The 461,373-nt window shown below is 56.8% G+C and carries 414 protein-coding genes, 6 tRNA genes, 2 other RNA genes, 29 pseudogenes and 1 other annotated feature; of the genes and pseudogenes, 182 read left to right on the top strand and 269 right to left on the bottom strand.

The features are described 5' to 3' along the window. Positions 1-193 (top strand): IS1 family transposase (locus DR88_RS28155; RefSeq protein ID WP_000718190.1); only part of this gene is annotated, 193 nt, incomplete at its 5' end. A 15-nt stretch (positions 194-208) separates the two neighbouring features. Here the strand turns inward: DR88_RS28155 and kexD are convergent. From kexD to crrC, 3 genes and pseudogenes are all read right to left on the bottom strand, one after another. After that, a pseudogene (gene kexD, locus DR88_RS13005) lies at positions 209-1,081 on the bottom strand (multidrug efflux RND transporter permease subunit KexD); the annotation flags it as partial. A gap of 37 nt (positions 1,082-1,118) precedes the next feature. Then, entirely contained in the window at positions 1,119-2,003 is an 885-nt protein-coding gene (locus DR88_RS13000; protein WP_032443899.1) for an ABC transporter six-transmembrane domain-containing protein, read from the bottom strand. Between the two features lie 229 nt (positions 2,004-2,232). Beyond that, positions 2,233-2,622 (bottom strand): colistin resistant protein CrrC, encoded by a 390-nt coding sequence (crrC, locus tag DR88_RS12995; protein ID WP_004184323.1) that lies wholly within the window; start codon positions 2,620-2,622, stop codon positions 2,233-2,235. Between the two features lie 282 nt (positions 2,623-2,904). On the opposite strand from crrC, the gene DR88_RS12990 reads away from it, so the two are divergent. Beyond that, on the top strand, positions 2,905-3,609 hold the full coding sequence (locus DR88_RS12990) for a response regulator (RefSeq protein WP_004151175.1): 705 nt from the start codon (positions 2,905-2,907) through the stop codon (positions 3,607-3,609). Then, on the top strand, positions 3,606-4,667 hold the full coding sequence (gene ccrB / locus DR88_RS12985; protein ID WP_004148635.1) for a HAMP domain-containing histidine kinase CrrB: 1,062 nt from the start codon (positions 3,606-3,608) through the stop codon (positions 4,665-4,667). Before DR88_RS12990 ends, ccrB begins: the two co-directional genes overlap by 4 nt. Here the strand turns inward: ccrB and DR88_RS12980 are convergent. The 14 genes from DR88_RS12980 to DR88_RS12915 all read right to left on the bottom strand — a co-directional run bounded on the left by DR88_RS12980 (position 4,664) and on the right by DR88_RS12915 (position 17,767). Continuing rightward, complete coding sequence (locus DR88_RS12980) at positions 4,664-5,599, bottom strand: ATP-grasp fold amidoligase family protein (protein ID WP_004148636.1); 936 nt, start codon at positions 5,597-5,599, stop codon at positions 4,664-4,666. The two genes, ccrB and DR88_RS12980, sit on opposite strands and share 4 nt — an antisense overlap. Before the next feature lie 236 nt (positions 5,600-5,835). Next, a complete protein-coding gene (locus tag DR88_RS12975; protein WP_025862228.1) occupies positions 5,836-6,873 on the bottom strand; it encodes a S66 family peptidase in 1,038 nt (345 codons plus the stop codon). A gap of 390 nt (positions 6,874-7,263) precedes the next feature. Continuing rightward, on the bottom strand, positions 7,264-8,106 hold the full coding sequence (ccmI, locus tag DR88_RS31310) for a c-type cytochrome biogenesis protein CcmI (RefSeq protein WP_025862227.1): 843 nt from the start codon (positions 8,104-8,106) through the stop codon (positions 7,264-7,266). Then, positions 8,103-8,549, bottom strand: coding sequence for a cytochrome c-type biogenesis protein (locus DR88_RS12965; RefSeq protein ID WP_072196948.1), 447 nt, complete (start codon positions 8,547-8,549; stop codon positions 8,103-8,105). Before DR88_RS12965 ends, ccmI begins: the two co-directional genes overlap by 4 nt. Before the next feature lie 11 nt (positions 8,550-8,560). Beyond that, the gene (locus tag DR88_RS12960) at positions 8,561-9,115 is read right to left on the bottom strand and encodes a DsbE family thiol:disulfide interchange protein (RefSeq protein WP_004189556.1); all 555 of its coding nucleotides are present in this window, start codon (positions 9,113-9,115) and stop codon (positions 8,561-8,563) included. Further along, positions 9,112-11,058, bottom strand: a complete 1,947-nt coding sequence (locus DR88_RS12955) for a heme lyase CcmF/NrfE family subunit (protein WP_032443900.1) — start codon at positions 11,056-11,058, stop codon at positions 9,112-9,114. Before DR88_RS12955 ends, DR88_RS12960 begins: the two co-directional genes overlap by 4 nt. After that, on the bottom strand, positions 11,055-11,513 hold the full coding sequence (ccmE, locus tag DR88_RS12950; protein ID WP_004143391.1) for a cytochrome c maturation protein CcmE: 459 nt from the start codon (positions 11,511-11,513) through the stop codon (positions 11,055-11,057). The genes DR88_RS12955 and ccmE overlap by 4 nt, the downstream gene beginning before the upstream one ends. Further along, entirely contained in the window at positions 11,497-11,727 is a 231-nt protein-coding gene (gene ccmD, locus DR88_RS12945) for a heme exporter protein CcmD (protein WP_004143390.1), read from the bottom strand. The genes ccmE and ccmD overlap by 17 nt, the downstream gene beginning before the upstream one ends. After that, entirely contained in the window at positions 11,724-12,461 is a 738-nt protein-coding gene (locus DR88_RS12940; protein WP_002908223.1) for a heme ABC transporter permease, read from the bottom strand. Before DR88_RS12940 ends, ccmD begins: the two co-directional genes overlap by 4 nt. A 49-nt stretch (positions 12,462-12,510) precedes the next feature. After that, the gene (gene ccmB, locus DR88_RS12935; RefSeq protein WP_032443901.1) at positions 12,511-13,170 is read right to left on the bottom strand and encodes a heme exporter protein CcmB; all 660 of its coding nucleotides are present in this window, start codon (positions 13,168-13,170) and stop codon (positions 12,511-12,513) included. Beyond that, complete coding sequence (gene ccmA, locus DR88_RS12930) at positions 13,167-13,790, bottom strand: cytochrome c biogenesis heme-transporting ATPase CcmA (protein WP_004184335.1); 624 nt, start codon at positions 13,788-13,790, stop codon at positions 13,167-13,169. Before ccmA ends, ccmB begins: the two co-directional genes overlap by 4 nt. Positions 13,791-13,873: 83 nt before the next feature. Then, positions 13,874-15,214: a c-type cytochrome gene (locus DR88_RS12925; protein WP_004217197.1), complete on the bottom strand. Its 1,341-nt coding sequence runs from the start codon at positions 15,212-15,214 to the stop codon at positions 13,874-13,876. Positions 15,215-15,224: 10 nt separating this feature from the next. Next, on the bottom strand, positions 15,225-17,009 hold the full coding sequence (locus tag DR88_RS12920; RefSeq protein ID WP_025862225.1) for a GMC family oxidoreductase: 1,785 nt from the start codon (positions 17,007-17,009) through the stop codon (positions 15,225-15,227). Positions 17,010-17,011: 2 nt separating this feature from the next. Further along, positions 17,012-17,767: a gluconate 2-dehydrogenase subunit 3 family protein gene (locus DR88_RS12915; protein ID WP_004217200.1), complete on the bottom strand. Its 756-nt coding sequence runs from the start codon at positions 17,765-17,767 to the stop codon at positions 17,012-17,014. A gap of 501 nt (positions 17,768-18,268) precedes the next feature. On the opposite strand from DR88_RS12915, the gene DR88_RS12910 reads away from it, so the two are divergent. Next, the gene (locus DR88_RS12910) at positions 18,269-18,640 is read left to right on the top strand and encodes a VOC family protein (RefSeq protein ID WP_002908289.1); all 372 of its coding nucleotides are present in this window, start codon (positions 18,269-18,271) and stop codon (positions 18,638-18,640) included. 7 nt (positions 18,641-18,647) lie between these two features. Here DR88_RS12910 and DR88_RS12905 read toward each other — a convergent pair whose 3' ends face one another. The 3 genes from DR88_RS12905 to DR88_RS12895 all read right to left on the bottom strand — a co-directional run bounded on the left by DR88_RS12905 (position 18,648) and on the right by DR88_RS12895 (position 22,642). Continuing rightward, entirely contained in the window at positions 18,648-19,718 is a 1,071-nt protein-coding gene (locus DR88_RS12905; protein ID WP_002908292.1) for an ABC transporter ATP-binding protein, read from the bottom strand. Then, positions 19,711-21,480, bottom strand: coding sequence for an ABC transporter permease (locus tag DR88_RS12900; protein WP_002908294.1), 1,770 nt, complete (start codon positions 21,478-21,480; stop codon positions 19,711-19,713). The genes DR88_RS12905 and DR88_RS12900 overlap by 8 nt, the downstream gene beginning before the upstream one ends. A gap of 73 nt (positions 21,481-21,553) precedes the next feature. Next, on the bottom strand, positions 21,554-22,642 hold the full coding sequence (locus DR88_RS12895) for an ABC transporter substrate-binding protein (protein ID WP_004148645.1): 1,089 nt from the start codon (positions 22,640-22,642) through the stop codon (positions 21,554-21,556). Positions 22,643-22,944: 302 nt separating this feature from the next. Here DR88_RS12895 and DR88_RS12890 point away from each other — a divergent pair, with 302 nt between their 5' ends. After that, on the top strand, positions 22,945-24,024 hold the full coding sequence (locus DR88_RS12890) for a malate/lactate/ureidoglycolate dehydrogenase (protein ID WP_004148647.1): 1,080 nt from the start codon (positions 22,945-22,947) through the stop codon (positions 24,022-24,024). Positions 24,025-24,270: 246 nt separating this feature from the next. Beyond that, positions 24,271-26,421 (top strand): formate dehydrogenase subunit alpha, encoded by a 2,151-nt coding sequence (gene fdhF, locus DR88_RS12885; RefSeq protein WP_032443902.1) that lies wholly within the window; start codon positions 24,271-24,273, stop codon positions 26,419-26,421. 42 nt (positions 26,422-26,463) lie between these two features. On the opposite strand, the gene DR88_RS12880 is transcribed toward fdhF, so the two are convergent. Then, on the bottom strand, positions 26,464-27,621 hold the full coding sequence (locus DR88_RS12880; protein ID WP_004148649.1) for a M20 aminoacylase family protein: 1,158 nt from the start codon (positions 27,619-27,621) through the stop codon (positions 26,464-26,466). Positions 27,622-27,915: 294 nt separating this feature from the next. On the opposite strand from DR88_RS12880, the gene DR88_RS12875 reads away from it, so the two are divergent. From DR88_RS12875 to DR88_RS12865, 4 genes and pseudogenes are all read left to right on the top strand, one after another. Further along, positions 27,916-29,115, top strand: coding sequence for an MFS transporter (locus DR88_RS12875; RefSeq protein WP_004148650.1), 1,200 nt, complete (start codon positions 27,916-27,918; stop codon positions 29,113-29,115). A 115-nt stretch (positions 29,116-29,230) separates the two neighbouring features. Continuing rightward, a complete protein-coding gene (locus tag DR88_RS12870) occupies positions 29,231-29,665 on the top strand; it encodes a VOC family protein (RefSeq protein WP_004184361.1) in 435 nt (144 codons plus the stop codon). A gap of 565 nt (positions 29,666-30,230) precedes the next feature. Continuing rightward, positions 30,231-31,462 (top strand): annotated as a pseudogene (locus DR88_RS0125920) (MFS transporter). 36 nt (positions 31,463-31,498) lie between these two features. Then, the gene (locus DR88_RS12865) at positions 31,499-31,891 is read left to right on the top strand and encodes a VOC family protein (RefSeq protein ID WP_002908370.1); all 393 of its coding nucleotides are present in this window, start codon (positions 31,499-31,501) and stop codon (positions 31,889-31,891) included. A gap of 128 nt (positions 31,892-32,019) precedes the next feature. Here the strand turns inward: DR88_RS12865 and DR88_RS12860 are convergent, their stop codons facing one another. Together DR88_RS12860 and DR88_RS12855 are read right to left on the bottom strand one after the other, a co-directional pair. Continuing rightward, the gene (locus tag DR88_RS12860; protein WP_025862162.1) at positions 32,020-32,607 is read right to left on the bottom strand and encodes a DUF1062 domain-containing protein; all 588 of its coding nucleotides are present in this window, start codon (positions 32,605-32,607) and stop codon (positions 32,020-32,022) included. A 299-nt stretch (positions 32,608-32,906) separates the two neighbouring features. Next, positions 32,907-33,452: pseudogene (locus DR88_RS12855) on the bottom strand (amino acid ABC transporter ATP-binding protein); the annotation flags it as partial. A gap of 983 nt (positions 33,453-34,435) precedes the next feature. Here DR88_RS12855 and DR88_RS12850 point away from each other — a divergent pair. The 11 genes from DR88_RS12850 (at position 34,436) to DR88_RS12825 (ending at position 39,980) form a co-directional block, all read left to right on the top strand. Beyond that, positions 34,436-34,834, top strand: a complete 399-nt coding sequence (locus tag DR88_RS12850; RefSeq protein WP_023313318.1) for a hypothetical protein — start codon at positions 34,436-34,438, stop codon at positions 34,832-34,834. A gap of 53 nt (positions 34,835-34,887) precedes the next feature. Next, positions 34,888-35,892: a hypothetical protein gene (locus DR88_RS12845; RefSeq protein ID WP_032443904.1), complete on the top strand. Its 1,005-nt coding sequence runs from the start codon at positions 34,888-34,890 to the stop codon at positions 35,890-35,892. A gap of 273 nt (positions 35,893-36,165) precedes the next feature. Beyond that, a complete protein-coding gene (locus DR88_RS29825; RefSeq protein ID WP_004148660.1) occupies positions 36,166-36,402 on the top strand; it encodes a hypothetical protein in 237 nt (78 codons plus the stop codon). Positions 36,403-36,662: 260 nt separating this feature from the next. Further along, a complete protein-coding gene (locus tag DR88_RS0125930) occupies positions 36,663-37,103 on the top strand; it encodes a hypothetical protein (RefSeq protein WP_004148662.1) in 441 nt (146 codons plus the stop codon). A 75-nt stretch (positions 37,104-37,178) separates the two neighbouring features. After that, positions 37,179-37,379 carry a hypothetical protein gene (locus DR88_RS30775; protein WP_153810819.1) on the top strand — a complete coding sequence of 67 codons (201 nt, stop codon included), beginning with the start codon at positions 37,179-37,181 and terminating at the stop codon, positions 37,377-37,379. A gap of 25 nt (positions 37,380-37,404) precedes the next feature. Beyond that, a complete protein-coding gene (locus DR88_RS12840; RefSeq protein WP_025862158.1) occupies positions 37,405-37,896 on the top strand; it encodes a hypothetical protein in 492 nt (163 codons plus the stop codon). Positions 37,897-37,898: 2 nt separating this feature from the next. After that, the gene (locus tag DR88_RS12835; protein ID WP_004148665.1) at positions 37,899-38,345 is read left to right on the top strand and encodes a hypothetical protein; all 447 of its coding nucleotides are present in this window, start codon (positions 37,899-37,901) and stop codon (positions 38,343-38,345) included. Next, positions 38,342-38,806 carry a cell envelope integrity protein TolA gene (tolA, locus tag DR88_RS0125940; RefSeq protein ID WP_025862157.1) on the top strand — a complete coding sequence of 155 codons (465 nt, stop codon included), beginning with the start codon at positions 38,342-38,344 and terminating at the stop codon, positions 38,804-38,806. Before DR88_RS12835 ends, tolA begins: the two co-directional genes overlap by 4 nt. 195 nt (positions 38,807-39,001) lie before the next feature. Beyond that, entirely contained in the window at positions 39,002-39,193 is a 192-nt protein-coding gene (locus DR88_RS29830; RefSeq protein ID WP_004148668.1) for a hypothetical protein, read from the top strand. Further along, positions 39,193-39,786: an HNH endonuclease signature motif containing protein gene (locus DR88_RS12830; protein ID WP_025862156.1), complete on the top strand. Its 594-nt coding sequence runs from the start codon at positions 39,193-39,195 to the stop codon at positions 39,784-39,786. The genes DR88_RS29830 and DR88_RS12830 overlap by 1 nt, the downstream gene beginning before the upstream one ends. Beyond that, on the top strand, positions 39,786-39,980 hold the full coding sequence (locus DR88_RS12825; RefSeq protein ID WP_004148670.1) for a hypothetical protein: 195 nt from the start codon (positions 39,786-39,788) through the stop codon (positions 39,978-39,980). Before DR88_RS12830 ends, DR88_RS12825 begins: the two co-directional genes overlap by 1 nt. 240 nt (positions 39,981-40,220) lie before the next feature. Here DR88_RS12825 and DR88_RS12820 read toward each other — a convergent pair whose 3' ends face one another. The 6 genes from DR88_RS12820 to DR88_RS12795 form a co-directional block, all read right to left on the bottom strand. Next, complete coding sequence (locus DR88_RS12820; protein WP_008804504.1) at positions 40,221-40,988, bottom strand: basic amino acid ABC transporter substrate-binding protein; 768 nt, start codon at positions 40,986-40,988, stop codon at positions 40,221-40,223. A 92-nt stretch (positions 40,989-41,080) separates the two neighbouring features. Continuing rightward, positions 41,081-41,983, bottom strand: a complete 903-nt coding sequence (locus DR88_RS12815; RefSeq protein ID WP_004148674.1) for a MurR/RpiR family transcriptional regulator — start codon at positions 41,981-41,983, stop codon at positions 41,081-41,083. Beyond that, positions 41,980-42,957: an ABC transporter substrate-binding protein gene (locus tag DR88_RS12810; protein ID WP_004148675.1), complete on the bottom strand. Its 978-nt coding sequence runs from the start codon at positions 42,955-42,957 to the stop codon at positions 41,980-41,982. Before DR88_RS12810 ends, DR88_RS12815 begins: the two co-directional genes overlap by 4 nt. Further along, positions 42,947-43,999 carry a FecCD family ABC transporter permease gene (locus tag DR88_RS12805; protein ID WP_004148676.1) on the bottom strand — a complete coding sequence of 351 codons (1,053 nt, stop codon included), beginning with the start codon at positions 43,997-43,999 and terminating at the stop codon, positions 42,947-42,949. The genes DR88_RS12810 and DR88_RS12805 overlap by 11 nt, the downstream gene beginning before the upstream one ends. After that, complete coding sequence (locus DR88_RS12800; RefSeq protein WP_032443907.1) at positions 43,996-45,021, bottom strand: FecCD family ABC transporter permease; 1,026 nt, start codon at positions 45,019-45,021, stop codon at positions 43,996-43,998. The genes DR88_RS12805 and DR88_RS12800 overlap by 4 nt, the downstream gene beginning before the upstream one ends. Continuing rightward, positions 45,018-45,839: an ABC transporter ATP-binding protein gene (locus tag DR88_RS12795; protein WP_032443908.1), complete on the bottom strand. Its 822-nt coding sequence runs from the start codon at positions 45,837-45,839 to the stop codon at positions 45,018-45,020. Before DR88_RS12795 ends, DR88_RS12800 begins: the two co-directional genes overlap by 4 nt. A 505-nt stretch (positions 45,840-46,344) precedes the next feature. Here DR88_RS12795 and DR88_RS12790 point away from each other — a divergent pair. Next, positions 46,345-48,417 (top strand): TonB-dependent siderophore receptor, encoded by a 2,073-nt coding sequence (locus DR88_RS12790; RefSeq protein WP_073980608.1) that lies wholly within the window; start codon positions 46,345-46,347, stop codon positions 48,415-48,417. A gap of 227 nt (positions 48,418-48,644) precedes the next feature. Here the strand turns inward: DR88_RS12790 and DR88_RS12785 are convergent, their stop codons facing one another. The 7 genes and pseudogenes from DR88_RS12785 to DR88_RS12755 all read right to left on the bottom strand — a co-directional run bounded on the left by DR88_RS12785 (position 48,645) and on the right by DR88_RS12755 (position 55,661). Next, positions 48,645-49,418 carry an ABC transporter ATP-binding protein gene (locus tag DR88_RS12785; protein ID WP_025862207.1) on the bottom strand — a complete coding sequence of 258 codons (774 nt, stop codon included), beginning with the start codon at positions 49,416-49,418 and terminating at the stop codon, positions 48,645-48,647. Further along, positions 49,412-50,407 carry an ABC transporter permease gene (locus DR88_RS12780; protein WP_004148681.1) on the bottom strand — a complete coding sequence of 332 codons (996 nt, stop codon included), beginning with the start codon at positions 50,405-50,407 and terminating at the stop codon, positions 49,412-49,414. The genes DR88_RS12785 and DR88_RS12780 overlap by 7 nt, the downstream gene beginning before the upstream one ends. Next, positions 50,388-51,425 carry an ABC transporter substrate-binding protein gene (locus DR88_RS12775; RefSeq protein WP_025862206.1) on the bottom strand — a complete coding sequence of 346 codons (1,038 nt, stop codon included), beginning with the start codon at positions 51,423-51,425 and terminating at the stop codon, positions 50,388-50,390. The genes DR88_RS12780 and DR88_RS12775 overlap by 20 nt, the downstream gene beginning before the upstream one ends. Then, complete coding sequence (locus DR88_RS12770) at positions 51,422-52,384, bottom strand: ABC transporter substrate-binding protein (RefSeq protein ID WP_004148684.1); 963 nt, start codon at positions 52,382-52,384, stop codon at positions 51,422-51,424. The genes DR88_RS12775 and DR88_RS12770 overlap by 4 nt, the downstream gene beginning before the upstream one ends. A gap of 5 nt (positions 52,385-52,389) precedes the next feature. After that, on the bottom strand, positions 52,390-53,541 hold the full coding sequence (locus DR88_RS12765) for an acyl-CoA dehydrogenase family protein (protein WP_004151831.1): 1,152 nt from the start codon (positions 53,539-53,541) through the stop codon (positions 52,390-52,392). Then, positions 53,528-54,623 (bottom strand): annotated as a pseudogene (locus tag DR88_RS12760) (LLM class flavin-dependent oxidoreductase). The gene DR88_RS12765 and the pseudogene DR88_RS12760 overlap by 14 nt, the downstream one beginning before the upstream one ends. A gap of 144 nt (positions 54,624-54,767) precedes the next feature. Next, entirely contained in the window at positions 54,768-55,661 is an 894-nt protein-coding gene (locus DR88_RS12755) for a LysR family transcriptional regulator (RefSeq protein ID WP_032443909.1), read from the bottom strand. A 106-nt stretch (positions 55,662-55,767) separates the two neighbouring features. Between DR88_RS12755 and DR88_RS12750 the strand changes: the two genes are divergently transcribed. Together DR88_RS12750 and DR88_RS12745 are read left to right on the top strand one after the other, a co-directional pair. Continuing rightward, the gene (locus DR88_RS12750; RefSeq protein WP_025862205.1) at positions 55,768-56,370 is read left to right on the top strand and encodes a cysteine dioxygenase family protein; all 603 of its coding nucleotides are present in this window, start codon (positions 55,768-55,770) and stop codon (positions 56,368-56,370) included. A 5-nt stretch (positions 56,371-56,375) separates the two neighbouring features. Beyond that, a pseudogene (locus tag DR88_RS12745) lies at positions 56,376-57,955 on the top strand (rhodanese homology domain-containing protein). Between the two features lie 12 nt (positions 57,956-57,967). Here the strand turns inward: DR88_RS12745 and DR88_RS12740 are convergent. The 8 genes from DR88_RS12740 to DR88_RS12705 form a co-directional block, all read right to left on the bottom strand. Further along, positions 57,968-58,693 (bottom strand): purine nucleoside phosphorylase YfiH/LACC1 family protein, encoded by a 726-nt coding sequence (locus DR88_RS12740; protein ID WP_025862204.1) that lies wholly within the window; start codon positions 58,691-58,693, stop codon positions 57,968-57,970. Between the two features lie 102 nt (positions 58,694-58,795). Next, the gene (gene mhpT / locus DR88_RS12735; RefSeq protein WP_004148691.1) at positions 58,796-59,992 is read right to left on the bottom strand and encodes a 3-(3-hydroxy-phenyl)propionate transporter MhpT; all 1,197 of its coding nucleotides are present in this window, start codon (positions 59,990-59,992) and stop codon (positions 58,796-58,798) included. Between the two features lie 75 nt (positions 59,993-60,067). Continuing rightward, positions 60,068-61,084, bottom strand: coding sequence for a 4-hydroxy-2-oxovalerate aldolase (gene mhpE / locus DR88_RS12730; protein ID WP_004180340.1), 1,017 nt, complete (start codon positions 61,082-61,084; stop codon positions 60,068-60,070). Continuing rightward, positions 61,081-62,031 (bottom strand): acetaldehyde dehydrogenase, encoded by a 951-nt coding sequence (mhpF, locus tag DR88_RS12725; protein WP_014907417.1) that lies wholly within the window; start codon positions 62,029-62,031, stop codon positions 61,081-61,083. The genes mhpE and mhpF overlap by 4 nt, the downstream gene beginning before the upstream one ends. Then, positions 62,024-62,830 carry a 2-keto-4-pentenoate hydratase gene (gene mhpD, locus DR88_RS12720; protein WP_032443910.1) on the bottom strand — a complete coding sequence of 269 codons (807 nt, stop codon included), beginning with the start codon at positions 62,828-62,830 and terminating at the stop codon, positions 62,024-62,026. The genes mhpF and mhpD overlap by 8 nt, the downstream gene beginning before the upstream one ends. Before the next feature lie 10 nt (positions 62,831-62,840). Next, complete coding sequence (gene mhpC, locus DR88_RS12715) at positions 62,841-63,707, bottom strand: 2-hydroxy-6-oxonona-2,4-dienedioate hydrolase (protein ID WP_004151837.1); 867 nt, start codon at positions 63,705-63,707, stop codon at positions 62,841-62,843. A 17-nt stretch (positions 63,708-63,724) separates the two neighbouring features. Further along, positions 63,725-64,669 carry a 2,3-dihydroxyphenylpropionate/2,3-dihydroxicinnamic acid 1,2-dioxygenase gene (gene mhpB / locus DR88_RS12710; protein WP_004148696.1) on the bottom strand — a complete coding sequence of 315 codons (945 nt, stop codon included), beginning with the start codon at positions 64,667-64,669 and terminating at the stop codon, positions 63,725-63,727. Position 64,670: 1 nt separating this feature from the next. After that, a complete protein-coding gene (locus tag DR88_RS12705) occupies positions 64,671-66,335 on the bottom strand; it encodes a bifunctional 3-(3-hydroxy-phenyl)propionate/3-hydroxycinnamic acid hydroxylase (protein WP_004148697.1) in 1,665 nt (554 codons plus the stop codon). Positions 66,336-66,512: 177 nt separating this feature from the next. Between DR88_RS12705 and DR88_RS12700 the strand changes: the two genes are divergently transcribed. The 4 genes and pseudogenes from DR88_RS12700 (at position 66,513) to DR88_RS12685 (ending at position 70,218) form a co-directional block, all read left to right on the top strand. Next, entirely contained in the window at positions 66,513-67,325 is an 813-nt protein-coding gene (locus tag DR88_RS12700) for a DNA-binding transcriptional regulator (protein ID WP_004200238.1), read from the top strand. A 91-nt stretch (positions 67,326-67,416) separates the two neighbouring features. After that, positions 67,417-68,475 (top strand): annotated as a pseudogene (locus DR88_RS12695) (ABC transporter substrate-binding protein). Next, the gene (locus DR88_RS12690) at positions 68,465-69,472 is read left to right on the top strand and encodes a FecCD family ABC transporter permease (protein WP_004148700.1); all 1,008 of its coding nucleotides are present in this window, start codon (positions 68,465-68,467) and stop codon (positions 69,470-69,472) included. Before DR88_RS12695 ends, DR88_RS12690 begins: the two are co-directional and overlap by 11 nt. Continuing rightward, positions 69,469-70,218 (top strand): ABC transporter ATP-binding protein, encoded by a 750-nt coding sequence (locus DR88_RS12685; protein WP_032438290.1) that lies wholly within the window; start codon positions 69,469-69,471, stop codon positions 70,216-70,218. Before DR88_RS12690 ends, DR88_RS12685 begins: the two co-directional genes overlap by 4 nt. Here the strand turns inward: DR88_RS12685 and DR88_RS12680 are convergent. From DR88_RS12680 to DR88_RS12665, 4 genes are all read right to left on the bottom strand, one after another. Next, complete coding sequence (locus DR88_RS12680; protein ID WP_025862202.1) at positions 70,202-70,945, bottom strand: substrate-binding domain-containing protein; 744 nt, start codon at positions 70,943-70,945, stop codon at positions 70,202-70,204. The two genes, DR88_RS12685 and DR88_RS12680, sit on opposite strands and share 17 nt — an antisense overlap. A gap of 56 nt (positions 70,946-71,001) precedes the next feature. Then, complete coding sequence (locus DR88_RS12675) at positions 71,002-71,838, bottom strand: shikimate dehydrogenase family protein (protein WP_032443911.1); 837 nt, start codon at positions 71,836-71,838, stop codon at positions 71,002-71,004. 15 nt (positions 71,839-71,853) lie between these two features. Beyond that, positions 71,854-73,176 carry an MFS transporter gene (locus DR88_RS12670; protein ID WP_004148701.1) on the bottom strand — a complete coding sequence of 441 codons (1,323 nt, stop codon included), beginning with the start codon at positions 73,174-73,176 and terminating at the stop codon, positions 71,854-71,856. Between the two features lie 71 nt (positions 73,177-73,247). Beyond that, entirely contained in the window at positions 73,248-75,101 is a 1,854-nt protein-coding gene (locus tag DR88_RS12665; protein WP_004148702.1) for a bifunctional sugar phosphate isomerase/epimerase/4-hydroxyphenylpyruvate dioxygenase family protein, read from the bottom strand. Between the two features lie 126 nt (positions 75,102-75,227). On the opposite strand from DR88_RS12665, the gene DR88_RS12660 reads away from it, so the two are divergent. Then, the gene (locus DR88_RS12660) at positions 75,228-75,866 is read left to right on the top strand and encodes a TetR/AcrR family transcriptional regulator (protein ID WP_002908844.1); all 639 of its coding nucleotides are present in this window, start codon (positions 75,228-75,230) and stop codon (positions 75,864-75,866) included. A gap of 17 nt (positions 75,867-75,883) precedes the next feature. Here DR88_RS12660 and fumD read toward each other — a convergent pair whose 3' ends face one another. The 3 genes from fumD to DR88_RS30780 all read right to left on the bottom strand — a co-directional run bounded on the left by fumD (position 75,884) and on the right by DR88_RS30780 (position 76,464). Beyond that, positions 75,884-76,096 carry a fumarate hydratase FumD gene (gene fumD, locus DR88_RS12655; RefSeq protein WP_004180357.1) on the bottom strand — a complete coding sequence of 71 codons (213 nt, stop codon included), beginning with the start codon at positions 76,094-76,096 and terminating at the stop codon, positions 75,884-75,886. Further along, complete coding sequence (locus tag DR88_RS0125950; protein WP_004148703.1) at positions 76,086-76,244, bottom strand: hypothetical protein; 159 nt, start codon at positions 76,242-76,244, stop codon at positions 76,086-76,088. Before DR88_RS0125950 ends, fumD begins: the two co-directional genes overlap by 11 nt. An 88-nt stretch (positions 76,245-76,332) precedes the next feature. After that, the gene (locus tag DR88_RS30780; protein WP_004217210.1) at positions 76,333-76,464 is read right to left on the bottom strand and encodes a hypothetical protein; all 132 of its coding nucleotides are present in this window, start codon (positions 76,462-76,464) and stop codon (positions 76,333-76,335) included. Between DR88_RS30780 and ynhH the strand changes: the two genes are divergently transcribed. The 3 genes from ynhH (at position 76,409) to DR88_RS12645 (ending at position 78,563) form a co-directional block, all read left to right on the top strand. After that, the gene (gene ynhH / locus DR88_RS31870; RefSeq protein WP_418133804.1) at positions 76,409-76,594 is read left to right on the top strand and encodes a protein YnhH; all 186 of its coding nucleotides are present in this window, start codon (positions 76,409-76,411) and stop codon (positions 76,592-76,594) included. The two genes, DR88_RS30780 and ynhH, sit on opposite strands and share 56 nt — an antisense overlap. 7 nt (positions 76,595-76,601) lie before the next feature. Beyond that, positions 76,602-78,014 carry a pyruvate kinase PykF gene (gene pykF / locus DR88_RS12650; protein ID WP_002908859.1) on the top strand — a complete coding sequence of 471 codons (1,413 nt, stop codon included), beginning with the start codon at positions 76,602-76,604 and terminating at the stop codon, positions 78,012-78,014. 312 nt (positions 78,015-78,326) lie between these two features. Beyond that, a complete protein-coding gene (locus DR88_RS12645; RefSeq protein WP_002908860.1) occupies positions 78,327-78,563 on the top strand; it encodes a major outer membrane lipoprotein in 237 nt (78 codons plus the stop codon). Positions 78,564-78,624: 61 nt separating this feature from the next. Here the strand turns inward: DR88_RS12645 and ldtE are convergent, their stop codons facing one another. From ldtE to DR88_RS12605, 8 genes are all read right to left on the bottom strand, one after another. Then, complete coding sequence (ldtE, locus tag DR88_RS12640; RefSeq protein ID WP_004148707.1) at positions 78,625-79,611, bottom strand: L,D-transpeptidase LdtE; 987 nt, start codon at positions 79,609-79,611, stop codon at positions 78,625-78,627. A 99-nt stretch (positions 79,612-79,710) separates the two neighbouring features. Next, positions 79,711-80,127: a cysteine desulfuration protein SufE gene (gene sufE / locus DR88_RS12635; protein ID WP_025862252.1), complete on the bottom strand. Its 417-nt coding sequence runs from the start codon at positions 80,125-80,127 to the stop codon at positions 79,711-79,713. An 11-nt stretch (positions 80,128-80,138) separates the two neighbouring features. Then, on the bottom strand, positions 80,139-81,359 hold the full coding sequence (sufS, locus tag DR88_RS12630) for a cysteine desulfurase SufS (protein ID WP_032443912.1): 1,221 nt from the start codon (positions 81,357-81,359) through the stop codon (positions 80,139-80,141). Next, the gene (gene sufD / locus DR88_RS12625; RefSeq protein ID WP_004148710.1) at positions 81,356-82,630 is read right to left on the bottom strand and encodes a Fe-S cluster assembly protein SufD; all 1,275 of its coding nucleotides are present in this window, start codon (positions 82,628-82,630) and stop codon (positions 81,356-81,358) included. The genes sufS and sufD overlap by 4 nt, the downstream gene beginning before the upstream one ends. After that, the gene (sufC, locus tag DR88_RS12620; RefSeq protein ID WP_002908876.1) at positions 82,605-83,351 is read right to left on the bottom strand and encodes a Fe-S cluster assembly ATPase SufC; all 747 of its coding nucleotides are present in this window, start codon (positions 83,349-83,351) and stop codon (positions 82,605-82,607) included. Before sufC ends, sufD begins: the two co-directional genes overlap by 26 nt. Positions 83,352-83,367: 16 nt before the next feature. After that, positions 83,368-84,855, bottom strand: a complete 1,488-nt coding sequence (gene sufB / locus DR88_RS12615) for a Fe-S cluster assembly protein SufB (RefSeq protein ID WP_032443913.1) — start codon at positions 84,853-84,855, stop codon at positions 83,368-83,370. 2 nt (positions 84,856-84,857) lie between these two features. Continuing rightward, complete coding sequence (gene sufA, locus DR88_RS12610) at positions 84,858-85,235, bottom strand: Fe-S cluster assembly scaffold SufA (RefSeq protein WP_004143232.1); 378 nt, start codon at positions 85,233-85,235, stop codon at positions 84,858-84,860. A gap of 483 nt (positions 85,236-85,718) precedes the next feature. Next, positions 85,719-85,916: a hypothetical protein gene (locus tag DR88_RS12605; protein ID WP_002908880.1), complete on the bottom strand. Its 198-nt coding sequence runs from the start codon at positions 85,914-85,916 to the stop codon at positions 85,719-85,721. 236 nt (positions 85,917-86,152) lie between these two features. Here DR88_RS12605 and DR88_RS12600 point away from each other — a divergent pair, with 236 nt between their 5' ends. The 3 genes from DR88_RS12600 (at position 86,153) to lldD (ending at position 88,616) form a co-directional block, all read left to right on the top strand. Beyond that, a complete protein-coding gene (locus DR88_RS12600) occupies positions 86,153-86,548 on the top strand; it encodes a DoxX family protein (RefSeq protein WP_004143228.1) in 396 nt (131 codons plus the stop codon). Beyond that, entirely contained in the window at positions 86,545-87,177 is a 633-nt protein-coding gene (locus DR88_RS12595) for a TetR/AcrR family transcriptional regulator (RefSeq protein WP_002908882.1), read from the top strand. The genes DR88_RS12600 and DR88_RS12595 overlap by 4 nt, the downstream gene beginning before the upstream one ends. A 254-nt stretch (positions 87,178-87,431) precedes the next feature. Further along, positions 87,432-88,616: an FMN-dependent L-lactate dehydrogenase LldD gene (gene lldD / locus DR88_RS12590; protein WP_004148714.1), complete on the top strand. Its 1,185-nt coding sequence runs from the start codon at positions 87,432-87,434 to the stop codon at positions 88,614-88,616. 55 nt (positions 88,617-88,671) lie between these two features. Here the strand turns inward: lldD and DR88_RS0125965 are convergent. From DR88_RS0125965 to DR88_RS12575, 4 genes and pseudogenes are all read right to left on the bottom strand, one after another. Beyond that, positions 88,672-91,763, bottom strand: a pseudogene (locus DR88_RS0125965) (efflux RND transporter permease subunit). Beyond that, entirely contained in the window at positions 91,760-92,869 is a 1,110-nt protein-coding gene (locus DR88_RS12585) for an efflux RND transporter periplasmic adaptor subunit (RefSeq protein WP_004148717.1), read from the bottom strand. The pseudogene DR88_RS0125965 and the gene DR88_RS12585 overlap by 4 nt, the downstream one beginning before the upstream one ends. A 74-nt stretch (positions 92,870-92,943) precedes the next feature. Continuing rightward, positions 92,944-93,558, bottom strand: coding sequence for a TetR/AcrR family transcriptional regulator (locus tag DR88_RS12580; protein ID WP_004143215.1), 615 nt, complete (start codon positions 93,556-93,558; stop codon positions 92,944-92,946). A 95-nt stretch (positions 93,559-93,653) separates the two neighbouring features. Then, positions 93,654-94,649, bottom strand: a complete 996-nt coding sequence (locus DR88_RS12575) for an NAD-dependent epimerase/dehydratase family protein (protein WP_023301051.1) — start codon at positions 94,647-94,649, stop codon at positions 93,654-93,656. Positions 94,650-94,745: 96 nt separating this feature from the next. Between DR88_RS12575 and DR88_RS12570 the strand changes: the two genes are divergently transcribed. The 5 genes and pseudogenes from DR88_RS12570 (at position 94,746) to eitD (ending at position 99,855) form a co-directional block, all read left to right on the top strand. Next, entirely contained in the window at positions 94,746-95,657 is a 912-nt protein-coding gene (locus tag DR88_RS12570; protein WP_004180365.1) for a LysR family transcriptional regulator, read from the top strand. 158 nt (positions 95,658-95,815) lie between these two features. Then, complete coding sequence (gene eitA, locus DR88_RS12565) at positions 95,816-96,814, top strand: siderophore ABC transporter substrate-binding protein EitA (protein WP_004148720.1); 999 nt, start codon at positions 95,816-95,818, stop codon at positions 96,812-96,814. After that, positions 96,814-97,851, top strand: coding sequence for a FecCD family ABC transporter permease (locus DR88_RS12560; protein ID WP_004148722.1), 1,038 nt, complete (start codon positions 96,814-96,816; stop codon positions 97,849-97,851). The genes eitA and DR88_RS12560 overlap by 1 nt, the downstream gene beginning before the upstream one ends. Then, complete coding sequence (gene eitC / locus DR88_RS12555; protein WP_023313339.1) at positions 97,851-98,612, top strand: siderophore ABC transporter ATP-binding protein EitC; 762 nt, start codon at positions 97,851-97,853, stop codon at positions 98,610-98,612. The genes DR88_RS12560 and eitC overlap by 1 nt, the downstream gene beginning before the upstream one ends. Positions 98,613-98,623: 11 nt before the next feature. After that, positions 98,624-99,855 (top strand): annotated as a pseudogene (eitD, locus tag DR88_RS0125970) (MFS transporter EitD). Between the two features lie 82 nt (positions 99,856-99,937). On the opposite strand, the gene DR88_RS12550 reads toward eitD, so the two are convergent. Together DR88_RS12550 and DR88_RS12545 are read right to left on the bottom strand one after the other, a co-directional pair. Then, positions 99,938-100,969, bottom strand: a complete 1,032-nt coding sequence (locus tag DR88_RS12550) for a methionine synthase (protein ID WP_002909005.1) — start codon at positions 100,967-100,969, stop codon at positions 99,938-99,940. Positions 100,970-100,992: 23 nt separating this feature from the next. Then, positions 100,993-101,973: a DUF1852 domain-containing protein gene (locus DR88_RS12545; RefSeq protein ID WP_004148725.1), complete on the bottom strand. Its 981-nt coding sequence runs from the start codon at positions 101,971-101,973 to the stop codon at positions 100,993-100,995. Between the two features lie 598 nt (positions 101,974-102,571). Here DR88_RS12545 and DR88_RS12540 point away from each other — a divergent pair. Beyond that, positions 102,572-102,892: a hypothetical protein gene (locus tag DR88_RS12540; protein ID WP_025862142.1), complete on the top strand. Its 321-nt coding sequence runs from the start codon at positions 102,572-102,574 to the stop codon at positions 102,890-102,892. Between the two features lie 97 nt (positions 102,893-102,989). Here DR88_RS12540 and DR88_RS12535 read toward each other — a convergent pair whose 3' ends face one another. The 3 genes from DR88_RS12535 to ydiJ form a co-directional block, all read right to left on the bottom strand. After that, the gene (locus DR88_RS12535) at positions 102,990-103,238 is read right to left on the bottom strand and encodes a GlsB/YeaQ/YmgE family stress response membrane protein (RefSeq protein ID WP_002909014.1); all 249 of its coding nucleotides are present in this window, start codon (positions 103,236-103,238) and stop codon (positions 102,990-102,992) included. A 204-nt stretch (positions 103,239-103,442) separates the two neighbouring features. Next, the gene (gene menI / locus DR88_RS12530; RefSeq protein ID WP_002909015.1) at positions 103,443-103,853 is read right to left on the bottom strand and encodes a 1,4-dihydroxy-2-naphthoyl-CoA hydrolase; all 411 of its coding nucleotides are present in this window, start codon (positions 103,851-103,853) and stop codon (positions 103,443-103,445) included. Then, the gene (ydiJ, locus tag DR88_RS12525; protein ID WP_004148727.1) at positions 103,850-106,906 is read right to left on the bottom strand and encodes a D-2-hydroxyglutarate dehydrogenase YdiJ; all 3,057 of its coding nucleotides are present in this window, start codon (positions 106,904-106,906) and stop codon (positions 103,850-103,852) included. The genes menI and ydiJ overlap by 4 nt, the downstream gene beginning before the upstream one ends. Positions 106,907-107,124: 218 nt before the next feature. Between ydiJ and ydiK the strand changes: the two genes are divergently transcribed. Together ydiK and rprA are read left to right on the top strand one after the other, a co-directional pair. Next, positions 107,125-108,237 (top strand): AI-2E family transporter YdiK, encoded by a 1,113-nt coding sequence (gene ydiK / locus DR88_RS12520; RefSeq protein ID WP_004148729.1) that lies wholly within the window; start codon positions 107,125-107,127, stop codon positions 108,235-108,237. A gap of 188 nt (positions 108,238-108,425) precedes the next feature. After that, positions 108,426-108,533, top strand: an RNA gene (gene rprA, locus DR88_RS27395) — antisense sRNA RprA. Between the two features lie 86 nt (positions 108,534-108,619). Here rprA and ppsA read toward each other — a convergent pair. After that, a complete protein-coding gene (gene ppsA / locus DR88_RS12515; RefSeq protein WP_002909055.1) occupies positions 108,620-110,998 on the bottom strand; it encodes a phosphoenolpyruvate synthase in 2,379 nt (792 codons plus the stop codon). 75 nt (positions 110,999-111,073) lie between these two features. Between ppsA and DR88_RS30790 the strand changes: the two genes are divergently transcribed. The 4 genes from DR88_RS30790 to hemP all read left to right on the top strand — a co-directional run bounded on the left by DR88_RS30790 (position 111,074) and on the right by hemP (position 113,707). After that, positions 111,074-111,193 carry a hypothetical protein gene (locus tag DR88_RS30790; RefSeq protein WP_002909058.1) on the top strand — a complete coding sequence of 40 codons (120 nt, stop codon included), beginning with the start codon at positions 111,074-111,076 and terminating at the stop codon, positions 111,191-111,193. A 144-nt stretch (positions 111,194-111,337) separates the two neighbouring features. Then, positions 111,338-112,171: a posphoenolpyruvate synthetase regulatory kinase/phosphorylase PpsR gene (gene ppsR / locus DR88_RS12510; protein WP_002909061.1), complete on the top strand. Its 834-nt coding sequence runs from the start codon at positions 111,338-111,340 to the stop codon at positions 112,169-112,171. Between the two features lie 154 nt (positions 112,172-112,325). Continuing rightward, on the top strand, positions 112,326-113,372 hold the full coding sequence (aroH, locus tag DR88_RS12505) for a 3-deoxy-7-phosphoheptulonate synthase AroH (protein WP_004180369.1): 1,047 nt from the start codon (positions 112,326-112,328) through the stop codon (positions 113,370-113,372). A 155-nt stretch (positions 113,373-113,527) separates the two neighbouring features. Next, a complete protein-coding gene (gene hemP, locus DR88_RS12500) occupies positions 113,528-113,707 on the top strand; it encodes a hemin uptake protein HemP (RefSeq protein ID WP_230871207.1) in 180 nt (59 codons plus the stop codon). A gap of 29 nt (positions 113,708-113,736) precedes the next feature. Here the strand turns inward: hemP and selO are convergent, their stop codons facing one another. From selO to DR88_RS12480, 4 genes are all read right to left on the bottom strand, one after another. Beyond that, complete coding sequence (gene selO / locus DR88_RS12495; protein WP_004148735.1) at positions 113,737-115,179, bottom strand: protein adenylyltransferase SelO; 1,443 nt, start codon at positions 115,177-115,179, stop codon at positions 113,737-113,739. A gap of 113 nt (positions 115,180-115,292) precedes the next feature. Beyond that, complete coding sequence (locus tag DR88_RS12490; RefSeq protein WP_002909082.1) at positions 115,293-115,757, bottom strand: NlpC/P60 family protein; 465 nt, start codon at positions 115,755-115,757, stop codon at positions 115,293-115,295. A 79-nt stretch (positions 115,758-115,836) separates the two neighbouring features. Beyond that, positions 115,837-116,586: a vitamin B12 ABC transporter ATP-binding protein BtuD gene (gene btuD / locus DR88_RS12485; RefSeq protein ID WP_009485707.1), complete on the bottom strand. Its 750-nt coding sequence runs from the start codon at positions 116,584-116,586 to the stop codon at positions 115,837-115,839. Continuing rightward, a complete protein-coding gene (locus DR88_RS12480) occupies positions 116,586-117,137 on the bottom strand; it encodes a glutathione peroxidase (protein WP_004898898.1) in 552 nt (183 codons plus the stop codon). Before DR88_RS12480 ends, btuD begins: the two co-directional genes overlap by 1 nt. Before the next feature lie 236 nt (positions 117,138-117,373). Here DR88_RS12480 and DR88_RS12475 point away from each other — a divergent pair, with 236 nt between their 5' ends. Next, positions 117,374-118,174, top strand: a complete 801-nt coding sequence (locus DR88_RS12475) for a MetQ/NlpA family ABC transporter substrate-binding protein (protein WP_002909085.1) — start codon at positions 117,374-117,376, stop codon at positions 118,172-118,174. 36 nt (positions 118,175-118,210) lie between these two features. On the opposite strand, the gene btuC is transcribed toward DR88_RS12475, so the two are convergent. Next, positions 118,211-119,197 carry a vitamin B12 ABC transporter permease BtuC gene (gene btuC, locus DR88_RS12470; protein ID WP_004151850.1) on the bottom strand — a complete coding sequence of 329 codons (987 nt, stop codon included), beginning with the start codon at positions 119,195-119,197 and terminating at the stop codon, positions 118,211-118,213. A 123-nt stretch (positions 119,198-119,320) separates the two neighbouring features. Continuing rightward, positions 119,321-120,754: a gluconate:proton symporter gene (locus tag DR88_RS12465; protein ID WP_004148738.1), complete on the bottom strand. Its 1,434-nt coding sequence runs from the start codon at positions 120,752-120,754 to the stop codon at positions 119,321-119,323. A gap of 280 nt (positions 120,755-121,034) precedes the next feature. On the opposite strand from DR88_RS12465, the gene admX reads away from it, so the two are divergent. Genes admX through DR88_RS12450 form a run of 3 tightly spaced genes read left to right on the top strand, consistent with a single transcriptional unit; the run spans position 121,035 to position 123,602 of the window. Next, positions 121,035-121,949 carry an HTH-type transcriptional regulator AdmX gene (gene admX / locus DR88_RS12460; RefSeq protein WP_032443914.1) on the top strand — a complete coding sequence of 305 codons (915 nt, stop codon included), beginning with the start codon at positions 121,035-121,037 and terminating at the stop codon, positions 121,947-121,949. 37 nt (positions 121,950-121,986) lie between these two features. Then, positions 121,987-123,252: a D-amino acid dehydrogenase gene (locus DR88_RS12455; RefSeq protein WP_323128184.1), complete on the top strand. Its 1,266-nt coding sequence runs from the start codon at positions 121,987-121,989 to the stop codon at positions 123,250-123,252. Next, positions 123,249-123,602 carry a RidA family protein gene (locus tag DR88_RS12450; RefSeq protein WP_002909094.1) on the top strand — a complete coding sequence of 118 codons (354 nt, stop codon included), beginning with the start codon at positions 123,249-123,251 and terminating at the stop codon, positions 123,600-123,602. Before DR88_RS12455 ends, DR88_RS12450 begins: the two co-directional genes overlap by 4 nt. A gap of 53 nt (positions 123,603-123,655) precedes the next feature. On the opposite strand, the gene ihfA is transcribed toward DR88_RS12450, so the two are convergent. From ihfA to DR88_RS12410, 10 genes are all read right to left on the bottom strand, one after another. Continuing rightward, positions 123,656-123,955, bottom strand: a complete 300-nt coding sequence (ihfA, locus tag DR88_RS12445; RefSeq protein WP_002909098.1) for an integration host factor subunit alpha — start codon at positions 123,953-123,955, stop codon at positions 123,656-123,658. A gap of 4 nt (positions 123,956-123,959) precedes the next feature. Then, positions 123,960-126,347 carry a phenylalanine--tRNA ligase subunit beta gene (gene pheT, locus DR88_RS12440; protein WP_002909101.1) on the bottom strand — a complete coding sequence of 796 codons (2,388 nt, stop codon included), beginning with the start codon at positions 126,345-126,347 and terminating at the stop codon, positions 123,960-123,962. A 15-nt stretch (positions 126,348-126,362) separates the two neighbouring features. Further along, complete coding sequence (gene pheS, locus DR88_RS12435) at positions 126,363-127,346, bottom strand: phenylalanine--tRNA ligase subunit alpha (protein ID WP_002909105.1); 984 nt, start codon at positions 127,344-127,346, stop codon at positions 126,363-126,365. Positions 127,347-127,409: 63 nt separating this feature from the next. Then, positions 127,410-127,534: a sequence feature (Phe leader region), on the bottom strand. Beyond that, a complete protein-coding gene (gene pheM / locus DR88_RS30795; protein ID WP_001386830.1) occupies positions 127,485-127,529 on the bottom strand; it encodes a pheST operon leader peptide PheM in 45 nt (14 codons plus the stop codon). (Overlaps the previous feature by 45 nt.) A 118-nt stretch (positions 127,535-127,652) precedes the next feature. Then, on the bottom strand, positions 127,653-128,009 hold the full coding sequence (gene rplT / locus DR88_RS12430; protein WP_000124850.1) for a 50S ribosomal protein L20: 357 nt from the start codon (positions 128,007-128,009) through the stop codon (positions 127,653-127,655). 50 nt (positions 128,010-128,059) lie between these two features. Next, positions 128,060-128,257 (bottom strand): 50S ribosomal protein L35, encoded by a 198-nt coding sequence (rpmI, locus tag DR88_RS12425; RefSeq protein WP_001124225.1) that lies wholly within the window; start codon positions 128,255-128,257, stop codon positions 128,060-128,062. 92 nt (positions 128,258-128,349) lie between these two features. After that, positions 128,350-128,892, bottom strand: a complete 543-nt coding sequence (gene infC / locus DR88_RS0125980) for a translation initiation factor IF-3 (protein ID WP_004189469.1) — start codon at positions 128,890-128,892, stop codon at positions 128,350-128,352. Positions 128,893-128,895: 3 nt separating this feature from the next. Continuing rightward, positions 128,896-130,824, bottom strand: coding sequence for a threonine--tRNA ligase (gene thrS / locus DR88_RS12420; protein WP_002910026.1), 1,929 nt, complete (start codon positions 130,822-130,824; stop codon positions 128,896-128,898). 431 nt (positions 130,825-131,255) lie between these two features. Further along, on the bottom strand, positions 131,256-131,489 hold the full coding sequence (locus DR88_RS12415; protein WP_002910028.1) for a YdgH/BhsA/McbA family protein: 234 nt from the start codon (positions 131,487-131,489) through the stop codon (positions 131,256-131,258). Between the two features lie 271 nt (positions 131,490-131,760). After that, the gene (locus DR88_RS12410) at positions 131,761-132,519 is read right to left on the bottom strand and encodes a DUF481 domain-containing protein (protein ID WP_032443915.1); all 759 of its coding nucleotides are present in this window, start codon (positions 132,517-132,519) and stop codon (positions 131,761-131,763) included. Between the two features lie 355 nt (positions 132,520-132,874). Between DR88_RS12410 and pfkB the strand changes: the two genes are divergently transcribed. The 3 genes from pfkB to DR88_RS12395 all read left to right on the top strand — a co-directional run bounded on the left by pfkB (position 132,875) and on the right by DR88_RS12395 (position 135,164). Beyond that, positions 132,875-133,807, top strand: coding sequence for a 6-phosphofructokinase II (gene pfkB, locus DR88_RS12405; protein ID WP_004145382.1), 933 nt, complete (start codon positions 132,875-132,877; stop codon positions 133,805-133,807). A 94-nt stretch (positions 133,808-133,901) separates the two neighbouring features. After that, entirely contained in the window at positions 133,902-134,186 is a 285-nt protein-coding gene (gene ghoS / locus DR88_RS12400) for a type V toxin-antitoxin system endoribonuclease antitoxin GhoS (protein ID WP_025861277.1), read from the top strand. Positions 134,187-134,291: 105 nt separating this feature from the next. Further along, positions 134,292-135,164, top strand: a complete 873-nt coding sequence (locus DR88_RS12395; RefSeq protein ID WP_032443916.1) for a fructosamine kinase family protein — start codon at positions 134,292-134,294, stop codon at positions 135,162-135,164. Positions 135,165-135,207: 43 nt separating this feature from the next. On the opposite strand, the gene tonB is transcribed toward DR88_RS12395, so the two are convergent. Continuing rightward, complete coding sequence (gene tonB, locus DR88_RS12390; RefSeq protein ID WP_025861279.1) at positions 135,208-135,942, bottom strand: TonB system transport protein TonB; 735 nt, start codon at positions 135,940-135,942, stop codon at positions 135,208-135,210. 210 nt (positions 135,943-136,152) lie between these two features. Between tonB and DR88_RS12385 the strand changes: the two genes are divergently transcribed. From DR88_RS12385 to DR88_RS12380, 3 genes and pseudogenes are all read left to right on the top strand, one after another. Beyond that, positions 136,153-136,449, top strand: coding sequence for a YciI family protein (locus DR88_RS12385; protein WP_002910042.1), 297 nt, complete (start codon positions 136,153-136,155; stop codon positions 136,447-136,449). Positions 136,450-136,561: 112 nt separating this feature from the next. After that, positions 136,562-136,703: pseudogene (locus DR88_RS30800) on the top strand (hypothetical protein). 428 nt (positions 136,704-137,131) lie between these two features. Continuing rightward, positions 137,132-137,779, top strand: a complete 648-nt coding sequence (locus DR88_RS12380; RefSeq protein ID WP_004148751.1) for a YceI family protein — start codon at positions 137,132-137,134, stop codon at positions 137,777-137,779. Between the two features lie 503 nt (positions 137,780-138,282). On the opposite strand, the gene DR88_RS29845 is transcribed toward DR88_RS12380, so the two are convergent. Further along, entirely contained in the window at positions 138,283-138,456 is a 174-nt protein-coding gene (locus DR88_RS29845) for a YciY family protein (RefSeq protein WP_004194006.1), read from the bottom strand. 143 nt (positions 138,457-138,599) lie between these two features. On the opposite strand from DR88_RS29845, the gene cls reads away from it, so the two are divergent. Further along, positions 138,600-140,060: a cardiolipin synthase gene (gene cls / locus DR88_RS12375; protein WP_002910077.1), complete on the top strand. Its 1,461-nt coding sequence runs from the start codon at positions 138,600-138,602 to the stop codon at positions 140,058-140,060. A 34-nt stretch (positions 140,061-140,094) separates the two neighbouring features. Next, positions 140,095-140,424: an HI1450 family dsDNA-mimic protein gene (locus tag DR88_RS12370; RefSeq protein WP_002910079.1), complete on the top strand. Its 330-nt coding sequence runs from the start codon at positions 140,095-140,097 to the stop codon at positions 140,422-140,424. Positions 140,425-140,487: 63 nt separating this feature from the next. Here DR88_RS12370 and DR88_RS12365 read toward each other — a convergent pair whose 3' ends face one another. From DR88_RS12365 to DR88_RS0126005, 8 genes are all read right to left on the bottom strand, one after another. After that, on the bottom strand, positions 140,488-141,315 hold the full coding sequence (locus DR88_RS12365) for an ion transporter (RefSeq protein ID WP_002910080.1): 828 nt from the start codon (positions 141,313-141,315) through the stop codon (positions 140,488-140,490). Between the two features lie 54 nt (positions 141,316-141,369). Next, positions 141,370-142,374 carry a murein tripeptide/oligopeptide ABC transporter ATP-binding protein OppF gene (gene oppF, locus DR88_RS12360; RefSeq protein WP_004148752.1) on the bottom strand — a complete coding sequence of 335 codons (1,005 nt, stop codon included), beginning with the start codon at positions 142,372-142,374 and terminating at the stop codon, positions 141,370-141,372. Then, positions 142,371-143,384, bottom strand: coding sequence for an ABC transporter ATP-binding protein (locus DR88_RS12355; protein WP_004148753.1), 1,014 nt, complete (start codon positions 143,382-143,384; stop codon positions 142,371-142,373). Before DR88_RS12355 ends, oppF begins: the two co-directional genes overlap by 4 nt. 11 nt (positions 143,385-143,395) lie before the next feature. Beyond that, positions 143,396-144,304: an oligopeptide ABC transporter permease OppC gene (gene oppC, locus DR88_RS12350; RefSeq protein WP_004145396.1), complete on the bottom strand. Its 909-nt coding sequence runs from the start codon at positions 144,302-144,304 to the stop codon at positions 143,396-143,398. Positions 144,305-144,318: 14 nt separating this feature from the next. Continuing rightward, the gene (oppB, locus tag DR88_RS12345; protein ID WP_002910089.1) at positions 144,319-145,239 is read right to left on the bottom strand and encodes an oligopeptide ABC transporter permease OppB; all 921 of its coding nucleotides are present in this window, start codon (positions 145,237-145,239) and stop codon (positions 144,319-144,321) included. A gap of 85 nt (positions 145,240-145,324) precedes the next feature. Beyond that, on the bottom strand, positions 145,325-146,959 hold the full coding sequence (oppA, locus tag DR88_RS12340) for an oligopeptide ABC transporter substrate-binding protein OppA (protein WP_004148754.1): 1,635 nt from the start codon (positions 146,957-146,959) through the stop codon (positions 145,325-145,327). Positions 146,960-147,696: 737 nt separating this feature from the next. Then, a complete protein-coding gene (locus DR88_RS12335; RefSeq protein ID WP_032443917.1) occupies positions 147,697-148,344 on the bottom strand; it encodes a YchE family NAAT transporter in 648 nt (215 codons plus the stop codon). Between the two features lie 183 nt (positions 148,345-148,527). Further along, a complete protein-coding gene (locus DR88_RS0126005; RefSeq protein ID WP_004145398.1) occupies positions 148,528-148,743 on the bottom strand; it encodes a hypothetical protein in 216 nt (71 codons plus the stop codon). 77 nt (positions 148,744-148,820) lie between these two features. Here DR88_RS0126005 and adhE point away from each other — a divergent pair, with 77 nt between their 5' ends. Then, the gene (gene adhE / locus DR88_RS12330) at positions 148,821-151,496 is read left to right on the top strand and encodes a bifunctional acetaldehyde-CoA/alcohol dehydrogenase (protein WP_004148758.1); all 2,676 of its coding nucleotides are present in this window, start codon (positions 148,821-148,823) and stop codon (positions 151,494-151,496) included. Between the two features lie 147 nt (positions 151,497-151,643). Here adhE and tdk read toward each other — a convergent pair whose 3' ends face one another. Continuing rightward, a complete protein-coding gene (gene tdk, locus DR88_RS12325) occupies positions 151,644-152,261 on the bottom strand; it encodes a thymidine kinase (RefSeq protein ID WP_002910100.1) in 618 nt (205 codons plus the stop codon). Positions 152,262-152,268: 7 nt separating this feature from the next. On the opposite strand from tdk, the gene DR88_RS30815 reads away from it, so the two are divergent. Both DR88_RS30815 and hns read left to right on the top strand, forming a co-directional pair. Continuing rightward, positions 152,269-152,400, top strand: a complete 132-nt coding sequence (locus tag DR88_RS30815) for a hypothetical protein (RefSeq protein ID WP_032434749.1) — start codon at positions 152,269-152,271, stop codon at positions 152,398-152,400. A gap of 422 nt (positions 152,401-152,822) precedes the next feature. Continuing rightward, on the top strand, positions 152,823-153,230 hold the full coding sequence (gene hns / locus DR88_RS12320; protein WP_002910103.1) for a histone-like nucleoid-structuring protein H-NS: 408 nt from the start codon (positions 152,823-152,825) through the stop codon (positions 153,228-153,230). 118 nt (positions 153,231-153,348) lie between these two features. Here the strand turns inward: hns and galU are convergent, their stop codons facing one another. The 3 genes from galU to rssA form a co-directional block, all read right to left on the bottom strand. Further along, positions 153,349-154,251 carry a UTP--glucose-1-phosphate uridylyltransferase GalU gene (galU, locus tag DR88_RS12315; protein ID WP_004148760.1) on the bottom strand — a complete coding sequence of 301 codons (903 nt, stop codon included), beginning with the start codon at positions 154,249-154,251 and terminating at the stop codon, positions 153,349-153,351. 197 nt (positions 154,252-154,448) lie between these two features. Then, on the bottom strand, positions 154,449-155,462 hold the full coding sequence (gene rssB, locus DR88_RS12310; protein ID WP_002910107.1) for a two-component system response regulator RssB: 1,014 nt from the start codon (positions 155,460-155,462) through the stop codon (positions 154,449-154,451). Positions 155,463-155,551: 89 nt separating this feature from the next. After that, complete coding sequence (gene rssA, locus DR88_RS12305) at positions 155,552-156,454, bottom strand: patatin-like phospholipase RssA (RefSeq protein ID WP_002910108.1); 903 nt, start codon at positions 156,452-156,454, stop codon at positions 155,552-155,554. 112 nt (positions 156,455-156,566) lie between these two features. Here rssA and DR88_RS12300 point away from each other — a divergent pair, with 112 nt between their 5' ends. The 4 genes from DR88_RS12300 to DR88_RS27400 all read left to right on the top strand — a co-directional run bounded on the left by DR88_RS12300 (position 156,567) and on the right by DR88_RS27400 (position 158,330). Continuing rightward, positions 156,567-157,025, top strand: a complete 459-nt coding sequence (locus tag DR88_RS12300) for a YchJ family protein (RefSeq protein ID WP_023287747.1) — start codon at positions 156,567-156,569, stop codon at positions 157,023-157,025. A gap of 42 nt (positions 157,026-157,067) precedes the next feature. Beyond that, positions 157,068-157,910: a formyltetrahydrofolate deformylase gene (gene purU / locus DR88_RS12295; RefSeq protein WP_004151854.1), complete on the top strand. Its 843-nt coding sequence runs from the start codon at positions 157,068-157,070 to the stop codon at positions 157,908-157,910. 159 nt (positions 157,911-158,069) lie between these two features. Beyond that, positions 158,070-158,154, top strand: a tRNA-Tyr gene (locus DR88_RS12290). A gap of 43 nt (positions 158,155-158,197) precedes the next feature. Beyond that, positions 158,198-158,330, top strand: a non-coding RNA gene (locus tag DR88_RS27400) — RtT sRNA. A 114-nt stretch (positions 158,331-158,444) separates the two neighbouring features. Here the strand turns inward: DR88_RS27400 and DR88_RS12285 are convergent. Then, positions 158,445-158,888, bottom strand: coding sequence for an Lrp/AsnC family transcriptional regulator (locus DR88_RS12285; RefSeq protein ID WP_004211128.1), 444 nt, complete (start codon positions 158,886-158,888; stop codon positions 158,445-158,447). 107 nt (positions 158,889-158,995) lie between these two features. Here DR88_RS12285 and DR88_RS12280 point away from each other — a divergent pair, with 107 nt between their 5' ends. Beyond that, positions 158,996-159,892: a DMT family transporter gene (locus DR88_RS12280; protein WP_004180381.1), complete on the top strand. Its 897-nt coding sequence runs from the start codon at positions 158,996-158,998 to the stop codon at positions 159,890-159,892. On the opposite strand, the gene narI is transcribed toward DR88_RS12280, so the two are convergent. The 6 genes from narI to DR88_RS12255 all read right to left on the bottom strand — a co-directional run bounded on the left by narI (position 159,889) and on the right by DR88_RS12255 (position 168,342). Further along, complete coding sequence (gene narI / locus DR88_RS12275) at positions 159,889-160,566, bottom strand: respiratory nitrate reductase subunit gamma (protein WP_002910189.1); 678 nt, start codon at positions 160,564-160,566, stop codon at positions 159,889-159,891. The two genes, DR88_RS12280 and narI, sit on opposite strands and share 4 nt — an antisense overlap. Then, a complete protein-coding gene (gene narJ / locus DR88_RS12270; RefSeq protein WP_002910191.1) occupies positions 160,566-161,276 on the bottom strand; it encodes a nitrate reductase molybdenum cofactor assembly chaperone in 711 nt (236 codons plus the stop codon). Before narJ ends, narI begins: the two co-directional genes overlap by 1 nt. Beyond that, complete coding sequence (gene narH / locus DR88_RS12265) at positions 161,273-162,808, bottom strand: nitrate reductase subunit beta (RefSeq protein ID WP_004148762.1); 1,536 nt, start codon at positions 162,806-162,808, stop codon at positions 161,273-161,275. The genes narJ and narH overlap by 4 nt, the downstream gene beginning before the upstream one ends. Continuing rightward, positions 162,805-166,548, bottom strand: coding sequence for a nitrate reductase subunit alpha (locus DR88_RS12260; RefSeq protein WP_032443918.1), 3,744 nt, complete (start codon positions 166,546-166,548; stop codon positions 162,805-162,807). The genes narH and DR88_RS12260 overlap by 4 nt, the downstream gene beginning before the upstream one ends. A 166-nt stretch (positions 166,549-166,714) precedes the next feature. After that, positions 166,715-166,828 carry a hypothetical protein gene (locus tag DR88_RS30820; protein WP_004148764.1) on the bottom strand — a complete coding sequence of 38 codons (114 nt, stop codon included), beginning with the start codon at positions 166,826-166,828 and terminating at the stop codon, positions 166,715-166,717. A gap of 125 nt (positions 166,829-166,953) precedes the next feature. Next, positions 166,954-168,342, bottom strand: coding sequence for a NarK family nitrate/nitrite MFS transporter (locus DR88_RS12255; protein WP_004148765.1), 1,389 nt, complete (start codon positions 168,340-168,342; stop codon positions 166,954-166,956). A 311-nt stretch (positions 168,343-168,653) separates the two neighbouring features. On the opposite strand from DR88_RS12255, the gene narX reads away from it, so the two are divergent. Then, entirely contained in the window at positions 168,654-170,432 is a 1,779-nt protein-coding gene (gene narX, locus DR88_RS12250; RefSeq protein WP_025861288.1) for a nitrate/nitrite two-component system sensor histidine kinase NarX, read from the top strand. Positions 170,433-170,442: 10 nt separating this feature from the next. After that, positions 170,443-171,093 carry a two-component system response regulator NarL gene (narL, locus tag DR88_RS12245; protein ID WP_002910198.1) on the top strand — a complete coding sequence of 217 codons (651 nt, stop codon included), beginning with the start codon at positions 170,443-170,445 and terminating at the stop codon, positions 171,091-171,093. Here the strand turns inward: narL and DR88_RS12240 are convergent. The 6 genes from DR88_RS12240 to DR88_RS12220 all read right to left on the bottom strand — a co-directional run bounded on the left by DR88_RS12240 (position 171,090) and on the right by DR88_RS12220 (position 182,206). Beyond that, the gene (locus DR88_RS12240; RefSeq protein ID WP_002910201.1) at positions 171,090-172,472 is read right to left on the bottom strand and encodes a YchO/YchP family invasin; all 1,383 of its coding nucleotides are present in this window, start codon (positions 172,470-172,472) and stop codon (positions 171,090-171,092) included. The genes narL and DR88_RS12240 overlap by 4 nt on opposite strands. A 151-nt stretch (positions 172,473-172,623) precedes the next feature. Continuing rightward, positions 172,624-175,224, bottom strand: coding sequence for a nitrate reductase (locus tag DR88_RS12235; protein ID WP_032443919.1), 2,601 nt, complete (start codon positions 175,222-175,224; stop codon positions 172,624-172,626). Next, entirely contained in the window at positions 175,224-179,291 is a 4,068-nt protein-coding gene (nirB, locus tag DR88_RS0126020) for a nitrite reductase large subunit NirB (protein ID WP_077260960.1), read from the bottom strand. Before nirB ends, DR88_RS12235 begins: the two co-directional genes overlap by 1 nt. A gap of 10 nt (positions 179,292-179,301) precedes the next feature. Further along, positions 179,302-180,090, bottom strand: a complete 789-nt coding sequence (locus DR88_RS12230) for an ABC transporter ATP-binding protein (RefSeq protein WP_004200289.1) — start codon at positions 180,088-180,090, stop codon at positions 179,302-179,304. A gap of 9 nt (positions 180,091-180,099) precedes the next feature. Further along, complete coding sequence (ntrB, locus tag DR88_RS12225; protein ID WP_004148772.1) at positions 180,100-180,984, bottom strand: nitrate ABC transporter permease; 885 nt, start codon at positions 180,982-180,984, stop codon at positions 180,100-180,102. Between the two features lies 1 nt (position 180,985). Next, on the bottom strand, positions 180,986-182,206 hold the full coding sequence (locus DR88_RS12220; RefSeq protein ID WP_073980569.1) for a CmpA/NrtA family ABC transporter substrate-binding protein: 1,221 nt from the start codon (positions 182,204-182,206) through the stop codon (positions 180,986-180,988). Between the two features lie 257 nt (positions 182,207-182,463). Here DR88_RS12220 and DR88_RS12215 point away from each other — a divergent pair, with 257 nt between their 5' ends. Further along, on the top strand, positions 182,464-182,706 hold the full coding sequence (locus tag DR88_RS12215; protein WP_002910387.1) for a DUF1883 domain-containing protein: 243 nt from the start codon (positions 182,464-182,466) through the stop codon (positions 182,704-182,706). Positions 182,707-182,923: 217 nt separating this feature from the next. Here the strand turns inward: DR88_RS12215 and DR88_RS0126025 are convergent. Both DR88_RS0126025 and chaB read right to left on the bottom strand, forming a co-directional pair. Further along, a pseudogene (locus DR88_RS0126025) lies at positions 182,924-183,600 on the bottom strand (gamma-glutamylcyclotransferase). Positions 183,601-183,736: 136 nt separating this feature from the next. Beyond that, a complete protein-coding gene (chaB, locus tag DR88_RS12210; RefSeq protein ID WP_002910389.1) occupies positions 183,737-183,967 on the bottom strand; it encodes a putative cation transport regulator ChaB in 231 nt (76 codons plus the stop codon). 263 nt (positions 183,968-184,230) lie between these two features. Between chaB and chaA the strand changes: the two genes are divergently transcribed. Next, the gene (gene chaA / locus DR88_RS12205; protein WP_002910392.1) at positions 184,231-185,331 is read left to right on the top strand and encodes a sodium-potassium/proton antiporter ChaA; all 1,101 of its coding nucleotides are present in this window, start codon (positions 184,231-184,233) and stop codon (positions 185,329-185,331) included. Between the two features lie 86 nt (positions 185,332-185,417). On the opposite strand, the gene kdsA is transcribed toward chaA, so the two are convergent. The 6 genes from kdsA to hemA are packed head-to-tail and all read right to left on the bottom strand — an operon-like array spanning position 185,418 to position 190,749. Then, a complete protein-coding gene (gene kdsA, locus DR88_RS12200; protein WP_002910393.1) occupies positions 185,418-186,272 on the bottom strand; it encodes a 3-deoxy-8-phosphooctulonate synthase in 855 nt (284 codons plus the stop codon). A 39-nt stretch (positions 186,273-186,311) separates the two neighbouring features. Continuing rightward, the gene (sirB1, locus tag DR88_RS12195; RefSeq protein ID WP_025861296.1) at positions 186,312-187,124 is read right to left on the bottom strand and encodes an invasion regulator SirB1; all 813 of its coding nucleotides are present in this window, start codon (positions 187,122-187,124) and stop codon (positions 186,312-186,314) included. Positions 187,125-187,127: 3 nt separating this feature from the next. Beyond that, positions 187,128-187,520, bottom strand: a complete 393-nt coding sequence (sirB2, locus tag DR88_RS12190; protein ID WP_004145428.1) for an invasion regulator SirB2 — start codon at positions 187,518-187,520, stop codon at positions 187,128-187,130. After that, entirely contained in the window at positions 187,520-188,368 is an 849-nt protein-coding gene (gene prmC, locus DR88_RS12185) for a peptide chain release factor N(5)-glutamine methyltransferase (RefSeq protein WP_004180387.1), read from the bottom strand. Before prmC ends, sirB2 begins: the two co-directional genes overlap by 1 nt. Then, positions 188,368-189,450, bottom strand: a complete 1,083-nt coding sequence (gene prfA, locus DR88_RS12180) for a peptide chain release factor 1 (protein WP_002910403.1) — start codon at positions 189,448-189,450, stop codon at positions 188,368-188,370. Before prfA ends, prmC begins: the two co-directional genes overlap by 1 nt. A 42-nt stretch (positions 189,451-189,492) precedes the next feature. After that, positions 189,493-190,749 (bottom strand): glutamyl-tRNA reductase, encoded by a 1,257-nt coding sequence (gene hemA / locus DR88_RS12175; RefSeq protein ID WP_002910404.1) that lies wholly within the window; start codon positions 190,747-190,749, stop codon positions 189,493-189,495. Between the two features lie 270 nt (positions 190,750-191,019). Here hemA and lolB point away from each other — a divergent pair, with 270 nt between their 5' ends. The 4 genes from lolB to dauA all read left to right on the top strand — a co-directional run bounded on the left by lolB (position 191,020) and on the right by dauA (position 195,414). Further along, positions 191,020-191,631 carry a lipoprotein insertase outer membrane protein LolB gene (lolB, locus tag DR88_RS12170; protein ID WP_032443920.1) on the top strand — a complete coding sequence of 204 codons (612 nt, stop codon included), beginning with the start codon at positions 191,020-191,022 and terminating at the stop codon, positions 191,629-191,631. Further along, on the top strand, positions 191,631-192,479 hold the full coding sequence (ispE, locus tag DR88_RS12165) for a 4-(cytidine 5'-diphospho)-2-C-methyl-D-erythritol kinase (protein WP_014343188.1): 849 nt from the start codon (positions 191,631-191,633) through the stop codon (positions 192,477-192,479). The genes lolB and ispE overlap by 1 nt, the downstream gene beginning before the upstream one ends. 183 nt (positions 192,480-192,662) lie before the next feature. Next, on the top strand, positions 192,663-193,610 hold the full coding sequence (gene prs / locus DR88_RS12160) for a ribose-phosphate diphosphokinase (RefSeq protein ID WP_002910407.1): 948 nt from the start codon (positions 192,663-192,665) through the stop codon (positions 193,608-193,610). A 124-nt stretch (positions 193,611-193,734) separates the two neighbouring features. Beyond that, on the top strand, positions 193,735-195,414 hold the full coding sequence (dauA, locus tag DR88_RS12155; protein WP_004148777.1) for a C4-dicarboxylic acid transporter DauA: 1,680 nt from the start codon (positions 193,735-193,737) through the stop codon (positions 195,412-195,414). On the opposite strand, the gene DR88_RS12150 is transcribed toward dauA, so the two are convergent. Then, complete coding sequence (locus DR88_RS12150; RefSeq protein WP_002910436.1) at positions 195,415-196,461, bottom strand: MerR family transcriptional regulator; 1,047 nt, start codon at positions 196,459-196,461, stop codon at positions 195,415-195,417. It lies immediately after the preceding gene. Between the two features lie 221 nt (positions 196,462-196,682). Continuing rightward, positions 196,683-196,958, bottom strand: coding sequence for a stress-induced protein YchH (gene ychH / locus DR88_RS12145; protein WP_002910437.1), 276 nt, complete (start codon positions 196,956-196,958; stop codon positions 196,683-196,685). Between the two features lie 272 nt (positions 196,959-197,230). Between ychH and pth the strand changes: the two genes are divergently transcribed. Next, a complete protein-coding gene (gene pth / locus DR88_RS12140) occupies positions 197,231-197,815 on the top strand; it encodes an aminoacyl-tRNA hydrolase (RefSeq protein ID WP_004180389.1) in 585 nt (194 codons plus the stop codon). Positions 197,816-197,932: 117 nt separating this feature from the next. Further along, positions 197,933-199,024 carry a redox-regulated ATPase YchF gene (gene ychF / locus DR88_RS12135; RefSeq protein ID WP_004148779.1) on the top strand — a complete coding sequence of 364 codons (1,092 nt, stop codon included), beginning with the start codon at positions 197,933-197,935 and terminating at the stop codon, positions 199,022-199,024. Positions 199,025-199,105: 81 nt separating this feature from the next. On the opposite strand, the gene DR88_RS12130 is transcribed toward ychF, so the two are convergent. From DR88_RS12130 to DR88_RS31680, 19 genes and pseudogenes are all read right to left on the bottom strand, one after another. Beyond that, positions 199,106-199,435, bottom strand: coding sequence for a hypothetical protein (locus DR88_RS12130; RefSeq protein ID WP_009485740.1), 330 nt, complete (start codon positions 199,433-199,435; stop codon positions 199,106-199,108). An 83-nt stretch (positions 199,436-199,518) separates the two neighbouring features. Continuing rightward, positions 199,519-200,433, bottom strand: a complete 915-nt coding sequence (locus tag DR88_RS12125) for a sugar ABC transporter substrate-binding protein (RefSeq protein WP_002910453.1) — start codon at positions 200,431-200,433, stop codon at positions 199,519-199,521. A gap of 131 nt (positions 200,434-200,564) precedes the next feature. Beyond that, positions 200,565-201,980, bottom strand: coding sequence for a VasL domain-containing protein (locus DR88_RS12120; protein ID WP_004148781.1), 1,416 nt, complete (start codon positions 201,978-201,980; stop codon positions 200,565-200,567). Positions 201,981-201,999: 19 nt separating this feature from the next. Further along, entirely contained in the window at positions 202,000-202,443 is a 444-nt protein-coding gene (gene tssE / locus DR88_RS12115) for a type VI secretion system baseplate subunit TssE (RefSeq protein ID WP_004175538.1), read from the bottom strand. A gap of 2 nt (positions 202,444-202,445) precedes the next feature. Further along, a complete protein-coding gene (tssJ, locus tag DR88_RS12110; protein ID WP_077260962.1) occupies positions 202,446-202,982 on the bottom strand; it encodes a type VI secretion system lipoprotein TssJ in 537 nt (178 codons plus the stop codon). Next, a complete protein-coding gene (gene tssG / locus DR88_RS12105) occupies positions 202,963-203,979 on the bottom strand; it encodes a type VI secretion system baseplate subunit TssG (RefSeq protein WP_004152910.1) in 1,017 nt (338 codons plus the stop codon). The genes tssJ and tssG overlap by 20 nt, the downstream gene beginning before the upstream one ends. Positions 203,980-204,008: 29 nt before the next feature. Beyond that, entirely contained in the window at positions 204,009-205,772 is a 1,764-nt protein-coding gene (gene tssF / locus DR88_RS12100) for a type VI secretion system baseplate subunit TssF (RefSeq protein ID WP_004148784.1), read from the bottom strand. Between the two features lie 133 nt (positions 205,773-205,905). Next, positions 205,906-209,324: pseudogene (locus DR88_RS12095) on the bottom strand (ImcF-related family protein). 220 nt (positions 209,325-209,544) lie between these two features. Then, complete coding sequence (locus DR88_RS12090; RefSeq protein WP_227499852.1) at positions 209,545-210,549, bottom strand: hypothetical protein; 1,005 nt, start codon at positions 210,547-210,549, stop codon at positions 209,545-209,547. A gap of 4 nt (positions 210,550-210,553) precedes the next feature. Next, positions 210,554-210,826 (bottom strand): PAAR domain-containing protein, encoded by a 273-nt coding sequence (locus tag DR88_RS0126030; RefSeq protein ID WP_032443923.1) that lies wholly within the window; start codon positions 210,824-210,826, stop codon positions 210,554-210,556. Between the two features lie 9 nt (positions 210,827-210,835). Then, positions 210,836-211,693: a hypothetical protein gene (locus tag DR88_RS31500; RefSeq protein ID WP_004148790.1), complete on the bottom strand. Its 858-nt coding sequence runs from the start codon at positions 211,691-211,693 to the stop codon at positions 210,836-210,838. A gap of 42 nt (positions 211,694-211,735) precedes the next feature. Next, complete coding sequence (locus DR88_RS29850; protein WP_004148791.1) at positions 211,736-212,632, bottom strand: hypothetical protein; 897 nt, start codon at positions 212,630-212,632, stop codon at positions 211,736-211,738. A 14-nt stretch (positions 212,633-212,646) separates the two neighbouring features. Then, complete coding sequence (locus tag DR88_RS28190; RefSeq protein WP_004148792.1) at positions 212,647-214,674, bottom strand: peptidoglycan DD-metalloendopeptidase family protein; 2,028 nt, start codon at positions 214,672-214,674, stop codon at positions 212,647-212,649. A 2-nt stretch (positions 214,675-214,676) separates the two neighbouring features. Then, a complete protein-coding gene (locus tag DR88_RS12085; RefSeq protein ID WP_004148793.1) occupies positions 214,677-217,304 on the bottom strand; it encodes a type VI secretion system Vgr family protein in 2,628 nt (875 codons plus the stop codon). 150 nt (positions 217,305-217,454) lie between these two features. After that, a pseudogene (locus tag DR88_RS30825) lies at positions 217,455-217,579 on the bottom strand (hypothetical protein). Positions 217,580-217,765: 186 nt separating this feature from the next. Continuing rightward, on the bottom strand, positions 217,766-219,463 hold the full coding sequence (locus DR88_RS12080) for an OmpA family protein (RefSeq protein WP_004148794.1): 1,698 nt from the start codon (positions 219,461-219,463) through the stop codon (positions 217,766-217,768). A 3-nt stretch (positions 219,464-219,466) separates the two neighbouring features. Beyond that, a pseudogene (gene tssL, locus DR88_RS12075) lies at positions 219,467-220,119 on the bottom strand (type VI secretion system protein TssL, short form). Continuing rightward, positions 220,116-221,456 (bottom strand): annotated as a pseudogene (tssK, locus tag DR88_RS0126045) (type VI secretion system baseplate subunit TssK). Before tssK ends, tssL begins: the two co-directional pseudogenes overlap by 4 nt. Before the next feature lie 237 nt (positions 221,457-221,693). Then, positions 221,694-221,912: a hypothetical protein gene (locus DR88_RS31680; protein ID WP_153582896.1), complete on the bottom strand. Its 219-nt coding sequence runs from the start codon at positions 221,910-221,912 to the stop codon at positions 221,694-221,696. A gap of 112 nt (positions 221,913-222,024) precedes the next feature. On the opposite strand from DR88_RS31680, the gene DR88_RS12070 reads away from it, so the two are divergent. Both DR88_RS12070 and DR88_RS12065 read left to right on the top strand, forming a co-directional pair. Then, a complete protein-coding gene (locus tag DR88_RS12070; RefSeq protein WP_002910650.1) occupies positions 222,025-222,354 on the top strand; it encodes a gamma-glutamylcyclotransferase family protein in 330 nt (109 codons plus the stop codon). 114 nt (positions 222,355-222,468) lie between these two features. Next, on the top strand, positions 222,469-223,008 hold the full coding sequence (locus tag DR88_RS12065; RefSeq protein WP_025862019.1) for a DUF2058 domain-containing protein: 540 nt from the start codon (positions 222,469-222,471) through the stop codon (positions 223,006-223,008). Positions 223,009-223,033: 25 nt separating this feature from the next. Here the strand turns inward: DR88_RS12065 and DR88_RS12060 are convergent, their stop codons facing one another. Beyond that, entirely contained in the window at positions 223,034-223,732 is a 699-nt protein-coding gene (locus tag DR88_RS12060) for an RluA family pseudouridine synthase (RefSeq protein WP_002910654.1), read from the bottom strand. A gap of 190 nt (positions 223,733-223,922) precedes the next feature. Between DR88_RS12060 and DR88_RS12055 the strand changes: the two genes are divergently transcribed. Together DR88_RS12055 and psrA are read left to right on the top strand one after the other, a co-directional pair. Further along, entirely contained in the window at positions 223,923-224,405 is a 483-nt protein-coding gene (locus DR88_RS12055; RefSeq protein ID WP_025862018.1) for a cold-shock protein, read from the top strand. Positions 224,406-224,514: 109 nt separating this feature from the next. After that, positions 224,515-225,414: an L-proline-binding transcription factor PsrA gene (psrA, locus tag DR88_RS12050; RefSeq protein ID WP_020801945.1), complete on the top strand. Its 900-nt coding sequence runs from the start codon at positions 224,515-224,517 to the stop codon at positions 225,412-225,414. Here the strand turns inward: psrA and DR88_RS12045 are convergent. From DR88_RS12045 to DR88_RS12035, 3 genes are all read right to left on the bottom strand, one after another. Beyond that, positions 225,389-226,198, bottom strand: coding sequence for a substrate-binding domain-containing protein (locus DR88_RS12045; RefSeq protein WP_025862017.1), 810 nt, complete (start codon positions 226,196-226,198; stop codon positions 225,389-225,391). The genes psrA and DR88_RS12045 overlap by 26 nt on opposite strands. Before the next feature lie 11 nt (positions 226,199-226,209). Next, a complete protein-coding gene (locus DR88_RS12040) occupies positions 226,210-227,505 on the bottom strand; it encodes an MFS transporter (protein ID WP_004175494.1) in 1,296 nt (431 codons plus the stop codon). Positions 227,506-227,808: 303 nt separating this feature from the next. Next, positions 227,809-228,735 (bottom strand): LysR family transcriptional regulator, encoded by a 927-nt coding sequence (locus DR88_RS12035; RefSeq protein WP_002910715.1) that lies wholly within the window; start codon positions 228,733-228,735, stop codon positions 227,809-227,811. A gap of 98 nt (positions 228,736-228,833) precedes the next feature. On the opposite strand from DR88_RS12035, the gene DR88_RS12030 reads away from it, so the two are divergent. Beyond that, on the top strand, positions 228,834-229,310 hold the full coding sequence (locus DR88_RS12030) for a GNAT family N-acetyltransferase (protein WP_025862016.1): 477 nt from the start codon (positions 228,834-228,836) through the stop codon (positions 229,308-229,310). A gap of 49 nt (positions 229,311-229,359) precedes the next feature. Here DR88_RS12030 and pckA read toward each other — a convergent pair whose 3' ends face one another. Further along, a complete protein-coding gene (gene pckA, locus DR88_RS12025; protein ID WP_004148802.1) occupies positions 229,360-231,003 on the bottom strand; it encodes a phosphoenolpyruvate carboxykinase (ATP) in 1,644 nt (547 codons plus the stop codon). A 283-nt stretch (positions 231,004-231,286) separates the two neighbouring features. On the opposite strand from pckA, the gene DR88_RS12020 reads away from it, so the two are divergent. Beyond that, the gene (locus tag DR88_RS12020; RefSeq protein WP_002910720.1) at positions 231,287-232,180 is read left to right on the top strand and encodes a LysR substrate-binding domain-containing protein; all 894 of its coding nucleotides are present in this window, start codon (positions 231,287-231,289) and stop codon (positions 232,178-232,180) included. Between the two features lie 5 nt (positions 232,181-232,185). Here DR88_RS12020 and DR88_RS12015 read toward each other — a convergent pair whose 3' ends face one another. The 5 genes from DR88_RS12015 to DR88_RS11995 form a co-directional block, all read right to left on the bottom strand. Further along, entirely contained in the window at positions 232,186-232,905 is a 720-nt protein-coding gene (locus DR88_RS12015) for an ABC transporter ATP-binding protein (RefSeq protein ID WP_004175491.1), read from the bottom strand. Next, complete coding sequence (locus DR88_RS12010) at positions 232,902-233,777, bottom strand: ABC transporter ATP-binding protein (protein ID WP_004148803.1); 876 nt, start codon at positions 233,775-233,777, stop codon at positions 232,902-232,904. Before DR88_RS12010 ends, DR88_RS12015 begins: the two co-directional genes overlap by 4 nt. After that, positions 233,774-235,060: a high-affinity branched-chain amino acid ABC transporter permease LivM gene (livM, locus tag DR88_RS12005; RefSeq protein ID WP_004148804.1), complete on the bottom strand. Its 1,287-nt coding sequence runs from the start codon at positions 235,058-235,060 to the stop codon at positions 233,774-233,776. Before livM ends, DR88_RS12010 begins: the two co-directional genes overlap by 4 nt. Positions 235,061-235,069: 9 nt before the next feature. After that, entirely contained in the window at positions 235,070-235,984 is a 915-nt protein-coding gene (locus tag DR88_RS12000; protein WP_025862014.1) for an ABC transporter permease subunit, read from the bottom strand. Between the two features lie 109 nt (positions 235,985-236,093). Then, positions 236,094-237,152: a branched-chain amino acid ABC transporter substrate-binding protein gene (locus tag DR88_RS11995; protein ID WP_164993474.1), complete on the bottom strand. Its 1,059-nt coding sequence runs from the start codon at positions 237,150-237,152 to the stop codon at positions 236,094-236,096. A 289-nt stretch (positions 237,153-237,441) separates the two neighbouring features. Between DR88_RS11995 and DR88_RS30835 the strand changes: the two genes are divergently transcribed. Further along, on the top strand, positions 237,442-237,588 hold the full coding sequence (locus DR88_RS30835; protein WP_004225356.1) for a hypothetical protein: 147 nt from the start codon (positions 237,442-237,444) through the stop codon (positions 237,586-237,588). Between the two features lie 51 nt (positions 237,589-237,639). Here the strand turns inward: DR88_RS30835 and pflB are convergent, their stop codons facing one another. From pflB to tdcA, 5 genes are all read right to left on the bottom strand, one after another. Beyond that, entirely contained in the window at positions 237,640-239,934 is a 2,295-nt protein-coding gene (gene pflB / locus DR88_RS11990; protein ID WP_004152312.1) for a formate C-acetyltransferase, read from the bottom strand. 28 nt (positions 239,935-239,962) lie between these two features. Then, the gene (gene tdcD, locus DR88_RS11985; protein ID WP_004148808.1) at positions 239,963-241,171 is read right to left on the bottom strand and encodes a propionate kinase; all 1,209 of its coding nucleotides are present in this window, start codon (positions 241,169-241,171) and stop codon (positions 239,963-239,965) included. A 27-nt stretch (positions 241,172-241,198) separates the two neighbouring features. Continuing rightward, complete coding sequence (gene tdcC / locus DR88_RS11980; protein ID WP_004148809.1) at positions 241,199-242,530, bottom strand: threonine/serine transporter TdcC; 1,332 nt, start codon at positions 242,528-242,530, stop codon at positions 241,199-241,201. Positions 242,531-242,555: 25 nt separating this feature from the next. Continuing rightward, the gene (gene tdcB, locus DR88_RS11975) at positions 242,556-243,545 is read right to left on the bottom strand and encodes a bifunctional threonine ammonia-lyase/L-serine ammonia-lyase TdcB (RefSeq protein WP_002910762.1); all 990 of its coding nucleotides are present in this window, start codon (positions 243,543-243,545) and stop codon (positions 242,556-242,558) included. A gap of 93 nt (positions 243,546-243,638) precedes the next feature. Further along, entirely contained in the window at positions 243,639-244,580 is a 942-nt protein-coding gene (gene tdcA / locus DR88_RS11970) for a transcriptional regulator TdcA (RefSeq protein WP_002910764.1), read from the bottom strand. Between the two features lie 176 nt (positions 244,581-244,756). Here tdcA and DR88_RS30840 point away from each other — a divergent pair, with 176 nt between their 5' ends. Both DR88_RS30840 and DR88_RS0126065 read left to right on the top strand, forming a co-directional pair. Then, the gene (locus tag DR88_RS30840) at positions 244,757-244,900 is read left to right on the top strand and encodes a hypothetical protein (protein ID WP_004148810.1); all 144 of its coding nucleotides are present in this window, start codon (positions 244,757-244,759) and stop codon (positions 244,898-244,900) included. Positions 244,901-245,197: 297 nt separating this feature from the next. Next, positions 245,198-245,320, top strand: a complete 123-nt coding sequence (locus DR88_RS0126065) for a nitrilotriacetate monooxygenase (RefSeq protein ID WP_004145488.1) — start codon at positions 245,198-245,200, stop codon at positions 245,318-245,320. Between the two features lie 37 nt (positions 245,321-245,357). Here DR88_RS0126065 and DR88_RS11965 read toward each other — a convergent pair. Continuing rightward, positions 245,358-245,843 (bottom strand): annotated as a pseudogene (locus tag DR88_RS11965) (phosphate/phosphite/phosphonate ABC transporter substrate-binding protein); the annotation flags it as partial. A 177-nt stretch (positions 245,844-246,020) separates the two neighbouring features. Here DR88_RS11965 and DR88_RS0126070 point away from each other — a divergent pair. Next, positions 246,021-246,989, top strand: a pseudogene (locus tag DR88_RS0126070) (IS110 family RNA-guided transposase). Between the two features lie 23 nt (positions 246,990-247,012). Here the strand turns inward: DR88_RS0126070 and DR88_RS0126075 are convergent. The 7 genes and pseudogenes from DR88_RS0126075 to DR88_RS29340 all read right to left on the bottom strand — a co-directional run. After that, positions 247,013-247,324, bottom strand: a pseudogene (locus tag DR88_RS0126075) (phosphate ABC transporter substrate-binding protein); the annotation flags it as partial. Next, complete coding sequence (locus DR88_RS11960; RefSeq protein ID WP_025860664.1) at positions 247,317-248,303, bottom strand: fatty acid desaturase; 987 nt, start codon at positions 248,301-248,303, stop codon at positions 247,317-247,319. The pseudogene DR88_RS0126075 and the gene DR88_RS11960, both read right to left, overlap by 8 nt. Positions 248,304-248,742: 439 nt before the next feature. Then, positions 248,743-249,489 (bottom strand): proteasome-type protease, encoded by a 747-nt coding sequence (locus DR88_RS11955; protein WP_025860666.1) that lies wholly within the window; start codon positions 249,487-249,489, stop codon positions 248,743-248,745. Between the two features lie 16 nt (positions 249,490-249,505). Beyond that, a complete protein-coding gene (locus tag DR88_RS11950) occupies positions 249,506-250,321 on the bottom strand; it encodes a transglutaminase family protein (RefSeq protein WP_002910832.1) in 816 nt (271 codons plus the stop codon). Next, entirely contained in the window at positions 250,318-251,247 is a 930-nt protein-coding gene (locus DR88_RS11945; RefSeq protein ID WP_002910835.1) for an alpha-E domain-containing protein, read from the bottom strand. The genes DR88_RS11950 and DR88_RS11945 overlap by 4 nt, the downstream gene beginning before the upstream one ends. Beyond that, entirely contained in the window at positions 251,241-252,680 is a 1,440-nt protein-coding gene (locus tag DR88_RS11940) for a circularly permuted type 2 ATP-grasp protein (RefSeq protein WP_004180417.1), read from the bottom strand. The genes DR88_RS11945 and DR88_RS11940 overlap by 7 nt, the downstream gene beginning before the upstream one ends. Positions 252,681-252,751: 71 nt before the next feature. Continuing rightward, a pseudogene (locus DR88_RS29340) lies at positions 252,752-252,880 on the bottom strand (biopolymer transporter TonB); the annotation flags it as partial. Positions 252,881-253,064: 184 nt separating this feature from the next. On the opposite strand from DR88_RS29340, the gene DR88_RS11935 reads away from it, so the two are divergent. Both DR88_RS11935 and DR88_RS11930 read left to right on the top strand, forming a co-directional pair. Continuing rightward, positions 253,065-254,810: an alpha,alpha-trehalase gene (locus DR88_RS11935; RefSeq protein ID WP_025860668.1), complete on the top strand. Its 1,746-nt coding sequence runs from the start codon at positions 253,065-253,067 to the stop codon at positions 254,808-254,810. Positions 254,811-255,060: 250 nt separating this feature from the next. Further along, entirely contained in the window at positions 255,061-257,181 is a 2,121-nt protein-coding gene (locus DR88_RS11930) for a TonB-dependent siderophore receptor (protein WP_004148817.1), read from the top strand. Between the two features lie 41 nt (positions 257,182-257,222). Here the strand turns inward: DR88_RS11930 and emtA are convergent, their stop codons facing one another. Further along, positions 257,223-257,834, bottom strand: a complete 612-nt coding sequence (gene emtA, locus DR88_RS11925) for a membrane-bound lytic murein transglycosylase EmtA (RefSeq protein WP_002910846.1) — start codon at positions 257,832-257,834, stop codon at positions 257,223-257,225. A gap of 175 nt (positions 257,835-258,009) precedes the next feature. On the opposite strand from emtA, the gene ldcA reads away from it, so the two are divergent. Continuing rightward, a complete protein-coding gene (ldcA, locus tag DR88_RS11920) occupies positions 258,010-258,969 on the top strand; it encodes a muramoyltetrapeptide carboxypeptidase (RefSeq protein WP_004148819.1) in 960 nt (319 codons plus the stop codon). A 47-nt stretch (positions 258,970-259,016) separates the two neighbouring features. Then, positions 259,017-260,750, top strand: coding sequence for a potassium/proton antiporter (locus DR88_RS11915; RefSeq protein ID WP_002910885.1), 1,734 nt, complete (start codon positions 259,017-259,019; stop codon positions 260,748-260,750). 16 nt (positions 260,751-260,766) lie between these two features. Here DR88_RS11915 and dadX read toward each other — a convergent pair whose 3' ends face one another. The 3 genes from dadX to DR88_RS30845 form a co-directional block, all read right to left on the bottom strand. Next, positions 260,767-261,837, bottom strand: a complete 1,071-nt coding sequence (gene dadX / locus DR88_RS11910; protein ID WP_002910887.1) for a catabolic alanine racemase DadX — start codon at positions 261,835-261,837, stop codon at positions 260,767-260,769. A gap of 9 nt (positions 261,838-261,846) precedes the next feature. Further along, a complete protein-coding gene (locus DR88_RS11905; protein WP_032443926.1) occupies positions 261,847-263,145 on the bottom strand; it encodes a D-amino acid dehydrogenase in 1,299 nt (432 codons plus the stop codon). A 98-nt stretch (positions 263,146-263,243) separates the two neighbouring features. Next, positions 263,244-263,390, bottom strand: a complete 147-nt coding sequence (locus tag DR88_RS30845; RefSeq protein WP_004145506.1) for a hypothetical protein — start codon at positions 263,388-263,390, stop codon at positions 263,244-263,246. A 76-nt stretch (positions 263,391-263,466) separates the two neighbouring features. On the opposite strand from DR88_RS30845, the gene DR88_RS11900 reads away from it, so the two are divergent. Continuing rightward, on the top strand, positions 263,467-264,999 hold the full coding sequence (locus DR88_RS11900) for a SpoVR family protein (protein ID WP_002910889.1): 1,533 nt from the start codon (positions 263,467-263,469) through the stop codon (positions 264,997-264,999). 74 nt (positions 265,000-265,073) lie between these two features. Here DR88_RS11900 and fadR read toward each other — a convergent pair whose 3' ends face one another. Both fadR and DR88_RS31625 read right to left on the bottom strand, forming a co-directional pair. Continuing rightward, positions 265,074-265,793 (bottom strand): fatty acid metabolism transcriptional regulator FadR, encoded by a 720-nt coding sequence (gene fadR / locus DR88_RS11895; RefSeq protein ID WP_002910890.1) that lies wholly within the window; start codon positions 265,791-265,793, stop codon positions 265,074-265,076. A gap of 80 nt (positions 265,794-265,873) precedes the next feature. Further along, on the bottom strand, positions 265,874-266,005 hold the full coding sequence (locus tag DR88_RS31625) for a hypothetical protein (protein WP_020480987.1): 132 nt from the start codon (positions 266,003-266,005) through the stop codon (positions 265,874-265,876). A gap of 36 nt (positions 266,006-266,041) precedes the next feature. Between DR88_RS31625 and nhaB the strand changes: the two genes are divergently transcribed. From nhaB to DR88_RS11880, 3 genes are all read left to right on the top strand, one after another. Then, positions 266,042-267,592 (top strand): sodium/proton antiporter NhaB, encoded by a 1,551-nt coding sequence (nhaB, locus tag DR88_RS11890; RefSeq protein WP_004184648.1) that lies wholly within the window; start codon positions 266,042-266,044, stop codon positions 267,590-267,592. Between the two features lie 128 nt (positions 267,593-267,720). Further along, entirely contained in the window at positions 267,721-268,251 is a 531-nt protein-coding gene (dsbB, locus tag DR88_RS11885; protein ID WP_002910894.1) for a disulfide bond formation protein DsbB, read from the top strand. 151 nt (positions 268,252-268,402) lie between these two features. Beyond that, positions 268,403-268,747, top strand: coding sequence for a TehB family protein (locus DR88_RS11880; RefSeq protein ID WP_002910895.1), 345 nt, complete (start codon positions 268,403-268,405; stop codon positions 268,745-268,747). A 6-nt stretch (positions 268,748-268,753) separates the two neighbouring features. Here DR88_RS11880 and ycgN read toward each other — a convergent pair whose 3' ends face one another. The 3 genes from ycgN to DR88_RS11865 form a co-directional block, all read right to left on the bottom strand. Next, positions 268,754-269,200 (bottom strand): cysteine cluster protein YcgN, encoded by a 447-nt coding sequence (gene ycgN / locus DR88_RS11875; protein ID WP_002910896.1) that lies wholly within the window; start codon positions 269,198-269,200, stop codon positions 268,754-268,756. A gap of 94 nt (positions 269,201-269,294) precedes the next feature. Further along, a complete protein-coding gene (locus DR88_RS11870) occupies positions 269,295-269,954 on the bottom strand; it encodes a fumarylacetoacetate hydrolase family protein (RefSeq protein ID WP_025860671.1) in 660 nt (219 codons plus the stop codon). Between the two features lie 16 nt (positions 269,955-269,970). Continuing rightward, positions 269,971-270,252 carry a YcgL domain-containing protein gene (locus DR88_RS11865; protein ID WP_002910898.1) on the bottom strand — a complete coding sequence of 94 codons (282 nt, stop codon included), beginning with the start codon at positions 270,250-270,252 and terminating at the stop codon, positions 269,971-269,973. Between the two features lie 126 nt (positions 270,253-270,378). Here DR88_RS11865 and minC point away from each other — a divergent pair, with 126 nt between their 5' ends. From minC to minE, 3 genes are read left to right on the top strand one after another with little or no spacing between them, the layout of a single operon-like run. Continuing rightward, complete coding sequence (gene minC / locus DR88_RS11860; protein ID WP_032443927.1) at positions 270,379-271,077, top strand: septum site-determining protein MinC; 699 nt, start codon at positions 270,379-270,381, stop codon at positions 271,075-271,077. A 23-nt stretch (positions 271,078-271,100) separates the two neighbouring features. Further along, positions 271,101-271,913: a septum site-determining protein MinD gene (minD, locus tag DR88_RS11855; protein WP_025860673.1), complete on the top strand. Its 813-nt coding sequence runs from the start codon at positions 271,101-271,103 to the stop codon at positions 271,911-271,913. A 3-nt stretch (positions 271,914-271,916) separates the two neighbouring features. Further along, positions 271,917-272,186: a cell division topological specificity factor MinE gene (minE, locus tag DR88_RS11850; RefSeq protein WP_002910902.1), complete on the top strand. Its 270-nt coding sequence runs from the start codon at positions 271,917-271,919 to the stop codon at positions 272,184-272,186. 77 nt (positions 272,187-272,263) lie between these two features. Here minE and rnd read toward each other — a convergent pair whose 3' ends face one another. From rnd to yoaA, 5 genes are all read right to left on the bottom strand, one after another. Continuing rightward, positions 272,264-273,379 carry a ribonuclease D gene (gene rnd, locus DR88_RS11845; protein ID WP_004148826.1) on the bottom strand — a complete coding sequence of 372 codons (1,116 nt, stop codon included), beginning with the start codon at positions 273,377-273,379 and terminating at the stop codon, positions 272,264-272,266. 81 nt (positions 273,380-273,460) lie between these two features. Further along, the gene (fadD, locus tag DR88_RS11840; RefSeq protein ID WP_032444032.1) at positions 273,461-275,146 is read right to left on the bottom strand and encodes a long-chain-fatty-acid--CoA ligase FadD; all 1,686 of its coding nucleotides are present in this window, start codon (positions 275,144-275,146) and stop codon (positions 273,461-273,463) included. Positions 275,147-275,351: 205 nt separating this feature from the next. Continuing rightward, positions 275,352-275,933: a Slp family lipoprotein gene (locus DR88_RS11835; RefSeq protein ID WP_002910905.1), complete on the bottom strand. Its 582-nt coding sequence runs from the start codon at positions 275,931-275,933 to the stop codon at positions 275,352-275,354. A 38-nt stretch (positions 275,934-275,971) separates the two neighbouring features. Next, positions 275,972-276,667 carry a tRNA (adenosine(37)-N6)-threonylcarbamoyltransferase complex dimerization subunit type 1 TsaB gene (gene tsaB / locus DR88_RS11830; RefSeq protein WP_032443928.1) on the bottom strand — a complete coding sequence of 232 codons (696 nt, stop codon included), beginning with the start codon at positions 276,665-276,667 and terminating at the stop codon, positions 275,972-275,974. A gap of 145 nt (positions 276,668-276,812) precedes the next feature. Next, positions 276,813-278,723 carry a DNA repair helicase YoaA gene (gene yoaA / locus DR88_RS11825; protein WP_004148828.1) on the bottom strand — a complete coding sequence of 637 codons (1,911 nt, stop codon included), beginning with the start codon at positions 278,721-278,723 and terminating at the stop codon, positions 276,813-276,815. A 131-nt stretch (positions 278,724-278,854) separates the two neighbouring features. Between yoaA and DR88_RS11820 the strand changes: the two genes are divergently transcribed. Further along, positions 278,855-279,199: a RidA family protein gene (locus tag DR88_RS11820; RefSeq protein WP_002910910.1), complete on the top strand. Its 345-nt coding sequence runs from the start codon at positions 278,855-278,857 to the stop codon at positions 279,197-279,199. Here the strand turns inward: DR88_RS11820 and DR88_RS11815 are convergent, their stop codons facing one another. Beyond that, positions 279,200-279,385 carry a YoaH family protein gene (locus tag DR88_RS11815; protein ID WP_004145519.1) on the bottom strand — a complete coding sequence of 62 codons (186 nt, stop codon included), beginning with the start codon at positions 279,383-279,385 and terminating at the stop codon, positions 279,200-279,202. Between the two features lie 88 nt (positions 279,386-279,473). Here DR88_RS11815 and pabB point away from each other — a divergent pair, with 88 nt between their 5' ends. The 4 genes from pabB (at position 279,474) to pdeD (ending at position 284,716) form a co-directional block, all read left to right on the top strand. Further along, positions 279,474-280,829, top strand: a complete 1,356-nt coding sequence (gene pabB / locus DR88_RS11810) for an aminodeoxychorismate synthase component 1 (RefSeq protein WP_004189289.1) — start codon at positions 279,474-279,476, stop codon at positions 280,827-280,829. A gap of 3 nt (positions 280,830-280,832) precedes the next feature. Next, positions 280,833-281,411 (top strand): CoA pyrophosphatase, encoded by a 579-nt coding sequence (locus DR88_RS11805; protein ID WP_025860678.1) that lies wholly within the window; start codon positions 280,833-280,835, stop codon positions 281,409-281,411. A gap of 162 nt (positions 281,412-281,573) precedes the next feature. Beyond that, complete coding sequence (gene sdaA, locus DR88_RS11800) at positions 281,574-282,938, top strand: L-serine ammonia-lyase (RefSeq protein ID WP_004151445.1); 1,365 nt, start codon at positions 281,574-281,576, stop codon at positions 282,936-282,938. Positions 282,939-283,120: 182 nt separating this feature from the next. Then, entirely contained in the window at positions 283,121-284,716 is a 1,596-nt protein-coding gene (gene pdeD / locus DR88_RS11795) for a cyclic di-3',5'-guanosine monophosphate phosphodiesterase PdeD (RefSeq protein ID WP_004148831.1), read from the top strand. A 33-nt stretch (positions 284,717-284,749) separates the two neighbouring features. Here the strand turns inward: pdeD and yoaE are convergent, their stop codons facing one another. Beyond that, positions 284,750-286,309 (bottom strand): CNNM family cation transport protein YoaE, encoded by a 1,560-nt coding sequence (gene yoaE / locus DR88_RS11790; protein ID WP_004145524.1) that lies wholly within the window; start codon positions 286,307-286,309, stop codon positions 284,750-284,752. A gap of 446 nt (positions 286,310-286,755) precedes the next feature. On the opposite strand from yoaE, the gene manX reads away from it, so the two are divergent. The 5 genes from manX to mntP all read left to right on the top strand — a co-directional run bounded on the left by manX (position 286,756) and on the right by mntP (position 290,954). Beyond that, a complete protein-coding gene (gene manX / locus DR88_RS11785; protein WP_002910917.1) occupies positions 286,756-287,727 on the top strand; it encodes a PTS mannose transporter subunit IIAB in 972 nt (323 codons plus the stop codon). Positions 287,728-287,783: 56 nt separating this feature from the next. Beyond that, positions 287,784-288,584 carry a PTS mannose/fructose/sorbose transporter subunit IIC gene (locus DR88_RS11780; protein ID WP_002910918.1) on the top strand — a complete coding sequence of 267 codons (801 nt, stop codon included), beginning with the start codon at positions 287,784-287,786 and terminating at the stop codon, positions 288,582-288,584. Positions 288,585-288,596: 12 nt separating this feature from the next. After that, positions 288,597-289,448 (top strand): PTS mannose transporter subunit IID, encoded by an 852-nt coding sequence (locus DR88_RS11775; protein ID WP_004145526.1) that lies wholly within the window; start codon positions 288,597-288,599, stop codon positions 289,446-289,448. Between the two features lie 62 nt (positions 289,449-289,510). After that, the gene (locus DR88_RS11770) at positions 289,511-289,969 is read left to right on the top strand and encodes a DUF986 family protein (protein WP_004215046.1); all 459 of its coding nucleotides are present in this window, start codon (positions 289,511-289,513) and stop codon (positions 289,967-289,969) included. A 418-nt stretch (positions 289,970-290,387) separates the two neighbouring features. Then, complete coding sequence (mntP, locus tag DR88_RS11765; protein WP_002910921.1) at positions 290,388-290,954, top strand: manganese efflux pump MntP; 567 nt, start codon at positions 290,388-290,390, stop codon at positions 290,952-290,954. Positions 290,955-290,957: 3 nt separating this feature from the next. Here mntP and rlmA read toward each other — a convergent pair whose 3' ends face one another. The 6 genes and pseudogenes from rlmA to mgrB form a co-directional block, all read right to left on the bottom strand. Next, entirely contained in the window at positions 290,958-291,752 is a 795-nt protein-coding gene (rlmA, locus tag DR88_RS11760) for a 23S rRNA (guanine(745)-N(1))-methyltransferase (RefSeq protein ID WP_032443929.1), read from the bottom strand. A gap of 61 nt (positions 291,753-291,813) precedes the next feature. Next, complete coding sequence (gene ftsI2 / locus DR88_RS11755; RefSeq protein WP_004148834.1) at positions 291,814-293,562, bottom strand: peptidoglycan DD-transpeptidase FtsI2/PBP3(PARA); 1,749 nt, start codon at positions 293,560-293,562, stop codon at positions 291,814-291,816. Positions 293,563-293,749: 187 nt separating this feature from the next. After that, entirely contained in the window at positions 293,750-293,959 is a 210-nt protein-coding gene (gene cspE, locus DR88_RS11750) for a transcription antiterminator/RNA stability regulator CspE (protein WP_001062678.1), read from the bottom strand. Positions 293,960-294,044: 85 nt separating this feature from the next. Beyond that, positions 294,045-294,116: pseudogene (locus DR88_RS28225) on the bottom strand (DUF2627 domain-containing protein); the annotation flags it as partial. 590 nt (positions 294,117-294,706) lie between these two features. Then, entirely contained in the window at positions 294,707-294,997 is a 291-nt protein-coding gene (locus tag DR88_RS11745) for a YebO family protein (RefSeq protein ID WP_032443930.1), read from the bottom strand. A 74-nt stretch (positions 294,998-295,071) separates the two neighbouring features. After that, a complete protein-coding gene (gene mgrB, locus DR88_RS28235) occupies positions 295,072-295,215 on the bottom strand; it encodes a PhoP/PhoQ regulatory lipoprotein MgrB (RefSeq protein WP_002911375.1) in 144 nt (47 codons plus the stop codon). A gap of 159 nt (positions 295,216-295,374) precedes the next feature. Between mgrB and DR88_RS11740 the strand changes: the two genes are divergently transcribed. After that, on the top strand, positions 295,375-295,614 hold the full coding sequence (locus DR88_RS11740) for a YobH family protein (protein WP_004145533.1): 240 nt from the start codon (positions 295,375-295,377) through the stop codon (positions 295,612-295,614). A gap of 57 nt (positions 295,615-295,671) precedes the next feature. Here the strand turns inward: DR88_RS11740 and kdgR are convergent, their stop codons facing one another. Then, on the bottom strand, positions 295,672-296,463 hold the full coding sequence (kdgR, locus tag DR88_RS11735; RefSeq protein ID WP_002911378.1) for a DNA-binding transcriptional regulator KdgR: 792 nt from the start codon (positions 296,461-296,463) through the stop codon (positions 295,672-295,674). Positions 296,464-296,640: 177 nt separating this feature from the next. Here kdgR and DR88_RS11730 point away from each other — a divergent pair, with 177 nt between their 5' ends. Then, positions 296,641-298,011, top strand: a complete 1,371-nt coding sequence (locus tag DR88_RS11730; protein ID WP_025860687.1) for an MFS transporter — start codon at positions 296,641-296,643, stop codon at positions 298,009-298,011. A 65-nt stretch (positions 298,012-298,076) separates the two neighbouring features. Here DR88_RS11730 and htpX read toward each other — a convergent pair whose 3' ends face one another. From htpX to msrC, 4 genes and pseudogenes are all read right to left on the bottom strand, one after another. Continuing rightward, the gene (gene htpX / locus DR88_RS11725) at positions 298,077-298,961 is read right to left on the bottom strand and encodes a protease HtpX (protein ID WP_002911381.1); all 885 of its coding nucleotides are present in this window, start codon (positions 298,959-298,961) and stop codon (positions 298,077-298,079) included. Positions 298,962-299,196: 235 nt separating this feature from the next. Next, the gene (prc, locus tag DR88_RS11720) at positions 299,197-301,245 is read right to left on the bottom strand and encodes a carboxy terminal-processing peptidase (RefSeq protein WP_004148842.1); all 2,049 of its coding nucleotides are present in this window, start codon (positions 301,243-301,245) and stop codon (positions 299,197-299,199) included. A gap of 19 nt (positions 301,246-301,264) precedes the next feature. Further along, complete coding sequence (gene proQ / locus DR88_RS11715) at positions 301,265-301,942, bottom strand: RNA chaperone ProQ (protein WP_002911385.1); 678 nt, start codon at positions 301,940-301,942, stop codon at positions 301,265-301,267. 81 nt (positions 301,943-302,023) lie between these two features. Beyond that, positions 302,024-302,537 (bottom strand): annotated as a pseudogene (msrC, locus tag DR88_RS11710) (free L-methionine (R)-S-oxide reductase MsrC). A 132-nt stretch (positions 302,538-302,669) separates the two neighbouring features. Between msrC and yebS the strand changes: the two are divergent. From yebS to DR88_RS11685, 5 genes are all read left to right on the top strand, one after another. After that, positions 302,670-303,953: a membrane integrity lipid transport subunit YebS gene (yebS, locus tag DR88_RS11705; protein ID WP_004148843.1), complete on the top strand. Its 1,284-nt coding sequence runs from the start codon at positions 302,670-302,672 to the stop codon at positions 303,951-303,953. After that, entirely contained in the window at positions 303,922-306,555 is a 2,634-nt protein-coding gene (locus DR88_RS11700) for a PqiB family protein (protein ID WP_004148844.1), read from the top strand. The genes yebS and DR88_RS11700 overlap by 32 nt, the downstream gene beginning before the upstream one ends. Before the next feature lie 123 nt (positions 306,556-306,678). Continuing rightward, on the top strand, positions 306,679-308,112 hold the full coding sequence (rsmF, locus tag DR88_RS11695; protein ID WP_004148845.1) for a 16S rRNA (cytosine(1407)-C(5))-methyltransferase RsmF: 1,434 nt from the start codon (positions 306,679-306,681) through the stop codon (positions 308,110-308,112). 115 nt (positions 308,113-308,227) lie between these two features. Further along, positions 308,228-308,467, top strand: a complete 240-nt coding sequence (locus tag DR88_RS11690) for a YebV family protein (protein ID WP_002911393.1) — start codon at positions 308,228-308,230, stop codon at positions 308,465-308,467. A 97-nt stretch (positions 308,468-308,564) separates the two neighbouring features. Continuing rightward, positions 308,565-308,756 carry a YdfD/YebW family protein gene (locus tag DR88_RS11685; RefSeq protein WP_025860695.1) on the top strand — a complete coding sequence of 64 codons (192 nt, stop codon included), beginning with the start codon at positions 308,565-308,567 and terminating at the stop codon, positions 308,754-308,756. Here DR88_RS11685 and pphA read toward each other — a convergent pair. Continuing rightward, positions 308,753-309,406, bottom strand: a complete 654-nt coding sequence (gene pphA / locus DR88_RS11680) for a protein-serine/threonine phosphatase (protein ID WP_032443931.1) — start codon at positions 309,404-309,406, stop codon at positions 308,753-308,755. The genes DR88_RS11685 and pphA overlap by 4 nt on opposite strands. Before the next feature lie 156 nt (positions 309,407-309,562). Between pphA and DR88_RS11675 the strand changes: the two genes are divergently transcribed. Both DR88_RS11675 and DR88_RS30855 read left to right on the top strand, forming a co-directional pair. Continuing rightward, a complete protein-coding gene (locus DR88_RS11675) occupies positions 309,563-310,531 on the top strand; it encodes a VirK/YbjX family protein (protein ID WP_073980558.1) in 969 nt (322 codons plus the stop codon). Positions 310,532-310,635: 104 nt separating this feature from the next. Next, on the top strand, positions 310,636-310,779 hold the full coding sequence (locus DR88_RS30855; protein WP_002911398.1) for an Ecr family regulatory small membrane protein: 144 nt from the start codon (positions 310,636-310,638) through the stop codon (positions 310,777-310,779). A gap of 635 nt (positions 310,780-311,414) precedes the next feature. Here the strand turns inward: DR88_RS30855 and DR88_RS11670 are convergent. The 3 genes from DR88_RS11670 to yobA are packed head-to-tail and all read right to left on the bottom strand — an operon-like array spanning position 311,415 to position 313,017. Further along, complete coding sequence (locus DR88_RS11670) at positions 311,415-311,753, bottom strand: YebY family protein (RefSeq protein ID WP_002911404.1); 339 nt, start codon at positions 311,751-311,753, stop codon at positions 311,415-311,417. 16 nt (positions 311,754-311,769) lie between these two features. After that, complete coding sequence (gene copD / locus DR88_RS11665) at positions 311,770-312,639, bottom strand: copper homeostasis membrane protein CopD (protein ID WP_025860697.1); 870 nt, start codon at positions 312,637-312,639, stop codon at positions 311,770-311,772. A 3-nt stretch (positions 312,640-312,642) separates the two neighbouring features. Beyond that, entirely contained in the window at positions 312,643-313,017 is a 375-nt protein-coding gene (gene yobA / locus DR88_RS11660; protein WP_004151448.1) for a CopC domain-containing protein YobA, read from the bottom strand. A 112-nt stretch (positions 313,018-313,129) separates the two neighbouring features. Here yobA and DR88_RS11655 point away from each other — a divergent pair, with 112 nt between their 5' ends. Both DR88_RS11655 and exoX read left to right on the top strand, forming a co-directional pair. Beyond that, on the top strand, positions 313,130-313,360 hold the full coding sequence (locus DR88_RS11655; RefSeq protein WP_025860700.1) for a DNA polymerase III subunit theta: 231 nt from the start codon (positions 313,130-313,132) through the stop codon (positions 313,358-313,360). Positions 313,361-313,438: 78 nt separating this feature from the next. Further along, positions 313,439-314,098 (top strand): exodeoxyribonuclease X, encoded by a 660-nt coding sequence (gene exoX, locus DR88_RS11650; RefSeq protein WP_021440386.1) that lies wholly within the window; start codon positions 313,439-313,441, stop codon positions 314,096-314,098. A gap of 3 nt (positions 314,099-314,101) precedes the next feature. On the opposite strand, the gene ptrB is transcribed toward exoX, so the two are convergent. The 3 genes from ptrB to DR88_RS11635 form a co-directional block, all read right to left on the bottom strand. Continuing rightward, complete coding sequence (ptrB, locus tag DR88_RS11645) at positions 314,102-316,162, bottom strand: oligopeptidase B (protein ID WP_004148850.1); 2,061 nt, start codon at positions 316,160-316,162, stop codon at positions 314,102-314,104. A gap of 120 nt (positions 316,163-316,282) precedes the next feature. Beyond that, the gene (locus DR88_RS11640; RefSeq protein ID WP_025860703.1) at positions 316,283-316,942 is read right to left on the bottom strand and encodes a tellurite resistance TerB family protein; all 660 of its coding nucleotides are present in this window, start codon (positions 316,940-316,942) and stop codon (positions 316,283-316,285) included. A 139-nt stretch (positions 316,943-317,081) separates the two neighbouring features. Next, complete coding sequence (locus tag DR88_RS11635; protein WP_004175424.1) at positions 317,082-317,429, bottom strand: YebG family protein; 348 nt, start codon at positions 317,427-317,429, stop codon at positions 317,082-317,084. Between the two features lie 144 nt (positions 317,430-317,573). On the opposite strand from DR88_RS11635, the gene purT reads away from it, so the two are divergent. Next, positions 317,574-318,752 carry a formate-dependent phosphoribosylglycinamide formyltransferase gene (purT, locus tag DR88_RS11630; RefSeq protein ID WP_025860706.1) on the top strand — a complete coding sequence of 393 codons (1,179 nt, stop codon included), beginning with the start codon at positions 317,574-317,576 and terminating at the stop codon, positions 318,750-318,752. 56 nt (positions 318,753-318,808) lie between these two features. Here the strand turns inward: purT and DR88_RS11625 are convergent, their stop codons facing one another. The 4 genes from DR88_RS11625 to DR88_RS0126110 form a co-directional block, all read right to left on the bottom strand. Continuing rightward, positions 318,809-319,450: a bifunctional 4-hydroxy-2-oxoglutarate aldolase/2-dehydro-3-deoxy-phosphogluconate aldolase gene (locus DR88_RS11625; protein ID WP_002911423.1), complete on the bottom strand. Its 642-nt coding sequence runs from the start codon at positions 319,448-319,450 to the stop codon at positions 318,809-318,811. Positions 319,451-319,488: 38 nt separating this feature from the next. Next, entirely contained in the window at positions 319,489-321,300 is a 1,812-nt protein-coding gene (edd, locus tag DR88_RS11620; protein ID WP_002911425.1) for a phosphogluconate dehydratase, read from the bottom strand. 222 nt (positions 321,301-321,522) lie between these two features. Continuing rightward, positions 321,523-322,998: a glucose-6-phosphate dehydrogenase gene (gene zwf, locus DR88_RS11615; protein WP_002911427.1), complete on the bottom strand. Its 1,476-nt coding sequence runs from the start codon at positions 322,996-322,998 to the stop codon at positions 321,523-321,525. Between the two features lie 10 nt (positions 322,999-323,008). Further along, positions 323,009-323,158: a hypothetical protein gene (locus DR88_RS0126110; RefSeq protein WP_004145554.1), complete on the bottom strand. Its 150-nt coding sequence runs from the start codon at positions 323,156-323,158 to the stop codon at positions 323,009-323,011. A 159-nt stretch (positions 323,159-323,317) separates the two neighbouring features. Here DR88_RS0126110 and DR88_RS11610 point away from each other — a divergent pair, with 159 nt between their 5' ends. Together DR88_RS11610 and pyk are read left to right on the top strand one after the other, a co-directional pair. Then, a complete protein-coding gene (locus tag DR88_RS11610) occupies positions 323,318-324,223 on the top strand; it encodes a MurR/RpiR family transcriptional regulator (RefSeq protein WP_004145555.1) in 906 nt (301 codons plus the stop codon). 125 nt (positions 324,224-324,348) lie between these two features. Beyond that, positions 324,349-325,791, top strand: a complete 1,443-nt coding sequence (gene pyk, locus DR88_RS11605; RefSeq protein ID WP_002911440.1) for a pyruvate kinase — start codon at positions 324,349-324,351, stop codon at positions 325,789-325,791. A gap of 40 nt (positions 325,792-325,831) precedes the next feature. Here pyk and lpxM read toward each other — a convergent pair whose 3' ends face one another. The 3 genes from lpxM to znuA all read right to left on the bottom strand — a co-directional run bounded on the left by lpxM (position 325,832) and on the right by znuA (position 329,203). Next, positions 325,832-326,806, bottom strand: a complete 975-nt coding sequence (gene lpxM / locus DR88_RS11600) for a lauroyl-Kdo(2)-lipid IV(A) myristoyltransferase (RefSeq protein WP_002911442.1) — start codon at positions 326,804-326,806, stop codon at positions 325,832-325,834. Positions 326,807-326,923: 117 nt separating this feature from the next. Then, on the bottom strand, positions 326,924-328,243 hold the full coding sequence (mepM, locus tag DR88_RS11595) for a murein DD-endopeptidase MepM (protein WP_004148858.1): 1,320 nt from the start codon (positions 328,241-328,243) through the stop codon (positions 326,924-326,926). 15 nt (positions 328,244-328,258) lie between these two features. Then, positions 328,259-329,203: a zinc ABC transporter substrate-binding protein ZnuA gene (znuA, locus tag DR88_RS11590; RefSeq protein ID WP_025860712.1), complete on the bottom strand. Its 945-nt coding sequence runs from the start codon at positions 329,201-329,203 to the stop codon at positions 328,259-328,261. Positions 329,204-329,314: 111 nt separating this feature from the next. Between znuA and znuC the strand changes: the two genes are divergently transcribed. Both znuC and znuB read left to right on the top strand, forming a co-directional pair. Then, positions 329,315-330,034, top strand: coding sequence for a zinc ABC transporter ATP-binding protein ZnuC (gene znuC, locus DR88_RS11585; RefSeq protein ID WP_004197828.1), 720 nt, complete (start codon positions 329,315-329,317; stop codon positions 330,032-330,034). Continuing rightward, positions 330,034-330,819 (top strand): zinc ABC transporter permease subunit ZnuB, encoded by a 786-nt coding sequence (gene znuB / locus DR88_RS11580; protein WP_025860714.1) that lies wholly within the window; start codon positions 330,034-330,036, stop codon positions 330,817-330,819. The genes znuC and znuB overlap by 1 nt, the downstream gene beginning before the upstream one ends. A 63-nt stretch (positions 330,820-330,882) precedes the next feature. Here znuB and ruvB read toward each other — a convergent pair whose 3' ends face one another. The 6 genes from ruvB to aspS all read right to left on the bottom strand — a co-directional run bounded on the left by ruvB (position 330,883) and on the right by aspS (position 336,149). Beyond that, positions 330,883-331,893, bottom strand: a complete 1,011-nt coding sequence (gene ruvB, locus DR88_RS11575) for a Holliday junction branch migration DNA helicase RuvB (RefSeq protein WP_004148860.1) — start codon at positions 331,891-331,893, stop codon at positions 330,883-330,885. An 8-nt stretch (positions 331,894-331,901) separates the two neighbouring features. Further along, positions 331,902-332,513, bottom strand: a complete 612-nt coding sequence (gene ruvA / locus DR88_RS11570) for a Holliday junction branch migration protein RuvA (protein WP_002911454.1) — start codon at positions 332,511-332,513, stop codon at positions 331,902-331,904. Between the two features lie 79 nt (positions 332,514-332,592). Continuing rightward, positions 332,593-333,114 (bottom strand): crossover junction endodeoxyribonuclease RuvC, encoded by a 522-nt coding sequence (gene ruvC / locus DR88_RS11565; protein WP_002911456.1) that lies wholly within the window; start codon positions 333,112-333,114, stop codon positions 332,593-332,595. 34 nt (positions 333,115-333,148) lie between these two features. Then, a complete protein-coding gene (locus DR88_RS11560) occupies positions 333,149-333,889 on the bottom strand; it encodes a YebC/PmpR family DNA-binding transcriptional regulator (RefSeq protein ID WP_002911459.1) in 741 nt (246 codons plus the stop codon). Positions 333,890-333,916: 27 nt separating this feature from the next. Further along, a complete protein-coding gene (gene nudB, locus DR88_RS11555; protein WP_002911477.1) occupies positions 333,917-334,360 on the bottom strand; it encodes a dihydroneopterin triphosphate diphosphatase in 444 nt (147 codons plus the stop codon). Position 334,361: 1 nt separating this feature from the next. Then, positions 334,362-336,149, bottom strand: a complete 1,788-nt coding sequence (gene aspS, locus DR88_RS11550) for an aspartate--tRNA ligase (RefSeq protein WP_002911479.1) — start codon at positions 336,147-336,149, stop codon at positions 334,362-334,364. 267 nt (positions 336,150-336,416) lie between these two features. Between aspS and DR88_RS11545 the strand changes: the two genes are divergently transcribed. Genes DR88_RS11545 through cmoB form a run of 5 tightly spaced genes read left to right on the top strand, consistent with a single transcriptional unit; the run spans position 336,417 to position 340,030 of the window. Continuing rightward, a complete protein-coding gene (locus DR88_RS11545; protein WP_002911481.1) occupies positions 336,417-336,983 on the top strand; it encodes a hydrolase in 567 nt (188 codons plus the stop codon). Continuing rightward, complete coding sequence (locus DR88_RS11540) at positions 336,980-337,798, top strand: DUF72 domain-containing protein (protein WP_032443932.1); 819 nt, start codon at positions 336,980-336,982, stop codon at positions 337,796-337,798. The genes DR88_RS11545 and DR88_RS11540 overlap by 4 nt, the downstream gene beginning before the upstream one ends. 52 nt (positions 337,799-337,850) lie before the next feature. Next, complete coding sequence (locus DR88_RS11535) at positions 337,851-338,246, top strand: MAPEG family protein (RefSeq protein WP_002911484.1); 396 nt, start codon at positions 337,851-337,853, stop codon at positions 338,244-338,246. A 39-nt stretch (positions 338,247-338,285) separates the two neighbouring features. After that, positions 338,286-339,029 (top strand): carboxy-S-adenosyl-L-methionine synthase CmoA, encoded by a 744-nt coding sequence (cmoA, locus tag DR88_RS11530; protein WP_025860715.1) that lies wholly within the window; start codon positions 338,286-338,288, stop codon positions 339,027-339,029. Then, entirely contained in the window at positions 339,026-340,030 is a 1,005-nt protein-coding gene (gene cmoB / locus DR88_RS11525; protein ID WP_004148862.1) for a tRNA 5-methoxyuridine(34)/uridine 5-oxyacetic acid(34) synthase CmoB, read from the top strand. The genes cmoA and cmoB overlap by 4 nt, the downstream gene beginning before the upstream one ends. Positions 340,031-340,111: 81 nt before the next feature. Here cmoB and cutC read toward each other — a convergent pair whose 3' ends face one another. Beyond that, positions 340,112-340,861 (bottom strand): copper homeostasis protein CutC, encoded by a 750-nt coding sequence (gene cutC, locus DR88_RS11520; protein WP_032443933.1) that lies wholly within the window; start codon positions 340,859-340,861, stop codon positions 340,112-340,114. Positions 340,862-340,937: 76 nt separating this feature from the next. Continuing rightward, entirely contained in the window at positions 340,938-341,507 is a 570-nt protein-coding gene (locus DR88_RS11515) for a VOC family protein (RefSeq protein ID WP_032443934.1), read from the bottom strand. 235 nt (positions 341,508-341,742) lie between these two features. Between DR88_RS11515 and argS the strand changes: the two genes are divergently transcribed. Then, positions 341,743-343,476 (top strand): arginine--tRNA ligase, encoded by a 1,734-nt coding sequence (argS, locus tag DR88_RS11510; protein ID WP_004148863.1) that lies wholly within the window; start codon positions 341,743-341,745, stop codon positions 343,474-343,476. A gap of 61 nt (positions 343,477-343,537) precedes the next feature. On the opposite strand, the gene bglB is transcribed toward argS, so the two are convergent. Together bglB and DR88_RS11500 are read right to left on the bottom strand one after the other, a co-directional pair. Further along, positions 343,538-344,677 carry a beta-galactosidase BglB gene (gene bglB, locus DR88_RS11505; RefSeq protein WP_004148864.1) on the bottom strand — a complete coding sequence of 380 codons (1,140 nt, stop codon included), beginning with the start codon at positions 344,675-344,677 and terminating at the stop codon, positions 343,538-343,540. Between the two features lie 4 nt (positions 344,678-344,681). Beyond that, a complete protein-coding gene (locus DR88_RS11500; protein ID WP_004148865.1) occupies positions 344,682-346,265 on the bottom strand; it encodes an MFS transporter in 1,584 nt (527 codons plus the stop codon). 352 nt (positions 346,266-346,617) lie between these two features. On the opposite strand from DR88_RS11500, the gene uspC reads away from it, so the two are divergent. Then, complete coding sequence (uspC, locus tag DR88_RS11495) at positions 346,618-347,046, top strand: universal stress protein UspC (RefSeq protein WP_002911500.1); 429 nt, start codon at positions 346,618-346,620, stop codon at positions 347,044-347,046. 23 nt (positions 347,047-347,069) lie between these two features. Here uspC and otsA read toward each other — a convergent pair whose 3' ends face one another. The 5 genes from otsA to DR88_RS11470 form a co-directional block, all read right to left on the bottom strand. After that, a complete protein-coding gene (otsA, locus tag DR88_RS11490; RefSeq protein ID WP_004175414.1) occupies positions 347,070-348,494 on the bottom strand; it encodes an alpha,alpha-trehalose-phosphate synthase in 1,425 nt (474 codons plus the stop codon). Then, the gene (gene otsB / locus DR88_RS11485) at positions 348,469-349,257 is read right to left on the bottom strand and encodes a trehalose-phosphatase (protein ID WP_002911505.1); all 789 of its coding nucleotides are present in this window, start codon (positions 349,255-349,257) and stop codon (positions 348,469-348,471) included. The genes otsA and otsB overlap by 26 nt, the downstream gene beginning before the upstream one ends. Before the next feature lie 161 nt (positions 349,258-349,418). Continuing rightward, positions 349,419-350,399, bottom strand: coding sequence for an L-arabinose ABC transporter permease AraH (araH, locus tag DR88_RS11480; RefSeq protein ID WP_002911507.1), 981 nt, complete (start codon positions 350,397-350,399; stop codon positions 349,419-349,421). A 14-nt stretch (positions 350,400-350,413) separates the two neighbouring features. Further along, positions 350,414-351,928, bottom strand: coding sequence for an L-arabinose ABC transporter ATP-binding protein AraG (araG, locus tag DR88_RS11475; protein ID WP_004148867.1), 1,515 nt, complete (start codon positions 351,926-351,928; stop codon positions 350,414-350,416). 62 nt (positions 351,929-351,990) lie between these two features. Further along, a complete protein-coding gene (locus tag DR88_RS11470; protein ID WP_002911518.1) occupies positions 351,991-352,971 on the bottom strand; it encodes an arabinose ABC transporter substrate-binding protein in 981 nt (326 codons plus the stop codon). Between the two features lie 891 nt (positions 352,972-353,862). Between DR88_RS11470 and DR88_RS11465 the strand changes: the two genes are divergently transcribed. Further along, positions 353,863-354,372 carry a non-heme ferritin-like protein gene (locus DR88_RS11465; protein WP_004175413.1) on the top strand — a complete coding sequence of 170 codons (510 nt, stop codon included), beginning with the start codon at positions 353,863-353,865 and terminating at the stop codon, positions 354,370-354,372. Between the two features lie 70 nt (positions 354,373-354,442). Here the strand turns inward: DR88_RS11465 and DR88_RS0126115 are convergent, their stop codons facing one another. Next, positions 354,443-354,601, bottom strand: coding sequence for a succinate dehydrogenase (locus DR88_RS0126115; protein ID WP_004148869.1), 159 nt, complete (start codon positions 354,599-354,601; stop codon positions 354,443-354,445). A 14-nt stretch (positions 354,602-354,615) separates the two neighbouring features. Here DR88_RS0126115 and DR88_RS0126120 point away from each other — a divergent pair. Continuing rightward, positions 354,616-356,179 (top strand): annotated as a pseudogene (locus tag DR88_RS0126120) (MFS transporter). A 37-nt stretch (positions 356,180-356,216) separates the two neighbouring features. Here DR88_RS0126120 and DR88_RS11460 read toward each other — a convergent pair. After that, the gene (locus DR88_RS11460; protein ID WP_002911524.1) at positions 356,217-356,468 is read right to left on the bottom strand and encodes a DUF2766 family protein; all 252 of its coding nucleotides are present in this window, start codon (positions 356,466-356,468) and stop codon (positions 356,217-356,219) included. A 150-nt stretch (positions 356,469-356,618) separates the two neighbouring features. On the opposite strand from DR88_RS11460, the gene DR88_RS11455 reads away from it, so the two are divergent. Beyond that, a complete protein-coding gene (locus DR88_RS11455) occupies positions 356,619-358,040 on the top strand; it encodes an MFS transporter (protein ID WP_004148871.1) in 1,422 nt (473 codons plus the stop codon). Positions 358,041-358,089: 49 nt separating this feature from the next. On the opposite strand, the gene DR88_RS11450 is transcribed toward DR88_RS11455, so the two are convergent. Continuing rightward, complete coding sequence (locus DR88_RS11450; RefSeq protein WP_002911528.1) at positions 358,090-358,728, bottom strand: RpiB/LacA/LacB family sugar-phosphate isomerase; 639 nt, start codon at positions 358,726-358,728, stop codon at positions 358,090-358,092. A gap of 170 nt (positions 358,729-358,898) precedes the next feature. Here DR88_RS11450 and DR88_RS0126125 point away from each other — a divergent pair, with 170 nt between their 5' ends. Further along, on the top strand, positions 358,899-359,078 hold the full coding sequence (locus tag DR88_RS0126125) for a hypothetical protein (protein WP_020324969.1): 180 nt from the start codon (positions 358,899-358,901) through the stop codon (positions 359,076-359,078). A gap of 57 nt (positions 359,079-359,135) precedes the next feature. Further along, positions 359,136-359,633, top strand: coding sequence for a non-heme ferritin (gene ftnA / locus DR88_RS11445; protein WP_004141101.1), 498 nt, complete (start codon positions 359,136-359,138; stop codon positions 359,631-359,633). A gap of 35 nt (positions 359,634-359,668) precedes the next feature. Here ftnA and DR88_RS11440 read toward each other — a convergent pair. Beyond that, positions 359,669-359,907: pseudogene (locus DR88_RS11440) on the bottom strand (YecH family metal-binding protein). 191 nt (positions 359,908-360,098) lie between these two features. Here DR88_RS11440 and tyrP point away from each other — a divergent pair. Further along, positions 360,099-361,310, top strand: coding sequence for a tyrosine transporter TyrP (tyrP, locus tag DR88_RS11435; RefSeq protein ID WP_004151453.1), 1,212 nt, complete (start codon positions 360,099-360,101; stop codon positions 361,308-361,310). 24 nt (positions 361,311-361,334) lie between these two features. Here tyrP and DR88_RS11430 read toward each other — a convergent pair whose 3' ends face one another. The 8 genes from DR88_RS11430 to uvrY form a co-directional block, all read right to left on the bottom strand. Then, positions 361,335-362,003: a YecA/YgfB family protein gene (locus tag DR88_RS11430; RefSeq protein WP_019705172.1), complete on the bottom strand. Its 669-nt coding sequence runs from the start codon at positions 362,001-362,003 to the stop codon at positions 361,335-361,337. A gap of 98 nt (positions 362,004-362,101) precedes the next feature. Continuing rightward, entirely contained in the window at positions 362,102-362,983 is an 882-nt protein-coding gene (locus DR88_RS11425; protein WP_032442135.1) for a dihydrodipicolinate synthase family protein, read from the bottom strand. Positions 362,984-363,210: 227 nt separating this feature from the next. Then, positions 363,211-363,297: transfer RNA gene (locus DR88_RS11420), tRNA-Leu, on the bottom strand. A gap of 13 nt (positions 363,298-363,310) precedes the next feature. Then, positions 363,311-363,384: transfer RNA gene (locus DR88_RS11415), tRNA-Cys, on the bottom strand. A 40-nt stretch (positions 363,385-363,424) separates the two neighbouring features. Then, a tRNA-Gly gene (locus tag DR88_RS11410) sits at positions 363,425-363,500 on the bottom strand. A 150-nt stretch (positions 363,501-363,650) separates the two neighbouring features. After that, positions 363,651-364,199, bottom strand: coding sequence for a CDP-diacylglycerol--glycerol-3-phosphate 3-phosphatidyltransferase (gene pgsA, locus DR88_RS11405; RefSeq protein WP_004141115.1), 549 nt, complete (start codon positions 364,197-364,199; stop codon positions 363,651-363,653). A 57-nt stretch (positions 364,200-364,256) separates the two neighbouring features. After that, on the bottom strand, positions 364,257-366,089 hold the full coding sequence (uvrC, locus tag DR88_RS11400; RefSeq protein WP_004148878.1) for an excinuclease ABC subunit UvrC: 1,833 nt from the start codon (positions 366,087-366,089) through the stop codon (positions 364,257-364,259). Beyond that, positions 366,086-366,742, bottom strand: coding sequence for a UvrY/SirA/GacA family response regulator transcription factor (gene uvrY / locus DR88_RS11395; protein ID WP_002911539.1), 657 nt, complete (start codon positions 366,740-366,742; stop codon positions 366,086-366,088). The genes uvrC and uvrY overlap by 4 nt, the downstream gene beginning before the upstream one ends. Before the next feature lie 461 nt (positions 366,743-367,203). Here uvrY and DR88_RS11390 point away from each other — a divergent pair, with 461 nt between their 5' ends. Next, positions 367,204-367,428, top strand: a complete 225-nt coding sequence (locus DR88_RS11390; protein ID WP_002911541.1) for a DUF2594 family protein — start codon at positions 367,204-367,206, stop codon at positions 367,426-367,428. Positions 367,429-367,495: 67 nt separating this feature from the next. Here the strand turns inward: DR88_RS11390 and sdiA are convergent, their stop codons facing one another. From sdiA to tcyJ, 5 genes are all read right to left on the bottom strand, one after another. Next, positions 367,496-368,218, bottom strand: coding sequence for a quorum-sensing transcriptional regulator SdiA (gene sdiA, locus DR88_RS11385; RefSeq protein WP_025860726.1), 723 nt, complete (start codon positions 368,216-368,218; stop codon positions 367,496-367,498). Between the two features lie 317 nt (positions 368,219-368,535). Continuing rightward, positions 368,536-369,288: an L-cystine ABC transporter ATP-binding protein TcyN gene (tcyN, locus tag DR88_RS11380; RefSeq protein WP_025860728.1), complete on the bottom strand. Its 753-nt coding sequence runs from the start codon at positions 369,286-369,288 to the stop codon at positions 368,536-368,538. Continuing rightward, positions 369,285-369,953 (bottom strand): cystine ABC transporter permease, encoded by a 669-nt coding sequence (tcyL, locus tag DR88_RS11375; protein ID WP_002911547.1) that lies wholly within the window; start codon positions 369,951-369,953, stop codon positions 369,285-369,287. The genes tcyN and tcyL overlap by 4 nt, the downstream gene beginning before the upstream one ends. A 15-nt stretch (positions 369,954-369,968) precedes the next feature. After that, on the bottom strand, positions 369,969-370,955 hold the full coding sequence (dcyD, locus tag DR88_RS11370; RefSeq protein ID WP_004148884.1) for a D-cysteine desulfhydrase: 987 nt from the start codon (positions 370,953-370,955) through the stop codon (positions 369,969-369,971). A gap of 95 nt (positions 370,956-371,050) precedes the next feature. Beyond that, the gene (tcyJ, locus tag DR88_RS11365) at positions 371,051-371,851 is read right to left on the bottom strand and encodes a cystine ABC transporter substrate-binding protein (RefSeq protein WP_020801900.1); all 801 of its coding nucleotides are present in this window, start codon (positions 371,849-371,851) and stop codon (positions 371,051-371,053) included. A gap of 200 nt (positions 371,852-372,051) precedes the next feature. Between tcyJ and amyA the strand changes: the two genes are divergently transcribed. Continuing rightward, complete coding sequence (gene amyA, locus DR88_RS11360) at positions 372,052-373,539, top strand: alpha-amylase (RefSeq protein ID WP_002911554.1); 1,488 nt, start codon at positions 372,052-372,054, stop codon at positions 373,537-373,539. 41 nt (positions 373,540-373,580) lie between these two features. Here amyA and yedD read toward each other — a convergent pair whose 3' ends face one another. Next, positions 373,581-374,015, bottom strand: coding sequence for a lipoprotein YedD (yedD, locus tag DR88_RS11355; RefSeq protein WP_004189223.1), 435 nt, complete (start codon positions 374,013-374,015; stop codon positions 373,581-373,583). Positions 374,016-374,387: 372 nt separating this feature from the next. Between yedD and rcsA the strand changes: the two genes are divergently transcribed. Further along, a complete protein-coding gene (rcsA, locus tag DR88_RS11350; RefSeq protein WP_002911561.1) occupies positions 374,388-375,011 on the top strand; it encodes a transcriptional regulator RcsA in 624 nt (207 codons plus the stop codon). 32 nt (positions 375,012-375,043) lie between these two features. On the opposite strand, the gene dsrB is transcribed toward rcsA, so the two are convergent. Beyond that, positions 375,044-375,235 (bottom strand): protein DsrB, encoded by a 192-nt coding sequence (dsrB, locus tag DR88_RS11345; protein ID WP_002911586.1) that lies wholly within the window; start codon positions 375,233-375,235, stop codon positions 375,044-375,046. 134 nt (positions 375,236-375,369) lie between these two features. Here dsrB and DR88_RS11340 point away from each other — a divergent pair, with 134 nt between their 5' ends. Further along, positions 375,370-375,591 (top strand): YodD family protein, encoded by a 222-nt coding sequence (locus DR88_RS11340; protein WP_002911589.1) that lies wholly within the window; start codon positions 375,370-375,372, stop codon positions 375,589-375,591. A 299-nt stretch (positions 375,592-375,890) separates the two neighbouring features. Here DR88_RS11340 and dgcQ read toward each other — a convergent pair whose 3' ends face one another. Both dgcQ and DR88_RS11330 read right to left on the bottom strand, forming a co-directional pair. Further along, positions 375,891-377,570 (bottom strand): cellulose biosynthesis regulator diguanylate cyclase DgcQ, encoded by a 1,680-nt coding sequence (gene dgcQ, locus DR88_RS11335; RefSeq protein ID WP_004148890.1) that lies wholly within the window; start codon positions 377,568-377,570, stop codon positions 375,891-375,893. A gap of 115 nt (positions 377,571-377,685) precedes the next feature. After that, entirely contained in the window at positions 377,686-378,597 is a 912-nt protein-coding gene (locus DR88_RS11330) for a DUF808 domain-containing protein (RefSeq protein WP_002911591.1), read from the bottom strand. Positions 378,598-378,780: 183 nt separating this feature from the next. Between DR88_RS11330 and yedA the strand changes: the two genes are divergently transcribed. After that, complete coding sequence (yedA, locus tag DR88_RS11325; RefSeq protein WP_025860733.1) at positions 378,781-379,692, top strand: drug/metabolite exporter YedA; 912 nt, start codon at positions 378,781-378,783, stop codon at positions 379,690-379,692. Here yedA and DR88_RS11320 read toward each other — a convergent pair. The 4 genes from DR88_RS11320 to drpB form a co-directional block, all read right to left on the bottom strand. After that, the gene (locus DR88_RS11320) at positions 379,667-380,161 is read right to left on the bottom strand and encodes a very short patch repair endonuclease (RefSeq protein WP_004200342.1); all 495 of its coding nucleotides are present in this window, start codon (positions 380,159-380,161) and stop codon (positions 379,667-379,669) included. The two genes, yedA and DR88_RS11320, sit on opposite strands and share 26 nt — an antisense overlap. Beyond that, positions 380,142-381,542, bottom strand: coding sequence for a DNA cytosine methyltransferase (locus DR88_RS11315; RefSeq protein WP_025860737.1), 1,401 nt, complete (start codon positions 381,540-381,542; stop codon positions 380,142-380,144). Before DR88_RS11315 ends, DR88_RS11320 begins: the two co-directional genes overlap by 20 nt. Before the next feature lie 76 nt (positions 381,543-381,618). Then, positions 381,619-382,326: a phosphohydrolase gene (locus tag DR88_RS11310; protein WP_002911594.1), complete on the bottom strand. Its 708-nt coding sequence runs from the start codon at positions 382,324-382,326 to the stop codon at positions 381,619-381,621. A 42-nt stretch (positions 382,327-382,368) separates the two neighbouring features. Next, positions 382,369-382,650, bottom strand: coding sequence for a cell division protein DrpB (gene drpB / locus DR88_RS11305; protein WP_004151461.1), 282 nt, complete (start codon positions 382,648-382,650; stop codon positions 382,369-382,371). Between the two features lie 538 nt (positions 382,651-383,188). On the opposite strand from drpB, the gene ompC reads away from it, so the two are divergent. Next, entirely contained in the window at positions 383,189-384,334 is a 1,146-nt protein-coding gene (ompC, locus tag DR88_RS11300; protein ID WP_004148894.1) for a porin OmpC, read from the top strand. A gap of 272 nt (positions 384,335-384,606) precedes the next feature. Here ompC and DR88_RS11295 read toward each other — a convergent pair. Continuing rightward, positions 384,607-384,696: transfer RNA gene (locus tag DR88_RS11295), tRNA-Ser, on the bottom strand. A gap of 90 nt (positions 384,697-384,786) precedes the next feature. Here DR88_RS11295 and mtfA point away from each other — a divergent pair. The 8 genes and pseudogenes from mtfA to aztD all read left to right on the top strand — a co-directional run bounded on the left by mtfA (position 384,787) and on the right by aztD (position 393,471). After that, a complete protein-coding gene (gene mtfA / locus DR88_RS11290; protein WP_004227143.1) occupies positions 384,787-385,587 on the top strand; it encodes a DgsA anti-repressor MtfA in 801 nt (266 codons plus the stop codon). A gap of 100 nt (positions 385,588-385,687) precedes the next feature. Beyond that, a tRNA-Asn gene (locus DR88_RS11285) sits at positions 385,688-385,763 on the top strand. Positions 385,764-385,924: 161 nt separating this feature from the next. After that, positions 385,925-387,181, top strand: coding sequence for a tyrosine-type recombinase/integrase (locus tag DR88_RS11280; protein WP_032443936.1), 1,257 nt, complete (start codon positions 385,925-385,927; stop codon positions 387,179-387,181). Positions 387,182-387,365: 184 nt separating this feature from the next. Continuing rightward, positions 387,366-389,339: pseudogene (locus tag DR88_RS11275) on the top strand (PhoX family protein). A 277-nt stretch (positions 389,340-389,616) separates the two neighbouring features. Beyond that, positions 389,617-390,138, top strand: coding sequence for an ATP-binding cassette domain-containing protein (locus DR88_RS28255; RefSeq protein ID WP_223367906.1), 522 nt, complete (start codon positions 389,617-389,619; stop codon positions 390,136-390,138). A 211-nt stretch (positions 390,139-390,349) separates the two neighbouring features. Next, positions 390,350-391,207 carry a zinc ABC transporter permease AztB gene (gene aztB, locus DR88_RS11270; RefSeq protein WP_001104308.1) on the top strand — a complete coding sequence of 286 codons (858 nt, stop codon included), beginning with the start codon at positions 390,350-390,352 and terminating at the stop codon, positions 391,205-391,207. A gap of 57 nt (positions 391,208-391,264) precedes the next feature. Next, complete coding sequence (gene aztC, locus DR88_RS0126130) at positions 391,265-392,182, top strand: zinc ABC transporter substrate-binding protein AztC (RefSeq protein ID WP_004150559.1); 918 nt, start codon at positions 391,265-391,267, stop codon at positions 392,180-392,182. A 38-nt stretch (positions 392,183-392,220) separates the two neighbouring features. Then, entirely contained in the window at positions 392,221-393,471 is a 1,251-nt protein-coding gene (gene aztD, locus DR88_RS11265; RefSeq protein ID WP_025862107.1) for a zinc metallochaperone AztD, read from the top strand. 223 nt (positions 393,472-393,694) lie between these two features. Here aztD and DR88_RS28260 read toward each other — a convergent pair whose 3' ends face one another. The 9 genes and pseudogenes from DR88_RS28260 to thrS (DR88_RS11235) all read right to left on the bottom strand — a co-directional run bounded on the left by DR88_RS28260 (position 393,695) and on the right by thrS (DR88_RS11235) (position 402,030). Continuing rightward, on the bottom strand, positions 393,695-393,949 hold the full coding sequence (locus DR88_RS28260) for a hypothetical protein (RefSeq protein WP_004150562.1): 255 nt from the start codon (positions 393,947-393,949) through the stop codon (positions 393,695-393,697). A gap of 418 nt (positions 393,950-394,367) precedes the next feature. Next, positions 394,368-394,869 (bottom strand): annotated as a pseudogene (locus DR88_RS31630) (IS1 family transposase). Then, a complete protein-coding gene (locus DR88_RS31635) occupies positions 394,788-395,063 on the bottom strand; it encodes an IS1-like element transposase (protein ID WP_064750609.1) in 276 nt (91 codons plus the stop codon). The pseudogene DR88_RS31630 and the gene DR88_RS31635 overlap by 82 nt, the downstream one beginning before the upstream one ends. Before the next feature lie 33 nt (positions 395,064-395,096). Continuing rightward, the gene (locus DR88_RS11255) at positions 395,097-396,272 is read right to left on the bottom strand and encodes an NAD(P)/FAD-dependent oxidoreductase (RefSeq protein WP_004150563.1); all 1,176 of its coding nucleotides are present in this window, start codon (positions 396,270-396,272) and stop codon (positions 395,097-395,099) included. 41 nt (positions 396,273-396,313) lie between these two features. After that, positions 396,314-396,649, bottom strand: coding sequence for a hypothetical protein (locus DR88_RS11250; RefSeq protein WP_016529170.1), 336 nt, complete (start codon positions 396,647-396,649; stop codon positions 396,314-396,316). A gap of 152 nt (positions 396,650-396,801) precedes the next feature. After that, positions 396,802-397,824, bottom strand: a complete 1,023-nt coding sequence (gene hemB / locus DR88_RS11245; protein ID WP_004150565.1) for a porphobilinogen synthase — start codon at positions 397,822-397,824, stop codon at positions 396,802-396,804. A 60-nt stretch (positions 397,825-397,884) separates the two neighbouring features. Continuing rightward, positions 397,885-399,231 carry a dihydroorotase gene (locus DR88_RS11240; protein ID WP_000803506.1) on the bottom strand — a complete coding sequence of 449 codons (1,347 nt, stop codon included), beginning with the start codon at positions 399,229-399,231 and terminating at the stop codon, positions 397,885-397,887. Next, positions 399,228-400,079 (bottom strand): M14 family metallopeptidase, encoded by an 852-nt coding sequence (locus DR88_RS28270; RefSeq protein WP_000595497.1) that lies wholly within the window; start codon positions 400,077-400,079, stop codon positions 399,228-399,230. Before DR88_RS28270 ends, DR88_RS11240 begins: the two co-directional genes overlap by 4 nt. Continuing rightward, positions 400,072-402,030 carry a threonine--tRNA ligase gene (thrS, locus tag DR88_RS11235; protein ID WP_004150566.1) on the bottom strand — a complete coding sequence of 653 codons (1,959 nt, stop codon included), beginning with the start codon at positions 402,028-402,030 and terminating at the stop codon, positions 400,072-400,074. The genes DR88_RS28270 and thrS (DR88_RS11235) overlap by 8 nt, the downstream gene beginning before the upstream one ends. A 252-nt stretch (positions 402,031-402,282) precedes the next feature. Here thrS (DR88_RS11235) and DR88_RS11230 point away from each other — a divergent pair, with 252 nt between their 5' ends. From DR88_RS11230 to DR88_RS11215, 5 genes and pseudogenes are all read left to right on the top strand, one after another. After that, positions 402,283-403,197: a metal ABC transporter substrate-binding protein gene (locus DR88_RS11230; RefSeq protein ID WP_000939730.1), complete on the top strand. Its 915-nt coding sequence runs from the start codon at positions 402,283-402,285 to the stop codon at positions 403,195-403,197. Positions 403,198-403,200: 3 nt separating this feature from the next. After that, positions 403,201-404,023, top strand: a pseudogene (locus DR88_RS0126140) (manganese/iron ABC transporter ATP-binding protein). Beyond that, positions 404,020-404,880 carry an iron/manganese ABC transporter permease subunit SitC gene (gene sitC, locus DR88_RS11225; protein WP_016531964.1) on the top strand — a complete coding sequence of 287 codons (861 nt, stop codon included), beginning with the start codon at positions 404,020-404,022 and terminating at the stop codon, positions 404,878-404,880. Before DR88_RS0126140 ends, sitC begins: the two are co-directional and overlap by 4 nt. Then, entirely contained in the window at positions 404,874-405,701 is an 828-nt protein-coding gene (locus DR88_RS11220; protein ID WP_004141222.1) for a metal ABC transporter permease, read from the top strand. The genes sitC and DR88_RS11220 overlap by 7 nt, the downstream gene beginning before the upstream one ends. 15 nt (positions 405,702-405,716) lie before the next feature. Continuing rightward, a complete protein-coding gene (locus DR88_RS11215; RefSeq protein WP_004150573.1) occupies positions 405,717-406,526 on the top strand; it encodes a DUF1460 domain-containing protein in 810 nt (269 codons plus the stop codon). A 16-nt stretch (positions 406,527-406,542) separates the two neighbouring features. Here DR88_RS11215 and DR88_RS11210 read toward each other — a convergent pair whose 3' ends face one another. The 5 genes from DR88_RS11210 to DR88_RS11190 form a co-directional block, all read right to left on the bottom strand. After that, on the bottom strand, positions 406,543-407,409 hold the full coding sequence (locus tag DR88_RS11210; RefSeq protein WP_151393778.1) for a tunnelling fold family protein: 867 nt from the start codon (positions 407,407-407,409) through the stop codon (positions 406,543-406,545). Between the two features lie 129 nt (positions 407,410-407,538). Beyond that, positions 407,539-408,099, bottom strand: a complete 561-nt coding sequence (locus DR88_RS11205) for an LbetaH domain-containing protein (RefSeq protein WP_025862101.1) — start codon at positions 408,097-408,099, stop codon at positions 407,539-407,541. Further along, complete coding sequence (gene folE2 / locus DR88_RS11200; RefSeq protein ID WP_000020322.1) at positions 408,089-409,024, bottom strand: GTP cyclohydrolase FolE2; 936 nt, start codon at positions 409,022-409,024, stop codon at positions 408,089-408,091. Before folE2 ends, DR88_RS11205 begins: the two co-directional genes overlap by 11 nt. Positions 409,025-409,087: 63 nt before the next feature. After that, positions 409,088-409,510 (bottom strand): RNA polymerase-binding protein DksA, encoded by a 423-nt coding sequence (gene dksA / locus DR88_RS11195; RefSeq protein WP_004150576.1) that lies wholly within the window; start codon positions 409,508-409,510, stop codon positions 409,088-409,090. A 70-nt stretch (positions 409,511-409,580) separates the two neighbouring features. Next, positions 409,581-410,780, bottom strand: a complete 1,200-nt coding sequence (locus DR88_RS11190; RefSeq protein ID WP_004150577.1) for a CobW family GTP-binding protein — start codon at positions 410,778-410,780, stop codon at positions 409,581-409,583. Positions 410,781-410,877: 97 nt separating this feature from the next. Here DR88_RS11190 and DR88_RS27410 point away from each other — a divergent pair, with 97 nt between their 5' ends. The 4 genes from DR88_RS27410 (at position 410,878) to DR88_RS11170 (ending at position 415,656) form a co-directional block, all read left to right on the top strand. Continuing rightward, positions 410,878-411,330: a Fur family transcriptional regulator gene (locus tag DR88_RS27410; RefSeq protein ID WP_000211298.1), complete on the top strand. Its 453-nt coding sequence runs from the start codon at positions 410,878-410,880 to the stop codon at positions 411,328-411,330. Between the two features lie 81 nt (positions 411,331-411,411). Further along, positions 411,412-412,794 (top strand): cysteine--tRNA ligase, encoded by a 1,383-nt coding sequence (cysS, locus tag DR88_RS11180; RefSeq protein ID WP_025862258.1) that lies wholly within the window; start codon positions 411,412-411,414, stop codon positions 412,792-412,794. A 70-nt stretch (positions 412,795-412,864) separates the two neighbouring features. Next, the gene (locus DR88_RS11175; RefSeq protein ID WP_032105442.1) at positions 412,865-413,995 is read left to right on the top strand and encodes an NAD(P)/FAD-dependent oxidoreductase; all 1,131 of its coding nucleotides are present in this window, start codon (positions 412,865-412,867) and stop codon (positions 413,993-413,995) included. 11 nt (positions 413,996-414,006) lie between these two features. Next, positions 414,007-415,656 carry a nucleoside recognition domain-containing protein gene (locus tag DR88_RS11170; RefSeq protein WP_032105444.1) on the top strand — a complete coding sequence of 550 codons (1,650 nt, stop codon included), beginning with the start codon at positions 414,007-414,009 and terminating at the stop codon, positions 415,654-415,656. A gap of 266 nt (positions 415,657-415,922) precedes the next feature. Here the strand turns inward: DR88_RS11170 and zigA are convergent, their stop codons facing one another. Both zigA and hisI read right to left on the bottom strand, forming a co-directional pair. Beyond that, entirely contained in the window at positions 415,923-417,146 is a 1,224-nt protein-coding gene (gene zigA / locus DR88_RS11160) for a zinc metallochaperone GTPase ZigA (protein WP_000005768.1), read from the bottom strand. Between the two features lie 36 nt (positions 417,147-417,182). Beyond that, positions 417,183-417,584, bottom strand: coding sequence for a phosphoribosyl-AMP cyclohydrolase (gene hisI, locus DR88_RS0126145; RefSeq protein ID WP_016530997.1), 402 nt, complete (start codon positions 417,582-417,584; stop codon positions 417,183-417,185). 150 nt (positions 417,585-417,734) lie between these two features. On the opposite strand from hisI, the gene DR88_RS28275 reads away from it, so the two are divergent. Then, positions 417,735-418,217 (top strand): Fur family transcriptional regulator, encoded by a 483-nt coding sequence (locus DR88_RS28275; protein WP_004150583.1) that lies wholly within the window; start codon positions 417,735-417,737, stop codon positions 418,215-418,217. A gap of 204 nt (positions 418,218-418,421) precedes the next feature. Here DR88_RS28275 and DR88_RS11155 read toward each other — a convergent pair whose 3' ends face one another. The 3 genes and pseudogenes from DR88_RS11155 to DR88_RS28285 form a co-directional block, all read right to left on the bottom strand. After that, positions 418,422-419,441 (bottom strand): FecCD family ABC transporter permease, encoded by a 1,020-nt coding sequence (locus DR88_RS11155; RefSeq protein WP_000930220.1) that lies wholly within the window; start codon positions 419,439-419,441, stop codon positions 418,422-418,424. Beyond that, positions 419,441-420,397, bottom strand: a pseudogene (locus tag DR88_RS11150) (ABC transporter substrate-binding protein). Before DR88_RS11150 ends, DR88_RS11155 begins: the two are co-directional and overlap by 1 nt. A 21-nt stretch (positions 420,398-420,418) precedes the next feature. Further along, positions 420,419-420,736, bottom strand: a pseudogene (locus tag DR88_RS28285) (ATP-binding cassette domain-containing protein); the annotation flags it as partial. Positions 420,737-420,909: 173 nt separating this feature from the next. On the opposite strand from DR88_RS28285, the gene DR88_RS11145 reads away from it, so the two are divergent. Beyond that, positions 420,910-422,172 carry a tyrosine-type recombinase/integrase gene (locus DR88_RS11145; RefSeq protein ID WP_004150586.1) on the top strand — a complete coding sequence of 421 codons (1,263 nt, stop codon included), beginning with the start codon at positions 420,910-420,912 and terminating at the stop codon, positions 422,170-422,172. Positions 422,173-422,365: 193 nt separating this feature from the next. On the opposite strand, the gene ybtS is transcribed toward DR88_RS11145, so the two are convergent. Genes ybtS through ybtP form a run of 4 tightly spaced genes read right to left on the bottom strand, consistent with a single transcriptional unit; the run spans position 422,366 to position 428,472 of the window. Continuing rightward, complete coding sequence (gene ybtS / locus DR88_RS11140) at positions 422,366-423,670, bottom strand: yersiniabactin biosynthesis salicylate synthase Irp9/YbtS (protein ID WP_004150588.1); 1,305 nt, start codon at positions 423,668-423,670, stop codon at positions 422,366-422,368. 27 nt (positions 423,671-423,697) lie between these two features. Further along, positions 423,698-424,978, bottom strand: coding sequence for a yersiniabactin-associated zinc MFS transporter YbtX (ybtX, locus tag DR88_RS11135; RefSeq protein WP_001286279.1), 1,281 nt, complete (start codon positions 424,976-424,978; stop codon positions 423,698-423,700). Next, entirely contained in the window at positions 424,971-426,773 is a 1,803-nt protein-coding gene (gene ybtQ / locus DR88_RS11130) for a yersiniabactin ABC transporter ATP-binding/permease protein YbtQ (RefSeq protein WP_000654459.1), read from the bottom strand. The genes ybtX and ybtQ overlap by 8 nt, the downstream gene beginning before the upstream one ends. Further along, a complete protein-coding gene (gene ybtP / locus DR88_RS11125) occupies positions 426,760-428,472 on the bottom strand; it encodes a yersiniabactin ABC transporter ATP-binding/permease protein YbtP (RefSeq protein WP_032443937.1) in 1,713 nt (570 codons plus the stop codon). Before ybtP ends, ybtQ begins: the two co-directional genes overlap by 14 nt. 256 nt (positions 428,473-428,728) lie before the next feature. Between ybtP and ybtA the strand changes: the two genes are divergently transcribed. The 20 genes and pseudogenes from ybtA to DR88_RS11050 all read left to right on the top strand — a co-directional run bounded on the left by ybtA (position 428,729) and on the right by DR88_RS11050 (position 461,339). Then, complete coding sequence (gene ybtA / locus DR88_RS11120; protein WP_000140406.1) at positions 428,729-429,688, top strand: yersiniabactin transcriptional regulator YbtA; 960 nt, start codon at positions 428,729-428,731, stop codon at positions 429,686-429,688. 190 nt (positions 429,689-429,878) lie between these two features. Further along, positions 429,879-435,986: a yersiniabactin non-ribosomal peptide synthetase HMWP2 gene (gene irp2, locus DR88_RS11115; protein ID WP_004150590.1), complete on the top strand. Its 6,108-nt coding sequence runs from the start codon at positions 429,879-429,881 to the stop codon at positions 435,984-435,986. Between the two features lie 87 nt (positions 435,987-436,073). Further along, positions 436,074-445,565 (top strand): annotated as a pseudogene (irp1, locus tag DR88_RS0126150) (yersiniabactin polyketide synthase HMWP1). Further along, on the top strand, positions 445,562-446,662 hold the full coding sequence (gene ybtU, locus DR88_RS11110) for a yersiniabactin biosynthesis oxidoreductase YbtU (RefSeq protein ID WP_016530238.1): 1,101 nt from the start codon (positions 445,562-445,564) through the stop codon (positions 446,660-446,662). Before irp1 ends, ybtU begins: the two are co-directional and overlap by 4 nt. Further along, positions 446,659-447,462 (top strand): yersiniabactin biosynthesis thioesterase YbtT, encoded by an 804-nt coding sequence (gene ybtT / locus DR88_RS11105; RefSeq protein WP_000194282.1) that lies wholly within the window; start codon positions 446,659-446,661, stop codon positions 447,460-447,462. Before ybtU ends, ybtT begins: the two co-directional genes overlap by 4 nt. Before the next feature lie 3 nt (positions 447,463-447,465). Beyond that, a complete protein-coding gene (ybtE, locus tag DR88_RS11100) occupies positions 447,466-449,043 on the top strand; it encodes a yersiniabactin biosynthesis salycil-AMP ligase YbtE (protein ID WP_004150594.1) in 1,578 nt (525 codons plus the stop codon). 130 nt (positions 449,044-449,173) lie between these two features. Then, on the top strand, positions 449,174-451,195 hold the full coding sequence (gene fyuA / locus DR88_RS11095; RefSeq protein ID WP_004150595.1) for a siderophore yersiniabactin receptor FyuA: 2,022 nt from the start codon (positions 449,174-449,176) through the stop codon (positions 451,193-451,195). Positions 451,196-452,066: 871 nt separating this feature from the next. Continuing rightward, positions 452,067-452,993 (top strand): hypothetical protein, encoded by a 927-nt coding sequence (locus tag DR88_RS30865; protein WP_025861985.1) that lies wholly within the window; start codon positions 452,067-452,069, stop codon positions 452,991-452,993. Positions 452,994-453,132: 139 nt separating this feature from the next. Continuing rightward, the gene (locus DR88_RS11085; RefSeq protein ID WP_000205185.1) at positions 453,133-453,318 is read left to right on the top strand and encodes an AlpA family transcriptional regulator; all 186 of its coding nucleotides are present in this window, start codon (positions 453,133-453,135) and stop codon (positions 453,316-453,318) included. A 21-nt stretch (positions 453,319-453,339) separates the two neighbouring features. After that, positions 453,340-453,522 (top strand): hypothetical protein, encoded by a 183-nt coding sequence (locus DR88_RS28290; protein ID WP_001513329.1) that lies wholly within the window; start codon positions 453,340-453,342, stop codon positions 453,520-453,522. Then, the gene (locus DR88_RS11080; RefSeq protein WP_000937857.1) at positions 453,507-454,088 is read left to right on the top strand and encodes a DUF2857 domain-containing protein; all 582 of its coding nucleotides are present in this window, start codon (positions 453,507-453,509) and stop codon (positions 454,086-454,088) included. The genes DR88_RS28290 and DR88_RS11080 overlap by 16 nt, the downstream gene beginning before the upstream one ends. Further along, the gene (locus DR88_RS28295) at positions 454,078-454,287 is read left to right on the top strand and encodes a TraR/DksA family transcriptional regulator (protein ID WP_001112403.1); all 210 of its coding nucleotides are present in this window, start codon (positions 454,078-454,080) and stop codon (positions 454,285-454,287) included. The genes DR88_RS11080 and DR88_RS28295 overlap by 11 nt, the downstream gene beginning before the upstream one ends. 221 nt (positions 454,288-454,508) lie before the next feature. Beyond that, positions 454,509-454,658 (top strand): annotated as a pseudogene (locus DR88_RS29365) (Hha/YmoA family nucleoid-associated regulatory protein); the annotation flags it as partial. Between the two features lie 568 nt (positions 454,659-455,226). Continuing rightward, entirely contained in the window at positions 455,227-455,460 is a 234-nt protein-coding gene (locus tag DR88_RS11075) for a hypothetical protein (protein WP_001231171.1), read from the top strand. 72 nt (positions 455,461-455,532) lie between these two features. Then, complete coding sequence (locus DR88_RS11070) at positions 455,533-456,243, top strand: lytic transglycosylase domain-containing protein (protein ID WP_001593436.1); 711 nt, start codon at positions 455,533-455,535, stop codon at positions 456,241-456,243. Beyond that, positions 456,243-456,536 carry a TrbC/VirB2 family protein gene (locus DR88_RS11065; protein ID WP_000600171.1) on the top strand — a complete coding sequence of 98 codons (294 nt, stop codon included), beginning with the start codon at positions 456,243-456,245 and terminating at the stop codon, positions 456,534-456,536. The genes DR88_RS11070 and DR88_RS11065 overlap by 1 nt, the downstream gene beginning before the upstream one ends. 12 nt (positions 456,537-456,548) lie before the next feature. After that, the gene (locus tag DR88_RS11060) at positions 456,549-459,287 is read left to right on the top strand and encodes a VirB4 family type IV secretion/conjugal transfer ATPase (RefSeq protein WP_001096398.1); all 2,739 of its coding nucleotides are present in this window, start codon (positions 456,549-456,551) and stop codon (positions 459,285-459,287) included. 17 nt (positions 459,288-459,304) lie between these two features. Further along, positions 459,305-460,012: a TrbJ/VirB5 family protein gene (locus DR88_RS11055; protein WP_000857358.1), complete on the top strand. Its 708-nt coding sequence runs from the start codon at positions 459,305-459,307 to the stop codon at positions 460,010-460,012. A gap of 7 nt (positions 460,013-460,019) precedes the next feature. Continuing rightward, on the top strand, positions 460,020-460,262 hold the full coding sequence (locus tag DR88_RS28305; RefSeq protein WP_004150600.1) for an EexN family lipoprotein: 243 nt from the start codon (positions 460,020-460,022) through the stop codon (positions 460,260-460,262). 3 nt (positions 460,263-460,265) lie between these two features. After that, positions 460,266-461,339, top strand: coding sequence for a TrbL/VirB6 family protein (locus tag DR88_RS11050; RefSeq protein ID WP_004150601.1), 1,074 nt, complete (start codon positions 460,266-460,268; stop codon positions 461,337-461,339). The last annotated feature ends 34 nt before the right edge of the window (positions 461,340-461,373 follow it).

The following is a 461,373-nucleotide window of genomic DNA, read 5'->3' on the forward strand; positions in this document are numbered from 1 at the left end:
GCTTTATGAATCACGCCTGAAGGGAAAGCTGCACGTTATCAGCAAGCGTTACACTCAGCGCATTGAGCGACATAACCTGAATCTGAGACAACATCTGGCAAGGCTGGGACGGAAGTCACTGTCGTTCTCAAAATCGGTGGAGCTGCATGACAAGGTCATCGGGCATTATCTGAACATAAAACACTATCAGTAAGTTGGAGTCATTACCAATGGCGGCAGCCGTTGCAGGCACGCCATTTTCACGGATGCCAAATGCGTAACTTTGCAACCCGGATTCCACGCGGGCAACGTCTGCCAGTGTCACCCGGGCGGCTGAGACCTGTGATTTAATCGTGATATTGCGAAATTCTTCAACCGAAGAGAGCTGCCCTTTTACCGTTATTGGATAGGTCACCTCTTGACTGCTCGTCGCGGGTTCATCTCCGGTTCTGCCCGGTGAAACAATCACGTTTTGTTGACTGATGGCGCTTAATACATCCGTAACAGAGAGCCCATAGCTGTGTAATTTCATCGGGTCCAGCCATATGCGGAGTGCCTTTTCTCCGCCAAAAAGCTGGACTTTACCTACACCAGGTACGCGACGGAGTTCATCAGTAACATTCCTTGCAAAATAATCGCTTAAGTCAGCTTCCTGATAGGCTCCGCTTGGCGATTTTAACCCCACCATCATTAAAAAACCGGAATTAGCTGCCTCAACATTTATCCCATTCTGTCTTACCGACTGCGGCAGGCGAGATTCCACAATTTTAATTTGGTTTTGCAGATCCATCTGGGCGAGTTTGATGTCGGTGCCGGGTTTGAAAGTTACCGTAATTGACGCCATCCCTGTCGTGTCACTGGAAGATTCAAAATAGAGTAAATTGTCAACACTCGAAATTTCACGCTCGATCAGAGACACGACGGATGTGTTCATCACTTCCGGGCTAGCTCCAGGGTAACTCACTGAAATGATAATACCGGGTGGCGCAACTTCAGGGTATTGCGCAACCGGTAAACGAGGTATGGACAACAGTCCCGTCAGAACAATAAACAGGGCAATAACCCATGCGAAGATGGGGCGCTCAATGAAAAAGTGCGGCATCAGGTGTACTTCCAGTCAACATACAAAGGGTAAAAGTTCAGCATGGTTTTCCTGATAAAGAGGTCTCATCGTCAGTCGAAACCCGTTTACCGATATCCCTGAGCTGGGAAAATTTCTCAAGAAGTTGTGGTGCGTCATCAAGGCTTGTTGCAAACATCCACATATAGGTCATGACGGAATAAATATGTCCGGCATTAATTCCGGATTCCATGCTCATCCTGATAATGGTCATGGAAAAGAGAGCAGAAACCAGAAGGCCTATTGATAAATATCCCCATGCCTCTCTGTCGGATAACACCACGCGCAGACGAGCAAGTGTGTCATAATGTCGCTTAAGAGCACCAAAAGACGCCTTATTAACATAATCGACCTCTTTCTCAAGGCGATTATTCAGCCGTCTGTAGAATGTCTCATTTTTGCTGGCATAGCTTGAGACAAAACACATCAGTATTGCCACGATGATCAAACAGGCTATACCTGTCCAGAATTCAATCCATAACAGCATAATTGCTGCGCCGAAAAGGGAAATGATCGAGGTGATCAATACGGGAAGGTGCAACTCGAAGAAATCTACAAATTCACGCGACAGAGTAACTCTCGCAGCAATAGTCGAGTGATTAAGTAAATATTTTCGCTGGGATAATACTACAGTCACAGCAAGACTTGCGTAGATACGTGCAAACGTTCGCGTATCGACACTACGTCTGGCGGCTCCCATGCACCACATGAACAGAACCATCAGGCCATAAAGGGCCGCATGTGACGTCTGTCCGCCCAGGATGGCATTTATCGCCATGCCCGCCAGAACGGGGTAGAGCAGGAATGCAACGTTTTCAGCAATAACCAGCATGAAAGTAATGCACAATTTCTTTCTGTGCCGCCAGGCAAGTCTCTTAAGTGAGATAGCAACCCCGGGGGCCATAGGTTTGTCGTTGCCTTTATAAATCATGATAAATTATATTAAACATCTGTGTGTAAAGGGTTCTGCAGTTGGTTTATTATGTCAGCTAAGTGAAACGAGACAGCAGAACAGAGCAGTCATAAATCCATGTGCTAAGTGTAACGTGATGATGTCAATCGTGAATGGATGTTTTATGGAGGATATGTGTACTCACTCCTGAGGTTATGTATCATATTGACATTGCATAATATCAAACCATTCTTATACATAAACATAAAGGTAGTCCGCAAAAAAAAACCATTAAAAAAAATTCATAATAAAAAACAAAATCATAGATATCTGGAAAAGTATTCAAAAGCAGATGTAATACAATGATGGTGTGTATAAACAGTAAAACCAGACCGAATGTTATTGCAATGAAGTTTTTAAAAACTCCAGGTTTTTTCTGAATAATAAATGATAATGCTGTAATGATTATCAAAACACGAATCAGTAAAGATGAGGGTAATGTTGATTCTACTTTTTCATTAATTGAATGCACAAGGTAAAGCCAGGTAGATAGCAACCCATATGAAACGATGCAAAATAAAAGTGAGGCCATCAAATTCTCGCGCCGGAAAAAACATTTAGTCAGCACCATAAAACTCCTTAGACAAAGTACATATTGCATGCACCACTTAACCTGGTTGTAGATTATCACTTAGCGATGTTGATTAATTATTTATAAAATGTGTAGTGAATATGGAGAGTGAGTCTGGTAAAATTTTAAGAAAATTTCTTGATGAACTTTTCCAAAAAGTACCTGTCAAAAGACATCAAATTGAAAAATAATGTTTGTAATTGAGTTAAAGAGCTTTAAGCATGACGATAAAAGTGCTTTCAGGGTAAAATGCATGTTGTCATCAGCACTGTGGAAGAAAATATGAACAACAACAATCTGATTATCGTCGCAGAAGACGATGATGACATCGCTGCCATACTGACAGGCTATTTACGTAAGGCAGGTATGAAAACCTTAAGAGCCGAAGACGGTGAGCAGGCAATCAATCTTACCCGTCTGAACAAGCCTGATCTCCTGCTATTAGACATCCACCTGCCCGTGTACGATGGCTGGAATGTTCTCACCACGTTAAGAAAGGAAACGAATGTACCGGTCATCATGGTGACAGCACTGGATCAAGACGTTGATAAACTGATGGGGCTACGGCTCGGGGCTGACGACTATGTGATAAAACCCTTCAATCCATCTGAGGTTATTGCCCGGGTTGAAGCTGTGCTTCGCAGAACCAGACCGGTTGCAGAGTCTACACATTCACGGCCTTTAAGAACGCCTTTTTTAACGATTTATCCTGATGAGTTTTACGTTGAAATCACTGCACAAGGTGAGGTTTCCACGCCAGTATTAACCACCACTGAGTTTAAGCTTTTAACCTATTTGGCGAGAAACCCGAGAAAAGTCTGTTCACGTGAAGAGTTACTCGATGCGTGTTTACCTGAGGGAGACTCGCTGGATCGTACTGTAGACAGTCATATGAGTAAACTTCGGAAAAAGCTTGAACATGCCGGATTGAAGGGCATTCCGGAAAGCATCCGAGGATTAGGCTACCGGTTGGGTGACAAAAAATGAACAAAGAAACGATTCTGAGCCGTCAGATTTTGACATATATGTTGTTGTTAACGTTTGTTATTATTGCCATTGCAATACTCGGTTCCTACTTATTTTATAGTTTCCTGATTTATTACCTGCCGGGTGGAATGAACGAAGGTAGTGAAGATGCTATGACATTCCTTGACTGGATGTGGATTCTGATGGCGTCCATTACCAGTCTGGTCGTTGCACTTTTCTTTACCGTAAAGCTGTCTGCAAGAATATTCAACCCACTGAATGACGTTGCATACAGCCTGAAACAAATCTCTCAGGGAAACCTTAGTGCCAGAGCATTTAACAGCAGTTCTAAGTTGGGAGAGATGAATAGGCTCGTCAATGACTTTAATGAGATGGCTGAAAAGTTACAGACGCTGGATGCGCAGCGAAATTTATGGAATGCTGCAATTGCTCATGAACTCCGGACGCCGGTGACTATCTTACGTGGGAGGCTTCAGGGACTGGTTGACGGCGTTTTCGAACCAGAACCGTCGTTATTCAGAAACCTTCTTAAACAAACTGAAGGTCTGACCAACTTAATTGATGATCTCCGCGTCGTGAGTTCTTCAGGAGGCGCAGGGTACTCCTTGATGCTGAGTGAAGTCGATCTCAAGGCCACGATTTCAAATGCGCTTGATACCTTTTGGCCGGACTTTGATAAAAAGCATTTCAAAATTGTCACTGAGGTTAACCAGCAGTATTGCGTTTGCGATCCCTTACGCATTATTCAGTGCCTCACCGTTCTTTTTGACAACGCCTTAAAATATTCCACATCACAAACGCTGTTAATAAAGAATGGTATTACAGGAAACGATAATTTTATTATCGTTCAGGACCAAGGACCTGGAATTCCTGAAGAACTCCAGAAGTCCTTATTCCAGCCTTTTCAGCGAGGAGAATACGCCAAAAATATTAATCCAGAGGGCTGTGGTTTAGGGTTGTCGGTAGTTAAAGCCATTATGTGCGCCCACGGTGGAGACGTTAGCTATAGTTTAACACCAGAAAATGGCTCACTTTTCAAACTCTCATGGCCTGTTTAAGGGCATGAATACACAGGCTCGATCGAACCCGTTTTAGCAAGAGACAGATCCCACATACTGCCGAGTTTTGCGTCCCAAATTGATGGGGTGATTTTAAGTTTGCCTCTTTTGGGGCTTAATGTTATTTCGCTGAAATAGATATCATCTCCTTTTAGCATAAGATCGACGCGGCAGTAGTCTATTTCTTTTGCTAAGTCCTGGGCGGCAATAACGGATTTATGAAATGATTCTGGTTCATCAACCGGCAATGGCGTGTTTGGGTATTCCATCTGAAAGGGTTGTAAATTCCACGCTCTGTCATAAACGTTAATGAATTCGTTTCCATCGCTGTCAGTAAAGTCGGCCTCGATAAAACATGCCACACCGTGAAAGCAATGTATTCTTATCATTTCCGGAGTTATATTCCGGTGTTTACTGGAAAATAGATCCAGATACATTTCGCATAGGATCACGGGTGGTATGTTTTTATACTGCCATTCTCGGGTCGTATAATACATATTCTTTTTAAGAGATAGTTTTAATTTGCTTTTAACCTTAGCGGGATCAATATTCGTTTTATCCGTGCATATGACCGCGCTACCACTATCATGATTGCATTTCAAAACAAACTTTGAGGGAAGTTTGTCGAAATCAATATCATCAACTCTATTATAAACACCTACTAAAGGAATAAGCTTAATTAAATTAGTCCGTTTCTCAACATACTGCCTGACCAGAAGTTTATCAGCAAGCAATGTATAAAATGGGTTGTGGATAAATAAAATGCGATGGCAAATTTTCTCATTAAGCGTTACAGGGTTGAGTAAATCCGGATATGTGCCAGATATTTCTCTTAACCTGTCTGCATGAAATGAAATGTCATTAGTCAAAATTGTTCTGCATTTTCTCAACAAATATTCAATGTATTTGATTTGATAGTTTATTTTGTTCATAACGCCTCCGGTTCAGAAAGGAAATTCTGACAGAGGTTTGTTGATTTATTTTTTGCAAATTATGGAGAGTATATGGACCGACTTGCTTCTTTATTAACAGAAATTAATCCGGACCATTGTCCGCGCCTTGCACGAATCGGAAAAGTTAACTGCACTGAAGATCCGCTCTGAACGAAGAGCGGATCTTCAGTGCAAAAGAACAGCAAGGCCCGCCTTTATTATTAATAATGCCTTATCTACAACTGCTGAGTTACCCAGCTACCATTTTCAGCGAAAAATACCGTCGCATCGGCTCCATTGCCCAGGGATATTTGAGGAGGTATGTGGCCAATATCAACATCATACAGTACGGGCACGGCAATATTCTCAAAAGCGGCTTTAAGGGCATCCAGATAATTATGTTTAGTCGGGTCGCTTACGTCGGGTGCAGCACTTCTGCCGATAAGAACACCATTTAAGTTATCAAACCAACCCTGTAATCGTAAGCTAAATAATGCGCGTGTTAATTCACAGGGAGCCATTTCCACATTTTCAAAATAGAGGATTATTCCTTGAGGGCTATTGCTCGCCTTGAACAAGGGCACATTCCCGAATGGTGTACCTGCTAACCTGGATATTATTTCGTGGCAGCCGCCGATCAGTTTCCCGCTAAATGTCAGAGAAGATGTAACACCATCAAGGCGTTTCCACTGTGTTTTTTGGGTCAGATTGAAACCTCCGTCTGACGCTGTTCCCCATTGATTTTCATCCGCTTGAAATGCTGTTGAAGAGTACTGTTTGATTACAGTTCCCCGATTCGATTCCAGAATTTCCCATACGGCCTGAGTGGTGGCATCTAACTTTTGAGCGCCAAGATCCATGAGGTTTGGCCCATGCAAAGTAGCCCAGCCCGATATCATCGTCAGTGGGAAATGAAGTGTACTCAGATCTGAAAAGCCCACAAACCATTTTGGTTTAGACCGGGACAACAGATCAAAATCAATCAAATCAAGCAATTCCATCGCCAGATCACCGCCCCAAGGTGGCATAACAGCTTTTATATCTGGGTCAGTAAGATAAGACATTAATTCTTCAACGCGGGAAAATTTAGTGGCGCTTTTATTTTTGTGCTGCGAGCGTAAGCAGCGTCCTTCGCGGACCTGGTAACCTCTTTTCTTTAGGTTTTTTATGGCGAGTTCCAGTCTGGGATGCAGATGTTCAGGTACGCCAGCAGAGGGAGCGGTTACACCAATAACATCTCCTGGAGCCAGCCTGGGTGGAAAGAGGACACTCATGGATAGATCCTTTTCAGAACATATAGAATTCCATAGCACCACGAAGCGGGAGCACAGAGTACGCTGAAGTCACGCGTGAGAAACGCTTTCCCGGGCTGAGAACCAGGAAACCGATAATAGTCTCCACCACCGCCGGCAAGAAATCAGGCTCCGTGCCCAATATGTTGCCGGGTGGCGGCTGGCGCCTTACCCAGTCTACAAAGGCTACCCGCGATTTGGCGCTCAATTCGCGCCCTTCGTAGGCCCGCGCAAGCGTAGCGCCGCCGGGCAAGGACAGCGGGCACGGAGCCGATTTTGTGCCGGGTGGCGGCTGCGCCTGACCCGGCCTACAAAACCAGGGCTGACCGTACCGCCCTCGCGGCAGACCCCACGTTCAGCGCCGCCGGGCAGTTATTGCGCCTGCTGCTGCGCCTGCGCCAGCTGGCGGACGATCGCCTCGCGCCGCGCATCCCCTTCCGGTAGCCGGGCCAGCAACGCCTGCAGGGCCGCCACGGCCTCGGGGTAATCTTCATTGCGCACCGCGCTCAGGGCCAGCATCTCCAGCACCGGCGGGCTGTTCGGCTGCCGCTGATGCAGGTCACGCAGCAGCAGCTCGCCCATCCGAACCTGACCGCTATCTCCCGCCCGCACCAGCGCGCTGGCGTAATCGAAAGCCGCCGCCGGGTCGTCCGCCGCCAGAGCATGCGCCCGGCCAAAGGCGCCGATCGCCGTCTCGCCATCGTTTAACAACAGGCCCAGCCGCCCAAGCAGCTGCCAGCCGGCGAGGTCGTTCGGAGTATCCTGCAGGTGGCTGCGCAGGCCAAGCCGCAGCTCCGCCAGCTCATCCATTCGCAGCGGCGCCGCCGTCGGGTCCTTAACCTGCTGCAACAGCGCAGGAAAATGTCGTTCAGCCTGCTGCCAGAGCAGCACCTGACCAATATCGCTGGTTTTCAGATACAGGCCCAGACTCAGGACCACCAGCAGCAGCGCGCCCGGAAGCAGCGCCCAGCGGCGTAGCGGCCGTTCGCCAGACTGTGCCTGGGGCGGAATATCCGTCAGCAGCGTGCGCTGCAGCTCGACGACCAGCGCCGGGTTGTCCTCGCCGCGCTCCTGCGCCAGCTCCTGCAGGCGCGACTGGTACAGGGCGCGGTTGAGGGCATCGCGGTCTACCGCCACTTTGCCCGACCACGGGAAGTACAGCAGCCCCAGCGCGCCAGCCAGCAGCAGCGCGACGATAACCACCAACAGGCTCATCGTTCTTTTCCTTCTTTCAATAATGCCGCCAGCCGCTGGCGCTCTTCGGCGGTGAGCGCCGCGTCAGGAATGTCGCGACGGCGGGCGCGGGCGATAATCACTCCCGCGCCCGCCAGCACGAACAACCCCGGTCCCAGCCACAGCAGCACCGTGCCCGCGGTCAGCGGCGGCTCATAGCTGACAAAATGACCGTAGCGGGCCACCATATAGTCAACGATCTGCCCTTTCGTTTTACCCTGCTGCATCAGCTCGTACACCTTCTGCCGCATATCAGCGGCAATCATCGCGTTTGAGTCGGCGATGCTGTTGTTCTGGCATTTAGGGCAGCGTAGTTGGGAGGTGATCTCGCGGAAGGCCTGCTCCTGGGCCTCATCCTTAAACTGCCAAGTATCGATGGCGGCCCACGCCTGGCCGGTCAGCATCAGCGCCAGCAGGATGACCATTACCCCTCTCATCAACCCGCCCTCCGGTTGTATTGATCCCACAGCGGCTGGAGCTCCTCGCGCCACACCCGTTCGTTCAGGTCGCCGGCGTGCCGCCAGCGGATAATGCCCTGACCGTCGATGAGAAACGTCTCCGGCGCGCCATAGACCCCGAGATCCAGGCCAAGCATGCCGTTGCCGTCGTAGAGGCTCAGCCTGTAGGGATTACCCAGGCGCTGCAGCCAGCTCATCGCCTTCTGGCGATCGTCTTTGTAGTTCATCCCCACCACCCGCACGCCCTGCTGCGCCAGGCCGTTGAGAAACTGATGCTCGGCGCGACAGGTTGGACACCAGGTGGCCCAGACGTTGAGCAGCAGCGGCTTGCCGTCAATCAGCGTCCGTCGGTCCAGCGTCTGACCGGGGGTATTCAGCGCTTCAAGGCGAAATTCCGGCAGCGGTTTGCCAATCAGCGCCGACTCGAGGGTCGTCGGGTCATCGCCCTCGGCGTTGCGCATCAGTTGCCAGAACAGCGCGGCGGCCAGCGCCAGAAACAGCACCAGCGGGATAAACAGTAGCTTCCGGTTCATGAGGCCTCCTGCAGCTTCTTACGCATCCGGTAGCGCGGATCGAGCATGCAGCACAGACCGCCGAGGGCCATCAGCACCCCGCCGTACCAGATCCAGCGAACGAACGGTTTATAGTACAGACGCACCGCCCAGCTGCCGTCGCTCAGCTCTTCCCCCAGCGCGGCGTACAGATCGCGGGTCAGCCCGCCGCTGATCGCCGCCTCGGTCATCATCATCCGGCTGGCGGTGTAAAAGCGTTTCTCGGCATACAGCGTCGCTTCCGGGCGGCCGTTGCGGGTCACGGCGATAATGCCTTCGCCGCCGGTCCAGTTGGGGCCGACGATATTGCGCACGCCGTTAAACACAAAGTGATAGCGGTAGATATCGATGCTGTCGCCGGGGCGCATCCGTACATCGCGCTCCACGCTGTAGTTCTGGCTGAAGGTGATGCCGATAACGGTCACCGCCACGCCGACGTGACCGAGCACCATCCCCCACTGGCTGCGGGTCAGCGTGCGCAGGCCGCGCCAGAAGCCGTGGCGATGGGTGGCCCGTTCGTGAACCTCCATCAGGGCGAAGATCAGCACCCACAGGGCCATCATCAGGCCTATGACCGCCATGGCGGTGATACGGTCCTGCAGCAGCCACGGCAGCGCCAGAGAAAGTGACAACGTCACCAGCAGAGCGATAATCAGGCGCTTAATCTGCCTGGCGACGTCATCGCGCCGCCAGCGGATCAGCGGTCCCAGCCCCAGCAGCAGCGCAAACGGCGCCATCAGGGCGGTGAACATGGTGTTAAAGAACGGCTCGCCGATGGAGATGCTGCCGAGGCCCAGCTCTTTATGCACCAGCGGCAGCAGCGTCCCGAGGAGCACCACCAGCATCGCGGCCATCAGCAAGATATTGTTGCCAAGCAGGAACGACTCGCGCGACCACAGCGTATGTTCCACCCGCACCCGGCCGCCCTTCAGGGCGTACAGCAGCAGCGACCCGCCGATGGCGACAATCAGCAGTACCAGAATAAACAGCCCGCGCGACGGATCCGAGGCGAAGGCATGCACCGAAACCAGCACCCCGGAGCGCACCAGGAAGGTGCCCAGCAGGCACAGGGAGAAGGCGGCGATGGCCAGCAGCACCGTCCAGGCGCGGAAGCTGCCCCGCTTCTCGGTCACCGCCAGGGAGTGCAGCAGCGCGGTTCCCACCAGCCACGGCATAAACGAGGCGTTTTCCACCGGGTCCCAGAACCACCAGCCGCCCCAGCCCAGTTCGTAGTATGCCCACGCCGAGCCCAGCACGATGCCGAGAGTGAGGAACATCCATGCCGCCTGGGTCCAGGGACGCGACCAGCGCGCCCAGGCAGTATCCAGCCGGCCCGCCAGCAGCGAGGCGATGGCGAAGGCGAAGGCCACCGAGAAGCCGACATAACCCATATAGAGGATCGGCGGATGGAAAATCATGCCGATATCCTGCAGCAGCGGATTGAGGTCGCGGCCATCAATGGGGTACTGCGGCAGGCCGCGGCTGAACGGATTGGAGGTGAAGAGGATAAACAGCAGGAAACCAAAGGCGATCATCCCCATCACCGCCAGCACCCGGGCGACGGCGTCGAGCGGCATCCGGCGGCTGAAGAGGGCGACGGCAAAGGTCCAGACGCTGAGCAGCAGAACCCACAGCAGCAGCGAACCCTCGTGCGCCCCCCAGGTCGCCGCCACCCGATACCACACCGGTAGCGCGCTGTTGGAGTTTTCCGCCACGTAGCGGACGGTAAAGTCATTGACCACAAAGGCGTGCACCAGCAGCAGGAAGGCGCCGCCGATACAGGCGAATAGCCCACAGGCCAGCGGCCGCGCCAGGGCCATCAGCCGCCGATCCTGCCGCGCCGCGCCCCACAGGGGATAGACGCTCAGGAGCAGCGCCAGCCCCGCCGCCAGACACAATAAAAAGTTGCCCAGCTCCGGCATCATGGCTGCGCCCCCGTTTTCTCCGGCGTCATGGCGTTTTTCACCTCCGGCGGCGTGTAATTTTCATCATGTTTGGCCAGCACCTGCTGGGCGGTAATATGCCGCTCGCCGTCCAGCACGCCCTGGGCCACCACGCCCTGCCCTTCACGAAACAGGTCCGGCAAAATGCCCTTATAGCTGACGTCCACCACCCCGCGGGCGTCATACAGCTTAAAGCGCACGTCGAGGGTTTGCGGGTCGCGCTGCAGGGAGCCCGGCTGAACGTAGCCCCCCACCCGCAGGCGCTGCCCGGTATGGGGTAGCGCCCGGGTTTCCGTTTTACCGTAGATAATTTCCCCCGGGGTGTAGAACAGATCGATATTGCTACTCAGGGCGTACAGCGTCAGGCTGACGGTTAGCCCGAGGCCGGCGAGCACCGCCAGCACGATATATAGCCGGGTTTTACGACGCGCTTGCATCCGCGGCCTCCTTGTCATGTTCGCGGGCGGCAGCGATCCGCCGCTCGCGCGCCTGCTGGCGTCGCACCTCATGGAACAGCGCCCGCCGCGCCCACAGGGTATGCACCGTCAGCAGGCCAAAGGCGGCGACGGTCACGGCCACCGCCAGCCAGACGTACACGGCATAGCCGCCCATATTCAGGAAGGCGGCGAAAGACGAAAAGGCGGGGCTCATCGGGCGGCTCCTTTATTCACCAGCGCCACCACCCACGGTCGACGGCGCTCCAGTTGCAGGATCAGGTTACGCAGGCGCATCAGGGTCAGGGTGACCGACAGCGTGAGGAAGGCAAAGATGCAGATCCGCAGCGGCAGACGCATGCTTGGGTCGATGGTTTGCTGCAGGTTGGTCGAGCCCTGGTGCAGGGTGTTCCACCAGTAGACCGAGTAATGAATGATGGGCAGATTGACCACCCCGACCAGCACGAGGATCCCCGCCGCGCGCCCGGCCAGCCGCCGGTCGTCAAAGGCGTGCCACAGGGCGATGACCCCGGCATACAGAAACAGCAGCACCAGCTCTGAGGTCAGGCGGGCGTCCCAGATCCACCAGGTCCCCCACATCGGCTTGCCCCATGCCGCGCCGCTGACCAGCGCCACCAGGGTGCAGACCGCCCCCACCGGCGCCAGGGCGGCGATCGCCAGATCGGCCATTTTGATCTGCCAGACCACCCCGACGAAGGCCGCGACGGCCATCGCCAGGTACAGCCCCATCGACCACATCGCCGCCGGGACGTGAAGGTACATGATCCGGTAGCTTTCCCCCTGCTGATAGTCCGCGGGGGCGAAGCCAAAGCCCCACCCCAGGCCGATGACCAGCAACAGCGCGCTCAACGCCGCCAGCCAGGGGATCCAGCATCCGCACAGGCGGTACAGCCGCTCGGGGATCGCCAGTTGATGTAACGCTTTCCACATAGACGCTTACTCACACGGTTATGATGGCCGCGCCCGCAGGCGCAGCGAGTTATCGCACGGTCAGCCGCAGCGCAGCGGCGGTGGCGAACGGACACAGGGTGGCGCTGGCGGTTAAGAACGCCGCCAGCATCGCCAGATAGCCGCTGACCGGGAGCCCGGCGGCCGCAGCCTGGCAGGCCGCGGTGGCGAAAATCAGCAGCGGCACCGCCAGCGGCAGCACCAGCAGGCTCAGCAGGACGCCGCCGCGCTTCAGGCCGACCGTCAGGCCAACCCCCACCGCGCCGAGAAAACTGAGCGTCGGGGTGCCGAGCAGCAAGGTCAGCGCCAGCACACCGGCGTCATGCAGACTCATCCCCAGCAGCAGCGCCGCCAGCGGCGAGACGATCAGCAGCGGCAGGCCGCTCATCATCCAGTGGGCAACCACCTTCACCAGCACCACCGCCACCAGCGGCGTCGGCAGGAGCATCAGTTGCTCCAGGGAACCGTCCTGCCAGTCGTCGCGAAACAACCGATCCATCACCAGCAGCGCCGCCAGCAGCGCGGCGACCCACACCACGCCCGGCGCAATCTGCGCCAGCAGCTGCGGCGCGGCGCCTACGCCGAACGGAAACAGGGTGATGACGATCAGAAAGAACCAGAGCGGATTGAGGATCTCCGCCCCGCTGCGCCACGCCAGGCGCAGTTCCCGGTCCAACAGCGCACGCATCATTGCCCGCCTCCAGCCTCGCCGCCGAGGCGCAGGGTGCGCAACGGACAGCCCAGCGGCCGCAGCGGCTGGTGGGTGGTGAGGATGGCGCATCCCCCCTGCCGGGCGTGCTGCTCCAGGCGACGGGTCAGGGTTTCCATCGCCGTGGCGTCGAGGGCGGTGAACGGCTCATCGAGGATCCACAGCGGCGCGTCGGTTAACCACAGGCGGGTGAGCGCCACCCGACGCTGCTGCCCGGCGGAGAGCTGGCTCAAGGGGAGGTCTTCATAGCCCGCCAGGCCGACGGCGGCGAGGGCGCTTTCCCGCTGCTGAAGGCGGCTGGCCGGAAAGAAGAAACGCAGGTTTTCATCGGCGGTCAGCGCCGCGTTAACGCCGGGTTTATGGCCCAGCCACAGCAGCTGACGGTGAAATGACTCCCGGACCTTCGCCAGCGGCTGGCCCTGCCAGCTCACCACCCCGCTTTCCGGGCGCGCCAGGCCGCAGAGGATCCGCAGCAGCGAGGTTTTCCCCGCGCCGTTATCACCGGCGATCTGCAGCAGCTCGCCGGCAGCGAGGGACAGCGTCAGCGCCGCAAACAGCGGTCGATCGTCAACGATGCAGGTCAGTCGCTCTGCATGCAGCATGAAGGCAAACTCCTTGATTCAGACAGTATTTTACGTCGTCGCTAAGTATGGGTTGCGCCGCGCGGGCGACGCAACCCTGACGGTTACTGTCCGGCCCCCGGCAGCTTCGAGATATCGGCGTTGCCTAACGCCTTCTCATCATGCGCCGCAGTCTCCTTACGCACCTTCGCCACATCGCTGGCGCTGACCGCCGGCGCGTTGTTGCCCCAGCTGGTGCGGATGAAATTGACCACATCCGCCACCTGCTGGTCGTCCAGGCGCCAGCCGAACGACGGCATGGTCAGGTTGGAGACCGCATCTTTCACCGCCGGCGTGGTGCTCCCGGTCAGAACGATGTGGATAAGCGAAGTGGCATCTTCCGTCTGTACCACCGGGTTGCCCTTCAGCGACGGGAAGGCGCGTTTATAGCCCGCGCCGTCGGTACGGTGGCAGGCGGCGCAGTTATCGACGTACAGCGCGGCGCCGGTTTTGCTGTCGTTACCCTTCCACAGATCTTTCGCCACGCTGTCTTCCACCGGGGCTGGGGTCTGTTTACCGCCGCGCGGCGGGAGCGATTTCAGGTAGCGGGCGATGGCGGTGATGTCGTCATCAGAGAGATACTGCAGACTATGCTCCACCACATCGCTCATGCCGCCGAAGACCACCGATTTATCGTTGCGTCCGGTTTTGAGGAACTCGGCCAGCTCGGCTTCGCTCCAGGTCCCCAGACCGTCGCGGTTTTCGCCGCGCAGGCTGGAGGCGACCCAGCCGTCAATCGGCGCATTGCTGCCCGCCAGGTAATCATCGCCTTCGCTTTCGCTGAGCGCTTTTTCCTGCATCGTCAGGCTACGCGGGGTATGACAGGCGCCGCAGTGGCCCAGGCCTTCCACCAGATAGCGGCCGCGCTCGAGCACCGGGTCAACCTGCGGGTTGGCGACAAAGTCGCTCGGCGTCGGGGCGAAGATGCCGCGCCAGAACGCCAGCGGCCAGCGCATCGACAGCGGCCATGGGATGTCGGTGTCCTTGTTGGCGACATTCACCGGCTCCACGCCGTGCATAAAGTAGGCGTACATGGCGCGCATGTCCGCTTCGCTGATCCGCGCGAACGAGGGATACGGCATCGCCGGATAGAGCGTGGAACCGTCTTTCCGCACGCCCTTGCGCACCGCGTCGTCGAACTCTTCGAAGGTGTACCCGCCGATGCCGTGTTCTTTATCCGGCGTGATATTGGTGGAGTAGATGGTGCCGATCGGCGTCTCCATCGGCAAACCGCCGGCGAAAGGTTTCCCTGCTTTGCCGTTGGTGTGGCAGGCGACACAGTCCCCCGCCCGCGCCAGATACTCCCCCTGCTTAATCAGATTGCTGTCCGCAGGCGCCTCTTCGGCAAAAGCCGCGCAGCTCAATGCCCCAAGCACCAGGGCCGATAACCATTGCATTTTCATCATCTGCCTTCCTTTATGCCTGCACCAGGGGACCCGGATTTTTCAGATACTGCTCACGGATCGCCTTCGCTGACCAGTAGGCCAGCGCGGCCACCGTGCCGGTTGGGTTGTAGCCCAGCCCCTGCGGGAACGCGGAGGCGCCGATGACGAAGACGTTATGCACGTCCCAGCTTTGCAGATAACGGTTAACGGCGCTGGTTTTCGGATCTTCCCCCATCACCGCCCCACCGTTCATATGGGTGGTCTGGTAGGTGGTGGTATCAAAGTGGCTGTTGGCGTTTTTTGGGCTGCCGAGGATATATTTCGGCTTCATCGCTTTGGCGATCGGCGCCATCTTATCGAACATAAACTGCGCCATCTTGATGTCGTTTTCCTGCCAGTCGAAGGTCATGCGCAGCAGCGGCTGGCCAAAGACGTTTTTGTAGTTCGGATCAAGATCGAGGTAGTTCTGCCGATAGGACTGGTGCGCGCCGTGGGCATCCATCGACAGGTGATGGGTGTAGGTATCGGCCACCGCCGCTTTCCACTTGCTGCCCCACGCCGGGGTGCCCGGCGGTACCGGGAAACCGGAGATGGGCTTGGTCCCGGCCTGGTTGACCCAGAATGGCGAACCGCCGACAAAGCCCGCCGCGCCGTGGTCGAAGTTGTCGGCGTTGAAGTCGTCGACGCCGACGCCGTTGCCGCCCGCGCCGATAAACGGGTTGGTATAGGTGTCTTTGTCGAAAATGGCCTTGATGGTGGTCATGTTCTGGTAGGCGAAGTTACGCCCTACCCCCCCTTCGCCGGTCTCCGGATTGTACGGTTTGCCGATCCCGGAGAGCAGCATCAGGTGCACGTTATGGAACTGGAAGGCGCCGATAATCACCAGGTCCGCCGGCTGTTCCATTTCGCGCCCCTGGCCGTCGACGTAGGTCACGCCGGTGGCGCGGGATTTGTCGTCGGTCAGGTTGACCTTCAGCACGTTGGCGTTAGTCCGCAGCTCAAAGCGTTTTTCCTGGCGCAGCGCCGGCAGAATGTTCACGTTCGGCGAGGCTTTAGAGTACATGTAGCAGGCGTAGCCGCTGCAGAAACCGCAGAAGTTGCACGGGCCCATCTGCGCGCCGTAGGGGTTGGTATAGGAGTCGGAGGTATTGGCCGACGGCAGGTTATAGGGGTGATACCCCACTTCCAGCGCCGCTTTTTCAAACAGCTGCGCCGACCAGGTGTTTTTCTGCGCCGGCAGCGGGAAGTCGTCCGAGCGGTCCGGGGCGAAGGCGTTGCCGCCGCGGCCTTTGCCGACCACCTTGCCTTTGATCGACCAGGCGGTCCCGGAAGTACCGAATACTTTTTCCGCTTTATCGAAGAATGGTTCCAGCTCGTCGTAGGTGACGCCGAAATCCTGGATGATCATATCCTGGGGGATGAAGTTTTTGCCGTAGCGTTCTTCATAGTGGCTGCGCATCCGCAGCTCAATGGGATCGACGCGGAAGTGGACGCCGGACCAGTGCAGCCCGGCGCCGCCCACGCCGGTACCCGGCAGGAAGGCCGCCAGCTGGCGATAGGGCACCGCCTGCTGGCTGGTGTTATGCCGGATGGTGACGGTGCTTTTCGACAGATCCTGGAACAGCTTGCGGCGGATGTTGTAGGTCAGCTCATCAATCACCTGCGGATAGGCGCCGTCCGGCCAGGTGTCGCGCATCGGGCCGCGCTCCAGCGCGACGACGTTGAGCCCCGCTTCGGTCAGCTCTTTGGCCATGATCGCCCCAACCCAGCCGAAGCCGACGATCGCGACATCGGTTTTTTTCAATACGGTGGCCATGATTACGCCCTCTCCCCATTAATTGATACCGGCGGGAAGGGGTAGCGTTCGCCCCGTTCAACCCAGTCCATAAAGTCGGCGCGCGCGCCGGGAAAATTAATCAGCGTCCAGCCGACCATGCCTTTATTGCCGCCATGGATCGGGTCGCTGAAGAACCCTTCGCGGGTGTTTTGCAGCAGATAGGTGAAGAACAGCGAGGCCGGCAGCTGTTTGAACTCGGCTTTACCCGATTCCCACAGGCCGAGCGCCTCGTCCTGCTGCTCGCTGCTCAGTTCAGCGAAGGTTTTATGATATTTGTCCTGACACCACGCCTCGGCGTCGGCGATCCCGAGGTTATAGATCTGTTTGGGCACCAGCGGCAGCTGATAACCCATCTCTTTCGGCACGTCGGGATTGAAGGGCCCCTGCATATACCAGATGGAGCCGGTGGCGTAAGGGGTATTGAGCTGGCGGTCGATAAACTCCGGGACGCCGGCCTCTTTGGCGCCGGGACCGAGTTCATCCGCCGGGATTAAGCGAGCGACGGCGGCGTTGATAAACGCCCACTCACGATCGTTGAAGAACTGCGGCTTCCAGTCGCTGGCCGTCGCGGTGTTCCCGGAGGCTGGCTCTGAAGCGGGGGCCGCCTGCGCGGTCGCGCTGGTGGCCACGCCAATAGCCCCTGCTCCCGCGCCGCCGATCACCACCGTCGGGATCAGCGCCATCGATTTAACCAGGAAATCACGCCTGGAATTGTTGGTTTTCTCGCTCGACATCATCACATTCCTGTCATTGAAAATTACTGTTTTTGTCGCTGACAAAACCAGTGAATGTCGTGCTGGAACCGATACCATTGCGCTTTTAAACCGCTTAGCGTCTGGCCCGGCCCGGCAAGTCGGATAAAACATCGCCAGAGGCGATATCATTTATAGGGTTATCGTTTGGATAGTAGACGATTCTCAACGAAACGCGGGAAATCGGAGAGAAATTCACCGGTCTGTCATCGTGAGAAGAGTGCTGCCATAACCTTGAGGCGGTAAACCAGCGGCATTCACACCGCGCTGAGCTTACCCATGCGCCAAAAAAGAGTGACTTGTATCACAAATGTTATTTTTTGTTTATGGTACATGGCAGATTAAACGTCTGTAAATACTCGTATTAGGAATAATTAAACATTTTGAGCTGTTAAAAAAGTTAATAACCGTTGTTAACTATCTTGTATCTATTGTCCGGCTAGCGCGTTCAGCTGGCGATATCCCGTCCACAGGAGAAGAGAAGATATGTTCGATCATGTGAAATTCGGCGTTAGCGACTATGCCGCCAGCAAAGCGTTCTTTTTGCAGGCCCTGGCCCCGCTTGGCGTAACGCTGGTCGGCGAAGGCGAACCGAGCTACGGCGCAGAGCTGGCCGGCAGCGGCGATGCTTCTCTATGCCTCTATCAAAGTGCGGAAAAACCGGCGCCGCTGCACATTGCCTTTCGCGCCGACAGCCGCGAGCAGGTCGATGCCTTCTGGCAGGCGGCGCTGGCCGCCGGAGGAAAGGACAACGGCGCGCCGGGGCTACGGCCAAACTACCACGCCAGTTACTACGCCGCGTTTGTGATTGCGCCAGACGGACACAATATTGAAGCCGTGTGCCATCTGGCGGGGTAACGGGCGGCTACCGCTGCGGAAAAATCCACACATCCTCCGCCGGGAGCGTCAGATGGCAGTGTTCGGCATCGCGCAGCGCCGTTCCGTAGGCGCGCAGCGGAAAGTCGTCGCCTTCGGTACGGAACAGGTACTCCCAGCGGTCGCCGAGGTACATGCTGGTCAGCAGCGGTAGCTGGAGGCTGTTATCCTGCGCTGCGCCGTCGAGTCGCAGGCGCTCGACGCGGATCACCGCCGTCGCCGGCTCGCCAACGCTAACCCCCTCGCCCGCTCGCCCCCACAGGCTCCAGCTGGCGCCTTCGATCCGCGCCCTGCCGTTCTCCAGCGCCATCACTTTGCCGTGCAGGCGGTTATTGCTGCCCATAAACTCAGCGGCGAACAGCGTCGCCGGGCTGCCGTACATCTCCTGCGGCGTCCCCTGTTGCTCAATGACGCCATTGTTCAGCAGCAGAATACGATCGGAGATGGCCATTGCTTCATTCTGATCGTGGGTGACCATCAGCGCCGACAGGCCCAGCTTAATGATCAGCTCGCGCAGAAACACCCGCGCCTCTTCGCGCAGCTTGGCGTCAAGGTTGGAGAGCGGTTCATCCAGCAGGATCACCGGCGGGTTGTAAACCAGCGCCCGACCGATGGCCACCCGCTGCTGCTGGCCACCGGAGAGCTGGTGCGGATGGCGGTTGCCAAGGTGCCCCAGCCCCAGCTGATCCAGCACACGCTGCACCCGCTCTTTTATCTCCCCGGCGGCCACTTTACGCAGCTTCAGCGGATAGGCCACATTGTCGAACACCGTTTTGTGCGGCCACAGGGCATAGGACTGGAACACCAGGCCGAGGTTACGCTCTTCGGCCGGGATCTCGCTGCGCGGCGTGCCGTCGTACACCGTGCGGTTGCCGATGGCGATCCGTCCGCTCGTCGGTTTTTCCAGCCCGGCCACCGCCCGCAGTAGCGTGGTTTTCCCGCTTCCCGAAGGCCCCAGCAACGACACCACCTCTCCCCGGCCAAGCGTCATGGAAACCCCCTTCAGCACCGGGTTGTCGCCATAGGTGAGATGCAGATTTTCTACCGATAACTCAATCATGTAATTTCACTCCAAAGCGCAGGGCGATACCCAGGCCAATCACCACCAGCAGAATATTGATAAAGGAGAGCGCCGCAACGATATCGATGGCCCCCGCCGCCCACAGCGACACCAGCATCGAGCCGATGGTTTCGGTACCCGGCGACAGCAGATAGACGCCGGTGGAATACTCGCGCTCAAAGATCAGGAACATCAGCAGCCAGGAGCCAATCAGCCCATAGCGCGACAGCGGAACGGTCACGTGGCGGGTGATCTGCCCCCGCGAGGCGCCGGTGCTACGCGCCGCCTCCTCCAGCTCCGGGCCCACCTGCAGCAGCGTCGAGGAGATGAGCCGCAGGCCGTAGGCCATCCACACCACGGTGTAGGCCAGCCAGACGCTGAAGATGGTGTTGCGCAGGGCGCGCAGCTGCACGATAAGGTGCTCCCGCAGCCAGTCGGCCACCGGCAGCGCCGAGAGCCAGCCGTGCTTCAGCGACTGATCGAGCCACATCGGCACAAACAGGAATACCCACAGGAAGGCCAGGCCGGCCAGCAGCCCCGGTACCGCGCGCGGGACCAGCACGCTGTAGTCGAGAAAGCGGGTGACGTTATCCGCTTTGCGGTGCATAGCGATGCCGACAAACAGATAGCAGATCACCGCCAGCGCGCCGCCGATGATGCCGATAGCCATGGAGTTGACGATCGCCCGCAGCAGGTTGGGCTGCTGCCAGATATTGTGGAACGTCGCCAGCGACAGCTCATCCCACAGCGACACGCCGACGCCCCAGTTGGAGATAAAAGCGCGCAGCGCCACGCCGAGCAGCGGTACGCCGATGGTCACCGTCAGCCAGGCCACCACCACCGCCCCGGCCACCCAGCGCCATTTGCCCAGCGGCAGCGCCCGCGCCTGGGACGCCTTGCCCTTCATGGTGACAAAGCGGTTGGCGGTGCGCATCAGCCTTCGCTGGAGCATCACCAGCGGGATGGTGATGCAGATCAGGACCACCGCCACCGCCGCCATCAGATGGTAGGAAGGGGTGCCGAGCTTGTTAGTCAGCTTGTAGAGATAGGTCGCCAGCACCATGTTGCCCTCGGGGTCGCCCAGCACCAGCATCAGACCGAAGACTTCCAGACCGAGAAAAAAGAGCAACACGCAGGCGTAAAGAATGGATGGCCGCACCATCGGCAGACTCACCGAGGTCATCACCTGCAGCGGCGTGGCGCCGACGGTGCGCGCCGCCTCTTCCACGTCGGAGCCGACGCTGCGCAGCGCCGAAGAGATATAGAGATAGGCATGCGGAACGTGAGTTAAGCCGGCGATGACCACAATGCTGAACATCGAGTAGATATTCCACGGCACAAAGCCGATCAGCTGCTGCGCCCACTGGGAAAAGAAGCCTACCGGCCCGGCGGCCACCACGTAGCCAAAGCCCAGCACCATCGGCGAGACGAAGATCGGCACCAGGATCAGCGGCTCAATGATCCGCCGGCCGGGTAAATCGGTGCGCACCATCAGAAACGCCAAAATACCGCCCAGCGGAATGGCGATAATCACCAGGCCAAAGGCCAGAATAAAACCTGACCTTAATGCCAGATAAAAATCCGGGTCGGTAAAAATAAAGGCGAAGGCTTCCAGACTCCACGATTTGGAGCGGGAAAAGAACGGTGCCGAAAGAAAACTCTGCACCACAATAAATAACAGTGGGACATAAATCACCAGCGCCGTGATGCACACCACCACGCCGCGCGGCAGCCCCTGCCACTTTCTGCGTAATACGTTCATGGTTCATCCCTTCGGTCAGGTGAATAAACCCGCCGGGTGTGAATAGGGGCATCGGCGATGCCCCAGGGGAGGATTATTTCGCGGCGGCGCTGCGCCATTGTTTAATAAACTGCAGACGTTTTTGCGGCTGTAAATAATCGAGCAGCGTTTCGTTGACCGGGATCGGTTTTAACGCTTTGCCCAGCAGCGCGGTCATGCCGTCGATATCATTTTTACCTGCAATATCGCGACGAATAGAGGGAATATCCGCCTGGCTGGCGAGGATCTGCTGGCCTTTTTCCGACAGGACATAATCCAGCCACAATTTCGCCGCATTGGGATGTTCGCTCTCCTGGCTAATAAACGAGACGCGGGAGAGCACCAGCACGTAATCTTTCGGATAGGCAATACCTAAAGAGGGATCGTTTTTCGCCCGCGCTTCGGCATAAGAGCCCAGAATGTTATAGCCGATCAGGTTTTCGCCAGAGGAGACGCGCTCCATCATCGTGCCGGTGGAAGACTGCACCGTCAGGCCGCCTTTGGCGATATTCGCCAGGTCGGCAAAATAGTTCGCGTCGGCCTGGCTGTCCTGTACCGCCAGCATAAAGCCGAGGCCCGATTTTTCGATATCGTAGGTGGTGACTTTGCCTTTAAATTTATCGGCCTGGCTGGCGATAAGTTTTGCCAGCGCGGTATGCGAATCCGGAACCTCATTCTGCGGGATCAGCCGTTTGTTATAGATAAACACCACCGGCTCATAGGTAGTGCCATAGGCTTTTTGCTGCCAGACCGCCCAGTCGGGTAATTGCTTCACCTCCGGCGAGGCATATTGTTCCGCGTATTCGGTGGCTAATTTCAGCGCGGTATCCATCGATGAGCTCCACACCACATCCCCGCTGCCGCCCCCGGCGGCCTGTTCGCTGATATAGCGGTTATACAGCTCGGTACTGTTCATGTCGTTATATTCGACTTTGACGCCCGGGTATTGCGCTTCAAATCCCTTAATTAACGGCCCGGCCGCTTTGGTATCGGTCGTGGAATAGACCACCACCTTGCCCTCTTTTACGGCGGCATCAATCGTTTTTTGATAATCCGCGGGATAGCCCGCAGGCACCTCCGCCCAGGCGGCACAGGCGAAAACGGCCGTCAGTGAAACCACTAAACCACTTATTTTCTTATACATGATACCAACCTTTAATCATCAATTAATAAACACAAATTTAACATATAGTGGTATCAGCTCCCCTTGCAACGACGGGGATGGCTTTTTTCTGGCTTTTGTGACACTGGCAGAATTTAAAAATGTGGTGTTTATGGCGTTAATTAAAACGCGATCCCGGCCCGGTTTTTTATCGTGTGTCGTATACGCAGGCGCTGGCGCAGCGGCATGTCGCCGGGAGACGCCGCCCTTGACCTTCTGCGCCGGGCGGCGCAGCATAAAACGGCAAACATAACAAAATAACAACAGACTACAGGAGAGAATCAGTGCCTACAGGACACCGCTTTCTGGCGACGGATCTGCATCAGTTTGTCGTCTCACTGTTTACCCATCTCGGCAGTACCCCAGGGGAAGCCACCCTCGTCGCGGACCATCTGATCGCCGCCAATCTTGCCGGGCATGACTCCCACGGCGTTGGGATGATCCCCAGCTACGTCAAATCCCACGCCGGTGGTTTTCTGCAGCTCAACCGCCACGCCACGGTGACCAAAGACGCCGGCGCCGTGGTCACCCTCGACGGCAACGCCGGCTTCGGCCAGGTGGTCGCCCACGAGGCGATGCAGTTAGGCATTGAAAAGGCGAAGCAGCACGGTATGGCGGCTATCGCCCTGCGCAACGCGCATCACGTCGGACGCATCGGCTACTGGGCCGAACAGTGCGCCGCCGCCGGGCTGATCTCCATTCACTTCGTCAGCGTCATCGGCGACCCGATGGTCGCCCCGTTCCGCGGGAAGGACAGCCGCTTCGGCACCAACCCGCTGTGCGTGGTGTTTCCCCGCGCGGGCCATCCGCCGCTGCTGCTGGACTACGCCACCAGCGCCATCGCCTTTGGTAAAACCCGCGTCGCTTGGCATAAAGGCGAAGCCGTGGCCCCCGGCTGCCTGATTGACGCCGAGGGTCGACCCACCACCGACCCGGCGGTGATGCAGACCTCGCCGCTGGGCGCCCTGCTCACCTTCGCCCAGCACAAAGGCTATGCCCTGGCGACGCTGTGCGAAGTGCTCGGCGGCGCGCTCTCCGGCGGGCAAACCACCCATCAGGAGAGCCTGCAGACCAGCGTCGACGCCATCTTTAACTGCATGACCACGGTGATCCTGCGCCCGGACGCGTTCGATGCCCCGGACAGCCAGGCACAGACGGAGGCCTTTATTGCATGGTGTAAGCAGTCGCCGCACGATGCCGATGCCCCGGTGCTGGCGCCCGGCGAATGGGAGGCCGCCAACCGCGAAGCGCGGCTGGCGCAGGGGATCCCACTGGATGCCGGCAGCTGGCAGGCTATCTGCGCCGCCGCGCGCGACGTCGGCCTGAGCGAATCGCACTTCGACCGCTGCCGCCCTCTCGCCTAGCCACGTGTTACCCCGCAGAGCGTCTGACGTCGGCGCTCTGCGTCATCGTCATTAGTGACGAGGTCATGCTCCCGTCATCAATCTCTTTTCATTTTTCAATACAGATCAAGAGTTTAAATTCTGGCACAAGACCTGCATAGCGCAACAGGCCTGCGTCTGCATCACCACCAGGCGATACCGCGATCGTTGCCCGTCGGGCCCGGCGCGACAGCGATCCTCAGTTCACTGTTAACAGGTCTGTTACTGATGAAAAAAATCACGAGCGTGTGCCCCTACTGCGGGGCGGGTTGCAAACTTAAACTGGTTGTCGACAACAATAAAATCATTCGCGCGGAGGCCGCCGACGGCGTCACCAACCAGAACCAGCTGTGCCTGAAAGGCTACTACGGCTGGGATTTTCTTAACGATACGCAGCTCCTGACGCCCCGTCTTAAACAACCGATGATCCGCTACCAGAAAGGCGGCGCCTTCACGCCGGTCAGCTGGCAGGAGGCGATTCGCTATACCGCCAGCAAGCTCAAGGAGATCAAAGAGAAGCATGGCCCGCGCGCCATCATGACCACCGGCTCCTCGCGCGGCACCGGCAACGAAACCAACTATGTGATGCAAAAGTTCGCCCGCGCGGTGCTGAACACCAATAACGTCGACTGCTGCGCCCGCGTCTGCCACGGCCCCTCCGTCGCCGGGCTACAGCAGGCGCTGGGCAACGGGGCGATGAGCAACTCGATTAGCGACATCGAAAACTCGAAGTGCCTGCTGGTTTTTGGCTACAACTGCGCCGACTCCCATCCCATCGTCGCCCGCCGGGTAATCAAGGCCCGGGACAACGGCGCCAAAATCATCGTCTGCGATCCGCGGCGCATTGAAACCGCGCGCATTGCCGATCGTCATCTGCAGCTCAACAACGGCAGCAACATGGCACTGGTAAATGCCTTCGGCTATGTGCTGCTGGAGGAGGAGCTGTACAACAAAACCTATGTCGAACGCTATACCGAAGGGCTGGATGCTTACCGCGAGGCGGTGAAGGATTACGCCCCGGAAGCGGTGGAAGGGATTGTCGGGGTCAGCGCGCGGGAAATCCGGGAGGCGATGCGCATGTTCGCCGCCGCCCCATCCGCCACCATTATGTGGGGCATGGGGGTCACCCAGTTTGGCCAGGCGGTGGACGTGGTGCGCGGCCTGGCAAGCCTGGCGCTGCTCACCGGCAACCTGGGACGGCCCAACGTCGGCGTGGGGCCGGTCCGCGGGCAAAACAACGTACAGGGCGCCTGCGATATGGGCGTGCTGCCGAACCTGTTCCCCGGCTATCAGGAGGTCACCGACCCCGCCGTGCGGGCGAAATTCGCCGCCGCCTGGGGCATCGACCCGGCGCTGATGGACGACCAGGTCGGCACCCGCATCACCGAGGTGCCGCATAAAGCGCTGACCGGCGAGATCAAAGCCTATTACATCATGGGCGAAGATCCGCTGCAGACCGAAGCCGACCTCGGCCTGGTGCGCAAAGGCATCGAGGCGCTGGACTTCGTGGTCGTGCAGGACATCTTCATGACCAAAACAGCGGAAATGGCCGATGTCCTGCTGCCGGCCACCTCCTGGGGCGAGCACGGCGGCGTCTTCACCTGCGCCGACCGCGGGTTCCAGCGGTTTGAACAGGCGATCCCTCCGGCGGGGAATGTGAAGCGCGACTGGGAGATCATTAGCCTGCTGGCCAGCGAAATGGGCTATCCGATGCACTATGAGAACAACCAGCAGATCTGGGACGAGATGCGCGAACTCTGCCCGCTGTTTTACGGCGTGACCTGGGAGAAAATGGGCGATATGGGCCATGTCCAGTGGCCGTGCCCAACCCTCGATCATCCCGGCACGCCGTGGCTGTATAAAGACAACCGCTTCGACACCCCCTCGGGTAAAGGGCAACTGTTCGCCACCGCCTGGCGCGCGCCGGCGGAGCGCCCGGATGACGAGTGGCCGCTGGTGCTGTGCACCGTGCGGGAAGTCGGACATTATTCCTGCCGCTCGATGACCGGCAACTGCGCCGCGCTGCAGTCGCTGGCCGACGAGCCGGGACGGGTGCAGATGAATCCCGCGGATGCGCAACGACTGGGGATCGCCGACAAACAGCTGGTGTGGGTCAGCTCCCGGCGCGGGAAGGTGATTTCCCGCGCCGACCTCAGCGATCGCATCAATCCGGGGGCGGTCTATATGACCTATCAGTGGTGGGTGGGCGCCTGCAATGAGCTGACCCAGGATAACCTCGATCCGATCTCCAAAACGCCGGAAACCAAATACTGTGCGGTGAAAGTGGAAGCGATTGCCGACCAGCAATGGGCGGAGCGCTATGCCTGGACGGCCTACAGCGACATGAAAGCGCGACTGAAAGCCGCTGCCGACGTCTGACCTCAGGGAGCGCAGCGCGCTCCCTCTGCCGCTGCCGGTGGGTTACGCCGCCGGCAGCTGTTTCTCCACCAGCCCCACCCACATGGCGACGCCGGGGCCGATCAGCGCATCGTTAAAGTCATAGCTGGCGTTATGCAGCGGCTTCGACGGGGTTTCGCCGTCGGTGCCTATCCAGAAATAGGCCCCCGGACAGGCCTCCAGCATGCAGGCAAAATCTTCGGAGGCCATCGACGGCGCCTGATTCCAGCGCACCGCTTGCGCGCCGAGAGTGGCGGCAGCCACCTCGCGCACCTGCTGCGCCTGCAGCGCATGGTTTTTGGTCACCGGATAACCCGGGAACCAGCTAATCTCGCCCTGCACATCGGACACCTGCGGCTGGGTCGCCACATAGCTTTCGATAAGCTCCCGCACGCGGGCGCGAACGCGATTGCTCAGGCAGCGGAAGGTACCGCGCAGCACCACGGTGTCCGGCAGGACGTTGATCGCCTCGCCGCCGTTTATCTGGGTGATGCTGACCACCGCGGAATCCTGCGGCGACAAGCGGCGGGAAGGAATGGTCTGCAGCGCCATTATCAGCTGCGCCGCCGCGACGATCGGATCGGCCCCGCTCTCCGGCATCGCCGCATGACAGCTCTTTCCGCGCAGGGTTATCTCGAAGGCGTCCAGCGAGGCCATCATCGCGCCATCGCTGAGCGCCACTTCGCCAAGAGGGATCCCCGGCCAGTTATGCAGCGCGTAGATGGCGTCCATCGGGAAGCGCTCAAACAACCCCTCCTCCACCATTTTGCGCGCGCCGCCGAGGTTCTCTTCCGCCGGCTGAAAGACAAAGTGGACGGTGCCGCTGAAATGGCGGGTCTGCGCCAGATGGGCGGCGGCCGCCAGCAGCATCGCGGTATGGCCATCGTGGCCGCAGGCGTGCATCACCCCGGGACGGCGTGAACGGTAGCTGACGCTCCCCAGCTCGGTGATCGGCAGGGCGTCCATATCGGCGCGCAGGCCGATAACCGGCCCGGGGCCGTTCTCCAGCGTCGCCACGACGCCGGTGCCGGCCAGCCCGCGATGCACCTGCAGCCCAAACGAGGCCAGCAGCTCCGCAACGCGGCGCGAGGTCTCCTGCTCCTGATATCCGAGCTCAGGCGCGGCGTGAAATTCACGTCGCCAGCCAACGGCTTCGGCGATCAGTGACGGCGATACGGCCATGTATTACTCCTTTCCTGCATAGCGTAATGCTGAATAATCGGTCATGCGTCGCGTTTTCCCCGTCGCTCACCGGCGTCGGGGCGCTACCGCTCCCTCCGTTATATCCTGTCGTTACCACGCTGACAACGTCATGAAATGCGGCGGCGGCGCGGCGTACAGCCCACCTGCCGCCCTGCGGCCCTTTTTTGGTAGTGATTTCAACGGTGACAACGGCCAGTCGATTAATTATTATGCAACTCAGGACGGCAATTTGCCGAAGGATCCACTACTGACCTCTCCGTCATCGGAAATAAAATGTTTAACCCAGACCAGAATCGTCTTGCCCCCACGCTGGCGATGATCATGGCCGCGTCGCTTGTGGGATTTATCACCGGCTATACGGTGCCGTTAATCAGTCTTGAGCTGGCGCAGCAGCAGATCGCGCCGCTGTACGTCGGCCTGCTGGCCGCCCTGCCGCCCGCCGGCATGATGATCTCCTCTTTCCTCTCTCCTGCGCTGTGCCGGCGCGTTGAAATGGGCGTGCTGCTGAGCGGCAGTCTGATCCTGCTGGCGCTGGCGACCATCGCCTCATGCATGACTACCGATATGACGCTGCTTTTGCTGCCGCGCCTGCTGACCGGCCTGGCCTCCGGGGTCATTATCGTACTTGGCGAAAGCTGGATCACCGGCGGCGCGGCGGGCAGCCAGCGCGCTACCCTCACCGGTCTCTACGCCTCGGCCTTTACCGGCTGCCAGCTGGCCGGGCCGCTGCTGATCTCCGTCGGCCCAGCCTGGCAGACCTCAGCGCTGATAGCGATTGTCGCGGTCACCGCCGTCTGCCTGCTGATGCTGCGCCATCTGCCCACCGGCACTCGTGAAAGCCTCGGGGAGCGCGCCAGCTGGCGCAGCCTCGGCGCCTTTCTGCCGGTACTGGCCTCCGGGGTCTTCTGCTTCGCCTTCTTTGACGCCAGCATCCTCGCCCTGCTGCCGCTGTACGGCATGGACAAAGGGCTGAATGAAGGGCTGGCGGTGCTGCTGGTCACCGTGGTGCTTACCGGAGATGCGATGTTCCAGACCCCGCTCGGCTGGCTGGCCGACCGGGTCGGGATTCGCCGCGTGCATCTGAGCTGCGCGGTGGTTTTCAGCCTGTCGCTGCTGGCCCTGCCGCTGATGCTCGGCTCGCGCATTCAGCTGATGGCCATTTGTCTGCTGCTGGGCGCCGCGGCGGGCGCACTTTATACCCTGTCGCTGGTGCGGGCGGGGAAAACCTTCAATGGGCAGAAGCTGATTATGATTAACGCCCTGTTCGGCTTTTTCTGGTCCGCCGGCAGCGTTGCCGGGCCGGTAGTCAGCGGCATGCTGATCGGCATCACTGGTTACGATGGCCTGATCGTCACCCTGGTGGCCAGCGGCGTGCTGTTCCTGTTGATTCAGTGTCTGTGCAAAAACGAGAAAACCCTGCTTGCCAGTGAGCAGGAAGATGACATGGACGAGGCGACGGAGTCCGCACGGTAGTCCTCACGGGCTGGCCTGGCGCCAGCCCTTTTTTATGGCCCTCACCGGAGGGTATCCTGTTCTTGCTGGCTCACTGCTGTTAACCATTGCCGGCCCCCAGCCGAGAGGAAATCCCATGGAAAGTAATACCTTACATCGTGGCAGATTGATCGATCATATTCTGCTGGTTGTCGAAGACTTTGAGGCAAGCAAAAACTTCTATACCGCCGTACTGTCGGCGCTGGAGATCCCGGTTATCACCACCGCCAATGAATACTTGCTGGCCGACGAACTGGTGGTGGCCTCACGCCGCAGCCCGGAGGCTGCCGGGAAACTGACTGGGCGCCACCACCTGGCATTTCAGGCCAGAGATCGTGACATGGTGGACGCTTTTTACCATGCGGCGCTGACCCATGGCGGACGTGATAACGGCGCGCCTGGCGAACGACACTATCATCCTGGTTACTATGCCGCTTTTGTGCTGGATCCACAGGGGAATAATATTGAGGCGGTGTACCATGGCAAGGCTGAGCGCAGCGCCGGGTCTGTTGCGATCAGCTTCACGCAGTAAGCGGGCGAAAGTCACATTTTCTTACCTGCGCAATTCCCATAATAAATGTGGGTGTTATCATTTCCTTAATGAATAATTCATACCCATAGCTGAGGCGTCGATGCTGGAAAACCTAATCATCTGATAATCAGACTTCCGACCATCACTGGCCGGACTGATTATCACTGCGCTGAAATCGAATGCGGACACTGGCGAGTGTTCGCCTATTTTGCCCATGATGATGACAAAGGTTTCCCGGTATGAATGTTTCCCCTCAGGAGCAAGCGACTTTATTCATTCTCGTCCCCTGCGGACAAACGCTCCACATCCACGCGATGGCAGCGAGACCCCTCCCTCGCATAAGAAACGTCACCCCCAGCCAGTTAACCCGGTGCGTTATCCCTCTGCCATGCTCGATCACTCCCTCTGCATGCCGTTGCGTTGCCTTACCCAATGACAGTCGCCAGGCGAATTTTATCTTTCGGTTTGTCATTCCGCGGCCAGCCTGTGACGACAGCCGCAAGGGATCCACATCAACCAGGCCCCGATACCAGGGAAACCGTCACCGACCAGGGAGTCTTCGCGTATGAAATTAGCGTTGGGACCGTACATCCGTTTTAGCAGAATCTTGTTATTTCCGCTGGCGATGGTTATCTATGATTTTTCTGCTTATCTGACTACCGATCTCATTCAGCCGGGTATTATCCACATCATCCGGGAATTTGAGGCTGATGTTGCGTTAGCCCCGGCCTCTGTCAGCCTCTATTTAGCCGGGGGGCTGGCATTACAGTGGCTGCTGGGGCCGCTCTCCGACCGCATTGGTCGCCGCCCCGTACTACTGACCGGAGCCATCATCTTTGCTTTGGCCTGCTTCAGCATGATCTTTGTCACGTCGATTGATCAATATCTTATCGCCCGTTTTATCCAGGGAACCAGTATCTGCTACATTTCGACAGTCGGTTATGTCTCCATCCAGGAGGCTTTTGATGAAAAAGAGTCTATCCGCATTATGGCGGCGCTGACATCCATCGTTTTGCTGGCGCCGGTAATCGGGCCCCTGGCGGGCGCTGGCCTGATGAATTTCCTGCACTGGAAGTTATTGTTTGCGATCATCGGCGCCATGAGCTTGCTGGCCTGGGCGTTACTGATTTTAACATGCCAGAAACGGTCACCTCTCAGGGCCGGGGGTTTCGTCCGGGAGAGGTATTTTCCGAGTTTGTCCGCGCCTTTAAACAGCCGGTGGTGCTCACGGGCGCGCTGGCGTTGTCATTCAGTAACCTGCCGATAATCACCTGGGTAGCACTCTCTCCGGTGATCCTGATCGATGACGGCGGGATGTCGCGCGGCGCCTATGCCTGGACCCAGGTGCCTGTCTTTGGCGGCGTTATTATTGCCAGCATCATCGTGGCCCGTTTTATCAAGGATCCGACCTCTCCCCGCTTTATCTGGCGCACTATCCCGATACAGCTGACCGGGTTGTTGGTATTACTGGCGGGAAATATTGCATGGCCCCATACCTGGTGGTGGTCCGTTTCAGGAACGAGTCTCTATGCCCTCGGAACAGGCCTGTTGTTCCCCGTATTATTCCGTTTTGCGCTTTTTTCCCACTCCCTGCCGAAAGGGACGGTTTCAGCCACCATCAACATTGTGGCGCTCAGTTTTATGGCGGCCTCGGTGGAAGTAGCGCGCTGGGTTTACTTCCAGGCTGGCGGCAGAATAGCCTTTCACTGCCTGGCGCTGATAGCGGGAATCGTCGTCATCATGCTGGTCTCGCGCTTGTTAAAACTCCGTCAACAACATCTCCTTCAGCCAGCCTGAAGGTTTAGGCCTTTTTGCCCGCAACAGGAGAACACTATGTTTTCATACATTATGCTGGGAACGAACGATCTGCCACGCGCCATCAAGTTCTATGACCCGTTAATGGCGCTGCTGGGGCACGTCAAAGCCGGCCGTAACGAACAGGGGGCGTCCTGGGGCACCTTCAACGGCAATCACACCTGCGGGCTGTGCGTGGGCGTTCCTTTTGACCAACAGCCTGCCGGGGTGGGTAATGGAACGATGGTGGCGCTTAACGCCCGCTCCGTCGCACATATTGCGGAACTGCATGCCCTCGCCCTGCAACTCGGCGGACGTGATGAAGGCGGTCCCGGTCACCGGCCGCAGTATGGCGACGGTTTTCACAGCGCCTACGTCCGCGATCCCGACGGCAATAAGCTGGCGTTTGTTTACTATGCGTCTGCAGATTGAATGGCTGCAGCGGAGGTGGCTTTTGCAGGCGGAGAAAAGGGAGTCAGGACGGCCAACTTCGCCGTCCTTATTCACCGAGGGATAAAAAAGCCAGCAGCTCAAGCGCTGCGGCTTATCTTCCCGGCAAGTTATCTACCGCAAAGTGATAACGTAATCCGACGTCGCGCATACAGCGTTTCCGCCGCCAGCTGAAAATCATATTCCATCGCCTTCAGCTTTTTCGTCTTGAGCTGTTTTAGTGAAATACCCTCGATATGCCCTGTCGCGACCAACCACCGGATTTCAGCCGTACTCAGCTTGAGCTGTTTTTTCAGTATTGATAGCAGGCTGATGCGAAATGGCTGACTGACTCTGACGCGCACCGTTATCCGCTGACATGCCATCAACGTAACCGACCATTGCTCGTGAATACGAAAATCAGGTTGCCCCGACGGCTCGGCGCGGTTGCGCTTCAGCGTCGCGAGGTCAGCGGCATAATAGTGAACCATGGCTGCATCGTTCTGCAGCAGGCGCTGAAGCAGTTCACGGTTTATCTTGCTGACGTGCAGCCTGGAAAACAGGGCGATATTCCAGGTGTAATCGCAGTGCGTGCATTTATAGATGCTCCAGATATCCAGCAGCTTCTTTTGCGAATTCACCCGGATGGCGCCGGAAGGCGCGAAGTCGCGTTTCACATTGCAGGCGGGGCAGCGTTTGGCAATGTGCTGATACCCCACGGGCGTGACCGTCCATGTAACTGTCATAACGTACCTTTTTTAACCCATACGAAACCGAGTCCGTCATTAACGGACCATGATTTTTGGCGTATGAAAAATAGTTAATCGCTATTTTTCAGTGGGTTAAAAAAAGATTTCCAACGTTATTTCCCTGGAGAAGTCCTAATCGACACCCTGAGATTAACAAAGGGGTTATCGCGGGATATATGAGTTCAGTCAATGTTTATGCTGATGATGAAAAACATCATCAATATATCTGACCACGCTCAGCGGGCTGGCCAGGTGCCAGCCCGCTCTCTTTACAGCACCTTGCTGAGGAACGCGGCGGTGCGCGGGTTGGTCGGCGCGCTAAAGATCTGCCCCGGCTTGCCCTCTTCCTGAATCACGCCCTGGTCGATGAAGATCACCCGGTCGGCCACTTCGCGGGCAAAGCCCATCTCGTGGGTTACGATCACCATGGTCATCCCCTCGCTGGCGAGGTTTTTCATCACCTCCAGCACGTCGCCCACCAGCTCCGGATCCAGCGCCGAAGTGGGCTCATCGAACAGCATTATCGACGGCTTCATCGCCAGCGCGCGGGCGATGGCTACCCGCTGCTGCTGGCCGCCGGACAGGCTCGAGGGCCAGGCGTCGCGCTTATCGCTTAAGCCCACCTTCGCCAGCAAGGCTTCCGCCAGGTCGACCGCCTGCTGGCGCGGCATATTGCGCAGATTCATCGGCGCCATGATCAGGTTTTCCAGCACCGTCATGTGCGGGAACAGGTTAAAGCGCTGGAACACCATGCCGACGCTTTCGCGCATCTTGTTGAGGTCGGTGGTCCGGTCGTGGGCGGCAAAGCCGTTAACTGATCTCCTCTCTGAAAACAGTGCCAGGCTAAAATGAAGTCTCCAGGCTTTCTTCCATCTCACAGAGAGATACATCTCATTTATTTCTATGCGTACATTACATCTCTATGAGTAATGCTCTATGTGCACTACATTACTTTCTCTGAGTGTAACCGTTAAATCCCGTTAACTTTACCGTGATGCTAATTCCATAGGTGGCATGAATATATCAGTGTAGAACTGATCGACAGGCCTGATCATAAATATGGATTCTTAATGTATTTGTGCGCATTAGATAAGAATCATCTCATTAGCAGTAGCCCTATTAGAATGTTCTTGGGATAATTCAGTTCCCGGTTTCTACGGTAGCTAACAAAGAAGAGAATAATAGAATGGCCACCATCACTAACTTTAATGCACATGCATTAATGAACAGCGCTAACGGTTATATTAAAGCTCTGCAATAAACTAAAACAACTATGGTTAAGGTTGTTACATATTGGAACATTTGCGTAGCTCAATCTGACATGATCACCTATAACTTCCCAGCAGGAAAATATAAGCACAAGGCTCATCTAATCACTGATTTTTAGCGTGTTATTGAACAACTTCATGAAATGGCCTTTGCTCCTGTAGAGACTGTAGAGACTGTAGAGACTGTAGAGACTGTAGAGACTGTAGAGACTGTAGAGACTGTAGAGACTGTAGAGACTGTAGAGACTGTAGAGACTGTAGAGACTGTAGAGACTGTAGAGACTGTAGAGACTGTAGAGAGCGTAGAAGGGATGGTACAGGATATTAAAGCAGGTGATAACGTTGTATGCCCTGTAGTCGTTAAAGACGTACAGACAGTGATTAAAGCAGATGATTACTCTTGCTACTTTAAAATCACTTTTAACGGTTCTTTGGGTACACAGACTTTTGAACGCGGTGAAACTTTATTTGTATGCAATTCAAACGATACGTAGATTAATGAAGTTTCAAATACTGAAGAGGCTGTACAAATGAATGCTATTTACTTAGCTGTATTAGATCCTGTTTTCGCTGGCAATTTCCCTAATGTTCAGCCTTATTTTGTATCACTACTTGCTGAAGTAGAAGAGCCTGAGGTATTAGGTGATGTCCTTCACAATGAAGATTTAATAATTGAAGCATGGGCGGCTTCCAAAGCATTGGTTGATTACATTGAAGATCAAGTAGATTACACTGAATGCAACTCTGCTACCAATAACCTACAGATGCTTAAACTTGTATTAGGGCTTCAGTTCTGGATCTGTGATAGTGAAGAAGTTGAAGAACTTGAGCAAATCAGTATTAAGATGCTGAAAATATGCAACGTGTTACAGGAAGAAAATATGCTCCCTGTTCACGTTCCAGCAAGTAGCCCGGTCAATCAGCGTTAATTAATAGTGCCCCGTTCAGGCGGAGCTTTAACAAGCCTTTGGGTGTGGTGAAAATGGCAGATGTAAAAGCAATCTTTGAACGTGTTGGTATTGAATTGGATGAAGGGATTTATGGTATGTCACCTTCACCGCTTCCACGTATCAAGCAACTGGTAAAACTCATGCCAGCGATTGAAGCTGGTGAATGCACCTTGAATGAGATTTATGTTTACCTGAATGAGATCCGTTTAGCGCGTATTGAAAAAGACGCTAACAGTAAGATGGCTAGCGAAAAGACGCTGCGCAAGTGTTGGAACCTGCTTAAAGAAGCTAAGCAAAAGTATCCACATCTTGAGAAATATCCTTTAGCTCAGGCTGCATATCAGATCCACAAAGGGGAGACGGTTAAGGCAGCACCTAAAGCCAAATGCTCAGAGGCTGCGTATAACTACGCTCGCCTGTTAGCTGGTGAGCCTGTGAACGGCAAGATCTTAGTAGATGATGCCAACTATCAGCTAATGCTTAAAGACTCTGAGATCTTAGGCCGTCTGCTCAGTGAAGAGACTGTAAACGGGCAGCGCTTGATTGGTGAGATTCCGTTTAACGCTCTGGAGTGGATCAAAGCCAACGATCAAAAGGCTTACGAGAAGGCCATAGAAGCCACTACAGCAGACTTGAAAGCGAAAGCTGAAGAGAAGCTACAAACGGCGTTAGCTGAGCAAGAGAAGCTACTCAGAGAACAGATTTATGCACAGCTTGGACTAACAGCACCAGAGAGCCAGGCTGATAACCCTGCTGAGCTTCCAGCGCCTGAACAGACAGCGCCAACGTTTACACCTCTAGGCGTGGCTGATGCTGTAGGTAAAGATGTTGCTGAAGAGCTTAAAGCTAAGAAGAAAAAAGAATCAGATGCTGATTTTCTGGATCGCATGAAAGCGCTTATCTGTGAGAACAAGGCAATGGATAACGCAGACTATCAGCGCCTGTTAGATCTGAAGGGTAAGAACAATGCAATGGCTACAGAGTTGGTAGAGCTTTTCGAGACTTCACCAGAAGAGCCAGAAGCGGCTAATGCGTAGCAGATTGCCTGTGGTAGAAACACGCTACAGGCGCTTTACAGAGAGGATTAGGGCATAAAACAGAAACAGCCTTTGCACTATGTTCATTTTCAGTACAATCACGTTACAGGCTTTGTAGAAGTAGAACCTAACGGCGCTATGTGGGTAATCCACGCAGGTCAAAGGATGACCTATAGCACTATGCAGGGCAAGCTAAAGCAAGTTGTTCATAGTGTTATGGTTCAATTTAATATGGTTAGCGCTTGGCGTAATTGATTTATTTCGGAAGTCTAAATGAAAAATATTTTATTAGCTGTGTTGGCTTGCTCTGTATTAGCAGGTTGTAATGATTCCGCTGAAAATACTAGCTATATTTGCAAAGATCGTGAATCAGATTATCAAATGGCGATCTCTTTAACTGGTTTCCCGGAATCACTAGAAGCAGTTGGTGTGAAATATCACCCTTTCAATTTATCGCCTATTGAATCTACTGATGATGTCACTGATGGTGTGCAATATCAGTTTGAATAGACAAAAAACACTAAAGATTATGGCATTTATTCAAGCGTGTTTATTATAACGTATAAGCACCCATATTTAGATGCAATTAAAGTGTTGACCTCAAATAAAATTAAAGCTCCTTTTGCTAAAAAATGGAAAGAAGCAAAAGATATTATATCAAGTGACATTAGAGTCACTTCAATGTTTTCTACAACTTATACTGAATCTGGTAATAGCCACAATAACGATCATTTTTGGATGAACTGCAAAACTCTTAAATAGGCTCGCAAATGAAAAAATCACTTATTGCACTTGTTTTATTATGTCCATTGGCTGCTAATGCTGCTGGAGGTGACTACACTTTAAATTGCCACATGGGGAAAGATAATAAAACCCTGACTAAATTAGATCTAATTGACACCAGCGTAATTAACTTTGCGATCTTAGGCGGTGAGGATCATCTTAAAGACGAACAAGGTTATGGAATCTTTCAGCAAGTAGGCGGAGTTAATTATAGTGGTGTTACTGTAAACGTATACGCTCACTCTACCTTTTCTCATGGTAAGGCTTTACATGTAGACGATGTGGTAGGAGTACCCGTTAATTCATGGGATTCATTCGAAGTAACTTATTCGGGCAACGGAGCTAGCCGGGAATATCGCATTATAGATGATGATGGTAATCACACATGTGATACCGGTAAATTTAGTGCTGAGGTTCAGAAGAAATGAAAACTTTATTAGCTGTCCTGCTGTTCTGTGTAGCTACTGGTGCCTTTGCTTGTCCTAAAGGTGAACATATTCACGGTGGCTACGGATCTCACCATAAAGGGGGTATTTGCTATTAATCATTATCCCCCGCTCTGGTTCGAGACTAAATATCAAATGGAACTTAATGCAGGTATTACCCTAGCGGCTAAGCTAAGCGAATGGAAAAGTAAAGACACTCAAGCGCTACTAAAAGCGCGTAGTAATTATCAGGCAAAACTTATTAAGAAAGCAATTTAATCCAATCAATAGGAATGCACTTGTAATGAAAACCAAATCTATCTGTGTGGCTCTGTCTGCCATTGTTGCCGCTATGTCACTTTCTGGCTGTGCGCTAATAGTGGACGGTAAAACACAGCCTGTAGCTATTAAAACTAATGCCCCGGCAATGTACACGATTAAAAATGGTGATGGTGAAGTAGTGAGTACAGGCGTTGCACCTACAACGGTAAACCTCAAGCGCGGTGATGCTCCCTACTCTGTGACACTCCAGCGTACAGACTCAGCCCCTATAGCCTCTGGCACAGTAACAGACAATCTGAACGGCTGGCTGTGGGGTGATCTTGCTTGCGGTTTGATTGTATGCGGTGGCGTTGATCTCATCACTGGCGCTGCGTGGGACTTAGACACAGCGGTTACTGTGAACACACAGCCAGATCCTAACAACCCTAATGGTAACGCGAACAACACAATGCATGTGGTAGCCCCTACACAGGCACCGATCACCATCAACAATACAGTGAACAATAAGGCCTGATCATGAAAAAGGTATTATTAGCTTTTCTGCCGCTTATGCTTACAGGCTGTGTTAATCCAGTTAATCAGGTTCCAGCCTATAACCCGACTCCAGTAGTTCAGCCTGAAGAAGCGCCTTTAGTCACTATCACACCTGATCAAGTGAAGAAGCTAACTAATGAATATTTAGCTTATTGTAACGTAACCCCTTACACCTTTTTGGGGAAAGAACAATTAGCCTCTGATAAAGAAGCCTGTGATAAAGAAACCAAATACAGGCTAAAGCATAAAAAACTAACAAAAGCTGAAGAGCAAAAGAATGAAAGCTATGCTAAAGAGATGGATGATTTTGATCAGAAGATAAAAGAACAGGGGCAAAAGAGCCTTAAAGCTTTAGAAGCATGTAATGAGAATCCGATTATCTGCCGTATTCATATGACAGATAAAGAGCTAGATGAAGGTGGCATGTGAAAAAGATTTTATTAGCAGCGGCATTATTAGCCGTAGCTGGCTCAGCCTTTGCTTCTGATGTAACACTAGCAGATCAGGCAAGGATTGAAAAAGCTCAAGCAGCGTTAGCGGCTGCACAGGAACAACTAGCAGCAGATAAAGCAGCAGAACAGACAGAAGCTAAGAATACCAGCTATAGCGGGGCTTCTTCAGCGGAATCTTCAGGCTATACCCGGCAAGTGATTTATGCTATTGAATCGAATATTCCCAATCTGGAGCAATGGAAAGGATCTAGCTGTGATGTACAGATAGCCATAGCCAGCGATGGGACAATAACAGGTTATCTAACTGGCGTAGGCTCAAGCGGTCTGTGCTCTGCTGTGAGCGGATCACTTGAGAAAATGGGTAAACTACCCCGCCCACCTTCACAGGGTATCTATGAACTCATGAAGAACATGAATATTAGTCTGGAAATTAAGTAAACCACATAGGCCGCATTGAGCGGCCTTTCTTATACCCTTAAAAGCTCCTGTACGCCATTCTCAGCGTGTTTTACCCCTCTACCCTTCCTACCCTACCAGATAGCCTCTAAACGTCTCTCAGATCTTCTTATTTCGTTCCAGCTAGTGGAACTAATTAGTACGTACCCACTATAGGAACTAACTAGAGAAATTGAAATGGACTATTTAGAAATTTGTAACTTAATTGATAATGAATTGATTGAAAAATATGGCTCTCTGTATAAGGCGTGTAAAGTTCTTAATCTTCCACGTACAACGGTACACCACCTAAGAGATCAGCCCTCTGTAGCTCTGGCTTTCCGTATTGCTCAGGCTGCTGGTATTGCTTTAAAAGGGGAGGTGATCTAATGGCACGTGTAAGCATGTTTAATAAATCTGAGATTGATTACATGACTGAAGAGCAAAAGCTAGCCAGATGGCCTAATGCTCTGAAACTGAAGAGGGAAATAGAACGCCGTAGGGAAGAAGAATTTAAAGGTAAATTCCCTAAATGGGTAAGTAAAAAAATTCAACCCTATACCCCCTATCATAAGCAGACTGCTTTTAAACAAGCCTATATTAATCAATCTAAAAAACTTGATCTTAGTGATTACCGACAAATTGAGATTATTAATGAAGAAATTTATCAAGTAATTCCAGCTACTGGTGAATTAGTTCTGTGTAAAATCAGTACGCCAGATGATCAAAATGTTTATCCTTCAGTTGGGTTAATGCCTTTAATTGGCTTCAATAAAAAGCGTTTACCCGCTCATAGAGTAGTAGCCGCATATTATAATGATGGGGTTATCCCTGAAGGAATGGTAGTTGATCACCGTAATGGTAATAGACAAGATTATAGAATTGACAATTTAAGGATCATCACACATGAGATGAATATGAAAAATCTCCCTGCTGATCGTCTATTAAGTAAAACTACAAATGGGATTGAAGGTAATTTCTGATGGCTTCACAGATCACGCTAAAACTGAGCAACAAGGAAGTGAGACGGCTTAAAGAGATAGCCCATGATCTAGGGTATGATGACGAGGGAGAGATGATTGTTACGGTGATCAAAATGCTCTCTACGGCATCTTGTACAGTGGATGAAGAAACAGGTGAACTATCTTTCTATCAGACGATGTTCAACAATGCATAACTATGCAAACACTAAGAGAGCTACGGCTCTCTTTTTGTGTATCTGTGCTATGGCCTCTTGTCTGTGTAGGAACAGGCGCATACAATCAACTCTCGTTTCCTACACGGGAACATCACAACATCCTGTAAGTTGTTGAATTGATTAAGCCTCATTGATTACCCAACGGAATCCCGTCATAGTCCTTCCCTAAAAAATACGGCTATCGCCTGGGCGATAGCCGTGGTCACTGAAAAAGGTGGATTATTGCGCTGGCAGCGTCGGCACGTTGTCGTCGAACCAGGTTTTATAGATTTTGGCGTAAGTCCCGTCAGCAACGATCTTTTGCAGCCCGGCGTTGATTTTGCCCAGCAGTTCGCTGTTGCCTTTCGCCACCGCAATACCGAAATACTGACGCTCAAATTTGGCATCCGGCACCAGCTTGAACTGCTTCTCCGGGTGCTGTTTGATGTAGTACTTCACCACCCCGACGTCGCCAACCGCGGCGCTGACGCCGTCCTCAAACAGCTCCTGAAGCATCAGCGGGGTATTGTCGAAACGCTTGATCGCGGTGCTGTTTTTGCCCAGCACCTCAGAAACCACGATATCGCCGGTGCTGGAGTTCACCACCCCGACCTTCTCGTTTTTCAGGGCCGCCAGCGAATCCACCTGCGAGTCCTGGGCGACGACGATAGACTGCTCGGCCGGGAAGTACGGCGCGGAGAAATCGACCATCTGTTTGCGCTTATCGGTGATGGTGATCCCGGAGATGATGATGTCGCGGTCGCCGGTGTTCAGCGTGGCGAAGATGCCTTCCCATGGGGTATTGACCAGCTTGACGTCAAAGCCTTCGGCTTTAGCGATGGCTTTGATGATGTCGATGTCGAAACCTTCCAGCTGTTTCTGGCTGTTTTCAAATTCAAACGGCCGGTAGGTGCCGCCGGAACCGACGGTATAGGTTTCCGCAGCCGCCTGTCCGGCTGCCGTCAGCGCGGCCATCATGAAACACGCCTTGAGCAAATTCTTGACCATGAGATTTCCTTTTTATGCATTTATTTTGCATAAAAATACACACACTGACTTTTATATGCAACCGGAAACCTTCCCGCTGGTGAATTATCTCTTCAACTGCCCCGTTTACCGCCGGATTTACCGATGGCCCGGTGCAGGTCGTTGATTCGTTTCAGGGATTTCACCGTTTTTTGTGGCGTGGTGGAGGCCACCGACAGGACAATCATCTCCAGACAGACCAGCACCGTGCCGTGCAGCGGCATCCGGCTGCTGTCCCCGCCGCGCGGGACGTCGATCACTACCTGCGCCTCCTGGCTGAAGCGCGAGTCCACCGCCTGGGTCAGCAGGATGGTCGGAATACCCAGCCGCTTCGCCTCGCGCAGGGTGGTCATCCCTTCGCGATGGGGGGATTTTTGTCCCATCATGATCAGCACATCGCCGCGCTGCAGGCCGATAAGCTGCTCGGCGAGGCTGAAGCCCGTGCGGTTCATCACATACGCCGGCAGGCCAATGCGGCTGAACAGCCGGGCGGTGTACTCGGCGAGGATCCCCGAGGCGCCGATGCCGAAGATCCCTACCTGGCGCGCGTCGCTGAGCAATGCCACCGCCTGGGCCACCGCCGCGCGGTTGTCGGCCCGCGACAGGACCTCGCACACCCGCTGATGGCCTTCAAGCACAAAATCAATACTGGAGTTGACGTCGCTGGAGAGCGCGGTAACCGTCGAGCGCATCTTTTCCGCCGAGGTGACCGAGGTGCCGAACCAGCGCTCCATGGTCTGCTTAAGCTCGCGCAGCCCGGCGAAGCCCAGCGCCTGGATGGCACGCACCACCGTGGCGTCGGAGGTCTGGGTCGCGGTGGCGATCTCCATCGCCGTATGCTCCAGCACCACCTCGCGGTTGTCGTTGATATAGCTGACCACCGCCCGCAGCCGGGGGGAGAGCTGGTGCGCCCGGGCGCGATAGCGTTCGCCGAACAGATCGACTTTGCCCTTCTCTTTTTTTACCGCGCTTTTCATTTGGCCTCCGCCGGGATCGGCCTGCCGGCAATATGCGACTGCACCTGGGCCACCATCAGAGACAGCGCGGCGTAGGAGTTGGAGATCACCTCTTCCCGCGGCAGTAAAATATAGTGCCCGGTGCGGCAGGCGCGCATAAAGTCGCACCAGCCGGGCATCACGCCTTCCATCGCCTGCAGCTCATCCTGCGGCTTACCGCCGGTATCCGACCGCCAGGTGGCGAAGACAAAATCAGCGTCCAGCTCCGGCAGCTGTTCCGCGCTGACGTCAATGCGCTGACCATCGGGGATCCGCTCAATCAGCGGGGGAAAACGGAACCCGGCGTCGCGCAGCACCCGGCCCAGCGCATGATACGAATGATGCACCGTGACCTTGCCGTTGTTCGCCTGGATCACTGAGACGCTGTACTGCGGTGGGTTGACCATCGCTTTCAGCTGCTTGATTTGCTCCTGATAGCGGCGCTCGAGGATCGCCAGCCGCGGCTGGGTGCCGGTCAGCTGCGCCAGCTTGCGGTAAATCTCCGGGGCGCTGCCCTGCAGATGGTCGATGCTCACCGTCGGGGCAATCTTCTCCAGTTGCTCCACTGACACGTGGCGGCTGGGCTCAGTGATGATCAGATCCGGCCTGGCTGCGGCTACCGCTTCCAGATCGATATCGGCGGTGCCAATAAAGCGGATATCGCTGTTGTCGAAATCGACGCCGGTGAGCTGGGCGCTGGATCGCAGGTAGTGGCTACCATCCGGGCGCGTCCGGCCGTGGCTGGCGATCGGCGGCGCCCCGAGCTCAATCAGCGGAATGGTAATATCGAGATCGTGCATCGAAACGATACGCTGCGGATGCAGCGGGACGGTGACCGTGCGGCCTAAATCATCGGTGAAAGTTTGAGTTTGTGGGGCGGCGGCGCTGACGGCCCCCGTCAGCAACAGCAGCAATGAGACGAACCAACGCATACTACCTTCCTGGTTAAAGGGCATCACGGCGACGCCAGAGCAAGACAACGAAGAACGGGCAGCCCACCAGGGCAATGACAATCCCCGCCGGGATCTGCAGCGGGGCAAACGCCAGCCGGCCAAGGGTATCGGTCGCCAGCACCAGCAAGGCGCCAATCAGCGCGCTGCCGCACAGCAGCGATACCTGGCCGCCGCGCAGCACGAAACGCGCCATATGCGGCGCCATCAGGCCCACAAAACCCAGGCTGCCGACGCAGGAGACGCTGGCCGAGGTCAGCAGCACCGGCGCAAAAAAGCGCAGCACCGTCAGCTGCTGCAGACGTACGCCGAGGCCGATGGCGGTCCGGTCGCCGAGCAGCGCCACGTCCGCCGCCCGGGCGGTACAGAACAGGATGATGGCCCCGGGCAGCGCCCAGCAAAAAGCCACCGCCAGCAGCGGCCAGGTGGCGGCCTGTAGGCTGCCCGCCAGCCAGATCATCGCCGTCTGCACGTCGCGTACGTCGGCGGTGGTCATAAAGATGCCGACCGCGGCCGCCAGGCTCCAGGAGACGCCGATGCCAATTAAAATAAAGCGCGGCCGCGAACAGTCGCGGGCCAGCGTCAGGACCAGCAGGGCCACCGCTATGCCGCCGACCATCCCCGCCAGCGGCCGCCAGACCAGGCCTACCGCCGGGAAAAACAGCACCAGCGCCAGGACCACGATGCTGGCCCCCTCTTTGACGCCGATCAGCCCCGGGTCGGCCAGCCCGTTACGGGTGATGCTCTGCATCGCCGCGCCGGCCAGCCCCAGCATGGCCCCGCACAGCAGCGCCATCAGGATCCGCGGCAGGCGGATATCAAACAGAATAAAGCGCGGCTGCTCGCCCATCTCCTGCGGCGCCAGCAGGGCCCGCGCCAGCGTCGACGCGGGCAGCGGATAGCTGCCGCGGCTAAGGCTGTACAGCCCCAGCGCCAGCAGCGTCAGCACTATGCTGGCGGCAATTTTTAACGCCGCAGGACGCAGCAGCAGCTGGCGGGAGGCGAAAGCCAGCGGCCGAAAACCGGCCCGGTGAACGGCGCGCGTCATTTAAAAAACCTCGCGGCGATAAAGATAAACAACGGCGCGCCCACCAGGGCGGTCATCGCTCCGGTGGCCAGCTCCTGCGGCGCGACCAGCGTCCGGGCGGCGATATCCGCCAGCACCAGCGCCAGCGCTCCCACCGGAGCGGCCAGGGGCAGCGCCAGGCAGATGTCTTCCGTCACCAGACGGCGCACCACGTGCGGCACCACCAGCCCGACGAAGCCGATCGGCCCGGCCACCGCCACCGCCGCGCCGCAGAGCAGCGCAATCGCCAGCAGGCCCAGCAGCCGGGTCTGGACGAGATTAACGCCAAGGCCCAGCGCCACCTTATCCCCCAGCGCCAGCACGTTGAGGCGTGGGGCAATGAGCAGCGCGACGCCAAGGCCGATCAGCGCCGGGACCAGCGCCGTCTGCAGCGTGCTCCAGTTCAGTCCGGCCAGGTCGCCGGCCAGCCAGGTGCGCATCGCCAGCAGCGTCTGTTCATCGAGAATTAATATCGCCGCCGTCACCGCCGACGCAAACCCTGACAGCGCCACTCCGCACAACGTGATGCGCAGCGGCGTCGCCCCGCCGCGCCCGGCAGAGGCCAGCGCCATCACGCCACCGAACAGCAGCCCCGCGCCGCAGGCGGCGGTCAGCGGGCGCCCGGCGGGGAAAGCGCCGAAGGACAGGCCCAGCGCCGAGGTCGCCACCACCGCCAGCGAGGCGCCGGCGTTGAGGCCGAGAATATGCGGCTCGCCAAGCGGGTTACGGATCACCGTCTGCAGCAGCAGCCCGGCGACGCCGAGCGCCGCGCCGGTCAGCAGCGCCGCCGCCAGCCGCACCAGACGCAGATCGATGATAATCCGCTGCTCAAAGTTGCGCGGATCGTACTCCAGCAGCGCCTGCAGCACCGTCTGCGGGGCGATCCAGCGGGCACCTAAGCCAAGATGCACCAGCGAGGCGGCGATAAGCAGCAGCGTTAGCAGAAGCAGCGCCAGCCGGGGGCGGGGGCGACGCCGCGCGGAAAGCAGGATGGCCACGCTCATTGTGCCGCTGCCTGGCGGGCGCGAAACGGCATAAAGAAGGGTTTGCCGGTTTGCGGGTTAATCGACATCTGCACGTCAACGTCAAACACGCGTTTAATCAGCTCAGGGCTACAGACATCGTTGTCGCTAATCGTGCCGGCGATGCGCCCCTGTTTAAGGAATACCAGCAGATCGGCGTAGTTCACCGCAAAGTTAAGGTCATGGAGCACTGTCACCACCGTGCGGCCATGTTCGCGGGTGAGGGTCTGGAGCAGCTCAAGGATATCGACCTGATAGCGCAGATCGAGCCAGGTGGTCGGCTCATCGAGCAGAATGGTGGCCGTTTGCTGGGCCAGCGCCATGGCGATCCAGCAGCGCTGACGCTGGCCGCCGGAGAGGCTGTCCACCGGCAGATGGGCGAATTCGGCGGTACCGGTTAAGCGCAGCGCCTCCTCTACCGCCAGCTCATCGGCCTCGGACCACTGGCGCATCAGCCCCTGCCACGGGTAGCGCCCGCGCGAGACCAGCTCGAAAACGGTCAATCCTTCCGGGGTCAACGGCGATTGCGGGAGGATGCCCAGCTGGCGCGAGACGGTCTTCGTCGGCATCTGGTGAATGGTTTGCCCGTCCAGACGCACGCAGCCGCCGAGCGGTTTCAGCATTCTGGCGATGGTCGAGAGCAGCGTGGATTTGCCGGATCCGTTCGCCCCGGCCAGCACCGTCATTTTGCCGGTGGGAATGGTCAGGTTGATATCGTCAACGATCAGGGTCTGGCCGTAGCCGGCCGACAGGGCATCCAGTACGATCCCCTGCTCTGCAGGTTTCATCCGCTGTGGCATAACTCGCTCCTGCGCCGCAGCGTTCCAGGCGATAGCTGGACATTCTGCAGTCAAATCAAAATAAATCTCATTCTCTTTTGATCATGACGGGGATGAATGTAGTAGTCAATACTCGCCATCGTCTTCAGACGGGGACGCTGACTACAGCGAGACTGTGCCAACGCAATATAATTAAAATAAAATAATATCAGATAGATAACTACAGAACATTCCCTACTGGAGGTGTTTAAAACGTCCTGTTCCTCGCCGCTGAATTTTTATCTTGCATAACGTTTACTACTACATCCCTTCATGATTGAATGATTCTCAATTACACATCTGAAGGCGCATTCAGACGCTAAACAGAGTGCTTTTATTATTCAGGGCAATGATTTTATTGGCTTAATCTGACCGCAAAGGCAGATTCGTTCACGAGAAACAGATAATGACTCAACCCCATGTCGCCTGCAGGACGTTGCCAGGGCGCGCGCTTTTTTCGCTTCTTTTTTTAGCCTCACCGGGATTAATGGCCGCCGACAATCGCGCGGCGAAAAGTACTAACGACGCGGAAGAGACCATCACCGTAGTGGCCGACGGCGCGCAGCAAAGCGCCACCAGCGGCTATCAGCCGCTCAGCTCCGCCACCGCGACGCTAACCTCGATGCCGCTGCTGGATATTCCCCAGGTGGTCAATACCGTCAGCGATCGGGTTCTCGAAGATCAGCACGCCACCTCACTCGATGAGGCGCTGTATAACGTCGCTAACGTGGTGCAGACCAACACCCTCGGCGGTACCCAGGACGCCTTTACCCGCCGCGGCTTCGGCGCCAACCGCGACGGCTCGATCATGACCAACGGCCTGCGCACCGTGCTGCCGCGCAGCTTTAACGCCGCCACCGAACGGGTGGAAGTCCTGAAGGGGCCCGCCTCGACGCTGTACGGTATCCTCGACCCCGGCGGGCTGATCAACGTCATCACTAAACGGCCGGAGCGGCAGTTCTCCGGTTCGGTTTCCGGGACCTCCACCAGCTTTGGCGGCGGCACCGGCAGCGTCGACATCACCGGCCCCATCGAAGGCACAAATCTGGCGTACCGACTGATCGGCGAATATCAGAATGAGGATTACTGGCGCAATTTCGGTAAAAACAAAAGCAGCTTTATCGCCCCTTCCCTGACCTGGTTTGGCGAGCGGGCAACGGTGACCGCGTCCTATTCGCACCGCGACTACAGCGCCCCCTTTGATCGCGGCACTATCTTCGATCTGAATACCGGCCATGCGGTTAACGTCGATCGCAAAACCCGCTTCGATGAAGCGTTTAATATTACCGATGGCTATTCCGATCTCGCTCAGCTCAACGCCGAGTATCGCCTTAACGACGCCTGGACCGCGCGCTTCGATTACAGCTACAGCCAGGATCACTATAACGATAACCAGGCGCGGGTGATGGCCTATGATTCGGCGACCGGCAACCTCACCCGCCGGGTCGATGGTACCCACGGTTCAACGCAGAAGATGCACTCCACCCGCGCCGACCTGCAGGGCAACGTGGTAGTGGGCGGCTTTTATAACGAGCTGCTGACCGGCGTCGCCTATGAGAATTACGATCTGCTGCGCACCGATATGCTGCGCTGTAAGAACGTTAAAGGCTTTAACATCTATCATCCGGTCTACGGCACTCTCGACACCTGTAATACCGTCTCCGCCTCCGACAGCGACCAGCGCATTCAGCAGGAGAGCTATGCCGCATACGTGCAGGACGCGCTGTACCTGACCGACAACTGGATCGCCGTCGCCGGCGTGCGCTACCAGTACTACACCCAGTACGCCGGTAAAGGCCGACCGTTTAACGTCAATACCGACAGCCGCGATGAGAAATGGACGCCGAAAGCCGGCCTGGTCTACAAGGTCACGCCGAACGTCTCTCTGTTCGCCAACGTCGCCCAGTCGTTTATGCCGCAGTCGTCGATCGCCAGCTATATCGGCGAGCTACCGCCGGAAGAGTCCACCTCTTACGAAGTGGGCGCCAAATTCGACCTGTTAAACGGCATTACCGCCAATATCGCGCTGTTTGATATTCACAAGCGTAACGTGCTGTACACCGAGAGCATTGGCGATGAGACGGTGGCCAAAACGGCGGGCAAAGTGCGTTCCCAGGGCGTGGAAGTGGATCTGGCCGGGTCCATCACCGATAACCTCAGCGTGATCGCCAGCTACGGCTACACCGACGCCAAAGTGCTGGAAGATCCGGATTACGCCGGGAAACCGCTGCCAAACGTACCGAAACATACCGGTTCGCTGTTCCTGACCTATGACATTCATAACGTCTATAACAACAACACCCTGACCGTCGTCGGCGGCGGCCACGCGGTCAGCAAGCGTTCCGGCACCAACGGCGCGGATTATTATCTGCAGGGGTATGCGGTGGCGGATGTGTTTGCCGCCTATAAGATGAAGCTGCAGTATCCGGTGACGCTGCAGGTGAATGTGAAGAACCTGTTTGATAAGACCTATTACACTTCCTCGATCGGCACCAATAACCTCGGCAACCAGATTGGCGACCCGCGCGAAGTGCAGTTCACGGTGAAGATGGATTTTTAAGCCGGACCATGGCGTCGCGCCGGATATTCATTGCCGGGCGGCGCTGCGCTTGCGCCGGCCTACCTTTCCGTGACATTTGTCGCAGTTCGTAGGCCCGGTAAGGCGCAGCCGCCACCGGGCAAAAACAGGCGCCTGGCGCCGGATGCCCATTGCCGGGCGGCGCTGCGCTTGCGCCGGCCTACCTTTCCGTGACATTTGTCGCAGCGCTACCGGGGAATGCGTTCAGCTTACCAGTCCGCCTCCTGGCCGAGGATGCGCAATATATCCTGACGATGCTGCAGCAGCTGCGGGTTATCACGATGACGGGGAAAAGCCAGCGGCAGCGCAAACTCGGCGATAATCCGCCCTGGACGCGGCGACATCACCAGCACCCGCTCGCACAGCAGCAGCGCCTCTTCGATATCGTGGGTCACCAGCAGGCTGGTATACCCCTGCAGCTGCCAGAGGGCGATCAGCTCCCGCTGCATACTGATGCGGGTCAGCGAATCGAGTTTGCCCAACGCCTCGTCGAGCAGCAGCAGACGCGGTTCGTTCAACAAGGCGCGCGCCAGCGCCGCACGCTGCGCCATCCCTCCGGACAGCTGCCGCGGCCACGCCTCGCTGAAGGCCTGCAGCCCGATGCGGTCAATCAACGCGTCTGCCTTCGCCTCCAGCCCCTTTTTCCCCTGCGCCTGCGGGCCCAGCAGCACGTTCTGCCGCACCGTCAGCCACGGATAGAGCGTCGGATCCTGAAACACCAGAATTCGCTCCGGCCCCGGGGCGCCGAGCGCCGCGCCGTCGATCTGCATCTGTCCGCTCTGCGGCGCTTCCAGCCCCGCCAGCAGCCGCAGCAGGGTTGATTTACCGCAGCCGGAAGGGCCCAGCAGCGCCACGCTTTCCCCCGGGCGCAGCTGCAGGCTAATATTCTCCAGCACCGGTACCGTCTGTTTGCCAAGCGTAAACGCATGATGAAGATGGCTGATGGATACCGCCGCGCCGCGCGCTATCGTCTCGGTTACCATTGCATCCCTCCTCGCTGCCAGCTCAGCAGACGGTCACGCAGCATAAATAATCCGCTTATCAGGCCGGAACATAACAAGGCCATCACCAGCAGCGCGGCATACATATTAGGATAGGCCGCCCAGCCCTGGGCCCACTGGAGGTAAAAGCCGATCCCCGACTTCACCCCGACCATTTCGGCGACAATCAGCACCGAAAACGACGCGCCGAGCCCCATAAACAGGCCGACAAAGACGTTCGGCAACGCGGCGGGGATCGCCACCCGCAGGATCAGGAAACGCTGGCTGGCGCCGAGGGTCCGCGCCACGTCGTACCACGCCTTATCAATGCCCATCACTCCGGACCAGGTCAGCACCGTGACCGGGAACCAGGTGCTCAGCGCGATCAAAAACACGCTGGCGCCGAAGCTCGAGGGAAAAATAAACAGGCACAGCGGCAGCAGCGCGGTGGACGGCACCGGCCCCAGCAGACGTAACACCGGATGCACCCAGTAGCCAATCCGTTGCGACCAGCCGATGGCCAGACCGGTGATGAACCCGCTGCTGGTACCCAGCAGCACACCGAGCCCCAGCAGCCCCAGGGAGTGCAGCAGGCTGTCGAGCAGGCGCGGCCAGTCGTCGTGCAGCACCTCGATCAGCGCCTGCGGCGGCGCGAAGAATGGTACCGGCAACACGGCAGTTTTGGCGGTCAGCCCTTCCCAGACAGCAAACAGCACCGGCAGCAGCGCCAGCCACTTGCCGGCATGCAGCACACGCGCGCCGCGCGCCCGCCAGTAGCGATAGCTCAGCGCCAGCAGCAGCAAGCCGCCGCCGAGGGTGAATTGCGCCAGCGCCCAGCCTTCGCTAAACGGCCAGCGCCGCCCGGCGTCGGGCCAGGTAAGAGTAAACAGACCGCCCAGCAGCCACAGCGCGGCGGCCAGCAGCCCTTCTCCCCACAGCGGCGCGCGGCCGGTGGGGCGCGCCAGAGCCTGCTCAGGCGAATACGTTGGCATAGATACTCTCCGCGAACTGATGGGTATCGGTACCCGGCTTGATCACCTGCACCCGCTGCAGGTCGACCGCATACTGCGTCAGCTCTTTCACGAACGCTTCGCCCACCGCGTGATGGCCGTGGCCCTGCCCGTGCAGGATGCCGCTCACCTCCGCTTCACTGGTATTCAGGGCATGGGCGAGGAAGGATTGCGCCACGCTTTCCGGATGCGCAGCGGCATAGCTGTGCGCCTCAAGGATCGCCTGGGTGAGCGCCGCGGCGGCCGGTTTATGGTCCCGCGCCAGGCTCCCGCTCACCCCCAGCACGCAGCAGCTGAGGTTGGCATAATCTCCGGTCATATTGCTGGCGATCAGCTGATACTTACCGGTCTCCAGCAGACGATAGCTAAACGGCTCGCTGCCGCTGATGGCGGCGATTTCGCGCTTGTCCAGCGCCACGCTGAGCAGATCCGCCGGGTAGACTTTCCACTGCACGTCGCCGATCGGGTCGATACCGTGGCGCTTAAGCAGAATGGCGAAGTAGTTTTTATCCGGTCCGGCCATGTCGGTGACGCCGATGGTTTGACCCTTCAGGCTCTCGAGGCCGCCGAACGGCGAGTCTTTGGCCGTCAGCAGGTTCAGACAGCCGCCGTGGGTCCCGGCGGTGAGCTTGACGTCAAAGCCCTGCTCCAGCGCCTTCAGCCAGCGCAGCGCCATCCCCACCCCGGCGTCGGCCTTACCGGTGGCGATCGCCTCCAGCAGCACATCGGTGGAGCTGCCGAAGTTAACAAACTCAACGTCGAGGTTGTATTTACTGAATATCTTCTGCTGCTCGGCGACGGCGACCGGCGCGAGGCATACCGCGCTTTTGTTGATCGCCAGCTTGATCTTGTAGGGCTGCGGCAGGCGCAGCGCCGGATGGGTATCGCCGCCGGCCATGTCCGCCATATCATGAGCCCACAGCGGCAGAGAGACCCCGGCCAGCGCCAGGCCGCCGCTGAGCTGTAAAAAACGGCGGCGGGAAAAAGGGGTTCTGGTCATGGCGTCACCTCGGCGGCGGGTACGCTAAAACGGCGGTCAAAGGTCGGCTTCACGTCCAGCCGGGTGCGGATCAGGCCGTTGGCGAGATAAAAGTCCGCCGTTGCCTGCTGTTGGGCCACTGTTTCCTCGGCCAGCGGCTGCCACTGCGACTGGCGGTTGGCAAACTGCGCGCGGGCGATCTCCGCCGGGAAGCGGATGATCTCCCCCAACGTTTTGCCGTAGCTGTCGAGATTGGCGTAGGCCCAGCGCTCGGCGCCGGCCAGGCGCTGGAGATAATCCTGCAGCGCGGCGCGTTTTTGCGGATCGTTAAGCGCGGAATCCGTTGCCGCGAGGAAGGTATTCCCCGACAGCAGCCCTTTGCCGCTCACCAGGATCTGCCCCTCGTTGGTCTTCACCATTTGGGTGGTGTAGGGCTCCCAGGTCGCCCAGGCGTCCACCGAACCGTTTAGCAACGCCACTTTGGCGTCCACCGGGCCGAGGAACACCCACTGCACCTCCTTCGGTGAAATCCCCGCCTGCTCCAGCGCTTTCAGCGCCACGAAATGACCAATCGACCCTTTACCGGTGGCGATGCGTTTGCCTTTTAAATCAGCGCCGCTTTTTAACGTGCTGCCGGGTGATACCAGCACCGCGGTCCCCGCCGGGTTGCTTTTATCCACGGCAATAGCTTTGACCGGCGCACCGTTGGCCAGGGCGAAGAGCAACGGCGCATCGCCGATGATCCCCGCGTCCACGGCGCCCGCGTTGAGGGCTTCCGCCAGCGGCGCGGCGGCCGGGAACTCGGCCCACTTAATGTCGTAAGGGAGATTTTGCAGGGCGTTGGCCGCCTCCAGCTGCGAACGCATGCCGCCTTTTTGATCGGCGATACGCAGGGTAAGCCGCTCCTGCGCTGTAGCGTAGCCGCCCAGCGCCAGCAGCATCAGCGCGGCCGCCACCCGGCCTGAAAATGATAGACGCATCGTGATTATCCTTGTGATTGAAAGACGAAGTTGCCGGCTGCCAGCCAGGCGCTGTCGCTCTGTGGGGTATGTACCCGTCCGCAGAGCACATTGCGGTAGTGGCGTTCCAGCGGGTTTTGTCGGCTGAGACCATGATTGCCGGTCAGCTCGAGCGCGATATTCACCGCCTGAATGGCGTTGTCGGTGATGGTGACTTTCGCCAGATTGGCCTCGATGGCGGAAAAGCGCAGCGCGGCGGCCTGCTCCAGCAGGCTGCGGTTGACCAGCAGCAGCCCGGCGATCTGCCCGACTTTCTCCTGCACCCGTGGCAGACGAGAGAGCGGATGGCCGAGACCGGCGGGCACCCGCCCCGCCAGCCACCTCACCAGCCAGTCGTGAGCGGCGTGGGCAATGCTGTCATAGATCGCCGCCAGCAGCGCCGTCTGCCGGTTGGCGAACAGGCGAAACGGTTCGGCCTGGGCGGCGGGTGGCGCATCGGTCGGCCAGACATCCACCGCGTGCTCTGCCGCCACCCGCACGTGGTTAAAAATAACTTCATGGCTGCCGGTGGCCCGCATCCCGGCGTGATCCCAGCTTTTCACCACGCTGATGCCCGGGCTGTCGCCAGGCACCAGCCAGGTGCCCACCAGCGGCGGGTTATCATCGCTTCTGGCCCACACCGCCAGCCAGCGCAGCCCTTCAATGCCGGTGGTATAAATTTTATGGCCGCTGATGTCCCAGCCCTCCGCGCGACGGGTCGCCACGGTGTCCGGCAGGCCGCCCCGCGCCGGGGAGCCCAGCTCCGGCTCGACGCGCAGGCTGTTGATGAGGCCACCGTGTTCGACAGCATCGTGAAAAACCTGCTGGCGCAGCGGCGCGTGCCAGGCGTCGTTTTCCGCCAGCCGCAAATGGTGGAGATACTGCATGCAGACAATCAGCGCTGTCGCCGGCTCTCCCCAGGCGATGGCGGCGATGACCTGCTGCAGCTGGGCCAGACTGGCGCCCGCGCCGCCGCAGGATGGCGGCACGGCGAGACTTAACCAGCCCCCCGCACGCAGATGGTCGATATTACGCCAGGGAAACTCGCCGCTGGCGTCAAGGCTGGCCGCCTGCTCCGCCATCTGCTGGCGAAGCGCCGTCAGCTGCCGGGCCCAGTCGTCGCGCTCAGGATGGATCACGATGCGCGCTCCGCCACTGCACGCCGGGCGGCTTTTTCCCGGGCGATCGGCAGCAGCGCCCGGCCATAGTCGGCCGCGTCGTTCAGCGGATCGAAGCCGCGGATCAGGAAGTTACGCACCCCGAGGTCGTAGTAATCGAGCAGCGCATCCGCCACCTGCTCCGGGGTGCCCACCAGCGCGGTGGAGTTATGTCCGCCGCCCACCAGCTGGGCGATGCCGGTCCACAGGCGTTTGTCCACCACTCTGCCCTGCGCCGCAGTAGCCCGCAGCCGCTGGGCGCCGATGCTCTCCGGTTTGGCTTTGAACCCGCCCCCGCGCTGCGCCGCCTGCTCGGTGGCGACGTGCAGGATATGCTCGGCTTTCTCCCAGGCTTCGGCTTCGCTGTCGGCGATAATCGGCCGGAACGAGACGCTGAAGCCGATATCACGCTGGTGTTTCGCCGCTTCGGCGCGCACCCGCTGGATGGTCTCGCCGGTTTGCGCCAGCGACTCGCCCCACAGCGCGAAGACGTCGGCATGTTTGCCGGCGACGGCGATGGCCGCTTCCGACGAGCCGCCGAAGTAGATGGGAAGATGCGGCTTTTGCAGCGGGCGAATGGCGGACCAGGCCTGCTCGGCCTGATAGAAATCGTTGTGAATATCCACCGGCTGCTCGCTGGTCCACACCTGGCGCACGGTGTCGAGGAAGGCGTCGGTGCGGGCGTAGCGCTGGTCGTGGTCGAGATAATCGCCATCCCGGCGCTGCTCGGCATCGTTGCCGCCGCTGATGATATGCACCGCCAAGCGGCCCCCCAGCAGGTGCTCAAGGGTAGCGAATTTGCGCGCGGCAAGGGTTGGGGAAACAAAACCGGGACGATGGGCCAGCAGGTACTGAATTTTCTGCGTCGACAGTCCGGCCAGGGCCGTCACCAGAAAGCCGTCGGGTTGATCGGACCAGTGGCCGACCAGCAGACGATCAAACCCGGCGGCTTCATGGGTTTGCGCAAAGCGAACGATATAGTCGCGGTCAAAGATCGGCCCCACCGGGGCAATCGTTTCGGAAGAGAGGCGGTGGCCAATCATGCCGAGAAACTGAATGCTCATGAACAACTCCTTGCGTCAGGGTAATGGAGTGGCCGCGACAGCGGCGCTGGTCATTACCCTATACAGAGCGTGTTAATGAGCAAAATGCATTTTTATTATATCTTAATATGCTTAATTAGCATTAAACAAAAATGCATAGTGCTTTCAGTCGGATACGGTCAGCTGCTGAACCACTTTGCTGGCAAAAAAGGTCAGCGGCGGCTGCAGGTTCGCCAGATACTGGGCGTGGATCAGCCACAGTGAGACCGCAGGCTGAAAATCGCTGAGGCTGAGGACCTCGACCTCGTCCCGCCACGGGCTGCTGGCCAGCGCCGCCCTCGGCACCAGACCCAGCCCCAGCCCCTGCGCCACCAACGCTATCTGCAGCTGCGCGCCCGCGCTCTCGACGTTGAGCGTCAACCGCAATCCCTGGCTCTGCAGCTCGCGAATGAGCCCGGCGCGCAGGCCACAGCCGTCGGGGTTAAGGATCCAGCCCCGTTCGGCGCACTCCCGCAGGGATGACACGCGCAAATTCAAACGCCGGCCGACGATCGGCACCACCTCCAGGGGACACAGCAGGCGCCCGCTGTAGCCCTCGGCGAAGCTTTGCTGGGCGGGCCCCATCGCCAGCATGCCGTCCAGCTCGCCGTTTTCCAGCCGGCGCTGCAGCTGTCCGCTCCAGCCGCAGGTGATCTGCGGCGACAGTCCGGGAAACTGCTGGCTCAGCGCCGACAGCGCCGCCGGCAGGGCAATCTCGCTGAGACTCTGCTGCACGCCGAGACGCAGCGCGCCGCGCGGCTCGCCTTGCGGATCCAACAGGCTGTAGAGTTTTTTCGTCTCACGCTTAATGCTCAGACACTGCTCGTACACCCGGTGTCCGGCGGCGGTCAGGGTCAGCGGGCGGGTCTGGCGCTCTAACAGCGTGACGTTCAGCTCCTGTTCCAGACGCTGCAGGCGCCGGGTGATGGCCGACTGGGTGATCCCCAGATATTCCGCGGCCTGATTGAGGGAGGAAAACTGCACCGTGGCCAGCAAAGCGTCGATATCGTCAATGCGCATAGGAACCTTATGTGATATTTGCATATTAATATATGCGTAAATTGCATTTAAATAATATTAACGCCTCTGTTAGCGTTTTGACCAGTCCCTCTGACAGGAACCGCACATGACTGCACCACGACTGGAAAAATTACGCCATTTCATTCATGAGGTAGACCGCCTGCACCGCGAACACCACCAGACCGCCCCGCTGCTTGACGCCGTGGCGCAGCGGCTGGCGGCGCTGGTGCGTTACGACGACTGGCTGCCGGAAGAGTACACCCTGCCGCATCCGCACCATTACCAGCAGTATCTGCTGCATGCCGACTCCGGGGAGCGCTTCTCGATTGTCAGCTTCGTCTGGGGACCGGGGCAAGCGACGCCGATCCATGATCACCGGGTGTGGGGGGCCATTGGGATGCTGCGCGGCGCGGAGGAAAACCAGCGCTACCAGCTGGATACCGATGGCATACCGCGCGCGCTGGGCGCCGCCACGCTTCTGGAAGCAGGCCAGGTGGAGAAAGTCTCCGCTGACGATGGCGATATTCATCGCGTCAGCAATGCGCTGGCGGATCGCGTCTCCATCAGCATTCATGTCTACGGCGGCAATATCGGCGCGGTGAAGCGCGCCGTGTATACCCCGGAAGGGCAGCAGAAACCGTTTATCTCCGGCTACTCTAACCGCCATTTACCCAATATCTGGGATTCCTCCCGCGAACATCAAGGATAACCACTATGTCCACCTACGCTTATCGCCAGGCCGCCGGGATCCGCCAGGCGCTGCTCGACCGTCGTGAACTGGCGCTGATCGACGTCCGTGAAGAGGCCGATTTCGCCACCGCTCATCCGCTGTTTGCCGTCAATCTGCCGCTCAGCAAACTGGAGCTCGAGGTCCGCCGGCGGATACCGCGCTTCACCACCCCGCTCACCGTCTACGACAACGGCGAGGGTCTGGCGGAGATCGCCGTCGAACGGCTGCGGTCCTGGGGCTATCAGGATGTGGCCCTGCTGGCCGAGGATCTCGCCGGCTGGCGCCGCAGCGGCGGCGAGCTGTTTCAGGACGTCAACTCCGCCAGTAAAGCCTTTGGCGAACTGGTGGAAAGCGTGCGTCACACACCGTCGCTCAGCGCCCAGGAGGTTCAGGCGCTCATCGACAGCCGGCAGGAGGTGGTGATCGTCGACGCCCGGCGCTTCGATGAGTACCAGACCATGAGCATCCCCGGCAGCATCAGCGTGCCCGGCGGCGAGCTGGCCCTGCGGGTAGAGAGCCTGACGCCCTCCCCGCAGACGCCGGTTATCGTCAACTGCGCCGGACGCACCCGCAGCATCATCGGCACCCAGTCGCTGATCAACGCCGGCGTGCCAAACCCGGTCCATGCCCTGCGCAATGGCACTATCGGCTGGACGCTGGCCGGCCAGACGCTGGCGCACCAGCAGCAGCGGCAATACGATCCCTCCGCCCGCGCCTCCGGCGCCCGGGCCGCTGAGGTGGCGCATCTTGCCGAACGGGCCGGGGTGGCGGTCATCGATGAGGCCACGCTGCAACGCTGGCTGCAGCAGAGCGACCGCACCACCTTCCTGTTTGATGTCCGCAGCCCCGAAGAGTACGCGGCGGGTCACTATCCCGGCAGCCTGAGCGCGCCAGGCGGCCAGCTGGTGCAGGAGACCGACCACTTCGCCAGCGTACGAGGGGCGCGCATTGTGCTGCTGGATGACGATGGCATCCGGGCGGCGATAACCGGCTCGTGGCTGGCGCAGATGGGCTGGGAGACGGCGCGGCTGAGCGCGCTGTCGACCAGCCAGTTGAGCGAACGCGGGGTGCCTGCCGCCGAGGTGCCGCCCGGCCCGCAGGCGGAGGAGATAAGCCCGACGCTGCTGGCGCAACAGCTGGAAGAACCCGGTACGGTGGTGCTCGATTTTACCACCAGCGCCAACTTTGTCGCTCGCCATATCCCCGGCGCGTGGTGGCTAACGCGCTCGCAGCTGCGCCAGGCCCTGGAAGCAATCCCTCCCGCCCAACGTTACGTGGTGACCTGCGGCAGCAGTCTGCTGGCCCGCTACGCGGTGCCGGAGGTGGCGGCCTTACCGGTAAACCGGTGCAGTTGCTTACCGGCGGGACGCTGGCGTGGATCGCCGCCGGTCTGCCGCTGGCGCATGGCGACAGCGGCCTCGCCGTCGAGCGCCGTGACCGCTATCGTCGTCCGTACGAAGGAACCGATAATTCCGCCGAGGCCATGCAGGCCTATCTGGAGTGGGAGTATGGCCTCGTGGATCAGCTGGCCCGCGACGGCACCCACGGTTTTCGGGTGCTCTAGCGCGAGCCCGCCTCAGGCTTCGCGCATGATCCACGAATACTGAAAGCTCTTCGGCGCCGGAAAATGGGTCCGGCGCCGGTAGGAGCCCAGCGACTGCGGGGTGCAGTAGGTACAACTCCCCAGCCATTCAACGCTCGCCGGCGCCACCCCCGCCTCTGCGAAGATCGCTTCGGCAAAGGCGCGCAGATCAAACCACAGATTATCGCTGCCACGCGCGGCGGCTTTGAGCGGATCGCTGACCGGGCCCGAACGGGAGAGGAACAGCCGCTGGCGATGGCGGGCCACCCGGTCACCGCCGGGCTGGTCCAGCAGTTGCTGATAGAATCCGGCGGAGACTTCGTAACAGCAGGGGTGAATATACGGCCCCACGGCGATGACCAGATCGGCCAATGCCACCCCCTGCTGGCGAAAACAGGCCAGACTGTTGTCGACAATACCGCTGACCAGCCCCTGCCAGCCGGCATGCACGCTGCAGACGTAGCGACCGTCGCGCGAGGCGATCAGCAGCGGCAGACAGTCGGCGGTCACCACCCCCACCTTTTGCCCGGCTACCGCGGTAAACACCGCGTCGGCGTGCGGGCGCGTCGGCAGCGGCTGCTGATAATGATGAACCTCATTACCATGCACCAGCTTCACCGGAGCCAGCTCGGCATAGGGAAAGGCGGCGGTTTCATGGACATCGAGAAAAGCGTGGCGGATGCCAGGGATCGCATTGAGCAAACGGGAGGTGTAAGCCATAGGGACGATAAGCGTCAGGGAATGATGTCTTACCTTAGGCCAGGGGACGCGGACAGGCAAGGCGGCGGCCCGGCATTTTTTTACCAGACCGCCGGATGCATATCAGACCATGGCCGCGCGCTGCTGGCGATGCATCAGCCAGAACACCGCCACGCCGGCCAGCACAATGCCCGGCGCCGAGGCCGCCATCACCCCGACGGTGCCGGTGCCGAGGGCCAGCATCTTGCCGGCCAGCAGCGGGCCGCTCATCGCCCCAAGACGCCCCACCGCCACGGCGGTGCCCACCCCGGTGGCGCGGATGGCCGCGGGATAAAAAAGCGGCGCCAGAGCGTAAAGCACACTTTGTCCGCCGGTGGCGAACAGCCCGGCGACAAACCCCGCCAGCAGCATGCCAGTCAGCGACGACGCGCTGCCCAGCGCCAGCAGCGACGCCAGAATGCCGCTGTAGATCAGGAGCGACATCCGCAGCGGGGTGAGCTTATCCATTAGCGCCCCCAGCAGCAGCGTGCCGCAGGCGGCGCCGATCTGCAGAGAGAACATCACCCCCGCCGCCTGGCTGGCGCGGAATCCCTGGCCCACCAGCAGCATCGGCAGCCAGTTGATCAGCATATAGACCACCAGCAGGGTGAAAAAATAACCCAGCCACAGCAGCAGCGTAGCGGCGGCCTGGCCCGGGGCAAACAGGGTGCGCAGCGGCACGCTGGCCTCCGCGCGCTGAAACGCCTGCGACTCCGGCAGCCAGCGCATCAGCAACGGGATCAGCAGCAGCGGGACCACGCCGCCAATCCAGAAAATAATCTGCCAGGCTGCGGCGAGACCGGAAAAGCCCAGCGCTGCCGCCAGCGCGGCGCCAATGGGTACGCCGCAGTACATCAGGCTTACCGCCCGGCCGCGGAAACGTGAGCCAGCGGCTTCCGAGGTTAAGGCAATCAGGTTCGGCAATGCCGCCCCGAGCCCGACGCCGGTGAGCAGGCGCGCCAGCAGCAGCGTCGGGAAGCTCCATGCCAGCGCGGTGGCCAGCGAGAACAGGCCAAACAGCAGCACCGACCCCAACAGAATGCGCTTACGCCCGTGGCGGTCCGCCAGCATACCGCCCACCAGCGCGCCGGGCAGCAGGCCGAGGATCCCAGCGCTGAAGATCCAGCCCATCTGCATTTTATCCAGCGCAAAGGCCTGCGCCATGCCGACGGCGGCGATCCCCGCCGCCTGCAGATCCAGCCCTTCCATCAGGGCCACCATAAAACAGAGCCCGATGGTGACCACCAGGCGCGAGGGGGTTGCAGTCGTTATCTTGGTCATAGGGTACCTTGGCGATAGCCGAACAAACGGAGCAGGTGACTGACGGCTGATGCTTTGTCAGCCACACGTTCTTAGTTATTTATTGCGGTTAAGCAGATCCAGCGCGACGTCGACGATCATATCCTCCTGGCCGCCGACCATCCGCCGCTTGCCCAGCTCGACGAGAATATCCACCGCGCTGAGGCCATAGCGCTTGGCCGCCGCTTCGCTGTGGCGCAGGAAGCTGGAGTAGACTCCGGCGTAGCCCAGCGCCAGCGTTTCGCGGTCGACACGCACCGGGCGATCCTGCAGCGGCCGCACCAGCTCATCGGCCGCGTTCATCAGGGCGTAGAGATCGGTGCCATGCTGCCAGCCGAGCTTGTCGGCGGCGGCAATAAACACCTCCAGCGGCGCATTGCCCGCCCCCGCCCCCATCCCGGCCAGGCTGGCGTCAATGCGATCGCACCCCTCTTCCACCGCGACGATCGAGTTCGCCACCCCGAGGCTCAGATTATGATGGGCATGCATCCCGGTGGCGGTCTCCGGCTTCAGCACCGCCTTCAGGGCGCGGAAGCGGTCGCGAATGTCGTTCATGTTCATCGCCCCGCCGGAATCCACCACATAGATACAGGTCGCGCCGTAAGATTCCATCTTCAACGCCTGCTGCGCCAGCGCCTGCGGGGAGATCATATGGCTCATCATCAGAAAACCGACGGTGTCCATTCCCAGCTCGCGGGCAAAGGCAATATGTTGCGCCGCGACGTCCGCTTCGCTGCAGTGGGTGGCGACCCGCACCACCCGCGCTCCGGCCTGATACGCCGCTTTCAGATCGTGCAGCGTGCCGATGCCCGGCAGCAGCAAGGTGGCGATTTTCGCCTGGCTCACGACATCCGCTGCCGCTTCAATCCAGGCGATGTCGCTGTGGGCGCCAAAGCCATAGTTGAAGCTGGATCCCTGCAGGCCATCGCCATGGGCCACTTCGATGGAGTCGACCCCAGCCTTATCCAGCGCGCTGGCGATCTGCTGCACCTGCGCCAGGGAATACTGGTGACGAATAGCGTGCATACCATCGCGCAGCGTCACGTCCGAGATATAAAGTTTTTTACCGTTCATGCTGTCGCTCCCGCCGCGCTGTGCATTGCCCCGGCCATTTGCTCCGCCGTCGCCAGCGCCGCCGAGGTCATAATATCGAGGTTGCCCGCGTACGCTGGCAGATAGTGCGCCGCCCCTTCCACTTCGAGGTAAACCGCGGTTTTCAGGCCGGAAAAACAGCCGACGCCGGGCAGGTTGACTGGCCTGTCCTCGGGGATAACCTCAAACTGAACCTGCTGCTTCAGCCGGTAGCCCGGGACGTAAGCCTGCACTGCCGCCGCCATTTCGGCGATCGAGGCGGCAATCGCCTCCTGCGACGCCAGCTCGCTCAGGATGTAGACGGTATCGCGCATCATCAGCGGCGGCTCCGCAGGGTTCAGTACAATAATCGCTTTGCCCTTGCCCGCCCCACCGACTTTTTCAATCGCCTGCGAGGTGGTTTCGGTGAATTCGTCAATATTGGCCCGCGTGCCCGGCCCGGCGGATTGGCTGGCGATCGAGGCCACAATCTCCGCGTAATGCACCTTCGCCACTCGCGAGACCGCGGCGACCATCGGGATGGTCGCCTGCCCGCCGCAGGTCACCATATTGACGTTACCCTGATGGAGATTGTCCGCGAGGTTGACCACCGGTACGCAGTACGGGCCAATCGCCGCCGGCGTCAGGTCGATAACGCGGATCCCCGGCTTCGCTTCGCGCAGCGCGGCATCGTTTTTGATGTGCGCCCCGGCGCTGGTGGCGTCAAAAACAAAATCGATGTCGGCAAATTCCGCCATCTGCATCAGGCCGCCCACCCCTTCGTGAGTGGTCGCAACGCCCAGGCGCCGGGCGCGGGCCAGGCCATCCGACTGCGGGTCGATGCCGACCATCACCGCCATCTCCAGATGCTGGCCGTGGCGCAGGATTTTAATCATTAAATCGGTGCCGATATTCCCGGAGCCGATAATGGCGACTTTACGTTTACGCATCACGATCTCCTTCTCCGGCGGCAACGAAGCGTGCCGCGACTGAGCCAATACCTTCGATATGGGCGACAAAGCTGTCCCCCTCGTTAATCGTCACCATCGGGCCTAACGCCCCGGTCAGCACGATATCCCCCGCCCGCAGCGGTTCGCCGAGACTCGCCAGCTTGCGCGCCAGCCAGACTGCGGCGTTCAGCGGATGCCCCAGACACTCGCTGCCGCGGCCGCTGGAGACCAGCTCCTGGTTGCGGGTCATGTGCATGGCGCACTGCTTCAGATCCAGTCCCGCCGGACGCTGCGCCGGGCCGCCAATGACGTACAGGCCGCAGGAGGCGTTATCGGCGACGGTGTCGACAAAGCCGATTGACCAGTCGCGAATGCGGCTGCCCACCACCTCCAGCGCCGGCAATACCCATTCGATGGCGTTATACAGTTCATCAAAAGTGGTATCGGCATGCGGCAGATCCTGCTTCAGCACCAGGGCGATCTCGGCCTCCACCTTGGGCTGCAGCACGCGGCCAAACGGCACCTCGGCGTTGTCGCCGTAGCACATGTCGGCAAACAGGGTGCCGAAGTCCGGCTGATTGACGCCCAGCTGCTGCTGCACTTTGGGATGGGTCAGGCCCACCTTGCGGCCCACCACCCGCCGGCCATGGGTCACATGGTGCTGGACGTTCAGGCGCTGGATGGCATAGGCGGCGTCGGCATTGTCGACGCCGAGAATATCGCGCAGCGGGGCGATCGCCTGGCCGCTCTGTTCCGCGTCGCGCAGCTGCCGGGCCAGCGCGTCAAGAGAAAAAGTCATCATTTACTCCTTAAGCCCGTGCGAGGAAATTGAGCACCAGCTGATTAAAACTGTCGGCATGTTCCCACTGCGCCCAGTGGCCGCAGTCGCGGTAAATATGCAGCTCCGAACCGGCGATCCCGGCGAGCAGGCGCAACCCGGCGTCCATCGGCACGAAGCGGTCATTGCGTCCCCAGACGATCAGAGTTGGCGCGCTGATTTCGCCCAGCCGCGGGCCAAAGTCAGGAAACTGCTTCGGGTTGGCTTCCAGGCTCTTGACGAAGTTGTCCAGATGGTCGCGGCGTGACAGCATATTGTTGAGACGCGCCTCGAACAGCGCCTCGGTGAGGTCGCGGGTGTCGAAGACGAAGATGCTCATCATCTTTTTGAGGTTTTCAATGGTCGGCTCGCGGTACAGGGCGTTCAGCAGCTTGATGCCCTCGGTCGGCATCGGCGTGAACAGGCTCATGCCGCCGGTCCCCCCGCCCATCAGCACCAGCTTAGCCACCCGCTCCGGCCAGCTCAGGGTGAAGGCCACCGCGCTATGGCCGCCCATCGAGTTGCCCAGCAGATGGACTTTATCGATCCCCAGCTGATCGACCACGCTTTTCAGAATGCGGGCGTTGAGGTCCGAACGCGAGCCGCTGTTGACGATAGCATCGCTTTTGCCCCACCCCGGACAGTCGAGGAGCAGCACGCGATAGCCCGCCTCGACCAGCGGGTCAATATTGCGGCTGAAGTTAGCCCAGCCGGTGGCCCCCGGCCCGGAGCCGTGCAGCATGACCACGGTCTCTTTCCCGTCGCCGCAGTCATTGATATGGATACGCAGCGTGCGGCCCCCCTCGTCGACATTGAGGAATCGGCTGGTGGCGGCTTCAGTTTGCGGTTGATAGCTCATGTTAGTCTCCCGGTTAATCAAATCTCGGTGGTGGCGCTCAGCGAGCCGAATCCGGCGATCCACTCGGGGATCGGCCGGTAATAGCGGCCTTCACTGCGCCAGCGGCCAAAAGCGGATAGCGCGGCAAAAGCGGCCACCCAGGTCTTAATTTCGTGCGTCGATTTCCCGGCCATCGCCGACAGCTCGTCATTGCCGATCGCGTCCAGTTCGCTCAGCCGCCCCTGCTCCAGCAGGCTCATAAAGCGGTTGTCCCAGACCGGGTTGAGGGGATGGAGCGAGTGCGGGTCTTCGGTAAACCGTCGGGCGGCGCTGATTACTCGCTGCTGGCGCCGTTCGCGTTCGTCCGGCGGCAGCTGCTTTCCGCCGCCGAGCAGGCGATCGCGCAGATGGGCGTCGGCCTTCGCCAGCTCCGGCACCGGCGGCTGGTGCGAGAGTCCGCCCGAGCCGAGGATCAGCACCCGCTTATTGAGGGTATTGAGAAAGCGGCCCATCGCCTCGCCCAGCAGCCGGGTACGTTGAAAACCCGGCAGCGGCGCGGCGACGCCGTTAATAAACACCGGCAGCACCGGCACACGGTCCAGGCCACCCAGCAGAAACTCCAGCGGCTGGGCGAAGCCATGGTCCACCTGCATGTTGTACGACACCGCCAGGTCGATACCGCTGTTGAGGATGGCGTGGGCGCAGGCTTCCGCCAGCTCGGCGGGCACCGGCAGGTCGCCGGCGGCGCTGGCGAAGTCGCCAATCGCGGTGGCGCCGATGCCGAGGCAGAACGGCGGCATCACGTCATAGAAAAAACCGTTGTAGTGATCGGGGGCGAAGAGCACCACCAGCTCTGGATCGAATTCAGCGATCCGCCGCCGGGCGTCGGCAATCACCCGGTTCACTTCATCGAGGACCGCCTGCTCCGGGTCCACGAATCCCACCAGCGGAGTGTGGGAGAGACAGTGCAAATAGGCATGCATATCAGGCCACCTTCTCTTCAGCGTGGGCGGTATCCCCGGTTGCGAGGGTCAGTTTTTCCGTCAGGGCGGTCAGCTGCGCGCCGAGGGTTTGCGGGATGGCGAGAGCGGCGACAAAGCGGTCCGGCCTGACCACGGCGATGGCGGTGTTATGCAGTGCAAACCAGCTTTTGAGGCGGTTTTGCGTATCGCCCACCCGCAGCGTGCCGGGGGCGTTATCCTGCTCGCGGTGGATCTGCACCTCCGGCACCACCTGGATAAAGCGCACGCCAATCGCGCGCCAGCGGGCGATCTGCCCGGCGTTGAGCCCCCACTGCGGGTTGCAGCCCCAGCCGATAATGGCGAAATTCGCCCCGATAACCTCGTCGAGCAGCACGCTCTCGCCGCTCTCCAGCGTCACCTGCGGTTGAATAAACATTTTGCCCACCGGCGAGGTCTTGCCGGCGCAGTCCGTCAGCAGCGCCCCCTCGCGGTACTGCGGCATCGGCTTAAAGCGCATCTCGAGGAAGTAGCGTTTCACCGGCGGCAGGTAATTCAGCAGCCAGGAGAGACCGTCGCGCACGGCCCCCTGCCAGCGCTTCGGCGGCGCCAGCACGTGGCCGGCGGTGACCGACAGATCAATCATCGCTTTCGCGTGGTCGCGGCGCTCCTGCTGGTAGCTGTCGAGCAGCGCCTCTCCCGCTTTACCGTTAACCACCAGCGCCAGCTTCCACGCCAGGTTGAAGGCGTCGCGCATGCCGCTGTTGTACCCCTGGCCCTGCCAGACCGGCATGATGTGCGCCGCATCGCCGGCCAGCAGCACCCGGTTAATGCGAAAGCGCTCGGCGAGGCGGGCGTTATGCGTATAGACCCGCTGGCGGATCAGCTCGACGCGATCCGGGTCCGGTAGCACTTTGCTCAGCAAACGGCGCATATTGTGCGGCTCGCTGAGCTGAGCTTCGGTTTCTCCGGGCATCACCATAAATTCAAAGCGGCGCACGCCGTGGGGCAGCGCGGCGGAAACGTAGGGTCGCACCGGGTCGCAGCACAGATAAACGTGCGGAGTGGCCAGCGGGTCGTTAGCGATATCGATGACGATCCACTGATTCGGCGCGGTCTTGCCTTCGAAGGGGACATTCAGCGTACGACGAATAAAGCTGGCGCCGCCGTCGCAGGCCACCAGCCAGTCCGCGCGCACCGTCTCCCGTTCGCCGTCCGGTCCTTTAAGATTTAACGTGACACTGTCACCGTTCTGGCTAAAGGCTTCCACTTCGCGGGAGAAGAGGCAGCGGACCTGAGGGAAACGCTGCAGACCGTGATACATCACCGCATCGACCTGCGGCTGAATGAAGGCGTTGCGCCGCGACCAGCCAAACTCATCGGTCATCGGCTGGATATCGGCAAAGCAGCGGCCTTTTGGGGTGAGAAAACGCATGGCGTGCCACGGCGTGGTATGCGGCAGCACGTCATTCACCAGCCCCACCGCCTGCATCGCCCGCAGGGATTCATCGTCAATGCCGATGGCCCGCGGGTAATCGATCAGTGTGGCGAGCTTTTCCACCACCAGCACGCTGATGCCCATCTGGCCAAGGTAGTTGGCCATCATCAGACCAACCGGACCGGCGCCAACGATGGCGACCTGAGCGGTATGCTGCACGGCGGGTTGAATATCGGGTGTAGATGTTGTCATTCTCAGCGACCTCACGACTCGGAAACTGCCCGGCTGACAGGCAATTTGTTAATCATGTGTAAACGTATTTTTATAATGGGCTGAGTATAGGGCGGGGGTTTTCGGCTACAATCAAAACATCATCGAATGTGCACCAGGTGCACAACACTGTTTTTAAAGCATTTTAATGGAGGATTTATGCGTGACGATGAGTCCGCAGCGTACAAAACGGTGCGCGGATTAAGCCGGGGTTTATTGTTATTAAAATTGTTAAATAAATTCGACGGCGGCGCGACGCCGGGCCTGCTGGCGGAGTTTAGCGGCCTGCATCGCACCACCGTGCGCCGGCTGCTGGAGACGCTACAGGAGGAGGGTTTTGTCCGCCGCAGCCGCTCCGATGACAGCTTCCGGTTGACCATTAACGTCCGCCAGCTGAGCGATGGATTTCGTGACGAACATTGGATTTCTGCCCTCGCCACGCCGCTGCTCGGCGAGCTGCTGCGCGAGGTGCAGTGGCCAACGGACATCACCACCCTCGACGTCGACGCCATGGTGGTGCGCGAGACTACCCACCGCTTCAGCCGACTGTCGTTTCACCGCGCGATGGTCGGACGGCGGCTGCCGCTGCTGCTCACCGCCTCCGGACTGACGTGGCTGGCCTTTGCCCCCGACGCGGAACGCGACGCCATCGTCAGCATGCTGGCCGCCCGTCCGGAAGCTGAGTATCAGTTGGCCCGCGAACCGGAACGGCTGGCGGCGATCCTCGCCCGCACCCGCCAGAACGGCTATGGCGAAAACTTCCGCGGCTGGCGGCAGGAGGAGAAAATCGCCTCGATCGCCGTGCCGGTCTGCAGTCAGCAGCGGGTTATCGGCTGCCTGAACCTGGTCTATATCGCCAGCGCAATGACCATTGAGCAGGCGGCGCAGAAGCATCTCCCTGCGCTGCAGAGGGTGGCGAGGCAGATAGAAGCCCGCATGGAAGAGGAAGAAGTGTGGTACGAAATGCCCTGATCGTGATGAGGATAAATGCGATCGCCCATTGCGCCCGGCTTCGTTATATAATTTAATACACAACGAATTTTCACGCCATTCGGGCCACACCATGTCAAAACACCCCTTACTGCTGGGCCTGACGCTGCTCAGCGCCAGCCTGTTCACCGGCCAGACCTTCGCCGACCGCACCGTCACCGACCAGCTGGGTCGCCAGGTCACCCTCCCCGACCACGTCACCCGCGTTGTGGTTCTGCAGCATCAGACGCTCAACCTGCTGGTACAACTGCATGCCGCCGAGGATATCGTCGGCGTCTTAAGCAGCTGGCAGAAACAGCTCGGGCCGCAGTTCGCCCGCTTTATGCCCGAGATCGGGCAACTGGCGACCCCGGGCGATCTCACCCAGGTCAATATTGAAAGCCTGTTGGCGCTGCGTCCGCAGGTGGTTTTCGTCGCCAACTATGCGCCGCCGGCGATGATCGCGCAGATCCAACAGGCCGGGATCCCGGTAGTGGCCATCTCGCTTCGCCACGATGCCGCCGGGGAAAAAAAAAAAATGAACCCCACCATGGCTGACGAAGAGCAAGCCTATAACGCCGGGCTGATGGAGGGGATCCGCCTTATCGGCGAGGTAGTCGAGCGCCAGCCCGAGGCCGAGGCGCTGATTCACTACACCTTCGAGGCGCGCAAGCAAGCCAATGCGCCGGTGGCCGATATTCCCCAGAACCAGCGGGTGCGGGTGTACATGGCCAACCCCGATCTGAATACCTATGGCGCTGGCAAATACACCGGGCTGATGATGGCGCACGCCGGGGCGCTTAACGTGGCGGCCGCCAGCGTAAAAGGCGCCCGGCAGGTGTCGCTTGAGCAGGTGCTGGAGTGGAACCCCCAGGTGATCTTCGTCCAGGACCGTTATCCGCAGGTGGTCAAACAGATAGAGAACGACCCGCAGTGGCAGGCGATCGATGCGGTGAAACATCACCGCGTGTAGCTGATGCCGGAGTATGCCAAAGCCTGGGGTTACCCGATGCCGGAGGCCCTGGCGCTGGGCGAGCTGTGGATGGCGAAAAAACTCTATCCTGCGCGCTACCAGAGCATCGATGTGGACAGTAAAGCCAGCGATTACTATCAGCGTTTTTACCGTGTGACGTGGACGCCAGATGCCCGCTAACCATCATCCCTGGCTGGTGCAGGGTAGCCTGGCGCTGGTGACCCTGGGGATCGCGGTCGCCTCGCTCTGTTTCGGCCAGTACCCGTTAAGCCTGAGCGCCGTTGGCCACACCCTGGTCCATCTGCCGCCAGGTGAAGGGGTGATCGGGCAGATCGTCTGGTCGGTTCGCCTGCCGCGCGTGGTGATGGCCCTGCTGGCCGGGGGCGCGCTGGGGCTGTGCGGCGCCACCTTGCAGGGCGTGTTCCAGAACCCGCTGGTGGACCCGCACATCATCGGGGTGACCGCCGGCTCCGCCTTTGGCGGCACGCTGGCGATCCTGTTGGGCGTCGGCAGTCTGCTGATGATGGCCTCGACCTTTTTCTTCGGCCTCGTCGCGCTGGGGCTGATTTACGCCCTCGCCGCCCTGCAGGGGCGGGACAGCACGCTGGGGCTGATTCTGTCCGGGATCATTCTCAGCGGCTTCTTCGCCGCGCTGGTCAGCCTGATGCAGTACCTCGCCGACAGCGAAGAGACGTTACCGAACATCGTTTTCTGGCTGCTCGGCAGCTTCGCGACCGCCAGCTGGCATAAGGTACTGCTTATGTCCCTGCCCCTGGCGGTGGCTGCCGGGGCGCTGTGGAAGCTGCGCTGGCGTATCAACCTGCTGGCCCTGGAGGAACGCGATGCCCGCAGTCTTGGCGTTCCGGTGGCCGCGCTGCGTCGCGGCGTGCTGGTTTGCTGCGCTGTGCTGGTGGCAGCCCAGGTGGCGGTCAGCGGCAGCATCGCCTGGATGGGTCTGGTGGTCCCGCACCTCGCCCGTCTGCTGGTAGGGGCTGACCATCGTCGCCTGCTGCCCACCGCCTTCTGGCTCGGCGCCGCGCTGATGCTGGTGGTGGACGATCTGGCGCGTACGCTGACCCAGGCGGAGATCCCGATCGGGATCATCACCGCCCTGCTCGGGGCGCCGCTGTTTACCGTGTTGCTGGTGCAATCCCGACGCCGGAGTACGACCCGATGAACAGCTCATTATCGCTGCAAGCGCTACGCTACGGCCACCGTCAGCCGCTCTTCGCCCCGCTCACGCTGGCCTGCCAGCCCGGTGAGATCTGGGCGGTGCTGGGCGCCAATGGCCGGGGAAAAAGTACCCTGCTGGATACCCTGACCGGCGTGCTGCCGCCGCTGGGCGGCGAGATGCAGTGCGAGGGCGGCGTGGCCCTGGTTCCGCAGTCGTTTCGTCCCGCTTTTCGCTGGCGCGTGAGCGATGTGGTGCTGATGGGCCGGGCCCGTCACGTGGATCTCTTTGCCCAGCCGGACGAGGAGGATGCCCGGCGGGTTGAGCAGGCGCTGGCGCAGCTGGGGATTGCCGCCCTGGCCGAAGATGACTTCGGCGCCCTCTCCGGCGGCCAGCAGCAGCTGGTGTTGATTGCCCGCGCGCTGGTCAGCGCCAGCCAGAATATCCTGCTGGATGAGCCATGCTCGGCGCTGGACCTTGGTAACCAGCAGGTGGTATTGCAGCTGATCGGCGACCTCGCCCACCGCCAGGCGCGCACCGTCCTGTTCACCACCCATGATCCCAACCACGCCCTACAGGTGGCCAGCCATACGCTGCTTCTGCTGCCGGAGGGCCGGTGGCTGGCGGGCGAGACCGCCGACGTGCTGAGCGAAACGCATCTCCGGCAAGCGTACGGCCTGCCGGTACGCCTGATCCGCCATGCCGCCTCCGCGTTCCCTCTGCTGGCGCCGGGGTTTACGCTGCGTCGCTGAACGGCATAAAACCCGCCTGCCGGAGATACCCCTGACCAACGTCGCCGAGGATAAAGCGATACAGGGCCAGCGCGGCGGGATCGGCCCTGAGACGCGCCAGCTGGTAATCGCAGCGAATATTCCACGGCGCCGGGATGGTCAGGGTACGCAGATCGTCGCAGGCGGCCAGCGCGGGGCCATAGTGCGCATAGCCGATAAACAGATCCGCCAGATTCTGGCGAATAAGCCACGCGCCGGCTATATCTCCCGGCGGCACGCTCAGTGAGTCTCTGCCGCCGACCAGCTGCTGCGCCCGCCCGGCCATCGCGTTGCCCAACCCTGGATAGCGTGCCTCAATTCGGGCGAACAGCTGCCAGGTATAATCTCCCGACGGATCGCAGCCCGGCGTGGAGGTCGCCAACCGCAGGCGGGGCGTGCTGAGCAGCGCCAGCCAGTCCAGGCCATCGTTGTCCGGCGACCGCCGGGCGGCCAGCATCAGCTGGTTGCTGGCAAATCCCTGGCATTCCTGCGCCAGACCCGCCTGCAGCAGCGCCTGCGGGTGCGCCGCGTTGGCGGAAGCAAAAACCGCGCACGGCGACCCGGCTTCGATCCGCTCGCGCAGCAGGCCGGCAGGGCCAAACTGCGCATCGACCGCCAGGCCAGTGTGCTGCCGAAAGTGCGCCACCAGCGGCAGGAAGGCGCTTCTCAGGCTTCCCGCCGCCAGCAGCGTGAGAGTGGTATTTGCCATAGGATATCGCTATAAACCGGATAATATAGCGCTATATTACCCGGTTTGCCGTCGCGTCAGTAGCGAATTTCTGCCAGCGCCCGCAGCTGCTCGGGGGTGGCTACCGGTAGGTCAAAAAAGCGCAGATAGGCAGGGATCATTTCAAACAGCATGTCGGTCCCGCGCTGGATGTGGCACTGTCGTGCCTGAGCGGCCCTCAGCAGCGGGGTGTACTCCTGAGTCATGACGACTTCCCCCACCCAGGCGCCAGGCGCCAGACGGTCAACGTCCAGCGGCAGCGGATCGCTGGCCTTCATCCCCAGCGGGGTGGCATTGACCACCAGCTCGTGTCCGGCAGGATCGGGCTGCATCAGGGTGATATCGAGCTGCGGATAGTGCTGATGCAGCCGCCCGGCGAGGGCGTGCGCCACCTTGGGCCGGGTATCGTACAGGGTCAGGGCGCTGACCCCCGCCGCCGCGAGGGAGGCGGCGATAGCCGATCCCACCCCGCCGCTGCCAACCACCAGCGCCCGCGTCCCCTGCGGGTTAAACCCTTTACGACGCAGGCCCAGCACAAATCCCTCGCCATCGAACATGTCTCCGCTCAGGCTACCGTCAGCCTCGCGGCGGATGGCATTGCAGTCGCCAGCGATGGCCGCCGTCGGGCTCAGGCGCTGCACCAGATCGCAGGTGGCGATTTTATGCGGCATCGTCACCAGCGCGCCGATGATGTTGGTCATCGTAAACAGCGGCGGAATAAACGCGGCGTAGTCCTCCGGCCTGACCCCCATCGGCACCACCTTCACGTCCACCTGCTGGTCAACGAACCACGGGTTGTAGATCATCGGCGCCTTAAAACTGGCGGTCGGATAGCCAAGGTGCGCTATCAGCCGCGTATGCCCACTAATCACCATGCCTTGCTCCTTTGCTTACTGCGATAACTCGATACGTTTGACGTCGCCGAGGATAAACAGATAGGCCACCACGCCCAGCAGCGCGGCGCCGCCGATGTAGATCAAGGCGTAGAAAAAATTGCCGAACCCGGCAACGATAAAGCCGATCACCAGCGGGGTGAGGATCCCCGCGAGGTTGGCGCAGAAGTTAAACAGGCCGCCGGTCAGACCGCCCAGCCCCTTCGGGGCGATATCGGAGATCAGCGTCCAGCCGAGACCCACCATCCCCTGGCCAAAAAAGGCAAACGACATCACCAGGATCACCGCCAGGTCGCTCTCCAGCCAGTTGGCGGTGATGATGCAGCTGGCCATCAGCAGACCGGCGACGATCGGCAGCTTACGGCCAAGGTTGGCCGACCCGGTAGCTTTCAGCAACTTGTCGGAGAGCCAGCCGCCAAACATCACCCCGCCGGCGGCGGCGACAAACGGCAGGATGGAGAAGAAGCCAACCTTCAGCCAGGGCATATGCCGCTCGGTGGCCAGCCAGGTGGGGAACCAGGTGAGAAAGAACACCAGCACGGTATTGCCGGCAAACTGGCCGATACTGGCGCCGATGATCTGCCGTTTGCTCAGCAGCTGGCGGACCAGCGGCCAGCTGAACGCCACCTGCTGGTCGGTCGGGGCGCTGAGGCCGCCGCCGTTTTCGATATGCTCGCGCTCCTGCTGGCTAAGGCGCGGATCTTCATGCGGTTCGCGGTAGCAGCGCCACCACACCAGGGCAAACAGAATGCCGACGGCGCCAACGCTGACGAACAGCACCCGCCAGCCGAAACCGTCCATGATCCAGAACAGCAGCGGCGCAAAGCAGGCCAGCCCGAGATACTCCCCCACGGTGTACACCGCCGTGGCCTTCGCCCGCTCCTGCTGTGGGAACCAGGCGCTGACCACCCGGCTGTTGACCGGAAAGCACGGCGCTTCGCTAATGCCCAGCCCGAAGCGGCACAGCAGCAGCGTCTTCAGTCCCACCGCCATGCCGTGGAACAGGGTAAACAGCGACCACAGGGTCAGTGACAAAAAGTAGGTCACTTTGTTGCCAAAGCGGTCGAGAAATAATCCGCCGGGTATCTGCGCCAGAGCATAGGTCCAGGCGAAGGCGGAGAAGAGGATTCCCATGATCGCCGGGTCGATCCCCAGCTCAGCGGTGAGCTTTGGGGCGGCGATCCCCAGTACGGTGCGATCGAGATAGTTGATCATGGTGCCAATGGCCAACAGCGCAAGAATGCCGATACGCCGCCGGGAGCGGCGCACGGTGACGGCTGGCTGGGCGGCAGCCGTCGGGTTAGGGCTATATGAGCTCATAGTCGGTTCCTGTCTCGGGTACAGAGGGTGTTGTTATTGTGTTTAACGCATAATGAACCATTTGATTCAGGCTAACAATACTGCATCGCCGCCAGACGGACGGCCGCATTCGCTGCGCCATAGAGCGCATAGCCAGCCCGGCGCTCGGTTAACTCAAAGAAAAAGCGGCCGGCGGTAAACGGCCGGGTGTAAAGATGCAGGAAATCTCCCCCCTGCGGATCGCGGTCATAGAGGAGCTGCTGGCGCTGAAGCTGCCCGACGTCCAGCTCGCCGCCAAAGCGCGCCAGCAGATCGTCATAATAATTGGCCGGGATCGGCAGCGTATGGCGGGCAACCTCGGCAAGCTGGTCGCAGGCGGCCGGCAGATCGCGGCAGGCAAAGGCGGCATGCTGCAGCCCCGCCCCCTGGTAGCAAGCGACGGAGCGGGCGATCTGCGTCGCCCGGCTCTGCGAAATATTCAGCGCCAGACGGATATCGCCCTGCGGGCTGCGCACCGCCAGGCTGCGCACCAGTCCATACGGGTCCGGCAGCGTCTGCTCATGCTCAAGGGAAAAACCAAACACCGTACGGAAGAACATCACCCAGTTATCGCGGCTGTCGGCCTCCATTCCCAGCGCCAGATGATCGATACCGAGATAATCCTCGCGCACCGTCACGCCATCACGCAGATGAAAATCGCGCTCGTAGATAGCCTCCCCGGCGTCGATGAGATAGATAAGGCTGCCGTCGGGGGCGCAGATCGCCGGGATCGGCGTTTCGTTCGGCCCGGCGTCGCCCTGCCAGGTGGCATACCCCAGCGCGCGGGCGCGGGCGACAAGCGACGCGCTGTGCTCGACCCGCAGCGCCATCGCGCAGAGCGATACCCCGTGGCGTTGATAAAAATGGTCGGCCCAGCTGTGCGGCTGATGGTTGATGACGATCCGCGCCCCGCCGTTGCGCCACAGCGTCACCTGTCTGGAGCGGTGGCTTCCCTCGTGCTGAAAACCCAGCGCCTGCAGATGTTGCCCCAGGCGCTGCGCCTCGGCGGCGCTGGCGGCAAACTCGATAAACTCCAGCCCGTGATAGACCGGCAGCGGCGGCGGTGAAAACAGATCGGCATCGCACGTCGGGAGCCGACGGCGGGTTTGCTCCTCCAGCCACAGCAGCGAACGATAACCATCTTTGGCCGTCGCGCCGTTCGGCGAGGCGCGAAAACCGTCATTGAAGATCTCCAGCGACCAGGGGCCGCGGTAGCCACAGCGGGTGATCTGCTCGGCAAACGCCTCCAGCGGCAGCTCCCCCTGTCCGGGAAAGCAGCGGAAGTGGCGGCTCCACTCCAGCAAATCCATTTTCATATACGGCGCATCGGCGAGCTGTACAAAGGTGATTTTCTCCACCGGCACCGACGGTAGCGCGTCCAGCGTGTCGCCGCGGGCCAGAATATGGAAGCTGTCGAGCACCAGGCCCAACGCCGGGCTGTCCACCCGCCGCACCCGCTCCCAGGCCTGCTGCCAGCGGTTCACATGGGTTCCCCAGGCCAGGGCCTCATAGCCGATAGCGATCCCCTCCTCTTCCGCCAGCGTGGCCAGCGCCCGCAGGTCCGCGACCTGCAATTCGCTATCCGCCGAGCAGTCCGGCTGTACATTGCTGCACAACAGCAGCGTCTCGCAGCCCAGCTCGCGCATCAGAGCAAACTTGCGCCGAGCGCGGGCCATATTCGCCGCAAACTGCGCCCGACTGGCGCCTTCAAAATCGCGAAAGGGTTGAAAAAGCGTGATTTTTAACCCTAAATCGGCGGCAAGCTGGCGGATTTCCGCCGGCGTCCCCGTATAATAGAGCAGATCGTTCTCGAAAATTTCCACCCCCTGATACCCCGCCGCCGCAATAGCGTGCAGCTTCTCAGGCAGGGTGCCGGAAATCGAAACGGTGGCGATAGAGCGCAGCATAAGGTCCTCGGGTCAACAGCTGACGTAAGCCTTGAATATGTATCATTTGGTTCATTTGCGCCATACCAGGTTGCTAAATTGTGATCATTATGTGTATTTTTTGTCACCCAAGAAAAAGGAGTTGCCATGACCGTCGTTGCCCATGATGAAGCACAATCCCTGAAGGCGCGGATCTTCAGCGCCGCTATCGCTGTCTTTGCTGAACACGGGCTGTCAGGCGCCCGCATGGAGCAGATCGCCACCGAGGCGCAGACCACCAAACGCATGGTGGTTTACTACTTCAAAAGCAAAGAACAGCTCTATCAGGAGGTGCTGCAGCATGTGTATGCGCGGATCCGCGAAACCGAGCAGCAGCTGGGGCTGGAGAATGTGCCGCCGGTGGAGGCGCTGGTGCGGCTGGTGCGCTGGAGCGTGCGCTATCACGCCACCCATGCGGACTATATGCGCGTCATTTGCATGGAGAATATGCAGCGCGGCAAGTGGTTAAAAAGCTCGGGTGAACTGAAGCCGCTGAATCGTACCGCCCTGTCGATACTGGAAGACATTTTACTGCGCGGCCAGCAGCAGGGCGTCTTTCAGGCGGGGCTCGACGCTCGCGATGTCCACCGGTTAATCAGCAGCTTCAGCTTTTATCAGGTGTCGAACTTCTACACCTTCAGCAGCCTGTATCTTGACGATCCGCTACCCGCCATCGACGATGAAGCGATGGTGGCTCACCATTGTGACATTGCCGTCAGGGCGGTGATCCGCTTCGTGATTTCCTGACCCGCCGGCGCAAGGGATCAGTGCCCGGAAAGCGCATGAATGACTTTCTCCATGGCCTCCACGGTGAGCGGCGAACGCTGGATTTTGCGGTTCGCCAGCGAGGTGCGCAGCACACCGGCAATGACAATGTGTTTCGGTTCCTGACCCAGGTCACGCATTTCCAGCACGACTTTACCCACCACGCGGCACATTTCCTGGTACAGGTCGTCGTCTTTCGCTTTATTTCCCATAGTATTTAGCTCGTATTTTATCATTATCAATCAAATCATTATTGTTAGATTTCCCGCACAACGCAAACCATCGCCACTTTAAAGGTTCAATGACGCATTTTACCGGCTCATGATGGCGAAATAATCCATTTCTTTTACCCTTTTTCATAGCCGCTGACGAAAAAGTGTGTTGCGTAGATTTTTGCATAACGTGCCGGTTTTGTTACGCGTTTTGTCCATAATTTGAAACGAGGTTTTTATTTTCCTTTTTGATTTCGGCAGCGTATAATGCGCTTCGATTCTTTCTTGAATGGTTTCAGCGCATTGGACTGCATGATAAAACGCATAACACCTTGCCACATTTCATGGGCTGAACCGCCAGCACACATTCTTCTGCACGCTTCAGGGTTGTCACCTATCCTTAGGGCGTGGCTTAGCAACTTTCGTAATACAGGTTTGGCTCCCCGGCAGTGCGCCCGCGGAGCGAGAATTCCATATCCTTCACAACTTAAAGACTAAAACTGTCATGAAAAAGACCAAAATTGTTTGCACCATCGGTCCGAAAACCGAATCTGAAGAGATGCTGACCAAAATGCTGGAAGCCGGCATGAATGTGATGCGTCTGAACTTCTCCCACGGTGACTATGCGGAACACGGTCAGCGCATCCAGAACCTGCGCAATGTGATGAGCAAAACCGGTAAGAAAGCCGCTATTCTGCTGGACACCAAAGGGCCGGAAATCCGTACCATCAAGCTGGAAGGCGGCAACGACGTCTCCCTGAAAGCAGGCCAGACCTTCACCTTCACTACCGATAAATCCGTCATCGGCAACAACGAAATCGTTGCGGTAACCTATGAAGGCTTCACCTCCGACCTCGCCGTCGGCAACACCGTCCTGGTGGACGATGGCCTGATCGGCATGGAAGTCACGGCTATCGAAGGCAACAAAGTTATCTGTAAAGTGCTGAACAATGGCGACCTCGGCGAGAACAAAGGCGTTAACCTGCCGGGCGTCTCCATCGCCCTGCCGGCGCTGGCTGAGAAAGACAAACAGGATCTGATCTTCGGTTGCGAACAGGGCGTGGACTTCGTCGCGGCCTCCTTCATCCGTAAACGTTCCGACGTCGTCGAGATCCGTGAGCACCTGAAAGCCCACGGCGGCGAAAACATCCAGATCATCTCCAAAATCGAAAACCAGGAAGGCCTGAACAACTTCGACGAAATCCTCGAAGCGTCTGACGGCATCATGGTTGCGCGTGGCGACATGGGCGTGGAGATCCCGGTTGAAGAAGTTATCTTCGCCCAGAAAATGATCATCGAAAAATGTATCCGCGCGCGTAAAGTGGTTATCACCGCCACCCAGATGCTGGACTCCATGATCAAGAACCCGCGTCCGACCCGCGCTGAAGCCGGCGACGTGGCTAACGCCATCCTCGACGGCACCGATGCGGTGATGCTGTCCGGCGAATCCGCGAAAGGTAAATACCCGCTGGAAGCGGTCACCATCATGGCGACCATTTGCGAACGTACCGACCGCGTGATGACCAGCCGTCTGGACTTCAACAACGACAACCGTAAACTGCGCATCACCGAAGCGGTGTGCCGCGGCGCGGTAGAAACCGCTGAGAAACTGGAAGCGCCGCTGATCGTGGTCGCCACCCAGGGCGGTAAATCCGCACGCGCTGTGCGCAAATACTTCCCGGATGCCACCATCCTGGCGCTGACCACCAACGAAACCACCGCTCGTCAGCTGGTGCTGAGCAAAGGCGTGGTACCGCAGCTGGTGGAAGAGATTGCCTCTACCGATGATTTCTATCATCTGGGCAAAGACCTGGCGCTGAAGAGCGGCCTCGCGCGTAAAGGCGACGTAGTGGTGATGGTTTCCGGCGCATTAGTGCCGAGCGGCACGACTAATACCGCTTCCGTACACGTGCTGTAATAATTTACAGGTTAATTGGTTTTTTTTAATAAAGCGCCTCGCGGGGCGCTTTTTTTTATTCATTGATTAGCTCTTCCTATTAAAAATGCAAATCGGAATTTACTATTTAATAAGGGATTATCTAAGATGAATCCGATGGAAGCGCGCTGTTTTCACTCGCCTTTTTCAGCGATTCTGAGCAATTCGATGCTTCTTTGAGCGAACGATCAAAAATAAGTGCGTTCAGGTAAAAAAAATATTCTCATCCCAAAAAACTTTGTGTAATACTTGTAACGCTACATGGAGATTAACTCAATCTAGAGGGTATTAATAATGAATCGTACTAAACTGGTACTGGGCGCGGTAATCCTGGGTTCTACTCTGCTGGCTGGTTGCTCCAGCAATGCTAAAATCGATCAGCTGTCTTCTGACGTTCAGACTCTGAACGCTAAAGTTGACCAGCTGAGCAACGACGTGAACGCAATGCGTTCCGACGTTCAGGCTGCTAAAGACGACGCAGCTCGCGCTAACCAGCGTCTGGACAACCAGGCTCACTCTTACCGTAAGTAAGAGTTCTGGTAATAAAAATGGCGCACTCTGTGCGCCATTTTTTTTGCCCTCAGCATGAGGGCTATTGGGTAAGCAGACCGTTGTCAGACGAACTATTCTGCGCCGACAGCGACGTCGCCGTGCTACCTGCCCCCGCCGACACCACCACCGGATACCCCGCCCTTCTCAACATCGCTTTTTTCAACTGCAGGTCATCCACTGCTTTATCCTCTGCGAAGGCGTGAAACGCCGCTGGCAGCGTGTAAGCGATGGTCCGGGTGTTTTCCCCTTCGGTCTGCGAAAGCGGCCTGTGGACTTCGACATAGCGTTTACCATCCGGCTCGACGGCAAACTTCACCGGCTGATTGATAATCCGTACCGGCGTCCCGGTTTTCACCTGGCTGAACAGCGCTTTGATGTCATCAGCGTTCATCCGCATACAGCCCGAGCTGACGCGCAGACCAACGCTGTCTGGGGCGTTAGTTCCGTGGATGAGATATTCACCGTTACCGTAGGCCAGACGCAGCGCATAGCGGCCCAGGGGATTGTTCGGTCCGGCCGGGACCACTGCCGGCAGCGTCACCCCTTTCTCCAGCGAGCGCGCGCGGATGCCGGCGGTAGGCGTCCAGGTAGGGTTAGGGATCTTCTGCCCCACGCGGGTGGTCATCTCCGGCGTTTCCAGACCTAACTGGCCAATGCCCAGCGGATAGACCTGCACCTGATTCTCTCCTGGCGGGAAGTAATACAGCCGCAGTTCGGCGAGGTTGACGACAATGCCCTCCCTCGGCACGTCGGGCAGCAGCATCTGAGAAGGGATAAGGACCTGAGTGCCGGGCTTCGGCTGCACCGGCGCAATCGTATCGTTGGCTTCGAGGATCAGCATCGCCGCGGTATCGAAATGGCGCGCAATCGCCTGCAGGTTGCGATCTCCCTCCTGGACCGTCCAGTACTGATTCTGACCAATCAGCCGACTGTTGGCGGGAGGAAGCGGGTAATCAACGGCCCAGGCGGCCGTGGAGGCGCCAAGGGCGCTGAGAAGGGCTAAGGTGATCATCGTTTTGCGTTTCATACTGAGATTCCTTCTTTCGCTGATAAAACGCCAGGAGACTGAACGGCGGCAGGGTCAGCGCCCTGCCGGACGTAACAGAATGAAATCTACCTGTTTATTCTAGCTAATATTTGCCGCTTTCGCGCGTATCGCGCGGATCATGGCTTCGAGGCCTTGCGAGCGGGAGGGGGTGAGATGCTGGGTGAGCGCCATTTTTTCAAACCACGGACGCACGTCGAACTCGGTGATGTCCTGAGCGGTCATCCGGTCATAGAGGATAAATACCACCGCTATCAGACCCTTGACGATCGCCGCATCGCTATCGCCGCGCAGGGTGATCACGCCTGTGGGATCCTGGTCCATCACGATCCAGACCTGGCTTTGACAGCCCTGAATAATGTTCTGCACGCTATGTTCTTCCGGGCTTAGCGGCGCCAGACGCTGGCCAAGCTCGATGATATAGAGATACTTCTCTTCCCAGTTGGCGCAACGGCTAAAGTTATGCAACAGTTTGTCTTTGTCCGGTAGTGCCGCCATTGTCCCGTCCTTTACCCTAACAGTTTGCGGATCCGCTGGAGGCCGGCCACCAGGCGGTCCACCTCTTCCGTGGTATTGTACATCGCCAGCGATGCCCGACACATAGCCGGTACCTGATACCGGGCCATCAACGGCATCGCGCAGTGGTGTCCGGTCCGCACGGCGATCCCGTAGTTATCGAGGAAGCTGCCGACGTCATAGGCGTGATGCTGACCGAGGTTGAAAGCAATTACCCCTTTACGCTGCGCCGGGCCGTAAAGGATCAGATCCGGTACCGCGCGCAGGGCATCGAGCGCGTAGCGCATCAGCGTCTGCTCATACTCGGCAATCTGCGTCAGTCCCAGCTGGCTGACGTAGGTCAGCGCCGCGCCGAGGCCGATGATCCCCCCGGTATTCGGCGTGCCGGCCTCAAAGCGCCACGGCGCCTGATTCCAGGTGGTGCCCTCCGTCAGGCTGACGGTGGCGATCATCGACCCGCCCCCTTCCCAAGGCGCCATCGTCTGCAGCAGCTCGGACCGGGCGTAGAGCACGCCGATCCCGGTCGGCCCGTACAGCTTGTGGGCGGAGAAAACATAAAAATCGCAGCCCAGCGCCTGGACGTCCACCGGGTGGTGCATCACCGCCTGGGCGCCATCCACCAGCACTTTCGCGCCATGCTGATGCGCAAGAGCAATCAGCGCCGCCAGCGGGTTTTCCGTCCCCAGCACGTTGGAGACCTCGGTTATCGCCAGCAGGCGGGTGCGCGGGTCAAACAGTCCCGGGACAACATCCAGTTGCAGCGTACCGTCCGGGTTCAGGGGGATCACCCGCAGCTCAGCCCCGACGCGGGCGCAGAGCATCTGCCACGGCACAATATTGGCGTGGTGCTCCATTTCGCTGATGATGATGTTATCCCCGGCGCCGACGTTGGCGTTTCCCCAGCTGTTGGCCACCAGGTTGATCCCCTCGGTGGTGCCGCGGACGAACACCACTTCCTCCACCGACCCGGCGTTAAGGAAGGTGGCCGCCTGCTGACGCACGGCTTCCATCCGCGCGGTGGCTTCCGCGCTGAGGGTATGGATGCCGCGGTGCACCGCCGCGTAGCCGTGGCGATAGAATTCCGCTTCGGCGCCGATCACTGCCTCCGGCTTCTGGGCGCTGGCGGCGCTGTCGAGATAGACCAGCGGCTGACCGTTGACCTCCCGGTTCAGTACCGGAAAATCGGCGCGAACCTGTTCTACTGAAAATGTCATACTGTGCCTCCCGGCAAACGCTGTCCAATACGCGCCAGCACCTGCTCTCTGAGCGCGTCGCTGCGGATAGCCTCGGTGAGCTCGGCGGCGAAGGCGTAGAGGATCATCTGCTGCGCCGCCTGCTGTTCGATACCGCGCGAGCGCAGATAGAACAGCTGCTCTTCGTCAATGCGCCCCACCGTCGCCCCGTGGCTGCATTTCACGTCATCGGCGTAAATTTCCAGCTGCGGTTTGGTGTCGACCTCCGCCAGCCGCCCGAGCAGCAGATTATTGTTGGTCATCTGACCGTCGGTTTTCAGCGCGAGCGGCGCGACGTTGATCAGCCCGTTAAACACCGCCCGCCCCTTATCGCTGACGATGGTTTTGTGCAGCTGGCGGCTGGTGCAGTAGCCGACCTGATGGTCGAGCCAGGTGCGGCTATCGCAGACCTCATTTTTCACCGGCATCGCCAGCGAATTGAGGCGCAGGTTGCTGTTTTCGCCGTCCAGGCGGGTGCTGGTCTGGTGACGCAGCACCTGGCCACCAAGCAGGAAACTGCTGCTGAAGGCCGAGGCGTCGCGGCCCAGCAGCAGGTCGTTATGGGCGAAGTGATAGCTGCGGGCATTCTCAAATGCCAGCTTGATATGCTGGAGGTGCGCGTTATCGGCCACCGTCATGGTCAATCGCCCGCCGGTGAAATGCGGCTGCTCATTGAGGCTCAGGTAATGCTCGACAATCGTCGCCTCCGCCCCGCTCTCCAGCGCCAGATGATGGCGATAGTGGGCGGTATTCAGCGCATCGCCGGCCAGGCCACTGGTGATATGCATCAGCAGCAGCGGTTTATCCAGGCGGCGGTTGCGCGGCACGCGAATGCGGGTCACCGTCTGGGCCAGGCTTTCGGTCAGATGGAGAAACACCTCCGGCTGCAGGGCATCCGGCAGATGGTGGCGCTGATTATCGACACTGACCTCCACGCCGCTGGCGGCAAGCTCGTCGCTCAGCTGAGGATGATAGCGGCCATCGATAAACACCAGCCGCCAGGCGTCCAGCGGCAGCGCCAGCGCATCACGCTGTTCAGCACTGAGAGAGGCTCCCTCATCGGCGACAAAGCGACCGTTAAGTAGGGCATCCAGCGGAGTGTATTTCCAGTCCTCGTGCTTGCGCGTCGGCAGCCCAAGGCGCAGCAGCTGCTGCAGATGCTGACTGGCCTCCGGGGTACGCGGGCCGCCCTGCGCTTCAAACAGATGGTGCCACTGCTGCAGCGCGTTACTGCTGTTCGGTAAGCCAGCCATAGCCCTGCTCCTCCAGCTGTTTGACCAGAGAGAAATCGCCCGACTTCACAATCCGCCCCTGGTACAGCACATGGACATAGTCCGGCTTGATATAGTCAAGGATGCGCTGATAGTGGGTGACAATGATAAAGGCGCGTTTGCCGTCGCGCAGGGCATTCACTCCCTGGGAGACGATTTTCAGGGCATCGATATCCAACCCCGAATCCGATTCATCGAGAATGCACAGCTCCGGCTCAAGCACCGCCATTTGCAGAATATCGTTACGCTTTTTCTCACCGCCGGAGAAGCCAACGTTCACCGAGCGGGTCAGGAGATCTTCCGGCATCTGCAGCAGCTTGATCTTTTCTTCCATTAAGTCCTGGAAATCGAAACGATCCAGCGCCTCCTGGCCACGATAGTTGCGCACGGCATTCAGCGCAGTCTGCAGGAAAAACTGGTTGCTGACGCCGGGGATCTCTACCGGATACTGGAAGGCCATAAAGATACCTTCCCCGGCGCGATCTTCCGCAGCGAGTTCGAGCAGGTTTTTGCCCTTAAATTCGACGCGACCGCCAGTCACCTCATAATCTTCACGCCCGGCCAGGGTGGCCGAAAGCGTACTTTTGCCTGAGCCGTTCGGCCCCATAATGGCGTGGACCTCTCCCGGGCGCACCTCAAGGTTCAGCCCGCGCAGGATCGCTTTATCTTCGACGGCGACGTGTAAATCTTGAATACTTAACATCTTTTTTCCTTAATTATCAGCCGACGCTATGTTCAAGGCTAATGGCCAGCAATTTTTGCGCCTCTACAGCGAACTCCAGCGGCAGCTCGGAGAAGACGTCTTTACAGAAACCGTTGACGATCATCGAGATGGCATCGTCTTCGCTGATCCCGCGCTGCAGGCAGTAGAACAATTGATCTTCGCCAATCCGCGAGGTGGTCGCCTCGTGCTCCAGCTGGGCGCTATTGTTGCGGCATTCTACATACGGGAAGGTATGCGCCCCGCAGTCCGGGCCGATCAGCATCGAATCGCACTGGGTATAGTTGCGGGCGTTGGTGGCGGTCGGCATGATTTTGACCAGCCCGCGATAGCTGTTCTGGCTGTGTCCGGCGGAGATCCCTTTCGAGATGATGGTCGAGCGGGTGTTCTTGCCGATATGGATCATTTTGGTGCCGGTGTCCGCCTGCTGATGGCCGCTGGTCAGCGCCACCGAAAAGAATTCGCCGATCGAGTTATCGCCGCGCAGGATGCAGCTGGGGTATTTCCAGGTGATGGCCGAGCCGGTTTCCGACTGGGTCCATGACATTTTGCTGTTCTCCCCTTCGCACAGGGCGCGCTTGGTGACGAAGTTGAGGATCCCGCCGGTGTTGTTATCGCCGGGGAACCAGTTCTGCACCGTGGAGTATTTCACTTCCGCGTCTTTATGGATGATGACCTCAACGACCGCGGCATGCAGCTGATAGCTGTCGCGCACCGGCGCCGAGCAGCCTTCAATATAGCTGACGTAGCTGCCTTCATCGGCCACCAGAATGGTGCGTTCAAACTGCCCGGTCTTTTCGGTGTTGATGCGGAAATAGGTCGACAGCTCCATCGGGCAGCGGACGCCCTTCGGCACATAGATAAAGGTGCCGTCCGAAGCCACTGCGGCGTTCAGCGCGGCAAAGAAGTTGTCATTCCCCGGCACTACGGTGCCCAGATACTTTTTCACCAGTTCCGGATGGTCGTGGATCGCCTCGCCGAAAGAACAGAAGATGATCCCCTGCTCGGCCAGCTTTTCTCGGTAGGTGGTCGCCACCGACACCGAGTCAAATATCGCGTCCACCGCCACCTCGCGCCCTTCGCGTACCGGCACGCCCAGCTGGTTAAAGGCTTCTTCCACCTCGCTGGTCAGAAAGGTATTGGCCCCGGTCTGCTGCACCGCGCCAGGCTCGGAGGCGCAGGTCTCATCGCAGTTGCCGCAGGAGGGCGCGGAATAGTAGCTGTAATCCTGATAATTCAGCTTATCGTAATGCGCTTTCAGCCAGTGCGGCTCCTCCATTTCCAGCCACGCCCGGTAGGCATTCAGACGAAACTCCAACATCCACTGCGGCTCATTGCGGCGAGCCGAGATAGCCCGAACGACTTCTTCATTAATGCCTTTGGCCAGCTCATCGGTTTGCAGGCGAGTAAAAAAGCCCTCTTTGTAGTTGAGCGGGCCGCCGGTCCAGGTTTTGACATCGCCAGTTGCTTCAGTATTACGCGACATAGTTACTCCGCCTGCACCCCAAAACTTTCGCCGCAGCCGCACTCATGCTGCGCTTTCGGGTTATGAAATTTAAAGATTTCATTTAAACCTTCCCGGACATAATCCAACTCGGTGCCGTCGATGAACGGCATCGCCTGCAGCGGCGCAAACAGCTTCGCCCCGTCAGATTCAAAGAGCAGATCGTCGGGCGCCGGCTCGGCAATCATTTCGAGCACATAGCCAAAACCAGCGCAGCCGCTGGTTTTAATGCCCAGCCGCAGCCCTTTCTTATCCGGCTGCTTGCGCATCAGATCGCGGATATGCGCGGCAGCGGCCGGCGTCATGGTCAGTCCCTGCCAGCTGAAATCGGCGGGATTAAAAGTTCCTGCTTGTACTTCCATCGATAGACCTCCAGGTTGGCGCCATCAAGGCATACCGCCATGTTAGTGATAATGATTATCACTTCAACCCTTCTGCAGCAGGGGTATTGCCTCATTTAGCGCTTTTTATAAGCATAGACCCTCGCCCGGGGATTATCAGGGCGTGCAAATAGAACTTAATGCATTGATTTATAATATTTTATTTTGAAATCATTCTATCTCCGCACGCAATGGCAAAGATGTATCGAAAATACCGATTTATGCAATAGCGGCAGACCACCCTGCTGGTTATCCTTTGCAGGCGAGCATAAAGTGACAACGTAACAGAAAGACCATGCCAGCGCGGGGCGCGGCCCCGGCCATGCGCTAGAAAAAAGTGGGTAGTGAAAGCGCCCGCCGGTAACGCTTCAGGAAAGGAATAAGCGCCGCTCGCCTGGCCGCATTTGGGGAATAAAAACCAAAATAAAACGCGCAAACGGGGCTGCCAGGCGGGATACCGGCTGGCTAGGTGCCTTTACTCACCAGCCGGGCGGCCTGGACAAAGACCTCATCCTCTACCCCGTCCCCCTTCTGTCTGCCCAGCCTCACCAGTTCATCCACGATACTCCCCTGATTAATCTGCTTTTGGGTCGCCACTAAGCTAATGACCGCCGCGCCGATGGCCATGCCAATCAATGCCGTTTGTTCATCTTTATCTTTCATGGTGTCGCTCCGTCTGTCCTCCAGAGAAAGGCTAGCAAAAGATACCATCTGCTCAATTTCAAATTCACCTTCTTTACGTCTGACGCAAAGCCTGCGGCAGGGCACCTGGCAGGAGAAAAACAAACTAAGCGGCTGATTGCAATGGCATAACACTAATGAACAATTAACAGACTTGTGAGTCTTGAAATTATTTTTTAGACTCATCGGTCTGTTAATTATCAATTGCGTAAAATCTTATGCCTAATTCGACCTTATTTTTCATCACCCTTTGTCTCTCTCGCGTCCTGGTGACCTTCTTCTTCTGGATGGCAGGCATCTACGGCGTCTTTCATTTCGCGGAGATCGTTCAGGAGATGGTGACCGTCGGCCTGCCGTGGCCGGTCTTGTTCGCGGCGGGCACGATTTTTTGCCAGCTGGCGGGTTCGGCGCTGATCGTTTTTAATCCTGCCGGCTACGGCTGGATTGGATCGGGGATGCTGATTGTGTTTACATTACTCACTATTCCGCTGGGACACGCCTTCTGGGCCTTCAGTGAACCCCGGCGCACTGAGGAATTCCATATTGCGCTTGAACACATTACCGTGGTCGGAGGATTAATTATGAGCGCGCTGTTTGCAGGCTATCGGCGATGAGCGAAACCCCTCGTCAGAAAGGTCGGCCAAAAGATCCGTTGAAAACGCAGGCGATACTTCAGGCCGCCCGTAAGCTGTTTCTGGAACAGGGCCTGGAGGTGACAACGGCCGAAATCGCCCGCGTAGCCGGGGTGGCGAAAGCCACCCTGTATGCCAATTTCAGCGATAAAGAACATCTGATAGAGGCGGTCTTACGCCAGGAATCGGATCTCACCATCAGCGACCATGATTTCGCCCAGCGCCATCATCTGCCGCTGATCGAGGTACTGACGGCGTTTGGTTATCGCTTTGTCCGCTTTATCAACCAGCGGGAACTGACCGGCTGGGACCGACTGATCGCCTCGGCTGCCGTGCGTCACCCCGATCTCCCCGGCCGCTTTTACGCCGCCGGGCCGGGGCGCGCGCAGCAGATGCTGGAAGCGATCATCGCCGAGGCGATCGAAGCCGGTACTTTACGAGCCTGCGATCCGCAGGAGGCTGCCGACGAACTGGCCGGTTTATGGCTGGGAATGACCAGCCTGGCGATAAAACTTGGCGCAAGACCTCCGCTGTCCGACGACGAAATCAAACAGCGGGTTGAGCGCGCCCTGGACGTCTTTCTGCGCGCGTATTCCCTGGCGCCGGGCTGATCTCTCCTTCCCCTTTTCAGTGCTGTGGCCTGGCGCAAGGCTGATTTATTGTGCCCAATCCGCGCCCGGCGCAAAAAATAATGTCCTTACCGGTTAGCATTAAAAGAAAATAACAACCACAGAGTGCAACGCAGATTATTCCATGAGGGAATAGTAGGAATGCTAATATTTCATTTCCTCGCCGGTTTTTAGAGGCCTATAGTTTTTTTACCTGCAGAACATCCACTAAGGTTAAAAAACATAAGGACATAATAATGATTGTTTCAGCCCCCAGCGATTATCGCGAAGCCGCTCGTCGTCGTCTGCCCCGCTTCCTTTTCGATTATATTGACGGTGGCGCGGTGGCGGAAAACACCATGAACGCCAACGCCGCCGAGCTTGCCTCGGTAGCTCTTCGCCAGCGCGTACTGTCCGGGGCCGGCGAACCGACGCTGGCGACCACGATCCTTGATGACGCATGGGCGATGCCCGTGGCGCTGGGGCCCGTCGGCGCCACCGGGATGTACGCCCGCCGCGGCGAAGTCCAGGCGGCCCGCGCCGCCTCCCGCGCCGGGATCCCGTACACCTTATCCACCGTGTCGGTCTGCTCGATTGAAGAGGTGGCGAGCCACGCCAGCGGCGCGCTCTGGTCCCAGCTGTACGTACTGAAAGATCGCGGCTATATGCGTAACGCGCTGGAGCGCGCCTGGGCCGCTGGCATGAAAACCCTGGTATTTACCGTCGATATGCCAATCCCCGGCTCGCGGTATCGCGATAACCGCTCAGGGATGTCCGGGCCGCACGCCACCCTGCGACAATATCTCCAGGCTTGCACCCATCCGCGCTGGGCGATGAACGTCGGGCTGGCGGGCAGACCCCTGTCGTTTGGTAATATCGAAGCCTACACCGGCCACAAAATGACCATGGACGACTATATGGGGTTCATCAGCAACAACTTCGACCCGTCCATCGCCTGGCACGATCTGGAGTGGATCCGCGACAGCTGGCAAGGGAAATTAATCATCAAAGGGATCCTCGATGCCGACGATGCGCGCAATGCCGTGCGGCTGGGCGCCGATGGTATTGTGGTGTCGAATCATGGCGGCAGACAGCTCGATGGCGCCATCCCCACCGCCCGGGCGCTGCCCAGGGTGGTGGATGCGGTCGGCGACGATCTGACAGTGCTTGCCGATTCCGGGGTGCGCTCCGGCGTGGACGTTATACGTCTGCTGGCCCTCGGCGCGAAAGGCGTGCTGCTCGGTCGGGCCTATATTTATGCCCTGGCCGCGGCGGGCGAAGCGGGCGTGGCGCATCTGCTGCGCTTATTTGCCGAGGATATGAAGGTTACCATGACCCTCACCGGCGCGACCTCGCCATCGGCCATCAGCCTCGATTGTCTTGATCGCCTCGAACAGGATCAACACCGCACTCATGCGGTGCCGGTATCCTTACCCGCCTGACGCTGCCCGGGACCTGGCCTGGCCATGTGCCTCGCCCAGGTCCGGCAAAGTGGAATTACCTCTGAAGGTGCAACTCTGTCTGTTGTACCGTGTTCGCCGGGCGGATGCGGAACCAGATCGCGTACATGGCCGGCAGGAAGATAAGGGTCATGATGGTTCCCCCCAGCGTCCCGCCAATCAGCGTATAGGCGAGCGTTCCCCAGAAGACCGACTGGGTGAGCGGAATGAACGCCAGGATCGCCGCCAGCGCGGTCAGCAGAACCGGGCGGGCGCGCTGCACCGTCGCCTCCACCACCGCGTGGAACGGATCGAGCCCCGCCTGTTGGTTATGATGGATTTGGCCAATCAGGATCAGCGTATTGCGCATCAGGATCCCCGACAGGGCGATCAGGCCCACCAGGGCATTGATGCCAAACGGCTGATTGAACAGCAGCAGCGTCGGGACCACGCCAATCAGCCCCAGCGGCGCGGTCAGGAAAACCATGACCATCGCCGACAGCGAACGCACCTGCAGGATAATGATCAGCAGCGTGAGGGCGATCATTATCGGAAATAACGGCACCATCGCCCGGGTGGCCTTGCCGGATTCCTCAATCGACCCCGCCGTCTCGATGCGATAGCCAGGCGGCAGCGAGTCGATAATGGGCTGCAGCGGCTTCATCAGCGCGGTGGAGACATCCGGCGGCTGCAGGTTCTCCGCAACATCTCCGCGGACGGTGATGATCGGCGTGCGGTCGCGACGGCGAAGCAGCGGGTCCTCCATCCTGATCGACACGTCGCCAATCTGTGACAAGGGAACCCGCTGCCCGCCGCTGCCCACCAGGGTGAAGTCGGCGATTTTCGCCGGATCCAGACGGATGTCGCCCGCCGCGCGGCCGATCACCTGCACGGCGCGAATATCTTCCCGGACGGTGGTGATCGGGATCCCTGACAGCAGGAACTGCAGCTGCTGGGCGACGGACTGGGAGCTGAGTCCGCTCGCCTGCAGCCGGTCCTGATTGAAGCTGAAATGCATCACCGGCACCCGCGAACCCCAGTCGGTATTGACGGTGCGCATCAGCGGACTGGCCTGCAGCACCGATTTAACCCGCTCGGCGATGTCGAGCAGAGCGTGCGGATCGGGCCCCATAACCCGCCAGGCGACCGGATAAGGCGAATAAGGGCCAAACACCAGCTGAGTGACGCGCACCCGCGCCTCCGGCGCCAGGCCATTGACCACCGCCTCCCGCAGCCGCCGCTTGAGCGCCTCGCGGGCACCCTGCCCGTCGGTCAACACCACTAGTTTGGCGAAGGAGGGATCGGGCAATTCCGGAGCCATCGCCAGGTAAAAGCGCGGCGCGCCCTGGCCGATATAGCTGGTGACAATCTTCGCCTCCGGCTGCCGCTGCAGCCAGTGCTCAATTTTCGCCGCCGCGGCGCTGGTCTGGCTAATCGACGACCCGTAAGGCAGCTGCACTTCAACCAGCACTTCCGGACGATCGGAGGTGGGGAAAAACTGCTTGTTCACCACGCTCATGCCCAGGATCGCCACGATAAACAGCGCCACCACTCCGGCGGCCACGCGCCATTTATGAGCAATAACCCGGGTCAGCAGCCGACGGAAGCGCTGATAGCGCGGGGTGTCATACAGCGCGGCGTGGCCGGCCGCCACGGGCTTTCTGTCCGGCAACAGGTGCACCCCCAGCCAGGGGGTAAAAATCACCGCCACAATCCAGGAGGCAATCAGCGCGATACCGACGATCCAGAACACATTGCTGGCGTACTCCCCGGCGGTGGACTGCGCAAATCCATTGGGCATAAAGCCCACGGCCGTCACCAGGGTCCGGCCAGCATGGGCGCGGCGGTATGGCTCCAGGCATAGGCCGAGGCTTTGAGGCGGTCATACCCCTCCTCCATTTTGACCACCATCATTTCGATGGCAATGATGGCATCATCCACCAGCAGCCCCAGGGCGAGGATCAGCGAGCCGAGAGTGATGCGGTCGAAGTTTTTGCCGGTCGCCTCCATCACCACAAACACCACGGCGAGGGTTAAAGGCACCGCCGCCGCGACCACCACGCCCACGCGCCACCCCATGCTGACAAAGCACGCCGCCATCACCACCAGCAGGGCGACAAAGAATTTGATCATGAACTCATCGACCGCGGCGCTGATATTCACCGACTGATCGGTCACCTTGGTCAACGACATGCCGAGCGGCAGGTTCTGATTGATGCTGGCCGTTTCGGCATCCAGCGCTTTTCCCAGCGCCAGACCATTCCAGCCCTCACGCATCACCACCCCCAGCAGCAGCGCCGGTTCGCCCTGATGGCGGATCAGGAAGGTGGCGGGATCTTCATACCCTCGCTCAACCGTGGCGACATCGGCCAGTTTCAGCGTTCTGCCCCCGGCAATAATCGGCGTGTCGCGGATCTGCTGCAGGCGGTCAAACGCCCCATCGAGGCGGATAAAGATCTGCCCGCCCCGGGTCTCAATGGCCCCGGCGGCGGTCAGCACATTCTGGCTGTTCAGCGCGGCAAAAATCGCCTCTGGCGAAAGGCCCAGGGTGGCGAGACGATCATGAGAAAACGAGAGATAAATGCGCTCCGCCTGTTCGCCGAGGATATTCACTTTTTTCACCCCGGATACATGCAGCAGCTGCTGGCGCAGGGCTTCAGCGTCACGCACCAGCTGCCGCGGCGGCTCTCCCCGCGCTTTCAGAGCAAAGAGGGCAAAGGTGACATCGGCGAATTCGTCATTCATCATCGGGCCGGAGACGCCGGCAGGCAGGTTTTTCGCCTCATCCCCGAGCTTTTTGCGCGCCTGATAAAACTGCTCCGGCACCTCGGAAGGCGGGGTCTGATCCTGCAGCGACAGGGTGATCAACGCTATGCCAGGGCGGGTATAGGTCTCCGTGCGATCGTACCACTTTAGCTCCTGGAGTCGTTTTTCCAGCGGCTCGGCGACCTGATCCTGCATCTCCTGCGCGGTGGCGCCGGGCCAGACGGTAATGACCGTCATTTGCTTGACCGTAAAGGGCGGATCTTCCGCTCTCCCGAGTCCGAAGAACGCCACCAGCCCGGCGACGGAGATAAGGATAATCAAAAACAGAGTCACCGACCGCTCGCGGACGGCCAGCGCGGAGAGATTAAAACGCCCGGCGCTCATGGCTGGCTCCCGGCGGCATTATGCCCGCGTCGTTCCGCCAGACGCACCGCCTCGCCCTGGTGCAGAAGATGGGCGCCCAGGGCGACGATCGGCTCGCCGGGCTTCAGCGGGCCGGTCACCCGCGCGGTTTCATCATCCAGGCCGAGCACAGTTACCGGTTGCCAGGAGACGGTGGCCGGACGAGAGGCAATGCGCCAGACGCCAGGGCCGTTACCCGGATCGTAGACCGACGCCAGGGGCACCGCCAGCACCTGGCCTGGCGCCTGGTCGTTGCCGATGCGCAGGGTCACGGTAGACCCCAGCGGGGCATTCGCCAGCGCGCCGTTCAGTACATAGCGCGCTTCAAAGGTGCGGGTGGTGGCGTCAGCCGCGTCCGAAAGCAGGCGCAGGGTCGCCGTGACCGGCTGAGATTCGCTGCCATAGCGTGTCGCCAGCGCCTCGCTGCCGACCGCCGGGCGCAGCGTCTCCGGCAGTTGCACCCGCGCTTCGCGCTGCCCCGCCCGCGCCAGGCGGATCACCACCTGCCCGGCGCTAACCACCTGCCCCGGCTCAGCGAGGGTTTCCACTACCACGCCGTCAGCATCCGCCAGCAGTCCGGCATAGCCGGTGGCGTTTTGCGCCACATTGGCCTGCGCCTGGGCCGCGCTGAGGTCGGCTCTCGCCGCCTCTGCCGCTGCGTTAATCTGGTCGAATTCCGCGGCAGAGATGGCGCCGCTCGCCACCAGGCCGCGATAGCGGGCCAGATCGTTGGCCGCCTTTTTGGCTCGCGCCCGCGCGGCATCTACGGCCCGCTGTTGGGACTGCGCCTGCAAGGCTAGATCAGCCGGATCCAGGCGCAGCAGCAGCTGACCGCGCTTGACGCTCTGCCCGGTTTCCACCCGCCGTTCAAGCACTTTTCCCGCCACCCTGAAACCGAGGTCGCTTTGGGTTCGGGCCACTACCACGCCGGTAAAGGCCCGCGAGCCGGCCTCCGCGCGCTCGACGGTCGCCACCCGGACCAGCGGCGGCCGGATGCGGGGGTCGTCATGATCGGCAGGTTCGCCGCAGCCCGCGAGGGCCAGCGGCAGGAGGCAGACGGCAAGATGGACGGCGTTGAGCCTGAGCATGGGTCACCTTAATGAAAAGACCGGATGGTGACCGCATTCTCAGACCAGTGACCAATAAAGCCAATGGTCACTAATCAGGGGGAAAGACTTCTCAGGATCAGGGAGGCAAGCAGCACCGCCGCGGTGGGCGCGGTGTCGAGATTGTATTGCAACTGCACCGGATTGATGAAAGGACACATCACCATATACACCGCCAAGGTCGCTTCATCCAGCGGGGTTTTGCGCTCGAACTCACCCGCCTGGCGGCCTTCGACAAGGATTTGACCAATCAGCTGCTGCAGATGACCGGCATACTGTTCCGTTGAAGGCCATTTATCGCGCGCCGCGACGGCGGCGATGTCGTACAGTTTGCGATCCTCGAAAAACAGTTCACTGCCGGCCTCGGTCAGCGCCCGGAACAGGCGGCGCAGTTTCTCGCTGGCGGACGGCGCATCGGCGATGGCCGCGCTGACGGCCACCATGATCTTCTCCAGCCGGCTGGCGCAAATCGCCTCGCCAATCGCCTGCTTGGAGTCAAAGAATTTATAGATATAGGCTTTGGAAAAGCCTATCGCTTTGGCGAGATCGGTGACCGTCGTTTTCTCATAGCCATAGCGACTAAAGTGCGCCATGGCCGCGTCAAGAATCTGGTCCCGAACGCTGTGGTCATGGGGACCACGGCTTGCAGGGGTGGGGGTATTTTTCGTCATCCGTTTAGCTTAATGCGATCGCTATCGTTTGACAACGAGTGACGTTATTATGATTTGGTCACAATAACGCCCCGCTCTGTGATCCTCTTGCCGCGTTACGCCTCACCCGCCTCTTGGTTTATCGCGCCGGCGGGCAGACAACCCAGGCCTTGCAGCGTCTGATACACCGCGCTGTCGAGCGGGGTATGCGGTTCCGCGCCTAAAAAATCAACCAGTTTATCGTTGCGCAGGCGTACCGGCAGACGCCAGAGATAGTGCATCTCGACCATTTCGCGCAGGGTGGCGTTGAAGGGCGCCGCCAGCTTCACCAGCCACCAGGGAAAGGACTTCGCTACCGCCCTGCCGCCATAGCGGGCGACCACCCGCTGGATCGCCTGACTCATTTCGCTGCCGTCCGAGTCCCAGTGGCCCTGCATATGAAAGCGAGCAAACGGCTCAAGCTCATGCCTGCGGGCCAGCAGCGCGGCGATGGTGTCGGCGACGTCGGGCAGCCAGGCCCACTGATGCCCGACGCCGATCGTCCCCGGGTAGCTAATGATGCGGGGAAGCTGACCAGGCTTGACCAGCCCCTGCGAAAACCAGTTATTTCCGGCGCGCGGGCCAAAAAAATCGCCCGCCCGGACAATCAACGCCCGGCCGCCGCGCTGCACGTAATCCTCCAGCGCCAGCTCCATCGCCACCCGGATGGCGCCTTTGCGGGTCACCGGCTGTTGTGCGGCCTCTTCAGCAATCAGCGGAAAGGCATCCGGTCCATAGTTGTAGACCGTGCCGGGCAGGACTACAAGCGCCCGCTGCCGTTCGGCGGCCTGCAGGGTGTTGCGCAGCATAGGCAGTACCTGTTGCCGCCAGTGCCGGTAGCCCGGCGGATTCACCGCATGGACGATAACGTCGCAACCGGCAGCCGCCGCCGCGACCTGGCCGCCATCCAGCGCGTCGCCGGCTATCCACTGTATGCCATCTTCGGGATCACGTATCTGGGCGCCGCGCTTCAGCGCCCGAACCTGCCAGTTGTCTGCCACCAGCCGGCGCGCCACTTCCCCGCCGATGCCCCCGCTTGCTCCCAGAATAAGTACCTTGCCGCTGCTGTTCATCCTCTTTCCCCGTTCGCTAATGGATGCTTGACAGCCTACCTGTGGCTCATATCAAATGAAATTGCATACCATCGTCGAGCGGCTATACATATTTGTATGAATACCTCTATTCCCTGGGAGTGGTACCGAACCTTTCTCGCCGTCCTGCAGGAAGGCTCTTTATCGGGCGCATCGCGTACCCTGAACATCACTCAGCCGACGGCGGGGCGCCATATTGCCGGGCTGGAAAACGCCCTCGGCCAGGCCTTATTTACCCGCTCGCAAACCGGCCTGCTGGCGACCGACGCGGCGCTGGCGCTGCGGGTGCACGCCGAGGCGATGGACAATACCGCCCGGGCGCTGGAACGCACCGCGGCTAACTTCAGTCGCGACAGAGCCGAGCTGCGTGGCGTGGTGCGGGTGGCCGCCAGCGAGGTGGTCGGCGCCGAGGTGCTGCCGCCGCTGGTTGCCCGGCTCAGGCAGGCGTGCCCGAATATCGTCATCGAACTGATGCTCTCCAATCGGTTTCAGGATCTGCTTCACCGGGAGGCGGATATTGCGGTGCGGATGGTCGCCCCGCAGCAGGAGCAGCTTATCGCCCGCCGTCTCGGCAGGATCGAGCTTGGGTTACATGCCACCGCCGCCTACCTGACGCGGCAGGGCCTGCCCGCGACCCTCGACGATCTGGCCAGCCACGCGCTAATTGGTTTTGATAGCGCCACCCCTCTCGTGCGCCGGGCGCTGCAGGCTTACCCCCGTTTTCAGCGCGAGGCGTTCGCGATGCGGACCGATAGCGACCTCGCCCAGTTGAGCCTGATCCGCGCCGGAGCGGGGATCGGCATCTGCCAGGCGCCTCTTGCGGATGGCATTATTCCCCTGCAGCGAGTGCTGGCGGCCGACTTTTCTCTGTATCTTGATACCTGGCTGGTAATGCATGAGGATCTGCGCCACAGCCCTGCCTGTAAGCGGGTATTTGATTTTCTCGCCCAGGGGTTGCAGGCGTATATTCGTGGCCCACTGGCGAGCTGACCCACCCCATCGCGCGGGCATTTCATTGCCTGCGGAAATAGTCACTCATTGACACTGTAAATATGGCATTGTATAAAACCCCGCCCCAATAATGAGTTTCATTTGCATTACTCCCATTTGCTGGTCATCCACTCGCCTGTTTACAAGGATAGCGTTTAATGAAGAAGGTCCTTTGCGCGTTAGGCTTGATGTTCACCGCCGTCAGTTCCGCGCTGGCAACAACCTACCCCCTGACGATTGAAAACTGCGGCTATCAGGAGACCTTCACCCGGCCGCCGGAGCGCGTGGTCGCGCTGGGGCAAAATACGGTCGAAATTCTGCTGCTGCTCGGGCTGCAAAAGCAGGTGGTCGCCAGCGCCTTCTGGCCGACCAGCGTTTTACCGCAGCTGGCTGAGCAAAACGCGAAGATTAAAACCTTGACGGTGGAAATTCCGAGCCTGGAATCGGTGCTGGCGCAAAATCCTGATTTCGTTCCCGCCCAGTTGCCGCTGCTGCTGGGGCCGGAAAGCAAAGTCGCCAGGCGTGAAGATCTCGCCACCGTCGGCGTGAACAGCTACGTCTCACCGGGGATGTGCGCCACTAAAAAGGCCACCGGCGATTTGTACGGCAGCCGGCAAAAGCTGTGGGATATGACCTGGCTGTATCAGGAAATTAGCGATTTCGCCCGCATTTTCAACGTCGAAGATCGTGGTCAGGCGCTGATTGCCGATTTCAAAAAACGTGAAGCCGACCTGCGCCAGGAGTTTGGTAAAAGCAAAAAGGATCTCTCCTTCGTCTTCTGGTTCTCCAGCGCCTCACCTTCGGCCGATGCCTATGTCGGCGGCAAAAACAGCGCCTCCGGATTTATCGCCAGCGTGCTGGGCGGACATAATGCGATCACCTCCGAAACCGAGTGGCCCACGGTGAGCTGGGAGAGCATTATTGCCGCCAACCCGGATGTGATCGTGGTCGCCAGCCTGGATCGTAACCGCTGGGCGCTGGATAAGGCCGAGGAGAAGATCAAATTCCTCAAAAGCGATCCCGCCGTCAGCCAGCTGGAGGCGGTGAAAAAAGGCCATATCGTGGTCATGGACGGTCAGGCGATGAATCCGACCATTCGCACGCTTTACGGCGCGGAACAGGTGGGCGAGCAGCTGAGAAAAATGGGGCTGAACTGATGAGCGTCGCCGCGATTGAGACGCGCCGCAGCATACTGCTCACCGGCTGGTGTGTACTGGCAGCGATCGTGCTGGCGCTGGTGATCGCTGTTGGCGTCAGCGTTGGCGAGCTGGCCATCCCGCTGCAGAATGTCTTTTACGCTATCAGCAACAGAACCGGCTTAACCGCTGAGCCGCTCAACCGTATCTATGAGAGCGTTATCTGGGATTTCCGCCTCAGCCGCGCGCTGGTCGCCGCCTGCTGCGGCGCAGGCCTCGCTATCTGCGGCGTCGTGCTGCAAAGCCTGCTGAAGAATGCCCTCGCGGAACCCTACGTCCTCGGCGTCTCCGCCGGGGCCTCCACCGGCGCGGTGTCGATCGTGGTGCTGGGCCTTGGCGCTGGCGCAATTTCCCTCTCGGCCGGGGCCTTTGCCGGGGCCTTCGCCGCCTTCGCCTTTGTCGCCTTGCTGACTAACGGCGCGCGCGGCGGCAATGAGCGTACGGTTCTTGCGGGCGTCGCCGCCTCGCAGTTATTTAACGCCATCACGGCCTATACCATCAGCACCTCCGCCAGCGCGCAGCAGGCGCGCGATGTGATGTTCTGGCTGCTGGGCAGCTTCAGCGGCGTTCGCTGGCCCGAATTCCAACTGGTCATTGTGGTGGTGCTCGCGGGTCTGGCGGTCTGCCTGTGGTATGCCCGGGCGCTGGACGCGTTCACCTTCGGCGACGATGCCGCCGCCTCGCTGGGGATTGCTGTGCCGCGCGTGCGCCTGATCCTCTTCACCACTGCGGCGCTGATCACCGCCACCATCGTCAGCATGGCCGGCTCAATCGGCTTTGTTGGCCTGGTGGTGCCGCACGTGATGCGTTTCTTCTTTGGCCCGCTGCACCGAACGTTGCTGATCGCCAGCGCGCTGGCAGGGGCGATATTGATGGTACTGGCGGACATTGCGTCGCGCCTGCTGATTGCCCCGCAAAGTCTGCCCGTTGGGGTAGTAACCGCCCTGGTTGGGGTGCCTTTCTTTGCCGTGATTATCTACCGCTCAAGGAATAAGTGATGAGTATTTGCGCTGAAAATATCACCTGGAAGGCAGGCAAAAAGGTCATCGTCAATAATGTCTCGCTGCGGGTGCCGCGCGGCGAAACGGTCGGACTGCTGGGGCCCAACGGCTGCGGCAAATCCTCGCTGCTGCGCGTTCTGGCGGGCCTGCGCCGCCCGGATGCAGGTCGCGTCACCCTCGACGGCCAGGATATCGCCCGGATGGCGAAAAAGCAGCTCGCCCGCCGCGTGGCTTTCGTCGAGCAACACGGCATGACCGAGGCCAATATGCGGGTGCGCGACGTCGTGCGCCTGGGACGCATTCCCCACCACTCTCCGTTCTCAAACTGGAGCGCTCAGGATGACGAGGCGATTGCCGCCGCGCTGCAGCGGGTAGCGATGCTGGAGAAAAGCGAACAGGGATGGTTAAGCCTCTCCGGCGGCGAGCGGCAGCGGGTGCATATCGCCCGCGCGCTGGCGCAGAGCCCGAGCGAAATCCTGCTGGATGAGCCGACCAACCATCTGGATATACACCATCAGATGCAGTTAATGCAGTTGATCAGCGAGCTGCCGGTAACCAGCATTGTGGCCATTCACGATCTTAACCATGCCGCGATGTTCTGCGATTCGCTGATCGTGATGCAGCAGGGGCAGATCCTCGCCAGCGGGACGCCGGAGGAGATTTTGTCCGAAGGGCTGCTGTGGGACGTTTTCCGGGTGAAAACCAAAATCGAGATCTCCCCTTACCACGGCAAAAAGCACATTCATTTCATCATTTAGGTTGGGCGGATATGTCTCTTTTCTCCTTGCGCCCTGCGGCAACCCTCTGGCCTCCGGTATTACTGGGAAGCCAGTTCGTTTTTAATATTGGCTTTTACGCGGTCGTTCCTTTCCTCGCCCTCTTCCTGCGCGACGACATGCTGCTCTCAGGCGGACTTATCGGCCTGATCCTCGGGCTGCGTACCTTCTCCCAACAGGGGATGTTTATCCTCGGCGGGACGCTGGCCGACCGCTATGCGCTAAGGCGATCATTCTCGCCGGCTGCGTCGTTCGCGTCGCCGGTTTTCTCCTGCTGGCGTGCGGGGCGTCGCTGTGGCCCATTATCCTCGGCGCCTGCCTGACCGGCGTCGGCGGCGCCCTGTTCTCCCCGTCGATAGAGGCCCTGCTGGCGCGGGCCGGCACCCTCAGCCAGGCCAACGGGAAACGCAGTCGCGCCGAGTGGTTTGCGCTGTTTGCGGTATGCGGTGAACTGGGAGCGGTGATCGGCCCGGTGGCCGGAGGCGTGCTGAGCGGGATCGGCTTTCGGCATATCGCCCTCGCCGGCGCGGGAATATTTCTTCTGGCGCTGGCGGTGCTCTTTTTCTGTCTGCCCGCCGACGGGCACACGACAACAACGCGCAGACGAGTCCCATGGTGGACGCCTTTGCGCCAGCCGCGCTTTGTCGCGTTTATTCTCGCCTACAGCTCATGGCTGTTGAGCTACAACCAACTGTACCTCGCCCTGCCGGTGGAAATCCAACGTTCCGGCGGCCGCGAGCAGGATCTGGCGCCGCTCTTTATGCTGGCCTCGCTGTTGATTATCACCCTCCAGCTCCCTCTCGCCCGCTTCGCCCGGCGAATGGGCGCCGTGCGCATCCTGCCGGTGGGCTTTCTGCTGCTGTCGGCTTCCTTTGCCAGCGTGGCGTTATTCGCCGCCGCCCCACCCGCCGAAGGTTGGCTGCGGTTAATGCCGGCGGCTGGTTTTGTCACGCTGCTCACTCTCGGCCAGATGCTGTTAGTGCCCGCAGCCAAGGATCTGATCCCGCTGTTCGCCGAGGAGTCGACGCTGGGCGCCCACTACGGAGCGCTCGCCACCGCAGGAGGGTGCGCGGTGTTAGCCGGGAATTTACTGCTCGGTCATTTGCTTGACCAGGCGCTCATTCCCTCGCCGCAGGCGGTTTATCCCTGGCTTCTGCTGGCGCTGTTTCCGCTGTGCAGCGCCGTCGCCCTGCGGGCAATCTGTCGCCCGCTGGCGGCAACATGACGCAGAGCGGGCGACAGCCCGCTCTGGAAGTGAACCGACGATAAAGTACACCGCCTGGGGAAGATAACGGGCGCGCCCCGCCTTACTTTGCCGCCAGCTCGCGACGAATAATCTCGGCGCCGGCGCTCAGGGCGTGCAGTTTGCCGGTCGCGACATGGCGCGGCAGCGGCGCCATACCGCAGTTGGTGGACGGGTAGAGTTTGTCGGCATCGACGAACGCCAGCGCCTTGCGCAGGGTTCCAGCCACCTCTTCCGGGGTTTCGATAGCATGGCTGGCGACATCGATCGCCCCGACCATCACCTTTTTACCGCGGATCAACTCCAGCAGATCCATCGGCACGCGCGAGTTGTGGCACTCGAGAGAGATAATATCAAGGGACGATTTCTGCAGCTGCGGGAAAGCCTCTTCATACTGTCGCCACTCGGAGCCCAGCGTCTTTTTCCAGTCGGTATTGGCCTTGATGCCATAGCCGTAGCAGATATGCACCGCTGTCTCACACTTCAGCCCTTCGGTGGCTCGTTCTAAGGCGGCGATCCCCCAGTCGTTGACCTCATCGAAGAAGACGTTAAAGGCCGGCTCATCGAACTGAATAATATCAACCCCCGCAGCCTCTAACTCTTTCGCTTCCTGATTGAGGATTTTGGCAAATTCCCAGGCCAGCTTTTCCCGGCTTTTATAGTGGTTGTCATACAGCGTGTCGATCATGGTCATCGGGCCCGGAAGCGCCCATTTGATCGGCTGACTGGTGAGCTGCCGCAGATAGCGAGCGTCCTCCACGAAGACAGGTTTCTGGCGCTCCACGGCGCCCACCACCGTTGGAACACTGGCCTCATAGCGGTTACGAATTTTCACGATCTCGCGTTTGGCAAAATCCACCCCGCTGAGGTGCTCGATGAAGGTGGTGACAAAGTGCTGCCGCGTTTGCTCGCCGTCGCTGACAATATCGATCCCGGCCCGCAGCTGGTCGTCGAGGGATAACCGCAAGGCGTCGCGCTTGCCGGCCAGTAATTCTTCGCTGGACAGTTTCCAGGGCGACCACAGGGTCTCTGGCTGCGCCAGCCAGGAAGGTTTCGGTAAACTGCCGGCGGTCGATGTCGGAAGCCATGTTTTCATAGTCATTAGCCTTTTATATGGGTTTAGCAAAGCGCGAAATTAGCAGACCATTGCTCAAGCAACGTCTTGTGCGGGTTGATAAAATGTTGTTGTGTAAATTTCCCCTGCTCAATCGCCAACAGGCTGCGCTCTTCCCGGTCATAGACGATTTTTGTTAATGAATGATCCAGGTGGCTGAGATTGGGCTGATAGTATTGCCCCGCCGGGGAGTTGGCATTGTAGATCTCCGGGCGATATATTTTCTGAAACGTCTCCATCGTGCTGATGGTGGCGATCAGTTCCAGGCTGGTGTAATCGCTGAGCAGATCGCCGGTAAAATAAAAGGCCAACGGCGCGACGCTGTTTTTTGGCATAAAATAGCGTACCTGCAGCCCCATTTTGCTGAAATAGCGCTCGGTCAGCGAGACGCCTTCCTGAGCATATTCAATGCCGAGGACCGGATGTTCGTTACCGGTGCGATGGTAAACATCTTTACTGGAGACGCTCAGGCAAATCACCGGCGTCTTGCTGAAGTTGGCGCGCCAGGCGCTGGATTGCACAAAATCCTTAAAGATATTGCCGTGCAGCTCGCCAAAGTTTTCCGGTACGCTGAAGCGACTCTGGTCCTTATTATGTTCCAGAAGCAGTACGCTAAAATCGTAATCCCGCACATAGGAGGAGAAGTTATTGCCGACGATACCGGCATGACGCTCCCCGCTCTTTTTATCGACAATATGCGTTTGCAGGATCTCAATCACCGGGAAGCTGGCGCTATCCTGAGCAATATTCATCTCGACAGAAATAATATCCAGTTCCACCGCATAGCGATCGTTATGGGGATTATCCCAGTGGGCCAGGCTATTAAAACGGTTATTCATCATGATTAACGTATTGCGCAGATTTTCCTCACGGTTCACCCCTCTGGCTAAATTAGCGAAGTTGGTGGTAATACGCGTATTTTCCGCAGGGTTATAGTTTTCATCAAACCGGGTGCGCTTAATCGTATAGGTAAATTTATTATTCATGGCGATTGTCCATCCTGATGGCGGGCATAAAGCGAACCCGGCGGAATACTCTCCACCAGCCTGGCGACGCGGAGTCAGGCCGGGCGCGCTTCAACCGGTAAATGTTGTTGATTCGTTAATGAACCTATTTTTGCCAGAGTCAGCGCTGGAGGGAAAGCGACTTAAATTCAATGCAACATGAGCCATCCTCATGTTGCTCCAGGCGGTGGCCGATGGCCGACGCAGGCCGACGCAGGCCGACGCAGGCCGACGCAGGCCGACGCAGGCCGACGCAGGCCGACAATATTAGTCAATAAACGTTTGTTCAATGGAAGTAGGCAGGGTACACTCTTTAACCACTATAAGATGGGCTTACCTGCCCGCCGTACCCGTTTAGCGGAGCTTTTGTCGTACAGAATGATTGTTGATATCAGTATTATGTCGATGTGCATGGCCGTACTGCTGAATTAAGAGGCTCCCGAACGCAATGACACTCGCTCTCATCTGACCTCCACATTCGCGAGGAAAAAAGAAGATTCAGAGGATTCGCGCCGCCTGGGATTGTTCCTCCTGCCGGCACCCTCTACTCTTTTGGGACTTGCTTATTGAGGAATCCCGGATGAAAAAAGCTCTGCTTGCCCTGTTCGCTATCGCCACCGTTACCACCGCCAGCGCCTTTGCGGCTGATAAAACCGACGTCCCGGCGCCTGTCGTCGATAACGGAGTCCGCCCGCCGATGGAGAGGGATCGTGGCCCCCTGCCGCCGTTCCCGCCGCAGCTTCCGCCGCACAGACCGGTGCTGTTTTCAGCCACGGTAGCAACCGATACGCCAGCGGAAACCATTAACAAACTGACCGCGCTGATCCCCGCCGGCCAGGCGAAACACTACGAAGTGCACGTTGAGGTGGTGCCGGTTGGCGAGGGAACCGACAGACAATAGCCCAGGGGAGAGCTACGCTGTCATCTGTCAGCAATAAAAAAGCTGCCGCATATCGCGGCAGCTTTTATGTACTTATTTACAGCTGAGCAGCTGAAAATTAGCTACGCACTTTCCGGTAAATAAACAGTACCACCAGCGCACCGATAACCGCTACCACGAAGCTGCCGAAATTAAACCCATCGACCTTACCAAAACCAAACAGGGTACTGATCCAGCCGCCGACCACGGCGCCGATGATCCCCAAAATAACGGTCACGATAAATCCGCCGCCATCTTTTCCCGGCATAATCCACTTGGCTAAAATACCGGCAATAAGTCCAAAAATGATCCAGGAAAGAATACCCATGGTTAACCGTCCTCTTGTTACCTTTAAGCATTTAGTATTGAAAAGAGTAGCATAAATAACGAGAGTGGATCGGTAATAATATAAATATTAGATAATTCCCTGCCGACGCCCGGCTGATCTTGTGACAACCTCTCTGGCTCTGGCAGGCCGGCTCTCGCTTATTACCTTAAAAAAAGGGAGGCTATTCGCCTCCCGCCATGCGGCTTATATTACCGCGGTGGTTAGTCGTGATGAACAACATAACCGCGACTGTTCGTCGAAGATTTCAATTTGCCAGACCTGATGGCGCGTCCCGACGTGCAGCGCTTTGCAGACGCCGCGCACCCGGCCCCCGCGCGCCGAACGGATGTGGTTGGCGTTAACCTCCAGCCCCACCACCTTTTGTTCGCCTTCGCTGCACAGATAGCCTGCCACCGACCCCAGGGTCTCCGCCAGCACCACCGACGCTCCGCCGTGCAGCAGGCCAAACGGCTGCTGTGTGCGGCTATCGACCGGCATAGTGGCCTCCAGCGTATCGTCGGTAACGGTCTCAAAGCGAATATCGAGCAGCCCTACCATGTTCCCCTCACCGAGCCGGTTGAGCTGCTCCAGCGTGGCCTGACGTTTCCAAATCATCCGATTATCTCCAGTAACGCCTGCAGCGGGTGGCGAACGCCGCTGCCTTCAATACGCTTCACCTGACTGCGGCAGGAGTAGCCCGTCACCAGACAGCGGTTTCGCGGCAGCCGCTGCATCGCCTGCTGCCAGGAGAGCGCGTAAATGGCCAACGAGTTGGCGTGGTTTTTCACTTCATGACCATAGGTGCCAGCCATCCCGCAACACCCAACGCTGACGTTTTCCAGCTTCGCGCCGAAGTGGGCAAAAATATCTGCCCACTGCTTTGTCGCCGCCGGTAGCGCGGTCACTTCGGTACAGTGACCGAACAGGTACCAGGGCTCACCGCCCAGATCGGGACGGGCGTCGCTGGTTAGGGCCTTCGGCAACCACTCATGGACTAACAGCACCTGGAAATCGCCGCGCTTGTCGCCGAGCGTCTGCTTGTACTCATCGCGGTAGCAGAGCACCAGCGCTGGATCGACGCCCACCAGCGGCATGCCCAGCTGCGCCACGCGGTTGAGGAAGTCCGCCGTCTTCTGCGCGGTGCGCGCGAAGCGGGTGAGGAAGCCTTTGATATGCTGCGCCTTGCCGTTCGGCGAGAACGGCAGGAGCACCGGCTGATAGCCTAAGGCCTCGACCAGACGGATAAAGTCGGCCACCACCTGGGCGTCGTAGTAGCTGGTGAAGGGATCCTGCACCACCAGCACCATCTTCGCTTTCTGCTCGGCGCTCAGCGCTTCGAGCTGCTCAAGGGTCATATTGGCGGAACGGTGGCCGGCCATCTGCTGCTTCAGCGACGGCGCCGAGAGCAGCGGCAGATCGACCATCCCGATATGCTTCTCCGACAGCTTTTTCAGCCACGGCTGGTTAATAAAAAAGTTAAAGGTCTTCGGCGCCTGCGCCATCAGCGGCGCATAAGATTCGACCGAGGCCACCAGATGATCGCGCACCGGCCGCAGATAGCGGCTGTGGTACAGCTGCAGGAAGCGCGAGCGGAACTCGGGAACATCGATTTTGATCGGGCACTGGGTCGAACAGGCTTTACAGGCCAGACAGCCGGACATCGCCTCTTTGACCTCATGCGAGAAGTCATACTCGCCTTTGCGCGCATGCCAGCTGTTGCGCGTGCGCGCCACCAGCGAGCGCAGGCTGACGCCCTGCTCCGGCAGCGCCTTCTCCAGCTGGTTGGGATCGACGCCGCGGTCGGCCAGCAGGCGCAGCCATTCCCGCACCAGCGTCGCCCGCCCTTTCGGCGAGTGGATGCGCTGGTTGCTGACTTTCATCGACGGACACATCGGGCTCTTGACGTCAAAGTTGAAGCACAGCCCGTTGCCATTACACTCCATCGCCCCACGCCAGCTGCTGCGCACCGCGATGGGGATCTGCCGATCCCAAGTGCCGCGCTTCGCCGCATCGACTTTCATCATCGGCGCGTCGATACCTTCCGGAGGACAGATTTTCCCCGGATTCAGGCGGTTATCGGGATCGAAGACCGCTTTGATCTTGCGCAGCTCGGCATACAGCGTCTCGCCAAAGAAGGCCGGGCTGTACTCCGCGCGGAACCCTTTGCCATGTTCGCCCCACAGCAGGCCGCCATACTTCGCCGTCAGCGCCACCACATCGTCGGAGATCTGCTTCATCAGCACCTCCTGCTGCGGATCGCACATGTCCAGCGCCGGGCGCACGTGCAGCACCCCGGCATCAACGTGGCCAAACATGCCGTAGCTCAGGCCGTGGCTGTCGAGCAGCGCGCGGAACTCGACGATGTAATCCGCCAGATGTTCGGGCGGTACGCAGGTGTCCTCGGCGAAAGGAATAGGCTTGGCGGCGCCTTTGGCATTACCCAACAGGCCGACGGCCTTCTTGCGCATGGCATAGATGCGCTCCACGCCTTCAAGATCGTGACAGACCTGCCAGCCAATGACGCCCGCCTCGCTGGCGGCCATCAGCTCGTCCAGCCGCTGGCACAGGGTAGTAACCTGCTGGTCAATCAGCGCCGCGTCATCGCCGGCGAATTCGACGATATTGAGCCCGAGCATCTCTTTATCCGGTACGTCGGTGATCAGTTCGCTTACCGAGTGCCAGACGATATCCTCGCGCGCCAGATTGAGAACTTTAGAATCGAAGGTCTCCACCGACAGGGCTTTCGCTTCGACCATAAAGGGCGCATTGCGCAGCGCAGAGTCGAAGGAGTCATATTTGACGTTGACCAGACGGCGCACCTTCGGCAGGCGGGTGATATCCAGCCGCGCTTCGGTAATAAACGCCAGCGTCCCTTCCGAACCGGTTAAAATACGGGTCAGGTCGAACTCGCTCATCTCATCGTTAAAGACGTGACGCAGATCGTATCCGGTGAGGAAGCGGTTGAGTTTGGGAAACTTATCAATGATCAGGTCACGCTGCGCCTTGCAGCGCTGGTAGACCGTGTTGTAGATCCGGCCAACCGTCGAGGGGGTATTGCCCAGCGTCTCCGCCAGCGCCACCGGCACCGCCTGGGTATCGAGGATATCCCCGCCCATCAGCACCGCCCGCAGGCCGAGCACGTGATCCGACGTTTTGCCGTACACCAGCGATCCCTGGCCGGACGCATCGGTGTTAATCATCCCCCCCAGCGTGGCGCGGTTGCTGGTGGATAGCTCAGGCGCAAAAAAGTAACCATAGGGTTTAAGAAACTGGTTCAGCTGATCTTTGATGACCCCGGCTTCAACGCGCACCCAGCCCTCGTCAGGGTTAATCTCGATGATGCGATTCATATAGCGGGACATATCAACGATAATCCCGCCGTTCAGCGCCTGGCCGTTAGTGCCGGTGCCGCCGCCACGCGGGGTGAAAATCAGCGATTTAAAACGCGGTTCGGCGGCGACGCGCGCCAGCAGCGCCACGTCCGCCGTGGATCGAGGAAAAATGACCGCATCCGGCAGCAGCTGATAGACGCTGTTGTCGGTGGCCATCGTTAGCCTGTCGGCATAGCTGGTGGCGGTATCGCCGGTAAAACCCTGTTGCTCCAGTACCTGCAAAAAATTCAGCACCAGTTGAACTACCCCTGGCGCCTGAGAAATTTGTGGGATCATCACGCTTGACCCTGCCTGACTATGTTGTGTTTGAAAATATTGTGTTGGTGCTAACTAAACGTTTGCGTAGCGCATTCAACTTTTTATCACATTTTTTTCATATGCGCCCACGTGTTTTCTGTGCAAAATCAGCCCGGCAAAATTATTGATATTATTATCAGTATATGGATTTACGCGGCGCCAGCTGTTTGGCGCGACTGGAAAGGTAAAATTTCTCTATGATTAATCCCCATCAGCCTCGGGACATTCCGCAAATACTGCTGTCGGTGCTGTTCCTGGCCCTGATTATCATATCCTGCCTGTGGGTTGTGCAGCCGTTTATTCTGTCCTTCGCCTGGGCCGGTACGGTGGTGATCGCCACCTGGCCGGTGCTGCTGCGTCTGCAGCGTGTGCTGTTCGGCAAACGACTGCTGGCGGTGCTGGCGATGACCCTGTTGCTGTTTTTGCTATTCGTTATTCCTATTGCTCTGCTGGTCAACAGCCTGGTGGATAACAGCGTTCCGCTGATCAAACTCATCAGCAGCGGAAATGTGACGCTGCCGGATTTCGCCTGGCTCAACAGCGTACCGCTGGTCGGCGATAAACTGTACTCCGCCTGGCACGGTCTGCTGGATATGGGCGGCTCGGCGATTATGGCCAAGGTTCGTCCCTATATTGGCACCACCACCAGCTGGTTTGTCGGTCAGGCGGCGCACATCGGCAAGCTGCTGGTCTACTGCGGTTTGATGCTGCTGTTCAGCGCGCTGCTCTACTGGCGCGGCGAGCAGGTGGCCTATGGTTTCCGCTACTTCGCCACGCGCCTCGCGGCCAAACGCGGCGACGCCGCGGTGCTGCTGGCCGGCCAGGCCGTGCGCGCCGTGGCGCTGGGCGTGGTGGTCACGGCCCTCACTCAGGCGGTACTGGGCGGGATTGGCCTTGCCGTCTCCGGCGTGCCCTACGCCGCTCTGCTGACCGTGGTGATGATCTTTACCTGTCTGGTCCAGCTCGGCCCTTTACTGGTTTTGGTGCCGTCGATTATCTGGCTTTACTGGAGCGGGGACACCACCTGGGGCACCGTGCTGCTGGTCTGGAGCTGCGTAGTCGGCACCATGGACAACGTTATTCGTCCGGTGCTCATCCGCATGGGCGCCGACCTGCCAATGATCCTTATCCTCACCGGCGTCATTGGCGGCCTGATCGCCTTCGGCATGATCGGCCTGTTTATCGGTCCGGTGCTGCTGGCCGTCTCCTGGCGGCTGTATGACGCCTGGGTGCATGAGGTGCCGCCGCCGCCGAAAGACCCTGACGTCGTCCTTGAAGAGCTTAGTGAGCTGGAGGCCGGTCGCAAGTAATGCCTGGCAGGCGGGGAGACCCGCCTGTTTCTTTGCCCGCATATTGTTAAGCAAAATTTATTGATCGCCGGCAATGCGCTGGCCCCGCGCGCCCTTCACCTCGCTTTCCTCCCCCGGTCCTTCACAACAATTTAACTATTGAGAGGAATCTGATCGACGGCAAAGGCCCCGCTGCCTACTATTAGCTCACGGTTATAAATCAACACCTTGATTTATAAGCATGGAAATCCCCTGAGTGAAACAACGAATTGCTGTGTGTAGTCTTTGCCCATCTCCCACGATGGGCTTTTTTTTGCCCTGCGCATCACGACACCAGATAGCCTGACACCGGTAAAAAAAATCCCCGGCATCGCTGCCGGGGATCGGTCCTGTCAGGGCGAACTTATTTTTTCAGTTCCGCCAGACCTAACCAGGTTTGTACCACGGTATCCGGGTTCAGGGACAAGCTATCAATCCCCTCTTCCATCAGCCAGGCGGCGAAATCCTCATGGTCAGACGGCCCCTGGCCGCAGATGCCGACGTATTTACCCTGTTTTTTCGCCGCGCGGATGGCCATCGACAGCAGGGCTTTCACCGCGTCGTTGCGTTCATCAAACAGCTCAGAAACCACACCGGAATCGCGGTCCAGACCGAGCGCCAGCTGGGTCATGTCGTTCGAACCGATGGAGAAGCCGTCGAAGTACTCGAGGAACTGCTCCGCCAGCAAGGCGTTCGACGGGATCTCGCACATCATAATGATCTTCAGCCCGTTCTCGCCGCGCTTCAGCCCCTGACGCTCCAGCTCTTCGACCACCGCTTTCGCCTGGGCGACGGTACGGACGAACGGGACCATCACTTCAACGTTGGTCAGTCCCATATCGTTACGCACGCGCTTCATCGCTTCGCACTCCAGGGCGAAGCAGTCGCGGAAGCTTTCGGAAACGTAGCGTCCGGCGCCGCGGAAGCCGAGCATCGGGTTCTCTTCTTCCGGCTCATAGCGCTCGCCGCCCACCAGGTTGGCGTATTCGTTCGATTTGAAGTCCGACAGACGCACGATCACCCGTTTCGGATAGAAAGCGGCGCCGAGGGTGGCGATCCCTTCGGTCAGGCGGCCAACGTAGAACTCTCTCGGCGAATCGTAGCCTTTCATCAGCTCGCGGATTTCGTTCTGCAGGCCCGGCTCCTGGTCGTCAAACTCCAGCAGCGCGCGCGGATGAACGCCAATCATACGGTTGATGATAAATTCCAGCCGCGCCAGACCGACGCCTTCGTTCGGCAGGCAGGCGAAGTCGAACGCGCGATCCGGGTTGCCGACGTTCATCATCACCTTCAGCGGCAGATCCGGCATGTCGCCGACGCTGGAGCTCTTGACGCTGAAGTCGAGCAGCTCGGCGTAGACATAGCCGGTGTCGCCTTCGGCGCAGGAGACGGTGACATTCTGATTTTCCTGAATGCGATCGGTAGCATCGCCGCAGCCGACCACCGCCGGGATCCCCAGCTCACGGGCGATAATCGCCGCGTGACAGGTACGCCCGCCGCGGTTGGTGACAATCGCCGAGGCTTTTTTCATGATCGGTTCCCAGTCCGGGTCGGTCATGTCGGTAACCAGTACGTCGCCTGGCTCAATGCGATTCATCTCGCTGATATCATGGATCACCTTGACCGGACCGGCGCCAATGCGGTGGCCGATGGCGCGCCCTTCGGCGATGATCTGCCCCTGAGCGTGGAGGGTATAACGCTCCATCACCTGGCCGCGGGAACGCACGGTTTCAGGACGCGCCTGGACGATAAACAGCTTACCGGTGTGGCCATCTTTCGCCCACTCGATATCCATCGGACGGCCGTAGTGCTTCTCGATCTGCACCGCCTGCTTCGCCAGCTCCTGCACTTCCTCGTTGCTTAACGAGAAAATATCGCGCTGCGCCTGCGGCACATCTTCGATACGCACCTGTTTACCGTGCTCCTGGGTCGGCGCGTAAACCATACGGATCTTTTTCGACCCCATGGTGCGGCGCACGATCGCCGGACGGCCAGCGGCCAGCGTCGGTTTGTGGACGTAGAATTCGTCCGGGTTCACCGCACCCTGCACCACCATCTCGCCCAAACCCCACGCCGAGGTGATAAACACCACCTGGTCAAAGCCGGATTCGGTATCGATGGAGAACATGACGCCGGAGGAGGCCAGATCGGAGCGGACCATCCTCTGCACCCCGGCGGAGAGCGCCACGCCGCGGTGATCGTAACCCTGATGCACGCGATAGGAGATTGCGCGATCGTTAAACAGCGAAGCAAATACGTGCTTCACGGCAACGAGCACGGCGTCAAAGCCCTGCACGTTGAGGAATGTCTCTTGCTGTCCGGCGAAGGAGGCGTCCGGCATATCTTCCGCGGTGGCGGAAGAGCGCACGGCGAATGAGGCCTCGGCGTCATCGGCGGACAGCAGGTCATAAGCATCGCGAATCGCGTTTTCCAGTTCGCTCTGGAAGGGGGTATCGATGATCCACTGTCGGATCTGCGCGCCCGCTTTCGCTAATGCGGAAACGTCGTCAATGTCGGTTTCATCCAGCAGCGCATAGATGCGCTGGTTAACACCGCTTTGGTCCAGGAACTGATTGAAAGCATCAGCGGTGGTGGCAAACCCGTTAGGTACGGAAACACCCATACCGGACAGATTCGTAATCATTTCACCAAGGGAGGCATTTTTGCCCCCAACTCTGTCTACATCATTCATGCCGAGTTGGTTATACCAAAGCACCAGCGGTGACGAGCCATTGTTGGACATCGAGACAATCCTTTTGTGATTTAATACCAGTGAAAAAAATTTCACGATCGACTGCAGGATTATCCTGACATATTTATGAAGCTGAAAAAAACGGTGAATCGTTCAAGCAAATTATTTTTTCATTTTTCGGACTGTTCCCCCGATATTGCTAACTTGATGATTTTTAGGAATTCTGATGAAAAACGCTGGAAATAACGGCGACAAAAAGAAAATGAACCACCCTTTTCATAAAAAACAAAAATAGCGTTTCAATTTTAACAAGAGACAAATCAAACAGGGATATGCTTAAATTTAATATCCGCTTGCAGGCAATTAAACTCATTATACCGGATGGTCAAAATGGAAAGTGCTGTAGATCGCCACGTATTTTATATTTCTGACGGTACCGCCATCACGGCGGAGGTGCTGGGGCATGCCGTGATGTCGCAATTCCCGGTCGCCATCAGCAGCGTAACCCTGCCGTTTGTGGAAAACATCAGCCGCGCGCGGGCGGTAAAGGAGCAGATCGACGCCATCTATCAGCAAACGGGTATTCGCCCGCTGGTGTTCTACTCCATCGTCATCCCGGAAATACGCGACATTATTCTGCAAAGCGAAGGCTTTTGTCAGGATATCGTGCAGGCGCTGGTGGCCCCGCTGCAGCAGGAGCTCAACCTCGACCCGACGCCGGTGGCCCACCGCACCCACGGCCTCAACCCCGGCAACCTGATTAAATACGATGCGCGTATCGCCGCCATCGATTATACCCTCGCCCATGACGATGGCATCTCGCTGCGCAACCTTGACCAGGCGCAGGTGATCCTCCTCGGCGTCTCGCGCTGCGGCAAAACACCCACTAGTCTGTATCTCGCCATGCAGTACGGTATTCGCGCCGCCAACTATCCGTTTATCGCCGACGATATGGACAATCTGGTGCTGCCGGCCTCGCTGAAACCCCTGCAGCATAAGATGTTCGGCCTGACCATCAATCCGGAGCGTCTGGCGGCGATCCGCGAGGAGCGCCGGGAGAACAGCCGCTACGCCTCGCTGCGCCAGTGTCGGATGGAAGTGACCGAAGTGGAGGCCCTGTATCGCAAGAATAAAATCCCCTGCCTGAACAGCACCAACTATTCTGTTGAGGAAATTGCGACAAAAATCATGGACATCATGGGGCTGAATCGCAGGATGTACTAATACACTAGTACATTATTAAAAATTTGTTTATGCTATCACCCGTGGCCTATACAGGATCATGCCCTGCTCTTGCAATAAGCAGGGATTGGTTTATCGTGATGCGCATCACTTCCCGGCATTTTCGCCGCGGAAGAAACAGATTTTTGAGACCCCAATGAATAAAACAGACGAATTGCGTACCGCGCGCATTGAGAGCCTGGTAACGCCCGCGGAGCTGGCCCAGCGCCATCCCGTGACGGCCGACGTGGCTGCCCACGTCTCGGCCTCCCGCCGCCGAATTGAAAAAATCCTCAACGGCGAAGACCGCCGACTGCTGGTGATTATCGGCCCCTGCTCCATTCACGACACCGACGCGGCGCTGGAGTATGCCCGCCGCCTGCAGGGCATGCGCGAGCGCTACCAGCCGCAGCTGGAGATCGTGATGCGCACCTACTTTGAAAAACCGCGTACCGTGGTGGGCTGGAAAGGCTTAATCTCCGATCCCGACCTCAACGGCAGCTACCGGGTCAACCACGGAATTGAGCTGGCGCGGCGCCTGCTGCTGCAGGTTAATGAGCTGGGGGTACCGACGGCCACCGAGTTTCTCGATATGGTGACCGGTCAGTTTATCGCCGATCTCATCAGCTGGGGGGCCATCGGGGCGCGCACCACTGAAAGCCAGATCCACCGTGAAATGGCCTCAGCGCTCTCCTGCCCGGTTGGATTTAAAAACGGCACCGACGGCAATACGCGCATCGCGGTGGACGCCATCCGCGCCTCCCGCGCCAGCCATATGTTCCTCTCTCCGGACAAGCAGGGGCAGATGACGATTTACCAGACCAGCGGCAACCCGTACGGGCACATCATTATGCGCGGCGGCAAACGGCCAAACTATCACGCCGAGGATATCGCCGCCGCCGGCGAGGCGCTGCGTGAATTCGATCTGCCGGAACAGCTGGTCGTTGATTTCAGCCATGGCAACTGCCAGAAGCAGCACCGCCGTCAGCTGGAGGTGTGCGCCGATATCTGTCAGCAAATTCGCGCGGGCTCCACCGCCATCGCCGGGATTATGGCCGAAAGCTTCCTGCAGGAAGGCACTCAGAAAGTGGTCCCCGGCCAGCCGTTGACCTGGGGCCAGTCGATCACCGACCCCTGCCTGAGCTGGGAAGACAGCGAAAGATTATTGAGCGAGCTGGCTGCGGCCACCGCCACCCGCCTGTAACCGCTCCGCCCGCCGCGCCTGCGGCGGGCAATTCTCTTCGCTGACTCCCCTACCAAATCCGGTAACACGATAAATAACGCTTGCCGTCAAAAACAACAATATTGATAATGATTATCATTGTTGCCTTGATTTTTATTCTGAGAGCTATGACGCGTATGGATAACACTGCCACAGCTGAAAAACCAAAAGACAATGCCCCTTATCCCGTGGCGACGGACAGAGAGATCAGCAGTCGGGTTCTGTTAGGCAGCGAAGGACGAGTAGTGATTGAGCATGGCGGCCAGCGCTATCTGCTGCGCCAGACCCACGCCGGGAAGATAATTCTGACCAAGTAAGCGCCCCGCTGAACGCGGGGCGAGGCAAGTTAGCTCGAGCAGCTGACTTCCAGACGTTTCCCCCAGTCCGGCGGGCGGCGGACGTAGTCGTCCTCGCGATCGGTAAAGGGGTCTGCCAGCGCGGCATGCAGGCGCTCCAGCTCGCCCATATCGCCCGCCTCAGCCTGCTCGATCGCCCGCTGCGCCAGCCAGTTACGTAACACCAGCGCCGGATTCACGCCCTGCATCCTCTGCTGGCGCTGCGCGTCGTCCACCTGTTCATCACGCAGCCGCGCACGATACCCGGCAAACCAGCTGTCAAAGGCCGCGCGGTCGATAAACTCATCGCGCAGCGGCGAAACGGCGCTGAGCTGTTCGCTGTGGCTCAGCAGGCGGAACGTCCGGGTATAGTCGCTCTTCTCGCGGATCATCAGGGCAAACAGCCCGTCCAGCAGGTCGTTATCCCCTTTCTGCTGGCTGAACAGGCCGAGTTTATCGCGCATCCGCTGGCCATAAGCGGTCAGCAAGGCGTGCTGATACTCATCCAGCGCCACGTTTAACGCTTCAGCGCTGATAAACGGCGACAGCGATTGGGCGAGACGCTGCAGATTCCACAGCCCCACCGCCGGCTGGTTTTCAAAACTGTAGCGCCCCTGATAATCGGAGTGGTTGCAGATGAAGTCCGGTTGAAAATCGTCAAGGAAGCCATACGGGCCGTAGTCGATGGTCAGACCGAGAATCGACATGTTGTCGGTATTCATCACCCCATGGGCAAAGCCCACGGTTTGCCAGCTGGCGATAGTCTGCGCGGTACGCGTGACAATGTCACGGAACCATAACAGGTACTTATCCGCCTCACCCTGCAGCTGCGGCCAGTGGTGGCGAATAACATAGTCGGCCAGTTGCTGGACCTTCTGCGGCTCACGGCGATAGTAAAAATGTTCGAAATGGCCGAAGCGGACATGGCTCTCGGCCACCCGCATCAGCATCGCGCCGGGCTCCACGCGCTCGCGGTAGACCGGGGTATCGCTGGTCACCATCGCCAGGGCGCGCGTCGTCGGGATCCCCAGAGCGTGCATCGCCTCCGACGCCAGACTTTCCCGGATCGTCGAGCGCAGCACGGCGCGGCCGTCCCCCATCCGCGAATAAGGAGTCAGGCCGGCGCCTTTCAGATGCCAGTCGTAACGGCGGCCATCCGCCAGCTGCTGCTCGCCGAGCAGGATCCCGCGTCCGTCGCCCAGCTGGCCGGCCCAGGCGCCAAACTGATGGCCGCTGTATACCTGCGCCAGCGGCGACATGCCCGGAAGCAGCGCTTCGCCGCCCCAGACACCGGCCCCGCTTTCAGGCGCAAACAGGGCGTCGGGCACCCCCAGCTGTTGCGCCAGCGGAGCGTTGCGCCAGATGAGTCGGGCGTTATCCAACGGCGTTGGTGACAGGGAAGTGTAAAAGTCCGGCAGTTCATCCCGCCAGTGGGTGGTAAAAGAAAGGGTCATGGTTCCTCCTCTCTCCAGTGTAGTGCCTGGAACAGCGGATTAACACGGGCGGAGTGCAGGGTTATCGGCATAAAAAAGGGAAGCGTTCGCTTCCCTCTTGCTTCTGAATGACGTCAGATTCGCCGCGCCTGCCAGAACTTTTTGTTCCAGTAGACGTTATCCAGCGAGGAACGGGTGACGCCCTGGCTGGTGGAGGCGTGAATAAACTGGTTGTCGGTATCGTAGATGCCAACGTGCAAACCGCTCTCCCCTGAGCCGGTTTTGAAGAACACCAGATCGCCGGGCAGCAGATCGCGCTTATCGATGCGGGTGCCGATCTCCGCCTGCTCGCGGGTTTCACGCGGCAGCTGGAGGGCAAATTTATCGCGAAACGTGCGCACCACGAAGCCGGAGCAGTCAACGCCGCGCGGCGTCATGCCGCCGTAGCGATACGGCGCGCCGCGCCAGCTGCGCAGCTGCTCGTTCAGATTCGCCACCACCGTGATGGAGTCAGCCAGCCGAGGATTCGGCGGCGGTGCCCGATGGCTGCTGCAGCCGGCTAAAATTAACGCCGCCGCCAACATGAACCAGAAGCGCATTTCAGATGATCCCTCTGTCCCTAGTCTCTATCGCAATAATTTAGCTTGTTTATCAATATAGTGACAAGATAACTGCGTGCTACTGTGACGCGATGAGCATAATATGACCGGCCACCTCAACGCGCTGGAACGGGATCGCATAGGCGGCGGTTAAATTTTCCTCATTCAGCACCTCGGCGGTCTCCCCGCAGGCGATGGCTTCCCCCTGGCAGAGCAGCCAGCTCTGACCGGCGTGGCGCAGGGTATGGTTGAGATCGTGGCTGCTCATCACCACAGCAATCCCCGCCGCGCTCAGCTCGTGTAACAGCCGATCCAGCGCCGCCTGCTGGGCCACATCCAGACTGTTCATCGGCTCATCCAGCAGCAGCAGCTGACCCGCGGAATTACTCAAGGGATCGATCTGCAGGATCACTGCCGCCAGCCGCACGCGCTGCCACTCGCCGCCCGACAGCTGATTGACCGGACGGCCCAGCTTATTGTCCAGACCAAGCCTGGCCGCGATATCGCTCAGACGGGCGCTATCACCCTGCTGCTGCATATGCAGCGCCAGGTAGTGCCATACCGGCATGGCGAACGGCGGGGTCTGGTGTTGACACAGATACCCGCGACGGCGCGCCAGCTCCCTCGCCGGCCACTCGTCAAGCAGCCGGCCGTTAAAATGAACCGTGCCGGGGCCGTCGGACAGCCCCGCCATGCGGGTCAGCAGCGTGCTCTTCCCTGCGCCGTTCGGCCCCACCAGATGGACAATCTCCCCGGCGCGAAAGGCCGCAGAAAACGGGGCCAGGCGCCCCGCCGCTTCTACATCCTGTAGCTGCATCAGAAACGACATTATTGCGCCAGCGCTCCTTTAATCGCCGCCACCAGCTGCGGATCGTCCGGCGTCATATCCGGAGAGAAGCGCTGAATGACGTTGCCCTGGCGATCGACGAGGAATTTTTCGAAGTTCCACAGAATGTCGTCCACATACAGCGGTGCCCGGCCTTTGCTGGCCATCCGCTCATAAAAACCGCTGCCTTCCGGGGCCACCGCTTTCGGCGCGGCGGCAATCAGTTTTTGATAGAGCGGCGCGCGATGTTCGCCGTTGACGTCAATTTTGCTAAACAGCGGGAAGGTGACGCCGTAGGTAGTGCTGCAGAAGGTCTTAATCTCCTCTTCACTGCCCGGCTCCTGGCCGAGGAACTGGTTGCAGGGGAACCCCAGCACGCTGAAGCCCTCGGCGGCAAACTGCTTTTGCAGATCCTCGAGTTGCTCATACTGCGGCGTCAGGCCGCATTTCGAGGCCACATTGACGATCAGCAGCACCTTGCCGGCAAAGGATGCCAGGGTAGTTTTCTCGCCATCAATGGTCGTCACTTCGGTATTCAGAATGTCATGTTGCATAGCCTGTCCTCAATGGATAAACCGGTTTCCGGTGAAGGTGATCCCTTTCTACTGTAGCGGATTCAGCGCCCGCCATTCTACTGCCATTCCCCCCGAGTTGTCGCATGATGTAACAGCGCTTCGCTGGCCGCCGGCAACATGAAATCCTCTCAATTGGGCCGTCGACCATTTCCGTGTACAGTGTTCCATGAATGTAATATGGTTTCGTTACTTGTTAATTTAAGAGAGTTTTAGTGATGAAGAAGTTGTTTAGCCTGGCGTTAATCGCCACCTCTGTCGCCCTACTGAGCGCCTGCTCCCCGGATGAAGATAATAAAGTAAAAGTCGCTATCAATACCGGGCCGGACGAAGCCATCTGGAAAGTGGTGGAGCAGGTGGCGAAGGATAAATACCACCTCGACGTCGAAGTGGTCTCCTTCAATGATTATGTGCTGCCCAACGAAGCGCTGAACAACAAAGATGTCGATGCCAACGCCTTCCAGACCCTGCCGTACCTTGAGGCGCAGTCGAAAGAACGCGGCTATAAATTTGCGGTGGTCGGTAAAACCTTTGTCTTCCCTATCGCCGCCTATTCTCACCGGATCAAAAATATCAGCGAACTGCCCGAAGGGGCGACGGTGACCATCTCTAATGAAACCACCACCCTGGGCCGCAGCCTGCTGCTGCTTCAGGCGCAGGGGTTACTCAAGCTGAAACCGGGCGTCGGCTATTTACCCACCACGCTGGATATCATCGACAATCCGAAACAGCTGAAAATTGTTGAAGTGGATACCCCGCAGCTGACCCGTACCCTTGACGATCCGAACGTCAGCCTGTCAATCATTAACACCAACTTCTCCGCCCAGGCGGGCCTGTCGGCCGCCCGCGACGGTCTGTTTATGGAGGGGCCGGATTCCCCATACGTGAATGCGATAGTCGCCCGCGAGGATAATAAGGACAGCAAGAAAATTCAGGAATTAAAAGCCGCCTTCCAGACCAGCGAAGTCGCGGAAAAAGCGAAGGAAGTCTACAAAGGCGACGCGATCAAAGGCTGGTAAGCCTGAACCGGCGCCGTCCCTGCCGACGGCGCCGCGCTATCCCCGCCCCCGCGAACGCAGCAGCAACCAGATAAAGACCGGCGCGCCCAGGGTCGCCGTCACCACGCCAATCGGCAGCTCTGCGGCGGAAAGCGCCAGCCGGGCAATGATATCCGCCCCCAGCAAGGCGCTTGCCCCGGCCAGCATACAGGCCGGGAGCAACACCCGGTGATCGCTCAAGCCGCATAGCCGCAGAATATGCGGGATCACCAGACCGATAAAGCCAATCGCCCCCGCCAGCGCCACGCTAACGCCGACCATCCAGCCGGTCGCCACCACCAGTAATTTGCGCCACAGCCACAGCGGCAGCCCAAGCTGACGAGCGGAGACTTCGCCCAGCGCCAGTAAATTCAGGGGTTGCGACTGCAGACAGACCCAGCAGAGCACCGGCAGGAGGGCTATCATCAGCCACAGCTGTTGCCAGTCGACGCCGCCAAACCCGCCCATCATCCAGTACATTAGCTGACGCAGGTCAAAAGAGGTGGAGAAGTAGACTGCCCAGGTCATCAGGGCGCTGCAGATGATCCCCAGCGCCACCCCCGCCAGCAGCAGACGGCTGGTAGAAAGATGGCGGCGGGCAAAACGCAGCAGAATAAAAGTGATCAGCAGCGCGCCAAAGATGGCACACAGGCCGAGCGCCCAGCCGGGCAAGACTCCTTTGCCCAGCAGGACGGCAGCAATCAGCCCGACGCCCGCGCCGTTGGAGACCCCCAGCAGCCCCGGCTCCGCCAGCGGATTTTCAAACAACGCCTGCATAATCGCCCCGGAGAGCGCCAGCGCCGCCCCCACCAGCAGCACCGCCAGGGTTCGCGGCAGGCGGATCTGCCAGATAAACAGCTGGCCTTTGGCGCTGAGCCACTCGCCGGGCGGGATCCATTGCTCCCCCGCGCACAGGCTGATCAGCAGGGTGACCAGCAGCAACAGCGTTAATCCGAAGAGCCAACGCCGGCTGCGGCGCTGTTGAAGATGGGCGAGAGTCAGCATAGATTCCATTACGCAGGGGGAACAAGAGGCTGATTTTACGGTGGCTGTCGCGGTGAGAAAAGGAAAACCTCGCGCCCGTTCGTCGACGCGAAGGAAAATCTCCTCCGCGTCTGCGGTCGTTCGTCACACCAGAATCTGAAACAGCAGCGCAAAGAGAATGATGTTCGCCACCACGATTGCCCAGCCGTTATAGAGCATATATTTCAGATGAGTAGACTGCGCCAGCCCCATCTGGCCGAACATATCTGATGAGGGAAACGGCCCGAACCAGTCCACCTGGGATGAGGCCAGCAGCACGGCGGTGGTCCCCTGGGGCGGCACGCCGGCGGCCATCAGCATCGGGCCAAAGATTTTATGAGTAAAGGTCATCTGGGCCACCGCCGCACCGGGCACATGGCCGATAATATTGAACGCGAAGATGCTAAAGCACAGCCAGGCCGGGGAGATCCCCTCCAGCAGCGGTTGGGTATACTCCAGCAGCCCCTGATAGGCGTGCAGGCCATCCATCAGCTCAAGGATCGGGTTGTACAGCCAGTAGAGAATAAACATCCACACCAGACGGCCGCAGCCGTGATACAGGGCCTGAAGGATCTGCGTCGGTCGCAGGCCGCCTACCAGGCCGGTCATCAGGGCCACCAGCAGCATCACGATTATCGCGAAGCTGAAGCCGGCTTTAATCACCACGCCAACGATCGCCATCACGATGATGGTCGCCGCGAAGGCCAGCGCGCTTAATTTACGCCGACGCTGCTGCGCGGCGCTGAGATCCTCTTGCGGCTTTTCCGCGAGATCGACGTCATAGCGCAGTTTGCCTTCGGTCATCTTCTGGATCCGTCCCGCCATTACCCAGCCGGCCAGCAGCGTGACCGCGCTCATCGGCAGACCAACGTACAGCAGATAGTCCGGATAGCTCAACCCACCGAGGCTGAGGATCGTCACGGTGCTGGGGGTGAAAGGCCCGGTAAACAGCCCAACGGAACCGGCGGTCATCATCAGCGCGGCGACCGTTGGCGGCGTCAAGCGTACCGCTGCCGCCACCGGAATGATTACTGCCACGATAATGGCATTGCCACCGGCCATAGTGCCCAGCGAACCGCAAATTAAAATCGATGACGCCACAATGCCGAATTTCACCCGCGTCTGACTCGACAACCCGATGCGATGGACGACAAATTTTACCAGCTCAACCGCTGCGCCGGTGCGGGTGGCCACTTCCCCCACGCCGGCGCCGAGCATAATGATAAGCCCAACGGTGGCAATAAATGACCCGGTGGATTTCGCCAGCATCGTGCCCATTTCCGGCAGGCCGGTCGAGGTCATTATCATGGCGATAATAATCGAGGAGATGACCGCCAGCACAATATCAACGCCGATCAGCGATAATATCGCTAGCGCCACCAGCGGCGTAAATCCCAGCAGACCGAGCTCGCTGCCTGGTCGACCGTGGCACCACAGCGCGATCAACACGAACAGCAGCAATAACAGACCAATAATAACGTTTTTCCGCGTGATATTTCGTCTGACAGGCGCATTGCCTGTGAGCGTTGAGTCACTCATAACACTCCTTAATGCCAATCAATCCGACCATGATGGTCAGGTGGTGTATGGGGGCCTGCTCAGAAAATATCCTCCCTCTTTTTCATTATTGATTGGCCGCGGCCTGAGGGTTTGTTTGGGTACAAAGGAAACGATTCTGAGAGCGTAATATGCCGCCATTGGGCGGGGTCTACAGCACAAGATGTAACCAATGCGCTGATTGGTGATCAAATCTATGTTAACTTAGTGTTAGTAGAAAATGACTTTTTATCGGTAGGCTATAACCCTGAGTTAACTGTTCATGAAACTGCGTCATCTGGAAATCTTCTATGCCGTCATGACCTGCGGCTCTTTATCGCGGGCGGCGGAAGCGCTCAATATCTCCCAGCCCGCGGCCAGCAAAGCGTTAAAAAGCGCCGAAATGAAGCTGGGTTTTACCCTGTTTCAGCGGGTGCGCGGCAAGCTGCTGCCGACCAGCGAGGCGATCACACTTTTCGAAAAAGCGCAGAGCATTTATCAGGACCTGGACAACCTGCGCCTGCTGGCCGACAACCTGGCTCGCGATCCGCGCGCCAAGATCACTTTAGGCTGTCTGCCAAGCCTGGGGTTAAGCCTGGTGCCGGAGCTGGTGACCGACTTTTATCAGCAAAACAGCAACCTGGTGATGACGCTCACTACCGAGCACACCGAGACGCTGGTCAAAAAACTGGATTTTCGCGAGATAGATTTGGCGCTGACGCTACAGCCGGTGCAGCAGGGGGAGATCCTGACCACCCTGATTGCCGAAGTACCGCTGGTGTACATCGACCGTCATTATCGTCAGGGGGCGGTGGAGATCGATCAGATCGACCAGCAGCGCTGGATCTCGCCGGGACCGCACTCGCTCTCTGCCGCCATCGCCACCCGTCGCGACTTTTCCACCACCCGGCTAAACGTCCAGACCTACTATATGGCCACCGAGTTCGTGAAGCGCGGCATGGGCTGCAGCATCACTGATATCTTCTCCGCCCAGCACAACCTGGCCCCGGAGATGATCCATCCCATTACGCCGCCGATGGCGATTAACCTCTGTCTGTTACGCCGGGCCGACGTTTCCCTGAGCCCGATGGCGCAAAAGTTCGTCGATTTTCTCTGCCAGCGTTTGCGCCAGCAGCTCAAGGAGATTAACCTGCGGTTATACCCTGACCATAAAAAGTCAATTGCGCCGCTGGGGTAAATGCTTTGACATAACCCGATAAATTTATCAGCGGTGGATATATCGGGTTATGAACAAACGCATTGTCATTATCGGCGGCGGCGTGGTCGGTCTGGCCACGGCCTGGGAACTGATCAAGCGCGGCCATCAGGTGCAATTACTGGAGCGCAATGCCGAACCGGGCAGCGCCACCAGTTTTGCCAACGGCGGACAATTAAGTTACCGCTACGTCGCCCCCCTTGCCGACAGCGGCGTTCCCCTGCAGGGAATGAAATGGATGGGCAAAGCCGATTCGCCGCTGAATATGCGTCTCAGGATGTCTCTCCAGCAGTGGCGCTGGCTGCTGCAGTTTCTGCGCGCCTGTAATAACCAGACCAATAAAATGAATGGCGACCATATTTTACGCCTGTCGCTGCTCAGCCGTCAGGTCATGCAGGCGTGGCGGGATGAGGATAATCTTGCCGATTTCCACTGGCGGCGCAGCGGAAAATTAATTATCCATCGTCGCGAATATGATTTTAATAAAGCAGCAAAAGGGATTGATCCTCAGTATCAGCAGGCGCTGAATGCTGAAGCCTGCCTGCAGCTGGAGCCGGCGCTCAAACATATTTGTCCTTCTCTGCAGGGCGGAATCTATTCGCCAGGCGATGAAACGGCAGATTGTCATCAGTTCTGCCTTGCCCTGCTCGACAAGCTCAATGCCAGCAGCGACTTTAGCCTGCTGACCCAGTGTGAGGTGCGGCGACTCAATAAGCGCGGGGGACGCATCAGCAGCCTAGAGACCAGTCAGGGGACCCTCACCGGCGATGAGTATGTCGTCGCCGCCGGTAACGGCAGTGGTTCTCTGCTTGGGCATCTGGGGGTTCGCGTGCCGCTGTGCACCCTGAAGGGGTACAGCCTGACCCTGCCCTATCCTGAAAAAGCAGGTATTGCCCCTGACATCAGCGTCACCGACTACGGGCACAAAATCGTTTATGCCCGCCTTGGCCAACAGCTGCGTATCGCGGCGATGGTGGACATCGGCTACGACGGCGACGAACTGCGCGAAAGCCGCATTCAGGCGCTGAAAAACATCGTCGCCCGCAGCTTTCCTGAACTGGAGGGGCTGGACGAGGCCGAAGTCTGGACCGGCATGCGCCCGTCAACGCCAGCCGGCCCGCCGATGCTGGGGCGCGCCGGCTACCCCAACCTGTGGATGAACCTCGGCCAGGGTAGCCTCGGCTTTACTCTCGCCGCCGGCAGCGCGGTGGTGCTGGGCGCGTTAATCGACAATCAGATGCCAGACATTTCTTTAGAAGGTCTCACATGGAAACAAACCGCATGACAATTATTCGTAATAATCCACAACCTCGTCTTGCCGCCAGCGTTGCGTATGGCGATCTGCTGTTCCTCTCCGGGCAGACGCCAAAAAGCAATGAAGACGATATCGTTTTACAAACCCGTGAAGTACTGGAGAAGATCGACGCGCTGCTGGCCGCGGCCGGGAGCGATAAGCAGCACATTCTCTCCGCGCAGATCTGGTTGAAAAATATCGAGCGTGACTTTGCCGCATTCAATGAGGTGTGGGTGCAATGGATGCCGGAAGGCTATAGCCCGGCGCGAGCGGCCGTGCAGGCGGAGATGGCGCGACCAGAAATCCTGGTGGAGATCATGCTCACCGCCGTCAAAGCGTAAAGATTGACAGAAAAGAAAAAGGCCGCAATGCGGCCTTTTTAATTAGTTCAGATTCATTTGTCTTTCGGCGACGCGTTTTCGACACGGCTTTTCAGCTTCTGACCGGGTCTGAAGGTCACCACGCGCCGGGCTGTAATGGGAATATCCTCCCCCGTCTTCGGGTTACGTCCCGGGCGTTGGTTTTTATCCCGCAAATCGAAGTTGCCGAACCCGGAGAGTTTGACCTGTTCTCCGTTTTCCAGAGCACGACGGATCTCTTCGAAAAACAACTCGACCAGTTCTTTGGCATCCCGCTTGCTAAGCCCAAGCTTATCAAACAGATATTCTGACATTTCAGCTTTTGTAAGCGCCATAGGTTCAATCCCTCAATGATGCCTGGAATCGCTCTTTTAATGCCTCTACACATCTGGCAACGGTAGCGGCAATCTCCTCTTCTTCGAGTGTACGGCTGGTATCCTGCAGGATCAGGCTAATCGCAAGGCTCTTATACCCTTCCGCCACACCCTTACCACGGTACACGTCAAATAAGTTTACGCCAACTACCTGATTTACGCCAACTTTCTTACATTCGGCTAAAACATCGGCGGCAGCCACGTTTTCCGCGACCAGCACCGCGATGTCGCGACGGTTCGCCGGGAAGCGGGAAATATCGCGCGCCTGAGGCACCACGCGGTCTGCGAGCTTGTTCCACTCCAGTTCGAACACCAGAGTGCGACCGTTCAGATCCAGTTTACGTTCCAGCTCAGGATGAACAACCCCAATGAAACCAATGCGTTCACCTTTAAGATAAATCGCTGCGGATTGTCCCGGATGCAGCGCGGTGGTCGCTTCAGCACGGAATTCGATATCCGCTAATTTTCCGGTTAAATCCAGAACGGCTTCCAGATCGCCTTTCAGATCATAGAAATCGACCGTCTCTTTCGCCAGTGTCCAGTGCTCTTCGTAGCGGTTGCCGCAGATCGCCCCGGCCAGCATCACATCCTGACGAATGCCCAGCGGCGCATTGGTGTCCGGCACAAAGCGCAGGCCGCTCTCAAAGATGCGCACCCGGCTCTGCTGACGGTTCTGGTTGTAGACCACGGTGCCCAGCAGGCCGGTCCACAGCGACAGGCGCATCGCCGACATTTCGCTGGAGATCGGGCTTGGCAGGATCAGCGCCTCTTCCCCGGCGTGGATCAGCTGCTGGACTTTCGGGTCGACGAAGCTGTAGGTGATCACTTCCTGATAGCCTTTGTCGTTCAGCAGCGTTTTCACGCGCTTCAGCGACAGGTCCGCTTCGCGGTGGGTTCCCATGATCAGACCCGCCTGCACCGGCTCGTCAGGAATGTTGTTGTAGCCGTAAACGCGAGCCACTTCTTCAACCAGATCTTCTTCGATCTCCATGTCGAAACGCCAGCTCGGCGCAACCGCCTGCCATTCGCCCTCGCCAACCGTCACTTCGCAGCCGAGGCGCTGCAGAATGTCGGTGACCTGCGCGTCAGCGATATGGTGGCCAATCAGGCGATCCAGCTTGCTGCGACGCAGCGTAATGGTGGCGCGTGTTGGTAGATTCTCTTTGCTGGTAACGTCAATGACCGGGCCGGCTTCACCGCCGCAGAGGTCGATCAGCAGACGGGTTGCACGCTCCAGCGCTTTATACTGCAGGGCCGGATCGACGCCGCGCTCATAGCGGTGAGAGGCATCGGTGTGCAGGCCATGACGGCGCGCGCGGCCGGTAATGGACAGCGGGCTGAAGAACGCGCATTCCAGCAGCACGTTCTGGGTTTCGTCGTTAACGCCGGAGTGTTCCCCGCCGAAGATCCCCCCCATCGCCAGCGCTTTGTTATGGTCTGCAATGACCAGCGTGTCGCTGTCGAGCTTTGCTTCAGAGCCATCGAGCAGGACCAGGGTTTCCCCTTCTTTCGCCATGCGCACCACGATCCCGCCTTCAATACGGTCGCGGTCAAAGGCGTGCATCGGCTGGCCCAGCTCAAGCAGCACATAGTTGGTCACGTCAACCACCGCGTCGATGGAGCGGATCCCGCAGCGGCGCAGCTTCTCTTTCATCCACAGCGGCGTCGGCGCTTTGACGTTGATACCTTTCACCACGCGCCCCAGATAGCGCGGGCAAGCCTGCGGCGCGTCAACCTGAATCGGCAGCACGTCGTCAATCGTCGCGGCAACCGGCGTGATTTCCGGCGCGTTCAGCGGCGCTTTGTTCAGGACAGCGACATCGCGCGCCACGCCAATGATGCCCAGGCAGTCGGCGCGGTTTGGCGTGACGCTGATTTCGATGGTGTTATCGTCAAGCTTGAGGTATTCGCGAATATCGGTGCCGATGGGCGCATCTGCCGGCAGCTCGATGATACCGCTATGGTCGTCGGAAATACCCAGCTCGGAGAAGGAGCACAGCATCCCCTCAGACGGCTCGCCGCGCAGCTTCGCGGCCTTGATTTTGAAATCGCCCGGCAGCACGGCGCCGATGGTGGCTACCGCGACCTTTAGCCCCTGACGGCAGTTTGGCGCGCCGCAGACGATGTCCAGCAGGCGTTCGCCGCCGACGTTGACTTTGGTGACGCGCAGTTTGTCGGCGTTCGGGTGCTGACCGCACTCCACCACTTCCCCGACAACGACGCCGTTGAAGCTGCCGGCGACCGGCTCAACGCCATCTACTTCGAGGCCCGCCATGGTGATCTGATCGGAAAGCGCTTCGCTGTCGATCGCCGGGTTAACCCATTCGCGTAACCACAGTTCACTGAATTTCATTGTTCTGTCCTGCCCTTATTTAAACTGTTTGAGGAAACGCAGATCGTTTTCGAAGAACGCGCGCAGATCGGTGACGCCATAGCGCAGCATGGTCAGACGCTCCATGCCCATGCCGAAGGCGAAGCCGGAGTAGACTTCCGGATCGATACCCACGTTACGCAGCACGTTCGGGTGCACCATCCCGCAGCCCAGCACTTCCAGCCATTTGCCGTTTTTACCCATCACGTCAACTTCCGCAGACGGTTCGGTGAACGGGAAGTAGGACGGACGGAAGCGGACCTGCAGATCTTCTTCAAAGAAGTTGTTCAGGAAGTCGTGCAGCGTCCCTTTCAGGTTGGTGAAGCTGATATTTTTATCAACGATCAGACCTTCCATCTGATGGAACATCGGGGTGTGGGTCTGATCGTAGTCGTTACGATAGACGCGGCCCGGCGCGATAATACGGATAGGCGGCTGCTGGTTTTCCATGGTGCGGATCTGCACGCCGGAGGTCTGCGTACGCAGCAGGCGAGTGGCATCGAACCAGAAAGTGTCGTGGTCAGCGCGCGCCGGATGGTGACCCGGAATATTCAGCGCATCGAAGTTGTGGTAATCGTCTTCGATTTCCGGGCCCGTCGCCACGGTAAAGCCGAGCTCACCGAAGAAACTTTCAATACGGTCGATAGTGCGAGTAACCGGATGCAGGCCGCCGTTTTCAATGCGGCGACCCGGCAGCGAGACGTCAATGGTCTCTGCGGCCAGACGCGCATTCAGCGCTGCGCCTTCCAGTTCAGCTTTACGCGCGTTCAGCGCCTGCTGCACCTGCTCTTTCGCCTCGTTGATGACCGCACCGGCTGCCGGACGCTCTTCCGGCGGCAGCTCACGCAGGGTGGTCATTTGCAGGGTCAGATGCCCTTTTTTACCCAGGTATTCCACGCGGACGTTGTCCAGCGCAGCAACATCTGATGCCTCGTTAATGGCTGCCTTGGCACTGGCAACCAGCTCTGCGAGATGTGACATGGTTTTCCTCATTATGTCGGTGCAGACACCGGTTATAGTGAAATTAATATTCCGAATCCATATACGAAAAAAGCCTCCACAGGGGAGGCTTTCTGGCGCTGTTTTCCGTTTCTTCTTTCACGCGCAAGCCCCCTGAGTTCAGGTGCTAAAGTAAAAAAAGAAGCGGAAAATAGCAGCATTCATGCTTGCATTACCTTGTCTGGTAAGAAACGTCAGAGCTGTATTGAAAAGCCTGCGCCGATAAAAGTCAATGTATTGATGGTGTTGAAACGAAAAGAGGGAGACAAGCTCCCTCTTTCAACTGGCTTATGCCAGAGCTGCTTTCGCTTTTTCGACCAGAGCGGTGAACGCTACTTTGTCGAATACAGCGATGTCAGCCAGGATCTTACGGTCGATTTCAACAGAGGCTTTTTTCAGGCCATTGATGAATTTGCTGTAAGAAATACCGTTCTGACGTGCTGCTGCGTTGATACGTGCAATCCACAGTTGACGGAACTGACGTTTACGTTGACGACGGTCACGGTAAGCGTACTGACCAGCTTTGATAACAGCCTGGAAGGCAACGCGGTATACGCGAGAACGCGCACCGTAGTAGCCTTTAGCTTGTTTCAAAATTTTCTTGTGACGTGCACGTGCAATTACACCACGTTTTACGCGAGCCATGTGTGCTCTCCTGTATCTATTCTAAGTTAAAAAAGTTAAACGTTAACGACTTATGCGTACGGCAGGCACGCGATAACCAGGCCCAGATCGCCTTTGGAAACCATGGCTTTCGGACGCAGGTGACGTTTACGCTTGGTAGCTTTTTTAGTCAGAATGTGACGCAGGTTAGCGTGCTTGTGCTTAAAACCACCTTTACCGGTTTTTTTGAAGCGCTTAGCAGCACCGCGTACGGTCTTAATTTTTGGCATTTTAATAACTTCCACTTCGCATTGTTAATAAACGAAACAAAGGCGAACAAAACCAGTGAGCCGAAGCCCACCGGAAATGTTTCTTGATGGCCTTACTGTTTCTTCTTAGGAGCGAGCACCATGATCATCTGGCGGCCTTCGATCTTCGTTGGGAAGGATTCGACTACTGCCAGTTCAACCAGATCGTCTTTCACGCGGTTAAGCACTTCCATACCGATCTGCTGGTGGGCCATCTCACGACCGCGGAAACGCAGCGTGATCTTGGCCTTATCGCCATCTTCGAGAAAGCGAATCAGGCTGCGGAGTTTTACCTGATAGTCACCTTCATCAGTACCAGGGCGGAATTTAATTTCCTTAACCTGGATAACTTTCTGCTTCTTCTTCTGTTCCTTAGAAGACTTACTCTTTTCATAAAGGAACTTGCCGTAGTCCATGATACGACAAACTGGCGGCTCGGCGTTAGGGCTGATTTCAACTAAATCTACTCCAGCCTCTTCAGCCTTTTCGATAGCTTCTCTCAGACTCACAATTCCCAGCTGCTCACCTTCCAGACCTGTTAAGCGAACTTCCTGGGCGCGAATCTCGCCATTAATACGATTCGGACGTGCCGTTTGAACTCGTTTTCCGCCTTTAATACCTTATTCCTCCAGTTGTTGAAGACTGCGGCTGCGAATCTCTTGTTGCAGCTTCTCGATCACTTCATTTACGTCCATGCTGCCGAGGTCTTTCCCGCGACGGGTGCGCACGGCCACTTTGCCGGCTTCGACTTCTTTGTCGCCACAGACCAACATATACGGGACACGACGTAAAGTGTGCTCGCGGATTTTAAAGCCAATCTTCTCATTTCTCAAGTCTGCTTTTACACGAATGCCCGCATTTTGTAGTTTACGCGTCAATTCGTTAACGTATTCAGCCTGAGAATCGGTGATATTCATGACCACTACCTGCACTGGTGCAATCCAGGTTGGGAAGAAGCCTGCGAACTCTTCGGTCAGGATGCCAATGAAGCGCTCCAGAGAACCGAGAATCGCACGGTGAATCATGACCGGCACCTGACGCTCGTTGTTTTCGCCCACATAGGAGGCGCTTAAACGCTGCGGCAGAGAGAAGTCCAGCTGTACGGTACCGCACTGCCATGCACGATCGAGGCAGTCATACAGGGTAAATTCAATTTTCGGGCCGTAGAACGCCCCTTCACCGAGTTGATATTCAAATGGGATGTTATTTTCTTCCAGCGCCACCGCCAGATCCGCTTCCGCGCGATCCCAGGTCTCGTCGCTACCGATACGTTTTTCCGGGCGAGTCGACAGTTTGACGACGATCTTCTCGAAGCCAAAGGTGCTATACATATCGTAGACCATACGAATACAGGCGTTCACTTCATCGCGAACCTGATCTTCAGTACAGAAGATATGCGCATCATCCTGGGTAAAGCCGCGAACGCGCATCAGACCATGCAGCGCGCCAGACGGTTCGTTACGGTGGCAGCTACCGAATTCCGCCATACGCAGCGGCAGGTCGCGGTAGGATTTCAGCCCCTGGTTGAAGATCTGCACGTGACCCGGGCAGTTCATCGGCTTGATACAGTATTCACGGTTCTCAGAAGAGGTGGTGAACATCGCATCTTTGTAGTTGTCCCAGTGGCCGGTTTTTTCCCACAGCACACGGTCCATCATGAACGGACCTTTTACTTCCTGATACTGGTACTCTTTCAGTTTAGAACGAACAAACGTTTCCAGTTCACGGAAGATGGTCCAGCCGTCATTGTGCCAGAACACCATCCCCGGCGCCTCTTCCTGCATGTGATACAGGTCGAGCTGCTTACCGATTTTACGGTGGTCACGCTTGGCGGCTTCTTCCAGACGCTGCAGGTAGGCATTCAGCGCTTTTTTATCTGCCCACGCGGTGCCGTAGATACGCTGCAACATTTTATTGTTGCTGTCGCCGCGCCAGTAGGCTCCGGCGGTTTTCATCAGCTTAAAGTGATGGCAGAAGCGCATGTTCGGTACGTGCGGACCGCGGCACATATCGATATATTCTTCATGATGATACAGGCCAGGCTTGTCATCATGGGCAATGTTTTCATCAAGAATAGAAACTTTATAGCTTTCGCCGCGTTTCACGAAGGTTTCACGCGCTTCATGCCAGCTCACTTTCTTCTTGATGACGTCGTAGTTTTTCTCGGCGAGCTCATGCATACGTTTTTCGAGCGCGTCGATATCTTCCTGGGTCAGGGTGTGGTCGAGGTCTACGTCATAGTAGAAACCATTATCGACAACCGGACCGATAGCCATTTTGGTGTTGGGCCACAGCTGCTTGATGGCATGGCCTAACAGGTGCGCGCAGGAGTGACGAATGATCTCCAGCCCTTCTTCATCTTTCGCGGTGATGATAGAGAGAGTGGAATCGGATTCGATCGGGTCACAGGCGTCTACCAGTTCACCGTTTACCCGCCCGGCAATGGTGGCTTTCGCCAGGCCTGGACCGATATCCAGCGCGACATCCATCGGACTAACTGCGTGGTCAAAATGGCGTTGGCTGCCATCAGGAAGCGTAATTACAGGCATTTTATGTCCTTATTTGCAGTGGTGCCCCGCACGAAAGAGCACATACAAAACTATATAATCATAATTATCATCAGGTTAAGGCGCAGTTCCCGCTTCACTCTGCGAAAATAGGAGCACGACCGGAACGATCGTTCCCCCCTGCACCCGCCTGCTGATAACACCGGGGAGTAGTTTACACATCATTGGTACGTGATTAAAGCCGCAACAGCATAAATGATGGCGGAATGCGGATAAAACAAGAGGGCCACGGATAAAAAGCAGAATATAAGCGATGTGGCGCAGTAATATTGGCCAATGGCGCCGGACGATATTATTCGGACATGATAAAAGAGAGGTAGAGATATTACCTGCTGAATGTATACCGCGGGCCATTAAACCGGTACCACTTAACCCGGCTTATTAGACCGCTCGCGAAACGATAGCCTGCAATATTAAGACCACTCGCCGGCCACCAGCGTATGCACATTAAAGGCGTCGTTCATGGATTTTCCGGTGGTAGGGGCGCCGGGCGCAATATTCGAACCAGCCTCAACGTCAGAGGCTTTGGCGATACCTACCTGGGTATGATCCTGATGACCCGATGGCGGAACGGGCGTGGCGGCTGATGCGCCAAAAGAAAGCACGCACAGCGCCAGGGCTGCGATGGTATATCGATTGTTTTTCATGATGTTTATTCTCTTATTACGGAAAACAGACCGGGCAATGTCGCCCTCAGGTCAGTGCTTGTTAGTATAGATCCAGATCACATATTTGTCCGTCGAATATTTAGCTATTTGTGTCAAATAGAATGAATATTTGTCAGGCGCCCGTGAATAATGGAGAAAAAATGGAGGGCTATTTCCTTTTTACAAAAAGTAAAACGAACGGCCAGAAAAAATAATATCACTAATTGCTAAAACCAAAACGAACAGGCCGGGGAAAACCCGGCCTGAAATATTACATCTTATACCCGAGGGAGAGCGAGGTCCGGCGATCGGTATGCTCCGGCGCGGACGCAGGCGGCTCAGAGTTCCAGGTCACGTTGTAGGCGACCTTCAGGGCGAAATGGGCGTTAATCGCCACGTTTAACGCGCTCTCTGAGTTGACCGTGGTGTCCTCGGCGCCGAACACCGATACCCCTTGCGAAAATTTGGCGTTATCGGTCATCTGCCAGGCCCAGGTACCCGAAGCATAACCCAGCGGCTGGGTATCAGTATCCCCGTCGGTATATTCGTCATAGCGAACGCCAGGGCCGAATTCAAACCGCAGACTGTGCACCGGCCCGTTGAGGATCTGACGACCATAGCCCGCCGTCACAACATCGCGCTGTTGATAGCCGTTGTAGCGGTCTGTTAGCCAGCTACCCTGACCAAAGACATAGTTCATATCGGTCAGGTTGTAGCGGCTACGTCCGCCGACAGCATATTTTTCTGAGGATCGCTCATCATTGGACGACGTGTTGCTGGCGTTGCCCCACAGCGACCAGGCGGTGGTATTACCATACCAGGTCAGGGTGGAATCCGCCGTCATTGAAGAGCTCTTGGTGTTGCCGGACTGCGCCAGGTAGCCTGCGTTAACCACCCCTTCGAACGGTTTTTTGGCAGCGGAAGGGTCATCCATGACGGTAAATACAGAATCATCGGCCATTGCGCCAACAGACGCCAAAAGCCCCCCCGCCAGCATAACCGCTGCGGGTACTGTCTTTAAAAGCTTCATTATAACTCTCTAAAATACATTTTTTAGGACAGTACAAATGATGAACAGGCATAATCTCGCCGGCTCATTGAATTTAGCGTCCGTACAACATAAAAGAGACCTGAGGGTCCCGGAAACTTTCGCGAGGATCGCGGAGTGCAGGTCCTAAGAAAGGTAGCAAATTATAAAAAAGCACGAATAACATAGCAATCACTTACTCTTTCGTTTTTTGAATAAGACAGCTCCGGAAACAATCTTTATTTCATAATGAAAATAGAGGCATCTTTGCAAAACTGTCAGGAACTGGACTTTCCCTCCCCGAGTCATCGTGCCATGCTTATAATAACGACAGTCGCCGTATTAAGGAGGAGAAGGAATGACCAAAATTTACACGCTCACGCTGGCCCCCTCGCTGGATAGCGCCACGCAAACCCCACAGATCTACCCGGAAGGCAAACTTCGCTGCAGCGCGCCGGTATTTGAACCTGGCGGCGGCGGAATCAACGTGGCCCGCGCCGTGACCTTTCTCGGCGGCAAAGCCACCGCCATTTTCCCGGTTGGTGGCGCTACCGGCGAGCATCTTGCCGCCCTGCTGGCCGATGAGCAGGTGCCGGTTGAGACCGTCGAAACCCGCGACTGGACGCGGCAAAACCTGCACGTCCACGTGGCCGCCAGCGGCGAACAGTATCGCTTCGTTATGCCCGGCGCGGCACTGACGGACGATGAATTCCGCCGTCTGGAAGAGAAGGTTCTGACTATCGAACCCGGCTCTCTGCTGGTGGTCAGCGGCAGCCTGCCGCCTGGTATTAGCGTCGATAATCTGATGCAGCTGGTGAAAAATGCGCAACAGCAGGGACTGCGCTGCATCATTGACAGTTCCGGCGATGCGCTGGCCGCCGCGCTGGACGTCGGCAATATTGAGCTGGTGAAACCGAACCAGAAAGAGCTTAGCGCCCTCGTGCAGCGCGATCTCAGCCAACCCGATGACGTGCGCCTTGCCGCTCAGTCGTTGATCCAGTCCGGTAAAGTGCGCCGGGTGGTGGTCTCCCTGGGTCCGCAGGGGGCATTAGGCGTGGACGCCAGCGGCAGCGTTCAGGTAGTGCCGCCACCGATGAAAAGCCAGAGCACCGTCGGGGCTGGCGACAGCATGGTGGGCGCCATGACCTTGCGTCTGGCGGAAAACGCCAGCCTTGAAGACATGGTACGCTTTGGCGTCGCCGCCGGTAGCGCCGCGACCATCAACCAGGGCACCCGCCTCTGCTCGCGGGCCAATACGCAAAAAATCTATGATTATCTCTGCGGGCGTTGATCTTCCCTGCCCCCTCCGCGCCGGCGGAGGGGAATCACAATATAAGCAGGATGGTCTATGCTGGAAAGGCCATGCATAACAACGGGGTGTAGAGATGAGTAATGAGATTACCGCCTGGGTCGTCAGCGTGACCTTCCATGAACAGGCGCTGACGGAGATCAATGAGGTCAGCAACCATTTTACCCGTGCCGGGTTTGTACTGACGCTCAATGATGAAGAGGGCACGCCCCATGAGCTGGGTACCAACACCTTCGGCCTGCTGAGCGGCCAGACGGCCGAGGTAGTTAAGGCCCTCAGCGCTGGCCTGGCGGAAGCGGCCCTTGGCCGCCCGGCGGAAATCGCTGTGGCCACATTCGCCGAGTGGTTAAAAGCTCAATAAGTGCGTTTAGCGCAACGGAAAGCGTCAGTTGTGCGTCAGTTCCAGGTTTACCCGGTAGTAATGCGCTAACCTTATGATATGGTGGAAAACATGGGGAGAGACAGCATGTGGCAAGCAATCAGTACTCTTTTACGCGATTGGCATACCGAAGACGCTGAAATCGAACTGAAAACCGAGCTGCCCGGTGGAGAGATCCATTCCGCCTGGCATTTACGCTTCGGCGGGAAAGATTACTTCGTGAAATGCGACGAACGGGAACTTCTGCCTATCTTCACCGCCGAGTCCGATCAGCTGGAGCTGCTGTCGCGAAGCAAAACCGTTCGCGTACCGCAGGTCTTTGCCGTCGGCAGCGATCGCGACTATAGCTTCGTGGTCATGGAGTACCTCCCTCCCCGTCCGCTGGATGCGCACAATGCGTTTCTGCTTGGCCAGCAGCTAGCCCACCTCCATCAGTGGAGCGATCAGCCGCAGTTCGGTCTGGATTTTGATAACGATCTTTCCACCACGCCGCAGCCCAACGCCTGGCAGCGTCGCTGGTCGGTTTTTTTTGCCGAGCAGCGTATCGGCTGGCAGCTGGAGCTCGCGGCGGAGAAGGGATTGCACTTTGGCGATATCGATACCTTAGTCGATATGGTACAGCAGCGACTGGCCAACCATCAGCCGCAGCCTTCGCTGCTGCACGGGGATCTGTGGTCCGGCAACTGCGCCTTAGGGCCGGATGGCCCCTATATATTCGATCCCGCCTGCTACTGGGGCGACCGCGAGTGCGATTTAGCCATGCTGCCGATGCATCCGGAACAGCTCCCGCAAATCTATGACGGCTATCAGTCCGTTTCGCCTCTGCCGTCGGGTTTTCTCGATCGTCAGCCGATTTATCAGCTTTATACTCTGCTGAACAGAGCGATTTTGTTTGGCGGCCAGCACCTGGTAACGGCCCAGCAGGCGCTGGATGATGTATTGATGGAGAAAATGCGTTAAACAAGCTTCACGGCGGACCTTGCCGGTCCGCCGCAGCGTTTTATCAGTTAATCTCGACGCCGTTCAGGCGGAATTTGATGGTCATCGTTACGCCGGTACCCGGTCTTCCCTGCTCATAACGCCATCTGCGCATCGCGCTTTTCACCTCGCGTTCGAACATATTCGCCGGCTGAGCAGAGAGGATCTGCAGATTATCAATGCGGCCATCAGGCGAAACGTCAAACTTCACCCGTACCGTCCCTTCAATGCGCAGCGCCTGAGCGCGCGGCGGATAGGACGGCTGAACGCGGCTGATCGCCCGCGGGCCGCTCGGAGCAGTAACGGTGGGTTTAGCCGCTGCGGTCGAGGTACTTGGCGCTGTACGCGCCGGCGCCGTATTGTTGTTTTCAAACGGCGAGGCCGGACGCGGCTCTGCTGCCGGCTTCACTTCCCGCTTCGGCTGTTCAACCTTTTTCTCCGGTTTAGGTTTGGGCTTCGGCTTAGGTTCCGGTTTATGGATCACCACCGGCGCCTCTTTCGGCGGTTCAGGCGCTACCTCTGGCTCCGGCTCAGGTTCGGGTTCAACAACGGGCTCCACGACAGGCTGCGCCCCCGGAGGCGGCTCAAGATCGGCCGGCGCCACCATTGTGATCTCTATCGGCTGCGTCGGAGAAGGCTGTTCAATAACCTGATGTACCGAGGTATAAAGCAGCCCCGCCACAACGGCACCGTGGATAGCCACGGACAGCAGCGTTGGCCACGGAAAGCGGCGAGGTAAATCAAGGGTCATTGCGCTCATAGTCGTTTCTGTTGAAAAATGATGCTCCGATTTTAAATGCAAACAGCAATCATATTCAATAAGGCGTCTTAACCTGAGTCAATTTTTGCCGCCATTTGCAGAAAAAAGCTGCGTCGGCAGTGCTTTCCACTCCAGAGCGCATCTTTGCATTGCAGTCCATCGCTGTTTAACTTAACGTAATTCGCCTGATTATTGATAAGGAGCTTTGCCGTGCTTTACGTTATCTACGCTGAAGATATCGCCGATTCTCTGGAAAAGCGGCTGTCGGTTCGCCCCGCGCATCTCGCGCGTTTACAACTCTTACACGATGAAGGCCGACTGCTTACCGCCGGGCCAATGCCGGCCGTTGACAGTAACGAACCGGGCGCAGCAGGATTCAGCGGCTCAACGGTGATTGCCGAGTTTGAATCGCTGGAAGCGGCCCAGGCCTGGGCTAATGACGATCCGTATATCGCCGCCGGGGTTTACCGCCAGGTCTCAGTTAAGCCGTATAAGAAGGTTTTTTGAAAATACCCTTTCCTTTTTCTGGCTAACCACAAAAACACCCAGGTCATCAGAATGAAGGGCGCATTTTGGTACACGACATTGAAGTGTCGCCCTTTTTAACCTCGCGAAAGCGTTGACTGTTATCCGCCTGAGAAGCCTGGAAGATGAGCACGCACTTTCTCCTGCTACCCCATCATCGACCATCGCCTCGCTTTTTTTCGACAATGGAAAATGCTGACAAAACATCGACGCCGCGCGTGATAGTGAATTACTAATACCTTGTGTAAGGCTGTTAGGGAGGATCGCGTTGTTATTTAGCGCTTGCATTTAATGTCAGCACATCCTGATATAGCCCTATAAATCTACAGTGCAATAGAAAGAAAATAATTACTGAAAGATAGTTGCTTAACGACAGATATGAAAGCCTGAAAAAAAATATTATTGGGCATCCACTGCGGATGCCGCGGAACCGAACGTAGCCCATCTTGCTATATTCAGGACCGTAGCCGCTTGAAAGCACGTGGAAATAACACCCCTGTAGACAAAGGTTTACCTGGCAGGCATAAAGGGGTATTAACTACGCTGCCAGCGTTAAGTTGCTGAGCATCATTTTTAAAGCCTATTAATTTCGTTGCGTAAACTTCACGCAGAGTGATAGTAGGGGCATCACTGCTTGATTAAAAAATTTGAAAGGGAATAACAAATGTTTTCAATAAGCCCTGTATTTTTTTGGGCTAACATTTATGTACCTGCCGATTTTGAGGATTATTGTGTGAATACCCTGAAAAAAACCGCATTGCTTTCTGTACTTGCCTTATATATTCCTGTGTCGCAAGCCGCGGCTAAGGAATACAGTCTTGATCCACAGCATACCTCGGTTGTGATCTCCTGGAACCATTTCGGCTTCTCAAACCCTACCGCCTATATCTCTGATGTTTCAGGGAAACTGGCCTTTGATAAAGAGAATCCGGAGAAATCCTCGGTGAACGTCACGCTGCCAGTGAAAACCATTGACGCTCACGTCAAGGCGTTAACGGATGAGTTTTTAGGCAAAGAGTATTTTGATGTTAAAACGTTTCCCGACGCCACTTTCCAGAGTACCAAAGTGGAAAGCAAAGGCGACAATAAATATGATGTGGAAGGTAATTTGACCATTAAAGGCATCACCAAACCGGTGGTCCTGCATGCCGTCCTGAATAAGCAGGATATGCACCCAATGGTGAAAAAAGAGGCCATTGGATTTGATGCCACCGGGGTGATAAAACGTTCAGACTTTAAGCTTGATAAATATGTGCCGGCGGTAAGTGATAACGTCACCATCACGTTATCCACGGAAGCCTATGCAAAATAAGTAAAAGCTGGCGCAACGATTGCGTTTTATTCAGGATGCTTATTGCATGGCCTCTCTGGATAATATAACAGGCTCAGATTATTCATGGTCAGGATCGGTCGGTTCATTGAGCTTCAACGCGCTGGACCGCTTAATAACCCCCTTGCCTGTCTGAGTCTGTTTTCTCATTCCCTCAGTTCCCGCCTGGTTACCGCAGCTGGCCGGTCATATCATTAAGCATTTAATAACGCCATGCCCTTCCTGAGCGGCAATAAACCCTGAGCGGCAATAAATGCTATCTGACGGTTAATTCCTGTCGCGCCGCAAACGACTTGGCTCTGGATCTTGTCGTCCGTCATTACAAGCCAGGCGTAGCATCTCTCTTTCACTGAGGCGGGAGCTCTGTTTTGTCGTCGCATCGCAGCATGAAAAACCATCATTGCCCTATGGCGATGAGCAACGGGAATTTAGCGCAGAGAGAAAAACGACAACGGCACCGCGTACGGTGCCGTTTGCCTGCTCGCTTAGCTGTCAGGGAAGATAAACAGCAGGGCATGACGCTGCCGTTTCACCAGCCCCTTCCTGATAGCGAGGATCCGCATATTGCGGCGCGATTGGGCTTCCAGCCAGCGCGCTTTACGGCGATTCACCTGTCTCAGCATGCGCCAGCGCCCTACTTCCGTTCTACTACGCTTCATTGCAACGACTCTACGAGTGAAAACAGCCCCCATTATAAACCTCTGCCAGCAACTGACTACCGCTTTCGCTGCGTTTTTATTTGCCAGAAAAATACTGATGCGTAAACTCATCACATATCGTCATTCAAAAGGATTTTACATCTATGACAACCTTTTACACGGTGGTGAACTGGCTGGTCATTCTGGGGTACTGGCTGTTGATCGCCGGTGTAACATTACGAATTCTAATGAAACGCCGCGCTGTCCCGTCCGCCATGGCATGGTTGCTGATCATTTATATCCTGCCGCTGGTGGGGATTATCGCCTATCTCTCCTTTGGCGAACTGCATCTCGGCAAGCGTCGGGCCGAGCGCGCCAGGGCGATGTGGCCCTCCACGGCCAAATGGCTAAACGACCTCAAAGCCTGCAAACATATCTTCGCGGAAGATAACAGCCCGGTGGCCGAATCCCTGTTCAAGCTGTGCGAACGGCGTCAGGGCATTGGCGGCGTAAAAGGCAACCAGCTACAGCTGCTGACGGAATCTGACGACGTGATGCAGGCCCTGATCCGCGATATTCAGCTGGCCCGTCACAACATAGAGATGGTCTTTTATATCTGGCAGCCCGGCGGCATGGCCGACAGCGTCGCTGAATCGCTGATGGCCGCCGCTCGCCGCGGAGTTCACTGTCGGCTAATGCTCGACTCCGCGGGCAGCGTGGCCTTTTTCCGCAGCCCATGGGCGGCGATGATGCGTAACGCCGGTATTGAAGTCGTCGAAGCTCTTAAGGTTAACCTGATGCGCGTGTTCCTGCGCCGGATGGACCTGCGTCAGCATCGTAAAATGGTGATGATCGATAACTATATCGCCTACACCGGCAGCATGAATATGGTCGATCCGCGCTACTTTAAACAGGACTCAGGAGTCGGACAGTGGATTGATCTGATGGCGCGAATGGAAGGCCCGGTGGCGACCTCGATGGGCATCGTCTACTCCTGCGACTGGGAAATAGAGACTGGCAAGCGCATTCTGCCGCCGCCCCCGGACGTCAATATCATGCCGTTCGAAGAGGCCAGCGGACATACTATTCACACGATCGCCTCCGGACCGGGCTTTCCGGAAGATCTTATTCATCAGGCTCTCCTCACCGCCGCCTATGCGGCGAAAGAGCATCTGATCATGACCACCCCCTACTTCGTACCCAGCGACGACCTGCTGCATGCGATCTGTACCGCCGCCCAGCGCGGCGTTGACGTGAGCATTATTTTACCGCGCAAGAACGATTCGCTGCTGGTAGGCTGGGCCAGCCGGGCCTTCTTCACCGAGCTGCTGGCGGCCGGGGTCAAAATCTATCAGTTTGAGGGCGGACTGTTGCATACCAAGAGCGTGCTGGTCGATGGCGAGCTAAGTCTGGTGGGGACCGTCAACCTGGATATGCGCAGCCTGTGGCTCAACTTCGAGATTACCCTGGTCATCGATGACGCCGGTTTTGGCAGCGATCTGGCGGCGGTTCAGGATGATTATATCTCTCGCTCGCGCCTGCTGGATGCCCGTCTCTGGTTAAAACGCCCGCTGTGGCAGCGGATCGCCGAGCGACTGTTTTACTTCTTCAGCCCGTTGCTGTAAAACGTGCCCATCAGATACCGAATGAGTAGCAATCATGGATATGGATTTAAACAACCGCCTGACCGAAGACGAAACGCTCGAGCAGGCTTACGATATCTTCCTCGAACTGGCGGCCGACAACCTCGACCCGGCGGACATCATTCTGTTTAACCTGCAGTTTGAGGAGCGCGGCGGCGCCGAACTGTTCGACCCTTCGGCAGACTGGGAAGAGCATGTGGATTACGATCTCAACCCGGATTTCTTCGCCGAAGTGGTGATTGGTCTGGCGGATACCGACGGCGGGGAAATCAATGATATCTTCGCCCGCGTTCTGCTGTGCCGCGAGAAAGATCATAAGCTGTGCCATATTCTGTGGCGTGAATAACCTTTAACATCCAGTAAAAAGCCTGCCGCGGTTCTCCCGGCAGGCTTTTTTTACGTCGCCAGCTTACTTCGGCAAGGCATGACCGCAGGCATGGCAGAAACGGGCGTTATCGTCATGGTCGCCCTGCTGACACTGCGGACACAGGCGCTGCTGTCGTCGACGATTCAGGGCGCTGGTCATATGCGTGGTGATAAGTCCGGTCGGTATGGCAATAATGGAGTAGCCGATCAGGATAAGAATGGAGGCCAGGATGCGACCCAACGGCGTGTGCGGCGTGATGTCTCCGTAGCCGACGGTGGTGATGGTCACGATGGCCCAATAGACCGAGGCGTTAAGCGTGGTGAAGCCGTATTCCGGCCCCTCAATCAGATACATTAACGAGCCGAAAATCACCATCACAATGGCGATAAACGAATAAAACAGGATCAGCTGATGGCGCGCGCTGACAATCGCTCGCCAGAATACGTTGAGCGAAGGCATAAAGCGCAGTAGTTTGAGAATACGCAGCGCGCGGATCGCCCGCATTGCCCGCCAGGCGAATACATAATTGAGGCTAATTTCCGGCCATAGCCACATCACATACAGCGGTAAAATCGTCGCCAGGTCAATCAGCCCCCAAAAGCTGAAAATATAGTGGAGCGGATTGGGCCAGGTAGCGATACGCAGCAGGTATTCCAGGGTAAAGACCGCGGTCACCAGCAGCTCCAGCCAGACGAAAATATGCCATTCATCTAATGTCAGGTGATATTGCGTGCCCAGTCCCGACTCGATAAATATCACCAGTACGCTGAGCAGGGCGAAAAGTCCGCACAGCCCTTCAAAGCGGCGGCCGGAACGTCGGTTCTGATCGAAAAGTAAATGATAAAGCCGCAGACGAGCGGCAGAAAGCATACCCACTTCGTTAACCTCGCAAAAAAAAGGGCTGACCTGCGTCAGCCCCTGAGATTATAACGGGTCTACCTTAAGGCAGGAAACCGCATGGCGGAAACTGCCTTCCAGCACCGGGCGGGTTTTGGCGCACTCCGGTCCGGCAAGCGGACAGCGGGTGCGGAATACGCAGCCTGAGGGCGGATTAATCGGCGAGGGTAATTCGCCTTCCAGCAGTTGGATAGTTTTCGTTTTCTCGAGATCAGGATCGGGGATCGGCACCGCCGACATCAGCGCTTTGGTATAGGGATGCAGCGGATTATGGTACACCTCGTCGTAGGTCCCCAGCTCCACCGCATGGCCCAGATACATTACCAGAACCCGATCGGAGATATGCTTAACCACCGCCAGATCGTGAGCGATAAATATCAGCGATAGCCCCATCTCACGCTGCAGTTGCTGCAGCAGGTTGACGACCTGCGCCTGAATCGACACGTCAAGCGCGGAGACCGGCTCATCGCAGATAATCAGCTTTGGCTCAAGGATCAGCGCCCGCGCGATGCCGATACGCTGACACTGACCGCCGGAGAACTCGTGCGGATAGCGGTTGATCAGGTTGGGCAGCAATCCAACTTTCATCATCATCGCTTTGACGCGATCGCGCACTTCCTGACGGGGCATCTTCGGATGATAGGTACGCAGCGGTTCGGCGATAATTTCTCCGATGGTCATGCGCGGGTTCAGCGAGGCCAGCGGATCCTGGAAGATCATCTGGATATCGCTGCGCACGTCGCGCCACTCTTCCTGCTTCATGCCCAGCAGATCTTTACCCAGCCAGACCACTTTGCCATCGGTCGCTTTCACCAGACCAATAATGGCGCGGGCGAAGGTCGATTTGCCGCAGCCCGACTCCCCTACCACACCGAGGGTTTCACCCTCGTAAAGGCGCAGCGTCACGCCATCCACCGCTTTCAGCGTTTTCGACGGCTGCCAGAACCACTGCTTGCCATCTTTGATATCGAAGTGCACCTTCAGGTCGGCAATTTCGAGCAGGACTTTTCGTTGTTCAGTTACGGCGTTCATAGCAGATCCCCCACCGGTTTAAAGCAGGCGCGCAGGCGGCCTGGCGCGAACGATTCCAGCGGCGGCGCGCTGCTGCACTGCTCCATGGCATGCGGGCAACGCGGCTGGAATGGACAGCCTTTCGGCAATCGCAGCAGGTTCGGTGGGTTGCCGGGAATGGTCAACAACGCATCGCCTTCCGCATCCAGACGTGGAACCACATTCAACAGCCCAATAGAGTATGGGTGCGACGGTTGATAGAAGACATCGCGCGCCTGACCGTACTCCATGGTGCGCCCGGCGTACATCACCAGCACTTTATCGCAGATACCTGCCACCACCCCAAGGTCGTGGGTGATCATGATAATGGCCGTGTTGAATTCGCGTTTAAGCTCATTCAACAGCGTCATGATCTGCGCCTGCACGGTAACGTCCAGGGCAGTGGTCGGTTCATCCGCAATCAGTAGCCGGGGCCGGCACAGCAGCGCCATGGCAATCATCACGCGCTGACGCATGCCCCCGGAGAACTCGTGCGGGAACATTTTCATGCGCTTACGCGCTTCCGGCATTTTTACCGCGTCGAGCATCTTCACCGACTCTTCAAACGCTTCGGCTTTACTCAGCCCTTTATGCAGCATCAGGACTTCCATTAACTGCTCGCCCACCCGCATATAGGGGTTAAGAGAGGTCATCGGATCCTGGAAAATCATTGAGATTTGTTCAGCGCGCAGTTTGTTCAGCTCACGCTCGGGCAAATTGAGGATTTGCCGACCGTTAAAGGTGGCGGAACCCCCGATGCGACCGTTGGCCGCCAGCAGTCCCATCAGGGCGAAGGCGGTTTGCGATTTACCGGAGCCGGATTCGCCCACAATGCCGAGCGTCTCGCCCGCCTGCAGGGTGAAGTTCAGATCATTGACGGCGGTGACGTCGCCATCCGGCGTTTTAAAGGTGACGCGAAGATCTTTCACGTCCAGCAGTAGTCCGCTGTGGCTCTGCGCTTGCGGCGCTTTTGCCGTTTCAATCATGGTCATGGCAGCGCTCCTTAGCGGTCTTTCGGGTCGAGGGCATCACGCAGACCATCGCCGATAAAGTTGAAACAGAACAGGGTCACCACCAGGAAACCCGCCGGGAACAACAGTAGCCAGGGCGAAACTTCCATTGAGTTGGCGCCATCGCTGAGCAATGCCCCCCAGCTGCTGAGCGGCTCCTGCGTCCCCAGTCCCAGGAAACTGAGGAAGGATTCGAAGAGGATCATGCTGGGGACCAGCAGCGAGGCATACACCACCACCACCCCCAGCACGTTGGGGACGATATGGCGCAGCACGATGCTCGCCGTCGAGACCCCGCCGACCTGCGCGGCTTCGATAAACTCTTTGCGCTTCAGGCTCAGCGTCTGCCCGCGCACGATACGCGCCATATCCAGCCAGGACACCATGCCGATAGCGACAAAGATCAGCAGGATATTCTGACCAAAAAAGGTCACCAGCAGGATGACGAAGAACATAAACGGGAAGGAGTTGAGGATCTCCAGCAGACGCATCATCACCGAATCCACTTTGCCGCCGAGATAACCGGAGAGCGAACCGTACAGCGTGCCGAGGATCACCGCCACCAGCGCCGCCGCCACCCCGACCATCAGCGAAATGCGCCCGCCGATCGCTACGCGCACCAGCAGATCGCGCCCGGAGGAGTCGGTTCCGAAGTAGTGGCCGGAGGCCATATCCGGAGCATTGGACATCATGCCCCAGTCGGTATCGAAGTAGGAGAACGACGATACCATCGGCGCGAAGGTAACGAACAGCGCAATAAGCACCAGCATAATCAGGCTGGTCACCGCGGCGCGGTTATGCATAAAGCGGCGACGCGCGTCCTGCCAGAGGCTACGCCCCTCCACTTCTAGCTTCTCACTGAAGTTTTCCAGCGCCTCGCTATTTTTCTTACTTAACATCATGGCGAACTCCGGCTTCAGTAGCGAATCTTCGGATCGATAACGGCGTACAGCACGTCAACGATGGCGTTGAACAGGATAGTCAGGGCGCCAACGAGGATCGTCAGGCTGAGCACCAGCGAGTAGTCGCGGTTAAGCGCCCCGTTAACGAACAGCTGGCCGATCCCCGGCAGGCCGTAAATGGTTTCAATGACCATTGAGCCGGTGATGATGCCCACGAAAGCTGGCCCCATATAGGAGAGCACCGGCAGCAGCGCCGGCTTCAGCGCATGGCGCAGAATAATGCGACGCATCGGCAGCCCCTTCGCCCGCGCGGTGCGGATAAAGTTAGAGTGCAGCACTTCAATCATTGAACCGCGAGTAATACGCGCGATGCTGGCGATATAGGCCAGGGAAAGCGCCACCATCGGCAGGATCATAAATTTCAGCGCCCCGCCGTTCCAGCCGCCGCCCGGCAGCCAGTGCAGGGTAATGGCAAAGATCATCACCAGCAGCGGTGCGACCACAAAGCTCGGAATAACCACGCCGGTCATGGCTACCCCCATCACCGCGTAGTCCCAGCGGGTATTTTGCTTCAGGGCGGCTATCACCCCGGCGGCAACGCCGATCACCACCGCCAGTAAAAAGGCGGCGAAGCCCAGTTTCGCTGAAACCGGGAAGCTGGCGGCCACCAGATCGTTGACGGAATAATCTTTGTATTTAAAAGAGGGACCAAAATCGCCATGCGCCAGCTGCTTCAGATAATTGAAGTACTGCGTCATGATGGGGTCGTTTAAATGGTATTTTGCTTCAATATTCGCCATGACTTCCGGCGGTAGCGTGCGTTCTCCGGTAAAAGGACTTCCCGGCGCCAGACGCATCATGAAGAATGAGATGGTGATAAGAATAAATAGCGTCGGAATCGCTTCCAGACAGCGACGTAAGATAAATTTTAACATTGCCCGTACCTTCTGGCGTGTGCCTTTGCACTGCTCTCAAATAAGACACGATGGAGCGAGCCGAGACCCGCCCCACGTATTGCCATTAATGTTTGATAACGTAGAGGTCTTTGGTATAGACGTTATCCATCGGGTCTTTACCGGTATAGCCACCGACCCATGGTTTCACCAGGCGGGCGTTAACGTAGTAATAGACCGGTACGATCGCGCTGTCTTTGTCCAGCTGCTGCTCTGCTTTCGCATAGGCCGCCGTGCGCTGCGCTTCATCGGATGCTTTTACGGATTCAGCCATAATCTTGTCGAACGCCGGGCTCTTATAGTGCGCGGTGTTCATTGAACTGTCAGAGAGCATGGTGTTCAGGAAAGAGGTTGGCTCGTTATAGTCGGCGCACCAGCCCGCACGCGCCACGTCATAGGTGCCCTGATGACGGGTATCGAGGAACGTTTTCCACTCCTGGTTGACCAGCTTCACGTCAATGCCCAGGTTTTTACGCCACAGCGAGGCGGCGGCAATCGCCAGCTTCTTGTGCAAATCAGAGGTGTTATACAGCAGGTTGAAGGTCAACGGTTTATCGGCGCTATAGCCGGCTTCGGCCAGCAGTTTTTTCGCTTCTTCGTTGCGTTTTTCCTGCGACCAGGTAAACCATTCCGGCTCGCTCAGCTTCGCGCCATCGGTGTAAGGCGGCGTGTAGCCGTAGGCCGGCAGATCGCCCTGTCCTTTCACCTTATTAGCAATAATATCGCGATCCAGACCCAGCTTCAGCGCGGTACGCACGCGCACGTCGGTGAACGGGGCCTTCTGGTTGTTGATTTCGTAATAATAGGTACACAGATAGGGGTCAACGTGCAGCTCGTTGGGGATCTCTTTTTTCAGCTTCTGGAAGAGTTCGATCGGCAACTGGTTATAAGTCATGTCCAGTTCACCGCTGCGGTAGCGGTTAACATAGGTCACTTCGGAAGAGGTCGGCAGCCAGGTAACGGTGTTAATGACGGTTTTAGCATTATCCCAATAGTGCGGGTTACGCTCCATCACGATCCGCTCGTTGACCACCCAGTCTTTCAGAGTATACGCGCCGTTGGTAACGATATTGCCAGGCTGCGTCCACTTTTCGCCAAATTTTTCGATGGCCGGTTTGTAGACGGGAGACATCGCCGGGTTAACCAGCAGTTTATAAAAATAGGGTACCGGTTCGCTGAGGGTGACTTCCAGCGTGTGGTCGTCAATGGCTTTTACGCCCAGCTCGCTCGGCGCTTTCTTGCCGTCAATGATTTCGTCGACGTTAACGATATGACCATATTGCGGATAGCTGGCATAAGGAGAAGCTGTTTTCGGATCCACCAGACGCTGCCAGCTGTATACGAAGTCCTGGGCGGTAACCGGCTCGCCGTTAGACCATTTTGCATCTTTACGCAGATGGAAGGTCCAGACTTTAAAATCTTTATTATCCCAGCTCTCCGCCACGCCAGGGATCGGGTGGCCATCTTTCGGCGAAGTATTCAGCAAACCTTCGAACAGGTCGCGGCTAATATTGGCCTCTGGCACCCCTTCGATTTTATTTGGGTCCAGCGATTGCGGCTCGGCGCCGCTATTACGTACCAGGGTTTGCTTCTCTGCCAGCTGCACACCAGCCGGGACATCCGCTGCCATTGCCATATTGCCGGCGATCAGTGCGGATAGCACTCCCGCGGCGATTAAACGCTTTTTAGTGATGATGGTCATTATGTTGTAACTCCAGTCATTATAATTACTGGTTTTTTAACCAGCCTGTTTTTCCCGTTTTCGGGTTCTGTCCAACGCAGGAGTTTGCGATTGGCAGATTGCTATCACCGACTTATTTATTACGACCGCTCGAACGGCAGTCTTAACGTCGATTCGTTGCCCTCGCTGGAGGGTCGTTCTGGCGAAATGAGTTAATTAAAAATAATTCTCATTTGCGTACATAATTCAGCAGACGATAACGGCGGAAAGTACCAAAAGGTAAACACCTCCGCCAATGCAATTTGCAAATATGTTACCGAATTCTCTTTTATTGCCGGTTTTGCCAGCGTGACAAGCGTTTTCCATAAAACGTCGATGTAAAAATATTATTATTTATCAGAGCATTACGATAATTTCATCAGCCGACATTCTGAGCAGCGACCACAAGATGGTTTTTTGTACAAAAATTTAACAATAGATTACTTTTTAGCACATTCATCTGCCGCCTTGTTAAAATTACTAATATCATTTCGATGATCCGACAGCAAGTACCAGAGAATGATGTGAAGAAAATAACATCACAGGAGGGGGAGGCGTGAGGAGAATGTTAAGAGAAATATTTCATATCTTAATGAAAAATATGAAATTAATAGCGATATCGCAAAATATTATCCCTACCGCCAGTTCCGCGTTGGCTAATAGGTTTTGCTAATAATCGCGCAGGCGTGAAGCGAGACTCCCCGCCTGCTGGCGACGAACTAACTCAGCAGCCCTGGGAAAAGCGCTTTAATCCCGGTCACAATAAACTCAATGCCGAGAGCCATCAGCAACAGGCCCATAATACGGGTGATGACGTTGATTCCCGTCTGCCCCAGCAAACGGACCAGCCACGGCGCCATACGGAAAATCCCCCAGCAGCAGAGGGCAAATACCGCTATCGCCAGTGAGAACCCGACCAGATGCACCCAGGAGTGGTACCGGGTCCCCCAGACGATAGTTGAACTGATTGCCCCTAGCCCGGCCATTAATGGTAGCGCGAGAGGAACGACGCCGATGCTCTCCCGGACCGCCGTCTCCGACTTTTCCTGCTTGTTCTGCTTATCTTCGCCGAGCTTACCGCTGATCATCGACATCGCGATGGTCACCACCAGGATGCCGCCGGCGATACGGAAGGAGTCAATGGAGATACCGAAAATCTGCAGAATGCCATCGCCGAGGAACAGCGACGTCAGGAGGATGATCGCCACCGACAGGTTGGCGGTGAGGTTGGTCTTATTACGCACCGCAGCCGGCTGATAGCTGGTCATACTGATGAATACCGGAATAATGCCAACCGGGTTAACCAGGGCAAATAAGCCGATGAAAAACTTGAAATATGCAGAAAAATCGAACAGTGATTGAGTCACATTGGGCTCCGCAGCATCATCAAAATTGGCGGTTGACTGTTAACAGCATAAAATAACTGCGCGAAACATACGCTTTTTACCTGCAATATTCATTATAAATATGCATAACCCGGTGATATGTATCGAATGTTAGCCATTTGTATATTTAATGCTAATCGTTTTTTTAATTTCAAAACCCTCCCATCACACTTGATCGAACCGGTCAAAAAGCAGCCAGCTGAAAGGTATCAGCAGCGACAATACTTGATCTAAATCACGTAATTTGTACTCAGAAGTGAGTAATCTTGATGACACCAACAGAGTGGAAGGCAGCAGTACCTGAAAGCGAAAGAGATAAAGCTTTTTTAGTAAATCGGTGAAACAGCGCCCTGATTTTTCTACATAAACATTTACATGCAAGCTGTTAACGGCCTGTCTATAATGTCGAATCGAGCGACTGATTTACTAAAAAAGTTTAACATTATCAGGAGAGCATTATGGCTGTTACTAATATCGCTGAACTGAACGCGCTTGTTGAGCGTGTCAAGAAAGCCCAGCGTGAATATGCCAGTTTCACTCAAGAACAAGTCGACAAAATCTTCCGCGCCGCCGCTCTGGCCGCTGCAGATACTCGAATCCCTCTCGCCAAAATGGCCGTAGCCGAATCCGGCATGGGCATCGTTGAAGACAAAGTGATCAAAAACCACTTTGCTTCCGAATACATTTACAACGCTTATAAAGACGAAAAAACCTGTGGCGTTCTGTCAGAAGACGACACCTTTGGCACCATCACTATTGCTGAGCCTATCGGCATCATCTGCGGTATCGTACCGACCACTAACCCGACTTCAACAGCCATTTTCAAATCGCTCATCAGTCTGAAAACGCGTAACGCCATCATTTTCTCTCCGCACCCGCGTGCAAAAGAAGCCACCAACAAAGCGGCTGATATCGTGCTGCAGGCTGCCATCGCGGCCGGCGCGCCGAAGGACCTGATTGGCTGGATCGATCAGCCGTCTGTAGAACTGTCTAACGCGCTGATGCATCACCCGGACATCAACCTGATCCTGGCGACCGGTGGTCCAGGCATGGTGAAAGCAGCATACAGCTCCGGTAAACCTGCTATCGGCGTCGGCGCCGGTAACACCCCGGTAGTCATTGATGAAACCGCCGACATCAAACGTGCCGTAGCGTCCGTACTAATGTCTAAAACCTTCGATAACGGCGTGATCTGTGCTTCTGAGCAGTCCGTTGTGGTGGTTGATTCAGTCTATGACGCGGTTCGCGAACGTTTCGCCAGCCACGGCGGCTACCTGCTGCAGGGTAAAGAGCTGAAAGCCGTTCAGGACATTATCCTGAAAAATGGCGCGCTGAACGCGGCTATCGTTGGTCAGCCAGCGGCCAAAATCGCTGAACTGGCAGGCTTCACCGTGCCGGCCACCACCAAAATTCTGATTGGTGAAGTGACCAACGTTGACGAGAGCGAGCCGTTTGCTCACGAAAAACTGTCTCCGACGCTGGCTATGTACCGTGCAAAAGATTTCGAAGACGCGGTAGCCAAAGCAGAAAAACTGGTCGCCATGGGCGGTATCGGTCACACCTCTTGCCTGTACACCGACCAGGACAACCAGCCGGCTCGCGTGGCTTACTTCGGCCAAATGATGAAAACCGCGCGTATCCTGATCAACACCCCGGCTTCTCAGGGTGGTATCGGTGACCTGTACAACTTCAAACTCGCGCCTTCCCTGACTCTGGGTTGTGGTTCCTGGGGTGGTAACTCCATCTCTGAAAACGTTGGTCCGAAACACCTGATCAACAAGAAAACCGTTGCTAAGCGAGCTGAAAACATGTTGTGGCACAAACTTCCGAAATCTATCTACTTCCGTCGTGGCTCCCTGCCAATCGCACTGGATGAAGTGATTACCGATGGTCACAAACGCGCGCTGATCGTGACTGACCGCTTCCTGTTCAACAACGGCTATGCCGATCAGATCACTTCCGTACTGAAAGCAGCGGGTGTTGAAACGGAAGTCTTCTTCGAAGTTGAAGCTGACCCGACGCTGACCATCGTACGTAAAGGTGCCGACCTGGCGAACTCCTTTAAACCAGACGTGATCATCGCCCTGGGCGGCGGTTCCCCGATGGATGCGGCGAAAATCATGTGGGTTATGTACGAACATCCGGAAACCCACTTCGAAGAACTGGCGCTGCGCTTTATGGATATCCGTAAACGTATCTACAAGTTCCCGAAAATGGGCGTCAAAGCCAAGATGGTGGCGATCACTACCACTTCCGGTACCGGTTCTGAAGTTACGCCGTTCGCCGTGGTGACCGATGACGCGACCGGTCAGAAATACCCGCTGGCAGACTATGCGCTGACCCCGGATATGGCCATTGTCGATGCCAACCTGGTGATGGATATGCCGAAATCGCTGTGTGCGTTCGGTGGTCTGGATGCGGTGACTCACGCCCTGGAAGCTTACGTTTCCGTACTGGCTTCTGAGTTCTCTGACGGCCAGGCGCTGCAGGCGCTGAAACTGCTGAAAGAGTACCTGCCGGCTTCCTATCACGAAGGTTCCAAGAACCCGGTTGCCCGTGAGCGCGTACACAGTGCCGCGACTATCGCCGGTATCGCGTTCGCTAACGCCTTCCTCGGCGTGTGTCACTCGATGGCGCACAAACTGGGTTCCCAGTTCCATATTCCGCACGGTCTGGCCAACGCCCTGCTGATCTGCAACGTTATCCGCTATAACGCGAATGACAACCCGACCAAGCAGACCGCGTTCAGCCAGTACGACCGTCCGCAGGCTCGTCGTCGTTACGCTGAAATCGCCGATCACCTGGGCCTCTCCGCACCAGGCGACCGCACCGCAGCGAAAATCGAGAAACTGCTGGCATGGCTGGAAAGCATTAAAGCTGAGCTGGGTATTCCGAAATCTATCCGCGAAGCTGGCGTTCAGGAAGCTGACTTCCTGGCCCACGTTGATAAACTGTCTGAAGATGCATTCGATGACCAGTGCACCGGCGCTAACCCGCGCTACCCGCTGATCTCCGAACTGAAACAGATCCTGCTGGATACCTACTACGGCCGCGAATTCGTCGAAGGCGAAGCCGGTGCGAAAGCCGAAGTTGCTCCGGTAAAGGCTGAGAAAAAAGCGAAAAAATCCGCTTAACCAACAGCGATAGCATCGCGACAAGCCCCGTCACCTGACGGGGCTTTTTTTATCCCCGCTATCAGCCATTCTTTATCGCCAGCTACGCCAACCTATAGCAGACATTAAAAAGGCGCCCACAGGCGCCTGTACGAGCTTCTGAGGGTATCAGCAGGGACGGTGCTGGTTTTGTACCTTGGTTAACGAACCGACGCTCAGCGCCTCTTTATAATGCTTACGGCAGACCGATACGTACCGCTCATTACCGCCGATGACGACCTGCTCACCCTCATTATAAGGACGCCCCTCCTGATCGAGGCGCAATACCATGCTGGCCTTGCGGCCGCAGAAGCAGATCGTTTTCAGCTCAACCAGCTTATCTGACCAGGCCAGTAAATACTGGCTGCCGGTAAAGAGCTCACCGCGAAAGTCCGTCCGCAACCCATAGCAAAGCACCGGAATATCCAGCGTATCGACAACTTCGGACAGCTCATGAACCTGTTCACGCGTCAGAAACTGGCTTTCATCCACCAGCACGCAGTGAATCGGCTTTAGCTGGTGCTCCGCCGCAATATCGTCAAATAACGAGGTCTGTGGATTATACAATCGGGCCGGCGAGGAGAGCCCGATACGCGAACTGACTTTTCCGGCGCCAAAGCGGTCATCAATCTCAGCGGTATAAACGACGGTACGCATCCCCCGCTCCTGGTAATTGTACGAAGATTGCAACAGAGCGGTCGACTTACCTGCATTCATTGCAGAGTAGTAGAAATAAAGTTGTGCCATCGGCTGCGTGACCCCAATCAAAGTGTTTTATCGCGGCGACGATTGTACCATATTTTATGCGCACAGCCGCGCTTTCAGCAGGGGTATTGTCGCGAAGCTGAAGGGCCTGCAAACCGAAAGGATTAAGATGATGAATTGAATTTTCAGGGCCACTATTTGTACGCCCCGTTACGCTACTGGCGCGGTAACCATTGTCTTTTCGTGCTTATAGACCGGTTGCCCATGGGCTATAAGCAGGGCTGCCGGTTGTTTTATATTAAGCCTTGTAACCAAAAATGCGCTAATACTGACGAGGGTTATTTACCCATGTAAAGGATCATTTCTCTCACTGAACCTCTCAAAAAGCATACCGTCTCAATGTTTTAGCTTGCCTTCGCCTCATCGCTATAAGCGATGAAAGATGTGAAGCGGCACGGGAATTTTAACTTAAATTAATTAATTCTCGCGACAAATAACCAGTAATTTTGAATTCCTTACATTCCCCCCTATTGCACAACGCATTTTATCGCTCTATTATTAGTTCAACAAACCACCCCACAATATAAGTTTGAGATTACTACAATGAGCGAAGCACTTAAAATTTTGAACAACATCCGTACTCTTCGTGCGCAGGCAAGAGAATGCACCCTGGAAACGCTCGAAGAAATGCTGGAAAAATTAGAAGTCGTCGTTAACGAGCGCCGTGAAGAAGAAAACGCTGCCGCGGCAGAAATTGAAGAGCGTACGCGTAAGCTGCAGCAATACCGTGAAATGCTGATTGCTGACGGTATTGATCCGAATGAACTGCTGAGCACCATGGCTGCCGTTAAAGCCGGTACCAAAACCAAGCGTGCTGCACGTCCGGCTAAATATAGCTATGTTGACGAAAATGGTGAAACCAAAACCTGGACCGGTCAGGGCCGTACCCCGGCTGTGATCAAAAAAGCAATGGATGAGCAAGGTAAATCACTGGACGATTTCCTGATCTAATCTCCGTTGATCGCTATAAAAAATCCCGCTGCGGCGGGATTTTTTTTGCCCTCAGGGCCGATATAAAAAAACCGGGAGTCCCAGATGCGCTCCCGGTTTGTACTTTCAACCGCGCGGATTACTTCGCTACCGCCGTTTCCAGCCAGGCTTTAAAATCGTCGCCCAGCGTTTTGTGACGAATACCATATTCGACAAACGCCTGCATGTAGCCAAGCTTATTACCGCAGTCATGGCTCTTGCCTTTCATATGATAAGCTTCAACCGTTTCTTTCTCGATCAGCATATCAATGGCGTCAGTCAGCTGAATTTCATCACCAGCGCCCGGAGGGGTTTTCGCCAGCAGCGGCCAGATATCGGCGCTGAGGACATAACGCCCCACCACCGCCAGGTTGGACGGCGCAACGTCAGCTTTTGGCTTCTCAACCACGCCCACCATTGGTACGCTTTCGCTCGGCTTCAGGGATTCGCCTTTGCAGTCAACCACGCCATAAGCGGTTACGTCTTCGACAGGTTCAACCATAATCTGGCTGGCGCCAGTCTCATCGAAGCGAGAGATCATCTCAGCGAGGTTATCGCGGCTCAGATCGGATTCATATTCATCCAGAATAACGTCTGGCAGAATAACCGCGACCGGCTCATCTCCCACTACCGGATGGGCGCACAGCACCGCGTGACCCAGACCTTTCGCCAGGCCCTGACGAACTTGCATAATAGTCACGTGCGGCGGGCAAATAGACTGCACTTCTTCCAGCAGCTGGCGTTTTACACGTTTTTCCAGCATCGCTTCCAGCTCAAAACTGGTATCGAAATGGTTTTCGATAGAGTTTTTCGACGAGTGCGTTACCAGAACAATTTCAGTAATTCCTGCAGCGATACATTCATTAACAACGTACTGAATTAACGGCTTATCTACCAGCGGCAGCATTTCTTTTGGAATCGCTTTGGTGGCCGGCAGCATCCTGGTGCCTAATCCCGCAACCGGGATAACCGCTTTTCTGACTTTAGAATTAAGGGCAGCCATTGAAATCTCCTGGACTGTTTGTTTTTTAAACTTCTCGTTACAAATAACGTGTCGAGTATATCAGTCAACCGCGTATTTACTGGTCTGAAAAGCTGCCGATAGCCTCGAATTAGGACTTTTACGCATAAAACTGCTCGATGTTACCACCGCTAAAGGGCAAGAGGTAATCCCGTCTGCTTAGATATAAACGCAATTGCTCATTCCGCAGACAACATTAAGCGTAAACGACCGCCAGCCCCCCAAATTTGGCACTGCCACGAGGTGCAGCGTTGGCTAATTTGGTTAAGATAAGCATCACCCAGTGTCCCCAAAGGAACGCCATTACTAATCTGAATTTGATGCTCCCCTGTATTCAGCGTGCCATTAAGTCCCGCTGACACCAGAATTAAATTTTTCAGCCCGCTGTGGTAATACCCTACTAACAGAGGGAACTGGCCCGGAAGATTTGCCTGACGCAGCAGTTGATTCACCTGTTTTAACAAACTTCCCATTTCTGGTAGCCGTTGTCCCTGGTGCGCCAGTTGCTCCTGCAGCAGACCATTAAACAACGCGCGCAGCAATAATGCTGCCAACACGCCATTATCGCCTGCGCGTGTGACATCCAGACAATAGAAAGCCAAATCATTTTCCGAAAGCGGCGCGATATCGAGTACCAGACCGGGCTTGTCTGCCGACACCAGTTGTCGATAATGAATACGGCAGTGCGACATTTCCTGTTGCACCGGCGGCTGTAATTCCTGCAATAGTCTTGAAGCGGCGATGGGATTACTGACCAGCGCATCCCAGTCCTCAAATAAACGCTCTTCCTCTTCCACGCGCGAACTGAACATCGCGGGATAGAGACAGGCGTAAACGGTCTCGCGCAGGCGATCGAAATCTTTTACTGGCTTTAACAGCACGTCCTGGACGCCAAGTCGCAACGCTTTAGCTATATCCGCCATGTTTTCGGTGGCGGAGATCATCAGGATCGGTAACTGTTCGCCGCGGTTACGCAGCGTTTCCACCAGCTCCAGACCGTTCATTCTCGGCATAGAAATGTCGCAAATCATCAGGTCCGGATGCACCTCCGTCATTTTATGCAGGGCATCCTTGCCATCTTCCGCCTGGAAGGTTGTTGCTCCCAGCGAGGTCAGCCATCCATGCAAGAGTGAGCGGAAAACGGGTTCGTCTTCAACTATCAGAATCTGTTTTCCCGCCAATGGCTGCGTCATGATATCTCCCCTGGCTGACGATAATTCAATAGTGGCACGCTATTCTCACTATCGCCTGTCAGAATTTGCTTAAGTCAGTAACTCGTACGTCAAACGGCTGTACGCACTAAGGGTAATAATTCATCCATTTTCTTTTCTACCGCCAGTTGCCCCGCGGCAATCGCCTCTCCGGCGCGATGAAAATCAAGCGTCGAAACTTGCGGACAGTATGGCTGCAACAGGATATCCGGCGGGTCACCCGCCATACGATTGCGTTTAAGACGGTTTTCCAGTACCTGGATAGATGTGGTCATGATCTCCATCGCCGTCGGCGTCACGGCCGTACGGCGGGAACTCATTCGCGTCAAGCGCGCGCGCAGACGAGTATGCCATGGCCCCTCCTTCTCTTCCGCTTCCTGCCGCGGCGTTTCAAGGGAGAACAAATCCTGCTGCATAAGATGGGCATCATGTTGCAGGTCGACGGCAATCACAATATCCGCTCCCATTGCCCGGGTGAGCGACACAGGAACCGGATTGACCACCGCGCCATCGACCAGCCAGTAACCATTATGCCTTACTGGCGACATTAACCCCGGCATACTGCAGGAGGCGCGAATGGCTAAATGTAGATCGCCTTCGGTAAACCACAGCTCCCTACCGGTGCTTAAATTGGTGGCAACAGCGGCAAACCGGCGCTCGCAGCGTTCAATCTCGGTGACGGGCATAATGCGGCGGTAATGATTGAATACCTTTTCCCCCCGCAGCAGTCCCCCCCGGCGCCAGGAGAGATCCATCAGCTTCAGGACATCCCAGTTGCTGAATGAGCAGACCCATGATTCGAGTGCCGGGAGTCGGTTACAGGCATACGCCGCCCCTACCAGCGAACCGATAGAACAACCGGCTACGATATCAATCTCAATACCGGCCCGCTGGAGGGCGTTGATGACGCCAATGTGCGACCATCCGCGAGCGGCTCCCGCACCTAGCGCCAGACCAATTTTAAGCTTTCTCATTAGTACTAATAACTATCCTTCCACTCTGAGCGTGGCAACATTGTCACGGCTCAGTTAACATAATGCCCTTTGGCGTAGAAGCGCCGTTACTCTGTCTTCCATGGAGGCAGTTTTGTCGCAATTATGCCCCTGTGGCAGCGCACTGGAGTATAGCTCATGTTGCCAGCGATATCTGTCCGGCGCTGAGCTTGCGCCGGGCCCGTCACAGCTTATGCGCTCCCGTTATAGCGCGTTCGTCATGAAAGACGCTGACTATCTAATCAAAACCTGGCACCCGTCCTGTCAGGCGCAGCAATTTCGCGCCGAACTGGAGAAAGGGTTTTCCCAGACCGAATGGCTGGGCTTAACCCTGTTCGCCAGTGATGAGGGGCGAGTTCCAAATGAAGGTTTTGTCAGCTTTGTCGCCCGCTTTAATGACAATAACCGCCCTGGCGCCATTATTGAACGTTCCAGATTCTTAAAAGAAAATGGACAGTGGTACTATATCGACGGGACACGACCGCTGATTGGCCGTAACGACCCCTGCCCCTGCGGCTCAGGTAAAAAATTTAAAAAATGCTGCGGCCAGTAACGCTGGCGCAGCGCTTGCAAACATTACAGGATTTTCCTCGCGATGCATTCATTACAACGTAAAGTACTACGCACTATTTGCCCTGATCAGAAAGGCCTCATCGCGCGTATCACCAATATCTGCTACAAGCATGAACTCAACATTGTGCAGAACAATGAGTTTGTTGACCACCGTACCGGTCGTTTCTTTATGCGCACCGAACTGGAAGGCATTTTTAACGACGCTACTCTGCTGGCCGATCTCGACAGCGCCCTGCCTGAAGGCTCCATCCGCGAACTGAATCCGGCAGGCCGTCGCCGGGTGGTGATTCTGGTGACGAAAGAGGCGCACTGTCTGGGCGATCTGCTGATGAAAGCCAACTACGGCGGGCTGGATGTCGATATTGCCGCGGTTATCGGCAACCATGACACCCTGCGCTCGTTGGTGGAGCGCTTTGGTATTCCGTTTGAGCTGGTCAGCCATGAAGGACTGAGCCGCGAAGAACATGATCAGCGAATGGGCGATGCTATCGCCGCCCACGAACCGGATTACGTGGTGCTGGCCAAGTATATGCGCGTCCTGACGCCAGAATTTGTCGCCCGCTTCCCGAACAAAATCATCAATATCCACCATTCGTTTTTGCCGGCGTTTATCGGCGCCCGTCCCTATCATCAGGCCTATGAGCGCGGCGTGAAAATCATTGGCGCTACCGCCCACTACGTGAATGACAATCTGGATGAAGGCCCGATCATCATGCAGGACGTGATTCACGTCGATCATACTTATACCGCAGAAGATATGATGCGCGCTGGGCGCGATGTTGAAAAAAACGTCTTGAGCCGGGCGCTGTATCAGGTACTGGCGCAGCGCGTCTTCGTTTACGGTAACCGGACGATTATTCTTTAATCGACTGAGAAATGAATTGGTTAGCTTTACGGCGTTACGTGTAAAAATCAGGCAACCAGTTTATTTTTGTCAAACGAATGCTTTACAGGGACGCATCATTTGGTATGATGCGCCCCGCTTCCCGAGAAGGAAGCAGGCCAGTACCAAGCATTACCCCGTGGTGGGGTTCCCGAGCGGCCAAAGGGAGCAGACTGTAAATCTGCCGTCATCGACTTCGAAGGTTCGAATCCTTCCCCCACCACCATTATTCACTACAGTGATATGGTTTCCCCGACAAGCGTAAACGATGTTTGCACTTAGCGGGAAGGGTAAGAACCTTCGACTAAGGTTCGACTCGAGCGCCAGCGAGAGAACGTTGCCGCAGGCAACGGCCCGAAGGGCGAGGAGCGATAGCGACGAGTTATCCTTCCCCCACCACTGTTGCACTCTCAGCCACCTGTTCTGCTGTCTCATCGCTCGCGCTTCGCTTAGCGAGGCTACAAGTGGTGCCGTCTGCTAGCCCGGACAGGTGCGCAGCACCGCCTCCGGAAAAACTCACAGCGGTGGCAACCGCCTTTTTACCGGCGAGCTTTTCACCACCGAGGTGTTACACTGCGCATACTCCGCCAGACCATCCAGCAGGGTATCCAGCTGGGCAATATCGCGCACCACGAGACGCATCACAAAACAATCTTCACCGGTCACCTTGTCACTTTCAATACATTCCGGCATCGCCTGGATATATTTATCCACCTTCTGCAGCAGCCCAGGCAGCGGACGGACCCGCACCAGCGCCTGCAGGCTATAGCCCAGCGCGGCGAGATTTACCCTCGTCCCATAGCCCTGAATAACGCCCCGCTCCTCCAGGCGCTTCACCCGCTCGGCGGTGCTCGGCGAGGTCAGCCCCACTCGCGCGCTCAGGACCTTGAGCGAAACTCTGGCATCCTGAGTCAGGCAGGTGAGGATCGCCCGGTCAATTTCATCAAGTACGTCATTCATATATTTCACCTAATTATAAAAGGCATTTCCCCCCTTCTACCTTAATTCAGCCATATCACCCTGTCAGGGTTTTTCGCACAATAACTAAAAAATGGTGGAGGTGAAAAATGCAACTTACCCGCGGCGTCTGGCAGATGAGCCTGGCAATGATAATCTCCGGCTCGATCGGCGCGTTCGTGCTGCTCTCTGGTTTGCCGGTGACTGATGTGGTGTTCTGGCGCTGCCTGATTGGCGCGCTAACCCTGCTGGTGTTTATCGTGTTAAGCCGCCAGCCCTTCAGCCGGCTAACGCGTTTCACTCTCGCTCTGGCGGTGATTGGCGGCGCGGCGCTGGTCGTCAACTGGCTGCTGCTGTTTGCCGCCTATTCACGGATCTCAATCGGTATGGCCACCGTGGTCTATAACACCCAGCCGTTTATGCTGGTACTGATGGGGATGGTGCTGGGGGAACGGGTCAGCGCCGTGAAATGGGGATGGTTACTGCTGGCCTTTGGCGGCGTAGTGATCCTGTTGTCGAGCGAGCTGACGCCTGCACACGAAGAGGGGCTTACCACCGGCGTGTTGCTGGCGCTGGGCGCGGCATTCTTCTATGCCCTGACCGCCATCATCGCGCGCAAACTGCATCCGCTCCCCGCGCAACATATCGCCTTCATTCAGGTTCTCGTCGGCGTCGTGATGCTGCTGCCGCTGGTGCATGCCCCCGAATTGACGGCCAGCTTCCCCTGGCGCTATCTGCTGATCCTCGGCATCGTCCATACCGGGATCATGTATCAGCTTTTATATAGCGCGATACAGAAACTGCCGACGCCCGTTACCGGTTCGCTCTCCTTTATTTATCCGCTGGTGGCGATGGTGGTTGACTATCTGGTCTTCCACCATGCGTTATCCGCGGTGCAATTGCTCGGTGGGATGCTTATTCTGTTTGCCGCCGCAGGGAATAATCTCGGCTGGGGCGAAAAAAAACCCCGCCGCGGCGGGGTCAGTGAGCAGTCGCGGGCCAGTTAGCGACGGGCGCGGACAATCTGGTATTTGCGCGTCAGGTATTCGACCGGCGCGCTCCAGATATGAACCAGACGGGAGAACGGGAACAGCAGGAACAGGGTCATGCCCAGCACCAGGTGAACGCGGAAAATAAACGCCACGCCATCCAGATGCTGTGACGCGCCGCCGTGGAACGTCACCACCGACTGCGCCCAGCCGACCAGTTTCATCATTTCACTGCCGTCCATATGCTGAGCGGAGAACGGGATCGTCAGCAGGCCGAGCGCACACTGCACCATCAGCAACGAGAGGATCAGAATATCCGCTCCGGTGGTGGTGGCGCGAACGCGCGGGCTGAGCAGACGACGCTTGAGCAGCAGTAACCCGCCCACCAGGGTCATCACGCCGCAGGCGCCGCCGGCGATCATCGCCATCTTCTGCTTGACGTCGATCGGCAGGAAGGACTCATACATCCAGTGCGGGGTCAGCATGCCGAGGAAGTGGCCGGCGAAAATACCCAGGATGCCGATATGGAACAGGTTCGACGCCAGGTTCATCCCCTTACGGTCCAGCATCTGGCTGGAGGCGGCGCGCCAGGTGTACTGGCCATAGTCATAGCGCAACCAGCTGCCAATCAGGAACACCGAACCCGCAATGTACGGATAAATGTCAAAGAAGAACATATTCAGGAAGTGCATTATTGCTGTCCTCCGTTAGAGATATTCAGATATTGCGGGGCCACGGCTCCGGCAAAACGACGCTGGTGAGCGGAAATTTCCGACTCGCCGCAGCCCTGGTCGGCAAAGAATTTGACCTGTTCTTCTTCCCAGACGGCGTCCAGCGCCTGCGGCGTATCGTCGCGCGCTTCGTCGGCAATCTTCTCCGCCACCTTCTGGCTGTCGACCTGAGTATTGGCCAGCTTCAGCAATAGCTCGAACAGCACCGCATAGCGACTTTCGCGCTGCTGCAGGCGCGCGCTGAGCAGACCGAGGATCGGCGCGACGTCCCGCAGGCCGCCAAGCGCTTCCTCTTCCGGCAGCTGCGCCAGATACTCCAGATATAGCGGCAGATGATCCGGCAGCTCATGGCTATCCAGCAGCAGACCGTGGCGCTCGTACTGCGCCATCAGGTCGACCATCGCCTGCCCGCGATCGCGGGATTCGCCGTGGACATGTTCAAACAGCAGCAGCGAGGTGGCCCGGCCGCGGTCAAACAGTTCGCTATAGGCCGCCTGGGCGTCCAGCGGATCCTGAGCCACTAAATCGCGCAGGAAAACGCCCAGCGCGTGGGCATCCTCTTTGCTGAGTTTCTCTGATGACGCGAGCGCCTCGAACATCTCCTGCTGATGCTGCCATAAGGCAGCGTCAGGATATTCGAGCAGACGCGATACAATCACGAGTTCAATCATGCGTGCGGCTCCGTTTTGCTGGTCACGTCGATGGCGTCGATGCGACGGCTGTTGAACAGGTTGAACTGACTGTCAGAGCCGTGGCAGCCATCGCCAAAGCTAAAGCCGCAGCCGTTTTTCTCCGGAAACGCTTCTCGCGCCTGTTCACGATGGCTGCTCGGCACCACGAAACGATCTTCGTAGTTGGCGATCGCCAGATAGCGATACATTTCCTGGGCCTGCGCTTCGCTCAGCCCCACCTCTTCCAGCGCGCGGGTATCAACGACGCCGTCAACGGTTTCCGCACGCTTATAGTGGCGCATCGCCAGCATTCGTTTCAGCGCCAGCAGTACCGGCTGGGTATCGCCCGCGGTCAGCAGGTTCGCCAGATATTGCACCGGAATACGCAGGCTTTCCACGTCCGGCAGGATCCCGTTGCTACCCAGTTTACCCGCATCGGCGGCGGACTGAATCGGCGACAGCGGCGGCACGTACCAGACCATTGGCAAGGTGCGATATTCCGGGTGCAGCGGCAGGGCCAGCTTCCAGTCCATCGCCATTTTGTAAACCGGCGACTGCTGCGCAGCTTCAATGACCCCCTGCGGTACGCCATCTTTCAGCGCCTGCTCGATCACTTTCGGATCGTTGGGATCGAGGAACACGTCCAGCTGACGCTGATACAGATCTTTCTCGTTCTCGGTGCTGGCGGCGTTTTCAATCGCGTCCGCGTCGTATAGCAGGACGCCGAGATAACGGATACGGCCCACGCAGGTTTCGGAGCACACCGTCGGCATCCCGGATTCAATACGCGGGTAGCAGAAGATGCATTTCTCGGATTTCCCGCTCTTCCAGTTGAAATAGATCTTCTTGTACGGACAGCCGGTGATACACATCCGCCAGCCGCGGCACTTGTCCTGGTCGATCAGTACGATGCCGTCTTCTTCACGCTTATAGATGGCGCCGCTCGGGCAGGTCGCGACGCAGGCCGGGTTCAGGCAGTGCTCGCACAGGCGCGGCAGATACATCATGAAGGTGTTTTCGAACTGGCCGTACATCGCCTTCTGCATGTTGTCGAAGTTCTGATCTTTGGCGCGTTTTTCAAACTCGCCGCCGAGGATTTCTTCCCAGTTCGGACCGCTGGTGATCTTGTCCATCCGCTGGCCGGTGATCAGGGAGCGCGGACGGGCGATCGGCTGATGTTTGCTCTCCGGCGCGTTATGCAGATTCTGGTAGTCATAATCAAACGGCTCGTAGTAATCATCGATGCCCGGCAGATGCGGGTTGGCGAAGATTTTTCCCAACAGCATCGCGCGATTGCCCATGCGCGGCTGCAGTTTACCGTTGATTTTGCGGATCCAGCCGCCCTTCCATTTTTCCTGGTTTTCCCAGTCGTTCGGGAAACCGACGCCCGGCTTACTTTCCACGTTGTTGAACCAGGCGTATTCCATCCCTTCACGGCTGGTCCAGACGTTTTTACAGGTCACCGAGCAGGTGTGGCAGCCGATGCACTTATCGAGATTCAGCACCATGCCGACTTGTGAACGAATTTTCATTTTACGCTCTCCTGTACCTGGTCGTTGCCTTCGCCGTCTAACCAGTTAATGTTCTTCATCTTACGTACCACCACAAACTCATCGCGGTTGGAGCCGACGGTGCCGTAGTAGTTAAAGCCATAGGCCAGGTGGCCGTAGCCGCCGATCATATGGGTCGGTTTCGGCGTAATACGGGTGACGGAGTTATGGATCCCCCCGCGCTGACCGGTGATTTCAGAGCCCGGCAGGTTCACGATACGTTCCTGCGCGTGATACATCATGGTCATCCCGGCTGGAACGCGCTGACTCACCACCGCACGCGCCGTCAGGGCGCCGTTGGCGTTGAACACTTCGATCCAGTCGTTATCTTCGATACCCAGATCTTTCGCATCCGCTTCGCTCATCCAGACAATAGGCCCACCGCGCGACAGGGTCAGCATCAGCAGGTTATCGCTGTAGGTCGAGTGGATACCCCATTTCTGGTGCGGGGTCAGGAAGTTCAGCGCCTTTTCCGGGTTGCCGTTGGACTTCTCGCCCATCACCGCTTTCACCGAACGGGTGTCGATCGGCGGCCGATAGACCAGCAGGCTTTCGCCGAAGTCGCGCATCCACTGGTGATCCTGATACAGCGACTGACGTCCGGTCAGCGTGCGCCACGGGATCAGCTCGTGAACGTTGGTGTAACCGGCGTTATAGGAGACATGCTCATCTTCCAGGCCAGACCAGGTCGGGCTGGAGATAATCTTCCGCGGCTGCGCCTGAATATCGCGGAAGCGGATCTTCTCGCCTTCTTTGTTCAGCGCGAGGTGCGTATGCTCGCGACCGGTGATCTCGCTCAGCGCTTGCCACGCTTTCACCGCCACCTGACCGTTGGTTTCCGGGGCCAGGGTGAGGATCATTTCCGCGGCGTCGATGGCCGTTTCCAGCTTCGGCTGGCCTTTCGCCGGGCCTTCCGCCTTGGTGTAGTTGAGCTTACGCAGCAGATCCATCTCGCTCTGGGTGTTCCAGGCGATGCCTTTCCCGCCGTTGCCGATGGTTTCCAGCAGCGGGCCGATCGAGGTGAAACGTTCGTAAGTCGCCGGGTAATCACGCTCAACCGGAATAATATGCGGCGCGGTTTTCCCGGGGATGAGATCGCATTCGCCTTTTTTCCAGTCTTTGACATCCAGCGGCTGCGCCATTTCCGCGGCGGAGTCGTGCTGGATCGGCAGGGTCACCACGTCGGTTTCTTTGCCAAGGTGGCCCACGCACACTTCAGAGAATTTCTTCGCGATACCTTTATAGATATCCCAGTCGCTCTTCGATTCCCAGGCTGGATCAACGGCGGCCGACAGCGGGTGAATAAACGGATGCATATCCGAGGTATTCATGTCGTCTTTTTCGTACCAGGTGGCGGTCGGCAGCACGATGTCGGAGTAGAGACAGGTGCTCGACAGACGGAAATCGAGGGTCACCACCAGATCCAGTTTGCCGTCGAGGCCGTTATCCCGCCATTCGACTTCTTCCGGCTTCACGCCGCCCTGCTTGCCCAGGTCTTTGCCCTGAATGCCGTTCTCGGTACCCAGCAGGTACTTGAGCATGTATTCATGGCCTTTACCGGAGGAGCCCAGCAGGTTGGAACGCCAGATAAACAGGTTACGCGGGTGGTTTTTGCCATTTTCCGGCTGCTCGGCCGCAAAGCGAATCGAGCCCTCTTTCAGCGACTTCACGGTGTAATCCACCGGGGTCATGCCGGCTTTCTTCGCTTCGTCAGCGATACGCAGCGGGTTGACGCCAAGCTGCGGCGCCGACGGCAGCCAGCCCATCCGCTCTGCGCGCACGTTAAAGTCGATCAGGTGGCCGCTGTAACGGGATTTATCCGCCATCGGCGACAGCAGTTCCTGCGCGGTCACCGTTTCATAGCGCCACTGGCTGGAGTGGTTATAGAAGTACGAGGTACTATTCATGTGACGTGCCGGACGCTGCCAGTCAAGGGCGAACGCCAGCGGCTGCCAGCCGGTCTGCGGACGCAGTTTTTCCTGGCCCACATAGTGCGCCCAACCGCCGCCGCTCTGACCGACGCAGCCGCAGAAGATCAGCATATTGATCAGGCCGCGGTAGTTCATGTCGAGGTGGAACCAGTGGTTGAGGCCCGCCCCGACGATAATCATCGAACGACCGTGAGTTTTATCGGCGTTATCGGCAAATTCACGGGCGGTACGGATGATATGCGCACGGGAGACGCCGGTGATCTTCTCCGCCCACGCCGGGGTGTAGGCTTTCACTTCATCGTAGCCGGCGGCGCAGTTGTCATCGTTCAGACCGCGCTCCAGGCCGTAGTTAGCCATGGTCAGGTCATACACGGTGGTGACCAGGGCGGTAGAGCCGTCGGCCAGCTGCAGGCGTTTGGCCGGCAGTTTGTGCAGCAGAATGTTTTCCAGATCGACTTTGTTGAAGTGCTCAGAACCTTCGCCGCCGAAGTACGGGAAGCCGACGTTCGCCACTTCATCATGGCTGCCCAGCAGGCTCAGACGTAGCTCAATCTCTTCGCCAGTTTTACCGTCGCGCTGTTCGAGGTTCCATTTGCCTTTGTCGCCCCAGCGGAATCCGAGGGAACCGTTCGGTACGGTCATGTCGCCCTTCTCGTCAAAGGCGACGGTTTTCCATTCCGGATTGTTCTCCTGACCAAGGGAATCCACGAGGTCGGATGCGCGCAGCGTACGGCCGGCGGCATAATAACCGTCGCGCTCCTCAAGCATCACCAGCATCGGCATGTCGGTATAGCGGCGCACATAGTCGGTGAAATACTGGCTCGGCTTATCGAGGTGGAATTCACGCAGCATCACATGGCCCATCGCCAGCGCCATCGCGGCATCGGTACCCTGCTTCGGCGCCAGCCACAGATCGCAGAGTTTGGCGATTTCGGCGTAGTCCGGAGTGATGGCTACGGTTTTGGTCCCTTTATAGCGGACTTCGGTAAAGAAGTGCGCATCCGGGGTGCGGGTCTGCGGCACGTTTGAGCCCCAGGCGATGATATAGCTGGAGTTATACCAGTCGGCGGATTCCGGCACATCGGTCTGCTCGCCCCAGGTCATCGGCGAAGCCGGCGGCAGGTCGCAGTACCAGTCGTAGAAGCTCAGGCAGGTGCCGCCGATCAGCGACAGATAACGGGCGCCGGACGCGTAGGAGACCATCGACATCGCCGGGATCGGCGAGAAGCCAGCCACGCGGTCCGGACCGTAGGTTTTGACGGTATAAACGTTGGAGGCGGCAATCAGCTCATTCACTTCCTGCCAGGAGGAACGTACAAAACCGCCGCGACCGCGGGCCTGTTTGAAGCTTTTAGCTTTGTCGGCGTCTTCGATAATCGACGCCCATGCCTCAACCGGATCGCTATGCTGAACTTTCGCTTCCCGCCACATCTTCATCAGGCGTTTACGCATCAGCGGGTATTTCAGGCGGTTAGCGCTGTACAGGTACCAGGAGTAGCTGGCGCCGCGCGGGCAACCGCGTGGTTCGTGGTTCGGCAGGTCCGGGCGGGTGCGCGGGTAGTCAGTCTGCTGCGTTTCCCAGGTCACCAGACCGTTTTTGACATAAATCTTCCAGCTGCATGAGCCGGTGCAGTTGACACCGTGAGTGGAACGCACAATTTTGTCATGCTGCCAACGTTGACGGTATCCATCCTCCCAGTCCCGGTTGGTGTTTAGAAGCTGGCCGTGCCCATCGGCAAAGGTTTCACCCTTCTGTTTGAAGTAGCGAAACCGGTCCAGGAATTTACTCATCGGGTTTCTCCTGATATGGAGCCTGACGGCTCTCTGATAAATCGACATTGCTGGATTTGCAGCGAAGGTAACGCTATGAAAGAGGGCGAGAATTGATAGCGATCAATCCGAACTGGCTTGTTACTGCGCAGCAAAACCTCGATTACCACCAAGGTGGTATAAGATGTTATTTTTTAACTTGTTGTTTTTTAATGATTTTCACCTCAAAAAGCAGCGCCTCACCGGGATTTGTTAACAACGGAGGTATTAAGGGGTAGAGCCATTTCACTGGCAAGCCCACCTGTTCTGGCCCAGCGGTCGATGCGGACAATATTATCCCATAGTATGTTGTAACTAATTAAGCGGTGAAAAAAGGCGCCTCCGTGGGGAGCGCGCCTTTTTATACGCCAACGTTACCGCGGCCGATTACTGACGCTTACGACCGTATACCGCCCAGGTGATCACCACGCAGGCAATATAGAACACGAGGAACATTTTCATCGCCCCGGCCGGCGAGCCGGTCAGATCCAGCGAGATACCGAACGCTTTCGGAATAAAGAAGCCGCCGATAGCGCCAATGGCGGAGATAAAGCCCAGCGCCGCCGCGGTATCGGTCGCCGCCTCGCGCATCGCCTGCGCTTCGCTGCCGCCCTGGGCCTTCACGCGGTCCATAGTCAGCTTACGGAAGATCACGGAGATCATCTGGAAGGTGGAGGCGCTCCCCAGCCCGGCGGTCAGGAACAGCACCATAAACACCGCGAAGAAGGCGATAAAGTTACCGCCCTGGCCGTTGGTCGGCAGGGTCAGGAACAGCAGCGCGCAGAAGACAGCCATCACCACAAAGTTGACCAGCGTTACGCGGGTCCCACCGAGGCGGTCGGAGATCGCCCCGCCCATCGAACGCGCCAGCGCGCCAATGAACGGGCCGAAGAAGGCGTAATGCAGGATCTGCACATCCGGGAACTGAGTTTTTGACAGCATCGCGAACCCGGCGGAAAAGCCGATAAAGGAGCCGAAGGTCGCGAGATAGAGCAGCGCCATAATCCACAGATGCAGGCGCTTAAGTACCGGCAACTGCTCGCTCAGCGACGCTTTCGAAGCCGACAGGTCGTTCATAAAGAACCACGCCGCCAGAGTGAAAATAATCAGGAAAGGTACCCAGATCCACGCGGCGTTTTCCAGATACAGCATCGAGCCGTCTGGTTGCTCGCTACCGTTACCGCCAAAAACGGCAAAGATAGAGATCGAGACCACCAGCGGCGCGACCAGCTGCATCACGCTGACGCCCATATTGCCGAGGCCGCCGTTAACGCCGAGCGCCCCGCCCTGCTTCGCTTTCGGGAAGAAGAAGCTGATGTTGGCCATACTGGAGGCAAAGTTGGCTCCGGCGAAGCCGCACAGCAGAGAGATAATCACGAAGATGCTAAACGGCGTAGAGGTATCCTGGACCGCGAAGCCCAGCCAGACGCACGGCACAATCATGATCCCGGTGCTGAACGCCGTCCAGCGACGGCCGCCGAACAGCGGCACCATAAAGGCGTAAGGCACGCGTAATAAGGCGCCTGACAGCGCCGGCAGCGCGGTCAGCATAAACAGCTGATCGGTTGTAAACTGAAAGCCTACTTTGTTGAGGTTAACGGCAACCGCGCTGAACAACATCCAAACGCAAAACGCCAGTAACAGACAGGGAACGGAGATCCATAAATTGCGGCTTGCCACACGATGGCCGCGCTGTTGCCAGAATTCAGGATCTTCAGGCCGCCAGTCGGTTATGACCGAGCGGTTAGCCTTCTCCGGGAGGGAAGATTGACTCATAGATACCTCTGATTATTCATATTTCCTGCCGCTACCTTAGGGGTTACCCGGGGCGGTAAGTTGATATAAATCAAAGGAAAAGCGCGAGCTAATTTGTGCAAAAATAAACCATGCCTCCAAGTGAGTAGAGAATGGCGGGGAAAAAAGTGTGGTTTTTCACGCTGCTGCCGGGTTGCGTATAATCCCCCCCCTAACATCGCCTACCACCGACAATTAAGGAGTAACTCTTTGGGGGTATGGGTATACTCCAGGGGATAGTCGAGAATAAGCGCCACTCCCGGAGACATGACCGGTCAGGAGCCACGCATTCCATGTTAAAACGTCTTTTTACCCCGCTGACGCTGGTCAATCAACTGGCGTTAATCGTGCTGCTCGCCACGATTATTGGCGTCGCCGGCATGGCGATCTCCGCGCGCCTAGTGAACGGCGTGCAGGGCAGCGCGCACGCCATTAACAAGGCCGGTTCATTGCGTATGCAAAGCTACCGGCTGCTGGCGGCGATCCCGCTGAATGAAAACGATCAAAAACTGGTGGCGGACATGACCGCCACCGTCTTCAGCCCGGAGCTGCAAAATTCCGCCCGCCGCGACGGCCAGGAAATCCAGCTTAAAGCCCTGCAGCAGTACTGGCAGCTGGCGCTAGCCCCCGGGATGCAGCGCGCAGTCAATCAGGCGGAAGTGGCCCAAGATGTCGCCGACTTTGTCGATCGTATCGACCAGTTGGTCACCGCATTCGACCACACCACCGAGCAGCGTATCGAACGGGTGGTCTGGATCCATCGCATCCTCGCCATTGGTATGGCGCTGCTGCTGATCTTCACTATCATCTGGCTACGCGCCCGCCTGCTGCGGCCGTGGAAACAGCTGCTGAGCATGGCGCGCGCGGTGAGTCAGCGTGATTTCACCCAGCGGGCGCACATCAGCGGCCGCAACGAAATGGCGACCCTGGGCATGGCGCTGAATAACATGTCGGAAGAGCTGGCGGAAAGCTATGCCGTGCTCGAACGGCGGGTGCAGGAGAAGACTGCCGGACTGGAGCAGAAGAACGAGATCCTCGCTTTCTTATGGCAGGCCAACCGCCGGCTGCACTCCAGCGCCCCGCTCTGCGAACGTATTTCGCCGGTACTGAATGGCCTGCAGGGTCTGACGCTGCTGCGCGATATCGAGGTACGGGTTTACGACCTGGAAGACGAAGATAATCACCAGGAGTTTACCTGCCACTCGGATGATGACTGTGATGATAAAGGCTGCTACCTCTGTCCACGCAATCTGCCGCCGCTGCCGGATGGCGGAACAACGCTGAAGTGGCGGCTGTCAGATGCGCATAGTCAGTACGGCATCCTGCTGGCGACGCTGCCGGTTGGCCGCCATCTCAGCCACGATCAGCAGCAGCTGGTGGATACCCTGGTGGAACAGCTGACCAGCACCCTGGCGCTGGACCGCCATCAGGAGAAGCAGCAGCAGCTGATCGTCATGGAAGAACGGGCCACTATCGCCCGCGAGCTGCACGACTCCATCGCCCAGTCGCTATCCTGTATGAAGATGCAGGTTAGCTGTCTGCAGATGCAAGGCGACGCCTTGCCGACGGAAAGCCGCCAGCTGCTGGGGCAGATCCGTAACGAACTGAATACCTCGTGGGCCCAGCTGCGGGAGCTGTTAACCACCTTCCGCCTGCAGTTGACCGAGCCGGGGCTGCGCCCGGCGCTGGAGTCCAGTTGTCAGGAGTACAGCGCCCACTTCGGCTTTACGGTGCAGCTTGATTACCAGCTCCCGCCGCGCTTTGTGCCCTCGCATCAGGCGATCCACCTGCTGCAGATCGCTCGCGAAGCGTTGAGCAACGCTCTGAAGCATGCCAGCGCAACCGAGGTAACCGTGACGGTGTCACAACGCGATAATCAGGTTCGTCTGGTGGTAGCGGATAACGGCCGCGGCGTACCGGACCACACCGAACGGAGTAACCATTACGGTTTAATTATTATGCGGGATCGCGCCCAGAGCTTGCGCGGTGACTGTCAGGTACGACGCCGGGAAACCGGTGGAACCGAAGTGATCGTCACGTTTATCCCGGAAAAAACGTTTTCCATCCAATAAGGAGACCCTCATGAGTCAACAGGAACGGGCAACTATCCTTCTCATTGACGACCATCCGATGCTGCGCACCGGCGTGAAACAGTTGATCAGCATGGCGCCGGACATCCAGGTGATTGGCGAGGCCAGCAATGGCGCGCAAGGTATCGAGCTGGCCGAGTCGCTGGATCCTGACCTGATCCTGCTGGACCTTAATATGCCGGGCATGAACGGTCTGGAGACGCTGGATAAGCTGCGTGAGAAATCCCTTTCTGGCCGGGTAGTGGTCTTCAGCGTCTCCAACCATGAAGAGGACGTTGTCACCGCCCTGAAGCGCGGCGCCGATGGCTATTTGTTGAAGGACATGGAACCGGAAGATCTGCTGAAAGCGCTGCAGCAGGCGGCCGCCGGAGAGATGGTATTAAGCGAAGCATTAACGCCGGTGCTGGCCGCCAGCCTGCGCGCCAACCGCGCCACCTCCGATCGGGACATCAGCCAGCTGACCCCGCGCGAGCGCGACATTCTCAAGCTGATAGCTCAGGGACTGCCGAACAAAATGATCGCCCGTCGCCTGGATATCACCGAAAGCACCGTCAAAGTACACGTGAAGCACATGCTGAAGAAAATGAAGCTCAAATCCCGCGTGGAAGCGGCGGTATGGGTCCACCAGGAGCGAATCTTCTAAGGCGAGTCCGTCCAGGAGACGCCTGGCGTGGTAAACTTGACCAGCGGCTCGGTCAGCGCCAGGGCGATTTCATTGGAGGAGACGCGCTGCCCCTGTTTATCCTCCACCACCACCGACAGGCGCCAGCGGTTCGCGGCGCCCGGTTCACTGTTCCACACCGGCATAATGATGCTCCAGCCATCGGGGCTGCTGGCATCTACCGGCGGCGTCAGGCTGAGGGCCTGGGTGTCTCCCTGCCAGTGCAGCGCCTTGATGCCATGCAGACTATGGATCTGCAGCTTCAACTGCACCGTCTCCCCGGACTGCAGATCCCAGGGCGGCGTGGCCAGATAGACCGTCAGATTTTTGCGCTGACGATACTCCACCACTGGCAGATTATCCCGCTCCGGACTATCGAAGCGGCTCCCGCGCAGCGAGTTGCTGATCGCCACCTCGTCTGCCGCAAGCTGCTGCTTAAGGGGTACGCCAAAGCGGTAGTTTAGCTTCAGGCCCACATTGTTCTGGCTGACGCCATTTTCCCCCTGCTTATGCTTAGCGGTCACCGTGACCAGCGGGACCGGGGTGTAATTGAGCCCAACGGAGACGGCCACCGGATTATGGTAGCCGGTGCCGGAGTGAAACAGATCGACGCTATCGCCGAAATACTGTTCGACGCTGACGCTGGTGTTGATGTGCTGGTAGAACGGCAGCCGCGCCTGGGCGGTGACGTCATACCCTGCGGCCATCCGCTGCTCCTGAGTCTGATTATCGCGTAGCTGCCAGTCGCCAAGCGGATGGTAATAGTTTGCCGACAGGCGGAGATATTCTCCCCACGCTTCGGCACCAACGCTGCCGCGCGCCAGGCTTTCGCTCAGCACTTTATCGTAAAACGAGTTATAGCCCAGCAGCCAACCGCCGACCCGCCAACGCTGGCCAAGCCCGATGTTGCCCACCAGATCGTGCTCGCGCCGGGTCACCGAGTACTGGTTCCACGTCAGATAACGGTCGTTATCCTGCAACGGCACGAACCAGCTCCCTTTACTGCCGGTGAATTTCCCCTCTTTATCGACCAGCAGGTCGACATTGGCGTTGCCCCACGGCGAGAGCCAACTCTCCAGCTGATGACTCACTTCATTGCCGATTTTACTGATGGCAAACAGCTGCGCCTGTTCACCCGCCGTCAGACCATTGTCGCTCATGCTGGCCTCGCCAAACTTCTTCGCCACTTCGGCAAAGTGCCGGGCGTCGTCATCAACCTGGGGAGCAATCCCCATATCGGGCAGCGGATCTTGCGCTTGCGCAGGGCGGGTGGTGTCGCTGGCGGTCAGCGCCCAGACGGGAACGCCCGGCAACAGCAGGAGAAAGGTCAACGTTGGCAACAAACGGAACGACACAGGCATTAACAGAGTTTGCGCAAGCTCACAAAAATGGATAGAAGTGTTAGTTTATCGTTTTTTCCCTGCTCCCGCAGCCCTGTGGGCAATTCCAGGAATAAGCTGAAACCGGTTGGGTAAGGTGCCGCCCAACCGGAGGCGTCGCTGCGCGCCACCGTTACGCCCGGGTTCGTTGCGCCGCCAGCAGCGCGTTGAGCTCCGGCACGCAAGAGCCGCAGTTGGTCCCGCATTTCAGCTTCCCACCCAGCGCCCCGACGCTGGCGCAGCCGCTGGCGATGGCCTCGTTAATTGACCATTCCCCCACCCCAAAGCAGCTGCAGACGATCCGCCCCCGCGGCGCGACTGCGGCGCCCGGTCGGCCGCTAAGCAAGGCATGTCGTTGGGCAGCATCGGACGGCGGCGCGGCAAAGGCAGCGCTTATCCATGCGCAATCCACCGCCGGCTCGCGCGCATCGCTCCACCAGCCGAGCATCAGCCTTCCCTGATGCCAGGCCAGCAGGTTCCACACCGCGCCGCCGTCAGCCACCTGTAACTGCCAGCCGCGCCGGGCGCACCACGCGCTGAGCCACTGTCGGGCAAATGCCTCCCCGGCCAGCGAGTAGTGCAGCACGCCTAGCGTCGCCCGCCGCCGCCAGTGCCAGGCCGCAGGAAATGGTAGCGGTTCGCGGCAAAAAAGCTCGCTGTGCCAGGCCGGTTGCCAGGCGGCGATCGCCACCGCCGCCTGTTTACTTTCCGGCTGGCCGGAATACGGGTCCGTGACGGCGGCCAGCAGGTTATTCACCCGCCCCTGACGGGCAAACTGGTTGTTCCAGTGCATCGGAACAAACAGCGAGCCGGGGCGCTGCCCTTCGCTGATCGCCACTTTCGCCACCATCACCCCATGCCGCGACCAGATCCGCGCCAGCCCGTCAGCGGGAAGCTGATAGCGAACGGCATCCTGCGGCGCCACCTCCACCATTGGCTCCGCGATATGCTGCATCAGCCGCGGCACCGCGCCGGTACGGGTCATGGTGTGCCACTGATCGCGGATCCGCCCGCTGTTGAGGATCAGCGGATAAAAGGCATCGGTTGTCGCCCGGGTCGGTTGAGGCGTCACCGGCACCATCCGCAGCCTGCCATCGCCATGCCAGCCGCGCGTGATATCCCAGGCGACCTCGCTGCGGCTGACCGGCCAGCGCACCGGCGGCATGGCGTCCCACGCCTCACGGCTGAGATCCGCCAGCGCGCCGATATCAAACGCCCGCTGGCCGTCGTTTTCGAAACCGGACAGCGCCGCATGCTCGCGGAAGACGTCATGCGGATGCTGCCAGGCAAACGCCTCGCGATACCCCAGAGCCTGGCCCACTCTGGCGATGATCCACCAGTCCGCTTTCGCCTCCCCCGGCGGCGGCAGAAAGCTGCGCTGACGGGAGATCCGCCGCTCCGAGTTGGTGACCGTGCCATTCTTCTCGCCCCAGGCCAGCGCCGGAAAGCGGATGTGGGCGAAACGTCCGGTATCGGTCTGGGCGGCGACATCCGAGACGATCACCAGCGGACAGGCGGCCAGCGCCTGGCTCACCGCGTGGCTGTCAGGGAGCGACACCACCGGGTTGGTACCCATGATCCAGACCGCTTTGACCTCGCCGCGGCCAATGGCGGCAAACAGCTCCACGGCGGTCAGCCCGGGGGTCTGCGCCAGCCGTTCCGTCCCCCAGAAGCGGGCCAGCCGCTGCAGATCGTCTGGCACAAAATCCATGTGCGCCGCCAGCATCGTCGCCAGCCCGCCGACTTCGCGGCCGCCCATGGCGTTGGGTTGACCGGTCAGCGAAAAGGGGCCGCATCCGCGGCGGCCATACTTCCCGCTGGCCAGATGGACGTTGATGATGGCGTTACATTTGTCGCTGCCGCTGGCGGATTGATTGATTCCCATGGTGTAGAGGGTGATCGCCCGCGGGGCGGCGATGAACTCGCGATAGAATCCCGCCACCTCATCGGCAGGCAGACCGCAAAAGGCCGCCACCCTCGCCACGTCCCAGCCGCGGGCGGCGGCCAGCGCCTGCGGGCCGTCGCGAAAGCCATCGACGCAGGCTCCTGCCTCAGCCAGGGCGTTAAGCAGCCCCGCAAACAACCCGCCGTCGCTTCCTGGGGCCAGCGCCAGATGGCGGTCGGCGATCTCGCAGGTAGCGGTGCGTCGGGGGTCGATCGCCACGATCCGCAATCGGGGATTATCCCGCTTCGCCTGCGCCAGCCGCTGGAACAGCACCGGATGCGCCCAGGCGGCGTTCGAGCCGACCAGCACCACCAGATCGCTGTTTTCCACATCATCGTAGCTGCAGGGCACCACGTCGGCGCCAAAGGCCCGCTTGTAGCCAGTGACCGCTGACGACATGCACAGCCGTGAATTGGTATCGATGTTCGCCGCGCCGATAAACCCTTTCATCAGCTTATTGGCGGCATAGTAATCCTCGGTTAACAGCTGGCCGGAGGCGTAAAAGGCCACCGCTTGCGGTCCGTGCTGGTCGATGATCTGTCTCAGGCGCGCAGCGGTTTCCGCCAGCGCCTGAGGCCAGGCTACCTGCTGGCCGTCGACCTCCGGCGTCAGCAGCCGCCCCGCCAGGCCCGTGGTCTCCCCTAAGGCGGCCCCTTTGACGCACAGACGGCCGAGGTTCGCCGGGTGCTGATCGTCGCCGCGCACGCTCACCTGCCCCGCGTCGTCCACGCTCGCCAGCACCCCGCAGCCTACGCCGCAGTAGGGGCAGGTCGTTCGGATGGTCTTCATCAGGAGGCCTCCGCGCGGGCCAGCAGCTGCTGGTTGCCCACCCACACTTTGCCGTTTTCTACTTTCACCGGCCAGGCGCGTACCGCCTGTTCGTCGCCGTCGCACGGCCAGCCGTCGCGCAGGCGTATCCGCTGTTTGTACAGCGGGGAGATCACCACCGGCTCGCCGCCGACGTCCCCTAACAGCCCACGCGACAGCACGTTGGCCGCGCTGCCCGGCTCGCGGTTGTCGAGGGCGTAGACCCGCTCGCCGAAGCGGAACAGGGCAATCTGCCGCTCCCCTAAGCGGGCGCCGATCCCCGCCTGCGCCGGAATGGCGTCAAGGTCGCATACCGCCTGCCACGGTCGGGATGGGAGTTCGCCTTCGGGCAACGTCTCAGTCAGCAGCGGCTGCGGCTGACCGCGCAGATCGCGGCGCTGCACAGCCTCGTCGGGCTGGTCGCTATTAACGAAGGAGCGGAACAGCGCCAGACGCTGCGGATCGTTGAGGGTGGTCTGCCACTCGCACTGGTAGCTGTCGACGATCCGGGCCATCTCCTGCTCCAGCTCCTCGCCAATGCCAAGACTATCCTCCAGCACCACCTGCCGCAGATAGGCGACGCCGCCCTCCAGGTTATCCATCCAGGTGCTGGTTCGCTGCAGGCGATCGGCGGTACGGATATAGAACATCAGCAGACGATCGATGCTGCGGATCAGCGTCGCTTCGTCGAGATCGCTGGCAAACAGGTCGGCGTGACGCGGTTTCATCCCGCCGTTGCCGCAGACGTACAGATTCCAGCCTTTGTCGGTGGCAATCACCCCGATATCTTTCCCCTGGGCTTCAGCGCATTCGCGGGTGCAGCCGGAGACCGCCATCTTGATTTTGTGCGGGGCGCGTAGCCCTTTATAGCGATGCTCGAGCCGTACCGCGAGCCCGGTGGAGTCTTGCACGCCGTAGCGACACCAGGTTGAGCCGACGCAGGATTTCACCGTGCGCAGCGACTTGCCGTAGGCGTGGCCGGTTTCAAACCCGGCGTCGGCCAGCTCGCGCCAGATAGCCGGCAGCTGTTCCAGCCGCGCGCCAAACAGGTCGATGCGCTGGCCGCCGGTCACTTTGCTGTAGAGCTGGTAACGTTTGGCGATCTGCCCGATGGCGATCAGTCCGTCCGGCGTCACTTCCCCTGCCGCCATCCGCGGCACCACCGAATAGCTCCCGTCCTTCTGGATATTGGCGAAATAGCGGTCGTTGGTATCCTGCAGCGGCAGGTGCGCCGGCTTCAGCAGGTACTCGTTCCAGCAGGAGGCCAGCACCGAGGCCACCAGCGGTTTGCAGACATCGCAGCCGTGCCCCTGGCCGTAGCGGCTAATCAACTGCTCGAAGGTATGGATATGGTTAACCCGCACCAGGTGGTAGATCTCCTGGCGCGACCACGGGAAATGTTCGCAGACGTCTTTTTTCACTTCGACGCCCTGCTCCGCCAGCTGATACTCCATCACCTGTTTCACCAGCGCGCTGCAGCCGCCGCAGCCGGTAGCCGCTCTGGTGCAGCTTTTTATCGCCGACATATCCCCCGCCCCATTGTTCACCGCCTGACAGATATCGCCTTTGCTGACGTTATGGCAGGAGCAGATCGGCGCGCTGTCCGGCAGCGCCGCGACGCCGAGCGCCTTCGGCGCGGCTCCCTCCAGCGCGGGCAGGATCAGACTCTCCGGACGCGGCGGCAGCGCCATGCCGTTCAGCATCATCTGCAGCAGCGTGGCATAGTCGCTGGCATCCCCCACCAGCACGCCGCCAAGCAAGGCTTTGCCGTCCTGACTGACGACGATTTTTTTGTAAATCTGCTGCGGACCGTCGGTCCATTGATAGCTCTGACAGCCCGGCGTGCGCCCCTGCGCATCGCCAAACGAGGCCACGTCGACTCCCAGCAGCTTCAGTTTGGTGCTCATGTCGGCGCCGCTAAAGCAGGCGTCCTCTCCTGCGAGAGTGGCCGCGGCGATGCGCGCCATCTGATAGCCCGGCGCCACCAGACCGTAAATTTTATTGTCCCACAGGGCGCATTCGCCTATCGCCAGCACGTCCGGGTCAGAGGTACGGCACTGGCCGTCGATGTGAATTCCCCCGCGTTCGCCCACCTGCAGCGCGCAGCCGCGGGCCAGCGCGTCCTGCGGGCGGATCCCCGCCGAGAAGACCACCATGTCGGTCCGCAACGCGCCGCCGTCGGCAAAGTTCAGCCGCAGGCCGTCGGCCTCGCGCACGATGGCGGTGGTCGCTTTGCTGGTATGCACCCCCACGCCGAGGGCGACGATCTTCTCCCGGAGCATCGCCGCCCCGCCGTTATCCAGCTGGACGGCCATCAGGTTCGGGGCAAACTCCACCACCTGCGTCTCCAGCCCCAGCTGTTTCAGGGCGTTGGCCGCCTCCAGCCCGAGCAGCCCGCCGCCGATAACCACCCCGCTCTTCGCCGCGGCGGCATGGGCGGCGATACGGTCGAGATCGTCAAGAGTGCGGTAGACAAAGCACCCCGCGAGATCGTTACCGGGAATTGGCGGCACAAAGGGATACGAGCCGGTCGCCAGCACCAGTTTATCCCAGTGGATTTCATGCCCCTCGGCGTCCCGCACCAGCCGTGCGTCGCGGTCGATGCTCGCCACCGCCTCGCCGAGGCGGAGTTCAATACCGTGTTCAATAAAGAAATCCCCGGCCGCCAGCGACAGCGACTCGGCGCTGCGTCCGGCAAAATACTCGGAGAGATGTACCCGGTCGTAGGCGGGATAACGCTCTTCGCCAAACACCACGATTCGATATTGCTGATGCAGATTGCGGCTCACGCATTGTTCGAGAAAATGGTGGCCGACCATGCCATGTCCCACCAGCACTAATACAGGTTTCGTCATCGTCATTATTCCTGCAGCCTGCGGCTGCGTTGAAGAGGGGTCAAAAAGCCAGTCCACGGTGGCAGGCTCATCGCTTTCCAGGCTCGCGGTAAGCGCGGCGGCGGCGGTGCAGTCGCCCATCAGCAGCACGCCGCGCAGGCGGCCATCGCGCAGCAGCAGGCGGCGATAGTGGCGGTCGATGGGGTCCCAGCTGGTATAAATGTCATCCTGTTCGCCGGCCTGCTGCTCGCCAGCGCTAAAGAGTTCAATGCCGGTGACCTTCAGGCGGGTCCCGGCGTCCTGCCAGACAAAGCCCTCGCCGGGGGCGCCGCACAGGCGATCCGCCAGCACCTCGGCCTGACGCAGGCAGGGAGCCACCAGCCCCCAGGTCTGGCCGTCAATTTCGCAACATTCGCCGATGGCGCTGATCCCCGGCAGCGAGGAGGCCATCTGACGGTCGACCACGATCCCCCGCTGGCACAGCACGCCGGACTGCGCCGCCAGACGGCTGTCGGGCTGCACGCCGGTAGCCAGCACCACTCTGGCGGCGCGGAATACGCGCCCGTCCGCCAGCCGCACGCCATCGGCGTCGATGGCGGCGATGCGGCACTCCAGCACGCAGCGAATGCCGCGCGCTTCAAGCTGCTGCCTGAGCTCATCGGCGGCAAAAGCGTCGGTCAGCGGCGCCATTAATCCGCTGCCGCGATGCAGAAGAGTGACCTCTCCGCCGTGACGACGCAGCGCCGCCGCCGCTTCCACCCCCAGCACGCCACCGCCAATCACCACCGCCGGGCCGGGTATCGCCAGAATACGTTCCACGTCCGCCAGGGTGCGGAAGGGCATAACCTGCGGACGATCAATGCCCGGCAGCGGCGGGATAAAGGGCCGCGAACCGGTGGCGAACACCAGCTCATCCCACGGCAGCCAGGTTTCCGCGATGCGCAGCCGCCGTTGCTGAATATCGACTTCATCGACCGCCTCGCCAGACCGCAGGCACACCCCGTGCCGGGTGTACCACTCCGCCGGCAGCAACGGGATCTGCGCCGCCGTTTTTTCACCTGCCAGCAGCGGCGAGAGCTGAATGCGGTTATAGGCCGGGTGCGGCTCGTCGCCGACGACGGTAATGGCAAACCGCGCGGGGTCGCGCTCAACCAGCCGCTGCACCAGCCGGGTGGCCGCCATGCCGTTACCGATCACCACCAGTCGCCGCGTCATGACCGCCTCCTTACGCCGCTTTCGGCTGTTTTTCATACAGGAAATGGAGGATCTGCTGGCGCAGATGGTGATACCGGCTGTCGTCCGCCAGCTGAACGCGGTGGCGCGGACGCGGCAGATCGACCGAGAGGATCTCGCCGACCGTCGCCGCCGGACCGTTGGTCATCATCAGCACCCGATCCGAGAGCAGCACCGCTTCATCAACGTCGTGGGTGATCATGACGATGGTGGTATTGAGCTCCTGCTGGATATGCATCACCGTGTCCTGGAGGTGGGCGCGGGTCAGCGCGTCCAGGGCGCCGAAGGGCTCATCAAGCAGCAGCACTTTCGGCTTCATCGCCAGCGCCCGGGCGATACCCACCCGCTGCTTCATGCCGCCGGAGATCTCCCCGGGACGTTTGTGCAGCGCATGACCCATCTGTACGCGCGCCAGGTTGTGTTCGATCCACTCCCGGCGCTCACTCTTGCTCATGGTGCGACGGAACACCTGATCCACCGCCAGCGCCACATTGTCGAAACAGCTCAGCCACGGCAGCAGCGAGTGGTTCTGGAAAACCACCGCCCGCTCCGGCCCGGGACCGGCGATTTCCCGGTTATCACACAGTAGTCCGCCCTCGGTAGGGGTGGTGATCCCGGCGATCAGGTTCAGCAGGGTCGATTTTCCGCAACCCGAGTGGCCGATCAGGCTAATGGTCTCCCCTTCGACGATATCGAAGGAGACATTCTGCAGCGCCAGGAACTCGCCGCTGGCGGTGTTGAAGCGTTGGCTGACGGCCTGCACCTGAATTAATGGTTTCATGTTGGCTCCTTATTTTTCCTGCCAGCTAAAGCGGCGAGCGAGCAGCATCAGGCCCTGCTCCAGCAGCAGGCCGACGACGCCGATAATGACGATGGCGATGATGATGTTTTCCACATTGAGGTTGTTCCACTCGTTCCAGATCCAGAAGCCGATCCCCAGCCCGCCGGTAAGCATTTCCGCCGCCACGATCACCAGCCAGGCGATGCCGATGGAGAGGCGCACGCCGGTAAGCACCGCCGGCAGCACCGCCGGAAAGAGGATTTTGCGCATCACCGTCCACTCCGAGAGCTGGAGGACGCGGGCGACGTTGAGATAGTCCTGCGGGATCCGCCGCACACCCTCCGCGGTGTTGATCACCATCGGCCAGATGGAGCAGATAAAAATGGTCCAGCTGGAAGCCGGCTCCGCCTTCTGGAACAGCAGCAGGCCAATCGGCAGCCAGGCCAGCGGGCTGACCGGGCGCAGCAGAGCAATCAGCGGATTAAACATGCGGGCGAAGAACAGCGAACGGCCGATCAAAAACCCCAGCGGAATGCCCGCCAGCGCCGCCAGGCCGAAGCCCACCGCCACGCGCTGCAGGGAGGCCAGCACGTTCCAGCCGATGCCCATGTCATTGGGCCCGTCCTGATAGAACGGATCGGCAAACAGGGTCAGCGCCGAGTCCAGCGTGCTCAGCGGCGTGGGAAAGCCTTTGCTATGCATCGCCGCCAGCTGCCAGGCCAGCAGCAGCACACCCAGCCCCAACAGCGGGGGCAGCAGTCGCTGGGTGAGCTCACGCAGCCAGCGCGTGACGGCCGGCGTGGTGCGCCGGACCTGCACCGGCGGCAGGATAATCACTTCGCCAGGCGCGTTGTCCACGCTGACGACCGGTTGCTTACGTTGTGCCTGCTTCATCTCATGCCCCCTTACGTTGAATAGAGAAATGGCGGGCGTAGCCTTCCGGGTCGGACCCGTTCCATACCGTCCCGTCCATTAGTGTGCTGCTGCGCATCCTGGCTGCCGGCGCGCTGATCCCTCCTACCGCCTGGGCGGCAGCCTGCCAGACATCGATGCGGTTAATGCGCGACGCCACCGCGAGGTAATCCGGAGCCTGCTTCAGCAACCCCCAGCGGCGGAACTGGGTGAGGAACCACATCCCGTCCGACAGCCACGGGAAACTCACCTCGCCCCCGGCCCAGAAGCGCATCGGATGGGCATCCTGCCAGCGGCGGCCAAGGCCGTTGTCATACTCTCCAAGCATCCGGCCGGTGAGGTATTGCTCCTTGGTATTGAGCCAGCCGCGTCTGGCGAGCAGGCGGGCCGTCTCCCGGGTGTTCTCCGGCGAGGCGGCGATCCAGCGCTGCGCCTCCATCAGGGCCGCCATCAGCGCGCGGGCGGTGTTCGGGTTGCGTTCCACCCAGTCGCGACGGGTGCCCAGCACCTTTTCCGGATGCTCGGGCCAGATATCCTGGGAAGTGGCCGCGGTGAAGCCGATACGGTCGTTAATAGCGCGGGCGTTCCACGGCTCGCCGACACAAAAGCCGCTCATATTGCCGATGCGCATGTTCATCACCATCTGCGGCGGCGGCACCACGACGGTGCGCACATCGTTGAAGGGATCGATGCCGGCGCTCGCCAGCCAGTAGTAAAGCCACATGGCATGGGTGCCGGTAGGAAAGGTATGGGCGAAGGTGTAACTGCCCGGCGCGCTGCGGTCGATCAGCCGCTTCAGCCCGCCGAGGTCGGTCACCCCTTTCTCCTGCAGCTCGCTGGAGAGGGTAATCGCCTGGCCATTGCGGTTGAGGGTCATCAAATTGGCCATCGCCTGCGGCTTGCTGGCGATCCCCAGTTCGAGGCCGTACAGCAGGCCATAGAGAATATGCGCCGCGTCGAGCTCGCCGGCCACCAGCTTGTCGCGCACCGCCGCCCAGCTGGCTTCCTTACTCGCCACCAGGGTGATGCCATATTTTTGGTCAAACCCCTTCGCCGCGGCGATGGCCAGCGGCGCGCAATCGGTCAGCGGAATAAATCCGACCCGCACGCGGGTTTGCTCCGGTTTGTCCGAGCCGCCGGCCCAGGCGGCCTGCATCACGCCCGGCAGCAGCATCGCGCCGCCCAGCGCGGCCCCTGGCGGCAGATAAAGTGCTGACCTTCTGAATCTGGGGCGCCAAACGGCAGGAAATATCAGGTTTCGCGGCCTGCAGAGGTAAAAAAAACGTTAGCTGAATGCTTTCAGGAACAACGTCATTTTTGTTTAATCTTTATCCCTTTTTTTGATCAAAATCAGCATCCCGACCCGCGCCGTTTGGTGTGATGCACAGAGCAAAGTGTGAACAATATCACGCGAGGACTGGGTGGGCAGGATGCTGTAGCGGGACAGAAACGGGGTATAAAATGGCGATGGTTAAAGCAAGTTTGACGTTATTTGGTGGTGACACGCTGGTGGTGCGGTGCTCAGAGCGCTGCCATATTCATCTGATGAGCGCGAAGGTCCCGGGCGACAGTCATGCGGATATTCTGAGCGTGCAGGATCGGGACAGCGCCTATCTGACGGTGCCCTACAGCGGCACCTGGAACGTGCTTATCGACAGTCACAGCCAGTCGCTGGAGCACTCCATCAGCTACGTGCCGGCCTGACCGTCACTGCCAGAACACACGCCCGGTCATGCCGGGCGTGAGATTCATGACAAACCTCATGCAATCATTGTACTTGCAGATTGCACCAGAAAAATAACAAGGAAAATCAATTTATTGATTTTCGGCTGATAACCACCAGTAAGGAAAAACCACGCTTTTTCCTTACTGGTCAGCAATCGGACGCCCGGTCATGCCGGGCGTTTTCTTTTGCGCGCGCTCAGGCCAGGCCCGGCGTCGGACTCTCGCCCAACAGCGCGCGGACGCTGGCCACCAGGTCATCGAGACTGGCATCGTGCATGCCCAGCTTACGCAGCGCCTGCTCAAGCGAAAACAGATACTGGGCGTTGGTGCCGAGCGGCCCGCTGGCCCGGGCGATTAGCGGGGCGATAACCTGGGCACTGGTATCCGGTTCAAACAGTGGATGGCGCGGATCCATAATAAACACCAGGGCATTCACCGTCCGTCGTCCAGCTCCAGCTTGCACCAGGTGGGCAGATAGCAGCCGGTGATCATCTCCCGCTTCCACAGCAGGGTCAGCTCCTCCTCCAGCGTGTCGTCAGGCAGACGATAGGCGACGCCGGTGGTTCGGCCGCCCTCTTTGAGAGCCAGCATGCGTCCCGGCTGGCAGGCACTACCGCGCCCGGCGGTCAACCGCAGGCAAAACGCGCGGTGCCAGCCCGGCAGCGTGCCGGTGCAGGACTCGCGATAATTGAGCGCCGGGTTCCAGATAAGCGAACCGTAGCCAAAGATCCATACTGAGCCATCATCCGGGCGGCAGGCCAGCGTCGCCGCCAGCGAGGCTGCACGTTGTTCTGCCGACCAGAGTAGCGATTCCTCAATAGCGCCAAACGCTGTCTTACAATCCGCATTCATTAAGAAATCACGAGTTAACACTGTTTACTACCTCCGCCACTGCCCGCTTCCCGGCGTTCGTCTCATGCATCCGTCAATATTGCTGAAATATTATCCAGCTTTATCTTTCAATAAGCAATCAGCGGGGCGCTGGCAAGCGAAAAAGCGGCGTCAGCGATTATTTTTTCTTATGCCACTTATCATCATCGCCTTTCTCATAGCTGTTCTTCACCGCCGCCCAGGCGACTTTGTGCGCCGTCTCTTCGCGGCTGGCGTCATCGCGCCGCTCGTCTTTATCTTTATATTGATCCCAGGCGCTGTTAAACGCTTCTTTATAAATTTCCTGCGCATGGGCAGGCAGTACATGCTGAACGCTGTCGGGGAGTTCTTGTTTACTGCGATAGGGCATACTGACCTCCTGTTTGAGCATTAAGTTTAAGTCTGGTACGCAGTCGACTGGCTATCAAGGTCAAAATGAGTAGAAAAATTATTTTAGTAATTATCTGAATAATAAGAACTAAATATAAGCAAACATAAATTATAATAAACTAATCAAGATATCCCTCGATACCCGTAAATTTAAGTAAAAAACCAGCGGTAATTTAGCAAGATCTGTTACTTTACCGCCCTACATTTTTATAATTATAACACCTGCATAAATGGAGATGGTTCATGACCCATGCACATGAGGCGGTAAAAACCCGCCATAAGGAGTCTTCCCTCGTCTTTCCGGTGCTGGCGCTGGCGGTGCTGTTTTTCTGGGGCAGCAGCCAGTCACTGCCAGTGGTTATCGCGATCAATATCCTCGCGCTGGTCGGCATTTTGAGCAGCGCCTTCAGCGTGGTCCGCCACGCCGACGTCCTCGCCCACCGCCTGGGCGAACCCTATGGCTCCCTGATTTTAAGCCTGTCGGTGGTTATCCTTGAGGTCAGTTTGATCTCTGCCTTAATGGCCACCGGCGACGCCGCGCCGACCTTGATGCGGGATACTCTCTACTCCATTATTATGATCGTCACCGGCGGTCTGGTCGGTTTCTCTCTGCTGCTGGGCGGGCGTAAATTCGCCACCCAATATATGAATCTGTTCGGCATTAAGCAGTATCTTATCGCCCTGTTTCCGCTAGCGATTATCGTGCTGGTCTTTCCGATGGCGCTGCCGGGCGCGAACTTCAGCACCGGGCAATCGCTGCTGGTGGCGGTAATTTCGGCGGCCATGTACGGCGTTTTCCTGCTTATTCAGACCAAAACCCATCAGAGCCTGTTTGTTTATGAGCATGAAGACGACAGCGATGATGACGACCCGCACCACGGTAAACCGTCCGCCCATAGCAGCGGGTGGCATACCGCCTGGCTGCTGGTGCACCTGGTGGCAGTGATCGCGGTTACCAAAATGAACGCTAACCCGCTGGAAACGCTGTTGACCAGCATGAATGCCCCGGTGGCCTTTACCGGCTTCCTGGTGGCTCTGCTGATCCTGTCGCCGGAAGGCCTTGGCGCCCTGAAAGCGGTGCTCAACAATCAGGTTCAGCGGGCGATGAATCTGTTTTTCGGCTCTGTGCTGGCCACCATCTCGCTGACGGTCCCGGTGGTCACCCTCATCGCCTTCCTGACCGGCAATGAGCTGCGCTTTGGCCTTGGCGCCCCGGAGATGGTGGTGATGGTCGCCTCGCTGGTGCTGTGCCATATCTCCTTCTCCACCGGACGCACCAATGTGCTGAACGGCGCGGCCCACATGGCGCTGTTCGCCGCCTATCTGATGACCATTTTCGCCTGACCCCGTTTTCCCACCCGGCGGAGTCCGGGCGAAAAAAAGCCTGCCGGTTTTGACGCCGGCAGGCTTTTTTACTGATGCAGTCAGGCTTACTTGCTGGTATCCAGCTCGTCGAAGCTTTTCACCAGATCGTCAATCGCTTTCATCTGTTTGAGGAACGGCTCCAGTTTATCCAGCGGCAGCGCGGACGGGCCGTCGCATTTCGCGTGGTCCGGATCCGGATGCGCTTCAATAAACAGACCGGCGATACCTACCGCCATACCGGCGCGGGCCAGCTCGCTCACCTGCGCACGACGACCGCCGGAGGCTGCGCCAAACGGGTCGCGGCACTGCAGCGCGTGGGTGACGTCGAAAATGACCGGCGAGTTGTTGGAGGCTTTCTTCATCACGCCGAAGCCGAGCATATCCACGACCAGGTTGTCGTAACCGAAGTTAGCGCCGCGGTCGCAGAGGATTACTTTGTCGTTACCCCCTTCGATAAACTTATCGACGATGTTGCCCATCTGACCCGGGCTGACGAACTGCGGCTTCTTGACGTTGATCACCGCCCCGGTCTTCGCCATCGCTTCCACCAGGTCAGTCTGGCGCGCGAGGAAAGCCGGAAGCTGGATCACGTCCACCACGTCAGCTACCGGCTGCGCCTGGCTGGCTTCATGAACGTCGGTGATGATTTTCACGCCAAAGGTCTGCTTCAGCTCCTGGAAAATCTTCATCCCTTCTTCCAGACCCGGCCCACGATAGGAGTGGATGGAGGAACGGTTGGCTTTATCAAAGGAGGCTTTGAAGACGTAGGGAATACCAAGCTTCTGCGTAACGGTGACATAATGTTCGCAGATACGCATCGCCAGGTCGCGCGACTCCAGCACGTTCATCCCGCCGAACAGCACGAACGGCAGGTCGTTCGCTACGTTGATATCACCAATGCTAACCACTTTTTGTTTCATAAGTTCGCCTTATCAGGGTGTAACCGGAATGGTTCCAGACTAATGCAATGTAATTTGTTTATGCGAAATCGTGTTGATCTGCGCGCGGATCATCTCGCTGATCGGATCCTCCGGGCACTGCTCAACGAAATAGCTCAGATCCAACAGCGCCACGTGATCGCAGTCCAGCTGGGCGTATATCAGCCCGCGGTCGCGGATCTCATACGGATCTTCCGGATTAAACTGCAGCAGCGCTTCGCTGGCGCGCAGGGCCAGCTCCATCTGCCGCTCTTCCATCAGCGCCGACTTCAGGGTGTCCAGCAGCTTGCGGATCACCTCGGCGTTATCCGCTTCGTCGAGATCTTCATTAAACAATTCCGCCACCGGCCCAATGTTGCCCTTGAGCCATACCTCCAGGGTATGCTCGTCGAGGGTCTCGCCGTTAAACGGATTAATCAGCCACATCTCTTCGCTGGTTTCCGGGTCCGCACGCAGCAGCATCTGGGTCGGGAAGATCACCGGCACCACCGGCAGCGCCAGGCGCTGGGCGATCCACAGCAGGATCGCGCCTAACGACACCGCGCTCCCCTGGCGGTTAACCAGCACTTTATCCAGCCATAGCGCGTCGGAAAGACGATACACGCCCTGCGAGGCGCCAAAGCCCCACTCGTCGTAAAACAGCTCCAGCAATCGTTCTATCTGGCGCTCCTGGTCCCACGACGGCGCAATCTCCTCCTGCGCGAGGCGCAGCAATTGCTGCAGCTCTTCCTCGACAAAACGCGACGGAAAATCGTCGCGGACCTGTTCAGAAATGAGGACCATGCCATCACACAATGGCGCTTTGTTAAATTCGAAATCCGCTAATGACCCCATGACCTACCCCAGTATCGGTATTCTTGTGATGGCGAGTTGAATGATGATAAACAACACCACCAGCGCCAGCAGGAACGCGATAAAACGGCTCTGCTGGCTGCGCGGACGACGACGGCCCAACGCGATAAAACCTAATGCGATGTAAATGATAACGCCAAACAGCTTTTCAGTCAGCCATGCGCCGTCTTCTGTGAACGGCAGGTAGTGCGTTATCGCCATTAACCCTGCGCCGCTGAGAAACAGCAGCGTATCGCTGCAGTGCGGCGCAATTCGCACCCACCGCTGGTTCAGCAGCGGGCTCTGGTGATACATCCACCAGTAACGTAAAACGAACAATCCTACCGACACCGCCACTGTGGCAATGTGCAGGTAGAGGACAGCCGTGAATAAGTTCATCAGCCAACATTCTCCATGTCGGGTAAACGTCCGAGGGTCAGACGCTCATTGTCGCCATAGTCGCGACAGGTCGCGACGTCCAGATAGCCCGCTTCGCGGAACAGCGCGCGAACCGCCTCGCCCTGAGTCCAGCCATGCTCCAGCAGCATCCAACCGCCGGGCTGCAGATACTGCCGTCCCTCGCGGATGATATGCGCCAGATCGGCCAGCCCCTGGTCGCCTGCGACCAGCGCCGTCAACGGCTCAAAGCGCACATCGCCTTCGGCGAGATGCGGGTCGGCGGCGTCGATATAGGGGGGATTGCTGACGATCGTGGCGAAGCGCTGCCCGGCCAGCGCGCTAAACCAGTCGCTTTGACTTATCGTCACGTTAGCGATGCCCAGATGTTCGGCATTGCGCAACGCCAGCGCCACGGCGTCCGGCATCACGTCCACTGCGGTGACCTCACAGTCCGGACGTTCGCTGGCCAGCGCCAGGGCAATGGCGCCGGTCCCGGTGCCGAGGTCGAGAATACGGCACGGCGCGGTTGGCAGACGCGCCAGCGCCTGCTCTACCAGACATTCGGTATCCGGGCGGGGGATCAGCGTCGCCGGGGAGACGAACAGCGGCAGCGACCAAAACTCGCGCTGCCCGACCAGATGAGCAATAGGTTCCCCGCGCTGGCGTCGCACCAGGAGCGCCTCCAGCCTCGCCGCCTCGTCAGCAGAGAGCGTCGTTTCACCGAAGGCCAAAATCCAGGTTCGCGCCCGGCCGGTAACGTGTCCCAGCAGGATCTCGGCGTCGCGTCTCGGGCTGTCGCTCTCCGCCAGGCGGGCGATCGCCTGCTGCAGCCAGGCCTGAAAGGTCATCATTCCTGCTCGGACAGCGCCGCCAGCTGATCGGCCTGATGCTCCTGGACAATCGGCTCAATCAGCATGTCGAGTTTGCCCTCCATCGCCTCATCCAGACGGTAGAGCGTCAGGTTGATGCGGTGGTCGGTCACGCGGCCCTGCGGGAAGTTATAGGTGCGATTGCGGTCGCTGCGGTCGCCGCTGCCCAGCAGGTTGCGGCGCGTGGAGGCTTCCGCCTGCTGACGTTTGGCCACTTCGGCGGCGCGGATGCGCGCGCCCAGCACCGACAGCGCCTTGGCTTTGTTTTTATGCTGAGAACGCTCGTCCTGGCACTCCACCACGATGCCGGTGGGCAGGTGGGTAATGCGGATAGCCGAGTCGGTGGTGTTAACGTGCTGACCGCCTGCCCCGGAGGAACGGAAGGTATCGATGCGCAGATCTGCCGGGTTAATGTCCGGCATTTCGGCTTCCGGCAGCTCCGGCATCACCGCCACCGTACAGGCGGAGGTGTGGATCCGCCCCTGCGATTCGGTGGCGGGCACACGCTGCACGCGATGGCCGCCGGATTCAAATTTCAGCCGACCGTAAACGCCGTCGCCGCTGATCTTGGCGATCACCTCTTTAAAGCCGCCGTGCTCACCTTCGTTGGCGCTGAGGATCTCTACCTGCCAGCGGCGCGATTCTGCGTAACGGGTGTACATGCGGAATAGATCGCCGGCAAACAGCGCTGCTTCGTCGCCGCCGGTCCCGGCGCGCACTTCCACGAAGGCGTTACGCTCGTCATCAGGATCTTTCGGCAGGAGGAGAACCTGCAGCTGTTGCTCCAGCTGGTCGCCTTTTTCTTTGGCGTCACGCAGCTCTTCCTGCGCCATTTCGCGCATTTCCGGATCGTCGAGCATCATCTGCGCGGTTTCAATATCCTCCTGCACCTGACGCCAGTCGGTATAGCAGCGCGCCACATCGCTCAGTTGAGCATACTCCCGCGACAGCGCGCGGAATTTATCCTGATCGGCAATCGTCGCGGCATCGCCGAGCAGCGCCTGCACTTCTTCATGGCGCTCGTACAACGCTTCCAGTTTGGCAACAATAGAAGACTTCATAGGCGTGAATTCACCCTGTCCTGAAAATAAGAGAAAGGTGCGCTATTCCAGCCCGAGGCTGTTGCGCAGAATATGCAGACGTTCGTCGTCCCCGTCACGGGCGGCCTGCTGAAGAGATTTGGTTGGCGCGTGGATCAGGCGGTTAGTGAGCTTGCGCGCCAGATCCTGCATAATTTCCTGGGCATCACCGCCCTGCTCCAGCGCGGCCAGCGCTTTCGCCGTCAGCTCCTCACGGACCTGCTCAGACTGAGAACGGTATTCGCGAATGGTCTCGCTGGCGCTCTGCGCGCGCAGCCAGGCCATAAATTCGCTGGTTTCCTGCTCGACGATCGATTCCGCCTGCACCGCGGCAGCCTTACGCTGCGCCAGGTTATGCTGAATAATGTTTTGCAAATCGTCGACGCTGTAGAGGTAGGCGTTAGCCAGTTTGCCGACCTCTGGTTCAACGTCGCGCGGGACGGCGATATCCACCAGCAGCATCGGCTGGTTACGCCGCGCCTTAAGCGCACGCTCCACCATGCCTTTGCCGATGATCGGCAGCGGGCTGGCGGTGGAGCTGATAATGATGTCGGCCTCTTTCAGCCGTTCGTCGATATCGCTGAGGGCTATCACCTCGGCGCCCACTTCCTCCGCCAGCGCCTGGGCGCGTTCACGGGTGCGGTTGGCGATCACCATTTTGCGCACGTGATGTTCGCGAAGATGGCGCGCTACCAGCTCAATGGTTTCACCGGCGCCGACCAGTAACACGGTGACGCTGGAGAGCGATTCAAAGATTTGCCGCGCCAGGGTACAGGCGGCGAAAGCCACAGAGACCGCGCTGGCGCCGATATCGGTTTCGGTACGCACGCGCTTAGCCACTGAAAAGGATTTCTGGAACATCCGCTCCAGCTCGCTGACGTTAAGATGGCCGCGGCTGGAGTCGGCGAAGGCTTTTTTCACCTGGCCGAGGATCTGCGGCTCGCCCAGCACCAGCGAATCGAGGCCGCTGGCGACGCGCATCAGATGGCTGACGGCGTCATTATCCTGATGCCAGTAAAGGCTTTTTCGCAGGTCTTCTTCGTTGAGGCCGTGGTAGTTGCACAGCCAGCGGATCAGCGCTTCCTGCAGGTTATCCTGCTCTTCGACGCTGAGATAGAGTTCCGTGCGGTTGCAGGTCGACAGCACCACCCCACCCTGCACCATCGGCTGAGCCAGCAAGCTCTCCAGCGCCTTATCGAGCGTTTCCGGCGAAAACGTGACGCGTTCTCGCAGGGCGACCGGAGCTGTTTTGTGATTGATGCCAAGAGCTAAAAGGGTCATTGTGAGGGAGTAGTACCAGCGTTGCTAAGGTTAGTCTGAGTGCATCATACAGGATGCGCGTAATCAATAAAAGAGAGGCTCCCCTTTTGGAGTAATAGTTAAAGCAAGACCGCCATTAAGGTTAATTCTTTGATTTCAGACAACTTGAACGTAGACGCTATCGCCCGGCGACGCTAGCATTAAGGGTTATAAATGTAACCTGCTACACAAATCGGCCCGCTGTTCCCTGTCGCCGTTTTTCCCTGTAGACATCAAGGATTTGTCATCATTATGAATCGACTGTTCCGCCTGCTGCCGCTGGCCAGCCTCGTCCTCACCGCCTGTTCTCTTCATACGCCGCAAGGGCCTGGCAAAAGCCCGGATTCGCCGCAGTGGCGTCAGCACCAGCAGGCTGTCCGCAGCCTCAATCAGTTCCAGACCCGCGGGGCGTTTGCCTATCTTTCCGATGAGCAAAAAGTCTATGCCCGCTTCTTCTGGCAGCAAACCGGCCAGGACCACTATCGCCTGCTGCTGACCAACCCGCTGGGCAGCACCGAGCTGTCGCTGACCGCGCAGCCGGGCAGCGTGCAGCTGATCGATAACAAAGGCCAGACCTATACCGCCGCTGATGCCGAAGAGATGATTGGCCGTCTGACCGGGATGCCGATCCCGTTGAACAGCCTGCGCCAGTGGATCATCGGCCTGCCGGGCGACGCCACCGACTATTCGCTGGACGATCGGTACCGTCTGCGTGAACTGAACTATACGCAAAACGGCAAAACCTGGCACGTGACCTACGGCGGCTATACCAGCGATACCCAGCCAGCCCTACCGTCCAATGTCGAGCTGAACAATGGCGCTCAGCGCATCAAGCTGAAGATGGATAACTGGATCGTGAAATGATGACCCGCTGGCCCTCTCCTGCAAAACTGAATCTGTTTTTATATATTACCGGCCAGCGGGCCGATGGTTACCATACCCTGCAAACGCTGTTTCAGTTTCTCGATTACGGCGATACGTTGACCATCGAACCGCGTAGTGACGGCCAACTGCGCCTGCTGACGCCGGTGGCCGGCGTGCCGGACGAGGAGAATCTGATCGTTCGCGCCGCGCGTCTGCTGATGCATGCCGCCAGCGAAAGCGATCGCCTGCCGGCGGGCAGCGGCGCCGATATCAGTATCGATAAGCGCCTGCCGATGGGCGGCGGCCTGGGCGGTGGCTCCTCCAATGCCGCCACCGTGCTGGTGGCGCTCAACCATCTGTGGGGCTGCGGTCTCTCGGAAGATGAGCTGGCGACTCTTGGCCTTCAGCTGGGGGCCGATGTGCCGGTTTTCGTGCGCGGCCATGCCGCCTTCGCCGAGGGGGTGGGTGAAATACTGACGCCGGTAGAACCCGAGGAAAAATGGTACCTGGTGGCCCACCCGGGGGTCAGTATTCCGACGCCGATCATTTTTCGCGATCCGGAGCTACCACGAAATACCCCGCGCCGGTCAATTAATACGTTATTAAATTGTGAATTCAGCAACGATTGCGAGCTTATCGCAAGAAAACGTTTTCGCGAGGTTGATGCCGCGCTTTCCTGGCTGTTAGAATATGCGCCGTCACGCCTGACCGGCACAGGGGCCTGTGTGTTTGCTGAATTTAACACCGAATCCGCTGCCCGTCAGGTGCTGGACACTGCCCCGGCATGGCTAAATGGCTTTGTGGCGCGCGGAGTTAACCTTTCGCCGCTCAAGCAGGCCCTGCTCTGAATCCTGCGCCGTGATGGCACATTGATAATGAGTCAGCCGGGGAAATTGAGTTACGGTGACAACGTCACCCTGTTCCAGACGTTGCATCGTGCTCTTTAAATACACCGACTGGATCGAATGGCGCCATCCCGCACATTATTGGCCCATTCATCCACCACTGGACGCATGCCTGAGGTTCTTCTCGTGCCTGATATGAAGCTTTTTGCTGGTAACGCCACCCCGGAACTAGCACAACGTATTGCCAACCGCCTGTACACTTCTCTTGGCGACGCCGCTGTAGGTCGTTTTAGCGACGGCGAAGTCAGCGTACAAATCAATGAAAACGTACGCGGTGGTGATATTTTCATCATCCAGTCCACTTGTGCTCCCACCAATGACAACCTGATGGAACTGGTTGTTATGGTTGATGCTCTGCGTCGTGCTTCGGCAGGTCGTATCACCGCCGTTATCCCTTACTTCGGTTATGCTCGTCAGGACCGTCGTGTTCGTTCTGCTCGTGTGCCAATCACCGCAAAAGTGGTGGCGGATTTTCTGTCCAGCGTCGGCGTTGACCGCGTGCTGACCGTTGACCTGCACGCAGAACAGATCCAGGGCTTCTTCGATGTGCCAGTCGATAACGTGTTCGGCAGCCCAATCCTGCTGGAAGATATGCTGCAGCTGAACCTGGACAACCCGATTGTGGTTTCTCCGGACATCGGCGGCGTCGTGCGTGCCCGCGCTATCGCTAAACTGCTGAATGATACCGATATGGCTATCATCGACAAGCGCCGTCCGCGCGCCAACGTCTCCCAGGTGATGCACATCATCGGCGACGTTGCCGGTCGTGACTGCGTGATGGTCGACGATATGATCGACACCGGCGGCACCCTGTGTAAAGCGGCAGAAGCGCTGAAAGAGCGTGGCGCGAAACGCGTATTCGCTTACGCGACGCACCCAATCTTCTCCGGCAACGCTATCCAGAACATCAAAAACTCTGTCATTGATGAATTTGTCGTCTGCGATACCATTCCGCTGGCACCAGAAATTAAAGCGCTGGATAAAGTGCGTACTCTGACGCTCTCCGGTATGCTGGCTGAAGCTATTCGCCGTATCAGCAATGAAGAATCTATCTCTGCTATGTTCGAACATTAATCGAGCCCAGCACAAAAACCCGCTGCGGCGGGTTTTTTTGTCTCCGCACCTTATTTGTATGATCAATGCCTCCTTCACCTGCCATTTAGTTGACAGATGATGCGCTCATGGATGAAACATTATTGTGAACAGATTATTTTCCTCACATGTGATGCCTTTCCGCGCCCTCATCGACGCTTGTTGGAAAGAAAAGTACACCACCGCCCGCTTCACGCGTGACCTGATCGCCGGGATCACCGTCGGGATCATTGCGATTCCGCTGGCGATGGCGCTGGCGATTGGCAGCGGTGTGCCGCCGCAGTACGGCCTCTATACCTCAGCGGTGGCAGGGATTGTGATCGCCTTGACCGGCGGGTCACGCTTTAGCGTTTCCGGTCCGACCGCCGCCTTTGTGGTGATCCTCTATCCGGTTTCCCAGCAGTTTGGTCTGGCGGGACTGCTGGTGGCGACGCTGATGTCGGGGATCTTTTTAATCCTCTTTGGCCTGGCGCGCTTTGGCCGCCTGATCGAATATATCCCGCTGTCAGTCACCCTCGGCTTCACCTCGGGGATCGGTATCACCATCGGCACCATGCAGATTAAAGATTTCCTCGGCCTGCAGATGCCCCATGTGCCGGAGCATTATCTGCAGAAAGTGGCGGCGCTGGCGATGGCCCTACCGACCATTAACGTTGGCGATGCCGCCATCGGCGTCGTTACTCTTGGCATTCTGATCCTCTGGCCGCGGCTGGGTATCCGCCTGCCGGGCCACCTCCCGGCGCTGCTGGGCGGCTGCGCGGTCATGCTGGTGGTCAACTTGCTCGGCGGCGATGTCGCGACGATCGGCTCACAGTTCCATTATCAGCTGGCGGACGGCACTCAGGGCAATGGCATTCCGCAGCTGCTGCCGCAGCTGGTATTGCCCTGGGATATGCCGGGCTCAAACTTTACCCTGAGCTGGGCCTCGCTGCAGGCTCTGCTGCCTGCCGCCTTCTCAATGGCGATGCTCGGCGCCATTGAATCTCTGCTGTGCGCGGTGGTGCTTGATGGCATGACCGGCACCAAGCACAAAGCCAATAGCGAGCTGATTGGCCAGGGGCTGGGCAACATTGTCGCGCCGTTCTTCGGCGGGATCACTGCCACCGCGGCGATTGCCCGCTCGGCGGCGAACGTCCGCGCCGGCGCCACATCGCCGGTTGCCGCCGTGATCCACGCCCTGCTGGTGATCCTGGCGCTGCTGATCCTCGCCCCACTGCTCTCCTGGCTGCCGCTGTCGGCGATGGCCGCCCTGCTGCTGATGGTGGCATGGAATATGAGCGAGGCGCATAAAGTCATCAATCTGCTGCGCCACGCGCCGAAGGACGACATCGTGGTGATGCTGATGTGCATGTCGCTAACGGTGCTGTTTGACATGGTGATCGCTATCAGCGTCGGGATCGTGCTGGCTTCGCTGTTGTTTATGCGCCGTATCGCACGCATGACTCATCTGGCGCCGGTCAACGTCGAGGTGCCAGACGATGTGCTGGTGCTGCGGGTAATTCGGCCGCTGTTCTTTGCCGCCGCCGAAGGCTTGTTCAACGATCTGGAGACCCGGATCGCCGGCAAGCGCATCGTGGTGCTGAAATGGGACGCGGTGCCGGTTCTCGACGCCGGTGGCCTGGATGCCTTCCAGCGCTTTGTGAACAAGCTGCCGGAAGGCTGTGAATTGCGCGTATCTAACCTCGAGTTTCAGCCGCTACGCACGCTAGCGCGCGCCGGCGTCAAGCCGCTGCCCGGACGCCTGAGCTTCTACCCCGATCGTCAGGCCGCGCTGGCTGACCTGTGATCACCCGGCGGCAGGTCCCTGCGCCTGCCGCATCAAGGATCCGGTCGCCTGCTGCAGCCAGCTCAGCACCGCCGGCGTCATCCAGGTGCCCTTCATCAAATGCGGCTCCTGCTCCATTGCCCGACGAAACTTCTGCAACGTCTGCGGCCGGGTACCGGCGTAGGACTGAAACAGTTCAAGCCACGCCCGGGCCAGCGCCTGACCCGACGCCGAGTCCGGCGCTACGCCCTCCCGGCACGCCTGATGCAGCTTCGCCACCAGCGCAGGCCACTCCTGTAGCCGGTCAAAATAGTGCTGGCGGGTGAACGCCATCTCTTCTTCGTCAAGGTACCGCGCCCAGATGGCCAGTTTGCTTTCGGCAAAGGCCTCGGTGATATAGGCGATGATTGCCGGCGTGACGCCGGTCTGTTCAACCATTTGCGGCTCGGCGGCATGCATCTCGTTCAGGCGGGTCAGAAACTCCGGACGCCCGGCCGTATCCTGCTCCAGGCGCTCCATCCAGCGCGTCGCCAGACGCATCGCCTGCGGACTGTCCGTCGGGCAGCCGCTCGCCATCAGCGTCTGCACCTCCTCCGTTAGCTCGCGCCACGCCTGCGCCCGCTGTTCATCCTGTGCCGCAAACGGCAGCGCGGCTAACTCCTGTTGACTAAACCAACGATCGTACATTTTCATTAACTCCAGCGTCTGTAGCCAGGACTCCAGATCGGGTTCATTGCCGCTCGCCAGCGCCTCGCGCAGCACCAATAGTCGGTCGCGCAGCCTGCCAACATCGCGTAGCTGGGCGTTGAGCGTATCTATCTGCTGCGTCAGCAGCTCGGGCAGCGACAGCGTTTGCCGATCGAGATAGTCCTTGATTGTGGCGAGCGTTAGCCCGGCCTGCGCCAGCGCCTTTATCATATGCAGGCGCTGAACCGCGGACAGGTTATAGAGCCGATAGCCCGCCTCGCTTCTGGCCGAAGGCGTTAACAGCCCCGTCTGTTCATAATGATGCAGCGTACGTACCGTCAGTCCGGCACGCTTCGCCAGCTCTCCCACCTGAATTAACATGACTGCTCCTCTCTGTGGCCAGGTCCGCTACTCTGCAGCCTGACGTAACGTCAGGGTCAAGCAAAAACCGCGCTTGCTATTCATTTTTGCTGGCAACCATAGCAGCACGAAGGCCAGGACGGAATGGGGGCGTAATATGGCGGGAAAAAGAGGAAGAGATAAAGTGAGACACAGAAAAGCGCATCGGCCTTCAGCGGCCGATGCGGGAAATCATGCTACGGTTAGCTGTGACGATGCTGGTTACGACGGCAGCGTTTATCGTAGTGGCGCACCCACCAGTAGCGGTCGCTGACCTGCTCGTGGCCGCCAATACGGGCACCGGCCAGCCAGAGCACTGCGCCAACGAAGATGCTTAGGATTGCGCCATGCGCAAAGAATTGTGGCAGGTTAAGCTGCGGAAGCTGGTTCAGAATGGAGTAACCTACCCCCACAACCATCACCACCAACCCTAACCCCATGAGTACGTTACCGAGTAACGAAGCGTTTTTGCGTTTCATGTGTCACCTCCGGACTTTGGGTTGCCAGGGAATGTCCCCAAATCTTATAGGTGTAGTATAGACAAGGTCTCTTCTGCGGAGTGCGTCCACGATCACATTAGTGAACAGCGAATAGACAAAAATTTACAAATAAGTCTATGAACCATATCAAATTCTAATGATTTAGTGAGTAAATCATCAATGCGGGTATTGTCTAATAGCCAGAATTTTGTCAAGCGCGCCCGCAGACAGTACACTACGCGGCAGAGAATGCCCCATGCAGGATAGAAAACGTGACCATTAAACTAATTGTCGGCCTGGCCAACCCCGGTGCGGAATATGCCGCCACCCGGCACAACGCTGGCGCCTGGTATGTGGATTTACTGGCGGATCGCCATCGTGCGCCGCTGCGCGAAGAGAGCAAATTCTTCGGCTACACCTCGCGCATCAACCTGGCGGGCGAGGACGTCCGCCTGCTGGTCCCCACTACCTTTATGAACCTCAGCGGTAAAGCCGTGGCCGCGATGGCGACCTTTTATCGCATCAACCCGGATGAAATTCTGGTCGCCCATGACGAGCTGGATTTACCGCCGGGCGTGGCGAAATTTAAGCTTGGCGGTGGCCATGGCGGCCACAATGGCCTGAAGGATATCATCAGTAAGCTCGGCAATAACCCGAACTTTCACCGTTTACGCGTCGGAATCGGCCATCCGGGCGACAAAAACAAGGTTGTCGGCTTTGTGCTTGGCAAACCACCGGCCAGCGAGCAGAAACTGATCGATGACGCTGTCGACGAAGCGGCGCGCTGTACCGAAATCTGGTTAAAGGACGGGCTGACCAAAGCGACCAACCGTTTGCACGCCTTTAAGGCGCAATAAGCCGTTGTCGTGCGGCATTTTTGCCGCGCACCGTGTATAATAGGCAAAGCTATTCAATTTTCTGCAATCTGTTCCTTGTAACAGATTGATTATCCAAAGATTAAGGTGATTTAAATCATGGGATTCAAATGCGGTATCGTCGGTTTGCCCAACGTCGGCAAATCCACCCTGTTCAATGCGCTCACCAAAGCGGGTATTGAAGCGGCCAACTTCCCCTTCTGTACCATTGAGCCGAACACCGGTGTCGTACCGATGCCCGATCCGCGTCTGGACAAGCTGGCTGAAATCGTCAAACCGCAGCGCATCCTGCCGACCACCATGGAGTTCGTGGATATCGCGGGCCTGGTGAAAGGCGCGTCCAAAGGTGAAGGTCTTGGCAACCAGTTTCTGACCAACATCCGTGAAACCGAAGCCATCGGCCATGTGGTTCGCTGCTTTGAAAACGATAATATTATTCACGTCGCGGGGAAAGTGAACCCGGCGGAAGATATTGACGTTATCAACACCGAACTGGCGCTGTCTGACCTTGATACCTGCGAACGCGCGATTCACCGCGTCTCCAAAAAAGCCAAAGGCGGCGATAAAGACGCGAAGGTTGAGCTGGCCGCGCTGGAAAAATGCCTGCCGCAGCTGGAAAACGCCGGTATGCTGCGCGCGCTGGATCTGACCAAAGAAGAGAAAGAGGCCATCCGCTATCTGAGCTTCCTGACCCTAAAGCCGACCATGTACATCGCGAACGTCAATGAAGACGGTTTCGAGAACAACCCGTACCTCGATCAGGTTCGCGCCATCGCCGAGCAGGAAGGGTCTGTGGTGGTGCCGGTGTGCGCCGCCGTTGAAGCGGACATCGCCGAGCTGGACGATGAAGAGCGTGACGAGTTCATGGCTGAGCTGGGCCTCGAAGAGCCGGGCCTGAACCGCGTGATCCGCGCCGGTTACGCTCTGCTGAACCTGCAGACCTACTTCACCGCGGGCGTGAAAGAAGTTCGCGCATGGACCATCCCGGTCGGAGCGACCGCGCCGCAGGCAGCCGGTAAGATCCACACCGACTTCGAAAAAGGCTTTATCCGCGCGCAGACCATCGCTTATGAAGACTTCATTACCTACAAAGGCGAACAGGGCGCGAAAGAAGCCGGTAAAATGCGTGCTGAAGGTAAAGACTACATCGTGAAAGATGGCGATGTGATGAACTTCCTGTTCAACGTCTAATCCCGCTGGCTGGCGTTTTCGCCGCCACCGCGCAAAAAAAATCCACGCAGCGGCGTGGATTTTTTTTACCCAGGCGACACGCTACTCCACAATATGGGTATCTTCTGCCGCCTCGTAGCCATCAACGATCTGCACAATTTTCTTTAACTCGCCCTCGATGAAAGCCGGGGTGGCGCTTTCCCCTGAGGCCGGGTGATGAAGCTCCACCGAGATACCGCTGGCGGCATTGGTCAGCGACAGGCTGATCTCCTGCAGGCCCCGCGAGCACGAAGAATGCCCGATGTGCTGCATGATAGCCGCCGCCGCCGCGCGCGTATCAACGTCTGCGAGATGCCCCCATCTCATTTCAACATGCCCCTGCTGCCCTGCCTTTATCACCTGCAGCGTATAGCCGCTTCTTGCCGTTGCCATGCCTTTTCCTCCGATTTAGTTGCCCGGGCGTCGCATTATCAGCCCGGTTTTATCAGCCAGGTTCGCGCACCTGCGCCTTGCCGTTAATGACTCTTTTCCACATAGGTCTGCATGTTTTCTTTGGTCACTAACTCAAACGGGATCCAGACATGAGACTCGACCTTTTCTCCTTTAATCAGCTTCAGCGCTACCGCTAAGGCCGTTTTGCCCTGACCGACGGCGTCCTGGAAAACCGTCACCTGAATCTTATCGCTGGCCAGGGCTTTCAGCCCGTCCGGGGTGGCGTCGATCCCGCCGATCAGCAGCTTCTTCTGGCTTTTCTCCAGCGCCATCGCCGCGCCAATCGCCATCTCATCGTTGTTCGCCGCCACAATATCAATCGCTTCTCCGTTGCCCGTCCAGTTCTGCATCAGATCCATTCCCTCGCTGCGGGAATAGTTGGCCGGCTGTTTCTGCACCACTTTCATTGCCGGATACTTGGCCACCACCTGCTCCACATCTTTGGTGCGCTGCAGCGCGCCGGCGTCGGTGAGATTGCCGATCATGATGGCGACGTTGCCTTTGTAGTTCGCCAGCTTCGCCAGCGCCTCCATCTGCAATGTGCCAGACTCCCGCTCGTCCGAACCGACAAACACCACGCCGGGCGGTAACGTTTTATCCCCCGGCGTCCGGTTCACATACACCAGCGGCATTTTGGCCTGCTGCGCCATCTTCGTCAGCTGCGGGGTGCTGGCGGAGTCCACCGGGTCGACGATGATCGCGTCCACGCCGGAGGCAATGAAGCTCTGCACCTGATCGGCCTGGCGTCCGGTGTCGCCGCGGGCGTCTTCAAACTGTACGTCGACGTGGCGGGCTTGAGCTTCTTTCTCAATGGACTGGCGGATAATAGTGAGAAAGTTTTGATCGAAGTAGGCCATTGAGACGCCGATCTTCTCTGCTAATGCCGAAGCGGAACTGGCCAGAAGGCCTACTAACAGGATGATTTTACAGTGCTTCATAGTATGCCCTCAGAGATCGAAATAAAATTTTCAATACAACTACAAACGGCATATTGAAATCATTTTCAGACTACGAAGGGCGTTCGGTTCTTGCAATATTGATGTAAAGAAAATGTTGCCATGCGCACACTTTATTTCACCGCCTCACTCACCGAGGGCTCACCGGTTGCGGGGAGCGCAGCGGTCGGCGACGCCGGCTGTTTTCGCTTCAGCAGGGCATACTCCACTATCAGCTGTTGCAGATGCAGCTCCGCGAGGCTTCCCCGAGCGGCTGGCCAGGGTTGATCAACGGGAAGCGCGGCCAGCTGGCGCAGCTGCTCCTCCAGCGGAACAGCGCGGTTAAACGACTGCGTGATGGCAAATACTGCGGTTTTCAGTTCGCTAACCGTCAGGTACTTCCCCTTCTGCTCGTCGAGGGCATTGAGCTGGTCGGCGAGCCGCTGCAGCTGCTGCATGCCCTCCGACCAGCCGGTAAGGTTTTCCGCGGGCAATGCGCCAGCACTCAGCTGCTGCCGCCACTGCTGCTCCAGCGGTTGCGCCTGATCCGGCCAGCGGATCAGGGCCTGCCGGACCAGCTGGTCGCCGTAGCTGACCGCCCAGTCCGGCGCCAGGCGGGCAAGCTCGCCAAGCTGGCGCTGAGTCTGTGGCAGCTCAACCGGCCCCGGGGGCGTTGTCGCCGGCAGGCCCGGTATCGGTCCGGCATTTTGGGTGACCGAAATGGGCGGCAAGTCGGACTGACGCAGCGCCAGCCATCCGCCGACGGCGATACCCGTTACCGCCAGCATAGTAACCATCCCGGCGATAAACGGCTTCCAGCGCGGCGCGGCTGCCGGAGTAGACGCCGCCGCCGGCGCGGGCCGCTTTGCAGGTGAAGGCGGCGCCAGCGGCTCAGCCTTTGGTCTACGTTTTAGGTCTGGCACTGGCTCAACCTTCGCCGCATCCTCTTCGCTGACCAGAGTGCCGGGAAGTTCCGCGTCAGACACCGCCACCGGCGGCGCGGTGGGAAGCGCTGGCGCAGGGTCGAGGCTCTCGAAGCGAGTTGCCGTGCTGTGCAGTAGCGCCCGCAGGTCGCTCAGCTGGTTTTCAGGGGCGATCTCAAGGCGCTGGAGCACTGCGTCGAAGCTTTGCAGCGAACGTTCAGCCTGCTCAAGCGACTCAACATCCTCTGGGGTAAGATTCAGGGTACGGATCACCTGCCGCAGCCGCTTGCTCAGGGTGCGGAAGATCTCTGTCCGGGCCGGGAGCGCCTGTGGCCACAGGTTTTTCCCCTGACGAACCAGCAGCGACTCCATCAGCGTCAGCCCCTCATTGATCCCTGCCACCCCGCCCAGCCGGGCGCGGGCCAGGGTATACCAGGCGACAGTCTGCAGGTCCGCGCCGTGATGCTCCAACAGCCCGCGGGCAAGCTGCTCGGCATACGGCCAGTTAATATCCGGCCGCGCCGGGTGGCTGAGCTTGTTCATTTCCGCACGCAGGGCCATAAAATCAGCCAGCGTGCGCGGGTCGCCACCGGCTTTATAGTGACGGTCGTGGTGTGTTGTCATCATGATGTCTTTCAGCGAGAGATTAGAGGGCGGAGCGGGCGTCAAGGTACTGCTGACGTTTGAGGTGGCGGATCAACACCCTGCCCTCGGGCATAAACTCCGTGCCGTAACGCACCAGGCCAATATCCTTCAGCTCCGCATCAATGGCATAGCGCAGTTCGCCGGGCGCATGCTGATCGAGCATCACCACCGCGATCCGCTGCAGGCGCGGTTCGTATTTCAGCAACACCGCCGACAACGTGCTCATCAGCTGGTGCGCCGACGCTGGCATCCCCTGGAGGACAGCGGTCATATCCGGCAGGCCGTAGTCCGGCAGATGCGCCAGCGTTCCGGCCCGACAGTTGAGGATGCGCTGCATGTTATCGAGCACCGACAGGATGACCTGATCCGTTTCGCTGACAGTATTCAGGTCAAGCCCGCCGGCGAAATTGCCGTACAGGATGTCATACAGGGAGGGACGAGGCATTTTCACTTCTCCTTAAACGGGTGCAGCGTCAGTTGATTTTGGCTGGCTTCGATAATGCGCGGCCTCGCCGGATCAAGTTCGTCCCGGGTGAGTACCAGCCGCCAGCTGTTTTGCGTCAGGTCTGGATCGATAAACATGGCCGCCATCGCCACAAACTGCGCGCTGGTTTCCATGGGCATATCGACGGTCACCGATTCGCCCGGACGCAGGCGAACATCTTTTTCCGCCACCCGGTCCGCCTGCAGCGCCTGGCCATCGCCGGCAAACAGCGACGGGTAGTCAGTATTGTCGAACGCTTGCCGGTCCTTCAGCTGATAAATACGCACCACCGTCGCCAGGGAGGCGCCTTTGGCGTTGTTATTCACGCCTTCCCGGGCGCGAAGATCCAGATGCAGGGTTTTCACCTGGGGGTAAAAAATGGACTGGGTCACGGAAACGGCGCCGTCTTTCACGGTCTGCGTCAGGCCGCAGCCGGTTAAGAGGGTAACCATGAGGAATGCCAGCAACCTGGCGGAGGGTTTAACTGCGGTAATCGCCATCTTCATCGCTCTCCCTGCGGTGGATATTTTCCCGGACGCGCTGATAGCGCCCCAGATAAATCGTGACTCTGTCGTCAGCCTGTTTCTGCGCATCCAGAGGACGCAGCACAGCGGTACGGCCGAGCTGGACGGCATGCTCCTGCTGGCAGCAAAGTTGCGCATCCGGCAGTAAATGGCGGGCGACGCAAAGCTGCAGCCGCACGTCAAGATGAGATCCGAGCCAGACGTGCAGAAGCGCCATCAGGTCGCTGAACAGTTCGCCGCCGGGCAGCCAGCCGCGAACCTCATCAGGCTTTTCCGTGGCCAGCTGCAGCAATACCTGACCGTTCACATCCGTGGCGTGGGTTCCCATCACTGGCCTATGTTGCAGGCTAACCGGCTGACGGACGCTCATCGTTAACGGCTGCGACAAGGGGATCCGGCAGGGATCGTGGTGGTACACCGTCGCCCGGGTCCCCGGGGCCAGGAGCGCCACCAGCGCCTCCATGCCTTCCCCGGATCTCCCCGGCAGCATCATCACCGGCAGCAGCGCCAGAAATCGCGACAGCGGCGCTGCGGCAACGGCGGCACATCCCGGTATACCCAGCCCCGCCAGGCCCAGCAGATACTGCGAGATGTTGTCCGTGCCGCCCGCCCGAAAGGTTGCCGGGTAGGAATATTTGCGCCAGATACGGTAATACTGGGCGATCAGCCGATGGTTAAAGATATCGAGGAAATCCTCGGTGGCCTCGACGCCTTCCCGCCGTTGCGCAATGTCATCGCTATAGTGGGTCGGCAGCGGGGATTCCACGCCGTAGAGTCCCATAAAAGTCACGCGAACCGCCGGCGAACGGGGCGGTTCAGGATCGTCCATTCCGCGGATTTCGCCAGCCGGAAAGCCCATCCCCGGATGCGGGCGAAAGCGTATGGGTTCATCACCTACTAGCCAGCCGCTGCCGATGATCGGCGCCTTCGGATGGTTCTTCTCCAGCAACTGGCAGAAGCGGTAAAAATTCATGTACGGCAACTGAGGCCGGAGCTGCGCCATCAGCCGGGCAGGCGCAGACTGTGATTCTCTTTCCACCGGATACATTTCCCTTCAGGTTGAACAATGAGCGTCAGCTGGTTGAACTGATTCATATCGGCATACAGTGCGAAAAAGCGGTTGAGCATGTCGCCAAACAGGTGGACATCGCCCGCACCGGTAAATCCGCTACCGTCGAGCGTCACTTCAATATCCAGCCCGCGCAGCAGGAAACCCTGCTCGAAACGCTGAATTCGGTGATGGCTGACCGCCAGAATGGCGTCCAGACGGCGATTATTGAGCTCATCCTCCCGCCAGTTGTAGAGCGACAGCGTGCCGCGCAGCACCTCGGCGCTGCTCATCATGTTGAGAAAACGGGTGCCCAGATGGCTCATGACCCGCCAGTGGTAGCGGTCTTCCGCCGGGGGATAGGCCGGCAACGTGGGCTTACAGAGATTGCGGACGGTAAGCGGCGTGGCTGATATCGACTCACAGCGATCCAGCAGCGTGCTCTGTAGCGCCCGGCGCGGCAGCTGGCCGTTAGTGCCGGTGATGCGCAAGGAGACCGTTTCCCGCGCCAGCTCCCGGTCAGCCTCCCATTGCTGTCCGCCGAGGATAAGCCAGGTATCGTGCATGCCGGTTACGCCCCGTTTTACGCGGGTGTGGTAGTAGCGCTCCGGCGCATGGCGACGCATCATTCCCCCCTGGTGACGAAAGCGGGTGAAAGGCACATAGCGTGCCTCCCCGGTGCGCCCGGAGCCGGTCACGCTGTCAACAGAATAGATTTCGGTATGCCCGTCCTGCAGGCGCTTCGGACGCAGGAGATATTCGCTCTCCAGACCGCTGATGGTCAACGGATCGGCCTCAAGGGTAAACAGGTTAATCACCGGCACACAGTGCAGGCGCAGGCTGCTTGCGCTGACGGGTAAATCACTTTGCCAGACCTCGCTGAACACCACCTCAAGCGTGAAATGCGATATCCCCGCCGGCAGGGTGATGTTTTCCAGGCCATTTAGCTGCACGAACATAAATTTTTCGCGAAAGGTGAAATACTCGAGCAGCAGCTGATAGCCGCTGAAAGCGCTCTCCCCCTTCGGCCATAAACGATCCTCCTCGCTGAATCCCCCCGGGGAAAAATAGCCGTCGAGGCTTACCCGCTCTGTCTGACCCGGCAGACGCAGGTACAGCGCGGCCTGGCGTCGGGTCAGCCACAGATGGAGGGCGCTGCCGGTAACAGCGTCTTCCCCCAGGTACAGCGCCAGGCGGCGGAGATCGGTCTGCGACCAGTCAGCCAGCTCGCTACAGGCGAATCGTAGTCGCAGGGCCGAACGTCCGTCCGGCTCCGCCGTCATCACCGCCTCCTCTATCGCCAGCGGGTTAAGCGTCAGATCGCGGGTGGTTCGGTACCGGCACACGGTATTTTTCGGCCCCAGTGGGCGGGAGCTAATCTCAAACCCGGCGGGCACCGTTTCCGCCATCTTCATCGCCGGCAGCGTTGGGGTCAGCGCCACGATCGATAGCGATGGAATAGTGCGCAAATAGTGCGGCCACAGCATGCTGACCAGCCCCTCGGTCAGCTCCGGCAGATCATCATCAATTTTTTCGCGCAAGCGACCTACGGAAAAGGCAAAGCCTTCAAACAGGCGCTCAACGTAAGGGTCCGGCGTACCGGCTTTATCGAGATCCAGCATCGCCGCCCGATCGGGGTGAGCCTGCGCGAACGCTTTTGCCGCCTCGCGCAGGTAGCGCATTTCAGCATCAAAATATCGCAGGGTTAAATCGTCCATTATGAATATTCCCTTATTCGTCTACAGGGAGACACGCAGCATGGCTGCGCGGTCAGATTAGTTGGCCGTCGGGCGGCCATGAGCGAAGGAGGCCTGGCGTTGCAGGTCAACGCCAATCAGTGAGGGAGAAGGTTCAGTATCCCTCTTCGCCGGGTGTATATCGTCGGTCAGCGGAACACGTTCAGCAGACGCGCGCACGCTGAATATCGTCTCCGGTAGCGTAAAGTTTCGCAGCGCCAGCAGCGCCAGCGGTCCTTCCCCCGCCTCGGTACGCAGCGTGTAGTTCAGAAACAGACCATCCGGCGCTTTCCAGCTCAGGCTCCAGCTGCTGCTCGTTCCGAGATAAGCGCTGACCACCGCCTTATCCAGCAGACGGATCCACCCCCAGGCGCCCGGGAAATCGCCATACTGGCGGGTGCCCGCCCGGGTACTGATCCAGCTCAGACTGGCGCCCGGCGCTTCGGTGTCAGCGGGCCAGCTGAACCGCCGCCAGACCGGCATCTGGTTCATATAGACAAGTTTCTGATTGTCGATGACCAGCTCCGTCTGCATCACGCCGTCCGCGGTGCCGGGACGTAGCGCAAAATGCAATCCCGCTTCGCCGTTGGCGAACGCGACGTCGGAGAGATGGCTCAGGGTATTCATCGCCTGCAGAAAGGCCGGGTTAAACGTCAGCCCCTGAGCATTGATACTGTCCGCCATCCAGCGGCTCCCCTCTTTATGCAGCACGCCGTTCAGCCGGGTCTGCAGAAAGCGGGCGATGCGCCCGGTCTCGCTGTCGAGGTATTTTGCCAGCAGCGGCAGAGAGACTTCACTGCTGGTATTTTTAAAGGGGTAGCGACCGCCAAAAGCGCTATTCCAGTCCTCCACCACCGCGCTGCGCCACTGGGCGTTGAGACTTTCCGCCGCCGGGGTCAGCACCTGCTGCCAGGCCTGTTCCATCGGGCGAACAAACAGCGTTTGCCCAAATCCACTCCACTCCTGGCCCAGCCCCGCCGCCACCAGGCTGCCGTAGTCGCGCGTTTCGGTTAAATCCACGGCCTTGCCCTGGAATACCGTCTGCGCAAGCAACCGGGTCATCGCCTGCGGATCGGTGGCGTTGGTGACCTGCTGCAGGCGCAGACGCACCTGGGTGACGCGGGTCAGGAAGGTCTGCAGGCTAAGACGGCTGGTGGGTGTCCCGCCGTCGCGATTGTCCAGCAGCGCCAGTACGGGCCCGAAGGTGGCATCCAGAGGACCGCGCGAGCCGGACTGCTGATCGATGGCGGGTGGGTTGTCACGGTTGAACAGCTGCCTGGCCGATTTGACCAGCGAATCGGCGATGGCTTCCCCGGTCTGGCCGGTTCGCCCCTGCACGCTCAGGGTGTTCATCAGCGCCACCAGCGGCGACTGGCGCACATCGGCCATCAGGGTCAGCTGGTCAATGGCATCAGAGAGGGTCGCCGCGCGCTGCCAGCGCAAACTGTTGAGGAAATCCAGCCAGGCGCCGCTAAAATCAGCGAAATAACGCTCCGCCAGCCTGGCTCGCAGAGCTTCCGGCGACGTCGACTGCGCGGCAGGCTGCTTCGTGTCGCTCAGCACCCAGTCCATTTCATCGCGGCGTTCCGCGACCACTTTCTCAATGGCCGGCTGCACGGCCTGCTCCCAGGCCTGACGGGTAAACATGCCCGGCACCACCTCATCAGTGCTGAACAGACGCGAAGCATCGGTGTCGGCAGTCATATCCGCCAGGCGCATATCGGCATACTGATTCGCCACCTGCGCGAGCATCTTCTGGTAAAGCGTGGACTCACTGTTGCGCTGGCCCATCTGTCGAATTAACCGTGTGCGCACCTGGCTGACCAGACCGTCATCGACAGGCAGACGCCACTGCGGATGCGACGCCAGACTGGCGGCATAAAATGCCAGCAGCGAAGGGCCGCTGCCCTGCCAGACGGCGTCGGCGATGCCTGAGCACTGCGGCCAGTCCTGCATTAGCGTAGTGGCGAACCACGCGGCGTCCATTTTTTCCGGGCGGGTCAACATCAGATATTGTTTCAGTTGTCCGTAAGCGGTCTTCGTCATCTTCTCACGCAGTGGGCTGTCCGGCGGCAGCTGCACGAAGGCGGTGAGCTGCTCTTCCAGATGATGCGCCGCCGCATCGCGCAGCAGCGGCTGCGCCCTCTCTCCGTAGCGCGGGAACAGCGCCGCCAGCAGGTCATCGTTCTGACTGAGGCCAGCGCGGAGGTACCACGGCGCGCCGTGCTGCGAGCGGTATTCCAGTTGAGAAAGCGTTTTCTGTAACGCGGAGAGCGCATGCAGGCGTACGGCCAGCGGCTGTTTTCCCGCCGAGGCCTGCTGCACCTGCTGCTGTGCGGTCGTAACCAGCTCGCGGTTGGCGATAAAAGAGACCAGCAGAGTGGCGGCCCAAAATAACATCAGGGCGGCAGTTGCCACGCTCATCCCACGCATCCAGTTGACTCCCTGTTTGCGCGGACGTAGACCTGCGGGTAATTCCGTCATCCTGTCCGGCAGAATATCCCAGCGGTTATCCCGGCCCCAGTGATGGCTGATGCTGCGGCCGGCCTCCGCCGACGGCGCGCTGAACACCACTCCGGCCAGCGGCTGCGGGCGGTAAGGATTAAGCAATACCGATAACGGCTCCGTCACCGTTTCCGGTTTACGGGTCAACTGATCGGCCAGCGCGAGTAAACAATTGTGCTGTGGCTGACCGCAGACCTGCTGTATGCCTTGCGCGGTCAGCTGCGGTATCAGCCCGGTAAGCTGTCCGGCGAGCGTCTGCGGTGAACAATTCGCAGGCAACAGGCACCCCACTGGCTGGGTGACGCGCCCGGCCTGTTCTCCGGCGCGCGGATGCAGCGACCAGACGTACAGTGGCAGCTTCCAGCCCAGAGCCTCATAGCGAAGCTTTAAAGCATGAGACACGCTATCCATTGCATCTGGCGTGAGACCTGAGGTTGCGCTGTTTTCCGTTGCCGGCAGAACGTCCAGCGCTGAGGTCACCCAGACCATACCGTCCACCGCACGGCGGCGCAGTTTACGCAACACAGCCAGCCAGTCTGCATCGGCCGGAGTCGCAGGATCACCACCCCACAGCAGCACAGTCCCCCGGTCTTCCTGCCAGAGTTCCCTGGTGAGTTTTGGGGCCAGTTGTTCCACATCACTGACTGAGCCGGTCATCAGCAGGATACGGACTTTGCTATGCCAGAAATGACCGTAAGTATGTCGCAGAACTTGTTGTACGTCGTTTATTATCTTTTTACTTATGTCTACCTGTTTCAAATGAGCACTATTGTTTGACCAAGTATTCTGTTTATCATTTAACTTACGGAAAAAACGCAATCTTGATGCAAACGCAACAAATGAGTACCGACTGACTAGCAACAAAGAGAGGAAAACAGGAACTGCGAAAATAGTACAGAGCACCCGAAAAATTTCTGCTGGTTCCATCCATCCCAGGGATGGTCCCCACAGGTAATATAGTAGAAACAAAATAACAGTAATAATAACGACAAAAAAAACGCCAGAAAATTTAATAAGGATTTTCTTCATGTTATAATAAACCTCTAAACACTGGCAACCGAGTTAAACAAATGAGAGTTCAAAACATCATTATTTTTATTTACCAATAAATACTGTCCTGGGGGAAGATGCTCACTTACATAACTCAATTGCAAAAACTCGGTAAGAGGCGGGCATTTACATAAATAGTTGTCTGAATCAACGTATATATACGACGAAAGTGCACTTTCCGACATTACATCTGTTGTTTTTAACACCACTTTTTAAGCTCTTCTTCATTCAACCCAGAATAGATAACACCAGATAGCCGCCTCCCTTCATTAACCCTTCCCCAAAGGAGCGATTTATCTATTCCTACCCAATCACATTCTGGTCGAAAAAAAGCCCCTAAAGATGAGTGACCACCAGTCTCACCATCATTTCTCAGTCTTCCCAACAAAAACATCACAGATTCAGATTTATCGTCGATTTCATCGTCAAGTAATTCTGCGCCATAAAAACTGGCGGCAATAAGAACTTTATATTCATCAGAAGAGCTATCCAGCAAGTTATCTATGGATTCAGATAAGTTTCTACTAAACTCAATATCCCCCCCCGGATATATATTATCAAGTCGTTCTTGCCAAATCTTTTCCATCAGAGGTTTTAAATTATCATTAAGAGCGCATATCACTTTTACCCTAACATATTTAGGCAAAAGGGTTATATGCATATGGATATCATTAATTAGAAATCCCATTATTTTATTAAATAAAATAGCATTTCTATCCTGTATTTGATGAATGCTATTTAATTCATTTATTGGGGAATTAAAACTAAGATATCTGGACATATGCGTTAACTTTGGTGCATAGCGAACAGGCAATAAATCCCCCTCTATGATATTAGTCACACCACCATTTAAATCAGGCAATCTGACCTGTAACTCAATGACCTCAAGATAGGCCCTTCCTTTTTGAAGCAACTCCTGATAATAATCCAGGCGAGTTTTATTCCAGTAAACTGTTTCGATATCCTCATTATTCCATATCATAACTCTGAAGAAAAATACAGCCCCGCTTAAGAGTAGCGGCACCAGCAATAACTCAGACCAGAAAGCATAATTATTTTTTGATAAATACTCAGGAAAATAAACCAAAAAAACACATACATATACAGCAAGAATACAAACACAAATTCCGAATTCAACCCATAATGATAATGTTTTTTGGGATGTTTTCTCTTCCGAAGGAATATCAAAAATATTTACTGGCATAAATTCATTCCTTTAAAACACGCGAACCGGTGGAAATAAGAATAGCGCCACATGAACAGCGATGCCCTTCTAACGCAACAGCTAACCCGTTATCGCAATGTTTTTCATCTCCCTCACTTATACTATTTATACCGTGTGTTGGACATGAGACTAGATCAGACTTACGTGCCACAGATTTACCATCAATGATTATCTGAGATGAGCCCGTTAAGACAGATCCACCATGAGATGTTTTATCACCTACACAAATAGTTTTTTCATATTCTAATCTATTCAGTCTGATATATTAATTGGCAATAGTAACTTCAGGAAGTCTTTTTAAAATGACAGGTTGGAATCCATCGGGATCATCAATCATAACCGGTTCACCATTTTTCATGACAGGATTTCCATTATCATCTGTTTCCTGAACCTTCTCCTGAGGTTTTCCAGTTTTTTCATCAACAACGATAACCTGATCTGGACCTGTAAACTTAAATGCCGACTCGATACTATAATCGATATAGTAATCTTTAACTGTTTCAATAGATGTTTTGAAAACATTGATACTTTCGCCCTGCAATGCAGAATCAGGGAATTCATCAAGCCGCAATATTGTATCAAATGTCTTACTGTAAAATAGTATATTATAAAAAACGCTTAATTTTTTAGAGGCTAATCTATCATCACGGGCACATCCAGTATAAAAAACCATATAATCATGAGCATCAAATAATATCCCATATCTTCGATTGACACAAACGGATGGATATGTACAATTACTATTTAGTAATAAAAATTGAGATATTTTACCTCCTCTTTTTATTCGAATTATGCTTTCAGGAAATAACGTTTCACCAGGAATATTAACATAAGTACCTGCGGGTATTTTTACATATTTCCCATCAAACACCCCAATCCATAAGTCCTGTTTTTTATTTACCAACCAATACTGATTGGAAAATAAAGACTTATTTCTCTTTATATCTGGGAGATTGTTTTGAGTTGTTTTAAAATCAATAAATTGATCATGATATCTTTCGTTTGCATCTCGATCTAATAGATTTCCAGGGTCACTCTTGGAAAAGAGTATCTCATCATTTCTATCGCTAGCATGGATAAATTGTGTTGATATCAAAAAATAAAATAAAACAAAATATTTCATGATTTACCATCCTATGGATAATCAAAATAATTGATAAAGATATTAATCAAAAACAGTAACTTCAGGAAGCCTTTTTAAAATGACAGGATTATAGCCATCAGGGTCATCAACCATTACTGGCTTTCCATTAATCAAGATGATTTTCCCATTGTCATCAGTTTTTGGTACCTTAGGTAAAGCTTTGCCTGTGTCAGGGTCAACAATAACGATCTGATCTTTTGCGATTATTCTAAATGCAACGTCAAGCGCATCATACCGATAGTATCCATTTATTGACACCAAAGATTCTTTTATATATTTAAGATCTTCAGGAGTTGAATAAGGTATTGAATCAAGCACAATTATCGCATCATATATTTTATCATATAGTAAAATATCATATAATATGATATGGCGGGTTGAGTTAGGTTCAAAACTAAAACTAGTACATCCAGAGTAAAAATATGTATATAATGAAGAGTCAAAAACTATATTATTTATTACACTGAGACATTTAGATGGGTAATTATTAGTTTCACGCTGCAATAGAAATTGTGAAATTTTACCCTTTCTTTTAACTCTTAATATTCGTTGTTGATGATACCCACCATTAGGAATGTCCTTGTAATAGTTTGCTGGCACTTTGATATTTTTTCCATCAAACAAGCCAAGCCATAGATCCTGTTCTTTATTTACCAACCAATATTCATTACTTGAAAAAACTTTGCTCCTCTGAGAATCAGGTAAATTATTTTGCTTATTTTTGTAATTACGATAATCACCGCGATATTCCTCATCAACACGTTGTTGTTCCTGTCTTGAAAAAATCTCCGAGAATGTCATGGAATTTGTATCCGAGTTGACGCTGGATACTGAGTTATCTGACGCATAACAGATTTGTAAGCTTGCCGCTTCTAAAAATAAAAGCGACATGAAAGAATATTTAATAAAAATTCTCATTTCTCATTTTCTTGTTAAGGATAATTAAACCCATCGATAAAAGGAGCAGGATCAAGCCTGTTTGCTATACCAGGACCAGGTCTCTCTTTTACTCTAACTTCAAAATGGAGATGAGCACCTAAAGCTATACTGGTCATTCCATTGGCATTACCTGTGCAACCAGTTTCTCCCAATAATTCACCACAACGTACATGGTCTCCCCTCTCTAAACCAGAATGAATTGCAGACAGATGGGCGTAGAAAAAATAAACCTCACTAATTTCACTATCATTACATCTACAAAGCAACGCCTTCTCTAGTGGAAGATCGTCAACCTGAACAATAATACATAACTGTCTGCCATAATCACTACGAGGAGGATCAATTATAAAAGCGATGCGACCATCTGCTACTGAAAATATTGGTGTATTTGGCGCAGCTTCTATATCCAAGCCCTGGTGTTGATAACGACGTCCATTAGAGCGAGTTCTCCATCCCTTAAAAGTAGCACTACGGACTCGAGGAAGAGCATGAGTACGAATCCGGCAAACAGAAAGTGGATTACTCCATGTATTCCCCTCAACGTTTACAGAAGGAGATGGGGTATTTCTTGGCTGCGAATTCATAATAGTTACTGGAGGTAAATCCGTATTTAGAATGTACGTAGAATTAAGTTTCTGAATAATATCTTTGGTGGAGTAATTTTTCATCTTCGGTTCAATTCGGTAATGATCAGGTACGATAATTGAATCGAAATAATTGACCATCCATGCAACAAAAGCGGTCCTCCATGTACTATCAATAGAATAATACCTAATTATCATCTCATTATCTTTTAAATTACCAATTAGTCGGTTATAGAAAGCAATATTAGTCGGGATTTTTTCGCCTTTTCCAGGAGTTTCTTTCCCATTCATAATAATGTCATATGCGCCAAATGCCCCATTCATATGAACAAGGTAAGCTATTTTAACTAATTCATCTGATTCAAGAGCACTAACTGCTGATAACTTTAAACTAAGTGAGTCAATCCCTTTTCGATCATACAAACCAATCATATCAATACTGTATTCTGCATTAACCCGCAAAGATAAAACAGTATCTTTATCGATTTCCGTTATAGTTCCATCGACCAATTCACCAAAAAGTTTTCTATTTTTATAGACCAGTTTCTGGTAGGAATATTTTCCTGTTATAAGCTGATATATTTTAGACTCCGATTCTGCACATAGGGATAGCCATGTATCAGGTTTAAACTGTCCTAACCCTACCGCTCCAGAACCAGTAGGATTGGTCGCATTTGCTTTCCATCTTGACTCTGCATAAATTAATGCAGAAAGTCCCTCTGGCTGGAATCCATATTTTTTAGCTGTTTCAATGATATAATCTCGATATTGTTCTGCCTCTGGAGGAAGGCGTAACCCTTCACTGACATTACCAATATTACTCACACTGGTGGGAGCACCACCTTCGGTTCTCGTGGTTTGATTTACAGAAGGTGTCGGGCTTTCCGCTGTTCTACTTTCTGATGGGCCGGAAGCAGATGAGTCATTTATCTGTTTCGCCTTTTCTTTTTCCTGTTGTTTGCTCGATTGTTGGGTACCTTGTTTAACTCTGGTACTCCCTTTTATTATCATTTCCCTGGATGATATCCGCAAACTTAACGTTCCCAGCGGCAATTTTTTATGGTCTGCAATCAGAATGTATTCTTTTTTATTTAAATGTTGCAGTTCAACCTTTATACCTTTGGTGCTGTCTTCAATAAGCAGACCAGCGACAACACCAGTGCTGTCTGTTACGTAATCATACGTCTTACCATCAAAAGTGAGTCTGAGTTTTGCATTGCCAAGCGGGCGCCAGACGAGATCGCAAATCCTCAAAGTCAATTGAGTATCATAAACTTTGTCTTTTGATGGTAAACTCAATACCTGACCGGGCTGGATAATATGCTGCTCTGCTTTAGTGAGAAGACCGTTAATATTGGCCAGTTCATTAACATCAATTCCGAATTTACGACTGATTTTCCACAGGCTGTCACCCTTCTGAACTGTATACTGTTCCATGGCTATTCCTTATCTTGTTCGTTTAATTCACCATCATATTGCGGACCATGTTCATCGAAATCCAGGTCATCATCAGTCTCATCCTCAATATCATGCTCATCGTTATAAGAAAAAAGGCTCGTCCATTTATCATCGCCAATTATTGCATGAAAATTTTCACTTTCAGGCGGTTCAAAACAACCTGACTCTCCATCATTAAAAGCAGAACTCCATATTTGTTCTTTTGATTTACTATCAAAAAGACTCACTTTCATAGTAGATGGCGCAGCATTACCAAGAGCATCTAAGAGCATAAAACTCATTGACTGTGGACCACTATCAGGAAGTTCTGGAATATTTGACTGCATAGAAGCTGGGCCACTGTAGAGAAGCTTACTTTGCTTCATCATAATATCACCAGGGCAGCCTAACTCGATGTTTCCTCCGGAAAGGCGAATGTATGCCCCGCCAGCACAGGTAAACGTTAAAGTTTTTGCCGCTGTAAAAGTCATACCCTCTGTTGTACTGGTCAGCGAAATATTTTGCTTAGCTATTACTTCAATATTTCCTGACTGAGCCTGTGATATTAGATCGCCTTTGGCCACAATAGCTTCTATGCCCTCAGTTTCGGTAAAGATTGATATTTTTTCAGAAGCGGCAAGAGTAATATTTTTCTTTGCTCCCAGTTCAACATTTTGCCCTGCAGTCATATAAATATTTTCGCTTGCAACTGCCTGAAGATGACTTCCACTGGCTAAAGCAATACCTTCTGGTGCACTCATCAGTAATACAGCCTGCTTTAGCGCAAGTAACTTCTCTTCCATCAGTGCCTGTTGTTGCTCATATTGCAAGAGCTGTGCTTTTGCTGCTGATGCTGCCTGTGAAAGAGACTCCATTTGACTAACGGCTTGCGTCAACAAGGAATGTACTGCAGCCATATCCAGCACTTTCCCTTGTGCCTCAGGCTGGCTGTCCGCAGTAATGAATATCCCTTTCCCCGCCCGGATCCCTCCCCACGAATCGGTACGCAGTTCAAACCCTTCCCCCCTAAGCTTGCGGCTGGCATCAACGTTATGTCCTAAATTCAGCTGCGTCTTGCCGCCGTACTCGGTGCTGAGCTTGATATGCTCCTCGCCGCGCTTATCCTCCATTCGCAGCTTATTATTGGCCGGAGTACGAATCACATTGCGGGTGCTGTTTTTCTCCGTCACAGGGTCGACATGCCGCGAGTCGTGCAGCGCATGCGCAATGTACGGCCGGTCAGGATCGCCTTCGTGGAAAGCAATCGCCACCTCCGTGCCCTGGACCAGCGGGAAGTGAAAGCCGTACACGTCGCCGCCGTAGGGTTTGGCGAGACGCACCGGCATGCTTTCCTGACCCTGCCCTTTCTCCTCTCTGTCAGCGTCAAATTTCACCCGGTACAGGCCGGACGCATCCTGCCAGGCGTAGATATCATTCGCTTTCGCGCTGGTCACCCGCGCCGTCATGGTGCCAGTCACCTTCGGGCGCGGCAGCAGCGGCGGACGCCAGCACAATGTTTCGCTGTAGGGCACCGCCAGCAGGGACACCCGCAGCGCCTCCCGGCGGCTGGCGGTAAAACCGGTGCCGGTGATTAACAGCGGATCCTGTACGGGCGCAGGCAGGGTCGACGGCAGGCTGTCGGTAACGGTCAGCACCTGGGCCGGCGCCAGCCAGGCTGCAGTACTGATCGCGGTAATAAGCGTCTGGTGAGCCAGAAAACGCTCATGGTCGAGGCGGGCATAGAAGTTGGCGGTCTCCGTCTGCGGGTCGATTTTATCGCCACGCTCCCGGTGGCGAAGCTTATAGTGGTATACCTCACCGTAAGTGATGCCTTCACCATTTCCCCGGGTCATATCCGCTGTTGCCGACTGGAGAACGCTCTGCGCATCGCGGGGGTTATAATCCCGGGTAGTGACGTTCGCCTCTACGACGTTATGCGTGATGCTCAGACCCCATATCGATTCCGCACCGCTGTCGCTCATCCCCGACGGGCTGTTTACAGGGAGTGTCTTATCAAACGTCAGCGCCCGCTGCGCGTCGGCGAAGTGGACCACTTCGCTCTGCGCCTCTTCCTGCAGGGTGAAGAAATAAAATATCCCTACCTCTGCCAGCAGGCGCTGGATAAACGCCAGGTCGCTCTCCTGATACTGATTAATTTGCTCGCGCCGTGGATAGTGTTGCTTGAGATAAAACTCATACTCCCAGTCATGCAGGTGATGTTCCTGCAATACCTGCTCCACCACCTCCGGCACCGATTTATTCACGAAAAAACGGTGGCTGCGAAACTGTTTATCCAGTAAGGAGAGGAAGGGTTCGAGGGTTATCTGATATTTCGACTGATCTTCTGAACTGCTGATACGCCGGAAGGCAGTCACCACGCCATGGACGCGTTTGCAGTCCGCCAGCTGCTGCAGTGCGCCGCCGCCCATCGTCAGCATGGCGGGTTTGCTCAGGAGCTGTGAGGCATCAATATTTTTCTCTGCGCTGGTAAACGTAATAGTGTAATAATAAAGTTCACTCAGTTTTTCTGCCCCACTGAATTCTTCCACATCCAGCGATGCGGTACATGAAGGAATATCCAGCTGGTAACGGTTAAGGGTGGTGCCGGTAATTATTGAAGAGGTATCCATTATATTCCTGTTTTACTCCGCTGTAATGACCATCAAAAATCAATTCACAGGACGCCCTGTTTAATTTTGTTTAATGATAATCATCTCATTCATCATAAATATATTTATGTGCATATCGATATATCAGATACCCTACCAGGAGTTTCGTAACTAAAAGGTAACCCCAGGGATATTTATATTCACTGACTGAGAAATAAAAAAAGCAGCCAGAAACCGGAGCCTTCAACGTTTATCGCCGCCAGCATTTCTCTGCCACTGTCTTTAGCTCTATCCATACTGATCTCCTTTATCCATCCCCTTTCCCGAGCTTCATCCCCGCAGAGGCCGCGCTTTGCCGACAAGATTGACTGGCTGCAGGCACGCTACCGCCCATCGCTGTTTCCTGTTTATCAGGGACCCGTAGCGCACAGGGTCAGGCAGGCAGATTGTTGTTGTTCAACCTCCGCGATCGGGGTCGCTGATTACTCGGTTTCGCTTTTTAATCCGTTAGTCTCTGCTCCTGAGGTATTGGCCGTGCCCGGCGTCAGACAGGCGTCCTTCTGCGGGACCAGACTGATCTCCACCCGGCGATTTTGCGCCCGCCCCTCTGGCGTCTCGTTGCTGGCGACAGGACGACTTGCGCCGTAGCCCTGCACCGCAAAACAGCTCTCCGGCACATCGCCGGTATCGCGCATCCAGTCGCGGACCGCCTCGGCACGCTTCAGGGAGAGTTGTTGATTGGATTTATCGTTGCCGATGCTGTCGGTATGGCCTGCCACCACGATCAGCCAGCCGGGTTTGGCCTTAATGCCCAGCAGCGAGTTCACCAGCAGCTTTGTCGAACCCGGTTTCAGCGTCGATTTGCCGGTATCGAACAGCGCCATGCTATCGAGGCGGATCGTCTGCGGCCCCTGCACAACCTGCTTGATGACCGGACGCGGCGGCGGGGGCGGCGCCCAGTCATTGATAGCGGCTTCCACGAAGGGGATCAGCCGCCCCCCCTGATACAGCCCCAGCCGATAACGCAGCGGCTCCCCCCGGCGCAACCAGTCATCCAGCAGGCGGCTGTCGGCACGCAGACGCTGCTGCGCCTGCAGCTTCGGCGTCGGCGGCTTGCCGCTGAGGCGGTGATACACCGCCAGATGATCGCCGACGCTGCGCACCAGGCGCTGGTTGTTGATAAAGGAAGCCAGCATCGCCAGCGCCAGAAAGAGGAAGCCCACCCCAGCGGCAAGACCGGCATCGCGCATCCGGCGGCTGACCCCGTGGCGGTGCGGCAGTGACGACAGAAGAAGATCCGGCAGCGGGTGAGGACCTGGCGCCGCGTCGTTGCCCGGGGAGAGCGTGGTGATCCCGGCGATTTGCTGTTGCCAGAGGTTATTCGCCACCGCCGCTACCGGTGTCAGGCAGATGCCCGCGGCACACAGGTTCAGCGGAGGAAGTTCCGCCTGCCGGGCGCGGAATGGCCGGAACAGAGCGTTTTCGGCCAAGGTCAGGATGCTCTCCAGCCACAGCGTCTGATGCAGGCGTGAGGCAGGGCTGCCCTCCCGCTGCCACCCGGCAACCGACTGGGGCGCTTGTCCCTTCTGCTGCACCTGGAGCCCAGCCCTCTCCGGCGTGATGGTAAACCAGCGGCTTTCCCCTGCCTGGCCGCCTGGCGGCGTCACCCAGAACACGCTCCACACCGGCGGCAGACCGTTTAGCCAGGTTCGGCACTCAACGATACTCCGCCGCCAGTCGCGCAGCGACTGCGCCAGATGCTCCCCGGAGGGGTGGTGCTCCGGTACCACCGCCAGCAGCACGGAAACCTGCGATACCAGCGCCGGACGCGCCGCCGCCAGGTACTGCGCCAGCCGCGGCAACTGCTCCGCGCTGTCTCCCCGTAGATACCAGCCGTGACGGGTTTCGCCGTGCGCCGAACGCCCGGGAAACAGACCGTCGGTATCCCCGCAGACCAGAACCACTGCCCCCTGAAAATCCTCGGGCGGCAGGACGATTTCCGATCGCTGACGGCTGACTGCCCGGCGACGCTGACGCCAGAGCGCCGCGCCGCCCGCCAGCAGGATGCACAGACTGAAGATCACCTGGTTGCCGATGGACAGCGGCCAGAAGCCCAGCACCAGCCACAGGGCCAGGATGACGGTCAGTATCGTAAGCAGACGACGAGCGTTATCACGCATCTCTTATCCCTGCCCTGCTATCTGCGCCACCATCTGTGACAGCATGGCGGAGCAGGTCAACCACAGCGCCGCCAGCGCCACAATGCCAGCCGCCCAGCCGCACCAGTACATCCGCCGTCCGCTGCGCAGCCGGGAGGCACGAACCACCACCGGCGCCTCCTGGGTCAGGCTGAACGGCGGGACCCGCGCGCCAAGCGCTTGCGCCACGTCCTCACGCCGTTCGTCATCCTCGGCGCGGTACTGTCCGACAAATCCCAGCTGTAAAGTACGAAAGAAGCAGGTCAGCACTGCCGCATCCGCCGTGGGCTCTCGCAGCAGCTGGCGGATCCGTTCCCAGAGCTCTTCCCCGGCGTTGAGAGTGCTGAAAAAGCGCGCCTGCAGCGGATCCTTGCGCCACCTGCGGTAGCCATCATCCTGACTGGCGCGGTTGAGGACGCTCTCATCCAGCAGCGCGCAGTAGGCATAGAGCATCTGCTCAGCGCTGGCTTCACTGACTCCCCCGCCGTCAGCGCCTCGCGCGCCTCGGTCACCCATCGGCAGGCCTGGCGATAGAGCGCCTCGCCATCCGTCACCGGCTGGCCGCAGCGTAACTGGCTGACCATCAGCCAGCCCGGGTAAAAAGTTTTGTTGATCAGATCGCTTTCAGAGGTATTCATGAGCGCAGTACCGCAAAGAGTTCAAGTTTCACGTCGCCAAGCGATTCCGGGGTATAGAAGGTGCAGTTGCCGGCCTCCAGCATCGCGCGGGCGGCGTCGGTGGAGAGATCCAGAGCGAAATATTGGTTTTCCAGACGTAGCGGAATGGCCGCCGGCACATGGCTCAGCGGTTTGATCGCGATGCCGCTGAGGGCAATATTGACGACCTCGGCGACATCATCATGGCTACCCGCCTTACAGAGCTGCGGAAAGCGGCTCTGTAGCTGGTGAGGGGGGAGTGAAGAGCGCACCGACAGATAAAAATCCGCCCCCTCGCGCAGCCGCGCATCGTGCAGCCTGCCCCGCCAGATCTCCCGGTCGGCGCCCTGCTCCAGAGCGATGGCGATCACCCTTGAGGGCAGGCTGACTTCGAGCAGCGTATCCAGCAGGGCAAACAGCGGCGGGAATACCTGCTCTGGCGAGGCATGCCGGTAGCGGGGGATTGCTTCCAGATGATGTTCAAGGGAGAAAGTCAGCAGACTGCCGGCCAGCCTGGCCAGTTCGCGATAGAGCAGCTCCGGATGGCGCGAAGGGTCCTGATGCAGCTCGCTGAGCACCGGTTCAGCGCTGTTCAGCGCGTTGAGCAGCCAGAACAGGGAAACATCCGCCACGGCAAAATCAGCCATCCGCGCATTGCTTTCACGACGCATGGCCATCAGGCGTCTGCGTCGGGCCTGCAGGCGATGTAACAGCTCGCCCAGCTCGCTGACCAGCGTCGGGCTTGCCGCCAGCGACAGCAGCGGCGGGATGAATTCCGGGTCAACGATCCACTGCCCCTGGGCGTCGCGCACCAGACGCGCTACCGGGCAGGTGAGAAAGGCTGCATTTTACTCGGTGGAGAGACGCAGCGTTAGCGCGTGCCGCAGAACGGCCAGCTCGCTGCGTTCATGGCCGGCCAGCTCCTGGACGGTCACCTGCTCGGCGCGCCAGCGGCGCGGGCGGGCGCTCTCCTGGCCGTCATCAAGATTGCCGCCGCTGGCGCTGAGCAGCGGCAGAGCGAGCAGAACCTCCACGCTGTCCTGCATCACGTCCGATACATCGCGGACCGGTGGCAAAATATCCGCCAACTCGGTGTCAATCAGCGTTCCGTCGGCGAAACGCACGATCAGCCGGGTGGCGTTGAGCCGGGAAAGGGTGAGCGCGCTCGCGTCAAACTCCGCGCGCAATACCCCCCACGGGTGGGCGAGCGCCATGCGGGAGACCGTATCGGCGACGTGCGCGTCCCAGCGGGCCTGTTGCTGAAACTGCTGCGGGACCAGAAAAGCCCCGTCGCGCCATAATGGGCGGAAAATCTTCATTGCACCTCCTGTGCCTTTCACTTTCATTGGTCTGCAGACAGGACCAAATGCCCGGACGGATATCCCTCATCCGCCGTGTGTTCGGCTGGATTTATTACCTGCCGCTTCAGGGAAAGGAAATATCTCCCCTGCCCGCGAGAGTTTCGAAGTCAGATGGTATTTTTTGGTCAAGGGATGTTTATCATAAAGCGAAAGAGTCAGGGGGAGGTAACGCCTGGCCCTAAATAATATCTGAATTCAACCCAAGGTAGCTTTATTGCTCTCGGTCATCACATGTAGAAGGAATATTCCATAAGCGACCCTTTTATTATTTTCCTGTTGAATATTAATTAGCGAATTAATCCCTCCGTCAGGAATATTTATATTTACCTTAAATATAAATAATAATAAAAATATCACCGCAATCGATATACCCTCAGTAGCGCTGAGTCCAGAATCTCCCCCGGCAACTGCCAGATACCCGGAGGAGTGCCCCGCCCCACCCGGCCATTGCCAGGCGCTGCATTACCCCGTATTTTGGTTTCCCGCTCCGCTGTGGGCGGGTATCAGGGCGAACGAGAGAGAGAAAATGAAACCGCTATTTGTCTATGGGACGCTCTGTCCCGGTCGCAGCAATGCGCATATTCTGGAGGCGATCGGGGGCGAGTGGCGTCCCGGCTACGTCACCGGCACCTTTTACGCGCGCGGCTGGGGCGCAGCCGCCGATTTCCCGGGGATCGTCCTCGACGCTCACGGCCCACGGGTCAACGGCTATCTGTTCCTGTCCGATCGGCTGGCGGCGCACTGGCCCATGCTGGACGACTTTGAGGAGGGGTACGATCGGGTGCCGGTGGAAGTGACCACCGACGATGGACAGCAGATCAGCGCCTGGATTTATCAGCTTCAGCCCCGGGGGTAATCCCCCGCCGCGCTGCGCGGCATGGTACAGCAGCCCAGCGCGATCGCGAGTCTGGCGTCGTTTCTGCCAATGCAGGTATACTTGCCAGATGTTTCCTCAGTTTCAGACACGCAGATGACAAAACTCACCTTACAAGAGCAGATGCTCAAAGCCGGCCTGGTCAGCAGCAAAAAAATGGCTAAAGTCCAGAGAACGGCGAAAAAATCCCGCGTTCAGGCCCGTGAGGCCCGGGAAGCGGTGGAAGAAAATAAAAAAGCCCAGCTGGAGCGTGATAAACAGCTTAGCGAGCAGCAAAAGCAGGCGGTGCTGGCGAAAGAGTATAAAGCCCAGGTAAAGCAGCTGATCGAGATGAACCGCATTACGGTCGCCCGGGGCGATATCGGCTTTAACTATACCGATAATAATCTGATCAAAAAAATCATGGTCGACAAGCCCACCCAGACCCAGCTGATTAACGGCCGTCTGGCGATTGCCCGCCTGGCGGTGGATAACAAGCCCGAAGGTGAATATGCGATTATTCCGGCGGTAGTGGCTGAGAAAATTGCCCAGCGCGACGCCAGCAGCATCGTGTTGCACAGCGCCCTGAGTCAGGATGAGCAGGATGAAGACGATCCGTACGCCGACTTTAAGGTGCCCGACGATCTGATGTGGTAACCCCGGGCTTTCCCGCCGCGGGCGATCAAAACGGGCTCGCCTGCTGGATATGCATCGGCTCATGGCTGACGGGGTGGACAAAGCGCAGTTCGCTGGCGTGCAGCATCAGCCGCGGAGCCTGTTCCGTGCCGGGCAGCTCCCGGCCACCGTACAGATCGCAGCCAAGGATCGGATAGCCCAGCAGCTGGCAGTGAATACGCAGCTGATGGGTCCGTCCGGTCTCCGGGGTGAGCGTCACCCGGGTTAACGCCAGCGCCCTCTCGCCTTCTCGCGCCTGATACAGGCGGTCTATGACCCGATAGCGCGAACGCGCCGGTTTGCCGTGGCGGGCGCAGAGCGCCATGCGCGGGAAACGGGCCGGATCTTTGGCGATTGCCGCCTCCACTATCCCCTCATCTTCCGCCAGGTGGCCGCACAGCAGCGCCGTATAGACCTTGTCCACCGTGCGCTGGCTGAACTGTTGGCACAGCAAGGCGTTAATGCCCTTGTTGCGGGCGATCACCATCAGGCCGGAGGTGCCGAAGTCCAGGCGGTGCACCAGGGTGCAGCCCGGAAAGCGCTGAACCAGCCGGTGATGCACGGAGTCGAGGTTGCGCGGATCTTTGCCCGACAGGCTCAGCAGCCCGGCGGGCTTATTGATCAGCACCAGGTGTTCGTCCTGATACAAGAGGGTGATCTGTTCGCGGCACGGCGGTGCGACAAAGGTATCGATAATGGTGGACATCAGGCGGCCCGAAGAAGGAGTGGCTGGCGATAGTACCCCATTTTGCCCACCGGCACGATGCTGGCGCACAATCCGCCCTCGCGGCGGCGTCATTTATCACCCACACTTATCGCAAAGGCATGGCCTGTACAGGCAATGTGCTTTACACTGCGCGCTGCAAAATTTGTGTTAACCAACGAGTAATACGGTAATGGCGATGAACGGAACAATCACAACGTGGTTTAAAGATAAAGGTTTTGGATTTATCAAAGATGAAAACGGCGAAAATCGTTATTTTCACGTGATTAAGGTCGCCAATCCTGATCTTATCAAGAAAGACGCGGCGGTGACTTTCGAACCTACCACCAACAATAAAGGGCTGTCGGCCTACGCGGTGAAGGTCATTCCGGAAAGCAAATATATCTATATTGCCGGCGAGCGGTTGAAGCTGACCTCCATCAAATCCTATGTGGTGTACCGGGAAGAAGAGCCGGTCGAGACCCGCGTCGATAAAGAAAACGCCGTGCTGTCGGTCGGGCTGCTGATGAACAGCATCCGGCCAAAAGCCACGGTGCAGCCGGGAGAGATGCGCTCGGTGAAAAAGCTGGCGAACACCACCTTTCAGGGGACAACCCTGATCTTTTCGGAAGACGAAATCGATATCGATGCCACGGTAAAACTGCTTAAGGTGTAAGCCCTAGCGCGCGGTTTCCCGCGCGCCCGAAGTCCTGCCCGATATGCTACCCGCCATCGCCCCTCGCCGGACGGGGCGATGGCGCCAGAGAGCCGATAAGGATGCCGCCATGCCCGTAAATTTTGACTTCAACGATCTCTACGCCTTTCGCGCCCTGATGGAATATGGCAGTTTTCGGCTGGCGGCCGAATCCATCTGCCTGTCGCAGTCGGCCCTTAGCCGACGCATCGAAAAGCTGGAGACGGCGCTGGGCAACCGGCTGTTCGATCGCACCACCCGGCGGGTGACCCTCACGCTGTATGGGCAAAATTTTGCCGAACGTTCGGAGCAGCTGCTGGCCCATGTCGAGACGGTGCTGGCGGATATCAGCCAGGTCAGCAAGGCGCGCACCGGGCTGGTGACGGTGGCGACAGTGCCTTCCGCCGCCTACTACTTTATGCCGGAAATCATCCGCAGCTTTCAGGCGCGTTATCCCCAGGTGCGCATCCGGTTGATTGACAGCAGCGTCGGGAATGTGATCGAGGCGGTCAGCAGCGGACAGGCTGACTTTGGCCTCTGCTTTGCCAAAAACCTGCCAGCCAGTATCGAATTCACCCCTCTTGCCGACGACCGCTATGTGGCCGCCTGTCGGCACGATCATCCGCTGGCGCGCAACACGCACCTAAGCTGGCAGGCGTATTTTGAACAGGATTATATTGGCCTGGATCGGGTCTCCGGCAACCGGATGCTGCTTGACAGGGAGCTGGCGCATCTGACGCCGGCGCGGCCAAGTATCTGCGAAACCCGCCACGTCACCACGATGCTGGGGATGGTGGAAGCGGGCATCGGCATTGCCGCCGTGCCCGCGATGTCGATGCCCGCCGGGGAGCATTCCGTTCTCCGCGCTGTGCCGCTCACCGACCCGGTGGTCACGCGTACGGTAGGCCTGATCCGCCTCAGCGGCCGTATTCAGTCCTACGTGGCGGCAGAGCTGGAGAAGCTGATTATTGAACAGTATCCTTCTGGCTGACCGGCGCGGCGGCGGCTACGCTTCGCATACCGGTGGCGTGGATGGTCTCCTGCGCCGCCGGTGACGCCAGATACGTCAGCAGCGCCTTGCCTTCCTGCGGGTGGTCGGCGCTGATGGTCACCGCCCCGGCAAAGCGGGTGATGTACTGCAGGTTATCCGGCAGTTCGCCGACGAAGGTTACGCCGGGCACCGGCAGCAGTTCGCTCACCTGCTGAAAACCGATCGCATACCGTCCCTTGGCCACTTCCGAGGCCACCGGAATGCGCTCCACCATCTGCGCTTTAATCTGCATCGCGTCATCAATGCCCAGGGTGTGGAACAGCGTCGAGCTGACATAGCGTCCGCTGGCGCTGTCGGAGTACGCGACCGATGGCGCCGCCAGCAGCGTCGCCCGCAGCTGGTCTGCGTTGTGGATAGCCGGCAGCGGCGCCCCCGCCTTCACCACCACGCCGATCGGCGAGTCGGCCAGCTCCCGGCGCGAATCCGGTTGCGTACGGCCCGCTTTCTCGAGGCTGGTCAGCGCGTCCCCGACCATGATCACCACGTCCGCGTGTTCGCCGCGCGCCAGACGGTTAGGGATCGCCTGCGGCGTTTTTCCCATCGACGGGCCAGGGATCACCACGAGGTGGTTGCCGGTTTGTTTTTCCCACGCCGGGGCCAGCTTTTCCAGCGCCGCTTTGAAGCCGCCGGAGATCATCACGGTGACCTCAGCGGACAACGCGCTGCCGCCGGTGGCGGCCAGCAGCAGCGTGGCTAGCAGGGTTCCTGTCGTTTTACGCATCATCTTCTCCCTGATTAACGTGCCGTCTGCAGCGCAACGGCGCTACGGCGATAGAGGTAGCAAGTGGCCAGCAGACCGCAGATGGCGGCAAAGCTCATCCAGTAGCCGGGAGACGCTTTATCACCGGTATACTCAATCAGCGCCGTGGAAATCACCGGCGTGAAGCCGCCAAACACCGCGGTCGCCAGGCTGTAGGCCAGCGAGAAACCTGCCACGCGCACTTCGGCGGGCATAATTTCGGTCAGCGCCGGGATCATCGCCCCGTTGTACATGCCGTAGATAAACGACAGCCACAGCAGCACGCTCAGCATCATCAAAAAGCTCGGGGCGTTCGCCAGCATGGTCAGCGCAGGCCAGGCGGTAGCCAGCGCCAGCAGGGTCATGGCGATCAGCACCGATCGGCGGCCAAAGCGGTCGGACAGCGCCCCGCCCACCGGCAGCCAGAAGAAGTTGGAAATCGCCACCAGCAGCGTGACCAGCAGGCTGTCAGAGGCGCTGAGCATCAGCACCTTTTTACCAAAGGTCGGGGCATAGACGGTGATCAGGTAGAACGCGGTGGTGGTCATCGCCACCATCATCATCCCGGCGATAACCACCTGCCAGTTCGCCAGCAGGGTGGCGAATACCTGGCGCATCGCCAGATGATGGCGGCGGGCAGTAAACTCCTGGGTCTCCTCCAGCTTACGGCGCAGGATAAAAATGAACGGAACAATCAGGCAGCCGAAAAGGAACGGAATACGCCAGCCCCAGTCGCTGATAGCGCTCGGCTCCAGTACCGCGTTGAGGGCAAAGCCCATCGCGGCTGCCACCATGATGGCAACCTGCTGACTGCCCGACTGCCAGCTGGTGTAAAAGCCTTTGCGGCCCGGGGTGGCGATCTCGGCCAGATAGACCGACACCCCGCCCAGCTCGGCGCCTGCGGAAAAGCCCTGCAGCAGACGGCCGATCAGCACCAGCAGCGGCGCCCACAGGCCAATGGTCTGATAAGAGGGGATCAGCACGATCAGGAAGGTGCCGGTGGCCATGATCGACAGGGTGACGATCAGCCCCTTGCGCCGCCCCACCTTGTCGATATAGGCGCCAAGTACGATAGCGCCGATGGGGCGCATCAAAAAGCCGGCGCCGAAGACCGCGAAGGTCATCATCAGCGAGGCGAATTCACTGCTCGCCGGAAAAAAGGTATGGGCGATGTAGGTGGCATAAAACCCGAACAGAAAAAAGTCGAACTGTTCGAGAAAGTTACCGGACGTGACGCGCAGAATGGCGCCGATCCGGTCACGGGTACTCATCTGTGAGGTTGTTGAATGCATGCAGGTCTCCAGTTTGTTATCCACGCGTTGTCGCGCGCCTGTCGCTGAAGACTGAAACAGAACCGGGAACGAAATAAGCGTAATAAACGCATCCACTAATGCATTTTACGCATGAATAACATTTAACTAATTAACATTACTTTTACATACAATCATTTAACACACACCGTCCTAACCACGCCGCGGGTGACGGCGAAAAAGTCAGTTTTCCGTTTTGTGACCGGGGCCAGGATATGTCGCCGTGGGTTGAAGGCATAAAACCTGGCCTGGGGTAACGAAATACCCTGCCGGCTGGAAAGCGCGTCAGGAAGCGGTGGACTCCCCCACCAGCGTCTGCAACAGGGAGATAAGCCAGCGGGTAGCCTCGCGTTTCCCGCTGCGTTGGTGGGCGTAAATCTTGACGTCAAACGGCGGAACCGGAAACGGCAGCGGGAAAATGGTCAGCCGGGCGGCGCGGGCCATCGTCTCCGCCGCCCGCCGGGGCAGCGCCATCAACAGGTCGCTCTGCTCAATAATAAAGGGCGCGCTCAGCATCGAGGGGGTTTTCATCGCCACCTGCCGCGAATAGCCCTGTCGCTCCAGCTCACAGTCCAGCACCCCCTGCCGCTCATTCCACGGGGTCACCACCAGATGACGGGCCGCAAGGTAGGCGTCCAGGGTCAGCGCCGTCCGGTTGGCCTGGCTGATGACCACATATTCGTCCCGCAGCCAGTTAATCTCCTCAAGATCGGGATGGGCTGGCTCGTCAGGGGTATTGAACCCGAGGGCCAGGTCGACCTCGCCCGCCAGCAGCTCGGTCAGCGCAGGGCTGTGGGGCAGATAACGGAGCTCAAACCGCAGCCCGGGCGCCTCACGCTGCAGGTGATGCATCAGCGTCGGAAAGACGCAGAACGCGGTGAAATCGGTGATCGCAATCTGCATGCAGTCGGTGCTGGCGGCCGGCACAAACGCCGCCGGCGGCGTCAGCTCCTGGTTGAGAAACTTCAGCGCCGAAGCGATAGAGGGCGCCAGCTGGCTGGCATAGACGCTGGGGCACATCCGGTGGCCTTCGCGGTAGAACAGCGGATCGTTGAGGGCGCTGCGCAGCCGGGAAAGCGCATGGCTCAGCGCCGAGGTGCTCATCGCCAGCTCTTCCGCCGCCAGGCGTACCGAGCGGGAGCGATAGACCGCGTCAAAGACCGGCAACAGGTTGAGGTCAATCCGGCGCAGGACAGGATGCATAATATTCATCGTTTGCTGATTTCATTGCACTTAATTCTTTTCACAATACCGCTTATCCTCAGGGTCAGCAATTTTGCTCTCTTTTGACTATGGATACAGGACAACCCATGAGCATCACAATCCGCCAGGCCACCCCGGACGACGCCACCGCTATCTACGACATGATTTATGAACTCGCGGTCTACGAGAAAGCCTCCGAAGAGGTAGTGACGACGCCAGAGGAGATCAGAGAGACACTGTTTGCCAGCGGCAGCAAAACCGAAGCGCTGATCTGCGAGGTGGCGGGTAAAGCGGTGGGCTACGCGGTGTTCTTCACCAGCTACTCCACCTGGCTTGGACGCAATGGTATCTATATGGAGGATCTGTACGTCACCCCCGACTATCGCGGGATCGGCGCCGGAAAAGCGCTGCTGAAAACCATCGCGCAATATGCTGTACAACGTCAGTGCGGGCGTCTGGAGTGGAGCGTGCTCGACTGGAACCAGCCGGCGATTGATTTCTATCTGAGCATTGGCGCGCAGCCGCAGGATGAGTGGGTGCGTTATCGCCTCACTGGCGATGCGCTGCGGGCCTTTGCGGAGTAAAGCGGCTCGCCAGCAGGTCGGCGCCAGGCGTCGACCTGCTGGCCGCGGATCAGGCTTCGACCGCGCTCTTCTGCAGCTGCGGACCGGCCAGCGCCAGACGCGCACCCGCTTCGGTATCGCTGTACTGCTTGAAGTTATCCATAAACAGCTGAGCCAGGCTCTCGGCCTTCTCCTGCCATTTATCCGCTGAACTCCAGCCATTACGCGGATCCAGCACCGCGCTGTCTACCCCTGGAATGCTCTGCGGGATCGCAAGACCGAACACCGGGATGGTCTCCTCGCGCAGCGGGCCGGTAGTGCCGTTGAGGATCGCGCTAATGATGCTGCGGGTATCGCGCAGCGACAGGCGTTTGCCCTCGCCGTTCCAGCCGGTGTTGACCAGCCAGGCTTCGGCACCGGATTCCGCCATCTTCGCCGCCAGGACGCTGGCGTACTGGGTCGGGTGAAGCAGCAGGAACGCCGCGCCATAGCAGGCGGAGAAGGTCGGCGTCGGCTGGGTAATGCCACGCTCGGTGCCCGCCAGCTTCGAGGTGAAACCCGACAGGAAATGGTACTGCATCTGCTCGGTGGTCAGACGGGAGACCGGCGGCAGGACGCCAAACGCATCGGCGGCAAGGAAAATCACCTTCGACGGATGGCCCGCGCGGGACACCGGCTTGACGATATTGTCGATATGCGACAGCGGATAGGAGACGCGGGTGTTTTCGGTTTTGCTGCCGTCGGCATAATCCACGCTGCCGTCAGCGCGCACCACCACGTTTTCCAGCAGCGCATTGCGGCGGATGGCGCCATAAATCTCCGGCTCCGCCTGCGGATCGAGATTGATGGTCTTAGCGTAGCAGCCGCCTTCGAAGTTAAACACGCCGTCATCGTCCCAACCGTGCTCGTCATCGCCAATCAGCTGACGATGCGGATCGGTCGACAGGGTGGTTTTCCCGGTCCCGGAGAGGCCGAAGAACAGCGCCACGTCCCCTGCTTCGCCACGGTTGGCCGAGCAGTGCATCGACGCGATGCCTTTCTGCGGCAGCAGGTAGTTCATGACCGAGAACAGCCCTTTCTTCATTTCGCCGCCGTACCAGGTACCGCCGATGAGCTGAATACGCTCGCTGAGATTAAAGGCGACAAAGTTCTCGGAGTTCATCCCCTGCGCCTGCCAGTTGGCATTGGTGCAGCCCGCGCCGTTGAGCACCACGAAGTCTGGCGTAAAGCTGGCCAGCTCGTCGGCGCTTGGCACGATAAACATGTTTTTGACAAAGTGGGCCTGCCACGCCACCTCGGTGACGAAGCGTACGCCAAGACGGGTGTCCGGGCTGGCGCCGCACCAGGCGTCGATGACGTACAGTTTTTTGCCGCTCAGCTGGCCCGCGACCAGGCTTTTCAGGCTGCGCCACACGTCTGGCGATAACGGTTTGTTGTCGTTGCGGCCGAGGCCGGAGTCTGCCCACCAGACGGTGTCGCGAGTCTGTTCGTCGCGGACGATGTATTTATCGCGCGGCGAACGGCCGGTGAAGATCCCGGTATCAACAGCCACAGCGCCAGAGTCGGTCATCACGCCGCGGGCCGCGCCGGTCAGCTCAGGAGAGGTTTCATGTGCAATAAGCAAATCGTAATCAGGGTTGTAAAAGAATTCGCCGCTTGCATTAATCCCCAGCTCCTGCAGAGCCATTTTTACTGATTCAATTTGTTGTGACATGGAACTCCTGACAAACTATTTAAGGTAAGAGGCCTGGGTTATTCATTGCTTTCGTCATCGTCGCCGGCTATTTAATAAGATAAGTCCTGGACAATGAAATAAAGCAATAAATAACCGTGAGTCGCGATTTCATATCGTGCTCATGTAGGGTCGCCGATATGCATTCATAAATCTCAACTTTCCAAAAAATGTTAACACCTGTCGATAATTATGTTAATTGCATAGTTTCTATGCGCTATGCTAAAATTGCATAGCCTTTATTGCGTTTTTGAGGACTGGATCGGTGTTGGCAAATCTGGAAGTAAAATGGCTGTATGATGTGATTGCCCTCGAGGAGTCGCGCAGCTTTACCCTGGCGGCCAAAGCCCGCAACATCTCTCAGTCCTCGTTCAGTCGACGCATCCAGTCGCTGGAGGCTTCCCTCGGATTCAGCATCTTCGATCGTAGCGCCAACCCTCTGCAGCTGACCAACCGCGGGAAAATTTTTGTCGGCTATGCGCGAAATATGCTCGATGACATGGATTTTCAGATCAGCCGTATTAAAGGCTTAAATAACACTACCCAGAAAATAAGGATCGACGCCGCCCCTTCGCTGTCGGTGTTATTACTGCCCGAGATCATCGCCGGTTACACCGACCGTAAAAATAAGACTTTTCATGTTGAATCGATTAACGTCAACGACGCCGTATTTAACCTGAAAGAGGGAAAAAGCGATTTTATCCTCTCCTTCTATAATGAAGAATTGATGAACTATCCGTTTATTAATCATAAAATTTTTGATTCTTATCTGCACCTGGTCTCCCCCTGCGACGAACATGGCCGCCCGCTGTTTCATTTACATCGCGGCGTGCTGCCGCTGATGAAATACGCCAACGACAGCTATATGGGGCGCCAGGTGAACCAGGTGATCGACCGCACGCCGGAGATCACCTTCTCTCTCACCTTTGTCTCTTCCATGAGCGAGCTGCTCAAGCGCATGATCCTCAATGGCGACGGCGTGGGCTGGCTGCCGCAGTACTCCATTCAGCGCGAGCTGGACGAAGGCCGGCTGACGATCCTCGATGAGAGCCTGTCGCTGCCGATCGGCGCCTGGCTCTACCGCTCCGGCTCGCGGCTTAACCAGGCCGCCGAACGTTTCTGGCAGCACATTAAAACCCGTAACGAACCGCGGGAATAACCCCCTCAGCCGCTGATCCCCAGATATGCCTTACGCACCTCCGGGTCGTTGAGCAGCGTCTGGCCGCTACCGCTCAGGCGGATCTGGCCGTTCACCATCACGTAGGCGCGGTCCGACAGGTTGAGGGCATGGCGGGCATTCTGCTCCACCAGAAACAGCGTCATCCCCTGAGCCGTCAGCTCGCGCAGGATCTGAAAAATCTGCTTCACCACCAGCGGCGCCAGCCCCAGGCTCGGCTCATCCAGCAGCAGCAGGCGCGGTCGGCTCATCAGCGCCCGGGCGATGGCCAGCATCTGCTGCTCGCCGCCGGAGAGGGTCATCGCCCGCTGTCCCCGCCGCTCTTCCAGCCGGGGGAACAGCTGGTACATTCGCGCCTTGTCCTCGGCCTGATAGCGGTTGCCAATGGCAATGGTCCCCATCAGCAGATTTTCCTCGACGGTCATATCGGGAAAGATGCGCCGCCCTTCCGGGGCCTGGGCGATGCCGTTGCTGGCGATAAAGTGGGTCGATTTCCGGCTGATCGCCTCCCCGCGATAGAAAATCTCCCCGCCGGCAATGCGCGGCTGGCCGAAGACCGACATCAGCAGCGTTGATTTACCGGCGCCGTTGGCGCCGATCAGCGCCACCGTCTCCCCCTCGTTGACGGTGAGGGAGACCTGCTTCAGGGCCTGGATCGGCCCGTAGAAGACATCCACCTCATTAAAGGCAAGCAAAGGCTGGCTCATCGGCGCGTCTCCTCTTCCTCAGCGCCAAGATAGGCGGCAATCACACTGGCGTTGGCCTGGATCGCCTGCGGCGCGCCGCGGGCGATGACGTCCCCGTGATCGAGGACGATGATATGATCCGAAATCTCCATCACCATCCCCATATCATGCTCGATCAGTAGCACCGTAATGCCGTGCTGCTGGCGCAGAAAGCGAATAATCCGGCTCAGCGCCTGGGTTTCCACCGGGTTGAGGCCGGCGGCCGGCTCGTCCAGACAGATCATCTCCGGACGGGTGCACATGGCGCGGGCGATCTCCAGCCGCCGCTGCTGTCCGTAGGAGAGGGTCCCCGCCAGACGGTTGGCGCAGTCCACCATCTCCACCACCTCCAGCCAGTAAAAAGCGCGATCCAGCGCCTGACTCTCCGCCTGCCGATACCCACGGGTATTGAGGATCCCGGCCAGCAGATGGCGGTTGACCTGGGTATGCTGGGCCACCAGCAGGTTCTCGATCACCGACATCTCGCGGAATAAACGTATATTCTGGAAGGTGCGCGCCAGGCCAGCGCGGTTCACCAGATGGGTGCCACCGAACATCTTGTAATAGATCCGCCTCCCCAGCTGCGCCGGGTGGAGAAAATCGTCCGGGTGAAGCTTCTGCCCCAGCACCTGAATAACATCGGTGACCTTTTCCCGCGCCCGCAGCACGATACTGCCCCCCGTCGCCCGATAAAAACCGGTCAGGCAATTAAACACCGTGGTCTTGCCCGCGCCGTTGGGGCCGATCAGGGCGGTGATCGACCCCCGCTCCACCTCCAGATTGACATCATTCAGCGCTTTGATGCCGCCGAAATGCATCATCAGATGCTCAACGCGTAAGATGCTGTCGGTCATGGCGCGACTCCTTTTCGCAACGCAACCCCGCTGCGGCTGGTGCGCACCAGGCCGCGCGGCCGCCAGATCATCATCATCACCATCAGCACGCCGAACAGCAGCACCCGATATTCGTCAAAACCGCGCAGCAGCTCCGGGGTGACCGTCAGAACAAACGCCGCCAGTACCACACCCAGGGTGGAGCCCATTCCCCCGAGCACCACAATCGCCAGGATCAGCGCCGACTCAAAAAAGGTGAACGACGTCGGGTTAACAAACCCCTGATAGCTGGCGAAGAACACCCCGGCGATGCCGGCCGTCGACGCGCCGAGCATAAACGCCGAGAGCTTCACCAGCACGTGATTGAGCCCCATCGCTCGACAGGCGATCTCATCCTCGCGCAGCGCCTCCCAGGCGCGGCCGATGGGCATCCGCGTCAGGCGATGCTTCACCAGCAGCACCAGCATCACCACCAGACACAGCACGGCGTAGAGAAAGATGAATTTCAGGTTGGGGTTGTAGCTGACGTGGAAAAACTCATGGATGGGGATGCCGCCATCTTTCGCCCGGCGGGTAAACTCGAGGCCAAACAGCGTGGGGGATGGCACCGGTACGCCGTTAGGGCCCCCGGTGAAGCTCACCCAGTTGTTGAGCACCAGGCGGATAATTTCGCCAAAGCCGAGGGTGACGATGGCCAGATAGTCGCCATGCATACGCAGCACCGGAAAGCCCAGCAACGCCCCGGCGAGAGCCGCCATCACCGCCCCCAGCGGCAGCATCGCCCAGAAGCCAAGTCCCAGGTACTGGTAGCCCAGCGCCAGGCCGTAGGCGCCGATGGCGTAAAACGCCACATAGCCCAGATCGAGCAGGCCCGCGAGGCCCACCACAATATTCAACCCCAGGCCAAGCAGAACGTAGATCAGCCCAAGAATGGCCACGGTCAGCAGATATTTTGTGGCGAGAAACGGAAAGACAATGGCCAGCCCCACCAGCAGCGGTATTATCCAGCGCAGCCGCGAGCGGTAGCCCGGCGGCCGGACGTACACCCCGTCATCCGCCCCCTCAAAGCGGGCAATAAAGGCTTTTCCCCTGTGGCTCTGCAGCAGCAGACTGAGCGCCAGCCTGCCGGCCATCACCACCGCCACCAGAATCGCCACCCGCGCAGGCGCGAGGGTAAAACCATACCCTTTGAGCACCACGCCGACGATCGGGCCAAAGACAATTAACGCGCAAAGGCCGGCCAGTACGCTGTCGATCAGTGCATTTTGGATAGCCCGCGCAGGCTGGCGCGTAATTTCACCCATAAAGCCTCCTTAGACCCTGGCCACCAGCGGACGTCCCAGCAGCCCCTGCGGGCGAAAAATCAGGATCGCCACCAGCAGCGCAAAGGAAAAGACATCTTTGTAATCCGAATTCACCAGCCCGGCGAACTGGGCTTCGGCCACCCCAAGCAGCAGACCACCCAGCATCGCGCCAGGCAGCGAGCCGATCCCGCCCAGCACCGCGGCGGTGAAGGCTTTGATGCCGATAATAAATCCGATATAGAAGTCGAAGGTGCCGTAGTTCATGGTCACCAGCACGCCGGCCAGACCGGCCATCGCCGCGCCGATGACAAACACCAGGGAGATCACCCGGTCGGTATTGATGCCAAGGATCGCCGCCATGCGCCGGTCCTGCTGGGTGGCGCGGCAGATGCGCCCCAGCCGGGTATACTGAATAATCCAGGTCAGGATCAGCATCCCCACCAGCGCCGCGACGAGAATAAACACCTTGGTCCAGGTGATCTGCACCACCCCATCGCCCACCGTCATGCGCAACGCGCCGCTAAGCAGCGTCGGGATCCCCTGCTGGTTCGGCCCCTGGCTCAGCTGGACATAGTTCTGCAGGATCAGCGACATCCCGATAGCCGAGATCAGCGGCGCCAGCCGCGTCGAGTTGCGCAGCGGCCGGTAGGCGATGCGCTCGATCGCCCAGCCGTATACGCCGGTGACCACGATGGTGAACACCAGAGTGGCGAAAATCAGCAGCGGAAAGGAGTGGATCCCGAAGAAAGAGAGCAGCGCCAGGCCGATGGCGCACAGGTAGGCGGAGACCATATACACCTCGCCGTGGGCGAAGTTGATCATGCCGATGATCCCATACACCATGGTGTAGCCGATGGCGATTAAGCCGTACACTGCGCCCAGCGTCAGCCCATTGATCAGTTGTTGCAGAAAAAACGCCGTCATAGCCCCTCCAGCCGCCAGGCAGACGGCCGCCGGGTTCCGTTCCCGGTCAACCGTCGTCATGTGACAATTCGCAAGTCAAAAGGACAGAGCGTCCTCAGGTCGTGGCCGATCAGAGCTGGTGATATTTGCCCTTGTCGTCCCACTGATAGACCACGTAGTCGGACACCTTGAGGTCGCCTTTGCCATCCCAGGCTTTCTTGCCCATCACCGTCTCGACGTCGTGGCTCTTCAGCCAGTCGCTGGCTTTGGCGTTATCGGTACCGACGGCATTCCAGGCCGCGGCGATAGCCTGAATGGAGGCGTAGGCGTAGAGGGTATAACCTTCCGGCTCAAAGCCGCTGGCGCGGAACTTCTCGATCACCGCTTTGCCGTCCGGGAGGGTGCGCGGATCCTGACAAAAGGTCATCAGCACGCCGTTGGTGAACTGCGGCCCGCCGGCGGCCGTGACCAGCTCCTCGGTGACGATACAGTCGCCGGAGAAGAATTTGGCCTGCACCCCCTGCTCGCGCATCTGGCGCACCAGCGGGCCCGCTTCCGGATGGCAGCCGCCAAAGTAGACCACGTCCGGCTTGAGGGCGCCGATCTTGGTCACCAGGGCGTTAAAGTCTTTTTCACCGCGGGAAAGGCCTTCGTACAACACTTCTTTCGTACCCCGCTTCGCCAGCGCCGCGCGGGTGGCATCGGCCAGCCCCTGACCATAGGTGTCTTTATCGTGGATGACGGCGATTTTCTTCGCCTTCAGCACGTCCAGCATATAGTTGGCGGCGATCGCCCCCTGCTGATCGTCACGACCACACATGCGGAAGAGATCTTTCATGCCGCGCTCGGTGATCTGCGGGTTGGTCGAGCCGGGGGTAATGGTCAGGATCCCGGCTTCGTCATATACCTCGGAGGCCGGCATCGTTGAGGAAGAGCAAAAGTGCCCCACCACGGCGGAGACTTTCGCTTCATCCACCAGCCGGTTGGCCACCGCCACCGCCTGCTTCGGTTCGCACGCGTCATCCCCCTGCACCAGCACAATCTTTTCGCCTTTGATGCCGCCGGCGGCATTGATATCGGCCACCGCCTGCGAGGCTCCCTTCCAGTACTGGGCGCCGTAGGTGGCGTTGGGGCCGGTAAAGGGCCCGGCGACGCCGATCTTCACGTCTGCCTGGGCGTAAAAGGCCATGCTCATACAACCTGCTATCACAACATGAAGCGTCATTGTTTTCAGTTTCAAAGACATTCGGATATTCCTCAGCGATGTAAAGCCTGGCGTCATGGAATGACGCAGAAAATATCACTTACCGTGTGGTGCCGACGTTGGCGCAGCGCCAGGACGGCCAGGGTGGAAGAAGCAAAAATCCCGCCAGGAAGGAGTGGAACACCGGAGAACAGTCGCCCCGGTCGGTACGCACGCGACGGCAACCCGTGCCGCATCCGGCAAGGGCGCATTCCCTTTCAGGTCAGGAGATCGGTTGCCATCACGTGGCGAGCCGGACAACGCGGTATCCGTACCGGCCCGTGAGCTAAACATAGATGCAGTTAGCGGTCGCTGCGCGCCAGCGTGGTGCAAAAATGCGAATATGATCAACAGTGGTGATTATTTTGTTGCGGTAATGTGAAGATGATAACAGGAGAGCCCGTTAAAGGCTCTCCTGTGACCCGGTGGCCGCTCAGAGTTGACTGGTGAACGTTCGGGAGATCACATCCTGCTGCTGTTCGCGGGTCAGCGCGTTAAAGCGGACCGCATAGCCGGAGACGCGGATCGTCAGATTCGGATACTGCTCCGGGTGTTCTATCGCATCGAGCAGCTTTTCCCGGTTCAGCACATTGACGTTGAGATGCTGTCCCCCCTCCACCGTCTCCTCGTGGTGGAAGTAGCCGTCCAGCAGGCCCACCAGGTTGTTTTCCTGCGCTGACGGGGCTTTGCCGAGCGCCGCCGGCACGATGGAGAAGGTATACGAGATGCCATCTTTGGCGTAGGTAAACGGCAGTTTCGCCACCGAGGTCAGCGACGCCACCGCCCCTTTCCGGTCGCGGCCATGCATCGGATTGGCCCCCGGAGCGAACGGCGTCCCCGCCCGACGTCCGTCCGGGGTGTTGCCGGTTTTCTGGCCGTATACCACGTTGGAGGTGATGGTCAGGATCGACTGGGTCGGCACCGCCTGACGCCAGGTGGGGAGCGCCTGAATTTTGCGCATAAAGCGCTCCACCAGGTCGCAGGCAATGGCATCGACCCGATCGTCGTTGTTGCCGTACTGCGGATAGTCGCCTTCAATGACAAAGTCCACCGCCAGCCCGTGGTGATCGCGCACCGGCTTCACCCGGGCGTACTTTATCGCCGACAACGAATCCGCTGCCACCGACAGGCCGGCGATGCCGCAGGCCATCGTGCGGTAGACGTCGCGGTCGTGCAGGGCCATCAGCGCCGCCTCGTAGCTGTACTTATCATGCATGCAATGGATGATGTTCAGCGCGCTGATGTACTGCACCGCCAGCCAGTCCATAAAGTGGTCGAGGCTGGCCATCACGGTGTCGTAGTCCAGCACCTCATCGCGCAACGGTGCGGTTTTCGGCCCCACCTGAATCTTCAGTTTCTCATCCACCCCGCCGTTAATCGCGTAGAGCAGCGTTTTGGCGAGATTGGCGCGGGCGCCGAAGAACTGCATCTGCTTGCCGATCACCATCGGGCTGACGCAGCAGGCGATGGCGTAGTCGTCGCTGTGAAAATCGCTGCGCATCAGATCGTCGTTCTCATACTGCAGCGACGAGGTGGCGATAGAGACCCGGGCGGCATATTTTTTAAACGCCGCCGGCAGCGCTTGCGACCAGAGCACGGTCAGGTTCGGCTCCGGCGCCGGGCCCATGGTATGCAGAGTATGCAGATAGCGGAAGGTGGTTTTGCTGACCAGGGTGCGACCATCCAGCCCCATGCCGCCCAGCACCTCCGTCGCCCAGATGGGATCCCCGGAGAACAGCGAATCAAATTCCGGGGTGCGCAGGAAACGCACCATGCGGATCTTCATGATGAAGTGGTCAATGAGCTCCTGGGCCTGCTCCTCATTCAATAAACCGGCGCGCAGATCGCGTTCGATATAGATGTCGAGGAAGGTGGCCGTGCGCCCCAGCGACATGGCGCCGCCGTTCTGCGACTTCACCGCCGCCAGGTAGGCGAAGTAGAGCCACTGCACCGCCTCCCGGGCAGTGCGCGCCGGGTGAGAGATATCGCAGCCGTAGCGGGCCGCCATCTCCTGCATCTGCAGCAGCGCGCGCCGCTGTTCGGCCAGCTCCTCGCGCAGGCGCAGGGTGGCCTCCAGCGCCTCGCCGCGCTCAAGGGCCGGCTGCAGGTCGGCAAACTGCAGCTCACGTTCGCGGACCAGGTAGCGAATGCCGTACAGCGCCACGCGGCGGTAATCGCCGATGATCCGTCCGCGGCCATAGCCGTCCGGTAGCCCGGTCAGCACCCCGGATTTGCGGCAGCGCAGCATATCCGGGGAATAGACGTCAAAAACGCCCTGATTGTGGGTCTTACGCAGCGCCGTAAACTGATACTCAAAGTCAGGATCCATTTCGCGACCATAGGCCTCGAAGGCGCTTTTGATCATCTTGATGCCGCCAAAAGGATGCAGGGCGCGCTTCAGCGGCTGGTCCGTTTGCAGGCCGACGATCTTTTCCAGCGGCTGGTTGATATAGCCCGCCGCGTGGGCGGTGATGGAGGTGGCGACATTGGTGTCGAAATCCACCGGCGCATGGGTGGCGTTCTCGACGCGTATCCCGGCCATCACCTGCTCCCAGAGGGCGGTGGTCGCTGGCGTCGCGTTAGCGAGGAAAGACTCATCGCCCTCGTAAGGGGTGTAGTTATGCTGAATAAAGTCGCGAACGTCGATCTGCGTTTGCCACGCCGTACCGCGAAAGCCCAGCCAGGCGTCGGCGTATCGTACATCCTGGGTATCGATATCTACTTTCATGAACATCGTCTCTCTACAGAATAAAAAGTCAGGCCAGCGCCACCGCGGTGTGGATCCGGCCTAAGCGGATCGCATCGAGGGCAATCATGCGCTCTTCATTGGTAGGAATAACCGCGCAGCGCACCCGGCTGCCGTCGGCGGAGATCAGGCGCTCGCCGGCCGAATTGGGCTGCTGATTGCGGGCGGCGTCCATCGCAAGGCCAAAGACCGCCAGCCGCTCGCTCACCAGCCGACGGATCAGCACCGAGTTCTCGCCAATCCCGCCGGTGAAAATAATGCCGTCGAGACGCTGCAGCGCCGCGGCGTGGCCGGCAATATGGCGGGCGATACGATGGACAAAGGTTTTAATCGCCAGGCGGGCGCGGGCATGGCCCTCATGCCACGCCTGCTCCAGCACCCGCAGGTCGGAGGAAAGACCGGAGATCCCCAACAGGCCGGAGGCGGTGTTGGCTACCCGCTCCAGGTCGCTGAGGGTCTGCCGGGTTTCCCCGGCAATCCACGCCATGGCGCCGAAGTCGACATCACCGCTGCGGGTGCCCATCATCAGCCCCTCCAGCGGCGTCATCCCCATCGAGGTGTCCACGCTGCGGCCGTTACGCACCGCGCAGATCGAGGCGCCATTGCCCAGGTGGGCGATCACCAGGCCGCTCTCCTGCTCCGGCAACCCGAGCAGCGCCAGGGCGCGCTGGGACACATAGCGGTGCGAGGTGCCGTGGAAACCGTAGCGGCGTACCCCGAGATTCTGGTAATACTCCCACGGCAGACCATAGAGAAAAGCTTCCGGGGCCAGGGTCTGGTGAAAGCTGGTATCAAAGACCGCCACCTGCATCACCTCCGGGAACAGCCGCTGCGCCGAGGCGATGCCGCTGAGACTGGCGTAGTTATGCAGCGGGGCCAGGGACGATACCTGGCGAATGTTATTGATAACCTCCTCGCTAATAATGACCGACTCGGTGAACAGGTCGCCGCCGTGGGCGACGCGGTGGCCAATCAGGGCCACGCTGTCGATGAGGTCGCGTTGGGCTAATGCTCCGGCAATCGCCTGCAGGGCGCCTTCGTAGCCGCGCTGCGCCAGCGCCACCGGCTCGCCGCCGTTGAGCGAGAGAGACGCCCGTTCCGCGTTGATGCCCTCGGCCACGCCGTTGAGCAGGCAGTCGCAGCTTGCGGCGTCCAGGACGGAAAATTTGATCGACGACGAGCCGCAGTTAATCACCAGTACTACCGGAAATTCAGTCATGTTGTACTCCGCGTGGCCTGAGCCGGATTAGAACAGTTTGTAAGCAATGTTGAGGATGGTCAGCAGACCGATAGCGGTCACAAAGAGGTTGTCGAGACGGCCACGGTATTTGGCCAGCGAAGGCGCTTTACGAATGGCGTACATCGGCAGCAGGCACAGCAGCGAGGCGATAATCGGCGCGCCCATGGCCTCAATCAGGTCGAGGATATTGGGGTTGGCATACGCCACCACCCAGGTCGAGCCCATGATGAACACCATGCTCAGGGTATTGAGCTTGCCGCTGGAGACCCGGGTTTTATCCCCTTTATAGCCAAAGCGCAGGATCAGACCGTTCAGCCCTTCGAGCGTGCCGAGATAGTGGCCGAAAAACGATTTGAAGATGGCCACCAGGGCGATGATCGACGCGCCATACTCCAGCAGGGCGGCAAAGGTGGATTTGGTGCCCGACATCGAGGCAAAGTGGTTCGCCAGATAGGAGAGCACCGGGATATTCTGGGCCTTGGCGTCCGCCATGTTCTGCGGTGAGAGGGTAAACAGGCAGCTGAAGGCGAAGAACATCACCACCGCCACCATCAGCATGCTGGCCCGGGAGATGATCTGTGAGCATTTGCGTTCGGTATACTCGCGGCCAAACTGCGCTTCATACTCTTCGCGTTTGGAGACCACAAACGAGGAGACGATCGGCGAGAAGTTGAAGGAGAACACCATGATGGAGATGCCCAGCCATACCGTCACCAGAATGCCGTCGTGACCGGTTAAGGCGATATCGCTGAGGTTGACCTGGTCAATCACTGCGCTATTCCAGTAGGGGATCAGGGACAGGGAGATCACCACCAGGCTGGCGATAAACGGCCACACCAGATAGCTCATCACCTTGACCATCAGGTCTTTACCAAACCAGATGACAAACGCCATCAGCAGCAGCAGGAGCAGCGCCACCACCCCGCGGTTGAGAGCCGGCATCTGCAGCTGGTTCTCCCAGAAAGTCATAAAGGTATTGGTGATCGTGACGCCATAAATCCACAGCAGTGGGCAGATGGCGAAGAAGTACAGAAAGGTGATCACCACCCCGCCGGTTTTGCCAAAATGCTCTTCCACCGTTTCGGTGATATTGCCGGAGGGGTTAGCCCCCGACAGGCATAGCCGGGCCAGGGCCCGATGGCAATAAAAGGCGATGGGATAGGCCAGCACCAGCATCACCAGGATCGGGATCAGCCCGCCGAAGCCGGCGCGGATCGGGAAAAACAGCACCCCGGCGCCGATAGCGGTGCCAAACAGGCCCAGGGTCCAGGTGGTGTCAGATTTACGCCAGGACGAAAGGCTTGTCTGGCTGGATGCAATGCTCTCAGTCGTACTCATATCCTGTCCTCACTTATGTATTGAATTAAGCGTCAACAAAACCGGTAATTTGCGATACCCGGGAGAGATCGATATTGCCCCCGGAAATCAGGCTGACCGTTTTGCGGTTCTGGATATAGCTGTCGAGTTTGCCGCTTAATAACGCGGCGCAGGCTAACGCCCCGGCCCCTTCGGTGATCACTTTATTGCGCTGAATTAAGGCGACCATGCTCTGGCGAATGTCGTCCTCACTCACTAGGACGATGTCATCCACCAGCTGGCGGGCGATTTCATAGGTCAGTTTCCCCGGGCGGGCGACGTCGCAACCATCGGCTAAGGTGCCGGCGTGGCGATGGCTGGTGATTTCCCCGGCATACCAGGAGGCGGCCATGCCGTGAACATTCTCCGACTGCACGCCGATAATGCGGATTGTCGGGTTAATGGATTTAATCGCAATCGCGATACCGGCAATTAAGCCGCCGCCGCCAATGGGCACGATGACATTATCCACGTCATACAGATCTTCTAATATTTCGAGTCCAATCGTCCCCTGCCCGGCGATAACCTGCGGGTCGTCATAGGGGGGAATAAAAATGCGGCCCTCAAGTTCAACAATATCGCTGGCTTTGGCGAGGGTATCGTTAAAGTTATCGCCATGTAGCACCACTTCCGCCGAATAATCACAGGTGGCGGCAACTTTCGATTTCGGCGCCCCTTTCGGCATCACTACTTTCCCGTCAATGCCTAGCATGGCGCAGGAGAGCGAGACGCCCTGGGCGTGGTTGCCCGCTGAGCAGGCCACCACCCCTTTGCGTTTTTCCGCCGCGGTTAAACCGCACAGTTTATTAAAGGCGCCGCGAATTTTAAATGAACCCGTGCGCTGCATATTTTCGAATTTAAGAAATATTTCGCCCTGGCAGCGCTCGCTAAAATAATTCGAACGGGGCATACCTGTTTTATATATTTTTCCCGCGAGGCGTTGTTTCGCTTCGAGAATATCGTCAATAGATACCGGAAGATCGTAGGTAATATGCATTATGGCCTCTGTATCTTAATATAAAGTCAATGACCGGGCGTCATCCTGCTGATAACAGCGAGGACGTGTGTTGGATTATTTAACGACTTTCAGTTACGCAATAATTTGTAATGGCTGCCAGTGGCGGTTGCCCTGCCCCGAGGAATAGTGTTTCGCCATCTCCACCAGCGACGCCGCGGCGGTTTTTAACCGGTAATTTTTCGACCATACCGCCGCATAGCGCGCCACCGGCAAGGCCTCTTTAATGGGGATGGTGACAAACTGGCTCGAGCCAAACGGCGTGGTCATGTCGCAGGGGATCACCGTCAGAAAATCGGCATTGAGCACCAGGTTATAGATCGTCACCACCGAATCGGTATTAACGATATTTTCACGGCGGATACCGCTGCGCTGCAGGGTGGTCAGCAGTTCGCTGTAGTAGCCCATATTGGTCTCCGGCAGCACCCACTGCTCGTGCTGGAGCGAGGCCAGGCGGACGGTGCCGTTGCCGATCCGCGCCCGGTTCGCCACCAGCACAAACTCAGACTCAAACAGCGGCTCGACGTGCAGGTCCTGCAGTTTCATCTCATCGCTCAGCGTCCCGATGGCGAAGTCGAGGCGCCCGTCGCGGATTGCCGGCAAAAAGGCGGAGAGCTGCGCCTCATACATCGAGACCCGCGCCTTGGGGAAAGTCATTTTAAACTGATGCACCATCTCCGACATAAAGGTAAACCCGACCAGCGAAGGGAAACCAAAGGAGACATCCACCACCGCGCTGTTGGTCAGAGCATTCATTTCATTGACCATATTTTTCATTTCACGGGTGATCGCTTCTGACCAGTTGAGAAATACCTGCCCGGCCTCGGTGAGCGAGACGCCGGTATTTCGCCGGACGATTAATTCGCTGCCAAAATAACTCTCCATGTCGCCAATAATTTTACTGACCGCCGGCTGAGTGAGTCCTAACGCTTTTGCTCCGGCCCCGATTGACCCGCTGCGGATCACTTCCTGGAAAACTACCAGATGCTGTGTTTTAGGCAGAGAAAAAGTATTCATCGCGTCTCACTTTCATTCCTTTGTTGACGGCGGAAAGTGTAACAAATCGCAATTGCCGGGTTATGTGAGAGCTCTCACAAAGGCTCCGCCGCGGCGGATAAGCAGGATCCACGAGCCAGAATAAGCAAATTAAAATCAATACATTACAAGCATCATGAACGCTATTTGCGCGCCTTTTGCCGTGGCCGAATGCGGGGATAAAAATAATTGATGGCGATAACATCGACGGCGAAATGGCGATAAAAAATACGTCTTTTGTACGCTATTCGACCCGCGCTATCAGGGTGAGAAGAAAGCCGAAAATTAAATTAATGCTGTAAAGAATAAAAAGCAGACGTAATAAACGCCATTATTTAACGACAAGCCGGTCGGGCATCACATTTTATCCCCGGCGGTTGGGGAAAATGCACGGTCATTATTTACACCAAAGAAACATTAAATTCACAATTTTTCTTTTGGGTCGCGATAGGCAGCGATCTTTTTTCCGCCATAGCGCAGTTGGTCATACTTTGATTAAAATCAACCCTGGTAATTTATCTTTTACGACGGCCATTGGAGAGTCATTTGTGTTGCCGATCACAAATCCATAAAACAACGACCCGGCCTATCGTGAAGAGATGATCCCGCGGCTGCGCCAGCAGCTTAACGAGCAGCTGATGAGCGACCAGCTGGCTGTCGACCTGCTCTCTTCCTATCTGCGAATGGATCTCAGCGCCCAGCCGTGGGACCAGCCGCTATAGCCCGCCCCGGCGCAGATCGCTGGCCCGGGCATTTCGCCTATAGCTGGCTGACCCCCAGCGCCGCGGCCTCATCCCGCCACGCCAGCAGCGGCGCATAGGCCTCCCGCGACATATCGCTATAGCCGCAGATCAGCAAGGCGTCACACAGGGAACGATAGCGATCATCGCTTACCAGCTGCTGGAGCGCCTCGCGCAGGCTATTCAGCGTTGCCGCCGGGGTGGCGCCGGCGGTGATCAGCGGCAGCCCTGGCGCGGCCGGGCTCCAGCCGATCGCCACCAGGCCAGCCAGAGCCTGCGGCTGATGGCGCTGCAGCAGAGCGTAGGTCACGCAGTCGATGGCGGCGATATCGGCGTTTTCCTGCTGCAGTTCGCGCAGCGATTGCCGATGGCTGCCGCTGAACATCACCGCTGAAAAAAAACGCCCCTCCCGGGAGAGCGGCGCGACCATTTTACGCAGTACGTTGTAGCCGGACTGCGAGTGCTCGGCATTGCACACCGCCCGACGGCCCAAAAAGTTACCCAGCCTTGTATCTTGAAGACTGATTAAAATTAATACGATTAGATTTGGCAAAACGTATGCAGCCCGATGCCTTCCAGGGTTCAAGCCCGTATATCAGCGACTGGCGCATACGCTGAGCCACTCATCTGAAACCCGAACAGTTGTCCGTATTCCATAACGTATTTGCAAGGAGGGGTAAAAATGAGTCAGCCAAATCCACTTTGTGTGGGCATCGATGTTTCCAAAGCCACACTGGACATCGCTGCCAGCAGTGATGTTGCTCAGTTTACAGTCAGCAATGACTCTGATGGCTTTAACGCGATTATTACCGGACTGAGACGGCACTCCGTTGCTCTGGTTCTGATGGAGGCCACTGGTGGGCTGGAGGTTGCGGTGGCCTGTTCGCTTCAGGCCGAAGGTTTTGAGGTTGCCGTGGTCAATCCCAGGCAGGCCCGTGACTTCGCCCGTGCAATGGGATATCTTGCGAAGACCGACCGAATTGATGCCAGAGTCCTCACGCAGATGGCTGAGGTTATTAATCGTCATCCTGAGCGGAAACGCTTTATCAGGGCACTGCCGGATGCTGAACGTCAGGCCCTTGCTGCAATGGTGGTTCGCAGACGCCAGTTGATTGCGATGTTGGTGGCTGAGCGTAACCGACTGTATCCATCCCATCCACAGAACAAGAAAAGCATTAATACCATCATTAAAGCGCTGGAAGATGAGCTTGCCAGGCTCGAGAAAGACATGAACAGTCACATCCGGAACCACTTTAAATAGATTGCTGAGCGCCTGAGCAGTATCAAAGGTGTAGGCACCATGACCGTTTCCGCGATGTTGGCGGAGATTCCGGAACTGGGAACGCTCTCCCGGCGCGAAATCAGTGCGCTTATAGGTGTTGCTCCTGTCAACCGGGACTCAGGGACTATGCGTGGCCGGCGAACCATTTTTGGCGGCAGGGCTGGCGTAAGATCAGCACTGTACATGGCTGCGCTTGTGGCAACCCGCTTTAATCCGGTGATAAAAACGTTTTATGTGCGCCTGCTTGCAGCCGGAAAGGCCAAAAAAGTGGCGCTGGTAGCCTGTATGCGTAAGCTGCTTACTATCCTGAACGCAATGCTCAGAAAGAACGAAGAATGGGATGAGTCGTACCACCACGTTGCTCCATAATTTTTACCTTCAAGACAGTTGCTCCGGTGGCTATCCGCTTCGCGGACCACCAGCAGGCTGCGATAGCGGCGCCCTTCGCAACCGGGCGCAGCGTAGTGGAAGCAGCCCACCGTCTGCACCTCCGGCAATTGGGTCACCAGCGGGTAGCCACAGGTCTGGCTCAGCAACAGCGTCGGCTGGCGCCAGTGAGCCAGCAGATCCCCGGGGTCAGCCGCCGGAGGGTCCCCCGCCACCATCACGCCGCGTTCGTCCAGCAGCGACTGCACCGCCTGCCACAGGGCCTGGGTCTGTTGACGGTGGATGGCATACATCGGAAAAGTCATGCGTTCAGCCATATTCTCCTCCCGCCTGCGCCTGCTCGCCAAAGCCCGGATGGGCGTTCACCGCCACCGCCCGGCGGCTAAAATGGCGTCGCCACTCGCCGTACCCGCGCACCAGGAACCCCTGATTACGCTGCAGATACGCCGCCTGGCGATGCAGATACAGTTGACGTAAAGCGTACCAGGGGACCCCTGGCAGATCATGATGCACCGCATGGTAGTTGAGATTGAGGAACAGCACCCGCCAGGGGAGCCCGGCCTCGTTGATCACCGAACGGGCCAGCGGGTCATCCGCGGCGCGATGTTCGAGAAAAGAGCGTACTTTGGTCAGGGCCAGCGCCGGGTAGCTCACCGCCAGCACAAACCACAGCGGAGAAAAACCCTGCGCCGCCATCCAGGTCAGCAGGCCCGTCAGCAGCAACAGATGCAGACTCCACATGGCGATAGCGCGGCGGTCGCCCTCGCGGAAAGCCCGCAGCGCGCTGTTCAGGGTGTGAATAATATCCATCATCGGCGCCAGCAGCAGACGCCCCCAGAAGGTGTTGCGCAGGTGGATAAGGCGGCGCTGCCAGGCTGAGAAGCGCTGCCAGCATTCCGCCGTTACGTAGTACGATTCGGGGTCATCCTCAGGGTGCGTCAGCAGATGGTTGCGATGGTGCGCCAGGTGGCTGTCGCGGTAGACGCCGTAGGGATACCAGACCGCCAGCGGCAGCGTCCCCAACAGCTGGTTAAACCATGCCAGCCGGGTGGGATGCCCATGGATCAGCTCATGCTGTAAGGACATATACCAGGCGGTAAACCAGATCAACAGCAGCGTGGCCGGAAACAGTCCCAGCGTCCGCCAGCCCGCCACGCAGGCAAACCAGCCGCCGTAAACCGTCACAATCAGCAGCCAGGTCGGCAGCTCGCTGCGCCACAGCCAGCTGCGCGCCAGCTGGCGGATCAGGATGCGCTGTTGGTCATCCACATAGACAGCCGTCTTCTTTTCCGTCACTTCCGATACCTTGCCGTGTTGCCTCATTCCCTCCGAAGATGTGAGATAACACGTTAAATAACAAAGTATTTAATTGACTTAGCTTTGCCAAAAAGCGCGTTTGTGTTCAACAGGGCAAAGAGAATACCGTCCATGGCGCAACAGGTTGGCGGTGTTTAAACAGGTCCATCGCCCGGCGGCGCTGCGCTTGCCGGGCCTACGGGATACCCCCCTCCCCGGGCCATCCAGGCCGGTGCAGGCGCAGCGCCGCCGGACAAGGACAGCGGCGCCGCTTTTGTGCCGGGCGGCGGCGACGCCTTGCCCGGCCTACGATCCGTGCGGCCTGTCGTTAATTTATTTACCGCTATTGCTGAAATTTTACCGCCAGGTCGAGGATACTTAAGGACTCCAGCGCCTTACCCGCCTTCGCGCCGACGATACCGGCGGAGCGTCACAGCGACTACTCCTCTTCCCGCTCCGCTGGCGTCCAGGTCGGCAGAGTCTGGAAGGTGTGCAACAGCCCTTCGGACCACGCCTTGCGAATGCGGTTGAAGTAGGGATCGCTGTCGGTGATGCGATGCTGCCCGGCACTGCTGAAGCTGCCGCTGCGGTAGAGCAGCGTATCCAGCGGCAGGCCGACGGACAGATTACTGCGCAGCGTCGAGTCAATGGAGATCAACGCGCAGCACATCGCCTGCTCCAGCGGCGTGTCGATGGTCAGCACCCGATCGATGATCGGTTTGCCGTATTTGCTTTCGCCAATCTGGAAATAAGGCGTGTCGCGGGTGGCTTCAATAAAGTTGCCCTCCGGATAAATATGGAACAGACGATGGGGTTCGCCGGCGATCTGGCCGCCAAGCAGCAGGTTGCAGTTGAAGTTGGTGTTACTGCAGGTCTGCTGATTGCTGCTGTCGCGCTGGATCACCTCCAGCAGCGTTTTACCGATCAGCATCGCGGCGTCGTAGAGGGAAGTGACCTGCATCAGATTCGGCTCCTGCTGGGTACGGATGCGCGCGCTGAGCAGGCTTATCACGCTCTGGGTGGTGGCCAGATTGCCGGCGGATTGCAGCACCAGCACCCGTTCCCCCTCCTGATGGAAAACGTGCAGCTTTTTAAAAGTGGCAATATGGTCGACGCCCGCGTTGGTGCGGGAGTCGGAAGCAAACACCAGTCCATCCGCCAGGCACATGGCCACACAGTAGGTCATTGCGGTTATTCCCGTATTATTGCTGCTGCGCCTGCTGGCTGTGTTCGCGCACTTCAGCGTTAGTTAACATAATCTCCCCGCCGCCGCCCAGCCGGGTGCCCCGTACCGGGCAGGCATCGAGATAATCCAGCCCGGTCGCCAGCCGTAAATGCTGATTCAGGCGACGGGTATTATTGGTGATATCAAACGACAGCCAGCGGCCGTCGAGCCAGACTTCCGCCCAGGCATGCATCGCCACATGCTGGGCGTTATCGCTGTAGACATAGCCGCTGACGTAGCGCGCCGGGATCTCCAGCGCGCGGCAGCAGGCGAGAAAAACATGGGTATGATCCTGGCACACCCCCTTCGCGCGGGCGAAGGCGTCGGCGGCGGAGTCCTGCACCTGGGTCGCGCCGGGGGAGTATGGCATTCTTAACAGCAGATCCGCCATCAGTTGATTCAGACTCTCTTCCGCCGCATCGGGACGATAGAGGCGCTGGGCAAACTCACGGATCGCCGTATCGGCGCGGGTTAGCGGCGTACAGCGCAGAAAAACCAGCGGCGACAGCAGCTCGGCCTCTTCATCACGCGTCTCCTCCCCTTCGTCGGCGATATCGACAATCCCGCTGGCGCGGATGGTGATCTCCTTGTGCGGGTTATCCAGCGTCAGCACATGCAGCACATTGCCCCAGCCGTCGGTAGTGGTCACCGCCGCGCCGTCCGGCAGGGTCAGCGTCCAGGCGGTGATCGTCTGCCGGGCGGTACTGCGTGGCGTCAGGCGCAGATACTGGGTGGAAAACTTCACTTCTTCATCGTAGCCATAGCGGGTGAGATGATCGATGACCAGTTTCATAAGGCCTCCAGGTAGGTTTGTCTGATGCTGTCGGACAGCGCGTTAATTCTCGCCAGTAGCCCGTTAAGGGTGGTCTGCAGGTCCGCCTGCGCCAGGTCGTCACGGGTGCTGAAGCGCAGGTCAACGTTGAGCTGATGGGCGAGGCGCAACGGCTGATAAGAACGATCGTTGGCAATCTTCTCCAGCTCGCCCACCAGGTCGGCAATGCTGGCGCGCAGCGAACGTGGAATATCGTTGCGCAGGATCAGCAGCTCCATCACCGTTTCGCGACTGACCGGCTGGCGGTAGAGGCTGTTGTAGGCTTCGCGGGCGCTGACCGCATTGAGCAGGGTATCCAGTCGGTAGTATTCCCGCACCGGATCCGGATCGTTGGTCAGCTGTTGATCCTTAATCAGCAGCAACTGGGTGGTGGCGAAGGCGCGCTCAATCAGGGTGCCGATACCGATAAAACTCAGGGCGTCGTTGCGCAGCAGCGTGCCGATCACTGCCCCGCGAAACAGATGCACCCGCTCTTTCACCCACTCAAAAAAGCCGTCGCTCCCCAGCTCGCCCAGCCCCTGCTGGCGGAGGGTCCGCAGTTCAATGCGGGTGGCATTGATGCTCTCCCACACTTCGGCCGACAGACTGCCGCGCACCGCGTGCGCATTGTTCCACGCCATCTCCACGCAGCTGTAAATACTGCAGGGGTTGTTGCCATCAAGGGCAAAAAAGTTGAGCAGATTGCTCATGGTAAAGCGGGCATGGCGCGCCTGAAACAACTCGTGGGTCATCGACAAATTCAGCGGCAGCGCCAGATCCCGCGACTGCTGGCTGTGACGGGGGATCATCGATAATTTCCAGGTCACGTCCAGCACCCGGGCGTAGCTCTCCGCCCGCTCGAGATAGCGGGCCATCCAGAACAGTTCACTCGCCGTACGACTTAGCATGATGCGTCATCCTCCATCACCCAGGTATCCTTGGTTCCGCCGCCCTGCGACGAGTTGACCACCAGCGACCCTTCGGTGAGGGCCACGCGGGTCAGGCCGCCGGGCACCAGCCGCATCTCCTGCCCGGACAGCACGTAGGGGCGTAAATCGATATGCCGCGGCGACAGCCCTTCATCAACGAAGGTGGGGCAGGTCGACAGCGCGAGGGTGTCCTGGGCGATATAGTTGGCCGGATTGGCCAGCAGGCGCTGGCGGAAGGCCTCCCGCTCCTCTTTGGTGGAACGCGGGCCGACCAGCATGCCGTAGCCCCCGGCGCCATGGACCTCCTTGACCACCATCAGCTCGAGATTGCTCAGCACGTAGCGCAGGTCCTCCGCTTTCCGGCACTGCCAGGTGGGGATATTGCTGAGGATCGGCTGTTCGCCGAGGTAAAAGCGGATCATCTCCGGGACGTACGGATAGATCGATTTGTCGTCAGCCACCCCGGTGCCGATGGCGTTGGCCAGCACTACGCCGCCGGCGCGATAGACGGACAGCAGCCCCGGGACGCCGAGCATCGAATCGGCGCGGAAGGCCAGCGGGTCGAGCCAGGCGTCGTCGATGCGGCGATAAATCACATCCACCCGCCGCGGCCCCTCGGTGGTGCGCATATACACCGCGCCGTTTTTAATAAACAGGTCGGCGCTCTCCACCAGCTCGACCCCCATCTGCTGCGCCAGGAAGCTGTGCTCGAAGTAGGCGCTGTTGAAGCGACCCGGGGTCATCACCACGACGCAGGGATCATCCACCAGCGAGCTTTCGCGCAGGGTCTGCAGGAGGTAGCTCGGGTAGCGCTCCACCGGCGCAATATGATGCTGCTCGAACATCTCCGGATAGAGGCGCATCATCATCTTACGGTTTTCGAGCATGTAGGAGACGCCGGACGGCGTGCGCAGATTATCCTCCAGCACGTAGTACTGACCGTCGTTATTGCGCACCATATCGACGCCGGTGATATGGGCATAGGTATTGTTTGGCAGGTTGATGCCCTGCATGCACGGCTGATACTGCTCGTTGGCCAGCACCTGCTCGGCCGGGATCAGCCCCGCGCGCAGGATATTCTGCTCATGATAGATGTCATAGAGGAAGGCGTTCAGCGCTTTCACCCGCTGGCGTATGCCGCGGTCAATGCGCTGCCACTCCCCGGCGGGTATGATCCGCGGCACGCTGTCAAACGGGATCAGCCGCTCGGTCCCCTCATCCTCGCCGTACACGTTAAAGGTGATGCCGATACGGTGAAAAAGCAGTTCCGCTTGCGCTTTTTTCTGCCGGATAGAGAATTGATCGGTGTTGCGAAACCATTGCCACCAGGCATTATAGTGCGGCCGCTGTTCACCCTGCGCGGTCAGCATCTCGTCATAATAATGCCCGTCAGGTAGCGTAATTTTAATCATGGCTATCCCCTCCGGTTGTACTCACTTTGTGGTAATCCCGCTAAGAGATAAGCATTAATTATGCCAGGTCCTCTGCCGCCGCGGCGTTGTGCAAATCGGTTCAGCCCCGCCGTCTGGTTGTGCAAAAAATCGACAAAACAGCCGCCCGCGCCCGGCGGCGGCTGCACCGTCGTGAGGCAGGGCGACGTTTTTTGCGCCATCGTGGACGCCAGCGCCCTCAGCCAGGCGGCCCAGCCCGCGGCGGTCTCAGGAGACCTGGCAGGTAAATCCTCTGTTTTCGCGCAAAATGTTACCCCTGACACGCGCAGCGGCAGATATTCGTCTAAGGTTTTTGGATGGCCAAACGTCGTGGCCCGCAGTCGATAATGATAAGGAGAACTCCCCATGACGAGTACTGATGCACGTCGTCCCGCTGCTTTGCCCTGTTCCCTGCGCCTGGCGATCGGCGGCGCTCTGATCGCCCTGATGAGCCTGAACGCTCAGGCGGAAGACGGCAAAACCGCGCCGCCCCCCTCGCCGGATATTCTGCTGGGCCCGCTGTTCAATGATGTCCAGAGCGCGAAGCTGTTTGCCGATCAGAAAACCTTCGCCGACGCTATCCCTAACAGCGATCCGCTGATGATCCTTGCCGATTACCGGATGCAAAAAAACCAGGCCAGCTTCGACCTGCGCCACTTCGTCGAACTGAACTTCACGCTGCCGAAAGAGAACGACACCTATGTGCCGCCCAAAGGGCAAACTCTGCGTCAACATATCGATGGCCTGTGGCCGGTCCTGACCCGCAGCACCGTCGAGGTGGAAAAATGGGACTCGCTGCTGCCGCTGCCTAAGCCCTACGTGGTGCCCGGAGGACGTTTCCGCGAAGTCTATTACTGGGACAGCTATTTCACGATGCTGGGTCTTGCCGAAAGCGGTCACTGGGATAAAGTCGAGGATATGGTCGCCAACTTCGCCGCGGAAATTGACGCCTGGGGCCATATCCCCAACGGCAACCGCACCTATTATCTCAGCCGTTCGCAGCCCCCCTTCTTCTCCTTTATGGTGAGCCTGCTGGCGACGCACGATGGCGACCAGGTGCTGAAAACCTACCAGCCGCAGCTGGAGAAAGAGTATCGCTACTGGATGGCCGGAGCGGACGCGCTGGCTCCCGGCAGCGCCGACAAACGGGCGGTGCGGATGGCGGACGGCGCGCTGCTCAACCGCTACTGGGACGATAACGACACCCCGCGTCCCGAGTCCTGGCTTGACGACGTCAAAACCGCCAAAAGCAACCCGAATCGTCCGGCAACCGAGATCTATCGCGACCTGCGCTCCGCCGCCGCCTCCGGCTGGGATTTCAGCTCCCGCTGGATGGACAATCCGCAGCAGCTCGCCACCATTCGCACCACCTCGATTGTCCCGGTCGATCTCAATGCCCTGATGTTCCATCTGGAGAAAACCCTCGCCCGCGCCAGCAAGGCATCCGGGGACAGCGCTGGCGCTACGCAGTACGATGCGCTGGCTAACGCCCGCCAGCAGGCCATCGAGAAATACCTGTGGAATGATAAAGAGGGATGGTACGCCGACTACGATCTGAAAAGCCACAAGGTGCGCAATCAGCTGACCGCGGCGGCGCTGTTCCCGCTGTACGTCAATGCCGCGTCACGCGAGCGGGCGACGAAAGTGGCCGCCGCCGCCGAGTCGCGCCTGCTTAAACCCGGCGGGCTGACCACCACCATCGTCAACAGCGGCCAGCAGTGGGACGCTCCCAACGGCTGGGCGCCGCTGCAGTGGGTGGCGGTCGAGGGGCTGCAAAACTATGGTCAGCAGAAGATCGCCATGGAGGTCACCTGGCGCTTCCTGACCAACGTGCAGCATACCTATGACAGTAAGCAAAAGCTGGTGGAGAAGTATGACGTGAGCTCGACCGGCACCGGCGGCGGCGGCGGGGAATATCCGCTGCAGGACGGCTTTGGCTGGACCAACGGCGTCACCCTGAAGATGTTGGATCTGATCTGCCCGCAGGAGAAACCCTGCGATGCGCTGCCCGCTACCCGTCCGGCGACAACCCCTTCACCGCAGGACAAACCTGTTGCGGCGCCCGCGGCTAACGACCCCGCCCCTGCGGAACCGCAAAAGACCGGCTCCTGACGCTTCGCCGCCCCTACCAAAATCGGTAGGGGGAAGCGGTCTCCCTGGTCACTACCGTCCCGCGCAGACCCATTCTGCGGCTCGCGGGAAACACATCCCCACCCCCTCGCGTTGAACAGGTCACCTTTTCGCTTGACCGCACAAATACAAACAATAATAATTCGCATTACTTTTTAACGAATAATGACAGATTCGTTTTTCACGCGGCGGCGTACAGGAGTACCAGACCGCGTTGGTTCAGGATGATCTTATGAACGTGGCTATTTCTCGAAAACGCCCGGGGCTGCTGTATGCCCTTGCGGTCACACTCCCCTTCACCGCGCAAGCCGAAGAGACGGTGGTGGTCACTGCCACCCCGCCGGCGTCCGCCAGCGCGCCGACGGAGGGCTACAGCGCCAGCACCTCGCTCGGGGCGACGAAAACCGACCAGCCGTTAATCACTACCGCCCAGTCGGTGTCGGTGGTCACCCGCCAGCAGATGGCGGATCAGGGGGCGAATACCATCAGCCAGGCGCTGGAATATACCCCGGGGGTCTACTCCAGCTTCGGCGGCGGCGCCACCCGGTTCGACGCCATCTCCCTGCGCGGCCACCACGGCGGCGACGTCGATAACCTGTTCCTCGACGGCATGCGCCTGATGAGCGACGGCGGCAGCCATAACGTACTGCAAATCGACCCGTGGTTTATCGAACGCGTGGATGTGATCCGCGGCCCCTCCTCCGCGCTCTACGGGCAGAGCGTGCCGGGCGGCGTGGTCAACCTGACTTCCAAACGTCCGCAGTTCAGTCAGCAGGGCCACATCCGCCTGACCGGCGGCACGCAAAATACCAAAGGCGCGGCCTTCGATTACACCGACGCCATCAATGACCAGTGGGCATGGCGGCTGATCGGGATGACCCGCAGCAGCGACACGCAGTATGACCATACCCGCGAAGAGCGCTACGCGATTTCGCCTTCCCTGCTGTGGCAGCCGGACAGCGACACCTCGCTGCTGCTGCGCGCCTATCTGCAAAAAGATCCTTCCGGCGGCTACCACGGCTCTTTGCCGCTGGACGGCACCCGCTACGCGCACAATGGCCGTAAGCTCTCCCCCAGCACCAACGAAGGCGATCCGGGAGATGGCTATCAACGCCGCCAGCAGATCTACAGCTATGAGTTTGACCACCAGTTCACCGACGTCTGGTCGGTCTATTCCGCCGGGAGCTACACCCATACCAACGTCTCCCTCGATCAGGTCTACCAGGTCGGCTGGATAGATGACAGCGACATGCTGGCCCGCGGCTACAGCGGTTCGCGCGGTTCGCTGGACGGCTGGTCAACCGATAACCGCCTGCGCGCCGATTTCAATACAGGCGACCTGGCGCACACCCTGATCCTCGGCGCCGAATATCATCGCTTCCGTAACGACCTGTGGACCGGCGCCGGCGGCGCGGCGCCCCTTAACCCGTTTAGCGGCTATACCGCGCAGACCGGACATACCGTTACCTACAGCGACGACAATAATCGCCGCTATTACCAGACCGGGCTGTATCTGCAGGATGAGATGGTCTGGAACCGCTGGCATGTGGATGTTTCCGCCCGCTACGACCGCATCGTTTCCCAGCAGGTCAGCGATACCCAGGGGACCTCAAACCGCCGTTCAGACGACCATATCAGCGGCCGCGCCTCGCTGTTGTACGCCCTGGACAACGGTCTGTCGCCCTACCTGAGCTACAGCCAGGCGATCACTCCGGCGATGCTGCCGGGCGCGGACGGCAAACCGTTGAAACCGACCACCGCCGAACAGGTTGAAGCCGGCCTGAAGTTCCAGCCGCCGGGCAGCAGCGATCTCTATAGCATCGCGATTTACGACCTGACGCAAAAGGATGTCGCCACTCGCGACCCGAACATCGCCACCGCCACCTATATTCCGGCGGGTAAGGTCCATTCCCAGGGCGTTGAGCTGGAAGCGCACCACCAGATCACCCCGCAGCTGAGTACTATCGCCTCGTATACCTGGAATCGTCTGCGTTTCCAGGACACCAAAGACGGGACCGACAATAACACGCCGCAGCTGACCCCGGATCAGATGGCCTCCTTCTGGGCGCGCTATCAGTTCCCGGCGGGGATCTCCGTTGGCGCCGGCGTCCGCTACATCGGTAAACAGTGGGCGGATGATGCCAACACCGCGCGGCTGCCGTCGGTCACGCTGATGGACGCCATGATGCGGGCCGACCTCGGCGTCTGGTCGCCAACGCTGAAAGGCGCATATGTGCAGGTTAACGCCAACAATATCGGCGACCGCGAGTATATTTCCGGCTGCTATGGCACCGGCAACTGTTACTGGGGAGCAGAGCGCAGCGTTATAGCCACCGTGGGCTACGATTTCTGAGGACGTGGCCTCCGGGAGACTACCGGAGGCCAAACGAGGGATTACATGGCGTCCAGCGCTTTCTGCAACTTCCAGATATAGCGCGGCGCCTGCGGTGCCGGGTGTTTTTTCACCACATGTTCGAAGAACTCATCGGCGTCGAGATCGTTAATCTCCTCGATGGCGTCCTGGCGGTTCGAGGAGAAGGTACGCAGCAGCGCGCCAGCGCCGTTGGCATAGGAGACCACCACCGCATAGCGCATCACCTGCGGGTCTTTGATCCCCGCCAGCGGACCGTTCTCCAGAATGCTCAGATAGGCGGCCCCCATCGAGATATTACGTTCCGGGTTTTTCAGCTCACTGACCGACGGCTCGCCGCGCCACCCCATCCGCCGATAGACATCGCGTCCGGAGGTCGAGGGCTTGAGCTGCATCAGCCCGACAGCGCCGGATTTACTCACCACCGCAGGATTACCACCCGACTCGATGGCGATGATCGCCGTGATCAGCTGCGGATCCACGCCCCAGGCGGCGCCGGCTTTTTCACTGATCGGCATCCACTGCATCGCCCGCTTCACCGGGACCTCGGGGTTCCACGGCGGGTTAGTGTAATCATGTTTCGAACTACAACCGGCCAGAAAAACGACTAAAATAAGCAACCATCTCAATTTCACACATCTATCCTTATCTACCCAAACGCCATCATGCTACAGAACGACGGCCGCGGTACATCTCCCGCCTGCCGACAACCTGAAGGATGACGGGTGCGGACTGAAGTTAGCCACCTGGAGATGACAATCGCCATTCCAGGCGGCATCATAACCCTTTCATTCATAGCAAGGAATTATCATGTCTCAGTTTTATCTGGTCGCGCCATCCGGGTATTGCATCAACCAGCAGGCGGCAGCCCGCGGCGTCGAGCGTCTGCAGCAGGCCGGACACGAGGTGGCCCACCAGCAGGTCATTCCCCGCCGGCAGCAGCGTTTCGCCGGGACTGAACATGAACGGCTGGCCGATATTAACCAGCTGGCCCAGTTGCCCGGCCGCAACCGGATCGTCCTCGCCGTGCGCGGCGGCTACGGCGCCAGTCGCCTGCTGCCGCATATCGACTGGCAGGGACTGGTTGCCCGCCAGCAGCGCGACCCGCTGCTGATTTGCGGCCACAGCGATTTCACCGCTATCCAGTCGGGCCTGCTGGCCATGGGCAACGTCATCACCTTCAGCGGTCCAATGCTCGCCGGCAACTTCGGCGCGGAGACCCTCGACCCGTTTACCGAGCACCATTTCTGGCAGGCGCTACGCCAGCCGGAATTCACCCTCGAATGGCCGGGCGAAGGGCCGAACTGCCGGGTGGAAGGCACCCTGTGGGGGGGAAATCTGGCGATGCTGACCTCGCTTATCGGCACGCCGTGGCTGCCGGCGATCCGCGACGGCATCCTGGTGGTGGAGGATATCAATGAGCACCCGTTCCGCGTCGAGCGCATGCTGCTTCAGCTGTTGCACAGCGGCGTGCTGGCGGCGCAGAAAGCGGTGATCTTCGGCAGCTTCACCGGCAGCGCGCCGAACGACTATGACGCGGGATACGATTTGCCGCAGGTCTTTGATTATCTGCGCCAGCAGCTATCCCTGCCGCTGATTAGCGGACTGGAGTTTGGCCACGAGCAGCGCACGGTGACCCTGCCGCTGGGCGCCCGCGCGCGCCTGGTGAATCAGGCGGCGGCCACCACCCTGACGATCGGCGGCCATCCGGTGCTGACAGAATATATTTCCCGAACGCATAGGCGGATCCCCTGCGAATTGTTAAAATAGTGTCACTTTTAGCCATTTTTTCACGCCAGTCAGGGAGTACGTGAACATTGGACGCCGCTGCGGTCATTAGTCTGTTTATTCTGGGTTCTGTTTTAGTAACCTGCAGTATCTTATTGAGCTCCTTTTCTTCGCGCCTTGGCATCCCGATTCTGGTCATCTTTCTGGCCATCGGGATGCTGGCAGGCATTGACGGCATCGGCGGCATCCCCTTCGACAATTACCCCTTCGCCTATATGGTGAGTAACCTGGCGCTGGCGGTGATCCTACTGGACGGCGGGATGCGCACCCAGGCCAGCTCCTTTCGCGTCGCGCTGTGGCCCGCGCTGTCGCTGGCGACGGTTGGGGTGCTGATCACCTCGGCGCTGACCGGGATGATGGCGGCCTGGTTGTTCAAGCTGGATCTGATCGAAGGCCTGCTGATCGGCGCCATTGTCGGCTCCACCGACGCCGCGGCGGTCTTCTCGCTGCTCGGCGGCAAGGGGCTCAACGAGCGCGTCGGCTCGACGCTGGAGATAGAGTCAGGCAGTAACGACCCGATGGCGGTCTTCCTGACCATCACCCTGATCGAAATGATCCAGCAGCACCAAACCGGCCTCAGCTGGATGTTCGCCGTGCATATCATTCAGCAGTTCGGCCTCGGGATCGCCATCGGCCTCGGCGGCGGCTACCTGCTGCTGCAGATGATTAACCGCATCGTGCTGCCCGCCGGCCTCTATCCGCTGCTGGCGCTGAGCGGCGGGATCATGATTTTTGCCGTCACCACCTCCCTCGACGGCAGCGGTATCCTCGCCGTCTATCTCTGCGGCTTTCTGCTGGGCAACCGGCCGATCCGCAACCGGCACGGCATCCTGCAGAACTTCGACGGCCTAGCGTGGCTGGCGCAGATCGCCATGTTCCTGGTGCTGGGCCTGCTGGTGACGCCCTCCGACCTGCTGCCGATCGCTATCCCGGCGCTGCTGCTGTCGATGTGGATGATATTCATTGCCCGGCCCCTGTCGGTGTTTGCCGGCCTGCTGCCGTTTCGCGGCTTTAACCTGCGCGAACGGGTGTTTATCAGCTGGGTTGGCCTGCGCGGCGCGGTGCCCATTATTCTCGCGGTGTTCCCGATGATGGCCGGCCTGGACAACGCCCGCCTGTTCTTCAATGTCGCCTTCTTCGTGGTGCTGGTATCGCTGCTGCTGCAGGGCACTTCGCTGTCGTGGGCGGCGAAAAAAGCCAAAGTGGTGGTGCCGCCCATCAGCTGGCCCATCTCCCGCGTCGGGCTGGATATTCACCCGGAAAACCCGTGGGAGCAGTTTGTCTACCAGCTGGGGGCCGATAAGTGGTGCATCGGCGCGGCGCTGCGCGACTTGCACATGCCACCGGAGACGCGGATTGCCGCGCTGTTTCGCAACAATGTCCTGCTGCACCCCACCGGCAGCACCCGCCTGCGGGAAGGCGATATCCTGTGCGTTATTGGTCGGGAGCACGACCTGCCGGCGCTCGGCAAAATGTTCAGCCAGTCGCCGCCGGTGGCGCTCGATCAGCGCTTTTTCGGCGACTTCATTCTTGATGCTGAGGCCCGCTTCGCCGATGTGGCGCAAATCTACGGTCTCGACGGCGGTGAGGAGTTCCGCGAGCATCAGCAGTCGCTCGGGGAAGTGGTGCAGCAGCTGCTGGGCGCCGCGCCGGTGGTGGGCGACCAGGTGGAGTTCGCCGGGATGGTGTGGACGGTAGCTGAAAAAGAGAACGATCACGTGCTGAAGGTTGGGGTGCGGGTCGCGGAAGACGAGGCGGAGTGATCCGCCCCGGAATAGGTTACAGGGTCACAACTGGCACCCGCGGCGCCAGGGCGCACATCAGCTCATAGCCGACGGTGCCGCTGCTGGCCGCCACGTCGTCGATTTTAATCTCTTTGCCCCACAGCTCGACCGGCGCGCCGATCCCGGCCTGCGGACAAGGCGTTAAATCGACCGCCAGCATATCCATCGATACGCGTCCCACGGTAGTGGTACGTACGCCATCCACCAGCACCGGCGTGCCGCTCGGCGCCACCCGCGGGTAGCCGTCGGCATAGCCGCAGGCGACGATGCCGATCCGCTGCTCCTGGGTGGTGCGGTACAGGCCGCCATAGCCAATCGCCTCGCCGGGACGCAGGTTCTGCACGCCGATGATCTCGCTGCGCAGCGTCATGACCGGCTTCAGCCCGGTGTTGGCGATGTCCTGCCACTGCCCGGAAGGCGACGCGCCATACAGCACGATGCCTGGACGAACCCAGTCAAAATGCGCTTCCGGATGCCAGAGGGTCGCCGCCGAGTTGGCCAGCGAGCGCGGGCAATCCAGCCCCTCCGCCGCCTGTTCGATACGGCGCATCGGCTCGACAATTCCCTGCGGGTTCTCCGCCTCCGCGAAGTGCGACATCAGCGTCATCTCGCCGACGTTGCTTATCGCCCGCAGCTGCTGCCAGACGGTGTGGACCCGCTCAGGCATAAAGCCCAGCCGGTTCATGCCGCTGTTCACCTTGAGATAGATATCCAGCGGCGCGCGCAGCTTCGCCTGTTGCAGGGCCTTAATCTGCCAGTTGCTGTGGACGCTGGTGGTTAAACGATATTGATCCAGCACCGCCAGCTCATCGGCATGGAAGAAGCCCTCCAGCAGCAGGATCGGGCCTTTCCAGCCCTGCTCCCGCAGCAGGATCGCCTCTTCCAGGTTGAGCAAGGCGAAACCATCCGCCGCGCTTAACGCACTCCATACGCGCGCCACGCCGTGGCCGTAGGCGTTGGCCTTGACCACCGCCCACAGGCGCGACCCGGGGGCCGCGCGACGCACTATCTGTAAATTCTGCCGCAAGGCCAGCAGGTCGATGCTGGCCACTACCGGACGGGTCATGCAAGCTCCTTAGTTGTGTGCGCCGTGCAGGTGCTGCGGGCGCGCCGGGGTAAAACCGGGGCTGTAGCGGGCAACCGCCAGATCGTCGTAAGGGATCGCCGGCGTGCGGCCGGAGATCAGATCGCTGATAAGCTGCCCGGAGCCGCAGGCCATGGTCCAGCCAAGCGTGCCGTGGCCGGTGTTGAGCCACAGATTTTTATACGCTGTGCGGCCGACCACCGGCGTGCCGTCCGGCGTCATCGGCCGCAGGCCCGTCCAGAACGTCGCCTGCTCCACGTGGCCGCCGCGCGGGAACAGATCGCGCACCACCATCTCCAGGGTTTCGCGACGCGGCTGCAGCAGCGCTTTGTTAAAACCGACGATCTCCGCCATGCCGCCGACCCGAATGCGCTGATCGAAGCGGGTGATGGCGATTTTGTAAGTCTCATCAAGGATAGTTGAAACCGGCGCGCCGTCCTCCTGAGCGATCGGAATAGTTAATGAGTAGCCTTTCAGCGGGTAGACCGGTATATCCACCAGCCCTTTAAGCATCGCCGTCGAGTAGGAGCCGAAGGCCACCACATAGGCGTCGCCCTTAATAATCTCATCGCCGCATTTCACCCCGGCAATGCGATCGCCCTCGTGCAGCAGCGCATCCACTGCGGTGTTGAAGCGGAAGGTCACGCCGGCCTGTTCCGCCATTGCCGCCAAACGGGTGGTAAACAGCTGGCAGTCGCCGGTTTCATCATTTGGCAGGCGCAGGCCGCCGGTCAGTTTGTGGCTGACCTCCGCCAGCGCCGGCTCCACCTCCGCCAACCGCTTCGCTTCCAGCAGCTGATACGGCACGCCGGCGTCCTCCAGAACCGCGATGTCGCGGGTGGCATTTTCATACTGTTTGGCGGTACGGAACAACTGCAGCGTCCCGCCCTGGCGCCCTTCATACTGAATGCCGGTGGTGTCGCGCAGCGCCTTCAGGCAGTCGCGGCTGTACTCCGCCAGGCGCACCATACGGCCTTTGTTCTCCATATAGTGGCGGGTGTCGCAGTTGCGCAGCATCTGCCACATCCACTTCAACTGGAACGAGGTGCCGTCAAGACCGATCGCCAGCGGCGCATGGCGCTGAAACATCCATTTGATCGCCTTCAGCGGCACCCCCGGCGCCGCCCAGGGCGCCGCATAGCCGGGAGAAATCTGCCCGGCGTTGGCCGCGCTGGTCTCCTCTGCCGGACCGGGCTGACGGTCGATGACCGTCACGTCATGACCCGCCTGACTCAAATACCACGCGCTGGCTACCCCAACCACCCCACTTCCCAGTATGACGACACGCATAGCGACTCCGTAACAGTTAAAGAACAATCATCTGATTACAAATTGATAACTCAGTTGAAAATATTATTCAACATACGCTTTATTTATGGTGACTTAACTCACAGCAAACCGCACCAGCCCTGCGCTGTGAGATTTACGATCTCATGCTGCGCTTTATTTTTACCCAGCATTAAATTCTGCAAACAAGGCAAAAAAACGGCTTTGAGATGGGGAAATCGCGAAGAAAAGCGATTGGCGTACAGCACAGTTTGCTGCACCGTGTTCTATGCTTGTTTAGAGGTTTTCCGTTCAGAGAAAACCAACAACAACGAGGGCGCGCTAATGGCTACGATTGACTCCATGAACAGGGACACCACCCGTTTAAGCGATGGACCCGACTGGACGTTCGAGTTACTGGAAACCTACCTGGCCGAAGTGGACCGGGTCGCCAAGCTCTATCGTCTTGACACCTACCCGCACCAGATCGAAGTCATTACTTCCGAGCAGATGATGGACGCCTACTCCAGCGTCGGCATGCCCATCAACTATCCGCACTGGTCGTTTGGCAAAAAATTTATTGAGACCGAGCAGGCCTATAAGCACGGTCAGCAGGGTCTGGCGTATGAGATAGTCATCAACTCCAACCCCTGTATCGCCTACCTGATGGAGGAAAACACCATCACCATGCAGGCGCTGGTGATGGCCCATGCCTGCTACGGGCATAACTCGTTTTTTAAAAATAACTATCTGTTTCGCAGCTGGACCGACGCCAGCTCGATCATCGACTATCTGATCTTTGCCCGTAAGTACATCACCGAGTGCGAAGAGCGCTATGGCGTCGACGAAGTAGAGAAACTGCTCGACTCCTGCCACGCGCTGATGAACTACGGCGTCGACCGCTATAAACGTCCGCAAAAAATCTCTCTGCAGGAGGAGAAAGCGCGGCAGAAAAGCCGGGAAGAGTATCTGCAAAGCCAGGTGAATATGCTGTGGCGCACCCTGCCGAAGCGCGAAGAGGAAAAAGCGATTGAATCCGCTCGTCGCTACCCTTCCGAACCGCAGGAGAACCTGCTGTACTTTATGGAGAAGAACGCCCCGCTGCTCGAACCGTGGCAGCGCGAGATCCTGCGCATCGTGCGTAAAGTCAGCCAGTATTTCTACCCGCAGAAACAGACCCAGGTGATGAACGAGGGGTGGGCCACCTTCTGGCACTACACCATCCTCAACCATCTCTACGATGAAGGGAAAGTGACTGAGCGCTTTATGCTGGAGTTTCTCCACAGCCATACCAACGTGGTGTTCCAGCCGCCGTACAACAGTCCGTGGTACAGCGGGATTAACCCCTACGCGCTGGGCTTCGCCATGTTCCAGGACATCAAGCGCATCTGTCAGTCGCCCACGGAAGAGGATAAGTACTGGTTCCCCGATATCGCCGGTTCTGACTGGCTGGAAACGCTGCATTTCGCCATGCGCGACTTTAAGGATGAAAGCTTTATCAGTCAGTTCCTGTCGCCGAAGATCATGCGCGATTTCCGCTTCTTTACCGTGCTCGACGACGATCACAACAATTATCTGGAGATCTCGGCGATTCACAACGAAGAGGGTTATCGCGAGATCCGCAATAAGCTCTCCGCGCAGTATAACCTCAGCAATCTTGAGCCGAACATCCAGGTGTGGAACGTTGACCTGCGCGGCGACCGATCGCTGACCTTGCGCTATGTGCCGCACAACCGCGTCCCGCTGGACAAAGGCCGGCGCGAAGTGCTGAAGCATGTGCATCGTCTGTGGGGGTTCGATGTGCTGCTGGAGCAGCAGAACGCCGACGGCAGCATTGAGCTGTTGGACCGCTGCCCGGCGCGGCCGAACGCGCTATAGCATTGCGGGGCGAGTAAAATAACAAAGGGGGCCATTGGCCCCCTTGTTCTGTATATCGATCGCGAAAAGCCCGCTTAACGCATATTCATGGCTAAATCACCGGGCAGCGATTTCTGCATCCGGTGCCAGATCTCGCCGCTGTCATGGCCGTAGCGACGAACCAGCTCGTAAACCTGGTCATGCAGGCCAGCCTCACACACTTTCGCCAGCTGATGATAGAAACCGAGCGCCAGGCTGCGCGCTTCCGGGCTGGAGAAATAGTGGCGGCCGATGCGGGTATACAACCCCTTCATGCCGTTGAGGATCAGACCGTAGATCGGGTTGCCGGAGGCAAACGCCAGACCACGGAAAATATTATAATCAAGCTCGGCGAAGGCGTCGGCGTGATCCTCCACCTCCCGGGCGCTGTCCAGGACCGCCAGCGCTTTATCCGGATGCTGGCGAAACGCGGTGCGGATAAAAATCGTGGAAATGTTGGTGCGCACGGAGAGCAGATTATCAATCAACTGCGGTACGCTGTCGTGATCGAGGCGCGCCAGCGTTTCGAGGATATTCAGGCCTGAGGTTTCCCAAAAGTTATTCACTTTAGTGGGCTTACCATGCTGAATGGTCAGCCAGCCGTCACGGGCCAGACGCTGCAATACTTCGCGCAGGGTTGTGCGGGTGACACCGATCAGCTCAGAAAGCTCGCGTTCAGCGGGGAGAATCGATCCGGGAGGGAAGCGGTTATTCCAGATACTCTCAATGATGTACTCTTCCGCGAAACCCGCAGGGCTCTGCGCCTTAATGACCATAGTAAGATTTCCATTACACAGCGTTACAATTGCACTCATCATACCAGAGCCGCTATAGCGCAGATAGCATGGCAAGTGAATTAAAAAGGGATCGCCGTTTCATTTTCCGCTTTTACTTTGCGCTTTTCCTTATCTTCACAAACCGCCAGCACGGCGCGAAGAAAGTTGCTTCTCATTTTGCTCAACTGGTACTCTTGCCAATCGTTATGCACAAAACCATGCACTCATTGACGGGGAAGGATTCTGTCGTGGAAATTTCTTATGGCCGCGCGCTGTGGCGCAATTTTCTTGGCCAGTCGCCGGACTGGTACAAGCTGGCATTAATCATTTTCTTAATCGTAAATCCGCTGGTGTTCGCCGTGGCGCCGTTTGTCGCCGGCTGGCTGCTGGTGGTCGAGTTTATCTTTACCCTCGCCATGGCGCTGAAGTGCTATCCGCTGCTGCCGGGTGGTCTGCTGGCTATCGAGGCGCTGCTGATCGGCATGACCAGCCCGGCGCACGTGCGGGACGAGATCGCCGGCAATCTGGAGGTGCTGCTCCTGCTGATGTTCATGGTGGCGGGTATCTACTTTATGAAACAGCTTTTGCTGTTCGTGTTTACGCGCCTGCTGCTGGGGATCCGCAGCAAAATGCTGCTATCGCTGGCGTTCTGCCTGGCGGCCGCGTTCCTCTCGGCCTTTCTCGATGCGCTGACGGTGGTGGCGGTAGTGATCAGCGTCGCCGTCGGGTTCTATGGCATCTATCACCGCGTCGCCTCGGCGCGCCCGGACGATAGCGACCTGCTCGATGACAGCCATATCGAGCAGCACTACCGTGAGGTGCTGGAGCAGTTCCGCGGCTTTCTGCGCAGCCTGATGATGCACGCCGGCGTCGGGACCGCGCTCGGCGGCGTCATGACCATGGTCGGCGAGCCGCAAAACTTGATTATCGCCAAAGCCGCGGGCTGGCATTTTGGCGAGTTCTTTCTTCGCATGGCGCCCGTGACCCTGCCGGTGATGGTCTGCGGTCTGTTAACCTGTCTGCTGGTCGAAAAGTATCGCCTGTTTGGCTACGGCGAACCGCTACCGCCGACGGTGCGCAAGGTGCTGCAGGAGTTTGACGATCGCAGCCGCGCCCAGCGCAGCCGTCAGGAGCGACTGCGGCTGATTGCCCAGGCGCTCATTGGCGTTTGGCTGATCGTGGCCCTGGCTTTTCACCTGGCTGAGGTCGGCCTGATTGGCCTGTCGGTGATCATCCTCGCCACCACCTTTACCGGCGTTACCGATGAGCACGCCATTGGCAAGGCGTTCACCGAGGCGCTGCCCTTTACCGCGCTGCTGACGGTCTTCTTCTCCATCGTCGCGGTTATCATCGATCAGCAGCTGTTCACGCCGGTGATCGAGTTTGTCCTGCAGGCCTCGCCGCACGCGCAGCTGTCGCTGTTTTATCTGTTCAACGGCCTGCTGTCGTCCATTTCGGATAACGTGTTTGTCGGCACGGTCTACATCAACGAAGCGAAAGCGGCGCTCGAACATGGCGCCATCAGCCTGCCCCAGTTTGAGATGCTGGCGGTAGCGATCAACACCGGCACCAACCTGCCCTCGGTGGCCACCCCGAACGGCCAGGCGGCGTTTCTCTTCCTGCTGACTTCCGCCCTGGCGCCGCTTATTAGGCTCTCCTATGGCCGTATGGTGTGGATGGCGCTGCCCTACACCATCGTACTGACGCTGGTCGGCCTGTTATGCGTCGAGTTCACCCTGATGCCAGTCACCGACTGGCTGCTGGCGCACGGCTGGCTGGTGACGCCCAGCCTGCCCTGAGTCAGTTTTTGCCCGGGTTCGCCCGGGCGCATCAATAACCCGTTACGGAATATTTTCCGCCGCGCCTCTGGCGTCGGTTCGGTTTTCGTTTACACTGCCATGATTTAGCATCTTCCAGGGAAATGATTATGTTGCAATATTTAAACCAGTGCTCAAGAGGACGCGGTGCCTGGCTCCTGATGGCGTTGACCGCTTTTATTCTCGAACTTGTCGCGCTGTGGTTCCAGCACGTGATGCTGCTGCAGCCGTGTGTCATGTGTATTTACGAACGCTGCGCGCTGTTCGGCATCATGGGCGCGGGACTGGTGGGCGCTATCGCCCCCAAAACGCCGCTGCGCTATGTCGCCATGGCAATCTGGTTGTACAGCGCGATACGCGGACTACAGCTGGCGTGGGAGCATACGATGATCCAGCTGCACCCTTCACCGTTCCAGACCTGCGATTTCGCCGCCCGCTTCCCAACCTGGCTGCCGCTGGATAAATGGCTGCCGCAGGTTTTCGTTGCGTCCGGAGACTGTTCAGTACGTCAGTGGCAGTTCCTGTCGCTGGAGATGCCGCAATGGCTGGTGGGGATTTTCGCCGCCTATCTGCTGGTCGCTATTCTGGTGATCGTTGCTCAGCCTTTCAAAGCGAAAAAACGCGATCTGTTTGGTCGTTAAGCCGCGGCAAGTCCAGCCCACAATGAAACGCCCTGCGGGGCGTTTTTTTTATGCCTCCTGCGCATAGCTGAATCGTTTCATGTCTATGGTTGACCACAGCCACCAAAAAGCGCATATTAAATACATCTTTTAAAACCCCACAGGAGCTCACATGTCATCTTTACTGATCCCCGCAGACTGGAAAGTTAAACGCTCCACCCCATTCTTTACCAAAGAGAATGTCCCTGCCGCCCTGCTGAGCCACCACAACACCGCGGCTGGCGTCTTCGGCCAGCTGTGCGTCATGGAGGGCACGGTGACCTATTACGGTTTTGCCAATGAACAGGCGACGGAGCCGGAGAAAAAAGTTGTGATTCATGCCGGGCAGTTTGCTACCAGTCCGCCGCAGTACTGGCACCGCGTCGAACTCAGTGACGACGCCCGCTTCAATATTCACTTCTGGGTGGCGGAAGAAACCGACGGTGAAAACGGGCTGTTCCACGCGAAGAAAGCGTGACGGCGCTTAGCGCGCCCTGTCAGGCAGATTAAGGATATGGTCCTGCCAGTCGACCACCGTGGACTCAGGCACCGCAATATGGCGAACGGAGATGCGTTCGCCGTGCATCGCCGCTTTTGAGCCAGTCAGCAGCGGGTGCCAGGCCGGCAGAGGCTTGCCTTCCGCCAGCAGGCGATAGGCACAGGTCGGCGGCAGCCATTCGAAGGTCGGCAGATTTTCGCGGGTAAGCTTGATGCAGTCCGGCTCATACTCAAAGCGACGCGCGTAGTTACGACACTGGCAGGTTTTGATATTGAGCTGACGACAGGCGACGTTGGTGAAGTAGATCTCGTCAGTGTCTTCATCCATCAGCTTGTGCAGGCAGCACTGGCCGCAGCCGTCACACAACGATTCCCACTCCGCGTCGCTCATGTCATCCAGTGTTTTTTGTTGCCAGAAAGGTTGTTCGCTCATCGGAGTGTCCGTCGTTGCCAGTTAAGGGTGCACCTTATAACCAGTCTGGCACGCCGATGCAAGTTTTGCCGCCCCAAAAGGCGGCAAATAGCGCTTACAGCACGCGGGTAGTGAGCGCCAGGCCGTTGAAGCCGACCTCCAGCTCGTCACCGCTGTGCAGCGGCCCCACGCCTTCCGGGGTGCCGGTGAGGATCACATCCCCGGCTTTGAGGGTAAAGAAGCGCGACATATAGGCGATCAGCGGCACAATCTTATGGATCATGTCGGCAGTGGTGCCCTGCTGGCGCACTTCGCCATTAATCTTCAGGCTTAACGACGTATTCTGCGGGTCGCCGTGGAACTCAGCGGCCGGGATAAAGCCGGAGATCGGACAGGCGTTATCGAAGCCTTTGGCCTTCTCCCAGGGTTGTCCCGCTTTTTTCATTTTCGCCTGCAGGTCGCGCAGCGTGAGATCCAGCGCGACGCCATAGCCGGCAATCCCTTTCAGCACATGCTCTTCCGTCGCCTGACGCAGCGTACTGCCGATAAGCACCACCAGCTCGACTTCGTGATGCACCGAGCCCAGCCCCTCAGGAAGCACCAACGGCTGACGAAGATCGCACAGCGCAGTCTCAGGTTTAATAAACAGCACCGGCTCTTCCGGCGTCGCACTGCCCATTTCCTTGATGTGTTTCGCATAATTACTGCCGACGCACACTACTTTGCTTACTGGATAATCCAGAAGCGCACCCTGCCAGTTATGATGTTGGTACATTATTTTCCCTCGTGGGTTAATCGGATTGTTTCCCCTGTTCCGCCAGGTGTTTCTTTAGTAGATTTTCAGACGGCGGAGGCAGTTGCAGGTAATAGCCCTGTTCGCTTAACGCCTGTTTCACTTTTTCCAGATCGGCGTTAACCAGTTTTTTGCGCCCATCCAGCGGCAGCAGCATCGCCATTTGCGGCGTGCCAAAGCTGCGCATTAGCTCGTCAGGAACGCGCGAGAAATCGTCCTTTTTTTCGACGTATAAATAGGTTTGTTCACGTTTAGTACTTCGATAGATCACACAAAACATAGTTTTACTCGGAATTAGACCCGTGGTCACTTGCCTCAATATATGAGTGACTATAACATGCCTTTTAGTCTTCGGAATATCACCGCACTTCGGCGGTTGATAAACAGCAAATTGAGTAAGGCCAGGATGTCAAATACGCCAATCGAACTTAAAGGCAGTAGCTTCACGTTATCTGTCGTTCATTTGCACGATGCAAATCCCGAGGTTATTCGTCAGGCGTTAGAAGACATAATCGCCCAGGCTCCCGCCTTTTTACGTCATGCTCCGGTGGTGGTGAATATCGCCAGCATCGAGGAGGAGGTAGAATGGCGCGCCATCAACGAGGCTATCGCCGCGACCGGTTTACGTATTATGGGCGTTAGCGGATGCAAAATTCCGCGCCTGAAAACCGAAATCGACCGCGCCGGCATCCCGTTATTAACCGAAGGGAAAGAAAAAGCCTCTCGTCCGGCACCGTCCGACCCCACCCCGCCGCCGCCAGTTGCTAGTCAGATCACAAAAACGCGTTTGATTGATCAGCCGGTACGTTCCGGTCAGCGCATTTATGCGCCACACTGTGATCTTATTGTTACAAATCATGTGAGTGCCGGTGCGGAACTTATCGCTGACGGAAATATCCATGTATATGGCATGATGCGAGGACGCGCGCTGGCAGGCGCCGGTGGCGACAGAGACGCCCAGATATTTTGTACCCACCTTGCGGCGGAGCTGGTCTCCATCGCCGGGGAATATTGGCTGAGCGATAACATCCCGGCCGAATTTTATGGCAAAGCGGCGCGCCTGCGTTTAGGTGAAAGCGCTTTGGCAATTCAACCGTTAAATTAATCCCTTTTTAACAAGGAATTTCTATGGCACGCATTATTGTTGTGACTTCGGGTAAAGGGGGCGTTGGCAAGACCACCTCCAGCGCGGCCATCGCTACAGGTTTGGCCCAGAAGGGAAATAAAACCGTCGTTATCGACTTCGACATCGGCCTGCGTAACCTCGACCTGATTATGGGCTGCGAACGTCGCGTCGTTTATGATTTCGTCAACGTCATTCAGGGCGATGCCACACTGAACCAGGCGCTGATTAAAGATAAGCGCACGGAAAATCTCTACATTCTCCCGGCTTCCCAGACCCGGGATAAAGACGCTCTGACTCGCGAAGGCGTCGACAAGGTTCTCGAAGAACTGAAGAAAATGGAATTCGATTTCATCGTCTGTGATTCCCCGGCAGGCATTGAAACCGGTGCGCTGATGGCGCTTTACTTTGCTGATGAAGCCATCATCACCACTAACCCGGAAGTCTCCTCCGTTCGCGACTCCGACCGTATCCTTGGCATTCTCGCCTCTAAATCCCGCCGCGCGGAAAATGGCGAAGAGCCAATCAAAGAGCATCTGCTGCTGACCCGCTACAATCCAGGCCGCGTTAATAAAGGCGATATGCTGAGCATGGAAGACGTGCTGGAAATTCTGCGCATCAACCTGGTAGGCGTGATCCCGGAAGACCAGTCAGTCCTGCGCGCATCCAACCAGGGTGAGCCGGTGATCCTCGATGCCGCCTCGGACGCAGGCAAAGCCTATGCCGATACCGTTGAACGTCTGCTCGGAGAAGAACGCCCTTTCCGCTTCATTGAAGAAGAGAAGAAAGGATTCCTCAAACGCCTGTTCGGAGGATAAATTATGGCTTTACTCGACTTTTTTCTCTCGCGAAAAAAGAACACGGCTAATATTGCGAAAGAACGCCTGCAAATCATCGTCGCCGAGCGCCGCCGCGGAGACGCGGAGCCGCATTACCTGCCGCAGTTACGCAAAGATATCCTGGAAGTGATCTGTAAATACGTACAGATCGACCCGGAGATGGTCAGCGTGCAGCTGGAGCAGCGGGACGGGGATATATCCATTCTTGAGCTGAACGTGACCCTACCCGAAACGGAAGAGTCGAAATCCTGACCTGTCGCGCTATCGCGAAAAAAAACCGGCTACGCCACGCGCCGCCGGTTTTTTAATGGTCTGAACCTGGCCGCGAACTAGCGCGGATAGTCGTTTAACAGCCTCTTCAGCCGCTCGGCCATCAGCTCCCCGCGCCAACCGGAAATCAGCTCAGGTTCACCGGCTTGCGTTTTCAGCTGCCAGTGCCAGTTCAGCAGCTGGTTGATCTGCCGACGCGACGCCAGCAGCTCCGCGCTTACGCCCTTCTCCGTGCTCACTTCCTGCACCAGCGCTTTAATATCTTTAAAGGCTTTGCGGTAGCCCGGCATGTCGATCAGGTTCTGCAGCGGCGCCGGCAGGGCCGACTCCGGCAGCGCCTGCGCTTTTTCGACCAGGCTAATCAGCGTTTTGCCGTGGAAGCGAATTTCGCTACCGGACAACCCGAGGCTGTCGAGCTCGCCCAGGCTGGTGGGCATATAGCGCGCCACGCTCCACAGATGCTCTTCCCGCACCACAAAGTTTACCGCCAGGTCGCGCTCGCGCGCTTTGCGCAGGCGCCACTCCGCCAACAGCTGCAGACAACCCAGCTGGCGGGTACGCAGCTGCCAGGCGTTGCCGATATCGCGCCAGGCCTCGGCCGGGTCGACCACCTCCTGACGACGCTGCTGCATCACGCGGCACTCGTCGAGCGCCGCCGGCAGCCAGCCAGCGCGATCGGTCTCCGCCATTAACTGGCTGGCGATCGGCAGCAGATACCAGACGTCGGCCGCGGCATATTCACACTGACGCTCAGTCAGCGGGCGCGCCAGCCAGTCGGTGCGGGATTCGCTTTTATCCAGCGCTACCCCGGAATACTCTTCCACCATCGAAGCGAAGCCCCAGGACATTGGGCGGCCGCAGAAGGCCGCCAGGATCTGGGTGTCAATCAGCGGCTGCGGCATCAGGTTAAATGCATTAAGGAAGACTTCTAAATCTTCGCTGCCGGCATGCAGGTATTTAGTCACATCCTGGTTGAGCAGCAGGTCGCGCATCGGCGCCCAGTCGTTAATCGTCAAGGGATCGATCAGAGAGACCTGCTGGCCGTCGAACAGCTGCAGCAGGCCCAGCTGCGGGTAATAGGTGCGGGTGCGGACAAATTCCGTATCCAGAGCGACGGCGGAGGCCGCGCTTGCCGCTTCGCAGACAGCGCGCAGGCCATCGTCGGTGGTGATCATCTGATAGTTCAAAGCATACTCTCTTAACTTGCGCCCATAAAAAACGCCGGCGTAGCCGGCGTCAGGCGACTCATTCGTTACTTAGCCTTTATTGTCCACTTTAGCGCGCGCTTCGTCACGCAGTTCTCGCCGCAAAATTTTCCCGACGTTGGATTTCGGCAGTTCATCACGGAATTCCACCAGCTTCGGCACCTTGTATCCGGTCAAATGGCGACGGCAGAACGTAATCAGCGCCTCTTCGGTTAACGCAGCATCTTTCTTGACTACGAAAATCTTCACCGCTTCGCCACTGCTGCCGGACGGCACGCCGATGGCCGCCACTTCCAGCACCCCGCTATGCTGCATGACCACATCTTCGATTTCGTTCGGATAGACGTTAAAACCCGACACCAGGATCATATCTTTTTTGCGATCGACGATGCGCAGGAACCCCTCTTCATCCATCACCGCGATATCCCCGGTGTGCAGCCAGCCGTCTTTGATAATCTCATCCGTCGCGTCAGGGCGCTGCCAGTAGCCCAGCATCACCTGCGGCCCTTTAATACAGAGCTCGCCCGGCTGACCCGGCGCCACTTCGTTATCATCATCATCCACCAGTTTGGCTTCGGTGGAAGGCACCGGCAGGCCAATGCTGCCGCTGTGGTAGTCAATATCGTGCGGGTTAACGCTGACCAGCGGGGAACACTCTGTCAGGCCGTAGCCCTCCAGCAGATATTGCCCGGTCAGTTTTACCCAGCGCTCGGCCACCGCCTGCTGCACCGGCATCCCACCGCCGGCGGACAAATGCAGCGAGGAGAAATCAAGCTGCTGGAACTCTTTGTTGTTCAGCAAGGCGTTGAACAGGGTATTGACCCCGGTCATGGCGGTAAAAGGATACTTCGCCAGCTCCTTCACCAGCCCGGGGATATCGCGTGGGTTGGTGATCAGCAAATTTTGCCCGCCCAGTTCGATAAACAGCAGGCAGTTCATGGTCAGGGCGAAAATGTGATACAGCGGCAGCGCGGTCACCACGAACTCTTTGCCGCGATGCAGCAGCGGGCCGTAGGTGGCATTGACCTGCTCGAGGTTAGCCAGCATATTGCGGTGGGTTAGCATCGCACCTTTGGCCACGCCGGTGGTGCCCCCGGTGTACTGCAGAAACGCTAGATCTTCCGCAACGATCTCCGGCTTGACGTACTGCATGCGATAGCCGTGCTGCAACGCGCTGCGAAACGAGATGGCGTCCGGCAGATGGTACTTCGGCACCAGGCGCTTAATGTACTTGACCACAAAGTTCACCAGCGTGCCTTTGGCGGTGGAAAGCTGGTCGCCCATGCGCGTCAGGATCACATGCTGGACCTGAGTTTTCGCCACCACTTTTTCCAGGGTATGGGCAAAGTTGGAGACAATGACGATCGCCGCCGCGCCGCTGTCGTTGAGCTGATGCTCCAGTTCGCGCGGGGTATATAAGGGGTTGACGTTAACCACGATCATCCCGGCGCGCAGGATGCCAAACAGAGCCACCGGATACTGCAGCAGGTTAGGCATCATCAGGGCCACGCGATCGCCCTTCTGTAACCCCAACCGCTCCTGAAGATAAGCGGCGAAGGCGCGACTACGCTCCTCCAGCTTACGGTAGGTCATCACTTCACCCATATTGATAAACGCCGGTTGGTCGGCGTAACGGGTGGTGGCATGTTCAAACAGTTCAACCAGGGATTGATAGCGGTCAGGATTTATCTCCGCCGGAACATCTGCGGGATAACGGTTTAGCCAAACCTTTTTCACTGCATCACCTCTGAAATAGTTATTCGTCGTCATCACAGCCCCTGGATAATACATTTTGTTAACATTATATTAACTCAGCGTACCAGTTTATTAATTAGGCAATGAGCAGGTTGCGAAGCGCGTCACTATTTTTTTTCTTATTCGACTGAAAACAAAGAAACAGCGGACCGGCCGCTGTTTCTTTGAACTAACATAAACAACAAAATCATTCGGTTACAACGTTTCTCACCTCAGCAGGGCCGGGATTGTACCAGCCCCAGCCGCCATAGCCGTAGCCCCAGGGGCGCGGACCCAGCATCCACGGGTCGATAGGTTGCGGAGGCATCACCACCTGCTGCACTACGTTCCAGCGCTTGTAGCCGGTGGCGTTCATCAGCATAAATTTATACGGCGTGCTGCCCACCTTGCCGTCAACCACCCCGGCGATCGGTCCGACCACGGTCACTAGTTGACCGCGGAAATCCACCGGATCGAGGAAGCCATTGACGTCAGCAAAAATCCTTCCGCGGGACGGCTCGCCCAGCACTGGCCGCGCGCCGCTGTCCAGCGGTACGGTGGCGATTTCTAAGCGGGTTTTCCCCTGCTGGTTTTGCACATTGACCACCTTACCGCCAAAGCGCGCTTCCTGGCCAACGTACAGCTGCGGGGCGTTCATCACCCGCACCAAATCCTGCTGCGGCGTCGGGCTGGTGCCTTTGATGGCATCCGGCACCGATACGCAGCCGCTTAGCGCAACGGCAACCGCTGCGGCCAGCAGCCAGCGAACGCCCTGTTTTTGACCCGCCATGATGCGACTCCTTTTCTCAGTCTTCTTGTTACTGAGATTCACTCGCGGCCTGGAAGTTTCTTCCACGCCACCTCGTTTCGCAAATAAACCGGCTCCGCTTTCTCCACGGCCACGGTATTCCCCGCCGCCAGCAGGTAACAGGCTAACGGCAGCATATCCTCCGCCGCCGGCAATTCAATTTCGCCGCTGCTTAAGGTCAGTCCGCTCGCTTTCGCCAGATCCGGCCACGCCTGCCATCCGGTGCCGACGGTGGCCCATTCGCCGGAAAGCTGTGCCAGTCGTTCGGCTACCGCGTCCGGTTTGAGCACCGCTTCCGTCTCTTCGCCATGCCAGACGCCCTGCTCGTCGCGCTGGTACTCGGCCCAGTAGACTTCGCCCATACGCGCATCAATGGCCGCCAGCACACGGGTGGCGCCGGTTTTGCGCCAGGCGCCCTGCGCCATGGTGGCCAGCGTGGAAACGCCAATCATTGGCAGTTCGGCGCCCAGCGCCAGCCCCTGGGCGATACCGATGCCGATGCGCACGCCGGTAAAGCTGCCCGGACCGCGACCAAAGGCCAGCGCGTCCAGCTCGCTCAGCGTGGTGCCGCTCTCGGTGAGGACCTCCTGCACCAGCGGCAGGATACGTTGGGTATGTTCGCGGGGACAAATTTCGAAATGAGCACTAAGGGTGCCATCATTCCACAGAGCCGCGGAGCAGGCCTCTGTGGCGGTATCGATAGCCAAAATTCGCATGGGTGGTCACGCTCTCGTTACATAGTTCAGGCCTTCAGGCAGCCTGATTTCCGGCAAACGGCCAACCCGCCGCCATGCCGCCCGAAGTCTATTGGGAACCGCTAATTAACAAAATGGCGCGCAGCTTAACACATTTTAGTGCGGATTACCTTGCCGGCGGTACGGCGAGAAAGCGCACCGCCCAACGGATATCGCGGGTTCGCGGCGCCGGCGGCAGACTGGCCAGGAACACCGCGCCGTAGGGGCGCATCACCAGCCGGTTGTCGCAGATCACCAGCACCCCGCGGTCGTCGATATCGCGGATCAGGCGACCCACCCCCTGCTTGAGGGTGATCACCGCATCCGGGAGCTGCACTTCATCGAAGGGATCGCCGCCGCGCAGCCGGCAATCTTCCATCCGCGCTTTTAGCAGCGGATCGTCCGGCGAGGTGAACGGTAGCTTATCGATAATCACCAGCGACAGCGCGTCGCCGCGCACATCGACTCCCTCCCAGAAGCTGCTGGTAGCCACCAGCAGCGCGTTGCCGGCGCTGACGAACTGCTGCAGCAGCTGGCCTTTACTGGTCTCGCCCTGCAGCAGCACCGGTAGCGTCATGGTGGCGCGGAACTGCTCCGCCAGATCGCGCATCATGGCGTGCGAGGTGCACAGCATAAAGCAGCGACCGTCGTTGGCCTCGATCAGCGGCTTGAGCATCGCCGCCAGGTGGCGCGCCGCGCCGGGCTGGTTCGGCAGGGGTAGGTTGCGCGGCACGCAGAGCAGCGCCTGGTGCTGATAGTCAAAGGGACTCGGCAGCAGCAGAGTCTGCGCCTCGTCGATCCCCAGCCGGGCGGTAAAGTGATGCAGATCGTCGTTCACCGACAGCGTCGCCGAGGTAAAGATCCAGCTCCCCGACTTCTGCGCCATCACCTCTTTAAACTTCTCGGCCACGGTCAGCGGCGTCAGCGCGAGAGTAAAGTGGCGCGAGGTACACTCATACCAGTAGCTGTAGCCCGGCTGGTTGATCTCTTTCAACCGCTTCAGGCGCCCGCGATAGAGGGTGGCGCGCTCAAAAGCGGCGTCGAGCAGCGCCGAGCGACCCAGCGAAAGTTTGGCGACGTCATAGCATAGCTCGAGCGCGTCATCGAGCAGCAGCAGCGCTCGCTGAATGTGGCTGTCCGCCAGCAGCTCGCGCAGATTGCCGCGGTAGCCCGGGTCTCCCAGCTGCAGGCGGAAATCCTGCGCGCTTTGCGCCAGGCGGTCGGCGCATTTTTGCAGCTGCTGAGTGTCTTTCAGTTCGGTGCGGTAGGCAATGGTGATGTCTTTCGCCAGGTCCAGCAGCTGGCGGCTGGAGAGCGACTGGCCAAAGTACTGACTGGCGATATCCGGCAGCTGATGGGCTTCATCGAAGATCATCACTTCCGCCTCGGGGATCAGCTCGGCAAAGCCGCTCTCTTTGACCACCATATCGGCCAGGAACAGGTGATGGTTGACCACCACCACGTCGGCGTCCATCGCTTTTTTACGCGCCTTCACCACGAAGCAATCTTTATACAGTGGGCAGTCGCTACCGAGACAGTTATCGTTGGTGCTGGTCACCAGCGGCCAGGCCTGAGAGTCTTCCGCGACGCTGGCGCAGGTGCTGATATCGCCATCCTGGGTTTGATTCGACCAGGAGCGCAGGAGGATCACATCGCTGAGGGTTTGCACCGGCAGATCGCCGCCCGCCAGCGCCTGCTGCTCAAGACGTTCGAGACACAGGTAGTTGGAGCGCCCTTTGAGCAGCGCCAGTTTCCCGGTGAATTTGAGCGCTTTGGCGACGGTGGGCAGATCGCGGCTGTAAAGCTGATCCTGCAGCGCTTTCGAGCCGGTGGAGATAATCACCTTTTTTTTCGCCCGCAGCGCAGGCGCCAGGTAAGCGTAGGTTTTACCGGTTCCGGTCCCCGCTTCCACCACCAGCGGCCGGGATGCCTCAATCGCTTCGCTGACCGCCACCGCCATCTGGCGCTGCGGCTCGCGCGGTTTAAATCCCGGTATGGCTTTGGCTAGCTGGCCGTCTGCTGCAAAATCGTCGATCACATTGCCCCCTGGTTATTTGGACAGTGATTATGTCAGGGAGGACGGCGTTTCGCCAGTCCGGGTAGTGACGCGAGCGGCACATTATGGCAGTCTTGCCGCAGCCGAATGGAATGCTTAAAGAGGAAAAAGCAATGACAATTACGCGTATTGATGCCGAAGCCCGTTGGTCAGACGTGGTGATCCACAACCAGACCCTGTACTACACCGGCGTGCCGGCAAATCTCGATGCCGACGCTTTCGAGCAGACCGCCAATACCCTGGCGCAGATTGACGCGGTGCTGGAAAAACAGGGCAGCGACAAGTCGCGTATTCTTGACGCCACCATCTTCCTCGCCGATAAAAGCGACTTTGCGGCGATGAATAAAGCCTGGGACGCGTGGGTGGTGGCTGGTCACGCCCCGGTGCGCTGCACGGTGGAAGCGACGCTGATGAACCCGCAGTATAAAGTTGAGATCAAAATTATCGCCGCGGTGTAATTACTCGTCCTCATCCTCATCTTCAAAGCGCGCGACGATCTGCTCGCCGGTATGCGTTGCGCGCAGCTCTTCCGCCACCAGGGCAATCGCCTGGCCGCTGCTTATCCCCTGAGCCATTAGCTCATGGATACGTTCGACCGCTTTTTGCTGTTGCTCGTGGCTCAGCGAAGGTAAACCTGCAAACATCTTTTACTCCTGCTACATTGTGGGGCGTAATTATTTCACGCCGTCCCCGACTACGCCAGAGGGGCGGCAACGTTCAGGATCGAGAAAGATGTTGTCCCCCGCGATTATTACCCTGCCCTGGCGCCCGGATGCGGCCGAACACTATTTTGCGCCGTTAAGCGCCCTGCCCTGGGCGATGCTGCTGCATTCCGGCTTTGCCGACCATCCGCATAACCGCTTTGATATTCTGGTGGCTGCCCCGCGCGCCACGCTACTGACGCGCGATGAACAGACGTGGGTCGACGACGGCGAAACCGTTGTTGTCTCAGCGGAAGATCCGCTGCAGCTCCTGCAGCAGCAGTTGGATCGTCAGCCGTTCACGCCGCAACCCCATGACGATCTGCCGTTTCTCGGCGGCGCGCTGGGATTATTCGGTTACGACCTGGGCCGTCGCTTTGAGCGTCTCCCTTCGCACGCGCAGGCCGATATCGCGCTGGCGGATATGGCGGTGGGGATCTATGACTGGGCGCTTATCGTCGACCACCAGCGCCAACAGATATCGCTGCTCAGCTATGACGACCCGCAGCAGCGTCTACAGTGGCTGGAGGCGCAAACGCCGACGCCGGGTGAAACCTTCGCCCTGACCTCTGCCTGGCAGTCAAATATGAGCCGCCAGCAGTACGGCGAAAAATTTCGCCAGGTACAGGCCTATCTGCACAGCGGCGACTGCTATCAGGTCAACCTCGCCCAGCGTTTTCAGGCCAGCTACGTCGGTGATGAATGGCAGGCCTTCCGCCAGCTGAACGCCGTCAACCGCGCCCCCTTTAGCGCCTTTATTCGCCTCGATGAAGGGGCGATTTTAAGCCTGTCGCCGGAGCGCTTTATCCAGCTGCGCCAGGGGGAGATCCAGACGCGGCCGATAAAAGGCACCCTGCCGCGGCTCGATTCGCCGCTGGCAGATGCGCAGCAGGCTGAGAAGCTGGCGAATTCGCCGAAAGATCGCGCCGAGAATTTAATGATTGTCGACCTGATGCGCAACGACATCGGCCGCGTCGCCGTCCCGGGCAGCGTGCGGGTCCCCGAGCTGTTCGTGGTGGAGCCGTTCCCGGCGGTCCATCATCTGGTCAGCACCATCACCGCCCGCCTGCCAATGACGCTGCACGCCAGCGACCTGCTGCGCGCCGCCTTTCCCGGCGGCTCGATCACCGGCGCGCCGAAAGTGCGGGCGATGGAGATTATCGATGAACTGGAGCCCCAGCGTCGCAACGCCTGGTGTGGGAGCATTGGCTACCTGAGCTATTGCGGCAATATGGATACCAGCATCACCATTCGCACCCTGACGGCATGGCAGGGACAGCTGTACTGCTCCGCCGGCGGCGGAATTGTGGCGGATAGCGAGGAAGCGGCGGAATATCAGGAAACTTTTGATAAAGTTAATCGTATCCTGCAGCAACTGGAGAACTAGACCATGGCGGATCGCGCCCTTTATCTGGATGATTTTCTGTCCCGCTTTCAGCTTCTGCGCCCGCAGCCTTCGCGCCATGCGCTCAATCAGCGGCAGGCGGCGGTGCTGGTGCCGATCGTGCGCCGGCCGCAGCCCGGCCTGCTGCTGACCCAGCGTTCGCCGCTGCTGCGCAAGCACGCCGGCCAGGTCGCCTTTCCCGGCGGCGCAGTAGATAATACCGACGCGACGCTTATCGCCGCCGCCCTGCGCGAAGCTCAGGAAGAGGTGGCGATCCCGCCGGAGGCGGTCGAGGTGATCGGCGTCCTGCCGCCGGTGGACAGCGTCACCGGCTTTCAGGTGACGCCGGTGGTGGGCATTATTCCCCCGGATCTGCACTACCACGCCAGCCAGGACGAAGTCTCCGCGGTATTTGAAATGCCGCTCGCCGAAGCCCTGCGCCTTGGGCGCTACCATCCGCTCGATATCCACCGCCGGGGCAACGACCACCGCGTCTGGCTCTCCTGGTACCAGCATTATTTTGTCTGGGGAATGACCGCCGGGATCATTCGCGAGCTGGCGCTGCAAATTGGCGCACGTCCTTAGCTATACTGATAATGAGAGGGCGCTCTCATTATTAGTAAAATCGCGGTTAGCCATTAGTTTAATTCATGTGAATAGTTGAACTGACAGGGCGCTTCCCTCTTACACTATGCGCAGTTATTACATCGTTACCGCACCCGCGGTAACCCTGTCAGGAGTATTATCGTGATTAGTCTATTCGACATGTTCAAGGTGGGGATTGGTCCCTCATCTTCCCACACTGTTGGCCCGATGAAGGCCGGAAAACAGTTCGTCGATGACCTGGTCGAAAAAGGATTGCTTAATGCAGTGACTCGTGTGGCGGTTGACGTCTACGGTTCACTGTCATTAACCGGCAAAGGCCACCATACGGACATCGCCATTATCATGGGACTGGCGGGCAATCAGCCCGATACGGTCGATATTGACGCGATCCCGGCTTTTATCCGTGACGTCGAAGCGCGCGGTCGTCTGCTGCTGGCCAACGGCCAGCATGAGGTCGACTTCCCGGCGGATGACGGCATGCGTTTTCGCAGCGACAACCTGCCGCTGCACGAAAACGGCATGACCATTCACGCCTGGGCCGGCGAGAAAGAGATCTACTGCAAGACCTACTACTCGATCGGCGGCGGCTTTATTGTCGACGAAGAGCACTTCGGCAAGGAAAACGCCAACGAACTGCAGGTGCCCTACCCATTTAAATCGGCGCAGGAAATGCTGGCCTACTGCAAAGAGACTGGCCTGTCGCTCTCCGGGATGGTGATGCAGAACGAGCTGGCTCTGCACAGCAAAAAAGAGATCGAGGATTATTTCGCCAACGTCTGGCAGACCATGCGCGCCTGTATCGACCGCGGGATGAACACCGAGGGCGTGCTGCCTGGCCCGCTGCGCGTACCGCGTCGCGCCTCGGCGCTGCGTCGTCTGCTGGTGGCCAGCGATAAGCTCTCCAGCGATCCAATGAACGTTGTTGACTGGGTCAATATGTTCGCGCTGGCGGTCAATGAAGAGAACGCCGCCGGCGGTCGCGTGGTAACCGCGCCGACCAACGGCGCCTGCGGCATCGTTCCGGCGGTACTCGCCTATTACGATCACTTTATCGAGTCCGTCAGCCCGGAGATCTATATTCGCTACTTTATGGCCTGCGGGGCGATCGGCGCGCTGTATAAGATGAATGCGTCCATTTCCGGCGCGGAAGTCGGCTGTCAGGGCGAGGTGGGCGTCGCCTGCTCGATGGCGGCGGCGGGCCTGGCTGAACTGCTCGGCGCCAGCCCGGAACAGGTTTGCGTGGCGGCGGAGATCGGCATGGAACACAACCTCGGCCTGACCTGTGATCCGGTCGCCGGCCAGGTGCAGGTGCCATGTATTGAACGTAACGCCATCGCTTCCGTCAAGGCGATCAACGCCGCGCGAATGGCTATGCGCCGCACCAGCGAACCGCGCGTCTCGCTCGATAAGGTGATCGAGACCATGTATGAAACCGGTAAAGACATGAACGCCAAGTACCGCGAAACCTCGCGCGGCGGCCTGGCGATTAAAGTTCAGTGTGACTAAACTTTTCGTGCCCCTCTGCGCCTGCAAAGCGCGCAGGGGGTTAACCCTGGTGACTGAAATCTCCCTGATGCGCCTTCAACGGCGCATTTTCTTTTTTCTATACCTGGCGATATTCTGCCACTACACTTGCTCTATAAAATAAGCCACGCTTAACCACTCGTCCTGTCGACAGGGTGTCGCACATGCAGACTGCACAAAAAGTCATTACGGCCTATCGTCACAAACGCATTATTGTCTGCCTGCTGGTAGCCCTGGCGACCCTGGGCGCCACATTAGCCATCCGATTTATTTCGCAGCGCAGCGTAAATGAAGATTATATTCGCACGGCCGCCAGCCAACGGGTGGCGGCGCTCAATGACATCTTGCGCCCGCTAAGCGCGCAGCGAGCCACCCTGCTCCCTCTGGTGGGCAAACCCTGCCCTGATATCCATCTGACGCTGCGCAAAATGGCGGCCTCGTTGCAAACCATTCGTTCCGTCGCCCTCGTCACGTCAGGTATCGTTTACTGTTCCAGTATTTTTGGCCCGCGACAGGCAGACTTACATCGCCTGCAGCCCGCGCTTCCTGCGCCCCGCCCTCTGCTGCTCTTCTCGAACGACAGCTCCTTGCTCAAAGGCTCGCCGGTACTGATCCAATGGTATCCAGCCGCGGAGAGCGGCCTGGACGGCGTGATGCTGGTGGTGAATATTGAGCTGCTGGGAACCTTAATTCTTAATGAAAAATCGGCCCTGATCAGCGACGTCAGCCTGCGGGTTGGCGATCGTTATTTTAGCAGCCGCCATGGGCTTCTCGAAAAAGCGCATGTCCCGCAGGGCACGGTGATTTATCGCCAGCGCTCTACGGAGTTTCCTTTTACTGTCAATATTAATGGCCCTGGCGCCTCGGCGATTGCGCTTGAGGAGCTGCCCGGCGAGCTGCCGCTGGCGCTGATTTTTAGCCTGCTAATGACCGGCATCGCCTGGCTGGCCACCGCCGGCAGAATGAGTTTCTCGCGGGAAATAAGCCTTGGCATTTCGGCCCGGGAGTTTGCCCTCTGGTGCCAGCCGCTGCAGGATGCGCGCAGCGGCCTCTGCTGCGGGGTGGAGATCCTGCTGCGCTGGAATAATCCCCGCCGTGGGACGATTTCGCCGGAGGTATTTATTCCCATCGCCGAAGGCAATAATCTGATCATCCCTCTCACCCGCTATGTGATTGCCGAAACCGCTCGCCGCCTGGATGCTTTTCCTCGCGACCGCCATTTTCACATCGCGATCAATGTCGCCGCGCGCCATTTCGCTAACGGACTCCTGCTGCGCGACCTGCACAATTACTGGTTCAGCGTGGATCCGGTGCAGCAGCTGGTGGTCGAGCTAACCGAACGCGATGTCCTGCAGGATGGCGACCAGCATATGGCCGAACATCTGCACTTTAAGGGCGTACAGCTGGCGATCGATGATTTTGGTACCGGCAATACTTCGCTCTCATGGCTGGAAAAGCTGCGCCCGGATGTTTTGAAGATCGACCGCTCGTTCACCAGCTCGGTCGGCATAGATAGCGTGAACGCGACGGTGACAGATATTATTATCGCCCTCGCCAACCGCCTGCATATTGTTACCGTTGCCGAAGGGGTGGAGACGCTGGAGCAGGAAAACTACCTGCGTAGCCACGGCGTCGATGTGCTGCAGGGGTTTTATTATGCGCGGCCGATGCCGGTGGAGGCGTTCCCGGCGTGGCTGGCCAGCAGGGAGGAGAGTGAGAGTGAGAGTGAGAGTGAGGGTGAGAGCGAGACGACAGAATAACTCGCCGGCCGCAGCGGCCGGCGAGCCTGGCGATTACTCTTCTTCGTCGCTCGGCGGACGAGTGACCACCGCGCGCACCAGATCGACCCGGTAATCATTCGCTTCCACTACGGTAAAATGCAGCGGCGGAAGCGACACGACGTCGCCAATGCGCGGGATATGACCATTGGCGGAGATCACCAGCCCGGCAACGGTGGCAATATCCTCATCGTCATTGATCAGTGGATCCAGCCCCAGCGCCTGCTGCAGCGCATGCAGGTCGGTCGACCCCTTAATAAGCCAGCCATCGCCATCGATGACAATCTCTGGCGTCTCATCAGCGTCCGGGAATTCACCGGCGATGGCTTCAAGGACGTCCAGCGGCGTGACCAGCCCCTGCACCACGCCAAATTCATTAGTTACGATGACGAAGCTGCCGCGCGCCCGACGCAGGACCCCGAGCAGATTGATCGGGTCCAGCGTTTCCGGAACGACAATTGCCGGGGAGGCAGAAGCCAGCGCCGCGACGTTTTCCCCCGACTCCAGGGCCACCAGCATCTCTTTCGCCCGCACGATACCAATGATTTCATCCAGCTCTCCGCGGCAGACCGGGAAGAGGCTGTGCGGCGACGACAGCAGTTGACGACGAATTTCATCTTCACTCTGCTCAGCGTCGACCCAGCTGATTTCTCCGCGCGGGGTCATGATGCTGCGCAGGGAGCGCTGGGCCAGGGTCAGCACGCCGTTAATCATGTAGCGCTCTTCTTCCGCAAAGGCGCCCTCAGGAACGGGCACCGCGGCTGGACTGTCTGCGTCATGGCTGACGGAGGCCTGTTTGCGGCCGCCCATCAGGCGCAGGATGGCATCCGCGGTCCGAGCGCGCAGCGGCAGCGTCGACTGGTGGCGAACAAAGTTACGGCGCGCCACCTGGTTAAAGAACTCGATAATGATCGAGAAACCGATCGCCGCGTACAGATACCCTTTTGGAATGTGGAAGCCAAACCCTTCCGCCACCAGGCTAAGGCCAATCATCAACAGGAAGCTCAGACAGAGCACGACCACCGTCGGGTGCTGGTTGACAAAGCGCGTCAACGGCTTGGAGGCCAGCAGCATCAAGATCATCGCGATCACCACCGCCGCCATCATCACCGGCAGATGGTTAACCATCCCGACCGCCGTGATCACGGCGTCCAGGGAGAAGACGGCATCCAGCACCACTATCTGCAATACTACTACCCAGAAACTGGCATAGCCTTTACCGTGACCGGCATCGTGCTGGCGGTTTTCCAGCCGTTCATGCAGCTCGGTTGTCGCCTTAAACAACAAGAAGATCCCGCCGAGCAGCATGATGAGATCGCGCCCGGAAAAGGAGAAATCGGCGATGGTAATCAGTGGTTTCGTCAGCGTCACCATCCAGGAGATGACCGACAGCAGCCCCAGGCGCATCACCAGCGCCAGTGACAGGCCGATCAGACGCGCTTTATCGCGCTGCTTCGGCGGCAGTTTGTCCGCCAGGATGGCAATAAACACCAGGTTGTCGATACCGAGCACAATTTCCAGAACGATAAGCGTCAACAGGCCGGCCCAGATTGAGGGATCCATTAACAATTCCATGTACGACTCCGGTTTGCGGCAAGGTCAGTCATCGCCATGCCATGCAGGGGCGCGACACCAGGTGCTGAAAGAAATGCGGGATACGTAGAGGTGGCAATCAGATGCCAGAAAGTGAAAAGACGTCGATGACGGTCCATACTGCGGGCTATGCCCTATACTCCTGAGTAATTAAACGGAAGTTAAACATAGCAAAATATAGATCGAAATTGGAAATAATTTACCTGAATTTGCAATAACTAAGGCTATTTTTTGCGCTGCAAAATTATTCGCAGACGATACGTGATTAACGGATCTTCATCACATTAATTATTTTTTCACTGTCTAAAATAATTCGCGGTAGTAACTATTTTCTATCTTACACCCTAACTGAATCGATTTTGTCCTCAAAAGTGATTCAGGATGTATCAAAGCAGATGATGCATTCACGATAATAAAGGAGGTAGCAAGTGACGATTGCTATTGTAATAGGCACACATGGTTGGGCTGCAGAACAGCTGCTGAAAACAGCAGAAATGCTGTTGGGCGAGCAGGAAAACGTTGGCTGGATCGATTTCGTTCCGGGTGAAAATGCCGAAACGTTGATCGAGAAATACAACGCCCAGTTGGCAAAACTGGATACCAGTAAAGGCGTGCTGTTTCTCGTCGATACATGGGGAGGCAGCCCTTTCAACGCTGCGAGCCGCATTGTCGTCGATAAAGAGCATTACGAAGTTATCGCCGGCGTCAATATCCCGATGCTGGTGGAAACCTTCATGGCCCGCGACGACGATCCTTCCTTTGATGAACTGGTCGCCTTAGCGGTTGAAACCGGCAGCGAAGGCGTGAAAGCGCTTAAAGCCAAACCGGTGGAAAAAGCGGCCCCTGCGCCCGCGCCTGCCGCAGCGCCAAAAGCCGCCGCACCGGCCAAACCCATGGGCCCGAACGACTACATGGTAATTGGCCTTGCGCGTATAGACGACCGTCTGATCCATGGTCAGGTCGCCACCCGCTGGACCAAAGAGACCAACGTTACCCGCATCATCGTTGTCAGTGATGAAGTGGCCGCGGATACCGTGCGTAAAACTCTGCTGACCCAGGTTGCGCCGCCGGGCGTCACCGCTCACGTGGTGGATGTGGCCAAAATGATCCGCGTCTACAACAACCCCAAGTATGCCGGACAGCGCGTTATGCTGCTGTTTACTAACCCGACCGACGTTGAACGTATCGTCGAGGGCGGCGTGAAAATCACCAGCGTCAACATCGGCGGTATGGCGTTCCGCCAGGGTAAAACCCAGGTTAACAACGCGATTTCAGTCGATGCCAAAGATATTGAGGCGTTTAAAAAGCTGAACGCCCGCGGTATCGAGCTGGAAGCACGTAAAGTGTCCACCGACCCGAAACTGAAAATGATGGATCTGATCGCTAAGGTTGATAAATAACCCGGCGGATCGCGCCCCAGTTTTCACTTTAAGACTTAATCAACAGGAGAAGTACAATGGAGATTACCCTTCTTCAGATTGTGCTGGTGTTCATCGTCGCGTGTATTGCGGGTATGGAGTCGGTACTTGATGAATTTCAGTTCCACCGTCCCCTGATCGCCTGTACGCTGATCGGCGCCGTTCTCGGCGATATGAAAACCGGTATTATCATCGGCGGTACGCTGGAGATGATAGCCCTGGGCTGGATGAACATCGGTGCGGCGGTAGCCCCTGATGCCGCGCTGGCGTCCATTATTTCCACCGTCCTGGTTATTGCCGGCCATCAGAGCATCGGCGCCGGTATCGCGCTGGCTATCCCGCTGGCGGCGGCAGGCCAGGTGCTGACCATCATCGTGCGCACCATCACCGTGGCCTTCCAGCACGCGGCGGATAAAGCGGCGGAGAATGGCAACCTGACCGCCCTGTCGTGGCTGCACGTCTCGTCCCTGTTCCTGCAGGCGATGCGTATCGCTATCCCGGCCGTTATCGTGGCGATTTCCGTCGGCACCAGCGAAGTTCAGGGCCTGCTGAATGCTATCCCGGAAGTGGTCACCAGCGGTCTGAACATCGCCGGCGGTATGATCGTGGTTGTCGGTTATGCAATGGTCATCAACATGATGCGCGCAGGCTATCTGATGCCGTTCTTCTACCTCGGCTTCGTCACCGCCGCCTTCACCAACTTCAACCTGGTGGCCCTGGGCGTGATTGGTGCGGTCATGGCAATCCTCTACATCCAGCTGAGCCCGAAATATAACCGCGTCGCCGGTGCGCCGGCTCAGGCGGCTGGTAACAACGATCTCGATAACGAACTGGACTAACAGGTGAGCGAAATGGTTGATATGACTAAAAATACCACCGAGAAAAAACTCACACAGAGTGATATTCGTGGCGTGTTCATTCGTTCTAACCTGTTCCAGGGTTCATGGAACTTCGAACGTATGCAGGCGCTGGGGTTCTGCTTCTCTATGGTTCCGGCGATTCGTCGTCTGTACCCGGAGAACAACGATGCGCGTAAGCAGGCGATTAAGCGTCACCTTGAGTTTTTCAACACCCACCCTTACGTTGCCGCTCCGGTACTGGGCGTAACCCTGGCGATGGAAGAGCAGCGCGCCAATGGCGCAGAGATTGACGATGGCGCTATCAACGGCATCAAAGTCGGTCTGATGGGACCACTGGCCGGCGTTGGCGACCCGATCTTCTGGGGTACCGTGCGTCCGGTGTTTGCAGCCTTAGGCGCCGGGATCGCGATGAGCGGTAGCCTGCTCGGTCCTCTGCTGTTCTTTATCCTGTTCAACGCGGTGCGTCTGCTGACCCGTTACTACGGCGTCGCCTATGGTTATCGCAAAGGCGTGGATATCGTTAAAGATATGGGCGGCGGCTTCCTGCAGAAACTGACTGAGGGGGCGTCAATCCTCGGCCTGTTTGTCATGGGGGCGCTTGTTAACAAGTGGACGCATGTGAACATTCCGATGGTGGTGTCAAAAATCACCGGCTCTGACGGACAGGTTCACGTCACCACGGTGCAGACTATCCTTGATCAGCTGATGCCGGGTCTGGTGCCGCTGCTGTTGACCTTCGCCTGTATGTGGCTGCTGCGTAAGAAAGTTAACCCGCTGTGGATCATCGTTGGCTTCTTCGTCATCGGTATCGCCGGCTACGCGGTCGGCCTGCTGGGTCTGTAATTTCCAGGCTGTACGCCGGGGGCTTGCCCCCGGCTTTTTTTTATCAGGAGAAACGCAAAGCAATGACCTTCACGGACCTGGTGATCATCCTGTTTATCCTTGCGCTACTGGCCTACGCGATATATGACCAGTTTATTATGCCGAGGCGAAACGGCCCGGTACTGCTGGCCATCCCCCTGCTTCGCCGCAGTCGCGTTGACGGCATGATCTTTGTCGGCCTCACCGCCATTCTGATCTATAACAACATCACCCAGCACGGCACGGCGATCACCACCTGGCTATTATCTGTGCTGGCGCTGATGGGGCTCTATTTATTCTGGATCCGTACGCCGAAAATCATTTTTAAACCGCGCGGCTTTTTCTTCGCCAACGTGTGGATAGAATATCAGCGGATTAAAGAGATGAATTTATCCGAGGACGGTGTGCTGGTGATGCAATTAGAGCAACGGCGGCTGCTGATACGCGTACGAAATATCGACGATCTGGAGAAGATATACAAACTTCTCATTACAACTCAATGAATTAAAAATATAGCCAGCGCTATATTATTCCCGTTAGCAGCGGAGAAATATTATAGCCACGGCTATATTTCCCGCCTAACCTTATCTTTTTTATTAACTATTTTTTCACTTATAAATTTAAATGAAAATCGTTATCATTTGGTTATTAAAATAGCCCTCTTCTGTTATTGTTTTATATTCTAAAAATATGTTAAGGTTGCGCCCGTCGTTGGGGAGTAGCCGATTTCCTGCCCGCCAGGAAATGTACGTGTCAACATACTCGTTGCAAAACGTGGCACGTACGGGTTGAAGAGATTCAATCAGGCGAGACCATAGATACATCACTGCTGTACGTATTGCTCAGCCATTGAGCGGCTCCGCGTATGTTTACTGGGGGCAGCGATGTGTCATATGGATTATCCCCGGTCAGGACACGCACATGAATTTATCCGCTACCATTCTTCTCGCTTTCGGCATGTCCATGGACGCCTTCGCAGCCTCCATCGGCAAAGGCGCCACCCTGCATAAACCCAAATTTTCAGAGGCAGTACGCACCGGGCTGATTTTTGGCGCCATTGAAACCCTGACACCGCTGGTCGGCTGGGGGCTTGGCATGCTGGCCAGCCAGTTTATCCTCGAGTGGAATCACTGGATTGCCTTTATTTTACTGGTGTTTCTCGGCGGGCGAATGATCGTCGAAGGTTTTCGCGGCGACAGCGACGAGGCGTGCGAGGCGCCTCACCGACATGGTTTCTGGCTTCTGGTCACCACCGCCTTCGCCACCAGCCTTGACGCGATGGCCGTCGGCGTCGGTCTGGCCTTCCTGCAGGTCAGCATTGTGACCACCGCGCTGGCGATCGGCTGCGCTACCTTCATCATGTCGACGCTGGGGATGATGGTCGGTCGCTTTATCGGCCCGCTGCTGGGCAAACGAGCCGAAATTCTCGGCGGTATCGTGCTGATTGGCATCGGCAGCGAAATCCTCTGGAGCCATTTCGCCGGTTAAGCTTTACGCTTCGCGCTGCCAGCAGTGGATCATAAAATCGGTCTGGCAACCAAAGGTCGGCTGCTGACGCAGCGCGGCGTGCACTTCGGCTTTAGCCCGCCATGCGAACGGCGTCATCTGCAGCAGGGCCTGCGCTTCACTTCCCGTCAGGATCATCGGGTAAGCCAGCTGCTGCTGAGCCTCCAGGCGGAACCCCGGCATCGCTTCCGTCTTCAGCTCATGCAGGCGAACTTCATCGTAAATCAGCCCTTTCAGCTCCAGTAGGTGACGGGGACCCGGCGTGGCGGTGATCACCCAACCACCGGGACGCACCACCCGCGCCAGCTCTTCGGCGTTGCAGGGCGCGTAAATGCGCACTACCGCGTCGAAGCTAGCGTCGGAAAATGGCAGGCGCTGGCTGGAGGCCACGCAAAAATTCACCTGCGGGTAGCGTTTTGCCGCCGCGCGGATCGCCGGCTTCGACACGTCCAGCCCCCAGCTGCGGCTGGCGATGGCGGCAAACGCGTGGGTGTAATACCCCTCGCCACAGCCGATATCCAGTAAATCCGTAGGGGCGTAATGTCGCAGCCGCTCAGCGATAGCATCCCGTAGCGGCTGATAATGTCCGGCGTCGAGGAACGCCCGCCGGGCCTGCATCATTTCGGCGCTATCGCCGGGATCGCGCGACCGCTTGAACTGCACCGGTAGCAGATTGACGTACCCCTCTTTCGCCAGCTCGAACTGGTGCCGCTGCGGGCAGGAATAGTGGTTGTCGCTACGGCTGAGCGGCGCGTGACAAAGGGGGCAACTGTATGACATGACGGCTCCGGTGTTGCTGAAAGGGCGAAAGTGTAGCGCTATTCGCCCCTGCAGACCACTGTTACAGCGCCGGCCCCTGTGGGTGGCTATCGTGCATTACGATCAGATTCTCCGCCCCTTGCGGCATGCCGTCCGGCATGACGTTCTCCAGCCGCAGGACATCGCCCATGATCTGGCTGAAGACCGGCGCGGACACAGCGCCGCCGTAATAGGAACCATTGCTCGGATCGTTCATCACCACCACCAGCGCGAACTGTGGTCGACTGGCGGGCGCCACGCCGGCGGTATAGGCTACATACTTATCGATATATTTGCCGTCCGGGCCGATTTTCTTCGCCGTGCCGGTTTTTACCGCCACCCGGTAGTCGCGTACCGCCGCTTTAATACCGCCCCCGCCCGGGAGCGCCACGCTCTCCATCATATGTTCCACGCTATGCACAATACTCTCCGGCATCACCCGCGTGCCCATCACCGGCGGATCGATGCGGGTAATCGACAGTGGTCGCGCAATGCCGAAGCCGCCGATGGTGGCGTAGACGTGGGCGAGCTGGAGCGGGGTGACCATCAAACCATAGCCGAAGGCGAAGGTGGCGCGATCCAGTTGCCCCCAGTAGCGGCGATGCGGCATCAGCCCGGCGCTTTCGCCGGTCAACCCCAGCCCCGTCGGTTCGCCGAAGCCGAAAGCTTTATAGGTATCGATCAGATGCTGCACCGGCATGGCGAGCGAGAGATGGGACACGCCGGTATCGCTGGATTTCTGCAGGATCCCGGTCAGGCTCAGCTCCGGATAATAGCCCACATCGCGAATACGATGGCCATCGAGGACGAACGGATGGGTATCCACCACGCTGTCTGGCTGGACAATCCCCTGCTGTAGCGCAGTCATGATCACCAGCGGTTTGACCGTCGACCCGGGCTCGAAGGTGTCGCTGATGGCCCGGTTGCGAAAATCATCCAGCGTCGCGCTATCGCGATTGTTCGGATTGAAGTCCGGATAGCTGGCCATCGCCAGGATCTCGCCGGTATCAATTTTGATCAATACCGCCGCCCCGGACTCTGCTTTGTTCCAGCGGACGGCGTTGTCGAGGGCGTCTTCCGTCACCGTCTGTAGGCGTTCATCAATACTCAGCTGCAGATTATGCGCCGGAACCGGCGGCACTTCGGTAATGTTCTCAATGACATTGCCATGTTTATCTTTACGCACCAGACGTCGCCCGGGTTTACCGGTCAACTGGGCGTTAAAGCTTTTCTCCACCCCTTCGATGCCCTGATTATCAACATTGGTAAAGCCCAGCAGATTGGCAGCCACATGGCCCGCCGGGTAGAACCGTCGCGATTCATCGCGCAGGTAAACGCCCGGCAGATGCAGTTTATCAATCCACTCTGCCTGCTCGGGATTGATCTGACGCGCCAGATAGAGAAAGCGAGCGTGGGGATGACTCTGTACCCGCTGGGCCAGCTCTCCGAGGTTGAGGTGCAGCGCTTCGGCCATCGCCTGCCAGCGGGGTCCATAGCCCACACCGCCCTTCTCCATAGTGGTCTGCGGGTCGATCCAGATAGCACTGACCGGAACGCTCACCGCCAGCGGCCGTCCTTCCCGGTCGCTGATCATCCCCCGCTCAACCGCTACGGGTTCTTCGCGCAGGGAGCGCATATCTTCTTGTTTTACCAGGTTATCGGGGGAGATAATTTGTAGCCAGCCCACGCGGACCAGCAGCAGCCCCAGACAACCGAGAATGGCCACACACAGTAACCCGAAGCGAATCGGGGTGAAACTGGCGGCGGACTTCGTTTTTTTCTTTAGCACCATAGCTCCGGCATTGTTTTGCAACCAACTGATTTAACAGAAAATTAGCAAAACAGACTGCTACACAATGCTAATAAAGTTGAGTATTTGCAACAAGACGCGACGGGAGGGGGAAAAATGACATGCTTTGCAATAAAAATGCAAAAGCCCCGCGCAGGCGAGGCTTTTATACAAGAAGAGTGGTCTTGTATCAGATAGCAGTTACGTTAACTGCAGCCGGACCTTTCTGGCCGTCCTGAATTTCGAACTCAACGTTCTGGCCTTCAGCCAGAGTTTTGAAGCCGTTACCCTGGATAGCGGAGAAGTGTACGAACACGTCTTTGCTGCCATCAGCCGGAGTAATGAAACCAAAACCTTTAGACTCGTTGAACCACTTAACTTGACCTTTAATCTTTGCCATTTGCAAAATTCCTTAGACTGTTTTCTTCGCCTGCTGGCGTTTACCTAGATAAAACTGACACATAACTGCATGAGGCACTAATTTAAGGTTCGGCAGAGAAGCGGTATTCAACGACAACGTGTTTACTCAGGACTTCTTTACTGAAAATGCCACACATAAACAGAACTGTACCTCGTTTAACCCGAAACGTGTTATCACACACTACGTAAATAATGGCAAGCCATTTTTAAACGTGTCTCGATCGTTCGCACAAATTATAAGGTAATCATTTGATCGCCTGCACATTTATGCGTCTTTGCCGCCCCTGGCAAGGCGCTACAGCATCAGCCAATATCGCCCATTCGTTGCCTCATTACTGCAACTTTTTTACCATAGCTCAACAACTTCGCTTCGTCCAGGTATGTCCGTACACGAACTGCTGTAATGTAAGCGTCTGGTGGGCAACGGTGAATATTGATGCGCATAATTCGTTATAACTCCAGACTAAAAATCGCTAAGCCGTGCCAGTGTAGTGATAATAAAACCTGTTAGTCGTCACGCTAAAAATAGTGCTAATTCTGCACCTTAATAATGAAAAAAAGATGACAGTGTCACGTTACCCAACAATAAACGCGGCGAGAATGACTTTATTTACAGCGTGTAATAAAGAGGATATTGCACTAAGAAAGGAATAATGGAATAAGAATAAGATATTACCGCCCGCTATCATGCAGGTGCGCATCTTATGATGCACACCTGTCGGGCGCCTTAACGTTCAGCTACCAGGCGGATAAACTCATCCTCCCCTTTCACCTTGCCGGCGACGGTCGGCTCAGCCACATCCTCTTTCTCTGGCGCATTAGCTTCGCACAGGCGACGTAACAGCGCATTCTGCCGCTTTTGCTGATCCAGCAGCGCTTGCAGCAGCTCTATCTGCTCATTCGCCCGCGAACTGGCGCGGTTGACGAAGAACCATAACAACAGACCAACAAGCAGCAGCGCCACGGACACAGCCAGCGATGCCAGATTTAAAATCCCAGGATTTAGTAACTCACTCATTTCACCACCTCAAAGAGAAGGCGTTCATTCTACCACCCGCGGCGCAGAAGGAAATCAGTCGGCAGAAAAATGTCTTACCACGGAATAAATTTATTAATAGTGCAAATGCCGCTGAAAAACTGAACATCCTGGTCGCACATTACGTTAAGCATCTGAGTCCACAGCAACAGGCAGCCTGCTATGATGACTATCAGTAAAACCCACCGTAATTTTTTCACTCCACTCTCCGCATCAGTACGCAATGTCGCCAGGATAGCACGGCCTTCTTAAACCGCGGCTAACTGTATTACGAAAGGTAAGTTTAGGAATCATCGACTTGTTTCAAAACGTGTTCGTGTCAAAATCACGCCAAGGATCATACAAATAATGAGGCATCAATGCGATTAATCATTCGTACTATTATCTTGGTGGCTATCTTATGGATTGGCGTATTATTGAGCGGTTATGGGGTGTTATTCCACAGTGAGGAAAACGTCGGCGGTCTGGGTCTTAAGTGCCAATACCTCACCGCCCGCGGAGTCAGCACCGCACTTTATGTTCATTCCGACAGCGGAGTGATCGGCGTCAGCAGTTGCCCTCTGCTGCGTAAAAGCACAACCGTGGTTGATAACGGCTAACATCGAACCGGCGATCGCGACGTAGCGCCGCGGTCGCCAACCCCGTTATCCGCCGCCTCAGAACGGATAGTCGTTGTATCCCATTTGTTCAGAAATCTTACGCGCCGCCTGGTGGAGCATCGCCACGTATTCATGCAAGCGTTCTTCAGAGAAACGTAGCGTTGGGAAAGAGATGCTCAGCCCGGCGATGACCACGCCGAAACGGTCAAACACCGGCACGCCAATGCAGCGCAGTCCCTCTTCCTGTTCCTCATTATCCTCGCCATAGCCCTGCTCGCGAACGCCATCCAGCACTTTTAGCAACTCCTCGGTGCTGGTAATGGTCCGCTCGGTGCTGCGCTTATACTCCACGCCGTCGAGGATCTGCTCCACTTCGCTGCGATCGCGCCATGCCAGCAGCACCTTGCCAATCGCGGTACTGTACAGCGGGTTGCGGCGGCCAATACGCGAGTACATCCGCAGGTTATACATCGAGTCAATTTTATGGATGTAGACGATACTGTCTTCATCCAGCGCCCCAAGATGGATGGTCTCTTTCGTCAGTCGCGAAAGTTCGCGCATCTGAATATCGGCGCTGCGCACCAGGTCGACGTTCTGCAGCGCGCGCGCGCCCAGTTCGAACAGCTTGAGGGTGAGAGAGTATTTCTCAGACTCTCCTTCCTGTGCCACATAGCCCAGTGATTTCATGGTCTGTAAAAAGCGATAAACGGTGCTTTTCGACATCATGACGCGCTGGGACAGTTCGGTAATGCCAATTTCACGCTCTTCACCCAGCGCCTGTAGGATGCCGAAAACCTTCAATACCGAAGAGACAGAATCTGGCTGTTTATCCAAATCTGCACCTGCCATTTATCACCTCGTCGTAACTGTTTTATAAAAATTAGAACCGGTTTTTATTATAAATTCGCCGCCTCTGAGCCGCAATCATTCTTCTGCCACTTCGTTACAAATCTGCGACATACTGCGAATTAATCAATGCTAAACTCATCATTCAAAAAACCGTTTCATTTAAGACTCATATTCACCATGGATAAAAATTCTTCTGATGGCGTGCCGTTGCCGCAACGCTATGGCGCCATTCTGACCATCGTGCTTGGGCTGACCATGGCCGTGCTCGACGGGGCTATCGCCAACGTCGCGCTGCCGACTATCGCCAGCGATCTCAACGCCTCACCGGCGGCTTCAATCTGGATCGTTAACGCCTACCAAATCGCCATTGTCATCGCCCTGCTGCCGCTCTCCTTCCTCGGCGACATGGTCGGCTATCGGCGTATCTATAAGATAGGCCTGGTGGTGTTTACCTTTACCTCGCTGGCCTGCGCGCTGTCGCGTAGCCTCGAAATGCTAACCTTCGCTCGCGTCGCGCAGGGATTGGGCGGCGCCGCGCTGATGAGCGTCAACACCGCGCTGATCCGTCTGATTTATCCGCAGCGCTTTCTTGGTCGCGGCATGGGCATTAACTCCTTTGTCGTTGCCGTCTCTTCGGCGGCCGGCCCGACTATCGCCGCAGCGATCCTCTCCCTCGCCTCATGGCAATGGCTGTTTTTAATTAACGTGCCTCTCGGCATCGTCGCTTTTGTTCTGGCCATGCGCTTTCTGCCGACCAACAGCGCGCGCAGCAAAATCATCCGCTTCGATCTGCCGAGCGCCATTATGAACGCCCTTACCTTCGGGCTGCTGATCACCGCCCTGAGCGGTTTCGCCCAGGGGCAGTCCACTCAGCTGGTGCTGGCGGAGGTCGCCGCTATGCTGGTGGTGGGGTTCTTCTTCGTTCGCCGCCAGCTCACGATGCCCGTCCCCCTGCTGCCGGTCGACCTGCTGCGTATCCCACTCTTCTCTCTCTCTATCTGCACTTCCATCTGCTCCTTCTGCGCGCAGATGCTGGCGATGGTCTCCCTGCCCTTTTTTCTGCAGTCGATGATGGGGCGCAGCGAAGTGGAGACCGGTCTGCTGCTAACGCCATGGCCGTTAGCGACCATGGTGATGGCGCCGCTGGCCGGCTATTTGATCGAGAAATGTCATGCCGGGCTGCTGGGGGCTATCGGTTTGCTGATTATGGCCTGCGGCCTGTTCGGCCTGGCGCTGCTGCCCTCGTCGCCCTCCGATCTGGATATCATCTGGCGCATGGCGCTGTGCGGCGCCGGCTTCGGGCTGTTTCAGTCGCCGAACAACCATACCATCGTCACCTCGGCTCCGAGCCATCGTAGCGGCGGCGCCAGCGGCATGCTGGGCACCGCTCGCCTGCTCGGACAGAGCACCGGCGCGGCGCTGGTGGCGCTGCTATTCAATTTGCTCGGTAACAACGGCACCCACACCGCCCTGCTGCTGGCCGGCACCCTGGCTATCGTCGCCGCGCTAATTAGCGGTCTGCGGGTCACTCAGCCGCGCGCAGCCTGACGGACGGTAAAAAAAATCCGCAGCTTGCGGGCTGCGGATTTTCGTTTTCAGCGTCAGAAGATGGATTATTTCAGATATTCACCGCTACGCAGGGCTTCAATACGCTTATCCAGCGGCGGGTGAGTCATAAACAGTTCGCTCATGGATTTCGCTTTACCGTTAATACAGAACGCCATCATGCTGCTGGCTTCCTGCGGCTCATAGCTGGTTTTCAGACGCTGCAGGGCTGCAATCATCTTCTCGCGGCCTACCAGACGCGCCGAGCCGGCGTCAGCATGGAACTCACGGTAACGCGAGAACCACATGGTGATTATGCTGGCCAGAATACCGAACACCAGCTCAAGCACCGTGGCGACCGCGAAGTAGATCAGCGGGTTGCCATTGCTGCTCTCCCCTTCATCTTCCCGGTTGCCGCCGAGGAAACCGGCCGCAATCTGCGCGATAACGCGGGAGATAAAGATAACGAAGGTGTTCACCACCCCCTGGATCAGGGTCATGGTAACCATATCGCCATTGGCGATGTGGCTGATTTCATGGGCAATGACCGCTTCCGCTTCATCACGGCTCATGTTTTGCAACAGCCCGGTGCTGACGGCGACCAGCGAGGCGTCACGACGCGCGCCGGTGGCGAAGGCGTTAATGTCAGGCGCGTGATAGATAGCTACCTGCGGCATGGCAATACCTACCTGCTGCGCCTGCTGCGCAACGGTATTCATCAGCCAGCGTTCCGTTTCGTTGCGCGGCTGCTCGATCACTTCCCCACCCACTGACTTCAGCGCCATCCACTTCGACATCATCAGCGAAACGATAGAACCACCGAAGCCGAACAGCAGGGCCATAATCAGAAGACCGGTCATGCTGCTGGATTGGATCCCCGTGAGGCTTAACACCAGCCCGAACACGACCATCACTGCCAGGTTCGTCAGCAGGAAAAGCGCGATTCGCATCATAATTTTCTTTTTACCTCAATTTAACAAAACGCACTATGCGATTACCCACATCGTATGGGTCAGGCTGCATTTTTCAACCATCAGCCCCCGCTAAGTCACGATAAAAACACAACTTTACATTTTGTAGCATCTTGCTGACAGCGGCAGCGCAGGTTGACATTTTGTTAGATAAGCTGAATGGCGATGACAACGCGCACAAAAAAAACGGGCACCTCTCAGGGTGCCCGTTAGCAACTTATTTGCTGGCCGGCGGTTCCACCGCCGGGCGCGCTTTCTCCAGATGCGCCAGGTCTACCGCGATATGGACCGTTTCATCAAGATACGGATCCGGCTCCTGGTAATCCTTCGGCAGATCGTCCAGTTTTTTCAGCGGCGGCTTGCCTTCGCGTTTCAGGCGATCGTTAATCCGCGCCAGACGAATCGCATCATCTTCTTCGTTCTCTTTCTCACGCTGGGCGTAGTTCAGAGAGACGATGTTACGTTTGTCCTTCATCGCGTTATAACGGGCAATATCCTTCATGATGTACTGGAATTCAGGATCCTGCGCAATACGCTCGTCGTGGCGCTTGAGCAGCTCCGGTCCAAACGGGGTCAGTTCCCCGGACTTCACATAGGTGGCCGCGTTGATGCTATCCCACGGCAGCGCGTTGTCTTCATACTGCTCGCCGGTTTCGCGATCTTCATTGCCGGTTGGCATCATGATATCCGGCGTCACGCCTTTGCGCTGCGTACTGCCGCCGTTAATACGATAGAACTTCTGGATGGTGTACTGGACGGAACCCAACGCCGGCCACTCCGGACGCAGCATTTGATCGTAAATACGATTCAACGAGCGATACTGCTGTACCGTCCCTTTACCGAAGGTCGGTTCGCCAACGATCAGCGCGCGGCCATAGTCCTGCATCGCTGCGGCGAAGATTTCAGACGCCGAGGCGCTAAAGCGGTCAACCAGCACCACCAGCGGCCCTTTGTAATAAACCACGCCATCGTTGTCGCTGTCTTCGCGCACTTTGCCATTATTATCCCGCACCTGCACCACCGGACCGGACGGAATAAACAGACCCGAGAGCGATACCGCCTCTGTCAGCGCTCCGCCGCCGTTGCTGCGCAGGTCAATGATGATGCTGCTGACGTTCTGTTTTTCCAGCTTCTGCAGCTGCACTTTCACATCATCGGTCAGGCCAACGTAAAAGCCTGGAATATCCAGCACGCCGACTTTTTCTTTCCCGACGGTTTTCACCGACATCTTCACCGCACGGTCTTCCAGACGAATGCGCTCGCGGGTCAGCGTTACAATACGCGTCTTGGCTCCTTTACCGGCCGGCAGGATTTCAAGACGAACCTTGCTGCCCTTCGGCCCTTTAATCAGCGCCACGACGTCATCCAGACGCCAGCCGATGACATCAACCATCGACTTCCCGGTCTGGCCAACGCCAACGATGCGATCGCCGACGCTGATCGCTTTGCTTTTCGCGGCTGGACCGCCCGCCACCAGCGAATTAATGACGGTATAGTCATCATCCATCTGCAGCACGGCGCCGATCCCCTCGAGTGAGAGGCTCATTTCGGTGTTGAACTGCTCGGTATTACGCGGCGACAGATAATTTGTGTGCGGATCGATTTCGCGAGCGAAGGCGGTCATCGCCAGCGAGAAGACATCTTCGCTGTTGGTTTGCGCCAGGCGACGGATAGCAAACTTATAGCGACGGGTTAAGGTGTCGCGGATCTCTTTATCGTCTTTACCCGCCAGCTTCAGGCTTAACTGGTCAAACTTAACCTTAGCGTCCCACAGCTTGTTCAGCTCGGCCTCGTCTTTTGGCCACGGCGCTTTGGAGCGGTCAAGGTTGAAATTATCATTGCCGGTAAAGTCCATCGGACGTTCAAGCACCTTCAGCGCATACTGATAGCGCTCGAAGCGGCGCTGCTGCCCCAGGTTGTAGAGGTCGTAAAAGACGTCCAGTTTCCCGCTGCGCAGCTCATCGCCAATTTGGTCTTTTTTAGCCGCAAACTTCGCCACATCGCTGGCCAGCAGCACATTGTGGCTGTAGTCCAGCAGGTTCAGGTAACGGTCAAAAATCTTTGCCGAGAAGGCGTTGTCGAGATCAAACTGACGGTAATGAGAGCGGGTAAAGCGCGACGTCACGCGCTCGCTTACCGTCGCGTGCTGCGGCTCTTCTTTCAGCACGGGGATTTGATCTGCGCGGGTTATGTCATCAACAGCGAATGCATGGCCTGCTATTGCCAGCAGGCCCGCAAGCGCGGTGATTTTAAAAAATGTGTTCATGCCTGGCCCGGCCTCCGTTTCAGAACACCAGGTGTTCTGCGCGTACAATCATTGACATACCAGAAGTCAGCTGTACACGAACGCCATCTTTGGTGATTTCCAGAACGGTGGCGTCCATGGCGTTATTGCCTGCTTTTACCTTCAGCGCCTGGCCGACGGTCAGAACGGAAACATCCGATACCGGAGTAAGACGCTCTTCACGCGGGGCTTTGGCCGCAACAGGACGCGGTTTACGCTGTTCAGCGCCTTCTTTACGACGCGGCTGCTGAGGACGCGGTTTACGCTCGCGGCGAACGCCTTCATCCTGCTGGCCTGCGGCCGCAGCGGCTTCGCGTTTTTTCGCCTGCTGGGCTGCGCGCTGCGCCTGAACGCGAGCTTTCGCTTCTTCCAGCTGCTGACGCGCATGGGCAATGTGCTGCTCTTCCAGTTCGCCGCACGGATTGCCATCCAGGTCAACGCGAATAGCGCCGGCTTTTACGCCGTACAGATAACGCCAGCTGGACGTGTAGAGACGTAATGCAGCGCGAAGCTGGGTCTTGCTGAGATTCATCTCACCACCCACTCGCTCAACGAGATCCTGAAAAATTCCGATTTTCAGGGGGCGCGCTTCACCTTCAGCGCTAAAGCACTGCGGGAAACGTTCGGCCAGAAAGGCGATAACTTCTTTACTGCTATTCAACTTAGGTTGATTTTCCATGAAATTTCCTGATTACAACGGACGTAGCCAACAAGCCGCAGGCATGAACAGGCGACATTATAATGACGTCCTCGCTAAATGCTACGTTATCCGTTGATTATCCCACGACACGGGTAAAGATTTTTTGATAATCCGTGGCCGCAATGAGTTTTTCCAGATGCTCGACCAGCGTGCGCAACCCCTGCTCATCTTCAGCGGTGAAGCGCCCGTAAGCCGGACTATCGATATCCAGCACGCCGATAATCTGGCCATTCACGCGCAGAGGGAAGACAATTTCCGAATTACTGGCGGCATCGCAGGCAATGTGGCCGTCAAAGGCGTGGACGTCCTCGACGCGCTGGACCTGAGCCTGCGCCACCGCCGCGCCGCATACGCCTCGCCCGACCGGGATCCGCACGCAGGCCAGTTTGCCCTGGAACGGTCCCAACACCAGGGTATCGCCTTCCAGAAGGTAGAAACCGGCCCAGTTGACCTCGCTCAGCCGCTCGAACAGCAGCGCGCTGGTATTGGCGATCATCGCCAGAAAACTGGTTTCACCTGCCATTAATGCCTGGAAATCGCGGTTCAGATCCGCGTAAAATTCTGTTTTGCTCATTATATCTTCACTTTGTTGTCTTACTGCCTGATACGTACAGCCTACTAAAATAAGCATTAAATGCGCTTGGGCTCAAGATGAATTCATTCATAGGTTAAGATAGTGAGATACATTCATTCCTGTACGTAATAAATGCCGATAAAAACACCCACCCTCAAACCTGCGAAAAAGATGGTCGTGCATACCGTCAGCACGCCGCTTCCCTATGCGCATTATCAGCGCTGTACGCAGTGTGACATGCTCTTCCGCTTACCGGTGCTCAAACGCAACCAAAGCGCCTGGTGTCCGCGCTGTAACGCGAAGGTGCGCGATGGCCGCGACTGGTCGCTGACCCGCCTGGGCAGCATGGCCCTCGCGATGCTATTGCTCATGCCTTTCGCATGGTCTGAGCCTCTGCTGCGCCTGCATCTGTTGGGCGTACGCATCGACGCCAACGTCCTGCAGGGGATCTGGCAGATGACCGCGCAGGGCGATCCGATTACCGCCGCCATGGTGCTGTTTTGCGCGGTGGTCGCCCCGGTGCTGCTGGTGGTCTCCATCAGCTATCTCTGGCTGGGCAATGTGCTGGGGATGAACCTGCGGCCGCTGCTGCTGATGCTCGGCAAGCTTAAAGAGTGGGTGATGCTGGATATCTATCTGGTGGGCATCGGCGTCGCCTCCATCAAGGTGCAGGATTACGCCTTCCTGCAGCCGGGCATCGGTCTGGTGGCGTTTATCTCCCTGACGTTGTTGAGCATCCTGACGCTTATTCATATGAACGTCGAAGAGCTATGGGAGCGTTTCTATCCCGAGCGTCCGGCGACCCGCGCCGATAATAATCTGCAGGTGTGCACCGGCTGCCATTACACCGGCTATCGCGACGCGCGCGGCCGCTGCCGACGCTGCCACACGCCGCTGCATCATCGCCGACCGCAGAGCCTGCAGCGCAGCTGGGCGGCGCTGATTGCCTCGCTGGTTTTCCTCTTTCCGGCCAACCTGTTGCCAATCTCCATCATCTACGTCAACGGCGCGCGCCAGGACGACACGATCCTCTCGGGGATCATCTCCCTGGCCAGCAGCAATATCGCCATTGCCGGGGTCGTGTTTATCGCCAGTATTTTGGTGCCATTCACCAAAGTTATAGTGTTATTTACCCTGCTGCTCAGCATACAATTCAAGTGCGAGCAGGGATTGCGCACCCGCATCCTGCTGCTGCGGCTAATCACCTGGATTGGCCGTTGGTCGATGCTGGATCTGTTTGTTATCTCACTCACCATGTCGCTAATAAATCGCGATCAGCTCCTCGCCTTCACCATGGGGCCGGCTGCGGTTTACTTTGGCGGCGCGGTAATTTTAACTATTCTTGCAGTTGAATGGCTGGACAGCCGCTTACTTTGGGACGCACATGAGTCAGGAAACGCCCGCTTCGCAGACTGAAGCCAGAATAAAAACCAAACGCCGTATTTCGCCATTCTGGCTGCTGCCGGTCATCGCGTTGCTGATTGCCGCCTGGCTAATCTGGACCAGCTTTGACGATCGCGGATCGACGATTACGATTGATTTCCAGTCCGCGAACGGCATCGTGCCGGGACGGACGCCGATCCGCTATCAGGGGGTTGAAGTCGGCACCGTCCAGGATATTAGCCTCAGTAAAGATCTGAGTAAGATTGAGGTTTCGGCCAGCATCAAACGCGATATGAAAGATGCGCTGCGCAAAGAGACCCAGTTCTGGCTGGTCACGCCGAAAGCCTCTCTGGCCGGCGTATCGGGCCTCGATGCGCTGGTGGGCGGGAACTACATCGGCATGATGCCGGGCAAGGGTGAACCCGAAGATCACTTTGTCGCCCTTGACACCCAACCTAAATACCGCATTAACAACGGCGAGCTAATGATCCACCTGCAGGCGCCGGATCTTGGCTCTCTGAACAGCGGCTCGCTGGTCTACTTCCGAAAAATCCCGGTCGGGCGGGTGTATGACTATTCCCTGAATGCCAATAATCAGGGGGTGACCATCGATGTGCTAATTGAGCGCCGGTTTACCAATCTGGTGAAAAAAGGCAGCCGCTTCTGGAACGTCTCAGGCGTCAAGGCCGACGTCGGCCTGAGCGGGGCCAAAGTGCAACTGGAGAACCTGTCCGCGCTGGTGAACGGCGCCATCGCCTTTGACTCCCCCGCCGATTCGCATGTCGCCTCGCAAAACGATGAATATCACCTGTATGAAGATCTGGCGCATAGCCAGCGCGGCGTGGTAGTGACCCTCGATCTGCCTGATGGCGACGGACTGAAAGCAGGCTCGACGCCGCTCATGTATCAGGGGCTGGAGGTGGGCCAGTTAAGCAAACTGAATCTAAACCCCGGCGGCAAAGTTACTGGCGAGATGACCGTCGACCCGAGCGTGGTGACGCTGCTGCGGGAGAAAACGCTGATTCAGATGAAGAAGCCGAAGCTCTCCCTCGATAACCCCAGCATTAGCACCCTACTCACCGGCAATACCTTTGAGCTGGTGCCCGGCGAAGGCGAGCCACGCAATCACTTCTCGGTAATGCCCGCGGATAAAGCGCTGCTGGATGAGCCCAACGTCGCCACCGTTACCCTCTCGGCGCCGGAAAGCTACGGCATCGACGGCGGTCAGCCGCTGGTGCTGCACGGAGTAAAAGTCGGCCAGGTGCTGGAGCGTAAACTGACGGCCAAAGGGGTAACCTTTCAGGTTGCCATTGATCCTGAATACCGCGATTTAATTCACGGCGACAGCAAATTTGTGGTTAACAGTCGTCTGGACGTCAAAGTGGGGCTCGACGGCGTGCAGGTGCTGGGCGCCAGCGCCAGCGAATGGGTGAACGGCGGGATCAGGGTGATCCCCGGCGAAAAAGGCAAAATGCAAAGCAGCTATCCGCTGTACGCTATCCTTGAAAAGGCGCAGGAAAATAGCCTGAGCGAAGTGCCGACCACTACCCTGAGCCTGTCTGCTGAGACGCTGCCTGATGTTCAGGCCGGCTCGGTGGTGCTGTATCGTAAATTCGCCGTCGGCGAGATCATCGCCGTCAAACCGCGCAAGGATGCATTCGATATCGATCTGCATATCAAGCCGGAGTACCGCTACCTGCTGACCAACAACAGCGTCTTCTGGGCGGAAGGCGGTGCGAAGGTCAAGCTTGACGGTAACGGACTCACCGTGCAGGCCTCGCCGCTGGCGCGCGCGATCAAAGGGGCGATCAGTTTCGATAACCTCAATGGCAGCAGCGCCGGAGCACGGCTGAATAACAAACGTATCCTTTATGCATCTGAAACGGCGGCGCGCGCCGTGGGCGGCCAAATCACCCTGCACGCGTACGACGCCGGGAAGATGGCGGCCGGGATGCCGATTCGTTATCTCGGCATCGACATCGGTCAAATCCAGTCGCTGGAGCTAATCACCGCCAAAAACGAAGTGCAGGCGAAAGCGGTGCTCTATCCGGAATACGTCGGCACCTTCGCCCGCGCCGGGACCCGCTTCTCGGTGATCACTCCGCAAATCTCCGCCGCGGGCGTGGAACATCTCGACACCCTGTTCCAGGCCTACATCAACGTTGAGCTCGGCCGCGGCCCGGCGCGACGCGATTTTGAGATCCAGGATACGACGATCAGCGATTCGCGTTATATCGACGGCCTGAACATCGTGGTGGAAGCGCCGGAGGCGGGGTCGCTTGGCATCGGTACGCCGGTCCTGTTCCGCGGACTGGAAGTCGGGACGGTTACCGGACTGTCGCTGGGGTCGATGTCTGACCGGGTGATGGTTAAGCTGCGCATCAGTAAGCGCTACCAGTACCTGGTACGTAATAACTCGGTGTTCTGGCTGGCCTCGGGTTACAGCCTCGACTTCGGCCTGATTGGCGGGGTGGTGAAAACCGGTACCTTCAATCAGTTTATCCGCGGCGGGATCGCCTTTGCCACGCCGCCGGGCACGCCGCTGGCGCCGAAGGCCCAGGATGGCAAGCACTTCCTGCTGCAGGAGAGCGAGCCGAAAGAGTGGCGGGAGTGGGGCACCGCTCTGCCGCAGTAATGCCCCCTTCTCCCGCCCCGGGCAACGCCGGGCGCGGGGAAAGGATAAACCGCACGCCCCGGTGTCACGCGCCGGGGCGTTTGTGCTAAACTGCGCACCCTTTTTTTCTGTGGTGCGCTGCCCGTGGCTGAAAATACTGTCTATTTCCCTGAAGCGTTTCTCGCTCAAATGCGCGCGGCGATGCCAGCGCATCTCTCTTTCGACGACTTTATCGCCGCCTGTCAGCGCCCGCTACGCCGCAGTATTCGCGTCAATACGCTGAAGATTAGCGTCGATGATTTCCTCTCTCTGGTTGCCCCCTACGGCTGGCAGCTCGCGCCGGTGCCCTGGTGCGCAGAGGGATTCTGGATCGAGCGAGAGGATGACGACGCGCTGCCGCTGGGCAGTACCGCCGAACATCTCAGCGGGCTGTTCTATATTCAGGAAGCCAGTTCGATGCTGCCGGTCGCCGCCCTGTTCGCCGATAACCGGCAGCCCGAACGGGTGATGGACGTTGCCGCCGCCCCGGGATCGAAAACCACCCAAATTGCAGCCCGAATGGGCAACGCGGGCGGCATTCTCGCCAATGAATTCTCCGCCAGCCGGGTGAAGGTGCTGCATGCCAACATCAGCCGCTGCGGCATCAGCAACGTCGCTCTGACCCACTTCGACGGCCGGGTTTTTGGCGCGGCCTTGCCCGAAACCTTCGATGCCATCCTGCTTGACGCCCCCTGCTCCGGCGAAGGGGTTGTACGTAAAGACGCCGACGCGCTGAAAAACTGGTCGCCGGAGAGCAACCTCGACATCGCCGCCACTCAGCGCGAGCTTATCGACAGCGCCTTCCATGCTCTGCGCCCTGGCGGGACGCTGGTGTATTCCACCTGCACCCTGAATCGTGAAGAAAATCAATCGGTCATTGAGTGGCTGCTGTCCCGCTATCCGCAGGCGGTGGAGATCCTGCCGCTGGGAGAGTTGTTTCCCGGCGCAGCCGACGCCTTAACCGCGGAAGGTTTTCTGCACGTTTTTCCGCAAATTTACGATTGCGAAGGCTTCTTTGTCGCAAGGTTGCGCAAAACTGCGGCGATCGATCCGCTCCCGGCGCCAGGCTATAAGGTCGGTAAATTCCCGTTTACGCCGCTGAAGGACCGGGAGGCCGCCGCGGTAACTGCCGCCGCCAGGGCTGTTGGCCTGGAGTGGGACGCAGGCCATACGCTGTGGCAGCGGGATAAAGAGCTGTGGCTGTTTCCGCTGGCTTTGGAGCCCCTGTTCGGCAAGGTGCGCTTTTCTCGCATCGGCGTGCGCCTGGCGGAGCTGCACAATAAGGGGTACCGCTGGCAGCATGAGGCGGTTATCGCCTTTGCCGCGCCGCAGCGGGCCTTCGAGCTGTCGCAGGAGGAAGCGGAGGAATGGTATCGCGGGCGCGACGTCTATCCGCAAACCGCGCCTGGGCAGGATGAAACCATTGTGACCTTCCAGGGCGTCCCGCTGGGCCTGGCGAAGCGCGTCGGCTCCCGACTGAAGAACAGCTATCCGCGCGAACTGGTGCGCGATGGAAAACTTTTTGCCGGCAAGGTGTGAGGCCGCGCAAAAAATGCGCACTTTTTGACTGGCGCTTTTCGCCCCATTGACTACGCTGAAAAATAACGGCCATAACTGGTCGTACCACAACTCAGCTGAAAAATGGGGTGAAACGATGAGTAAAACCAATGTCCGCATCGGCGCGTTCGAAATAGACGATGCCGAACTGCACGGTGAGCATCAGGGTGAGCGAACGTTAAGCATACCCTGCAAATCCGATCCAGACTTATGTATGCAGCTTGACGCCTGGGATGCCGACACCAGCGTGCCCGCGATTCTCAATGGCGAACATTCCGTTCTCTACCGTAAACATTACGACCGCCAGTCCGATGCCTGGGTCATGCGCCTTGCCTGACACCAATGAACCCGTCGCCTGAGACGGGTTATTTATTTCCCCGTCCCGCCGTCATCCCCTACACTAAATAGTATGTGAACCCGAGCATGAGGCCAGGATGTTTGCCTTAGTGTTGTTTATTTGCTATCTGGATGGCGGCTGCGAGGACATTGTGGTTGACGTCTACCGCGAGGAAACGCAGTGCTTAGTGGCGATGGAGGATCAGCGGATCCGCCACGGTGGCTGCTACCCGATAGAAGATTTTAGTGATGGCTTCTGGCAACCCGCCAGCGAATACAGCGACTTTTAGCCTGCCGACTGCAGCGCCACCAGCGTCAGCATCCCACCAAACACAGCGCCCGTATCAATATAGTGTTGATTATCGTGGTCATAACGCGCCTGAAGCGGCGTATGGCCAAACCAGAAATGGTCTGCGCCGCCAATAGCGCCATGGCGCCCCGCCAGGTGTTCACTCAGACGATGGCGGCTCCATAGTACCCGTTGGGGATCCACCGGCTGCTGCCAGCGATAGAACGGCGCCGGGTAATCGGCGTGGGCGATCACATGCCGCGCTTTCCCGCATTCCACTTCAATAATCAACGGTAGCCGCCGACAGTGCGCCAGCAGCCGATCGACGTCGGCCCGCTGCCACGCATCGCCCTTGACGTACCAGTCGCCACCGTTCATCTGCCAGAGCCGCATATCTCCGCTCTCCAGCGCCTCCAGCGCCATCTGCTCATGATTCCCCCGAACGGTCCTGAACCAGCGACAGCGCAACAGGCCAAGACAATCGGCGCTCTGCGGCCCGCGATCGATCAGATCGCCCACCGAGATCAGCAGATCGGCCCAGGGATCAAAGCGCAACTGACGCAGGCGATTCATCAGCAGCGCAAAGCAGCCATGCAGATCGCCCATCAGCCAGATATTACGCCAGTCGCTGCCGTTAATACGTTGATACATATAATTACCCCTCAGCGGTAATTATAGGTAATTCCAGCAAAGGTCCACGGAATTTAATTTACACCTCAATCAATTTTAAACAGACGGCAAATATAGTCCGCCAGAGGATTAAGCTTGTCAGTGGCTCGCTTTAAAATAGGGGGAAATCACAACGAGGTGTTTATCGTGACAGACAATAGCCTGCATTCATCCGGCGTGCTAGCGCCGCGCTCGCATCTTATTGCCGATCTGGTGATGGGCAGATTGACACCAGCCCCCATCTGGCGGCAAAAAAATTACCGCTTTAAGTTTTTGCTGCGCACGGCCCTATTTTATAACGCCACCAGAGCGATGCTGGAAGCGCTCAGCGCTCGGGATGATTTTAATCAGCTGCTGGCCGCGCAGGCTACGCTGCCGGGCAAAGTACACCGTCAATATCTGACCCGCGATCTCAACGCCTGGCAGCGGGCGGTGGCGGTAATCAACCATTATCGCTATATCGACACCCTACGCGGATCGCGGCTGGCGCACGCTATGACCGCGGTGTCTGAGGTCCCGCTGCTGACGTTAAACGGAAAAGAGGACCGCCGGTTTACTCTTTATGCCTCCTCGGCAGGCAAAGCCGAACGTGAGGGTGAAACCACTCTGTGGCTGCGCGACAGCGACCACACCCTGCTGGCCAGCGCCACCTTCAGCGTAACCCGTGATCACGATGCCTGGCAGCTGGTTATCGGCGGTCTGCAGGGGCCACGACGTCACGTTTCTCATGAGGTGATTAAGCAGGCGACTCGCGCCTGCTACGGCCTGTTTCCGAAGCGCCTGCTGCTGGAGTTTATCTGGCAGCTGGCCGCGCGCAGCCAAATCGCGGCTATTTACGGCGTCAGCGATAATGGTCACCTGTTCCGCGCCCTGCGATATCGCCTGAGCAAAGGCCGCCATTTCCACGCCAGCTACGACGAGTTCTGGCAGTCTATCGACGGCCAGCCGGAAAGCCCCTGGCGCTGGCGGCTACCGCTATGTCTGGAAAGAAAATCGCTGGAGAGTATCGCCAGTAAAAAACGGGCTGAATATCGGCGGCGATTCCAGCTGCTGGATCAGCTGACGGAGCAGGTGGCAATATTGACGCAGCGGCATGCCGGTGACTAAATTGCGCTGTCGGTGAAGCCGAATTACAACATGGCGTTTGCTTATTATGTCAATATTTCGCTACTATCAGGGTCCCCGAAGGCCACCGGATAGTCGCTTGCATAATGAGTAAAACCGAAATTTTTCTGCTGATTATTCTGGCGGTCATTCTGCTCGGGAGCATATGGTTTATTTTTAGCGATGAAATTTGGCTATTGCTCTGCTATCTGGAAAGTCAGATATACCCTACATTCAGCGTTCCGCAATAATATTTTCCGCCCGCAAAAGTGCTCGTGCTTATTATTTATGCCACCTCGTCAGCCGGCGAGGTGTAATCGCATGAATTGCCAAATCGTTTAGATTTTGCTTATTTTATTTATCATACAAATATGTATACTAGCAGGCTTCCGATGTTGGCCCGCCAGTTAACCTGCACGCCGGGCCTGTTTAGGTGCAGGTTTTTTCTTTTCTCCGCCCTCGTTTACGGTTCCACCGTTGCCACCTCCCCTTCCACAGGATGCGATTTATGTGTAAATGAATTGTGTATGCTAAAAACGGTGTGCTATAACGGGACATCCAGAGGCCAGCGGGTGTTTGACTGACAGGATGTCGCTGGCTCTTGAGAAAGAAGACAGATAAAGATAAAAAGAGACCGAATACGATTCCTGTATTCGGTCCAGGGAAATGGCTCTTGGGAGAGAGCCGTGCGCTAAAAGTTGGCATTAATGCAGGCTAAGTCGCCTTGCACTATAAGAATAGTTTAACGCGTCAGCTTTTCCAGTCCGCGGCCAAAGTGGCTGCATAATTCCTGGAAAGGGGGCCCCTGCCAGCGAAAAAACCGCCACTGCCGTTGTCCGGCAAGGGCGGTTTTTTTAATGTTATTACAGCAGGATAGCGAGAAAGTTTAGCAGAGCTTCTGCGCTCGCTCGATAAAGGGCGCGAGGCTCATTTTTTGTCCCGGATGCTGCGGATCGTCGATCTGGATCACTGAGATCGGCTGCGCGGTGGTTTTGCCGGCTTTGACCTGCTGCTCAGCCACCTCATTGAGCGGATACTGAACCAGCGTGCTCGGGTTGATGGCGTAAAGCGCGTTACCCGGTCGACAGGTCAACATAACCTCTTCCCGGTTGAACGCCCAGCTCTCCTTCCCCACCTCAAAACGGCTCACGGTGATAATTTGTGGCGCTGCCAGAGCAGCCCCGGAGCTTGCCAGTAACAACATGGTCAGAACAATTTTTTTCATGATTTTGCCAGTTAATTCAATAAGGTTCCCAGGTGGCGAACAGACTGACGGCCAGCAGCGCCAGCGCGCCCAGCCCTATTTCAGCCTGCGTGGTTCGCAGGATCAGGCTTTCCGCCCGCGAACCGCTTGCCGACATGCGCGGTACCAGAACATACCTGTTCACTAACGCAATTACCACCATCCCGGCGACCAGCGCACATTTGATCAACAACATGCGTCCCCACGGCGATGCGCCAATCAATCCTCCCTGTATCAACAGCGCATTGAGCGCTCCGCTGGCAATCGTGCCGGCGACGGCCAGATGCCCGTAACGTGAAAAGCGCGCCATGATATAGACCGCGGCCGGCCGCCAGCGCCCCTGCGCCAGGCGCAGGCAATAGATAAAGGGCAACAGACCGCCAAACCAGCTGGCGACGCAGAAGAGATGCACAGCGTGGTTTGTCCGCTGCAGCACGCCGGTGAGACCATCGTGCATAGCGGCGTGCCCTACCCCGGCGGAAAGCAGCAGCTGTGCCGCCAGCAGGGCCACCAGCTGGCGGGCGCCGTGACGGGGACGGATCCACACTACCGCAAGCGCGATCCACGCCAGTAGGATCTGCCAGATCCACACTCCACCAAAGTGGGTCCCGGCCACCGCCTGCCAGACGGCGGGTCGCCAGACATCCGTCCAGCCCTCGCCCATTATTCCTCCCTGCAGGAGATACAGCGCCAGCGTAGAGATCGCGCCGATCAGCAGCAGCGGGCGCAGTAGTGGATAAAAGCGCAGCATCAGCACGCGTCTCAGCGGTACCGGCGCCCACCAGGCGCCATACAGCACGCAGCCAAAAGCCAGCATCAGGGAGATAAAGTGCCCAAAGCGCAGGGTAATATAGAGCCCGGTCAGCATCGCTTACTTCACGCTAAAGGTATATTGCCCTTTGGTTTTATGACCATCCACCGAGACCACATGCCATGCCACGGTGTACTCTCCCGGCGGCAAGGCTTCCGCCAAAGGTAACGTGACCTCGGCGGGATTATCGGCGCTGCGGGTCAGTTTTCCGGTAGCCACCGCATGCTGCTGCGGACCGGTGACGGTCACGCCGCTGAATGCGGGTTCAATACCTTCGGAAAAACTGAGCGTCAGCGTCTGTGGGGAAGCTGAAAGCTGCGCCCCGGCGGTCGGGATCTGCTGCTGCAGGTGAGCGTGGGCGAAGGCGCCCGCCGCGGTTAACATCCCGGCAAGCGCAACGGAGAGACGCAACGCGCGTCCAGCAAGAAGTCGCATATTCGTCATTCCCTTTTGTTATGTCTGTAGCACAGAGAATAACCCTGTATAATGCCAGAGTCGAGCCAGGCATCTGGCCCTGACCGGATTTATAAGCAGAGTGGAGTGGATGATGGAAAGAAATCTGGCCAAAATTTCGCAAGATGAGATGGATAAAGTCAATGTCGATCTCGCCGCCGCCGGCGTTGCTTTTAAGGAACGGTACAATATGCCGGTGGTCGCTGATTTAGTCGAGCGTGAACAGCCTGCACATCTGCGCGACTGGTTCCGTGAACGACTGATCTCCCATCGGCTGGCCTCCGTCTCCCTTTCGCGACTACCGTGGGAGCCGAAACAGAAATAATGCGCGCTCGCCTCCTCCCCGTCGGTTGGCAAGCCCGGCCAATTCCATTACGCTTATTGTTTTGCTCTGGAGCGAGCCATGCTGCGCGTCATTGATACCGAAACCTGCGGCCTGCAGGGGGGCATCGTTGAAATCGCCTCGGTCGATATAGTCGACGGGCAAATTACCAATCCCATGAGCCATCTGGTGCGTCCCGATCGGCCCATCAGCCCGCAGGCGATGGCTATCCACCGGATCACGGAAGAGATGGTCGCCGATAAGCCGTGGATTGAGGAGATTATTCCGCACTATCATGGCAGCCCGTGGTACGTCGCGCATAACGCCAGCTTCGATCGCCGGGTGTTGCCGGAGATGCACGGCGAGTGGATCTGTACGATGAAGCTGGCCCGACGCCTGTGGCCGGGAATCAAATACAGCAATATGGGGTTATATAAGTCACGTAAGCTGAACGTGACTACGCCGCCGGGACTGCATCACCACCGGGCGCTGTATGACTGCTATATCACCGCCGCGCTGCTGCTGGATATCATCAATGTTTCCGGCTGGACCCCTGACCAAATGGCCGATATCACCGGTCGGCCGGCGCTGCTGACTACTTTTACCTTCGGCAAATACCGGGGTAAGGCCGTCGCCGAGATTGCTGAAAACGATCCAGGCTATCTGCGCTGGTTATTCAACAATCTCGACCGCATGAGCCCCGAACTGCGCCTGACGCTCAGGCATTACCTCGGGGAATAGCGCCTACACTGCCGCTTTTCCCGGCAGTGTCCCCTGCGCCAGGGCGATGAAAAAGGCGTACTCCAGCGCCACCCCTTCATAGCTTTTAAAGCGCCCGGATTTTCCGCCGTGTCCGGAATCCATATCGGTGCAGAGCAGCAGCAGGTTATCGTCGGTTTTCAGTTCCCGCAGTTTCGCCACCCATTTAGCCGGCTCCCAGTATTGCACCTGGGAATCATGCAGACCGGTAGTCACCAGCATGTGGGGATACGCCTGCGCCCTCACGCCGTCATAGGGACTGTAGCTTTTCATATAGTGATAATAGGTTTCATCCTGCGGATTTCCCCACTCTTCAAATTCACCGGTGGTCAGCGGAATAGTTTCATCCAGCATGGTGGTCACCACATCGACGAACGGCACCTGGGCTATCACGCCATGGAACAGCTCTGGCCGTTCATTCACGGCCACGCCCATCAGCATTCCGCCGGCGCTGCCCCCCATGCCGTAGCAGAGCCGCGGATCGCCGTACCCCTGGGCAAGCAGCGCGTCACAGACGTCCAGATAGTCGTTGAAGGTATTTTTCTTACACAGGAATTTACCGTCTTCATACCATTGCTGACCCAGCTCGCCGCCGCCGCGGACGTGGGCGATGGCGTAGACAAAGCCGCGGTTGAGCAGGCTCAGCCGGCTGGCGCTGAAATCGGCATCGATACTCTCGCCATATGAGCCATAGCCATAGACCAGCAGCGGGTTGCTCCCTTGGCGAAAATGTTCGCGATGGTAGACCAGAGAGACCGGGACTTCGACGCCATCGCGGGCGGTCACCCACAGGTGTTCGCTCTGGTAGCAACTCGTATCCAGCCCCTTTACCTCCTGCTGTTTGATCACTCTTCGTTCGCCGGTATCCATATCCAGTTCAAACAGCGTATCCGGCGTAGTCATGGAGGAATAGCCGTAGCGCAGTCGCGACGTTTCGGGCTCCGGATTATAGGCAAGCCAGGTGACATAGGCCGGATCGTCAAAAGCGATCCCCACCACCTCCCGGGTCTTGCGGTTAATTTGCCGCAGACTGGTCAGGCCACGCTGACGCTCTTCCACAACCAGCCAGTCGGTAAACAGGGTAAATCCTTCGAGCATCACGTCGTGACGCGGCGGGATCAGCGTGGTCCACTGTTCTTCATCACGCAGCACGGTACGGTAGAGGCCGAAATTCTTCCCCTCCCGGTTGGAACGAAGATAGAAAGCGTGCTGATAGTGATCAAGACTGTATTCATGATCTTTACGCCGTGGCAGAAAGCAGACCGGCTCGGCGTCTGGCAGTTCGGCGTTGAGCAGCAGCACTTCGCTGGTGGTGGCGCTGGAGAGATAAATTACCACGAACTGCTGGGAGGTGGTTTTATGCACGCTGACGTAGAAGGTCTCATCTTTTTCCTCGTAGACCAGCGCGTCGCTCTGCGCCGGTGTCCCGACGGTGTGGCGCCAGACCTGATAAGGGAGCAGCGTGGTGGGATGTTTACGCACATACCAAACAAAGCGTGAATCGTTGCTCCAGGCAAAGCCGGAGGTGACATTTTCGAGGATTTCCGGGTACCACTCGCCGTTGCTGAGGTCGCAAAAGCGCAGGCCGTACTGGCGGCGGGAAAGGTAATCTTCCGCCACCGCCATTAGCTGGTTGTTGGGCGCAATGCCCAGTCCGCCCAGGGTGTAGAACTCGCTCTTCGCCGCCCGCTGGTTGGCATCGAGCAGGATCTCCCACTCATCCCACTCTTCTTTCAGCACCGACTGCCGCTGGTAGATAGCGTATTCGCAGCCCGGCTCATACACCTGACGGTAGCGAAAGCCGTTTTTACTGTAGGGGGCAGAGACTTCCCGCTGCGGAATGCGGTCGATAATCTCCTTCAGCAGACGCTCCTGCAGGCTGAGCTGCGAATCCATCACTTGCTTGCCGTAAGCGTTCTCCGCGTGCAGATACTCCAGCACGTCAGGTCGCGCGCGCTCATCGTCGCGCAGCCAGTAATAATTATCGATGCGTGTATCGCCATGCAAGGTCATGGCGTGAGGGATCCGTTTAGCTTTAGGTGGCATGTTATTCTTCTGCTGCTTTATCGTGACACAAGAGCATTCAGGCCGCAGGGTGGCGCCTGAATGATGACGTGTCTATAAGGGTGGCAAAAGACGCGAGCGATGCAAGCGAAACGTGATGATTTAGACGCTTAGCGCTTGTTTTTGTGACTGGATATCCTGTTCTATATCGGCCCGGACATCTTTCGGCAGCGCCAGGGCGTCTCCCAGCGCATTAAGGTAGCTACGCTCCATAAAATGGTCGATATCAATCACCGCGCAGCTGACGTAGTAGATCTCCAGCGCCTCCTGCGGGTCGATGATGCCCTCGGCGAGACGCTGCGGATCCAGCGGCTGGGCCAGCGCCTGGTCAATTAGCACCCGGGCCTGAACGTCAATATTGGCCGCCCGCAGCTGAGTTTCAATATTCGCCCGCTCGTGGTCATCAATATGACCGTCGCTTTTCGCGGCAAATACCAGGGGCGTGATCAGCCGCACGCTGCGCGGATCGACATCCGTCGGCGCCGCTGCCGTCTCAGGCGCCTGGGCGGACGTATTCTGCGCGCGCATTTTCTGCTGATACTTGTTCCATAACACCGTGCCCGCCACCGCCCCGCCGCCTGCCAGCAGCGCGCTAGTGCCATATTTCGCCAACAATTTGCGTGACGATTTGCTGGCCACCAGCAATCCGGCCAGCCCACCGATGGCGCCGGGCAGCAGGCCGCTCCCTTTTGACGACTCGCCGGACGGTGACGCACCCTGCTGCCCGAGCAGCGACTGCAGTTGATGTAGCCAGTTAGCCATGGTTTTCCTCTCAGGTGACAAACACTGTTATCAGCCTAAACGACGCGATGTCAGGAAATGTTAGATATGGCTAAAGATGCGCAAAGGTACGTGCGACGGCAGCATCGGGGCCGACCGACCAGTGACTGACCGCCAGCGTTCAGGCTGCCTTGGCTTTGCGCGCTTTGGCCGCCGGCACGGCGTCATCACCCGCCGGAGAAGTCTCGGCGGTAGCCGACGGCGCGGAGGCGTCCTGTGCGGGCGTCTCTTGCTCCGGCAGTCGGCCAACTCGCAGGATATGCTGCAGCGCTTCTTTACGCTCAGCCAGCCACATCGCCATGGTATCGCGCTGGACGTCATCCATCTCCAGCGGGGATGCCACCAGCCAGTCATTCAGCACCTCTGCCAGATCGAGCATTTTGTCGTAAGCGTCGGCCTCTTTTTTGCTGGCAAAAGACATTTTTTCCTCACCTTCGCGGATCACCACATATTTAATTTCAACCGCCATACTGCAGCCTCTCAACACTGTATTTTTATACAGTATAGCAAATTTCCCTCCCGGACTCAACTCACGCGCGTTACGCGCGTAAAGACATACGCAAACGTTTTCGTTTATAATCGCTGCCATCTTTTTTTACTGCGGATGAGAGTTATGACTGTATTAGGCACCGCGCTGCGCCCGGCAGCCACCAAAGTTTTGCTGTTAGGTTCCGGCGAGTTGGGTAAAGAAGTCGCTATTGAATGTCAGCGTCTGGGCATTGAAACCATCGCCGTAGACCGCTACCCCGATGCCCCGGCGATGCAGGTCGCCCACCGCGCCCACGTCATCAATATGCTGCACGGCGAGAGCCTGCGCGCCCTGATTGAACAGGAAAAACCCGATTACATCGTGCCGGAGATCGAAGCTATCGCTACCGACACCCTGGTCGAACTGGAACAGGCCGGGCAGAAAGTGGTCCCCACGGCGCGGGCGGCAAAGCTCACCATGAACCGCGAAGGCATTCGCCGCCTGGCGGCGGAAGAGCTGCAGCTTCCCACCTCGCGCTATCGTTTTGCCGACAGCGAAGAAGGCTTCCGCGCGGCGGTTACCGAGATCGGTTTGCCATGCATCGTTAAACCGGTGATGAGCTCCTCCGGCAAAGGCCAGAGCTTTATCCGCTCGGCTGACCAGCTCAGCGAAGCCTGGCGCTATGCGCAGCAGGGCGGCCGCGCTGGCGCCGGACGGGTGATCGTCGAGGGGGTGGTGAACTTCGATTTCGAAATCACCCTGCTCACCGTCAGCGCCGTCGACGGCGTGCATTTCTGCGCTCCGGTTGGCCATCGCCAGGAAGACGGCGATTACCGTGAGTCCTGGCAGCCGCAGCAGATGAGCGACCTGGCCCTCGAGCGTGCCCAGACCATCGCCCGCAAGGTGGTGCTGGCGCTGGGAGGTTATGGTCTGTTTGGCGTGGAGCTGTTCGTATGCGGCGACGAGGTGATCTTCAGCGAAGTCTCCCCGCGACCACACGACACCGGGATGGTGACGCTTATCTCCCAGGATCTCTCGGAATTCGCCCTGCACGTTCGCGCCTTCCTCGGGCTACCCGTCGGCGCTATCCGCCAGTATGGCCCGGCCGCCTCCGCGGTGATCCTTCCGCAGTTGTCCAGCCAGAACGTCAGCTTTGGCCAGCTGCAGTCGGCCGTCGGGGCTGGCCTGCAGCTGCGTCTGTTCGGCAAGCCGGAGATTGACGGTACCCGCCGCCTGGGGGTAACCCTCGCCGTCGCCGATTCGGTTGAGGAGGCCGTGGCGCGCGCTAAAGCCGCCGCCGCGGCGGTCATCGTCGAAGGGTAAAGACAAAAAACCCGGTCGCGTTGCCGCAGACCGGGTTGTTGACCTGGAGGCGTGGTTTATTTCGCGCCTTCCACCGCTTCTCGCGCGAGGGTGGTGATGCGATCGTAGTCGCCGGCTTCGAGGGCGTCGGCTGGCACCAGCCAGGAACCGCCGATGCACAGTACGCTGTTCAGCGCCAGGTAGTCACGGTAGTTGGCCGGAGAGATACCGCCGGTCGGGCAGAAACGAATGTGGCCGAACGGACCCGCAATCGCCTGCAGGGCTTTCACGCCGCCGTTAGCTTCCGCCGGGAAGAATTTAAACTCTTTCAGGCCATACTGCATACCCAGCATCAGCTCAGATACCGTGCTGATCCCCGGGATCAGCGGGATGGTGCCGTCTTCGGTCGCCGCTTTCAGCAGGGATTCGGTAAGACCCGGGCTGATAGCGAACTGCGCGCCGGCTTCCGTTACCGCTTTCAACTGCTCAACGTTGGTAACCGTGCCCGCGCCGACAATCGCGTCCGGAACTTCTTTGGCAATCGCGCGGATCGCCTCCAGGGCGCACTCGGTGCGCAGAGTCACTTCCAGCACGCGAACGCCGCCCGCCACCAGCGCTTTCGCCATCGGTACCGCGTGTTCCAGCTTTTTCACTACGATAACCGGGACAACCGGACCGGAGGTGAGGATTGCTTCTGCTGTTGTTTTCCAGTTTTTCATCAGGATTTTCTCTCGCCAGATCTAGAAATTAAATCGTCTTAAAAAGTGATGCAGGTTGCGCCCTGCTCCGCGCCAGAGAGCTTCTCACGCAGCGCCCCAAACATCTCCCGACCGGTTCCCACGCGCGACGCGCTGAGGTCAGGGATATGCGGCTGACGCGCCGCCAGTTCGGCCTCATCCACCAGCAGCGTCAGTTCCCCCGTCTGTCCGTTCACGCGAATAAGATCGCCATCGCGCACTTTCGCCAGCAAGCCGCCATCATACGCTTCAGGCGTGACGTGAATGGCTGACGGGACTTTACCGGAGGCGCCAGAGAGTCGGCCATCGGTCACCAGCGCTATTTTGAAACGGCGGTCCAATAATACACCAAGTGGCGGCATAAGTTTATGTAATTCTGGCATCCCGTTCGCTTTTGGCCCCTGATGACGGACCACCACCACGCAGTCTTTGTCCAGCAGCCCCGCTTCAAAGGCCGGCAACACGTCGTGCTGGCTCTCGAATACCACCGCCGGCGCTTCAATCACCTGGTTCTCCACCGGGACCGCCGAAGTTTTCATTACCGCGCGTCCCAGGTTGCCGCTCAGCACCTTGGTGCCGCCGTGGCGGGAGAATGGTTTTTCAAAGGTCGCGATGACCTGGTCGTCCAATGGCGCTGTCGCCCCTTCGCGCCAGTCCAGCTCGCCGTTATTCAGCCATGGCTCCAGGGTGTAGCGCGACAGGCCAAAGCCGGCCACGGTGTGAACATCCTCATGCAGCAGGCCGCCTTTCAGCAGCTCGCGCACCAGTACCGGAACGCCGCCTGCCGCCTGGAAGTGGTTGATATCCGCCGGGCCGTTGGGATAGAGGCGCGCCAGCAGCGGCACCACGTCTGACAGGTCGGAGAAATCGTCCCAGTTAATGATAATTCCCGCCGCGCGGGCCATCGCCACCAGGTGCATAGTGTGGTTGGTGGAGCCACCGGTCGCCAGCAGCGCCACGATGCCGTTGACCACCACTTTTTCGTCAAACATTTTGCCCAGCGGCATCCACTCATTGCCGTTGCCGGTCATGCGGGTGACCTGGCGCGCGGCGGCGGCGGTCAGCGCTTCCCGCAGCGGAGCATCCGGATGGACAAAGGACGAGCCCGGCAGCTGCATGCCCATAAATTCGACCACCATCTGGTTGGTGTTCGCCGTTCCGTAGAAAGTACAGGTCCCCGGCGCGTGATAAGAGGCGGCTTCGGACTCCAGGAGCGCCATACGGTCAACTTTCCCTTCTGCATACAGCTGGCGAATGCGAACCTTCTCTTTATTCGGCAGGCCGCTGGCCATCGGACCGGAGGGAATAAAGACCGACGGCAGATGGCCAAATGAGAGCGCCGCCATGGTCAGACCGGGAACAATTTTATCGCAGACCCCGAGATACAGGGCCCCGTCGAACATGTTATGCGACAGGCCGATGGCGGCGGACATAGCGATCACCTCGCGGCTCAGGAGTGAAAGCTCCATCCCGTCCTGCCCCTGCGTTACGCCGTCGCACATCGCCGGCACGCCGCCGGCGACCTGGCCGACCGCATTGGCGCTGTGTAGCGCTTTGCGGATGATCTCCGGGTAGTGTTCATAGGGCTGGTGAGCGGACAACATGTCGTTGTAGGAGGTGATGATGGCAATGTTGTTGCGCAACATGCTCTTCAGGGAGGCTTTGTCGTCAGCCTGGCAGGCCGCGAATCCGTGAGCCAGATTGCCGCAGGCCAGTTGCGCACGATGCACGGTGTCGGTTTTGGCCTGGTTAATCCTTGCGAGGTAAGCCGCGCGGGTGTCACGCGACCGTTCGATAATGCGATTTGTTACCCGTAACATTGTCGAATTCATAAAGGCTCCTCAAATTTTTATCTGTCCGGCCGCTGCGTGATGACGTGTTGACGTGGTAAAGGCCACAAACACCAGCGCTCAGGGGCAAAATATCTGCAGGCAGTGTAATAAAAAAAGCCCCGTGGGTGAATCCTCACGGGGCTTAAAAGATTAAAAAGCGTGCGACTTTCTGCGTCAGATCATGTTACCGGTAAAATAACCCTGACGGATTAGCCTCCAGCCTTACTCGAACTCGTTCCATGAACGACCGTCGCGAGTGATCATGGCCACCGACGCAACCGGTCCCCAGGTCCCGGCCTGATACGGTTTCGGCGCATCGCGGTCGGCTGCCCAGGCTTCGGTAATGGAGTCAACCCATTTCCACGCCTCTTCTACTTCGTCGCGGCGAACGAACAGCGCCTGGATGCCACGCATGGTCTCCAGCAGCAGACGTTCATAGGCATCGGCCAGGTGCGTCTGGTTAAAGGTCTCGGAGTAGCTCAGATCCAGTTTAGTGATCTGCAGGTTATGTTTATGATCGAGGCCCGGCACTTTGTTCAGTACCTGGATATCTACCCCTTCGTCCGGCTGCAGGCGAATGGTCAGCTTGTTCTGCGGCAGCTCCTGCCAGGTCTCTTTAAACAGATTCAGTTCCGGGGTTTTGAAGTAAACCACTACCTCTGAGCATTTGGTCGGCAGACGTTTGCCGGTGCGCAGATAGAACGGTACGCCAGCCCAGCGCCAGTTATCGATATCGACGCGGATCGCCACGAAGGTTTCGGTGTTGCTGGTCTTGTTGGCCCCCTCCTCTTCAAGATAGCCAGGCACTTTTTTGCCCTGGGCAAAGCCGGCGGTATACTGGCCGCGAACGGTTTTCTCGCGCACGTTGGAGCGGTCAATACGGCGCAGGGATTTCAGCACCTTGACCTTTTCATCACGGATGCTGTCGGCGCTGAGATCGGACGGCGGCGACATGGCAATCATGCACAGGATCTGCAGCAGGTGGTTCTGGATCATGTCGCGCATCTGCCCGGCCTGGTCGAAGTAACCCCAGCGCCCTTCAATACCCACCTCTTCCGCGACGGTGATTTCGACGTGATCGATGGTGCGGCAGTCCCAGTTATTGACGAACAGGGAGTTGGCGAAGCGCAGCGCCAGCAGGTTGAGGACCGTCTCTTTACCGAGATAGTGGTCGATACGGTAGACCTGACACTCTTCAAAAAACTCGCCGACCTGGTCGTTGATTTCACGGGAGGTTTCCAGCGAGGTGCCGAGCGGTTTTTCCATGACCACGCGCGCAGGCTTGGCATTAAGCTTCGCTTCGCCCAGCCCTTTACAGATCGCGCCAAAGGTGCTCGGCGGCATAGCGAAATAGTTGATGGTGACACGGTTCTTTTGATCCAGCATCTCACCCAGGCGGGTGAAGCCGCTGGTGTCATTGACGTCAAGATTACAGAACTCCAGGCGTCCGCTCAGGGTATCCCACAAACCTTCATCAATTTTTTCCTTCATGAAGGTTTCCAGCGCTTCGCGCACGACTTTGGTATAAGCCGCTTTATCCCAGTCGGCACGGCCGACGCCAATGATTCTGGTGTCAGCGTGGATCTGGCCCGCCTTTTCAAGCTGATACAGGGAAGGCAACAATTTACGCCGCGCCAGGTCGCCCTTCGCGCCGAAAATGACCAGGTCGCATGCCTGGGCCGTTTGCGTTACCGCCATGTCATTCTCCTCAGTTGATAGTCTGGTGCTTTTGCCAGGCTATATTTGTAATTTTCTTACACTGCACTGTACTGTGTTTACGTATTTCCCGAAAGCCTTCCCCTTCGTTTGCGGCGGTAAAACCGCACAGGGTGAAAACATTCGGCGATGATTTGGGCATTCGGCCGTTATTGTTCGTTGTTTGTACCTGGTTCAGGTCAGTAAAATACGACCCTGATCATGTAATGAAAAAAAACAACATCATTTCACGTCATTCCTCACCGCTTGCGCTTGCGGAGGGGTATATTCTTGCTAAAACGCCCAATGATTTCACCCATTAATGAAATCGTTTCCATTGATGAGCGCCCTGTTACTAATGAACATGCTGGAAAAAATCCAGTCCCGACTGGAACACCTTAGCAAATCTGAACGCAAAGTGGCGGAAGTGATCCTCGCCACCCCCGAGCAGGCCATTCATTCGAGCATCGCCGCCCTCGCCCTTGAGGCCGGGGTTAGCGAACCGACCGTCAATCGCTTCTGCCGTAGTCTCGAAACCCGCGGATTCCCTGACTTCAAACTGCATCTGGCCCAGAGCCTTGCGCACGGCACGCTCTATGTTAACCGGAATGTCGATGAAGACGACAGCGTTGAGTCATACACGGGAAAAATATTCGAATCGGCCATGGCGAGTTTAGATCAGGTGCACCATTCTCTCGACATGTCGGCGGTAAATCGCGCGGTGGATCTGCTGACTCAGGCCAAAAAAATCGCCTTTTTCGGCCTCGGCTCCTCAGCGGCGGTCGCTCACGACGCGATGAACAAATTTTTCCGCTTTAACGTGCCGGTCATCTATTCCGACGACATTGTCCTGCAACGGATGAGCTGTATGAATTGCGATGACGATGATGTGGTGGTGATTATCTCGCATACCGGAAGAACCAAGAGCCTGGTGGAGCTGGCGCAGCTGGCTCGTGAAAACGATGCCATGGTGATCGCTCTCACCTCCGCCGGGACGCCGCTAGCCAGGGAAGCCACGCTCGCCATTACCCTTGATGTGCCGGAAGATACCGACATCTATATGCCGATGGTCTCCCGTTTGGCCCAGTTGACCGTCATTGACGTGTTGGCGACTGGCTTTACCTTGCGTCGGGGGGCAAAATTCAGAGATAACTTGAAGAGGGTCAAGGAAGCGCTGAAGGAATCGCGTTTTGATAAAGAACCATTCGTACCCAGTGATAATCAATAAAAGTTGATAACAAGCAGTACCCCATTACACCTTCGATAACGATCCGGCTGTGCGACGTTGCAGGCTGGCGCTACCGAATCCATGTTCACGCAACACCAAAGTTGTATCAGTCAACGGAGTATTACATGTCCAGAAGGCTTCGCAGAACCAAAATCGTTACTACCTTAGGCCCGGCAACTGACCGCGATAACAACCTGGAAAAGGTTATCGCCGCGGGCGCAAACGTAGTACGTATGAACTTCTCTCACGGCACCCCGGAAGATCATCAGCTCCGTGCCGACAAAGTGCGTGAGATTGCGGCAAAACTGGGCCGTCATGTGGCCATCCTCGGCGACCTCCAGGGACCAAAAATTCGCGTATCGACCTTCAAAGAAGGCAAAATTTTCCTCAACGTCGGCGATAAATTCCTGCTCGACGCAAACCTTGGCAAAGGCGAAGGCGACAAAGAGAAAGTCGGGATCGACTATAAAGGCCTGCCGGCGGACGTCGTGCCGGGCGATATCTTATTGCTCGACGATGGTCGCGTGCAGCTGAAAGTCCTCGAAGTTCAGGGGATGAAAGTTTTCACTGAAGTGACCGTCGGCGGCCCGTTGTCCAACAACAAAGGGATCAACAAGCTGGGCGGCGGCCTGTCTGCCGAAGCGCTGACCGACAAAGATAAAGCTGATATCGTCACCGCCGCTAAAATCGGCGTCGACTACCTGGCCGTCTCTTTCCCGCGCTGCGGCGAAGACCTGAACTACGCCCGTCGCCTGGCGCGCGATGCCGGCTGCGATGCGAAAATCGTCGCCAAAGTTGAGCGTGCCGAAGCGGTTTGCGATCAGGATGCGATGGACGACGTGATCCTCGCCTCCGATGTGGTAATGGTTGCCCGTGGCGACCTCGGCGTCGAGATCGGCGATCCTGAGCTGGTGGGCATCCAGAAAGCGCTGATCCGTCGTGCCCGTCAGCTGAACCGTTCCGTCATTACCGCCACCCAGATGATGGAGTCGATGATCACCAACCCGATGCCGACTCGCGCGGAAGTGATGGACGTGGCCAACGCCGTGCTGGATGGTACCGATGCGGTGATGCTCTCCGCGGAGACCGCTGCCGGTCAGTATCCTTCGGAAACCGTGGCCGCGATGGCGCGCGTGTGTCTGGGCGCGGAAAAAATCCCTAGCCTCAACGTCTCCAAACACCGTCTGGACGTCCAGTTCGACAACGTGGAAGAAGCGATTGCCATGTCGGCGATGTATGCCGCCAACCACCTGAAAGGCATTACCGCCATCATCACCATGACCGAATCGGGCCGTACCGCGCTGATGACTTCGCGCATTAGCTCCGGTCTGCCGATTTTCGCCCTCTCCCGCCACGAGCGCACCCTGAACCTGACCGCCCTCTACCGCGGGGTGACGCCGGTGTTCTTCGACAGCCAGAATGACGGGGTGGCCGCCGCGCACGACGCCGTCAATCTGCTGCGGGACAAAGGCTATCTGGTCTCCGGCGACCTCGTGGTCGTGACCCAGGGTGACGTGATGAGCACCATCGGCAGCACCAACACCACCCGTATCCTCACCGTCGAGTAAGCACGGTAGAGATAAAAAAGCCTCCTGACGGAGGCTTTTTTTATTTCTTTTTCGGGAACAGCTCTTTGCGTTTATAGGGCTCGATTTCACCCGGCTTGCGCGTTTTCAGCAGCTTCAGGATCCAGGTATACTGCTCGGTGTGCGGCTTAACAAACACTTCCACTTCTTCGTTCATCCGCCGGGCGATGGTCGTATCGTCAGCGTCCAGCAGATCGTCCATCGGCGGGCGCACCAGCACCGTCAGGCGGTGCGTCTTGCTATCGTAGACCGGGAACAGCGGTACGACGCGGGCGCGGCACACTTTCATTAAGCGGCCAATCGCCGGCAGCGTGGCCTTGTAGGTAGCAAAGAAATCCACAAACTCGCTGTGTTCGGCGCCGTGATCCTGATCGGGCAGATAGTAGCCCCAGTAGCCCTGACGCACCGACTGAATAAACGGTTTGATCCCATCGTTGCGCGCGTGCATACGCCCGCCAAAACGACGACGCACGGTATTCCACACGTAATCGAACACCGGGTTACCCTGGTTATGGAACATCGCCGCCATCTTCTGCCCGCCGGAGGCCATCAGCATCGCCGGGATATCCACACCCCATGCATGCGGAACGAGAAAAATCACCTTCTCATTATTGCGCTGCATCTCGTCGATGATCGCTTTCCCCTGCCAGTCAACGCGGGCAAGGATTTTCTGCGGATCGCGCAGGCCCAGCTCGGCCATCATCACCATCGCCTGCGGCGCCGAGGCATACATGGCGTCGATGATCGCTTCCCGCTCGTACTCGCTTTTTTCCGGGAAGCAGTACAGCAAATTAATCTGCGCCCGGCGGCGCGAGCTTTTCGCCAGACGCCCTACCAGACGACCGAGTTTGCCGAGGAGCGGATCGCGAAAGGATGGCGGCGTCAGCGCAATACCGGCGAAGGCAAAGACCCCCAGCCAGGCGCCCCAGTAGCGCGGCAGTAAAAAGGATTTTTCAAACTTAGGGATAAACTCAATATTATTTTTTTTCGTTTCCATGCCCAATCCGCAGATCGACTGCTTAATCAAGATAATGGGATAGTGTAGCGAGACGTCGGGTATCCTACAAAAGAAAAAGCCGGCGCCCTGGGGCACCGGCTTTCCACTGACCGGTGGTTAGTCAAACCGCAGCTGCGGAACGACCTCTTTGACCTGCGCCAGATAGTCGGTCCGGTCGGAACCGCTCAGCCCTTCGGTACGCGGCAGCTTAGCCGTCAGCGGGTTGACCGCCTGCTGGTTGATCCACACTTCGTAGTGCAGGTGTGGCCCGGTAGAGCGTCCGGTATTCCCCGACAGCGCAATGCGATCCCCGCGCTTCACTTTCTGCCCCGGCTTCACTAACAGCTTACGCAGGTGCATGTAGCGAGTGGTATAGGTGCGGCCGTGGCGGATCGCGACGTAATACCCGGCAGCGCCGCTGCGTTTGGCCACGACTACTTCACCATCGCCCACCGCCAGCACTGGCGTTCCCTGCGGCATCGCGAAATCGACGCCACGGTGCGGCGCGACGCGGCCGGTGACCGGGTTCAGACGACGCGGATTAAAGTTAGAGGAGACGCGGAACTGACGCGCCGTTGGGAAGCGCATAAAGCCCTTCGCCAGACCCGTCCCGTTGCGGTCGTAGAATTTGCCGTCTTCGGCGCGGATGGCATAGTAATCCTTACCGTCAGAGCGAAGACGCACGCCGAGTAACTGGCTTTGCTCACGTTTGCCGTCGAGCATTTCGCGCGACATCAATACCGAGAATTCGTCGCCTTTCTTCAGCTTACGGAAATCCATCTGCCACTGCATGGCCTTGATCACCGCGCTGATTTCCGTGCTGGTCAGCCCGGCATCACGCGCGCTGGAGACAAAGCTGGCGCCGACGGTGCCCTTCAGCACGCTGTTGACCCAATCGCCTTTCTGCAGCTCGCTGCTCATTTTAAAACCGTTATCCACACGGGTATAGGTGCGGGTCTCGCGGCGGGACATCTCCCAGGTCAGGCTCTGCAGATCGCCGTCGGCGGTCAGGGTCCAGGAGAGCTGCTGGCCAATCTTCAGGTTGCGCAGCTCTTTATCGGCGGAGGAAAGCTGGGCGATATCGCCCATATCGATACCGTACTGGTTCAGAATACTGCTGAGCGTATCGCCGGTCGACACCACGTATTCGTGCCCGCCGGCATCGCTATCGGCTTTTTCGTCGAGCTCATCCTGAGGAATGGCTTCTTCTTCCTGCGGGGCCTGGTCGATCGGCTCGGAGGCTTCCGGCAGCAGGGAACGGATCTCGCTTTTTTCCAGTTCAATGGTTCTGACGATGGGGGCGGATTCCGGGTGGTAAATGTAGGGTCGCCAGACGGCGACCGCTAAGGTAAGAACGCTAAGCGACCCCAGCATGACGCGATGAGGTCGTGGCAGATTGTTGAATGCCTGAGTGACAGCGCGGGCTATCTGTTGCACGTATTCACTTCCTCGTTAATCTCCTTTCAGGCAGCTCGAATACTGATTCGCCAGTTGGGTGAGGAATTGCGGGTAACTCGTTTTACCCAGCGTAATTCCTGTCCCCAGTGGATCCAGGGTCCCCATGCGCACAGACGTGCCCCGGGCAACAGCTTCGATAACCGCTGGCCTGAACTGTGGCTCAGCAAAAACGCAAGTGGCTTTCTGCTCAACCAGTTGTGTTCTGATTTCGTGTAAACGCTGCGCACCGGGCTGTATTTCAGGGTTGACGGTAAAGTGCCCCAGCGAGGTCAAACCGTAGTGTTTTTCAAAGTAACCGTAGGCGTCATGAAAAACGAAATAGCCCTTCCCTTTCAGCGGTGCCAGCTCATTGCTCACCTGCTTGTCGGTCGCCGCCAGCGCGGTCTCGAACTGCTGCAGGTTGCTGTCGAGTTTGGCTCGACTCTGCGGCATAAGTTCCAATAATTTATCGTGGATTGCAAACGCCGAAAGCCGCGCTATCTCTGGGGATAACCACAGATGCATATTGTAAATACCGTGATGGTGATCGCCGTCACCTTTTTCTGCTGCGCCATGGCCATGACCATGGTGATCGTCATCGTCGTCCGCCCCGGTGATGAGCAGCGGTTTGACCCCATCCAGCTCGGCAATCGTCACCTTTTTATTCGCCGCAATGCTTTGCGTCGACTTATCCATAAAGGCTTCCATTTCCGGACCAATCCACACCACTAAGTCTGCGTTCTGTAAGCGTTTTACATCAGAAGGACGGAGGGAATAATCATGCTCGGAGGCGCCATCGGGCAGCAGCACCTGGGTCTCGGTCACCCCATCGGCGATGGCCGCCGCAATAAAGCCCAGCGGTTTCATAGAAGTCACCACGGCGGCGCTGGCCAGCGGTACCTGCGCGAACAAAAAAACAGCGCCAAGTCCAGCGCAAAGAAGCGTATTTTTATGTAACATAATGCGTCTAGTCATCGAAATAAGTGAGTGTGATGTGATATTATAACATTCACTAGCTTGTGCAACCCCTAAATTACTATGACAAACCTTGTAACGCTGGAAAATGTCTCGGTGGCCTTTGGCCAACGCCGCGTGTTGTCTGACATCTCGCTGGCTCTCACGCCAGGCAAAATCTTAACCCTGCTGGGCCCCAACGGCGCCGGCAAATCGACCCTTGTGCGGGTGGTTCTCGGGCTGGTAGCACCGACAGAGGGTGTTATCAAGCGTGACGCACGCCTGCGCATCGGCTATGTGCCGCAGAAACTGCATCTGGACGCCACGCTGCCGCTGACCGTTAGCCGCTTCCTGCGTTTGCGCCCGGGCACCCGTAAAGACGACATCCTGCCGGCGCTGAAGCGCGTGCAGGCGGGGCATCTGATCGATGCGCCGATGCAAAAGCTCTCCGGCGGCGAAACGCAGCGCGTACTGCTGGCCCGCGCCCTGCTCAACCGTCCGCAGCTGCTGGTGCTGGATGAACCGACCCAGGGTGTTGACGTCAACGGCCAGGTGGCGCTCTACGATCTTATCAACCAGCTGCGCCATGAACTGGACTGCGCGGTGCTAATGGTATCCCACGATCTGCATCTGGTGATGGCCAAAACCGACGAAGTTTTGTGCCTGAACCAGCATATCTGCTGCTCTGGCGCACCGGAGGTGGTCTCCATGCACCCGGAGTTTATCTCCATGTTCGGCCCGCGCGGCGCGGAACAGCTGGGGATATACCGCCACCACCATAATCACCGCCACGACCTTCAGGGGCGAATTGTACTGCGTCGGGGAAACAGCCGCTAATGATTGAACTTCTGTTACCTGGCTGGCTTGCCGGGATGATGCTGGCCTGCGCCGCTGGTCCGCTGGGCTCCTTTGTGGTCTGGCGCCGCATGTCTTATTTCGGCGACACGCTGGCGCATGCGTCTCTGCTCGGCGTCGCTTTCGGTTTATTGCTTAACGTCAATCCGTTCTATGCGGTGATCGCCGTGACCCTGCTGCTGGCTGGCGGGCTGGTGTGGCTGGAAAAACGACCGCATCTGGCGATCGATACCCTGCTGGGCATCATGGCGCACAGCGCGCTGTCCCTGGGGCTGGTGGTGGTCAGTCTGATGTCTAACGTCCGCGTCGATCTGATGGCGTATCTGTTCGGCGATCTGCTGGCGGTTACGCCGCAGGACCTGATCGCCATTGCCACTGGCGTGGTGATTGTGATTGGCATTCTGCTCTGGCAGTGGCGGAATCTGCTGGCGATGACCATCAGTCCGGACCTGGCGTTTGTCGACGGCGTGAAGCTGCAGCGGGTCAAGCTGCTGTTGATGCTGGTCACCGCCCTGACTATCGGCGTGGCGATGAAGTTCGTCGGGGCGCTGATCATTACTTCCCTGCTGATTATCCCGGCCGCCACCGCCCGCCGTTTTGCCCGTACGCCGGAGCATATGGCCGCCGTGGCGGTGGGCGTGGGCATGCTGGCCGTTACCGGCGGGTTAACCTTCTCGGCTTTCTATGATACCCCGGCCGGGCCGTCGGTGGTGCTCTGCGCCGCGGTGCTGTTTATTCTCAGCATGACGAAAAAAGCCGCCAGCTGAAAATGAAAAAGCCCGGTCACGCTGCTGACCGGGCTTCACCATGAACTGCTCAACCGCAACGCGCTACGGCATTTCCGGCGGCGTAATCCCGAAATGATTCCAGGCGCGCACCGTCGCCATTCTTCCCCGCGGCGTACGCTGCAGAAAGCCCTGCTGAATTAAGTAGGGCTCCAGTACATCTTCAATGGTTTCCCGCTCTTCGCCAATCGCGGCGGCGAGGTTATCCAGCCCCACCGGGCCGCCAAAGAACTTATCTATCACCGCCAGCAGCAGCTTACGGTCCATATAGTCGAACCCTTCCGCATCGACGTTAAGCATATCCAGCGCCTGGGCGGCAATATCGGCGGAGATGGTGCCGTCGTGGCGCACTTCCGCAAAGTCACGCACCCGGCGCAGCAGACGGTTGGCAATACGCGGCGTGCCGCGTGAACGGCGGGCTACTTCCAGCGCGCCCTCGTCGCTCATCTCCAGCCCCATATGGCGGGCGCTGCGGCTGACAATATGCTGCAGATCGGGGATCTGATAGAACTCCAGACGCTGCACGATGCCAAAGCGGTCGCGCAGCGGCGAGGTCAACGAACCGGCGCGGGTGGTGGCGCCGATCAGGGTAAACGGCGGCAGATCGATCTTGATGGAACGCGCCGCGGGACCTTCGCCAATCATAATATCCAGCTGGTAGTCTTCCATTGCCGGATAGAGCACCTCTTCCACCACCGGCGAGAGGCGATGGATCTCATCGATAAACAGAACATCGTGCGGTTCGAGGTTGGTGAGCATCGCGGCGAGATCGCCCGCCTTCTCCAGCACCGGGCCGGAGGTGGTACGCAGATTCACCCCCATTTCATTGGCGACGATATTGGCCAGGGTGGTTTTCCCCAACCCTGGCGGGCCAAAAATCAGCAGGTGATCGAGGGCGTCGCCGCGCAGCTTCGCCGCCTGGATAAAGATCTCCATCTGCGAACGCACCTGCGGCTGGCCGACATACTCTGCCAGCAATTTTGGGCGGATGGCGCGGTCAGCGGCCTCTTCAAAGCCGCTGCTGTCTGCCGATACCAGCCGGTCTGCTTCAATCATCCCTTACCTCACAACGCAGCGCGCAGCGCTTCGCGAATTAGCGTTTCACTGTTGGCGTCCGGACGCGCGATCTTGCTGACCATCCGGCTGGCCTCCTGCGGTTTATAGCCCAGCGCGACCAGCGCGGCAACCGCTTCCTGCTCGGCATCGTCCGCCGTTGGGCCTGCCGGCGAGGTCAGCACCAGATCGGCCGCCGGGGTGAACAGGTCGCCGTGCAGCCCTTTGAAGCGGTCTTTCATCTCAACGATCAGACGTTCAGCGGTTTTTTTGCCAATCCCCGGCAGCTTCACCAGCGAGGCGACCTCTTCCCGTTCAACGGCGTTGACGAACTGCTGCGCCGACATGCCGGAGAGGATCGCCAGCGCCAGCTTGGGCCCCACGCCGTTGGTTTTAATCAGCTCTTTAAACAGGGTACGTTCCTGTTTGTTGTTAAACCCATACAGCAGCTGGGCATCTTCACGCACCACAAAGTGGGTGAAGACGATCGCCTCCTGCCCGGCCTCCGGCAGCTCATAGAAGCAGGTCATTGGCATATGCACTTCATAGCCGACGCCCGCCGTTTCCAGCAACACCAGCGGGGGTTGTTTTTCGAGAATGATGCCTCTGAGTCTGCCTATCACGTGGGGCTCCTGCGTTATGGTCTAAGTATCTGGCGGTATCATAAAAAAAGGCTGGATAGATATCCAGCCTGATTTGCGATTATCGTAAGCGCCCCCGCGCCAGATTGAGCCGGGTCTCGCTGATCTGAGCGGCATTCTGGCTGACATGGCAATGGGTGATGGCGATCGCCAGCGCATCCGCCGCATCCGCCTGCGGATTGGCGGGCAGCTTGAGCAAGGTGCGCACCATATGCTGGACCTGGCTCTTTTCGGCGCTGCCAATCCCGACCACGGTCTGCTTGACCTGACGGGCGGCGTATTCAAACACCGGCAGCGCCTGATTGGTCGCCGCCACGATCGCCACCCCGCGCGCCTGCCCGAGCTTTAACGCCGAGTCGGCATTCTTGGCCATAAAGACCTGCTCAATGGCGAAATAGTCGGGCTGGAACTGGGTGATGATCTCCGTCACCCCGGCGTAGATCAGCTTCAGCCGCGACGGCAGATCGTCCACTTTGGTGCGGATGCATCCGCTGCCCAGGTAACTCAGCTGCCGCCCAACCTGGCGGATCACGCCATAACCGGTAACGCGCGACCCCGGGTCAATGCCGAGAATAATAGCCATCACGCGCCTCCGGTTAACCGTGGATGCGGCTGCATCACAGGGTGGCTGCGACCTCGTCGGAGATCTCGCCGTTATGGTACACTTCCTGCACGTCGTCGCAGTCTTCGAGCATATCGATCAGACGCAGCAGCTTCGGCGCCGTCTCGGCATCCATATCCGCTTTGGTGGACGGAATCATTGAGACTTCGGCAGCGTCGGCTTTCAGGCCGGCGGCTTCCAGCGCGTCGCGCACAGCGCCCATCTCTTCCCAGGCGGTGTAGACGTCGATGGCGCCGTCGTCATAGGTCACCACGTCTTCTGCGCCTGCTTCCAGCGCCGCTTCCATGATAGTGTCTTCATCGCCTTTCTCGAAGGAGATAACGCCTTTCTTGCTGAACAGGTAGGAGACGGAACCGTCGGTGCCGAGGTTACCCCCGGTTTTGGTGAAGGCGTGACGCACTTCCGCAACGGTACGGTTACGGTTGTCGGACAGACATTCCACCATCACCGCGGTGCCGCCAGGGCCGTAACCTTCATAAATGATGGTTTCCATGTTCGCGTCTTCATCGCCGCCGACGCCGCGCGCGATGGCGCGGTTCAGGGTGTCGCGAGTCATGTTGTTAGACAGCGCTTTATCAACGGCCGCACGCAGACGCGGGTTGGAAGCCGGATCGCCACCGCCCAGACGCGCGGCGGTGACCAGCTCGCGAATGATTTTCGTAAAGATTTTACCGCGTTTGGCATCCTGTGCCGCTTTGCGGTGTTTGGTGTTGGCCCATTTACTATGACCTGCCATAAAAAACTCTCCAAAAAGCGCGCCCTTTCAGGCGGCGTTAATTACAAATTCTTCAATCGCCTGCCGGTTGCTCCACGACTTGGTCAGCGCAGCGGCTTCCGTCGCGCTGACCCAGCGATAGGCCAGATGTTCGGTGAAAGTAATCTCCCGCTCATGAGGCAGCGCAAGACAGAACCAGAATTCCGTATTGCGCTCTACACCCGGCGCATAGCGATGACGCAAATGGGAAAATATCTCGAACTCCACCGTGCGCTGACAGTCGATTAAGGTCAGTTGCTCGCAGGCAACGTCAATGGCGACCTCTTCCTTTACTTCACGCGCGGCGGCCTGCAGCGCGGTCTCTCCAGCTTCCAGGCTGCCGGTGACCGACTGCCAGAACGCGGGATCGTCGCGCCGCTGCAACATCAGCACCCGTTTCGTATCTTCGGCGTAAATGACCACCAGCACCGAAACGGGCAGCTTAAATGACATATTACTTGTTCTCCAGAGACGCTTTTGCCTCTTTCTCCACAACCTGAATACCCAGTTCACCGAGCGCCGCCGGATTGGCGAAGCTTGGCGCTTCGGTCATCAGGCAGGCGGCCGCGGTGGTTTTCGGGAAAGCGATAACGTCGCGGATGTTATCGGTACCGGTCAGCAGCATGGTCAGACGGTCAAGACCGAAGGCCAGACCTGCATGCGGCGGCGTACCGTACTTCAGCGCATCCAGCAGGAAGCCGAATTTCTCACGCTGTTCCTGTTCGTTAATGCCCAGAATACCAAATACGGTCTGCTGCATCTCGCCGCGGTGGATACGCACCGAACCGCCGCCGACTTCATAACCGTTAATGACCATATCGTAGGCGTTGGCCACAGCCTCTTCCGGCGCGGCTTTCAGCTCATCCGCGGTCATATCTTTCGGCGAGGTGAACGGATGGTGCATCGCCGTCAGGCCGCCTTCGCCGTCGTCTTCGAACATCGGGAAGTCGATCACCCACAGCGGCGCCCATTTGCTCTCGTCAGTCAGACTCAGGTCTTTACCCAGCTTCAGACGCAGCGCGCCCAGCGCGTCGGCCACTACTTTCTTGTTGTCGGCGCCGAAGAAGATCATGTCTCCATCCTGCGCGCCGGTGCGGTCAAGGATCGCTTCCACGATTTCAGCGGTCAGGAATTTGGCCACCGGGCTGTTGATCCCGTCCATGCCTTTGGCACGCTCGGTCACTTTAATATAGGCCAGCCCTTTCGCGCCGTAGATCTTCACAAAGTTGCCGTATTCGTCAATCAGCTTGCGGGTCAGAGAGGCCCCGCCCGGGACGCGCAGGGCCGCCACGCGCCCTTTCGGATCGTTGGCCGGGCCGGCAAAGACCGCGAATTCCACAGACTTCAGCAGGTCGGCGACGTCCACCAGCTCCATCGGGTTACGCAGATCCGGTTTATCGGAGCCATAGCGACGTTCGGCTTCGGCGAAGGTCATGATCGGGAACTCGCCCAGGTCGACGCCTTTCACTTCCAGCCACAGCTGACGCACCATCGCCTCCATGATCTCACGCACCTGCGGCGCGGTCATAAAGGAGGTTTCCACGTCGATCTGGGTGAATTCAGGCTGACGGTCGGCACGCAGGTCTTCATCGCGGAAACATTTAACGATCTGATAGTAGCGGTCGAAGCCGGACATCATCAGCAGCTGTTTGAACAGCTGCGGCGACTGCGGCAGCGCGTAGAATTTGCCTTTGTGCACGCGGGAAGGCACGAGGTAATCGCGGGCGCCTTCCGGGGTGGCTTTAGTCAGCATCGGGGTTTCGATGTCGAGGAAGCCATGGTCGTCCATAAAGCGGCGCACAAAGCTGGTAATTTTCGCGCGGGTTTTCAGGCGCTGCGCCATCTCCGGACGACGCAGGTCGAGGTAGCGGTATTTCAGACGCGCTTCTTCGGTGTTGACGTGATTGGAGTCCAGCGGCAGCGATTCTGAGCGGTTAATGATCGTCAGATCGGAAGCCAGCACTTCGATAGCGCCGGTGGCCATGTCCGCGTTGATGTTTTTCTCTTCACGCGCGCGAACGGTGCCAGTGACCTGAATGCAGAACTCATTACGCAGTTCAGAGGCTAACTTCAACGCATCCGCACGATCCGGATCGAAAAACACCTGAACGATGCCTTCGCGGTCGCGCATATCGATAAAAATGAGGCTACCGAGATCACGACGGCGGTTGACCCAACCACACAGAGTCACCTGCTGCCCAACGTGGGACTGTCGAAGCTGTCCGCAATATTCTGTACGCATGAGATATCCCTTAACTTAGCCGTCGGCGGATTGTCGTCTGCCCTGCAGGCGACGAGGTCGCAGCTTTAGCTGATGTCACAACTGAATGAAAAAAGGCGGCTATTATACTGGAAATTCTGTCGTTCGATAAGTCCGACGCACGATGTACGCTGCTTTGCTGCGCGCTTAACGTCCACACTCACATAAATTAACAAAATTTGTTACTCTTTTGCTGAAGCCGCAAAGGTATTGTAGCCGCCTGACAACAGATGAAGATACGGGGATACCATGTTAGAACTCAATGCAAAAAACACGGCGCTGGTGGTAATCGATCTGCAGGAAGGCATTCTGCCTTTCGCCGGCGGCCCGCATCGGGCTGACGAGGTGGTGGCGCGCGCCGCTCGCCTGGCAGACAAGTGCCGGCAACAGGGTTCGCCGGTCATCATGGTCCGCGTGGGCTGGTCGGCCGATTTCGCCGAAGCGCTGAAACAGCCTGTCGACGCTCAGGCCGGGGCGCATACGCTGCCCGAAAACTGGTGGACCTACCCGGCCACGCTGGGTAAGCAGGAGAGCGATATCGAAGTGACCAAACGCCAGTGGGGCGCGTTCTATGGCACCGACCTTGAGCTTCAGCTGCGCCGCCGCGGGATCGACACCATCATTCTCTGCGGCATCTCCACCAACATCGGCGTCGAATCCACCGCCCGCAACGCCTGGGAGCTGGGTTTTAACCTGGTCATCGCTGAAGATGCCTGCAGCGCCGCCTCCGCCGAACAGCATCAGAGCAGCATGACGCATATTTTCCCGCGCATCGGCCGGGTGCGCAGTACCGAGGAGATCCTCACGGCGCTATGATTTATATTGGGCTTCCCCAGTGGTCGCACCCGAAATGGGTGCGCCTTGGCATCACCAGCCTTGAAGAGTACGCCCGCCACTTTAACTGCGTGGAGGGCAACACCACCCTGTATGCGCTACCAAAGCCGGAGATTGTCGCCCGCTGGTACGAACAGACCCACGATGACTTCCGCTTCTGCTTCAAATTCCCGGCCACCATCTCGCACCAGGCCGCCCTGCGCCATTGCGACGAGTTAAGCAGCGAATTTTTTGCCCGCCTGGCGCCGCTGGCCTCGCGCATCGGCCAGTACTGGCTGCAGCTGCCGGCGACGTTCGGTCCTCGCGATCTCCCCGCGCTATGGCATTTTCTCGACGGACTGCCGAAAGATTTCTCCTACGGCGTCGAAGTTCGTCATCCCGAGTTTTTCGCCAAAGGGGAAGCGGAACAGCAGCTCAACCGCGGGCTGCACGAGCGTAACGTCAACCGCGTGATCCTCGACAGCCGCCCGGTCCATAGCGCTGCGGCCACCAGTCCGGCGATGATCGATGCCCAACAAAAGAAACCGAAGGTGCCGGTACATGCGGTGATGACCGCCCGGCAGCCAATGGTGCGCTTTATCGGCGGTGACGATATGGCCCATAACCGGGAACTGTTTCGCGTCTGGCTTCAGACCCTGGCGAAGTGGCATCAGTCGGGGACCCCGTGGTTGTTCCTGCATACCCCGGACATTGCTTTCGCCCCGGCGCTGGTGGATACCCTGTGGGGTGACCTGCGCGCTGCCCTGCCGGCGGCAGGAAATGCGCCGTCGATTCCGCAGCAATCTTCTCTTTTCTGATATCCTGCTATCATATCCGGAGCCATCTGCCAGAGTTAAAGGGAGTTTTCGTATGGTCAGCGCGCTGTATGCCGTTTTAGGTGCGTTATTGTTAGTGAAGTTCTCATTTGACGTGGTGCGTCTGCGCACCCAATACCATGTAGGCTACGGTGACGGCGGCTTTAGCGAGCTGCAGGTTGCCATCCGCGTTCACGGCAATGCCGTCGAATATGTGCCGATTGGCCTCATTTTGCTGTTATTTATGGAGATGAACGGCGCTCAGACCTGGATGGTGCACGTTTGCGGGATTTTATTGATTGTCGGGCGACTGATGCACTCCTGGGGCTTTCATCACCGCGTCTACTACTGGCGCCGCTCCGGCATGAGCGCCACCTGGTGCGCGTTGTTGCTAATGGTGCTGGCCAATCTTTGGTATATGCCCTGGGAGTTGGTTTTCTCCCTCCGTTAGCGCACAATACGCCGTTTTCGTTTTTTCGGGTTTAACGTTATGTCTCACCGCGATACGCTTTTTTCCGCGCCGATTGCCAGCCTCGGCGACTGGACCTTTGATGAACGGGTTGCTGAAGTCTTCCCCGATATGATCCAGCGTTCTGTGCCCGGCTACTCCAATATCATCTCGATGATCGGCATGCTGGCCGAGCGCTTCGTTCAGCCCAACACTCAGGTTTACGATCTTGGCTGTTCGCTGGGCGCCGCCACCCTCTCCGTGCGCCGCAATATTAGCCATCCGGGCTGCCGCATTATCGCCATCGATAACTCTCCCGCGATGGTGGAGCGCTGCCGTCGCCATATTGACGCTTATAAAGCGCCGACGCCGGTCGAAGTGATTGAAGGGGATATCCGCGACGTGACCATTGAAAACGCCTCGCTGGTGATCCTGAACTTTACTATTCAGTTCCTTGAGCCGGGCGATCGCCAGGCGATCCTCATTAAAGTCTATCAGGGGCTGAATCGGGGCGGCGCGCTGGTGCTCTCGGAAAAATTCAGCTTCGAAGACGCCCACGTTGGCGAACTGTTGTTCAATATGCATCATGACTTTAAGCGCGCCAACGGCTACAGCGAACTGGAGATCAGCCAGAAACGCAGCATGCTGGAAAATGTGATGCTGACGGACTCTGTCGAAACCCATAAAGCCCGCCTGCGTCAGGCTGGGTTTGAACATGCCGAACTGTGGTTCCAGTGCTTTAACTTTGGCTCGCTGGTGGCCGTGAAAGCCGGGGAGCAGGCATGATCGACTTCAGTAACTTCTATCAGCTGATCGCCAAAAGCCCGCTGTCTCACTGGCTGGAGACGCTGCCTGCCCAGGTAGCCGCCTGGCAGCGCGATGCCCTGCACGGCAAGTTTCGTGAATGGGAGCGCGCCGTAGAATTTCTGCCGGAGCTAACGCCCTGGCGTCTGGATCTTCTGCACAGCGTCACCGCCGAGAGCGAAACGCCGCTCAGCGAAGGCCATCAGCGGCGGATCGAAAATCTGCTTAAAAACCTGATGCCGTGGCGCAAAGGCCCTTATTCGCTGTACGGCATCAATATCGATACCGAATGGCGATCCGACTGGAAATGGGAGCGCGTTCTGCCGCACCTGTCCGATCTCACTGGCCGGACTATCCTCGACGTGGGCTGCGGCAGCGGCTATCACATGTGGCGGATGATCGGCGCCGGCGCACATCTGGCGGTCGGTATCGATCCCACCCAGCTGTTCCTGTGCCAGTTTGAAGCGGTGCGTAAGCTGCTCGGTAACGACCAGCGGGCGCATTTGCTGCCGCTGGGCATCGAGCAGCTGCCGGCGCTGGAGGCCTTCGACACCGTGTTCTCGATGGGCGTGCTCTACCACCGCCGCTCGCCGCTGGACCATCTGTGGCAGCTGAAAGATCAGCTGGCGCCAGGGGGCGAGCTGGTGCTGGAGACGCTGGTGGTTGAAGGAGATGAAAATACGGTGCTGGTACCGGGCGACCGCTATGCGCAAATGCGCAACGTCTATTTTATCCCCTCGGCGGCGGCCCTGAAATTGTGGCTGGAGAAGTGCGGGTTTATTGACGTGCGCATCGTCGACGCCTGCGTCACCTCGACAGAGGAGCAGCGACGCACCGAATGGATGACGACCGAATCGCTGGCCGATTTCCTCGACCCACAGGATCAGCGCAAAACGGTGGAAGGCTATCCGGCGCCATTACGAGCTGTGATCATTGCCACCAAACCGGAAACCCAGCAGTCGCTGGCGAAAAAAGCGAGATAAAAAAAGGCCCCTGTTTAATGGGCAGGGGCCTGGTACGGGCAATCATCATATTGGGCGACATGATGTGCAGCAAAAAACCGTTTAACTTCTCCAGGCGGAGATAATCCTTTTCATCTCCGCCACCGCTGCGCCATTCACGGCGTAGCGTCTGTATTCATCGGCATCGGGATCGGGATCGGCTGACATCGAAACGCCCGGATGACGAAAGCGCATTTCCGACGGCAACCAGTGGCCAGCGGAGCTATGGACCTCTTTCACCCCCGCCTGCAGAAACAGCGGCAGGTTCGCGGCGCGGACTCCCGCACCGGCCATAATGATTGGAGTATCCCCTGCGGCAATAAGTTCCGTAATTAATGAAATACCTTTCTCCGCCGAGGATTGCTGACCGGAAGTCAGGATACGTTTGACCCCCAGCGTCCCCAGCGTTTTCCAGGCCTGACGCGGGTCGGCGCACAGATCGAACGCGCGATGAAAGGTCACCGCCAGCGGCCCCGCCGCGGCCATTATTTTTTTCATCCGCGGGATATCGATCTGGCCATCAGCATCCAGCACGCCGGTCACCAGCCCGGGAAAGCCCAGATCCCGCACCATGCAAATATCGTTAAGCATCGCGGCGAACTCTTCCTCGGTGTAGCAGAAATCGCCGCCGCGCGGGCGAACGATCGGATGCACCGGGAGAGTAATCGCCTCGCGGGCCGAGACCAGCACCCCATAAGAGGGGGTTAATCCCCCTTCCTGCGGCGCGGCGCAGAGCTCAATACGATCGGCGCCGCAGCGCTCAGCCTCCCGGGCGCACGCCATGCTGTAGCAACACACTTCCAGTACCGCCATTCCTCTCTCCCTGATCCAGACAACCTTTGCAGCATGTCACAATTTCACGCGGCAGACGCCGCGCGGCTTCACACTGTTACGTATCGGCTTGCTCGCTGGCGACGATTTGTTCAATAGACCACGGATGAAATTTGACCGTCACGCTGCCGTCGGTCACCGCCAGGGTAGGATTCGGCAGGCGCTCATGCTCCCCTTTCGGCGAGCTGGTTTTGACCACGATCCCCGGCTGGCTGAGTCCGTCATCGGCCAGCAGCGCCAGCGCGCGGGCATTTAAGGTTGCCGGATCGCCGGGCAGGATGATTTCGATATGCTCCCAGCCTTCATGGGGATAACGCTTTTCACCCGGCCACGGCAGCTCAACGATATGGAAGCGCCAGTGCGCCACGCAGACCGGCTCCGCCAGTTTGAACAGGCAAATGGGCCGGCCGTTGATCATATTCTCCGACAGCAGGGTGCCGCACTGCTCCAGACCGCGGCGCCAGCGTTCCGCAGTGGTATTCTGATGACAGCGCAGGGAGATATGGTCGGCGTCGAGCCCGGCGATCTCCAGTCCCAGTCGCGCAGTGAAGCGCTGAAGCGCATCGGAAAATCGCGGGAGATCCGCCGTAATATCGGCCAGTTGTTCATTTTGCTGCCAGTTTGCCATGGGTTTGCTCGTCAATAATGCTCGTCAGTAATGAAAAGGTAATTTACCGTGTTTCGGCCTGCGGACCAACCGCCGCCCCGCTGATGGGCAACTGACCGGCGATGGATTGCGCACGCCGGCGCGCCGCGCGCAATGCTGACGGACGGGGACAAATGCAGTATACTCCCGCCCTAATTTGTCCACATTATGGCGCCGCCTCCCTCGGGGGCAGGCGCATTACACGTAAGGTATTCCGGTGAATATTCAGGCTCTTCTCTCAGAAAAAGTCAGCCAGGCCCTGATCGCGGCAGGCGCGCCTGCCGATTGCGAACCCCAGGTCCGCCAGTCAGCAAAAGTTCAGTTCGGCGACTATCAGGCCAACGGCGTGATGGCTGTCGCCAAAAAGCTGGGTATGGCGCCGCGACAACTTGCAGAGCAGGTACTGTCTCATCTTGACCTCAACGGCATTGCCAACAAGGTTGAAATCGCCGGGCCGGGCTTTATCAATATTTTCCTCGACCCCGCGTTTCTGGCGGACAACGTCAACCGCGCGCTGCAGTCTGAGCGCCTGGGCGTCACGAAACCACAGGCGCAGACTATCGTCGTCGACTACTCGGCACCCAACGTAGCGAAAGAGATGCACGTCGGCCATCTGCGTTCGACCATCATTGGCGATGCTTCAGTCCGTACCCTGGAGTTCCTGGGTCATAAGGTGATCCGCGCCAACCACGTCGGCGACTGGGGCACCCAGTTCGGGATGCTGATCGCGTATCTGGAAAAACAGCAGCAGGAAAACGCCGGCGAAATGGCCCTGGCCGACCTCGAAGGTTTCTATCGCGAAGCGAAAAAGCACTATGACGAAGACGAAGCCTTCGCCGAGCGCGCGCGCAGCTACGTGGTTAAGCTGCAGGGTGGTGATGAGTACTTCCTGCAGATGTGGCGTAAGCTGGTCGACATCACCATGTCGCAGAACCAGATCACCTACGATCGCCTGAACGTCACCCTGACCCGCGATGACGTGATGGGTGAGAGCCTGTACAACCCGATGCTGCCGGGGATCGTCGCCGATCTGAAAGCCAAAGGGCTGGCGGTTGAGAGCGAAGGCGCTACCGTGGTCTTCCTTGATGAGTACAAAAACAAGGAAGGCGAACCGATGGGCGTCATCATCCAGAAAAAGGATGGCGGCTACCTCTATACCACCACCGATATCGCCTGTGCGAAGTATCGCTATGAAACGCTGCACGCCGACCGCGTGCTCTACTACATCGACTCTCGTCAGCACCAGCACCTGATGCAGGCGTGGACCATCGTGCGCAAGGCAGGCTACGTGCCGGACTCCGTGCCGCTGGAGCACCATATGTTCGGTATGATGCAGGGGAAAGACGGCAAGCCGTTTAAAACCCGAGCCGGCGGTACCGTGAAGCTGGCGGATCTGCTGGACGAAGCGCTGGAGCGCGCCCGTCGCCTAGTGGCCGAGAAGAACCCGGATATGTCGGCTGACGAGCTGGAAAATCTGGCGAAAGTGGTGGGTATCGGCGCGGTTAAATATGCCGACCTGTCGAAAAACCGCACCACCGACTACGTCTTCGACTGGGATAATATGCTGGCGTTCGAAGGCAACACCGCGCCGTATATGCAGTATGCCTATACCCGCGTGCTCTCCGTGTTCCGCAAAGCCGGCATCGACGAAAACGCGATGATCGACGCGCCGGTGGTCATCGCCGAAGATCGCGAAGCTCAGCTGGCCGCGCGCCTGCTGCAGTTTGAAGAGACCCTCTCCGTGGTCGCTCGCGAAGGGACGCCGCACGTTATGTGCGCCTACCTCTACGATCTGGCGGGCCTGTTCTCCGGCTTCTACGAGCACTGCCCGATCCTCAGCGCGGAAAGCGAAGAGACCCGCAACAGCCGTCTGAAGCTGGCGCTGCTCACGGCGAAAACCCTCAAGCTGGGTCTCGATACCCTCGGTATCGAAACCGTCGAGCGTATGTAACAAGCAACCCGGCGAAAGCCGGGTTAGTTTTATTCGGCGCCTCGCCAGCGGGGCGCCCTGCTCAGAAGTACTTGCGTAGATACTCCGTCAGACAAAGGATCGCCATCGCCTGACCGTAGGGCATCGAGGTAAGCGGGATCTGGCGATAAAAGTCGAGGTCTGACCCCATCCCGGTGCCAAATGAGGTCTGCAGCAGCTCCCCCTGCGGCGAAATATTCTGCACAATTCCGCGAATCGCTTTTTCAGCCACCCCGGCGTAGTGCTGCCCGACGTAACGCTTGCGCACCGCTTTGAGAATCCCGTAGGCAAAGCCGGCGGTCGCCGAGGCCTCAAGATAAGAGTGCGGGTCGTCCAGCAAGGTATGCCACAGGCCGCTGTCGTCCTGGCATTTTGCCAAGGCGGCAATCTGTGCGTCGAGGACTGTAATCAGATAGCGCCGTACCGCGTTCCCCTCGGGGAGATCCACCAGTTCCAGAAAATCCGGGATCACCATGGTGAGCCAGCTGTTGCCCCGCGCCCAACGCGCCCGGGCAAAGTTATGCCGCCCCTCATAGTTCCAGCCGTGAAACCACAGCCCGGTCTCCCGGTCCATCAGGTTCTGCACATGGAGCAGGAACTGGTAGGTTGCCTCCTCCACATACTGGGGGCGGTTAAGCAGCTTGCCAATTTTGGCTAACGGCAACACGGTCATCATCAGCGTATCATCCCACATTTGCTGATGGTTCTCCTCCGCCAGAGTCATGTGCTGCATACCGCCCTGCTCGGTGCGCGGTATCTCGTGCATCGCCCACTCCGCCCAGCTCTCCAGCCACGGCAGATACGCCATACGGCCGGTCTCTTCAAAGCGGTAAGCCAGGGTCAGAAACGGGGCCATAGTATTAACGTTTTTGGTCGTTGCCCCCTCGGCGAAGCGGTCGGCAAACCAGCGATCGATGATATCACGCATCTCGATATCGCCGGTTTGCTGGTAATACTGATAGATGCCGTACAGCCCAACGCCGTGGGTCCACTCCCAGCCGGCCCAGCCTTTGGTATCGATCACGCGCCCGTCATCCAGGCGTAGTAAAAATTGCCCGCTCTCATCCTTAATATTCACCAGGTTTTGCGTCACGTTGCGGATCAGCGCCTGCAGTTCGCTACGGGCGATAAAACGCTCAGGCTGACGCAGTAATGGGCTATGTTTGACCGGCCAAACTTTCATGTTGTTAACCTCGGGTATATGTCGAATTCAAAGCGCCGCCCTTAATGAGCGCCGGGGCAGCAGGTTTATGACGATTCAGATAGCCAATATTGTTATTGCCCCACAGACAGTCGTAAGGCATCCCCGCCAGCAGCTCGACCACCGCGCGGTGTTCCGCACTGGTCTGTTCCGACTGAGCGTAGCCGAGCTCGCGCATTCTGAGGGTCTCGCTGCGCAGGACGCTGTGGGTGCGCAGGTTGAGCTTGAAGCGCAGCGAGACGAGGAAGCCGCAGGCTAACACCACCAGAGTGCCGACGCTGAGGATCAGCAGAATGGTATGGCTGACCCCTTCAGGCTGTATTTTTTGCCCGGAAACAAACCCCGACAACTGCATAATGATCCCCACCAGCATCACCGCCCCCGCCTGCGAGGCTTTGCGGGTCAGAGTCATGATGCCGGCAAAAATCCCCTCCCGGCGCTGGCCGGTGATCGCTTCGTCGACGTCGGCAATATAGGTGTAGGTATTCCACGGTACGTAATTTATCCCGCCGCGTCCCAGTCCGGCGACAGCAGAGATGAGCAGCAATAAGGAATAGACGTCGCTCAGTCCGGCGTAATAGAGCAGCGCGTAGGAGAGTGAGCTCAGGCCAAACAGGACCACCACCATGCGGTACGACGGCGCGGGGCCAAAACGAATGCACAGCGGGATCATGGCGATTACTGCAATAAACTGGAAGATGGCCATCGTCCCCAGCAGGTTCGAGGCGACGGCGGCTTCCTGCATCAGAACAAAGACCACGTAATAGGTAAACACGGCATTGAAGACGTCCTGGGCGATATAGCCCCCCAGATACATGCCGAGGTGCTGGCGGAAAATTTTTATCCGCAGCGTAGAACTCAGCTCAATCACCAGGCGATTGAGGCTCTGAGCAAGGGTTAAGTTTTGTTTTTCCGCTTCCGCCCGCAGGGCCGCTTCCGACCACGCCTCCCGCGGTCGTTCCCAGGTGAAACACCAGACCAGAGTCAGCATCACCGCGCACAGCACCGAGAACACCAGACTGGCATAGAAGAACGAGCTGGCATTATCTTTGCCGAGCCAGGAGAGAAGGATCCCCGGCAGGAAGGAGGCTAAAATCGCCGACATCTGCGCCATCGAAATGCGCGCGCCGGAGAATTTGGTTTTCTGTTTAAAGTCATCGGTCATCTCCGGCACCAGCGTCTCATAGGGCACCAGAATCATGGTATAGACCATATCAAACAGCAGATAGGTCGCCAGGTAGTACCAGAAGCCCATCTCGCCGACCCACATCGCTGAATAGCTGAATACGCAGGGGATGCCGAGCAGAATAAAGAATTTTCTGCGGCCGAAGCGCTTACCAAGCCAGGTGGTGCCAAAGTTATCGGTGAGAAAGCCCATCAGCGGGCTTACCACCGCGTCCAGCACGCGGGCGGCAGCAAAAATAAGCGTGGCCTCAATCGGGGTCAGTCCGCAAAAGGTCGTGTAAAAGTAGAGCAGCCATGCGGCGGTTAGCGCCGTCGTGCCGGCGCCGAGAAAATCGCCCGCGCCGTAGGCCAGATAGTTAGCCAGTCCAATTTTTCGTGTTTTCATCGCCGTGATCCTGTGTCTTTTTTTAAAAGAACGCCGACAATCGTTCCGGATTTGCCACCGGAAGGGAGTGGGTACCTGGCTACACTAAAAGCTGTGAAAGGAGGTTACCTTTGTACTTTTGCCACGGAACAGTCGCCGGTGGCAAAATGACAAAGAGATGACGTCGCCACTTCACTCATTTATAAAACAGCATTTCTTTTTAATCAAAAGACAGGTTCATTGATGTGATCTGGCTGGAAGGTCGCCGACTAACGAACAGGCTCGCAAATCCCGGGATCGGCACTTGCGCAGTCGGGGAAACAGGAGTAAAGAATGGAAGAAAGGGTTATTCCGCGTATCTCAAGGAGGCCAGATGCCTTATACCCATCTGCTGGTTGCCGTCGCGCCAACGCCGGAGAGTCAGGTATTAATTAAAAAAGCGGTGTCGATAGCCCGCCCCGTTAACGCGAAGGTGAGCTTAATCACTCTCGCTACGGATCCGGAGCTGTATAACCAGTTCGCCGCACCGATGATGGAAAATCTGCGCGAAGTGATGCAGGAAGAGACGCGGGAGTTTCTCAATGAGCTGGCTCGCCACGCGGACTACCCAATAGAAAGAATGACCATCGCCTGCGGCGAGCTAGGCCATCATATTAAGGACTTCTGCCGGTCGCACCGTGTTGATCTGGTGATCTGCGGCAATCACAACCATTCCCTCTTCTCACGCGCCACCTGCTCGGCGAAAAGTATCGTCGGCAGCTGCGGCGTTGATGTGCTGTTGGTTTCCCTTGAAAAGGGCTAACGCCGGTTAGCCCTTTTCCTGAACTAGGCCAGTTTAGGGAAGGTGGCTATCTTCCCCCGCAGACGGCTCTCCTCGCTGCGCGGTGAAATATGCTGCAGATCCTCGACAAAGCGCGCCTGCCAGTTATGAATATCATTTTCTCTGATCACGTCCAGCATCGCTGAATGACGGGCGATACGTTCCGCCAGCGGCATGCTGAGCGCGCGATCCAGCGCGGCGGCAACCTCGTCGCGATCGTAAGGATTGACGATCAGGGCGCTGGTCAGCTCCTGCGCCGCCCCGGCAAACTGCGACAGGACCAGTACGCCAGGGTTATCCGGATCCTGCGCCGCGACGTACTCCTTCGCCACAAGGTTCATACCATCGCGTAGCGGCGTCACCAGCCCGACGTCAGAGTAGCGGAAGACCTTCATCAGCAGCTTACGATCAAAATGCTGGTTCAGATAGTAGAGCGGTGTCCAGCCAAGCTGACCAAACTGTCCGTTGATGCGTCCGGCTGCGGTTTCCAGCTGGTGGCGGATATCCTGATAGGCCTGCACATCGCCGCGGGAGGTCGGCGCGATCTGGGTATAACGGATTTTGCCGTGGTGCTGAGGGTACTTCTCGAGCAGCGTCTCGTAGGCGAGGAATCGCTCCGGCAACCCTTTCGAATAGTCAAGACGCTCCACGGAGAAGATATTCTTCACATTTTTCAGCTCGTTCTTCAGCTGGGCCAGCTTCGGCGGCAGCGGACCTTTAGCGTTGCGCGTAATTTCGTCCGGATCGATCCCTATCGGATAAACCTCGGTACTGAACGCCTTACCCCATGCCTGATAGCGTTTATCGCCGAGGTCGGATAGGCGAGTCTGCATAGCAATGCTGTCGAGAAAAGCGGTTCTGTCGCTTTCGGTCTGGAAGCCCAGCAGATCGTAATCGCACAGTTGCTCCAGCAGCTCAGCGTGCGGCGGCAGAGCGTTAAAAATCTCCGGCGTCGGGAACGGAATATGTAAGAAAAACCCGATGCGATTATTCACTCCGCGCTTACGCAGCTCGCTGGCGAAGGGCAGAAGATGGTAATCATGGATCCACAGCGTATCGTCTGGCTCAATCAGCGGTAGAAGCTTGTCCGCCAGCATGGCGTTAACCCGCAGATATCCCTCCCAGGCTTCGCGCTGAAAGCTGACCAGATCAAGGCGATAGTGGAAAGCCGGCCACAGCACGGCGTTAGAGAACTGGTTGTAGTATTCATCATGGTCCCGTTCATTAAGGTTGAACGACGCCCATGAAATATTCCCGCGGGAGACCTGCTTGAGCGGCTGCTGGTCATCGCCAATCTCGCCGCTCCAGCCAAACCACAGACCCCCCGCCGCTCTCAGTGCCCCCAGGATGCCGACGGCCAGACCGCCAGCGCTCGATTTTTTATCGTCCGGTAAGGCGATACGGTTAGAGACTACGACTAAACGACTCATGGTCATCCCTCCTTTCGGTTTGCGCGTCATACGCCAGATGTTGCAACCACGTCCTTACAGCGGCGGCATCCGCCAACCGCCAATGCGCCTGAGTTTCCCCGGCGCCAACTTTTACCGACATTCCCTGCAGTTGATTAACGACGCTGAATCCCGCCTCGTCGGTCAAATCATCGCCGACAAAAACCGGTTCGCGGCCGGCGAATGGCGCCTCCTGCATGAACGCGGTAATCGCCTCCCCTTTGTTGACGCCGCGGGGTTTAATCTCCACCACGCACTTGCCAAGCTGTAACGCCAGCAGCGGATAGCGCTGAACAATCCGCTGCGCCAGCTCCAGCACGGCGCTCTGCTGCTGCGGGGCCTGGCGATAGTGGAGCGCGAAAGCCATCTCTTTACTCTCCAGCTCACATCCCGGGAGCGCTTCCAGCGCCGACGTCAGCTCAGCCGCGATCTCATCGCGCAGCGCTGTCGGCAGAGAGACGATGTAGGTTTTACCATTGATATCACGGCGCTCGGCCCCGTGAACGCCGGCCAGCGGTAGCCGCCAGGGATGGGTTAGCGCGTCAAGTTCAGCCATTGAGCGCCCTGAAATCAATGCCACCGCGCCCCCCTGCTGCTGGGCCAGCGCATTGAGCGCCTGCAGCGTGCTGTCGGGTATCACCACCTGATCGGGGTGCGGCTGGATATCGGCAAGAGTACCGTCGAGGTCAAAGAAAAAAGCGTAGTTTCCGGTTAGCGCAGGCGGTACAGATATCTGGTTATCCACCCTGTTTCCTCCTTATCATGGCCAGCCGAAGCTGGTTGTTAATTATATGTGAGCCATGTAAGTATAGACAGTGTGACCAACCTCGCCATTTTTGATAGTTACCGCCAGCGAAACGGGCGCTGGCGGCAATTACTCTGTAAACTAAAAAGTTGGGTTAAAATTCAGGCCGCACGTTTGGCTTTTTGTTTGTAGCGGTCGAAGATCACCGCCGCCAGCAGGATCACCCCGCGCACGACGTATTGTGAGAATGGCGAGATATTCAGCAGGTTCATCGCATTTTCCACGGTTCCGAGGATCAGGATCCCGGCCACCACGTAGGAGATCTTGCCGATCCCGCCCTTCAGCGACACCCCGCCCAGCACGCAGGCCGAAATAACAATCAGCTCATAGCCAATCGAGGTCATCGGCTGGCCGCTGGTCATGCGCGACGCCAGAATGATCCCCGCTGCGGCCGATACCAGACCGGAGAGCACAAAGATAATAATCTTGGTGCGCACCACCGGGACGCCGGCCAGGCGCGCCGCCTCTTCATTGCCGCCAATAGCCAGCGTATTACGGCCAAAGGTGGTTTTGTTTAGTAATAATCCGAAAACCACCAGGCAGGCGACGGTCAGCCAGATCGGCGCCGGCAAACCAAACCAGTTGGCATAGCCGAGGGTGAAGAAACGTTCATCTTCGATCCCCACCGCTTTGCCGTCGGAGATAATATAGGCCAGGCCGCGGACAATCTGCATGGTGGCCAGCGTGGTGATCAGCGCGTTGATCTTAAGGCGCGCAATGACAAAGCCGTTAACCAGGCCACTAAGCGCCCCCAGCAACAGGCCTGCGGCGATCCCCAGCCACAGGCTTTCGCTGAGATTAATCACCACCGCGGTGGTGACCCCGGCGCAGGCGATAACCGACGCCACCGACAGGTCAAAATCGCCGGAGGCCAGGCAAAACAGCATGCCGCAGGCCACCATCCCGGACATCGAGATCGCCAGCCCCAGCCCTTTCATATTGACGAATGAAGCAAAGTTGGGCACAAAAATCACACAGCCGATAAACAGCACCGCAAACACCACCAGCATGCCAAACTGATCCCAGATGCGGGCAAAGCTAAAGGTTGAGCGGGTAGCCCCGGACGTAGTCACTGATGACATCATTTACTCCTTACTCAGGCGACAGCCTGGCTCACTGTTGGCATCGCAAGGCTTAACGTCTGCTGTTCATTGGCTTCTTCATGCAGCAGTTCGCCGGCGATTTGTCCTTCGCGCATCACCACGATGCGGTCAGCGACGCCCAGCACTTCCGGCAGGTCGCTGGAGGCAAACACCACGGCGACACCAGAGGCGGCGAGGCCATAGATCACATTGTAAATTTCATGTTTGGCGCCGACGTCGATGCCGCGGGTTGGCTCATCAAGCAGGATCACCTTCATCTCTTCCGACAGCCAGCGGCCAAGGATCGCTTTCTGCTGGTTGCCGCCCGACAGGTTCATAATCAGCTGTTCCGGGCCCGGCGTTTTAATATTCAGCGACTGGATATGTTGATCGGCGTTGTCCGCCTCCCAGGCGTTGTTGATCAGGCAGCCAGCGTGAATATGCTTGCGCCGGGCGCTGATATTGATGTTATCGCGCACGGAATGCACCGGAATAATCCCCTCCGCTTTACGATCCTCCGGGCACAGCATCATCCCGGCCTGGATGGCCTGGGCCGGTTTGCGAATGGAGACGGGCTGGCCATCGATATACACCTGACCGCCGGTTATCTGCGTGCCGCCAAACAGGCCTTTCATTAGTTCGCTGCGCCCGGCACCCACCAGTCCGAACAAACCGACAATTTCACCGCTGCGCACCGAGAGACTAACCGGCGTGCGCACGCCCGGCGCTTTGACCTCCTCCAGGCGCAGCCGCTCCTCGCCATAGGGGCGAGGCTTCCAGCCATAAATATCGCCCAGATTGCGGCCTACCATTGCCTGGACCAGGGCGTCGTGGCTGACGCTCGGCATATCGTCAAAGGTGCAAACGTAGCGGCCATCTTTAAAGACGGTGATGGCATCGCTGAGGGCAAAAATCTCTTCCATCCGGTGTGAAACATAGATGATGACCCTTCCCTCCTCCCGCAACTCGCGGATGACGCGAAACAGGTTGTCGATCTCTCTGGCGGAGAGCGAGCTGGTCGGCTCATCGAACGCGATAATCTTGGCGTTACGCGCCAGCGCTTTGGCAATCTCCACCATCTGCCATTGACCAATGGAGAGATATTTCAGCGGCGTCTCCGGGTCGATATCCAGACCCAGATGCTCCAGCTGCAGGCGGGCCTCATAGTTGAGCAGCGAGCGATTGACGATGCCGCCTCTGTGCGGCAGCTGACCGAGATAGATATTTTCGGCGACGGTCATCTCCGGGATCAGATGCAGCTCCTGGTAGATGATTGCCACGCCGGCATTCAGCGCCTCCATGGTATTGGCGAATGCCATCTGCTGGCCGCCGATCTGCAGATGGCCCGCGGTCGGGATATAGTTGCCGCTGAGAATTTTCAACAGCGTCGATTTGCCTGCGCCATTTTCGCCCATCAGCGCGTGGATCTGTCCTGGGTAGCAGTCAAAACTGATATCGGACAAGGCCTTTACGCCAGGGAACGTCATGGTGATGCCGCGAAATGAGAGATAAGGGGTAGACTGTTGCATAACGACTCCGCTCTTCTGCACTCAGCCCCCGCGCCGCGGCGGGGGCCAGTTTAATCAGGCTGTTACAGCCCTTTTTTCGCCAGCTCTTCTTTGAAGTTATCGCGGGTAATCAGCACCACATCGGTCACCGCCGTGAACTTCGGCGGCTCGACGCCCTTGGTGACCCAGTTGTATAGCATTTCGCTGGTTTTGTAGCCGTGGATATCCGGGCTTGGCAGCAGAGAACCATAGAAGCCGGTCGGCTGCGCCTTCGACAGTTCGTTGACGGCATCCACGCCGTTGATGCCGATGCCAATCACATCGGGAGCTTTAAAGCCCTGACCTTCGGTCGCGCGCACGCCGCCGAGGACGGTGTTGTCGTTCATCCCGACGATCAGCCAGTGTTTAACCTGCGGATGTTGGACCAGCATCGAGTTACCGGCGTCGAACGCTCCCGGGATATCGTTGGATTTTGTCGGCACGCGGTAGATTTGCGCGTCCGGGAAGCCGGCCGCCTTCAGGGCATCGATGGAGCCGGTGGTGCGACGGCGCGCGGTATCCAGCTCATCGGCGGTGATCGCCATTACGGCGGTGTCTTTGACATCCCAGCCGCGCTTTTGCATCTCTTTATAGAGTTCCTGCCCCTGACGGGCGCCAATTTCGCTCGCCGCCATCATCACCAGCGGTACGCTCTCCATCGGTTTGCCCTTCGCATTGACGAACTGGTCATCGACGGTAATCACCTTCATGTCATAGCCACGCGCTTTGGCGACAATCGCCGACCCGAGCTTGGGATCGGGGGTACAGATGACAAAGCCCTTCGCGCCGCTGGCCGCCAGGCTGTCAATGGCATTCAGGGTTTTCTCTCCATCCGGGACCGCAATTTTAATAACGTCAAAGCCTAAATCTTTTCCTGCTTTATCAGCAAATTTCCACTCAGTCTGAAACCATGGCTCTTCCGGCTGTTTCACCAGAAAACCCAGTTTAAGATTTTCCGCCATAGCTGATTGTGACATAACCGCAGCGAGACCAATGGCCGCCAGCGCTTTAGTAAATTTGTGCATGGTAAACTCCAGCTTTAATTCGCTTTCATGTAGGGAAAAATCGGAATTAACAATTTAATCGGCATCAAAACAAGGCATTAGAAAAATCGCATTCCCCACTGCCGTTGTTAGAGTAGTAATACCCGGAAATTATTTCTCCATACGAGAGCATTATCACATCGCGGAATTACAGTAATTGCGTACATACATTTAGCAAAAAATGACATAAAAAATGACACAATTGTCATACAATTTTACCGGGACATAGCAGGATCATCTATACCATCAGCAGGCTTATCCTTGTGTTGTCAGAGGATGTTTAACGGTGGGTTACAGCACTGTTATCATCAGCGATTGACGGCGTTGCTGCGGGCGATCGCCTGTGCGCCACTCAAATGGCAATCCACCTCGCACCGCTGAGCCACATGGCCCGCTTAATATCGCGAAAAAACGGATCTTTGGCGTAATTTATTCCGAATAGAAAAAATATATTCCTCTTGATAAAAGCGCCTGCAACAAAAAATAAAAATAATGATCATCAACCTGAAACATTACTAATGAAATAACTTATTCCGTTCTCTTCTACGACGAATCTCGTAGTCAAATACTTATATCTTATAACCAATCTGAAACCAGCGAGCCCCTGCCAACGGCGCACAATCTCAGCCCTGGTAGTTTGCACAAATAATGGTGTAACAAAACGTAAATTACCGCGCTTGAGAGTTTTCTTAATTTCGTTGAGCGAGTATTCTTAAATCGTCGGCAAATGGAAAAAATACCCGACTCATACGGAATGTGTAGAGTTTTATTATTCTGCAACAGTGCCGCGTGTCACTATTTTATCTTGTAGTTATCCGCAGGATCCGCTGACGCGCACCAGTAACCCCTTCCCGGTTAATAAGGATATTTTTTATGGCAGTTCCAGGAATGGCACAAAAGCTAAACACCCAAATGAATCTTGAGTTTCACGCCTCTAACGTTTACCTGAACTTAAGTGAGTGGTGCGCCCGACATCGCTTCGACGGCGCCGCGACGTTTCTGCGCACCCGCGCGCAAAGCAGCATCACCCTCACTATGCGCGTATTTGACTACCTGAAAAAAGCCGGCAGCTGGCCGATCGTCAATCCCGACCACGCCTGTAACCCTGAGTGCACCTCGCTGGAAGATCTGTTTACCCAAACCCTGAGCGATTACCAACAGCGCAGTCGTCTGCTGAGCGGTCTCGCTCAGGAAGCCAAAGCGCAAAGCGATGACAGCACCTGGCGGTTTCTCACGCTGTTGGCGGAAGAGCAGCAGCAGGATGGCCTGCTATTGCAAAGCGTGCTTGAGGAAATTCGTAATGCCGATAAAGCCGGTCTCGGGATGGAGCAGACCGATCGGCGTCTGATGGCTATCGTTGGAGAAGCGCAGAAAGCGCATTAATCAAGCCTTTATCGCTCTGCCAGGGGGAGCGCGTCTGCGCTGCCCCGCCCGGTTTATTAATCCATTACGTCTATTTTTTCTCCCCTATTATTCCTTTCAAGAATAAAAAAGTTTTAACTCGATCCCATTCCCTCATCACCGTTACCCCATAAGGGGGATTAGTGAGCGCGGTCACTTTTTGACGAACCATAAAGAAATATAAAAACAGTGTTTCAAAAATATAAAACACGAGGTTTATTTTTTATGGCTAGATACACGGCTTCAGCCTCTGAAGGGCTGCAGGGAAGACCGATCTTGTTACGCCATCAGTTAGCCTACGGCGGCGGAAATCTGTTAGGGAGCGGCGCACTGGCGATAAGCGGCGCATGGCTACTCTATTTTTATACGACCTTTTGCGGCCTGACGCTGATCGAGGCCTCATTTATCTTCTCCGTCGCCAGCATCATTGACGCTATCAGCAACCCGCTGATGGGCTATCTGACGGATAATTTTGGCAAAACGCGCTTGGGCAAGCGCTTCGGCCGCCGGCGTTTCTTTCTGCTAATCGGTATTCCGCTGATGATGTTCTACCCGCTGCTGTGGGTGGAAGGCCTGAGTTTCTGGTACTACCTTAGCACCTATGTGGTGTTTGAGATCATCTACACCTCTATCATGGTGCCTTATGAAACGCTGGCGACAGAGATGACCGATGATTTCTCACTGCGTTCAAAACTGACCGGCTATAAAGCTATCTTTGGTAAGCTGGCCAACTTCCTCGCGGCGTTTATTCCCGGCCAGTTCATTCTGCTGTATGGCAAAGATTCTGCCACCCCTTTCTTCCTCACCGGTCTGACCTATGGCGCGATCCTGATCGTCGCTATTTCCTGCCTGTGGTTGTGCAGCTGGGAGCGTGAGCGCGGGGAAGAGGTGGAAACCAGCGCGAAAAAAGGACTGCTGAGCACCCTGCTGTCGCTGGCGAAAGATATGCGTTCGACTTTTTATCTACGCGTATTCCGCAAACATCTTGGTATGTACCTGTGCGGCTTTGGCGCGGAATGGCTGTTTGCCTCCATCTTCACCTATTTCGTGATCTTCGTTCTACAACACGATCCAGCGATGGTGGCCGGGCTGAACAGCCTGAACTCGATTCTGCAGCTGATCTCTACGGCGCTGTTTATCGGCCTGTGCGTGAAAAAAGGGCTTCAGCAAACCCTATATCCTGGCGCTGGGGATCGTCATTTTCGCGGTTCTGCTGTATACCTCGCTGTGGTTTTTCCATCTACCGTCCGGCCTGGCGACAGTGCTGATGTTCGGCATTACCGTGCTGTTCGGCCTGGGTACCGGCGGGGTTTACTATATACCCTGGACCGTTTACACCTTCCTGGCCGATGTCGATGAGATCTACACCGGACGCCGGCGGGAAGGGATCTATGCCGGCGCCATGACCTTCTCAGGAAAAATTCTTCGCTCGATTGTGGTGTTCTCGATGGGGGCGATCCTGAGCTTCTACGGTTTCCAGTCAAAAGCGCACAGCCAACCGGAAAGCGCGGTGACCGCTATCGCAGTGGTATTCTGCGTCGGGGTGATCGCATTAGCCCTGGCCGCCATCGTCTTCAGCAAGCAGATGAAGCTGGACCGGAAGGCCCATCTGGTGGTGCTGCAGGAAGTCGCGCGGATAAAAGCGGGCGGCAAAATTAGCGATATTGCGCCGGACGTGCGGGTTATCGTGGAGGATCTGGTCGGCCATCGCTACGAAGAGTGCTGGGGCAACAGCAAATTGTTCAAAGATGCTGCCCCTGCGCCTGCGCAGACCGTCGTTTCCCATTAAAGAAGAAGGCCCCGCCGGTATCCGGCGAGGCCTGGTATTAATGCGTTTCTTCCTGTGGAGTAAACTTCAGCTCAATCAACGCGATCGCTTTTTGCACCGCGCGAAGGGTCACCGGATCGGCAGAGGCCGGATGGCTGGCGAAGTCGATAGCTTTCAGCTGAGTGGTCATTTTTTCACGCACTTCCACCGGCGCAATGACGTCAATGACATCGAGGATCTGTTTGATAACCAGCTGGCAGGCAACCACATCGGAAACCAGCTCGTCGTGTTCGGTAAGATGTTGAGACATTAATTACTCCTTTTTTCAGGAGCGTAATAGTACCCTAAATCGTTAACGATAATAAAACCTGCCGTCGCAGGTTTTTTTATCTACCCTACTGGCTGGCGGGTCGTCTCCTGCCGCTTTGCACAGGATCACACTCTTGATGGCAGTGACAACATGAATACCGCGATCTCTTCCCGCGATGAACGTGCTTTTTCAGCGCCGGCGCTGCTGGTGGCAGGTGCCTTTTTTATGGAGTTTCTCGACGGGACGGTGATCGCCACCGCCCTGCCCGATATGGCGAGGGATTTTGGCGTCACCGCGGTCGAACTGAATATCGGCATCAGCGCCTATCTGATTACCCTTGCGGTCCTGATCCCGGCCAGCGGCTGGATCGCCGATCGCTTCGGCGCCCGGGCTATTTTTACTCTCGCCCTGGCGATCTTTACCCTTGCCTCGGTCTTCTGCGGCCTCTCCACCGAGGTGCATATCTTTGTCGCCATGCGTATCCTTCAGGGAGTCGGCGGCGCGCTGATGGTCCCCGTTGGTCGCCTGGCGGTGCTACGCACCACGCCGAAACACCAGCTGATCAAGGCCATCGCCACCCTGACCTGGCCAGCGCTGGTGGCCCCCATTATCGGCCCGCCTTTGGGCGGCTTTATAACCCGCTACGCCAGCTGGCACTGGATCTTCTTTATCAATGTCCCGCTGGGCCTTGCCGCCATCATCCTTTCGCTGCGCATTATCCCTGATATTCGCGAAACGGAACGGCGCTCCTTCGATCTCAGCGGATTTATCACTACCTCGGTCGCGATGGTCAGTCTGGTGACCGCGATGGAGCGGCTCGGCGATCGCCAGCCGCAGATCTGGCCGACGCTGGCTCTCGCCGCGCTTGGCTTCGGCTGTCTGTTATATTCCATTCGTCATTTCCGCCGGGCGGCGGCGCCTATGGTTCGTCTCGACGCCCTGCAGGTACCGACGTTCCGGGTGACAATGTACGGCGGCTCGTTGTTCCGGGCCTCCATCAGCGCGGTGCCTTTTCTGCTCCCCCTGCTGTTCCAGGTGGGATTCGGTATGGATCCTTTTCATTCCGGCCTGCTGGTGCTGGCGGTGTTTGTCGGTAATTTAACCATTAAACCCGCCACCACACCGCTCATTCGCTGGCTGGGCTTTCGTCGGCTATTGCTGATCAATGGCGCGTTGAACGTCTGTTCGCTGCTGGCTTGCGCGCTGCTTACGCCGCAGACGCCGGTCTGGGCCATCATGCTGATCCTTTATCTCGGCGGGGTGTTTCGCTCAATCCAGTTTACCGGTGTAAGCACGCTGGCCTTCGCCGATGTCCCCGCCGCGCAGATGAGCGATGCTAATACGCTGTTCAGTACCGCGTCGCAGCTGGCGGTAGGGCTGGGGATCACGCTCGGGGCGATTGGCATTCGCCTGGGCGAGCAGGTCGGCGACTGGCTGCATCTTACTGAACTACCGGGGATCAGCTTCCGCCTGTCGTTTGTGTTTATCGCCTTGATCTGTCTGGTAGGGATGATCGACAGCCTGCATCTGGCCAAAACGGCCGGCAGCAGCGTGTCGGAGAAGAAGAAATAGAAGAAAAAATAAACGACGGAAGGGCCAGCGGCGCTGGCCCTGATGACGGTTAAGCGACGATCTGGCGAACAAAGTCTTCGATTGCTTTATCCTGGCAGTTTTCGAAGAAGCACTGCTGGAAGCGTGGGCCGGAGACTGCGGTTTTCACCAGCTGCGGATCGATGGCGCGCAGGGTATCGAGGTAGTTCTCTTTTACTACTGCTGCTTTGACCTGGTTGAGGATCCCGGCATTGCGCACCTGCGGTTCTTTGCGCTCCGGCGGATAGCCTTCGCCGTTGCGGCCGGTAAAGGCTTTTTCAAAGATAAACCGCACATTCAGTTCGGCGCCCCAGCCAAAGCCTTTGGCAAACGGCAGCGACAGCGCATTACCGTTGTTGATCTGGGCAAACAGGAACGCATCCGCCGGATCGATACAGTAGCCGCAGACCACGCCCGGATGGATGTTCAGCGACATCAGCGCCCCCTGACCGGTACCGCAGCCGGTGACCACGAAGTCAACTGCTTTCGAATTCAGCAGAATACTGGCCATGATCCCAAGATGGATGTAGGTCAGATGATGATCGTTCTCATCGCTCATGCCGACGTTATAGACCGGGAATCCTTTTTCGTCGGCAACCGCGTTAAGCTCCTTGAGGATGATGGCGTTTTTGTTCGCTTGGCTGTTCTCCATCATCAGTGCAATCTTCATGGTTATTCTCCTGAATGCTGTGCGGGCCTGCCCGCAGAATGTCATTGACGTTGACTGCACTTTACTACCTTGAAAACAAACTTTCAAATTTTATGAAAAGTTGTTTTATAATTTACGCAGTGCTTCACACTTTCGCAGGCTCCCCCTGTCTGTTGACCTCAGCCCTCTGCATGCTGGCGAATCCGCTTCGTCCTCCCTTACCACCCGCCGGCGACAAAGTCCTGACCGCCCAGGCAATAATGAATAATAAATTAAAAGCATTCTCATTTATTATTAAACTGCCAATGCGTGTTATTCCCATTAGCATTTTAAATAAAACATTTTTAAATTTACTTTTTGCAAATAATTAAATAACAAATTATAGTGGCAGCCAATAACATCTATTATTTAATTCCAGGAGTGCAACGATGCTGAAAACGGACATGATTGACAAACTGAATGAACAGATGAATCTTGAACTCTATTCTTCTCTTCTTTATCAGCAGATGAGCGCCTGGTGCAGTTACCACAGTTTTGAAGGCGCCGCGGCCTTCCTGCGTCGCCATGCTCAGGAAGAGATGACCCATATGCAGCGCCTGTTCGACTATCTAACCGACACCGGCAGCCTGCCGCGGATCAACGCTATCGCCTCCCCGTTTGCCGAATATGCCTCACTCGACGAGCTGTTCCGCCAGACCTACGAGCATGAGCAGCTGATCACGCAAAAAATAAATGAACTGGCGCACGCGGCCATGACCAGCCAGGATTACCCGACCTTTAATTTCCTGCAGTGGTATGTTGCTGAACAGCATGAAGAAGAGAAATTATTTAAATCGGTGATCGATAAACTGACCCTCGCTGGAAAAAGCGGCGAAGGTCTGTACTTTATCGATAAAGAGCTGGCTACCCTCGACGCGCAGAATTAATCCCCCGCGCCGCGACAGTCCGTGTCGCGGCCCCCTTAATGTCGGCAGATCTTATTTTCTGCGGTAGTAAAACCTTCCTCTCTGGCAATAAATTTGCTTTTTTCTCTAAAAACGCCACCAGCTGTGCGGCGCTTAGATTCTCTGCTGAACAGGTGTGAAACCGCGCCTCTTCGCCAAAGCGGCGGCGAATGGCGGCCTCCAGCGAGGCGACCGTCCAGGATTCACCCGAGGCGAGCATCATCTGTAAAACTTCATGACCATGAATGGAAGACATAACCCCTCCTGCAAAAACCGCCAGCTTAGGCCAGACCGTCAACCCGCGCCTTGCGCCAGCGCAGGCTTTCGCCCTCTTATTATGTAAACATTTCATTACACAACTTGTAATCCCGATTTGACGAAAGCCGTAATATCCCCTACTCTGCGCGGCATAATTTATTGTTATTTGCTGTAGGGATAGCGAAAAGCGTGAAAAACCGCACTCTGGGCAGTATTTTAATCGTAGCTGGCACCACCATCGGTGCAGGAATGTTGGCAATGCCATTGGCCGCCGCAGGCGTCGGCTTTACCGTCACGTTGGGTTTACTTTTCACCCTGTGGGCATTGATGTGCTATACCGCCCTTTTGCTGCTGGAAGTCTACCAGCATGTCCCTGCCGATATGGGGCTCGGTTCTCTGGCGGCGCGCTATCTGGGCCGTTATGGGCAGTGGGTTACCGGATTCTGCATGCTGTTTCTGCTGTACGCCCTCACGGCAGCCTATATCAGTGGCGCCGGTGAATTACTCGCTTCCAGCCTCAACCAGTGGCTGGACTGGCAGCTACCACCGGCCGCAGGCGTACTGATCTTCACCCTCCTCGGCGGGGCGGTAGTGTGCATTGGCACCGCGCTGGTGGATCTGTTCAATCGCTTCCTGTTTAGCGCCAAAATCGTCTTCCTGGTGATTATGCTGGCCCTGCTGATGCCGCACATTCATCAGGTGAACCTTCTGACGCTGCCGGTTGAGCAAGGCCTGGCCCTGTCGGCCATTCCGGTGATTTTCACCTCCTTTGGTTTTCACGGCAGCGTCCCGAGCATCGTCAGCTATCTGGGGGGGGATATTCGCAAATTGCGCCGGGTATTTATCATCGGCAGCTTTATTCCTCTGGTGGCCTATATTTTCTGGCAGCTGGCGACGCTGGGCAGTATCGACGCCCCGGCCTTTACCGCCCTGCTGGCAAATAACGCTGGTCTGAACGGCCTGCTGGAGGCGATCCGCGAAGTGGTGGCGTCACCGCATGTGGAGCTGGCCGTTCACCTGTTTGCCGACCTTGCGCTGGCGACGTCATTCCTCGGCGTCTCGCTCGGCCTGTTTGATTATCTGGCGGATATGTTTCAGCGTAAAAACAGCGTCGGCGGGCGTCTGCAGAGCGGGATAATCACCTTCCTGCCGCCGCTGGCGTTCGCCCTGTTCTATCCCCGCGGTTTCGTCATGGCCCTCGGCTACGCCGGGGTGGCATTAGCCGTGCTGGCGCTGATAATGCCGGCCCTGCTGGTCATGAAGAGTCGCCGAGAGCATCCGCAGGCTACCTGGCGGGTCGCCGGCGGCGCACCGACGCTATGGCTGGTTCTGCTGTGCGGGATCGGCATCGTGGCTATTCAGTTCAGCATCGCTGCCGGGTTGTTGCCCGCGGTGGGATAAAAAAGGGGCCTGCTGGCCCCTTGTTCATTTCGCTAAGCAACACTGCTTATACTTTTTACCGCTGCCGCATGGGCAGGGATCGTTGCGTCCGACTTTCGCTTCATTTCTTATTGGCTGCGGGGCCTCCACCGGCTGCGGATTCGCTATCCAGTACTGGTAAAGCGCCAGCGCCGCCGGCGTGATACGCTCGATGCTGGCGATAAATTCATCCGCCGTCAGATTATCCAGCGCGCTAAACTGTTCTTCGCTGCCGTGGAGCGCGATAGCGTCCAGCTCCGGCTGGAGTTCAGCGGGCAACGTCGACCAGTCGCTCAGCGCCACGCCGCGCAGATAGCCAAAGCACCACTCCTCAACTATGGTCAGCTCATGACCTTCCGCTTCGCGGGTGCCGAACAGCGGTTCGAACTGATCGGGATAAGACTCCAGCCGTTCGGCGATATCGCTCATATGCTGCAGCGTCAGATTGACAAAGCGATCGCGCTCGCGATCGTTGGCCCAGCGCGGGACATTATCCGCCCCGCCCCAAATCGCCAGCAGCCACTGAGCGGGTTCGATGTCGGTCGGCGCAGAGAGGATCGCCGTCAGCAGGCCATCCAGTTCAGAGACATCCAGAATGGCGCCTTCGGCGGCGTATTTCGCCAGAGTGTCATCCAGCCATTCCAGTTCGTTTTCGTTCAAAGGTCCGGTATTCATTCACAGGCTCGCATGGTAAAAATCGGGCCTACAGTAGCCGAATTGCCGACAGAAAGCCACCCGGCGATACCTATTGCGCCGGTGTCAACGATACGCGATCAGGCCAGGCCGCGCAGCGCCGACGCCACCTCACGACAGGCCTCCTCCCCTAACGAAAGCAAAGGACGGGGAAGCGAGTCTGGATCGCAGAGTCCGAGCATCGCTGCGGCGCTGGCTATCACTCGCAGGCTACCACCATAGCGATCAAAGCATCGCCATAGGGGGGCCAGCTGCTCATTCAGTGCCGCAGTCTGCGCCACATCACCGCTACGTATCGCTCTTACCAGCGCCAGTGAGCAGCGGGGAAAGAGTCCGCCGCAGACCGAATACCAGGCTTCGCAGCCGGCCTGCAACCCGGCAGTGGCCCATGCATCGCCGCTGACGCCAAGCGTAACGCGAGAGGGAAGATGCTGACGCAGGGCCGCAACACGTTCGCTCACCTGTGGCGCGGGCAGGCCGGGAATTTTAATCGAGGCAATGGCCGGCAAGGCGGCGATGCGCCCCTGCAGCTCATCCGCCAGCATTACGTGGGTAGTGCGGGGATTGTCATACAGGCAAACCGGCACCGAGACATGCCGGCAGACTTCTTCGTAAAAGGCAAAGATCTCCTCCGCGGAAAGCGGCTGATAGGACATCATCGGCAGTAATAACGCATCCGCCCCTGCCTCCTGAGCATCCTCCACCAGGCGTAGCACCTCGTTAGTCGCAATGGCGCCGACGCCGACCATCATCGGGATCGACCCCGCATGCGCCTTCGCCACCTGCACCACTCGTCTGCGCTGCTCACGGCTGAGATAAGCGTAGCTACCGGTTGAACCTAAGATGCCCAGAGAGTCGACTCCGGCATCGGTAAGACGGGCGAGAATACGAATAAACGCTTTTTCATCAAAATTTTGCTGATGCAAAGGTGTCAAAGGAAATGCGCAAAGTCCACTGAACATGCTGCCTCCGGCAGGCTGGGCTGAGAGTCCGTTTGATAGTAGCAAGGCGCGATCGTTTTGTCCTGGGACAAATGAGAAATTGACTGTAAGGCAAGAGTTAACCGAAAAACGCCGTGGCGTCAGGCTGGCGGGAAAGGTATCAGAAGGCGAAAGTACAGAAACAAAAAAACCACCCGTAGGTGGTTTCACGACACTGCTTATTGCTTTGATTATTCTGTATTTCCCAATGGTACCCGGAGCGGGACTTGAACCCGCACAGCGCGAACGCCGAGGGATTTTAAATCCCTTGTGTCTACCGATTCCACCATCCGGGCTCGGGATATAAAGTGGAGGCGCGTTCCGGAGTCGAACCGGACTAGACGGATTTGCAATCCGCTACATAACCGCTTTGCTAACGCGCCTTTAATACTGAAGCACCCGCAACTGCCGATGCTGTTAATCTGGAGCGGGAAACGAGACTCGAACTCGCGACCCCGACCTTGGCAAGGTCGTGCTCTACCAACTGAGCTATTCCCGCATCATCAAGTTATTTGCTAATCACTTGATTTTGTTATCGTCTGGAAGACTGTGCCGCCGTTCGATGCGTTGCATTCTACTTATCTCTCGCGGTGAGTCAACGGTATTTTTCGCAACTTTGTATCGTTTGCTGAAAATAACGGCGAAACGATCACTGATCAAGCAAATCGCCGCGCGCCGCGTTCAAATACTGCAGCATCGACCACAGCGTCAGCACCGCCGCCACGAGGAAAAGCGCGATCCCGGCCCACTCCACCCACGGATAAGGACGCCACAGCATCCATACCAGGGCGGTCATCTGGGCGGTCGTTTTCACTTTGCCAATCCATGAGACCGCCACGCTGCTGCGTTTCCCCAGCTCCGCCATCCACTCACGCAGCGCGGAGATAATGATCTCACGGGCAATCATGGTCGCCGCCGGTAGCGTGACCCACCAGGTGTGATAGTGTTCGGCAACCAGCACCATGGCGATAGCCACCATGACTTTATCGGCAACCGGGTCGAGGAAGGCGCCAAAACGGGTGCTCTGATTCCAGCGACGAGCGAGGAAACCATCAAACCAGTCGGTTACCGCGGCAACAAAGAAGATCAGCGCGCAGGCAAACGGCGCCCAGCTAAAGGGCAGATAAAACGCCAGCACAAAAAACGGGATCAGGATGACGCGAAACAGAGTAAGCAACGTAGGGATATTAAATTGCATAGTGACGGGTAACTATCTGTTGTAAGTAAAAATTAGCCCTATGTTGCTACAGAGCCCCTAATGTTTCAACGAGTAGAAGATCTTTTCTGCCAGAGCGTGAGAGATGCCCGGTACTTTAGCAATTTCTTCGACGCTGGCCTGCTGTAGCCCCTGCAGCCCACCCATATACTTCAGCAGCATCTGACGACGCTTCGGCCCTACCCCCTCGATAGTCTCAAGCGAGCTGGTGCTCTTCACTTTCGCCCGTTTTTTGCGATGCCCGGAGATCGCATGATCGTGCGATTCATCGCGAATATGCTGGATCACATGCAGGGCCGGCGAATCCGGCGGCAGGCTAAACCCTTCCCCTTCCGGCTCAAAGAATAACGTTTCCAGACCCGCTTTTCGATCGCTACCTTTCGCCACGCCCAGCAGCAGCGGATGATGTTTATCCCAGGGGACGTCCAGTTCAGCAAACACGGCTTTCGCCTGGGCCAGCTGTCCCTTGCCGCCGTCTATCAGGATCACATCCGGGATCTTGTTGTCATCAATCGCTTTACCATAGCGACGGCGCAGGACCTGATTCATCGCCGCATAGTCATCGCCAGGGGTAATGCCGGTGATGTTGTAGCGCCGATACTCCGCGCGCAGTGGGCCATTGCCGTCAAACACCACACAGGATGCTACGGTCTGTTCGCCCATGGTGTGGCTGATGTCAAAACACTCCATTCGCTTGACGGCCGGCAGCTCCAGTACGCTGGCCAGCGCCTGCAAACGCTGATGAATGGTCGATTGCTGAGACAATTTGGTCGTTAACGCTGTCGCGGCGTTGGTCCGCGCCAGCTTAAGATAACGCGCTCTGTCGCCGCGCGGCTTAGTCTGCACATTGATTCGACGACCCGCCAGCTCCGACAGCGAGTCGGCCAGCAGCGTCTTATCCCCAAGGTTAAAGTCGAGCAAAATCTCCCCCGGCAGCGTGCGCATTTGGCTGCCCTGCAGGTAGAACTGGCCGACAAAGGTCTCCACGACCTCTCCCAGCTCGGTGCCGCCCGGCACTTTCGGGAAGTAGCTTCGGCTGCCCAGCACTTTGCCCTGACGGATAAACAGCACATGCACGCAGGCCATGCCGGCATCGAAGGCGACGCCGATCACGTCGAGGTCGTCACCGGTGTTGGAGACAAACTGTTTCTCCGTCACGCGGCGGACGGCCTGAATCTGGTCGCGGATGCGCGCCGCCTCTTCGAACTCCAGGTTCTGGCTCGCCTTCTCCATCCGCGCGATGAGCTGGGTCAGCACCTGGTCATCCTTGCCGGCGAGAAACAGCCGCACATACTCTACCTGCTGAGCATACTCTTCTTCGCTGACCAGCCCGGCCACGCACGGCCCCAGGCAGCGACCAATCTGATACTGCAGACAGGGGCGGGAGCGATTGCGGTAGACGCTGTTTTCACACTGACGGATGGGAAAGATTTTCTGCAGCAGCGCCAGGGTCTCGCGCACGGCATAGCCGTTGGGAAAAGGACCAAAATATTCGCCCTTCGCATGTTTGGCGCCGCGATGCATAGCCAGACGCGGATGAGTATCGCCGCTGAGAAAAATAAAAGGATACGATTTATCGTCGCGTAACAGCACGTTGTAACGTGGCTGGTACAGCTTAATATAGTTGTGCTCAAGCAGCAGCGCTTCCGTCTCGGTGTGGGTGACGGTCACGTCGATTTGCGCGATCAGCGCTACCAGCGCTTCCGTTTTACGCGACGCAACGTTGCTGCGGAAGTAGCTACTGAGCCGCTTTTTCAGATCTTTGGCTTTGCCAACATAGATGACGGTTCCGCCAGCATCATACATCCGATACACACCGGGCTGGCTGGTCACCGTTTTCAGGAAAGCTTTTGCGTCAAAAACATCACTCACTGGCTTGCTAACGACTCCGCATTACACAGGCCATGGCGAATTGCCAGGTGGGTCAGCTCGACATCGCCATGAATGTTTAATTTACTGAACATCCGATAGCGGTAGCTGTTAACCGTTTTAGGACTCAGATTTAGCTGCTCTGAGATCTCATTCACCTTCTGACCTTTGGTGATCATCAGCATAATCTGCAATTCGCGTTCAGACAAACTGGCAAACGGCGATTCTGTCTTTTCGGGTTCAATCTGACTTAACGCCATTTGCTGGGCAATATCGGAGGCAATATAGCGCTGCCCGGACGCGACGCAGCGGATGGCATTCACCACTTCCTGCGGCGCGGCGCCTTTACTGAGATAGCCTGCCGCGCCCGCCTGCATGACCTTGGCAGGTAAAGGATTCTCGGTATGCACGGTCAACATGATCACTTTGGTGCCCGCCACGGAGCGCGCGATTTTGCGCGTCGCTTCAAGACCACCGATCCCAGGCATGTTCATGTCCATCAGGACGACATCTGCGGAATTAGCCCGGCACCACTTGACGGCGTCCTCGCCGCAGCAGGCTTCGCCAGCGACTTTAATCCCTTTTATATCTTCCAGAATGCGTCGTATCCCTGCGCGCACCAGTTCGTGGTCATCAACAAGAAGAACGTTGATCAAAGGAATAATCTCCAGAATGAGGGATAACGCTACTGATACTTTATCTCCCACATATTACCGGGTTTTATTGCTATTTTAAAAGGCAAAAAAATGCCCTCGCCTCGATTTGGCTCTCATTTATGGCAATGTCTGTGCACACTAAGTGGAAAGTCATTGAGAACAGTCAGTTGCCCGGCTCTTATTTTTTAACAATACTCATACAGAAGGCACAAAAAACACAACAGATTACGTAGCGCATAAATACGAAGCAAAATATGTAACAATTATTAACGAGCTAAATAGATGGGGGAAATTATTGGCTTGCCGACGGCTATTACGTATTATCCGAAGCATCAAAACATTCACAGCTCAGATGAGAGAACAGAAATTAAGCACACCTTTTTTTTCTGTCGCTTGTGGTATACTGCGCGGCCTTCACATTGAGTAGAGCGCAATAGCGCAGCGAGTAAACGAGGATATCGATGAGCACACCAGATTTTTCCACTGCAGAAAATAAGCAGGAACTGGCGCAGGAAGTCTCCTGCCTGAAAGCGATGATTACGCTGATGCTGCAGGCGATGGGCCAGGCGGATGCGGGGCGCGTGATTATTAAAATGGAAAAGCAGATTTCACAGATGGAAGATGAGGCTCAGGCCGCCGTATTCTCCAGCACCGTTAAGCAGATTAAACAAGCCTATCGGCAGTAATCCTGTGCCGGCTGAAAGTATCACTGACAGCCGGTATCACGTCTGACACGCAGAACGGCAGGCGCATTCAGATTAGCCCAGTCGCCACGGCGTAGCAGGCAATTTGCGTTTTATTCGGCGCATTAAATTTCCGCTGCATATTCTTCTGATGGAAATTCACCGTATTTTCCGAAATCGAGAGAATCATCGCCACCTCCGCCGAAGTCTTTCCTTCCGCCGTCCATTTGAGGATTTCCAGTTCGCGGCGGCTGAACTTCATCTCCGGCGGCATCACCATCTCATCTTCCAGACGCAGCAGCGTCAGCAAGCTTAGTTCAGTCAGCGTTCGCAGACGCAGCTCAAGCTCATCTTCAGGGTAACCGCCCGGCAGACGATTGTTCGCGGAGACAGAGAGAAATCCCTGAGCATGGTTTGGCAACGTCAGGCACTGCGTCACCCCCTTTTGCAGACCATGGTCACGCGCCCCGTCCCACAGTGCCGGCGCATCACGAAACAGGCTGTCGTTCCATGGCAGATGGCCACGCATAAAATTCTCCGGCCGTAACACAGGATCTATCGCGAAATAATTTTCTGCCTGATAGTGCGACATCCATGCGCGGGGGTAAGTCGACTGGAACGTAACGCGGGGGCGGGTGAAAGGCACCGGGTGGCGCACACAAAGCGTGTAGTAATCATATTCCAGCGCTTCGGTTTCACGTTGCAGGAGATTATAAACCTCCTCGCCGGTGGCCATGGACTGAAATTGGTGCAGCATATCCCGCCGCCAGCTGAAAAAAACATTGTCCCTCATAGCTGTGCAAATAACTCCTGATTGATAATCATTATTATAAATACAGAAAACTAACACATAAATCTTATTTATATGTATAAAATATCGTAGCTGTCATATTTATTAGTCTGAAGGCTTGCCATTTTCCCGCTCGCCGCACAGAAACATAGCGTTTTTCTCCCATCATGTTCTACACCCTGCCAAGGGCGATGGGAAGCGGTGTATACGGCCGTGGCAGTCAATAGCGCAAAGACGTGTCGCGGGGGCGTTACCCCGCCGCGAGAGTGGGCTAAACGCGGCGGCTCCCGCGAAGCTGAGCCGCCGCGCCAGCCCATGCTTTACTGCATCAGGAATTTTTCAAGGAACTGACGGGTACGCGGCTGCTGGGGCGAAGCGAACAACGCTTTTGCCTCGCCTTGTTCGACAATGCGTCCCTGATCCATAAATATCGCCCGATCGGCAACGTCGCGGGCGAAACTCATTTCATGGGTCACGATCACCATGGTGCGTTTTTCCTGCGCCAGCTGACGGATGGTGTTGAGCACCTCCCCCACCAACTCAGGATCGAGAGCCGAGGTGGGTTCATCAAACAGGATCACGTCCGGACGCATAGCCAGCGCGCGGGCAATAGCCACTCGCTGCTGCTGCCCGCCGGAGAGACGGCGCGGATAGCTATTCTCTTTTCCGCTGAGCCCCACCTTCGCCAGCAGTTCGCGCGCCCGCGCCATGGACTCCTGCTTATCTTCACCTTTTACGATGACCGGCCCTTCAATAATGTTCTCCAGCACCGTACGGTGGGGAAACAGATTAAAGTTCTGGAAGACAAAGCCGACGTGCTGGCGCAGCTGGCAAATGAGCCCTTTCTGCGGCCCGAGGCTGCGACCGGCGTCGATCGTCACATCGCCGACGCGGATAGTGCCGCTCTCCGGTTGCTCCAGCAGGTTGATGCTACGCAGCAGGGTGGTTTTGCCCGAGCCGCTGGGGCCGATGATCGCCACCACTTCCCCTTTCTGTACCTCCAGGTCGATACCATGGAGCACCGTCTGGCCATGGAATTTTTTTACCAGGCTTTTCACTTCTATCGCACTCATTTCGGATCACGCTCCTGGCGGTTCAGCTGGTTTTCAAAATAATTCTGCAGCGAGGAGAGCACTGTCGCCATTACCCAGTAGATCAGGGAGGCCGCCAGATACATGGTGAAGACCTCCAGGGTTCGCGAGGTGATTAGCTGCGCCTGACGGAACAGCTCCGGCACCTGGATCGTTGCCGCCAGCGAGGTATCTTTTACCAGGCTGATAAAACTGTTCGACAGCGGCGGCAAAGCGACCCGCGCCGCCTGGGGTAAAATGGCCCGACGCATCGTCTGCCAGGGCGTCATACCGATACTGGCCGCCGCTTCCCATTGCCCTTTATCAATCGAGGCGATGGCCGCGCGCAGCGTTTCCGCCGCATAGGCCGCAGTATTCAACGACAGGCCGATCATCGCCGCCGGGATCGGGTCAAGCTCAATGCCGAACTGCGGCAAGCCGTAGTAGATCATAAACAGCTGGGCGATAAGCGGCGTGCCGCGGAAAATGGAGATATACATGCGCGCCAGCCATTTTACCGGCCAGACTGGCGACATGCGCATCAGCGCCAGGATAAAGCCCAGCACCAGGCCGAAAAACATCCCGCCAATGCTCAGCTGCAGCGTAAAGACGGCCCCTTTCAGCAGAAAAGGGGCGGAATCAATGACCAGTTGGATACTTTCTTGCATGCTGTCGTTTCTGTATTAGAGGTGAGGATGATAGGCAAACAGCGCCGGCGATCCGCCAGTGTGGACGAACAGTATCGGCCCTTCATCCTTAAAGCGCTTCTGCGTGATGCCGTCGATAAGCCCGGCCATCGCTTTGCCGGTATAGACCGGGTCGAGCAAAATACCTTCCAGCTGCGCCAGCAGCTTCACGGCGGCCATCCCATCTTCGTTTGGCGTACCGTATCCTGGGGCAAAGTAGTCATCCCACAGTATAATTTCAGCCTTCGCCTGTAGCTCGAGACTGTTGGCCACGGCCTGCTGCAGCGCCTCCACTTTCGGCAACTGGTCAGCGACCGAGCGCGACACGGTCACCCCAATCAGTTCCGCCTGCGGCATCAGCTGTTCAAGGCCGACCGCCAATCCGGCATGGGTGCCGGCGCTGCCGGAGGCGACCACGACTGACGAGATCGCCACCGCGTCTTCGCACTGCTGGCTGATTTCCAGTGCGCTTTCCACATAGCCTAACGCGCCGAGGGCATTGGAGCCGCCGACCGGAATAACATACGGACGATACCCCTGCGCCTCAATGCGGGTCGCCAGCTCATCGAGCTGGGCGGAGGGATCGGTCAGGGCATCACACATCTCAACCTGGGTGTTAAAGAGATCCAGCAGCAGACGGTTGCCATTGCTCAGATAGTTCTCCGCCCGGGTGCCGATGGGATTTTCCAGTAGCGCCACGCAATGCAGTCCCAGTTTCGCAGCGACTGCCGCCGTCTGACGCACATGGTTAGACTGGATCGCGCCGGCGGTGATTAAGGTATCCGCGCCCTCGCGCAGCGCATCGGCGGCGAGAAACTCCAGCTTACGCAGTTTGTTGCCCCCCATCGCCAGCGGCGTCGTATCATCACGTTTAATAAAAATTTCGCGCCCAAGGTGATCGGACAGACGCGGGAGATACTCCAGCGGCGTCGGCGCGCCGATCAATTCCAGGCGCGGAAAGCGGGTTAAGTTTTGCAGTGACATGGCCCCTCCTGACTCAGTTATGCTTCATTATGCACACAGTTACGCGCTAAATAAAAAAAGGCGCTTCCAGGAGCGCCTTTTTTCACCGCTGTCCGTTATTTCGTCACGTCAGCGCCAAACCATTTCTCGGACAGCGCCTTCAGGCTGCCATCTTTCTGCATGTCTGCAATCGCGCCATCTACCGCTTTCAGCAGGTCGTCGTTGCCTTTACGCAGCGCAACGCCAGCTTCCTGACGAGAGAAGGCTTCGCCGGTTACCGCCAGCGTATTGTTGGTTTTCTTCACCAGATCCAACGCCGCCAGACGGTCTACCAGAATGGCGTCAATACGGCCTACACGCAGATCCTGGTATTTGGTGGGATCGTCATCATAGGTACGGACGTCCACGCCCTGGACATTCTGACGCAGCCACTCTTCATAGTTAGTGCCCAGTCCGACGCCCACTTTCTTGCCTTTCAGATCCGCCGCGGTTTTAATCACGCCTTCGTTACCCTTCTTCACCAGCGCCTGCACGCCGGAGACGGTATATGGGGTGGAGAAATCGTATTTCTTCTTACGTTCTTCAGAGATAGTGACCTGGTTAATCACCACGTCGATACGCTTGGAGTCCAGCGAGGCCAGCATACCGTCCCACTTGGTCGGTTTGAGATCGGCCTTCACGCCAAGATGTTTCGCCAGTTCGTTAGCGAATTCCACTTCAAACCCGGTCAGCTTGCCGTCATCCCCCTGGAAACTAAAGGGAGGGTAGGTGCCTTCGAGGCCCACGCGTAGGGTGCCGCGCTCTTTAATCTGATTGAGCAGGTTTTCCGCCGCAAAAGTTTTCACGCTGACGCCAGCCATCAAAACAACGGCCATCGCGCCCATCATCGCCTGACGACCCAGAAGTGCTAATTTCATAGATACCCCGAAGGTTAGGATTTTCCTGTAGTGTAAGGCGCTTAACGCCCTGACACCAACATCGTTACGCTACATCTTATGCAGATTTATTATATATGATCCGCTTTAGGGTATAGCGAAAATCAGGGCTTTCCTCACCCTTTTTGCTGGATATCTCCCATACTGCAAAGGTCAGCCTGTTGACGTCTGGAGCATGGAAGATGAAAAACCCCACCTTATTGCAATGTTTTCACTGGTACTACCCCACCGGCGGCGAGCTGTGGCCTGAGGTCGAAGCGCTGGCGCCCAGCCTGAATGAAATCGGCATCAATATGGTCTGGTTGCCACCCGCCTACAAAGGCGCCTCGGGCGGTTACTCCGTCGGCTATGATACCTACGATCTCTTTGACCTCGGCGAGTTTGATCAAAAAGGGTCTGTCGCCACCAAATATGGCGACAAAGCGCAGTTGCTGGCGGCGATCAACGCCCTGAAGGAGCACAATATCGCCGTGCTGCTGGATGTGGTGGTAAACCATAAAATGGGCGCTGATGAAAAAGAGTCTCTGCGCGTTCAGCGCGTCGATGAGCAGGATCGTACGCAAATTGACGAGGAGATCATTGAGTGCGAGGCATGGACGCGCTACACCTTCCCGGTGCGCGCCGGACAGTATTCGCAGTTTGTCTGGGACTACAAATGTTTTAGCGGCATTGACCACATCGAGAACCCGACGGAAGACGGTGTGTTTAAAATCGTCAACGATTACACCGGCGAAGGCTGGAATGAACAGGTCGATGATGAGCTCGGCAACTTTGACTATCTGATGGGCGCCAATATCGATTTCCGCAATCATGCAGTGACCGAGGAGATCAAATACTGGGCGCGCTGGGTAATGGAGCAGACCGGCTGCGACGGTTTTCGTCTTGACGCGGTCAAGCATATCCCCGCCTGGTTTTATAAAGCGTGGATCGAGCATGTTCAGGAGGTGGCCCCGCAGCCGCTGTTTATTGTAGCGGAATACTGGTCCCATGAAGTGGAGAAGCTCCAGCAGTATATCGACCTGGTCGAGGGCAAAACGATGCTGTTTGATGCCCCACTGCAGATGAAATTTCATGAAGCGTCGCGCCAGGGCCGCGATTATGACATGAGCCAGATTTTCAGCGGGACGCTGGTGGAAGCCGACCCTTTCCATGCCGTCACTCTGGTCACCAATCATGATACGCAGCCGCTGCAGGCCCTCGAGGCGCCGGTTGAACCCTGGTTCAAGCCCCTCGCCTATGCGCTGATCCTGCTGCGGGAGAATGGCGTGCCCTCGGTCTTTTATGCCGATCTCTTCGGCGCTTCCTATGAGGATACCGGCGGCGACGGAGAGACCTATGCCATTGAGATGCCCGTTATCGAACAACTCCACGAGCTGATCGACGCCCGTCAGCGTTTTGCCCATGGCGTGCAAACCCTTTGGTTCGATCATCCTAACTGCATCGCCTTTAGTCGTAGCGGTACTGACGACGATCCAGGCTGCGTGGTGATCATGTCCAATGGCGATGAGGGCGAAAAGACGCTGACGCTGGGCGAAAACTATGGCAACAAACGCTGGCGGGATTTTCTCGGTAACCGGGAAGAGATTGTCGAAACCGATGGCGAAGGCTGCGCGACCTTTACATGTAACGGGGGGAGCGTGAGCGTGTGGGTGTTAGAGGAGGTGCTGTAGTTCCCTGACGCCGGGCGGGCCAGCTATGGCCCGCCAAAATCTCAGCGCGTGGAGGCTGGCGCGCTGACGGGCCCCGTCGCTCGCGCTTTGGCCCACGCCTTCTCGCACTCCGGAGTGAGACGTTCAACACGGGACAACGTCATCCGATCGTAGGAGATTGTGTTGCCCTCGCGCTCGACAGGATAGATGTCCAGGGAAGCGGTCACGTTGTAGATCTCACTGTCACGATTCATCAGTTTCCCCGGCTGCGCAATCACGCGCTGCCACTGGCGGCAGTCGAAGGTGTCCCCTTCTTTGGTGACAATCAGGCTGGCAATGGCGTCAGGACTCATCATCGCGCTCTGCGGCCCTTTCGTTTGCCAGAAACCTGCAAGGCCAGCCGGCGCCGGCGCTTTAACGACGTCCTCATAACGATCAACCTGTACGCAACCGGCCAGCGCCACCACCATGCCAGCAAAAAATAACTTTTTCATCATTCATCCCACAAGCCGATAAAAAAGTATTGTGGCATTAAAGCGTTAAGCCTTCCACCCCCACCGCAAAGGGATAAGCGAGCAAGCCAGCAACCGCTAACGTGGGTTTCATTTGAAGTAAGGAAATTCTGAAAGTAAAAGAATACTGGGCGCGTAACCATAGCGTCTATGGGCACTTTTTGTTTTTAATTCGGTCACACTACCGGTTCTTGACTTTACTTTAAGAGTTTTCCTGGCAAATTATATGCATAGATGCGGAATAGTTTAATGGAGCTAATGGGTTCTTTCTAAACCTACTATTATTATCGCCCGCAAGGACTGCTTCGCACAGCCAGTGCGAAGTGTATATCGTTACGTGTTGATTGAGGATGGGTCATGTCAACGATGATTATGGATTTGTGCAGCTATACCCGGTTGGGATTGACGGGATATCTGACCAGTCGGGGAATTAAAAAACAGGAAATCGTTGAGGTCAACAGTGCTGCGGATCTGCAGAAACACTGTACGTCGTGTTGCCCGGCGGTGGTGTTTCTGAATGAAGACTGTTTCGTGCATGATGATGAAAGTAATGGCATTATTCGCCAGATCATTACGCAAAACCCGGCGACGCTGTTTGTTATCTTTATGTCGCTGGCGAACATCCATTTTGACCGCTATTTGCGGGTACGGAAGAATCTGCTAATCAGTTCAAAATCGATAACCCCAAAAGACCTTGATGTTATTCTGGTTAATTATCTTAAATACAAAAACACCAGTGTAGGGCAGTTAACTTTACCGACATTGTCACTGAGTAAAACAGAATCAAATATGCTGCAAATGTGGATGGCCGGGCATGGTACTTCGCAAATCTCAACGCAAATGAACATCAAAGCGAAGACGGTATCGTCGCATAAAGGCAATATTAAAAAGAAAATACAAACGCATAATAAGCAGGTGATTTATCATATCGTTCGGCTGACCGAAAACATCACCTCCGGTATTCAGGTAAATATGCGCTGAAACAAACTGGCGGCGCTCCCGCCAGTTCAGTTTTACGAGACCTCTTTTTCCACGAAAATCCCATCCGGGTGGCCTATTTCATTAAAAAACCAGATCCCCAGAGGATAGTCTTCCAGTGAAACCAGATACATCGTTCCTTCACTAAACGACTCAATCGCCAGCACTACCCCCGATCGACGTGGGCCACCGTCGGTCTTCACCGTGACACGATCGTTCACCTGCATAATCATCTCCTCTATATTTTCAGCCAGTGTAGAACAAAACCACGCAACTCGCAGCGTCGCGGCACGTGACTGGCGCTTTTTTAGACCGACTATACTTAGAGAGGCTTGAGCAACGCTCAGCGAGGGGGGTAATGATGAAGCACCAATTAACAGGCCAGACCGGGGACGACCTTGATGTCAACGTAGATGCCCTGCTGGCGGCAATTAATGAGATCAGCGAAAGCGAAGTCCATCGCACGCTGGACGACCCGCAGCGCGCCAGCATCGATGGCCGCGGGTCACATACCTGGCGTGAGCTGGCGGAGGCATTCGAACTCGATATTCACGATTTCAGCGCCAGTGAAGCCAACCGTTAGCGGCAGGCGAAAAAAATCCCGACTCGCAGGAGTCGGGATCAAACTTGCTAATGCAAGAAGCACTTGAAAATTCGTTACACCGGGAAATCCGATGCGTTGAAACATTATCCTCAATTATTTTGCATGACAAGAGATATTCATGACGCAAAATATTGAGAATGTTGGCGCTTGATGACTTATCGGGCTGCAAGGCTGATGTGAGAAGGCTTAGCCGCAAACCGGTTTCATTCGATAGCGCGATCGCCTGCGATCACTTTAAGATAATTCTCATTTTGCCAATCGGCATCGAAACGTTTTACTCACGCTGCGCTGCGAAAACAGACCTGGTTACGCCCATTTTGCTTGGCCAGATAGAGTCGCCCATCGGCCACCGACTGCAGCGCTTCAAACTGATACTCCCCCCGCTCTTCGCTGGCGCTCACCCCTAACGAGGCGCTAACCCGCAGCGTCACGTTGTTATGCAAAAAGACTTCCCGTCCCTGGATACGCTGGCGCAATCGCTCCGCCACCGCCGCTGCTTCCTGCAGGGTGGTATTCGGCATCACGATACAAAACTCTTCTCCGCCCACTCTGCCCAGCAGATCGCCCTGCCGAACCGCGCTGGACAGCGTACTGGCCACCATCGACAGCACCCTGTCCCCCGCCTGATGACCATAGCGATCGTTGATGTGCTTAAAATGATCCAGATCGAGCTGGATCACCGCCAGCGGCCGTCCGCTGCGCTGGCAGTCGCTGGCTACCGCCATCGCCTGTTCAAACAGCGCCCCGCGATTGAGCAGGCGGGTCAAGGCATCGTGCCATGCCTGCCACTCCAGAGAGGTTTGCAGAACGCTCATGTTGCGGACCATGCGGCGGATCACCAGCCAGGAGAGCAACAGCATCAAGGTGAAGAGGACCCACATCAGGGTCAGGGCGATGGTGATGGTGCCAAAGTTCCCGCGGACGCCTTCCCGCAGAGTGTGGATCCGCAGCAGCACGCCGTCAAAATTGCGCAGTTTGGCCCAGCTGATATAGCGCGTCAGCAGACGCAGCCCTCCCTGGTTATCATGGACAAACGCGCGGCTCAGCAGCTCCTGCTCGCGCGGGGACAGCAGGGTCAGGACATTCCCCGGCGCGGAAGAAGCCAGCAGGTTCAAATGGCTATCATAAAGTTGGTACTCTCCCTCTTGTCCCCCCTGCATGGCGCTAACCAAAAACGCTTTGATTTCACTGACTGAGAAATCCATCGCCAGCACGCCGCGCCAGTAACCGGCAAAATCCAACGGTATCGAAGCGGTGACCACCTGCTCTTCCAGCTGCGGGTCATCGTCAGGAAAGGTTTGCCAGATAACACCTCGCCCCGGATTATTTCGCTGGGTCTGGCGGGTAAACCACGGAGCGCCGAGGGCTTGGGAATAGTGCGTTATCACCTGCGACTCATCCCGCAGCGGCAGGGTCGAGGTAAAAAAGCCGCTACGAGAGATATACTGCATCCGCTCGGCGAAATCGCGATCGTGCTGCGTCAGATTTAGCAGATAACCCAGCTCGAGCGTCGCCATTAGTTCATCAGCCGCCAGCGGATCGTCCACCAGCAGGATAGGGTTGTCGCCAGCGACGCTGCCCGAGATGCCAAACACCGGCAGCGTACGCCGGTTCGGTAGCGCCACCCGCCAGGCCTGCTGATGGCGCTGGCTCAGATAGCGTTGGCTGGCCTTACGCAATACATCGATATCAAGCGGCTGTTCGAGCGCCGCCTGCATCCCATGGCGAAAAAACATCATTCTGTCGATGTTGAACTTCAACAGCCCATCCATTTCATGAGCGACGTTAGCCAGATTGTTACGCTGGTTGGCCACGTAGGCCTCTTCCAGGACATTGATTTCACGCCAGATCAGCAGCGTGGAGAAAAACAGCACTGCGATAAAACAAGCGTTAACCACATGCCCCGGGCGAGCCAGGTGGTAGCACTTTTTTAACTTCAACCGCAGTGGCTTATCCATCTTTCTCTCGCAGTACGTTGCGCAAACCTCGCGGCGTCAGCGCCCCGGTCTCTGTCGATACCCGGGGCGTTTTCAGAGTAGAACACGCGGCGCCGTTACGCTGCGTTTCGCCATGCTACTTTCCAGCGCCACGCAGGCTGCTCACCGCCTTAACGCCCGCCAGCACCACCGCGCCGATGATAAAACCCAGCACCAGGTTGGCGACGACCGGCAGCGTGGAGGCCATCACCCCACCCAACCCCGCGCTCCAGTGCTCGATGGCATGATGCAGCGGCGCAATACCGTGAACGACAATCCCCCCGCCGACGAGGAACATGGCCAGCGTCCCGACGATAGACAACACCTTCATCAGGCGGGGAGCGACGGCCAGGAGCCCTTTACCCAGCCACTGCGCCAGCGCACTACGTTTTTCCGCCAGCCAGTAACCCATGTCGTCCAGCTTGACGATCACCCCCACCAGGCCATACACCCCGATAGTGACCAGAATCGCAATCCCAGAGAGAATAAGGATCTGGTTAAGCAGCGGAGCTTCCGCCACGATGCCGAGGGTAATGGCGACAATTTCCGCGGACAAAATAAAATCGGTGCGAATCGCGCCTTTTACTTTGTCACGCTCAAAGGCCAGCGGATCGCGCTCCGCCAGCGCGGCGAGACGCTGCTGCCGCCGTTCAGGATCCTCTTTGTGTTTCCGCGCTTCCAGACTGTGCAGTACCTTCTCCACCCCTTCGAAACAGAGAAACGCGCCGCCCAGCATCAACAATGGCGTAATCGCCCAGGGGATGAAGGCGCTGATCAACAAAGCCAGTGGCACGAGGATCACTTTGTTAACGAACGACCCTTTCGCCACTCCCCAGACCACGGGCAACTCGCGATTCGCCCGCACGCCGGTAACCTGTTGGGCATTGAGAGACAAATCGTCGCCCAGCACCCCCGCCGTTTTTTTCGCCGCTACCTTGCCCATCACGGAAATATCGTCCAGCAGCGTGGCGATATCATCAAGTAATGTTAAAAGACTACTTCCTGCCAAAATGATTTTCCTTCTCTTTTCATCAATGTCTCCCTCGAGTATGCGTTAAAAAACGGCCGGTGCCCAAGGTACAATTAGTCAATATAAATTTAACAACCTGACGCAAATTAACCACTCGCCAGCACGATAGTTTTCACGTTTACTATATGTCCCCTTTCTATCTCTGCACCGTCGTGAGGAAGTATGTCTACCCGTCAGCTTTTACCGCTCATCGGGGCGCTGTTTGCGCTGTATATCATCTGGGGCTCTACCTATTTCGCTATCGCCGTCGGGGTCGCCAGCTGGCCGCCGCTAATGATGGCCGGCATTCGTTTTCTCGCTGCCGGCGTGCTGTTGCTGGGGTGGCTACTGGCCACCGGCCATAAGCTACCGGCGCGTCGTCCGCTGCTTAACGCTGCGCTGATCGGCGTGTTGCTGCTTGCGGTTGGCAACGGCTTCGTGACGCTGGCTGAACATCAGCACGTCCCCTCCGGCATCGCGGCGGTGATGGTCGCCACCGTACCGCTGTTCACCTTATGCTTCAGCCGCTTTTTCGGCATCGCCACCCGTAAACTGAAGTGGCTGGGCATTGCCATTGGCCTTGCGGGTATCGTGATGCTCAACAGCGGAGGCAACCTGAACGGCAACCCCTGGGGCGCACTGCTGATCCTGATTGGTTCCCTAAGCTGGGCCTTCGGCTCGGTTTACGGTTCGCGAATCGTACTGCCGACCGGCATGATGGCGGGGGCAATCGAGATGCTCGCCGCCGGGATCGTCCTGCTGGCGGCCTCATGGCTGAGCGGTGAAACCTTAACCCGCGTCCCTTCCTGGTCCGGGATCGCCGCCCTGGCCTATCTGGCCATCTTTGGCTCGCTGATCGCCATTAACGCCTACATGTTTTTAATCCGCAATGTCACCCCGGCGGTCGCCACCAGCTACGCCTATGTTAATCCGGTGGTCGCGGTGCTCCTCGGTACTGGGTTCGGCGGCGAGAGCCTGTCGCTCATTGAGTGGCTGGCGCTGGCGGTGATTATTTTCGCCGTAGTGCTGGTGACGCTGGGGAAATATCTCTTCCCCGTCCGCAGCGAGGCTACTCCTTGTAAGGCGTCGAAGTAGTCGTCAGTTCGCGGATCCCCTGCGTATCGATCTGCGCGTCGTGTCCGGCGCCGCAGATCCACTCTTCCAGACGTTCGGTGAGCGCCGCATCACTCAGCCTAAGGCGCCCGCGCAGGGCGCATTCCCAGATGATTAATACCCGCCAGCCCTCTTCGGCCAGCTTTTGCCGGTCGCGGGCGTCGCGCGCCACGTTACCGGCGATTTTGTCCAGCCAGAATGCCGTGCGGGTGGCCGGCACCTTAAACAGATAGCAGTCATGGTGATGCCAGAAACAGCCGTGAGTAAAGATAACGCAACGGTAGTCGGGTAAAGTGAAATCGGGACGTCCCGGCAGCGCGCGATCCTGGGCGACAAAGGTGAATCCCGCCCCGGTCAGCAGCGCCGCTATCCGCTTTTCAATCGCCGTATCGCGCGTGGCGATCGCCCGCATATTTTTACTGCGCGTCGCTTTATCGTGAACATCCGCCATCATTATCATCCGCTTCGCGGCGCGCCACCGCCTGAGCGATGCGCGGCGCCAGGAGTTTCGCCACCGCGGCGAAGACCGGAACCACCACCGAGTTGCCAAACTGACGATAGGCCTGCGTATCCGATACCGGGATGCGAAAACGCGCCCCCTGCGGGGATTCAAAGCCCATCAGCCGGGCGCATTCGCGCGGCGTTAACCGGCGAGGGCGCCGCTGTTGATTCAGCGGATCGTCAAAATGCTTCTCACCGAGCGGCCGGTCCCAGCCGCGATCGACGAGAATTTCGACACCATCTTTATAGTAGCGGGCAGAAAGCGTCCGGGCCACGCTGTGGGGATTGGCGGGGTCAACCAGGCCATAACCAAAGCCATTGCCCCGCGCCTGATGCTTGCGGGCATAACGATAAAGATATTTCCACAGCACCGGCGTAAGAATAAATTTCGCATCGACCGTCGGCTCCAGTAGCTCGCCAAATGTTGGCCGCACCGCCGGGTACTGCGCCGCGATGTCGCGCAGCGTAAATCCAGCATGCAGCTGCAGATCGCGACGGAAACCCACCAGCACGATGCGCTCCCGGTGCTGAGGCAAGAAATGGCGCCCGTCAATCACCTTCGGGTCATCCGGCCCGGTATGCCCCGCGTCAGCTACTTCATATCCCAGCTCATCCAGCGTCTGCATGATGATACGGAAGGTGCGCCCCTGATCGTGGCTTTTGAGGTTTTTGACATTCTCCAGCACAAAAATCGCTGGCTGACGAGCCGCGATAATTCTCACCACGTCAAAAAACAGCGTTCCCTGGGTTTCGCAGGCAAAGCCATGCGCACGGCCCATCGCATTTTTCTTAGAGACGCCGGCAAGCGAGAAAGGCTGGCAGGGGAAGCCAGCCAGCAGCACATCATGCTGAGGGATAGATTCGCGAATATGCCGCGCCGCCTCCTCGTCGCTAACGTCAGAGCGTTGGCTGAGGGTAATATCGCGGATATCTTCATTAAAACGGTGCTGCTGCGGATCACAATACCAGTTGGCCTTATAGGTGCGTACCGCGTGCTTGTTCCACTCGCTGGTGAAAACGCACTGCCCGCCGATGGCTTCAAAACCACTGCGGATCCCGCCAATACCGGCAAACAGATCGATAAAACGGAACCCATAGTACGGATGATGGGCCGGCGGCGAAGGCAGGAGCGTCGCCAGATGAGCAACTTCCTGCGGGCGCAAACGCTCCGCCACGCGGCCAAGCGCCACCACGCGCTTGAGGATCGCCGCGCTCCAGTGCTGTTCGCCGACGCTCACCAGTTCGGCAACCAGCGTTTTTACATCGTAGATCGTCATCAGCTGACGCAGCAGCGCCTCAGCGTCTTCCCCGGCCTGTTCAGCCAACGACAACGACCTGTGTTCCTTGCTTAACTTTTGCGGCATATCCTCAACCAACGCGGACGATTTTGGCAGAGAGTACCATAAATCACCGGTCGGTTGACGCCTGCGGTGCAAAGCGGCGCAAAACCGCTTCATCCAGCGCCAGCGGCTCCCCCTGCAGCTCCGCGCTGAGCTTAGCCATAAATTCGACGAGAAAACGGGCATTATGCTGCGCCATCGCTTTCCCCTTGTCAGTTTGCATGGTTTCCGGCAGGCGCAGAAGTTTGCACTGGAAATGGTCGAGGGCATATTTGCGGTCATCCAGCGCCCGCCGATCAGCAAAAGGATCTTCGGCATCAAACAAGATGGTATTCAGGGCGCCGGCGACAGCGAAGACCCTCGCCAGACCAATGGCTCCCAGCGACTCGAGTCGATCGGCATCCTGAACTATTTTCGCCTCCAGCGTGCGCGGTGGGATCGCCGCGCTGAAGCTGTGCGCCTCGATGGCATGGCTGACCGCCGGGTAACGATCCGCAGGAAAATCAGCAAAGGCCGACTGCAGAATGGCGAGGGTTTTCTCGGCGGCCATCATCGAGGATCGACTTCGCTCCGGATGATTTTTTGGCAAGCTGACGATGTCATGAAAATAGCAGGCCGTGAGGAGTACCAGCCGGTCGACTTCCTCCCCCGCGGCCAGCTGAGTGGCGGTCGCCCAGACGCGACGAAAATGGGACAGATCGTGTGCGGCGTCATCCTGCGCATGGTGCGTCAGTATCCAGCGCTCAAATCGTTGCTGCCAGTCAACCAGGTCCATAGGCTTTCCTTTATCTGAGGGTCAGCCTCGAGCATAGCAATTTTAGCGCTGATGATCCTGCTCGCCGCGGGATGGACGCGTATACCAGACGACCGCGCCGAGAATAGAGCCAATGCCGCCGAGGACCAGCATGCCCAACAGGGCGCCAAGCCATTTCCCGGCCGTTGTTCCAAAATCACCCTCCACGCTGGCGCCGGGAACGCTGTGAATTTTTCCCACTACCCACCAGTAACGCACAATGACCCAGACACAATATCCGCAAAAAGCATACAACGCCCAGAGCGCAAGTTTCCCTCCCGGGCTGCGTTTTGCCTGCTCTTCCATCTCATTCCTCTCCGTGACACAACAGACTATTGTCACTCAAAACGTGACACGCATCACATTATACCGCTAACCTGCGTCACAGGCAGCAGTTTCATCTTCGTCTTCTGCGCCTTCTCGCGACTTATGCTGCCAATGCGCACAGGCTGAAGAGATGTCCTTATTATCTCCCGTACGCTTAAAGCTACTCATTCCTTAATTATCGCAAGCTGGGTTGATAATTCCCTGGATATTTACATTCACACAAAATAAATTTCCATAATGAATAATGAGCTTGATTGTTATTTGTGCAATTTATTTCATATAATTAACAACAACCAACCAAAGACATAATAAAGCATTGCTATATAAGAAAATAATGGATTTTGCACAAGCATCACAATTTAATATAAAGAACCACTTAGAAATATTTTGAAATGTTTAACATCATTTATTTACATATTTTATTTTAAATAAAGATGAACTTAGTCGTTAGTATCGGATAGTCATTCCGGAGGGATTGTCATAATTCATAGAAATTATTATTAAAAGGGAATATATAATGAAAAGAAAAGTACTGGCACTCATGGTTCCGGCATTATTAATGGCTAGCGCCGCTAATGCCGCCGAAATCTATAACAAAAACGGTAATAAACTGGACCTCTACGGGAAAGTTGACGGCCTGCATTACTTCTCTGACGACGCTTCAGAGGACGGCGACCAGACCTATGTTCGCTTTGGTCTGAAAGGCGAAACGCAGATTACTTCCGAGTTAACCGGCTACGGTCAGTGGGAATACAACATTCAGGCGAACACCAGCGAAAAAGAAGGCGCGGATTCCTGGACCCGTCTCGGCTTTGCCGGCCTGAAGTTTGCCGACTGCGGGTCGCTGGACTATGGCCGTAACTACGGCGTGGTCTACGACATTGAATCCTGGACCGATATGCTGCCGGAATTCGGCGGCGATACCTACACCCAGACCGACGTTTACATGACCGGTCGTACTAACGGCGTGGCCACCTACCGTAACAGCGATTTCTTCGGCCTCGTCGACGGCCTGCATTTCGCCCTGCAGTATCAGGGTAATAATGAAAACGCCGGTTCTGGCGAAGGCACTAATAACGGTGGGAAACGTAAGCTGGCGCGGGAAAATGGCGACGGTTTTGGTATCTCCAGCTACTATGATCTCGATATGGGCATCAGCTTCGGGGCAGCGTATTCGTCTTCTGACCGTACCCATAACCAGCTGGCGGCCGCGCGTAGCAGCCAGCGTTATGCCAACGGCGATAAAGCCGATGCCTGGACCGTCGGCGCGAAATATGACGCCAATAACATCTATCTGGCCGCCATGTATGCTGAGACCCGCAACATGACCTTCTATGGCAACGATAGTTTTGGCGGAATTGCCAACAAAACGCAGAACTTCGAAGTGGTCGCGCAGTATCAGTTCGACGACTTTAATTTACCGCTGCGTCCGTCGGTGGCCTATCTGCAGTCGAAGGGTAAAGATCTCTACGCCTATTCTCGCTACGGCGACAAGGATCTGGTCAAGTATGTCGACGTGGGCATGACCTACTACTTCAACAAAAATATGTCCACCTATGTGGATTATAAAATCAACCTGCTGGATGAAGACGACCGCTTCTACAAAAACAGCGGTATCGCGACCGATGATATCGTCGCCCTCGGCCTGGTCTATCAGTTCTGATCCCCGTCAAAGCCCGCGTTCAGCGGGCTTTTTTATGTTCCCGCTCCGTTGAGATCACTCTTTTCGACATTGCCGCTTTCCAGGCGTACCTTCCCTCTTTATGATGCGTTTAAGCTCGTTCGGGCTAAAAGCGGCGATAAGGTGCCAAAAGGATAAAGCGCGCTACCGCGACTCTACGCTGAAACCAGGACGATGATGATGGTGATACCCCAGCGCAGGCGTTATACCTGAAGCTAACGGTGTTATTGAAGGGAAGGTTAGAGCAAGAAAAGTGGCGGAGAGAGGGGGATTTGAACCCCCGGTAGAGTTGCCCCTACTCCGGTTTTCGAGACCGGTCCGTTCAGCCGCTCCGGCATCTCTCCGCTGTGATGGTTGCTATAATGCCAGGATCTTTGGCATTTTAATAGCTCCCGTTTCGGTAATTGTGTTCAAGTGACGACTTTGCGAGCAATATGATGTTTAAATGGCCCTGGAAAGCAGATGATGAGTCCGGCAACGCAGAGATGCCCTGGGAGCAAGCGCTTGCCATTCCGGTTTTAGCCCATCTTTCGTCCACTGAGCAGCACAAGCTCACGCAGATGGCTGCCCGTTTTTTACAGCAAAAGCGGCTGGTGGCATTGCAGGGGCTGGAGCTGACCCCGCTGCATCAGGCGCGCATTGCTATGCTCTTTTGTCTGCCGGTGCTTGAGCTGGGCATTGAGTGGCTGGATGGCTTCCATGAAGTGCTGATCTACCCTGCCCCTTTCATCGTCGATGATGAATGGGAGGATGATATTGGTCTGGTCCACAACCAGCGGGTGGTACAGTCGGGACAAAGCTGGCAACAGGGTCCTGTAGTGCTGAACTGGCTGGATATTCAAGACTCTTTTGATGCGTCAGGCTTTAACCTTGTGGTGCATGAAGTGGCGCATAAGCTTGATACGCGGAACGGCGACCGGGCCAGCGGCGTGCCGCTTATCCCGTTGCGTGAAGTTGCCGGCTGGGAGCATGATCTCCACGCCGCGATGAACAACATTCAGGATGAGATAGATCTGGTCGGCGAAAGCGCCGCCAGTATTGACGCCTATGCCGCCACCGATCCCGCAGAGTGCTTTGCTGTCCTCTCGGAATATTTTTTCAGTGCGCCTGAACTGTTCGCGCCTCGCTTCCCGGCCCTGTGGCAGCGTTTTTGCCACTTTTACCGCCAGGATCCGCTGGCGCGTAGACGTGAGAATGGCCTGCAGGACGAAGGCGATCGGCGCATTGTTCACTAAAACAACGTGTTGAGCTAAATTTAGCCATTTGAATCAGCAGGTTAATTTTAGTGTTGACACAAAAATGCGAGGCCAGTAGTATACGCCTCGTTCACACGATTCCTCTGTAGTTCAGTCGGTAGAACGGCGGACTGTTAATCCGTATGTCACTGGTTCGAGTCCAGTCAGAGGAGCCAATTTTCTGTTTTCATGCATCCTTGCGAATCATTATATGATGTTGGTTCAACAGGTTAGCGTGAAAACTCTTCCCGGTGCATTTTGATTTTACCCTCCGCATCGGGAAAAATTGGTGGTCAAATCTGGGGTCAGGTTAGTTCGATAATGGAGCGACCCCCATATGTCCCTTACCGACGCGAAAATCCGCACTCTCAAGCCTTCTGATAAACCCTTTAAAGTCTCCGATTCCCACGGTCTGTATCTGCTGGTCAAGCCGGGTGGCTCACGTCACTGGTATCTCAAGTACCGTATTAACGGTAAAGAATCGCGCATTGCGCTGGGTGCCTATCCTGCCGTCTCCCTCACTGATGCGCGACAGCAGCGTGAAGGTGTCCGTAAAATGCTGGCGCTGAATATCAACCCGGTACAGCAGCGGGCTGCTGAACGTGGCTCACGAACACCGGATAAAGTTTTTAAAAACGTGGCGCTGGCGTGGCATAAAAGTAACCGAAAATGGTCGCAGAACACCGCTGACCGTCTGCTTGCCAGCATGAACAATCACATCTTTCCGGTCATTGGCAACCTGCCTGTATCAGAACTTAAACCCCGTCATTTCATTGACCTGCTGAAAAGGATCGAGGAAAAAGGTCTGCTGGAAGTTGCGTCCCGCACGCGGCAGCACCTGAGTAACATAATGCGCCATGCGGTTCATCAGGGGTTAATCGATACGAACCCGGCAGCAAATCTTGGCGGCGTGACCACACCTCCTGTCAGACGGCACTATCCTGCCCTGCCACTGGAGCGGCTGCCTGAACTGCTTGAACGTATTGAGGCATATCATCAGGGCCGTGAACTGACGCGGTTGGCCGTCCTGCTGATGCTGCATGTGTTCATTCGCTCCAGTGAACTGCGTTTCGCCCGCTGGTCAGAGATTGATTTCACAAACCGAGTCTGGACGATACCCGCGACGCGAGAACCCATTATTGGCGTGCGTTATTCCGGCCGCGGGGCCAAAATGCGAATGCCGCATATCGTACCCCTCTCAGAACAGTCCATCGCCATTCTGAAACAGATTAAGGATATCACCGGTAATAATGAACTGATCTTCCCCGGCGACCATAACCCGTATAAGCCAATGTGTGAAAACACGGTCAATAAGGCACTGCGGGTGATGGGCTACGACACGAAAAAGGATATCTGTGGCCACGGCTTTCGGGCGATGGCATGCAGTGCGCTGATGGAATCGGGTTTATGGGCAAAGGATGCAGTAGAACGCCAGATGAGTCATCAGGAGCGCAATACCGTGCGCATGGCTTATATTCACAAGGCAGAACACTTGGAAGCCCGCAAGGCGATGATGCAGTGGTGGTCGGACTATCTGGATATATGCAGAAAAGCATATGTGTCGCCTTATATGATGGTTCAGGAGAACCGCTGAATTGTTAGTATAACGAAGCCGTCTCCGCTTAGGTGGGGACGGCTTTATTTATCAGTAATACAAAAATGCCAGTGAGCTTTTTCTCCTGAACCTCCGTTATTTCTCATGTTATAAATTTGTAACAAATATTTTTTGAACTGTCCTGTATTGCCACGCAAATCTATGGAAATTACAGGAAAACGATATGAGCAGCCCCCTTAAATTGGTGTTTAAAAAAGAGCACAGCGATGAGATCAGTAACCACAGCGTGAACCCCGTCTTTTCTGAGGTAGTCAGCGCTTTTATGTCCCGTCGCCGCTTTCTGCAAATGGGAATGGTGGCGGGCGCTGCCGTCTCCTTTCCTTATCTAGTCAAGCCAGAAAACGCCTTCGCGGCGAAGGCAAATCCCTCAGCATTATCTAAAGCGGTGTCACTGGGCTTCACCACCATTCCCGTTTCGACAGCAGACACTGTCACCGTGCCGGAAGGCTATATAGCCCGTCCGTTTTATCGCTGGGGCGATGCTGTGGGCATAAAGGGTAATCTGCCGGAATTTAAATTCGACGCTAGCAACACCACCGACGAACAGGCGGCGCAGGCCGGTATGCACCATGACGGCATGGCCTGGTTTAGCCTGCCGCAGGGCAAAGAGAACCCGGCACACGGTCTGCTGGCGCTCAACCATGAGTACATTGATAACGGCATGCTGTTTAAAGACGGTACCGCCAACTGGGATCTTGATAAGGCCCGTAAGGGTCAGAATGCGATGGGTATATCAGTTATCGAGGTGAAAAAAGATAACGTGGGCTGGCAGGTAGCCCGTCCCTCCAGCTTTGCTCGTCGCATTACCGTTAATACACCAATGCAACTGAGCGGTCCGGCGCGTCATCAGGCGTTGATGAAAACCGCCGCCGATCCGCAAGGCGAAGTGGTACTGGGCACCATGCAAAACTGCGCCAATGGTAAAACCCCGTGGGGGACGTACCTGACCTGTGAAGAGAACTGGTCGGATATTTTTGTTAAAAAAGCGCCGCGTAACGTGCTGGAGAAGCGCTACGGCATTAGCGATAGCGATGAATCCTACCGCTGGAACGAGGTTGACGAACGTTTCAGCGTCGATAAAACGCCCAACGAGCCGAACCGCTTTGGCTGGGTGGTGGAGATTGACCCCTACGATCCGACCTCCACACCACGCAAACATACCGCATTAGGTCGCTTTAAGCATGAAGGTGCCGCCGTGACGCTGGCGGGGGATAATCGCGTTGTGGTCTATATGGGCGACGATCACAAATTTGAATACATCTATAAATTCATCTCCGAGAACAAATATGACCCTGGCGATCGCAAGGCAAATATGCAGTTGCTGGAGTCAGGCACGCTCTATGTCGCCAGATTCAATGACGACGGTTCCGGCGACTGGCTGCCGCTAATCTTCGGTGAAAATGGCCTTGATCAAAGCAAGGGTTTCGACAATCAGGGCGATCTGCTGATCAAAACGCGCCTTGCTGCCGATACGGTGGGCGCAACAAAAATGGATCGCCCGGAATGGATAGCCGTTGATACCCATGCGAAAGGCAGCGTGTATTGCACGCTCACCAACAATTCCGATCGCGGTAAAGAGGGCAAAGCCCCGGTTGACGCAGCCAACCCGCGCGCCAACAACCAGTTCGGCCATATCATGCACTGGCGCGAAGAGAGGGCAGACCCCGCCTCAGCGAAATTTACGTGGAATATTCTGGTGCTCGCCGGGCGTACTGACAGTGACGATCCTAAAGCGAAAGGCTCCATGCAGGGGGCAGAATTCGGCAGCCCTGATGGGCTCTCCTTCGATCACCGCGGCGTGCTGTGGATCCAGACTGATGTCTCCTCCAGTACGATTAATAAAAAGGCGTATGAAGGGATGGGGAATAACCAGATGATAGCGACCCTGCCCGGCACCAATGAGTATCGCCGCTTTTTGACCGGGCCACGCGGGTGTGAAATTACCGGTATCGCCTTTACGCCGGACAACCGTACGCTGTTTATTAATATCCAGCATCCCGGCGAAGGCGGCGACGACATTACCGATCCGAACAACCCTCGGGCTATCTCCAACTGACCAGATTCAAGATCAGACGGACGACCACGTTCTTCAACAGTCGTTATCACTAAATCGAATGGCGGGATAATCGGTACCTGATGCATCTGGTGCCCTTTTGGGCACCATTTTTTATGGCAACAGCTTGATCCTCCCAACATTCCCTAGGTATCAAATATTTAATCTCGCTGTTATCTGAAGGAATTAACCTTAGCCTTTTATGTTTTCTCTTACTCGCTGAAACGATTATCAATTTTAACGCTACCTTAAGCCTGGCTTCGTACATGCACGTTCCATATCAAAAAATCGATTAAACGTTTACATTACATTTGTTATGTTATAACGTTCCAAAAGTAACTTATTATGTGGAATGGATGTCATGCACGACTACTCTTTGCGTTTTGCAAATCTGGCGCTGGGTTATGAGGGTTTACCTGCGATACAAAATATTACCGGGACGATACAAAAAGGGTCCCTTACAGCCATCATCGGCCCTAACGGTTCTGGTAAGTCAACACTGCTTAAAGGTATCGCAGGGATTCTGGCTCCGTTAAGTGGCTCCTGTACCGTAGAACCAAAGGCGCGCATTGCCTATCTGCCACAAATATCGGAATTGGATCGCACTTTCCCTGCAACTGTTTCAGATTTAGTTTCCCTAGGTTTATGGCCTGAAAGAGGGTTATTCCATCATCACAGAATTGAGGATCGTAAACGGCTTACTGATGCATTGGGATCAGTAGGATTAGCAGGGTTTGAAAAAAGACAGCTTAGTGCATTATCCGGGGGCAGCTTCAACGCGCGCTCTTCGCACGGGTCATTCTTCAACAGGCAAACATCATCTTGCTTGATGAGCCTTTTAATGCCATTGACGCCACTACTATTGATGACTTGCTTGTGCTGATAAACCGCTGGCATGCTCAGAAACGTACTGTCTTAGCTGTCATGCATGATATCGGTCTGGTTAGAAATCATTTTCCACAGGCCATTTTGTTAAACGGTAAATTAGTGGCATGGGACGAAACAGAACAAGTTCTGCGCCATACCTCACTTCTACCGGCACAGAATATGGGCACAGCACGTGCTTTACCTGGGCAACATGAGGCTACACATTCATGAACTGGCTTCATGAATGGGTTCTAGCACCTTTTGTCGGCTTCGGTTTTATGCGCCGGGCGCTTTATGGTTCATTTCTGCTTTGTTTAAGCGCTTGCCCGGTTGGCGTTTTTTTAACATTACGCCGTATGAGTCTGGTTGGTGATGCCATGTCACATGCTATCTTGCCCGGTGCTGCATTTGGCTTCTTACTCTACGGATTAGATATATTACCGATGACTATTGGTGGGCTTGTCGCAGGGCTGATAGTCGCTATTTTTGCAGGGGCGGTTTCCCGCTTAACAGTGCAAAAAGAAGACGCTTCAATGGCTGCTTTTTATTTAATCTCACTCGCAGTCGGCGTGCTCATTGTATCGCTTCGAGGCTCAAGCGTGGATCTTATGCATGTCCTATTTGGAACTGTGCTTGCACTCAATCACGAAGCGCTGTTGTTAATTTTCTCTGTCGCGCTGCTCACACTTCTGCTGGTTTCTATATTCTGGCGCGCACTTATTGCTGAGTGCCTTGACCCTTTATTTCTTCGCTCCGTTTCACGATTGGGATCGCCAGTCCATTTTATTTTCCTGGCCCTGGTGGTACTGAATCTTGTCGCTGGTTTTCAGGCACTCGGCACTTTGCTCTCTGTCGGGGTAATGGTCTTGCCAGCTGTGACGGCTCGTTTCTGGACGAGACGTGTAGCAACAATGTGCATAGCCTCTGTCCTGATAGGAATGCTTGCATGTATAAGCGGTTTGTTATTTTCATTTCATTTTTCACTACCTTCAGGACCGTCAATCATATTATCTGTGGGAATTATGTATCTTGTCTCTGCTGCTGCCATGATGGTGAAAAACATCCACTTAAAAAAACTTCGTTAATCTTTTCACTACAAATCGAGGAAATTATTTAATGAGAAAACCCGGTTTTATATCTTTATGCATCCTGACGACATCTATGCTTTTTTTACTTTCCCGGCGAAAGCGAAAATTAATGTCATAGCAAGCTTTTCTGTTATTGGCGATATGGCAAAAAACATCGGTCGGGACCGCATCGAACTGCGTACTATTGTCGGCCCTAATGGCGATGCCCATGTTTATGAGCCCTCTCCTGCTGACGCGATCGCTATGTCTAAAGCGGATGTCATACTGGTAAATGGTTTACAACTTGAAGGCTTTATTTCACGGTTGATCGAGGCAAGTGAAACTTCCGCACCGGTAATTGAAACAACAAAAGGAGCAAATATTCTCCAGGACCCGGCAGGCGGACACTATCATTTTTATGACGGTAAAGCGGTCTTTCATGCTGCACCGTTTGATCCACATGCCTGGCAATCAGTAGGGAATTCCAGAATATATGTGAAAAATATTGCAGAAGCCTTTTGTGCACAAGATAAAAGTAATTGTGATTTTTATCAGGCTAATGCCCGTGCTTATGATGCAAAACTTGCGGATCTGGAAAATAAAATTATTAAGACTGTCGCTACGATCCCACAGGAAAAGCGTACTGTCGTCGTAGGCCATAATGCATTCAAATATTTTGAACAGGCATATGGTATACATTTCCTTTCCCCTCAGGGTATATCCACCGAATCAGAGGCCTCTGCCGCTGACGTTGCCGGCATACTTAAGAAAATTAAAGAAAATAACGCATCAGCTGTTTTTTCTGAAAATATTTCCAATCCACGTCTGGTTGAACAAATTGCCAGAGAAGCTGGCCTTAACGTGGCTGGCGTGCTTTATACAGATGCCTTGTCAGAACCAGGAGGACCGGCTTCTACCTACCTGGAAATGATGGAACATAACGTAACGGCGATTGCGACAGCGGCGAGCAATAGCCGTAATACCCAGCCATAAATACCCGCCGAACAGTTTTATATATGATGGAGAACATTATGAAGAAACGCTTATTATCTACTTCAATCTCAACGCTGCTTTTGGGCCTTTCTGTGATGCCTGCTTTCGCAGATGAAGACGTAACCGCATGGCGTCTGTTCGTCGCCGATCATGATAAACCCGTTGTGAATGTTATTGATGCACTGGATGGAGATAAGCTCGCAACATTTAATGTTAAAGGCCCTGCAAATTTATCTCGCAGCGAAAGTGGTGCCACAATTTTCGCTATCCAGGGTAGTGCTGGCGTAGTATCTACAATCGCTTCAGGCATTGCTTTCCATGATCACGGAGATCATGCAGACATTGATATTGACGCTCCCAAATTATTACCGCTGGAACTAACGGGTAAAAAACCTGGTCATTTTGTTGAACGTCAGGGCAAAATTGCCCAGTGGTTTGACGGGGAAGATAGCGCGCAAATCCTGGGTGAAAGCGCCGTTCTTAAAGGTCAGAAGAATATAACGAAAGTAAATGTTGTTGCGCCACATCACGGCGTTGCTGTTGCTTACGATAATTATGCTGTCGTATCCATTCCCAACCCTGATGATGCATCAAAACGACCTGTCGGCGCTCGCGTGGTGGACCTGCAAGGTAAAAAAGTGGGTGATGATGCCTTATGCCCCGGACTTCACGGCTCAGCCGGCTCGGGTGATACTTTTGCCCTATCATGTGAGACTGGCCTCCTGCTGATTACGCAAAAAAATGCGGCACCGGTTATCAGGCACCTTCCCTACGCGAAAACGTTGCCAGAGGGAAGCACATCCACCTTGATCGGTGGTAAGGGAATGCAATATTTTATCGGTAATAATGGGCCAGACCGGATTATTCTGGTCGATCCTACCGAATCGGATAGCTTCCGTTTGATTCAGTTGCCTACCCGTCGAGTCCATTTCGTTGTAGACCCGGTACGCGCGAAATTCGCCTATGTGTTTACAGAAGACGGAAAGCTTAATCAAATAGATGTCCTGAAAGGGGAAATTTCGCAGTCAGTGCGTGTCACTGATCCCTATTCAATGGATGGCCACTGGAATGATCCACGGCCGAGAATCGCAGTCGCTGACAATAAAATTTACGTCACCGATCCGTTGAAAAGTAAAATTATTGTGTTAGACGCTACTTCTTTTAAAAAGACCAGTGAAATTAGCGTCGAAGGGCAGCCATTTAATATTGTTGCAGTCGGCGGTTCAGGAAAAGTACATGGTGAACATCACGATCATGAAGCTCATCATCATGATGATCACGCTCATTAATACTTGTCAAACCTAACAACGCCTTTCATAGTAGATCTGCTGATAGCAGATCTACTTTCTGGCTTTAATAATCTTTTTGAATTTACCCTGGGAATAACATCCATGAATATCAAATTCCCTTTCATACTATTCACCTCACTTTACAGCATTTACTGCTCTAGTTGATTACACCAGAATCTTTTCAGCTTTCAGCTCTTACAAGTAATATATTTATTTAACTCTCTCAAAGCTTTTGATTACGCAACATTGAACACAAAGGGCAATTGCATCCAGGTACTGCCACAGCAGCACAGGTTCCTAAAGTCGTCGTCTGAAACTGCCTGCTATGCTGGCTGTAATAGTTACTGATGATGCTGTCTTCTGTTGCGCGCAACTGCTTTCCTGAAAGATCTGAACCAGTCGTATCTTTCGCCTGAAATGCCAGAGCCGGAGTCGAAGCCATTGTCAGGGAGAATGCAACTATCTTACTGATTTTCATGTTAACCTCTTGTTAAATCTTCCTCTGAAACTACAGTATGAGAAAACGCATAACAACTAGTTATCTTTCGGTATGCGGAATATGAGCCTGGATGTTATAAAATAACATAACACACCCACAAAAAAATGATACTATTGGGTAGTGATGTTCCTCTACAGAAGGCGTTCTGGCTGACTGTAACCAATGCGTACGCGGGCTATAATGGCCAGATATAGCCTGACATCACACACCTTGTCGTATTTTTGCAAGCTTAAACGCTTCAGGCCTGCCCATGTTGGACAGGCTTTTTGTTAATGCCGCTGAACAGGATCTAGTTTATTAGCTTTCTGATCCTCATTTCAGTGGTGAACATCGACTGAAAAATTACTGTGCAGCCGGGAAATGTAACGTAGTAAAAGCAGGAGGTAATGACTCCAACTTATTGATAGTGTTTTATGTTCAGATAATGCCCGATGACTTTGTCATGCAGATCCACCGATTTTGAGAGCGACAGCGACTTCCGTCCCAGCCGTGCCAGGTGCTGCCTCAGATTCAGGTTATGCCGCTCAATTCGCTGCGTATATCGCTTGCTGATTACGTGCAGCTTTCCCTTCAGGCGGGATTCATACAGCGGCCAGCCATCCGTCATCCATATCACCACGTCAAAGGGTGATAGCAGGCTCATAAGACGCCCCAGCGTCGCCATAGTGCGTTCACCGAATACGTGCGCAAACCGTCTTCCGGAGCCTGTCATACGCGTAAAACAGCCAGCGCTGGCGCGATTTAGCCCCGACATAGCCCCAATGTTCGTCCATTTCCGCGCAGACGATGACGTCACTGCCCGGCTGTATGCGTGAGTTTACCGACTGCGGCCTGAGTTTTTTAAGTGTCGTAAAATCGTGTTGAGGCCAACGCCCATAATGCGTGCACTGGCGCGACATCCGACGCCATTCATGGCCATATCAATAATTTTCTGGTGCGTACCGAGCTGAGAGGCGGTGTAAGTGAACTGTAGCTGCCATGTTTTACGGCAGTGAGAGCAGAGATAGCGCTGATGTCCGGCAGTACTTTTACCGTTACGCACCACGCCTTCAGTAGCTGAGCAGGAGGGACAGCTGATAGAAACAGAAGCCACTGGAGCACCTCAAAAACACCATCATACACTAAATCAGTAAGTTGGCAGCATCACCAAAGCAGGAAAATCCTTTGCCGTTTTCCCAAGTAATCTTTCAGGAGAGAAATCACTCAAAAGCGAAGAACGCTTATCGTGGAGAATCTCTTCCGCGCAAAGCCGTCCGATCAACGGCCCCAGAGTCATACCACTGTGCGTCACCATGAGGTAGATTCGTCGCTTACCAGAGATATAACCAAGCCCTGGAAGACCATCTGCCGGTCGGGAACGCTGCCCAACAGCTATACGTTCCAGCTGTGCCATTTCCATATTATTAAATAGCTTCCGTAGCCTTTTGTGCATTTCTTCACCGATATAGCTATCTACCGGTGCCGGATTTGCAGGATTGGCAAAGCTGTCAAGGTCGGGACACTGAAGCAGTAATCGCCCCCCTCCTTCTGGCCGGACATTTAACCCTGGCGTGATTAAATTCGCCTGTAACTGGGTTAACACCGGGCGCGTATAGCCCAGAAAACCACATGCGATTTTATTCGGCTGGTTCGGATCGATCATTGCCAGTTGCTGCCCAAGTAGCGAAGCGAGTTCGGCAGACCATCTTCCCGCCGCAATGACTATACTGTCTCCCTGCCAACGTTCGCCATTGGCAAGGCTTATCTCTGCCCTATTTTTTTCTTCAGTTAACTCTGTCACTTCGCTTTGTGTTTTCAGTTCGGCGTTATGAACATGAAGCTCGGACACCAGCCATGCCATAAAAACGGAAGGTACCAGTAAGCATTCACCTGGAAAATACCAGATATCTCCGGCATGAGATCCCACGCGGATTTCAGGAACTTTGCGCTTAAGTTCATCTGCGGAAAGGTTCTGAACAGGATAGTTCAGTTCCAAAAGACGGCTGACCCGGTCTTGTAACCGTTTTTGCTCTGGCGCACCAGCCGCCCATTCATAAGTCCCAGTCGCTTTTAGCCAATGACCTTCTGTGGTCCGTTCCTGTTGTAGCCGGATATGCTCGTCAATCGCCAGGGCATTGAGATGATGATAACTTTCTGGTGTTTTGCCATCTGAATTAATCCAGGCAAAAGTCGTGCTGCTTGTCCCCGCCCCCACATGGCTACGCTCAAAAACAGTGACTTTTGCTCCCTGTTGCGCCAGGGAGCGGGCCACGGACAGGCCGAGTACGCCTGCACCAATAACTGCTATTTTTTTGACCGACATGCCTTTCCTCCTTTTTATCAGCTTCCTGACGTTGGGCTTTCTTATGGCTTATCGCCAAGTTCATTCAATACGATTTCCATTGAAGGGGCTGATGTAAGCTTATCTTTATATTCAGCCGATATGTCAGGAAGGCTGGTAAACTGACCATCAAGAAAAAGAAAATCTATCTTATTGGCAAGATCCTCCAGCGCTTCGATTTCTGTTTTGAGATTTTCCCCCTTTTCCTTATTGCCATCCAGAAGCCAGTCAATGGTGCCGTTTTGTTTGGTTAATCCACCAAGATCAATGACATGACCATCGATATTCTGTGCAAGAATGCGGTTTTCACACAGGAAAAGTAGATAAGGCATACGGTCCTGTTTACTGGTTTCGACCATAACTGCTTCCTCCAGATTATTGGGCTGATACAAACGATTCGTCAGAATTCGCAATAAAGATAAGAATTAAAGTATAGAAATTCTCGCTGATTATGACGTTTACTCTCAGCGGTGCTCCTGCTTAGCGACTAAGGAATTTTGTCAACAGGGAATCAATATTCCCGTTTATGTTGATTAAGCAACTGGGCTACTGTATTGGCAAAATAAGTCAGTATTCCATCCGCCCCGGCGCGTTTGAAGCACATAAGTGATTCAAGCACCGTTTTTTCTTCGTCCAGCCAACCATTTCGGAAAGCGGCCATATGCATCGTATATTCCCCTGAAACCTGATAGGCAAAGACGGGTACTGCAAAAGTTTTCCTGGCTTCCCTGATAATATCCAGGTAAGGCATGCCCGGCTTAACCATCACCATGTCTGCCCCTTCCTGCAAATCCTGGGCAATTTCATGCATAGCTTCCATTGCATTCGCCGGATCCATCTGATAGCTTTTTTTGTCCCGTTTACCCAGTGATACAGCAGATTTCGTCGCCTCGCGAAAAGGACCATAATAGTTCGACGCGTATTTTGCTGAATACGCCATTATCTGGATATTAAGCAGTCCATTCGTTTCAAACGCTTGTCTGATATGACCGATGCGGCCATCCATCATGTCGCTTGGAGCGACAATATCTGCGCCTGCTTCGGCGTGGGTAAGCGCCTGTCTGGTGAGAATTTCTTTTGTCGGCTCATTAAGTACATATCCATTTTCGTCAGTGATGCCGTCCTGACCATGTGTCGTATAGGCGTCAAGAGCAACGTCAGTTATCACCCCGAGTTCAGGAAAAGCCTTTTTCAGCGCCCTTACAGCTCGCGGTACTAAACCGGATGGATCCCACGAAGCGTCTGCCATCAGCGATTTAGCAGAACTTTCTATACACGGAAATAGTGCAATAGCAGGTATACCTGCCTGAACAAATTGCGCGGCATCATGAAGCAACATATCAACCGACAGACGAAATACGCCCGGCATCGACGGCACTTCCTGTCGCAGGTTTTGCCCCTCAATAATGAATACCGGTAAAATCAGGCCATCTACGGTCAGCTGATTTTCAGCGACCAGACGGCGACTGAAAGAATGGGTGCGAAAACGGCGCAGTCGTCGTGCCGGGAAAGAACCAGGAATAATAATACTCACAAGATTTGCCTCTTCTGAATTCTCGGGGAGAAGTTATGCCTGAGCAAAATAAATACGTGGCTAGCGACAGAATTCCAGTGGCAGGCCGTACTTCTGCTGTATGGTGCGCCCATTCCAGATAACGTGGCCATTTACCAGCGTCATATCAACCGCCCCGCCTGACAAAATCCGGCCTTCAAAGGGGGACCACCCGCATTTGTATGCCACATCCTCCCGGATTATCTGTTGATGACTAAACGGATCGATAACCACCAGGTCCGCCCAATAGCCTTCTCTGATATAGCCACGATCTTTGAGCTGGAAGCGCTCGGCTACAGCATGGCTGGTCTTTCTCACCACCATTTCCGGGGTAAAAATCCCCCTGCTGCTCATATCCAGCAGTGCAGGAAGAGCATGCTGCACCAGCGGTAAGCCGGAAGGCGCAGCAAAATAGTCATTCTGCTTTTCCTCCAGCAAATGCGGCGCATGGTCAGTCGCGATAACGTCAATAATGCCTTCATTAACGCCTCTCCAGAGGGCTTCCTGATGAAAAGAGGATTTTACGGATGGATTACATTTGAGCTTATGCCCCAGCATTTCATAATCGTCATAATTAAAAAACAGGTGATGAACGCAGGCTTCAGCTGTAATGGTTTTCTGGCGCAGCGCCTCCAGCGTGGGGGCAGCATCAAAGAGAGCGAGTTCATCTGCGGTGGTGATATGCAGGACATGTAATCGGGTACGATGTTTTTTCGCCAGAGAGACGGCCTGGTGGGAAGATGTCAGGCAGGCGTCCACAGAACGAATAGCGGCATGTTCGCCAGCAGGAATAGCGTCCCCCAAACGAGCCCGCCATGTCTCCTCATTATGCTTTATTGTCGGGGTATGCTCGCAATGTGTTGCTACCAGGCAGGGTGCGTTGGCGAAAATACTTTCCAGGATCTGTTCATCGTCCACCAGCATATTTCCGGTAGAAGCTCCCATAAACACCTTCACCCCACAGGCTTGCGAAGCCGTAAGCGCTTTCAGTTCGTCAAGATTATCGTTCGTCGCGCCGAAGTAAAAACTGTAGTTCGCCAGCGAAGAATGCGAGGCACGTTGAAATTTCTCACGCAGCGCCTGAAGGGTCGTTGTTGGTGGCGTAACGTTAGGCATCTCCATAAAACTGGTAATGCCTCCCATTACAGCGGCAGCTGATTCACTGGCAATGGTTCCCTTATGCGTCAGACCGGGTTCGCGGAAATGAACCTGATCGTCAATCATACCGGGGATCACCCATTTCCCTCGCACATCAATAACCTGCCATTCCGTTCGGGAGGGAATAAGCGAGGCAATTTTCTGGATCCGTCCTTTATCAATGAGGATGTCGGCCGGATAGCGCAAGTCTTCATTGATTATTAATGCATTGGTCAGTAATAAAGGCTTCATGACATCCCGCTCCCGATGCTGTTGCGCTCCAGTATCGATGAGATAAACGCGCCGATTAAATAACGGTTTGCTTCTGCTCGTTTTGCAAAGGGTTGCAATCCCGGCGTTTCAGTGCACGCTGCGACGTCGGAACAGGAAGAAAACAACCATGATTCAAATGACGAATCGAAATGGTTAAAAATAATGCCATCCTCACATTCACAACCATCAACTCGCTCTTTTTCCATGACCGGGAAAAAGCGTTCAAGTTCATCACGTAATGCCACGCTGAAATGACCCAAGCGAGTAGCATGTTCGAAAGTGTAGAGATACGCCTTATGACGAAGAATATCTTCATGGCAACAGAGCACACCATGACTTGCTGCGTTTTTCAGAAGCGTTTCATAGTTGAGCAGTACTTTTCCTTCAATAGAAGGCTCGACTTCTGCACCTTTGGTAAAGCCTCGGTTTGGATTCTGTCCAAGACTATTAAGGCGGCTACCAGTGCGCAGACCAGAGAGGTTTACAAGCGGTAAAAAACTCACGGCTACGTTATCAAACAATTCAGGGGAGCCCTCGCGCAAAAAATCCAGCATCCCCCAACATCCCGCGGGTTCTTCTCCATGAAACCCTGCCGCAATCAGTACGTGAGGAACATCTGCCCCCTGATTAACAGACTGATAGAGTGATATTTCTCCATCACCAGTATTACTAAGAATGATCTCGGAAAGCCCCCATCGCCTGGACTGTTCTCTGAACGCCGTTTTATAAAAATCGATATCGTTGCTTTGGGTATCATCCTCCTTCACCGGCCAGACGTGACGACCGCTCTCGCGTCGGGGGATATCGCTTCTGCTTTGCTTAATCAAGGTGAACCTCCGGTGGCTGGCAAAATATTTTGATAGCGTCTGCCGCCTCATTGAGTAACAGCGTCCCCATGCACCTCCCGGTACGATCGCGCACCGTGACACGCGCCGCATTCTCCTCCGCATCGCCAACGATCAGCAGGAAAGGAATGCGGGCCAGAGTCTGTTCACGGATTTTAAATCCAATTTTTTCATTGCGGAGGTCGGCCTCACAACGCAGCCCTTTCTTGCGAAGCGCCTTCAAAACCTGCTCCGCATAGTGATGCTGCTTGTCGGTAATCGTCATGACCACGGCCTGAACCGGCGACAGCCAGGCGGGCAGTTTACCGACGTAATGTTCAAGAAGGATACCGGTGAACCGCTCAAGGGAGCCGAAGAGCGCCCTGTGCAACATCACCGGGCGTTTTGTCGAGCCATCCTCGGCAATATAGCCAATATCAAATCGCTCAGGCAGATTCATATCCACCTGTAGCGTTCCGCACTGCCAGTCACGACCAATCGCGTCGCGTAACACAAACTCCAGTTTAGGGCCATAGAAGGCACCTTCACCGGGATTTACCGACCATTGTAATCCCTGCGCTTCCAGAGAGGCTGAGAGCGCGTTTTCCAGCCTATCCCAGTCTGCGTCGCTTCCCATCCGCTTTTCAGTACGAGTGGATAACTTGATTGCGACCTCTTCAAATCCAAATTGCTTATAAATATCAAGCACCAACTGAAGGATACTTTTACATTCCCCCTCGACCTGTTGCAGCGTGCAAAAGATATGCGCGTCATCCTGAGTAAAATGGCGGACCCGTAATAAGCCATGCAGCGATCCAGAGGGTTCATAACGATGGACTTTACCAAATTCAGACAGGCGAACGGGTAAATCGCGGTAACTCTTGATCCCGTATTTAAACAGCGATACCGCCCCAGGACAGTTCATCGGCTTGAGAGCGAAATTCCGGCCATCCTCGGTTTGTGTCGTAAACATATGATCACGATAATTATCCCAGTGACCGGAAATTTCCCACAGGCTGCGGTCCATGACATCAGGCGTATTGACCTCAACGTAACCCGCCACCTCATGGCGGCTACGCATATAGGCAATAAGCGACTGAAAGATTGTCCACCCCCTGGGATGCCAGAAAACCGCGCCTGGCGCATTGTCCTGAAAATGAAACAAATCCAGCTCCCGACCCAGCTTGCGATGATCACGTTTCTCCGCTTCTGCCGTTTTCTCAAGCCAGCCATCAAGCTGTTTTTTGCTGGCCCATGCCGTGCCATAAATCCGCTGTAGCTGTACATTGTTGGCTTCACCACGCCAGTAAGCACCGGATACGTTAAGCAACTTCATATTTTTTAGAAAACGAAGATCCGGAACCAATGGGCCATTAAAGCCGTCCGTGAACTGCCTGAGATGGCATAGTGTCACCGACTTATCTGCCAGTATTTCCATCAACTCCGTTGATTTGAATTTCTCGCCCCGCTGCTCAAAACAGTCAATAGCCTGTGCCCGCGTGACCTGCTCTTTAATAATCGGCGGGTTTTCAGCGATCAGACTTGTCATGTGCTGCTCAATCATCCCCAGGTCATCGCGAGTAAAAGGTTTATCTACCGCGAAATCGTAATAAAACCCTTCCTTAGTCAGTTGCCCTTCAACCATCCTGGCCGAGGGAAACAGCTGTTTTACAGACGCTGCGAGAAGGAGAAGACAACCTCGGCGAATCGGGCCCAACGCTTCTTCATCAAAAACTGTAATGATATTGAGCTTTCCACTGTTCTTTGCTTTCTCAAGCAGATCCACACATTTACCATCAATTTCCGCGTACACAGCGCTTTTCGCGACGGAAGAACCGATGCTTTCTGCAACGTTCTGCAAAGTTGCCCCTTTTCTGACGTGCTTCAGAGAGCCATCAGGAAGAGTAAAAGTGAGAGGTTCTGACTCTGTTATAGGCGCTTCTGACATTTTCATATCCCAACATAGCTCAGTGATTAACAGCAACTATGTTGCATTAATGCACATTTTAACGCAACAATGTTGCATTAAAAGTGGCATGTCTGAGATATCAGCGCTTGCATAAGCCATGAAATACTGTGCCATCAGCTCTTAAATGATAAAGATAATTTTTCTCATTTAAATATAGCCTGTGCTATGTTGCATAGTATAAGCTATGTTATAACATTACTAATTATTAACAAACAGTGATTTCATCAGGAGATAACCATGCTTCAACTAAAGACGGTAAAGATAATCCTGTTAAGCACCTTTATCACAGGACTGACAGCTATTCATGGCGCTTATGCTGCTGAAAAGTTTAAGGTCATCACGACATTCACGGTAATTGCTGACATGGCACAGAACGTGGCAGGGGACGCCGCCGAAGTCAGTTCGATTACCCGGCCTGGCGCAGAAATCCATGAATATCAGCCTACAACCGGAGATATAAAGCGTGCTCAGGGGGCACAGCTAATCCTTTCAAATGGCTTCAACCTCGAACTCTGGTTTCAAAAATTTTATCAACGATTGAAAAACGTACCGGATGTGGTGGTCACTACAGGTATCACTCCAATAAGCATTACCGAGGGTCCGTATGATGGAAAACCAAATCCTCATGCCTGGATGTCGCCTGATAATGCACTGATTTATGTAGATAATATTCGTGATGCGCTGGTGAAATACGATCAGGGAAATGCTGAAACTTACAAAGCCAATGCGGACGCCTATAAACAAAAGATCCGTCAGACGCTTGAACCGCTGCGTAAACAAATAGAAACCCTCCCTGCCGAACAGCGCTGGCTGGTATCGAGCGAAGGCGCATTTTCTTATCTGGCACGCGATCTGGGACTGAAAGAACTCTATCTATGGCCGATTAATGCCGATCAACAGGGAACCCCGCAACAGGTTCGTAACGTAATCGATAAAGTCCGGCAGAATAAAATTCCGGCGGTATTTAGCGAAAGTACCGTTTCCAATAAACCAGCCCGTCAGGTCGCACGCGAAACAGGTGCACATTATGGGGGCGTACTTTATGTGGATTCCCTGAGCGCAGCAAATGGCCCGGTTCCCACCTACCTTGATCTGCTGAACGTCACTACCCGGACAGTGGTACAGGGTTTGCACAGCGGAATGAAGGAGTAAAAGATGAGCCAGGCGGCAGGCATCACAGTAGCGGGCTTAACTGTTGTTTATCGTAACGGCCATAAGGCATTACAGAATGCATCATTCAGCGTCCCTAAAGGTTCGAACGCGGCCCTGCTGGGGGTAAATGGTTCCGAAAAATCCACACTATTCAGGGCAATGATGGGATTCGTATCCCCTTCATACGGAACGATTTCACTTCTCGGGATGCCTCCTGCACAGGCGCTTCGCCGCAATATTATTGCCTATGTACCTCAGTCCGAGGAAATTGACTGGTCGTTCCCGGTATTGGTGGAAGATGTCGTCATGATGGGCCGGTATGGCCATATGGGTATGCTGCGTAGAGCGGGGTAAAGAAGATCGCAGGATCGTTAATGATGCGCTTGAGCGTGTAGATATGCTTCCTTACCGCCACCGGCAGATTGGTGAATTATCCGGAGGGCAAAAGAAGCGGGTGTTCCTCGCGCGTTCTATTGCACAACGGGGCAAAGTAATCCTTCTTGATGAGCCTTTTACCGGTGTGGATGTCAATACCGAAAAGAAAATCATCACGCTGCTTGGCGAACTGAAAGAAGAAGGCAGCACCCTGGTGGTTTCAACGCATAACCTTACCTCCGTATCCTAATATTGTGATTATACCGTTCTGGTGAAAGGCACCGTGCTGGCAAGCGGTCCTGTCGCCACGACATTTACGCCGGAAAATATAAAAAAGACGTTTAGTGCAAACATTGAGAGTGAGTCAGATATATTGCCAGTTCAGGGAGGATCAACACAGCCAAATTATCAACCTTCCGCTGAATATGAAGATAAAGGCAGGTCATCATGAGCTGGCTTCTGGAGCCTTTTGGTTATCAATACATGCTCAATGCCATGTGGATTTCGGCAATGGTCGGAGGAATATGTGCTTTTTTATCCTGTTATCTGATGTTGAAGGGTTGGTCACTAATTGGCGATGCGCTGTCCCATTCTATCGTACCCGGAGTAGCTGGCGCTTTTATGCTGGGACTGCCCTTCTCGGTGGGTGCGTTTGTTTCTGGCGGGCTGGCAGCAGGCAGCATGTTCCTTCTTAATCAACGTACCCGTCTAAAAGAAGATGTCATCATTGGTTTGATCTTTTCATCCTTTTTCGCGCTTGGATTATTTATCATCTCGCTGAATCCTGTTTCGGTAAATATACAATCAATCATTCTGGAAAATATCCTGGCGGTTCCGCCAGAAGATATTCTTCAGCTTACCGTCATTGGCATTATTTCGGTTATTACGTTGTTATTAAAATGGAGAGATTTATTACTGACCTTTTTCGATGAAAATCATGCGCGGGCGGTAGGATTACATCCGGAAAGGCTTAATATATTATTTTTCCTTCTGTTAACCCTCTCCACCGTTGCGGCATTACAGACCGTAGGCGCGTTCATGGTGATCTGCCTTGTGGTAACGCCTGGCGCAACGGCCTGGCTGCTTACTGATCGCTTCCCCCGCCTGGTCTGTATTGCGGTGACCATAGGCAGTGTCACCAGCTTTCTGGGTGCGTGGGCAAGTTATTACCTTGATGGCGTAACGGGTGGCATTATCGTGGTCGCTCAGACCCTCATTTTCTTGCTGGTGTTCATTTTCGCCCCGGTACATGGCTTACTGGCGAACCGCCGATCGGTTTCTCAGTCAAAAGGACCGCGTAAATGCTGAATATGCTCATTGAACCTTTCCGCTTTGACTTCATCAATTATGCCCTTATAATCGCGCTGCTGGTCTCTGTTCCCTGCGCCCTGCTGTCTGTTTTTCTCGTGCTGAAAGGTTGGGCTCTGATGGGGGATGCCATGAGCCATGCCGTGTTTCCCGGGGTTGTACTGGCCTGGATTGTAGGGTTGCCATTAGGCACCGGAGCTTTTGTGGCTGGATTATCCTGTGCTTTACTTACCGGATATATTAAAGATAACAGCCGCATAAAGCAGGATACGCTGCTGGGTATCATTTTTTCGGGTATGTTCGCCTCCGGACTGATTTTGTATGTCTCAGTCCGTCCGGATGTTCCGCTTGAACATATCCTCTTTGGCGACATGCTTGGTATAAACGCCACCGACATACTCCAGACGGGCACCATTGCCTTATTTATACTGCTGATTAGCGGAATTAAATGGCGTGATTTCCTGCTTTACTGTTTTGATATTCAGCAGGCCAGGGTCAGTGGACTACGGACGGGATGGCTCTATTACGGATTACTGAGCATGATTTCGCTTACTGTTGTCGCCACGCTAAAGTCCGTGGGGATTATTTTATCCGTCTCTTTGCTTATCGCGCCCGGTGCTATTGCAGTTCTTTTGACGCAACGATTTAACAACGCATTATTCATCGCTGTGGCTTTATCGGCTCTGGTATCAACGACCGGCGTTTACCTCTCTTATTTCATTGATAGTGCGCCTGCGCCAACGGTTGTTTTGCTTTTTGCCCTAGTATTTATAGTTATTTTTATATACTCAAGCTTTAAATATAATGAGAAATATCTCTGAGGAAGTTGATATTTTATGAAAAAAGCAATTATCTTTCTCCTTTCATTTTATAGCTGCGTGGGATTCGCTGAGCCTCAGCAGGCACGAAGCGACTATTCTATTGAAGAAAGTCAGGCGATAGTTAACAAAATCCTTCATACCACTTCGTTGTACAGAAATGGCCTCAGCTATAATGAACGCGTTGCTGAGATATCCTCCCGTTTCCTCGGAACGCCTTACCAGGCGCATACACTGATTGGATCATCTTCGATGCAAGAGAGGCTGGTCACTAATCCCAGTACCGTGGAATGTTTTACTTTTCTTGATTATGTTCGCTCCATGGCGCACGCCAGTAGCTGGCAAACTTATGTATCTGAACTTGTTAAGACTCGTTATACAAACGGAATGATTGATTTTACTGGCAGAAAACATTTTTTCACGGACTGGGCGGTCATATCTCCGCGAAATGCACAAGATGTTACTCAGGACATCAGTCCGTATACTATTACTGTCAACAAACAGCTAAACCAAAAGAATAAAAAACAAGAATATGTTAAGGGTCTCGGCATTATCTCACGACGGATAAGTTACATACCGGCTTCTGCAATAGATAAAGAGGTAATAAATAAACTGCAAACAGGTGATTATGTGGGTATTTATTCAACAAAAAGAGGCCTGGATGTTTCACATGTTGGGATCATTATCAAAGACCACAATAACATCTGGTTCAGAAATGCATCGTCATTAGCGAAAAACAGAAAGGTAGTTGACTCACCTTTTATTAGATACATGGCTACAAAACCGGGTATTGTAGTTTTACGAGACAAAACAGATCAATACCCCTGAAAAGTAGAATAGTGTGTCAGGCAATAGCGCCTTTCCCCACTCCCTCAAAGGCATGGACTTCTATTTTCGCTGCGGGTAAACCGTGCTCAATTGACTGCCTGATAAATAAAGCCAGTGACTCAACCGTGGTATCACACGGCAGAATATCTACTACCTCAGAACAAAGCATGATTTCAAAGTATCCCTGAGAACTCCGCCAGGAAGAACATGTCAGCCCCTTATGCCAGTATGCAACGGCACGCGGTGAAAGTGTTGTCACTGTAACGACATCTTCCCGGCTTAATAGATAAGCGTTATTCCATCGCGTTGCCCACTTCTGTTCCCACATATGGCTTCGCTCACCATCCACAAAAATTCTGATCGCAGAGCGATGCCCATGCGCTATTCTCTGGCAATTTCCGCGGTGTTTTTTCAGTCCATGCGAGTAGTGATAACTGTCCCCATTAATACTTTCCGGCCGTAACGTTATCGTTATGTCTTTTACTCCTTGCGGCAAACACGCCAGTAAATGTTTTTCTATTTGGGATTCAAGGCAACGGGAATTAATATTATCTGTTTGGACCAGCCAGAAACTCTCCTGCGGCCCGGAAATAAAACACTGGGTCTCCCCATTCTTGCGCAGCATGGCGACTTCCGTCGTAGTGCCTGCATGACTAACAATAATATGACTATTTTGTTCCGGCACAATCAGGACATGATCGGCCAGTTTATCAATTTCATGTTTGATACTTTTTTTAGCATGTGAGAAATCCATTACCATTGACTCAGCATTCAGATCTCCCTCAAGAATAATATCAACAATAAGGCTATCGCCAATCAACCCGGATTCCGCATCAAGGAAACTAAAATCCATGACCGTCAGATCATTAATAAAAAGTTTCACCGCTACCTCTTTAATAAAACAGAAAAGCCTCTTCCGCAAAAGGAAAGAAGAGGCAAGTATCATTTTGCTACATTAATAACAAATCGTTAATAATACGGTGTTACGTTAACGGCACTAGCCGAGCCATACTCAGAATTCATTGCGTAACTTCTGATAACCTTCGACCAGTTTAACGTTGGTACTGGCCACTTCTTCTGAAAATTGTAAAGAAGCGGGGTCTACCCTCGAATAACTATTAAGATCGGAATCAGGCCCCACGCGTTCCGTTGATGGAATATAGGTATTCTCAGGCAAGGTAACGCCATCCACAACTGCATTATAGCGAATAACACAACCAGTCTGAATATGACAGTTAAACAACACGCTGTTGAATCCAATAAATACCCGCTCGTCAACCTGACAGGGGCCATGCACTATTGCACGGTGGGCAATAGACGTTCCGCTTCCTATTGTCACTGGCGCGCCGCTTTTTGAGTGAATAACCACCCCGTCCTGAATATTAGAGTGGGAATGGATAATGATAGGATCCATATCCCCGTCTGCATTTAGCTCGTCAGCCCGGATAACCGCATAAGGTCCGACGTAAACATAATCATGAATAATGACACGTCCACAAATTACCGCGGTGGGATCGATATAGGCCTTTGTTGACACCACTGGGGTATGACCTGATGGGTTTTTACGTAACATTTTTACTTCCTTTCCAGTGAATACGGGCAACGGCATTATGAGGATGCAGGCTTTCCTGATGCTCAACCCTGATATCAAATGCTTCACAAAAGGGTGCACAACGAAAAACGTTATTGAGCCGACGGGCAGCATCTTCGCAAAACATCAGATTCTGACCGTTAGCCACCGCAAAAGCCTGTTCGTCGCTCCGCTTGACAACCGTTTGCACGGCTGTCCCGAGAGCAACTTCAGCATAATCAATCAGTTCAATCACAGGCAGTGATTTTGCTTCAGGATTAAGACGGATACTCACCCATGCCCAGCTTCGCTGGCTGTGCGGGGTTGCCGGCATTCCTTTCTCAACAAGCCAGTCGGCTATTTCTGCTGCCGGGAGCCTGTCGATCCTGTTACCAAAGTCTTTGCTAAACTGCAAACCCGCGACGTGGCGGCTAAGTGCAGCGGAAGCCGGGCAGGTGGACGAATAAGGGATACCCACTTTGAGGGTAACCGTAAAAGATTGCCTGAGTTCGGCGCTCAGAGTCAGAGGATAAGCTTTCCAGCCGGAGTGATTAGAATTTAACGACTTACGCGACAGTAACAAATCCCCTGAAATCTCAATACTGGCTTCATCACTACGTCCCTGATGAGATACCAGAAATGCTTTCAACACATGTTGCAATAATGCCGGTGTGATTTCCCCTTGTGTCAGTTCGTCCAGAAGAAGATAAAGACGAGACATATGGATCCCCTTTTCAGCTTCAGGTGAACTGAGAAGGTTTATGCCGGCATTGACCTTTGCTGATACCGGCCTGCCTGCGATGTCTATCGGCAGGTCAATTTGTTCCATGCCAACCCAGGATAATGACTCGCCCTCACCGTCACCCTTAGTGGACTGAATATCCGGTAGCATTCCGGGGCATAAGGTTTGTTTGGCTGCAATACTCATATATACCTGCCTGATCTGATATTTACTCTCATCCCTACCCTGCCCCCTGCCTGAGCCACCGCTTTATTTCTTTCGGTACTGAATCTCAACTTTTTCCTCCTTTATTTTGGCTTCAATACTTAATTCTGCGGTGGACCTGAGTAGCAGGCGTTGCAGACCGATAGGTTCGCCTGTATCCCGGCAGAAGCCATATTCTCCTTTTTCAAGCCGCATAAGCGCTGCATCATATTTCGGCAACAGGCGGCTTTCTCTGTCTATCTGTCTGAACAGCAGACGTAACTGCTCTTCACGAATGGCGATGTCACCTTCGTCACCCGTTTCTGGATTATCCTGCAGTTGTTGCTTCATCTGGTCTATATGATCAAGCACCTCCTGCCTTTCGTGGCGGATAAGCCGCCGGAAGTAGTCCTGTTGCACAGGATTCATGTAATCTTCTGGCAGCATCGCCAGGATTTTTTCTCGTTCAGCGCGGGTAGGTTTAGTCATGTCCTGTACCGATAAAATTGCGTAATGAAACGTTATAACATAACATTAACTGCCGCTGCAAAATAACCTGTTAAGCCAGCCGGGCCACTTTCGTGGGCCAGGGATCGTGGAAAATCCCCCCCTGCTGCCACCAGAGAATTTCCTCTTCAGTGAGTAAACACTGGCGCAATGCGAGGGCAAAATCGTCAATTTCGCCGCTCTCGCCAATAACAGTCAGGCGGCAGCGCCGGTCACCAAATCTGCCAGGCATTTTTGCCAGTTGCTGACGGATAGCTGCGCGTTCTTCCTTTGACAATGAATTATCAGTGTGAGTCAGGACCCCGGCTTTCCAGTAGCTTATGAATTCGAGATTGATGCTCCCTGCTGCCTGGTTCCACAATAATGCCAGGTCATCCCTTCCCGGTAGCCAGAAAAACCCCTTGCTGCGGTAAACGCCTGCGCCCATGAAGCGATGGCAGGTATCCCACAGCCGCTGCGGATGAAATGGACGGTCATCCTCAATGACCCTCCACGAAATATCGTATTTTTTATCGGTTTCATCCGGCAAAACTGCGTCAATGGCATCCTGAAGCTCATCGATAAGTAACGCCACCCGATGAAAATCGTAATCCGGCATGGAAAGCAATTCATCCAGCTGTAAATTTCCCCAGGGCACGGCCATAATTGCAACCTGGGGATTAAGGGGATGTATGGCTCTGGCTACCTCAGTAACCACATAGAAGGGTAACCGGTCGTTTTTGGTTAATAAGAGCTTATTACAGAACATAATCTGTTCTGCCAGCAGGCTTTCCACTCCCCGGGTTCCTTTATTGAGGTGCTCCTGGAAAACCGGAATAAGCTTCTTTCCACCGTCGTAGTCATCATTAAGCATGACCGTATCAACAAGAGACAAAAATGCTTTGAGACTTACCTGGGTATGTTCTCGCAGATAGCGGACCAGGGGAAGAGGATGGCTGCTACCTGAGGTTTCCAGTAAAATAAAATCCGCAGACCGTTTTTCGAGCAGGTTTTTCAGCGCGGAATCCAGCTTCTGGATCCCGCTTCTGCTGCTGATACTGTCTGCTGAAATACTCACAAAATTGTTACTGGCTGCATCAACGATTTCTGTGTTGGCTATCAGGACGCCATCCACATCAAGTTCACTCATGTCATTAACGATGACGGATACAGTCATTCGCCGTTTGTGTGCCTGTGTAAGAAGGTTTTTTAGTAGAGTAGTTTTCCCTGCCCCCAGAAAACCATTAAGGATAATGAGCGGTGTTCTTTTCATAGCATCCAGCCTTACGCCGCTAAACGTTAATGCAATCAAGTTGCAATAATACCAGCTTCCTGCCAGAATTCAAATGACATGACTCGGAGGGGAAAATATGACAACACCAGTAGCCAAAACGTATGACTGGAAGCAAACGTTGCGCACACATGGTTTGCGGGCAACGCCATCCACCCTTGCTACACTGCAGTGCCTTGAACATGCCAGCCAGGCCATGAGCCATGACGATTTAACTCAGCAACTGGGCGAGCAGGCTCCCGATCGTGTGACCCTTTACCGAATACTGGAACGGCTAATGCAGGTCAGTATTGTCCAGCGTTATACCGACTCGGCAAGAACTCAGCGTTTCGCTCTGACCCAACGGGCTGCCGTAGGACTTTTTGAATGCGATAACTGCCATCATGTTATTCCTATTGAGCAGGATCCAGCCCTGGAAGCGGCCATTGAACTGGTAAAATCACATCTCACTGGACATGGTATGACCGAACGGGAAATTACCCTTTCCAGTCATGGTATCTGTCCGGACTGTAATCGTACTATCACCAAATAATTTTTTTCTTATTCCGGACGACTGTTAATTAGCGCCAGGCGTGTTCGTGTGCTGCTATCTAAAAATAATGAGGTAAACGTAATGATTAAACTAACAAACACGCTTGGTATGCAAAAGGAGCTATTAGTTCCGGTTAAAGAGAGCAAAATCGGCATGTATGTATGCGGCGTGACGGTTTATGACCTTTGCCATCTTGGGCACGCCAGAACCTTTGTAGCTTTTGATATGATTGTCCGCTATCTGCGTTTTCGCGGATACGATGTGACTTTCGTGCGTAACATTACTGATATAGATGATAAAATTATTCAGCGCGCCCGTGATACGGGAGAGGACTGGCGCAGCCTGACAGAGCGGATGGTGCATGAAATGCACATTGATTTTGCAAAGTTAGGCATCCTGCCGCCAAACATCGAACCTCGTCCCACAGAGCACATCCCACAAATCATCAGTATGATCGAACGACTTCTGCATCGACAATTTGCTTACATTGCAGAGAATGGTGACGTCATGTTCTCCACTGCATCGGCAAAAGGCTATGGAAAGCTTTCGGGACAGGATATTACCATGCTTCGTGCCGGGACCCGCATCGAAGTGAATGAGTATAAACGCGATCCGCTGGATTTTGTTCTCTGGAAGCGGGCAAAACCCGGCGAGCCCGTCTGGCCATCACCCTGGGGTGAAGGGAGACCTGGCTGGCATATTGAATGTTCCGCAATGAACTGCCGTTACCTTGGTACCCATTTCGACATTCATGGCGGTGGTTCTGACCTGATATTTCCCCATCATGAAAATGAGATTGCCCAATCCACCTCCGCCAATGTTGGCCCTTACGTAAATTACTGGCTTCACACCGGCATGGTGACGGTGAATAAAGAGAAGATGTCGAAATCGCTGAATAACTTTTTTACCCTGCGCGATATTCTGAATCGGTTCGATGCCCAGAGTGTGCGCTTCTTCCTGCTAAGCGCACATTATCGTAAGCCGCTGAATTATAGCGAGGAGAATATTCACCTCGCGCGCGCCTCGCTGACACGGCTCTACACCGCATGCCAGTTCGCTGACGGGTCTCGATCTGAACAGCACGATGCATGGCGGGCCAGATTCTGTGAGGCAATGGATGATGATTTCAATACACCCCAGGCGCTTGCCATTTTATTTGAACTGACAAGAGAGATTAACAGGCTTTGCGGAACGAATGATGATGAAGCCGCAGCACTTGCCACCACGCTGAAAGACCTGGGGAATGTGCTGGGTTTGCTTGAACAATCAGCGGATGCCTTTTTGAAAAACCGCAGTGATCTTCATCCTGCAGAACTGCAACTTATTGAAAAGTTAATTCACCAGCGCAGTGAGGCACGACGTATGGGCAAATGGGACAAGGCCGATCGTTTAAGAAATGAATTAGCGGAGCAAGGCATTGATCTTGAAGATGTCGGCGAAAATACCTCATGGCGTATCCGATAAGTTGTCCCTCTGGATGTAAAAAATTTCAATATCAATTGTTATGTTATAACGTAATGCAAAGGGTAATTTTATGAACCAACCACGCGAAGTCGTTATTGTCGGTGCGGGTCCGGCCGGGGTGGGTATGGCGGCGCTTCTTCGTCGTAGTGCCATACAGGATATCCTGGTCGTTGACAGTCACGAAGTAGGTGCCTCCTTTATGCGCTGGCCGGAAGAAACCCGTTTTATTACTCCTTCTTTTTTTTCCAATCCGTTTGGACAACCAGACCTGAACTCTGTGACCCCTGACAGTTCATTGGCGCTTTTCTGCGGTGAAGAACATCCTGGGGGGAAAACTTATGCCAGTTACCTTAAGGTCGTACTGGATGAGTATCAGATACCCGTCATGGCTCCCGCCAGGATTGCAAAGGTTGCGTTGCTCAGTTCCGGTAATTTTATACTGACAACAGAAGCAGGAGAGAAGCTGGAAACACGCTCTTTAATATGGGCTACAGGCGAATTCCAGTTCCCGGACCGGCTGATTTTTCCTGGGGCAGATATTTGTTGCCATTACGGTGATGTGACCAGCTGGAAGGATTTCAGGAAAGGTGAATACATTGTTATAGGCGGCTATGAAAGCGCGGTGGATGCCGCTGTAAACCTGCTGGAAAATGGCTCATCGGTAAAAATGTTAACCCGCTCAGCCCCCTGGTCAGCTAACCACATCAGCGATCCCAGTCTGTCGCTTTCCCCTTATACCCGTGAGCGTTTGAACAGAGTGATGAATCACCGTCTTTTCGAAATTTATGAAGATGCGGATGTCTGTGAAGTAATCAGAATGCCCGGCCCGGGAAGTTCGTACAAAGTCCATACCACAAACGGACGCGCCTGGGCTACTGACGAGGTGCCTGTGCTTGCTACCGGCTTCCAGTGTGGCGGGGGAGCAAGGCAACTGGCTGCTTTTTTTGAATGGAATGATGATGGCTATCCGGTCTTAACGGACGAAGACTGTTCAACCTTGTTTCCCGGTTTGTACCTTGTCGGCCCTCATGTGCGGCATGCCGGTAATATTTATTGCTTTATCTATAAGTTCCGTCAGCGCTTTCCCGTCGTGGCAGAAAGTATCACGCGTCATCTGGGCCTGTCCTCTGAAGGAGTACGGGACTGGTGGGTTCTGCCTTCAGAGCCTGACTGCTGTGCCGATGAGGACTGTGCGTGCTGAGGTCCGTGTTTATGCAATCATTCGTTTTAATGGGATTAGAAAGTGCAGGAAAATCTACCCTGTTTAATATCCTGACGGAAAGTGCTGCCAGTGATGAGCGTAATTTCAGGGGATCGACCGTTGTATGTCGGGAAGGTCTCATTAATGATGCAGGGATCTGCCTGGTTGATACGCCAGGCATACGTTTTCAGAGCGACAGTGAAACCACAAAACTCGCCCTTGATGCGCTAAATCAGCATGATGGCATTCTGGTGGTTCTGCGGGCCACGCACGCTCAGCAGGAGTGGCAAACGCTCTGTCACCTCATACCGCCACAGGCAAAACACGTTGTTATACTCCTGACCTTTGCTGATAAGATCAGAAAGGGCCTTCTGGAAGTGACTGAATACCTGAGTGAAACATCAGGCGCGCCGGTACTGGCAGTCAATGCCCGGGAAGCTGGCAGCAATGTTCGCCAGGGAATAGTGCAGTTGCTGTTGCAGGATAAACCTGCACCCTCCGCTGTCTCTTTACCCCGTCAAAAGATACCGGTAATTAATCTGCTGGCTGAATTTCCTCAACAAACGATATTTGAACATCGTTGGTGTGGAAAAGTTGCTGCAATAGTATGCCTTTTCCTGCTGTTTGCCGTTCCGGTATGGGGGGCATGGCTGCTGTCAGATTTTATTCAGCCTGTCATTGACAGTGCGGTTATTCAGCCGCTTAAGAATATAACGACGAGCTGGCCCGACGTTCTGAAGACACTATTTGTCGGCAATTACGGTCTTTTTAGTCTGGGACTTTATTCGTTTGTATGGGCATTTCCTGTGGTGGTACTGATAGGGTTGTCTCTTTCGCTGACTGACGACAGTGGACTTAAGGAAAGAATTACAGCGACGCTGGATCCCTGGTTGAGAAAACTCGGCCTCAGCGGTCAGGACCTTATTCCTGTATTAAGCAGTTTCGGCTGTAATGTCGTGGCGGTTTTTCAGAGCCGTTCGTGTTCGCGATGCACCCGGCATGCTTGTATAAGTATGATTAGCTTTGGGGCCGCTTGCAGCTATCAGACGGGGGCGACGCTTTCTCTTTTTAATGCCGCCCATCAACCATGGCTCTTTATCCCCTATCTCAGTCTGCTGTTTTTCACAGGCGCAATACATACGCGCCTCTGGAACGGGTCGTTGAAGCCTGGCCAAAACCAGCGTCTGACAGAGCTCACCTGGCTACAATGGCCACGCTGGCGAAATGTGACATGGATGCTGAAAAATATCCTCCGTCAGTTCATTACGCAAGCCATGCCGTTATTCCTGATTATCTGTATTGTTGCGGGGATGCTTGATTACGCAGGGATCACTCGCTGGCTGAGTGAAACGACGGCACCTTTACTTCATCTTTTTAAACTGCCAGCAGAACTGATGCCCGGGATCATTTTTTCACTGCTAAGGAAAGATGGTTTGATGGTACTCAATCAGGATGGCGGCAGCTTAATACAGTCTCTCAGCACATCTCAGTTACTGCTACTTGTCTGGCTCGCCTCTACGTTGATGGCCTGCCTTGTCACGGTATTTACCATCGCCCGGGAAATAAACTGGCGGTTTGCAGCAGCAGTGGCGGGAAAACAGGTATTAAGTTCTCTGGTGGTGGCTCTGGTGATATCCCAGTTATTTATTCATGAGGCATAAGTATGATCCCCAAGACTTACCAGCAATGGTACCGGTGCATCACAGAAGAATGTGGAATTCCCCTGACGCAGGCATTTATTGCATCCCGTCTGGCAGTCCTTGAGTCCCAAGATCATCAGGAAACCAGACGTTTTGTCTCGCTATATGGGCAACAACATCTGAATAGTGTTGTACAGTGGTTCAAAAAAGCTGGGGAAGAATTGTTGTAAATCTGCCCCCTTTTCGCTTTCATACGAAGGCACCCGACAAATGCGGGTGCCTTCGATTCATTCTTCGAACCAGGGCTCAACAGGATCGGAATAATGCCGCCACTTTTGAGGCCCTTCTGCCATTTCTGCATCCGTTAACAGGGCGGAATCCAGTCTGTTGCGCAGTTCTGATTCATTCATATCCATTCCAATAAAAACGAGTTCCTGACGGGCATCACCAATGCCATCTATCCAGTTAGACATGATGAACTTCAGTGACTCAGCATCCTCTGGCCAACGTCCTTTCGGCACACTAGCCCACCACATGCCCCCCAGCCCCTGGCGCGCAATGCCACCTGCCTGCGACCATGAACCTGCGAATTCCGGACGGCTGGCCAGCCAGAAGTAACCTTTTGATCTGACGACTCCATCCAGCTCATTTTCCATCACCTGCCAGAAACGGGTCGGATGAAAAGGCCGGCGGGCGCGAAAGACAAAGCTGGTGATCCCATATTCTTCTGTCTCCGGCGTATGTTCGCCCCGGAGTTCTTTAAGCCAGCCGGGTGCCTGAGCGGCCTGCTCGAAATCAAACAGCCCGGTATTAAGTATGTTGCCCAGCGGAACCTGTCCAAACTGTGAAACAACGATTCTGGCCCGTGGATTAAGCGAACGTAAAATCGCCATCAGTTTTTCTTTTTGCGCTTCACTGATAAGGTCAACTTTATTAAGGACCAGTACATCACAGAATTCAATCTGATCGATCAGCAAGTCAACAACGCTCCTTTCATCACCTTCACCTAACGATTCTCCGCGTGACTGAATGCTGTCTTCCGAACCGTAGTCTTTCAGAAAATTGTACGCATCCACCACAGTGACCATGGTGTCAAGGCGGGCCACCGTCGAAAGGCTTTCACCGTCATCGCCCGCAAAGGTAAATGTTTCAGCAACAGGCAGAGGCTCAGATATACCGGTGGACTCAATGACAAGCTGATCAAAACGCCCTTCTTTTGCAAGACGATTAACTTCGAGAAGAAGATCTTCGCGCAATGTGCAGCAAATGCAACCGTTGCTCATTTCTACCAGTTTTTCATCAGTCCGGGAGAGTTCTGCACCACCTTCCCTCACAAGGGCAGCATCAATATTCACCTCAGACATATCATTAACAATGACAGCAACACGACGGCCTTCCCGGTTGTTCAGAATATGGTTAAGCAGTGTCGTTTTCCCTGCTCCCAAAAATCCCGAAAGTACGGTAACCGGCAGGCGTTTATCGCCATGAAAATTTGCACTGACTTCGGACATTGCCTTACATCTCCTCAGATATTCGTTGTGTTCGGATTAACCAGGATCGTTGAGCACGGTTAGCTCATCGCCTTTAATGGCGTTGTAAAAACAACTCCGCCGACCTGTGTGGCAGGCTCCACCTTTTTGATCCACAAGCAGTAGTACCGCATCTCCGTCACAATCCAGACGGATATCATGTACTTGCTGAACGCAGCCGGAGGTCTCACCTTTTCGCCAAAGGCATGATCGGGATCGCGACCAATAACAGGCTCTGCCAGTCAATAAGGTTTCATCAAGAGCCTGTTGATTCATCCAGGCAAGCATCAACACCTCTCCAGTGTCATATTGCTGTGCAATCGCAGCGATCAATCCATGAGAATCCCAGGGTATTGATGCCAGGATATCTTCAAGTTTAAAAACTGCACCTGCATGGGCTTTTTCCAGTAAGAGAAACATTGGCACCTCACTTATCATGTGTTATGATATAACGTAACAATAAAATTTGCCAGTTCTTCTTTCCTTACATGGCACGATCAAAACATCAGTAGATTTCCATCGTTTCAGGACAAGAAAAGATAACATCGCTTGAAAATTACAGGAGGCCCGGTGAGTAATAGCCCATATTCTCTAAGTACAAGGGACACTGCATTATCGTCTACGGATTGTTCCGGGCGGAGAGAGCTGATTGAGAGTAAGAAAATACGAATCACACCGCTCCGGGAGAGAGTTTATAATTTCGTCAGTCATGCTAAAGAAAAAGGCATTAGCGCATACCAGATACTGGAATTAATGAAGAAATATAATCCGAATGCAAAACCGGCTACGGTTTATCGTTCTCTGAATTATTTGCAACAGGCAGGGATTATCGTAAAAATAGAATGCTGTAGCAAATTTATCAAAAAAAATAATTTATCCTCTGATGTTGTGACTATTTTTTTGATTTGCTCAAACTGCGGAACAATAATCCAACATACTGACCACCTCATTCACACTTACATTGAGAAAAAAGCAATAGATTATGGTTGTGCTGTACAAAAAAAAGATATTGAAGTTAAAGTAATTTGCCCTGATTGTCGAGGAAAGGGTTAAATCACCAATACGAATAATCATTGAAATCGAGTCAGGCGATAAATAAATTTAAAATATCTAAAAGCCATCACACTATTACCTGACTCTATAATAAATATAACCGTCAACAAGGATTGTCGGTTGCTTTCATAATTGGCGTCAACAACCTCAACCTTCAGAATGAATAAAAGACATCAGAGCCTTATTTTTCTGTCTTATATGTGCTTAACAGGCCGTATTTCTGGACGAATTTCGTGCGAGTAACATGATAATAAACAACCCTCCAATGCCCGCCGTAATAATGCCAATTGGTAGTTCCTGCGGTGCCAGTATCGTCCGGCTGACTATATCGCCGCCACACAGTAATATTGCACCCCAGACGCCACACAAAGGTAACAACAACAGATGCTTAACGCCTGCAAAATGCCGACACAGATGAGGCACCATTAAGCCAACAAATCCAATCACGCCGGTTAATGCCACCATCAACGATGTTGCCAGTGCGCAACAAAGAAAAATCTCGATGCGCAGACGACTCACGTTAATCCCCAGCGACAACGCTGTCTGTTCTCCTGCCAGCACACCATCCAGAGAGCGCCACCGTAACAGGACAAAAGCAAACAGCAACACCAGGCTGAACACTGCGAAAGGCAAATTATTCCAGGTGGCTAATCCCAGACCACCCAGTGACCAGAACAGCACAGAGCTGGCAGCTCGCTGATCGCCCGAAAAAATGAAATAACTGGTCAGCGCCCCGAACAAAAAAGAGATGGCAAGACCGCAGAGAATTAGATGCTCAGCTCCGCGTTGCTTTTTAAAATGAAACAACAGCATTACTGCTATGGCGGAACACACACCACCAACAAACGCCGATACGGGGAGCGTTAATACACCAAGTCGATCACCAAAACGGGTGATCACCAGCACCGCCCCCGCTGACGCGCCGGAGGATAGCCCGAACAAAAAAGGATCGGCCAGATCGTTACGGGTGGTAGTTTGTAACAACGCCCCTACCATTGCCAGTCCCGCCCCTGTCAGCACAGAGAGCAACATCCTCGGTACGCGTAAATCCGTCACAATTCTGCTGACCATGGCAGATACCGGCTCATCCACCAGCTTCAGTGCTCCCAGCACCTGCATTAGCGACAGTGAGACTGTCCCTCTGGTAATACTGAATAACATCAACCCAATCAGCACTACCATGGCTCCCCACATCGCCCAGTGATAACGGTACGACATGAGCATCACTTCGCCGTTGACGGGTACATCGCCCGCGCGAGTTTTTCCACCGCATCAACGTTGGCAGGCCCCGGTGTCAGTTCAGCATATTGTAATTTCAGGTATCGATGATGCTGAACAGCCGGAGTCAGTTTCATTAACGGATGATTCTCAAGAAAATGACGCAGTGCATCCGCACCGCTGCCCGTCTGCTAATCCAACAAAATAATGAAGTCCGGCTCAGTAGCGGCCACGCTTTCCCAGGAAGTCGTTCCCCAACTGGTATCCACCGCCTCCATTACATTTTTACCACCAGCCGCCTCAATTATGGCCGTAGGCATCGCATATTTACCACTGGTAAACGGTTTATCCTCGCCTGAGTCGTAGACGAACACCTTTAAAGGACGGGTACCTGCCGCTGGCTTCGGCAGTTCATTCAACCTCTTTTTCCAGCCGCTGACCAGGGACTGTGCGTCATTGCGCTTGCCAAAAATCTTACCCAGCGTGAGGACATCGTTATACAGCAGATCCATGGTGGCTTTATTTTTGTGCGCTGTGGTGAACACACAGCTTTCACTCAGAACAAAAGTCTTGATGCCATATTTGCTTAGCGTATCCGGCGTCACTTCGCCACCCACCTTCATCCCATAGTTCCAGCCAGCGAAAAAGAAATCAGGTTCGGCTGCCAGCAATGTTTCCAGAGTGGGATATTTGGGTGCCAGTTCTGGGATCGAGCCCATCGCCTTTTTAAATTCCGGCGTCATTTTGTACCAGCCACTAATACCAGTCAGCCCAACAATACGATCCTGTAAATGCAGTGCAAACGCCATTTCTAACATATTAAGGTCGTTGATAACAGCCCTTTTCGGCGGACCGGCGAATGTGACAGGAGTCCCACAACTTTCAATAGTAACAGGAAAATCAGCAGCACTGGCTACTGAGGCAGACAGTACCGCCAGCAGGGATATAAACAATTTTTTCATCACTGACTCTCAGAAAGTAATTTATGCACAATGCGGAACTTCAAAAATACGCAACGCCTTTCCTGTATGGGGATGCGGTACGGTAAAACTGGTCAAGCCAAAGATGGGATAAAGGTATTCTGATACCAATACCCTCTCCGGTGTGTCACAGATCACTGATTGCCCCTGCGCCAAGAGGAGAACACGGTCAGCAAATGATTCTGTCAGTGTCAGATCGTGCAATACCGCCACGACGGTAATTCCCTTGGTTTTTACAAGGGAAAGCAGTTCCTCGCGCCCGGGAGGATCGAGATGATTGGTGGGTTCATCAAGCAATACCAGGTCGGGCGTCTGTGCCAGTCAGAGGAGCCAATTTTCTGTTTTCATGCTTCCTTGCGAATCCTTATCTGATGTTGATTCAACAGGTTAGTGTGAAAACTCTTCCCGGTGCATTTTGATTTTACCCTACGCATCGGGAAAAATTGGTGGTCAAATCTGGGGTCAGGTTAGTTCGATAATGGAGTGACCCCCATATGTCCCTTACCGACGCGAAAATCCGCACCCTCAAGCCTTCTGATAAACCCTTTAAAGTCTCCGATTCCCACGGTCTGTATCTGCTGGTCAAGCCGGGTGGCTCCCGCCACTGGTATCTCAAATACCGTATTAGCGGTAAAGAATCCCGCATTGCGCTGGGTACCTATCCAGCCATCTCCCTGTCTGATGCGCGACAGCAACGTGAAGGTATCCGTAAAATGCTGGCGCTGAATATCAACCCGGTACAGCAGCGGGCTGCTGAACGTGGCTCACGAACACCGGATAAAGTTTTTAAAAACGTGGCGCTGGCGTGGCATAAAAGTAACCGAAAATGGTCGCAGAACACCGCTGACCGTCTGCTTGCCAGCATGAACAATCACATCTTTCCGGTCATTGGCAACCTGCCTGTATCAGAACTTAAACCCCGTCATTTCATTGACCTGCTGAAAAGGATCGAGGAAAAAGGTCTGCTGGAAGTTGCGTCCCGCACGCGGCAGCACCTGAGTAACATAATGCGCCATGCGGTTCATCAGGGGTTAATCGATACGAACCCGGCAGCAAATCTTGGCGGCGTGACCACACCTCCTGTCAGACGGCACTATCCTGCCCTGCCACTGGAGCGGCTGCCTGAACTGCTTGAACGTATTGAGGCATATCATCAGGGCCGTGAACTGACGCGGTTGGCCGTCCTGCTGATGCTGCATGTGTTCATTCGCTCCAGTGAACTGCGTTTCGCCCGCTGGTCAGAGATTGATTTCACAAACCGAGTCTGGACGATACCCGCGACGCGAGAACCCATTATTGGCGTGCGTTATTCCGGCCGCGGGGCCAAAATGCGAATGCCGCATATCGTACCCCTCTCAGAACAGTCCATCGCCATTCTGAAACAGATTAAGGATATCACCGGTAATAATGAACTGATCTTCCCCGGCGACCATAACCCGTATAAGCCAATGTGTGAAAACACGGTCAATAAGGCACTGCGGGTGATGGGTTACGACACGAAAAAGGATATCTGCGGTCACGGCTTCCGGGCAATGGCATGCAGTGCGCTGATGGAATCGGGTTTATGGGCAAAGGACGCAGTAGAACGCCAGATGAGTCATCAGGAGCGCAATACCGTGCGCATGGCTTATATTCATAAGGCAGAGCACCTAGAAGCCCGCAAAGCGATGATGCAGTGGTGGTCGGATTATCTGGAAGCATGCCGAGAATCTTATGCACCGCCTTATACAATTGGTAAAAATAAGTTTATCCCATAGTATACTAACGAATCCCACACTCTGGCAAATTACCACCACCTCTACAGGAGGTGGTTCTATATAGACTTTTATCAACTTCATGACGAAAAACACCTATTTTATCCAAAAAGAAGACAATAGAGTCACAGAGGAATCAAAGAGCGACTCAATTGTCTTTGGACAGTCTGGTTGTGAGGTTAGAAAACAGTTACTCCTACACCATTAAATAGGGCGCAATGCTCGCTAATTTCTCCCTGGTTTCCGTCAGTTCGCGTTCCGGTGTAGATTGCGCGATGATTCCCGCCCCCGCTTGTATCCAGCAGCGCTGGCTGTCCTGAAATACGGAACGCAGAACTAGCGCCGCATCGAAGCGCATATCGTCCAGCAGCAGAATTGCGCCGGAATAGAGCTCTCGCGGCGTCTTCTCAATTTGCATAATCGCGTTCAGGGCAGCGTTTTTAGGGATACCTGAGGCGGTAATCGACGGAAACAGCACGGTAAACGCATCCCAGGCATCCTTGTTTTCCGCAAGCTGACCGCTCACGCCGGACCCCAGATGCTGAACGCTGCCGCGCTGGCGAACCGACATTAAATCTTCAACCACCACGCTGCCCAGCAGGCAAACGGCCTCCAGTTCAGCAATCGCTTCTTTGACAGAAAGGATATGCTCAAGCACCTCTTTACTGTCGTGCAGCAGTTCTGCCTCTTTCGCCTTATTATGCTCCGGGTTTCCCATGCGATCGCGGGTGCCCGCAAGCGGTTCAGTGACCACTTTATTGCCCGTCACTGACATCACCAGTTCCGGGCTAAAGCCCAGCGCTTCGCGTCCTTCCTGACGGAACATAAACGAGCGCACAGGTGTATTTGCCTGCCGCCCGTATAACAGCGTGGCGGGCATATCAATCCGCGATGGCAGGGGAATAGCGCGCGAGACAATCACTTTGACATACTCGCCACGGCGGATCTCCGCAACGGCGCGTGCAACCTGTTGTTTATACGCCTCGCCATTGAGGGCGGTATCCACCGCCAGTGGTGCGTTCTGCGTCGTTGTACTGGCCTCTTTTACCCACTCACACAAACGTCGGCCCCCGTCGGCGGAGTCCGCATAAACGGTGACATTTCCCTTTTCAAAAATAAGTTCTTCACGGGGAACGGTTAACGTCAGCAGCGGCCACTCCCCGGCGTTAAAGGCAATCCCCCGCGCATGCGCCGCAAAGTTGAACCCAACCTGTCCATAAACCCGACGTCCTTTGACCTGAGGATGTGCCATAAAACGACGCGCGCAGTCGGTAATGGAATCCACCGCCCATTGTTGCTCCCCGGCACCATCAATAAATGTCGCCTGCGTTCCGTCGGCATTAATGTGCAACCGTGCCAGGCACCCTTTGCCTAAATACCAACAGGGTTGACGCTCATAGACATAACACTCTTCTTCTGCGAACTGGCGTAAAACGCCAGAAATCGTCGGCAGCCATTGTTCCTCTGGTAACGCCAGGTGTAAAAATTCACTGATTTTCATCCCTTACCTCTCTGTGTTATTCCCGGATCAATCAATTGCGCTTGTCATCAGTTCTCTTGCCGAATGCAGCCGGATATAAGCAACCCACGCCGCCAGCAACGTGAATACCCCGGCAAACAGGAAGCAGGCCGCATAGCCAAAATGTTGAGCAACAACGCCGCCGATAACACCAGCCAGGATGGCGATTGCCGCGTCAGTACATTGAAAGAGGGTGAAGTCGACACCGGCCTGCAAAGGCGATGAAAGCGACATCAGCGTGGCGTAAAGACAGACCAGCGCGCAGGCCAGCGAAATGGACTGGACAATGACCAGACACTGGAGAATCGGCAGCAACAGATGACCCGGCGCCATCATGAACGTCATCACCACCGCCAGCAGCGCGATCCCCTGGACGCCATAAGCCGTCAACAGCGCTCTGCCGGGTGAGGTGTATTTCATCAGTAATCCGCCGGCCAGCGTTCCTGCTATGCCCGCTGCAATATTGCCGCCGCTGAACAGCGCGCCCAACGCAGACATGCTCAACCCATGATCCAACAACAGCGGCGCCAGAAGAGGCAGCACAAACCGCATGCCTGAATTCAGCATTAATACCAGCAGTAAGCCTAGGCGCGCCTGCTTCCTCCTTAGCGCATAACCTAACGCCGGAACATGCGGGATAGGCGCTGTTCGCGTCGGCTCCGTAATGCGCCACAGCGGGAATGACAGCGCCATAATCAGCATCGCCATCATCAGCATGGCGACAGGCCAGCCGGATGCTGCCGACAACATCAGGAACACCCCGCCGCCGCACATCATTCCCAGATAGCTGCCGCCGACCTGCACGCTGTTTCCCCAGCCGTAACCCGCGCGAGTCAGTTGATCGACGCAAAAGCCGTCGCTGGCGATATCAATGGTGGAAGCGACCGTGCCTGCCACCATAAACAGAACAAATAACGCGACGATTTGCGTATCGGGAAATCCTCCTTCTCGCCCAAACCAGCCAATCGCTGCGGCAATCATCAGGATCGCCGCTAGCGCGACCTGACCACGCAGGATTAACATCCGCGAACGGCGTTCCTGGCTACCGGGCGGAAGCCGCCAGCGTTCGATCCACGGCGCCCAAATAAACTTCAGCGCCCAGGGCAGCATGAACAGGGTTGTCGCACCGGCAAGCGCCAGCGATCCGCCAGCAGCGCGCACCAGCGCGGGTAAGGACTGCATAGACAGCGCCGATACCAGACTCTGCGTCACATAGACGCCGGCAATAGCAAAAATCACCCGCCCGGTCGTCAACGTCAGCGGTTTCACATTCGACTGAACATCACTCATGCACCCACTCTCCAGACGCGGAAACCCCGTCGTCGCGCCACACGCGCGCGGCCATTTGCGCCTGCCACAGCGCCTGATAACGTCCATGATGTGAGAGCAATTGCGCATGAGTACCCTGCTCAACCACCTGTCCCTCTTCCATCACCAGAATGTTTCCGGCCCCGGCGATGGTGGATAAACGGTGAGCGATGATAATCACCGTCCGGTTGTGAACCAGGTTATCGATCGCTTTTTGCACCGCCAGCTCGCTTTCAATATCCAGCGCGGCAGTCGGTTCATCGAGAATGACGACCGGCGCGTTTTTCAATAACGCTCTGGCAATGGAAATCCGCTGGCGCTCGCCGCCCGATAGCTGGCCGCCCATCTCTCCCATTGGCGTCAGCCAGCCTTGCGGAAGACGGGAAATAAACTCAAGGCACTGCGCCGCGCGGGCGGCCTCTTCTACCTCCTGCCGCGTCGCCTGTGGGCGCGCGATACGGATATTCGCCAGCAGCGTGTCATCAAACAGCCAGACATCCTGGAAAACAACAGAAATCAGGCTATTGAGCTGTTCCGGCGTCAGGCGGCGAATATCGACGCCGCCAATAGAAATCTGCCCTTGCTGCGGATCGGCATAGCGCATTAACAGTTTGGTGACCGTAGTTTTGCCTGCGCCGGAGGCACCCACCAGCGCGCTCATACTGGCTGCCGGGAACGTCAAAGAAACATGATTAAGCGCGTGGCCGTCGCCTTCTTCGTAGCGATAGCTGACGTTGTCAAAGCGGATATCGTAACGTTCCGGCATCTCGCTTTGCTCTGCGACGGGAAGCGGTGCTATCGCCATAAACCGCTCAATCCGTTGCAGGGCGCTGGCGATCAGTTCCACAACCGAGGTGTAGCTGATAAACATCGCCATCGGTTCTGCGAAGCGCATAATCATCGCGACGGCGGCAATCAAAAAGGCGAGGTTCAGAGTGCCCGTCACTACCCAGACGATCCCGGATAACACCACCACCTGTAGGCCCAACTCCACGACGCTGGCGATCAGCATCGTCGCGCCAGCGCCCTGACGGTGAGTGCGGGTCTGTAAGTTTTCCAGCGCATTGAAATGCGCCAGCAGCGCCCGGCTTTTATCGGCATCGCTGCCGCAGGTGCGCAATACCATCATCCCCTGAGCAAATTCAACGATATCGCCGCTCAGACGCTGGTGCGCTTCCCCCAGCGTCTGCATTTGTCGCCGCATCGCCGGGCGGCGCCAGTAATAAAACGGCACCAGCAGAGGGAAGATCAGCAACATCACCAGCCCCAGCCGCCAGTCTATCCACAATGTCGCCAGCGACGCCGTCAGCGGCGTGACAATGGTGAGCAGCAAAATATTGGCTATCGCAATAACATAATTGAGGTTTTCATCCACGCTGCCCAGCAGCAAGGCGTTCATTTCACCCGCCCTGCCGCGCTGGAGCTTCTCCAGCGGCACGCGGCGTAACTGCTCGCCAAGTCGCAGGCGCAACTCATGGGTGGCCTGCGCCAGATGACCACGGTATTCAAAGCCCAGGCCATACCAGCGTAGCACCAGCGTCACAATTGCGGCGACGCTGAAGGCCATAGCCCAGTTAAGAAGTTGCGGCGCATCTCCCCGTAACAGCGCATCAATGATCGGATAAAGACAGGCAAAGGCGATCCCCTGCATGAATGCCGCCAGCAACAGCGCCAGCATACTGCGTCGCAGCATCCTGGCCTGACTGCCAACGCTGGAGATAAGCTGGCGCCAGTTGACGCGCCAGGCCAGGTTATCCGCAGGATTATTGTCTTTCATTTTCCACCACCTCTTCCTGTGTTCCACCCGGCACCCAATGCTGCGCCTGCTGATAGTGTTGCCAGAGCCGTTGATACAGGCCGCCCTGCGCCAACAGTTGCGTATGGTTCCCCATTTCCCTGAGCTGTCCGTCGGAAAACAGCAATATCACATCGGCCTGAGTCACCATTGAGAGACGATGCGCGACCATGATGACCGTCCGGCCACGCATGGCCGCCGCGAGCGCCTTGATAAGCGCCGCTTCGTTTTCCGGGTCAGCAAACGCCGTCGCCTCATCGAGCACCAGGATGGGGCGATCCTGCAAAAGCGCCCGGGCGATAGTAATGCGCTGCCGCTGGCCGCCGGAGAGAAATACCCCACGTTCCCCGACTCGTGTGTTGTAACCTTCTGGCAGAGCGCTAATAAAATCATGGGCCTGCGCCACTCTGGCCGCCGCTATTACCGCCTCCAGCGGCGTATCCGGCGCGCCCAGACGAATGTTATTGGCTATCGTGTCGGCAAAAAGGAAGTTGTCCTGAAACACAAACGAGAGTTGCTTCATCAGGGTGTCCGTCTGCATATCACGCAGATCCACGCCTCCAATACGGATATGGCCTTTGTCCGGGTCGGCGTAACGCAGCAGCAAGCGCGCCACGGTGCTTTTTCCGGCGCCGCTTGGCCCGACCAGCGCCACAATTTGCCCGGCAGGCACATGAAAGCTCACCTCCTGCAACGCGGCACCAGTACGCGCTTGCGGATAATGAAAGCTCACCTGCTCAAAGGTAATGCTCGCCTCTTGCGGCTGCTGGTCAGACTGCGGCAGCGATAACTCCGGCATCGCGAGAACCTGATAAATACGCTGAATGCTTAAACGCGTTTGCGCGACCAGGTTATTGAGCATCATCATTGGCATTACGGATTCGGCCATTCCGCTGCCCAGCAGTAAAACGGCCACCCACGCGATAAAATCGAAACTGCCATAGTGCAGCAGGCCGTATCCCGACCAGATCAGGACAAACAGGGTCGGGAGAGGATTCAGAATCGAGAAGGAAAAACGCGCTGAAAAACCGGCTTTGCGATACCAGGTTTTGAGCACATCGACCCACTCTTCAAGGGCGCGTTGATAGCGCAAAAAACTGGTGCTGCCGCTATCAAACGTTCTCACCACGGGCATGGCCTGCGCGAACTCAATCACCGCCGCGCTAACCTGCTCGCGCGCCTTATGATAACGCTGAGCCATATCTTCCGAACGCTGGCGGGCGAGCACGAGAACAACCGATCCAAACGCCAGTACCCCCAGCGTCGCGATTGCCAGCCGCCAGTCCAGCCAGAACAAGATAACGATTGTCGCCAGCGGCATGATGATCGCGCGGGCATAGAGCGGCGTGCTGTCGGCCACAAAAATATGTAACGACTTCACGTCATCCAGCATCACTTTCGCCACTGACCCGCTGCCCATTTGCTGTAACACGCCAGGCGGAAGCTGCAATGCTTTACGGGCTAACCTGCTGCGCAGACTGTTCTCCAGATGAAAAGCCGCGTAATGAGAGGTGTTGAACGCCTGTAAGCGCAGAACAAAAGTTAAGACCACGCAGCCGATCACGCCGCCCAGCGGCCAGGCCGGAATAGCGTCAGGCGTCGCGCGAATGTCACGCAGGCTCCACGCCAGAAAAAGGAGCGCCCCCAGGCTGGTTAATGCCGCCAGCCCCGCCAGCGCCATAGCTAAAATAACCTTCCTGCGAACCGGTGTAATCACCTGCCAGAGAGGAAATCGGGACAGCGATTCAGTATTGGATGATTGAGATGACATGGGAGTAACTGAATTTCCTGATGAATTTTTACGGACGCCAAAAACGACAATTCAGGGTGGCGTCCTGAGAATTAATGTGAATAATAACCATTATCAATAACTCATCTACCCCATTCGGTTCTATTTATACCCGCATTGGTCTAAGCCACAGGGAGATAACCAGGTCATGACGGAGTCACCGCAAACGCAATCTGAAATCTCTATTCACCAGTTGGTGGTCGGGAAACCTGCAAACGATGGCAATATTCCTGCTCAGTGTGAACTGCTGCGCTGTTCGTTGCAGGAAGGTATGGATATTTTGCTCTGGAGGGGCCATTTTGCGCGGCCTGAGACGTTGCAGCTACACGACGATCTGGGCAGGATTAACTTCTCGTGCATCCTGGAAGGCACATCGCGCTTTGCGATTCAGGGACTCCGGCGCCACACCGACTGGGAGCTTGCGCGCAATCGCCATTACATTACCCATACGCCAGACTGTCGCGGCAGCGCCTCCTATTGTGGCCGATTCGAGAGCATTACCCTCTCCTTCAGCCCTGAAACCCTCGCGCTGTGGGTGCCGGATATTAGCGCGGTCATTAAGAATAAGATCGACTCCCACTGCTGTTGCCAGCAGCAGCGTTGTAATGCTGAAACCCACTTAACGGCTCAGGCCTTGCGTCACGCGCTGATGCGCATGCACGGCGGCTTCAGTCATGAACAAAAGCCGTCGACGCTATGGTTGCAGGGGCAAAGTCTGGTCATGCTCAGTCTGGTGCTGGATGAACATCGCGAAGACGCCAGTTGCCTCTCCTGCCACTTCAACCCGATGGAACGCCAGAAACTGCTGCGGGCGAAGGATCTGCTGCTGGCTGATCTGACGCAAGCGCCGGGCGTCGCGGAGCTGGCCAGAGAGTCCGGTCTGAGCGTTCTCAAAATTAAGCGAGGCTTCCGCGTTCTGTTCAACAACAGCGTCTATGGCCTGTTTCAGGCTGAACGAATGCAGGAAGCCAGAAGACGCCTGGCCAACGGCAATACCTCCGTCATGACGGTGGCGGCCGATCTGGGCTATGCCAACGCCAGCCATTTCTCTGCCGCCTTCCAGAAACAGTTTGGCGTAACCCCTTCGACCTTTAAACGCGTGATGTAACCGGGGTCGCGCCCCCCTAAACTCCTCCCTGACAGAGGCCCGGATACCCCATCCGGGCCTCTGTTCTTTCCGCCTGTTACCAACCCGAAACGGGCATAAATAAACCCGTTTCGGGTAGTATCCAATTGTTAATAATTATTATTCTCATATGAGCAATGCATTTCGGTAAGACGTGCCATCAGGAGGAAGAATGATTTCTGGCGCACCATCTCAGGATTCGCTGTTACCGGACAACCGCCACGCGGCTGATTACCAACAATTACGCGAGCGGCTCATACAGGAACTGAATTTAACGCCGCAGCAGTTACATGAAGAGAGCAACCTGATCCAGGCCGGCCTGGATTCCATAAGATTGATGAGATGGTTACACTGGTTTCGTAAAAATGGCTACCGCCTTACCCTTCGCGAGCTGTATGCCGCCCCCACGCTGGCGGCATGGAACCAGTTAATGCTCAGCCGGTCGCCTGAGAACGCGGAAGAAGAAACGCCGCCCGACGAATCATCCTGGCCGAACATGACCGAAAGTACCCCCTTCCCATTGACGCCAGTACAGCACGCCTACCTGACGGGCCGCATGCCGGGGCAGAAGCTTGGCGGCGTGGGTTGCCACCTGTATCAGGAGTTTGAAGGCCATTGTCTGACGGCGTCGCAGCTGGAGCAGGCCATCACGACCTTGCTGCAACGCCACCCAATGCTGCATATCGCCTTTCGCCCCGACGGGCAGCAGGTCTGGCTACCGCAACCTTACTGGAACGGCGTCACCGTTCATGATTTACGCCATAACGACGCTGAAAGCCGCCAGGCCTATCTGGACGCACTGCGCCAGCGCCTGAGCCACCGTCTTTTACGCGTGGAAATCGGCGAAACGTTTGATTTTCAGCTGACGCTCTTGCCGGACAATCGCCACCGCCTCCATGTCAATATTGACCTGCTGATTATGGATGCCTCCAGCTTTACGCTTTTCTTCGATGAGCTTAACGCCCTGCTGGCCGGAGAATCGCTGCCGGCTATCGACACCCGCTATGATTTCCGCTCGTATTTGCTGCACCAGCAGAAGATCAATCAACCACTGAGAGACGACGCGCGCGCTTACTGGCTGGCGAAAGCATCGACGCTTCCCCCCGCGCCCGTCTTGCCGCTGGCCTGCGAACCCGCCACGCTACGTGAAGTCCGTAATACCCGACGCCGCATGATTGTCCCGGCAACACGCTGGCACGCCTTTAGCAACCGGGCCGGCGAGTATGGCGTGACGCCGACAATGGCGCTGGCGACCTGTTTTTCTGCCGTGCTGGCTCGCTGGGGCGGCCTGACGCGTCTGCTGCTTAACATCACCTTATTCGACCGCCAGCCGCTGCACCCGGCGGTTGGCGCGATGCTTGCCGACTTCACCAATATTCTTCTGCTGGATACCGCCTGCGATGGCGATACCGTCAGCAACCTGGCGCGTAAAAACCAGCTCACGTTTACGGAGGACTGGGAGCATCGCCACTGGTCCGGCGTCGAATTACTCCGTGAACTCAAACGCCAGCAGCGCTACCCCCACGGCGCCCCGGTGGTATTTACCAGCAATCTGGGGCGTTCCCTCTACAGCAGCCGCGCAGAATCGCCGTTGGGCGAGCCGGAATGGGGCATCTCGCAAACGCCGCAGGTCTGGATAGATCATCTGGCGTTCGAGCATCACGGCGAGGTCTGGCTACAATGGGACAGCAACGACGCGCTGTTCCCTCCGGCGTTAGTCGAAACATTGTTCGACGCCTACTGCCAGTTGATTAACCAACTCTGCGATGACGAAAGCGCCTGGCAAAAGCCGTTCGCAGATATGATGCCCGCCAGCCAGCGCGCGATACGCGAACGGGTCAACGCCACCGGCGCCCCCATTCCCGAAGGCTTGCTGCATGAAGGCATTTTCCGTATCGCTCTGCAACAGCCGCAGGCGCTGGCGGTAACGGACATGCGTTATCAGTGGAATTATCATGAGCTGACAGACTATGCCCGCCGTTGCGCGGGCAGGTTAATCGAGTGCGGGGTTCAGCCCGGCGATAATGTGGCTATCACGATGTCGAAAGGCGCAGGACAACTTGTTGCGGTTCTGGCCGTCCTGCTGGCCGGGGCGGTTTACGTTCCGGTTTCGCTGGATCAGCCTGCCGCACGGCGCGAGAAAATCTACGCTGACGCCAGCGTCCGGCTGGTGCTCATTTGTCAGCACGACGCCAGCGCCGGGTCAGACGATATTCCCGTCCTTGCCTGGCAGCAGGCCATTGAGGCGGAGCCGATCGCCAACCCGGTAGTACGCGCCCCCACGCAACCGGCCTACATTATCTACACCTCCGGCTCTACCGGTACGCCGAAAGGGGTAGTCATTTCTCACCGGGGAGCGCTTAACACCTGTTGCGATATCAATACCCGCTATCAGGTTGGCCCGCATGACAGGGTGCTGGCCCTCTCCGCCCTACATTTTGATTTATCGGTTTACGACATTTTTGGCGTACTGCGCGCGGGCGGCGCGCTGGTGATGGTGATGGAAAATCAACGGCGCGATCCTCACGCATGGTGTGAGCTGATCCAGCGCCATCAGGTCACGCTCTGGAACAGCGTCCCGGCGCTGTTCGATATGCTGCTGACCTGGTGTGAAGGTTTCGCCGACGCCACGCCGGAAAACTTGCGCGCAGTGATGCTTTCCGGCGACTGGATCGGGCTTGACCTCCCCGCCCGTTATCGGGCCTTCCGGCCACAAGGACAATTTATCGCGATGGGCGGCGCCACCGAGGCGTCTATCTGGTCTAACGCCTGCGAAATTCACGACGTCCCCGCCCACTGGCGCTCCATCCCTTACGGTTTTCCGCTAACCAACCAACGCTACCGGGTGGTGGATGAACAGGGCCGGGACTGCCCTGACTGGGTGCCGGGTGAATTATGGATTGGCGGCATTGGGGTCGCGGAAGGCTATTTCAACGATCCCCTGCGTAGCGAGCAGCAATTTTTGACGCTCCCGGACGAGCGCTGGTATCGCACCGGCGATCTCGGCTGCTACTGGCCAGATGGCACAATCGAGTTCCTCGGTCGTCGCGACAAGCAGGTCAAAGTCGGAGGATATCGCATCGAGCTGGGCGAAATCGAAAGCGCGCTCAGCCAGCTGGCGGGGGTGAAACAAGCAACCGTTCTGGCGATCGGCGAAAAAGAAAAAACGCTGGCGGCATACGTTGTTCCTCAAGGCGAGGCTTTTTGCATTACCGATCATCGGAACCCGGCACTGCCGCAGGCGTGGCACACGCTTGCGGGAACGTTGCCCTGTTGCGCCATCTCGCCAGAGATCTCCGCAGAACAGGTAGCCGATTTCCTTCAGCATCGCCTGCTAAAACTGAAGCCGGGTCACACCGCTGGCGCCGATCCTCTCCCCCTGATGAACTCACTCGCTATCCAGCCGCGCTGGCAGGCCGTGGTGGAACGCTGGTTAGCATTTCTGGTGACACAACGGCGACTGAAGCCCGCTGCTGAAGGTTATCAGGTCTGCGCTGGTGAAGAACGCGAGGATGAGCACCCGCACTTCAGCGGACATGATTTAACGTTATCGCAAATTCTTCGCGGTGCCCGTAACGAACTGTCGTTACTGAACGACGCGCAGTGGTCGCCGGAAAGCCTGGCCTTTAACCATCCGGCCAGCGCCCCGTATATTCAGGAACTGGCGACAATTTGCCAACAGCTTGCACAGCGCTTACAGCGCCCGATACGCCTGCTTGAGGTGGGAACCCGCACTGGCCGCGCCGCAGAATCGCTGTTAGCACAGCTCAACGCCGGACAGATTGAGTATGTCGGGCTTGAGCAGAGCCAGGAGATGCTGCTGAGCGCCCGGCAGAGGCTCGCCCCCTGGCCTGGCGCCCGTCTGTCCCTCTGGAATGCAGACACGCTGGCGGCGCACGCTCACTCGGCGGACATTATCTGGCTTAATAACGCCCTGCATCGTCTGCTGCCGGAAGATCCCGGGCTCCTTGCGACATTACAACAGCTTGCCGTTCCCGGCGCGCTGCTCTACGTGATGGAGTTTCGCCAGTTAACGCCTTCCGCCCTGCTCAGCACGCTCCTGTTAACCAATGGGCAGCCGGAGGCCTTGCTGCATAACAGCGCCGACTGGGCGGCATTATTTAGCGCGGCCGCCTTCAACTGTCAGCATGGCGATGAGGTCGCGGGGTTACAACGCTTCCTCGTACAATGTCCTGACAGGCAGGTGCGCCGCGATCCCCGTCAACTTCAGGCCGCCCTCGCTGGACGTCTGCCGGGGTGGATGGTGCCGCAACGGATCGTCTTCCTCGACGCCTTACCGCTGACGGCTAACGGGAAAATTGACTACCAGGCGCTGAAGCGTCGTCATACCCCTGAAGCGGAAAACCCGGCCGAAGCGGATTTACCCCAGGGCGACATTGAAAAACAGGTTGCCGCCCTCTGGCAGCAACTCTTATCAACTGGCAATGTCACCAGAGAAACCGACTTCTTCCAGCAAGGCGGCGATAGCCTGCTGGCGACCCGTCTGACCGGGCAACTTCATCAGGCAGGTTATGAAGCGCAATTAAGCGACCTGTTTAATCATCCCCGGCTGGCGGATTTTGCCGCCACGCTGCGGAAAACCGACGTCCCGGTCGAACAACCATTCGTCCACTCCCCTGAAGATCGCTACCAGCCCTTTGCGCTTACCGACGTGCAGCAGGCTTACCTGGTGGGGCGTCAGCCGGGCTTTGCCCTGGGCGGCGTCGGCTCACATTTCTTTGTTGAATTTGAAATTGCCGATCTGGACCTCACCCGGCTGGAGACGGTCTGGAACCGATTAATCGCCCGCCACGATATGCTGCGCGCCATCGTGCGTGATGGACAGCAACAGGTGCTCGAACAGACGCCCCCCTGGGTGATACCCGCACACACCCTCCATACGCCTGAAGAGGCGTTGCGGGTGCGCGAAAAACTGGCGCATCAGGTACTCAACCCCGAAGTGTGGCCGGTATTCGATCTCCAGGTCGGATACGTGGACGAGATGCCTGCCCGCCTGTGGCTGTGTCTGGATAACCTGTTGCTTGACGGTCTGAGCATGCAGATCCTGCTGGCGGAGCTGGAGCACGGCTACCGCTACCCGCAACAGCTGCTTCCGCCGCTGCCCGTCACCTTCAGGGATTATCTGCAACAACCCTCGCTACAGTCGCCCAATCCAGATTCTCTGGCATGGTGGCAGGCGCAGCTTGATGATATTCCTCCGGCGCCTGCGTTGCCGCTGCGCTGCTTGCCTCAGGAGGTTGAAACACCGCGCTTCGCCCGCCTGAACGGCGCGCTGGACAGCACGCGCTGGCATCGGCTGAAAAAACGGGCGGCTGACGCCCATCTCACCCCGTCGGCCGTACTGTTGTCGGTGTGGTCAACGGTTCTCTCTGCATGGAGTGCACAGCCTGAGTTCACGCTTAACCTTACGCTTTTCGACAGGCGACCGCTGCACCCGCAAATCAACCAGATTCTGGGCGATTTCACCTCGCTGATGCTGCTGAGCTGGCATCCCGGCGAAAGCTGGCTGCACAGCGCGCAGTCACTACAGCAGCGGCTGAGCCAGAACCTCAACCACCGCGATGTGTCAGCCATCCGCGTGATGCGTCAACTGGCGCAACAGCAAAACGTGCCTGCCGTTCCGATGCCCGTCGTCTTTACCAGCGCGCTGGGCTTTGAGCAGGATAACTTCCTCGCCCGGCGTAATCTGCTCAAACCGGTCTGGGGCATCTCCCAGACGCCGCAGGTCTGGCTCGATCACCAGATTTATGAATCCGAAGGCGAACTGCGCTTTAACTGGGATTTTGTCGCCGCGCTGTTTCCTGCCGGGCAGGTGGAGCGCCAGTTTGAACAGTATTGCGCATTGCTAAACCGAATGGCCGAGGATGAAAGCGGCTGGCAACTGCCGCTCGCCGCGCTGGTGCCTCCCGTTAAACACGCAGGGCAATGCGCAGAGCGCTCACCGCGCGTATGCCCTGAGCAGTCTCAGCCACACATTGCGGCGGACGAGAGCACCGTCAGCCTGATTTGCGACGCCTTCCGCGAGGTGGTTGGCGAGTCTGTCACGCCCGCAGAAAACTTCTTTGAGGCGGGCGCAACGTCGCTGAATCTGGTGCAACTGCACGTTTTGTTACAACGTCACGAATTTTCCACCCTGACGTTGCTAGACCTCTTCACCCACCCTTCTCCTGCTGCCCTGGCCGATTATCTGGCCGGCGTCGCCACGGTGGAGAAAACAAAACGACCTCGCCCTGTTCGCCGTCGTCAGCGGCGGATATAGCGCGAAGCAAACTGATTTTCCCCGGAACGCCATCGCGAACGCATGGCGTTCCATTGACTTTGTGAATCTTAGGAAACGGGACCGATTATGGATAACTTGCGCTTCTCTTCTGCGCCGACAGCAGATTCCATTGATGCATCGATCGCTCAACACTACCCGGACTGCGAACCTGTCGCGGTTATCGGCTACGCCTGCCATTTTCCTGAATCGCCGGATGGCGAAACGTTCTGGTAAAATCTGCTGGAAGGTCGTGAATGCAGCCGACGCTTTACGCGCGAAGAGCTTCTGGCCGTCGGTCTGGATGCCGCCATCATTGACGATCCTCATTATGTCAATATCGGTACGGTGTTAGACAACGCCGACTGCTTCGACGCCACCCTGTTTGGCTATTCGCGACAGGAAGCGGAGTCGATGGACCCGCAGCAGCGCCTATTTTTGCAGGCGGTCTGGCATGCGCTGGAACATGCCGGTTATGCCCCCGGCGCCGTCCCCCATAAGACCGGCGTTTTCGCCTCTTCCCGGATGAGTACCTACCCCGGTCGCGAAGCATTGAACGTGACAGAAGTCGCGCAGGTAAAAGGTCTGCAATCTCTGATGGGCAATGATAAAGACTATATTGCCACCCGCGCCGCGTACAAACTCAACCTGCACGGCCCGGCGTTATCGGTACAGACCGCCTGCTCCAGCTCGCTGGTTGCCGTGCATCTGGCCTGTGAAAGCCTGCGCGCAGGCGAATCCGATATGGCGGTTGCCGGCGGCGTGGCGCTCTCTTTCCCCCAGCAGGCAGGCTACCGCTACCAGCCCGGAATGATTTTCTCTCCTGATGGTCACTGTCGTCCCTTTGACGCCTCGGCTGAGGGCACCTGGGCCGGTAACGGTCTCGGCTGCGTGGTGCTGCGTCGCCTGAGAGACGCGCTGCTGTCAGGCGATCCGATTATCTCGGTGATCCTCTCCAGCGCGGTCAACAACGACGGCAACAGAAAGGTCGGCTATACCGCCCCTTCCGTCGCAGGGCAACAGGCAGTCATCGAAGAGGCGTTAATGCTGGCGGCCATCGACGACAGGCAGGTAGGTTACATTGAAACCCACGGCACCGGCACACCGCTGGGCGACGCGATTGAAATTGAAGCGTTACGCAACGTCTATGCGCCTCGCCCGCAGGATCAGCGCTGTGCGCTCGGTTCCGTGAAAAGTAACATGGGCCATCTGGATACCGCGGCGGGCATTGCCGGACTGCTGAAAACCGTTCTGGCAGTCAGTCGCGGGCAAATTCCTCCCTTACTGAATTTTCACACCCCCAACCCGGCGCTGAAACTTGAAGAGAGCCCCTTTACCATACCGGTGTCGGCACAGGCATGGCAGGACGAAATGCGCTATGCGGGCGTCTCCTCCTTTGGTATTGGCGGCACCAACTGCCATATGATCGTCGCCTCGCTGCCCGACGCGCTCAACGCGCGCCTCCCCAATACGGATAGCGGCAGAAAAAGTACCGCGCTGCTGCTCAGCGCCGCCAGCGACAGCGCGTTGCGGCGGCTGGCGACGGATTATGCCGGGGCGCTGAGAGAGAATGCGGATGCCAGCTCTCTGGCCTTCACAGCCCTGCATGCGCGCCGTCTCGATCTCCCCTTCCGCCTGGCGGCGCCATTAAACCGTGAAACCGCCGAGTCGCTCAGCGCCTGGGCCGGTGAGAAATCGGGGGCGCTGGTTTACAGCGGCCACAGCGCCAGCGGCAAGCAGGTGTGGCTGTTTACCGGCCAGGGCTCGCACTGGCGCACTATGGGTCAAACGATGTACCAGCACTCAACGGCGTTTGCCGACACGCTGGATCGCTGTTTTTCCGCCTGTAGCGAAATGCTCACGCCGTCACTGCGCGAAGCGATGTTTAACCCCGATTCGGCGCAACTGGACAATATGGCCTGGGCGCAGCCGGCGATTGTCGCGTTTGAAATCGCGATGGCGGCGCACTGGCGTGCTGAAGGACTGAAGCCAGACTTCGCCATTGGGCATTCCGTCGGTGAATTTGCCGCTGCTGTTGTCTGCGGACACTATACGATTGAACAGGTCATGCCACTGGTTTGTCGGCGCGGCGCGCTAATGCAGCAGTGCGCAAGCGGCGCGATGGTGGCGGTATTTGCAGACGAAGACACGCTGATGCCGCTGGCTCGCCAGTTTGAGCTGGATCTCGCCGCCAATAACGGTACGCAACATACGGTATTTTCCGGGCCGGAAGCCCGTCTCGCAGCATTTTGCGCCACGCTCTCGCAGCATGACATTAACTATCGTCGCCTGAGCGTAACCGGTGCGGCGCACTCCGCTTTACTGGAGCCGATACTCAATCGGTTCCAGGACGCCTGCGCGGGACTGCACGCGGAGCCGGGGCAAATACCGATTATTTCCACGCTCACCGCCGACGTCATTGATGAGTCAACGCTCAACCAGGCGGATTACTGGCGCCGACACATGCGCCAGCCGGTGCGTTTTATCCAGAGTATTCAGGTGGCGCATCAGCTCGGCGCCCGCGTTTTTCTGGAGATGGGGCCCGATGCCCAGTTGGTTGCTTGCGGGCAGCGCGAATACCGCGATAACGCATACTGGATAGCCAGCGCCCGGCGTAACAAAGAGGCGAGCGATGTCCTCAATCAGGCCCTGCTCCAGCTTTACGCTGCCGGCGTCGCCCTATCGTGGGCCGACCTGCTGGCGGGCGATGGACAACGTATCGCTGCGCCATGTTATCCGTTTGATACTGAGCGTTACTGGAAAGAGCGCGTCTCCCCGGCCTGCGAGCCTGCCGACGCAGCGCTGTCTGCCGGGCTGGAGGTGGCGAGTCGCGCCGCGACAGCGCTCGATCTCCCTCGCCTGGAAGCGCTTAAACAGTGCGCCACGCGACTGCACGCCATCTACGTCGATCAACTGGTACAACGCTGTACCGGCGATGCCATTGAGAACGGCGTGGACGCCATGACCATCATGCGCCGTGGACGTCTGCTGCCCCGCTACCAGCAGCTACTCCAGCGCCTGCTGAATAACTGCGTGGTCGACGGCGATTACCGCTGCACCGACGGGCGATACGTCCGCGCCCGCCCCATTGAACATCAACAGCGGGAATCACTGCTGACGGAACTTGCCGGTTATTGTGAAGGTTTTCAGGCTATTCCCGACACCATCGCCCGTGCCGGCGATCGGTTATATGAAATGATGAGCGGCGCGGAAGAACCGGTGGCGATTATCTTCCCGCAAAGCGCCTCCGACGGCGTGGAAGTGCTGTATCAGGAATTCAGCTTTGGCCGCTATTTCAACCAAATCGCCGCCGGGGTATTACGCGGCATTGTCCAGACGCGTCAGCCCCGCCAGCCGTTGCGTATTCTTGAAGTTGGCGGCGGAACCGGCGGCACCACCGCGTGGCTGCTGCCGGAACTCAACGGCGTTCCGGCACTGGAGTACCATTTCACCGATATCTCGGCGCTGTTCACCCGTCGCGCCCAGCAGAAATTCGCCGACTATGATTTTGTGAAGTATAGCGAGCTGGATCTCGAAAAAGAGGCGCAGTCTCAGGGTTTCCAGGCACAGTCTTACGATCTTATCGTGGCAGCGAACGTGATTCACGCCACCCGCCATATTGGCCGCACGCTCGATAATCTGCGCCCCCTGCTCAAGCCGGGCGGGCGCCTGCTGATGCGCGAAATCACCCAGCCAATGCGTCTGTTTGACTTCGTTTTCGGCCCGCTGGTTCTTCCGCTACAGGATCTCGACGCCCGCGAAGGTGAGTTATTCCTCACCACCGCTCAGTGGCAACAACAGTGCCGCCACGCCGGATTCAGCAAAGTGGCGTGGCTACCGCAGGATGGCAGCCCGACCGCCGGGATGAGCGAACATATCATTCTCGCCACGCTGCCCGGTCAGGCGGTTAGCGCCGTAACATTCACCGCGCCATCAGAACCCGTGTTGGGGCAGGCGCTGACGGATAACGGTGATTATCTCGCCGACTGGTCTGATTGCGCAGGTCAGCCCGAACGGTTTAACGCCCGCTGGCAGGAGGCCTGGCGTCTGCTTTCACAGCGTCATGGCGACGCTCTGCCTGTGGAACCGCCCCCCGTCGCCGCCCCGGAGTGGCTGGGGAAGGTTCGCTTAAGCTGGCAAAACGAAGCCTTTTCCCGCGGTCAGATGCGCGTTGAAGCCCGTCATCCTGCTGGCGAGTGGCTGCCGCTATCGCCCGCCGCGCCTCTTCCTGCGCCGCAGACGCATTATCAATGGCGCTGGACGCCCCTCAACGTCGCCAGCATTGACCAACCGCTTACCTTTAGCTTCAGCGCCGGTACGCTTGCGCGCAGCGACGAGCTGGCGCAATACGGCATCATTCACGATCCGCACGCCTCTTCGCGACTGATGATTGTTGAGGAGAGCGAGGATACGCTGGCCTTAGCGGAGAAAGTGATAGCAGCGCTCACCGCCAGCGCAGCCGGATTGATTGTGGTTACTCGCCGCGCGTGGCGAGTCGAGGAAAATGAAGCACTCTCTGCATCCCATCACGCGCTATGGGCCTTGCTTCGCGTCGCGGCCAACGAACAGCCGGAACGGTTGCTTGCCGCCATCGATCTCGCCGAAAACACCCCGTGGGAAACGCTGCATCAAGGGTTGAGCGCAGTCTCACTATCACAGCGCTGGCTCGCCGCACGGGGTGACACCCTTTGGCTCCCTTCACTGGCGCCCAATACGGGATGCGCCGCTGAATTACCGGCAAACGTGTTTACCGGCGATAGCCGCTGGCATCTGGTGACCGGAGCGTTTGGCGGATTAGGCCGCCTTGCCGTGAACTGGCTCAGAGAAAAAGGGGCGCGACGCATCGCCCTGCTGGCGCCGCGCGTGGATGAGTCATGGCTACGCGACGTGGAGGGCGGGCAGACGCGCGTCTGCCGTTGTGATGTGGGCGATGCCGGGCAACTGGCCACGGTTCTTGACGATCTGGCGGCCAACGGCGGCATTGCCGGAGCGATTCATGCCGCTGGCGTATTGGCTGACGCGCCCTTGCAGGAGCTTGATGACCACCAGCTGGCTGCCGTTTTCGCGGTAAAAGCGCAGGCGGCAAGCCAGCTGTTGCAAACCCTGCGCAACCACGACGGACGCTATCTTATTCTCTACTCTTCCGCTGCCGCCACCCTCGGCGCGCCGGGTCAGAGCGCCCATGCGCTGGCCTGCGGCTACCTGGACGGGCTGGCCCAGCAGTTTTCCACCCTTGATGCGCCGAAAACGCTCTCTGTCGCCTGGGGCGCATGGGGAGAAAGCGGTCGGGCGGCCACGCCGGAAATGCTGGCGACGCTCGCCAGCCGAGGTATGGGCGCGTTAAGCGATGCCGAAGGCTGCTGGCACCTGGAACAGGCGGTGATGCGCGGCGCCCCGTGGCGACTGGCGATGCGCGTTTTTACCGACAAAATGCCCCCGTTACAACAGGCTCTGTTTAACATCAGCGCCACAGAAAAAGCCGCAACGCCGGTCATTCCTCCTGCTGATGACAACGCCTTTAACGGCAGCCTGAGCGATGAAACAGCGGTGATGGCATGGCTGAAAAAGCGGATTGCGGTTCAGCTAAGGCTGAGCGATCCGGCGTCACTGCATCCAAACCAGGATCTGTTGCAACTCGGCATGGACTCGCTGCTCTTCCTTGAACTCAGTAGCGATATTCAGCACTACCTGGGCGTACGCATCAATGCGGAACGGGCGTGGCAGGATCTGTCTCCTCATGGACTCACGCAGCTTATCTGTTCTAAGCCAGAGGCGACGCCTGCCGCTTCGCAGCCGGAAGTGTTGCGGCACGACGCCGACGAGCGTTATGCGCCCTTCCCTTTGACGCCCATTCAGCACGCCTACTGGCTGGGGCGAACCCACCTCATTGGCTATGGCGGCGTCGCCTGTCACGTCCTGTTTGAGTGGGATAAACGCCACGATGAGTTCAATCTCGCCATACTGGAGAAAGCATGGAACCAGCTCATCGCACGCCACGATATGTTGCGTATGGTGGTTGATGCCGACGGGCAGCAGCGAATCCTGGCGACAACGCCGGAGTATCACATCCCGCGTGACGATCTGCGCGCGCTTTCCCCGGAAGAACAGCGCATCGCGCTGGAAAAACGGCGGCATGAACTGAGCTATCGCGTTTTGCCTGCCGACCAGTGGCCTCTTTTTGAGCTGGTGGTCAGCGAAATCGACGATTGCCATTACCGTCTGCATATGAACCTCGACCTTTTGCAGTTTGATGTGCAGAGTTTTAAAGTCATGATGGACGACCTGGCGCAGGTCTGGCGCGGTGAAACGCTGGCGCCGCTCGCTATTACCTTCCGTGATTATGTGATGGCTGAACAGGCGCGCCGACAGACATCGGCATGGCACGATGCCTGGGATTACTGGCAGGAAAAACTGCCGCAACTGCCCTTAGCGCCAGAGCTGCCGGTGGTTGAGACGCCCCCGGAAACGCCACACTTCACCACCTTCAAATCGACGATCGGCAAGACAGAATGGCAGGCCGTGAAACAGCGCTGGCAGCAGCAAGGCGTCACACCGTCTGCCGCGCTGCTCACGCTGTTTGCCGCCACCCTTGAGCGCTGGAGCCGTACCACAACATTTACGCTGAACCTGACGTTCTTCAATCGCCAGCCGATCCATCCGCAAATCAACCAGTTGATTGGTGATTTTACCTCCGTCACGCTGGTTGATTTTAACTTCTCAGCGCCGGTGACGTTGCAAGAGCAGATGCAACAGACCCAACAGCGCCTCTGGCAAAACATGGCGCACAGTGAAATGAACGGTGTTGAGGTGATCCGTGAGCTGGGCCGCCTGCGCGGATCACAACGTCAACCGCTGATGCCGGTAGTGTTTACCAGTATGCTGGGGATGACGCTGGAAGGCATGACTATCGATCAGGCGATGAGCCATCTGTTCGGCGAACCCTGCTATGTATTCACGCAAACGCCGCAGGTCTGGCTGGATCATCAGGTCATGGAGAGCGACGGCGAGTTGATGTTTAGCTGGTACTGCATGGACAACGTGCTGGAACCCGGCGCTGCCGAGGCGATGTTTAATGACTATTGCGCCATCCTGCAAGCCGTCATCGCCGCCCCTGAAAGCCTGAAGACTCTCGCCAGCGGCATCGCCGGGCACATTCCCCGCCGACGCTGGCCGCTGAACGCGCAGGCGGACTACGACCTGCGGGATATTGAGCAGGCGACGCTCGAATACCCCGGCATCCGGCAGACCAGAGCGGAAATAACCGAACAGGGCGCGTTGACGCTGGATATCGTGATGGCCGACGATCCGTCGCCATCAGCGGCGATGCCTGATGAGCACGAACTTACCCAACTGGCGCTGCCGTTGCCTGAGCAGGCGCAGCTTGATGAGCTGGAGGCGACCTGGCGCTGGCTGGAGGCGCGTGCGCTACAGGGGATCGCGGCTACGCTAAATCGTCACGGCCTGTTTACCACGCCGGAGATCGCCCATCGCTTTAGCGCAATAGTACAGGCGCTGTCCGCGCAAGCGTCTCACCAGCGTCTGCTGCGCCAGTGGCTACAGTGTCTGACGGAAAGAGAGTGGTTAATCCGCGAAGGTGAAAGCTGGCGCTGCCGCATTCCGCTCAGCGAGATTCCTGAGCCTCAGGAAGCGTGCCCGCAAAGCCAATGGAGCCAGGCGCTGGCGCAGTATCTGGAAACCTGCATCGCCCGGCACGACGCCCTCTTCTCCGGGCGGTGTTCTCCGCTGGAATTGCTGTTCAACGAGCAGCATCGCGTTACCGACGCGCTGTATCGCGACAACCCCGCCAGCGCCTGTCTGAATCGCTATACCGCGCAGATTGCCGCCTTGTGCAGCGCAGAACGGATTCTGGAGGTTGGCGCCGGAACCGCAGCCACTACCGCGCCGGTGCTGAAGGCCACGCGGAACACGCGGCAGTCGTACCACTTCACGGACGTCTCCGCGCAGTTCCTCAATGACGCCAGAGCCCGTTTCCATGATGAATCGCAGGTGTCTTATGCCTTGTTCGACATCAACCAGCCGCTGGATTTCACCGCCCACCCGGAGGCGGGTTACGACCTGATCGTTGCCGTCAATGTGCTCCACGACGCCAGCCATGTCGTCCAGACGTTGCGCAGATTAAAACTGTTGCTGAAAGCTGGCGGACGTTTGCTGATCGTTGAAGCGACGGAGCGAAACAGCGTATTCCAGCTGGCGAGCGTGGGCTTTATTGAGGGATTAAGCGGATACCGCGATTTCCGCCGCCGGGATGAGAAACCGATGCTCACCCGCTCCGCATGGCAGGAGGTTCTCGTTCAGGCCGGGTTTGCAAACGAGCTGGCGTGGCCCGCGCAGGAATCGTCGCCGCTGCGCCAGCATCTGCTGGTGGCGCGTTCGCCTGGCGTAAATCGCCCGGATAAAAAAGCCGTGATCCGCTATTTACAGCAGCGCTTTGGCACCGGTCTGCCCATTTTACAGATCCGGCAAAGAGAAGCGTTATTTACGCCGCTGCATGCCCCGTCTGATACGCCGACTGAGCCAGCCAAACCCACGCCAGTTGCCGGGGGGAATCCGGCGCTGGAAAAACAGGTGGCTGAACTCTGGCAATCGCTGCTGTCTCGCCCCGTGGCAAGGCATCACGACTTTTTCGAACTGGGCGGCGACAGCCTGATGGCGACAAGAATGGTCGCGCAGCTAAACCGGAGAGGGATTGCCAGGGCTAACCTTCAGGATCTGTTCAGCCATTCGACGCTGAGCGACTTCTGCGCCCATCTACAGGCGGCTACGTCAGGAGAGGACAACCCGATACCCCTTTGCCAGGGCGACGGTGAGGAAACCCTGTTTGTCTTCCACGCTTCAGACGGCGATATCAGCGCCTGGCTGCCGCTCGCTAGCGCGTTGAACAGGCGCGTTTTCGGCCTGCAAGCAAAATCGCCGCAGCGCTTTGCCACGCTCGACCAGATGATCGATGAGTATGTCGGGTGCATCCGTCGTCAGCAGCCTCACGGCCCTTATGTGCTGGCGGGTTGGTCGTATGGCGCGTTTCTTGCGGCGGGCGCCGCACAGCGCCTGTACGCCAAAGGCGAGCAGGTTCGGATGGTGTTAATCGATCCCGTGTGCCGACAGGATTTCTGTTGCGAAAACCGGGCGGCCCTGCTGCGCCTGTTAGCCGAAGGACAAACGCCTCTGGCACTGCCCGAACATTTCGACCAGCAGACGCCCGACAGCCAGCTTGCCGACTTTATCAGCCTCGCTAAAACGGCCGGTATGGTGTCGCAAAACCTGACGCTGCAAGCGGCAGAAACGTGGCTCGACAACATCGCGCATCTGCTGCGTTTACTGACTGAGCATACGCCGGGCGAAAGCGTTCCGGTCCCCTGTCTCATGGTGTATGCCGCCGGGAGACCCGCGCGCTGGACGCCAGCAGAAACCGAGTGGCAGGGCTGGATAAACAACGCCGACGACGCTGTGATTGAAGCCAGCCACTGGCAAATCATGATGGAAGCCCCCCACGTTCAGGCTTGTGCGCAACACATTACGCGCTGGCTTTGCGCAACCTCAACGCAACCGGAGAACACGTTATGATGCCGTCCGCCTCCCCAAAACAACGCGTACTGATTGTGGGCGCCAAATTTGGCGAAATGTACCTGAATGCCTTTATGCAGCCCCCGGAGGGGCTGGAACTGGTCGGCCTGCTGACGCAGGGAAGCGCCCGTTCAAGAGAGCTGGCTCATGCGTTTGGCATTCCGCTGTATACCTCGCCGGAACAGATAACCAAGATGCCGGATATCGCCTGTATTGTCGTGCGTTCGACCGTCGCCGGAGGAACCGGTACGCAGCTTGCCAGACACTTTCTGACGCGCGGCGTACACGTCATTCAGGAGCATCCCCTCCACCCGGATGACATCAGTTCCTTACAAACGCTGGCGCAGGAACAGGGCTGCTGCTATTGGGTAAACACGTTTTATCCGCATACGCGCGCGGGACGCACATGGCTTCGCGATGCTCAGCAGCTGCGTCGCTGCCTGGCTAAGACGCCGCCGGTAGTCCACGCCACCACCAGCCGACAGTTGCTCTACTCCACTCTGGATTTGTTGTTGCTGGCTCTGGGCGTTGATGCCGCCGCCGTGGAGTGCGACGTGGTTGGCAGCTTTAGCGATTTTCACTGTCTGAGACTCTTCTGGCCGGAGGGAGAAGCCTGCCTGCTGCTTCAGCGCTATCTCGATCCTGACGATCCAGATATGCATAGCCTTATCATGCACCGCCTGCTGCTGGGCTGGCCGGAAGGTCATCTTTCGCTGGAGGCGAGCTACGGCCCCGTCATCTGGTCATCCAGCCTGTTTGTCGCAGACCATCAGGAGAACGCCCACAGCCTCTACCGCAGACCGGAGATCCTGCGCGATCTGCCGGGTCTGACGCGCAGCGCGGCGCCCCTGAGCTGGCGCGACTGCTGCGAAACCGTCGGGCCGGAGGGCGTCAGCTGGTTGCTACACCAGTTGCGCAGCCATCTGGCGGGCGAACATCCACCAGCGGCCTGCCAAAGCGTACATCAGATCGCGTTATCACGTTTATGGCAGCAGATTTTACGTAAGACCGGCAATGCGGAGATCAGACGCCTGACACCGCCGCACCACGACCGGTTAGCCGGTTTCTACAACGATGATGATAAGGAGGCGCTGTGACGCAATCTGCAATGTGCATCCCGCTGTGGCCCGCCCGGAACGGCAATACTGCGCATCTGGTCATGTGCCCTTTCGCTGGCGGCAGCAGTAGCGCGTTTCGCCACTGGCAAGCTGAGCAACTGGCTGATTGCGCGCTTTCTCTGGTGACCTGGCCGGGGCGCGATCGCCTTCGCCATCTGGAACCGCTCAGAAGCATTACACAACTGGCGGCACTGCTGGCGAACGAGCTGGAAGCATCCGTATCGCCTGACACGCCGCTTTTACTCGCCGGGCACAGCATGGGGGCGCAGGTGGCGTTTGAAACCTGCCGACTTCTGGAGCAACGGGGGCTTGCGCCACAAGGACTGATTATTTCCGGGTGCCATGCCCCGCATCTGCATTCTGAACGCCAGCTCAGCCATCGCGATGATGCCGACTTTATCGCTGAGCTGATAGACATTGGCGGATGTTCTCCTGAACTGCGGGAAAACCAGGAATTAATGTCGCTGTTTCTTCCTCTTCTGCGCGCTGATTTTTACGCCACCGAGAGCTATCACTACGACTCGCCCGACGTCTGTCCGCCGCTGCGCACGCCTGCTCTGTTATTGTGCGGCAGCCACGATCGCGAAGCCTCCTGGCAGCAGGTCGATGCCTGGCGTCAGTGGCTGAGCCACGTTACAGGCCCGGTGGTGATTGACGGCGATCATTTCTATCCCATTCAACAAGCCCGGTCCTTTTTTACGCAGATTGTCCGCCATTTTCCCCACGCATTTTCTGCAATGACCGCGTTGCAAAAACAGCCCAGTACTTCAGAAAGGTGACGCATGAATTCTTCCTTTAAATCTCTGATTGAACAGTATCCCTTACCCATTGCCGAACAGTTGCGCCACTGGGCGGCCCGTTATGCCTCGCGAATTGCCGTCGTTGATGCAAAGGGGTCGTTAACCTACAGCGCGCTTGATGCACAAGTTGACGAACTTGCCGCAGGTCTGTCATCACTGGGTTTGCGTTTGGGGGAGCATGTAATTGTGCAGCTTCCCAACGACAACGCGTTTGTTACCCTGCTGTTCGCCTTGTTAAGACTGGGCGTTATCCCCGTGCTGGCGATACCCTCGCAACGGGCGCTGGATATCGACGCGCTGATTGAGCTGGCGCAACCCGTCGCTTACGTTATTCACGGGGAAAACCACGCAGAGCTGGCCCGACAGATGGCGCACAAACACGCCTGCTTGCGTCATGTTCTGGTCGCTGGAGAGATCGTGAGCGACGATTTTACGCCGTTCTTCTCCCTTCACGGTGAGCGACAGGCATGGCCGCAGCCTGATGTTTCCGCCACCGCGTTGTTGTTGCTCTCAGGCGGCACAACCGGCACGCCCAAACTCATCCCGCGCCGACATGCCGACTATAGCTATAACTTCAGCGCTTCTGCTGAACTGTGCGGCATCAGCCAACAGAGCGTGTATCTCGCCGTCCTCCCGGTGGCGCATAACTTTCCGCTGGCCTGCCCCGGTATTCTGGGAACGCTTGCCTGCGGCGGAAAAGTGGTGCTGACCGACAGCGCCAGCTGTGATGAGGTGATGCCTTTAATCGCGCAGGAAAGAGTGACTCACGTCGCCCTGGTTCCGGCGCTGGCGCAATTATGGGTGCAGGCCAGGGAGTGGGAAGACAGCGACCTTTCGTCGCTGCGCGTCATTCAGGCAGGCGGCGCCCGGCTCGACCCGACGCTTGCTGAGCAGGTTATCGCCACCTTTGACTGTACCCTGCAACAGGTTTTCGGTATGGCGGAAGGCCTGCTCTGTTTTACCCGGCTGGACGATCCGCATGCCACCATTCTCCACAGCCAGGGGCGCCCGTTGTCCCCTCTGGATGAAATCCGCATCGTTGATCAAGACGAGAACGACGTCGCGCCGGGCGAAACCGGGCAATTGTTAACGCGCGGCCCTTATACCATTTCGGGCTATTACCGCGCCCCTGCCCACAACGCGCAGGCCTTTACCGCGCAAGGGTTTTACCGCACAGGCGACAATGTCAGGCTGGATGAGGTGGGGAACCTGCACGTTGAGGGACGCATAAAAGAGCAGATCAACCGCGCCGGAGAAAAAATAGCCGCGGCTGAAGTGGAATCGGCACTGCTGCGTTTAGCGGAAGTGCAAGATTGCGCGGTGGTCGCCGCGCCGGACACGCTGCTTGGCGAGCGGATTTGCGCGTTTATCATCGCGCAGCAGGTGCCAACTGACTATCAGCAGTTGCGTCAACAACTGACCCGTATGGGGCTCAGCGCGTGGAAAATTCCTGACCAAATCGAGTTTCTGGACCACTGGCCGCTCACCGCCGTCGGCAAGATAGACAAAAAACGCCTGACGGCTCTCGTCGTCGACCGTTATCGCCATTCTGCCCAATAAGCGCAAACCGACCCGAAACAGGTTGAAATAAACCCGTTTCGGGTAGCACCGCTATTAGAAATAGTTATCATTTTCAATTCACCATTGTCGGTATTTTTGGCGTTTCGCCGTCTTACAGGGACTCACAACAATGAAAATGACACGGCTTTATCCTCTGGCCTTGGGGGGATTATTGCTCCCCGCCATTGCTAATGCCCAGACTTCACAGCAAGACGAAAGCACGCTGGTGGTTACCGCCAGTAAACAATCTTCCCGCTCGGCATCAGCCAACAACGTCTCGTCTACTGTTGTCAGCGCGCCGGAATTAAGCGACGCCGGCGTCACCGCCAGCGACAAACTCCCCAGAGTCTTGCCCGGGCTCAATATTGAAAATAGCGGCAACATGCTTTTTTCGACGATCTCGCTACGCGGCGTCTCTTCAGCGCAGGACTTCTATAACCCCGCCGTCACCCTGTATGTCGATGGCGTCCCTCAGCTTTCCACCAACACCATCCAGGCGCTTACCGATGTGCAAAGCGTGGAGTTGCTGCGAGGCCCACAGGGAACGTTATATGGCAAAAGCGCTCAGGGCGGGATCATCAACATCGTCACCCAGCAGCCGGACAGCACGCCGCGCGGCTATATTGAAGGCGGCGTCAGTAGCCGCGACAGTTATCGAAGTAAGTTCAACCTGAGCGGCCCCATTCAGGATGGCCTGCTGTACGGCAGCGTCACCCTGTTACGCCAGGTTGATGACGGCGACATGATTAACCCCGCGACGGGAAGCGATGACTTAGGCGGCACCCGCGCCAGCATAGGGAATGTGAAACTGCGTCTGGCGCCGGACGATCAGCCCTGGGAAATGGGCTTTGCCGCCTCACGCGAATGTACCCGCGCCACCCAGGACGCCTATGTGGGATGGAATGATATTAAGGGCCGTAAGCTGTCGATCAGCGATGGTTCACCAGACCCGTACATGCGGCGCTGCACTGACAGCCAGACCCTGAGTGGGAAATACACCACCGATGACTGGGTTTTCAACCTGATCAGCGCCTGGCAGCAGCAGCATTATTCGCGCACCTTCCCTTCCGGTTCGTTAATCGTCAATATGCCTCAGCGCTGGAATCAGGATGTGCAGGAGCTGCGCGCCGCAACCCTGGGCGATGCGCGTACCGTTGATATGGTGTTTGGGCTGTACCGGCAGAACACCCGCGAGAAGTTAAATTCAGCCTACGACATGCCGACAATGCCTTATTTAAGCAGTACCGGCTATACCACCGCTGAAACGCTGGCCGCATACAGTGACCTGACCTGGCATTTAACCGATCGTTTTGATATCGGCGGCGGCGTGCGCTTCTCGCATGATAAATCCAGTACACAATATCACGGCAGCATGCTCGGCAACCCGTTTGGCGACCAGGGTAAGAGCAATGACGATCAGGTGCTCGGGCAGCTATCCGCAGGCTATATGCTGACCGATGACTGGAGAGTGTATACCCGTGTAGCCCAGGGATATAAACCTTCCGGGTACAACATCGTGCCTACTGCGGGTCTTGATGCCAAACCGTTCGTCGCCGAGAAATCCATCAACTATGAACTTGGCACCCGCTACGAAACCGCTGACGTCACGCTGCAAGCCGCGACGTTTTATACCCACACCAGAGACATGCAGCTTTACTCTGGCCCGGTCGGGATGCAGACATTAAGCAATGCGGGTAAAGCCGACGCCACCGGCGTTGAGCTTGAAGCGAAGTGGCGGTTTGCGCCAGGCTGGTCATGGGATATCAATGGCAACGTGATCCGTTCCGAATTCACCAATGACAGTGAGTTGTATCACGGTAACCGGGTGCCGTTCGTACCACGTTATGGCGCGGGAAGCAGCGTGAACGGCGTGATTGATACGCGCTATGGCGCACTGATGCCCCGACTGGCGGTTAATCTGGTCGGGCCGCATTATTTCGATGGCGACAACCAGTTGCGGCAAGGCACCTATGCCACCCTGGACAGCAGCCTGGGCTGGCAGGCGACTGAACGGATGAACATTTCCGTCTATGTCGATAACCTGTTCGACCGTCGTTACCGTACCTATGGCTACATGAACGGCAGCAGCGCCGTCGCGCAGGTCAATATGGGTCGCACCGTCGGTATCAATACGCGAATTGATTTCTTCTGATTATTGTAAAAGGGATACCGAAAAGGTATCCCTTTTACACCACTAGTTAAAACCAGTAACTCAGCAGAGTCGCAAAAAATATTAATCCATAGTGATTATTTAAACAATGAAATTGCGATTAGGACAAATAGATTTAACTTTCTCGTTCCTTTCTCTCCTTATACTAAAGAAATAATCATATCAAAATAAAAATTCACAACAGTGCAACATTAAAAACACAACCAACAAACAACCCTATATACAAGGCACATCTCCAGAATATAAAAGCACAGACAAACAATCTAAAAAAAACAACCCGAATTAATAAAACCTTTACAATTACACACCCTCAACTCAAAACAATTTCGAAAACTCAAAGATTTCATCGGCAAAAACAGTCATTAACACATCTATTTTTTTGAAATTCTGTAGAGTAAAACTGATATAAAGCATTTATCATATTAACATATCAATAAGTGCAAACTTAAAAATCAAAAGTTAGGGTTCAGTAAAACCAATTCGCCACAAAAAAACCACCCCATACATATAAATTATTTTATAGGTAAAATAGATTATATATTCTCATAGCTACCACAAACTATACTAGCCTGAACTATATTTATTCTTCTGCAATCAATGCATACATAACACAAATATCACTCAGGTACACTACTCAAACCACGCTGGGATTTTTCCTCAAGTTATAATCATCACCCCGAAAATCATTCGGCATTTACTCATTAAATAGTCACCCCATAGGCCTGTACATGTTCACTCAGAAATATACATCCTTTTCTCTGTCATAAACCCTCTGATTAATCATAAATAAATACTTGTGACACCAATCTTTTTCCTTAACGGAACGAATTGTTGTGTAGAAGGAGATAATATTATGTCAAAAAAATATCAGCCATTGCTTATAACTCATTATATGTCAACATGGGTCACTATAACGGAAGCAGTTGAGATCACTACCAAAGCCATAAAACAAAAAATTACACCTAGCGATATTTATCGTCATACCTTGAGTGGCAACATCCTACTATCGGTCTATTTCCAGTCTCCTGTGATACTTAAGAAGATACAAACTTTTAATGGAAAAATAAAATTCAGGCAGTTTGAGGGAGACCTACTTGATAAACTATGCATGCTTGACAGGGACGGTTTTATTTATGGTCAAAATTTAAGACTCTGTACAGAAGCCAGATATGTTTGTCCTGTGCAACAAATTATAGATACCCCCCTGATAGGCTATGAATATGTTTTGATTCAGCGCATACTGGCACGTGAACTTAAATTCCCCTCCCCAATTGTGGGGGCAAGAAAAACTAACCATGGTATTATAGTAAGATTTTCAGAGGAGCTTTTTCAAATTTTCGAAACGATGAGTTGGAAAGAACGCGTAGAAAAACAAATTTCCAGACTACCTAAAAACACAGCATTAGATGTCATAAAAAAACTAACAGAAGTGACGACCATAAAATATAATCACAATGGGTGCTTTCCTCTTTATACATTACCGCCTGATGCCTGTTTTGTTATTCGCCACACCGAAGTCGAAAGACTAATTAATTTATACAAAAAAAGGGAGAGTCATCCCATTTCACCTTCCCGTATGACAACACCGTTATCACGCCTGTTTTGGCTGGCCTGCAAGCACAATGATACTATCAGCCCACTGCTGAATCATCCCTATAAGCTCCTTTCTATTTTTGAACAATGGGCATCAGACGATGGCATCGGGGAAAAACTGGACGCTGAAACACTGAAAAATGCGCTGAAGCGTGGTTCGCCATCTTCGACATCCTTATCCGGCTAATACCATCCCCATTTGTAATGGCCGACAACCCTAAATAAGGGTTTTGCATCCCTTATTTAGGGCTCACCAGCTTTCTCTCAGGCTTCCACTGTGTTTTTTTATTCTCCGGCCACCGTTTATTTCAGTCACAGGAGGATATATGACATCTTATCAGTTACTACGCCTCAGACAGGTTGAGCAAAAAACAGGGCTGAAGCGTTCACAGATATACCTTTATATGAAAGAGGGTGCATTTCCCCGTTCAATAAAAATAGGCCCTGCTAGTGTTGCCTGGCTCGAGTCTGAGATTGACGAGTGGATCAACAAAAAGTTATCTGACCGATAAAGACGCAATGAGGAGAAGATGATGAACATTAATATCCCGGCACTCATAAACTTCGATCCTGCAGGTATAAAAAAAAGCACCTGCATGTATATTTCAGACCTGCCCGGTATTGTGCTATATGACACTATACCATTCACTGAATATTCAGCTGAATTACTGAGCACTTATTCAGTTAAGGAGTCAATTTCATGCTTCCATCCCTGAATCATATTATATTAACCGTTGCTCTTCAGGCGCTACGGGAAGGAAATATTCATCACTGCGAAACTATGGGATTCACTTACGATGAAATGAATTTGCTCGGTTGCTTATCAATAAACGATCTTATCACCCTCAGTCAGGCACCTTTACCGCTTGTCGATATTACTATCCGCCATGATGTCCTGCAAAAATTACTGGCATCATCCCACGAGGAAAACAGGCGTCAGGAACAACTGAACAGAGCTGTCAGGCTGGGGGGCTCAATCGCACTGATGAACCGTTATTTCGGGGTTGGCTCCAGAGAAACCTGTGCACGCCGCCGGTTACTCGGTGTCTCCGTTCCAAACGGGAGAACACCCATTCCGGATGAAGAAACCGATGCTGCAATCTGGCATCAGTGGCAAAAATATCGGGTCGAAAACATTGATTCCCCGGAGGCGCTGGACGCCATGATGCAGGTTACAGAAAACCTTTCATCGTGTACTGCCCCCTCGCTGACCGTTGTCTGGAACTGCATCACGCATTGCGAAAGAAAGAACACGGTAAGGAGAATACAACGTGCCAGATGAAATCGATCGCGATCAGGCGTTTAATGAACGGTGCCTAGAAGCACTGATTGAACAAAGCCGGTTAAGACCCACACCGACACCTTCCCTGCAGCACTGTCGATTTTGCGGCAAGGCTATTCCGGAAAAACGCCGTCAGACGCTGCCGGGTGTAACAACCTGTACTGACTGTCAGTCGATACTGGAGAAACGCAGACGTTAAATCTGTATGTGCGGAGGAGAATAGCTCCGCACATTTTAATATGCACCAGCCGGCTTGTTTTCAGGTTCCCGTGCCTCCATGTCATGGATGAATAACCTGCTCACATCTCCTGCTGTGGCAATCCTTTTTTACAGTCAGTACACCAGAGGTCAGACATGAACAAACCGGCAAACAAGATGGAATTCGTCAGAAAACTGCGGTAAATAAATGACGGCAGCCTGCTGGAAAAGGTTGTCGGGCATATGGAAGAAAAGCTCACAGGGAATGAGCTTGAAATGCTTTATGCCGCAGCAGATTATCGCCGCGCAGAGATTGTAATGAACCAGTACTTTGATAAGGTTCCCGGTAATGTCTGGAAATATGTCAGATAACTCTGTGTTTTTTATGCAACAGGTACAGACGGATACCACTGCGGCATGAAAACGAATTTCACCACCCGGCCCGGTAAGTATCGGCCTAAGTGGCCGGGAAACGTTTAACCAGATTAAAGACCGTCCCTTACAACAAAAGGGACTACTGTATTCCTGTCTTTCACGCCTTACACATTATTGTCGTTACCAAATTCAGCCACAGAGACAGCATACAACCCCATCTGACATATAAAGAAAGTCTTCCTCCGGATGTTTAATTTAACCTGATAATAATCAACAAATATTATTATCAGCCCGCCCGTCATCATTCATGCACACACACACCGTGCCAGTAATACGTTAATTTCACATACTTTTTTATCATTCCTTCCGGTATTTATTTTCCCGTTAAAATTTCATTACCCCTCCTGCATCCTGACCATGCTCTTTAACAATATGGAGCGGGCTGTCACACAACCATAATTCAGGGTGCCGCTGAATGTTCTCGCTGACCCGTTAAAACCGGAATGCAGGATCGGAATGTGATCGAAGAAATCATCTTCAACAATTTTAATTAAACGAGGACACTATGAGAAAGCCTGTTTATTACGCGTATGTTGCCCAGGAAAGTCATCCGGACTCTCAGGGTGAGAAAAATACCTGGTGGACAAAGGTCGGAGTCGCCTTTCCCCACCACGGTAAATCCGGTCTGAATATTGTCCTGACGCCCGGTATTGCCGTTTCCGGCAAACTGGTCCTGCTTGAGCCCCGGGAGGAAAATAATCCACCACAGAATACGGGCCCCATCGAAACCGTGTCGTAACCACCCTTAATTCTGTTCCCACAGCATGCAGTATCAGCAGACCCTGCATGTCACTTGTTTACTGAGGTCACCATGCTTTCCACCACAGCCTTTCTGGCGATAGCCATGCAGTGCGCCGCCAGCATTCATCCGTCCACGGCATTCGACGTGGCACGGGTGGAATCCGGTTTTAACCCTTATGCCATCGCTGAGATTGTCCCGAAGGCCGGCCCCTCTTTCGGCGATCAACACATTATTTCTCACCTGCCAGCCAGCCGGGGAGATGCAGAGCATATTCTCCGTCGCCTGTCAGCACAGGATCGCCGTTACTCTGTCGGGCTGATGCAAATCACCAGCACCAATTTCCGCCATTATGGTGTGTCCGCCACAGAGCTACTTGATCCCTGTACCAATCTGTCCGTCTTCGAACACATTCTCAGAGACTGCTACCGGCGCGGCGGCACGCTGAAAAGGGCGCTGAGTTGTTATTATTCCGGCAATTTCAGTACCGGGCAACAACCTGAAACGGCGTTTTCCGGAACGAGCTATATCCAGCGAATCGGTTATCCGCCGGGATCATCCCGCTATGCGGTCCCCGGAACCCGTGAGGACAAATCATCAGTTGCCGTTCCCCTGAAAACCGCCCCTGCCAGTGACTCATCCCGTCACCACGTGATCTGGCCCGGAGTCGTCGTCCGTGGCGTCCCTGCGAAACTCCGCCAAGAAAAAATCTTCATCGCACCGTTCTCCGCGCCGTCAGTGCGCCGGAGTTTCTCCCTGTCACCCCGTGAGGAGGAGGAATAATGATACTTTTCCGCAAGCTAAAAGCTGTGGTCCCCCCCGTTTCGGCCTGTACGCTGACGACTTTTTCTGCAACCCCGGCACTGGCCGACGGATTTCAGCGGGCAAATACTGTCATGCAAAAAGTGTCAACCGGGCTGCATGGTCTGGCGGCAATCACGATCACCGTGGCCGTGATCTGGATTGGCTATAAGACCCTGTGGAAAGGCGAGAGCCTGTCGCAGTGCGGCTACATCATCATTGGCGGCATTTTAATTGGCGGAGGCAGTGAAATCGGCGCTCTGCTGATGAGCTAAGAGGCTGAACATATGGCAAAGCTGCTCAAGGCAATGAAACGCCCGGCGGCGCTGTGGGGGGTGCCAATGGTGCCCCTGCTGGCTGTCACGGGTGTAACCATCATCGTTGCTATCTGGACTTCCGTCGCTCTCCTGTTCTTACTTCCTGTGCAATTTCTGGTGATGAAGTCCCTTACCAGAAATGAACCGATGCGGTTCAATCTGATTGCCGTATGGCTGAGAGCGAAGGGAAAGCCGGTAGCAAACCGTTTATTTGGCGCAACAACATTTATGCCCGTTGAGCATGATGATGTTGATATCAAGGAGTTTCTCGACGCCATGAAACTAAATCAATGTGCCACCATCAAGAAGTACATCCCGTACTCATCGCACATTCATCAGCATGTGGTTCGTTCCCCTAAGAGCGATCTGTACTGCACCTGGGAATTGATGGGAACGCCGTTCGACTGCGAGTCTGACGAGTCGCTCCAGTTCGGGACGAACCAGTTACACGGGCTAATCCGCTCATTCGAAGGTATGCCAGTTACTTTCTATATCCATAACGACCGCAATACGTTTACCGACAATCTTCATAAAGATTCCGGCAACCCGTATGCCGATGAAGTTAGCCGTCTTTACTACGCTTCTGTCGGTCTGTTCCGGCGCAACCGCCTGTTCCTGACGGTCTGCTATCGCCCGTTTGTCAGCCTTGAAAAAGCAGAACGCAAACGGATGAAAGACAGCCAGAAACTAAAGGAGCTGGACGGTGCTTTGCTGGAAATGCTGGAAATAAAAAGCACGCTCGATACCGCGCTGTCGCGCTATGGTGCGCGACCTCTCGGTACGTTTACCGAAGGAAACGCGGTGTTTTCGTCGCAACTGGCTTTCTATGAATATCTGCTAACGCACCAGTGGCGAAAAGTGCGCGTCACCCGTACCCCGGCCTATGACGTGATGGGGGCGGCGGCGTTGTTCTTTTCGGCTGAATCCGGGCAGATAAACCACGCCAACGGTACGCAATATTTCCGGGGGCTGGAGGTTAAAGAGTTCTCCGAAGAGACCGCCACGGGGATGATGGACTCCCTTCTTTACGCCCCCTGCGATTACGTGATCACGCAGTCCTATACCTGCATGTCACGCGAGGAAGCGAAGAAAGCCATTAAGCGTACCCGTCGCCTTTTGATGAGTGCCGACGACGATGCTGTTTCCCAGCGGCTGGATCTGGATGTGGCGCTTGACCTGCTGACATCGGGGAAAATCGCTTACGGCAAGCACCATTTTTCCATCATGGTGTATTCCCCGTCGCTGGAAAGCCTGGTTGCTGATACGAATGAAATCAGTAACGCGCTGAACAACATAGGGATAACGCCTGTTCCGGCAGAAATATCGCTTTCAGCGGCGTATATGGCGCAACTGCCAGGCAACTACAACCTGAGGCCACGTAAAGGGGAGCTGAGTAGCCAGAACTTTGTGGAGCTGGCCGCGCTCCATAATTTCTATCCGGGCAAGCGCGATAAAGCCCCCTGGGGGGATGCGATGGCTTTACTGCGCACCCCGTCAGGCGATGGCTACTATATCAACCTGCATAACACACTGGCAGATAAGGACGAATTCAACGAGAAGAACCCGGCCAGTACCTGCATCCTCGGTACGAACGGTTCGGGTAAAACCATGTTGATGACGTTCTTTGAGATCATGCAGCAGAAATACGGGCGCGAGGATAGCTTCTCCCCGGATGCCAAAACCAAACGGCTGACAACCGTTTACCTCGATAAAGACCGGGGCGCAGAGATGAACATCCGGGCGCTGGGTGGCCGTTACTATCGGGTTATCAGTGGTGAGTCTACAGGGTGGAACCCGTTCTCGTTGCCAGCAACCAAACGCAATATCAATTTCATCAAGCAACTGATGAAAATCCTTTGTACCCGTAACGGCTCGACGATCTCCCCACGCGATGAACGACGTCTGAGTGATGCGGTCAATGCTGTGATGAATGACGAGCCGCAATATCGCGTCTACGGCATTACCCGAATGCTGGAAAATTTGCCTGAGCCGGCTACGAAAGAAGCCCAGGAAAACGGCCTTAGCATTCGGTTGTCACAGTGGGCGCAGGGCGGTGAGTTCGGCTGGGTGTTTGATAACGAGTCTGACACGTTCGATATCAGCAACTGCGATAACTTCGGCATCGACGGAACGGAGTTCCTGGACGATGCAAGCGTATGTGCGCCAATCTCGTTTTATCTGCTGTACCGCATTACCAGCCTGCTTGACGGGCGACGCCTGGTCATTTTCATGGATGAATTCTGGAAGTGGTTACGCGACCCGGTGTTTAAGGACTTTGCTTATAACAAGCTGAAAACCATCCGTAAGCTGAACGGGATGCTGGTCGTCGGTACTCAATCCCCGGCAGAGATCATCAAAGATGATATCGCCCCGGCAGTGATTGAGCAGTGCGGGACACAGATTCTGGCGGCGAACCCCAACGCCGACCGCGCACACTATGTTGACGGTATGAAGTTTGAACCGGAAGTGTTCGACGTGGTGAAAGGGCTTGACCCGCAAGCCCGCCAGTATGTTGTGGTGAAAAATCAGTTCAAGCGCGGCGATACCAAACGTTTTGCCGCTCGTGTCACGCTCGACCTGTCGGGTATCGGCAGATACACCAAAGTCATGAGCGGCGATGCCCCCAACCTCGAAATATTCGAATCGATTTACCGGGAAGGAATGCAGCCTCATGAATGGCTCGATACCTACCTGGCTAAAGCGCTCTGACCCAAAGGAGATATACGATGAAAACTCGCTTTCGTACTCTTATTCTGGCTTGCGTCATTGCAAGCCCACTGGCTCATGCTGGTATTCCCGTCGCTGTTGATGCTGACCCTATGCGGGACGTGCAGTGGGCGCAGGAGTTAAAACGCTGGATGGAAACGGCCAGACACTACCAGTCACAAATACAGGCATATAAAGACCAACTGGCGACGGCCACTGGCGTTCGTGATATTGCTGATTTTGTTGACCAGGCCAAAGGCCTGAAAGCTGACCTTGAAAAGCTGCGTAAGCCCGGACAGGCACTGAATGACCTGCTTCTCTCCGGCGGTTCCTCCGGGCAGTTCGATGCGTTGTACGAGAAGTATAAAATTTTCGACACCTGCAACACTGCGCAATCGGGGAGTTATGCCAACGTATGCAAGCAGCAGGTCATCAACAAGGCTATCCAGCTTGAGCAAACCGACGAGGTTCAGAACCAGGTAAGCCAGACCCTGGGGGAAATAAACAGTCTCTCCAACAGGGTAGCGTTAGCCAAAGATTCGAAAGAATCTCAAGACCTTGCAAACAGTATTCAGCTAAAATCTGTCATGCTGAACACGCTTACCACCCAATGGGAAATGAGCGTGAAAGCAGCAGAGAAGCGCGAAAATGCGCTAGAAGCGGAGCGTGTTAAGCAGTGGAATCAGCAGCAGTTAAACGCGCCAACTGCTGACCTTAATAATTTATGAGGTATTTATGTTATCAAAAAAAAATATTTTAATTTCGACGATCACCCTGTGCTTTTCTATTGTTGGATGCAAAGAGGAAGCTAAAACAACAAAATGGTATAGGGATCACCCTGACGAATTAAAACTAGTTTATGAAAAGTGCCAAAAGAGTGGTGACGCTTCTGAAAATTGCAAGAATGCAAATGAAGCCCACTATCAAATCAAGCAGCTAAACGCACCAACTCCAGACTTAAATAATTTAGAGGAGTAATATATGAATGGCGGTCTTTTTGTTGGGGTTGAGAAATACCTGATAGGAGGAATTACAGACGCCACAAAGGGATTGATGATGTCGTACTCTTCTATGATGATGGGGCTGGCAGCAGCGTCAGCTACCATCTACATCATGTGGCGTGGATACCAGACTTTGGCTGGTAAGCTATCTACGCCTATGGAAGACACGATGTGGGACATCATGAGGATGGCTATCATCCTGTCCTTTGTGGCTAATTTAGGCGGCTACCTCGATGGCGTTATTGATGCCATAAACGGAATAAAGGAGGGTTTTTCTGGTAGTGATAATATATGGCAGTTATTAGACACCCTATGGAATAAGGCTAAAGTGTTAGGGAAAACGCTACATGACATGGATAATTCTACATATGTAAAAGATGAGGGAATGACTGCTCAATTTTGTGTATGGCTTGGAATATTCGCACTTATGATTCTAGCGGGCTTTGTTTCAATGGTTGCCGAAGTAATGATTCTACTATTAGGAATAACTGCACCTATTTTCATATTCTGCCTTATGTATGGTTTCCTCCGCCCCATGTTCAATAACTGGTTGCAAAATATATTTGCAGGAATATTAACAATTCTATTTGCCGCTCTCTCATTGAGAATTGTAGTGAATTACTTGAATCTCGTTCTTAATAAGGCGACGAAGGTAGCAGACAGTTCAACAATTGTTGAACTTGGTGCTCAAGTCTGCCTTGCAGGTATTTTCGCTGCAATACTGGTGTATATTTCCGCTAAGGTAGCCGCAGCTCTGGCCGGGGCAAGCGCTACCGTATCCATGCAGGGGCTGGCCGCTGTAGGTATCGGTGCGGCTGCTTTTGGTGCCGGGAAGCTAGCCGGGGGTGCAGTTAAAGAAACCAAACGTTCCGCCCAGGACAACATTCAGGGCTGGAAGGATGCGAATGCAGGTAAGCCCGGCAAGCCCGGAGGTGAGTTAGGCTATAACGCATCTAAAGCGCGGAAGTACGCGATTGAGCAGATGATAGCCCGGAACGAAGCGCGGAGGCTGGCACAGTCGAGAGAATCCGCGGTTAAGAAGTTCAACAGCTAGGCCAGACATCTCCAGTCCATCCCCCCGAAACACC

The sequence above is a fragment of the Klebsiella pneumoniae genome (genome assembly GCF_000742135.1).
GTDB classification, from domain to species: Bacteria; Pseudomonadota; Gammaproteobacteria; order Enterobacterales; family Enterobacteriaceae; genus Klebsiella; species Klebsiella pneumoniae.

What these genes read in the sequence shown, in the direction of transcription:
- DR88_RS12905 (WP_002908292.1), bottom strand. Translation starts at nt 19,718, where the DNA reads ATGATTGAGTTATCGGTAGAAAATCTGCATCTCACCTATGGCGACAAC.
- yebS (WP_004148843.1), top strand. Translation starts at nt 302,670, where the DNA reads ATGCCGATAAAAACACCCACCCTCAAACCTGCGAAAAAGATGGTCGTG.
- ybtP (WP_032443937.1), bottom strand. Translation starts at nt 428,472, where the DNA reads ATGGCGCTGGCGGGGCTGGCGGCATTAACCAGCCTGGGGGCGCTCCTT.
- DR88_RS11740 (WP_004145533.1), top strand. Translation starts at nt 295,375, where the DNA reads ATGCGATTAATCATTCGTACTATTATCTTGGTGGCTATCTTATGGATT.
- DR88_RS12260 (WP_032443918.1), bottom strand. Translation starts at nt 166,548, where the DNA reads ATGAGTAAATTCCTGGACCGGTTTCGCTACTTCAAACAGAAGGGTGAA.
- DR88_RS12475 (WP_002909085.1), top strand. Translation starts at nt 117,374, where the DNA reads ATGAAGAAGTTGTTTAGCCTGGCGTTAATCGCCACCTCTGTCGCCCTA.
- DR88_RS12015 (WP_004175491.1), bottom strand. Translation starts at nt 232,905, where the DNA reads ATGAGCCAGCCTTTGCTTGCCTTTAATGAGGTGGATGTCTTCTACGGG.
- admX (WP_032443914.1), top strand. Translation starts at nt 121,035, where the DNA reads ATGAAACTGCGTCATCTGGAAATCTTCTATGCCGTCATGACCTGCGGC.
- DR88_RS28290 (WP_001513329.1), top strand. Translation starts at nt 453,340, where the DNA reads ATGAACATTAATATCCCGGCACTCATAAACTTCGATCCTGCAGGTATA.
- DR88_RS12755 (WP_032443909.1), bottom strand. Translation starts at nt 55,661, where the DNA reads ATGCGCATTGACGATATCGACGCTTTGCTGGCCACGGTGCAGTTTTCC.
- dksA (WP_004150576.1), bottom strand. Translation starts at nt 409,510, where the DNA reads ATGACTAAACCTACCCGCGCTGAACGAGAAAAAATCCTGGCGATGCTG.
- sirB1 (WP_025861296.1), bottom strand. Translation starts at nt 187,124, where the DNA reads ATGGGGTCATTAGCGGATTTCGAATTTAACAAAGCGCCATTGTGTGAT.
- sdiA (WP_025860726.1), bottom strand. Translation starts at nt 368,218, where the DNA reads ATGAGGGACAATGTTTTTTTCAGCTGGCGGCGGGATATGCTGCACCAA.
- DR88_RS12230 (WP_004200289.1), bottom strand. Translation starts at nt 180,090, where the DNA reads ATGAAACCATTAATTCAGGTGCAGGCCGTCAGCCAACGCTTCAACACC.
- DR88_RS12910 (WP_002908289.1), top strand. Translation starts at nt 18,269, where the DNA reads ATGTTCGATCATGTGAAATTCGGCGTTAGCGACTATGCCGCCAGCAAA.
- znuB (WP_025860714.1), top strand. Translation starts at nt 330,034, where the DNA reads ATGATTGAACTTCTGTTACCTGGCTGGCTTGCCGGGATGATGCTGGCC.
- DR88_RS11450 (WP_002911528.1), bottom strand. Translation starts at nt 358,728, where the DNA reads ATGAAGATTGCACTGATGATGGAGAACAGCCAAGCGAACAAAAACGCC.
- DR88_RS11240 (WP_000803506.1), bottom strand. Translation starts at nt 399,231, where the DNA reads ATGAAGCCTTTATTACTGACCAATGCATTAATAATCAATGAAGACTTG.
- DR88_RS12705 (WP_004148697.1), bottom strand. Translation starts at nt 66,335, where the DNA reads ATGACAACATCTACACCCGATATTCAACCCGCCGTGCAGCATACCGCT.
- rssB (WP_002910107.1), bottom strand. Translation starts at nt 155,462, where the DNA reads ATGACGCAGCCATTGGCGGGAAAACAGATTCTGATAGTTGAAGACGAA.
- ybtX (WP_001286279.1), bottom strand. Translation starts at nt 424,978, where the DNA reads ATGAGTGATGTTCAGTCGAATGTGAAACCGCTGACGTTGACGACCGGG.
- cspE (WP_001062678.1), bottom strand. Translation starts at nt 293,959, where the DNA reads ATGGCAAAGATTAAAGGTCAAGTTAAGTGGTTCAACGAGTCTAAAGGT.
- DR88_RS12085 (WP_004148793.1), bottom strand. Translation starts at nt 217,304, where the DNA reads ATGGATACCTCTTCAATAATTACCGGCACCACCCTTAACCGTTACCAG.
- ccrB (WP_004148635.1), top strand. Translation starts at nt 3,606, where the DNA reads ATGAACAAAGAAACGATTCTGAGCCGTCAGATTTTGACATATATGTTG.
- pfkB (WP_004145382.1), top strand. Translation starts at nt 132,875, where the DNA reads ATGACCAAAATTTACACGCTCACGCTGGCCCCCTCGCTGGATAGCGCC.
- DR88_RS12010 (WP_004148803.1), bottom strand. Translation starts at nt 233,777, where the DNA reads ATGACCGACAGCATCTTACGCGTTGAGCATCTGATGATGCATTTCGGC.
- sirB2 (WP_004145428.1), bottom strand. Translation starts at nt 187,520, where the DNA reads ATGAACTTATTCACGGCTGTCCTCTACCTGCACATTGCCACAGTGGCG.
- ybtE (WP_004150594.1), top strand. Translation starts at nt 447,466, where the DNA reads ATGAATTCTTCCTTTAAATCTCTGATTGAACAGTATCCCTTACCCATT.
- DR88_RS11065 (WP_000600171.1), top strand. Translation starts at nt 456,243, where the DNA reads ATGATACTTTTCCGCAAGCTAAAAGCTGTGGTCCCCCCCGTTTCGGCC.
- DR88_RS29830 (WP_004148668.1), top strand. Translation starts at nt 39,002, where the DNA reads ATGGACTATTTAGAAATTTGTAACTTAATTGATAATGAATTGATTGAA.
- DR88_RS12670 (WP_004148701.1), bottom strand. Translation starts at nt 73,176, where the DNA reads ATGAGCTCATATAGCCCTAACCCGACGGCTGCCGCCCAGCCAGCCGTC.
- ompC (WP_004148894.1), top strand. Translation starts at nt 383,189, where the DNA reads ATGAAAAGAAAAGTACTGGCACTCATGGTTCCGGCATTATTAATGGCT.
- DR88_RS12545 (WP_004148725.1), bottom strand. Translation starts at nt 101,973, where the DNA reads ATGAATAATAAATTTACCTATACGATTAAGCGCACCCGGTTTGATGAA.
- fadR (WP_002910890.1), bottom strand. Translation starts at nt 265,793, where the DNA reads ATGGTCATTAAGGCGCAGAGCCCTGCGGGTTTCGCGGAAGAGTACATC.
- DR88_RS12780 (WP_004148681.1), bottom strand. Translation starts at nt 50,407, where the DNA reads ATGCCAACGTATTCGCCTGAGCAGGCTCTGGCGCGCCCCACCGGCCGC.
- ccmA (WP_004184335.1), bottom strand. Translation starts at nt 13,790, where the DNA reads ATGCTGCATGCAGAGCGACTGACCTGCATCGTTGACGATCGACCGCTG.
- chaB (WP_002910389.1), bottom strand. Translation starts at nt 183,967, where the DNA reads ATGCCCTATCGCAGTAAACAAGAACTCCCCGACAGCGTTCAGCATGTA.
- edd (WP_002911425.1), bottom strand. Translation starts at nt 321,300, where the DNA reads ATGAATTCGACAATGTTACGGGTAACAAATCGCATTATCGAACGGTCG.
- prmC (WP_004180387.1), bottom strand. Translation starts at nt 188,368, where the DNA reads ATGACCTTTCAGGCCTGGCTGCAGCAGGCGATCGCCCGCCTGGCGGAG.
- DR88_RS12960 (WP_004189556.1), bottom strand. Translation starts at nt 9,115, where the DNA reads ATGAACCGGAAGCTACTGTTTATCCCGCTGGTGCTGTTTCTGGCGCTG.
- ycgN (WP_002910896.1), bottom strand. Translation starts at nt 269,200, where the DNA reads ATGAGCGAACAACCTTTCTGGCAACAAAAAACACTGGATGACATGAGC.
- tdcC (WP_004148809.1), bottom strand. Translation starts at nt 242,530, where the DNA reads ATGAGTACGACTGAGAGCATTGCATCCAGCCAGACAAGCCTTTCGTCC.
- kdgR (WP_002911378.1), bottom strand. Translation starts at nt 296,463, where the DNA reads ATGGCAGGTGCAGATTTGGATAAACAGCCAGATTCTGTCTCTTCGGTA.
- yedA (WP_025860733.1), top strand. Translation starts at nt 378,781, where the DNA reads ATGTCTACCCGTCAGCTTTTACCGCTCATCGGGGCGCTGTTTGCGCTG.
- oppC (WP_004145396.1), bottom strand. Translation starts at nt 144,304, where the DNA reads ATGATGTTAAGTAAGAAAAATAGCGAGGCGCTGGAAAACTTCAGTGAG.
- DR88_RS29825 (WP_004148660.1), top strand. Translation starts at nt 36,166, where the DNA reads ATGAAAAATATTTTATTAGCTGTGTTGGCTTGCTCTGTATTAGCAGGT.
- DR88_RS12880 (WP_004148649.1), bottom strand. Translation starts at nt 27,621, where the DNA reads ATGGCCGTATCGCCGTCACTGATCGCCGAAGCCGTTGGCTGGCGACGT.
- narJ (WP_002910191.1), bottom strand. Translation starts at nt 161,276, where the DNA reads ATGATTGAACTCGTGATTGTATCGCGTCTGCTCGAATATCCTGACGCT.
- DR88_RS12770 (WP_004148684.1), bottom strand. Translation starts at nt 52,384, where the DNA reads ATGCGTCTATCATTTTCAGGCCGGGTGGCGGCCGCGCTGATGCTGCTG.
- DR88_RS11930 (WP_004148817.1), top strand. Translation starts at nt 255,061, where the DNA reads ATGAACGTGGCTATTTCTCGAAAACGCCCGGGGCTGCTGTATGCCCTT.
- bglB (WP_004148864.1), bottom strand. Translation starts at nt 344,677, where the DNA reads ATGAAAGTTTGGCCGGTCAAACATAGCCCATTACTGCGTCAGCCTGAG.
- sufA (WP_004143232.1), bottom strand. Translation starts at nt 85,235, where the DNA reads ATGGAAGTACAAGCAGGAACTTTTAATCCCGCCGATTTCAGCTGGCAG.
- ccmI (WP_025862227.1), bottom strand. Translation starts at nt 8,106, where the DNA reads ATGAGCCTGTTGGTGGTTATCGTCGCGCTGCTGCTGGCTGGCGCGCTG.
- DR88_RS12740 (WP_025862204.1), bottom strand. Translation starts at nt 58,693, where the DNA reads ATGGCTTACACCTCCCGTTTGCTCAATGCGATCCCTGGCATCCGCCAC.
- pykF (WP_002908859.1), top strand. Translation starts at nt 76,602, where the DNA reads ATGAAAAAGACCAAAATTGTTTGCACCATCGGTCCGAAAACCGAATCT.
- ychF (WP_004148779.1), top strand. Translation starts at nt 197,933, where the DNA reads ATGGGATTCAAATGCGGTATCGTCGGTTTGCCCAACGTCGGCAAATCC.
- DR88_RS31500 (WP_004148790.1), bottom strand. Translation starts at nt 211,693, where the DNA reads ATGAAATATTTTGTTTTATTTTATTTTTTGATATCAACACAATTTATC.
- DR88_RS12235 (WP_032443919.1), bottom strand. Translation starts at nt 175,224, where the DNA reads ATGAAGACCATCCGAACGACCTGCCCCTACTGCGGCGTAGGCTGCGGG.
- tdcB (WP_002910762.1), bottom strand. Translation starts at nt 243,545, where the DNA reads ATGCATATTACCTACGATCTTCCGGTATCTATTGACGATATTCTCGAA.
- nudB (WP_002911477.1), bottom strand. Translation starts at nt 334,360, where the DNA reads ATGTCATTTAAGCTGCCCGTTTCGGTGCTGGTGGTCATTTACGCCGAA.
- DR88_RS11745 (WP_032443930.1), bottom strand. Translation starts at nt 294,997, where the DNA reads ATGAGTGAGTTACTAAATCCTGGGATTTTAAATCTGGCATCGCTGGCT.
- DR88_RS12395 (WP_032443916.1), top strand. Translation starts at nt 134,292, where the DNA reads ATGTGGCAAGCAATCAGTACTCTTTTACGCGATTGGCATACCGAAGAC.
- btuD (WP_009485707.1), bottom strand. Translation starts at nt 116,586, where the DNA reads ATGTCGTTTCTGATGCAGCTACAGGATGTAGAAGCGGCGGGGCGCCTG.
- lolB (WP_032443920.1), top strand. Translation starts at nt 191,020, where the DNA reads ATGAATCGACTGTTCCGCCTGCTGCCGCTGGCCAGCCTCGTCCTCACC.
- DR88_RS11170 (WP_032105444.1), top strand. Translation starts at nt 414,007, where the DNA reads ATGCAATCATTCGTTTTAATGGGATTAGAAAGTGCAGGAAAATCTACC.
- tssE (WP_004175538.1), bottom strand. Translation starts at nt 202,443, where the DNA reads ATGCCTCGTCCCTCCCTGTATGACATCCTGTACGGCAATTTCGCCGGC.
- dgcQ (WP_004148890.1), bottom strand. Translation starts at nt 377,570, where the DNA reads ATGGATAAGCCACTGCGGTTGAAGTTAAAAAAGTGCTACCACCTGGCT.
- aspS (WP_002911479.1), bottom strand. Translation starts at nt 336,149, where the DNA reads ATGCGTACAGAATATTGCGGACAGCTTCGACAGTCCCACGTTGGGCAG.
- DR88_RS0126110 (WP_004145554.1), bottom strand. Translation starts at nt 323,158, where the DNA reads ATGCCCAAATCATCGCCGAATGTTTTCACCCTGTGCGGTTTTACCGCC.
- araH (WP_002911507.1), bottom strand. Translation starts at nt 350,399, where the DNA reads ATGTCATCAGTGACTACGTCCGGGGCTACCCGCTCAACCTTTAGCTTT.
- DR88_RS11870 (WP_025860671.1), bottom strand. Translation starts at nt 269,954, where the DNA reads ATGTACCAACATCATAACTGGCAGGGTGCGCTTCTGGATTATCCAGTA.
- tssF (WP_004148784.1), bottom strand. Translation starts at nt 205,772, where the DNA reads ATGGACGATTTAACCCTGCGATATTTTGATGCTGAAATGCGCTACCTG.
- DR88_RS11700 (WP_004148844.1), top strand. Translation starts at nt 303,922, where the DNA reads ATGAGTCAGGAAACGCCCGCTTCGCAGACTGAAGCCAGAATAAAAACC.
- pgsA (WP_004141115.1), bottom strand. Translation starts at nt 364,199, where the DNA reads ATGCAATTTAATATCCCTACGTTGCTTACTCTGTTTCGCGTCATCCTG.
- DR88_RS11670 (WP_002911404.1), bottom strand. Translation starts at nt 311,753, where the DNA reads ATGAAAAAAATTGTTCTGACCATGTTGTTACTGGCAAGCTCCGGGGCT.
- DR88_RS12000 (WP_025862014.1), bottom strand. Translation starts at nt 235,984, where the DNA reads ATGACGGCGTTTTTTCTGCAACAACTGATCAATGGGCTGACGCTGGGC.
- DR88_RS11635 (WP_004175424.1), bottom strand. Translation starts at nt 317,429, where the DNA reads ATGGCGGTTGAAATTAAATATGTGGTGATCCGCGAAGGTGAGGAAAAA.
- DR88_RS12415 (WP_002910028.1), bottom strand. Translation starts at nt 131,489, where the DNA reads ATGAAAAACAATCGATATACCATCGCAGCCCTGGCGCTGTGCGTGCTT.
- DR88_RS12370 (WP_002910079.1), top strand. Translation starts at nt 140,095, where the DNA reads ATGGATATGGATTTAAACAACCGCCTGACCGAAGACGAAACGCTCGAG.
- dsbB (WP_002910894.1), top strand. Translation starts at nt 267,721, where the DNA reads ATGTTGCAATATTTAAACCAGTGCTCAAGAGGACGCGGTGCCTGGCTC.
- dadX (WP_002910887.1), bottom strand. Translation starts at nt 261,837, where the DNA reads ATGACCCGTCCGGTAGTGGCCAGCATCGACCTGCTGGCCTTGCGGCAG.
- DR88_RS11900 (WP_002910889.1), top strand. Translation starts at nt 263,467, where the DNA reads ATGGCTACGATTGACTCCATGAACAGGGACACCACCCGTTTAAGCGAT.
- ppsA (WP_002909055.1), bottom strand. Translation starts at nt 110,998, where the DNA reads ATGTCCAACAATGGCTCGTCACCGCTGGTGCTTTGGTATAACCAACTC.
- DR88_RS11730 (WP_025860687.1), top strand. Translation starts at nt 296,641, where the DNA reads ATGGATAAAAATTCTTCTGATGGCGTGCCGTTGCCGCAACGCTATGGC.
- dsrB (WP_002911586.1), bottom strand. Translation starts at nt 375,235, where the DNA reads ATGCAGGTGAACGATCGTGTCACGGTGAAGACCGACGGTGGCCCACGT.
- DR88_RS12125 (WP_002910453.1), bottom strand. Translation starts at nt 200,433, where the DNA reads ATGAAGCACTGTAAAATCATCCTGTTAGTAGGCCTTCTGGCCAGTTCC.
- DR88_RS11205 (WP_025862101.1), bottom strand. Translation starts at nt 408,099, where the DNA reads ATGTTACGTAAAAACCCATCAGGTCATACCCCAGTGGTGTCAACAAAG.
- DR88_RS30855 (WP_002911398.1), top strand. Translation starts at nt 310,636, where the DNA reads ATGAGTAAAACCGAAATTTTTCTGCTGATTATTCTGGCGGTCATTCTG.
- DR88_RS12775 (WP_025862206.1), bottom strand. Translation starts at nt 51,425, where the DNA reads ATGACCAGAACCCCTTTTTCCCGCCGCCGTTTTTTACAGCTCAGCGGC.
- DR88_RS11060 (WP_001096398.1), top strand. Translation starts at nt 456,549, where the DNA reads ATGGCAAAGCTGCTCAAGGCAATGAAACGCCCGGCGGCGCTGTGGGGG.
- DR88_RS12380 (WP_004148751.1), top strand. Translation starts at nt 137,132, where the DNA reads ATGTTTTCAATAAGCCCTGTATTTTTTTGGGCTAACATTTATGTACCT.
- DR88_RS11880 (WP_002910895.1), top strand. Translation starts at nt 268,403, where the DNA reads ATGTCATCTTTACTGATCCCCGCAGACTGGAAAGTTAAACGCTCCACC.
- dcyD (WP_004148884.1), bottom strand. Translation starts at nt 370,955, where the DNA reads ATGTCACTGCAAAACTTAACCCGCTTTCCGCGCCTGGAATTGATCGGC.
- sufD (WP_004148710.1), bottom strand. Translation starts at nt 82,630, where the DNA reads ATGGCTGGCTTACCGAACAGCAGTAACGCGCTGCAGCAGTGGCACCAT.
- ftnA (WP_004141101.1), top strand. Translation starts at nt 359,136, where the DNA reads ATGCTGAAAACGGACATGATTGACAAACTGAATGAACAGATGAATCTT.
- tdcD (WP_004148808.1), bottom strand. Translation starts at nt 241,171, where the DNA reads ATGACTGAATTTCCGGTAGTACTGGTGATTAACTGCGGCTCGTCGTCG.
- tssJ (WP_077260962.1), bottom strand. Translation starts at nt 202,982, where the DNA reads ATGGCGATTACCGCAGTTAAACCCTCCGCCAGGTTGCTGGCATTCCTC.
- mhpD (WP_032443910.1), bottom strand. Translation starts at nt 62,830, where the DNA reads ATGACTTTTTCTCTTGACGCGCTGGCCCGGCAGCTGCGCGACGCGGAA.
- DR88_RS11945 (WP_002910835.1), bottom strand. Translation starts at nt 251,247, where the DNA reads ATGCTAAGTCGTACGGCGAGTGAACTGTTCTGGATGGCCCGCTATCTC.
- DR88_RS11775 (WP_004145526.1), top strand. Translation starts at nt 288,597, where the DNA reads ATGGTTGATATGACTAAAAATACCACCGAGAAAAAACTCACACAGAGT.
- DR88_RS11535 (WP_002911484.1), top strand. Translation starts at nt 337,851, where the DNA reads ATGGTCAGCGCGCTGTATGCCGTTTTAGGTGCGTTATTGTTAGTGAAG.
- mhpC (WP_004151837.1), bottom strand. Translation starts at nt 63,707, where the DNA reads ATGAGCTATCAACCGCAAACTGAAGCCGCCACCAGCCGATTCCTCAAT.
- narL (WP_002910198.1), top strand. Translation starts at nt 170,443, where the DNA reads ATGAGTCAACAGGAACGGGCAACTATCCTTCTCATTGACGACCATCCG.
- DR88_RS11640 (WP_025860703.1), bottom strand. Translation starts at nt 316,942, where the DNA reads ATGGCTAACTGGCTACATCAACTGCAGTCGCTGCTCGGGCAGCAGGGT.
- DR88_RS28305 (WP_004150600.1), top strand. Translation starts at nt 460,020, where the DNA reads ATGTTATCAAAAAAAAATATTTTAATTTCGACGATCACCCTGTGCTTT.
- oppB (WP_002910089.1), bottom strand. Translation starts at nt 145,239, where the DNA reads ATGTTAAAATTTATCTTACGTCGCTGTCTGGAAGCGATTCCGACGCTA.
- DR88_RS11685 (WP_025860695.1), top strand. Translation starts at nt 308,565, where the DNA reads ATGTTTGCCTTAGTGTTGTTTATTTGCTATCTGGATGGCGGCTGCGAG.
- DR88_RS0126065 (WP_004145488.1), top strand. Translation starts at nt 245,198, where the DNA reads ATGATCCCGCGGCTGCGCCAGCAGCTTAACGAGCAGCTGATGAGCGAC.
- DR88_RS11425 (WP_032442135.1), bottom strand. Translation starts at nt 362,983, where the DNA reads ATGTTCAGTGGACTTTGCGCATTTCCTTTGACACCTTTGCATCAGCAA.
- cmoB (WP_004148862.1), top strand. Translation starts at nt 339,026, where the DNA reads ATGATCGACTTCAGTAACTTCTATCAGCTGATCGCCAAAAGCCCGCTG.
- DR88_RS30780 (WP_004217210.1), bottom strand. Translation starts at nt 76,464, where the DNA reads ATGTGTGCTGGCGGTTCAGCCCATGAAATGTGGCAAGGTGTTATGCGT.
- DR88_RS12060 (WP_002910654.1), bottom strand. Translation starts at nt 223,732, where the DNA reads ATGTCCACCATTATCGATACCTTTGTCGCACCGCCGTGCCGCGAACAG.
- narH (WP_004148762.1), bottom strand. Translation starts at nt 162,808, where the DNA reads ATGAAAATTCGTTCACAAGTCGGCATGGTGCTGAATCTCGATAAGTGC.
- pdeD (WP_004148831.1), top strand. Translation starts at nt 283,121, where the DNA reads ATGCAGACTGCACAAAAAGTCATTACGGCCTATCGTCACAAACGCATT.
- DR88_RS11940 (WP_004180417.1), bottom strand. Translation starts at nt 252,680, where the DNA reads ATGATTAAAATTACGCTACCTGACGGGCATTATTATGACGAGATGCTG.
- ispE (WP_014343188.1), top strand. Translation starts at nt 191,631, where the DNA reads ATGACCCGCTGGCCCTCTCCTGCAAAACTGAATCTGTTTTTATATATT.
- DR88_RS11075 (WP_001231171.1), top strand. Translation starts at nt 455,227, where the DNA reads ATGAGAAAGCCTGTTTATTACGCGTATGTTGCCCAGGAAAGTCATCCG.
- cutC (WP_032443933.1), bottom strand. Translation starts at nt 340,861, where the DNA reads ATGGCGGTACTGGAAGTGTGTTGCTACAGCATGGCGTGCGCCCGGGAG.
- mhpT (WP_004148691.1), bottom strand. Translation starts at nt 59,992, where the DNA reads ATGACCAAGATAACGACTGCAACCCCCTCGCGCCTGGTGGTCACCATC.
- ftsI2 (WP_004148834.1), bottom strand. Translation starts at nt 293,562, where the DNA reads ATGGTGCTAAAGAAAAAAACGAAGTCCGCCGCCAGTTTCACCCCGATT.
- folE2 (WP_000020322.1), bottom strand. Translation starts at nt 409,024, where the DNA reads ATGAGTATTGCAGCCAAACAAACCTTATGCCCCGGAATGCTACCGGAT.
- tonB (WP_025861279.1), bottom strand. Translation starts at nt 135,942, where the DNA reads ATGAGCGCAATGACCCTTGATTTACCTCGCCGCTTTCCGTGGCCAACG.
- prc (WP_004148842.1), bottom strand. Translation starts at nt 301,245, where the DNA reads ATGAACACATTTTTTAAAATCACCGCGCTTGCGGGCCTGCTGGCAATA.
- pflB (WP_004152312.1), bottom strand. Translation starts at nt 239,934, where the DNA reads ATGAAAGTAGATATCGATACCCAGGATGTACGATACGCCGACGCCTGG.
- selO (WP_004148735.1), bottom strand. Translation starts at nt 115,179, where the DNA reads ATGACCCTTTCTTTTACCACCCACTGGCGGGATGAACTGCCGGACTTT.
- DR88_RS11320 (WP_004200342.1), bottom strand. Translation starts at nt 380,161, where the DNA reads ATGGCGGATGTTCACGATAAAGCGACGCGCAGTAAAAATATGCGGGCG.
- DR88_RS12875 (WP_004148650.1), top strand. Translation starts at nt 27,916, where the DNA reads ATGTTTAACCCAGACCAGAATCGTCTTGCCCCCACGCTGGCGATGATC.
- DR88_RS11220 (WP_004141222.1), top strand. Translation starts at nt 404,874, where the DNA reads ATGCTGAATATGCTCATTGAACCTTTCCGCTTTGACTTCATCAATTAT.
- DR88_RS12955 (WP_032443900.1), bottom strand. Translation starts at nt 11,058, where the DNA reads ATGATGCCGGAGCTGGGCAACTTTTTATTGTGTCTGGCGGCGGGGCTG.
- DR88_RS12830 (WP_025862156.1), top strand. Translation starts at nt 39,193, where the DNA reads ATGGCACGTGTAAGCATGTTTAATAAATCTGAGATTGATTACATGACT.
- DR88_RS12850 (WP_023313318.1), top strand. Translation starts at nt 34,436, where the DNA reads ATGAATGCTATTTACTTAGCTGTATTAGATCCTGTTTTCGCTGGCAAT.
- DR88_RS11455 (WP_004148871.1), top strand. Translation starts at nt 356,619, where the DNA reads ATGAATACCGCGATCTCTTCCCGCGATGAACGTGCTTTTTCAGCGCCG.
- DR88_RS12070 (WP_002910650.1), top strand. Translation starts at nt 222,025, where the DNA reads ATGAAACCGCTATTTGTCTATGGGACGCTCTGTCCCGGTCGCAGCAAT.
- ccmE (WP_004143391.1), bottom strand. Translation starts at nt 11,513, where the DNA reads ATGCAAGCGCGTCGTAAAACCCGGCTATATATCGTGCTGGCGGTGCTC.
- DR88_RS11280 (WP_032443936.1), top strand. Translation starts at nt 385,925, where the DNA reads ATGTCCCTTACCGACGCGAAAATCCGCACTCTCAAGCCTTCTGATAAA.
- DR88_RS11515 (WP_032443934.1), bottom strand. Translation starts at nt 341,507, where the DNA reads ATGGCAAACTGGCAGCAAAATGAACAACTGGCCGATATTACGGCGGAT.
- rlmA (WP_032443929.1), bottom strand. Translation starts at nt 291,752, where the DNA reads ATGTCATACAGTTGCCCCCTTTGTCACGCGCCGCTCAGCCGTAGCGAC.
- psrA (WP_020801945.1), top strand. Translation starts at nt 224,515, where the DNA reads ATGCCCGTAAATTTTGACTTCAACGATCTCTACGCCTTTCGCGCCCTG.
- DR88_RS11935 (WP_025860668.1), top strand. Translation starts at nt 253,065, where the DNA reads ATGACGAGTACTGATGCACGTCGTCCCGCTGCTTTGCCCTGTTCCCTG.
- DR88_RS11905 (WP_032443926.1), bottom strand. Translation starts at nt 263,145, where the DNA reads ATGCGTGTCGTCATACTGGGAAGTGGGGTGGTTGGGGTAGCCAGCGCG.
- minD (WP_025860673.1), top strand. Translation starts at nt 271,101, where the DNA reads ATGGCACGCATTATTGTTGTGACTTCGGGTAAAGGGGGCGTTGGCAAG.
- DR88_RS12355 (WP_004148753.1), bottom strand. Translation starts at nt 143,384, where the DNA reads ATGACCATGATTGAAACGGCAAAAGCGCCGCAAGCGCAGAGCCACAGC.
- DR88_RS12090 (WP_227499852.1), bottom strand. Translation starts at nt 210,549, where the DNA reads ATGCCAGTAAATATTTTTGATATTCCTTCGGAAGAGAAAACATCCCAA.
- zwf (WP_002911427.1), bottom strand. Translation starts at nt 322,998, where the DNA reads ATGGCGGTAACGCAAACGGCCCAGGCATGCGACCTGGTCATTTTCGGC.
- DR88_RS11655 (WP_025860700.1), top strand. Translation starts at nt 313,130, where the DNA reads ATGGAAAGAAATCTGGCCAAAATTTCGCAAGATGAGATGGATAAAGTC.
- DR88_RS0125930 (WP_004148662.1), top strand. Translation starts at nt 36,663, where the DNA reads ATGAAAAAATCACTTATTGCACTTGTTTTATTATGTCCATTGGCTGCT.
- DR88_RS12645 (WP_002908860.1), top strand. Translation starts at nt 78,327, where the DNA reads ATGAATCGTACTAAACTGGTACTGGGCGCGGTAATCCTGGGTTCTACT.
- DR88_RS12920 (WP_025862225.1), bottom strand. Translation starts at nt 17,009, where the DNA reads ATGGCCACCGTATTGAAAAAAACCGATGTCGCGATCGTCGGCTTCGGC.
- DR88_RS11835 (WP_002910905.1), bottom strand. Translation starts at nt 275,933, where the DNA reads ATGGCGGGTCAAAAACAGGGCGTTCGCTGGCTGCTGGCCGCAGCGGTT.
- DR88_RS12280 (WP_004180381.1), top strand. Translation starts at nt 158,996, where the DNA reads ATGCAACTTACCCGCGGCGTCTGGCAGATGAGCCTGGCAATGATAATC.
- thrS (WP_004150566.1), bottom strand. Translation starts at nt 402,030, where the DNA reads ATGAAAATGTCAGAAGCGCCTATAACAGAGTCAGAACCTCTCACTTTT.
- DR88_RS28190 (WP_004148792.1), bottom strand. Translation starts at nt 214,674, where the DNA reads ATGGAACAGTATACAGTTCAGAAGGGTGACAGCCTGTGGAAAATCAGT.
- mntP (WP_002910921.1), top strand. Translation starts at nt 290,388, where the DNA reads ATGAATTTATCCGCTACCATTCTTCTCGCTTTCGGCATGTCCATGGAC.
- DR88_RS11500 (WP_004148865.1), bottom strand. Translation starts at nt 346,265, where the DNA reads ATGAAAACACGAAAAATTGGACTGGCTAACTATCTGGCCTACGGCGCG.
- mtfA (WP_004227143.1), top strand. Translation starts at nt 384,787, where the DNA reads ATGATGTTTAAATGGCCCTGGAAAGCAGATGATGAGTCCGGCAACGCA.
- DR88_RS12870 (WP_004184361.1), top strand. Translation starts at nt 29,231, where the DNA reads ATGGAAAGTAATACCTTACATCGTGGCAGATTGATCGATCATATTCTG.
- DR88_RS29850 (WP_004148791.1), bottom strand. Translation starts at nt 212,632, where the DNA reads ATGAGAATTTTTATTAAATATTCTTTCATGTCGCTTTTATTTTTAGAA.
- DR88_RS11050 (WP_004150601.1), top strand. Translation starts at nt 460,266, where the DNA reads ATGAATGGCGGTCTTTTTGTTGGGGTTGAGAAATACCTGATAGGAGGA.
- DR88_RS12785 (WP_025862207.1), bottom strand. Translation starts at nt 49,418, where the DNA reads ATGGTAACCGAGACGATAGCGCGCGGCGCGGCGGTATCCATCAGCCAT.
- sufE (WP_025862252.1), bottom strand. Translation starts at nt 80,127, where the DNA reads ATGGCGGCACTACCGGACAAAGACAAACTGTTGCATAACTTTAGCCGT.
- ccmD (WP_004143390.1), bottom strand. Translation starts at nt 11,727, where the DNA reads ATGAGCCCCGCCTTTTCGTCTTTCGCCGCCTTCCTGAATATGGGCGGC.
- DR88_RS30865 (WP_025861985.1), top strand. Translation starts at nt 452,067, where the DNA reads ATGTCAAAAAAATATCAGCCATTGCTTATAACTCATTATATGTCAACA.
- DR88_RS12040 (WP_004175494.1), bottom strand. Translation starts at nt 227,505, where the DNA reads ATGCATTCAACAACCTCACAGATGAGTACCCGTGACCGGATCGGCGCC.
- pheS (WP_002909105.1), bottom strand. Translation starts at nt 127,346, where the DNA reads ATGTCACATCTCGCAGAGCTGGTTGCCAGTGCCAAGGCAGCCATTAAC.
- DR88_RS11610 (WP_004145555.1), top strand. Translation starts at nt 323,318, where the DNA reads ATGAAATCGTTTCCATTGATGAGCGCCCTGTTACTAATGAACATGCTG.
- DR88_RS12675 (WP_032443911.1), bottom strand. Translation starts at nt 71,838, where the DNA reads ATGGTGATTAGTGGGCATACGCGGCTGATAGCGCACCTTGGCTATCCG.
- eitC (WP_023313339.1), top strand. Translation starts at nt 97,851, where the DNA reads ATGAGTATTTGCGCTGAAAATATCACCTGGAAGGCAGGCAAAAAGGTC.
- crrC (WP_004184323.1), bottom strand. Translation starts at nt 2,622, where the DNA reads ATGGTGCTGACTAAATGTTTTTTCCGGCGCGAGAATTTGATGGCCTCA.
- ccmB (WP_032443901.1), bottom strand. Translation starts at nt 13,170, where the DNA reads ATGATGCGTGCGCTGTTGGACCGGGAACTGCGCCTGGCGTGGCGCAGC.
- eitA (WP_004148720.1), top strand. Translation starts at nt 95,816, where the DNA reads ATGAAGAAGGTCCTTTGCGCGTTAGGCTTGATGTTCACCGCCGTCAGT.
- DR88_RS12480 (WP_004898898.1), bottom strand. Translation starts at nt 117,137, where the DNA reads ATGCAACATGACATTCTGAATACCGAAGTGACGACCATTGATGGCGAG.
- livM (WP_004148804.1), bottom strand. Translation starts at nt 235,060, where the DNA reads ATGGGTGAAATTACGCGCCAGCCTGCGCGGGCTATCCAAAATGCACTG.
- ppsR (WP_002909061.1), top strand. Translation starts at nt 111,338, where the DNA reads ATGGAAAGTGCTGTAGATCGCCACGTATTTTATATTTCTGACGGTACC.
- DR88_RS11995 (WP_164993474.1), bottom strand. Translation starts at nt 237,152, where the DNA reads ATGGCCTTTTACGCCCAGGCAGACGTGAAGATCGGCGTCGCCGGGCCC.
- DR88_RS12490 (WP_002909082.1), bottom strand. Translation starts at nt 115,757, where the DNA reads ATGCGCTTCTGGTTCATGTTGGCGGCGGCGTTAATTTTAGCCGGCTGC.
- ruvB (WP_004148860.1), bottom strand. Translation starts at nt 331,893, where the DNA reads ATGATTGAAGCAGACCGGCTGGTATCGGCAGACAGCAGCGGCTTTGAA.
- kdsA (WP_002910393.1), bottom strand. Translation starts at nt 186,272, where the DNA reads ATGAAACAAAAAGTGGTTAGCATTGGTGATATCAACGTAGCGAACGAC.
- menI (WP_002909015.1), bottom strand. Translation starts at nt 103,853, where the DNA reads ATGATTTGGAAACGTCAGGCCACGCTGGAGCAGCTCAACCGGCTCGGT.
- uspC (WP_002911500.1), top strand. Translation starts at nt 346,618, where the DNA reads ATGCCTTATACCCATCTGCTGGTTGCCGTCGCGCCAACGCCGGAGAGT.
- sufS (WP_032443912.1), bottom strand. Translation starts at nt 81,359, where the DNA reads ATGACATTTTCAGTAGAACAGGTTCGCGCCGATTTTCCGGTACTGAAC.
- DR88_RS12465 (WP_004148738.1), bottom strand. Translation starts at nt 120,754, where the DNA reads ATGAGTGACTCAACGCTCACAGGCAATGCGCCTGTCAGACGAAATATC.
- DR88_RS12990 (WP_004151175.1), top strand. Translation starts at nt 2,905, where the DNA reads ATGAACAACAACAATCTGATTATCGTCGCAGAAGACGATGATGACATC.
- sufC (WP_002908876.1), bottom strand. Translation starts at nt 83,351, where the DNA reads ATGTTAAGTATTCAAGATTTACACGTCGCCGTCGAAGATAAAGCGATC.
- tcyL (WP_002911547.1), bottom strand. Translation starts at nt 369,953, where the DNA reads ATGCAAGAAAGTATCCAACTGGTCATTGATTCCGCCCCTTTTCTGCTG.
- fdhF (WP_032443902.1), top strand. Translation starts at nt 24,271, where the DNA reads ATGAAAAAAATCACGAGCGTGTGCCCCTACTGCGGGGCGGGTTGCAAA.
- copD (WP_025860697.1), bottom strand. Translation starts at nt 312,639, where the DNA reads ATGCTGACCGGGCTCTATATTACCCTGCGCTTTGGGCACTTTATCTCC.
- pphA (WP_032443931.1), bottom strand. Translation starts at nt 309,406, where the DNA reads ATGTATCAACGTATTAACGGCAGCGACTGGCGTAATATCTGGCTGATG.
- DR88_RS12965 (WP_072196948.1), bottom strand. Translation starts at nt 8,549, where the DNA reads ATGGTCATCCTGCTGGCGCTGATGCTGACCGGCCAGGCGTGGGCCGCC.
- aztB (WP_001104308.1), top strand. Translation starts at nt 390,350, where the DNA reads ATGAACTGGCTTCATGAATGGGTTCTAGCACCTTTTGTCGGCTTCGGT.
- DR88_RS12080 (WP_004148794.1), bottom strand. Translation starts at nt 219,463, where the DNA reads ATGCGTGATAACGCTCGTCGTCTGCTTACGATACTGACCGTCATCCTG.
- rpmI (WP_001124225.1), bottom strand. Translation starts at nt 128,257, where the DNA reads ATGCCAAAAATTAAGACCGTACGCGGTGCTGCTAAGCGCTTCAAAAAA.
- oppF (WP_004148752.1), bottom strand. Translation starts at nt 142,374, where the DNA reads ATGAACGCCGTAACTGAACAACGAAAAGTCCTGCTCGAAATTGCCGAC.
- proQ (WP_002911385.1), bottom strand. Translation starts at nt 301,942, where the DNA reads ATGGAAAATCAACCTAAGTTGAATAGCAGTAAAGAAGTTATCGCCTTT.
- ybtQ (WP_000654459.1), bottom strand. Translation starts at nt 426,773, where the DNA reads ATGAAAGACAATAATCCTGCGGATAACCTGGCCTGGCGCGTCAACTGG.
- DR88_RS11955 (WP_025860666.1), bottom strand. Translation starts at nt 249,489, where the DNA reads ATGACCTACTGTGTGGCCATGTGCCTGGCGGATGGACTGGTGTTTGCT.
- DR88_RS11215 (WP_004150573.1), top strand. Translation starts at nt 405,717, where the DNA reads ATGAAAAAAGCAATTATCTTTCTCCTTTCATTTTATAGCTGCGTGGGA.
- DR88_RS12685 (WP_032438290.1), top strand. Translation starts at nt 69,469, where the DNA reads ATGAACAGCTCATTATCGCTGCAAGCGCTACGCTACGGCCACCGTCAG.
- sitC (WP_016531964.1), top strand. Translation starts at nt 404,020, where the DNA reads ATGAGCTGGCTTCTGGAGCCTTTTGGTTATCAATACATGCTCAATGCC.
- minC (WP_032443927.1), top strand. Translation starts at nt 270,379, where the DNA reads ATGTCAAATACGCCAATCGAACTTAAAGGCAGTAGCTTCACGTTATCT.
- rplT (WP_000124850.1), bottom strand. Translation starts at nt 128,009, where the DNA reads ATGGCTCGCGTAAAACGTGGTGTAATTGCACGTGCACGTCACAAGAAA.
- DR88_RS11190 (WP_004150577.1), bottom strand. Translation starts at nt 410,780, where the DNA reads ATGAAAAGAACACCGCTCATTATCCTTAATGGTTTTCTGGGGGCAGGG.
- oppA (WP_004148754.1), bottom strand. Translation starts at nt 146,959, where the DNA reads ATGACCATCATCACTAAAAAGCGTTTAATCGCCGCGGGAGTGCTATCC.
- mhpE (WP_004180340.1), bottom strand. Translation starts at nt 61,084, where the DNA reads ATGAACGGTAAAAAACTTTATATCTCGGACGTGACGCTGCGCGATGGT.
- DR88_RS12570 (WP_004180365.1), top strand. Translation starts at nt 94,746, where the DNA reads ATGAATACCTCTATTCCCTGGGAGTGGTACCGAACCTTTCTCGCCGTC.
- DR88_RS12410 (WP_032443915.1), bottom strand. Translation starts at nt 132,519, where the DNA reads ATGAAGCTTTTAAAGACAGTACCCGCAGCGGTTATGCTGGCGGGGGGG.
- DR88_RS11815 (WP_004145519.1), bottom strand. Translation starts at nt 279,385, where the DNA reads ATGTTTGCAGGTTTACCTTCGCTGAGCCACGAGCAACAGCAAAAAGCG.
- DR88_RS12790 (WP_073980608.1), top strand. Translation starts at nt 46,345, where the DNA reads ATGGCCGCCGACAATCGCGCGGCGAAAAGTACTAACGACGCGGAAGAG.
- sufB (WP_032443913.1), bottom strand. Translation starts at nt 84,855, where the DNA reads ATGTCGCGTAATACTGAAGCAACTGGCGATGTCAAAACCTGGACCGGC.
- DR88_RS12915 (WP_004217200.1), bottom strand. Translation starts at nt 17,767, where the DNA reads ATGATGTCGAGCGAGAAAACCAACAATTCCAGGCGTGATTTCCTGGTT.
- ybtU (WP_016530238.1), top strand. Translation starts at nt 445,562, where the DNA reads ATGATGCCGTCCGCCTCCCCAAAACAACGCGTACTGATTGTGGGCGCC.
- DR88_RS12560 (WP_004148722.1), top strand. Translation starts at nt 96,814, where the DNA reads ATGAGCGTCGCCGCGATTGAGACGCGCCGCAGCATACTGCTCACCGGC.
- DR88_RS12120 (WP_004148781.1), bottom strand. Translation starts at nt 201,980, where the DNA reads ATGATGACAACACACCACGACCGTCACTATAAAGCCGGTGGCGACCCG.
- DR88_RS12825 (WP_004148670.1), top strand. Translation starts at nt 39,786, where the DNA reads ATGGCTTCACAGATCACGCTAAAACTGAGCAACAAGGAAGTGAGACGG.
- irp2 (WP_004150590.1), top strand. Translation starts at nt 429,879, where the DNA reads ATGATTTCTGGCGCACCATCTCAGGATTCGCTGTTACCGGACAACCGC.
- DR88_RS12660 (WP_002908844.1), top strand. Translation starts at nt 75,228, where the DNA reads ATGACCGTCGTTGCCCATGATGAAGCACAATCCCTGAAGGCGCGGATC.
- DR88_RS11340 (WP_002911589.1), top strand. Translation starts at nt 375,370, where the DNA reads ATGAAGCACCAATTAACAGGCCAGACCGGGGACGACCTTGATGTCAAC.
- pabB (WP_004189289.1), top strand. Translation starts at nt 279,474, where the DNA reads ATGTTGTCCCCCGCGATTATTACCCTGCCCTGGCGCCCGGATGCGGCC.
- DR88_RS12900 (WP_002908294.1), bottom strand. Translation starts at nt 21,480, where the DNA reads ATGAACGTATTACGCAGAAAGTGGCAGGGGCTGCCGCGCGGCGTGGTG.
- DR88_RS11770 (WP_004215046.1), top strand. Translation starts at nt 289,511, where the DNA reads ATGACCTTCACGGACCTGGTGATCATCCTGTTTATCCTTGCGCTACTG.
- DR88_RS0126125 (WP_020324969.1), top strand. Translation starts at nt 358,899, where the DNA reads ATGCTGGCGAATCCGCTTCGTCCTCCCTTACCACCCGCCGGCGACAAA.
- DR88_RS11625 (WP_002911423.1), bottom strand. Translation starts at nt 319,450, where the DNA reads ATGAAAAACTGGAAAACAACAGCAGAAGCAATCCTCACCTCCGGTCCG.
- DR88_RS11540 (WP_032443932.1), top strand. Translation starts at nt 336,980, where the DNA reads ATGATTTATATTGGGCTTCCCCAGTGGTCGCACCCGAAATGGGTGCGC.
- zigA (WP_000005768.1), bottom strand. Translation starts at nt 417,146, where the DNA reads ATGTCCGAAGTCAGTGCAAATTTTCATGGCGATAAACGCCTGCCGGTT.
- rssA (WP_002910108.1), bottom strand. Translation starts at nt 156,454, where the DNA reads ATGAGAAAGCTTAAAATTGGTCTGGCGCTAGGTGCGGGAGCCGCTCGC.
- chaA (WP_002910392.1), top strand. Translation starts at nt 184,231, where the DNA reads ATGACCCATGCACATGAGGCGGTAAAAACCCGCCATAAGGAGTCTTCC.
- DR88_RS13000 (WP_032443899.1), bottom strand. Translation starts at nt 2,003, where the DNA reads ATGGCCCCCGGGGTTGCTATCTCACTTAAGAGACTTGCCTGGCGGCAC.
- DR88_RS12925 (WP_004217197.1), bottom strand. Translation starts at nt 15,214, where the DNA reads ATGATGAAAATGCAATGGTTATCGGCCCTGGTGCTTGGGGCATTGAGC.
- DR88_RS12975 (WP_025862228.1), bottom strand. Translation starts at nt 6,873, where the DNA reads ATGAGTGTCCTCTTTCCACCCAGGCTGGCTCCAGGAGATGTTATTGGT.
- prfA (WP_002910403.1), bottom strand. Translation starts at nt 189,450, where the DNA reads ATGAAGTCTTCTATTGTTGCCAAACTGGAAGCGTTGTACGAGCGCCAT.
- aroH (WP_004180369.1), top strand. Translation starts at nt 112,326, where the DNA reads ATGAATAAAACAGACGAATTGCGTACCGCGCGCATTGAGAGCCTGGTA.
- DR88_RS12820 (WP_008804504.1), bottom strand. Translation starts at nt 40,988, where the DNA reads ATGGTCAAGAATTTGCTCAAGGCGTGTTTCATGATGGCCGCGCTGACG.
- ybtS (WP_004150588.1), bottom strand. Translation starts at nt 423,670, where the DNA reads ATGAAAATCAGTGAATTTTTACACCTGGCGTTACCAGAGGAACAATGG.
- ybtA (WP_000140406.1), top strand. Translation starts at nt 428,729, where the DNA reads ATGACGGAGTCACCGCAAACGCAATCTGAAATCTCTATTCACCAGTTG.
- ldtE (WP_004148707.1), bottom strand. Translation starts at nt 79,611, where the DNA reads ATGAAACGCAAAACGATGATCACCTTAGCCCTTCTCAGCGCCCTTGGC.
- mhpB (WP_004148696.1), bottom strand. Translation starts at nt 64,669, where the DNA reads ATGCATGCCTATTTGCACTGTCTCTCCCACACTCCGCTGGTGGGATTC.
- yoaE (WP_004145524.1), bottom strand. Translation starts at nt 286,309, where the DNA reads ATGGAATTGTTAATGGATCCCTCAATCTGGGCCGGCCTGTTGACGCTT.
- DR88_RS29845 (WP_004194006.1), bottom strand. Translation starts at nt 138,456, where the DNA reads ATGAAGCGTAGTAGAACGGAAGTAGGGCGCTGGCGCATGCTGAGACAG.
- narX (WP_025861288.1), top strand. Translation starts at nt 168,654, where the DNA reads ATGTTAAAACGTCTTTTTACCCCGCTGACGCTGGTCAATCAACTGGCG.
- rcsA (WP_002911561.1), top strand. Translation starts at nt 374,388, where the DNA reads ATGTCAACGATGATTATGGATTTGTGCAGCTATACCCGGTTGGGATTG.
- DR88_RS12065 (WP_025862019.1), top strand. Translation starts at nt 222,469, where the DNA reads ATGACAAAACTCACCTTACAAGAGCAGATGCTCAAAGCCGGCCTGGTC.
- DR88_RS12980 (WP_004148636.1), bottom strand. Translation starts at nt 5,599, where the DNA reads ATGAACAAAATAAACTATCAAATCAAATACATTGAATATTTGTTGAGA.
- DR88_RS11070 (WP_001593436.1), top strand. Translation starts at nt 455,533, where the DNA reads ATGCTTTCCACCACAGCCTTTCTGGCGATAGCCATGCAGTGCGCCGCC.
- DR88_RS12045 (WP_025862017.1), bottom strand. Translation starts at nt 226,198, where the DNA reads ATGATGCGTAAAACGACAGGAACCCTGCTAGCCACGCTGCTGCTGGCC.
- DR88_RS12845 (WP_032443904.1), top strand. Translation starts at nt 34,888, where the DNA reads ATGGCAGATGTAAAAGCAATCTTTGAACGTGTTGGTATTGAATTGGAT.
- DR88_RS12750 (WP_025862205.1), top strand. Translation starts at nt 55,768, where the DNA reads ATGACTGCACCACGACTGGAAAAATTACGCCATTTCATTCATGAGGTA.
- DR88_RS11390 (WP_002911541.1), top strand. Translation starts at nt 367,204, where the DNA reads ATGAGCACACCAGATTTTTCCACTGCAGAAAATAAGCAGGAACTGGCG.
- DR88_RS11690 (WP_002911393.1), top strand. Translation starts at nt 308,228, where the DNA reads ATGAGTAAAACCAATGTCCGCATCGGCGCGTTCGAAATAGACGATGCC.
- DR88_RS12795 (WP_032443908.1), bottom strand. Translation starts at nt 45,839, where the DNA reads ATGCCACAGCGGATGAAACCTGCAGAGCAGGGGATCGTACTGGATGCC.
- rnd (WP_004148826.1), bottom strand. Translation starts at nt 273,379, where the DNA reads ATGATCACCACCGACGATGGCCTGCGCGCTGTCTGCGAAGCGGCAAGC.
- DR88_RS12835 (WP_004148665.1), top strand. Translation starts at nt 37,899, where the DNA reads ATGAAAAAGGTATTATTAGCTTTTCTGCCGCTTATGCTTACAGGCTGT.
- htpX (WP_002911381.1), bottom strand. Translation starts at nt 298,961, where the DNA reads ATGATGCGAATCGCGCTTTTCCTGCTGACGAACCTGGCAGTGATGGTC.
- otsA (WP_004175414.1), bottom strand. Translation starts at nt 348,494, where the DNA reads ATGAGTCGTTTAGTCGTAGTCTCTAACCGTATCGCCTTACCGGACGAT.
- aztD (WP_025862107.1), top strand. Translation starts at nt 392,221, where the DNA reads ATGAAGAAACGCTTATTATCTACTTCAATCTCAACGCTGCTTTTGGGC.
- DR88_RS12595 (WP_002908882.1), top strand. Translation starts at nt 86,545, where the DNA reads ATGAGCGAAACCCCTCGTCAGAAAGGTCGGCCAAAAGATCCGTTGAAA.
- btuC (WP_004151850.1), bottom strand. Translation starts at nt 119,197, where the DNA reads ATGCTGACTCTCGCCCATCTTCAACAGCGCCGCAGCCGGCGTTGGCTC.
- amyA (WP_002911554.1), top strand. Translation starts at nt 372,052, where the DNA reads ATGAAAAACCCCACCTTATTGCAATGTTTTCACTGGTACTACCCCACC.
- DR88_RS12700 (WP_004200238.1), top strand. Translation starts at nt 66,513, where the DNA reads ATGCGTGACGATGAGTCCGCAGCGTACAAAACGGTGCGCGGATTAAGC.
- DR88_RS12940 (WP_002908223.1), bottom strand. Translation starts at nt 12,461, where the DNA reads ATGTGGAAAGCGTTACATCAACTGGCGATCCCCGAGCGGCTGTACCGC.
- tdk (WP_002910100.1), bottom strand. Translation starts at nt 152,261, where the DNA reads ATGGCACAACTTTATTTCTACTACTCTGCAATGAATGCAGGTAAGTCG.
- DR88_RS12255 (WP_004148765.1), bottom strand. Translation starts at nt 168,342, where the DNA reads ATGAGTCAATCTTCCCTCCCGGAGAAGGCTAACCGCTCGGTCATAACC.
- mhpF (WP_014907417.1), bottom strand. Translation starts at nt 62,031, where the DNA reads ATGCGTAAACGTAAAGTCGCCATTATCGGCTCCGGGAATATCGGCACC.
- DR88_RS11145 (WP_004150586.1), top strand. Translation starts at nt 420,910, where the DNA reads ATGTCCCTTACCGACGCGAAAATCCGCACCCTCAAGCCTTCTGATAAA.
- lpxM (WP_002911442.1), bottom strand. Translation starts at nt 326,806, where the DNA reads ATGGAAACGAAAAAAAATAATATTGAGTTTATCCCTAAGTTTGAAAAA.
- DR88_RS12550 (WP_002909005.1), bottom strand. Translation starts at nt 100,969, where the DNA reads ATGAAAACATGGCTTCCGACATCGACCGCCGGCAGTTTACCGAAACCT.
- hemP (WP_230871207.1), top strand. Translation starts at nt 113,528, where the DNA reads ATGGATAACACTGCCACAGCTGAAAAACCAAAAGACAATGCCCCTTAT.
- DR88_RS11255 (WP_004150563.1), bottom strand. Translation starts at nt 396,272, where the DNA reads ATGTCGGTCAAAAAAATAGCAGTTATTGGTGCAGGCGTACTCGGCCTG.
- pckA (WP_004148802.1), bottom strand. Translation starts at nt 231,003, where the DNA reads ATGTCACAACAAATTGAATCAGTAAAAATGGCTCTGCAGGAGCTGGGG.
- DR88_RS28255 (WP_223367906.1), top strand. Translation starts at nt 389,617, where the DNA reads ATGCACGACTACTCTTTGCGTTTTGCAAATCTGGCGCTGGGTTATGAG.
- DR88_RS11545 (WP_002911481.1), top strand. Translation starts at nt 336,417, where the DNA reads ATGTTAGAACTCAATGCAAAAAACACGGCGCTGGTGGTAATCGATCTG.
- DR88_RS12215 (WP_002910387.1), top strand. Translation starts at nt 182,464, where the DNA reads ATGGCGATGGTTAAAGCAAGTTTGACGTTATTTGGTGGTGACACGCTG.
- DR88_RS11950 (WP_002910832.1), bottom strand. Translation starts at nt 250,321, where the DNA reads ATGAAACTGGTCATCGATCATCTCACCCGCTATGGCTACGATGAAGAA.
- DR88_RS11080 (WP_000937857.1), top strand. Translation starts at nt 453,507, where the DNA reads ATGCTTCCATCCCTGAATCATATTATATTAACCGTTGCTCTTCAGGCG.
- ntrB (WP_004148772.1), bottom strand. Translation starts at nt 180,984, where the DNA reads ATGAAGCAGGCACAACGTAAGCAACCGGTCGTCAGCGTGGACAACGCG.
- purU (WP_004151854.1), top strand. Translation starts at nt 157,068, where the DNA reads ATGCATTCATTACAACGTAAAGTACTACGCACTATTTGCCCTGATCAG.
- DR88_RS11780 (WP_002910918.1), top strand. Translation starts at nt 287,784, where the DNA reads ATGGAGATTACCCTTCTTCAGATTGTGCTGGTGTTCATCGTCGCGTGT.
- DR88_RS12150 (WP_002910436.1), bottom strand. Translation starts at nt 196,461, where the DNA reads ATGTTAATTCAGGTGGGAGAGCTGGCGAAGCGTGCCGGACTGACGGTA.
- DR88_RS12535 (WP_002909014.1), bottom strand. Translation starts at nt 103,238, where the DNA reads ATGGGTATTCTTTCCTGGATCATTTTTGGACTTATTGCCGGTATTTTA.
- lldD (WP_004148714.1), top strand. Translation starts at nt 87,432, where the DNA reads ATGATTGTTTCAGCCCCCAGCGATTATCGCGAAGCCGCTCGTCGTCGT.
- DR88_RS28260 (WP_004150562.1), bottom strand. Translation starts at nt 393,949, where the DNA reads ATGAAAATCAGTAAGATAGTTGCATTCTCCCTGACAATGGCTTCGACT.
- yedD (WP_004189223.1), bottom strand. Translation starts at nt 374,015, where the DNA reads ATGATGAAAAAGTTATTTTTTGCTGGCATGGTGGTGGCGCTGGCCGGT.
- ldcA (WP_004148819.1), top strand. Translation starts at nt 258,010, where the DNA reads ATGTCTCAGTTTTATCTGGTCGCGCCATCCGGGTATTGCATCAACCAG.
- hns (WP_002910103.1), top strand. Translation starts at nt 152,823, where the DNA reads ATGAGCGAAGCACTTAAAATTTTGAACAACATCCGTACTCTTCGTGCG.
- DR88_RS27410 (WP_000211298.1), top strand. Translation starts at nt 410,878, where the DNA reads ATGACAACACCAGTAGCCAAAACGTATGACTGGAAGCAAACGTTGCGC.
- DR88_RS12805 (WP_004148676.1), bottom strand. Translation starts at nt 43,999, where the DNA reads ATGACGCGCGCCGTTCACCGGGCCGGTTTTCGGCCGCTGGCTTTCGCC.
- DR88_RS11055 (WP_000857358.1), top strand. Translation starts at nt 459,305, where the DNA reads ATGAAAACTCGCTTTCGTACTCTTATTCTGGCTTGCGTCATTGCAAGC.
- ruvC (WP_002911456.1), bottom strand. Translation starts at nt 333,114, where the DNA reads ATGGCTATTATTCTCGGCATTGACCCGGGGTCGCGCGTTACCGGTTAT.
- DR88_RS12450 (WP_002909094.1), top strand. Translation starts at nt 123,249, where the DNA reads ATGACAATTATTCGTAATAATCCACAACCTCGTCTTGCCGCCAGCGTT.
- ydiK (WP_004148729.1), top strand. Translation starts at nt 107,125, where the DNA reads ATGATTAATCCCCATCAGCCTCGGGACATTCCGCAAATACTGCTGTCG.
- araG (WP_004148867.1), bottom strand. Translation starts at nt 351,928, where the DNA reads ATGCAACAGTCTACCCCTTATCTCTCATTTCGCGGCATCACCATGACG.
- purT (WP_025860706.1), top strand. Translation starts at nt 317,574, where the DNA reads ATGACTGTATTAGGCACCGCGCTGCGCCCGGCAGCCACCAAAGTTTTG.
- cls (WP_002910077.1), top strand. Translation starts at nt 138,600, where the DNA reads ATGACAACCTTTTACACGGTGGTGAACTGGCTGGTCATTCTGGGGTAC.
- exoX (WP_021440386.1), top strand. Translation starts at nt 313,439, where the DNA reads ATGCTGCGCGTCATTGATACCGAAACCTGCGGCCTGCAGGGGGGCATC.
- DR88_RS12540 (WP_025862142.1), top strand. Translation starts at nt 102,572, where the DNA reads ATGAAAAAAGCTCTGCTTGCCCTGTTCGCTATCGCCACCGTTACCACC.
- DR88_RS30790 (WP_002909058.1), top strand. Translation starts at nt 111,074, where the DNA reads ATGAAGCTGAAAAAAACGGTGAATCGTTCAAGCAAATTATTTTTTCAT.
- thrS (WP_002910026.1), bottom strand. Translation starts at nt 130,824, where the DNA reads ATGCCTGTAATTACGCTTCCTGATGGCAGCCAACGCCATTTTGACCAC.
- ydiJ (WP_004148727.1), bottom strand. Translation starts at nt 106,906, where the DNA reads ATGATCCCACAAATTTCTCAGGCGCCAGGGGTAGTTCAACTGGTGCTG.
- DR88_RS12865 (WP_002908370.1), top strand. Translation starts at nt 31,499, where the DNA reads ATGTTTTCATACATTATGCTGGGAACGAACGATCTGCCACGCGCCATC.
- tcyJ (WP_020801900.1), bottom strand. Translation starts at nt 371,851, where the DNA reads ATGAAATTAGCACTTCTGGGTCGTCAGGCGATGATGGGCGCGATGGCC.
- DR88_RS12035 (WP_002910715.1), bottom strand. Translation starts at nt 228,735, where the DNA reads ATGAATATTATGCATCCTGTCCTGCGCCGGATTGACCTCAACCTGTTG.
- ghoS (WP_025861277.1), top strand. Translation starts at nt 133,902, where the DNA reads ATGAGTAATGAGATTACCGCCTGGGTCGTCAGCGTGACCTTCCATGAA.
- DR88_RS11820 (WP_002910910.1), top strand. Translation starts at nt 278,855, where the DNA reads ATGACAATTACGCGTATTGATGCCGAAGCCCGTTGGTCAGACGTGGTG.
- DR88_RS11865 (WP_002910898.1), bottom strand. Translation starts at nt 270,252, where the DNA reads ATGTTTTGTGTGATCTATCGAAGTACTAAACGTGAACAAACCTATTTA.
- pheT (WP_002909101.1), bottom strand. Translation starts at nt 126,347, where the DNA reads ATGAAATTCAGTGAACTGTGGTTACGCGAATGGGTTAACCCGGCGATC.
- hisI (WP_016530997.1), bottom strand. Translation starts at nt 417,584, where the DNA reads ATGTTTCTCTTACTGGAAAAAGCCCATGCAGGTGCAGTTTTTAAACTT.
- adhE (WP_004148758.1), top strand. Translation starts at nt 148,821, where the DNA reads ATGGCTGTTACTAATATCGCTGAACTGAACGCGCTTGTTGAGCGTGTC.
- DR88_RS12580 (WP_004143215.1), bottom strand. Translation starts at nt 93,558, where the DNA reads ATGACGAAAAATACCCCCACCCCTGCAAGCCGTGGTCCCCATGACCAC.
- ychH (WP_002910437.1), bottom strand. Translation starts at nt 196,958, where the DNA reads ATGAAACGCAAAAACGCTTCGTTACTCGGTAACGTACTCATGGGGTTA.
- znuA (WP_025860712.1), bottom strand. Translation starts at nt 329,203, where the DNA reads ATGTTACATAAAAATACGCTTCTTTGCGCTGGACTTGGCGCTGTTTTT.
- galU (WP_004148760.1), bottom strand. Translation starts at nt 154,251, where the DNA reads ATGGCTGCCCTTAATTCTAAAGTCAGAAAAGCGGTTATCCCGGTTGCG.
- DR88_RS11230 (WP_000939730.1), top strand. Translation starts at nt 402,283, where the DNA reads ATGCTTCAACTAAAGACGGTAAAGATAATCCTGTTAAGCACCTTTATC.
- pyk (WP_002911440.1), top strand. Translation starts at nt 324,349, where the DNA reads ATGTCCAGAAGGCTTCGCAGAACCAAAATCGTTACTACCTTAGGCCCG.
- tssG (WP_004152910.1), bottom strand. Translation starts at nt 203,979, where the DNA reads ATGAATTTTTACCGCTTCTGCCAGTTGCTGGAGAAGAACCATCCGAAG.
- DR88_RS12240 (WP_002910201.1), bottom strand. Translation starts at nt 172,472, where the DNA reads ATGCCTGTGTCGTTCCGTTTGTTGCCAACGTTGACCTTTCTCCTGCTG.
- DR88_RS12600 (WP_004143228.1), top strand. Translation starts at nt 86,153, where the DNA reads ATGCCTAATTCGACCTTATTTTTCATCACCCTTTGTCTCTCTCGCGTC.
- DR88_RS11430 (WP_019705172.1), bottom strand. Translation starts at nt 362,003, where the DNA reads ATGAATACCGGACCTTTGAACGAAAACGAACTGGAATGGCTGGATGAC.
- DR88_RS11085 (WP_000205185.1), top strand. Translation starts at nt 453,133, where the DNA reads ATGACATCTTATCAGTTACTACGCCTCAGACAGGTTGAGCAAAAAACA.
- DR88_RS12810 (WP_004148675.1), bottom strand. Translation starts at nt 42,957, where the DNA reads ATGCCCTTTAACCAGGAAGGTAGTATGCGTTGGTTCGTCTCATTGCTG.
- DR88_RS12665 (WP_004148702.1), bottom strand. Translation starts at nt 75,101, where the DNA reads ATGCTGCGCTCTATCGCCACCGTTTCGATTTCCGGCACCCTGCCTGAG.
- DR88_RS11465 (WP_004175413.1), top strand. Translation starts at nt 353,863, where the DNA reads ATGGCAGTTCCAGGAATGGCACAAAAGCTAAACACCCAAATGAATCTT.
- DR88_RS11175 (WP_032105442.1), top strand. Translation starts at nt 412,865, where the DNA reads ATGAACCAACCACGCGAAGTCGTTATTGTCGGTGCGGGTCCGGCCGGG.
- DR88_RS12030 (WP_025862016.1), top strand. Translation starts at nt 228,834, where the DNA reads ATGAGCATCACAATCCGCCAGGCCACCCCGGACGACGCCACCGCTATC.
- DR88_RS12895 (WP_004148645.1), bottom strand. Translation starts at nt 22,642, where the DNA reads ATGTATAAGAAAATAAGTGGTTTAGTGGTTTCACTGACGGCCGTTTTC.
- DR88_RS11310 (WP_002911594.1), bottom strand. Translation starts at nt 382,326, where the DNA reads ATGGACCTGGTTGACTGGCAGCAACGATTTGAGCGCTGGATACTGACG.
- DR88_RS11470 (WP_002911518.1), bottom strand. Translation starts at nt 352,971, where the DNA reads ATGCACAAATTTACTAAAGCGCTGGCGGCCATTGGTCTCGCTGCGGTT.
- cmoA (WP_025860715.1), top strand. Translation starts at nt 338,286, where the DNA reads ATGTCTCACCGCGATACGCTTTTTTCCGCGCCGATTGCCAGCCTCGGC.
- cysS (WP_025862258.1), top strand. Translation starts at nt 411,412, where the DNA reads ATGATTAAACTAACAAACACGCTTGGTATGCAAAAGGAGCTATTAGTT.
- tsaB (WP_032443928.1), bottom strand. Translation starts at nt 276,667, where the DNA reads ATGCGAATTTTGGCTATCGATACCGCCACAGAGGCCTGCTCCGCGGCT.
- minE (WP_002910902.1), top strand. Translation starts at nt 271,917, where the DNA reads ATGGCTTTACTCGACTTTTTTCTCTCGCGAAAAAAGAACACGGCTAAT.
- DR88_RS12285 (WP_004211128.1), bottom strand. Translation starts at nt 158,888, where the DNA reads ATGAATGACGTACTTGATGAAATTGACCGGGCGATCCTCACCTGCCTG.
- DR88_RS12800 (WP_032443907.1), bottom strand. Translation starts at nt 45,021, where the DNA reads ATGAGCGTGGCCATCCTGCTTTCCGCGCGGCGTCGCCCCCGCCCCCGG.
- DR88_RS11250 (WP_016529170.1), bottom strand. Translation starts at nt 396,649, where the DNA reads ATGGTCGAAACCAGTAAACAGGACCGTATGCCTTATCTACTTTTCCTG.
- aztC (WP_004150559.1), top strand. Translation starts at nt 391,265, where the DNA reads ATGCATCCTGACGACATCTATGCTTTTTTTACTTTCCCGGCGAAAGCG.
- DR88_RS12840 (WP_025862158.1), top strand. Translation starts at nt 37,405, where the DNA reads ATGAAAACCAAATCTATCTGTGTGGCTCTGTCTGCCATTGTTGCCGCT.
- fumD (WP_004180357.1), bottom strand. Translation starts at nt 76,096, where the DNA reads ATGGGAAATAAAGCGAAAGACGACGACCTGTACCAGGAAATGTGCCGC.
- DR88_RS12690 (WP_004148700.1), top strand. Translation starts at nt 68,465, where the DNA reads ATGCCCGCTAACCATCATCCCTGGCTGGTGCAGGGTAGCCTGGCGCTG.
- DR88_RS12365 (WP_002910080.1), bottom strand. Translation starts at nt 141,315, where the DNA reads ATGCTTTCTGCCGCTCGTCTGCGGCTTTATCATTTACTTTTCGATCAG.
- narI (WP_002910189.1), bottom strand. Translation starts at nt 160,566, where the DNA reads ATGCACTTCCTGAATATGTTCTTCTTTGACATTTATCCGTACATTGCG.
- drpB (WP_004151461.1), bottom strand. Translation starts at nt 382,650, where the DNA reads ATGGAAGAGCAGGCAAAACGCAGCCCGGGAGGGAAACTTGCGCTCTGG.
- yobA (WP_004151448.1), bottom strand. Translation starts at nt 313,017, where the DNA reads ATGCGACTTCTTGCTGGACGCGCGTTGCGTCTCTCCGTTGCGCTTGCC.
- DR88_RS11155 (WP_000930220.1), bottom strand. Translation starts at nt 419,441, where the DNA reads ATGCTCATGTCGTACCGTTATCACTGGGCGATGTGGGGAGCCATGGTA.
- DR88_RS12130 (WP_009485740.1), bottom strand. Translation starts at nt 199,435, where the DNA reads ATGGCAACGGCAAGAAGCGGCTATACGCTGCAGGTGATAAAGGCAGGG.
- DR88_RS11460 (WP_002911524.1), bottom strand. Translation starts at nt 356,468, where the DNA reads ATGTCTCAACATCTTACCGAACACGACGAGCTGGTTTCCGATGTGGTT.
- DR88_RS12585 (WP_004148717.1), bottom strand. Translation starts at nt 92,869, where the DNA reads ATGCTCAGGCTCAACGCCGTCCATCTTGCCGTCTGCCTCCTGCCGCTG.
- hemA (WP_002910404.1), bottom strand. Translation starts at nt 190,749, where the DNA reads ATGACCCTTTTAGCTCTTGGCATCAATCACAAAACAGCTCCGGTCGCC.
- tcyN (WP_025860728.1), bottom strand. Translation starts at nt 369,288, where the DNA reads ATGAGTGCGATAGAAGTGAAAAGCCTGGTAAAAAAATTCCATGGCCAG.
- ynhH (WP_418133804.1), top strand. Translation starts at nt 76,409, where the DNA reads ATGATAAAACGCATAACACCTTGCCACATTTCATGGGCTGAACCGCCA.
- DR88_RS12055 (WP_025862018.1), top strand. Translation starts at nt 223,923, where the DNA reads ATGGCGATGAACGGAACAATCACAACGTGGTTTAAAGATAAAGGTTTT.
- ptrB (WP_004148850.1), bottom strand. Translation starts at nt 316,162, where the DNA reads ATGCCACCTAAAGCTAAACGGATCCCTCACGCCATGACCTTGCATGGC.
- DR88_RS12680 (WP_025862202.1), bottom strand. Translation starts at nt 70,945, where the DNA reads ATGGCAAATACCACTCTCACGCTGCTGGCGGCGGGAAGCCTGAGAAGC.
- DR88_RS12575 (WP_023301051.1), bottom strand. Translation starts at nt 94,649, where the DNA reads ATGAACAGCAGCGGCAAGGTACTTATTCTGGGAGCAAGCGGGGGCATC.
- fyuA (WP_004150595.1), top strand. Translation starts at nt 449,174, where the DNA reads ATGAAAATGACACGGCTTTATCCTCTGGCCTTGGGGGGATTATTGCTC.
- DR88_RS0125950 (WP_004148703.1), bottom strand. Translation starts at nt 76,244, where the DNA reads ATGAAAAAGGGTAAAAGAAATGGATTATTTCGCCATCATGAGCCGGTA.
- DR88_RS12815 (WP_004148674.1), bottom strand. Translation starts at nt 41,983, where the DNA reads ATGAAAAGCGCGGTAAAAAAAGAGAAGGGCAAAGTCGATCTGTTCGGC.
- DR88_RS12605 (WP_002908880.1), bottom strand. Translation starts at nt 85,916, where the DNA reads ATGAAAGATAAAGATGAACAAACGGCATTGATTGGCATGGCCATCGGC.
- nirB (WP_077260960.1), bottom strand. Translation starts at nt 179,291, where the DNA reads ATGACGCGGCGACTGGTGGTGATCGGTAACGGCATGGCGGCCACCCGG.
- tdcA (WP_002910764.1), bottom strand. Translation starts at nt 244,580, where the DNA reads ATGAATACTTTTTCTCTGCCTAAAACACAGCATCTGGTAGTTTTCCAG.
- DR88_RS11560 (WP_002911459.1), bottom strand. Translation starts at nt 333,889, where the DNA reads ATGGCAGGTCATAGTAAATGGGCCAACACCAAACACCGCAAAGCGGCA.
- DR88_RS11805 (WP_025860678.1), top strand. Translation starts at nt 280,833, where the DNA reads ATGGCGGATCGCGCCCTTTATCTGGATGATTTTCTGTCCCGCTTTCAG.
- ihfA (WP_002909098.1), bottom strand. Translation starts at nt 123,955, where the DNA reads ATGGCGCTTACAAAAGCTGAAATGTCAGAATATCTGTTTGATAAGCTT.